Annotated in this window: 443 protein-coding genes, 7 tRNA genes, 1 other RNA gene and 8 pseudogenes (1 of these 459 cut by a window edge); 205 read left to right on the top strand and 254 right to left on the bottom strand. The window is 67.2% G+C overall.

Features of this window, described 5'->3' with window-relative positions:
* The 5 genes from N4S67_RS25550 to N4S67_RS25530 form a co-directional block, all read left to right on the top strand.
* Positions 1 to 253: hypothetical protein (locus tag N4S67_RS25550; RefSeq protein WP_260995791.1), on the top strand; the 253-nt coding region annotated here is incomplete at its 5' end.
* Between the two features lie 62 nt (positions 254 to 315).
* Entirely contained in the window at positions 316 to 1,209 is an 894-nt protein-coding gene (locus N4S67_RS25545; protein ID WP_260995790.1) for a hypothetical protein, read from the top strand.
* Positions 1,210 to 1,918: 709 nt separating this feature from the next.
* Complete coding sequence (locus tag N4S67_RS25540) at positions 1,919 to 2,182, top strand: hypothetical protein (protein WP_260995789.1); 264 nt, start codon at positions 1,919 to 1,921, stop codon at positions 2,180 to 2,182.
* An 88-nt stretch (positions 2,183 to 2,270) separates the two neighbouring features.
* Positions 2,271 to 2,837: a dihydrofolate reductase family protein gene (locus N4S67_RS25535; protein ID WP_260995788.1), complete on the top strand. Its 567-nt coding sequence runs from the start codon at positions 2,271 to 2,273 to the stop codon at positions 2,835 to 2,837.
* A 411-nt stretch (positions 2,838 to 3,248) separates the two neighbouring features.
* On the top strand, positions 3,249 to 4,010 hold the full coding sequence (locus N4S67_RS25530; protein WP_260995847.1) for an alpha/beta fold hydrolase: 762 nt from the start codon (positions 3,249 to 3,251) through the stop codon (positions 4,008 to 4,010).
* Here N4S67_RS25530 and N4S67_RS25525 read toward each other — a convergent pair.
* Both N4S67_RS25525 and N4S67_RS25520 read right to left on the bottom strand, forming a co-directional pair.
* Positions 3,966 to 4,038 (bottom strand) — tRNA-Thr (locus N4S67_RS25525). The genes N4S67_RS25530 and N4S67_RS25525 overlap by 45 nt on opposite strands.
* A gap of 48 nt (positions 4,039 to 4,086) precedes the next feature.
* Positions 4,087 to 5,295 (bottom strand): DNA polymerase III subunit delta', encoded by a 1,209-nt coding sequence (locus N4S67_RS25520; protein ID WP_260995787.1) that lies wholly within the window; start codon positions 5,293 to 5,295, stop codon positions 4,087 to 4,089.
* 52 nt (positions 5,296 to 5,347) lie between these two features.
* Between N4S67_RS25520 and N4S67_RS25515 the strand changes: the two genes are divergently transcribed.
* Positions 5,348 to 6,988 (top strand): adenylate/guanylate cyclase domain-containing protein, encoded by a 1,641-nt coding sequence (locus tag N4S67_RS25515; protein ID WP_260995846.1) that lies wholly within the window; start codon positions 5,348 to 5,350, stop codon positions 6,986 to 6,988.
* 3 nt (positions 6,989 to 6,991) lie between these two features.
* On the opposite strand, the gene topA is transcribed toward N4S67_RS25515, so the two are convergent.
* From topA to N4S67_RS25500, 3 genes are all read right to left on the bottom strand, one after another.
* Positions 6,992 to 9,787: a type I DNA topoisomerase gene (gene topA, locus N4S67_RS25510; RefSeq protein ID WP_260995786.1), complete on the bottom strand. Its 2,796-nt coding sequence runs from the start codon at positions 9,785 to 9,787 to the stop codon at positions 6,992 to 6,994.
* 138 nt (positions 9,788 to 9,925) lie between these two features.
* Positions 9,926 to 10,504: a hypothetical protein gene (locus N4S67_RS25505; RefSeq protein ID WP_260995785.1), complete on the bottom strand. Its 579-nt coding sequence runs from the start codon at positions 10,502 to 10,504 to the stop codon at positions 9,926 to 9,928.
* Positions 10,505 to 10,630: 126 nt separating this feature from the next.
* The gene (locus N4S67_RS25500; RefSeq protein ID WP_006243848.1) at positions 10,631 to 10,834 is read right to left on the bottom strand and encodes a cold-shock protein; all 204 of its coding nucleotides are present in this window, start codon (positions 10,832 to 10,834) and stop codon (positions 10,631 to 10,633) included.
* A 279-nt stretch (positions 10,835 to 11,113) separates the two neighbouring features.
* Between N4S67_RS25500 and N4S67_RS25495 the strand changes: the two genes are divergently transcribed.
* On the top strand, positions 11,114 to 13,423 hold the full coding sequence (locus N4S67_RS25495; protein WP_260995784.1) for a DEAD/DEAH box helicase: 2,310 nt from the start codon (positions 11,114 to 11,116) through the stop codon (positions 13,421 to 13,423).
* Between the two features lie 294 nt (positions 13,424 to 13,717).
* Positions 13,718 to 14,725 (top strand): PAS domain-containing protein, encoded by a 1,008-nt coding sequence (locus tag N4S67_RS25490; protein WP_260995783.1) that lies wholly within the window; start codon positions 13,718 to 13,720, stop codon positions 14,723 to 14,725.
* On the opposite strand, the pseudogene N4S67_RS25485 reads toward N4S67_RS25490, so the two are convergent.
* From N4S67_RS25485 to ssd, 7 genes and pseudogenes are all read right to left on the bottom strand, one after another.
* A pseudogene (locus N4S67_RS25485) lies at positions 14,722 to 15,045 on the bottom strand (Rv3654c family TadE-like protein); the annotation flags it as partial. The gene N4S67_RS25490 and the pseudogene N4S67_RS25485 overlap by 4 nt on opposite strands.
* A gap of 10 nt (positions 15,046 to 15,055) precedes the next feature.
* Positions 15,056 to 15,337, bottom strand: a complete 282-nt coding sequence (locus N4S67_RS25480) for a TadE family type IV pilus minor pilin (RefSeq protein ID WP_260995845.1) — start codon at positions 15,335 to 15,337, stop codon at positions 15,056 to 15,058.
* A gap of 41 nt (positions 15,338 to 15,378) precedes the next feature.
* Entirely contained in the window at positions 15,379 to 15,582 is a 204-nt protein-coding gene (locus tag N4S67_RS25475) for a DUF4244 domain-containing protein (RefSeq protein ID WP_260995782.1), read from the bottom strand.
* Positions 15,583 to 15,606: 24 nt separating this feature from the next.
* Entirely contained in the window at positions 15,607 to 16,182 is a 576-nt protein-coding gene (locus N4S67_RS25470) for a type II secretion system F family protein (RefSeq protein WP_260995781.1), read from the bottom strand.
* On the bottom strand, positions 16,179 to 16,958 hold the full coding sequence (locus N4S67_RS25465; RefSeq protein WP_260995780.1) for a type II secretion system F family protein: 780 nt from the start codon (positions 16,956 to 16,958) through the stop codon (positions 16,179 to 16,181). Before N4S67_RS25465 ends, N4S67_RS25470 begins: the two co-directional genes overlap by 4 nt.
* A complete protein-coding gene (locus tag N4S67_RS25460) occupies positions 16,955 to 18,121 on the bottom strand; it encodes a TadA family conjugal transfer-associated ATPase (RefSeq protein ID WP_260995779.1) in 1,167 nt (388 codons plus the stop codon). The genes N4S67_RS25465 and N4S67_RS25460 overlap by 4 nt, the downstream gene beginning before the upstream one ends.
* A complete protein-coding gene (ssd, locus tag N4S67_RS25455; protein WP_313959989.1) occupies positions 18,118 to 19,203 on the bottom strand; it encodes a septum site-determining protein Ssd in 1,086 nt (361 codons plus the stop codon). Before ssd ends, N4S67_RS25460 begins: the two co-directional genes overlap by 4 nt.
* Positions 19,204 to 19,588: 385 nt before the next feature.
* Here ssd and N4S67_RS25450 point away from each other — a divergent pair, with 385 nt between their 5' ends.
* A complete protein-coding gene (locus N4S67_RS25450) occupies positions 19,589 to 20,476 on the top strand; it encodes an HAD-IB family hydrolase (protein WP_260995778.1) in 888 nt (295 codons plus the stop codon).
* A gap of 375 nt (positions 20,477 to 20,851) precedes the next feature.
* Here N4S67_RS25450 and N4S67_RS25445 read toward each other — a convergent pair whose 3' ends face one another.
* Positions 20,852 to 21,631, bottom strand: coding sequence for an oxidoreductase (locus N4S67_RS25445; protein ID WP_260995777.1), 780 nt, complete (start codon positions 21,629 to 21,631; stop codon positions 20,852 to 20,854).
* 105 nt (positions 21,632 to 21,736) lie between these two features.
* On the opposite strand from N4S67_RS25445, the gene acs reads away from it, so the two are divergent.
* Positions 21,737 to 23,686 carry an acetate--CoA ligase gene (gene acs / locus N4S67_RS25440; protein ID WP_260995776.1) on the top strand — a complete coding sequence of 650 codons (1,950 nt, stop codon included), beginning with the start codon at positions 21,737 to 21,739 and terminating at the stop codon, positions 23,684 to 23,686.
* Between the two features lie 18 nt (positions 23,687 to 23,704).
* Here acs and N4S67_RS25435 read toward each other — a convergent pair whose 3' ends face one another.
* A complete protein-coding gene (locus N4S67_RS25435) occupies positions 23,705 to 24,400 on the bottom strand; it encodes a S1 family peptidase (RefSeq protein WP_260995843.1) in 696 nt (231 codons plus the stop codon).
* A 102-nt stretch (positions 24,401 to 24,502) separates the two neighbouring features.
* Here N4S67_RS25435 and N4S67_RS25430 point away from each other — a divergent pair, with 102 nt between their 5' ends.
* Positions 24,503 to 25,024, top strand: coding sequence for a phage holin family protein (locus N4S67_RS25430; protein WP_260995775.1), 522 nt, complete (start codon positions 24,503 to 24,505; stop codon positions 25,022 to 25,024).
* Positions 25,024 to 25,977 carry an alpha/beta fold hydrolase gene (locus tag N4S67_RS25425; protein ID WP_260995774.1) on the top strand — a complete coding sequence of 318 codons (954 nt, stop codon included), beginning with the start codon at positions 25,024 to 25,026 and terminating at the stop codon, positions 25,975 to 25,977. Before N4S67_RS25430 ends, N4S67_RS25425 begins: the two co-directional genes overlap by 1 nt.
* Before the next feature lie 18 nt (positions 25,978 to 25,995).
* Here the strand turns inward: N4S67_RS25425 and marP are convergent, their stop codons facing one another.
* The 4 genes from marP to nth are packed head-to-tail and all read right to left on the bottom strand — an operon-like array spanning position 25,996 to position 29,331.
* A complete protein-coding gene (marP, locus tag N4S67_RS25420; RefSeq protein ID WP_260995773.1) occupies positions 25,996 to 27,183 on the bottom strand; it encodes an acid resistance serine protease MarP in 1,188 nt (395 codons plus the stop codon).
* A 14-nt stretch (positions 27,184 to 27,197) separates the two neighbouring features.
* Positions 27,198 to 27,995: an NUDIX hydrolase gene (locus N4S67_RS25415; RefSeq protein WP_390893515.1), complete on the bottom strand. Its 798-nt coding sequence runs from the start codon at positions 27,993 to 27,995 to the stop codon at positions 27,198 to 27,200.
* Complete coding sequence (locus N4S67_RS25410) at positions 27,992 to 28,624, bottom strand: TlpA disulfide reductase family protein (protein ID WP_260995772.1); 633 nt, start codon at positions 28,622 to 28,624, stop codon at positions 27,992 to 27,994. Before N4S67_RS25410 ends, N4S67_RS25415 begins: the two co-directional genes overlap by 4 nt.
* 26 nt (positions 28,625 to 28,650) lie before the next feature.
* A complete protein-coding gene (gene nth / locus N4S67_RS25405) occupies positions 28,651 to 29,331 on the bottom strand; it encodes an endonuclease III (protein WP_260995841.1) in 681 nt (226 codons plus the stop codon).
* 206 nt (positions 29,332 to 29,537) lie between these two features.
* On the opposite strand from nth, the gene N4S67_RS25400 reads away from it, so the two are divergent.
* Both N4S67_RS25400 and crp read left to right on the top strand, forming a co-directional pair.
* Positions 29,538 to 29,831, top strand: coding sequence for a hypothetical protein (locus N4S67_RS25400; protein WP_260995840.1), 294 nt, complete (start codon positions 29,538 to 29,540; stop codon positions 29,829 to 29,831).
* A 128-nt stretch (positions 29,832 to 29,959) separates the two neighbouring features.
* Positions 29,960 to 30,634 carry a cAMP-activated global transcriptional regulator CRP gene (gene crp / locus N4S67_RS25395; RefSeq protein WP_260995771.1) on the top strand — a complete coding sequence of 225 codons (675 nt, stop codon included), beginning with the start codon at positions 29,960 to 29,962 and terminating at the stop codon, positions 30,632 to 30,634.
* Positions 30,635 to 30,640: 6 nt separating this feature from the next.
* On the opposite strand, the gene N4S67_RS25390 is transcribed toward crp, so the two are convergent.
* From N4S67_RS25390 to N4S67_RS25380, 3 genes are all read right to left on the bottom strand, one after another.
* Positions 30,641 to 31,417, bottom strand: a complete 777-nt coding sequence (locus N4S67_RS25390) for an MBL fold metallo-hydrolase (protein WP_260995770.1) — start codon at positions 31,415 to 31,417, stop codon at positions 30,641 to 30,643.
* A 152-nt stretch (positions 31,418 to 31,569) separates the two neighbouring features.
* Complete coding sequence (locus tag N4S67_RS25385) at positions 31,570 to 32,025, bottom strand: RidA family protein (protein WP_260995769.1); 456 nt, start codon at positions 32,023 to 32,025, stop codon at positions 31,570 to 31,572.
* Complete coding sequence (locus N4S67_RS25380; protein WP_014817956.1) at positions 32,022 to 32,183, bottom strand: DUF4177 domain-containing protein; 162 nt, start codon at positions 32,181 to 32,183, stop codon at positions 32,022 to 32,024. The genes N4S67_RS25385 and N4S67_RS25380 overlap by 4 nt, the downstream gene beginning before the upstream one ends.
* A gap of 48 nt (positions 32,184 to 32,231) precedes the next feature.
* Here N4S67_RS25380 and N4S67_RS25375 point away from each other — a divergent pair, with 48 nt between their 5' ends.
* Complete coding sequence (locus tag N4S67_RS25375) at positions 32,232 to 33,251, top strand: ArsA family ATPase (protein ID WP_260995768.1); 1,020 nt, start codon at positions 32,232 to 32,234, stop codon at positions 33,249 to 33,251.
* Entirely contained in the window at positions 33,248 to 34,372 is a 1,125-nt protein-coding gene (locus N4S67_RS25370) for an ArsA family ATPase (RefSeq protein WP_260995767.1), read from the top strand. The genes N4S67_RS25375 and N4S67_RS25370 overlap by 4 nt, the downstream gene beginning before the upstream one ends.
* On the opposite strand, the gene N4S67_RS25365 is transcribed toward N4S67_RS25370, so the two are convergent.
* Both N4S67_RS25365 and N4S67_RS25360 read right to left on the bottom strand, forming a co-directional pair.
* A complete protein-coding gene (locus N4S67_RS25365; RefSeq protein ID WP_260995766.1) occupies positions 34,369 to 34,974 on the bottom strand; it encodes a sensor domain-containing protein in 606 nt (201 codons plus the stop codon). The two genes, N4S67_RS25370 and N4S67_RS25365, sit on opposite strands and share 4 nt — an antisense overlap.
* A gap of 90 nt (positions 34,975 to 35,064) precedes the next feature.
* Positions 35,065 to 35,382, bottom strand: a complete 318-nt coding sequence (locus N4S67_RS25360) for a WhiB family transcriptional regulator (RefSeq protein ID WP_260995765.1) — start codon at positions 35,380 to 35,382, stop codon at positions 35,065 to 35,067.
* 335 nt (positions 35,383 to 35,717) lie between these two features.
* Between N4S67_RS25360 and ponA2 the strand changes: the two genes are divergently transcribed.
* From ponA2 to N4S67_RS25335, 5 genes are all read left to right on the top strand, one after another.
* Complete coding sequence (ponA2, locus tag N4S67_RS25355) at positions 35,718 to 38,168, top strand: transglycosylase/D,D-transpeptidase PonA2 (protein ID WP_260995764.1); 2,451 nt, start codon at positions 35,718 to 35,720, stop codon at positions 38,166 to 38,168.
* Between the two features lie 72 nt (positions 38,169 to 38,240).
* A complete protein-coding gene (locus N4S67_RS25350) occupies positions 38,241 to 39,197 on the top strand; it encodes a metallophosphoesterase (protein WP_260995763.1) in 957 nt (318 codons plus the stop codon).
* On the top strand, positions 39,194 to 40,300 hold the full coding sequence (locus N4S67_RS25345; RefSeq protein WP_260995762.1) for a PLP-dependent cysteine synthase family protein: 1,107 nt from the start codon (positions 39,194 to 39,196) through the stop codon (positions 40,298 to 40,300). Before N4S67_RS25350 ends, N4S67_RS25345 begins: the two co-directional genes overlap by 4 nt.
* Positions 40,301 to 40,584: 284 nt before the next feature.
* Positions 40,585 to 40,658: transfer RNA gene (locus N4S67_RS25340), tRNA-Pro, on the top strand.
* 425 nt (positions 40,659 to 41,083) lie between these two features.
* Positions 41,084 to 42,184: a GGDEF domain-containing protein gene (locus N4S67_RS25335; RefSeq protein ID WP_260995761.1), complete on the top strand. Its 1,101-nt coding sequence runs from the start codon at positions 41,084 to 41,086 to the stop codon at positions 42,182 to 42,184.
* An 18-nt stretch (positions 42,185 to 42,202) separates the two neighbouring features.
* Here N4S67_RS25335 and N4S67_RS25330 read toward each other — a convergent pair whose 3' ends face one another.
* Positions 42,203 to 42,442: a hypothetical protein gene (locus N4S67_RS25330; protein WP_260995760.1), complete on the bottom strand. Its 240-nt coding sequence runs from the start codon at positions 42,440 to 42,442 to the stop codon at positions 42,203 to 42,205.
* Between the two features lie 174 nt (positions 42,443 to 42,616).
* Here N4S67_RS25330 and N4S67_RS25325 point away from each other — a divergent pair, with 174 nt between their 5' ends.
* Complete coding sequence (locus N4S67_RS25325) at positions 42,617 to 43,636, top strand: iron-containing redox enzyme family protein (protein ID WP_260995759.1); 1,020 nt, start codon at positions 42,617 to 42,619, stop codon at positions 43,634 to 43,636.
* On the opposite strand, the gene N4S67_RS25320 is transcribed toward N4S67_RS25325, so the two are convergent.
* Complete coding sequence (locus tag N4S67_RS25320) at positions 43,616 to 43,837, bottom strand: CDGSH iron-sulfur domain-containing protein (protein ID WP_260995758.1); 222 nt, start codon at positions 43,835 to 43,837, stop codon at positions 43,616 to 43,618. The genes N4S67_RS25325 and N4S67_RS25320 overlap by 21 nt on opposite strands.
* The gene (locus N4S67_RS25315; RefSeq protein ID WP_260995757.1) at positions 43,834 to 44,520 is read right to left on the bottom strand and encodes a HemK2/MTQ2 family protein methyltransferase; all 687 of its coding nucleotides are present in this window, start codon (positions 44,518 to 44,520) and stop codon (positions 43,834 to 43,836) included. The genes N4S67_RS25320 and N4S67_RS25315 overlap by 4 nt, the downstream gene beginning before the upstream one ends.
* Positions 44,521 to 44,641: 121 nt before the next feature.
* Here N4S67_RS25315 and N4S67_RS25310 point away from each other — a divergent pair, with 121 nt between their 5' ends.
* A complete protein-coding gene (locus N4S67_RS25310; RefSeq protein WP_260995756.1) occupies positions 44,642 to 45,301 on the top strand; it encodes a phosphodiesterase in 660 nt (219 codons plus the stop codon).
* 3 nt (positions 45,302 to 45,304) lie between these two features.
* On the opposite strand, the gene N4S67_RS25305 is transcribed toward N4S67_RS25310, so the two are convergent.
* The 3 genes from N4S67_RS25305 to N4S67_RS25295 are packed head-to-tail and all read right to left on the bottom strand — an operon-like array spanning position 45,305 to position 46,965.
* Positions 45,305 to 45,457, bottom strand: a complete 153-nt coding sequence (locus N4S67_RS25305) for a hypothetical protein (protein ID WP_260995755.1) — start codon at positions 45,455 to 45,457, stop codon at positions 45,305 to 45,307.
* Positions 45,458 to 45,476: 19 nt separating this feature from the next.
* Positions 45,477 to 46,463 (bottom strand): LLM class F420-dependent oxidoreductase, encoded by a 987-nt coding sequence (locus N4S67_RS25300; RefSeq protein WP_260995754.1) that lies wholly within the window; start codon positions 46,461 to 46,463, stop codon positions 45,477 to 45,479.
* Positions 46,464 to 46,500: 37 nt separating this feature from the next.
* The gene (locus tag N4S67_RS25295; protein WP_260995753.1) at positions 46,501 to 46,965 is read right to left on the bottom strand and encodes a GatB/YqeY domain-containing protein; all 465 of its coding nucleotides are present in this window, start codon (positions 46,963 to 46,965) and stop codon (positions 46,501 to 46,503) included.
* 93 nt (positions 46,966 to 47,058) lie between these two features.
* Here N4S67_RS25295 and N4S67_RS25290 point away from each other — a divergent pair, with 93 nt between their 5' ends.
* Genes N4S67_RS25290 through N4S67_RS25270 form a run of 5 tightly spaced genes read left to right on the top strand, consistent with a single transcriptional unit; the run spans position 47,059 to position 52,344 of the window.
* Positions 47,059 to 48,246, top strand: coding sequence for a hypothetical protein (locus N4S67_RS25290; protein ID WP_260995752.1), 1,188 nt, complete (start codon positions 47,059 to 47,061; stop codon positions 48,244 to 48,246).
* A 6-nt stretch (positions 48,247 to 48,252) separates the two neighbouring features.
* On the top strand, positions 48,253 to 48,906 hold the full coding sequence (locus tag N4S67_RS25285; protein WP_260995751.1) for a DUF4129 domain-containing protein: 654 nt from the start codon (positions 48,253 to 48,255) through the stop codon (positions 48,904 to 48,906).
* A complete protein-coding gene (locus N4S67_RS25280) occupies positions 48,903 to 50,048 on the top strand; it encodes a DUF4350 domain-containing protein (protein ID WP_260995750.1) in 1,146 nt (381 codons plus the stop codon). Before N4S67_RS25285 ends, N4S67_RS25280 begins: the two co-directional genes overlap by 4 nt.
* Positions 50,045 to 51,019: an AAA family ATPase gene (locus N4S67_RS25275; RefSeq protein WP_260995749.1), complete on the top strand. Its 975-nt coding sequence runs from the start codon at positions 50,045 to 50,047 to the stop codon at positions 51,017 to 51,019. Before N4S67_RS25280 ends, N4S67_RS25275 begins: the two co-directional genes overlap by 4 nt.
* Positions 51,019 to 52,344, top strand: a complete 1,326-nt coding sequence (locus N4S67_RS25270) for a DUF58 domain-containing protein (protein ID WP_260995748.1) — start codon at positions 51,019 to 51,021, stop codon at positions 52,342 to 52,344. Before N4S67_RS25275 ends, N4S67_RS25270 begins: the two co-directional genes overlap by 1 nt.
* Before the next feature lie 9 nt (positions 52,345 to 52,353).
* Here N4S67_RS25270 and N4S67_RS25265 read toward each other — a convergent pair whose 3' ends face one another.
* Positions 52,354 to 53,346, bottom strand: coding sequence for a stage II sporulation protein M (locus tag N4S67_RS25265; protein WP_260995747.1), 993 nt, complete (start codon positions 53,344 to 53,346; stop codon positions 52,354 to 52,356).
* 28 nt (positions 53,347 to 53,374) lie between these two features.
* Between N4S67_RS25265 and N4S67_RS25260 the strand changes: the two genes are divergently transcribed.
* The gene (locus tag N4S67_RS25260) at positions 53,375 to 54,214 is read left to right on the top strand and encodes an RDD family protein (protein ID WP_260995746.1); all 840 of its coding nucleotides are present in this window, start codon (positions 53,375 to 53,377) and stop codon (positions 54,212 to 54,214) included.
* A 56-nt stretch (positions 54,215 to 54,270) separates the two neighbouring features.
* Here the strand turns inward: N4S67_RS25260 and N4S67_RS25255 are convergent, their stop codons facing one another.
* Together N4S67_RS25255 and N4S67_RS25250 are read right to left on the bottom strand one after the other, a co-directional pair.
* Entirely contained in the window at positions 54,271 to 54,765 is a 495-nt protein-coding gene (locus N4S67_RS25255) for an anthrone oxygenase family protein (protein ID WP_313959986.1), read from the bottom strand.
* Between the two features lie 75 nt (positions 54,766 to 54,840).
* On the bottom strand, positions 54,841 to 55,500 hold the full coding sequence (locus N4S67_RS25250) for a DUF998 domain-containing protein (protein ID WP_260995744.1): 660 nt from the start codon (positions 55,498 to 55,500) through the stop codon (positions 54,841 to 54,843).
* 76 nt (positions 55,501 to 55,576) lie between these two features.
* Here N4S67_RS25250 and N4S67_RS25245 point away from each other — a divergent pair, with 76 nt between their 5' ends.
* Both N4S67_RS25245 and N4S67_RS25240 read left to right on the top strand, forming a co-directional pair.
* Complete coding sequence (locus N4S67_RS25245) at positions 55,577 to 56,215, top strand: TetR/AcrR family transcriptional regulator (protein ID WP_260995839.1); 639 nt, start codon at positions 55,577 to 55,579, stop codon at positions 56,213 to 56,215.
* 9 nt (positions 56,216 to 56,224) lie between these two features.
* Positions 56,225 to 57,181 carry an AraC family transcriptional regulator gene (locus tag N4S67_RS25240; protein WP_260995743.1) on the top strand — a complete coding sequence of 319 codons (957 nt, stop codon included), beginning with the start codon at positions 56,225 to 56,227 and terminating at the stop codon, positions 57,179 to 57,181.
* Positions 57,182 to 57,619: 438 nt separating this feature from the next.
* Here N4S67_RS25240 and N4S67_RS25235 read toward each other — a convergent pair whose 3' ends face one another.
* A complete protein-coding gene (locus N4S67_RS25235; RefSeq protein ID WP_260995742.1) occupies positions 57,620 to 58,948 on the bottom strand; it encodes a carotenoid oxygenase family protein in 1,329 nt (442 codons plus the stop codon).
* Positions 58,949 to 59,025: 77 nt separating this feature from the next.
* Between N4S67_RS25235 and N4S67_RS25230 the strand changes: the two genes are divergently transcribed.
* The 3 genes from N4S67_RS25230 (at position 59,026) to N4S67_RS25220 (ending at position 61,260) form a co-directional block, all read left to right on the top strand.
* A complete protein-coding gene (locus tag N4S67_RS25230; protein WP_260995741.1) occupies positions 59,026 to 59,562 on the top strand; it encodes a PadR family transcriptional regulator in 537 nt (178 codons plus the stop codon).
* Positions 59,563 to 59,668: 106 nt separating this feature from the next.
* Positions 59,669 to 60,346, top strand: coding sequence for a PadR family transcriptional regulator (locus N4S67_RS25225; protein WP_260995740.1), 678 nt, complete (start codon positions 59,669 to 59,671; stop codon positions 60,344 to 60,346).
* Between the two features lie 38 nt (positions 60,347 to 60,384).
* Positions 60,385 to 61,260: an oxidoreductase gene (locus N4S67_RS25220; RefSeq protein WP_260995739.1), complete on the top strand. Its 876-nt coding sequence runs from the start codon at positions 60,385 to 60,387 to the stop codon at positions 61,258 to 61,260.
* Between the two features lie 49 nt (positions 61,261 to 61,309).
* Here the strand turns inward: N4S67_RS25220 and glpK are convergent, their stop codons facing one another.
* A complete protein-coding gene (gene glpK / locus N4S67_RS25215; RefSeq protein ID WP_260995838.1) occupies positions 61,310 to 62,776 on the bottom strand; it encodes a glycerol kinase GlpK in 1,467 nt (488 codons plus the stop codon).
* Between the two features lie 90 nt (positions 62,777 to 62,866).
* On the opposite strand from glpK, the gene N4S67_RS25210 reads away from it, so the two are divergent.
* On the top strand, positions 62,867 to 63,625 hold the full coding sequence (locus tag N4S67_RS25210; RefSeq protein ID WP_260995738.1) for a class I SAM-dependent methyltransferase: 759 nt from the start codon (positions 62,867 to 62,869) through the stop codon (positions 63,623 to 63,625).
* Here the strand turns inward: N4S67_RS25210 and N4S67_RS25205 are convergent.
* A complete protein-coding gene (locus tag N4S67_RS25205) occupies positions 63,615 to 64,415 on the bottom strand; it encodes an MBL fold metallo-hydrolase (protein WP_260995737.1) in 801 nt (266 codons plus the stop codon). The genes N4S67_RS25210 and N4S67_RS25205 overlap by 11 nt on opposite strands.
* A gap of 108 nt (positions 64,416 to 64,523) precedes the next feature.
* On the opposite strand from N4S67_RS25205, the gene N4S67_RS25200 reads away from it, so the two are divergent.
* From N4S67_RS25200 to N4S67_RS25190, 3 genes are read left to right on the top strand one after another with little or no spacing between them, the layout of a single operon-like run.
* A complete protein-coding gene (locus tag N4S67_RS25200) occupies positions 64,524 to 65,993 on the top strand; it encodes a glutamate--cysteine ligase (protein ID WP_260995736.1) in 1,470 nt (489 codons plus the stop codon).
* Positions 65,984 to 66,439: a hypothetical protein gene (locus N4S67_RS25195; protein WP_260995735.1), complete on the top strand. Its 456-nt coding sequence runs from the start codon at positions 65,984 to 65,986 to the stop codon at positions 66,437 to 66,439. The genes N4S67_RS25200 and N4S67_RS25195 overlap by 10 nt, the downstream gene beginning before the upstream one ends.
* 9 nt (positions 66,440 to 66,448) lie before the next feature.
* A complete protein-coding gene (locus tag N4S67_RS25190) occupies positions 66,449 to 67,129 on the top strand; it encodes a class I SAM-dependent methyltransferase (protein WP_260995734.1) in 681 nt (226 codons plus the stop codon).
* Between the two features lie 4 nt (positions 67,130 to 67,133).
* Here N4S67_RS25190 and egtE read toward each other — a convergent pair whose 3' ends face one another.
* The 18 genes from egtE to N4S67_RS25100 all read right to left on the bottom strand — a co-directional run bounded on the left by egtE (position 67,134) and on the right by N4S67_RS25100 (position 82,480).
* Entirely contained in the window at positions 67,134 to 68,252 is a 1,119-nt protein-coding gene (gene egtE / locus N4S67_RS25185; RefSeq protein ID WP_260995733.1) for an ergothioneine biosynthesis PLP-dependent enzyme EgtE, read from the bottom strand.
* Entirely contained in the window at positions 68,249 to 69,214 is a 966-nt protein-coding gene (egtD, locus tag N4S67_RS25180; RefSeq protein ID WP_260995732.1) for an L-histidine N(alpha)-methyltransferase, read from the bottom strand. Before egtD ends, egtE begins: the two co-directional genes overlap by 4 nt.
* Positions 69,211 to 69,903 (bottom strand): ergothioneine biosynthesis protein EgtC, encoded by a 693-nt coding sequence (gene egtC, locus N4S67_RS25175; RefSeq protein ID WP_260995731.1) that lies wholly within the window; start codon positions 69,901 to 69,903, stop codon positions 69,211 to 69,213. Before egtC ends, egtD begins: the two co-directional genes overlap by 4 nt.
* Positions 69,903 to 71,198 carry an ergothioneine biosynthesis protein EgtB gene (gene egtB / locus N4S67_RS25170; protein ID WP_260995730.1) on the bottom strand — a complete coding sequence of 432 codons (1,296 nt, stop codon included), beginning with the start codon at positions 71,196 to 71,198 and terminating at the stop codon, positions 69,903 to 69,905. Before egtB ends, egtC begins: the two co-directional genes overlap by 1 nt.
* On the bottom strand, positions 71,195 to 72,475 hold the full coding sequence (gene egtA, locus N4S67_RS25165; protein WP_260995729.1) for an ergothioneine biosynthesis glutamate--cysteine ligase EgtA: 1,281 nt from the start codon (positions 72,473 to 72,475) through the stop codon (positions 71,195 to 71,197). The genes egtB and egtA overlap by 4 nt, the downstream gene beginning before the upstream one ends.
* Before the next feature lie 112 nt (positions 72,476 to 72,587).
* Positions 72,588 to 73,238, bottom strand: a complete 651-nt coding sequence (locus N4S67_RS25160; protein WP_260995728.1) for a sensor domain-containing protein — start codon at positions 73,236 to 73,238, stop codon at positions 72,588 to 72,590.
* Positions 73,239 to 73,241: 3 nt separating this feature from the next.
* Positions 73,242 to 73,670, bottom strand: coding sequence for an organic hydroperoxide resistance protein (locus N4S67_RS25155; RefSeq protein ID WP_260995727.1), 429 nt, complete (start codon positions 73,668 to 73,670; stop codon positions 73,242 to 73,244).
* 46 nt (positions 73,671 to 73,716) lie between these two features.
* Positions 73,717 to 75,177 (bottom strand): catalase, encoded by a 1,461-nt coding sequence (locus N4S67_RS25150; RefSeq protein WP_260995726.1) that lies wholly within the window; start codon positions 75,175 to 75,177, stop codon positions 73,717 to 73,719.
* Positions 75,178 to 75,360: 183 nt separating this feature from the next.
* Positions 75,361 to 75,759, bottom strand: coding sequence for a hypothetical protein (locus N4S67_RS25145; protein WP_390893514.1), 399 nt, complete (start codon positions 75,757 to 75,759; stop codon positions 75,361 to 75,363).
* A 74-nt stretch (positions 75,760 to 75,833) separates the two neighbouring features.
* Positions 75,834 to 76,055, bottom strand: a complete 222-nt coding sequence (locus N4S67_RS25140) for an anti-sigma factor family protein (RefSeq protein WP_260995837.1) — start codon at positions 76,053 to 76,055, stop codon at positions 75,834 to 75,836.
* A gap of 5 nt (positions 76,056 to 76,060) precedes the next feature.
* Entirely contained in the window at positions 76,061 to 76,696 is a 636-nt protein-coding gene (locus tag N4S67_RS25135; RefSeq protein ID WP_260995724.1) for an RNA polymerase sigma factor, read from the bottom strand.
* Positions 76,693 to 76,866: a hypothetical protein gene (locus N4S67_RS25130; protein ID WP_260995723.1), complete on the bottom strand. Its 174-nt coding sequence runs from the start codon at positions 76,864 to 76,866 to the stop codon at positions 76,693 to 76,695. Before N4S67_RS25130 ends, N4S67_RS25135 begins: the two co-directional genes overlap by 4 nt.
* A gap of 134 nt (positions 76,867 to 77,000) precedes the next feature.
* Positions 77,001 to 77,360, bottom strand: a complete 360-nt coding sequence (locus N4S67_RS25125; RefSeq protein WP_260995722.1) for a hypothetical protein — start codon at positions 77,358 to 77,360, stop codon at positions 77,001 to 77,003.
* A 101-nt stretch (positions 77,361 to 77,461) separates the two neighbouring features.
* On the bottom strand, positions 77,462 to 78,565 hold the full coding sequence (locus N4S67_RS25120) for a DUF4185 domain-containing protein (protein ID WP_260995836.1): 1,104 nt from the start codon (positions 78,563 to 78,565) through the stop codon (positions 77,462 to 77,464).
* Between the two features lie 35 nt (positions 78,566 to 78,600).
* Entirely contained in the window at positions 78,601 to 79,635 is a 1,035-nt protein-coding gene (locus N4S67_RS25115; protein WP_260995721.1) for an aspartate-semialdehyde dehydrogenase, read from the bottom strand.
* A gap of 27 nt (positions 79,636 to 79,662) precedes the next feature.
* The gene (locus N4S67_RS25110) at positions 79,663 to 80,928 is read right to left on the bottom strand and encodes an aspartate kinase (RefSeq protein ID WP_260995720.1); all 1,266 of its coding nucleotides are present in this window, start codon (positions 80,926 to 80,928) and stop codon (positions 79,663 to 79,665) included.
* 78 nt (positions 80,929 to 81,006) lie between these two features.
* Complete coding sequence (locus N4S67_RS25105) at positions 81,007 to 81,456, bottom strand: hypothetical protein (protein ID WP_260995719.1); 450 nt, start codon at positions 81,454 to 81,456, stop codon at positions 81,007 to 81,009.
* A 40-nt stretch (positions 81,457 to 81,496) separates the two neighbouring features.
* A complete protein-coding gene (locus N4S67_RS25100; RefSeq protein ID WP_390893513.1) occupies positions 81,497 to 82,480 on the bottom strand; it encodes a sigma-70 family RNA polymerase sigma factor in 984 nt (327 codons plus the stop codon).
* A 90-nt stretch (positions 82,481 to 82,570) separates the two neighbouring features.
* On the opposite strand from N4S67_RS25100, the gene N4S67_RS25095 reads away from it, so the two are divergent.
* Both N4S67_RS25095 and leuA read left to right on the top strand, forming a co-directional pair.
* Positions 82,571 to 83,344, top strand: coding sequence for an SDR family NAD(P)-dependent oxidoreductase (locus N4S67_RS25095; protein ID WP_260995717.1), 774 nt, complete (start codon positions 82,571 to 82,573; stop codon positions 83,342 to 83,344).
* A 163-nt stretch (positions 83,345 to 83,507) separates the two neighbouring features.
* Positions 83,508 to 85,352, top strand: a complete 1,845-nt coding sequence (gene leuA, locus N4S67_RS25090; RefSeq protein ID WP_390893512.1) for a 2-isopropylmalate synthase — start codon at positions 83,508 to 83,510, stop codon at positions 85,350 to 85,352.
* On the opposite strand, the gene N4S67_RS25085 is transcribed toward leuA, so the two are convergent.
* The 3 genes from N4S67_RS25085 to N4S67_RS25075 are packed head-to-tail and all read right to left on the bottom strand — an operon-like array spanning position 85,349 to position 87,394.
* A complete protein-coding gene (locus N4S67_RS25085) occupies positions 85,349 to 85,915 on the bottom strand; it encodes a TetR/AcrR family transcriptional regulator (RefSeq protein ID WP_260995716.1) in 567 nt (188 codons plus the stop codon). The two genes, leuA and N4S67_RS25085, sit on opposite strands and share 4 nt — an antisense overlap.
* The gene (locus tag N4S67_RS25080) at positions 85,915 to 86,361 is read right to left on the bottom strand and encodes a hypothetical protein (RefSeq protein WP_260995715.1); all 447 of its coding nucleotides are present in this window, start codon (positions 86,359 to 86,361) and stop codon (positions 85,915 to 85,917) included. The genes N4S67_RS25085 and N4S67_RS25080 overlap by 1 nt, the downstream gene beginning before the upstream one ends.
* 43 nt (positions 86,362 to 86,404) lie before the next feature.
* Entirely contained in the window at positions 86,405 to 87,394 is a 990-nt protein-coding gene (locus N4S67_RS25075) for a DEDDh family exonuclease (protein ID WP_260995714.1), read from the bottom strand.
* An 85-nt stretch (positions 87,395 to 87,479) separates the two neighbouring features.
* Here N4S67_RS25075 and N4S67_RS25070 point away from each other — a divergent pair, with 85 nt between their 5' ends.
* Both N4S67_RS25070 and N4S67_RS25065 read left to right on the top strand, forming a co-directional pair.
* Positions 87,480 to 88,748, top strand: a complete 1,269-nt coding sequence (locus tag N4S67_RS25070; RefSeq protein WP_260995713.1) for a Mur ligase family protein — start codon at positions 87,480 to 87,482, stop codon at positions 88,746 to 88,748.
* Positions 88,741 to 89,457, top strand: coding sequence for a type 1 glutamine amidotransferase (locus tag N4S67_RS25065; RefSeq protein ID WP_260995712.1), 717 nt, complete (start codon positions 88,741 to 88,743; stop codon positions 89,455 to 89,457). Before N4S67_RS25070 ends, N4S67_RS25065 begins: the two co-directional genes overlap by 8 nt.
* A gap of 2 nt (positions 89,458 to 89,459) precedes the next feature.
* Here the strand turns inward: N4S67_RS25065 and N4S67_RS25060 are convergent.
* From N4S67_RS25060 to N4S67_RS25050, 3 genes and pseudogenes are all read right to left on the bottom strand, one after another.
* Positions 89,460 to 90,325 (bottom strand): annotated as a pseudogene (locus N4S67_RS25060) (DUF559 domain-containing protein).
* 133 nt (positions 90,326 to 90,458) lie between these two features.
* Positions 90,459 to 91,070, bottom strand: coding sequence for a recombination mediator RecR (gene recR / locus N4S67_RS25055; RefSeq protein ID WP_260995711.1), 612 nt, complete (start codon positions 91,068 to 91,070; stop codon positions 90,459 to 90,461).
* 7 nt (positions 91,071 to 91,077) lie between these two features.
* On the bottom strand, positions 91,078 to 91,410 hold the full coding sequence (locus N4S67_RS25050; RefSeq protein ID WP_390893510.1) for a YbaB/EbfC family nucleoid-associated protein: 333 nt from the start codon (positions 91,408 to 91,410) through the stop codon (positions 91,078 to 91,080).
* A gap of 129 nt (positions 91,411 to 91,539) precedes the next feature.
* Here N4S67_RS25050 and N4S67_RS25045 point away from each other — a divergent pair, with 129 nt between their 5' ends.
* Positions 91,540 to 92,274: an Rv3717 family N-acetylmuramoyl-L-alanine amidase gene (locus N4S67_RS25045; RefSeq protein WP_390893524.1), complete on the top strand. Its 735-nt coding sequence runs from the start codon at positions 91,540 to 91,542 to the stop codon at positions 92,272 to 92,274.
* Between the two features lie 9 nt (positions 92,275 to 92,283).
* On the opposite strand, the gene N4S67_RS25040 is transcribed toward N4S67_RS25045, so the two are convergent.
* Complete coding sequence (locus N4S67_RS25040) at positions 92,284 to 92,724, bottom strand: SRPBCC family protein (RefSeq protein WP_260995710.1); 441 nt, start codon at positions 92,722 to 92,724, stop codon at positions 92,284 to 92,286.
* Between the two features lie 63 nt (positions 92,725 to 92,787).
* Here N4S67_RS25040 and N4S67_RS25035 point away from each other — a divergent pair, with 63 nt between their 5' ends.
* Positions 92,788 to 94,179: an FAD-binding oxidoreductase gene (locus tag N4S67_RS25035; protein WP_260995709.1), complete on the top strand. Its 1,392-nt coding sequence runs from the start codon at positions 92,788 to 92,790 to the stop codon at positions 94,177 to 94,179.
* On the top strand, positions 94,176 to 95,489 hold the full coding sequence (locus N4S67_RS25030; RefSeq protein ID WP_260995708.1) for a class I SAM-dependent methyltransferase: 1,314 nt from the start codon (positions 94,176 to 94,178) through the stop codon (positions 95,487 to 95,489). Before N4S67_RS25035 ends, N4S67_RS25030 begins: the two co-directional genes overlap by 4 nt.
* 2 nt (positions 95,490 to 95,491) lie before the next feature.
* Here the strand turns inward: N4S67_RS25030 and N4S67_RS25025 are convergent, their stop codons facing one another.
* From N4S67_RS25025 to ffs, 3 genes are all read right to left on the bottom strand, one after another.
* On the bottom strand, positions 95,492 to 97,375 hold the full coding sequence (locus tag N4S67_RS25025; RefSeq protein WP_260995707.1) for a DNA polymerase III subunits gamma/tau: 1,884 nt from the start codon (positions 97,373 to 97,375) through the stop codon (positions 95,492 to 95,494).
* A gap of 39 nt (positions 97,376 to 97,414) precedes the next feature.
* Positions 97,415 to 98,698 (bottom strand): aminotransferase class I/II-fold pyridoxal phosphate-dependent enzyme, encoded by a 1,284-nt coding sequence (locus N4S67_RS25020; RefSeq protein WP_260995706.1) that lies wholly within the window; start codon positions 98,696 to 98,698, stop codon positions 97,415 to 97,417.
* A 28-nt stretch (positions 98,699 to 98,726) separates the two neighbouring features.
* An RNA gene (ffs, locus tag N4S67_RS25015) (signal recognition particle sRNA small type) lies at positions 98,727 to 98,821 on the bottom strand.
* 68 nt (positions 98,822 to 98,889) lie between these two features.
* Between ffs and N4S67_RS25010 the strand changes: the two genes are divergently transcribed.
* The 3 genes from N4S67_RS25010 to N4S67_RS25000 all read left to right on the top strand — a co-directional run bounded on the left by N4S67_RS25010 (position 98,890) and on the right by N4S67_RS25000 (position 100,918).
* Positions 98,890 to 98,975 (top strand) — tRNA-Ser (locus N4S67_RS25010).
* A gap of 72 nt (positions 98,976 to 99,047) precedes the next feature.
* Complete coding sequence (locus N4S67_RS25005) at positions 99,048 to 99,860, top strand: hypothetical protein (RefSeq protein WP_260995705.1); 813 nt, start codon at positions 99,048 to 99,050, stop codon at positions 99,858 to 99,860.
* A 29-nt stretch (positions 99,861 to 99,889) separates the two neighbouring features.
* Positions 99,890 to 100,918, top strand: coding sequence for a S1C family serine protease (locus tag N4S67_RS25000; RefSeq protein WP_260995704.1), 1,029 nt, complete (start codon positions 99,890 to 99,892; stop codon positions 100,916 to 100,918).
* Here the strand turns inward: N4S67_RS25000 and N4S67_RS24995 are convergent.
* Entirely contained in the window at positions 100,896 to 101,570 is a 675-nt protein-coding gene (locus N4S67_RS24995; RefSeq protein WP_260995703.1) for a TetR/AcrR family transcriptional regulator, read from the bottom strand. The two genes, N4S67_RS25000 and N4S67_RS24995, sit on opposite strands and share 23 nt — an antisense overlap.
* An 87-nt stretch (positions 101,571 to 101,657) precedes the next feature.
* Between N4S67_RS24995 and N4S67_RS24990 the strand changes: the two genes are divergently transcribed.
* A complete protein-coding gene (locus N4S67_RS24990) occupies positions 101,658 to 102,725 on the top strand; it encodes an NAD(P)H-dependent amine dehydrogenase family protein (RefSeq protein WP_260995702.1) in 1,068 nt (355 codons plus the stop codon).
* 16 nt (positions 102,726 to 102,741) lie between these two features.
* Here the strand turns inward: N4S67_RS24990 and N4S67_RS28000 are convergent, their stop codons facing one another.
* The 3 genes from N4S67_RS28000 to N4S67_RS24970 form a co-directional block, all read right to left on the bottom strand.
* Complete coding sequence (locus tag N4S67_RS28000) at positions 102,742 to 104,400, bottom strand: Hsp70 family protein (protein ID WP_313959985.1); 1,659 nt, start codon at positions 104,398 to 104,400, stop codon at positions 102,742 to 102,744.
* A 70-nt stretch (positions 104,401 to 104,470) separates the two neighbouring features.
* Entirely contained in the window at positions 104,471 to 105,523 is a 1,053-nt protein-coding gene (gene ligD / locus N4S67_RS24975; RefSeq protein WP_260995701.1) for a non-homologous end-joining DNA ligase, read from the bottom strand.
* The gene (locus tag N4S67_RS24970) at positions 105,523 to 106,578 is read right to left on the bottom strand and encodes an ATP-dependent DNA ligase (protein ID WP_260995700.1); all 1,056 of its coding nucleotides are present in this window, start codon (positions 106,576 to 106,578) and stop codon (positions 105,523 to 105,525) included. The genes ligD and N4S67_RS24970 overlap by 1 nt, the downstream gene beginning before the upstream one ends.
* Positions 106,579 to 106,634: 56 nt before the next feature.
* Here N4S67_RS24970 and N4S67_RS24965 point away from each other — a divergent pair, with 56 nt between their 5' ends.
* The 6 genes from N4S67_RS24965 (at position 106,635) to gluQRS (ending at position 111,351) form a co-directional block, all read left to right on the top strand.
* Complete coding sequence (locus N4S67_RS24965; RefSeq protein ID WP_260995832.1) at positions 106,635 to 107,699, top strand: ATP-dependent DNA ligase; 1,065 nt, start codon at positions 106,635 to 106,637, stop codon at positions 107,697 to 107,699.
* A gap of 56 nt (positions 107,700 to 107,755) precedes the next feature.
* Positions 107,756 to 108,217 (top strand): hypothetical protein, encoded by a 462-nt coding sequence (locus N4S67_RS24960; RefSeq protein WP_260995699.1) that lies wholly within the window; start codon positions 107,756 to 107,758, stop codon positions 108,215 to 108,217.
* Between the two features lie 86 nt (positions 108,218 to 108,303).
* Positions 108,304 to 109,443, top strand: a complete 1,140-nt coding sequence (locus tag N4S67_RS24955) for an MFS transporter (RefSeq protein ID WP_260995698.1) — start codon at positions 108,304 to 108,306, stop codon at positions 109,441 to 109,443.
* A complete protein-coding gene (locus N4S67_RS24950; protein ID WP_260995697.1) occupies positions 109,440 to 110,069 on the top strand; it encodes an MBL fold metallo-hydrolase in 630 nt (209 codons plus the stop codon). Before N4S67_RS24955 ends, N4S67_RS24950 begins: the two co-directional genes overlap by 4 nt.
* Positions 110,070 to 110,099: 30 nt before the next feature.
* Positions 110,100 to 110,468, top strand: coding sequence for a hypothetical protein (locus N4S67_RS24945; protein WP_260995696.1), 369 nt, complete (start codon positions 110,100 to 110,102; stop codon positions 110,466 to 110,468).
* 13 nt (positions 110,469 to 110,481) lie between these two features.
* The gene (gluQRS, locus tag N4S67_RS24940; RefSeq protein WP_260995695.1) at positions 110,482 to 111,351 is read left to right on the top strand and encodes a tRNA glutamyl-Q(34) synthetase GluQRS; all 870 of its coding nucleotides are present in this window, start codon (positions 110,482 to 110,484) and stop codon (positions 111,349 to 111,351) included.
* An 82-nt stretch (positions 111,352 to 111,433) separates the two neighbouring features.
* Here gluQRS and N4S67_RS24935 read toward each other — a convergent pair whose 3' ends face one another.
* Positions 111,434 to 112,750, bottom strand: a complete 1,317-nt coding sequence (locus tag N4S67_RS24935) for an acetyl-CoA hydrolase/transferase family protein (protein WP_260995694.1) — start codon at positions 112,748 to 112,750, stop codon at positions 111,434 to 111,436.
* A 70-nt stretch (positions 112,751 to 112,820) separates the two neighbouring features.
* Here N4S67_RS24935 and N4S67_RS24930 point away from each other — a divergent pair, with 70 nt between their 5' ends.
* Entirely contained in the window at positions 112,821 to 114,275 is a 1,455-nt protein-coding gene (locus N4S67_RS24930) for an ABC transporter permease subunit (RefSeq protein ID WP_260995693.1), read from the top strand.
* Positions 114,272 to 115,027 (top strand): amino acid ABC transporter ATP-binding protein, encoded by a 756-nt coding sequence (locus N4S67_RS24925; protein WP_260995692.1) that lies wholly within the window; start codon positions 114,272 to 114,274, stop codon positions 115,025 to 115,027. The genes N4S67_RS24930 and N4S67_RS24925 overlap by 4 nt, the downstream gene beginning before the upstream one ends.
* On the opposite strand, the gene N4S67_RS24920 is transcribed toward N4S67_RS24925, so the two are convergent.
* The 3 genes from N4S67_RS24920 to tgt are packed head-to-tail and all read right to left on the bottom strand — an operon-like array spanning position 115,014 to position 118,779.
* A complete protein-coding gene (locus N4S67_RS24920; RefSeq protein ID WP_260995691.1) occupies positions 115,014 to 116,240 on the bottom strand; it encodes a saccharopine dehydrogenase family protein in 1,227 nt (408 codons plus the stop codon). The two genes, N4S67_RS24925 and N4S67_RS24920, sit on opposite strands and share 14 nt — an antisense overlap.
* 39 nt (positions 116,241 to 116,279) lie before the next feature.
* Positions 116,280 to 117,506, bottom strand: coding sequence for a cytochrome P450 (locus tag N4S67_RS24915; RefSeq protein ID WP_260995690.1), 1,227 nt, complete (start codon positions 117,504 to 117,506; stop codon positions 116,280 to 116,282).
* A 28-nt stretch (positions 117,507 to 117,534) separates the two neighbouring features.
* Positions 117,535 to 118,779, bottom strand: coding sequence for a tRNA guanosine(34) transglycosylase Tgt (tgt, locus tag N4S67_RS24910; protein ID WP_260995689.1), 1,245 nt, complete (start codon positions 118,777 to 118,779; stop codon positions 117,535 to 117,537).
* A gap of 191 nt (positions 118,780 to 118,970) precedes the next feature.
* Between tgt and N4S67_RS24905 the strand changes: the two genes are divergently transcribed.
* Positions 118,971 to 119,435, top strand: coding sequence for a lipoprotein LpqH (locus N4S67_RS24905; protein ID WP_260995688.1), 465 nt, complete (start codon positions 118,971 to 118,973; stop codon positions 119,433 to 119,435).
* Between the two features lie 49 nt (positions 119,436 to 119,484).
* Here the strand turns inward: N4S67_RS24905 and N4S67_RS24900 are convergent, their stop codons facing one another.
* Complete coding sequence (locus tag N4S67_RS24900) at positions 119,485 to 119,829, bottom strand: DUF732 domain-containing protein (RefSeq protein ID WP_260995687.1); 345 nt, start codon at positions 119,827 to 119,829, stop codon at positions 119,485 to 119,487.
* Between the two features lie 57 nt (positions 119,830 to 119,886).
* Between N4S67_RS24900 and N4S67_RS24895 the strand changes: the two genes are divergently transcribed.
* Complete coding sequence (locus tag N4S67_RS24895; RefSeq protein ID WP_260995686.1) at positions 119,887 to 120,258, top strand: hypothetical protein; 372 nt, start codon at positions 119,887 to 119,889, stop codon at positions 120,256 to 120,258.
* Here the strand turns inward: N4S67_RS24895 and proS are convergent, their stop codons facing one another.
* Positions 120,259 to 121,665, bottom strand: a complete 1,407-nt coding sequence (gene proS / locus N4S67_RS24890) for a proline--tRNA ligase (RefSeq protein WP_260995685.1) — start codon at positions 121,663 to 121,665, stop codon at positions 120,259 to 120,261.
* Between the two features lie 104 nt (positions 121,666 to 121,769).
* On the opposite strand from proS, the gene N4S67_RS24885 reads away from it, so the two are divergent.
* Complete coding sequence (locus N4S67_RS24885; RefSeq protein ID WP_260995684.1) at positions 121,770 to 122,249, top strand: ATP-binding protein; 480 nt, start codon at positions 121,770 to 121,772, stop codon at positions 122,247 to 122,249.
* Here N4S67_RS24885 and N4S67_RS24880 read toward each other — a convergent pair.
* From N4S67_RS24880 to N4S67_RS24870, 3 genes are read right to left on the bottom strand one after another with little or no spacing between them, the layout of a single operon-like run.
* Positions 122,185 to 122,628: a response regulator gene (locus tag N4S67_RS24880; protein ID WP_260995683.1), complete on the bottom strand. Its 444-nt coding sequence runs from the start codon at positions 122,626 to 122,628 to the stop codon at positions 122,185 to 122,187. The two genes, N4S67_RS24885 and N4S67_RS24880, sit on opposite strands and share 65 nt — an antisense overlap.
* Entirely contained in the window at positions 122,625 to 124,142 is a 1,518-nt protein-coding gene (locus N4S67_RS24875) for a sensor histidine kinase (protein ID WP_260995831.1), read from the bottom strand. Before N4S67_RS24875 ends, N4S67_RS24880 begins: the two co-directional genes overlap by 4 nt.
* Positions 124,143 to 124,186: 44 nt before the next feature.
* Positions 124,187 to 125,398, bottom strand: coding sequence for a PP2C family protein-serine/threonine phosphatase (locus N4S67_RS24870; RefSeq protein ID WP_260995682.1), 1,212 nt, complete (start codon positions 125,396 to 125,398; stop codon positions 124,187 to 124,189).
* 91 nt (positions 125,399 to 125,489) lie between these two features.
* On the opposite strand from N4S67_RS24870, the gene N4S67_RS24865 reads away from it, so the two are divergent.
* Positions 125,490 to 125,936, top strand: a complete 447-nt coding sequence (locus N4S67_RS24865; RefSeq protein WP_260995681.1) for a DUF732 domain-containing protein — start codon at positions 125,490 to 125,492, stop codon at positions 125,934 to 125,936.
* 19 nt (positions 125,937 to 125,955) lie between these two features.
* On the opposite strand, the gene N4S67_RS24860 is transcribed toward N4S67_RS24865, so the two are convergent.
* Positions 125,956 to 126,046 (bottom strand) — tRNA-Ser (locus tag N4S67_RS24860).
* Positions 126,047 to 126,112: 66 nt separating this feature from the next.
* Here N4S67_RS24860 and N4S67_RS24855 point away from each other — a divergent pair.
* Positions 126,113 to 127,030: an NAD(P)H-dependent flavin oxidoreductase gene (locus N4S67_RS24855; RefSeq protein WP_260995680.1), complete on the top strand. Its 918-nt coding sequence runs from the start codon at positions 126,113 to 126,115 to the stop codon at positions 127,028 to 127,030.
* Positions 127,031 to 127,109: 79 nt separating this feature from the next.
* On the opposite strand, the gene N4S67_RS24850 is transcribed toward N4S67_RS24855, so the two are convergent.
* Together N4S67_RS24850 and N4S67_RS24845 are read right to left on the bottom strand one after the other, a co-directional pair.
* Positions 127,110 to 127,565, bottom strand: a complete 456-nt coding sequence (locus N4S67_RS24850; protein ID WP_260995679.1) for a nucleoside deaminase — start codon at positions 127,563 to 127,565, stop codon at positions 127,110 to 127,112.
* A 22-nt stretch (positions 127,566 to 127,587) separates the two neighbouring features.
* The gene (locus N4S67_RS24845; protein WP_260995678.1) at positions 127,588 to 128,109 is read right to left on the bottom strand and encodes a tRNA adenosine deaminase-associated protein; all 522 of its coding nucleotides are present in this window, start codon (positions 128,107 to 128,109) and stop codon (positions 127,588 to 127,590) included.
* 94 nt (positions 128,110 to 128,203) lie between these two features.
* Between N4S67_RS24845 and N4S67_RS24840 the strand changes: the two genes are divergently transcribed.
* The gene (locus N4S67_RS24840) at positions 128,204 to 129,163 is read left to right on the top strand and encodes a prephenate dehydrogenase (protein WP_260995677.1); all 960 of its coding nucleotides are present in this window, start codon (positions 128,204 to 128,206) and stop codon (positions 129,161 to 129,163) included.
* On the opposite strand, the gene N4S67_RS24835 is transcribed toward N4S67_RS24840, so the two are convergent.
* Genes N4S67_RS24835 through N4S67_RS24815 form a run of 5 tightly spaced genes read right to left on the bottom strand, consistent with a single transcriptional unit; the run spans position 129,126 to position 133,282 of the window.
* On the bottom strand, positions 129,126 to 129,740 hold the full coding sequence (locus N4S67_RS24835) for a putative glycolipid-binding domain-containing protein (RefSeq protein WP_390893507.1): 615 nt from the start codon (positions 129,738 to 129,740) through the stop codon (positions 129,126 to 129,128). The two genes, N4S67_RS24840 and N4S67_RS24835, sit on opposite strands and share 38 nt — an antisense overlap.
* A gap of 26 nt (positions 129,741 to 129,766) precedes the next feature.
* Positions 129,767 to 130,534: an ABC transporter permease gene (locus N4S67_RS24830; RefSeq protein WP_260995829.1), complete on the bottom strand. Its 768-nt coding sequence runs from the start codon at positions 130,532 to 130,534 to the stop codon at positions 129,767 to 129,769.
* Positions 130,535 to 130,539: 5 nt separating this feature from the next.
* A complete protein-coding gene (locus N4S67_RS24825) occupies positions 130,540 to 131,214 on the bottom strand; it encodes an ABC transporter permease (RefSeq protein WP_260995676.1) in 675 nt (224 codons plus the stop codon).
* Positions 131,215 to 131,217: 3 nt separating this feature from the next.
* Entirely contained in the window at positions 131,218 to 132,324 is a 1,107-nt protein-coding gene (locus N4S67_RS24820) for an ABC transporter ATP-binding protein (RefSeq protein WP_260995675.1), read from the bottom strand.
* Positions 132,325 to 132,328: 4 nt separating this feature from the next.
* The gene (locus N4S67_RS24815) at positions 132,329 to 133,282 is read right to left on the bottom strand and encodes an ABC transporter substrate-binding protein (protein WP_260995674.1); all 954 of its coding nucleotides are present in this window, start codon (positions 133,280 to 133,282) and stop codon (positions 132,329 to 132,331) included.
* Between the two features lie 113 nt (positions 133,283 to 133,395).
* On the opposite strand from N4S67_RS24815, the gene N4S67_RS24810 reads away from it, so the two are divergent.
* The gene (locus tag N4S67_RS24810; RefSeq protein ID WP_260995673.1) at positions 133,396 to 133,791 is read left to right on the top strand and encodes a LapA family protein; all 396 of its coding nucleotides are present in this window, start codon (positions 133,396 to 133,398) and stop codon (positions 133,789 to 133,791) included.
* Here the strand turns inward: N4S67_RS24810 and N4S67_RS24805 are convergent.
* Positions 133,788 to 134,840, bottom strand: a complete 1,053-nt coding sequence (locus N4S67_RS24805) for a phosphotransferase family protein (RefSeq protein WP_260995672.1) — start codon at positions 134,838 to 134,840, stop codon at positions 133,788 to 133,790. The genes N4S67_RS24810 and N4S67_RS24805 overlap by 4 nt on opposite strands.
* A gap of 10 nt (positions 134,841 to 134,850) precedes the next feature.
* Positions 134,851 to 135,453 (bottom strand): histidine phosphatase family protein, encoded by a 603-nt coding sequence (locus N4S67_RS24800; RefSeq protein ID WP_260995671.1) that lies wholly within the window; start codon positions 135,451 to 135,453, stop codon positions 134,851 to 134,853.
* Positions 135,454 to 135,470: 17 nt separating this feature from the next.
* On the opposite strand from N4S67_RS24800, the gene N4S67_RS24795 reads away from it, so the two are divergent.
* The gene (locus N4S67_RS24795) at positions 135,471 to 136,241 is read left to right on the top strand and encodes an SDR family NAD(P)-dependent oxidoreductase (RefSeq protein WP_260995670.1); all 771 of its coding nucleotides are present in this window, start codon (positions 135,471 to 135,473) and stop codon (positions 136,239 to 136,241) included.
* Between the two features lie 185 nt (positions 136,242 to 136,426).
* Complete coding sequence (locus N4S67_RS24790) at positions 136,427 to 138,787, top strand: putative bifunctional diguanylate cyclase/phosphodiesterase (RefSeq protein WP_313959984.1); 2,361 nt, start codon at positions 136,427 to 136,429, stop codon at positions 138,785 to 138,787.
* On the opposite strand, the pseudogene N4S67_RS24785 reads toward N4S67_RS24790, so the two are convergent.
* A pseudogene (locus N4S67_RS24785) lies at positions 138,780 to 138,990 on the bottom strand (MBL fold metallo-hydrolase); the annotation flags it as partial. The gene N4S67_RS24790 and the pseudogene N4S67_RS24785 overlap by 8 nt on opposite strands.
* Positions 138,991 to 139,094: 104 nt before the next feature.
* Here N4S67_RS24785 and N4S67_RS24780 point away from each other — a divergent pair.
* Entirely contained in the window at positions 139,095 to 139,643 is a 549-nt protein-coding gene (locus N4S67_RS24780; protein WP_260995669.1) for a cupin domain-containing protein, read from the top strand.
* A 26-nt stretch (positions 139,644 to 139,669) separates the two neighbouring features.
* Here N4S67_RS24780 and N4S67_RS24775 read toward each other — a convergent pair whose 3' ends face one another.
* Both N4S67_RS24775 and N4S67_RS24770 read right to left on the bottom strand, forming a co-directional pair.
* On the bottom strand, positions 139,670 to 140,536 hold the full coding sequence (locus N4S67_RS24775) for an NAD(P)-dependent oxidoreductase (protein WP_260995668.1): 867 nt from the start codon (positions 140,534 to 140,536) through the stop codon (positions 139,670 to 139,672).
* A complete protein-coding gene (locus tag N4S67_RS24770) occupies positions 140,533 to 141,411 on the bottom strand; it encodes an NAD(P)-dependent oxidoreductase (protein ID WP_260995667.1) in 879 nt (292 codons plus the stop codon). The genes N4S67_RS24775 and N4S67_RS24770 overlap by 4 nt, the downstream gene beginning before the upstream one ends.
* Positions 141,412 to 141,500: 89 nt before the next feature.
* Between N4S67_RS24770 and N4S67_RS24765 the strand changes: the two genes are divergently transcribed.
* Positions 141,501 to 141,839, top strand: a complete 339-nt coding sequence (locus N4S67_RS24765) for a winged helix-turn-helix transcriptional regulator (RefSeq protein WP_260995666.1) — start codon at positions 141,501 to 141,503, stop codon at positions 141,837 to 141,839.
* A 1-nt stretch (position 141,840) separates the two neighbouring features.
* Here the strand turns inward: N4S67_RS24765 and N4S67_RS24760 are convergent, their stop codons facing one another.
* The 5 genes and pseudogenes from N4S67_RS24760 to N4S67_RS24740 form a co-directional block, all read right to left on the bottom strand.
* Complete coding sequence (locus tag N4S67_RS24760) at positions 141,841 to 142,254, bottom strand: MmcQ/YjbR family DNA-binding protein (protein WP_260995665.1); 414 nt, start codon at positions 142,252 to 142,254, stop codon at positions 141,841 to 141,843.
* Positions 142,247 to 142,750, bottom strand: a complete 504-nt coding sequence (locus tag N4S67_RS24755; protein WP_260995827.1) for a metallophosphoesterase family protein — start codon at positions 142,748 to 142,750, stop codon at positions 142,247 to 142,249. The genes N4S67_RS24760 and N4S67_RS24755 overlap by 8 nt, the downstream gene beginning before the upstream one ends.
* A gap of 10 nt (positions 142,751 to 142,760) precedes the next feature.
* Positions 142,761 to 143,321: pseudogene (locus N4S67_RS24750) on the bottom strand (mycothiol transferase).
* A gap of 32 nt (positions 143,322 to 143,353) precedes the next feature.
* Positions 143,354 to 143,426: transfer RNA gene (locus tag N4S67_RS24745), tRNA-Arg, on the bottom strand.
* A gap of 35 nt (positions 143,427 to 143,461) precedes the next feature.
* A tRNA-Ser gene (locus N4S67_RS24740) sits at positions 143,462 to 143,550 on the bottom strand.
* An 83-nt stretch (positions 143,551 to 143,633) separates the two neighbouring features.
* Between N4S67_RS24740 and N4S67_RS24735 the strand changes: the two genes are divergently transcribed.
* Both N4S67_RS24735 and N4S67_RS24730 read left to right on the top strand, forming a co-directional pair.
* Positions 143,634 to 144,725: a pyridoxal phosphate-dependent aminotransferase gene (locus N4S67_RS24735; protein WP_260995664.1), complete on the top strand. Its 1,092-nt coding sequence runs from the start codon at positions 143,634 to 143,636 to the stop codon at positions 144,723 to 144,725.
* The gene (locus N4S67_RS24730) at positions 144,722 to 145,183 is read left to right on the top strand and encodes a DUF4334 domain-containing protein (RefSeq protein WP_260995663.1); all 462 of its coding nucleotides are present in this window, start codon (positions 144,722 to 144,724) and stop codon (positions 145,181 to 145,183) included. Before N4S67_RS24735 ends, N4S67_RS24730 begins: the two co-directional genes overlap by 4 nt.
* Here N4S67_RS24730 and N4S67_RS24725 read toward each other — a convergent pair.
* Positions 145,180 to 145,758: a TIGR03086 family metal-binding protein gene (locus N4S67_RS24725; RefSeq protein WP_260995662.1), complete on the bottom strand. Its 579-nt coding sequence runs from the start codon at positions 145,756 to 145,758 to the stop codon at positions 145,180 to 145,182. The two genes, N4S67_RS24730 and N4S67_RS24725, sit on opposite strands and share 4 nt — an antisense overlap.
* Before the next feature lie 40 nt (positions 145,759 to 145,798).
* On the opposite strand from N4S67_RS24725, the gene N4S67_RS24720 reads away from it, so the two are divergent.
* A complete protein-coding gene (locus N4S67_RS24720) occupies positions 145,799 to 146,242 on the top strand; it encodes a hypothetical protein (RefSeq protein ID WP_260995661.1) in 444 nt (147 codons plus the stop codon).
* Between the two features lie 47 nt (positions 146,243 to 146,289).
* The gene (locus tag N4S67_RS24715) at positions 146,290 to 147,114 is read left to right on the top strand and encodes a crotonase/enoyl-CoA hydratase family protein (protein ID WP_260995660.1); all 825 of its coding nucleotides are present in this window, start codon (positions 146,290 to 146,292) and stop codon (positions 147,112 to 147,114) included.
* Here N4S67_RS24715 and N4S67_RS24710 read toward each other — a convergent pair whose 3' ends face one another.
* Together N4S67_RS24710 and N4S67_RS24705 are read right to left on the bottom strand one after the other, a co-directional pair.
* Positions 147,115 to 148,026 (bottom strand): NAD-dependent epimerase/dehydratase family protein, encoded by a 912-nt coding sequence (locus N4S67_RS24710; protein WP_260995659.1) that lies wholly within the window; start codon positions 148,024 to 148,026, stop codon positions 147,115 to 147,117.
* Complete coding sequence (locus N4S67_RS24705) at positions 148,026 to 148,436, bottom strand: hypothetical protein (RefSeq protein ID WP_260995658.1); 411 nt, start codon at positions 148,434 to 148,436, stop codon at positions 148,026 to 148,028. The genes N4S67_RS24710 and N4S67_RS24705 overlap by 1 nt, the downstream gene beginning before the upstream one ends.
* Positions 148,437 to 148,482: 46 nt before the next feature.
* On the opposite strand from N4S67_RS24705, the gene pdxR (N4S67_RS24700) reads away from it, so the two are divergent.
* Positions 148,483 to 149,871 carry a MocR-like pyridoxine biosynthesis transcription factor PdxR gene (pdxR, locus tag N4S67_RS24700; protein ID WP_260995657.1) on the top strand — a complete coding sequence of 463 codons (1,389 nt, stop codon included), beginning with the start codon at positions 148,483 to 148,485 and terminating at the stop codon, positions 149,869 to 149,871.
* Positions 149,872 to 149,898: 27 nt separating this feature from the next.
* Here pdxR (N4S67_RS24700) and N4S67_RS24695 read toward each other — a convergent pair.
* Both N4S67_RS24695 and N4S67_RS24690 read right to left on the bottom strand, forming a co-directional pair.
* Positions 149,899 to 149,985 (bottom strand) — tRNA-Ser (locus N4S67_RS24695).
* 20 nt (positions 149,986 to 150,005) lie between these two features.
* Entirely contained in the window at positions 150,006 to 150,518 is a 513-nt protein-coding gene (locus tag N4S67_RS24690; protein WP_260995656.1) for a MarR family winged helix-turn-helix transcriptional regulator, read from the bottom strand.
* A 100-nt stretch (positions 150,519 to 150,618) separates the two neighbouring features.
* Here N4S67_RS24690 and N4S67_RS24685 point away from each other — a divergent pair, with 100 nt between their 5' ends.
* The gene (locus N4S67_RS24685; RefSeq protein WP_260995655.1) at positions 150,619 to 151,602 is read left to right on the top strand and encodes an NAD(P)H-quinone oxidoreductase; all 984 of its coding nucleotides are present in this window, start codon (positions 150,619 to 150,621) and stop codon (positions 151,600 to 151,602) included.
* Between the two features lie 30 nt (positions 151,603 to 151,632).
* On the opposite strand, the gene N4S67_RS24680 is transcribed toward N4S67_RS24685, so the two are convergent.
* On the bottom strand, positions 151,633 to 152,829 hold the full coding sequence (locus N4S67_RS24680; protein ID WP_260995654.1) for a cysteine desulfurase-like protein: 1,197 nt from the start codon (positions 152,827 to 152,829) through the stop codon (positions 151,633 to 151,635).
* 543 nt (positions 152,830 to 153,372) lie between these two features.
* On the opposite strand from N4S67_RS24680, the gene N4S67_RS24675 reads away from it, so the two are divergent.
* The 4 genes from N4S67_RS24675 to wzm are packed head-to-tail and all read left to right on the top strand — an operon-like array spanning position 153,373 to position 156,449.
* Positions 153,373 to 153,873, top strand: coding sequence for a bacterial proteasome activator family protein (locus tag N4S67_RS24675; RefSeq protein ID WP_260995653.1), 501 nt, complete (start codon positions 153,373 to 153,375; stop codon positions 153,871 to 153,873).
* 8 nt (positions 153,874 to 153,881) lie between these two features.
* Positions 153,882 to 154,730 (top strand): galactan export ABC transporter ATP-binding subunit Wzt/RfbE, encoded by an 849-nt coding sequence (wzt, locus tag N4S67_RS24670; protein ID WP_260995652.1) that lies wholly within the window; start codon positions 153,882 to 153,884, stop codon positions 154,728 to 154,730.
* Entirely contained in the window at positions 154,723 to 155,622 is a 900-nt protein-coding gene (gene glfT1 / locus N4S67_RS24665) for a galactofuranosyltransferase GlfT1 (protein WP_260995651.1), read from the top strand. Before wzt ends, glfT1 begins: the two co-directional genes overlap by 8 nt.
* Positions 155,619 to 156,449 (top strand): galactan export ABC transporter permease subunit Wzm/RfbD, encoded by an 831-nt coding sequence (gene wzm, locus N4S67_RS24660; protein ID WP_260995650.1) that lies wholly within the window; start codon positions 155,619 to 155,621, stop codon positions 156,447 to 156,449. Before glfT1 ends, wzm begins: the two co-directional genes overlap by 4 nt.
* 127 nt (positions 156,450 to 156,576) lie before the next feature.
* On the opposite strand, the gene N4S67_RS24655 is transcribed toward wzm, so the two are convergent.
* Positions 156,577 to 156,990, bottom strand: coding sequence for a DUF1622 domain-containing protein (locus tag N4S67_RS24655; RefSeq protein ID WP_260995649.1), 414 nt, complete (start codon positions 156,988 to 156,990; stop codon positions 156,577 to 156,579).
* Between the two features lie 120 nt (positions 156,991 to 157,110).
* The gene (locus N4S67_RS24650; protein ID WP_260995648.1) at positions 157,111 to 157,677 is read right to left on the bottom strand and encodes a methyltransferase family protein; all 567 of its coding nucleotides are present in this window, start codon (positions 157,675 to 157,677) and stop codon (positions 157,111 to 157,113) included.
* 90 nt (positions 157,678 to 157,767) lie between these two features.
* On the opposite strand from N4S67_RS24650, the gene N4S67_RS24645 reads away from it, so the two are divergent.
* Both N4S67_RS24645 and N4S67_RS24640 read left to right on the top strand, forming a co-directional pair.
* Complete coding sequence (locus N4S67_RS24645) at positions 157,768 to 158,400, top strand: TetR/AcrR family transcriptional regulator (RefSeq protein ID WP_260995647.1); 633 nt, start codon at positions 157,768 to 157,770, stop codon at positions 158,398 to 158,400.
* Positions 158,397 to 158,714, top strand: coding sequence for a TFIIB-type zinc ribbon-containing protein (locus tag N4S67_RS24640; RefSeq protein WP_260995646.1), 318 nt, complete (start codon positions 158,397 to 158,399; stop codon positions 158,712 to 158,714). The genes N4S67_RS24645 and N4S67_RS24640 overlap by 4 nt, the downstream gene beginning before the upstream one ends.
* Positions 158,715 to 158,728: 14 nt before the next feature.
* Here the strand turns inward: N4S67_RS24640 and N4S67_RS24635 are convergent, their stop codons facing one another.
* Complete coding sequence (locus N4S67_RS24635) at positions 158,729 to 159,466, bottom strand: phosphotransferase family protein (protein WP_260995645.1); 738 nt, start codon at positions 159,464 to 159,466, stop codon at positions 158,729 to 158,731.
* 66 nt (positions 159,467 to 159,532) lie between these two features.
* Positions 159,533 to 160,009: a carboxymuconolactone decarboxylase family protein gene (locus N4S67_RS24630; protein WP_260995644.1), complete on the bottom strand. Its 477-nt coding sequence runs from the start codon at positions 160,007 to 160,009 to the stop codon at positions 159,533 to 159,535.
* Between the two features lie 49 nt (positions 160,010 to 160,058).
* Between N4S67_RS24630 and pdxR (N4S67_RS24625) the strand changes: the two genes are divergently transcribed.
* Positions 160,059 to 161,495: a MocR-like pyridoxine biosynthesis transcription factor PdxR gene (gene pdxR, locus N4S67_RS24625; RefSeq protein WP_260995826.1), complete on the top strand. Its 1,437-nt coding sequence runs from the start codon at positions 160,059 to 160,061 to the stop codon at positions 161,493 to 161,495.
* Here the strand turns inward: pdxR (N4S67_RS24625) and N4S67_RS24620 are convergent.
* Positions 161,492 to 161,878, bottom strand: coding sequence for a YchJ family protein (locus N4S67_RS24620; protein WP_260995643.1), 387 nt, complete (start codon positions 161,876 to 161,878; stop codon positions 161,492 to 161,494). The genes pdxR (N4S67_RS24625) and N4S67_RS24620 overlap by 4 nt on opposite strands.
* Before the next feature lie 43 nt (positions 161,879 to 161,921).
* Between N4S67_RS24620 and N4S67_RS24615 the strand changes: the two genes are divergently transcribed.
* Genes N4S67_RS24615 through N4S67_RS24585 form a run of 7 tightly spaced genes read left to right on the top strand, consistent with a single transcriptional unit; the run spans position 161,922 to position 176,128 of the window.
* Positions 161,922 to 162,317 carry a GtrA family protein gene (locus tag N4S67_RS24615; protein WP_260995825.1) on the top strand — a complete coding sequence of 132 codons (396 nt, stop codon included), beginning with the start codon at positions 161,922 to 161,924 and terminating at the stop codon, positions 162,315 to 162,317.
* 19 nt (positions 162,318 to 162,336) lie between these two features.
* Entirely contained in the window at positions 162,337 to 163,698 is a 1,362-nt protein-coding gene (locus tag N4S67_RS24610) for an FAD-binding oxidoreductase (protein WP_260995642.1), read from the top strand.
* A gap of 10 nt (positions 163,699 to 163,708) precedes the next feature.
* Positions 163,709 to 164,506: a decaprenylphospho-beta-D-erythro-pentofuranosid-2-ulose 2-reductase gene (locus tag N4S67_RS24605; RefSeq protein WP_260995641.1), complete on the top strand. Its 798-nt coding sequence runs from the start codon at positions 163,709 to 163,711 to the stop codon at positions 164,504 to 164,506.
* The gene (locus N4S67_RS24600) at positions 164,506 to 166,374 is read left to right on the top strand and encodes a galactan 5-O-arabinofuranosyltransferase (RefSeq protein WP_260995640.1); all 1,869 of its coding nucleotides are present in this window, start codon (positions 164,506 to 164,508) and stop codon (positions 166,372 to 166,374) included. Before N4S67_RS24605 ends, N4S67_RS24600 begins: the two co-directional genes overlap by 1 nt.
* 11 nt (positions 166,375 to 166,385) lie before the next feature.
* On the top strand, positions 166,386 to 169,607 hold the full coding sequence (locus tag N4S67_RS24595; RefSeq protein ID WP_260995639.1) for an arabinosyltransferase domain-containing protein: 3,222 nt from the start codon (positions 166,386 to 166,388) through the stop codon (positions 169,605 to 169,607).
* Between the two features lie 21 nt (positions 169,608 to 169,628).
* Entirely contained in the window at positions 169,629 to 172,919 is a 3,291-nt protein-coding gene (locus N4S67_RS24590) for an arabinosyltransferase domain-containing protein (RefSeq protein WP_390893505.1), read from the top strand.
* Positions 172,920 to 172,942: 23 nt separating this feature from the next.
* On the top strand, positions 172,943 to 176,128 hold the full coding sequence (locus N4S67_RS24585; protein ID WP_260995823.1) for an arabinosyltransferase domain-containing protein: 3,186 nt from the start codon (positions 172,943 to 172,945) through the stop codon (positions 176,126 to 176,128).
* A gap of 9 nt (positions 176,129 to 176,137) precedes the next feature.
* Here the strand turns inward: N4S67_RS24585 and N4S67_RS24580 are convergent, their stop codons facing one another.
* Entirely contained in the window at positions 176,138 to 177,184 is a 1,047-nt protein-coding gene (locus tag N4S67_RS24580; RefSeq protein ID WP_260995638.1) for a class I SAM-dependent methyltransferase, read from the bottom strand.
* Positions 177,185 to 177,242: 58 nt separating this feature from the next.
* Between N4S67_RS24580 and N4S67_RS24575 the strand changes: the two genes are divergently transcribed.
* Positions 177,243 to 178,154: an MBL fold metallo-hydrolase gene (locus N4S67_RS24575; RefSeq protein ID WP_260995637.1), complete on the top strand. Its 912-nt coding sequence runs from the start codon at positions 177,243 to 177,245 to the stop codon at positions 178,152 to 178,154.
* A 118-nt stretch (positions 178,155 to 178,272) separates the two neighbouring features.
* Complete coding sequence (locus N4S67_RS24570) at positions 178,273 to 180,399, top strand: hypothetical protein (protein ID WP_260995636.1); 2,127 nt, start codon at positions 178,273 to 178,275, stop codon at positions 180,397 to 180,399.
* Positions 180,400 to 180,434: 35 nt separating this feature from the next.
* On the opposite strand, the gene N4S67_RS24565 is transcribed toward N4S67_RS24570, so the two are convergent.
* From N4S67_RS24565 to glf, 13 genes are all read right to left on the bottom strand, one after another.
* On the bottom strand, positions 180,435 to 181,697 hold the full coding sequence (locus N4S67_RS24565) for an HNH endonuclease signature motif containing protein (protein WP_260995635.1): 1,263 nt from the start codon (positions 181,695 to 181,697) through the stop codon (positions 180,435 to 180,437).
* A gap of 52 nt (positions 181,698 to 181,749) precedes the next feature.
* Entirely contained in the window at positions 181,750 to 183,300 is a 1,551-nt protein-coding gene (locus N4S67_RS24560) for an acyl-CoA carboxylase subunit beta (RefSeq protein WP_260995634.1), read from the bottom strand.
* A complete protein-coding gene (gene pks13 / locus N4S67_RS24555; protein ID WP_260995822.1) occupies positions 183,297 to 188,552 on the bottom strand; it encodes a polyketide synthase Pks13 in 5,256 nt (1,751 codons plus the stop codon). The genes N4S67_RS24560 and pks13 overlap by 4 nt, the downstream gene beginning before the upstream one ends.
* A 205-nt stretch (positions 188,553 to 188,757) precedes the next feature.
* Entirely contained in the window at positions 188,758 to 190,647 is a 1,890-nt protein-coding gene (gene fadD32, locus N4S67_RS24550) for a long-chain-fatty-acid--AMP ligase FadD32 (protein WP_260995633.1), read from the bottom strand.
* A 234-nt stretch (positions 190,648 to 190,881) separates the two neighbouring features.
* Complete coding sequence (culp6, locus tag N4S67_RS24545) at positions 190,882 to 191,895, bottom strand: carboxylesterase Culp6 (RefSeq protein ID WP_260995632.1); 1,014 nt, start codon at positions 191,893 to 191,895, stop codon at positions 190,882 to 190,884.
* A gap of 18 nt (positions 191,896 to 191,913) precedes the next feature.
* Positions 191,914 to 192,408, bottom strand: coding sequence for a DUF732 domain-containing protein (locus N4S67_RS24540; protein WP_260995631.1), 495 nt, complete (start codon positions 192,406 to 192,408; stop codon positions 191,914 to 191,916).
* Positions 192,409 to 192,462: 54 nt separating this feature from the next.
* Positions 192,463 to 193,350, bottom strand: coding sequence for an alpha/beta hydrolase-fold protein (locus N4S67_RS24535; RefSeq protein ID WP_260995630.1), 888 nt, complete (start codon positions 193,348 to 193,350; stop codon positions 192,463 to 192,465).
* A 136-nt stretch (positions 193,351 to 193,486) separates the two neighbouring features.
* Positions 193,487 to 194,530, bottom strand: coding sequence for an esterase family protein (locus N4S67_RS24530; protein WP_260995629.1), 1,044 nt, complete (start codon positions 194,528 to 194,530; stop codon positions 193,487 to 193,489).
* Positions 194,531 to 194,765: 235 nt separating this feature from the next.
* Complete coding sequence (gene zomB / locus N4S67_RS24525; RefSeq protein ID WP_390893503.1) at positions 194,766 to 196,841, bottom strand: flagellar motor control protein ZomB; 2,076 nt, start codon at positions 196,839 to 196,841, stop codon at positions 194,766 to 194,768.
* Position 196,842: 1 nt separating this feature from the next.
* Complete coding sequence (locus N4S67_RS24520) at positions 196,843 to 197,757, bottom strand: decaprenyl-phosphate phosphoribosyltransferase (protein ID WP_260995821.1); 915 nt, start codon at positions 197,755 to 197,757, stop codon at positions 196,843 to 196,845.
* 41 nt (positions 197,758 to 197,798) lie between these two features.
* Complete coding sequence (locus N4S67_RS24515; RefSeq protein WP_260995627.1) at positions 197,799 to 198,341, bottom strand: phosphatase PAP2 family protein; 543 nt, start codon at positions 198,339 to 198,341, stop codon at positions 197,799 to 197,801.
* Positions 198,334 to 200,268, bottom strand: a complete 1,935-nt coding sequence (locus N4S67_RS24510) for a glycosyltransferase (protein ID WP_260995626.1) — start codon at positions 200,266 to 200,268, stop codon at positions 198,334 to 198,336. The genes N4S67_RS24515 and N4S67_RS24510 overlap by 8 nt, the downstream gene beginning before the upstream one ends.
* Complete coding sequence (gene glf, locus N4S67_RS24505; protein WP_260995820.1) at positions 200,265 to 201,476, bottom strand: UDP-galactopyranose mutase; 1,212 nt, start codon at positions 201,474 to 201,476, stop codon at positions 200,265 to 200,267. Before glf ends, N4S67_RS24510 begins: the two co-directional genes overlap by 4 nt.
* Positions 201,477 to 201,657: 181 nt before the next feature.
* On the opposite strand from glf, the gene N4S67_RS24500 reads away from it, so the two are divergent.
* Both N4S67_RS24500 and N4S67_RS24495 read left to right on the top strand, forming a co-directional pair.
* A complete protein-coding gene (locus N4S67_RS24500) occupies positions 201,658 to 202,599 on the top strand; it encodes a hypothetical protein (protein ID WP_260995625.1) in 942 nt (313 codons plus the stop codon).
* Positions 202,600 to 202,736: 137 nt separating this feature from the next.
* Positions 202,737 to 204,353, top strand: a complete 1,617-nt coding sequence (locus N4S67_RS24495; protein ID WP_260995624.1) for an N-acetylmuramoyl-L-alanine amidase — start codon at positions 202,737 to 202,739, stop codon at positions 204,351 to 204,353.
* Positions 204,354 to 204,363: 10 nt separating this feature from the next.
* On the opposite strand, the gene N4S67_RS24490 is transcribed toward N4S67_RS24495, so the two are convergent.
* The 3 genes from N4S67_RS24490 to N4S67_RS24480 form a co-directional block, all read right to left on the bottom strand.
* Complete coding sequence (locus N4S67_RS24490; protein ID WP_260995623.1) at positions 204,364 to 205,179, bottom strand: HAD family hydrolase; 816 nt, start codon at positions 205,177 to 205,179, stop codon at positions 204,364 to 204,366.
* 107 nt (positions 205,180 to 205,286) lie between these two features.
* Positions 205,287 to 206,042 carry a lysophospholipid acyltransferase family protein gene (locus N4S67_RS24485; protein WP_260995622.1) on the bottom strand — a complete coding sequence of 252 codons (756 nt, stop codon included), beginning with the start codon at positions 206,040 to 206,042 and terminating at the stop codon, positions 205,287 to 205,289.
* A gap of 4 nt (positions 206,043 to 206,046) precedes the next feature.
* Positions 206,047 to 206,823, bottom strand: coding sequence for a lysophospholipid acyltransferase family protein (locus N4S67_RS24480; RefSeq protein WP_260995621.1), 777 nt, complete (start codon positions 206,821 to 206,823; stop codon positions 206,047 to 206,049).
* Positions 206,824 to 206,841: 18 nt separating this feature from the next.
* Between N4S67_RS24480 and N4S67_RS24475 the strand changes: the two genes are divergently transcribed.
* From N4S67_RS24475 to N4S67_RS24465, 3 genes are read left to right on the top strand one after another with little or no spacing between them, the layout of a single operon-like run.
* Positions 206,842 to 207,540, top strand: a complete 699-nt coding sequence (locus tag N4S67_RS24475; protein ID WP_260995620.1) for an aminoglycoside 3'-phosphotransferase — start codon at positions 206,842 to 206,844, stop codon at positions 207,538 to 207,540.
* A gap of 37 nt (positions 207,541 to 207,577) precedes the next feature.
* On the top strand, positions 207,578 to 209,149 hold the full coding sequence (locus N4S67_RS24470) for an MBL fold metallo-hydrolase (protein ID WP_260995619.1): 1,572 nt from the start codon (positions 207,578 to 207,580) through the stop codon (positions 209,147 to 209,149).
* The gene (locus N4S67_RS24465; RefSeq protein ID WP_260995618.1) at positions 209,146 to 209,478 is read left to right on the top strand and encodes a hypothetical protein; all 333 of its coding nucleotides are present in this window, start codon (positions 209,146 to 209,148) and stop codon (positions 209,476 to 209,478) included. The genes N4S67_RS24470 and N4S67_RS24465 overlap by 4 nt, the downstream gene beginning before the upstream one ends.
* Here the strand turns inward: N4S67_RS24465 and N4S67_RS24460 are convergent.
* From N4S67_RS24460 to serS, 3 genes are read right to left on the bottom strand one after another with little or no spacing between them, the layout of a single operon-like run.
* Positions 209,475 to 210,041 (bottom strand): hypothetical protein, encoded by a 567-nt coding sequence (locus N4S67_RS24460; RefSeq protein WP_260995617.1) that lies wholly within the window; start codon positions 210,039 to 210,041, stop codon positions 209,475 to 209,477. The two genes, N4S67_RS24465 and N4S67_RS24460, sit on opposite strands and share 4 nt — an antisense overlap.
* Before the next feature lie 13 nt (positions 210,042 to 210,054).
* Positions 210,055 to 211,203: a zinc-dependent alcohol dehydrogenase gene (locus tag N4S67_RS24455; protein ID WP_260995616.1), complete on the bottom strand. Its 1,149-nt coding sequence runs from the start codon at positions 211,201 to 211,203 to the stop codon at positions 210,055 to 210,057.
* Positions 211,204 to 211,257: 54 nt separating this feature from the next.
* Complete coding sequence (gene serS, locus N4S67_RS24450) at positions 211,258 to 212,517, bottom strand: serine--tRNA ligase (protein WP_260995615.1); 1,260 nt, start codon at positions 212,515 to 212,517, stop codon at positions 211,258 to 211,260.
* Positions 212,518 to 212,635: 118 nt separating this feature from the next.
* Between serS and N4S67_RS24445 the strand changes: the two genes are divergently transcribed.
* From N4S67_RS24445 to N4S67_RS24435, 3 genes are all read left to right on the top strand, one after another.
* Positions 212,636 to 214,042, top strand: coding sequence for a septum formation family protein (locus N4S67_RS24445; RefSeq protein ID WP_260995614.1), 1,407 nt, complete (start codon positions 212,636 to 212,638; stop codon positions 214,040 to 214,042).
* A gap of 4 nt (positions 214,043 to 214,046) precedes the next feature.
* The gene (locus tag N4S67_RS24440) at positions 214,047 to 214,400 is read left to right on the top strand and encodes a metallopeptidase family protein (protein WP_260995613.1); all 354 of its coding nucleotides are present in this window, start codon (positions 214,047 to 214,049) and stop codon (positions 214,398 to 214,400) included.
* Between the two features lie 113 nt (positions 214,401 to 214,513).
* Complete coding sequence (locus N4S67_RS24435; RefSeq protein WP_260995612.1) at positions 214,514 to 214,705, top strand: hypothetical protein; 192 nt, start codon at positions 214,514 to 214,516, stop codon at positions 214,703 to 214,705.
* Here N4S67_RS24435 and N4S67_RS24430 read toward each other — a convergent pair.
* The gene (locus N4S67_RS24430; RefSeq protein WP_260995611.1) at positions 214,685 to 215,371 is read right to left on the bottom strand and encodes a histidine phosphatase family protein; all 687 of its coding nucleotides are present in this window, start codon (positions 215,369 to 215,371) and stop codon (positions 214,685 to 214,687) included. The genes N4S67_RS24435 and N4S67_RS24430 overlap by 21 nt on opposite strands.
* Positions 215,368 to 216,237, bottom strand: a complete 870-nt coding sequence (gene pheA, locus N4S67_RS24425) for a prephenate dehydratase (protein WP_260995610.1) — start codon at positions 216,235 to 216,237, stop codon at positions 215,368 to 215,370. Before pheA ends, N4S67_RS24430 begins: the two co-directional genes overlap by 4 nt.
* A gap of 118 nt (positions 216,238 to 216,355) precedes the next feature.
* Here pheA and N4S67_RS24420 point away from each other — a divergent pair, with 118 nt between their 5' ends.
* The 4 genes from N4S67_RS24420 (at position 216,356) to N4S67_RS24405 (ending at position 219,901) form a co-directional block, all read left to right on the top strand.
* Positions 216,356 to 217,147, top strand: a complete 792-nt coding sequence (locus tag N4S67_RS24420; protein WP_260995609.1) for a DUF2470 domain-containing protein — start codon at positions 216,356 to 216,358, stop codon at positions 217,145 to 217,147.
* A gap of 52 nt (positions 217,148 to 217,199) precedes the next feature.
* Positions 217,200 to 217,967 (top strand): CPBP family intramembrane glutamic endopeptidase, encoded by a 768-nt coding sequence (locus N4S67_RS24415; RefSeq protein WP_260995608.1) that lies wholly within the window; start codon positions 217,200 to 217,202, stop codon positions 217,965 to 217,967.
* A 95-nt stretch (positions 217,968 to 218,062) separates the two neighbouring features.
* Positions 218,063 to 219,226 (top strand): LCP family protein, encoded by a 1,164-nt coding sequence (locus N4S67_RS24410; protein WP_390893522.1) that lies wholly within the window; start codon positions 218,063 to 218,065, stop codon positions 219,224 to 219,226.
* 129 nt (positions 219,227 to 219,355) lie between these two features.
* The gene (locus N4S67_RS24405) at positions 219,356 to 219,901 is read left to right on the top strand and encodes a ferritin (RefSeq protein WP_260995607.1); all 546 of its coding nucleotides are present in this window, start codon (positions 219,356 to 219,358) and stop codon (positions 219,899 to 219,901) included.
* Here the strand turns inward: N4S67_RS24405 and N4S67_RS24400 are convergent.
* Both N4S67_RS24400 and N4S67_RS24395 read right to left on the bottom strand, forming a co-directional pair.
* Positions 219,898 to 220,749, bottom strand: a complete 852-nt coding sequence (locus tag N4S67_RS24400) for a glycerophosphodiester phosphodiesterase (RefSeq protein ID WP_260995606.1) — start codon at positions 220,747 to 220,749, stop codon at positions 219,898 to 219,900. The genes N4S67_RS24405 and N4S67_RS24400 overlap by 4 nt on opposite strands.
* Positions 220,750 to 220,754: 5 nt before the next feature.
* Entirely contained in the window at positions 220,755 to 221,828 is a 1,074-nt protein-coding gene (locus tag N4S67_RS24395; RefSeq protein ID WP_260995605.1) for a DUF4328 domain-containing protein, read from the bottom strand.
* Between the two features lie 477 nt (positions 221,829 to 222,305).
* Between N4S67_RS24395 and N4S67_RS24390 the strand changes: the two genes are divergently transcribed.
* Positions 222,306 to 222,464, top strand: a complete 159-nt coding sequence (locus tag N4S67_RS24390; RefSeq protein WP_260995604.1) for a hypothetical protein — start codon at positions 222,306 to 222,308, stop codon at positions 222,462 to 222,464.
* A 67-nt stretch (positions 222,465 to 222,531) separates the two neighbouring features.
* Here N4S67_RS24390 and sodN read toward each other — a convergent pair whose 3' ends face one another.
* On the bottom strand, positions 222,532 to 222,954 hold the full coding sequence (gene sodN / locus N4S67_RS24385) for a superoxide dismutase, Ni (RefSeq protein WP_260995603.1): 423 nt from the start codon (positions 222,952 to 222,954) through the stop codon (positions 222,532 to 222,534).
* A gap of 86 nt (positions 222,955 to 223,040) precedes the next feature.
* On the opposite strand from sodN, the gene N4S67_RS24380 reads away from it, so the two are divergent.
* The 4 genes from N4S67_RS24380 (at position 223,041) to N4S67_RS24365 (ending at position 225,766) form a co-directional block, all read left to right on the top strand.
* A complete protein-coding gene (locus N4S67_RS24380) occupies positions 223,041 to 223,322 on the top strand; it encodes a S26 family signal peptidase (protein WP_260995818.1) in 282 nt (93 codons plus the stop codon).
* A 93-nt stretch (positions 223,323 to 223,415) separates the two neighbouring features.
* Complete coding sequence (locus N4S67_RS24375; RefSeq protein ID WP_260995602.1) at positions 223,416 to 223,949, top strand: peptidase; 534 nt, start codon at positions 223,416 to 223,418, stop codon at positions 223,947 to 223,949.
* A gap of 266 nt (positions 223,950 to 224,215) precedes the next feature.
* Positions 224,216 to 224,947, top strand: a complete 732-nt coding sequence (locus N4S67_RS24370; protein ID WP_260995601.1) for a TMEM165/GDT1 family protein — start codon at positions 224,216 to 224,218, stop codon at positions 224,945 to 224,947.
* Positions 224,948 to 225,367: 420 nt separating this feature from the next.
* Positions 225,368 to 225,766 (top strand): transcriptional regulator, encoded by a 399-nt coding sequence (locus tag N4S67_RS24365; RefSeq protein ID WP_260995817.1) that lies wholly within the window; start codon positions 225,368 to 225,370, stop codon positions 225,764 to 225,766.
* Between the two features lie 73 nt (positions 225,767 to 225,839).
* Here the strand turns inward: N4S67_RS24365 and N4S67_RS24360 are convergent, their stop codons facing one another.
* From N4S67_RS24360 to N4S67_RS24350, 3 genes are all read right to left on the bottom strand, one after another.
* The gene (locus tag N4S67_RS24360) at positions 225,840 to 226,976 is read right to left on the bottom strand and encodes a hypothetical protein (protein WP_260995600.1); all 1,137 of its coding nucleotides are present in this window, start codon (positions 226,974 to 226,976) and stop codon (positions 225,840 to 225,842) included.
* Positions 226,973 to 227,464: an ImmA/IrrE family metallo-endopeptidase gene (locus tag N4S67_RS24355; RefSeq protein WP_260995599.1), complete on the bottom strand. Its 492-nt coding sequence runs from the start codon at positions 227,462 to 227,464 to the stop codon at positions 226,973 to 226,975. The genes N4S67_RS24360 and N4S67_RS24355 overlap by 4 nt, the downstream gene beginning before the upstream one ends.
* 63 nt (positions 227,465 to 227,527) lie before the next feature.
* Entirely contained in the window at positions 227,528 to 228,625 is a 1,098-nt protein-coding gene (locus tag N4S67_RS24350) for a hypothetical protein (protein WP_260995598.1), read from the bottom strand.
* 214 nt (positions 228,626 to 228,839) lie between these two features.
* On the opposite strand from N4S67_RS24350, the gene N4S67_RS24345 reads away from it, so the two are divergent.
* The 6 genes from N4S67_RS24345 to rraA all read left to right on the top strand — a co-directional run bounded on the left by N4S67_RS24345 (position 228,840) and on the right by rraA (position 232,851).
* Entirely contained in the window at positions 228,840 to 229,496 is a 657-nt protein-coding gene (locus N4S67_RS24345; RefSeq protein ID WP_260995597.1) for a DUF6474 family protein, read from the top strand.
* Between the two features lie 7 nt (positions 229,497 to 229,503).
* Positions 229,504 to 230,013 carry a copper resistance CopC family protein gene (locus tag N4S67_RS24340; protein WP_260995596.1) on the top strand — a complete coding sequence of 170 codons (510 nt, stop codon included), beginning with the start codon at positions 229,504 to 229,506 and terminating at the stop codon, positions 230,011 to 230,013.
* Complete coding sequence (locus N4S67_RS24335) at positions 230,013 to 230,930, top strand: copper resistance D family protein (RefSeq protein ID WP_260995816.1); 918 nt, start codon at positions 230,013 to 230,015, stop codon at positions 230,928 to 230,930. The genes N4S67_RS24340 and N4S67_RS24335 overlap by 1 nt, the downstream gene beginning before the upstream one ends.
* 83 nt (positions 230,931 to 231,013) lie before the next feature.
* A complete protein-coding gene (locus N4S67_RS24330) occupies positions 231,014 to 231,541 on the top strand; it encodes a hypothetical protein (RefSeq protein ID WP_260995595.1) in 528 nt (175 codons plus the stop codon).
* 47 nt (positions 231,542 to 231,588) lie between these two features.
* The gene (locus N4S67_RS24325; RefSeq protein ID WP_260995594.1) at positions 231,589 to 232,344 is read left to right on the top strand and encodes a MerR family transcriptional regulator; all 756 of its coding nucleotides are present in this window, start codon (positions 231,589 to 231,591) and stop codon (positions 232,342 to 232,344) included.
* A 9-nt stretch (positions 232,345 to 232,353) separates the two neighbouring features.
* Positions 232,354 to 232,851 (top strand): ribonuclease E activity regulator RraA, encoded by a 498-nt coding sequence (rraA, locus tag N4S67_RS24320; RefSeq protein ID WP_260995593.1) that lies wholly within the window; start codon positions 232,354 to 232,356, stop codon positions 232,849 to 232,851.
* On the opposite strand, the gene N4S67_RS24315 is transcribed toward rraA, so the two are convergent.
* Entirely contained in the window at positions 232,848 to 234,323 is a 1,476-nt protein-coding gene (locus tag N4S67_RS24315) for a flavin-containing monooxygenase (RefSeq protein ID WP_260995592.1), read from the bottom strand. The genes rraA and N4S67_RS24315 overlap by 4 nt on opposite strands.
* Positions 234,324 to 234,402: 79 nt before the next feature.
* On the opposite strand from N4S67_RS24315, the gene N4S67_RS24310 reads away from it, so the two are divergent.
* Entirely contained in the window at positions 234,403 to 235,050 is a 648-nt protein-coding gene (locus N4S67_RS24310; RefSeq protein WP_260995591.1) for a TetR/AcrR family transcriptional regulator, read from the top strand.
* A gap of 30 nt (positions 235,051 to 235,080) precedes the next feature.
* Complete coding sequence (dinB, locus tag N4S67_RS24305) at positions 235,081 to 236,298, top strand: DNA polymerase IV (protein ID WP_260995590.1); 1,218 nt, start codon at positions 235,081 to 235,083, stop codon at positions 236,296 to 236,298.
* Positions 236,299 to 236,301: 3 nt separating this feature from the next.
* On the opposite strand, the gene N4S67_RS24300 is transcribed toward dinB, so the two are convergent.
* From N4S67_RS24300 to N4S67_RS24290, 3 genes are all read right to left on the bottom strand, one after another.
* The gene (locus N4S67_RS24300) at positions 236,302 to 236,835 is read right to left on the bottom strand and encodes a hypothetical protein (protein ID WP_260995589.1); all 534 of its coding nucleotides are present in this window, start codon (positions 236,833 to 236,835) and stop codon (positions 236,302 to 236,304) included.
* Positions 236,836 to 236,910: 75 nt separating this feature from the next.
* Positions 236,911 to 237,915, bottom strand: a complete 1,005-nt coding sequence (locus N4S67_RS24295) for a PHP domain-containing protein (RefSeq protein WP_260995588.1) — start codon at positions 237,913 to 237,915, stop codon at positions 236,911 to 236,913.
* 22 nt (positions 237,916 to 237,937) lie between these two features.
* Positions 237,938 to 238,609, bottom strand: a complete 672-nt coding sequence (locus tag N4S67_RS24290; RefSeq protein ID WP_260995815.1) for a potassium channel family protein — start codon at positions 238,607 to 238,609, stop codon at positions 237,938 to 237,940.
* Positions 238,610 to 238,724: 115 nt separating this feature from the next.
* Here N4S67_RS24290 and N4S67_RS24285 point away from each other — a divergent pair, with 115 nt between their 5' ends.
* Together N4S67_RS24285 and N4S67_RS24280 are read left to right on the top strand one after the other, a co-directional pair.
* The gene (locus tag N4S67_RS24285) at positions 238,725 to 240,221 is read left to right on the top strand and encodes a potassium/proton antiporter (protein WP_260995587.1); all 1,497 of its coding nucleotides are present in this window, start codon (positions 238,725 to 238,727) and stop codon (positions 240,219 to 240,221) included.
* A gap of 46 nt (positions 240,222 to 240,267) precedes the next feature.
* Entirely contained in the window at positions 240,268 to 241,119 is an 852-nt protein-coding gene (locus N4S67_RS24280) for an LLM class F420-dependent oxidoreductase (RefSeq protein ID WP_260995586.1), read from the top strand.
* A gap of 392 nt (positions 241,120 to 241,511) precedes the next feature.
* Here N4S67_RS24280 and N4S67_RS24275 read toward each other — a convergent pair whose 3' ends face one another.
* The 4 genes from N4S67_RS24275 to N4S67_RS24260 all read right to left on the bottom strand — a co-directional run bounded on the left by N4S67_RS24275 (position 241,512) and on the right by N4S67_RS24260 (position 250,983).
* Positions 241,512 to 242,309 carry a polysaccharide deacetylase family protein gene (locus tag N4S67_RS24275; RefSeq protein WP_260995814.1) on the bottom strand — a complete coding sequence of 266 codons (798 nt, stop codon included), beginning with the start codon at positions 242,307 to 242,309 and terminating at the stop codon, positions 241,512 to 241,514.
* A gap of 134 nt (positions 242,310 to 242,443) precedes the next feature.
* Positions 242,444 to 243,910 (bottom strand): glutamate synthase subunit beta, encoded by a 1,467-nt coding sequence (locus tag N4S67_RS24270; RefSeq protein WP_260995585.1) that lies wholly within the window; start codon positions 243,908 to 243,910, stop codon positions 242,444 to 242,446.
* Complete coding sequence (gene gltB, locus N4S67_RS24265) at positions 243,903 to 248,540, bottom strand: glutamate synthase large subunit (RefSeq protein ID WP_260995584.1); 4,638 nt, start codon at positions 248,538 to 248,540, stop codon at positions 243,903 to 243,905. Before gltB ends, N4S67_RS24270 begins: the two co-directional genes overlap by 8 nt.
* 397 nt (positions 248,541 to 248,937) lie before the next feature.
* Positions 248,938 to 250,983 carry a heavy metal translocating P-type ATPase gene (locus tag N4S67_RS24260; protein WP_390893501.1) on the bottom strand — a complete coding sequence of 682 codons (2,046 nt, stop codon included), beginning with the start codon at positions 250,981 to 250,983 and terminating at the stop codon, positions 248,938 to 248,940.
* Positions 250,984 to 251,044: 61 nt separating this feature from the next.
* Between N4S67_RS24260 and N4S67_RS24255 the strand changes: the two genes are divergently transcribed.
* The 4 genes from N4S67_RS24255 (at position 251,045) to aqpZ (ending at position 255,992) form a co-directional block, all read left to right on the top strand.
* A complete protein-coding gene (locus N4S67_RS24255; RefSeq protein ID WP_260995583.1) occupies positions 251,045 to 251,860 on the top strand; it encodes a PaaI family thioesterase in 816 nt (271 codons plus the stop codon).
* Between the two features lie 11 nt (positions 251,861 to 251,871).
* Positions 251,872 to 253,260 (top strand): chloride channel protein, encoded by a 1,389-nt coding sequence (locus N4S67_RS24250; protein WP_260995582.1) that lies wholly within the window; start codon positions 251,872 to 251,874, stop codon positions 253,258 to 253,260.
* A gap of 317 nt (positions 253,261 to 253,577) precedes the next feature.
* A complete protein-coding gene (locus tag N4S67_RS24245; protein WP_260995581.1) occupies positions 253,578 to 255,008 on the top strand; it encodes a PGRS repeat-containing protein in 1,431 nt (476 codons plus the stop codon).
* Positions 255,009 to 255,188: 180 nt separating this feature from the next.
* The gene (aqpZ, locus tag N4S67_RS24240; protein ID WP_260995580.1) at positions 255,189 to 255,992 is read left to right on the top strand and encodes an aquaporin Z; all 804 of its coding nucleotides are present in this window, start codon (positions 255,189 to 255,191) and stop codon (positions 255,990 to 255,992) included.
* Here aqpZ and dps read toward each other — a convergent pair.
* The 3 genes from dps to N4S67_RS24225 form a co-directional block, all read right to left on the bottom strand.
* Entirely contained in the window at positions 255,985 to 256,542 is a 558-nt protein-coding gene (dps, locus tag N4S67_RS24235) for a DNA starvation/stationary phase protection protein Dps (protein ID WP_260995579.1), read from the bottom strand. The two genes, aqpZ and dps, sit on opposite strands and share 8 nt — an antisense overlap.
* Positions 256,543 to 256,620: 78 nt before the next feature.
* On the bottom strand, positions 256,621 to 257,532 hold the full coding sequence (locus tag N4S67_RS24230; RefSeq protein WP_260995578.1) for a DNA-3-methyladenine glycosylase family protein: 912 nt from the start codon (positions 257,530 to 257,532) through the stop codon (positions 256,621 to 256,623).
* A gap of 9 nt (positions 257,533 to 257,541) precedes the next feature.
* Positions 257,542 to 257,916 carry a DUF427 domain-containing protein gene (locus N4S67_RS24225; protein WP_260995577.1) on the bottom strand — a complete coding sequence of 125 codons (375 nt, stop codon included), beginning with the start codon at positions 257,914 to 257,916 and terminating at the stop codon, positions 257,542 to 257,544.
* 60 nt (positions 257,917 to 257,976) lie between these two features.
* On the opposite strand from N4S67_RS24225, the gene N4S67_RS24220 reads away from it, so the two are divergent.
* Positions 257,977 to 258,447: an SRPBCC family protein gene (locus N4S67_RS24220; RefSeq protein ID WP_260995576.1), complete on the top strand. Its 471-nt coding sequence runs from the start codon at positions 257,977 to 257,979 to the stop codon at positions 258,445 to 258,447.
* Positions 258,448 to 258,467: 20 nt separating this feature from the next.
* On the opposite strand, the gene N4S67_RS24215 is transcribed toward N4S67_RS24220, so the two are convergent.
* On the bottom strand, positions 258,468 to 259,847 hold the full coding sequence (locus tag N4S67_RS24215; protein ID WP_260995575.1) for an NAD(P)/FAD-dependent oxidoreductase: 1,380 nt from the start codon (positions 259,845 to 259,847) through the stop codon (positions 258,468 to 258,470).
* Positions 259,848 to 259,880: 33 nt separating this feature from the next.
* Between N4S67_RS24215 and N4S67_RS24210 the strand changes: the two genes are divergently transcribed.
* Complete coding sequence (locus N4S67_RS24210) at positions 259,881 to 260,627, top strand: enoyl-CoA hydratase-related protein (RefSeq protein ID WP_260995574.1); 747 nt, start codon at positions 259,881 to 259,883, stop codon at positions 260,625 to 260,627.
* A 3-nt stretch (positions 260,628 to 260,630) separates the two neighbouring features.
* Here the strand turns inward: N4S67_RS24210 and N4S67_RS24205 are convergent, their stop codons facing one another.
* From N4S67_RS24205 to N4S67_RS24190, 4 genes are all read right to left on the bottom strand, one after another.
* Positions 260,631 to 261,404: a class I SAM-dependent methyltransferase gene (locus N4S67_RS24205; protein WP_260995812.1), complete on the bottom strand. Its 774-nt coding sequence runs from the start codon at positions 261,402 to 261,404 to the stop codon at positions 260,631 to 260,633.
* Between the two features lie 109 nt (positions 261,405 to 261,513).
* Positions 261,514 to 262,542 carry an NAD-dependent epimerase/dehydratase family protein gene (locus N4S67_RS24200; protein WP_260995573.1) on the bottom strand — a complete coding sequence of 343 codons (1,029 nt, stop codon included), beginning with the start codon at positions 262,540 to 262,542 and terminating at the stop codon, positions 261,514 to 261,516.
* Complete coding sequence (locus tag N4S67_RS24195) at positions 262,539 to 263,066, bottom strand: nuclear transport factor 2 family protein (RefSeq protein WP_260995572.1); 528 nt, start codon at positions 263,064 to 263,066, stop codon at positions 262,539 to 262,541. Before N4S67_RS24195 ends, N4S67_RS24200 begins: the two co-directional genes overlap by 4 nt.
* A gap of 39 nt (positions 263,067 to 263,105) precedes the next feature.
* A complete protein-coding gene (locus N4S67_RS24190; RefSeq protein ID WP_260995571.1) occupies positions 263,106 to 263,492 on the bottom strand; it encodes a hypothetical protein in 387 nt (128 codons plus the stop codon).
* Positions 263,493 to 263,530: 38 nt separating this feature from the next.
* Here N4S67_RS24190 and msrB point away from each other — a divergent pair, with 38 nt between their 5' ends.
* Positions 263,531 to 263,983 carry a peptide-methionine (R)-S-oxide reductase MsrB gene (gene msrB / locus N4S67_RS24185; RefSeq protein ID WP_260995570.1) on the top strand — a complete coding sequence of 151 codons (453 nt, stop codon included), beginning with the start codon at positions 263,531 to 263,533 and terminating at the stop codon, positions 263,981 to 263,983.
* A 13-nt stretch (positions 263,984 to 263,996) separates the two neighbouring features.
* Positions 263,997 to 264,536 carry a peptide-methionine (S)-S-oxide reductase MsrA gene (gene msrA, locus N4S67_RS24180; RefSeq protein WP_260995569.1) on the top strand — a complete coding sequence of 180 codons (540 nt, stop codon included), beginning with the start codon at positions 263,997 to 263,999 and terminating at the stop codon, positions 264,534 to 264,536.
* 14 nt (positions 264,537 to 264,550) lie between these two features.
* On the opposite strand, the gene N4S67_RS24175 is transcribed toward msrA, so the two are convergent.
* Positions 264,551 to 265,891 (bottom strand): cytochrome P450, encoded by a 1,341-nt coding sequence (locus tag N4S67_RS24175; RefSeq protein WP_260995568.1) that lies wholly within the window; start codon positions 265,889 to 265,891, stop codon positions 264,551 to 264,553.
* A 152-nt stretch (positions 265,892 to 266,043) separates the two neighbouring features.
* On the opposite strand from N4S67_RS24175, the gene N4S67_RS24170 reads away from it, so the two are divergent.
* The gene (locus tag N4S67_RS24170) at positions 266,044 to 266,577 is read left to right on the top strand and encodes a TetR/AcrR family transcriptional regulator (protein WP_260995811.1); all 534 of its coding nucleotides are present in this window, start codon (positions 266,044 to 266,046) and stop codon (positions 266,575 to 266,577) included.
* Here N4S67_RS24170 and N4S67_RS24165 read toward each other — a convergent pair.
* Positions 266,574 to 267,143, bottom strand: coding sequence for a TetR/AcrR family transcriptional regulator (locus tag N4S67_RS24165; protein ID WP_260995567.1), 570 nt, complete (start codon positions 267,141 to 267,143; stop codon positions 266,574 to 266,576). The genes N4S67_RS24170 and N4S67_RS24165 overlap by 4 nt on opposite strands.
* Positions 267,144 to 267,231: 88 nt before the next feature.
* On the opposite strand from N4S67_RS24165, the gene N4S67_RS24160 reads away from it, so the two are divergent.
* Positions 267,232 to 267,879: a class I SAM-dependent methyltransferase gene (locus N4S67_RS24160; protein ID WP_260995566.1), complete on the top strand. Its 648-nt coding sequence runs from the start codon at positions 267,232 to 267,234 to the stop codon at positions 267,877 to 267,879.
* A gap of 34 nt (positions 267,880 to 267,913) precedes the next feature.
* Here the strand turns inward: N4S67_RS24160 and N4S67_RS24155 are convergent, their stop codons facing one another.
* From N4S67_RS24155 to N4S67_RS24145, 3 genes are read right to left on the bottom strand one after another with little or no spacing between them, the layout of a single operon-like run.
* Entirely contained in the window at positions 267,914 to 268,984 is a 1,071-nt protein-coding gene (locus tag N4S67_RS24155; protein ID WP_260995565.1) for a prenyltransferase, read from the bottom strand.
* Positions 268,971 to 269,702: a class I SAM-dependent methyltransferase gene (locus tag N4S67_RS24150; protein WP_260995564.1), complete on the bottom strand. Its 732-nt coding sequence runs from the start codon at positions 269,700 to 269,702 to the stop codon at positions 268,971 to 268,973. The genes N4S67_RS24155 and N4S67_RS24150 overlap by 14 nt, the downstream gene beginning before the upstream one ends.
* On the bottom strand, positions 269,696 to 270,931 hold the full coding sequence (locus tag N4S67_RS24145) for a glycosyltransferase family 4 protein (RefSeq protein ID WP_260995810.1): 1,236 nt from the start codon (positions 270,929 to 270,931) through the stop codon (positions 269,696 to 269,698). Before N4S67_RS24145 ends, N4S67_RS24150 begins: the two co-directional genes overlap by 7 nt.
* Positions 270,932 to 271,165: 234 nt before the next feature.
* Here N4S67_RS24145 and N4S67_RS24140 point away from each other — a divergent pair, with 234 nt between their 5' ends.
* A complete protein-coding gene (locus N4S67_RS24140) occupies positions 271,166 to 271,591 on the top strand; it encodes a DUF3224 domain-containing protein (protein ID WP_260995563.1) in 426 nt (141 codons plus the stop codon).
* Here the strand turns inward: N4S67_RS24140 and N4S67_RS24135 are convergent.
* Entirely contained in the window at positions 271,557 to 272,021 is a 465-nt protein-coding gene (locus N4S67_RS24135; protein ID WP_260995562.1) for a PPOX class F420-dependent oxidoreductase, read from the bottom strand. The genes N4S67_RS24140 and N4S67_RS24135 overlap by 35 nt on opposite strands.
* A gap of 79 nt (positions 272,022 to 272,100) precedes the next feature.
* On the opposite strand from N4S67_RS24135, the gene N4S67_RS24130 reads away from it, so the two are divergent.
* Positions 272,101 to 272,316: a hypothetical protein gene (locus N4S67_RS24130; protein ID WP_260995561.1), complete on the top strand. Its 216-nt coding sequence runs from the start codon at positions 272,101 to 272,103 to the stop codon at positions 272,314 to 272,316.
* A gap of 24 nt (positions 272,317 to 272,340) precedes the next feature.
* Here N4S67_RS24130 and N4S67_RS24125 read toward each other — a convergent pair whose 3' ends face one another.
* Together N4S67_RS24125 and N4S67_RS24120 are read right to left on the bottom strand one after the other, a co-directional pair.
* Positions 272,341 to 272,637 (bottom strand): hypothetical protein, encoded by a 297-nt coding sequence (locus tag N4S67_RS24125; RefSeq protein WP_390893521.1) that lies wholly within the window; start codon positions 272,635 to 272,637, stop codon positions 272,341 to 272,343.
* A gap of 42 nt (positions 272,638 to 272,679) precedes the next feature.
* Positions 272,680 to 273,235 (bottom strand): annotated as a pseudogene (locus tag N4S67_RS24120) (hypothetical protein).
* A gap of 150 nt (positions 273,236 to 273,385) precedes the next feature.
* Here N4S67_RS24120 and N4S67_RS24115 point away from each other — a divergent pair.
* The 9 genes and pseudogenes from N4S67_RS24115 to N4S67_RS24075 all read left to right on the top strand — a co-directional run bounded on the left by N4S67_RS24115 (position 273,386) and on the right by N4S67_RS24075 (position 281,631).
* On the top strand, positions 273,386 to 273,685 hold the full coding sequence (locus N4S67_RS24115; protein ID WP_260995559.1) for a hypothetical protein: 300 nt from the start codon (positions 273,386 to 273,388) through the stop codon (positions 273,683 to 273,685).
* Positions 273,686 to 273,790: 105 nt separating this feature from the next.
* On the top strand, positions 273,791 to 275,173 hold the full coding sequence (locus N4S67_RS24110) for an acyl-CoA dehydrogenase family protein (RefSeq protein ID WP_260995558.1): 1,383 nt from the start codon (positions 273,791 to 273,793) through the stop codon (positions 275,171 to 275,173).
* Between the two features lie 28 nt (positions 275,174 to 275,201).
* Positions 275,202 to 276,000: pseudogene (locus N4S67_RS24105) on the top strand (DUF427 domain-containing protein).
* A gap of 65 nt (positions 276,001 to 276,065) precedes the next feature.
* The gene (locus tag N4S67_RS24100) at positions 276,066 to 277,244 is read left to right on the top strand and encodes an alcohol dehydrogenase catalytic domain-containing protein (protein WP_260995557.1); all 1,179 of its coding nucleotides are present in this window, start codon (positions 276,066 to 276,068) and stop codon (positions 277,242 to 277,244) included.
* A gap of 118 nt (positions 277,245 to 277,362) precedes the next feature.
* Positions 277,363 to 279,198: a hypothetical protein gene (locus N4S67_RS24095; protein WP_260995556.1), complete on the top strand. Its 1,836-nt coding sequence runs from the start codon at positions 277,363 to 277,365 to the stop codon at positions 279,196 to 279,198.
* Positions 279,198 to 279,362 (top strand): hypothetical protein, encoded by a 165-nt coding sequence (locus N4S67_RS24090; RefSeq protein WP_260995555.1) that lies wholly within the window; start codon positions 279,198 to 279,200, stop codon positions 279,360 to 279,362. The genes N4S67_RS24095 and N4S67_RS24090 overlap by 1 nt, the downstream gene beginning before the upstream one ends.
* Positions 279,359 to 279,778: a hypothetical protein gene (locus tag N4S67_RS24085; protein WP_260995554.1), complete on the top strand. Its 420-nt coding sequence runs from the start codon at positions 279,359 to 279,361 to the stop codon at positions 279,776 to 279,778. The genes N4S67_RS24090 and N4S67_RS24085 overlap by 4 nt, the downstream gene beginning before the upstream one ends.
* The gene (locus N4S67_RS24080; RefSeq protein WP_260995553.1) at positions 279,775 to 281,070 is read left to right on the top strand and encodes a hypothetical protein; all 1,296 of its coding nucleotides are present in this window, start codon (positions 279,775 to 279,777) and stop codon (positions 281,068 to 281,070) included. Before N4S67_RS24085 ends, N4S67_RS24080 begins: the two co-directional genes overlap by 4 nt.
* A 9-nt stretch (positions 281,071 to 281,079) precedes the next feature.
* The gene (locus N4S67_RS24075; RefSeq protein WP_260995552.1) at positions 281,080 to 281,631 is read left to right on the top strand and encodes an isochorismatase family protein; all 552 of its coding nucleotides are present in this window, start codon (positions 281,080 to 281,082) and stop codon (positions 281,629 to 281,631) included.
* Positions 281,632 to 281,757: 126 nt separating this feature from the next.
* Here N4S67_RS24075 and N4S67_RS24070 read toward each other — a convergent pair.
* Positions 281,758 to 282,183: pseudogene (locus tag N4S67_RS24070) on the bottom strand (enoyl-CoA hydratase/isomerase family protein); the annotation flags it as partial.
* A 208-nt stretch (positions 282,184 to 282,391) separates the two neighbouring features.
* Between N4S67_RS24070 and glgX the strand changes: the two are divergent.
* Positions 282,392 to 284,506 (top strand): glycogen debranching protein GlgX, encoded by a 2,115-nt coding sequence (gene glgX, locus N4S67_RS24065; RefSeq protein WP_260995809.1) that lies wholly within the window; start codon positions 282,392 to 282,394, stop codon positions 284,504 to 284,506.
* A 27-nt stretch (positions 284,507 to 284,533) separates the two neighbouring features.
* Here glgX and N4S67_RS24060 read toward each other — a convergent pair whose 3' ends face one another.
* Positions 284,534 to 284,875 (bottom strand): hypothetical protein, encoded by a 342-nt coding sequence (locus tag N4S67_RS24060; RefSeq protein ID WP_260995551.1) that lies wholly within the window; start codon positions 284,873 to 284,875, stop codon positions 284,534 to 284,536.
* A gap of 314 nt (positions 284,876 to 285,189) precedes the next feature.
* On the opposite strand from N4S67_RS24060, the gene N4S67_RS24055 reads away from it, so the two are divergent.
* Complete coding sequence (locus tag N4S67_RS24055; protein WP_260995550.1) at positions 285,190 to 285,765, top strand: TetR/AcrR family transcriptional regulator; 576 nt, start codon at positions 285,190 to 285,192, stop codon at positions 285,763 to 285,765.
* Here N4S67_RS24055 and N4S67_RS24050 read toward each other — a convergent pair.
* Positions 285,749 to 286,129: a hypothetical protein gene (locus N4S67_RS24050; protein WP_260995549.1), complete on the bottom strand. Its 381-nt coding sequence runs from the start codon at positions 286,127 to 286,129 to the stop codon at positions 285,749 to 285,751. The genes N4S67_RS24055 and N4S67_RS24050 overlap by 17 nt on opposite strands.
* 12 nt (positions 286,130 to 286,141) lie before the next feature.
* Complete coding sequence (locus N4S67_RS24045; RefSeq protein WP_260995548.1) at positions 286,142 to 286,618, bottom strand: YkgB family protein; 477 nt, start codon at positions 286,616 to 286,618, stop codon at positions 286,142 to 286,144.
* 235 nt (positions 286,619 to 286,853) lie between these two features.
* On the opposite strand from N4S67_RS24045, the gene N4S67_RS24040 reads away from it, so the two are divergent.
* A complete protein-coding gene (locus tag N4S67_RS24040; protein ID WP_260995547.1) occupies positions 286,854 to 287,942 on the top strand; it encodes a cellulase family glycosylhydrolase in 1,089 nt (362 codons plus the stop codon).
* Positions 287,943 to 287,946: 4 nt separating this feature from the next.
* On the opposite strand, the gene N4S67_RS24035 is transcribed toward N4S67_RS24040, so the two are convergent.
* Both N4S67_RS24035 and treS read right to left on the bottom strand, forming a co-directional pair.
* Positions 287,947 to 289,278 carry a maltokinase N-terminal cap-like domain-containing protein gene (locus N4S67_RS24035; protein WP_260995546.1) on the bottom strand — a complete coding sequence of 444 codons (1,332 nt, stop codon included), beginning with the start codon at positions 289,276 to 289,278 and terminating at the stop codon, positions 287,947 to 287,949.
* Positions 289,275 to 291,071 carry a maltose alpha-D-glucosyltransferase gene (gene treS, locus N4S67_RS24030; RefSeq protein ID WP_260995545.1) on the bottom strand — a complete coding sequence of 599 codons (1,797 nt, stop codon included), beginning with the start codon at positions 291,069 to 291,071 and terminating at the stop codon, positions 289,275 to 289,277. Before treS ends, N4S67_RS24035 begins: the two co-directional genes overlap by 4 nt.
* A gap of 212 nt (positions 291,072 to 291,283) precedes the next feature.
* Between treS and N4S67_RS24025 the strand changes: the two genes are divergently transcribed.
* A complete protein-coding gene (locus N4S67_RS24025) occupies positions 291,284 to 291,673 on the top strand; it encodes a hypothetical protein (RefSeq protein ID WP_260995808.1) in 390 nt (129 codons plus the stop codon).
* A gap of 89 nt (positions 291,674 to 291,762) precedes the next feature.
* Here N4S67_RS24025 and N4S67_RS24020 read toward each other — a convergent pair whose 3' ends face one another.
* Positions 291,763 to 292,725 (bottom strand): hypothetical protein, encoded by a 963-nt coding sequence (locus N4S67_RS24020; RefSeq protein ID WP_260995544.1) that lies wholly within the window; start codon positions 292,723 to 292,725, stop codon positions 291,763 to 291,765.
* 161 nt (positions 292,726 to 292,886) lie between these two features.
* Between N4S67_RS24020 and N4S67_RS24015 the strand changes: the two genes are divergently transcribed.
* Together N4S67_RS24015 and pyrE are read left to right on the top strand one after the other, a co-directional pair.
* Positions 292,887 to 293,687 (top strand): HugZ family pyridoxamine 5'-phosphate oxidase, encoded by an 801-nt coding sequence (locus N4S67_RS24015; RefSeq protein WP_260995543.1) that lies wholly within the window; start codon positions 292,887 to 292,889, stop codon positions 293,685 to 293,687.
* Between the two features lie 15 nt (positions 293,688 to 293,702).
* Positions 293,703 to 294,269 (top strand): orotate phosphoribosyltransferase, encoded by a 567-nt coding sequence (pyrE, locus tag N4S67_RS24010; RefSeq protein WP_260995542.1) that lies wholly within the window; start codon positions 293,703 to 293,705, stop codon positions 294,267 to 294,269.
* 55 nt (positions 294,270 to 294,324) lie between these two features.
* Here the strand turns inward: pyrE and N4S67_RS24005 are convergent, their stop codons facing one another.
* The 4 genes from N4S67_RS24005 to N4S67_RS23990 all read right to left on the bottom strand — a co-directional run bounded on the left by N4S67_RS24005 (position 294,325) and on the right by N4S67_RS23990 (position 298,128).
* Positions 294,325 to 295,368 (bottom strand): ABC transporter ATP-binding protein, encoded by a 1,044-nt coding sequence (locus N4S67_RS24005; protein ID WP_260995541.1) that lies wholly within the window; start codon positions 295,366 to 295,368, stop codon positions 294,325 to 294,327.
* On the bottom strand, positions 295,365 to 296,066 hold the full coding sequence (locus N4S67_RS24000) for an ABC transporter permease (protein ID WP_390893520.1): 702 nt from the start codon (positions 296,064 to 296,066) through the stop codon (positions 295,365 to 295,367). Before N4S67_RS24000 ends, N4S67_RS24005 begins: the two co-directional genes overlap by 4 nt.
* 65 nt (positions 296,067 to 296,131) lie before the next feature.
* A complete protein-coding gene (locus N4S67_RS23995) occupies positions 296,132 to 296,977 on the bottom strand; it encodes an ABC transporter permease (RefSeq protein WP_260995807.1) in 846 nt (281 codons plus the stop codon).
* A 32-nt stretch (positions 296,978 to 297,009) separates the two neighbouring features.
* Positions 297,010 to 298,128: an ABC transporter substrate-binding protein gene (locus N4S67_RS23990; protein WP_390893519.1), complete on the bottom strand. Its 1,119-nt coding sequence runs from the start codon at positions 298,126 to 298,128 to the stop codon at positions 297,010 to 297,012.
* 128 nt (positions 298,129 to 298,256) lie between these two features.
* Between N4S67_RS23990 and N4S67_RS23985 the strand changes: the two genes are divergently transcribed.
* Complete coding sequence (locus tag N4S67_RS23985; RefSeq protein ID WP_260995538.1) at positions 298,257 to 298,787, top strand: hypothetical protein; 531 nt, start codon at positions 298,257 to 298,259, stop codon at positions 298,785 to 298,787.
* A 14-nt stretch (positions 298,788 to 298,801) separates the two neighbouring features.
* Here N4S67_RS23985 and N4S67_RS23980 read toward each other — a convergent pair whose 3' ends face one another.
* Complete coding sequence (locus N4S67_RS23980) at positions 298,802 to 299,050, bottom strand: hypothetical protein (RefSeq protein WP_260995537.1); 249 nt, start codon at positions 299,048 to 299,050, stop codon at positions 298,802 to 298,804.
* Between the two features lie 86 nt (positions 299,051 to 299,136).
* Positions 299,137 to 299,733 carry a TetR/AcrR family transcriptional regulator gene (locus N4S67_RS23975; protein ID WP_260995536.1) on the bottom strand — a complete coding sequence of 199 codons (597 nt, stop codon included), beginning with the start codon at positions 299,731 to 299,733 and terminating at the stop codon, positions 299,137 to 299,139.
* 50 nt (positions 299,734 to 299,783) lie between these two features.
* On the opposite strand from N4S67_RS23975, the gene N4S67_RS23970 reads away from it, so the two are divergent.
* From N4S67_RS23970 to N4S67_RS23960, 3 genes are all read left to right on the top strand, one after another.
* Positions 299,784 to 300,191, top strand: a complete 408-nt coding sequence (locus N4S67_RS23970) for a TIGR03668 family PPOX class F420-dependent oxidoreductase (protein WP_260995535.1) — start codon at positions 299,784 to 299,786, stop codon at positions 300,189 to 300,191.
* A 14-nt stretch (positions 300,192 to 300,205) separates the two neighbouring features.
* On the top strand, positions 300,206 to 300,835 hold the full coding sequence (locus tag N4S67_RS23965; RefSeq protein WP_260995534.1) for a cytochrome b: 630 nt from the start codon (positions 300,206 to 300,208) through the stop codon (positions 300,833 to 300,835).
* Positions 300,836 to 300,934: 99 nt separating this feature from the next.
* On the top strand, positions 300,935 to 303,082 hold the full coding sequence (locus tag N4S67_RS23960; protein ID WP_260995533.1) for an elongation factor G-like protein EF-G2: 2,148 nt from the start codon (positions 300,935 to 300,937) through the stop codon (positions 303,080 to 303,082).
* Positions 303,083 to 303,089: 7 nt separating this feature from the next.
* Here the strand turns inward: N4S67_RS23960 and N4S67_RS23955 are convergent, their stop codons facing one another.
* The 5 genes from N4S67_RS23955 to N4S67_RS23935 all read right to left on the bottom strand — a co-directional run bounded on the left by N4S67_RS23955 (position 303,090) and on the right by N4S67_RS23935 (position 307,393).
* Entirely contained in the window at positions 303,090 to 303,815 is a 726-nt protein-coding gene (locus N4S67_RS23955) for a hypothetical protein (RefSeq protein ID WP_260995532.1), read from the bottom strand.
* A complete protein-coding gene (locus N4S67_RS23950) occupies positions 303,812 to 305,002 on the bottom strand; it encodes a zinc ribbon domain-containing protein (protein ID WP_260995531.1) in 1,191 nt (396 codons plus the stop codon). The genes N4S67_RS23955 and N4S67_RS23950 overlap by 4 nt, the downstream gene beginning before the upstream one ends.
* The gene (locus N4S67_RS23945) at positions 304,999 to 306,582 is read right to left on the bottom strand and encodes a S53 family peptidase (RefSeq protein WP_260995530.1); all 1,584 of its coding nucleotides are present in this window, start codon (positions 306,580 to 306,582) and stop codon (positions 304,999 to 305,001) included. Before N4S67_RS23945 ends, N4S67_RS23950 begins: the two co-directional genes overlap by 4 nt.
* A gap of 36 nt (positions 306,583 to 306,618) precedes the next feature.
* On the bottom strand, positions 306,619 to 306,897 hold the full coding sequence (locus tag N4S67_RS23940; protein ID WP_260995529.1) for a hypothetical protein: 279 nt from the start codon (positions 306,895 to 306,897) through the stop codon (positions 306,619 to 306,621).
* 121 nt (positions 306,898 to 307,018) lie between these two features.
* A complete protein-coding gene (locus N4S67_RS23935; protein WP_260995528.1) occupies positions 307,019 to 307,393 on the bottom strand; it encodes an STAS domain-containing protein in 375 nt (124 codons plus the stop codon).
* A 169-nt stretch (positions 307,394 to 307,562) separates the two neighbouring features.
* On the opposite strand from N4S67_RS23935, the gene N4S67_RS23930 reads away from it, so the two are divergent.
* Genes N4S67_RS23930 through N4S67_RS23905 form a run of 6 tightly spaced genes read left to right on the top strand, consistent with a single transcriptional unit; the run spans position 307,563 to position 312,409 of the window.
* Positions 307,563 to 308,465, top strand: coding sequence for an STAS domain-containing protein (locus N4S67_RS23930; protein ID WP_260995527.1), 903 nt, complete (start codon positions 307,563 to 307,565; stop codon positions 308,463 to 308,465).
* A 23-nt stretch (positions 308,466 to 308,488) separates the two neighbouring features.
* On the top strand, positions 308,489 to 308,878 hold the full coding sequence (locus N4S67_RS23925) for an STAS domain-containing protein (protein WP_260995526.1): 390 nt from the start codon (positions 308,489 to 308,491) through the stop codon (positions 308,876 to 308,878).
* Positions 308,868 to 309,278, top strand: coding sequence for an ATP-binding protein (locus N4S67_RS23920; protein ID WP_260995525.1), 411 nt, complete (start codon positions 308,868 to 308,870; stop codon positions 309,276 to 309,278). The genes N4S67_RS23925 and N4S67_RS23920 overlap by 11 nt, the downstream gene beginning before the upstream one ends.
* Positions 309,271 to 309,894: a SpoIIE family protein phosphatase gene (locus N4S67_RS23915; RefSeq protein WP_260995524.1), complete on the top strand. Its 624-nt coding sequence runs from the start codon at positions 309,271 to 309,273 to the stop codon at positions 309,892 to 309,894. Before N4S67_RS23920 ends, N4S67_RS23915 begins: the two co-directional genes overlap by 8 nt.
* Positions 309,891 to 312,104, top strand: a complete 2,214-nt coding sequence (locus tag N4S67_RS23910) for a SpoIIE family protein phosphatase (RefSeq protein WP_260995523.1) — start codon at positions 309,891 to 309,893, stop codon at positions 312,102 to 312,104. The genes N4S67_RS23915 and N4S67_RS23910 overlap by 4 nt, the downstream gene beginning before the upstream one ends.
* On the top strand, positions 312,101 to 312,409 hold the full coding sequence (locus N4S67_RS23905) for an STAS domain-containing protein (RefSeq protein ID WP_260995522.1): 309 nt from the start codon (positions 312,101 to 312,103) through the stop codon (positions 312,407 to 312,409). Before N4S67_RS23910 ends, N4S67_RS23905 begins: the two co-directional genes overlap by 4 nt.
* Here the strand turns inward: N4S67_RS23905 and N4S67_RS23900 are convergent.
* The 3 genes from N4S67_RS23900 to N4S67_RS23890 are packed head-to-tail and all read right to left on the bottom strand — an operon-like array spanning position 312,393 to position 315,366.
* Entirely contained in the window at positions 312,393 to 313,493 is a 1,101-nt protein-coding gene (locus N4S67_RS23900) for a galactokinase (RefSeq protein ID WP_260995521.1), read from the bottom strand. The two genes, N4S67_RS23905 and N4S67_RS23900, sit on opposite strands and share 17 nt — an antisense overlap.
* Entirely contained in the window at positions 313,493 to 314,584 is a 1,092-nt protein-coding gene (gene galT / locus N4S67_RS23895; RefSeq protein WP_260995520.1) for a galactose-1-phosphate uridylyltransferase, read from the bottom strand. Before galT ends, N4S67_RS23900 begins: the two co-directional genes overlap by 1 nt.
* Positions 314,581 to 315,366: a DeoR/GlpR family DNA-binding transcription regulator gene (locus N4S67_RS23890; RefSeq protein ID WP_260995519.1), complete on the bottom strand. Its 786-nt coding sequence runs from the start codon at positions 315,364 to 315,366 to the stop codon at positions 314,581 to 314,583. The genes galT and N4S67_RS23890 overlap by 4 nt, the downstream gene beginning before the upstream one ends.
* 152 nt (positions 315,367 to 315,518) lie before the next feature.
* Here N4S67_RS23890 and N4S67_RS23885 point away from each other — a divergent pair, with 152 nt between their 5' ends.
* Entirely contained in the window at positions 315,519 to 317,198 is a 1,680-nt protein-coding gene (locus N4S67_RS23885; RefSeq protein ID WP_260995518.1) for a sodium:solute symporter family protein, read from the top strand.
* A gap of 16 nt (positions 317,199 to 317,214) precedes the next feature.
* The gene (locus N4S67_RS23880; protein WP_260995517.1) at positions 317,215 to 317,517 is read left to right on the top strand and encodes a hypothetical protein; all 303 of its coding nucleotides are present in this window, start codon (positions 317,215 to 317,217) and stop codon (positions 317,515 to 317,517) included.
* On the opposite strand, the gene N4S67_RS23875 is transcribed toward N4S67_RS23880, so the two are convergent.
* Positions 317,480 to 318,388, bottom strand: coding sequence for a DMT family transporter (locus N4S67_RS23875; RefSeq protein ID WP_260995516.1), 909 nt, complete (start codon positions 318,386 to 318,388; stop codon positions 317,480 to 317,482). The genes N4S67_RS23880 and N4S67_RS23875 overlap by 38 nt on opposite strands.
* Before the next feature lie 115 nt (positions 318,389 to 318,503).
* Here N4S67_RS23875 and N4S67_RS23870 point away from each other — a divergent pair, with 115 nt between their 5' ends.
* Positions 318,504 to 318,848: an aminopeptidase gene (locus N4S67_RS23870; RefSeq protein WP_260995515.1), complete on the top strand. Its 345-nt coding sequence runs from the start codon at positions 318,504 to 318,506 to the stop codon at positions 318,846 to 318,848.
* Here the strand turns inward: N4S67_RS23870 and N4S67_RS23865 are convergent.
* On the bottom strand, positions 318,845 to 319,117 hold the full coding sequence (locus N4S67_RS23865) for a hypothetical protein (protein WP_260995514.1): 273 nt from the start codon (positions 319,115 to 319,117) through the stop codon (positions 318,845 to 318,847). The two genes, N4S67_RS23870 and N4S67_RS23865, sit on opposite strands and share 4 nt — an antisense overlap.
* A gap of 128 nt (positions 319,118 to 319,245) precedes the next feature.
* Here N4S67_RS23865 and N4S67_RS23860 point away from each other — a divergent pair, with 128 nt between their 5' ends.
* Together N4S67_RS23860 and N4S67_RS23855 are read left to right on the top strand one after the other, a co-directional pair.
* Entirely contained in the window at positions 319,246 to 319,614 is a 369-nt protein-coding gene (locus N4S67_RS23860) for a nuclear transport factor 2 family protein (protein WP_260995513.1), read from the top strand.
* Positions 319,615 to 319,622: 8 nt separating this feature from the next.
* Positions 319,623 to 320,468, top strand: a complete 846-nt coding sequence (locus N4S67_RS23855; protein ID WP_260995512.1) for an SDR family NAD(P)-dependent oxidoreductase — start codon at positions 319,623 to 319,625, stop codon at positions 320,466 to 320,468.
* A gap of 1 nt (position 320,469) precedes the next feature.
* On the opposite strand, the gene N4S67_RS23850 is transcribed toward N4S67_RS23855, so the two are convergent.
* Complete coding sequence (locus tag N4S67_RS23850; RefSeq protein WP_260995511.1) at positions 320,470 to 320,907, bottom strand: ester cyclase; 438 nt, start codon at positions 320,905 to 320,907, stop codon at positions 320,470 to 320,472.
* Complete coding sequence (locus N4S67_RS23845; protein ID WP_260995510.1) at positions 320,904 to 321,800, bottom strand: helix-turn-helix transcriptional regulator; 897 nt, start codon at positions 321,798 to 321,800, stop codon at positions 320,904 to 320,906. The genes N4S67_RS23850 and N4S67_RS23845 overlap by 4 nt, the downstream gene beginning before the upstream one ends.
* A 151-nt stretch (positions 321,801 to 321,951) precedes the next feature.
* On the opposite strand from N4S67_RS23845, the gene N4S67_RS23840 reads away from it, so the two are divergent.
* Entirely contained in the window at positions 321,952 to 322,728 is a 777-nt protein-coding gene (locus N4S67_RS23840; RefSeq protein WP_260995509.1) for an SDR family oxidoreductase, read from the top strand.
* Positions 322,729 to 322,762: 34 nt separating this feature from the next.
* Positions 322,763 to 323,497, top strand: coding sequence for an SDR family oxidoreductase (locus N4S67_RS23835; protein ID WP_260995508.1), 735 nt, complete (start codon positions 322,763 to 322,765; stop codon positions 323,495 to 323,497).
* Position 323,498: 1 nt separating this feature from the next.
* Here the strand turns inward: N4S67_RS23835 and N4S67_RS23830 are convergent, their stop codons facing one another.
* On the bottom strand, positions 323,499 to 324,332 hold the full coding sequence (locus N4S67_RS23830; RefSeq protein WP_260995507.1) for a MerR family transcriptional regulator: 834 nt from the start codon (positions 324,330 to 324,332) through the stop codon (positions 323,499 to 323,501).
* Positions 324,333 to 324,655: 323 nt separating this feature from the next.
* Between N4S67_RS23830 and N4S67_RS23825 the strand changes: the two genes are divergently transcribed.
* A complete protein-coding gene (locus N4S67_RS23825) occupies positions 324,656 to 324,931 on the top strand; it encodes a hypothetical protein (protein ID WP_260995506.1) in 276 nt (91 codons plus the stop codon).
* A 21-nt stretch (positions 324,932 to 324,952) separates the two neighbouring features.
* Here N4S67_RS23825 and N4S67_RS23820 read toward each other — a convergent pair whose 3' ends face one another.
* Together N4S67_RS23820 and N4S67_RS23815 are read right to left on the bottom strand one after the other, a co-directional pair.
* Positions 324,953 to 325,525: a TetR/AcrR family transcriptional regulator gene (locus N4S67_RS23820; RefSeq protein WP_260995505.1), complete on the bottom strand. Its 573-nt coding sequence runs from the start codon at positions 325,523 to 325,525 to the stop codon at positions 324,953 to 324,955.
* Positions 325,526 to 325,601: 76 nt separating this feature from the next.
* The gene (locus N4S67_RS23815) at positions 325,602 to 326,912 is read right to left on the bottom strand and encodes an MFS transporter (protein WP_260995504.1); all 1,311 of its coding nucleotides are present in this window, start codon (positions 326,910 to 326,912) and stop codon (positions 325,602 to 325,604) included.
* A gap of 127 nt (positions 326,913 to 327,039) precedes the next feature.
* On the opposite strand from N4S67_RS23815, the gene N4S67_RS23810 reads away from it, so the two are divergent.
* Positions 327,040 to 327,705, top strand: coding sequence for a DUF899 domain-containing protein (locus N4S67_RS23810; protein WP_260995503.1), 666 nt, complete (start codon positions 327,040 to 327,042; stop codon positions 327,703 to 327,705).
* Positions 327,702 to 328,550: an alpha/beta fold hydrolase gene (locus tag N4S67_RS23805; RefSeq protein WP_260995502.1), complete on the top strand. Its 849-nt coding sequence runs from the start codon at positions 327,702 to 327,704 to the stop codon at positions 328,548 to 328,550. Before N4S67_RS23810 ends, N4S67_RS23805 begins: the two co-directional genes overlap by 4 nt.
* On the opposite strand, the gene N4S67_RS23800 is transcribed toward N4S67_RS23805, so the two are convergent.
* From N4S67_RS23800 to N4S67_RS23780, 5 genes are read right to left on the bottom strand one after another with little or no spacing between them, the layout of a single operon-like run.
* Positions 328,547 to 328,954 (bottom strand): hypothetical protein, encoded by a 408-nt coding sequence (locus N4S67_RS23800; RefSeq protein WP_260995501.1) that lies wholly within the window; start codon positions 328,952 to 328,954, stop codon positions 328,547 to 328,549. The two genes, N4S67_RS23805 and N4S67_RS23800, sit on opposite strands and share 4 nt — an antisense overlap.
* Entirely contained in the window at positions 328,951 to 330,189 is a 1,239-nt protein-coding gene (locus N4S67_RS23795; RefSeq protein WP_260995500.1) for a DUF58 domain-containing protein, read from the bottom strand. The genes N4S67_RS23800 and N4S67_RS23795 overlap by 4 nt, the downstream gene beginning before the upstream one ends.
* Before the next feature lie 49 nt (positions 330,190 to 330,238).
* Positions 330,239 to 331,192, bottom strand: coding sequence for an AAA family ATPase (locus N4S67_RS23790; protein ID WP_260995499.1), 954 nt, complete (start codon positions 331,190 to 331,192; stop codon positions 330,239 to 330,241).
* Positions 331,189 to 331,671, bottom strand: a complete 483-nt coding sequence (locus tag N4S67_RS23785; protein WP_260995498.1) for a hypothetical protein — start codon at positions 331,669 to 331,671, stop codon at positions 331,189 to 331,191. The genes N4S67_RS23790 and N4S67_RS23785 overlap by 4 nt, the downstream gene beginning before the upstream one ends.
* The gene (locus N4S67_RS23780; protein WP_260995497.1) at positions 331,668 to 332,621 is read right to left on the bottom strand and encodes a DUF4129 domain-containing protein; all 954 of its coding nucleotides are present in this window, start codon (positions 332,619 to 332,621) and stop codon (positions 331,668 to 331,670) included. The genes N4S67_RS23785 and N4S67_RS23780 overlap by 4 nt, the downstream gene beginning before the upstream one ends.
* A gap of 69 nt (positions 332,622 to 332,690) precedes the next feature.
* Between N4S67_RS23780 and N4S67_RS23775 the strand changes: the two genes are divergently transcribed.
* Positions 332,691 to 333,350, top strand: a complete 660-nt coding sequence (locus N4S67_RS23775; protein ID WP_260995496.1) for an O-methyltransferase — start codon at positions 332,691 to 332,693, stop codon at positions 333,348 to 333,350.
* On the opposite strand, the gene N4S67_RS23770 is transcribed toward N4S67_RS23775, so the two are convergent.
* The gene (locus N4S67_RS23770; RefSeq protein WP_260995495.1) at positions 333,334 to 334,158 is read right to left on the bottom strand and encodes a hypothetical protein; all 825 of its coding nucleotides are present in this window, start codon (positions 334,156 to 334,158) and stop codon (positions 333,334 to 333,336) included. The two genes, N4S67_RS23775 and N4S67_RS23770, sit on opposite strands and share 17 nt — an antisense overlap.
* A gap of 43 nt (positions 334,159 to 334,201) precedes the next feature.
* Positions 334,202 to 336,193 (bottom strand): hypothetical protein, encoded by a 1,992-nt coding sequence (locus tag N4S67_RS23765; RefSeq protein WP_260995494.1) that lies wholly within the window; start codon positions 336,191 to 336,193, stop codon positions 334,202 to 334,204.
* A gap of 72 nt (positions 336,194 to 336,265) precedes the next feature.
* Between N4S67_RS23765 and N4S67_RS23760 the strand changes: the two genes are divergently transcribed.
* Positions 336,266 to 336,736 (top strand): DUF4189 domain-containing protein, encoded by a 471-nt coding sequence (locus N4S67_RS23760; RefSeq protein WP_260995493.1) that lies wholly within the window; start codon positions 336,266 to 336,268, stop codon positions 336,734 to 336,736.
* Position 336,737: 1 nt separating this feature from the next.
* On the opposite strand, the gene N4S67_RS23755 is transcribed toward N4S67_RS23760, so the two are convergent.
* Positions 336,738 to 337,916 carry an alpha/beta hydrolase gene (locus N4S67_RS23755; protein WP_260995492.1) on the bottom strand — a complete coding sequence of 393 codons (1,179 nt, stop codon included), beginning with the start codon at positions 337,914 to 337,916 and terminating at the stop codon, positions 336,738 to 336,740.
* A gap of 31 nt (positions 337,917 to 337,947) precedes the next feature.
* On the opposite strand from N4S67_RS23755, the pseudogene N4S67_RS23750 reads away from it, so the two are divergent.
* Positions 337,948 to 338,131: pseudogene (locus N4S67_RS23750) on the top strand (KUP/HAK/KT family potassium transporter); the annotation flags it as partial.
* Positions 338,132 to 338,202: 71 nt separating this feature from the next.
* Here the strand turns inward: N4S67_RS23750 and N4S67_RS23745 are convergent.
* The 6 genes from N4S67_RS23745 to N4S67_RS23720 form a co-directional block, all read right to left on the bottom strand.
* Positions 338,203 to 340,557, bottom strand: a complete 2,355-nt coding sequence (locus N4S67_RS23745; protein ID WP_260995490.1) for a glycoside hydrolase family 65 protein — start codon at positions 340,555 to 340,557, stop codon at positions 338,203 to 338,205.
* On the bottom strand, positions 340,554 to 341,285 hold the full coding sequence (locus N4S67_RS23740) for a beta-phosphoglucomutase family hydrolase (RefSeq protein WP_260995489.1): 732 nt from the start codon (positions 341,283 to 341,285) through the stop codon (positions 340,554 to 340,556). The genes N4S67_RS23745 and N4S67_RS23740 overlap by 4 nt, the downstream gene beginning before the upstream one ends.
* A 25-nt stretch (positions 341,286 to 341,310) precedes the next feature.
* Positions 341,311 to 341,511, bottom strand: coding sequence for a hypothetical protein (locus N4S67_RS23735; protein ID WP_260995488.1), 201 nt, complete (start codon positions 341,509 to 341,511; stop codon positions 341,311 to 341,313).
* A gap of 16 nt (positions 341,512 to 341,527) precedes the next feature.
* Positions 341,528 to 342,004 (bottom strand): GtrA family protein, encoded by a 477-nt coding sequence (locus tag N4S67_RS23730; protein ID WP_260995487.1) that lies wholly within the window; start codon positions 342,002 to 342,004, stop codon positions 341,528 to 341,530.
* Between the two features lie 67 nt (positions 342,005 to 342,071).
* Positions 342,072 to 342,908, bottom strand: a complete 837-nt coding sequence (locus N4S67_RS23725) for a rhomboid family intramembrane serine protease (RefSeq protein ID WP_260995486.1) — start codon at positions 342,906 to 342,908, stop codon at positions 342,072 to 342,074.
* Positions 342,905 to 343,312, bottom strand: coding sequence for a VOC family protein (locus N4S67_RS23720; protein WP_260995485.1), 408 nt, complete (start codon positions 343,310 to 343,312; stop codon positions 342,905 to 342,907). The genes N4S67_RS23725 and N4S67_RS23720 overlap by 4 nt, the downstream gene beginning before the upstream one ends.
* 292 nt (positions 343,313 to 343,604) lie before the next feature.
* On the opposite strand from N4S67_RS23720, the gene N4S67_RS23715 reads away from it, so the two are divergent.
* The 4 genes from N4S67_RS23715 to lipE all read left to right on the top strand — a co-directional run bounded on the left by N4S67_RS23715 (position 343,605) and on the right by lipE (position 346,334).
* A complete protein-coding gene (locus N4S67_RS23715) occupies positions 343,605 to 344,006 on the top strand; it encodes a heme-binding protein (protein ID WP_260995484.1) in 402 nt (133 codons plus the stop codon).
* A gap of 92 nt (positions 344,007 to 344,098) precedes the next feature.
* A complete protein-coding gene (locus N4S67_RS23710; protein ID WP_260995483.1) occupies positions 344,099 to 344,527 on the top strand; it encodes a hypothetical protein in 429 nt (142 codons plus the stop codon).
* 20 nt (positions 344,528 to 344,547) lie between these two features.
* Positions 344,548 to 345,030 carry a peroxynitrite isomerase gene (locus N4S67_RS23705; protein ID WP_260995482.1) on the top strand — a complete coding sequence of 161 codons (483 nt, stop codon included), beginning with the start codon at positions 344,548 to 344,550 and terminating at the stop codon, positions 345,028 to 345,030.
* Positions 345,027 to 346,334: a lipase LipE gene (gene lipE, locus N4S67_RS23700; RefSeq protein WP_260995481.1), complete on the top strand. Its 1,308-nt coding sequence runs from the start codon at positions 345,027 to 345,029 to the stop codon at positions 346,332 to 346,334. The genes N4S67_RS23705 and lipE overlap by 4 nt, the downstream gene beginning before the upstream one ends.
* Here the strand turns inward: lipE and N4S67_RS23695 are convergent.
* The 7 genes from N4S67_RS23695 to N4S67_RS23665 form a co-directional block, all read right to left on the bottom strand.
* Positions 346,264 to 346,689 (bottom strand): PPOX class F420-dependent oxidoreductase, encoded by a 426-nt coding sequence (locus N4S67_RS23695; RefSeq protein WP_260995806.1) that lies wholly within the window; start codon positions 346,687 to 346,689, stop codon positions 346,264 to 346,266. The genes lipE and N4S67_RS23695 overlap by 71 nt on opposite strands.
* Before the next feature lie 37 nt (positions 346,690 to 346,726).
* The gene (locus tag N4S67_RS23690) at positions 346,727 to 347,836 is read right to left on the bottom strand and encodes an FAD-dependent oxidoreductase (RefSeq protein WP_260995480.1); all 1,110 of its coding nucleotides are present in this window, start codon (positions 347,834 to 347,836) and stop codon (positions 346,727 to 346,729) included.
* 21 nt (positions 347,837 to 347,857) lie between these two features.
* Positions 347,858 to 348,838, bottom strand: a complete 981-nt coding sequence (locus tag N4S67_RS23685; protein ID WP_260995479.1) for a tocopherol cyclase family protein — start codon at positions 348,836 to 348,838, stop codon at positions 347,858 to 347,860.
* A gap of 33 nt (positions 348,839 to 348,871) precedes the next feature.
* Positions 348,872 to 349,663 carry a glutaminyl-peptide cyclotransferase gene (locus N4S67_RS23680; RefSeq protein ID WP_260995478.1) on the bottom strand — a complete coding sequence of 264 codons (792 nt, stop codon included), beginning with the start codon at positions 349,661 to 349,663 and terminating at the stop codon, positions 348,872 to 348,874.
* A 37-nt stretch (positions 349,664 to 349,700) separates the two neighbouring features.
* Entirely contained in the window at positions 349,701 to 350,486 is a 786-nt protein-coding gene (locus tag N4S67_RS23675; protein WP_260995477.1) for a SigB/SigF/SigG family RNA polymerase sigma factor, read from the bottom strand.
* Between the two features lie 127 nt (positions 350,487 to 350,613).
* Positions 350,614 to 354,513 carry an ATP-dependent RNA helicase HrpA gene (gene hrpA / locus N4S67_RS23670; RefSeq protein WP_260995476.1) on the bottom strand — a complete coding sequence of 1,300 codons (3,900 nt, stop codon included), beginning with the start codon at positions 354,511 to 354,513 and terminating at the stop codon, positions 350,614 to 350,616.
* A 5-nt stretch (positions 354,514 to 354,518) separates the two neighbouring features.
* Positions 354,519 to 355,412, bottom strand: coding sequence for a mycobacterial-type methylenetetrahydrofolate reductase (locus N4S67_RS23665; RefSeq protein WP_260995475.1), 894 nt, complete (start codon positions 355,410 to 355,412; stop codon positions 354,519 to 354,521).
* A gap of 207 nt (positions 355,413 to 355,619) precedes the next feature.
* Here N4S67_RS23665 and N4S67_RS23660 point away from each other — a divergent pair, with 207 nt between their 5' ends.
* From N4S67_RS23660 to N4S67_RS23650, 3 genes are read left to right on the top strand one after another with little or no spacing between them, the layout of a single operon-like run.
* Positions 355,620 to 356,534: an LLM class flavin-dependent oxidoreductase gene (locus N4S67_RS23660; RefSeq protein WP_260995474.1), complete on the top strand. Its 915-nt coding sequence runs from the start codon at positions 355,620 to 355,622 to the stop codon at positions 356,532 to 356,534.
* A gap of 10 nt (positions 356,535 to 356,544) precedes the next feature.
* Entirely contained in the window at positions 356,545 to 358,008 is a 1,464-nt protein-coding gene (locus tag N4S67_RS23655) for a protein adenylyltransferase SelO (RefSeq protein ID WP_260995473.1), read from the top strand.
* Between the two features lie 22 nt (positions 358,009 to 358,030).
* Positions 358,031 to 358,255, top strand: coding sequence for a hypothetical protein (locus tag N4S67_RS23650; RefSeq protein ID WP_260995472.1), 225 nt, complete (start codon positions 358,031 to 358,033; stop codon positions 358,253 to 358,255).
* A 54-nt stretch (positions 358,256 to 358,309) separates the two neighbouring features.
* Here the strand turns inward: N4S67_RS23650 and N4S67_RS23645 are convergent, their stop codons facing one another.
* Together N4S67_RS23645 and N4S67_RS23640 are read right to left on the bottom strand one after the other, a co-directional pair.
* Positions 358,310 to 358,474 (bottom strand): DUF7218 family protein, encoded by a 165-nt coding sequence (locus tag N4S67_RS23645; protein WP_260995471.1) that lies wholly within the window; start codon positions 358,472 to 358,474, stop codon positions 358,310 to 358,312.
* A 47-nt stretch (positions 358,475 to 358,521) separates the two neighbouring features.
* Positions 358,522 to 359,442: a hypothetical protein gene (locus N4S67_RS23640; RefSeq protein WP_260995470.1), complete on the bottom strand. Its 921-nt coding sequence runs from the start codon at positions 359,440 to 359,442 to the stop codon at positions 358,522 to 358,524.
* 103 nt (positions 359,443 to 359,545) lie between these two features.
* Between N4S67_RS23640 and N4S67_RS23635 the strand changes: the two genes are divergently transcribed.
* The gene (locus tag N4S67_RS23635) at positions 359,546 to 360,118 is read left to right on the top strand and encodes an XRE family transcriptional regulator (RefSeq protein ID WP_260995805.1); all 573 of its coding nucleotides are present in this window, start codon (positions 359,546 to 359,548) and stop codon (positions 360,116 to 360,118) included.
* Between the two features lie 6 nt (positions 360,119 to 360,124).
* Here the strand turns inward: N4S67_RS23635 and N4S67_RS23630 are convergent, their stop codons facing one another.
* Positions 360,125 to 360,706 carry a TetR/AcrR family transcriptional regulator gene (locus tag N4S67_RS23630; RefSeq protein WP_260995469.1) on the bottom strand — a complete coding sequence of 194 codons (582 nt, stop codon included), beginning with the start codon at positions 360,704 to 360,706 and terminating at the stop codon, positions 360,125 to 360,127.
* Between the two features lie 13 nt (positions 360,707 to 360,719).
* Entirely contained in the window at positions 360,720 to 361,670 is a 951-nt protein-coding gene (locus N4S67_RS23625; protein ID WP_260995468.1) for an oxygenase MpaB family protein, read from the bottom strand.
* Positions 361,671 to 361,777: 107 nt separating this feature from the next.
* Here N4S67_RS23625 and N4S67_RS23620 point away from each other — a divergent pair, with 107 nt between their 5' ends.
* The gene (locus N4S67_RS23620; protein WP_260995467.1) at positions 361,778 to 362,893 is read left to right on the top strand and encodes a spore photoproduct lyase family protein; all 1,116 of its coding nucleotides are present in this window, start codon (positions 361,778 to 361,780) and stop codon (positions 362,891 to 362,893) included.
* On the opposite strand, the gene N4S67_RS23615 is transcribed toward N4S67_RS23620, so the two are convergent.
* On the bottom strand, positions 362,890 to 363,975 hold the full coding sequence (locus tag N4S67_RS23615) for an alpha/beta hydrolase (protein ID WP_260995804.1): 1,086 nt from the start codon (positions 363,973 to 363,975) through the stop codon (positions 362,890 to 362,892). The two genes, N4S67_RS23620 and N4S67_RS23615, sit on opposite strands and share 4 nt — an antisense overlap.
* A gap of 261 nt (positions 363,976 to 364,236) precedes the next feature.
* Between N4S67_RS23615 and N4S67_RS23610 the strand changes: the two genes are divergently transcribed.
* Positions 364,237 to 365,208, top strand: coding sequence for an aldo/keto reductase (locus tag N4S67_RS23610; protein WP_260995466.1), 972 nt, complete (start codon positions 364,237 to 364,239; stop codon positions 365,206 to 365,208).
* On the opposite strand, the gene N4S67_RS23605 is transcribed toward N4S67_RS23610, so the two are convergent.
* Positions 365,201 to 366,364, bottom strand: a complete 1,164-nt coding sequence (locus N4S67_RS23605; RefSeq protein WP_260995465.1) for a metallophosphoesterase — start codon at positions 366,362 to 366,364, stop codon at positions 365,201 to 365,203. The two genes, N4S67_RS23610 and N4S67_RS23605, sit on opposite strands and share 8 nt — an antisense overlap.
* 54 nt (positions 366,365 to 366,418) lie before the next feature.
* Positions 366,419 to 367,591: a multidrug effflux MFS transporter gene (locus tag N4S67_RS23600; protein ID WP_260995464.1), complete on the bottom strand. Its 1,173-nt coding sequence runs from the start codon at positions 367,589 to 367,591 to the stop codon at positions 366,419 to 366,421.
* 107 nt (positions 367,592 to 367,698) lie between these two features.
* Between N4S67_RS23600 and N4S67_RS23595 the strand changes: the two genes are divergently transcribed.
* A complete protein-coding gene (locus N4S67_RS23595) occupies positions 367,699 to 368,151 on the top strand; it encodes a MarR family winged helix-turn-helix transcriptional regulator (protein ID WP_260995463.1) in 453 nt (150 codons plus the stop codon).
* 34 nt (positions 368,152 to 368,185) lie between these two features.
* Here N4S67_RS23595 and N4S67_RS23590 read toward each other — a convergent pair whose 3' ends face one another.
* Entirely contained in the window at positions 368,186 to 370,171 is a 1,986-nt protein-coding gene (locus tag N4S67_RS23590) for a molybdopterin-containing oxidoreductase family protein (protein WP_260995462.1), read from the bottom strand.
* 165 nt (positions 370,172 to 370,336) lie between these two features.
* Between N4S67_RS23590 and N4S67_RS23585 the strand changes: the two genes are divergently transcribed.
* The 4 genes from N4S67_RS23585 to N4S67_RS23570 are packed head-to-tail and all read left to right on the top strand — an operon-like array spanning position 370,337 to position 373,124.
* Entirely contained in the window at positions 370,337 to 370,585 is a 249-nt protein-coding gene (locus tag N4S67_RS23585; protein ID WP_260995461.1) for a BatC protein, read from the top strand.
* 10 nt (positions 370,586 to 370,595) lie between these two features.
* Positions 370,596 to 371,804: a cupin domain-containing protein gene (locus N4S67_RS23580; RefSeq protein WP_260995803.1), complete on the top strand. Its 1,209-nt coding sequence runs from the start codon at positions 370,596 to 370,598 to the stop codon at positions 371,802 to 371,804.
* Positions 371,801 to 372,688 carry a sucrase ferredoxin gene (locus N4S67_RS23575; RefSeq protein WP_260995460.1) on the top strand — a complete coding sequence of 296 codons (888 nt, stop codon included), beginning with the start codon at positions 371,801 to 371,803 and terminating at the stop codon, positions 372,686 to 372,688. The genes N4S67_RS23580 and N4S67_RS23575 overlap by 4 nt, the downstream gene beginning before the upstream one ends.
* A 34-nt stretch (positions 372,689 to 372,722) precedes the next feature.
* On the top strand, positions 372,723 to 373,124 hold the full coding sequence (locus N4S67_RS23570) for a nuclear transport factor 2 family protein (protein ID WP_260995459.1): 402 nt from the start codon (positions 372,723 to 372,725) through the stop codon (positions 373,122 to 373,124).
* 7 nt (positions 373,125 to 373,131) lie between these two features.
* On the opposite strand, the gene N4S67_RS23565 is transcribed toward N4S67_RS23570, so the two are convergent.
* The gene (locus N4S67_RS23565) at positions 373,132 to 373,848 is read right to left on the bottom strand and encodes an NUDIX hydrolase (protein WP_260995458.1); all 717 of its coding nucleotides are present in this window, start codon (positions 373,846 to 373,848) and stop codon (positions 373,132 to 373,134) included.
* Positions 373,849 to 373,947: 99 nt separating this feature from the next.
* On the opposite strand from N4S67_RS23565, the gene N4S67_RS23560 reads away from it, so the two are divergent.
* The 3 genes from N4S67_RS23560 (at position 373,948) to N4S67_RS23550 (ending at position 377,953) form a co-directional block, all read left to right on the top strand.
* Positions 373,948 to 374,631, top strand: coding sequence for an SDR family oxidoreductase (locus tag N4S67_RS23560; RefSeq protein WP_260995457.1), 684 nt, complete (start codon positions 373,948 to 373,950; stop codon positions 374,629 to 374,631).
* A gap of 104 nt (positions 374,632 to 374,735) precedes the next feature.
* Positions 374,736 to 376,721 carry a peptidoglycan-binding protein gene (locus N4S67_RS23555; RefSeq protein WP_260995456.1) on the top strand — a complete coding sequence of 662 codons (1,986 nt, stop codon included), beginning with the start codon at positions 374,736 to 374,738 and terminating at the stop codon, positions 376,719 to 376,721.
* A 161-nt stretch (positions 376,722 to 376,882) separates the two neighbouring features.
* Positions 376,883 to 377,953 carry a threonine aldolase family protein gene (locus N4S67_RS23550; protein WP_260995455.1) on the top strand — a complete coding sequence of 357 codons (1,071 nt, stop codon included), beginning with the start codon at positions 376,883 to 376,885 and terminating at the stop codon, positions 377,951 to 377,953.
* Here the strand turns inward: N4S67_RS23550 and N4S67_RS23545 are convergent.
* A complete protein-coding gene (locus tag N4S67_RS23545; RefSeq protein WP_260995802.1) occupies positions 377,950 to 378,483 on the bottom strand; it encodes an alpha/beta fold hydrolase in 534 nt (177 codons plus the stop codon). The two genes, N4S67_RS23550 and N4S67_RS23545, sit on opposite strands and share 4 nt — an antisense overlap.
* Positions 378,484 to 378,679: 196 nt before the next feature.
* Here N4S67_RS23545 and N4S67_RS23540 point away from each other — a divergent pair, with 196 nt between their 5' ends.
* Positions 378,680 to 379,417, top strand: a complete 738-nt coding sequence (locus tag N4S67_RS23540; RefSeq protein WP_390893497.1) for a cutinase family protein — start codon at positions 378,680 to 378,682, stop codon at positions 379,415 to 379,417.
* A 21-nt stretch (positions 379,418 to 379,438) separates the two neighbouring features.
* On the opposite strand, the gene N4S67_RS23535 is transcribed toward N4S67_RS23540, so the two are convergent.
* Together N4S67_RS23535 and N4S67_RS23530 are read right to left on the bottom strand one after the other, a co-directional pair.
* Positions 379,439 to 379,843: a VOC family protein gene (locus N4S67_RS23535; RefSeq protein WP_260995454.1), complete on the bottom strand. Its 405-nt coding sequence runs from the start codon at positions 379,841 to 379,843 to the stop codon at positions 379,439 to 379,441.
* Between the two features lie 9 nt (positions 379,844 to 379,852).
* Positions 379,853 to 380,263: a hypothetical protein gene (locus N4S67_RS23530; RefSeq protein WP_260995453.1), complete on the bottom strand. Its 411-nt coding sequence runs from the start codon at positions 380,261 to 380,263 to the stop codon at positions 379,853 to 379,855.
* 99 nt (positions 380,264 to 380,362) lie between these two features.
* On the opposite strand from N4S67_RS23530, the gene N4S67_RS23525 reads away from it, so the two are divergent.
* A complete protein-coding gene (locus N4S67_RS23525) occupies positions 380,363 to 380,932 on the top strand; it encodes a TetR/AcrR family transcriptional regulator (RefSeq protein ID WP_260995452.1) in 570 nt (189 codons plus the stop codon).
* On the top strand, positions 380,919 to 381,725 hold the full coding sequence (locus tag N4S67_RS23520) for a DNA-formamidopyrimidine glycosylase family protein (protein WP_260995451.1): 807 nt from the start codon (positions 380,919 to 380,921) through the stop codon (positions 381,723 to 381,725). The genes N4S67_RS23525 and N4S67_RS23520 overlap by 14 nt, the downstream gene beginning before the upstream one ends.
* Before the next feature lies 1 nt (position 381,726).
* On the opposite strand, the gene N4S67_RS23515 is transcribed toward N4S67_RS23520, so the two are convergent.
* Complete coding sequence (locus tag N4S67_RS23515; protein ID WP_260995450.1) at positions 381,727 to 382,572, bottom strand: DUF6278 family protein; 846 nt, start codon at positions 382,570 to 382,572, stop codon at positions 381,727 to 381,729.
* A gap of 15 nt (positions 382,573 to 382,587) precedes the next feature.
* Positions 382,588 to 384,165 carry an FMN-binding glutamate synthase family protein gene (locus N4S67_RS23510; protein WP_260995449.1) on the bottom strand — a complete coding sequence of 526 codons (1,578 nt, stop codon included), beginning with the start codon at positions 384,163 to 384,165 and terminating at the stop codon, positions 382,588 to 382,590.
* A gap of 131 nt (positions 384,166 to 384,296) precedes the next feature.
* On the opposite strand from N4S67_RS23510, the gene N4S67_RS23505 reads away from it, so the two are divergent.
* On the top strand, positions 384,297 to 384,749 hold the full coding sequence (locus tag N4S67_RS23505; protein WP_260995448.1) for a hypothetical protein: 453 nt from the start codon (positions 384,297 to 384,299) through the stop codon (positions 384,747 to 384,749).
* Between the two features lie 8 nt (positions 384,750 to 384,757).
* Here the strand turns inward: N4S67_RS23505 and N4S67_RS23500 are convergent, their stop codons facing one another.
* The 6 genes from N4S67_RS23500 to N4S67_RS23475 all read right to left on the bottom strand — a co-directional run bounded on the left by N4S67_RS23500 (position 384,758) and on the right by N4S67_RS23475 (position 388,132).
* A complete protein-coding gene (locus N4S67_RS23500; protein ID WP_260995447.1) occupies positions 384,758 to 385,402 on the bottom strand; it encodes a dihydrofolate reductase family protein in 645 nt (214 codons plus the stop codon).
* Between the two features lie 72 nt (positions 385,403 to 385,474).
* Positions 385,475 to 385,870, bottom strand: a complete 396-nt coding sequence (locus N4S67_RS23495; protein ID WP_260995446.1) for a nuclear transport factor 2 family protein — start codon at positions 385,868 to 385,870, stop codon at positions 385,475 to 385,477.
* Entirely contained in the window at positions 385,867 to 386,193 is a 327-nt protein-coding gene (locus tag N4S67_RS23490) for a putative quinol monooxygenase (RefSeq protein WP_260995445.1), read from the bottom strand. Before N4S67_RS23490 ends, N4S67_RS23495 begins: the two co-directional genes overlap by 4 nt.
* Positions 386,190 to 387,125 carry an NAD-dependent epimerase/dehydratase family protein gene (locus tag N4S67_RS23485; protein WP_260995444.1) on the bottom strand — a complete coding sequence of 312 codons (936 nt, stop codon included), beginning with the start codon at positions 387,123 to 387,125 and terminating at the stop codon, positions 386,190 to 386,192. Before N4S67_RS23485 ends, N4S67_RS23490 begins: the two co-directional genes overlap by 4 nt.
* Positions 387,122 to 387,652 (bottom strand): nuclear transport factor 2 family protein, encoded by a 531-nt coding sequence (locus N4S67_RS23480; protein WP_260995800.1) that lies wholly within the window; start codon positions 387,650 to 387,652, stop codon positions 387,122 to 387,124. Before N4S67_RS23480 ends, N4S67_RS23485 begins: the two co-directional genes overlap by 4 nt.
* Before the next feature lie 27 nt (positions 387,653 to 387,679).
* Positions 387,680 to 388,132 (bottom strand): VOC family protein, encoded by a 453-nt coding sequence (locus tag N4S67_RS23475; RefSeq protein WP_390893496.1) that lies wholly within the window; start codon positions 388,130 to 388,132, stop codon positions 387,680 to 387,682.
* Between the two features lie 126 nt (positions 388,133 to 388,258).
* On the opposite strand from N4S67_RS23475, the gene N4S67_RS23470 reads away from it, so the two are divergent.
* Both N4S67_RS23470 and N4S67_RS23465 read left to right on the top strand, forming a co-directional pair.
* A complete protein-coding gene (locus N4S67_RS23470; RefSeq protein WP_260995442.1) occupies positions 388,259 to 388,735 on the top strand; it encodes a MarR family winged helix-turn-helix transcriptional regulator in 477 nt (158 codons plus the stop codon).
* Positions 388,732 to 389,982, top strand: a complete 1,251-nt coding sequence (locus tag N4S67_RS23465; protein ID WP_260995441.1) for an MFS transporter — start codon at positions 388,732 to 388,734, stop codon at positions 389,980 to 389,982. The genes N4S67_RS23470 and N4S67_RS23465 overlap by 4 nt, the downstream gene beginning before the upstream one ends.
* On the opposite strand, the gene N4S67_RS23460 is transcribed toward N4S67_RS23465, so the two are convergent.
* Positions 389,979 to 390,599, bottom strand: a complete 621-nt coding sequence (locus tag N4S67_RS23460) for a TenA family protein (RefSeq protein WP_260995440.1) — start codon at positions 390,597 to 390,599, stop codon at positions 389,979 to 389,981. The genes N4S67_RS23465 and N4S67_RS23460 overlap by 4 nt on opposite strands.
* Before the next feature lie 169 nt (positions 390,600 to 390,768).
* On the opposite strand from N4S67_RS23460, the gene N4S67_RS23455 reads away from it, so the two are divergent.
* On the top strand, positions 390,769 to 391,227 hold the full coding sequence (locus tag N4S67_RS23455) for a hypothetical protein (RefSeq protein ID WP_260995439.1): 459 nt from the start codon (positions 390,769 to 390,771) through the stop codon (positions 391,225 to 391,227).
* Between the two features lie 12 nt (positions 391,228 to 391,239).
* Here N4S67_RS23455 and N4S67_RS23450 read toward each other — a convergent pair whose 3' ends face one another.
* From N4S67_RS23450 to N4S67_RS23435, 4 genes are all read right to left on the bottom strand, one after another.
* Positions 391,240 to 392,436 carry an NAD(P)/FAD-dependent oxidoreductase gene (locus N4S67_RS23450; RefSeq protein WP_260995438.1) on the bottom strand — a complete coding sequence of 399 codons (1,197 nt, stop codon included), beginning with the start codon at positions 392,434 to 392,436 and terminating at the stop codon, positions 391,240 to 391,242.
* Between the two features lie 63 nt (positions 392,437 to 392,499).
* Positions 392,500 to 393,660 (bottom strand): RNA polymerase sigma factor, encoded by a 1,161-nt coding sequence (locus tag N4S67_RS23445; RefSeq protein WP_260995799.1) that lies wholly within the window; start codon positions 393,658 to 393,660, stop codon positions 392,500 to 392,502.
* A complete protein-coding gene (locus N4S67_RS23440; protein WP_260995437.1) occupies positions 393,660 to 394,067 on the bottom strand; it encodes a YciI family protein in 408 nt (135 codons plus the stop codon). Before N4S67_RS23440 ends, N4S67_RS23445 begins: the two co-directional genes overlap by 1 nt.
* Positions 394,068 to 394,143: 76 nt before the next feature.
* Positions 394,144 to 394,995 (bottom strand): acyl-CoA thioesterase, encoded by an 852-nt coding sequence (locus N4S67_RS23435; protein ID WP_260995436.1) that lies wholly within the window; start codon positions 394,993 to 394,995, stop codon positions 394,144 to 394,146.
* A gap of 257 nt (positions 394,996 to 395,252) precedes the next feature.
* On the opposite strand from N4S67_RS23435, the gene N4S67_RS23430 reads away from it, so the two are divergent.
* Together N4S67_RS23430 and N4S67_RS23425 are read left to right on the top strand one after the other, a co-directional pair.
* Positions 395,253 to 395,690 (top strand): pyridoxamine 5'-phosphate oxidase family protein, encoded by a 438-nt coding sequence (locus N4S67_RS23430; RefSeq protein ID WP_390893495.1) that lies wholly within the window; start codon positions 395,253 to 395,255, stop codon positions 395,688 to 395,690.
* Between the two features lie 2 nt (positions 395,691 to 395,692).
* A complete protein-coding gene (locus tag N4S67_RS23425) occupies positions 395,693 to 396,922 on the top strand; it encodes an oxygenase MpaB family protein (protein WP_260995434.1) in 1,230 nt (409 codons plus the stop codon).
* Positions 396,923 to 396,925: 3 nt separating this feature from the next.
* Here N4S67_RS23425 and N4S67_RS23420 read toward each other — a convergent pair whose 3' ends face one another.
* The 7 genes from N4S67_RS23420 to N4S67_RS23390 all read right to left on the bottom strand — a co-directional run bounded on the left by N4S67_RS23420 (position 396,926) and on the right by N4S67_RS23390 (position 402,289).
* Positions 396,926 to 397,840 carry a nitroreductase gene (locus N4S67_RS23420; RefSeq protein WP_313959982.1) on the bottom strand — a complete coding sequence of 305 codons (915 nt, stop codon included), beginning with the start codon at positions 397,838 to 397,840 and terminating at the stop codon, positions 396,926 to 396,928.
* Positions 397,841 to 398,065: a hypothetical protein gene (locus N4S67_RS23415; RefSeq protein ID WP_260995433.1), complete on the bottom strand. Its 225-nt coding sequence runs from the start codon at positions 398,063 to 398,065 to the stop codon at positions 397,841 to 397,843.
* A gap of 14 nt (positions 398,066 to 398,079) precedes the next feature.
* On the bottom strand, positions 398,080 to 399,297 hold the full coding sequence (locus tag N4S67_RS23410) for an acyl-CoA dehydrogenase family protein (RefSeq protein ID WP_390893518.1): 1,218 nt from the start codon (positions 399,295 to 399,297) through the stop codon (positions 398,080 to 398,082).
* Positions 399,260 to 400,465, bottom strand: coding sequence for an acyl-CoA dehydrogenase family protein (locus N4S67_RS23405; protein WP_260995431.1), 1,206 nt, complete (start codon positions 400,463 to 400,465; stop codon positions 399,260 to 399,262). Before N4S67_RS23405 ends, N4S67_RS23410 begins: the two co-directional genes overlap by 38 nt.
* An 82-nt stretch (positions 400,466 to 400,547) precedes the next feature.
* Positions 400,548 to 401,378: an LLM class F420-dependent oxidoreductase gene (locus N4S67_RS23400; protein WP_260995430.1), complete on the bottom strand. Its 831-nt coding sequence runs from the start codon at positions 401,376 to 401,378 to the stop codon at positions 400,548 to 400,550.
* 59 nt (positions 401,379 to 401,437) lie between these two features.
* Positions 401,438 to 402,025 (bottom strand): COG4315 family predicted lipoprotein, encoded by a 588-nt coding sequence (locus tag N4S67_RS23395; RefSeq protein ID WP_260995429.1) that lies wholly within the window; start codon positions 402,023 to 402,025, stop codon positions 401,438 to 401,440.
* Positions 402,026 to 402,082: 57 nt separating this feature from the next.
* On the bottom strand, positions 402,083 to 402,289 hold the full coding sequence (locus N4S67_RS23390; protein ID WP_260995428.1) for a zinc ribbon domain-containing protein: 207 nt from the start codon (positions 402,287 to 402,289) through the stop codon (positions 402,083 to 402,085).
* A gap of 124 nt (positions 402,290 to 402,413) precedes the next feature.
* On the opposite strand from N4S67_RS23390, the gene N4S67_RS23385 reads away from it, so the two are divergent.
* The gene (locus N4S67_RS23385) at positions 402,414 to 403,304 is read left to right on the top strand and encodes an ATP-grasp fold amidoligase family protein (RefSeq protein WP_260995427.1); all 891 of its coding nucleotides are present in this window, start codon (positions 402,414 to 402,416) and stop codon (positions 403,302 to 403,304) included.
* Between the two features lie 4 nt (positions 403,305 to 403,308).
* Here the strand turns inward: N4S67_RS23385 and N4S67_RS23380 are convergent, their stop codons facing one another.
* The 3 genes from N4S67_RS23380 to N4S67_RS23370 are packed head-to-tail and all read right to left on the bottom strand — an operon-like array spanning position 403,309 to position 406,255.
* Positions 403,309 to 404,751 carry a cytochrome P450 gene (locus N4S67_RS23380; protein ID WP_260995426.1) on the bottom strand — a complete coding sequence of 481 codons (1,443 nt, stop codon included), beginning with the start codon at positions 404,749 to 404,751 and terminating at the stop codon, positions 403,309 to 403,311.
* Entirely contained in the window at positions 404,748 to 405,563 is an 816-nt protein-coding gene (locus N4S67_RS23375) for an SDR family oxidoreductase (RefSeq protein WP_313959981.1), read from the bottom strand. The genes N4S67_RS23380 and N4S67_RS23375 overlap by 4 nt, the downstream gene beginning before the upstream one ends.
* The gene (locus tag N4S67_RS23370; RefSeq protein WP_260995425.1) at positions 405,554 to 406,255 is read right to left on the bottom strand and encodes a hypothetical protein; all 702 of its coding nucleotides are present in this window, start codon (positions 406,253 to 406,255) and stop codon (positions 405,554 to 405,556) included. The genes N4S67_RS23375 and N4S67_RS23370 overlap by 10 nt, the downstream gene beginning before the upstream one ends.
* A gap of 105 nt (positions 406,256 to 406,360) precedes the next feature.
* Between N4S67_RS23370 and N4S67_RS23365 the strand changes: the two genes are divergently transcribed.
* A complete protein-coding gene (locus tag N4S67_RS23365) occupies positions 406,361 to 407,032 on the top strand; it encodes a TetR/AcrR family transcriptional regulator (protein ID WP_260995424.1) in 672 nt (223 codons plus the stop codon).
* 14 nt (positions 407,033 to 407,046) lie between these two features.
* Here N4S67_RS23365 and N4S67_RS23360 read toward each other — a convergent pair whose 3' ends face one another.
* Positions 407,047 to 407,955 (bottom strand): hypothetical protein, encoded by a 909-nt coding sequence (locus tag N4S67_RS23360; RefSeq protein ID WP_260995423.1) that lies wholly within the window; start codon positions 407,953 to 407,955, stop codon positions 407,047 to 407,049.
* Positions 407,956 to 408,060: 105 nt separating this feature from the next.
* Here N4S67_RS23360 and N4S67_RS23355 point away from each other — a divergent pair, with 105 nt between their 5' ends.
* Positions 408,061 to 408,492 (top strand): hypothetical protein, encoded by a 432-nt coding sequence (locus N4S67_RS23355; protein WP_260995422.1) that lies wholly within the window; start codon positions 408,061 to 408,063, stop codon positions 408,490 to 408,492.
* A gap of 15 nt (positions 408,493 to 408,507) precedes the next feature.
* On the opposite strand, the gene N4S67_RS23350 is transcribed toward N4S67_RS23355, so the two are convergent.
* Positions 408,508 to 409,209 (bottom strand): dienelactone hydrolase family protein, encoded by a 702-nt coding sequence (locus tag N4S67_RS23350; protein WP_260995421.1) that lies wholly within the window; start codon positions 409,207 to 409,209, stop codon positions 408,508 to 408,510.
* Between the two features lie 143 nt (positions 409,210 to 409,352).
* Here N4S67_RS23350 and N4S67_RS23345 point away from each other — a divergent pair, with 143 nt between their 5' ends.
* Positions 409,353 to 410,165 carry a lysophospholipid acyltransferase family protein gene (locus N4S67_RS23345; RefSeq protein ID WP_260995420.1) on the top strand — a complete coding sequence of 271 codons (813 nt, stop codon included), beginning with the start codon at positions 409,353 to 409,355 and terminating at the stop codon, positions 410,163 to 410,165.
* A 2-nt stretch (positions 410,166 to 410,167) separates the two neighbouring features.
* Here the strand turns inward: N4S67_RS23345 and N4S67_RS23340 are convergent, their stop codons facing one another.
* From N4S67_RS23340 to N4S67_RS23325, 4 genes are all read right to left on the bottom strand, one after another.
* Positions 410,168 to 410,416: a hypothetical protein gene (locus tag N4S67_RS23340; protein WP_260995848.1), complete on the bottom strand. Its 249-nt coding sequence runs from the start codon at positions 410,414 to 410,416 to the stop codon at positions 410,168 to 410,170.
* A gap of 82 nt (positions 410,417 to 410,498) precedes the next feature.
* Positions 410,499 to 410,666, bottom strand: a complete 168-nt coding sequence (locus tag N4S67_RS23335) for a hypothetical protein (protein WP_260995419.1) — start codon at positions 410,664 to 410,666, stop codon at positions 410,499 to 410,501.
* A 126-nt stretch (positions 410,667 to 410,792) separates the two neighbouring features.
* The gene (locus N4S67_RS23330) at positions 410,793 to 411,152 is read right to left on the bottom strand and encodes a VOC family protein (protein WP_260995418.1); all 360 of its coding nucleotides are present in this window, start codon (positions 411,150 to 411,152) and stop codon (positions 410,793 to 410,795) included.
* A gap of 109 nt (positions 411,153 to 411,261) precedes the next feature.
* Positions 411,262 to 412,398, bottom strand: coding sequence for a 1,4-beta-xylanase (locus N4S67_RS23325; RefSeq protein WP_260995417.1), 1,137 nt, complete (start codon positions 412,396 to 412,398; stop codon positions 411,262 to 411,264).
* A 193-nt stretch (positions 412,399 to 412,591) separates the two neighbouring features.
* Here N4S67_RS23325 and N4S67_RS23320 point away from each other — a divergent pair, with 193 nt between their 5' ends.
* The 5 genes from N4S67_RS23320 to malQ all read left to right on the top strand — a co-directional run bounded on the left by N4S67_RS23320 (position 412,592) and on the right by malQ (position 418,456).
* Positions 412,592 to 413,878: an MFS transporter gene (locus N4S67_RS23320; protein WP_260995416.1), complete on the top strand. Its 1,287-nt coding sequence runs from the start codon at positions 412,592 to 412,594 to the stop codon at positions 413,876 to 413,878.
* Between the two features lie 25 nt (positions 413,879 to 413,903).
* Positions 413,904 to 414,548: an FKBP-type peptidyl-prolyl cis-trans isomerase gene (locus N4S67_RS23315; protein ID WP_260995415.1), complete on the top strand. Its 645-nt coding sequence runs from the start codon at positions 413,904 to 413,906 to the stop codon at positions 414,546 to 414,548.
* On the top strand, positions 414,545 to 415,309 hold the full coding sequence (locus N4S67_RS23310; protein WP_260995414.1) for an alpha/beta fold hydrolase: 765 nt from the start codon (positions 414,545 to 414,547) through the stop codon (positions 415,307 to 415,309). Before N4S67_RS23315 ends, N4S67_RS23310 begins: the two co-directional genes overlap by 4 nt.
* 71 nt (positions 415,310 to 415,380) lie before the next feature.
* Positions 415,381 to 416,406, top strand: coding sequence for a fused (3R)-hydroxyacyl-ACP dehydratase subunits HadA/HadB (locus tag N4S67_RS23305; protein ID WP_260995413.1), 1,026 nt, complete (start codon positions 415,381 to 415,383; stop codon positions 416,404 to 416,406).
* A 70-nt stretch (positions 416,407 to 416,476) separates the two neighbouring features.
* Positions 416,477 to 418,456: a 4-alpha-glucanotransferase gene (gene malQ, locus N4S67_RS23300; RefSeq protein ID WP_260995796.1), complete on the top strand. Its 1,980-nt coding sequence runs from the start codon at positions 416,477 to 416,479 to the stop codon at positions 418,454 to 418,456.
* Positions 418,457 to 418,471: 15 nt separating this feature from the next.
* Here the strand turns inward: malQ and N4S67_RS23295 are convergent, their stop codons facing one another.
* Complete coding sequence (locus tag N4S67_RS23295) at positions 418,472 to 418,621, bottom strand: hypothetical protein (protein ID WP_260995412.1); 150 nt, start codon at positions 418,619 to 418,621, stop codon at positions 418,472 to 418,474.
* A gap of 116 nt (positions 418,622 to 418,737) precedes the next feature.
* On the opposite strand from N4S67_RS23295, the gene N4S67_RS23290 reads away from it, so the two are divergent.
* Positions 418,738 to 420,135 carry an NAD(P)/FAD-dependent oxidoreductase gene (locus N4S67_RS23290; RefSeq protein ID WP_260995411.1) on the top strand — a complete coding sequence of 466 codons (1,398 nt, stop codon included), beginning with the start codon at positions 418,738 to 418,740 and terminating at the stop codon, positions 420,133 to 420,135.
* Positions 420,136 to 420,170: 35 nt separating this feature from the next.
* Here the strand turns inward: N4S67_RS23290 and N4S67_RS23285 are convergent, their stop codons facing one another.
* Both N4S67_RS23285 and N4S67_RS23280 read right to left on the bottom strand, forming a co-directional pair.
* Positions 420,171 to 420,977 (bottom strand): class I SAM-dependent methyltransferase, encoded by an 807-nt coding sequence (locus N4S67_RS23285; protein WP_260995410.1) that lies wholly within the window; start codon positions 420,975 to 420,977, stop codon positions 420,171 to 420,173.
* Positions 420,978 to 421,066: 89 nt separating this feature from the next.
* The gene (locus N4S67_RS23280) at positions 421,067 to 421,786 is read right to left on the bottom strand and encodes an alpha/beta fold hydrolase (RefSeq protein ID WP_260995409.1); all 720 of its coding nucleotides are present in this window, start codon (positions 421,784 to 421,786) and stop codon (positions 421,067 to 421,069) included.
* Positions 421,787 to 422,315: 529 nt separating this feature from the next.
* Between N4S67_RS23280 and N4S67_RS23275 the strand changes: the two genes are divergently transcribed.
* Positions 422,316 to 424,868, top strand: a complete 2,553-nt coding sequence (locus N4S67_RS23275; protein WP_260995408.1) for a DEAD/DEAH box helicase — start codon at positions 422,316 to 422,318, stop codon at positions 424,866 to 424,868.
* Between the two features lie 56 nt (positions 424,869 to 424,924).
* On the opposite strand, the gene N4S67_RS23270 is transcribed toward N4S67_RS23275, so the two are convergent.
* The 4 genes from N4S67_RS23270 to N4S67_RS23255 all read right to left on the bottom strand — a co-directional run.
* Positions 424,925 to 425,536 carry a hypothetical protein gene (locus tag N4S67_RS23270; protein WP_260995407.1) on the bottom strand — a complete coding sequence of 204 codons (612 nt, stop codon included), beginning with the start codon at positions 425,534 to 425,536 and terminating at the stop codon, positions 424,925 to 424,927.
* A 111-nt stretch (positions 425,537 to 425,647) separates the two neighbouring features.
* Positions 425,648 to 426,085, bottom strand: coding sequence for a hypothetical protein (locus N4S67_RS23265; protein WP_260995406.1), 438 nt, complete (start codon positions 426,083 to 426,085; stop codon positions 425,648 to 425,650).
* Between the two features lie 120 nt (positions 426,086 to 426,205).
* A complete protein-coding gene (locus N4S67_RS23260; RefSeq protein WP_260995795.1) occupies positions 426,206 to 427,315 on the bottom strand; it encodes a coiled-coil domain-containing protein in 1,110 nt (369 codons plus the stop codon).
* Positions 427,316 to 427,860: 545 nt separating this feature from the next.
* Positions 427,861 to 429,066, bottom strand: the final stretch of a protein-coding gene (locus tag N4S67_RS23255) for a BTAD domain-containing putative transcriptional regulator (protein ID WP_260995405.1). The gene runs 2,064 nt beyond the window's last position; only the last 1,206 of its 3,270 coding nucleotides appear in the window; its start codon lies off the right edge, out of view — the gene reads right to left on this strand; its stop codon occupies positions 427,861 to 427,863.

Here is a 429,066-nt window from a genome sequence, read left to right as displayed (position 1 = left end):
TCAGCTCGAGGAGATCGTCAAGACGTCGAACTCGCAATCGAACGCCATAGCCGAGCGGCTCGGAAAGCTGGACAAGGAGTTCGAGGAGCTGAGCAAGCAGCGAACCGGGAACAAGAAGCCGGGCGAGGGTGAGGACCCTGGGGTCGATAGAACGATGGCGCCGAGTCAGGTGCCCCCCGCACAGCTGGAGGCCTACTACCAGGCGCTCGCTGACTACGCGGCCTCTCCTCCCGCGGGGGATGGGGCACGGTGACGGGCTCTTTCGCGAACGAGTACGACCAAGGCGCCGGGGCCCGGCGGTAGGACGGGTCGACTATGCGCAGAACACTTTCACTCATCGCAGCATTGGCCGCTGTGTCGACCGCCTGCTCCGCTCCCGAGCCAGCGTTGCCGTCAACCCAAGACCCCGACGAGGTGCATGAGTTTCTGACCGGTCCGGAAGCCACGGCGAACCTGGAGAGCATCAGTAGTTATAAGTGGCCCGATGAAGGTGCAAAGCCGGCTTCGTATTTCGAGTGGATAGCAGGTGACGCGACATCCGCTGATCCGGCCGTCGCTTCCCGGGCCGGGGAATCCGCGCACGCACTCGCGGTCTTCCTCGGTGAGAAACAGTCCGAGTTGGATTCGATCTCCCCGAAGCTCGTAGCCGCGTACGGGATTGCGCTAACGCCATTTCAGGGCGCATTGGTCGGTGACGACGACAGTGTCCGCGGGTTCGACGAGCTAGACACTTCGAACGATTTCTCGGTGCCTCGTGGGGTGTTCGCGGTCATTGCTACCAACTCCGAGGCTGGCGCTCAGTTCGTAAACCATGCGTACGACCGCGCCCAGGCTGTCGCCGCGGACGCGGCCGGAGAGGGCTGCAGAGATCGGGCTGTCGCCAGTTCGGTTGGCCCGCGGGCTGTCCGCACGGCCGCCGAATTGTCCGGCCTCGCAGCGTCGGCCGACGCCGAGCTGGACTCGCGTCGCTACGCAATTGATGACGTCGTGCATGCCATGGCGGATGCATGTCTATCGGTCGCCAAAGCACCGCCGCAGGGACCTGTCGTCAGATTCATCAGCAACAGCACGCTGCTGTCTCCGGATGCAGCAATGCGGCTGGACCCGTCACTGGAAGATTACTTTCAGAGTCAGCGGGACTATCTCGCCTACCAAGGCTTGAGCCTCGAGGATTTCTCCGACGCCTACGACGAGGCGCGAGGGCGCTAGGTACGAATTCGTGGAAGTTGGTGTCTGGTGGACCGAAACGGTTGATGCGTGAGTCCGGTCATCGGGTCGTCGACAACGCGCACGACCACCTGGAGGCAATTGCCGCGGATGCGTCCATGGGTTTCATTCTGAGACTGCGTTACGTGGCCGCTTCCATCTGTCTCGTCGCGACCTCGTGCACTGCTAGCGCGCCAGACGAACCGCCGACCACTCCTCCCGCATCGCAGCAGCCGACGATCGAACGATGGAGTGGTCTGGTCTCGGATTACCGGTCGGTCTGGAGCGCCGAACCGGGCATCGATCTCCTCACTGGTGCACCGATGGTCTTTCGCGCATATCTCGAATCCACCTTGCTAGCTCAGTTCATGGGCAAGATCGATTACGCCTATCCGGGGTTTGCACGCGCGGTTCCACCCAACGCGGACGATAGTAGCCGTCCCAGCGAGATGGGTCGCACACCCTACCTTAAGCAGCCTTTGCGAAAGCCGTTCGTAGGCAATACAAAACACCACATTCTAAGGGTTGTCCACGCTGGCCCGGAAGTCGTCGTGGACATGTGCAACTACCAATATCTCGCTGCGACAGAGGAGGCTCCCGGCGTCTACGTCAGCGCCGCAAACAAGGCCGTGCGCAACCGGCACCCAATCCGGGGATTTCGGCGAATCGCACGTTCTTACGAGTTCCACCGCCGGAAACCGCGCCTATCGAGTTGCCACCACAAGAGGGGCCGGCGCTCGCGCCCTACAACAATGTGTTCGGCGATTGGAAGGTCATCGGCGGGCTGAGCGTTTTCGCGAGTGCACTACCTGGCTTCGACGAGGAATGGCCGACATTCCAGGAGGATGAGGCTGCGTGTGTCGCCAAGGCTCCCGATTCAGCAGAACGCCGGAACTCCCTCATGAACGGTGAGCATCCGCGCTCCGACTTCCCCACGCTGCCGGCTTATCCGGGCTGGCCGTCGAAGCCGGACTAGGTCGGAGCGCGCCCCGACCCCGCAACGATTTGACGATGTCTCGTGTGGTCTCGCGATGAGTTTCGCCCGCCGGTGCAGTCTGATCTCCATGGGCAAACTCATCTATGGCTTCAACGTGTCGGTGGACGGGTACATCGCCGACGCGCAAGGCAACATCGACTGGTCCGATCCGAGCGAAGAACTGCACCAGTACTGGAACGACTTCGAGCGGGAGACCGCCCTGTCGTTCTACGGGCGGCGGCTCTACGAAATGATGTCCGCGTACTGGCCGACCGCCGACAAGGCCCCGGACGCTACCCCACTGATCGTCGACTTCGCCCACATCTGGCGCGACATGCCCAAGGTCGTGTTCTCGCGCACCCTGGAGTCCGTCGACTGGAACTCCCGCCTGGAACGCGGCGACCCCGTCGACGTGGTCACGAAGCTGAAAGCCGAAACCGATGGCCAGCTGGAGGTGGCCGGCGCGACGCTGGCCGCACCGATCGTGCAGGCCGGACTGGTGGACGAGTACCGGATCGTGGTCGGGCCCACCGCCGTGGGTGGCGGCACCCCGTTCTTCCCAACACTGCCGTCATGGATCTCGCTGCGACTGTTGGAGAACCGCACCTTTCCGGGCGGCACGGTCCTGCTGCGATACGAGGCCAAACACGACTGATCGAAGACACAGTCAGGCGACCTGCCTACCGGTCCAGCAGTTGTCGTTCACGCCTACACCGAGTCAAACCAGCTGGCAGACATCATGTTCGACGCCCGGAATGTCTACTCCGATCACGAATGAGTGGTAGCGCCAGAGTTTCTGGACTACATCGGGGGCCACCAGCAGATTTGAAAGGCTGTCTTGCCGAAGCACCCGACCCCGTCGCCAGATGCGAAGCTCTGATGACAGCCGCTGATTCGGCATGAAAATCAACCGCGAGGTGTTGCAAGAACAGTGAACCCCGTCACCCATCATCGAATCGTCGTCGACGGCCTCGACACCTTCTATCGCGAAGCGGGCCCCACCGACGCACCTGTGGTGCTACTCCCCCACGGATACCCGGCGTCGTCCTACGTATACCGCAACCTCATGGCCTCGCTCGGACATCGCTGGCGCCTCATCGCCCCTGATCTTCCCGGGTTCGGCTACAGTGCAACGCCTTCCGTCGACGACTTCGGCTACACCTTCGCCGCTTACGGCGACTTCCTGGAGAGATTCGTCCACGCACTCGACCTTCAGCGCTACGTCATCTGGCTCCATGACTACGGCTCGCAATTCGGCTTCCGCCTCGCCATGGCCATGCCCCAACGCGTCGCCGGCCTCGTTATCCAGAACGGCGACATCTACGAAGACGCGCTCGGACCCAAGTACGAGTTCTTGAGGGAGATCTGGGACAACCCCGGCCCCGACTCCCGCCGGCGCATCGCCCAGCACGTCACCCTGGCCGGATTCGAGACCGAATTCCGCGGCGAGTTGCCCGACGACGTCGCTGACCGCATCAGCCCCGACCTGTGGACCCTGCACTGGACGCTGATGAACACCCCCGACCGCCTGGCCAACCTCATCCACTTGCTCGAGGACCAGCCCAATACGCTGCAGTGGTTCGCCGACGAGCAGGCCTACCTGCGCGAGCACCAACCGCCGACGCTGATCGTCTGGGGACCACATGACGGCTACATGCCTGAGGAGTCGGCACGGGCCTACCACCGCGATCTGCCCGACGCGCCTCTGCATCTGCTCGGCGGCGGGCACTGGCTGCTCGAGACGCACCTCGACGAGGTCGTCCCGTTGGTCGACGAATTTCTGAGCCACCTGGGGGAATCGAACCCCCGACCTATTCATTACGAGTGAATCGCTCTACCGACTGAGCTAAGGTGGCGTGCCGTTCGGCGGCACGAGTCTACGGCAGGCCCGCCGCGGACCCAAGTCAGTCGCGCAGCGCCTGCCCCACCGTCGCGACCATGGCGTCGACCGCGAACTTCGGCTTCACGTTCACCGCCAGCGCCTCGCGGCACTCCAGCACCGCGTCGATGCAGCGCAGCAGCTTGTCCGGCGGGGCGTGCGCGGCCATCGCGGCAACCTGATCGGCCATGTCGGGATGGTTCGCCTGCACCGCGCCCGCCCCGGACGACACCAGCAGCGCATCACGGAAGTATGTGGCCAGATCGATCAGCGCGCGATCGAGCGCGTCTCGCGACGCCCTGGTCTGGCGCGACTTCTGCCGTCGCTCAAGATCTTTCAACGCACCGGTCGCACCGCGCATGGCGGTCGCCGTGCCCTTCCCTGTGCCCCCCGCCCCGAGCGCTGTGCGCAATTCCTCCGACTCGGCTTCGTTGCGACCCGCCGTGAGCGCCTGGGCCTCGGCCTCGGCGGTGGCCACCAACTCCTCGGCCGCCGCATACGCCCGCGACGGCGTTGCCGCATCCCGCGCCAGCCCCAATGCTCGCTTTCGGCGCTCCCGCGCCTCCTCGTCGGTCGCCAGCCGACGCGCCCGTCCGACATGGCCGCCGCTGACAGACGCCGCCCACGTGGCGTCCGCCTCTGACAGGCCGTCAGCCTCGACCAGCACCCGCGCGATCGCGTCCACCGGCGGCGTCACCAACGCGACGTGCCTGCAGCGTGACCTCAGGGTGATCGCGATGTCCTCGGGGTCCACCGACGGCGCGCACAGCAGAAACACCGTCGACGGCGGCGGCTCCTCGACCACCTTGAGTAGCGCGTTGGCGGCGCCCTCGGTGAGTCGGTCGGCGTCCTCGACCAGCACGATCTGCCAGCGGCCGGTGCCGGGGCGCCGCGACGCGATCTGCACGATGTTGCGCATGTCGTCGACGCCGATGGACAACCCCTCCGGGATGATGCGCCGCACATCGGCGTGAGTGCCGGCCATCGTCGTCGTGCACGCACGGCATTCGCCACAGCCCGGGACCCCGTCGGACGAGCACTGCAACGCCGCGGCGAAGCACAGGGCCGCCACCGACCGTCCGGACCCCGGCGGTCCGGTGATCAACCAGGCGTGTGTCATGGTTCCGGTCACGGCGGCACTGTGAGCAGCGTCACCGCGCGCGGCCCGCGCGGCGGCCACCAACTCGGCTTCCACCGCGTCCTGCCCCACCAAGCGCGAGAAGACCCCGGTCATCGCAGATAACAGTAATGCTGCGAACCGACACGTCCGTCCCAGACCACCCAATCTGGTCGCCCTCGCCCGATACGGTTGTCGGGTGACCACCGAGGCCCCGCCGATCGGACGAATCAGTGCATTCGTCCGATGGGTCGTGCGCACGCCATGGCCGGTGTTCGCGCTGGGCATGCTGCAGTCCGACATCATCGGTGCGCTGCTGGTCTTCGGGTTCCTCCGCTTCGGCCTGCCACCCGAGGACCGCATTCAGCTGCAGGATCTGCCCACGTCCAACCTTGCGATCTTCCTCGGTTACCTGTTCATCTCGTTCACGATCGGGGCGTTCCTCAGCCTGCGGATGCTGCTGCCCGTCATGCGTTGGCAGCGCCGCGACATGCTGTTGCGCGACCGCGACCCCGCCGACACCGAGGTGGCCCGCACCCGCGCGCTGAGGATGCCGTACTACCGCACGGTGATCAGCGTCATGAACTGGATGCTGGGCTCGATCGTCTTCATCGTTGCCAGCTGGCCGGTCGCCAGTAAGTCCGCGCCGGTGGTCGCGGTTGCCACGGGGCTCGGTGCCACCGCCACGGCGATCATCGGGTACCTGCAATCAGAGCGTGTGCTGCGCCCCGTCGCGGTGGCCGCCCTGCGCGGCGGCGTTCCGGAGAACTTCCGAGCGCCCGGTGTGATCCTGCGGCAGGTGTTGACCTGGGTGCTGTCTACCGGCGTGCCGATCCTGACGATCGTGCTCGCCCTGGTGGCGAGCAAGTTCGAGGTGTTGACCGCACCCGCGGACCGGATGACCACGCCACTTCTGTTCCTGGCCATCTCCGCGCTGGCGATCGGCCTGTTCGGCACGGTGCTGGTCGCGATGTCGATCGCCGACCCGCTACGCCAATTGCGCTGGGCGCTGGGCGAAGTGCAGCGCGGCAATTACAACGCGCACATGCAGATCTACGACGCCAGCGAGTTAGGCTTGCTGCAGGCGGGATTCAACGACATGGTGCGCGACCTGTCCGAGCGGCAGCGCCTGCGCGATTTGTTCGGTCGCTACGTCGGCGAAGACGTCGCGCGGCGTGCACTCGAACGCGGAACCGAGTTGGGTGGTCAAGAACGCGACGTCGCAGTACTTTTTGTCGACCTCGTCGGTTCGACGCAGTTGGCGGCGACCATTCCGGCCTCGGAGGTCGTCAACCTGCTCAACGACTTCTTTCGCGTCGTCGTCGACACGGTGAACCGCCACGGCGGGTTCGTCAACAAATTCCAGGGTGACGCGGCACTGGCCATCTTCGGTGCGCCCATCGAGCATCCCGACGCCTGCGGGGCGGCGCTGGCCGCGTCGCGTGAACTGCACGACGACCTGATCGAGGTGTTGGGTCAGACCGAGTTCGGCATCGGCGTGTCGGCGGGCCGCGCCATCGCCGGACACATCGGCGCGCAGGCCCGCTTCGAGTACACGGTGATCGGCGATCCGGTCAACGAGGCCGCGCGACTAACGGAACTGGCCAAGCTGGAGCAGGGCCACGTGCTCGCGTCGGCCATCGCGGTCAGCGGTGCACTCGATGCCGAGGCGCTGTGCTGGGACGTCGGCGAGATCGTCGAACTGCGCGGACGGGTGGCCCCGACGCAACTGGCCCGGCCGCTGAACCTGGTGTCGCCCAGTGATGCCGGGCTGGAAGAATCCGAGATCTCCAGCGACGTCCGGCGGTGACGCTCAGGACTTCTTGGCGGCCTTCTTCGCGCCGGTCTTCTTCGCGGGCGCTTTCTTGGCGGCCTTCTTCGTCCGCTTGACCGGTCCGCGGGCCCGGCGGTCAGCCAGCAGCTCGGCGGCCCGCTCGTCGGTGATAGACAAGACGTCGTCGCCCTTACGCAAGCTGGCATTCGTCTCGCCGTCGGTGACGTACGGGCCGAACCGGCCATCCTTGATCACCATCGGCTGGTCGGTCGCCGGGTCATTGCCCAGCTCGCGCAGCGGTGGAGCCGCAGCACGCTGTCCGCCACGCCGTTTGGGTTCGGAGTAGATCTTCAGCGCCTCGTCGAGCGTGATGTCGAACATCTGCTCTTCGGTGGTCAGCGATCGAGAGTCCGTGCCGCGCTTCAGGTAGGGCCCGTAGCGGCCGTTCTGTGCGGTGATCTCCTCACCCGTGTTCGGGTCGACGCCGACGACGCGCGGCAACGACAGCAGCCGCAGCGCATCGTCGAGCGTCACCGTCTCCAGATCCATCGACCGCAGCAGTGAGCCGGTCCTCGGCTTGGGACCCGTCGGCTTCTTGCCCTTCTTGGCCGGTGCGCCGTCCTCGTCCTCCGGCGGCTCGGGCAAGACCTCGGTGACGTAGGGACCGTAGCGACCGTCCTTGGCCACGATCTCATGGCCCGTCGCCGGGTCCACACCCAGAGATCGACCCTCTTGCGGTGTGCTGAACAGCTTTTCGGCCAACTCCAGCGTCAGCTCATCGGGTGTCAGCTCGTCTTTGAGGTTAGCGCGCTGCGGTGTCGGCTCACCGTCGTCGTCGGCGATCATCCGCTCCAGATACGGGCCGTTGCGTCCGACGCGGACGTTGATGGCGCGGCCCTGGTCGTCGTCGAAAAGCTTGATGGAGTTGACTTCTCGGGCGTCGATCTCTTCGAGATTGCCACCGACCAGCTTCTTGAGACCGCCAGCGCGTGCGATCGAGCCCTCGACGCCGTGTTCGCCGCCGAAGTAAAAGTTATTCAGCCAGTTGCTGCGTCGCTCGTTGCCCGAGGCGATCTCGTCGAGTTCGTCCTCCATGGCAGCGGTGAAGTCGTAGTCGACCAGCCGCGCGAAGTGCTGCTCCAGCAGACCGATGACGGCGAACGCCACCCACGACGGCACCAGCGCGCTGCCCTTCTTGTGCACGTAGCCGCGGTCCTGGATGGTCTTGATGATCGACGAGTACGTCGACGGGCGGCCGATGCCCAGGTCTTCGAGCGCCTTGATCAGCGAGGCCTCGGTGTAGCGGGCGGGCGGGCTGGTGGTGTGCCCGTCGGCGGTCAGGCCGGCCGCATCGACGCGCTGCCCCTGGGTCAGGTTCGGCAACCGGCTCTCGGCGTCGTCGGCCTCACCACCGGCCTGCTCGTCGAGGCTCTCGACGTAGGCCTTGAGGAAGCCGGCGAACGTGATGGTGCGGCCGCTGGCGGAGAACACCACCTGCTGACCGTCGCTGGCGACACCGGAGATGCGCAACGACAGCGTCGTCCCGCGCGCGTCGGCCATCTGGGAAGCGACCGTGCGCTGCCAAATCAGCTCGTAGAGCCGAAACTCGTCCTGGTCCAGCGCCGAGTGCAGCTGCCCCGGCGTCTGGAACACGTCGCCTGCGGGCCGGATGGCCTCGTGCGCCTCCTGGGCGTTCTTGACCTTGCGGGTGTACTGCCGCGGCGACGGGTGCACGTACTCCTCGCCGTAGAGCTGCCGTGCCTGGTTGCGCGCCGCGGTGATCGCCGACTCCGACAGCGTGGTCGAGTCGGTACGCATATAGGTGATGTAGCCGTTCTCGTAGAGCCGCTGCGCGATGCTCATCGTGCGCTCCGAGGAGAACCGCAGCTTGCGGCCGGCCTCCTGCTGCAGCGTGGACGTCATGAACGGGGCGTAGGGCCTGCGGGTGTAGGGCTTCTGCTCCACCGACGACACGGCCAGCTGGGCGCCGCGCAGGCCGGTCGCCAGAGCGCCCGCGGCGGCCTCGTCGAGCACGAGCACCTCGTCGGGCTTCTTCAGCCCGCCCAGCGAGTCGAAATCGCGTCCGGTGGCCACCCGGCGACCGTCGACCGAATTCAGCTTCGCGGTGAACCTGGGCGGCGACGCTTGCGCGTCGGAGACGCTGGCGTCGAGTTCAGCGGTGACGTCCCAATAGCCCGCGCTGCGGAACGCCATGCGCTCGCGTTCACGCTGCACGATGATGCGGGTCGCGACCGACTGGACGCGGCCGGCCGACAGCTTCGGCGCGACCTTCTTCCACAGCACCGGAGAGACCTCGTAGCCGTACAGCCGGTCAAGGATGCGGCGGGTCTCCTGCGCATCGACCAGGTCGATGTCCAGGTCTCGCGGATCCTCGGCGGCGGCCCGGATCGCCGGCTCGGTGATCTCGTGGAACACCATTCGTTTGACCGGGATGCGCGGCTTCAGCGTCTCGAGCAGATGCCAGGCGATGGCCTCACCCTCGCGGTCGCCGTCCGTGGCCAGATAAAGCTCGTCGACGTCCTTCAGCAGGCTTTTCAGCTCGCTGACGGTGTTCTTCTTGTCCGGGCTGACGATGTAGAGCGGTTCGAAGTCGGCGTCGACGTTGACACCGAGGCGCGCCCATGGCTCCGATTTGTACTTCGCGGGCACGTCGGCGGCCGCCCGGGGCAGGTCGCGGATGTGTCCGCGTGACGACTCGACGATGTAGTTCGACCCGAGGTACCCAGCTATTTTGCGCGCTTTGGTGGGCGACTCGACAATGACGAGTCGCCGCACCGTTCCGTTGCGGCCGCTCCCGCGGTCCCCGTCTGCCACCTGTGCCTACGCTCCACTTCCTCAATTGCCCACGGCGCGGGGCTCCCTTTTATAAGGGCGGTCGACCGACCCCGTCGGCAACTGACAATTTCGCACCCCGCGCGGGCCGACGCAAACCGGCCCCTGCGCTCGCGCCCCTCAGAGGCGCGGCCACTGCTCGAACGCCTCGACGGCGCCAGGGGGTTCCCCCACATTCTCTACCAGCCGCGATAACCGCCGACGACCACTGATTCGCAGCGCCGGGTGCGACCCGCGGGTACCTATCAATGTCGGGGCTATCCCGACCCTCATCATGGCTGACGCCAGCGGTGAATGCGTGTCGGGGGCGTGCGGATCGAGGCCGAGCAGGTAGCGGTCGGCCTCCGGAGTGCCCGACGCCAACGTCCAGGCACGCAATTCGCGCGGCCCTGGTAGCCATTGCGGAGGCACCGTCTTCACGGCGCCACGGGTCCAGTCGCCCGCGATGGGGACCAGCCGCGGATCCACCGACGTGCGAATCAGCGGAGTGTTCTCGTCGGTGCGCGCGATCTCCGGCTGCAGGCCCGCCTCGGTGATCATCTCGGCGAGCGCCTCCGCGCGCCACAGCCGGTCCACCACCACCGACAACCGAGCGCCCTGGCCCACCACGACCACCTGACCCGGCGCGGCGAGCAGCCCCGTCAGGTCGGCGACCGCGGGCGGCACCGACTCTGCCGAGAAGAACGACAGCTGGCTCACAGATCGACAGTAAGGCAGTAGTCGACTGCGAAGCGGTCAGCCGGGCCGGGTGCCGCAATAGAGAACACCCCGCGTGTTCCTCGACTGGGAGAGCGCGGGGTGTTTTCTTCGATGGATTTGGTCTGGCTAGACGGCGCGGACACCCGTGGCCTGAGGCCCCTTGGGGCTCTGGCCGACCTCGAACTCGACCTTCTGGTTTTCCTCCAGGGTGCGGAAGCCGCTTCCCTGAATTTCCGTGTAGTGGACAAAAACGTCAGCGGATCCGTCCTCCGGGGCGATGAAGCCGAAGCCCTTCTCCGCGTTGAACCACTTCACAGTTCCCTGTGGCATTTCCTGTTGTTTCCTTCTCTTATTCACCGGGTGCGGTCCACCGTTGTTCGGTACACCGGGCCCCGTTCCGACCGCCATACCTTTGCGGTGTCGGCGGAACTTAACCCGGCCTACAAACCTCGCAGGAACCGCGATCGCAACGTCGATCCTGCGAGTGCTAGTACACGAACACAGAAGCTGCGACCGCGGATAGTCAATCACGTTCCGGCCTGCGGCGACAGTGGAGATGCGATCAAGTGGGGAACAATTCATCCACGAGGAGTTTCAGGAGGGCGCGCAATGGCGGATTTCGGCCGCGAGCTGCTCGCGTGCGCCGTCGAGGGCACGGAGGGCAATCCGCTGCGCCACGTCGCCGATCTGCCGCCCCAACAAGGCCGCCCGCAGGCGTGGCCGCAGTGGGCTCACCCAGATGTGGTGCGAGCGTTCGCCGGTCGCGGCATCGAGGCGCTGTGGTCCCATCAGCTCGCCGCGGCCGACCTCGCGCACGACGGCCGCCATGTCGTCGTGAGCACCGGCACGGCATCCGGGAAGTCGCTGGCGTACCAACTGCCTATATTAACGGAGTTGAAAGCTAATTCGCGGGCCAGAATGCTCTACCTGTCGCCGACCAAAGCACTCGGCCACGACCAGTTGCGCAACGCGATCGCTCTGACCGAGGCCGTGCCGCTGACGGACGTCGCGCCGAGTTCCTATGACGGCGACAGTCCCGCCGATGTCCGGCGCTTCGCACGCGAACGCTCGCGGTGGATCTTCTCCAATCCCGACATGATCCATCTGTCGATGCTGCGCAACCACGCCAGATGGGCGGTGTTCCTGCGCAACCTGCGATTCATCGTCATCGACGAATGTCATTACTACCGAGGCATCTTCGGGTCGAACGTGGCGATGGTGCTGCGACGGCTGCTGCGGTTGTGCGAACGGTACTCGTCGACTCCGACGGTGATTTTCGCCAGTGCCACCACGGCCTCGCCGGCCGAGACCGCTGCCGAACTGATCGGGCAGACGGTCACCGAGGTGACCGACGACGGTTCACCGCACGGCGCGCGCACCGTCGCGCTGTGGGAGCCGCCGCTGCTCGCTGACCTCGTCGGCGAAAACGGCGCGCCGGTACGGCGATCCGCGGGTGCGGAGGCCGCGAGGGTGATGGCCGACCTGATCGCCGAGGGCGCCCGCACGCTGACGTTCGTGCGGTCCCGGCGGGGGGCAGAGCTCACCGCGTTGGGGGCGCGAGCCCGGCTGGCCGAGATCGCTCCCGACATCGCCGAGCGGGTCGCGTCCTACCGGGCCGGCTACCTGGCCGAGGACCGCCGCACGCTGGAACGCGCACTGGCCGAAGGGGAACTGCGCGGCATGGCGACGACGAATGCGCTGGAGCTCGGTGTCGACATCGCCGGGCTGGATGCCGTCGTTCTGGCCGGCTTTCCAGGCACCGTGACGTCGTTCTGGCAACAGGCGGGCCGTTCCGGTCGCCGCGGTCAGAGCGCGCTGGTGGTGCTGATCGCCCGTGACGACCCGCTGGACACCTACCTGGTGCATCACCCGGCGGCGCTGCTCGACAAGCCGATCGAACGCGTCGTCATCGATCCGACCAACCCGTACGTGCTTGGGCCGCAACTGCTTTGCGCAGCCAACGAATTACCGCTCACCGATGCCGAGGTGCGCAGGTGGAACGCCGAAGCGGTCGCCGAAACGCTGATCGACGACGGTCTGCTGCGCAAGCGGGCAGGCGGTTACTTTCCGACCCCTGGCGTGGATCCGCATCCCGCGGTGGACATCCGGGGCTCCTCGGGCGGGCAGATCGCGATATTGGAGGCCGGAACCGGCCGCATGCTCGGCAGCGCGGGCGTCGGGCAGGCACCGGCGTCGGTTCATCCCGGCGCGGTATACCTGCATCAGGGCGAGAGCTATGTCGTGGACTCGCTGGACTTCGAGGATGGTGTCGCGTTCGTGCACGCCGAGGATCCGGGCTACACGACGTTCGCGCGCGAACTCACCGACATCGTGGTCACCGGCGAGGGTGAGCGGAAGACGTTCGGAGAGGTCACGATCGGACTCGTTCCGGTGTGTGTCACCAACACCGTGGTCGGCTACCTGCGCCGCACGTTGACCGGGGAGGTCATCGACTTCGTCGAACTCGACATGCCGACCCGCAATCTGGACACGATGGCGGTGATGTGCACCATCACGCCGGAAGCGTTGCAGCACAACGGATTGGACATGCTACGGGTGCCGGGCGCGCTGCACGCCGCCGAACATGCCGCGATCGGGCTGCTGCCGTTGGTCGCGAGTTGCGACCGCGGCGACATCGGCGGGGTGTCGACGGCGGTCGGCCCGGTGCAGGGTTTGCCGTCGATCTTCGTCTACGACGGCTATCCCGGCGGCGCGGGCTTTGCCGACCGCGGGTTCCGCAGGATCGGCACGTGGTGGTCGGCCACCGCCGCCGCTATTGACGCGTGCGAGTGCGCGACCGGATGTCCGTCGTGTGTGCAGTCGCCGAAGTGCGGCAACGGCAACGATCCACTGGACAAGGACGGCGCCGTGAATGTGCTGCGGTTGGTTCTCGATGAAGTGGCTGGACGCGTGTCGTGAATTCACCCGAAGGGGCGACCGACCCCTCGACGATCGCCCCCACGGATCCGCGGCCGGGACGCTGGGGTTTGATCGCGCCGAGCACACAGAAGTTGCGGCGAACGGCCGGACAACGCGATCCGTTCCCAGTCCCGGCATGCCGGGTGCAGACGAAAAATACCGCGCCAGAGGGTTCCTCGCAACTCACCATTGCGCTACGACGCGTGTCGGAAGCGTATCTAGCAGCGCTTTCCTACGGAATCCGTAGGCGCCGCGGGGAGGATGGTTCAGCAGGGCGACGTTAAACTGCGCTACATGACCCACGACTGGTTGCTCGTGGAGACGCTGGGCAGTGAGCCCGCCGTGGTCGCGCAGGGTCGTCGCACCAAGGATCTGGTTCCGATCAGCACGTTCCTCCGGCGAGACCCGCACCTGATGGCCATTCAGACGGCCATCGGAGAGACGGTGCGCGCCGGTCAGGGGCTCAGCAGCATCACGCCGAAGAACGACCGCGTGATCCGCACCGAAGTGGTCCAGATGACCGACGGCCGGATTCACGGAGTGCAGGTTTGGGTGGGACCGACCGACATGGAACCGCCCGAGCGTCCTGTGCCGGGGCCGTTGATCTGGGACCTCGGCAGCGGCATGGCCACAGACACTCGCGAGTCGCTGTTCAACAGCGGCGTGGACAGCACTGCCGAGCCGACGGACCGTCGGGCGTTCGCCGAGGATCTGCCGATGCACGACCTCAACCCCAGCGAGGCCAAGGTGCTGGCGATGGCGCTCAAGCCCGAGGCCGGCAAGACCCTGTGCAGCACGTGGGATCGGACCGACCACGACGGCGCACCGATCACGGTCGGATTCGTCGCAAGAGCGGTGGCAGAAAGCCGCGACGACGGCGAAGAACGGCTGATCTGTCGGGCGATGAACTGGCGAAGCGTGCGGGAGGATTCGGCGGCCCCGCGAGACGACCTGGCACAGCGAATTGTCTGCGGGCTCGCCCAGCCCGGCGTTCACCGCGCGCTGGTAGCCCCGGCCGGCTGGACGCTACTCAAGTGGCTCGACCCCCCGGCCCCGTTCTTCGACTGGCGGGCCAGCATGGCGGGCGAGCACTCGGTGAACCCTGCAGACCATCCCGAAATGACGAGGATGGCAGAGGAATTCGTCACGGGTACGGCATCAGGTGTGTTACGGATGGTGGCCAACGACGGCGGCTGGACGCCCGTTCACGTGACCGTCAACAGAGTCGAACTCGACGACGACGTGCACGCCGGGCTCGCCATGCTGCGGCGGCCCAGCGCCGAGGAACTCGCCGATATCTAACGGACAGGCCCAGCCCGGGCCACTCCCTGCGCCCGACCCGCACCCAGCCTGCCGAGCGTCACCGAGACCTCGACCGCGACGACGACGTCGAGTTCGTCTCGCGCGCATCGCGCCACCTCAGTCCGCATGGCTTCGGCGATCGCCTCGGCGTGTGAACAGGCAGCTGCCTCGCCGTCGGCCAGCCGAGCTGCCGCGGCCAGCGCCGCAAGGTCGGCCGCTGCTTGGGCTCGGTGGCGCGCGGTGACGGCCGAGCCGACGTACAGCCAGCCGACGGTGATCGTCAGTAGCACCGCGATCATCGCGACTGCGACCAGGCTGGCCGATCCTTCGTCACGCCACGCCGGGTTCGACCGCGGCCACCGCCCGCCCCGCGAGCGTGAGTCCGGGCAACAGCGCCGAACTGACGGTGACCGTGGCCACGACCAGTTCGCCTTCGCGTCGCAATTGCACCGCCGCCCCGTCCGGGGCGATACCGCGGGCGACCTGCGCTCCGTCGCCCCCTCGCGCCGCCAGACGCGCCGCCTCCCGAGCGGCGTCGACACAACGGATGTGCATGGACATCGCGGTGAGCCCGCCGAGGCACAAGACGAGCACGGCCACCAGCGCAGCAATCCCGAACGCCGCCTCGACCGTCGCACCGCCGGTGTCGCCGGCTAGACGTTGGTGTTCAGCGCGCGGCTGATGATGTTGGTCAGCGCCGTGACGATCGAGTCGCCGGTGACGACCGTGTACAGGATCGCGCCGAAAGCGGCGGCCGCAATGGTCCCGATCGCATACTCGACGGTCGACATGCCGTCCTCCTCGACCATCAGCAACGTCAGCCGCGCCTGTAGCGCGCGAATGCTTCTGCCCTTCATGGTGTTTCCTCCTCATCTTCACCGTCACAAGATCCCTGACTGCAGGACGTCACCGGCCAGCCCGGCGACGACGGGCACAACCCCCAGGCACACAAACGCGGGCAGGTAGCACAGCCCGAGCGGTCCAGCGATCAGCACCGACGCGCGCTCCGCAGCACCGCGCGCGGCGTCCGCCGCCTCCTCGCGGGACTGGGCTGCCAGGTCGATGACGCCCTGCGCCAGCGCGGCGCCCGAGGCCGCCGAGCGCCGAGCCAGCCGCAGCAGCGCCTCGGCGTGGTTGTATTGCCGCTCGGCCGCTTTCGACCATGCCGTCGCCGGATCCGCGCCCAGCGAAAGCAGATCGGCCGCCCTCGACAAGCTGCACGCCAGGTCATGTGGCGCAGACGGCGCGGTCGCGGCGGCCGCCGCCGACACGGCCATGCCAGAGCGTAGGCACGCGGCCAGGACGTCGAGCGTCGAGGCGAACGCCAGCGGGTCGTCAGGCGCCGTCGGCACAGCGCGCGTCAGCCTCGGCGCGACCAGGCCGGCCCGAACACGCACATGCCACGGGTCGGCGCCGAGCAAGATTGCGCCGGCGAGAAGCAGTGCAGCGCCGGTCATCTCGCGACCTGCCCGGTGATCCTGTCGGACCACAACAGTCCGAGACACGACAGCACGACGCCGACGAGAAGCAGCCAACCGCCATGCGAGAACAGAAACGTCAACGGGTCCGCACCGATCGCCTGACCGAGTCCGACTCCCAGCACCGGCAGCCCGGCGAGAAGCGCCGCCGTGGTTCGCGCACCGGCCATTCCCGCATTCACGCGTGCGGCGTACCGCTCGCGCTCGACGATGTCGCGCTGCGCGGTTCGCATCAACGTCGCGATCGCCAACCCGTGTGTCTGAGCGAGATGCCAACACACCGCAAGCCGTTCCCAGTGCGCTGGCAGGGACGACTGCCTAGCAGCGCTTCGCAGCCCCGCGGCGACGTCGGCGCCCATCCGCGCACGGGCCGCTACTGCCCGCATCGACACGGCGACCACACCGTCGACTTCGCCGGCAGCTACTCCGAAGGCGGCGACCGGATGCGCCCCGACGCGAAGTTCACCGACGAGGACGTCCAATGCGCCCTGCAGTGCGGCGGCTTCGGCTGTGCGTTTCCGCGAGCGAGTTCGCCTTCTGCGGCGCACCTCGGCAGTGACCGCGGCGACAGCCGCAGCCGCGACGACTCCCGGTGGCGCAGCCAGCGCGACGGCGCCGCCGGCCGCCGCGATGCCGGGCAGCACCAACAGGCGTGGAGGCCGCCGCGACGTCGGCACTCGCCCGGTTATCAGCCGGCGCGACGGAACCGGCGCGATCAGCAGCGCGAGTGCCAGGGCCAGCGCCGAGACGCTCATGACACCCCCCTCCGCTTGATCAGCGCGCGCAGTTGATCCGCGCCGCAACCGAATCCGCTACCGTCCCGCCATGCCGTGACTGCGCGGACCGTCCCGTCATCGCCTCGCTCGAGTAGGGCGATCTGGTTCAGACGGCGGCGTCCCGCCCCGTCGCGGGTGACGTGCAGGACGACCTGCACCGCGGCCGCGAGTTGGCTGTGCAGCGCCGTCCGATCGAGCCCGCCGGCCGCAGCGAGCGCCTCCAGACGCGCGGGCACCTCCGTTGGGCTGTTGGCATGCACCGTGCCCGCCCCTCCGTCGTGCCCGGTGTTCAGTGCCGCGAGCAGGTCTACCACCTCGGCACCCCGAACCTCGCCGACGACGATCCGGTCCGGCCTCATCCGCAGCGCCTGCTTGACCAGGTCCCGTACGGTGACCTCGCCGATGCCCTCGACATTGGCGTGCCGTGCAACAAGTTTCACGAGGTGGGGGTGGGCCGGCTCCAACTCCGCGGCGTCTTCCACGCAGACGATCCGTTCGCTCGGCGATACCGCGCCCAGCACCGCGGCCAACATGGTGGTCTTGCCGGCGCCCGTGCCACCGGAGACCAGGAAGGCAAGCCGGCTCGCGATGATCTCGCGCAGCAGTCCCGAGACCGACGAATCGATGGTGCCGGTGCGCACCAGGGCCGCCAGGTCCTGCGTCGCGGGACGCAGGACCCGCAACGACAGACAGGTGCCGCCCGGCGCGATCGGTGGCAGGACCGCATGAAGCCGCACGGTGAACTGACCGGTGCCCAGATCGGTCAGTTGGCCATCGACCCATGGCTGCGCGTCGTCGAGACGCCGCCCGGCCGCGAGCGCGAGCCGTTGGGCTAGCCTGCGGACCGCGGCCTCGTCGGCGAAACGGACTGAGCTGCGGCGCAATCCGCTTCCGTCGTCGACCCACACCGCGTCGGCCGACGTGACCAACACGTCGGTGGTGCCTTCGGCGCACAGCAGCGGCTCGAGGGGCCCCGCGCCGGTGAGCTCGGTCTGCAACACCCGCAGGCTGCGCAGCACCTCCGTATCGCCGAGCAGGCCCCCGGACTCGGCGCGGATCGCTGCGGCCACGACGTTCGGGCGCAGCGGAGCCGATTCGACGGCCAGACGCTCGCGCACCCGGTCGATCAGCGAGGCGCTCATGCCGCCCTCGCCGCCGGATGCTGCTGGAGTACTGCCAGCACCCGCTGTGCCGCCGCCACGAGCGGTGACCGGCGCCCCAACCGCAGACCGCCCCGTTCGAGCATCACCGCGAGACCGGGCTGCGGGCGCATGGCCGCCAGCAGCGGCAGCCCGACGATCTCAGCGACCTCAGACGACCGCAGGCCACCCGGCGACGGCCCACGCACGACCACGCCCGCATTCGGGTTGACCGTCGACACCCAACTCGCCGCGGCCGCCGTGGCGGCGCACGACCGCACGTCAGCCGGCGTGACCATCACCACCAGATCGGCTGCGCTAAGGGCTGTTTCGGCCGCCGCCGTCGCTCGGCGCGGAACGTCGCTGACCACCGTCGCACCGCCACGACTGCCCGCGTCGATGACCGCGCTCAGCGGCGCCGCATCGATGTCACCGCCACTACGGCTCCCGGACAGCACGCTGAGCGCGCCGTGCCGCGGAAGGGCATCGCGTAGCGCCGCGTAGGTCAGCCGGCCGCCCTGCAATTCGAGGTCGGGCCAGCGCAGGCCGGCCTCGGCTTCGCTACCCAGCAGCAGATCGATGCCACCGCCCCACGGGTCGGCGTCGACGAGCAGTGCTCCGGCATTTGTCGAGGCGGTCCGGGCCAATGCCGTCGCGAACACCGAGGCGCCTGCCCCACCACGGCCTGCTATCACCGCCGCCACCGCACCGCGACGGTCGTTTTCGAGCGCCGTCTCGACGGCGCCGGTCAGCTCCGCCATCAGCTCGTGGTCCTGTGCGGGCAGCGTCAGAACATGTTGTGCCCCGACCGCGATCGCGGCCTCCCAGTCGGTGGCCAGGGGCTCGGCTCGAGTCAGGAGTACCACGTGGCCGCGTCTCGGCAGCGCCCGCTCGGCGCAGCGGTGCGCGGCGCGGGCGTCGAGGAGAACGGCGATCGCGCCGGTCCACACCTTGCGACTCGACGGCTCCGACGTGTGCACCACATGGGCGCCTGCGGCGGCGGTGACGCGGTCGACATCGTCGCGCAAGACGGGGTCGCCGAGCAGCGCGAGGATCCCGCTGGGTCTCTCGGGAGGTGCGGCCATGAACCCACCCTGCGAGTCGGCGCAGTCCGCCGCCACGGCCGCGTCCGGGTCTGTGAATGAACCCGCAATTGGGGATGGCCGGCCGTCCCGGTCATCGAAAATCAGATTCCGCAACTACCGAGTCCCGGCGGGTCTATCCGCAATGCGAAGGGCTACCCAGAAAAAGAGACGACCCCCGCCAGGGGGGGAGGAGGCGGAGGTCGTCGTGTATCAGCCCCGGGGGGTCGGGCTGATGCACACCCGGCATAAGCCGAGTAATGCTTACTATACACACGCCGTTGCGCGAGGGCGCAAGTGCTGGCGACCGACAAAAGCAGTTGACAGAACAAAAGATGCAGTGACACGCACGTGTCGTGAACTGCCAGTTTGTACACTCTTCCGCGAAATGTCACGCTCTCGCCCCTATGCTGACGAGGTGACCGCATCCCAGCCGGAGGCCGAGCGGTCGACCGTACCGCAAACTCCCGGCGCCCCCTCTGAGTCGGTCCGAACAGCGGCATTCTTCGATCTAGATAAAACGGTGATAGCCAAATCGAGCACATTGGCCTTCAGCAAACCTTTCTTCGACCAGGGGCTAATCAATCGCCGGGCGGTTCTGAAATCGACCTACGCCCAGTTCCTCTTCCTGATGTCCGGAGCCGATCACGATCAGATGGACCGGATGCGGTCCTACGTCACCAACATGTGCACCGGATGGGACGTCGAGCAGGTCAAGTCGATCGTCGGCGAGGCATTGCACGACATCGTCGACCCCCTGGTCTTCGCCGAGGCCGCCGACTTGATAGCCGACCACAAGCTTTGTGGCCGCGACGTGGTCGTGGTCTCGGCCTCTGGCGAGGAGATCGTCGCGCCGATCGCCCGCGCGCTCGGCGCCACCCACGCGATGGCCACCCGCATGGTCGTCGAAGACGGCCGCTACACCGGCGAAATCGCGTTCTACTGTTTCGGCGAGGGCAAGGTGGAGGCCATCCGCCAGCTCGCCGCCCGCGAGGGGTACGCCCTCGAGCATTCATACGCCTACTCGGATTCGGTCACGGATCTGCCGATGCTCGAGATCGTCGGCCACCCGGCTGTGGTAAACCCCGACCGCGCTCTGCGCAAAGAGGCGGCACTGCGGGGTTGGCCGGTGCTGACATTCACCAGACCGGTGTCGCTGCGCGATCGAATTCCGGCGCCCTCAGGGGCCGCCATGGCAACGACGGCGGCGGTCGGAGTGAGCGCACTGGCCGCCGGCGCGCTGACCTACTCGTTACTACGCCGATTCGCCTTCTGAGGCGCTACGCCGCGTAGTAGCTGACGCCGGTTCGTAACGATCTCGCGTCGCGCCGAAGTTGGCCCTTGATGTGATCAGCGTCACGGAGTACAAAGGAAGCACGGAAGCCCGACGAGGCCAAGGTCGAGCCGGAAGAGAAGGCTCGGTCTCCCGAATCGGACTCCCCAGCACGGATCCCGGCACCCACGCGGAGCACATGCCGCGGAATAGGCAATAGTGTTGCGGGCCTGCGTAATTGCGAAAAGCGGACGACATCGACAACTCTTTGGGTGGAGATGTCCGTCGAAGCGCATCGACAAGACGCCGAGGCCAACCCACGCAACCCACCAAGCACGCTTGGTAACCGGCCTCCGTGCTAGCGGGCGGCGAGCCGAATCACTTCGGAGCGTCGCCCGCTTCGCGTTGCTGGGGCGAGGTGCCGGGCGTCGCCTGCGCGATCGACAGCGCTTCCCGCGCACCGGCATGCAACGCGCGCGAGCTCAGGACGAGCCACGCAGTGAGGCCCTCGGGGGTGCCCGACGCGAATCCCCGCGCGGCGGCGCGGTATTCGCCCGACTGACGCATCCAGTACACCTCCGGAACGCCGAGACCGTGCGGGTCAAGACCGCTGGTGATGGTCACCAGCCGGGAGACCGCTCTGGCCACGACGCCGTCCGCGGTGCCGAACGGGGCCAGCGTGAGAAGTTCACCGTGCACCACGGCGGCCAGCACAGGAGCGGCGACGCGCGTTCCGCCGGTGACGATGTCGGCCAACAGCGACAACCGCCGACTGACCTCGACATCCGCCCGGGGCCGGCCCAGGTGGTCCTCGTCGGCCAGATCCGCGGCCGCCAGCGCATGCAACCGGGCGATCGCTTGCAGTGGGGCTCGTTGCCACACACCGATCAGCGAGGTCGCACCACCCTCCAACGCCTCGGCGACGCGCAGCGCGCCCGCCAGCACCGGCTCTGCCGTGCCGTCGTCCGACAACTGCAATGAGCCGCCGTCCAGCACGGACGACGCCCTGGCCGCACGCAGCGCCGCCTCGGCGGCCGACGCGGGCCACCCGCGGAGGTTGGTGCGGTGCCGGTGCGCCCGGCCCAACGCCTCGCGGGCCTGCTCTCCGGCGTCCGCGACGCCCGAGAGTTGCGCCAACGGCGCCAACGGGTCGGTCACGGCAACCGACGCTAGTCGACCGCTCAACGCGCGCCAGACGCCGCCCGCGGAGAGGACTGTGAGTTGCCAACCTCCGGTGCGAGATTGGTGACTACGCTCACACCTATGTCCGAGACGCACACCGAATCGAAGTCCGTCTACCCGCCGTCGCCCGAGTTCGCCGCCCAGGCCAACGCGAAAGAGGGCATGTATCGCGAGGCCGAAGAGGACCGCCTCGCGTTCTGGGGAAAACAGGCCGAACGATTGTCGTGGGAAACGCCGTTCGCTGAGGTGTTGGACTGGTCCGAGGCACCGGTTGCGAAGTGGTTCGTCGGCGGCAAGCTCAACGTCGCGTACAACTGCGTCGACAGGCACGTGGAGGCCGGAAACGGCGACCGCGTGGCCATCCTGTGGGAGGGCGAGCCGGGCGACAGCCGCACCCTCACCTACGCCGAACTCAAGACCGAGGTGTGCAAGGCCGCCAATGCGCTGACAGATCTCGGGCTCGCCGCGGGCGATCGCGCCGCGATCTACATGCCGATGCTGCCCGAGGCGATCATCGCGATGCTGGCGTGCGCGCGGCTGGGGGTGCTGCACAGTGTGGTGTTCGCGGGCTTCTCGTCGACGGCCCTGTCGGCCCGCATCGAGGACGCCGAAGCCAAGCTGGTAATCACCTCCGACGGGCAGTACCGGCGCGGGCAGGCAGCCTCGCTCAAGGAGTCCGTTGACGAAGCCTGCGAGGGACAGGATTCCGTCGAGCACGTTCTCGTGGTCCGCCGCACCGGAATCGACACGCCGTGGACCGATGGCCGCGATGTGTGGTGGCACGACACCGTCGATTCGGCATCATCCGAGCACACCCCCGAGGCGTTCGATTCCGAGCATCCGCTTTTTCTGCTCTACACCTCGGGCACCACCGGTAAACCCAAGGGCATCATGCACACCTCCGGCGGCTACCTCGTGCAGTCGTCGTACACGCATTACAACGTCTTCGACATCAAGCCCGATGAAGACGTGTACTGGTGCACAGCCGATATCGGCTGGGTCACCGGCCACACGTACATCGTGTACGGTCCGCTCGCGAACGGCTGCACGCAGGTGGTGTACGAGGGCACGCCGAACTCGCCCAACGAGCACCGGCACTTCGAGATCATCGAAAAGTACGGCGTCACCATCTATTACACCGCGCCCACGCTGATCCGCATGTTCATGAAGTGGGGCCGCCAGTTCCCGGACGCCCACGACCTGTCGAGCCTACGGTTGTTGGGCTCGGTCGGCGAGCCGATCAATCCCGAGGCGTGGCGCTGGTATCGGGATGCGTTCGGCGGCAACAAAACTCCCGTCGTCGATACCTGGTGGCAAACCGAGACGGGTGCGATCATGATCTCCCCGCTTCCAGGTGTCACCGAGGCCAAGCCGGGATCGGCGATGCAACCGCTGCCGGGCATCTCGGCCATGATCGTCGACGAGGAGGGCAACGAGTTGGTGCCCGGCGCCGACGAGGCCGAGCACGTCACCGGCTACCTGGTGCTCGACCAGCCGTGGCCGTCCATGCTGCGTGGCATCTGGGGCGACCCCGAGCGCTACAAGGAGACTTACTGGTCGCGCTATGCCGAAAAGGGTTGGTACTTCGCCGGTGACGGCGCGCGCGTTGACTCGGACGGATCCATCTGGCTGCTGGGCCGCATCGACGACGTGATGAACGTGTCGGGACACCGGATTTCGACCACCGAGGTGGAATCGGCATTGGTGGGCCACTCCGGCGTCGCCGAGGCCGCGGTCGTCGGCGCCAGCGACGAGACCACCGGCCAGGGCATCTGCGCGTTCGTCATCCTCGAAGGGAGCGCCAAGAACAGCGGCGACGAAATGGTCGACGAACTACGCGAGCAGGTGGCCAAGGAGATAGGCAAGATCGCCCGACCGCGCGAGATCCACGTCGTGCCTGAGCTACCGAAAACACGCAGTGGCAAGATCATGCGCCGGCTGTTGCGCGACGTCGCCGAGGGCCGTGAGCTCGGCGACACGTCAACCCTGGTCGATCCCAGCGTGTTTGAGGCGATCCGGGCCAGCAAGTAGCCGGGCTCGCAAGCGCGATCAGTCGACGGCACCGACGGGAACGAAACCTGTTCCCGGCCTGTTCTTGGCGGTGATGTCGGCCAACTGCGTGTTGAACGACATATTCACCGCGGGGGTGTGCAGCGGGATGTACTTGACGATGCATGTCGGCAGATCCTCGGAGAACGCGCCGTGGATCATGCCGACCAGTCGGTTGTTGACGGTGACCGGTGCCCCGGAGTCGCCGGGCTGTCCGCACACCTGATTGATGAAGGTGCCCGGTTCATCGCCGGGTCCCCACGTGACGCCGCAGGAGTAACCGGTGGTGCGGCCCAGTTTGCAGGCGATGTCGCCGACGAGCGGGTCGGGGCCGAGGCCGTCAATCCGAAATCCGTTGACGTTGTTGGTCGGTCGCACTTTGGCCGGGTCGAACTGGATCACCGCGTAGTCGAGGGCGTCGTTACCGGCAACCATGGTGCCGACGACGTCGGCGTTGTCGGCGCCCTCGGCTGCGACCTTGGCCCCCGGACCGCCGCAATGCGCGCTGGTGAAACCGATCAGATTGCCGCGGTTGTCGTTGCCGATAGTCGTCAGCGTGCACATGGTCGCCCCGTTGACCACCAGACCGGACCCTCCGCCCAAGGTCACCGGGGCCTGGCCCGACGCGACGCCGAGAGGCGCCAGTAGAGCTAGACCGACGACGGCCACGAGTGCGCCGAGGCAGCGGCCGCGCATCCTCAACTGAACCTCCCCTATCGACGAGCCGACCTGCCTTGACGACAACCGGGTCAGTCTATCGTCGGCCAGGCATCGATTAGAGATGCGCCGCATGGCAACATGAACTGCGTGAGCGATCGCAGGAATGGCGTGCCGAGCACCGTGACGTCGATACCGCTGGTAGACCCGCACGCGCCGAAGGTTGATCCGTCGATCGGTGACCTCGTCAAAGACGCCACCGCCCAGGTGTCGACACTGGTGCGTGCCGAGGTGGAACTCGCCAAGGCCGAGATCACCCGCGACGTGAAGAAGGGCCTCACCGGCAGCGTCTTCTTCATCCTGGCGCTGGTGGTGCTGTTCTACTCGACCTTCTTCTTCTTCTTTTTCGCCGCCGAACTGCTCGATACCTGGATCTGGCGGTGGGCGGCCTTCCTGATCGTGTTCGGGGTCATGGTGGTGGTCACCGCGGTCCTGGCCCTGCTGGGTTATCTCAAGGTGCGCCGCATCCGCGGGCCGCGGAAGACCATCGAGTCGGTCAAGGAGATTCCCGAGGCGCTGACGCCCGGTCACGACAGGAAGGGCGCGGCGATCGCGGCGGGCGACGGTAAACCTGCGTCGACGGCCGATCCCTCGGGCTGGTAATGCCCCCACCCGATCCGTCGGTGGTGCGCATCGACGGTCCGTGGCGTCATCTCGAGGTGCACGCCAACGGAATTCGCTTCCACGTCGTCGAAGCGGAAGCTCTGGAAGCCACCTCGACTCCGGCCATCGACCGGCCGCTGGTCATCCTGCTGCACGGGTTCGGCTCGTTCTGGTGGTCGTGGCGTCACCAGTTGCGCGGCTTGACCGGTGCGCGCGTGGTGGCGGTCGACCTGCGCGGCTACGGCGGCAGCGACAAACCGCCCCGCGGTTACGACGGCTGGACGCTGGCCGGCGACACCGCCGGCCTGGTGCGAGCACTGGGCCACAAGGCCGCGACGCTGATCGGCCACGCCGACGGTGGACTGGTGTGCTGGGCGACCGCGGTGCTGCATCCGCGGGTGGTCCGATCCATCGCCGTCGTCAGTTCACCGCATCCTGTCGCGCTGCGCGCCTCGGCGCTACGGCGGCGGGACCAGGGCCGCGCGCTGCTGCCGTGGATGCTGCGCTATCAGGTGCCCATCTGGCCGGAGCGCTCGCTGACCCGACACAACGCCGAGGAACTCGACGGGTTGATGCGCAGTCGCGCGGGCGGGAAATGGCTTGCCTCCGAGGACTATTCGGAGACCATCGCGCACATGCGCCGCGCCATCCAGATCCCAGGGGCTGCCCACTGTGCGCTGGAATACCAGCGGTGGGCAGTGCGCAGCCAGCTACGCGGTGAAGGACGGCGTTTCATGCGATCGATGAAGCGTCCGCTCAGTGTGCCGGTTCTGCATCTGCGCGGCGACGCCGATCCTTACGTGCTGCCCGACCCCGTGTACCGGACGCAGCGCTATGCACCGCATGGCCGCTACGCATCCGTCGCCGGCGCAGGACATTTCGCCCACGAGGAAGCCCCCGATGCGGTCAACGCGGCGCTGTCGCGTTTCCTCGCGCAGGTGTACGGCACCTGAGCCGGACCCAACCGTGAATCAGGTGATGCAGTTACCGGTGGCGACGCGCTCGGAGTTGCCGACCTTGGCCAGCTGACGCGACACCTCTTCGGCGGTGAGCACGAACCCTGTGTCGGCGTCGTCGACGGCGGCCCCGAACACCACGCCGAGCACCTGGCCGTTGCGGTCGATCATTGGTCCGCCCGAATTGCCTTGGCGGACACTGCCTCTGATCGTGTACACCTGGCGGGTCACCGTGGTGCTGCGGTAGATGTCGGGCCCGTTGAGTTCGATGACCTCCCGCACGCGCGCAGGCGTCGCAACGAAGTCCCCGCCGCCCGGGTAGCCCATGACGACGGCGTCCGTGCCGGTGACCGCCGGTTCCTGCGCGAACTGCAACGGCGCCGACGGCAGGTCGGGGACGTCGAGGATCGAGATGTCGGCATTGGGGTCGTAGGACACGACGAACGCTTCGTACTCCTGCCCGTCGGCCTGGACGGTGACGCTTTCCGAACCCGCGACGACGTGCGCGTTGGACATCACCCGGCCCGGTGCGATCACGAAGCCGGTGCCCTCCAACACTTTCTGGCATCCTGGCGCGACGCCGCGGATCTTCACCACGCTGGGTCGGCTCATCGTGACGACGGGGTCGGCAGCCAGCGCGGCGTCAGGCGCGTCGACCGCGACGATCGGCGTGCGGCCGAACGGTTCGAGAACATCGGGCAGGCCGGAGGTGTCAAGCAGGGCCGACAGCCGGGTCGGCACCGACCGCAGCCAATCCGGCGCGACATCGTCGACCTCTTTGAGCACCTGCGAACCGCGCACTGCCGCCGCCAGGTTCGGCTGATCCGACGACTGCAGCGGGTAGGTCAGCATCCACGCCGCGACCATCACGGCCACGATCTGCAGCGCGACACCGATCGTTGAGTCGAAAGCCCGCAGCGTGCGGTTGCGGATGGCGCCGCGTACCGCCCGGCCGAGCACCACACCGGCGATCTCGCCGACGACCACCAGGGCCAGGATCAGAAACAGTGTGACGAACAGCTTGGTGCGGGGTCCCTCGATGTTGGCCACGACGTGCGGGGCCAGCAACACACCGGCCACGGCGCCGAGTACCACGCCGACGAAGGACAGCAGAGAGCCCAGCGCCCCGGACCGCCACCCGGAGATGGCGGCGACGAATGCGACGGCGAGTACGGCGAGGTCAAGCCACTGCGACGGTGTCATGGTTGAGCCCCACCCTAATCGGCACAGTCGCCGTCATGACCGACGAGGCTCATTGCGTCCTCGAGTTCGCGGATGTCGTCGGTATTCCACGGTTCGGCCCAGCCGGCGACGTCGAGCATCGCCGAGATCACCTGCCCGGTGAAACCCCACACCAGCATCTGATTGAGCAGGAAGGCGGGACCGGCGAACCGACGCGTTCTGTCGCTGCGGTACACCATCATTCGGTTCTTCGGGTTGACGAACGCACGGACCGGGACGCGGGCGACGATAGCGGTCTCGGCCTCGTCAACCACCGCCACCGGGCCGGGATCGGTGGAGAACGCCAGCACGGGTACGACGTGGAACCCCGAGGGCGGAATGAACATCCGCTCCAGCGTGATCAGAGGTTGCAGGCGGGTCGCGTCGAGGCCGGTCTCCTCGTTGGCCTCCCGTAGCGCGGTGTGCACCGGTCCGTCGTCGCCCGGATCGGCCGCGCCGCCGGGAAAGGCGGCCTGGCCGGCATGGTGGCGCAGCGTCGAGGCCCGGACCGTCACCAGCAGGTCAGCGTCGTCGGGCAGACCACCGGATTGACTGTCCCACGGACCGGAGAACAGCACGAGCACCGCGGCGTCGCGGCCACCACCGGTCATCACCGCCTTGGCGTTCGCCGCCGACACCATCGCCAGAACGTCGGCGGGCACCCGCCTGCGGTACGCACGCTTGACGTCTTTGGCGTTCTCGACCAGCGGCTTGAGCCACGGCGGGGCGGCATCGGGGGCGAGGCGATGACCCCCGTCGCTGACCCAGCTCACCGCGACTGCCCCTTCGATCATCCGACGTTCGGTCCTACCGCCGCCGCGATCTCGTCAGCGGTAGTGAACGAGCGCGGCAGGATTTCGGCAACGCTACCGTCCGCGCGCAGCACCACCGTCGCGGGCATCACATTGGGGACCGCGAGCGCGGCGGCGATCAGACGGCGGCCGTCCTGCAACGTCGGCAGTCGCACGCCCAGCTCGGCCAGGCGCAGCAGCGCGGCCGTTTCGTTCTCGTCCTGGTGCACCGTCAGCACGGTCACACCGGGCCCGGCCCGGCGCTGATATTCGGCCATTGCGGGCAGTTCCTCGGCGCAGGGGGCGCACCAGTACGCCCACAGGTTCAGCACCACCGTCCGGCCAGCGAGAGCCGCCGCGACGTCGACACTCGCGCCGTCCCCCGCGCATTCGAGCGAGATGCCGCGCAGTCGCGCGGTGCCGGGCCCGCCGCGCGGCGACGGGCAAGGAGGTAACTTCGCGTCGGCGCGCGGGCCGGCCAACGCCTCGGCGGTGTCCGCGTCGCGGCGGTCGCGCGCCGTCGGGCCGTCGCCGCTCTGCCGGGAGTCGTCACGCAGCTGCATGACCAGTCCCGCGGTCAGCGCCGCGACCACGATCAGCACCGCGATGGTCCAGCGGGTCGACGTCCTCATCGCACCTTCATCGCGCCCGGCGGGGCTCAGAGACCGGCCAGTGCCAGCAGATGCTCGGTTTCGGGGCCCTTGACCAGCGGCGCGGCGATCATCGGGTCCGTGGGGCCGATACCGAACGACGGGCAGTCCTTGGCGAGGACACAGACGCCGCATGCAGGCTTGCGCGCATGGCAGACGCGGCGGCCATGGAAGATCACCCGGTGGCTGAGGTCGGTCCACTCACGGCGCTCGATCAACTCGCCGATCGCGAATTCGACCTTGACCGGGTCCTCGAGCGAGGTCCAGCGCCAGCGCCGGACGAGCCTGCCGAAGTGGGTGTCGACGGTGATGCCGGGGATGCCGAACGCGTTACCGAGGATGACGTTGGCGGTCTTGCGGCCGACGCCGGGCAGCGTCACGAGTTCTTCGATGGTGGCCGGAACCTCCCCGTCGAATCGTTCAACCAGTTCCTGCCCCAGTCGGATCAGGGAGTTGGTCTTGTTGCGGTAGAAGCCGGTGGGCCGGATCAGTTCTTCCAGATCCGCCCGGTCGGCCTGCGCGTAATCGCGCGCGGTGCGGTACTTCTTGAACAGCGCGGGCGTGGTCAGGTTGACGCGCTTGTCGGTGCTCTGCGCGGACAGGATGGTCGCGACCGTCAACTCGAGCGGGTTGGTGAAGTCCAGCTCGCAGTACACATGCGGAAACGCTTGTGCCAGCGCGCGATTCATGCGGCGGGCCCGACGCGTCAGACCGAGTTGGGTCTCGCTGTCCCATTTGCGGGAACTCTTTGCCGCGGTCACGAATGCCAGCGTACTGAGCGCGTCGGACAACCATGCTGCGGACCGGTGACAATTCGTGATCCCGCTGAGACCTTCGGCGTGTTTACTTCAGCCTTGTGTCTTGGTTGCTGGTCGCGCTTATTCCGGGGTTGCTGATGATGGCAACCTTCGGGCTGCAGCGACTGGAATCCGGAATGAACCGCGATACCGTGTCGGCCATCGACGTCGCCGAGTTTCTCCAGCAAGCTGAGGCCGTCGATGTCGATACGCTGGCGCGAGACGGGATGGGCCACGCCCTGGACGGGCTGCACCAACGGCTGCATGCGGGTGTTCCGGAGCGCAACGGCACGGCGGTCGACTCAATTACCACAGGTTTGCCAACCCGGCTATATGTGCATTACCGGCCTAATACTGAATTTCAGCCGACTCGACATGCCAATCGTGTGTAGCGTGGGCTGGTCGCGCTGGAGGCGTAATGCCGACAACGTCGGCGAGGCGTACCTCTAGACTGATCTCGCAATCCAGTAAGAGGTCGGCTGGCGCGTGTCATATCACCCGAGAGTTTAAGAGGGGCAACGTGGACGAGATCCTGGCGAGGGCCGGAATCTTCCAGGGAGTCGAACCGAGCGCTGTCTCCGCGCTGACGAAGCAATTGCAGCCCGTCGACTTCCCACGGGGGCATACGGTCTTCGCCGAGGGCGAGCCCGGCGACCGGCTGTACATCATCATCTCGGGGAAGATCAAGATCGGTCGTCGCTCCCCGGATGGACGGGAGAATCTGCTCACCATCATGGGCCCGTCCGACATGTTCGGTGAGCTTTCGATTTTCGACCCGGGCCCGCGGACGTCGAGCGCGACCACGATCACCGAAGTGCGTGCGGTGTCGATGGACCGCGAGGCGCTGCGCGCGTGGATCAAAGACCGTCCGGAAATCTCCGAACAACTCCTGCGCGTGCTGGCCCGGCGGTTGCGTCGCACCAACAACAACCTGGCGGACCTGATCTTCACCGACGTGCCCGGCCGCGTGGCCAAGCAGCTGCTGCAGCTCGCCCAGCGGTTCGGCACGCAGGAGGGCGGCGCGTTGCGCGTCACGCACGACCTGACGCAGGAGGAGATCGCTCAGCTGGTCGGCGCCTCACGGGAAACCGTCAACAAGGCGCTCGCCGACTTCGCCCACCGCGGCTGGATCCGCTTGGAGGGCAAGAGCGTGTTGATCTCCGACTCGGAGCGCCTGGCTCGTCGCGCGCGCTAGCGACGCTCAGGCACGCAGATAGTCCAGCTGGGCCTGAACGCTCCATTCGGCGGCGTCCCACAGCTTTTCGTCGACGTCGCTGTAGACGTGCTCGACGATCTGGCGCACGCCGGCGTCCTCGCCCAGAACCCGCAACGCGTCTCGCACCTGCTCGAGTCGCTCCTGGCGGTGCGCCAGGTACACGTCGCTGACCGCTTCGAGGTCGTCGAGGTCGGGACCGTGGCCGGGTAGCACCGTGCGACGCCCGAGGCCGCGCAGCCGCTGCAGCGACTCGAGATAGTCGCGCAAACTGCCGTCCTCCTTGTCGATGACGGTCGTTCCGCGGCCCAGCACCGTGTCGGCGGTCAGCACGGCGTCGTCGAGCACGAACGACACCGAGTCGGCGGTGTGCCCCGGCGTCGCCATCACCGTGATATTCAGGCCCGCCGCGTCGATGACCTCACCGTCGACGAGCGGCCCGCCGAGACCTCGCAGGAATCCGCTGCCGACCGAGCGGACCACCGCGCCCGTCCGCTCGACGATCTTGTCGATGGCGCCGGTGTGATCCTCGTGCTTGTGGCTGATCAGCACCAACGGGATCGGGCCGAGTTCGGCGATGCGGCCGATGTGCTCGTCGTCCTCGGGTCCGGGGTCGACGACCACCATCTCGTCGGTGCCCGGCCCGCGCAGCACCCAGGTGTTGGTACCCTCGAGCGTCAGCAGGCCCGGGTTGTCGCACAGCAGCACCGAGGCCGTCTCGGTCACCGGCCGCAACTGCCCGTACGCCGGATGCTCGAGAGTCACGCGACCTCTGCCCGATCGTCGCTCACGCGACCTCTGCCCGATCGTCGCTCACGCGACCTCTGCCCGATCGTCGCTCACGCGACCTCTGCCCGATCGTCGCTCACGCGACCTCTGCCCGATCGTCGCTCACGCGACCTCTGCCCGATCGTCGCTCACGCGACCTCGACGATGATCTCTATCTCCACCGGAGCGTCGCGCGGCAGCTCCGACACCCCGACCGCCGATCTGGCGTGCGCGCCCGCGTCGCCGAAGACTTCGCCGAACAGTTCCGAGGCGCCGTTGACGATGCCGGGCTGGCCACCGAAGCCGGGCGCTGACGCCACGAATCCGACGACCTTCACGACGCGGGTGACGGCGTCGATGCCGACCAGCGCGTGCACCGCCGCCAACGCGTTGAGGCCGCACAGCCGCGCGAGCGCCTTGGCCTGCTCGGGGCTGACGTTGGCGCCCACTTTGCCGGTCGCGGTCAGCTCACCGGCGACGATCGGCAGCTGACCTGCGGTGTAGACGAGGTTGCCCGTGCGTACCGCGGGCACATATGCCGCCAGCGGCGCGACGACTTCGGGCAGCTCGATGCCCAACTCGGCGAGCCGGGCGGCGGCACTCATTTCGGTCGCTTGAGGTATGCGACGTGCTGCTCGCCGGTCGGGCCGGGCAGCACCGACACCAACTCCCAACCGTCCTCGCCCCACTGGTCGAGAATCTGTTTGGTCGCGTGCGTCAGCAGGGGAACGGTGGCGTACTCCCAGCGGGTCGGTTCGCTCATGGGGCTGAGCCTATCCGGCGCTCGATCAGCACTAGCTAGCATGCAGGGGTGGCTACCTCAGCGAACAGCGGTAGACCGGTCGGCTGGCCGTCTCGCCTGACAAAGGCGCGACTGCATTTCGTCACCGGCAAGGGCGGGACCGGTAAATCGACGATCGCGGCGGCGCTGGCGCTGGCGTTGGCGGCGGGTGGGCGCAAGGTCCTCTTGGTGGAAGTCGAAGGGCGCCAGGGTATTGCGCAGCTATTCGACGTGCCTCCGCTGCCCTACCAGGAGGTCAAGATCGCTACCGCCGACGGCGGCGGCCAGGTCAACGCGCTGGCGATCGACACCGAGGCGGCGTTCCTCGAATACCTCGACATGTTCTACAACCTGGGCATCGCCGGTCGGGCGATGCGCCGCATCGGGGCCGTCGAATTCGCGACGACCATTGCGCCGGGGCTCCGCGACGTGCTGCTCACCGGCAAGCTCCGCGAGATCGTCACCAGGGCCGAGAAGGGCAAGCACCCGGTGTACGACGCGGTCGTCGTCGACTCACCGCCGACGGGTCGCATCGCGCGCTTCCTCGACGTCACCAAAGCGGTGTCGGACCTCGCCAAGGGCGGTCCGGTGCACTCGCAGGCCGAGAGCGTGGTCAAGGTACTGCACTCCGACCTGACGACCATTCACCTGGTGACGCTGCTGGAGGCATTGCCCATTCAGGAGACGGTTGAAGCGATCGAGGAGTTGCGGGCGCTGGACCTGCCGATCGGCAGCGTCATCGTCAACCGCAACATCCCGGCCTACCTGCCCGCAGACGACCTCGCCAAGGCGGCCGAGGGTGACGTCGACACCGACGCGGTGCGCGCAGGTCTCACCAAGGCCGGAATCACGTTGTCCGACAGCGACTTCGCGGGCCTTCTGACCGAGACCATTCAGCACGCCACGCGAATCCAGGCGCGGGCCGAGAGCGCCGAGCAACTCGACGCGCTCGACGTCGCACGCCTGGAACTGCCGCAGATCGCCGACGGCGTCGACCTGGGCAGCCTCTACGAACTCGCCGAAGCACTCGCCCATCAGGGAGTCAGATGAGTACCGCTCCACCGGCCCTGGACATGGCCGCCGTCCTGCAGGACACATCGAATCGCGTCATTGTGTGCTGCGGCGCAGGGGGCGTCGGCAAGACCACGACGGCCGCGGCCATGGCGCTGCGCGCGGCCGAGTACGGGCGCACCGTGGTCGTGCTGACCATTGACCCGGCCAAACGACTGGCCCAGGCCCTCGGCATCAAAGATCTCGGCAATACGCCGCAACGGGTTCCACTCGCCCCCGAGGTCCCCGGCGAGCTGCACGCAATGATGCTCGACATGCGTCGGACCTTCGACGAGATGGTCATGCAGTACTCGGGACCTGAACGCGGCGAGGCGATTCTGGACAACCAGTTCTATCAGACCGTCGCCACTTCTCTTGCCGGCACGCAGGAGTACATGGCGATGGAAAAGCTCGGACAGCTTCTGGCCCAGGATAAATGGGACCTCGTCGTGGTGGACACCCCTCCGTCGCGCAATGCGCTGGACTTCCTCGACGCGCCAAAGCGGTTGGGCAGCTTCATGGACAGCCGACTGTGGCGGCTGCTCTTGGCGCCTGGTCGCGGCATCGGGCGACTGGTCACCGGCGCGATGGGGCTGGCCATGAAGGCGCTCTCCACCGTGCTCGGCTCGCAAATGTTGGCTGACGCAGCGGGTTTCGTGCAGATGCTCGACGCGACGTTCGGCGGATTTCGCGAGAAGGCCGACCGCACTTACGAGCTGCTCAAGCGCAGGGGCACCCAGTTCGTCGTCGTGTCGGCGGCTGAGCCCGATGCGCTGCGCGAGGCGTCATTTTTCGTCGACCGGCTCTCGGAAGAGCACATGCCGCTGGCCGGGCTGATCCTCAACCGCACCCACCCCATCCTGTGCGAGTTGCACGCCGACAAGGCGCAGGAGGCGGCAGAGACCATCGGGACCGCCGACGACGACGCTTTGGCCTCCGCCGCGCTGCGCATCCATGCCGACCGCGCGGCGACGGCCAAACGCGAGGTCCGGCTGCTGTCGCGGTTCACCGGCGCAAACCCGCACGTCGCGATCGTCGGCGTGCCGTCATTGCCGTTCGACGTCTCCGATCTCGAGGCGCTGCGGGCCATCGCCGACCAGATCACGGGTCAAGCGGCCTAGATCGGCGGCCGGTCGGCGATCCCGGCCAAAATGGTTACGGCCTCGTCGTCGATCTGCGGACCGCACACCGCGACGTCGATCACCAGCTGCGCCCGATCCGCCATGGCGTGCGCGCATTCGCGGCCGGGCCTGTCCACCCGACTCGACGTCACCATCAGGCCGTTGAAGTTCCGGAGTCTGACTGTGTCGCGAATCGCCCAGATCTGCCCGGCGGTGTCCTCGTCGGGCACCGCATGCGCCCGGACGCCGGAGCAGTCCTGCCAGATTCGCTCGCTATCGGAGACGAATCGACGGGCTGCGGCCGCGGTGGCGAAGCGGACCACCCCCTCGTCGATCCAGCGCTGCTGGCCGTCGTTCTGCATGATCATGCCGCTCACGGCCTGATATCCGCTGTTGCGGTAAGCCCGCTCGATGGTGTTGAACGGCACGCCCGCGCACTCTTCCGGCGTGAATTCGACGTAGTCGAGGAACTTCTCGTAGGTCTCGGTGATCTCGATGTTGTCCGCACCGACGATGCCGCGGATTTCCTCGACGCTGAGCAACATGGCGCTCAGCTCGTCGCCTTGACCGTGCACTCTCGGCCGCACTGCGGTGCCGGACACGGTCGACATGCAACCGCTGACGGAAAAGACTAGGGCGACGACCGCCGCCGCGGACAATCGGCGCACGGCGCCAATCTTGGAGGAAGGGACTTAAACCGCACTGCGGTGTTTGCGCTGGGCGGAGAAGAACTCGGCCCAGGACGATACCTCGGGGTGCTGCTTGAGCAGGGCACGGCGCTGACGTTCGGTCATGCCGCCCCAGACGCCGAACTCGACGCGGTTGTCCAGTGCGTCGGCCCCGCATTCCGCGATCACCGGGCAGTGTCTGCAGATCACCGCGGCTTTACGCTGCGCGGCACCGCGTACGAATAGTTCGTCGGGGTCGGCCTGACGGCAGCGGGCTTGAGAAACCCAGGCGATCCGTGCCTCGGCTTCGGCGCTTTGAACGACAGCGGCGGTATTCGTCATCATGGTTGTCCGGCGAGCGGCGGCCCTAGTAGCTGACACCAGCGATCCCTTCGTTCCAGCCGCCCCCCAGCGACGGCGCAGTCCTCCGGTGTAGAACGCTGATGCGATCTACGCCACATTGCGAGGGTCTAGTGTGACCTGCATCGCACTGTTCGACCAAATTAGATGGTCAAAGCCGTTCTGCGCAATACGTAGGAGCTCACTTTTTTGGGACGACCGTGCCGTGATGTCAGTAAATTGACGCCGCTGTTTGGTCTGCGCAGCGGGTCCGGCGGGCAATCGACCGTCCGAAGCCGCCATTTTGCGGCTCAAAACCTCTGGTTAGTCTTGAGCCTATGTCGGAGCGCCCGCCGTCCCCTCCGCCACGGACGGTCACGATCATCAAGCTCGCATGGTGCGTGATTCTCGCCAGTGTGGTCGCCGCGGGGCTGATGTTCCCGATAGCCGGCGGGTTCGGACTGATCTCGAACAGGGCATCGGACGTGGTGGCCAACGGATCGGCCCAATTGGTTGAGGGCGAGATTCCCCAGGTGTCGACAATGGTCGACGCCAAGGGAAATGTCATCGCCTGGCTGTACTCGCAGCGGCGGTTCGAGGTGCCGAGCGAGCAGATCGCGAACACGATGAAATTGGCGATCGTCTCCATCGAGGACAAGCGCTTCGCCGAGCACAATGGCGTCGATTGGCAGGGCACGCTGACCGGCCTTTCGGGCTATTTGTCCGGCAATCTCGACACCCGAGGCGGCTCGACCCTCGAGCAGCAGTACGTCAAGAACTATCAACTGCTGGTCGTCGCGCAGACCGATGCCGAGAGGCGAGCCGCGATCGAGACGACGCCGGCGCGCAAGCTGCGCGAGATCCGGATGGCGCTGACCCTGGACAAGACCTTCACCAAGCCGGAGATCCTGACCCGCTACCTGAATCTGGTGTCGTTCGGCAACGGTGCGTTCGGCGTGCAGGACGCCGCGCAGACATATTTCGGCATCAATGCCTCAGATCTGAACTGGGAGCAGTCTGCGCTGCTGGCCGGCATGGTGCAGTCAACCAGCGCGCTTGACCCGTATACGAATCCTGAAGGTGCCCTGGCCCGTCGAAACGTGGTGCTGGACACCATGATTCAGAACATTCCAGAGGAAGCCGAGGCGCTGCGGGCCGCGAAAGACACGCCGCTGGGCGTGCTCCCGCAGCCCAAGGAACTGCCTCGCGGCTGCATCGCCGCGGGCGACCGCGCGTTCTTCTGCGACTACGTACTGGAATACCTGGCGCGCGCGGGCATCAGCAAGGAGCAGGTGGCGCGAGGCGGGTATCTGATCAAGACCACCCTGGATCCCGATGTGCAGAATCCGGTGAAGGCGGCGGTCAACAACTTCGCCAGCCCGGACCTCGACGGGGTGGCCAGCGTGATGAGCGTGATCCGGCCGGGCAAAGAGTCGCATCCGGTGCTGGCGATGGCCAGCAGCCGGACCTACGGTCTGAATCTCGATGCCGGCGAAACAATGCAGCCGCAGCCCTTCTCGCTCGTCGGCGACGGCGCGGGCTCGACGTTCAAACTGTTCACGGTGGCCGCGGCCATGGAGATGGGGATGGGCATCAACACCCAGCTCGACGTGCCCGCCCAGTTTCAGGCCAAGGGCCTGGGCAGCAGCGACAGCCCCGGCTGCCCGGCGGCGACCTGGTGTGTGAAGAACGCCGGGGGCTACCGCGGCCAGATGAACATCACCGATGCACTCGCCACGTCCCCGAACACGGCGTTCGCCAAGCTCATCTCCCAGGTCGGCGTGCAGCGGTCGGTGGACATGGCCGTCCGGCTCGGCCTGCGGTCCTACGCCTTGCCGGGCACCGCCCGCGACTACGACCCGGAAAGCAATGAAAGCCTGGCCGATTTCGTCAAACGCCAGAACATCGGCTCGTTCACGTTGGGCCCGATCGAGGTCAACGCGTTGGAGTTCTCGAACGTGGGGGCGACGCTGGCTTCCGGCGGTGTGTGGTGCCCGCCCACGCCGATCGACCAGGTGATCGACCGTAAAGGCGAAGAGGTCTCGGTGACCATCGAGACCTGCGAACAGGCCGTGCCCGAAGGCTTGGCCAACACCTTGGCCAACGCGATGAGCAAGGATGACCAGGGCGCGGGCACCGCGGCCTCGGCGGCCGGTTCGGTCGGCTGGAACCTGCCGATGTCCGGCAAGACCGGAACCACCGAGGCGCACCGTTCCTCGGCGTTCCTCGGATTCACCAACACGCTGGCCGCCGGAAACTACATCTACGACGACTCCACCACGCCCGGCGAGTTGTGTTCGTTCCCGCTGCGCAAGTGCGGATACGGCGACCTGTTCGGCGGCAATGAGCCCGCGCGGACCTGGTTCAGCGCCATTCAGCCGATCGCCAACAACTTCGGTGAGGTCCGGCTGCCCCCGACCGATTCGCAGTATGTCGAAGGCGGGCCGGGATCCCGGGTGCCGAGCGTCGCCGGACTGACCGTCGACAACGCGCGCCAGCGACTTCGCGACGCGGGCTTCCAGGTGGCTGACCAGACGAGCTCGGTGAACAGCACCTCGCGTCTGGGCACCGTGGTCGGTACCTCGCCGAGTGGTCAGACCATTCCCGGCTCGATCATCACCATCCAGGTCTCCAACGGTGTTGCGCCGCCACCGCCTCCGGCACCGGTGAACGTGCCGAGCATTCCCGGTCTGCCGCCTCCGGTCGGCCAGACCGTCGTCGAGATACCCGGCCTGCCGCCGATCACCGTGCCGGTGCTCGGTCCCCCACCGCCGCCACCTCCGCCGTGATCGGGTGAGGTGTCGGCCGACGTCAGCGGGTGTGGGCGGTACCGCGGCGCGACTCGCAGTAGGCTTTCATGCATGCCAGCCTCTTCGATCCTGAAGAATTCTGCAGCCGTGGCCGCCGGTTCGGTGGTAGCGGGGATCGGCTACGCCTCGGTGATCGAGCGAAATGCGTTCGTCGTACGTGAGGTGACCATGCCGGTGCTCGCGCCAGGCTCGTCGCCGTTGAAGGTGCTGCACCTCAGCGACATCCACATGCGGCCGCAGCAACGTCGCAAGCAGGCGTGGCTGCGCAGCCTCGCCGACCTCGAGCCGGACCTCGTTGTCAACACCGGCGACAACCTGGCGCACCCGAAGTCAGTGCCGGCAGTGGTTCAGTCGCTCTCCGAACTGCTCTCTGTCCCAGGTGTTTTCGTGTTCGGCAGCAACGACTACTTCGGCCCACGGCCGAAGAACCCGGCGAATTACTTGATCAAGCCGTCGCACCGCATTCACGGCGAACCGCTCCCGTGGCAGGACCTGCGCGCGGCGTTCACCGAACGCGGCTGGCTGGACATGACGCACACCCGCCGCGACCTCGAGGTCAACGGCTTGGTGATCGCCGTCGCCGGCGTGGACGACCCGCATCTCAAGCGCGACCGCTATGAGGCCATCGCGGGCCCGGCGAATTCGGCCGCCAACCTGACGCTGGGTCTGGCACATGCGCCCTACCTCCGGGTGCTGGACCGGTTCGCCGCCGACGGCTATCAGCTGGTGATGGCGGGCCACACGCACGGCGGCCAGCTGCGGCTGCCGGGTTACGGCGCGATCGTGACCAACTGCGACATCGACCCGTCGCGGGCCAGGGGTGCCTCGAAGTGGGGCGCGCACATGCAGTTGCACGTGTCGGCCGGTATCGGTACCTCGCCGTACGCGCCGCTGCGATTCTGCTGTCGGCCCGAGGCCACGCTTCTGACACTGGTGGCGGCGCCGACCGGCGGCCGTGACGCCGGCATGCGGGAGGGCCAGTCCCACCCGAGCGTGTCGGTGCGGTGACCGGGCAAGCATCGACAGCCAGCCGCAGCCAGCCGCGCACCTGGGCGGACAACGCCGTCCGGCTGATCGAGGCCGACGCCCGCCGCAGCGCCGACACCCATCTGCTGCGCTATCCGTTGCCGACCGCATGGAGCGAGGGTGTCGACGTCCAGCTGTACCTCAAGGACGAGACCACCCACATCACCGGCAGCCTGAAGCACCGGCTGGCACGCTCGCTGTTCCTCTACGCGCTGTGCAATGGCTGGATCGGTGAGAACACGACGGTCATCGAGGCCTCGTCGGGGTCGACGGCGGTCTCGGAGGCCTACTTCGCGGCGCTGCTCGGACTGCCGTTCATCGCGGTGATGCCGTCGTCGACCAGTGCCACGAAAATCAAGCTGATCGAATCACAGGGTGGCCGTTGCCATTTCGTCGCCGAGTCGTCGCAGGTGTACGCAGAGGCGGAGCGGCTGGCCGAAGAGACAGGCGGCCACTACCTCGACCAGTTCACCAACGCCGAACGTGCCACCGACTGGCGCGGCAACAACAACATCGCCGAGTCGATATTCGAGCAGATGCGCGACGAGGCGCACCCGTGTCCGCAATGGGTGGTGGTTGGGGCAGGAACCGGCGGCACCAGCGCCACCATCGGGCGCTACATCCGCTACCGCCGGTATGCGACACAACTGTGCGTCGTCGACCCGGAGAACTCGGCGTTCTTCCCGTCATACGTCCAACACCGGGACGACGTGGTGACGGGCATGTCGTCGCGCATCGAGGGCATCGGCAGGCCGCGCGTCGAGCCGTCGTTCCTGCCCGATGTCGTCGACCGGATGGTCGCCGTGCCCGATGCCGCGTCCGTGGCGGCCGCCCGCCACGCGAGTGCGGTGTTGGGCCGCCGCGTCGGGCCGTCGACGGGAACGAATTTGTGGGGCGCCTTCGGCCTCTTGGCGGAGATGATCGACGAAGAGCGCAGCGGGTCGGTGGTGACCCTGCTCGCCGATAGCGGCGACCGCTACGCGGACACCTACTTCTGTGACGAGTGGCTGACCAGCCAGGGGTTGGACCCCTCGGACGCGGCCTCAGTGCTGGTGGAGTTCGAGCGCTGCGGGCGCTGGCCCTGATCGTCGGCCCGTCCCGTCAGCGGCCCGTCGGAGGTCAAGAACAGCCACAGCGCGGCCAGAGCGAAGAAGCCGATGTAGATGGAAGCTCCGAGTCCAGTCATCTCTGCCTCGATTCGTCGTGATGCCGTCAGTGTGCATAACGACACCGACATCCCACTTCCTTCCCGCGGCGTGTCGTGATGTGCGTCGCCATGCCCGCCGCAGAGACAGAAATCCCGTCCCACGTAGGGCTTATGCGTTTGGCTTCGCACCCTGCGCGTGCGATACGCTGTCGTGGCTTCATGCGGGGTGTGGCGCAGCTTGGTAGCGCGCTTCGTTCGGGACGAAGAGGTCGTGGGTTCGAATCCCGCCACCCCGACAGCAGTGAGGCAGATCAGATGCCCCGAGCCGGACTCGGGGCATCTGTCGTTCAGTCTCCGGCTGTGCCCACGACGGTGGGCCGGCAACGGCACCCGTCTGCCCCGAACCGCTGGTCACGCGTCACTTCTCGGTATCGACTGGCAATACGGCTGACTTAGTTGCTGAATCTGCGGCGGGGTCCAGTAATTTACAACTATGGCAAATACACGAAGTGCTGGTGGCGCCGCTTGGGCGTTGAGCGTCCCACTTCCTTGACAATCAACGTGAATCCTTGCCAGATTGGTTCTCTGATCACTTCTCCGAACGCGCAGAGAAGACCACGGCCGGTCTGATCCACGCTGCGTTCGGCGAATTTTCGCGGTTTCAGAATGTGAGGCCTTTCCATTAGCTGACGCACGCGCATATTCGGCGGAGGACTCGTACATGCCACGGTTCACGGACTGGTTGGCCGAGCCCGACCAATTCGAATCGGTGACGAAGTTCCTGCGTCAGCGCGAACTCCTGCGCCCCACCCGGGTGCTGATGGCCCTGGTGACGACCTCATCGGCGCTGGTTCCACTGTCGGTCCTGGCGCGTTCGGATCAGCTCGCATCCACGGAGGTCACCGTCGGAGTCGCAGGAGCGGCGTTGTCCGCGGTCATGACGTGGTTCTGGTTGACCAGGTGGCCGACGCGACGCCAGTCGCTGGTGTCGGTCATCCTGGGCACCGTCGCGGTGTCCGCCTGGAGCCTCACTCAGCCCAGTGCCTGGGGCGCCGCCCTCGCATGCACGGCCGGGGCGGTCACCGGTGGCTACATCGGGTTCTTCCACAGCTCCCGGGTTCTCGTCTTCAACATCGCCGTCGCGCTGGGCACCGCCGTTCTCGTCGGGCACCGACTCGCGAGAGAGACCGACCTCACCACCGCGCTGGCCGCGTTCTGGCTGGTCTGGTTGTTGAATATTGCTGTCCCACTGGGGATTCGGGGCACGTCAAAGGCGATGAGTAGATATGCGGCCCGCTCGGACGAGGACCCGCTGACCGGACTTCTCAACCGCCGGGGGTTCGTCGACGCCGGCCGGCGACTGATCGCAGGCATGGCCAAGAGCGACCACGGGTTCGTGCTCGTCATCATGGTCGATCTCGACGACTTCAAACGCGTCAACGACACCTACGGCCATGCCGCCGGCGACCGCACACTGATGCAGGTCGCCGACCTGCTGCGCGAGCATGCGCCAGCGGGTGTGCCGATATGCCGAAGCGGCGGCGAGGAATTCATCGTCGCCTTCACGTCGGTGTCCCACGACGCGGCGTCGCTGACGACGTCGCTGTGCCAAGCCATCAAGAGGCGGTGCAACAACGTGAGTGCCAGCATCGGGGTGGCGTATGCGGAGCGCAGCGACATCCTGCACGACGACGTCGCCGACAGCATCGATCAACTGGTCGACGCCGCGGACCTGGCGATGTACGAGGCCAAGCGCAAGGGCGGCAACCGTGTCGAACTGGCACCCCGCTACGAGAAGTACAGCCGTGAGCCGATCAACTGATTGGGCTCGAACGGCCGGTCAGGCAAAAATACCGACTCTGGCCTCGGGCTTGTTCTGTGCCTTCGTGTAGACCATCACGGAGCTCAACTCCACCAGGCCGACCAGCAACAGCGGCCACACGGCGCCCGCGACGATGCTCATGATCAGCGGGTGAGGCGCGGGAGCGCGGCGGTCCGAGAGCCACCGAGTGGCCACGTACACCGCAATCGTGGCTACGCCCCAACAAGCGAAGTAAGTGGCTAGCAGTATGTCGACCATTGCAGAACCCCCTCAGACCTACACGGCTAACCGTGCATTCCCCCATGTACATAAATGTAAACGCTGTTGAGCCCCAAACAGGATCGCACACCTACGGCTATTTATTTGCGTTCGCGTAAATGTTAGGTGAGATCGCCTAGTTTCACTAGCAGTTACGGCGGGAATCTCAGAAGCGTGACTCTGCCATCGACCTATGTCGAGCCTGCGCTGCCGCAGGCGGTCGGACCGCTGTCGGCCACCATCCTCGACGTTCTGCACCGCAGCAGGCCCGCGTTGCATGCGCGACCCATCGACGTGCCGGTCTGCGAGGCCGATCCCTACGGTCTCGACCTGCAGCTGGCGCTCTATGTCTGCTACGAGTTGCACTACCGCGGATTTGCCGACGTCAGCTCCCGCTGGGAGTGGAACCCGTCGCTGCTGCATGTCCGCGGTCGACTCGAAGAGGTGTTCCTCGGCGCCGTCCGCCGCGACGTCGGCGAGATCGGCGACGACGAGACGGCCGCAGCCGAGATGGAGGCGCTGTCGTTCGAGCCCGTCGACGGCGACGGCCCGTCCTACTACCTGCGCGACAAGGGCACCTGGGAGCAGATGCGCGAATACTTCGTGCACCGCTCGCTGTACCACCTCAAAGAGGGGGATCCGCACGCGTTCGCCATCCCACGCCTGATGGGGCAGGCGAAAGCCTCTTTCGTCGCCGTGGAGTTCGACGAGTTCGGCGCGGGGCGCGGCGAGCATGTGCACGCGCACCTGTGGGCGGAACTGATGGACGCCGCCGGGCTCGACACGACCTATCTCGGCTACCTCGACGACGTGCCTGCCGGCGCGCTGGCGTCGGTCAACCTCATGTCGCTATTCGGACTGCACCGCGAACTGCGCGGCGCAGCGGTCGGACATTTCGCGTCGACCGAGATCACGTCATCACCCGGGTCACGCCGACTGGTCCAGGCGCTCGAGCGGATGGGCGCGCCGCAACCCTGCATGACGTTCTACCGCGAACACGTCGAAGCCGACGCCGTTCACGAACAGGTCGTCCGCACCGATGTGGTCGGCGACCTGGTGGCTCGCGAGCCGCATCTGGACCGCGATGTCGTGTTCGGAATCAGGGCGCACGCGGTGGTCGAGGACATTCTCGCCAACCACTTGATGGACTGCTGGCGAGACGGACGCTCCTCGTTACGCCGACCGCTTGGCTGACGACGGCTCGCTGCGCTTGCGGCACCGGTGGCTGGTGTCGCACAGCGGGTAGTTCTTACTGCGCCGACACGCGCAGATCGCGACCATGAATCGATCCGATTCCACGACGCTGCCGTCGGGCATCTCGATACGAACCGGCCCTTCGACCATGACCGGGCCCGACGGCACGACCCGCACGACGCGCACCTCGCGGTCGCTCACGCTTTGTCCGCTCGGATCACAACGAGCTTCTCTTCGCGCCTGCCGTTCTGCAACCAACCCATGCGTTCCAGCCACTTGGCTCTGGCCGACAACACTGGACCGAACGGAATTTGTTGCTCGGCAACCACTTCCGCGATGAATCCGCAGCCGTTCAGCGCGTCCAATGAGGACTCGACGCCGGAGAACTCCGACTGCACGATCAGCACGGTGCCCCCATCGACGAGCAATTCCGCCGCCGACGCGCACAATGGGTCGAGCACCAACCGGCCGTCACGCCCGGCATTCCACGCCCATGACGGGCCGGCGACCTCTTCGGTGTCCTCCCCCGGCGCGTGCGGCACGTACGGCGGATTGCACACGAGCAGATCGAACGGACCGAATTCCGCCGCACGCGTCCACGATCCGAGGTGCACAGATACCTCGGCCCCGGCCGCTGCCGCGTTGGCCCGCGCGCACCGGACCGCGCGCGGGCAGATGTCGAAGGCCAAGACCTCGGCCGCCCCCTGAGTGGCCGCTCCGATCGCGACCACGCCGCTTCCGGTGCACAGATCGACCACCCGCCGCCCGGGAACCAGCCCGGACCGGTCCATCACGTCGATGAGCAGGTGTGAATCTTCTTGCGGGGCGTACACGCCCTCGATCGCGCTGATCGATCCGCGCGTATCGGTGTATGCGGTTGTCACATCGGCCTTTCGACAGTATTCGCTAAGGTGCCGCAGCACTGCGGAAATAAATGCCCCGTATCAGCGGTGTTAAAACGCTGGTACGGGTTTTGCCTCACCGCCCAGTGGGCACCCGAGATCGGTGCGATTCCTCGACATATCCACCCTGCCCGTCCGCCTAGGCTCGGCCATTCGGCAGCGCCGGTTGTTTCATCCGGCGGGAGTGCTGGCCGTGGGCCGTTTCGAGCGGGTGGCCGCGCAGGGTGTCGGCTTGCCGATGGAGTCCTGTGACGTCGTCGGCCGCATCTCCAAGGCCATCGGCATGCCAGGCACGGTTCCGGACCTGGTCGGGGTGGCGTGGCGGATGCCGCCCCAGTTCCGATCCGGAACCCCATGGGACGTCCTGCTCGCCTCGACGGTCGGCCGCCTCGTCCTGCGGCCCGTCACCTCGTGGTCGGGAGTGGCAGTGTCGAGCCTGATGCCGCTGCGCTACAAGGGTGACATCTGGTGGGTTCGCGGGCGGCTGACCACCGACATCTCCGAGCCGGGCCTGTCTCTCGACACCATCAGAAATCACATCGATTCGCACGCAGTGGAATTCGATATCGAACAAGCGTCCGGCACAGGCGGGTTCGAGCCTTTAGGCCGGCTGTCGTTCCACCACCTCGACCCCAGCAGTGACGACATCGCGTTCGACCCGACAGTGAACTGCGATCCTGCTGTCCAGCTGGCGCCTAACTGGCTCAGCGAATTTCGGCGGTCCGCCTACCGACGCAGCCGCGAGGGCCGCGACGCCGAGTAGTCGTCAGGCCGTCGGCTCTTCGCCGGAGTCCGCGACGTCGGGAGCGTTCTCCCTGGTGGCCATGCCGCCTTCGTTGCCCTCGTCCTTCGGGCCAGGCCGACCGCCCTTCGGTTCGTCGCGGTTGTCGTCGTCGTAGATACCCTTGCCAGTCGGCATGTTCTCCCTTTCGATCGAGTCAGTTCGCTGCGGAACGCAGCTTCTCCAGCAGCGGGCCCGCGGCCTCTTCGAGGAACAGGTCCTGACTCTCGCCGCCGACCTGCACCAGCGCCACATCGGTGAAACCCGCCTCCCAGTATTCGCTCACCGCGTCGACGATCGCGTCCAGATCCGGCCCGCACGGGATGGATTCGGCGACGTCCTCAGGGCGTACGAACTGGGTAGCGCCGTCGAAACCCGCCGTCGTCGGCAGGTCAGCATTGACCGACCATCCGCCGGCGAACCAGCGGAACTGGTCGTGGGCGCGTGCCACTGCGGTGTCACGGTCGCGATCCCAGCAGATCGGGATCTGCCCGACGACCCGAACGTCACCGGTCAACCCGGTACCGCGTCGCTGCTCATGCCACGCGTGGACGAGATCCTTGTTCGGCTCGACCGCGATCAGATGATCGGACAGCGGCGCGAAGATCTCCACCGACCGCTCCCCCGAGACGGCCGTCGCAATCGACACCGGCGTCTCGGGAAGATCCCACAGTCGCGCCGAATCGACCTCGAAGTACTCGCCCTTCCAGTCGACGAGTTCGCCGGTGAACAGCTCGCGGATGATCTGGATGGCCTCTTTGAGCATCGCCTGACGACGCGTCACCGTCGGCCAGCGCTCGCCGACCACGTGCTCGTTGAGGTTCTCGCCACTGCCGAGCCCGAGGGTGAACCGCCCGTCGGCGAGAATCTGCAATGTTGCCGCTTTCTGCGCGACGATCGCTGGGTGGTAGCGCATCGTCGGACAGGTGACGTAGGTGAACAGCTCGACGCGCTCGGTGGCGTGCGCGACGGCGCCAAGCACCGACCACGCGTAGGGAGCGTGGCCCTGCGACGAAAGCCATGGAAAGTAATGGTCCGAGGACACCTCGAAGTCGAACCCTGCGCGTTCCGCCGAAATTGCATAACGGACAAGGTCTTTAGGTCCGCTCTGTTCGGTCATCAAGGTGTAGCCAAAACGCGTCATGTGCCCCGGGTACCCGGGCCCAACGCCCCGAAAACTGCTACAGCCGGGCCTTGACGGCCGCGGACAGCCGGGCCCCGTCGGCCTTGCCCGCGGCGATCGCCGTCGCGGCCTTCATCACCTGACCCATCTGCTTCATCGACGGGCGTTCGCCGATCTCCTCGGCGACCTGGGCGATCGCGGTGTCGGCGACGTCGGCCAGTTCGGCCTCCGTAAGCGGGGTCGGCAGGTACTCGTCGATGACCCGCGCTTCGGCGTGTTCGTTGGCGGCCAGCTCACCGCGGCCGTTCTGGGTGTAGATCTCGGCCGCCTCGCCCCGCTTCTTCGATTCGCGGGCAAGGACCTTGAGCACCTGGTCGTCGGTCAGCTCGCGTGACTCCTTGCCCGCGACCTCCTCAGTGCGGACCGCGCTGAGGAGCATTCGCAGTGTCGCGGTGCGCAACTTGTCCTGTGCTTTCATCGCCGCGGTCAGGTCTGCACGCAGCCGTTCGGTGAGTTCCGCCATGACGCAGACGCTACGCCGCCTGCGCTGCGGCCCGGCTGGACACGGCCGCCGACCAGATTGTCAATTCGCACGGTGATCGACAGGATGGTGGCCATGACCAACGACGCCGGTGGGTTCGGGATGGCAGGCCCGCCGCCGCCGGGATACTCGCCTCCCGGGTATGCGCCCCCTGGCTATCAACAGGGTTATCCACCGCCTGGTTTTGCGCCGCCTGGCTATCCACCTGCTGGTTATCCGCCGCCCGGTTACGGGCCGCCGCCGGGGTATCCGCCGCCCGGTTACGGGCCGCCGGGGTATCAGCCGCCGGCGTTGAAACCCGGTGTCATCCCTTTGCGACCGCTGAGCCTGTCCGAGATCTTCAACGGCGCCGTCGCATACATCCGCAGCAATCCGAAAGCCACACTGGGCCTGACCGCGGTCGTCGTGGTGGCGACGCAGCTCATTGCGCTCATCTTGTCGGTGGGTCCGCTCGCGGTCGCCGGAGAGCTAGACCCGACGCGGGCCGGTGAAGATGTCTCGATCGGAGTGCTGCTCGGCTCGTCGGCGTCCAGCCTCATTGGCGCCATCGCCGCACTGCTGTCCTCCTTCGTGCTCAGCGGCATGCTCACCGTGGTGGTTGGCCGGGCCGTTTTCGGCGCCGGGATCACCATCGGCGAAGCATGGCAACGACTTCGGGGCCGATTGTGGGCGCTGATCGGCTTCAGCGTCGCGCAGCTCGCGGTCTTCATCCTGCTGACCGCCATCTTGTGGGCCATTCCCATCGGCATCGGCTACGCGGCGGGTGTCGCCGCGGGGATTCTCGTCGGTATCCCGATTCTGATTCTCTGGATCGCCGGCGGGCTCTACCTGTGGATCAGCCTGTCCTTCACACCCGCGATCCTGGTGCTCGAACGGCTGGGCATCGTCGCCGCGGTCCAGAGGTCTTTCCAGTTGGTGAAGCGGGACTTCTGGCGGGTGCTCGGCATTCGGCTGCTCGCCTACATCGTCGTCCAGGTGGTCGCCGGCGCCCTCGCACTGCCGTTCAGCCTGGGCGGCCAGCTGCTCTTGATGGCGGCATCGTCGACGATGGTCATCCTGATTTCGTTGGTGTTGGTGACAATCGGCGGCGCGATCGCCCAGATCATCACCGCTCCGTTCGACGCAGGCGTGGTGGTGCTGCAGTACACCGATCGCCGGATCCGCGGCGAGGCTTTCGATCTCGTGCTGCAGACCGGCGCGTCGTACGGTCCGGCGGCGTCGCCCGACTCCACAGACCATCTCTGGCTTACCCGCCAACCCTGAGGCGACGTGCCGACAGTAGACATCGACCGGGATGCCGCGTACGAGGCTGCCCAACGCGAGCTCGGAAAAGCCAACTATCCCAAGCCCTCGCTGAGCGAACGCGCCTTGGACTGGATCGAGGAACTGCTCGACCGGCTCACCAGCGGGGCCGCGTCGCTGCCCGGCGGCTGGTTCACCGCGATGATTCTCCTTCTGCTGCTCACCGCCGCCATGATCGTCGCTGTCCGGATCGCCAACCGCACCTTGCGAACGCGCCGCGGACACGACGACGAACTGTTCGGCGACCATCTCCTCAGCGCGGCGGCACACCGCGCGACCGCCGAACATTTTGCCGCGGTGGGCGATTGGTCCGCCGCCATCCGCCACCGGCTCCGGGCGATCGCGCGCCAACTCGAGGAGACGGGTGTCGTCGACCCCGTTCCCGGCCGCACGGCCAGCGAACTGGCGCGCGATGCCGGACGCGCGCTGCCCGCTCTGAGCAGCGAACTGGCCGGCGCGGCAATTGCATTCAACGACGTCACGTACGGCGAGCGGCCAGGTACCGAGCTTGCCTACCGCACGATCGCCGACCTCGACGGCCACCTGCTTGACCAACCGCCTCGGCCGATGAGCACCGCCGATGCGCCCGCGAATTCGGGCAACTGGGCGGAGGTGCGATGACCACAACCGACTCCGCGGTGAGCCCGACACTCGCGCAACGATGGCGTGGCGCGAGGTGGGTGGTCTTGGCGATCGTCGTCATCATCGGTGTCGCCGCACTGACAACGTATCTGACGGCTCCGCGGCCCGGCGGGAAGATGGATCCGACGTCCACCTCGCCCGACGGTGCCCGCGCGCTGATGACTCTCCTGCGCGACCAAGGCGTCGAAGTGATCGAGGCGTCGGATGTCGCCGCGGTGGAACGGGCAGCCCGACCCGACACCCTGCTCGTGGTGGTCCAAACGCGACACCTGATCGCCGACGACGTACTGGATCGACTGGTCCGCGCGCCAGGCGATCGGCTAATAGTCGACCCGACGTCGCGAACCCGCGAAAAGCTGGCGGCGCGCGTCGAACTCGACGGCACGATTCCGTTCGGCAGTGCCGAACCGGGCTGCGATCTGCGTGAGACCACCCGCGCGGGCGGCGTTCAGCTGGGCCTCAGTAACGCCTACGAGGCAGTAGGAGACCTGCCGGTGACGCGCTGTTACGAAGGGGCATTGGTCCGCTATTTTGACGGACGCCGTGAGATCACCGTGGTCGGCACGTCCGCCTTCATGGCCAATTCGGGGCTGCTGAAACAGGGCAATGCCGCCCTCGCAATGAACCTCGCGGGCAGCAAGCCCCGGATGATCTGGTACGCGCCGCAACGCAGTGAAGGCGAATCCAGCGGCGGCGCAACCATCGTCGATCTCATCCCCGCCCAAGTGATCTGGATTTTCTGGCAGCTGTGCCTCGTCGTCGTGCTGCTCGCGCTGTGGAGGGGCCGGCGCATGGGCCCGCTCGTCGCCGAACAGTTGCCCGTCGTGGTGCGGGCCTCGGAGACCATCGAGGGCCGGGGCCGGCTGTACCGGTCGCGGCGGGCAGCGGATCGCGCCGCCGACGCACTGCGCACGGCCGCGTTGCAGCGGATGCTGCCGCGTCTGGGCCTCTCGCACAACGCCGCGCCACCGACGGTGGTGCAGACCGTCGCCGAGCGCTGCGGCCTTCATCCGCAGACGGTGGCGTACACGCTGTTTGGTCCGCCGCCGACAACCGACGGCGACCTGGTCAACCTTGCCCGTGAACTCGACAACATCGAAAGACAGGTCGCCGCATCGTGAGTCAACCCTCAGCACCGACAACTGATCAGGACAATGCGCGTAACGCGCTGCTCGCACTGCGCGGCGAGATCGCCAAAGCGGTCGTCGGGCAGGACGCGGTGGTCAGCGGCCTGGTGATCGCGCTGCTGTGCCGCGGCCACGTGCTGCTGGAGGGGGTACCGGGAGTCGCCAAGACACTGCTGGTGCGCACGCTCGCTGCGGCACTTCAACTGGAGTTCAAGCGAGTACAGTTCACTCCGGACCTGATGCCCGGCGACGTCACCGGATCGCTGGTCTATGACGCCCGCACCGCCGAATTCGAGTACCGGGCCGGGCCGGTGTTCACCAATCTGCTGCTCGCCGACGAAATCAACCGGACACCGCCCAAGACGCAGGCCGCATTGCTCGAGGCAATGGAGGAACGCCAGGTCAGTGTCGAGGGCGAAGCCCGTCCGTTGCCCGACCCATTCATCGTCGCCGCGACACAGAACCCGATCGAATACGAGGGCACCTACCAGTTGCCCGAGGCACAGTTGGACCGGTTCCTGCTCAAACTCAACGTCGCGCTGCCGCCGCGGGACCAGGAGATCGCGATCCTCAGCAGGCACGCGCACGGCTTCGACCCGCGCGACCTGTCGGCCGTTCGGCCCGTCGCGGGCCCAGCCGAGTTGGCAGCGGGACGCGACGCGGTACGTCAGGTGCTGGTGGGCGACGAGGTGCTGGGCTATATCGTCGACATTGCCGGTGCGACAAGGCATTCCCCGTCACTGCAGCTTGGCGTGTCACCGCGCGGGGCGACGGCCCTGCTTGGCACCGCTCGGTCGTGGGCCTGGCTGTCGGGCCGCAACTACGTCACTCCCGATGACGTCAAGGCGATGGCGCGGCCGACGCTGCGGCACCGGATCCAGCTCAGGCCGGAGGCCGAACTGGAGGGCGCGACCGCCGACGGCGTGCTCGACGGCATACTCGCCTCTGTGCAGGTGCCACGCTAGTGGTCGTCACAGGCCGTGTCGGCCTGGTCGCGCTGATCTGCATACTGCCGATCGCGCTCTGTCCCTGGCCGGCAACCGCATTCGTCGTTCTGTTCGCGACGCTGGCGGTTGTGGTGGCCATCGACGTCGCACTGGCGGGCAGCCCGCGCAAGCTTCGCTGCAGCCGATCCGGTGAGACCACCGCGCGGCTGGGCCAGTCCGTCGAGGCGGTCCTGTCGATCGAGAACCCGAGTGGGAGCCGGCGCGTCACCGGTGTCGTCCGCGACGCCTGGCCGCCGAGCGCCCGCGCCGAACCGCGCATCCACCCGCTGAATCTGGGCCCTGCTCAACGAGTCGACGTCGCGACGACCCTGACCCCGGTGCGGCGTGGTGACCAAGCCTCGGCGCTGGTCACCATCCGAGCGATCGGGCCGCTGGGACTGGCAGGCAGGCAGACGTCTCACCGGGTGCCTTGGCAAGTGCGCATCCTCCCGCCGTTCCTGTCGCGCAAGCACCTTCCGTCGCGGTTGGCGAAGCTGCGCGAATTGGAGGGCAACACCCCGGTCCTGATCCGAGGGCAGGGCACCGAGTTCGATTCGCTGCGCGAGTACGTCGTCGGCGACGATGTCCGGTCGATCGACTGGCGCGCTACCGCCCGTCGCGCCGACGTGGTGGTGCGGACGTGGCGGCCCGAGCGGGATCAACGGGTGGTCGTCGTGTTGGACACCGGCCGCACGTCGGCGGGGCGCGTCGGCGTCGATCCCACAGCGATTGACCCCAGCGGATGGCCGCGCCTCGACTGGTCGATGGACGCCGCTCTGCTGCTGGCGGCGCTGGCCGCGCGCGCGGGCGACCATGTCGACTTCTTGGCGCACGACAGGGTGAGCCGGGCCGGCGTCATCAATGCTTCGCGCACCGAACTGCTTGCTCAACTGGTCGCGGCGATGGCGCCGCTACAGCCTGCGCTCGTCGAATCCGACTCGCGGGCGATGGTCGCCGCGGTGCAGCGCCGTGTCCGCAGGCGCGCCCTCGTGGTGTTGCTGACCGACCTCAATGCACCGGCCCTCGACGAGGGGCTCATGGCGGTGCTCCCCCAACTCAGCGCCAAACATCAGGTGCTGCTGGCCGCCGTGGCCGATCCGCGGGTGGCGCGGTTGGCCGCCGGACGCGCCGATGCCGCCGAGGTCTACGACGCGGCGGCGGCCGAGCGGGCCCGCAACGACCGGCGGACCATCGCATCGCGGCTGCGGCGCGCGGGCGTCGACGTGGTCGATGCCCCACCCGAGGAGTTGGCGCCCGCACTGGCCGATCACTATCTGGCGATGAAGGCCTCCGGTCGGCTGTGACCGCGAGCGCTAACCCGTCGGGACGACGTCGGGCGCGTCGTCGAGGTCGCCCGTCTCACCCGCCTTGGCGGCCCGCCGTCCGAAGTGGAAAACGTATGCGAGAAACGCAATCTCGGCCGCCACACCGATCGCGATCCGCACGAAGGTCGGCAGCGGCGACGGCGTCACCAGCGACTCGATGAGCCCAGCCACCAGCAGCACGACCACCAGCCCGCCTGCAACCGAAATCACCGCCCGGCCGCGCTCGGCGAGCACCTGTCCACGCGGCCGGTCACCCGGCGACACCACCGACCAGCCGAGCCGCATCCCGGCCGCGGCGGCCAGAAACACCGCGGTCAGTTCGATCAGCCCGTGCGGGGTGAGCAGGCCGAGGAACAAACCACCTTTGTCCGCGTCGAACATCAGCCCGGCGATCACCCCGAGGTTGGCGGCGTTCTGGAACAGGATGTACGGAATCGGGATCCCGAGCAGGATCGCGAATACGACGCACTGCGCCGCTACCCACGCGTTGTTGACCCACACCTGCAAACCGAATGACGCCGCCGGATTCTCGCTGTAGTAGGACGCGAAGTCGTTGTTAACCAATTCTTCGATCTCACTTGGTGTTCCGATCGTGGACTGCACTTCCGGATTGCCGGACACCCACAGCGCGATCGCCACCACGACGATGAAGAACCCGACCGCCGCCCCCAACCACCACCGCCGCGCCTGATACGCGACCACCGGGAAGGACACCGTCCAGAACCTGATGAAGTCGCGCCACAGAGGTGCATGGGCGCCGGTGACCGCCGAACGTGCCCGCGCGACCAGACCCGACAGCCGGCCCACGAGCACGTTGTCGCCCGACGCGCTGCGCACCATCGACAGATGCGTCGACACGCGTTGGTAGAGGTCGACCAGCTCGTCGACCTCCGCGCCGGTCAGGTGCCTGCGCCGCTTGAGGAGTTGCTCGAGCCGGTCCCACGTCGGCCGGTGCGCCAGCACGAACGCATCGACATCCACACCGCGAATCCTAGTAGCGTGGGCGCTTATGGTCCGCCCGCAAGAACCAGTGGTGACCGGGGACGCGGTGGTACTGGACATTCAGATCGCCCAACTGCCTGTCCGCGTGCTGTCCTCGCTGATTGACGTCACCGTGGTGCTCATCATCTACACCGTCGGAGTGCTGCTGTGGGCGCTGACGCTGAGCCAGTTCGATCCGGCGCTGTCGGGGGCGGTGCTGATCATCTTCACCGTCGCCACCCTGTTCGGGTATCCCGTAGCGATCGAGGCAGCTACGCGCGGCAGATCGCTGGGCAAGATGGCACTCGGGCTTCGGGTGGTCTCCGACGATGGCGGCCCGGAACGCCTCCGGCAGACTGTCTTTCGCGCGCTCGCCGGGGTGATCGAGATCTACGCGCTCACCGGCTTTCCGGCGGTGATCTGCAGCCTGGTGTCGCCGAGGGGCAAACGCATCGGTGACGTATTCGCGGGCACGGTCGTGATCAGCGAGCGCGCACCGCGGATCTCGGCGCCGTCCCCGATGCCACCCCAGCTGGCATGGTGGGCGTCGTCGCTGCAGTTGTCGGGGTTGCGGGCCGAGCAAGCCGAACTAGCTCGCCAGTTCCTCTCCCGCGCAGGGCAACTGGAGCCTGCGCTGCGTGACCAGATGGCTTACCGAATCACCAGCGACGTCGTCGCGCAGATCTCGCCGCCTCCGCCACCAGGCACTGCCCCGCAGCTCGTCCTCGCCGCGGTGCTGGCCGAACGCCACCGCCGGGAACTCGCAAGATTGCAGCCGGGTCCGCCCACCGCACCACAGCAGTGGCCACCGGCCTATCCGCCTGCGGCGCCCCCTTCATCGTCAGGCGGATTCGCACCACCGATCTGACCCTCGCGGGAGTGGGTTTCTACGCGCCTTCGCGCAAACTCACCGCGCAGCTGAGGTCAGCGGTGGCTCAGTCCGATAAGCATCAGCGCCGCCGCAAGTGCGCTCGTTGCGGTGCGGATGTGGTTCCAGTTGGTCCAGGTCGAGAAGTAGGCCTGCCACTCGGTGGCCGCCTCGGCCACCGACACCGCGGCCGGGTCAACGGTGTCAAGGTGATTGTTGAGCGGCACGTTGAACGCGATCGTGATGATCGCGCCCAGGACGCCCAACACCGCTCCGATCAATATCCAGACGCTGCCCGGATCGCCGAGTCGCAGCGCGGCCATCACCGCGACCGCGATGGCCAGGATCGTCGCACCGAAGTACCCCAGCAGGAACGCGGGATTGGCGTTCGCCTCGACATTGATGCCGCGCATCGCGTTGATCGCTCCGGCCGGCCCGGTGCGATCCAGTCCGCGCATCACGAATGTCGAGAACACGTACATCATGCCGGCGGCGGCGGCCGCGGCGAGCGCGGCAAAAGACGTGACGATCACAAACGGACTCATGTTCATGAGCACAAGCCAACCTCGGGCACCCCGAGACGATCCATCGTTGGGCGTCCTGACCGCATACGCGAGCGTCTACGTTCACCGCACCTCGCGGTAGAGCTTCACCGACACCGCGGTCAACCACGCCCATACCAGCACGACAGCGGCTGTGAACACCAGAATCGCTGCGGCGCCGCCCATCCCGGTCGACAGAGCGAGGAAGCTGAGACCGAACGCGGCACCGGTGATTCTCGAGAACCACGCCCATGAGCGTTCCCCGCTGCCGCCGAACCACGCGCCGAGGACGAGGCACGCGGCCACCAGAGCCACGAAACCGATGCCCGCCACGGCGAAATGCGCAAGACCGTGCCGGCTCACCTCGCCCATGCCGGCCGGTGTCCCTGGCGGGAAGCCGTCCGACGGGTCCGCGCGGAAGATGCCCGCCGCCACAAGGCCCGCACCGTAGACGCCCAACAGACCTGCCGCCCACGCCGAGCGCCTACCCGGCCCCAGGGCGCGGCGCACGCCGACCGCTGCCGCGATCGTCATCGCGCCGGTAACGAGGAAGTTGGCGACCTGTACCCAGCCCCAGTCGCCGTTGGCCAGCTGGCTCACGGCATGCCGAGTCGGGTCGTAGCCGTCGCGGACCGCCATCTGCGCAGCCGCGGCGGTCACGTACACCGGCCCGGCGATCACGCCGTAGCCCAGCAGGGACTTGGTGATGCGGACCGAAAGCGGCGGGCAGTCTGCTGTAGCCATGATGTGCCTCCCAGGCGTGTGAAAGTCTCTTCAGAGAACTAGACTGTCTAGTACTCGAAAACTCATCGAGGTGACGATGGAGCAGGCTTCGCGACCGATCCGGTCGGCGCACAAGCGGCAGACCATCCTGGAGGCGGGCCGTCAGCTGTTCCTGCGCCACGGCTATGGCGGAACCAGCATGGACCAGGTGGCGGCATCGGCCGAGGTGTCCAAACAGACCGTCTACAAGCATTTCGGCGAGAAGCGAGCTCTGCTGTTCGCGATCGTCGCCCACGAGATGGAGTCCGTCGTGGCCGTCTTCGGCCGCCGCGTCGGCCAGCTGGCCGAAACCGACGACATCGAGGCGGGCCTGACCGCGCTCGCGATGCAGTACCTACGGGCCGTGCTCGACGACCACCTCGTGCAGTTGCGCCGTCTGGTGATTTCCGAAGCGCACCGACTACCCGAGCTGGCCGAGTTCTATTACGACAACGCGCCCGCTCGTACGCTCGCGACACTGGCCGATGCCTTTGCCCGCCTGCACGACCGCGGAATTCTGCACGCCCCGGAACCCGCCGCGGCCGCTGAGCACTTCGCGTTTCTCGTGATCGGCAGGCCGATGGACCAGGCGTTGTTCTACGGGGCGGCGCCGGTGTTGGCGAGGCTGGACGTCGGCGCCCACGCACGCGCGGCGGTGGAGGTGTTCCTCGCCGCTCACCGCCCGGAGCGGCGTTAGGCTTCCGGCGTGGACGCCGTTGTCGGCCTGCTCGACGGAGTGCGCGCACGGGGCGCGTTCGTGCTGCGGATGATGATGGATCCGCCGTGGTCGATCAGCATCCGTGACGAGTCGCCGCTGACGTTGATCTGTCAGACGCACGGCACCGCTGCGATCGTCGGCGAGGAGAGTGGCACCGTCGCCCTGCGTCCCGGTGACGTCGCCCTTGCCCGCGGCACCCAGCAATACGTCTACGCCGACGATCCCGGCACCACGCCGATGATCGTGATCCACCCCGGCCAGCGGTGCACCACGCTGTCGGGCGAGACGTTGACGTTCGAGATGGCGATAGGCGTGCGGACGTGGGGCAACAGCCCGGCGGGCGCGACGAGGTCGGTCATCTGCGTCTACGAGGGGCGAAGCGAGGTCAGCGAGCGACTGCTCGACGCGCTGCCCTCGGTGCTCGTGCTGCGCGCCGACGAGTGGGACACGCCGCTGGTCGACCTGCTCGCCGTGGAGGCCGGCTGCGACGGCGCCGGCCAGGAGGCGTACCTCGACCGGTTGCTCGACGTGCTGCTGATCGCCGTGCTGCGCGCCTGGTTCGACCGTGATGGCAATGCGCCGACTTGGTGGCTGGCCGAGCAGGACCCCATCGTCGGCCCGGCGCTGAAGTTGATCTACAACGACCCCGCCCGACCGTGGACGGTCGCCAATCTCGCCGCGGCCGTTGGGTGTTCACGCGCGATGTTCGCACGCAGGTTCACCGACCAGGTGGGGGAACCGCCGATTGCGTTCCTGACGGGCTGGCGGCTCGCCCTTGCGGCGGATCTGCTGCGGTCGAGTCAGGCGACGATCGCCGCGGTGGCCCACCAGGTCGGATACAGCACCCCGTTCGCGTTGAGTAGCGCATTCAAGCGCGCGTACGGGATCAGCCCGAACACACACCGCGCCAGCACCACGCATGCAGACACGTTGAAAGCACTGTGACACAGGCGAATTTGCCTGTCTGCGTCGCCCGGTCTGGTGCGGCGGCAACTGACTCTGCTAACGTGACAGACGTTGAAACCGCAGCCCGGTCGGGGCGCTGGCAGCCGCTCTGAGCCGCTGACACTGCAGAGCATCAGCTCGAGCCGACCATTTGGCGCTCATGATTCCACCGGATGACCATGTACCGGCCCTGTCTGTCACGCATCAATGCCCCGACGGTGACACGCGCGTAGCGAGGGGTTGCGCGCTGCTCTACCGAACTGCCTGCGAATTACGGGAACCCAAGCACGATTCGCGGAGATTGAGACTTGCATTGGGCATGCGGACCAGGGTTGTGGTCGTCCTCTGCAGGGCGATGAGGGGCTCAACCCCGGCGTTCAACAGAGCAGCGCTTGCCTCTCATCGCCGCCCCGGGGCCGATCGACCGTTCTGCGGACGTCAATCGGCGATCCAGTTTCCATGGAACCCGTACGGAACACGTTGTGGCAATTTGATTCTGACGACTGGATCGCCCGCGAAATCGGACGCGTCGACGATCACGAGGTCGCTGCCGTCCCGGGTGGGATCGTAGACGTAGCCAAGGTAGTAACCGCTGCTCTCGTCGGCCGGCCCCGCCCCCGGCACGAAGACCGCCTCCCCCGGACCGCCCGGGGCGTCGACTGAACCGAACCGATGCTCGACCGCATCGCCGGTGCCAAGGTCGTAACGCACCCAGTTGGCATCACCGACCGAAACCGTATAGCGCGCGGGCAGCGTCGCCAGCCGGTCGTCGATGCGGGGAAACTCCACCGCACGATCGTCGAGTTGACGCTCGTCGACCTCGCCCGTCTGCAGGTCGATCGTCCAACTCCACAGCACCCCGTCGGCCTCGAACCCGCTGGTGTCGCGCCATAATTCGGGATAGCGAACGGCTTGCAGCACAAGTGAGTTGCCGACGTCGTAGGCGTTGGCGACATGGAAGACGTAGCACGGGTCGATGTCGAACCACCGCACTTCGCCGTATGGATCGTCGCGACGAAGGACACCGAGCCGGGCGCCGTAGCCGTCGTCCCAGCGATAGGGCATGTCGCCGCCGCTCATGGCGACCTCGAGACTGAATACGATCGGCAAATCCATGAACACCACGTGATTCGCGGTCAGCGCGAAGTCGTGCATCATCGTCAGCGCCGGAACTTCGAGCGGCCGGTTGATGGTCAACTCGCCGTCGGCGCCGGCTCGGTGATAGGTGACGTGCGGCTGAAAGATATTGCCGTAACCGAAGAAATGCAGTTCGCCGGTGGTCGGGCAGATCTTGGGGTGCGCGGTCATCGAGTCGACCAGCTTGCCGCCGAAGTCGTAGGCGCCCAACGTCTCGAGATCATTGGAGATCTCGTACGGCAACGACGACTCGACAAGCGCGAGCGTCTTGCCGGCGTGGTTGACGATGTGCGTGTTGGCGACGCTGGACCGCAGATTGCGGGTGCCGTCTGCGTTGTACACAGGAAAGTCCTCGATGAACGACTCCGTGCGCACCCAGCGGTTGCGGTACCAGGCGGCGCGGCCGCCCTCGATCCGGACGCCATGGATCATGCCGTCGCCGGTGAACCAGTGCGCGGTCGGCTGCCGCGGGTTCGGGCCGTTGCGCAGGTACCACCCGTTGAGCTCCGCGGGGATCGCACCTTCGACGGGCAGGTCTTCTTCGCTCAGTTCGTCAGCGACCGGCGCATAGTTGCCCTTCTCGAAGAACTGGCCGGTGCCGAAGAGGGTTGAGTCAGTGGTGTCGGTCATTCGATGCTCCAATCGCTCGACGTGTCTAATCTGACATGTCGCTACTGACATGTCAATGGTGGAGTTACTATCACGCAGTGAGTCTGCGGATCGCCGCCTTGGGGCTGCTGGCCAACGAACCGGGCAGTGGATACGACCTGCTGCGGCATTTCGAGAAGTCGCTGGCCAACGTGTGGCCGGCGACGCAGAGCCAGCTCTACGGCGAGCTCAACAAGCTCGCCGACGCGGGGCTCATCGAGGTTTCCGATATCGGGCCGCGGGGCCGCAAGGAGTACCGGATCACCGACGCCGGCCGTGAGGAGCTGCGGAGCTGGGTGGCCAATCCTCATGACGATCCACCCTTCCGCAGTCCCGGCCTGCTGCGGGTGTTTTTGCTCGGCGCGCTTCCGCCCGAGCAGGCACGCGCACACATGGTGTCCATGGCCGAACACGCCGATGCCGAAGTCGAACGTCTTGGGCTACTGCGGGATTCGATCGAATGGGCCGATGACGACGGGCTCTTCTACGGACGCGCGGCGCTGGAGTACGGACTACGCCTGGGCGCAATGGAAGCCGAATGGGCCCGCTGGGTCGTCGACGCGATCGACCGGCGAGATGGAGGACGACTGCGGTAGTCGTGACCCAACGCGCTGCGCACGACGTTGCATCGCGATAGTTTCCGATATATCGTCAACGTATCGGAAGCGCACCGAGTGCTTCCTGCACAACGAAGGAACACACATGACCAACCCATTCACGCCGCCGCCCGGCGGCTTCGGCTTCGGCTTCGCCCCCGGCGACAGGCGGGCATTTCACCAGCAGCGCCGCCAGGCGCGCCGCGAGTTCCGCGAGCACATCCGCGACCATGCCGGCGGCAACTTCGCCTTCGGTCCCGGCGGTCGTGGTTTCGAGTTCGGCTTCGACCCGCGCGGTGGCTTCGGCTTCGGACCCGGCGGCCGCGGTGGCCGTCGTGGTGGCCGGGGCAGGCGCGGTGACGTGCGCGCCGCACTTCTCAAACTGCTCGCCGAGCGGCCCATGCACGGCTACGAGATGATCCAGGAGATCGCCGCACGCAGCCAGAACCTCTGGCGGCCCAGCCCCGGCTCGGTCTATCCGACGCTGCAACTGCTCGTCGACGAGGGGCTGCTGGTGGCGCGCGAAAGCGACGGCAGCAAGAAGCTTTTCGAGTTGACCGACGACGGGCGCACCGCAGCCGACGCCATCGCGACCGCCCCATGGGAGCAGATCACCGATGATGTCGAACCTGGCCACGCCAACCTGCGCAGCTCCGTCGCACAGCTGATGGGCGCCGTCGCACAGTCGGCATACACCACCAGCGAAGAGCAGCAGCAGCGCATCGTCGACATCGTCAACAACGCGCGCCGCGAGATCTACGGCATTCTCGGCGAGGCGGAGTAGGCGGAATAAGTCCGGCGGGAAGGGCGTACGGATTGAACATGCAGACCTTCCCGCTGGGCTCGTTCCACGTCGGCCGCGTCGGCTACGGCGCCATGCAACTACCCGGGCCCGGGGTGTTCGGTCCACCACGCGACCACGACGAAGCGCTGGCCGTATTGCGCCGGGTGATCGAACTGGGCATCAACCACATCGACACCGCGCAGTTCTATGGGCCGAACGTGTCCAACCAGCTGATCCGCGAGGCGCTGCACCCCTACCCCGCCGACCTCGCGCTGGTGAGCAAGGTCGGCGCATATCGCGACGACCAGGGCGCGTGGCTGCCCGCGCAGGAGCCCGACCAGTTGCGCGCCAGCATCGAGGAGAACCTGCGCGCTCTGGACACCGACCGGCTGGCGGCGGTCAACCTCCGCATCCATGCAGGTGACGCAAGTGCGGTCGGCCCGGTGGACCGAGAGCTGTACGACCGTCAGCTCACCGCGATGATCAAGGCGCGTGACGAAGGGCTGATCGGTGGCATCGGGCTGTCGAGCATCTCGCTCGATCACCTGCGAATCGCGTTGGACCGCACGGAGATCGTTTGCGTGCAGAACGCCTACAACCTCGTCGACCGGACTTCGCAGCCCGTGCTCGACGCGTGCATCGAGCGCGGCATCGCGTTCGTGCCGTTCTTCCCCCTGGGCTCGGCGTTCACGCCGGAGAACCCGGTGCTGGGTCATCCGGCGGTCCAGCGCGAGGCGGACAAACTCGGCCGCACGCCCGCGCAGATCGCGCTTGCGTGGACGTTGTCGATCGCGCCGAATGTGCTGCTGATCCCCGGCACGTCATCGGTGGCCCACCTGGAGGAGAACACCGCCGTGCGCGACATCGAGCTGGACGAGGAGACCAAACGCGAACTCGACGGAGCCGCCGCCTAGGTGATTTCGGTGCGCAAACCGTCGCTCAGCGATCGTTTGCGCACCCAAATCACTCGACGTCGACCCAGTCGAGCGTGCGTTGCACCGCCTTGCGCCACCCGGCGTAGCCCTCGGAGCGCTGGTCCTCAGACCACGACGGCGTCCACCGCTTGCCCTCCTGCCAGTTGGCGCGCAGGTCGTCGGCACTCTCCCAGAACCCGACCGCGAGACCGGCGGCGTAGGCCGCGCCCAGCGCGGTCGTCTCGGCGACGACCGGCTTCACGACGTCGACGCCGAGCACATCGGCCTGGATCTGCATGCACAAGTCGTTGGCGGTGATGCCGCCGTCGACCTTGAGCACCTCCATATGCACGCCGGAGTCGGCTTCCATGGCGTCGACGACGTCGCGGCTCTGGTAGCAGATCGCCTCCAGGGTGGCGCGCGCCAGATGTGCGTTGGTGTTGTACCGCGACAGGCCGACGATCGCGCCGCGGGCGTCCGAACGCCAGTACGGCGCAAACAATCCCGAGAATGCGGGCACGAAGTAGACGCCGCCGTTGTCGTCGACCTGACGCGCCAGCGCCTCGCTCTGGGCGGCGCCGCTGATGATGCCCAACTGGTCGCGCAGCCACTGCACCGCCGATCCGGTGACTGCGATCGAGCCCTCCAGCGCGTAGACGGGTTTGGCGTCACCGAACTGGTAACAGACCGTCGTCAGCAGACCGTTGTCCGACCGGACGATCTCCTCGCCGGTGTTCAGAAGCAGGAAATTGCCTGTGCCATAAGTATTCTTGGCTTCACCGGCGTCGAGGCACACCTGGCCCACCATCGCGGCCTGCTGATCGCCGAGGATGCCCGTCAACGGCACCTCGCCCCCCATCGGACCGTCGTCGCGCGTCACGCCGAATGCGTCGGGCAGCGACGACGGCTTGATTTCGGGCAGCATCTGCCGCGGAATGTCGAAGAACGACAGCAGCTCGTCGTCCCAGTCGAGCGTCTCCAGGTTCATCAGCATCGTGCGACTGGCGTTGGTGACGTCGATGGCGTGCACGCCGCCCCGCGGTCCCCCGGTCAGGTTCCACAGGACCCAGGTGTCCGCGGTGCCGAAGAGCGCGTCGCCGTTCTCGGCATCGCGGCGCACACCGTCGACGTTCTCCAGGATCCATTGCACCTTGCCCGCCGAGAAGTACGTCGCGGGCGGCAGCCCGGCCTTGCGCCGGATCACGTCGCCGCGGCCGTCGCGATCCAGCGCCGAGGCGATGCGGTCGGTGCGGGTGTCCTGCCACACGATCGCGTTGAAGTACGGCCGACCCGTCTTGCGGTTCCAGACCAGTGATGTCTCGCGCTGATTCGTGATGCCCAGCGCCGCCAGATCGGTCGCCGACAGGTTCGTCTTGTTCAGCGCCGACATGACGACCGAGGCCGTGCGCTCCCAGATCTCCACGGGATTGTGCTCGACGTAGCCGGCCTGCGGCAGGATCTGCTCGTGCTCGAGCTGATGGCGGCCGACTTCGGCGCCGTCATGGTCGAAGATCATGCACCGGGTACTGGTCGTGCCCTGGTCGATCGCCGCGACGAATTCGGCCAATCTCGTGCTCCCCTTCTTGTCCGGTTTCAATCGACCATGATGGCGTACATGGGTTCCAAAGCTATCGACATTGAGCGCATGCCCCGCGGCGGTCCGAACGCGTCGTGTCTGGACCGGCTGCTGGAGACCGACCGGCTGGAATACCTGGACCGCGACGATGTCGATGAGGGGGTCAAGCGCAGCGTGATCCGTGCGCTGGAGTGGACGGGCGAGAAGTTCGGCCAGACCGAGAACTTCGCGCGCATCGCGCTCGACGAGGTCGCCGACGTCGCCGATCCGAAGATCCTCGAACTGGGCGCCGGGCACGGTGGGCTGTCGCGCAAGCTGCTGGACTGGCACCCCACCGCCGAGCTGACCGTCACCGACATCGAGGCCGAGTCGGTGGCAGCGATGGCCGCAAGCGATCTGGGCGAACATCCGCGAGCCACGGTCCGCAAGATGGACGCCACCGCCATCGACGCTCCCGACAGCCACTTCGACCTGGCGGTGTTCGCGCTGTCGTTTCACCACCTGCCCCCGTCGCTGGCGGCGCGGGTGATCGCCGACGGCACCCGCGCGGCCGGCAAGCTGCTGATCATCGACCTGCCGCGGCCTCCGTGGCCGCTGCACCTGGTGCGCCTGGCGACCATGCTGCCGTTCGCGCCCTGGATACCGTTCGTGCACGACGGCGTGATCAGCTCGCTGCGGACCTACAGCCCGTCGGCGTTGCGGGTACTCGCCGAGCACGCCGGTGCCGACGTGGAGCTTCGCGGCGGGCTCGTCAGCCCGCAGGTCGTCGTCGCCAGCGCTAGACGGTGACGCAGTCGCCGCGGTCCAGTCGGATGACCCGGTCACCGAGTCCGCGGCGCGTCATCTCGTCGACGAAATCAGACAGCGGCGAGGCGAACACCCCGTAGTCGTCGAAGTGCACCGGGATCATCCGCGGCAGGTCAAGCAGTTCGACGACGTCGGCGCCCTGACGGCCGTCCATCGTCACCGTCAGCCCGAATGGCAGGTGCCGCCCGAACGGCAGCCGCGTTCCGCCGAGGTGCAGAACGCCGACATCGATCGACGCGAAACGCACTGGTATCTCCCGCAATTCGTCGACCATCAGGGTATCGCCGGACACGTAGAGCAGCCGCTGCGCCGATCCGTCGCTGAACTCGATCATGCTGCCCATCACCGGCGGCAGGAACCGGTTCACCGGAGCCGGCGCATGCCTGCCGGGCAGCGCGGTCACCGTGACGGTCGTGGGCCCGTTGGAGATGGTCTCGCTCTGCCAACGCTCGAGCCCGTGCGCGTGCCCGAAGCCACGGCGCACCAGCCGCTTGGCGGCGTGCGGTGTCGTGAGCACCGGCAGCGAGTGGTCGAGGCGGCGCTGCGCGACGCGATCCCAGTGGTCGCCGTGCATATGCGACAGCACCACGGCGTCCAGCGGCGGCAACTGGTCGACGTCCAGCGCCGGTTCGCGCAGCCGCTTCGACAACAGGCCGTACCCCAGGTAGGCGTGCTGGCCCTGGTGCAGAAAGTTCGGGTCGGTCAACAACGTGACGCCGCCACCGGAGATGAGCGTCGTCGCGTTGCCGATGAAGGTCACGGTGATGTCCACCGCCACCGGCTACCCCACGCAGGGTCAAACATGCACGAGCGAGCGTCAAATGCCGACGAATCGCGGCGTGTCGGTGTGCAAACCTGCACGCTCGCCGACAATGGCGGGGTGGGTGAAGAGGTCAAGAGCGGCGACTTCAGTCGCGCGCACCGCCGCGAGTACCGGCGCAAGGTGCAACTGTGCCTCGACGTCTTCGAAACGATGCTGGCGCAGTCCAGCTTCGACTTCGACCGGCCGCTGACCGGCATGGAGATCGAGTGCAATCTCGTCGACTCCGGCTACCTGCCCGCGATGCGCAACTCCGAAGTGCTGACGTCGATCGCCGATCCCGCCTACCAGACCGAACTAGGCGCCTACAACATCGAATTCAACGTCCCACCGCGGCCGCTGCCGGGCCGGTCCGCCCTCGACCTGGAGTCCGATGTCCGCGCGAGCCTCAACGCCGCCGAAGCCAAGGCCGACGGAAACGGCGCGCACATCGTGATGATCGGCATCCTGCCGACGCTGATGCCCGAGCACCTCTCGGGCGGTTGGATGAGTAAGTCGACGCGATACCAGGCACTCAACGACTCGATCTTCACCGCGCGCGGCGAGGACATTCTGATCGACATCGCGGGCCCGGAACGGCTGAGCCTGCAGACCGAGTCCATCGCGCCCGAATCGGCGTGTACCAGCATGCAACTGCATCTGCAGGTCTCGCCCGCCGACTTCGCGAAGAACTGGAACGCCGCGCAGGTGCTGGCGGGCCCGCAGCTGGCGCTCGGCGCCAATTCGCCGTACTTCTTCGGACACCAGCTGTGGTCGGAGACCCGTATCGAATTGTTCGCCCAGGCCACCGACACCCGCGCCGACGAGCTCAAAACCCAGGGGGTTCGCCCGCGGGTGTGGTTCGGCGAACGCTGGATCACGTCGATCTTCGACCTGTTCGAGGAGAACGTGCGCTACTTTCCGTCGCTGCTGCCCGAGCTGACCGACGAGGACCCGGTGGCCGAGCTGGCTGCGGGCCGCACTCCGAAGCTTGCGGAGCTGCGGCTGCACAACGGCACCATTTACCGGTGGAACCGGCCGGTGTACGACGTCGTCGACGGGCGTCCCCACCTTCGCGTGGAGAACCGTGTCCTTCCCGCAGGACCGACCGTCATCGATATGATGGCCAACGCCGCGTTCTACTACGGCATGCTGCGCACCTTGTCCGAAGAGGACAGGCCCGTGTGGACGAAGCTGAGTTTCGCTGCGGCAGAACACAATTTCCACTCCGCCGCACAGCACGGCATGGACGCCACCCTGTACTGGCCCGGTCTGGGAGAGGTGACGCCCGACGAGTTGGTGCTGCGCCAGCTGCTGCCCATGGCCGAGGCGGGACTGCAGCGGTGGGGGGTCGCCGCGGAGGTGCGTGACCGGTATCTCGGCGTGATCGAGGGGCGCGCAAAGACCGGCCGCAACGGCGCGGTCTGGCAGGTCTCGACCGTCACCGCCCTGCAGGACCGTGGTCTCGCGCGGCCGGAGGCGCTTGCGGAGATGCTGCGGCTGTATTGCCAGCGCATGCACAGCAACGAGCCGGTGCACACGTGGGACTGAAGCGGCACCGCGCGATGCTGGTCGTGGCGACGGGCGGAGTCGCGATCGCGTTGGCCGGCTGCCACGGCGGCCCGCAGGCACGCGCGGACACGGTCGCCGTACTCGGCACGCCGTTCGGCATGGCCGGTGGGCAACAGGTGAGCATCGGCGACGCATCTGTGCGCCTGCGCTTCATCGACGTGCTCGAGGACTCACGTTGTCCGGCCGACGTCGAGTGTTTCTGGACCGGTCAGGCGCGTATCGCGGTGAGCGTGGTGCAGGATCCCGAACCGGCGATGACGCTGGAGTTCAACACCAATCCGGCGCCCGGTCAGAATCGGCAGACGATTCAGACCGGTGACTACGAGCTCACGCTGCAGAGGCTCGATCCTTATCCCCGGACTCCGGACGAAGTGCCCGCGCTCGAGGACTATGTAGCGACGATGGTGGTTCGCAGAGCCGATTAGATTGTGGCCATGGTTTCCGACGAGGTGATGGACTGGGAAAACGCATATCGCGAAGAGGGCGGGTTCGGCGGCCCGCCGCCGTGGAATATCGGTGAGCCGCAACCAGAATTGGCGGCGCTGATCGAGCAGGGCAAGATCCGCAGCGACATCCTCGACGCCGGCTGCGGGCATGCCGAGTTGTCCCTCGCGCTGGCCGGCCGCGGCTACACCGTCGTCGGGATCGATGTGGCGCCAACCGCCGTGGCGGCAGCGTCCGCGGCGGCCGACAAACGCGGCTTGACGACCGCCACGTTCGTCGTCGACGACATCACCTCCTTCAGCGGATACGACGACCGCTTCAACACGATTGTGGACAGCACGCTTTTCCACTCACTGCCCGTCGACGCGCGTGAGCCATATCTGCGTGCGGTGCACCGGGCCGCCGCTCAGGGGGCCGCGCTGTACATGCTCGTCTTCACCGTCGGGGCGTTTCCACCGGAATTCGAGTTCAAGCCCCATGAACTGACGGAAAGCGAACTGCGCGACGCAGTTTCGAAACACTGGGAGGTCGACGAGATTCGGCCGGCGTTCATCCACGCAAACCCGATCGAGATTCCCGATGCGCCGTTCCCGATGCCGCGCCACGACGCCGACGACAAGGGCAGGCTGAAGTTCCCAGCGTTGCTGTTGACGGCGCACAAAGCCGGCTGACCGTTCACACCTGCGCGGTGGCGGCGGCGAGCGCCTCGGCGAACTGCTCGAGCTCACCTAGAGTGACGTCGACGTGCGGCGACGCCCGCAATACCGGCGCCGTCAGCTCGAACGGGGCGCGCTCGACGCCCGCGTACGTGGTGACGATCCCACGCTCGGCGATGAGCCATGTCCGCACCTTCTGCGGGTCGGTCCCCGACGTCGGCTCCAGCGTGGTGATCGCGGTCGGTTCGTCGACCGGCTCGACCACCCGCCATCCCTCGACGCCGGCAAGCGCGCGACGGGTCATCGAACCCACCTCGGCCAGGCGGGCGCGCACACTCTCCGGACCTGCCGCCAGGTGCTCGCCGAGCGCCACGGAAAAGCCCAGACGTGCAGCAAGATTCGTCTCTCCGTGTTCGAGGCGTTGCAGTACGGACAGCGGCGGGTGCCATTCCGGCGGCGGCAGCCGCGGCCGCAGGCGCTGCGCCAGCTCCGGTTGCATCGCCAGGTAACCGACGCCGCGCGGACCGGCCATCCATTTGCGCGACGCGCCGTAGACCACCGACGCACCGACGCGGCAGTCCAGGTGGCCGAGCGCCTGTGCCGCGTCGATCACCAGCGGCAGACCGAGGCCGGCGCACACCGCCGACATCGCGGCGGCGGGCTGAGCCAGGCCGCGGTGACTGCCCAGCGGCGTCAGGTGTACCAGCGCAGGCGGATCGGCGGCCAGCAGGTGCGCCGATGCCTCGACGTCGAGCCGTCCGTCACCGTCGGTGGGCAGCGCGTGTACCTCGAATCCGTTGGCGGCGATGATAGCCAGGTTGGGGCCGAACTCGCCCGGCAGGCACGCGAGACTGCGTTCGCCCGGCCAGCTCGACAGCAGGAGGTCCAGTGCGTGGTTGGCGCCGGTGGTGAAGACGACGTCACTCAGTCCGGTCAACGCGCCGACGGCCGCCCGACCCGCGGACAGCACGGAGGCGGCGGCTTCCGCGGCGACGTAACCGCCGACTTCGGCTTCGTGACGGGCATGCTGAGCCGCCGCCTCGATGGCGGCGAAGCTCTGCCGCGAGCAGGCCGCGCTGTCGAGGTGCACGCCGGCGACCTTCGGTCTGGCGGCCCGCCACTGATCAGGCAGGCTCATCGGGTCGACAGCGACAGTCCGAAGTCGCCCGCCTCGTCGGTCCACCAATGGGTGCATCTCAGACCGGCGTCGGCGAGTTCGGCTGTCACCTTCTCGCGGCGAAACTTCGACGACACCTCGGTGAGCATCTCTTCGCCGTCGGCAAAGTCGACGGTCAGGTCCAGCGCCTTCACGTGCACGCGCTGCGGTCCGGATGACCGCAGCCACATCTCGATTCGCTCTTCGTCGGTGTTCCACTTCGCGACGTGGTCGAACCGCTCGATCGCGAAATCGGCATCGAGTTCGCGGTTGACAACCGCAAGCACATTGCGATTGAACCTCGCTGTCACCCCTGCGCTGTCGTCGTAGGCCCGCACCAGCCGCCCGGTGTCCTTCACCAGATCGGTGCCCAGCAGCACGGTGTCACCAGGCTGCAGCGATTCCGCCAGCGCAGACAGGAACTGAGCGCGCGGCCCGGGCGTGAGGTTGCCGATGGTGGACCCGAGGAACGCCACGAGGCGACGGCCGACGCGCGGAATCTTGCCGAGATGCTCCTCGAAATCGCCGCACACCGCGTCGACGTCAATGGCCGGGTACTCCCGTTGGATGGCCGATCCTGCGGCCTCGAGGACACCGGCGTCGACATCGAACGGGATGAAACGACGCAGAGTTCCGCTGTCGCGCAGGGCGTCGAGCAGCATGCGTGTCTTCTCCGACGTGCCGCTGCCCAGCTCGACCAGGGTGTCGGCGCCAGACGCCGCCGCGATCTCGGCTGACCGGTCCCGCAGGATCTGCGCCTCGGTGCGGGTCGGGTAGTACTCGGGCAGCCGGGTGATCTGGTCGAACAGGTCGCTACCCGCGGAGTCGTAGAACCACTTCGGCGGCAACGACTTCGGTGTCTGCGTAAGGCCGTCGCGGACGTCGCGGCGCAGCGCAGTGGCAGCCGAATCGGCCGCCAGATAGTTGGACAGCGAAATGGTCATGCCGAGCCTTTCAACGGGATGAGTTCGACGTCGGAACCGTGCACACGCACCAGGTGCCGGTCGGGGATCTCCTGCCACTGCGGGTCGTCATCGTAGGGTTCACTGGCCAGCACGATGCCGTCGTGACGGCGCAACATCGACAGCGTGTCACCCCACGTTGTGGCGACCAGCCGGGATCCGTTGCCCGCGAGGATGTTCAGCCGGGCGTTCGGGTCGGCCGCAGCCACCTCGACGATGGTGTCCCCGAGCGCATCGAGGCCGCGGTCGAAGATCAGTGCCGCCAGCAGCGCACTGTCGTTCGTCGATTCGGCGCGCGGCGAGAGCGGCAACACCGAGCGGTCGACGAGACCGTTGTGCGACAGCAGCCACTGCCCGTCGGAGAACGGCGCCGACGCCGACGGTTCGATGGGCATGCCGACACTGGCCGAGCGCACCGCGGCGACCACGCAGGTGCTGCGCAACGCGGGCGCTACCGACGCGAACGACGCGTCGCCCCACAGCGGCGCGGCACTTCTCCATCGGCGCGGAGTTGCGCCGTCGTAGAAGCCCACGCCCCAGCCGTCTGCGTTCATCAGACCGTGCTTCTGCCGTCGTGGTGAATACGACTGCACGAGAAGGCCGTTGGCGGGATCGGCGACCAGCGAGGCGACCGATACGGCGTCGCCGAGCCACCCGAGGTGTCGGCACATCAGACGTCCCAGGCCAGCCGGACACCGGAGAAGATCTGGCGGCGGATCGGGTGATCCCAGTTGCGGAAGCTGGGTCGCAGGATACTCGGCGCGACCGCCCACGACCCACCGCGCAGCACCTTGTAGTCGCCGTCGAAGAACGGCTGCGAGTACTGCTCGTAGATCATCGGGGTGAACCCGGGCCACGGCCGCAGCGGTGAGGTGGTCCACTCCCACACGTCGCCGAGCATCTGTTCGGCACCGTAGGCCGACGCCCCTGCCGGGTATGCGCCGACCGGCGCCGGGCGAAGCGCATCGCCGCCCAGGTTGGCAAGGTGCTCGGTGGGCTCCGATGCGCCCCACGGGTATTTGCGCCGCGTCCCCGTCGCCGGATCCCACGCGCAGGCCTTTTCCCACTCGACTTCGGTGGGTAGCCGGGCGCCTGCCCACGCCGCGTACGCCTCGGCCTCGAAGTACGTGATGTGCTGCACCGGTTCGTCGGCCGGGATGTCCTCGACATGCCCGAAGCGGGTGCGGGTGCCCGCCAGATCGCCGGTGTTCCAGAACCTCGGCGCGCACAGGCCCGCCTCCTGACGGTGCGCCCAACCGCGTTCCGACCACCACCGCGGCTGGTCGTAGCCACCGTCGTCGACGAACTGTCGCCACTCGGCGTTGGTGACCGGGACCCGGCCGATGCGGAAGGCCGGCACGTCGACGACATGCGCGGGCCGCTCGTTGTCCAGCGAGTGCGGTTCGGTTGACTCGTCGACACCGAGCACGATTTCGCCCCCGGGCACCAGCACGGAGGTCCCCGAGACGCCGGATCGTCCGGACGGCAACGACTTTCCGCGATCCAGCAGCGGCGGGCCGACGCGAAGGTTCAGCGCCTGGAGCATGGTCTCGTCGTGCTGGTTCTCGTGGCTGATCACCAACCCGAAGGTGAACGCTGACTGCGTTTCGGAGCCGTCGAACCGCAGCGCGTCGAGGCTGTCGAGCGCCTTGCTGCGGACGGTAGAGCAGTAGGACCTTGCCTCGGCAGGTGAGAGCAGCGGAAGGTCGACTCGGCTGGCGCGCGAGTTGAGGAACGCGTCGTAGCACCGCTCGACCTGTGGCTCGAGCAGTCCGGGCCGGCCGGGATTGTTGTCGCGCAGCAGCCAGAGTTCCTCTTGCCAGCCGATGTGCGCGAGGTCCCACACCAGGGGGCTCATCAGCGGGTTGTACTGCCTGCCGAGTTCGGCATCGTCGAAGTCGACCAGTCGCAGCGTGCGGTCCCGGGCCTTGGTGAGTTCACGTGCCAGCGTCTCGCGAGAGATCACGCTTCCCCTTGCGCCATTTGCAGAACCGCGGGCGCGATCCCGTACTTGACGGCCCGGTCCGAGAACTCGTCGGCCGGAGACCGTCCCTCTTCGACCGAACGCACCAACTGCTGCATCGATTCCTCGAGTTCGGCAGGCGCCCGCTGCGCCGCGGCGCGCACGCAGCGCACGGCGGCCTCCTGCAGGAGCCGGTCACCGAGGCCGATCTGGGCGGCGCGATCCCATGCGGTGGCGACCGGCGCGCATGCCTCCGCGGCGACGTCGGCCACCTGTGGATCGTCGAGCAGCGTGACGAGCGTGAACACCACAGCGGGCCATACCGCGTCTGGCACGCTGTCGAGGTAGCGGATCTCCAGGAACCGCCGTGGCCGCACCGGCGGGAACAGTGTGGTCAGGTGGTAGTCGAGATCGGCCTCGGTGGGTCGGCGGTCGCCGAGTGGCGCTCGCCCGTCGGCCCAGTCGGCGAACGGCACCCAGTCGGTCACCGGCACCGCGTCCGGCGTGCGGACCAGCATCACGGGCGCCTTCATCGCATACCGCGCCCACTCGCCTGCGGGGTCGTCGCCGCTGGCGCCGAGGACCGGTCCGCAGCGGGCGGAGTCCAACTGGCTCCACACGTGTTGACGCGCGGACCGCCAGCCGGAGAACTTGCCGCCGAGCAGCGGTGAGTTGGCGGCGATCGCGACCATCGTCGGCCCCAGCGCGTGGGCCAGCCGTACCCGGTCGGCCCATCCGTCCTGCGGCCCGGCCTCGATGTTGACCTGCACGGAGGCGGTCGAAGTCATCATCGCCGCACCTGCGGCGGCGGTCTGGCTCGCGGTGAAAAAGGTCTCCATCGCCCGATACCGGCTACCGGGGTTCACCCGTTTGGCCGGTCGCAGGGGGTCTGCGCCCAGCAGCACCAGCCCCAGCCCCTCCTGGGCGAACGCCGCGCGCAGCACCGCGCGGTCTGCGGTCATCGCGGCGATCGCGGGCAGCGGTCCGCTCATCGGCGGGCCGGACAACTCGACGGCGCCGCCGGGTTCGACGGTGATCGCGCTGCCGCCGGGCAGTGCCGGGATGCCTGCAATGATCTGGGTCAGCCGGTCCCAATCCGGGCGGCGCATCGGATCGAGGAGGTCGAAGCAGTGCGCCTCGATCTCCAGACCCACCCGGCCGACCGGCCCGTCGGTCAGGCAGTTGTCGCCGACATAGCGTGCGGCGGCTGTGGCGCTGTCCAGTTCGGCGGCATGGGTCGGGCGGGCGGCGTTGATCTCGGATGTGGCGGCGAAGGCCATGACACCCACCCTTCCGGGTCCGGAAAAACGAAAGGCCGTCATCCATCTTTGACGAGGACTCCGACAAATCCCCGGGATTTTCATGACGCGTCGATGACGCGGACCCCTCGATTTATTGGCCGAGCGTGTTCTGCATCGCCCCGGCCAGCACGTTCACCGCTGGACCGCCGTTGCCGGATTGACAGACTTTCGCCTGCAGCAGAACGTTCTCGCGCTTGCGAGTCGTCGTGAAACACCGACGGTCGGTGCCCGCCTCCTGCTTGACCCAGTCGGCGTCCGTCCCCGTAGCCGGCCCGCCCGTGTAGGTCCACACCTGGGTGGTCAGGTTGTCGAGATGCATCGCGGTCGTCTGTCCGCTGCAGCCGACGGTCCGATCGACGACGCGCCGGAACGCGCGGTCGGCGGCGTCGACGGAGGCGTACACCCCGACGGCCTGCTTGACGAAGTGCGTCATGTCGGTCGGCGACTCCTGGGCCACCGCACCGTTGAAGGACGCCAGGTCCGGGTCGGCGTAGACGTCGGGCAACCCGATGTCGGCCCAGTTGTTGCACACCGGGTTGTCGACGTAGAACGCCTGGAATGGGTCGGTGAACGTCGACTCGAACCGCATCGTGGCGCCGACGATATTGCCCACCGACCCTTTGGGCAGCACGGCGTAATTCACCACGCCCGGATCGGACGGCCGCGCAGACGCGTCACCGACCGGCGCCGCCAGCGACAGTCCAAGAGCCAGACCGACGCCGGCGACGGCGGCGGCACGCATGAATCAGACCTTCGCCGACAGCGTGACGTCGATGTTGCCGCGGGTGGCCTTCGAGTACGGGCACACCTGATGTGCCTTCTCCATCAGCTCGTCGGCGGCGCTCTGCTCGAGGCCGGGCAGATAGCCGATCAGATGGGCGTTGATGCCGAACCCGCCGGACGGGTCCTTGCCGAAGCCGACCTGGGCCGTGATGCCGGTCGCGTCGTCGAGGTCGATCTTCTCGTTCTTGGCCACCAACCGCAGCGCACCGAGGAAGCAGGCGGAGTACCCGGCCGAGAAAAGTTCCTCGGGGTTGGTGCCCTCCCCGCTACCGCCCATCTCCTTCGGGTGGTTGGTGTTCAGGTCGATCCGGCCGGTCGAGGACTTCACGTGGCCTTCACGGCCGCCGCCGGTTGCAGTGGATTCTGAGGTGAAAACGACTTCGATGCTCATGGCCTTGATCATGCCAGCCCGCCATCCAGCGGCAAGGTGCCCCTCGTCACGCCCCGTTGCGATCGAGCTTCTGACGCACGCCCTCCTCGACCTTCTTGCCGAGGTCGGGGTCGACGTTTGACCAGTACTGGAACACCCGCGATAGCACCGGCTCACGCACGCCCTTGGTCACGTGGCCGATGATGTTGTGCGCCAAACGGTCTCGCTCATCATCGTTGAGCACGTCGCGCACCAGCGTGCCGGCCTGTCCCCAGTCGTCGTCGTCCTCGCGCAGCGCGTACGCCATGCGGACCATTTCGCCGTCGGACGCCCAGTGCACCTCGGCCGCCCGCCTCGGGTCGGCTTCCGGGCCACCCATCGAGTTTGGCGCGTACACGGGATCGGTCACGTTGTGGATCCGCATCGCGCCGTCTTTGGAGTAGGCGCGCACTTCGGTCCTGGGCTCGTTGACCGGAATCTGCTTGTAGTTGACGCCGAGGCGGTGCCGATGGGCGTCGGCGTAGGAGAAACCGCGGGCCAGCAGCATCTTGTCCGGGGACAGGCCGGTGCCGGGCACGATGTTGTTGGGCTCGAACGCGGCCTGCTCCATCTCCGTGTGGTAGTCGGTCACGTTGCGGGTCAGCGTCAGCCTGCCGACCTCGTGCAGCGGATAGTCGCCGTGCGGCCACACCTTGGTCAGGTCGAACGGGTTGAACCGATACGTCTTGGCGTCCTCGAACGGCATGATCTGCATGTGCAACGTCCAACTCGGGAAGTTGCCGTCCTCGATGGCGGTGTACAGGTCGCGTTGGTGGTAGTCGCCGTCCTCGCCTGCCAGTCGGTCGGCATCCTCCTGGGTCAGGAATTCAACGCCCTGGTCGGACTTGAAGTGGTACTTGACCCAGAACAGCTCGTCATCGGCATTGAGCCAGCTGTAGGTGTGGCTGGAGTAACCGTTCATGTGGCGCCAGGTCTTCGGAATCCCGCGGTCGCCCATCAGCCACGTGACCTGGTGGGCCGACTCGGGTGAGAGCGTCCAGAAGTCCCACTGCATGTGGTGGTCGCGCAGGTTGGTGGCCTGCATGCGCTTCTGCGAGCGGATGAAGTTCTGGAACTTCATCGGGTCGCGGACGAAGAACACCGGCGTGTTGTTGCCGACGATGTCGAAGTTGCCCTCGCTGGTGTAGAACTTCAGCGCGAAGCCGCGCGGATCTCGCCACGTGTCTGGGCTACCGCGCTCGCCTGCGACGGTGGAGAACCGGATCAGTGTGTCCGTGCGCGTACCGGGTTGAAACACAGCCGCTTTGGTGAACTTGCTGACGTCTGCGGTGACCTCGAAGTGACCGAACGCGCCACCACCCTTCGCGTGCGGCTGGCGCTCCGGGATGCGCTCCCGGTTGAAGTTGGCCATCTGCTCGATCAGGTAATGGTCGTGCAACAGGATCGGGCCGTCGGAGCCGACGGTGAGCGAATGCTCGAGGCTGGGGGCCGGGTTGCCTGCGTCGTTCGTCGTGTAGTTCTCGGTCATCGGGGGTCATCTCCTCGTCGGCGCTGTGCCACGAAATGCTGAGTCCCCCATTGTTGATCAACTCCAAACATCGCGGATCAGCAGGTCGCAGTTGACGACGAAGAGGACGCAGCGCGCCGAAATCCGACTTTTGTCGGTGTGCGCTCGCACTGTCCCGCCAAAAGTCGGAATTCGTCGTGTTGGCTACGGCCGGGCCGGCGCCGTCGTCGTCGGCGCGTCGGGCGAGCTGTCCGGTGACTGCGGTGCCTGCGGGCCGGAGCCGGGACCGAACGGCGGTCGCTCGTCGCCGCGCGGCCACATGGGAAACATCGGTGGCGGACCGCGGTGGATGACCGCGAAGTCGCGGTCGCCGTGGGGTCCGCCGCCCCCGCGGTGGTGGCCGCCGGAGCTCTTGCCGAGGATGAAGCCGGAGAAGAAGATCACCGCGACGATGAACACCACGCCGGCGACGATGCCCACCCATGCCGCGACGGCGGTGACTCGGGATCGGCGCCGCGGCTCCTGGTAGGCGGTTGCAGCCGGGGTGGCCGCGGTGACCGGCCCGGTCACTGGTTCGGACGAGGACGTCGTTGTTTCGCTCATGGGAATGATCATGCAAACGCTTCTGATGTGTCTGCGATGATTTGGCTATGAATCAGCTGTGAGCGTCGGCTGGCTCATCTCCAGTCGCGGAATGCGGCCAGCAGCTTGTCCCGAAACGCGGGATCGAGGTCGTCACGGACGTTGCCGAGCGTGCTGATCGTCGCGCGGAACTGCTGCAGGTAGTTGTCACAGCCGTCGCACTCCACCAGATGCATGTCGAACCGGGCGCGGGTGTCGAGATCCAGTGACCCGTCGAGGTAGGCGGTGACGAGTTCGACGAGTTCGTTGCAGTCCATCTCGTTCATGATTCGTCCGCCAGGTAGGTCTCGAGCGCTTGCCGCACGGCGGCGCGTCCGCGATGCAACAGCACTCGCTGATTCGCGATGGTGATGTCGAGCAATTCACACACTTCTTTCGAGTCGAAGCCGTACATGTCGCGCAGCGTGACCACGGTGCGTTGGTTGTCCGGAAGTTTGTCGAGTTCGCGCCGGGCCACCGCGACAAGTTCGCCGCCGAGGACCGAGCCTTCTGGGGTGTCCGGGAAGCGCGTCGGCGCCGCGTCGGCTTTCCAGTGCCCCGGCCACCGGTCGTCGGCGGGCCGGAACCGCGCCGAGTCGACCGTGCCCCCGGTGAACGCAGCCATCTCGGCGTCGGTGGCACGGCGGTCGCGGACGCCCCGCGCCTTGGCGATGTTGATCATCACCGTGAAAAGCCATGTGCGAAGCGAAGATCGGCCCTCGAACTTGTCGATTCCCTTGAGCAGGGCGATCCACGTCTCCTGCACGACATCCTCGGCGATCTCGTGTGCGGACACGTAACCGCGAGCCACTCTCCGCATGGCTGCGCTGTGGCGCTCGACGAGCGAGGCGAAGGCGCTCTCATCACCGGCCTGCAGGGCGGCGACGAGAGCGCTTTCGTTCTCTTCGACGGAGATCATCGTGCCGCGAGAGTAACTCCGGTCAACCGCGCCGCATGCAGGGATTCGCCGGGTGTGGTGAACCGGAAGCTCAGCGCGGCCACGGACAGTCCGACGATGGCGGCGCCCAGCTGGTCGATCTTCGATTCGACGGCGGCGGGGACGGCGATGCCGTTGCTGAATGTGGTCATGCCACTTCCTTCGGTTCCCGGCGGCAGCGGGTTGGCTGCTGCGTACGGAAAGTGAGTGCCTCGAAACGTCGAAAGCGTTACACGGGCTCGGCCCGCCACCGTCTTCGCGGGTGGCGGGCCGAGCTGGGAGGGCTTCAGTTTTGTGCGGTCAGGATCGGCGTGTCGGAGAGGACTGGCCGCTTGGGCGACACCGGCGCAGCGGGCTCAACCTCGGTCAGCACCGGCAGGGGGCCGCCGGTCTGCGGCCGCAGGCCCCCGCCACCGCGCTTGGGGGCAGTGGTGATGATGATGGATCCGCCGCGGCAGGAGACGATCTTGCCGTCGACGAACACGTCTTCGCCGTCGTGGATCGGAATGTCGTAGCCGTCGGCGTCGGTGTAGGTGCATCCGCCGGGACCGGACGGGTCGTTGTCGGTTGCGTAGGCGGTCGCGGGAGTGAGGACGATAACGGCGAAGGCGCCGAGAAGCGTTGCGGCGTAATTGAACTTGTTCATTGGTGTTTCCTCTCGTAGGTGATGAGGAAATACTCCCGCGTTCGTGCGCCTCACGTAATCGCCCCGCGGCCAGACTTCTTGCACCGCAGGGAAAGGGTTAGCTATCCGAAGGGATAGGGCTTCAAGGGGTTCACCGCGTACTGGATCACCCGATACGGCGCACCGCCGCGCGGACCGGTGTTCCACTGGCTGACGAACACGCGCACCTCCTCGAGTGTCGATCCGGGTGAGATGTATCCGCCGTACGGCTGTGCGAGCCGGTTGTTCTCCGGCGGTCCGAGATGGTCTACGGGCTCGGGCCATTCGGTCGCGACAACCACTGTGGTCACCGGCGCGGTGCCCAGTGCCGTCGGATCGGCGGCGACCCGCACCTCCATGTTCCCGGTAGTGGCGTTGAAGTACGACAGCACGGTCTTGCCGTCGATCTGGCGCACGCTCATCTCGCCGATCGAGTCCGGCCACAACGGCGTCGGCGGATGTCCCCAACCCAGCGTCGACGAGAAGCCCTGCCAGTTCGACCGTTCGTCGAACGTCTGCGGCGTCGCGCGGTACAGCACCACCGACGAACTGCGGTCGAAGTTGTTGGCGACGATGTACACCCAGCCGCTCGGCGAGTCGGGCCTGGGGATCGGGTCGTAGTATCCGCTGATCTGTGACTGGTGGTGTTCGGCGTACGACGCGTCGCGCTCCGAGCCCTCGACGGTGGGCCAATTGCCCTGCGCGGGATCGGCTTTTACCAACCGGGACGTCTGTGGTTTCAGATCGCGCGTCGTGGTGACCATCATGTAGTTCTCACGGTTGATCTGCACGACGCCTGCGGGCAATTGCGACGTCCCAGGCGGCGCTGCGTCCGCCAGCAGCGGCTTGGTGGTACCCATCACGCCGTCGTAACGTACGCCGTTCGGATCATCGATCGAGTCGGTTTCCACGTGCAGCGCGATCGGCGAGTACCAGCCACCGAAACCGACGCCCTGCCCGGCGAAGCTGTCGCCGCAGACCTGCAGAATTCCCCTGGTGAACTCCATGAACTCGCACAGGTCGGTGGCACCGACGCCGTAATCCTTTGTCGGCGTGCCGGTTCCCGCCGTCGGGCCGATCCGGATGACTTGGCCGGGCGCCAGCGGCGGCAGCACCGGATCCGGGATCGGCGCCGCGGGCTGGGCGTATGCGGCCGGCGCGGTCAGTGTCCACGCGGCGATCACCATCGCACCGACGGCGCGAACGCAAACCACCGCGCGCGCTAGAGCTGGGCGGCCAGCAACTCGGCGATCTGAATCGTGTTCAGCGCCGCGCCTTTTCGAAGGTTGTCACCAGAGACGAACAGCGCGAGGCCGCGCCCATCGGGCACACCGGGATCCTGTCGGATCCGGCCGACCAGCGACTCGTCGACACCGGCCGACGCCAACGGAGTCGGCACGTCGACCAACTTCACGCCGGGCGCACCGGCGAGCAGTTCTGCTGCCCGGGCGGCCGAAAGTGGTTGCGCAAACTCGGCGTTGATCGACAAGGAGTGCCCGGTGTACACCGGTACTCGCACACAAGTCCCGCTCACGGCGAGGTCGGGGATGCCGAGGATCTTGCGGCTCTCGTTGCGCAGCTTCTGGTCCTCGTCGGTCTCACCGGATCCGTCGTCGACCAGGGATCCGGCCAGCGGCACGACGTTGAATGCGATCGGCGCGACGTACTTGACCGGCGGAGGGAAGTTCAGCGCGCCACCGTCGGCCACCAGCTCCTTGCTGTCGCCGACGACGGCGCTGGCCTGCGCGAAAAGTTCCTCCACACCGGCGATTCCACTGCCTGACACCGCCTGGTAGGTGGAGGCGATCATCCGCACCAGCCCGGCCTCGTCGTGCAGTGGCTTGAGTACCGGCATCGCGGCCATCGTGGTGCAGTTGGGGTTGGCGATGATGCCCTTCGGGCGGTTCGCCGCGTCGCGTTCGAAGTTGACTTCGCTGACCACCAGCGGCACGTCGGGGTCCTTGCGCCAGGCCGACGAGTTGTCGATCACGATGGCGCCCGCCTCGGCGAAGCGCGGCGCCTGCACCCGCGACATCGACGCGCCGGCGGAGAACAGGGCGATGTCGAGGCCGGACGGGTCGGCGGTCGCCGCGTCTTCGACCTCGATCTCCTGGCCCCGGAACGGCAGCTTCTTGCCATGCGAGCGGGCCGAGGCGAAGAACCGCACGCCGGTGGCAGGGAAGTCGCGCTGCTCCAGCAGCGCCCGCATCACCTGGCCGACCTGACCGGTCGCGCCCACCACACCGATGTTGACCATGGCTAGTCTGTGCTCCTCACGTCGGCGCTACCGTCCCGTCCCCGCGTAGACCACAGCTTCCTCGTCGCCGCCGAGGCCGAACGCCTCGTGCAGCGCGACGACGGCCTTGTCGAGCTCGGTGTCCTTGATCAGCACCGAGATTCGGATCTCCGAGGTGGAGATCAGGTCGATGTTGACGCCCACCTCGGCCAGCGCCTCGCAGAACTTGGCGGTGACGCCGGGATGGCTGCGCATGCCGGCGCCGATGAGTGAGACCTTGCCGATGTGGTCGTCGTAGAGCACCTTGGAGAACCCGATCTCGTCCTGCAGCGACGTCAGCTTCCCTACCGCGCCCGGTCCGCTGTCACGGGAGCAGGTGAACGTGATGTCGGTCTTGCCGTCCTCGATCTTCGAGATGTTCTGCAGCACCATGTCGATGTTCACGTCGGCGTCGGCGACAGCGCGGAACACGCTGGCGGCATAGCCCGGTACGTCGGGCAGTCCGACAACGGTGACCTTCGCCTCGCTGCGGTCGTGGGCGACTCCGGTCAGGATGGCGTCTTCCATGGGGGTGTCCTCTATCGATCCTTTGACGAGAGTGCCTGGCTTGTCGGTGTACGACGACCGCACGTGAATCGGAACGTCGTACCGGCGGGCGTATTCCACGCACCGCAGCATCAGCACCTTGGCGCCGCACGCGGCCATCTCGAGCATCTCCTCGAAGGTGACGTTCTTGAGGTGCTTGGCGTTCGACACGATGCGCGGATCGGCGGTGAAGATGCCGTCGACGTCGGTGTAGATCTCGCACACGTCGGCCCGCAGCGCGGCGGCCAGTGCGACCGCGGTGGTGTCCGACCCGCCGCGGCCCAGCGTCGTGACGTCCTTGCTGTCCTGGCTCACGCCTTGGAAGCCAGCGACCAGCACGATCAGGCCCTGGTCGAGCGCCTCGCGGAGGCGGCCGGGGGTGACGTCGATGATCTTGGCGTTGCCGTGGGTGCTGGTGGTGATCACGCCGGCCTGTGATCCGGTGAACGACCGCGCTTGGGCGCCCAGCGAGTCGATGGCCATCGCAACCAGCGCGTTGGAGATCCGCTCGCCCGAGGTCAGCAGCATGTCCATCTCGCGCGCGGGCGGGGCGGGGCTCACCTGCCTCGCGAGATCAAGCAGGTCGTCGGTGGTGTCGCCCATCGCGGAGACGACCACGACGACGTCGTTGCCCTGCTTCTTGGTCTCGACGATGCGCTCGGCGACACGGCGGATGCGCTCGGCGTCCGACACCGAGGATCCGCCGTATTTCTGTACGACGAGCGCCACTGCGAAACCTTTCGAGTCCTGGAAAAGATCCCACCAAGGATAAGGGGTCTGCGCACCCGATTTATCCCGCCGGTGGCGTCACGAACAGGCGTCGGACAATTCGGCGAGCTTCTGTGAGATCTGGGTGCTCAACGCATCCATCTCGAACACCACCGGCGGGGTCGGGGCGCCGGGCGCGCGTGACTGCGCCTGCGTGCGCAGCGTGCCCAACTTCTCGACGAAGTCGTCGGCCAGGGTGGCGACCTGGCCCGCGGTGAACGCGAAGTCCGGGGCGCTGACGTTCTGGGCGCGATCGGCCAGACCGTCGGCCCACGCCCGGTAGGCGGCCTCTTCGGCCTGGCTGGGAACCCCTTCGGACTTTCCCGACGCGGACCCGATGACCTCGGTCTGCGCCTGGTTGAAGTCCAGCAGTTCCTGCACCGGCCGGCACTCCTGCGGCGGCTGGAACGCGACGCGGTTCACGATGAGCGCGACGGCGACGACGACGAGGACCGCGATCGCGATCCACCAGCGCCGGTCGAGGTTCACGGCAGCGACTCTAGCGACCGTCAGGCGCGCCGCCTCGGCCCTAGCGACGCGGCAACGAGCGCGGCAAGCCGAACCACGCGAGAACGCTGCTGTCGAAACGCGTCATCGCGCAGATCCGGTCGCCGGACAGCGTCAGCACGTACAAGCCGACGCCGGGGCGGGTCCCCGCGGACGTACGCAGGTACACCCCGAACGCTGGTTGGCCGTTGGCCCCCGTCGGTATCAGATCGAACCTGCGACCGGCGTCGAACAACCGGCTGCAGAACCGGAGCACCAGCACGCGGCCCTCGTATTCGAAGGGCATCGGCGGCATCGCGATGAACACGTCGTCGGTCAACAGGGACACCAGCGCTTCGAGGTCGGCGGCTTCCCACGCCCTGACGAACCTGCTCACGGTGGTGCCCGCGTGAGCCGAGCCCGCTCTGGGTGCGTCGGTGCGTCGGTCGTGCAGCCCGGCGCGCGCACGCCGCAGGGCGCTGTTGACCGATTCGACGCTCGAGTCGAGCATCTCGGCCACTTCGGCCGCGCGGAACGCCAGGACGTCGCGCAGGATCAGGACGGCTACCTGGCGGGGCGGCAGCAGTTGCATAGCCGTCACGAACGCCAGCGAGATCGACTCCGCCTGCTCGACACGCGCTTCCGGGCCAGGCTCGCCGACGTCGTGGAGATCATCGGGAAACGGCTCCAACCACGGGACCCGACCAAGCCTGGTCGGCTCGGGTGGCTCGACGCCGGGAACATTCCATTCCGCAGCGGAGCGCCTGCTCGCCGAACGCCTGGCGTTGAGGCACCGATTGGTGGCGATTCGGTAGAGCCAGGTCCGCAGTGAGGCGCGTTGTTCGAACTCGCCGAAACCCTGCCAGGCGGCCAGCAGGGTGTCCTGAAGTGCGTCCTCGGCGTCCTGCAGGGAGCCCAGCATCCGGTAGCAGTGGGCGTGCAGTTCCCGTCGATGCGGCTCGGTCAGCCTCCGGAACGCGTCGCCGTCTCCTGCCCGCGCCCTGGTCATCAGGTCCGCTGTCACCACATCCACCTTCGTACAGACACCGGCGGCCGCGGGAACTGGTCGCTTCCGCAGCGGCCGGTTCGGTCGGTTCGCGGGGTCTTCATAACCGTGATGCTTGACGACAAAGTTGCGGTGATCTATGGCGCGGGCGGCGCGATCGGTGCGGCGGTGGCGCGGGCCTTCGCGTCCGAGGGTGCGACGGTGTTCCTCGCCGGGCGCCGTCGCCAGACGGTGCAGGTCGTCGCGGAGGATCTGAACGTCGACGGCGCGCAGGTCGACGCCCTCGACGAGCGGGCGGTCGACAGCCACTTGCAGTCCGTCGTGGACCAGGCAGGCCGGGTCGACATCGTGTTCGACGCGGTGGGCATACCCAACGCGTCGATTCTCGGCGTGCCCATGACCGAGTTGGGCGTCGAGCAGTTCTGTGCGCCGATCGCGACGCATGCCCGGTCCTACTTTCTGATCGCCCGGCTGGCCGCGCGGCGAATGGTCCCGAACCGCTCGGGGGTCATCATGACGGTCACCGCGCTGCATTCACGGACCGGCATTCCGCTGGTCGGCGGCTACGGGCCCGCGCAAGCCGCCAAGGAGGCACTCACGCGCGGGCTATCGGCGGAACTGGCGCCGCACGGCATTCGCGTCGTCGGGTTGCGACCGCAGGCCATGCCGGAGACGCCGACGATCAGGGATGCCTTCGAGCCGCGTGCCGCCGCGTCGGGCGTGACGTGGGAGCAGTGGCAGGAGGCCCTGGCGGGCAGGACGCACGCCCGCCGGTTGATGGCGGTCCGTGAACTGGCGGACGTCGCGGTCTTCGTGGCCTCGGACAAGGCAAGCGCGATGACGGGGACGACGGTCAACCTGACGTTGGGCAGCCTGGACGACTAGCACGAGCTGGCATTTTGGCTTGCCTGCTCGGCTTGCTAGAGTTGCGGGGTGCAGCGGGTGCTCCTTCTCGGCAGCCGCGACGGGGTCTGATCAGACCGGCTTCCCGTCGCGGGTGTTCGCGATGCGCCGGTCGTGAGTCCACCGACAACCCGGAGCAGACACCGTGACCACCTTCTCGAGACCCGCACCAGATTCACCTGACGCCTTCTCGTCCGTACGTCAGATCACCACGCCGTCCGGCGACCCCAACCCAGGCCAACCCGTCTGGAACACCCAGCGCAGCAGCGCGATGCCGGTCAGCCGATACCGCAGCTTCGCCGACGAGGTGCCGGGCGGGAGCCCGGCGTCGGGCACAGCATCGGTTCCGTTTGACCGCACCTGGCCGGACAAGGTCATCGACCGCGCGCCGATGTGGTGTGCCGTCGATCTGCGCGACGGTAACCAGGCCCTGATCGATCCGATGAGCCCCGCCCGCAAGCGACGGATGTTCGATCTGCTGGTGCGGATGGGCTACAAAGAGATCGAGGTCGGCTTCCCGTCGGCCAGCCAGACCGACTTCGACTTCGTCCGCGAGATCATCACCGGGGGCGCGATCCCCGATGACGTCACGATTCAGGTGCTGACGCAATGCAGGCCCGAACTGATCGAGCGGACCTTCCAAGCGTGTGAAGGCGCCCCGCGCGCCATCGTGCACTTCTACAACTCGACGTCGATCCTGCAACGCCGCGTGGTGTTCAAAGCCGACCGCGAAGCGGTGAAGAAGATCGCCACCGACGGCGCGCGGATGTGCGTCGAAGAGGCCAAGAAATACCCCGCCACGTTGTGGCGCTTCGAGTACAGCCCGGAGTCCTACACGGGCACCGAACTGGAGTACGCGGTCGACGTCTGCAATTCCGTCGCCGAGATCATCGCGCCGACCCCCGAGGTGCCGTTGATCGTCAACCTGCCCGCCACCGTCGAAATGGCCACCCCCAACGTCTACGCCGACTCGATCGAGTGGATGAGCAGGCACCTGAGTCCGCGAGACTCGATCATCTTGAGCCTGCACCCGCACAACGATCGCGGAACCGCCGTCGCCGCAGCCGAATTGGGGTATCAAGCCGGTGCCGACCGCATCGAGGGCTGCCTGTTCGGCAATGGTGAGCGCACCGGCAACGTCTGCATCGTCACGCTGGGCCTGAACCTGTTCTCGCGCGGCGTCGACCCGCAGATCGACTTCTCCAACATCGACGAGATCCGGCGCACCGTCGAGTACTGCAACCAGTTGCCGGTCCCCGAACGGCACCCCTACGGCGGCGATCTCGTCTACACCGCGTTCTCGGGCAGCCACCAGGACGCGATCAACAAGGGCCTGGACGCCATGAAGGTCGCGGCCGACGAGCAGGACGCCGACGTGGACGACCTGCTGTGGCAGGTGCCCTATCTGCCGATCGATCCGAAGGACGTGGGCCGCACCTACGAAGCCGTGATCCGGGTCAATTCGCAGTCGGGCAAGGGCGGGGTGGCCTACATCATGAAGGCCGATCACGGGTTGGCCCTGCCGCGCCGGCTGCAGATCGAATTCAGCCAGGCGATCCAGAAGATCACCGACGGCGAGGGCGGCGAGGTCTCGCCGAAGGAGATGTGGGACGTCTTCGCCGAGGAGTACCTGACGCCTGTCCGGCCGCTGGAGCGTATCCGTCAGAAGGTCACCGCATCCGAGGTCGACGGCGGCACCGACACCATCGAGGCGGTGGTGAAGATCGACGGCGTCGAACGCGAGATCGTCGGTGCAGGCAATGGTCCGCTCGCGGCCTTCGTGGACGCGTTGGGCGCCGTCGGCATTGACGTGTCCGTGCTGGACTATTCCGAGCACGCGCTCTCGGCAGGTGAAGAGGCCCAGGCTGCCGCGTACGTCGAGGCGTCGGTCGGCGGCCAAACCGTGTGGGGCGTCGGCATCGCGACGTCGATCACCACCGCATCGCTGCGCGCGGTGGTGTCGGCCGTGAACCGCGCATCACGCGACTAGTCGAGGAAGACATTCAGCAGTCGGTTCACAAGACCGGCGGCGTCCTGTGTGCCCGGTTCGGGCGCCAGGGTGAGGTTGCTGAACACAAAGCCGTTGAGCAGCCTGCTGATTTCGTCCATCCTCTCCGGCGCCGGGGTGAAGCCGGCGGCCTCGAATATGAGTGTCGCCGACTTCACCGCGGCCGCCTGGAGGTCCTTCATCAGCGGTCGCAATTCCTCGCGGCGCGTGCTCTCCATGAACAGTTCGAACCGCGCCAGAGTCCAGCGGCGAACCTGGTCGTCGGGATCGAGCATCCGAGTCAACAACGTGCTCAGCGCATTTCGATCCATGGGGCCGACGCCTTTCTGCAGCGCATCGACGCGCTGCCAGTGCAGGTCCACGGTGCGTGCGGCGGTCGCCTCGAGCAGCGACTGACGGGTGCGGAAGTAATTCGACGTGGTGCCCGCAGGCACGTCGGCCCGGCTGTCGACCTGTCGATGAGTGAGACCCCCGACACCGTCATCGCACAGGATGTCGATGGCGGCGTCGAGGATCAGGTTGCGACGTTCCGGGTTGGGCGGCATCAGTTCCTATAGCGCAGTTTGAAGAACATCGTGAGAAGCGCAGCGTAGAACGGGAACAGCAGATAGCTGAACCAGACTGCGAAGAAGTCGAAATAGAAGTCGACGTTGTCGCGGATCACGCCGAAGTAAACGTGCATCGGGACACTGAGTCCGATGTAGACCAGCGACCACGTGAAGAAGATCTTGTGCGGAGTGTTCGCGAACTCGACTCGACGCGCGAGCAGAATTCCCGCGACTGCTGCGTATGTCATGGGTACGAGCAACACCTTGTCCGTCGTCGGTGTCATCACGTACTGCAGCGCGGCGTCATCTCCGAAAACGACCCGATAGAGGTGCATGCAGAACCCCATCGCGATGGTGAGCATCGCCGCTTCGCGGAAGAAATAGCCGTGCCGGCGGTAAAAAGCATGGATCGACGGCCGCTGTACTACATCTGTAGTGGTCATAAGAGCGACGCTACCACTACGGGTGTAGTGAATACAAGATCCGTCAGAACAGCGCGAACTGGTCGCCCGCCAGCGTGGCGTCGGCGAACTCCTCGATGCCGGTGCCGCCGACGACCGACCCGAGGTGGCGCATGAACTCGTCGTCACGGACGAGCGGCACACCGAGTTCGTTGGCCTGATATCCCTTGCCGTGCTCGGGTGCGGGGTCGTTGCAGATGATCAGCGACGTCTCGAGGTCGATGTTGTCGGTGTAGGACAAGCCGGCGTGCACGATGCGTTCGACGAGTTCTTCGTGCGTTCGGATGACCTCAGCGGACAGTGCGACGCGCATACCCTGCACAAGCGGTCGGCCCTCCACGTACCGCCCAGGGTTCAGATACGGACAGGGCAGCCGCGACGCCACCGCCTTGAACGGACGCAACTCGTCGTGTGTGACAGCGCCGTTGGGCCAGCGGCGCCGCGTCACCGGGTGCACCGGCAGCCAGACTCTGCGCTCACGGGCGCGGAACAGCACCGGTTTGAGGATCTGCGCCAAAACCATCGCGTCGTCGAGCGCGTCGTGCGGCTTCATCTGCGTGATGCCCCAATGCGCGGCGAGGGTTTCCAGCCGCAGATTGTCGGTGCCCAGGTCCAGGCGGCGGGTCAGTTCGACGGTGCACATCACGGTGTCGACGGGCAGTTCCGCGCCGACGAGTTCGGCCTCGGCGGCCAAAAACGAGTAGTCGAAGCCGACGTTGTGGGCCACCAGTGTGCGTCCCCGCAGGAGCTCGACAAGGTCGCCGACGATGTCGCCGAATCGGGGCTGGCCGGCCAGCATCTCCGCAGTCAATCCGTGCACGTGAGTGGGCCCGGGATCCACACCGGGATTGAGCAGGCTGTAGAGACTGTGTTCGACGTTGCCGTCGTCACCGAGCGCCAGGGCGGCGATGCTCACCACGCGGGCCTGCCCAGGACGGAATCCCGACGTCTCCACGTCGACGACCGCCCAGCCCGCACCGGGCTCGTTTGCCGGCCGGCCCCAGGATTGGTCCACGTTTCGAGAATGGCACGAGCCCCTGACAAACCCGGGACATCACCGGATCGCTCGTCCAGCGTGTCGGCTACCTAAGATGCCGGGGGTGGTCACCACACGAGGACGAATCGCGCTCGCCGCGGGCGCAGGCGCGCGCTGGGCGTCGCGCGTCACCGGCCGCGGCGCAGGCGCGATGATCGGTGGCCTCGTCGCCCTGGCCCTCGACAAATCCCTGTTGAGCCAACTCGGCGCGGGCCGTCGCACCGTGGTGGTGACCGGCACCAACGGCAAATCGACCACCACCAGGATGGCCGCGGCGGCGTTGCGCACCATCGGGGCAGTGGCCACCAACGCCGAAGGCGCGAACATGGATGCCGGCCTGGTCGCCGCGCTGGCCAGTGCGCGCGACGCAACGCTGGCTGCGCTGGAAGTCGACGAGATGCACGTGCCGCATGTGGCCGACGCCGTCGATCCGTCGGTGATCGTGCTGCTGAATCTGTCGCGCGACCAACTCGACCGGGTGGGTGAGATCAACCACATCGAACGGACGTTGCGGGCCGGGCTGGCGCGGCATCCGTCCGCGGTCGTCGTCGCGAACTGTGACGACGTACTGATGACGTCGGCGGCCTACGACCACCCGAACGTGGTGTGGGTGGCCGCCGGGGGCAGCTGGGCCAACGACTCCGTGAGCTGCCCTCGCTCCGGTGAGATCATCGTCCGCGAGGACGTCGAATGGTATTCGACCGGAACCGACTTCAAACGACCGAACCCGCAATGGTGCTACGACGAGGCGAACATCCATGGGCCGGGCGGCTTGTCGATGCCGATGACGTTGGCACTCCCGGGCGCGGTCAACCGCGGCAACGCCACCCAGGCGGTTGCGGCCGCGGTGACGTTGGGGGCCGACCCGGCGGCCGCCGTCGCGGCGGTGTCCGGTGTCGACGAGGTCGCCGGTCGTTATCGCACGGTCCGTCTCGGCGCGCACACCGCCCGCGTGCTGCTGGCCAAGAATCCGGCCGGCTGGCAGGAGGCACTGTCGATGGTCGACAAACACGGTGCGGGCGTGGTGATTTCGGTCAACGGGCAGGTGCCCGACGGCGAGGACCTGTCTTGGCTGTGGGACGTGCGGTTCGAGCACTTCGACGACACGCAGGTGGTGGCCGCCGGTGAGCGTGGAACGGACCTGGCGGTGCGACTGGGCTACGCCGGCGTCGAGCACACGCTGGTGCACGACACGGTGGCGGCCATCGCGTCGTGCCCGCCGGGTCATGTCGAGGTGATCGCCAACTACACCGCGTTTCTGCAACTCAACAGGGTTTTGGAGCGACATGGTCGCAGGGGGCGGGAGCGAAGCGACGGGGGGGAGAATGCCTGAGTCGACGGTGCGGATCGGGTTGGTGCTGCCCGATGTGATGGGCACCTACGGCGACGGCGGCAACTCGGTCGTCCTGCGGCAACGGCTGCGGATGCGCGGCATCGACGCCGAGGTCGTGGAGATCACGCTGTCGGATCCGGTGCCCGCCGAGTTGGATCTCTACACGCTCGGCGGCGCCGAGGACTACGCGCAGCGACTGGCCACCAAGCACCTGCAGCGGTATCCGGGTTTGCAACAGGCGGCGGAGCGCGGCGCGCCGGTGCTGGCGATCTGCGCGGCGATCCAGGTGCTCGGGCACTGGTATGAGACGTCGTCGGGCGAAAGGGTCGACGGGGTCGGGATGCTGGACGTGACGACGTCGCCGCAGGATCAGCGGACCATCGGCGAGGTGGTGTCGCAGCCCATGCTGACCGGTCTGTCCGACCGGCTGACCGGCTTCGAAAATCACCGCGGCGGAACGGTATTGGGCTCCGACGCCAAACCGCTGGCGAAGGTGGTATCCGGGGCGGGCAACCGCGCGGGCGACGGTCTCGACGGGGCCGTGCAGGGCAGCGTGGTCGCGACGTATCTGCACGGGCCATGTCTGGCCCGCAATCCCGAACTCGCCGACCACCTGTTGAGCCAGGTCGTGGGCGACCTGCCGCCGTTGGAGATCGACGAGGTCACCCGACTTCGGCGGGAACGCCTCGCAGCGCCGCGGCGCGTCTAGCGCTACGCGGCGTAGGCGTTCACCTCCACGGGGCAACCTCTTCTGATCAGGGCCGCCTCGACCCTGGCGAGCCACTCCCACGGCCGTTCCTCGGCGATGACGCGAATGACCGTCCAGCCCATCGACTCCAGCATCCGCAGCCGAGCGATGTCCTTGACGTACTGGCGGCGGTTCGTGCGGTGGTGGTCACCGTCGTACTCGACCGCAACCTGAAAGTCGCGCCACCCCATGTCGAGCCACGCCTCCGGCCGGACGCCGATCACCACGGGTATCTGCGTCTCAGGGCGGGAAAGCCCGCGTCGTGCAACGACAATCGGACCCGGGACTCTTGCGGCGACGCCGCTCCCCCGTCGACGAGGGGAAGCAGCTCGCGTAGTTGCCGAACACCTCTCGCGCGCGGATACCGCTGCGCGAGGGCCGCCACTTCGGCGATGTCGAACGACTGGTTCCACATCAGCGCGTCGAGCCGGGCCAGTGCCTCCGGCCGGTAAAGGTGGCGTCCCATGTCGAACGCCGTTCGCACTCGTGTGGTGACCGGAAGGCCGGCGATGCGGGTGATCTCGTCGTCGGCGATCCGTTCGGAGCGGGGTGCGAGTCCGTCCTGCGGCTGACTCTTGACGCCTGCGACCTCCACCGGCACGGTGGGGTCGACCCATGGCGCGCCGTGCAACGCCGACGCGGCGACTCCTGCGATCACACCCTTCCGCCTCGTGGTCAACCACGCCCCGATCGCCCGGTCACGCAACGTCAGGTCGCCGTCTTTCGCAGCGAACACCCCGCGATAAATCGGTGTGTACCAGCGTCGCAGTTCATGACGCGTCACCACGCCGGCGGCGACCGCTTCACCACCCAGAATCACGTCAACCATGCCTGCATCGTGCCCCGCGGCACTGACAGGTCCACGAGATCCGAGTTCTGTAGCGGAAGTTCGAGTAGACGTCGACAAAACTCGGATTTCGGCGCGCAGAGATTCAGGTGCGCAGCCAGCGGAAAAAGGGCGACTAGGCCATCGCGCGGCGGCCGGCCAGCGCGCGGCCAAGCGTCAACTCGTCGGCGAACTCGAGGTCGCCGCCCATGGGCAACCCCGAGGCGATTCGCGTCACGGTGAGCCCGGGGATGTCGCGCAGCATCCGCATCAGATACGTCGCCGTGGCCTCACCCTCGGTGTTCGGGTCGGTAGCGATGATCACCTCGGCGATGTCCACCCCGTCGACTCGGTCACCGATCCTGGTGAGCAGCTCGCGGATTCGCAGCTGCTCGGGTCCGATTCCGGACAACGGGTCGAGCGCGCCGCCCAGCACGTGGTAGCGCCCGCGGAACTCGCGGGTGCGCTCGACGGCCTGCACGTCCTTGGGCTCCTCCACGACGCACACCACCGAGCCGTCGCGGCGCGCGTCCGAGCAGATCCGGCATCGTTCGTCGTCGGACACGTTTCCGCACACCGCGCAGAACGTGACACCGTCGCGGACCTTGCTCAGCACCGCGGTCAGCCGGTCGATGTCCGGCGGCTCGACCGACAACAGGTGGAACGCGATGCGCTGCGCACTCTTCGGCCCGATGCCCGGCAACTTGCCGAGCTCGTCGATGAGATCCTGGACCGGGCCCTCAAACATGCGAAAACTAGAGGCCCGGAATACCGAGGTTGCCCATTCCGCCTGCCAGCGGCCCCAGGCGGTCGTGCGCCATGATGGTGACCTGCTTGGACGCGTCGCCGATGGCGCCGACGATCAGATCCTGCAGGGTCTCGATGTCCTCGGGGTCGACCACCTTCGGGTCGATCGACACCGCGACCACCTCGCCGCTGCCCTTCATGGTGACCTGCACCAGGCCTCCGCCCGCCTGGCCGTGCACCTCGGCGTTGGCCAGCGATTCCTGCGCTTCCATCAGCTGTTGCTGCACCTGCTGCGCCTGGGCGAGGAGCGCCGACATATCGGGCTGGCCTCCTGGTTGCATGACAGTCCCCTTGCGTATTGGTTTCGACTTGGTCTCTGTCGCCCGCGCACGGCGGTTTGGCCTTTCAGCCTAGTCGCGACTGCGGCTACGGTGGCGCCCGTGCCAGCCCCCCTGCGTGTCGGGCCCACCATGGCAATGCGCATCTGCGCCTCGGTGGCCGCCAGTCTGATCCTCGTCGCGTCGACGCTCGTCAGCCCGGCGTATGCCGCACCGGCCAACATCGCCGGCAAGATCGTGTTCCTCGATCCCGGCCACAACGGCGCCAACGACGCCTCGATCAGCCGTCAGGTGCCGACCGGGCGCGGCGGAACGAAGGACTGCCAGGCCAGCGGCACCTCCACCGACGACGGCTTCGCCGAGCACACGTTCGCCTGGGAGACCACGCTACGCATCCGCGCGGCGCTGACCGCACTCGGCGTACGAACCGCGATGTCACGCGGCGACGACACCGGGGTGGGCCCCTGCGTCGACGAGCGTGCCGCGATGGCCAACTCGCTGCGGCCCAACGCGATCGTCAGCATCCACGCTGACGGCGGCCCCCCGACGGGGCGCGGATTCCACGTCTTGTACTCGTCCCCGCCGCTCAACGACGCGCAGGCCGGGCCCTCGCCACGGTTCGCCGCGATCATGCGCGACCAGCTGCAGGCGGCCGGCTTCGTTCCGTCCACCTATATCGGCAGCGCAGGACTGAACCCGCGGTCCGACATCGCCGGGCTCAACCTGGCCCAGTACCCGTCCATCCTCGTCGAACTGGGGAACATGAAGAACCCGGTCGACTCGGCGCTGATGAAAACGCCCGATGGTAGGCAGAAGTATGCCGACGCCGTCGTGCGCGGCATCGCGGGCTTCCTGGGCGCCACGTAAAGCGGCCGGTTACCGGCCCTCAACCTGCTTTTTGAGGTTCTCCAGCACCTCGGCCTGGATTTTCTTCAGGCCCAGCGGCGCGAACGTCTTCTCGAAGAAACCACCGATGCCTCCGGCACCCTGCCACGACGTCTTGACCGTGACCGACGAGCCGTTGCCCGCGGGCGCGACGGTCCAGTTGGTGACCATCGACGAGTTGGCGTCCTTCTCGATGACGGTGTGCCCCGCGACGTCGACGGTCGCCTTCACGTCACGCACCCGCGACTTGGTGGCCTGTAACTTCCACGTCACGACGGTGCCTGCGCCCTGACCGCCCTCGAGTACCTGATAACCGCTGTAGTGCGAGGACAGAATCTTCGGACGTACGGTCGCGTAATCCGCGACGGCGGCAAGGACTGTTTCCGCCTGGGCGTCGATCAACACAGTGCTGGACGCGCTGACCTGAGACATCTTGCACTCCTGTTTTGTGTCTGTGCGGTCGCATCGGCTGCGGCCGCCGACTAGCGTATATGCGTGTCTGTTGTGAAAACCGACGCACAGGGGGCTCATGCCCATGGTGTGCAGCGCCTCGTAGCCAGTTATCGGGCGATTCCACCGGACGCCACTGTGCGGCTCGCCAAACCCACCTCGAACCTGTTTCGGGCCCGCGCCAAGACGGCGACGAAGGGCCTCGACGTGTCGGGGCTGACCAACGTCATCGCCGTCGACCCCGACGCGCGCACCGCAGATGTGGCGGGCATGTGCACCTACGAGGATCTGGTCGCCGCCACACTGCCGTATGGGCTGGCACCGCTGGTGGTGCCGCAGCTCAAGACCATCACCCTCGGTGGTGCAGTGACAGGGCTGGGCATCGAGTCGACGTCGTTCCGCAACGGACTGCCGCACGAGTCGGTGCTGGAGATGGACATTCTGACCGGCACCGGCGAGGTGCTCACCGCCAGCCGCGACGTCCATCCCGAGCTTTTCAGGGCGTTCCCGAACTCGTACGGCACTCTGGGCTATTCGGTTCGCATCAAGATCGAGCTGGAGGGTGTTAAGCCATTCGTCGCCTTGCGGCACTTGCGTTTCCATTCACTTGACGACATGGTCGTGGCGATGGACCGCATCATCGAGACCGGCGGCCACGACGGCACGCCGGTCGACTATCTCGACGGTGTCGTGTTCTCCGCCGACGAGAGCTATTTGACGCTCGGCTTTCAGACTTCGGCTCCCGGACCGGTCAGCGACTACACCGGTCAGCAGATCTACTACCGCTCGATTCAGCACGCCGACGGCGAGAAGCACGATCGGCTCACCATCCACGACTATCTATGGCGGTGGGACACCGACTGGTTCTGGTGCTCACGGGCTTTCGGTGCGCAGAACCCGCGCATTCGGCCGTGGTGGCCCAGGCGATTGCGGCGCAGCAGCTTCTACTGGAAGCTCATCGCCTACGACAGGCGCTTCGACATCGCCGATCGCATCGAGAAGCGCAACGGCCGCCCGCCGCTGGAGCGCGTCGTCCAAGACATCGAGGTGCCGATCGAGCGGACCGCCGAGTTCCTGCATTGGTTCCTGGCCAACGTGCCGATAGAGCCGATTTGGCTGTGCCCGTTACGCCTTCGCGACACCGCTGGATCGGAGGGCGGCTGGCCGCTGTACCCGATCCGGCCGAACCGGACTTACGTCAACGTCGGCTTCTGGTCGTCGGTGCCTGCGGGACCGAACGAGGGCCATACGAATAGGCTGATCGAAACGAAGGTCAGCGAGCTCGACGGACACAAGTCTCTGTATTCCGATGCGTACTACGGCAAGGAGGAGTTCGACGAACTCTACGGCGGCGAGATCTACAAGACCGTCAAGAAGACCTACGACCCGGATTCACGTCTCCTCGATTTGTATGCGAAGGCGGTGCAACGACAATGACGACTTTCAAGGACTATTCGGCTGACGCGACGGACAGGAAGCTCACCCTTGCCGAGATCCTGGAGATCTTCGCCGCGGGCCAGCAGCCACTGAGATTCACCGCCTACGACGGCAGTACGGCGGGGCCGGACGACGCCGAGTTGGGTCTGGATCTCCTGACGCCGCGCGGCACCACCTATCTGGCCACCGCTCCCGGCGAACTCGGCCTCGCCCGCGCCTACGTGTCGGGCAATCTGGAGATGCACGGCGTGCACCCCGGTGATCCCTACGACCTGCTGCGGGCGCTGGCCGACAAGCTGGACTTCAAGATGCCGCCCGCACGCGTACTGGCCAACATCGTCCGCACCATCGGCATCGAGCACCTCAAGCCGATCTCGCCGCCACCGCAGGAGGCGCTGCCGCGCTGGCGTCGCATCGCGGAAGGTCTGCGGCACAGCAGAACTCGTGATGCCGAGGCAATTCACCACCATTACGACGTCTCGAACACGTTCTACGAATGGGTGCTCGGCCCGTCGATGACCTACACGTGCGCCTGCTACCCCGACCCCGACGCCACGCTCGAAGAGGCGCAGGAGAACAAGTACCGCCTGGTCTTCGAGAAGTTGCGGCTCAAACCCGGCGACCGGTTGCTCGACGTGGGCTGCGGCTGGGGCGGCATGGTCCGTTACGCGGCCCGCCACGGCGTCAAGGCCATCGGCGTCACGCTGTCGAAGGAGCAGGCCGAGTGGGCGCGCAATGCCATTGAGGCACAAGGGCTCGGCGACCTCGCCGAGGTGCGGCACGGCGACTACCGCGACGTGCGGGAGTCCGGCTTCGACGCGGTGTCGTCGATCGGTCTGACCGAACACATCGGCGTGCAGAACTACCCCTCGTACTTCCGCTTCCTGAAGTCGAAGATGCGCACCGGGGCCCTGCTGCTCAACCACTGCATCACCCGCCACGACAACCGCACCGGCGCCACCGCAGGCGGTTTCATCGACCGGTACGTCTTCCCGGACGGCGAGCTGACCGGCTCCGGGCGGATCATCACCGAAGCCCAGGACGTCGGCCTCGAGGTCGTGCACGAGGAGAATCTGCGCAATCACTACGCGTTGACGCTGCGCGACTGGTGCCGCAATCTCGTCGAGCACTGGGACGAGGCGGTCGAAGAGGTCGGCCTGCCCACGGCCAAGGTGTGGGGGCTGTACATGGCCGGCTCACGGATCGGCTTCGAGACCAATGTCGTTCAGCTGCACCAGGTTCTGGCGGTCAAGCTGGACTCGCACGGCAACGACGGTGGACTGCCGCTACGACCCTGGTGGACGGCCTGACCCTAGGCGCTGCCGTCGATGCGACGCGCGCCCAACTCGCTCTGCAGTAGCTCGAGCGCGGCCTCCTCGGGGTCGCGCCGTGGGGCATTGGACGTGTCGTTGCCGGCCTCGGCCAGCATGTCCTCTTCGTCGTCGTCACGATGCGCTGGTGCTGCGGCGGCCGGCTTGGCTTCGGCCTGAGGTGGCGACGCGGCACCCGCTTCGCAGCGAATCTTCCAGTCGACACCGAGCGCGTCCTTGAGCGCTTCGCGGATGACGTCGGAGTTGCGTTGTTCGACAAGACGTTTGGCCAACGGGGCGGACTCGTGGCTGAGAACCAACGTGTCGCCCTCGACAGCTCGCACGATGGCTCCGGCCAGCATGACCTCGGTGGTACGGCTGCGCTGACGCACCTTCTCCCGCACCGTCGTCCACATGCTGCGCACGGCCGCCGCATTCGGCTCTGTGGTCAGCGCGGCGGGCGGCGGCGCCTCGACCACCGGATCGGAGGGCGGCCGCACCGGTGGGGGCGACGGTGGCTTGTCCTCTTCTGTGGGCGGCGGGGGCGCGGCGGGCTCGGCCTTGACGGGCGCAGGTGTGGCCTTGGGCGGCGGCGGCGCCTTGGGCTCCGCGGCCTTGGGCTCAGGAGCCTTGGTCTCCGTGGCCTTGGTCTCTTCGGACTTCGGCTCCGGCGCCTGGCTCTTGCGAGTGAACTGCTCTGGCGCCATGGCCTGTTCACCGTCGGGGATCGACATGTCGAGCCGGGTCTCGATGCGTTCGACACGCTGCAGCAGCGCCGCCTCGGTGTCGCTCGCCGACGGCAGCAGCAGCCGGGCGCACACCACCTCGAGCAGCAGTCGAGGCGCGGTCGCGCCACGCATCTCCCCCAGTCCGGAGTGCACCACCTCGGCGAAGCGGGTCAGCGTGGCGGTCCCGAGTCCTCTCGCCTGCTCACGCATCCGCTCCAGGACGTCCTCGGGCCCGTCGACGACGCCGCGGGCGACCGCGTCAGGCACCGACTGCAGCACGATCAGATCGCGGAATCGCTCGAGCAGATCGGTCGCGAACCGGCGCGGGTCGTGGCCGGCGTCGATCACCGCCTCGACCGCGCCGAACAAGGCTGCGGCGTCGGCGGCCGCGAGCGCATCGACCGCAACGTCGATCAGAGCGACGTCCGTCGCGCCGAGCAGCGACAGCGCCCGCCGGTACTCCACCCGATTGTTGTCGGCGCCCGCCAGTAGCTGATCGAGCACCGACAACGTGTCGCGCGGCGACCCACCGCCTGCGCGAATCACCAACGGGTACACCGCGTCGTCGACCGTGACATCCTCGGACGCGCAGATGCGCTCCAGCAGCGAGCGCATGGTGCGCGGCGCCAGCAGCCGGAACGGGTAGTGGTGAGTGCGCGACCGGATGGTCGGCAGCACCTTTTCAGGTTCGGTGGTGGCGAACACGAAGATCAGGTGGTCCGGCGGCTCCTCGACGATCTTCAGCAGCGCGTTGAATCCGGCCGTGGTGACCATGTGCGCCTCGTCAACGATGAAGATCCGATACCGCGACTGGGCAGGCGCGTAGAACGCGCGGTCGCGCAGTTCTCGAGTGTCGTCGACACCGCCGTGGCTGGCCGCGTCGAGTTCGACCACATCGACGTTGCCCGGCCCGTTCGGGGCCAGCGCCACACACGAGTCGCATACGCCGCAGGGTGTGGGGGTGGGGCCGTCAGCGCAGTTCAGCGAGCGGGCCAGGATGCGTGCCGACGACGTCTTGCCGCAGCCACGCGGTCCAGAGAACAGGTAGGCATGGTTGATCCGATGGGCCGACAGCGCAGTGGACAGCGGCTCGGTGACATGCTCCTGCCCGATGACCTCAGCGAAGGTTGCCGGCCGGTACTTGCGGTAGAGCGCCACGCTCAGCAGGCTACCGATGCGGACCGACGAAACAACACGTCAGTCCCCAAGCAGCGACTCGGTCGCCGACAGCAGCGCGCAGGTGGCCAGGCCGTCGATCGCCGCCCGCAGCTCGGGCTCGGCCGGGAACGTCGGAGCAATCCGAATGTTCTTGTCTTCCGGATCTTTTCGATACGGGAACGTCGCGCCCGCCTCGGTGACCGCGATTCCCGCGTCCTTGGCCAGCGCGACCGTGCGCTTGGCCGTGCCCGGCAGCACATCGAGACTGATGAAGTAGCCGCCCTTGGGCTCAGTCCAGGACGCGATCTTCGATTCGCCGAGCCGGTCGGCGAGGATCTCGAGCACCGCGGCGAATTTCGGGGCCAGCAGCTGCTGGTGGCGCTGCATCTGCAGCCGCACCCCGTCCGCGTCGCCGAAGAACCGCAGATGCCTGAGCTGGTTGACCTTGTCGGGGCCGATCGACTTCTTGCCCGCATGCTGCAGATACCAGGCGATGTTGCCCAGCGAAGCGCCCAGGAAGCTGACCCCTGCGCCGGCGAAGGTGATCTTCGACGTCGACGCGAAGACCAGTGGGCGGTTCGGGTTGCCCGCCGCCTCGGCCAGCCCGAGCACATCGACGTTGCGGACGAAGTCGTGTGTCAGGGTGTGCACCGCGTAGGCGTTGTCCCACATCAATCGGAAATCGCTTGCAGCCGTTCGCATCTGAACAAGCCGCCGCACCGCCTCCCACGAGTAGGTGACACCGGTCGGATTGGAGTACACCGGAACGCACCACATGCCCTTGATCGCCGGATCGGCTGCGACGAGCTCTTCGATCAGGTCGACGTCGGGCCCGTCTTCCTGCATGGGCACCATGATCATCTCGATCCCGAGGCTCTCGGTGATCGCGAAGTGGCGGTCATAGCCCGGTGACGGGCACAGGAACTTCAGCGCGGGCTCCTGGATCCAGGGCTTGGTCGAGTCGACGCCGCCGTGCAGCATGGAGAACACCACCACGTCGTGCATCAGTTCCAGACTGGCGTTGTTGCCGGCGATCAGGTTCTGCACCGGAATGCCCAGCAGCTCGCCGAAGATGGCCCTCAGCTCCGGCAGCCCGTGCAGCCCGCCGTAGTTGCGAGTGTCGGTCCCATCGCCGTCCTTGAAGGCGTCGGGCCCGTTCCCCGGAAGGCCGAGCAGCGCGTTCGACAGATCCAGCTGGGCAGGAGCCGGCTTGCCGCGGGTCAGGTCGAGCTTGAGGCCCTTGGCCTGCAGCTCGGCGTAGTTCCGTTTCTGCTGCTCGTACTGCGCGGAGAGTTCATCTCGGCCGAGCGACAGAAACGACACGGGGCGCCTTTCGACTGAAGCGAGAAAAAGAAGGGGACCCCGCGCACCCGCCAGAGCCCATTGACCCTTGCTGCCTTCCGGCCCTGGGGGAGTTCACAGGATGGACGCCGCGCGGGGTCCACGGCGAGTCTAATACGAACCCCGCGAGGATCTGGACGGGCGCTGGTGCCTGGTCGGCTACCATGGCCCGCGGAGGATTCGCCTAGTGGCCTATGGCGCTCGCCTGGAACGCGGGTTGGGTTAATAGCCCTCGCGGGTTCAAATCCCGCATCCTCCGCACTCGGTCCGGGATGCGACCAGCGACCGACGTCCTGGTCGCACCCGGACCAATCAAGCATCAAGGAGGGGCATGAGCCGCACCGTCGCGGTGATCTGGCACGCATCGTTCTGCATCGTCGCCGGTGTCCTGTACTTCTTCTTCGTCATGCCCCGCATGCCGGAGCTCCTGGGCGACACCTCACACACGCTGGGCACCGCGCTGCGCATCGTGGTCGGGGCGCTGATCGGCCTGGCCGCGATACCGGTGGCGCTCACGCTGCAGCGCACCCGCAAGCCCGAGTTGGGCGTGCCGCAGCTCGCGTTGACGCTGCGCATGTGGTCGATCGTGCTGCACGTGCTGGCCGCCGTGCTGATCATCGCTGCGGCGATCAGTGAGATCTGGCTGTCGCTCGACTCGGCGGGACAGTGGCTGTTCGGCATCTACGGCGCAGCCGCGGCCATCGCGCTGCTCGGCCTCTTCGCCTTCTACCTGGCGTTCGTCGCCGAAATGCCGCCGCCCCCGCCGAAAGCGCTCAAGCCCAAGACCGAGAAGCAGCGGCGAGGCAGGCGCAAGGGCGCGGCAGCAGACACGGCCGCGGACGAGCCGCAGGGCGCCGACGATCCTTCCGCCGACTCGCCTGCCGAGTCTGCAAAGCCTGCCGAGCCTGCCGACGACGACGAGGACTCCACCACCGAGGTCTCCGAGCCCGAGTCGACGGCCGTCGAGCCGCAGTCCACCGCCGAGGAAGCCGGCGTGGATGAGACCCCCGCGCCCGAGGCGGCCGGTGAAGCCGCTGCCGACGACGCCGACGGCGGCTTGCGCAACCGCAGGCCGTCCGGGAAGACCGAGCCGACCAGGCGTCGGCGCAGGCGGTTGCGCGGCGGAGTGGCCGTCGAGGATTAAGCGTCCTCAACTTCGGGCAGTATGGACACATGGGCTATACGCATGTCCGCCGACCGTTCGCGGCTCTGCTGACCGCGCTTGCGGTGGTATTGGCGCTGGTCGCGCCGCTGAACTCGGCGATATCGACGGCCGCACCCGCGGATCCGATCGCGGCCGCGGCATCAGTCGAACCCGCGGTGGTGCGCATCGACACCGAGATCGACTATCAGAGCGCGTTCGGCACCGGTACCGGAATCGTCCTCGACCCGGGTGGCCAGGTGCTGACGAACTTCCACGTCGTATCCGGGGCCGATCGCATCAACGCGACCGTCGCGGGGCGCTCTTTCCCAGCTGAGCTGGTCGGTTACGACCGTCGGCGGGACATCGCCGTGCTGCAACTGCTCGGTGCGGCCGGCCTGCCCGTGGCCCCAATCGGCGACTCCGCCGCGCTGGTGGAGGGCGAACCGGTGGTCGCACTGGGCAATGCCGCAGGCACCAACGCCCCGCTGACCCGGGAGGTCGGCACGGTCACCGCGTTCGGCCGTACCGTCACCGCCGAGGACACGTTGACCGGTAGTACAGACGAGCTGTCCGGACTGATCGAGTTCGCCGCTCCGGTCGTCGCAGGCGACTCCGGTGGACCCGTGGTCAACGGCGTCGGCCAGGTCGTCGGGATCACGACGGCCGCGTCGGTGAACTTTCGACTCGGCCCCGGCGGCGAGGGATTCGCCATCCCGATCAACGACGCACTGGCCATCGCCAATCAGATCCGCTCGCGGGCGCCGTCCGACTCGATCCACATCGGACCGCCAGTGCTGCTCGGCGTCGGCGTCCGCACGGCGGGACAGGAAGGGCCGGGGGTGCTCATCGCCGAGGTGCTGCGCGGTGGCCCTGCAGAGCAGGCGGGCCTGCGCAGCGGCGACGTGCTGCTGGCCCTCGACGGTGTCAGCCTGGATTCGGCCACCACGCTGACCTATGTCCTGGACCGGCACTACCCGGGCGACGTGCTCGATCTGACGTGGGTCGACGGCACGGGGCAGCAGCGCACCGGCAAGGTCACTCTGACACCGCCGGTCTAGCAGCGAGTATCCGCTCCAGCCCAGCGATCACCGAGTTCAGTTCGAACGTGAACTGGATGTCGGCGTCGTGCCGCTTCGGTTCGGCGGTGGCGAGCACGCGGCGCAGCGCCGGATAGGTGTTCTGCGGTTCGTTTTTAAGCGCTGCAGTGGTCTGCGCCCGATGCCGATGCACGCCGGATGCGGTCTGCGCGACGACGGTGTGGGCAGCCGACTGAGCGATATTCGACGCCGCGGTCAGTCCGCAGCGCGCGGCCTCGGGGTCCAGTCCCGCAGCCAGCAGCGCATCGAGCACCCGATCCGCCAGCGCGAGTGCCGCCGAGGCGGAAAGTCCGCGGAGGCGGGTGAAGTCGGTCGCCGTCCCCACCTGGATCAGACCGTCGCGAAAAGCTACGGCGTAGGCGCGCAACACTTTTCGCCAGTCGTCGTCGACGGGTAACTCGACGCGGTCGAGTTCGCGTTCGAACTGGTCGAGCACCACAAGGGTCAGCAGGCCCTCGCGATCGCCGACGTAATAGTGCAGGGCTTTACGACTGACGCCGAGCGCATCGGCCACCGCCTGCATCGTCAGGTCCCTGGTCGCGACGCGTCGGGCCGCCGCGACGATCTGGTCCTGACTGATCCGGGGTGGACGTCCCCTGGTCCGGTCGCTCATCAAGGCCAGCCTATGCGCACCGCGGTGAATTTTCGCCGGTCGGCAAAAAACGCTACGCGCCCATCCGCGCTTCCCTATGCTGTGCGCGTGCCCAACACTCCCTACCGCGTCGTGCAGTGGACCACCGGCAATGTCGGAAAGAGCTCGGTCGAAGCGATCGCGAAGAACCTAAACTACGAACTCGTCGGCCTCTACGCCTGGTCGAAGGACAAAGCCGGCAAGGACGCCGGTGAACTGGCAGGTATCGGCGCTCTCGGTGTCAAGGCCACCAACGACGTCGACGCGCTGCTCGCACTGAAACCGGATGTGGTTGTTTACAACCCGATGTGGATCGACGTCGACGAACTGGTCCGCATACTGGAGGCCGGCGTGAACGTGGTCGCCTCCGCGTCCTTCATCACCGGGCACAACCTGGGCGACGGGCGCGACAAGCTCGCGCAGGCCTGCCAACGAGGCGGTTCGACGCTGTTCGGCTCGGGCGTCAGCCCCGGGTTCGCCGAGCTGCTGGCGATCGTGGCCGCGACGTCGTGCGACCGGGTCGACAAGGTCACCATCGCCGAATCCGCCGACACCACGCTGTATGACTCACCCGACACAGAGCGGCCGACCGGTTTCGGCACCGCGATCGACGACCCTGCCCTGCAGCCGATGGCCGAGAAGGGAACCGCCGTGTTCGCCGAGGCCGTGCGCCTGGTCGCCGACTCGCTCGGCGTCGAGCTCGACGAGATCAAGTGTGTGTCCGAATATGCCCAGACGACACAGGATCTGGAGATGGCGTCGTGGACCATACCCGCAGGCCACGTTGCGGGCGTGTATGCCAGCTGGCAGGGAATCGTCGACGGTAAGACCGTCATCGACATCAACGTGCGGTGGAAGAAGGGCACCACGCTGGAACCCGACTGGCAGCTCGACGGCGACGGCTGGAAGATCACCATCGACGGCCGGCCGACGGTCAACATGGCTGTCGGCTTCCTGCCACCGCAGGACATGATCGAGAACGCCAAGACGATCGAGGACTTCTTCGTGCTCGGCCACATCATGACCGCGATGCCGCCGATTCATGCGATCCCTGCGGTGGTCGCGGCCGCGCCGGGCATCGCGACCTACACCGACCTGCCGCTGCCTCAGGCGCGCGGCGTCGTGCCGAGGGCTTAGCGCCCGCCCGCGACTCTCAGCCCCTCACCTGCATGACGACTGCCTGCAGGCGGGCATTCGGTGGCCCCTCGACCACGACGTCCTTGAGGATTTTGGCCTGGTCCTTCTGCACGGTGAATTCGCCCCTCTGGGGTTGGTGTCCCCCGGTCACCTCATAGAACACCGTGAATGGTGTCTCCGGCAGGGGGTGCAGGCCAATGTATTTCGGTTCGATCGTGTACTTGTACGCACACAGGTTGTCCGGCGCGCATGTCTGGTCGGTGACGATCACGTTGACGTTGAATTCGATCGGGGTGGGCACCTTGGGCGACGGAGGCGCCAGCGTCGTGCGCGGTGCGGCGGCCTGCGGCGTCTGAGACGTCAGACTGCCGAAGATCATCACCGCCGCGATGCCGACCGCGCTGGCCACGATGGCGAACAATGCCAAGCCCGCTGCCCACCTGCGCATCGTTCTCGTGACGCGGATGCGACGACGCGACGTCTCAGGGGCGGGCTGAGCTGTCGCCCCGCCTCGTGCCCACCGATGCTTCGGGCTCTTCGGGACCGGAAGTGGCGGGGGCTTGATGGACTCCCACTGTTGCGGCGTCGTTTCGGTGCGTAGGGCGCCGTGGGTGAGGACGCTTCTGGAGTCGGCGAGGACGTGGACGCGACCAAGGGCGGCGAGCCGGCTCTGGATCAACGGGATTCGCGTACAGCCACCGGTCAGGTGAATGGTGACCGGGGCGTCGGCCGGGCGGATCGTCTGCGCTTGGTAGAGAACACTTTCGGTAAGTCTGACGGCGCGCTCGATGGCGGGGCCGATCAACGTCTCGAACTCCTCGCGCGTCAGTTGCAGCACTTCGGTGCCTGTACCGGACACCACGATCCCGGTGGAGTACACCGTGGAAAGTGCCTCTTTCGCAGCGCCGATACTGTCGGCCAACCGGAGTCGGGCGGCGACGTTCTCGGAGTTCGACATTTCGGCCGCCAGCGCGGGATTGACGTTGCCCAGCTCGCGCATCACCCACGCATGGAGGCGGGCATCGAGGTCCAAACCGCCCACGCCGTCCAGTCCGTCGGCGGCGACCACGGCGAAGGTGCCGTCGGACTGCTTGTCCAGCACAGCCACACCGCAGGTGCCGGCGCCGCAGTCGAAGATCGCGATGCGGGTACCGGGTGGATGTTCGACACCGGTTGCGGTGTAGAACCCCGCTGCCGCAGTAGCTTCAGCGACCAGGCGCACCCGGTTCAGGTCGATGCCGGCGACCTCACCCGCCGTAGCCAGCTTCTGTTGCAATTTTGGGCCCCAATGCTGGGGATGGGTGAGCACCAGGTCCTGAGGTTGCTCGCCGGTCATCTCGGCGGTTCGGCGCAACGCCTCTGCGACTACGGCACCGACCAGATCGGTCACGGGCACAAACATCTCTGCCAGCCGGACCTCGGCTTCGTCCAACCGCCGCTTGGGCCAGCGCTCGACGGCCAGTGGGTCGACGGCTGCGGCGAGCAGCGCCGCATCTCCGACCGTCAACATCCGTCCCTTGGTGCACAGCACAGCCGAGGGCATCAACAGGCCGGTGGAGGACAGCGGAATGTCGCGTATCGCCCCCGTCGGGTCGCGCAACGCCGCCGCCGTACTCGACGTGCCGAAATCCACCGATAACAAGGCCCACCCCCTGACCGCCGTGATCAACCCCATCACACAACCATCTGGCGTCGGGTGATGTCGAACGCCACGTCTGGAGTCGCCGGGCGGCTGAGTATGTGCGTCAGCCGCCCTTGACCGCGTTGCCCTCGTCGTCCCAGTTGGCCGCGACCTTCTTGCTGGGCTGCACCCGGGGCGGCTCCCCCGGCATCTTCGGGTAGTTCGGTGGGTAGGGCAGATCACCCAGGTCGCGGTCCTCGTCGGCCGCAACCATCTCCATCAGCTTGTTGATGGACTGGGCCTTCTTGTCGATGTCCGCCCACGGATCCGGCCGTCCCGCAACGAAATCGGGCACCGTGGCGATGGTGAAGTCGTCGGGTTCGGCGCCGCGAAGCTCGTCCCACGTCAGCGGTGTCGACACCGTGGCGATCGGTGTCTTGCGCGCGGAGTACGCCGACGCGAAGGTGCGGTCGCGCGCGTTCTGGTTGTAGTCGATGAAGATGCGCTTGCCGCGCTCCTCCTTCCACCACGACGTCGTGACGGCGTCGGGCGCGCGCCGCTCGACCTCGCGTGCCAGCGCAATGCCTGCACGGCGCACGGCGATGAAGTCCCAGTCGGGCGTGATGCGCAAGAAGATGTGCACACCGCGGCCACCGGAGGTCTTTGGGTAGCCGACCAGCCCGAGTTCGTCGAGCAGCGGCTTGAGCACGTCGACCGCGATAATGCGGGCCTCCTTGAAGCCGGTGCCCGGCTGTGGGTCGAGGTCGACGCGAAGTTCGTCGGGATGCTCGGTGTCTGGACAGCGGACCTGCCACGGATGCAAAGTCACCGACCCCATCTGCGCCGCCCAGGCGATGGCCGACGGGTGGGTGATCTTGAGGGCGTCAGCGGTGCGCCCCGACGGGAACGTCACGGTGCACGTTTCGAGGTAATCGGGCCGCTTCTGCGGCACCCGCTTCTGGTAGATCTCCTCACCGTCGATGCCGTCGGGGAAGCGTTGCAGATGTACCGGACGGTCGCGCAGCAGGGCCACCATCCGGTCGGCCACCGACAGGTAGTAGTCGAAGAGCTTGCCCTTGGTGCCGTCCTTGCCCAACTTCGGAAAGTAGGGTTTGTCCCGGTTGGTAAGCCGTACCTTGACACCATCAACGTCGAGTTCTTCTGCAGGCGTTGCCATTACGTAGACTCCAGCACGTCGTAGAGGTCGTAGTTGAGCGGTACGTCGAGCTGATCGAACGTACAGCTCGCCGGTTCGCGATCCGGCCGCCACCGCACGAACTTCACCGCGTGCCGGAATCGCATGCCGTGCACGGTGTTTCCCTCCATCTGGTCGTACGCGACCTCACACACCCTCTCCGGGCGCACCGGAATCCAGCGCTTGTCGGCCGCCGAATTCCAGCGGCTCGGTTCGCCGTCGCGCACCTCGTCACCCTCGCGTAGCGGCTCCAGGTCTGCGAGCAGTTTGAGCCGGTTCTTGGCGGTGAACGAGGCTGCGCCGCCGACCATCTGCAGCTCGCCGTCGTCGCGGTAGAGGCCGAGCAGAATGGACCCGATGCCCTCGCCGCTCTTGTGAATCCGATACCCGATCGCCACGCAGTCGGCGTCACGGGCGTGCTTGACCTTGACCATCTCGCGCTTGCCCGGCAGATACGGTCCGTCGAGCCGTTTGGCGATCACGCCGTCCAGTCCCGCCCCCTCGAAGGTGTCGAGCCACTGCGTCCCGAGCTCAGGGTCCTCGGTGGTGCGGGTGACGTGGCACCACTGCTTGGTGGTCACCGCCTCGGCCAGTGCTTCTCTGCGGCTGCGAAACGGGTCTTTGAGAAGTGACGTGTCGCCGATCGCGAGCGCGTCGAAACCGATGAAGTGCGCGGGGGTCTGCTCGGACAGCATCTTGACCCGGCTTGCTGCGGGGTGCACGCGCTGGCTCAGTGACTCCCAGTCCAGCCGGATGCGCCCGCCGATGTCACGCGGCACGACGATCTCGCCGTCCAGCACGCACCGCACGGCCAACTCGTCGCGCAGTGCGTTTTCGAGTTCGGGAAAATAGCGGCCGAGTTCCTTGCCGTTGCGCGACTGCATGACGACCTTGTCGCCGTCGCGGAACACCAGCGCGCGAAAGCCGTCCCACTTCGGCTCGTAGGACCACACGCCCGCCTCAGGCGGAACGGTGGTCTGAGCCTTGGCAAGCATCGGCTCGAGCGGCGGCAGTACGGGTAGGTCCACGGTCTCCATACTCGACTAGACCGCCGACACCGGGCAATGTCACCGCAGGTGCTGGAATGGCATCGATGAAGCTGCCCGTCATGCCGCCGGTGTCCCCGATGCTGTCCAAGTCGGTGCGGTCCATTCCGCCGGACGCGTCGTACGAGCCGAAGTGGGACGGGTTCCGGTCGATCTGCTTCCGCGACGGCGGCGACGTCGAGTTGGGCAGCCGCAATGAACGACCGCTGACCCGCTACTTTCCCGAACTGGTCGCCGCGGCGGTGGCGGAGCTGCCGAAGCGGTGCGTGATCGACGGTGAGATCGTCATCGCCACCTCGAACGGCCTCGATTTCGAGGCACTGCAACAGCGCATTCACCCGGCCGAGTCCCGGGTGCGGATGCTCGCCGAGAACACCCCGGCGGCGTTCGTCGCGTTCGACCTGTTGGCCCTCGGTGACGACGACTACACCGCGCGGCCGTTCAGTGACCGCAGGGCGGTCCTCGTCGACGCGCTGCGCGACGTCGGCCCGTCGTTTCACGTCACGCCCGCCACCACCGATCCGGCGACGGCGCAGCGGTGGTTCGATGAGTTCGAGGGCGCAGGCCTGGACGGCGTGATCGCCAAACCGCTGACGATCGCCTACCAACCCGACAAACGCGTCATGTTCAAGATCAAGCACGAACGAACCGCCGATTGCGTCGTGGCCGGCTACCGCGTGCACAAGTCGGGTGACGGCGCGATCGGTTCACTTCTGCTCGGGTTGTACAAGGGCGACGGCACACTCGCATCGGTCGGCGTCATCGGCGCGTTCCCGATGGCGACACGTCGGAAGTTGTTCGACGAACTGCAACCGCTGATCGTCCCCTTCGACGAGCATCCGTGGAACTGGGCCGCCCATTTCGCCGGTGAGCGGACACCGCGCAAGAACGAAGGCTCACGGTGGAACGCAGGCAAGGACCTGTCGTTCGTGCCCCTGCGGCCGGAACGGGTGGTCGAGGTGCGCTACGACCACATGGAGGGCGAACGCTTCCGCCACACCGCGCAGTTCAACAGGTGGCGTCCCGACCGCGATCCGGTGTCCTGCACCTACGAGCAGTTGGATCAGCCGACCAGCTTCAACCTGAACGAGATCGTTCCCGGGCTGTGCTGAGGGCATATCTCGCAGTTACGTGATCCCGACGACCGAGTCCGTGCAAGGCTCGGACCATGGCGTTCATCCGCGTGACCGCACCTCTGCTCGCACTGACCGCTGCCGCCGTCGGGTTCGCCGCCCCGGCATCGGCGGACCAGCGGCTCGACGGCGACTATGCCTTCGTCAACGGCGCAACGACCAACACGTGGTCGATCAACACGCAGTGCAACCCGGAAGGCGTCTGCGGCGGGACGGTGTCGAGCTCCACCGGGATGGTCGCCAACATCAGCCGGCCAGCCGACGGGCCCTGGACGGTTGTGCGCCATGACGTCCCGAACGGCTGGACGTGTGCCAACGGGACCACCGGCCCGGCGGACGTGGTGTACGCGTTTGATCCGGCGACCCTGGCGGGGACCATCAGCAACACGTCCAAGCCGGGCACGTGTGGCGACCCCAACGCGATCAACAATCAGCAACCGGTCAGTCTGCATCTGGTCCGGCCGACCGAACTGTTTCCAGTATTCTCGTCGTCGTGACATGGCGATGTTGATTCAGATCCCGAGGTAAGACTTCCCGCCGGCTGACCGGCGCCCTGTACGCGTATCGGTTCCTCGACGACTTCGTGCTGCTGTATCCGCTGTACACGCTGCTGTTCAGCGACACAGGGCTGACGGTCTGGCAGATCTCCTCGTTGTTCGTGATCTGGTCGGTGTCGTCGATCGCGCTGGAGGTGCCCTCGGGCGCATGGGCCGACGCGTCGTCGCGGCGCGCGCTGCTGATCGGCGGGCCGCTTCTGAGCGCAGTGTCGTTCGGACTGTGGGTGGGCTGGCCGTCGTACTGGACGTTCGCACTTGGCTTTCTGCTGTGGGGGCTGAAGGGCGCGCTGACTTCGGGTGCGCTCGAGGCGCTGGTGTACGACGAACTCGCACGCGTCAGCGCGTCCTCTCGGTATGCCACGCTGATGGGCCGTGCCGAGGTGGCCGGTGTGCTGGCGGCCATGTGCTCCGGTCTGGTCGCCGCGCCGGTGTTTACCGTCGGCGGGTTCGACGCAGTCGGCGCAGCCAGCGTCGCCGTCAGTGTGATCGCCTCCCTCACGGCGATGTTGTTGCCGGAGAACAGAACCGCGGCCGCCGCAGACGAGCCCGAGTTGGGGTGGGCGAACACGTTGGCCGCTGGTGTGACCGAGGTGCGCACATCGCGCCCGGTGCGCGCCGCGGTGGTGTTCGTGGCGGTGGTCGCGTCGATCTGGGGAGCCCTCGACGAGTACACACCGCTGCTGATCGTCAGTTTCGGCACGCCGGCCGCCGATGTTGCCCTGCAGATGGTCGTCGTGTGGGCGGGGGCGGCGGCGGGCGGGCTGCTCGCGGGTCGGGCGGCGCAGCTGAGCCGACGGTCGATGTCGGCGCTGATCTGTTGCGGCGCTGTGCTGATGGCGGCCGGGGCGCTGGCCGGCCATGGGCTGAGCGTGGTGCTCCTCGCGGTGGCGTTCGGCGTGTTCCAGCTGGCGACCATCGTCGCCGACGCGCGCCTGCAGGACAGCATCTCCGGCCCTGCGCGGGCGACGGTCACCTCGCTCGCCGGGATGTCGACCGATGTGACCATGCTGTTCGTTTACACCGGCTACGCCGCGATCGCGGGCGTCGGCGGCCACGGCGCAGCATTCGCCGTACTCATGCTGCCGTACCTGACGATGGCGTTGTGGCTGGCCGTATCTCGGCGCTTGACCTCAACAAAGGTTGAGGGTGGAGGCTCTGCTTCATGAAACAAGTACTGACCGATTTGTGGGAAACCCGCACCGATTCGCCCTTCCCCGGGCTGACGACGCACGCTTATCTGTGGACCGCGCGCAATGCGCTGTTCTATTCGCCCGCAACCGACGCCGACTTCGACGAGCTCACCCAGCTCGGTGGTGTCGCCGACCAATACCTGTCGCATCGGGACGAGGCGGGTCCGATGCTGCAGCGCATCGCCGACCGCTTCGGCGCCCGACTGCACGCCCCGGTCGCCGAGTTGGTCGAGATCGGCGCGCACGCGCATATCGACGTGCCTCTCGGGAGTCGCCACGTCGACGAGAACGGTGTGGAGGTTCTTCCCGGCCCGGGACACACGCCCGGCAGCACCTGCTATCAGGTCGACGGCGCCGAAGGTACCTACTTGTTCACCGGCGACACGCTGTTTCTCAGCGACGGTGGCGAGTGGACGGCGGGCTTCATCCCCGGCATGAGTGACGCCGAGGCACTGACCTCGACGTTGCAGATGCTCGCCACCCTCACCCCGGATGTCGTGATCTCCAGCGCATTCCAGGGCCCTTCGGCCGTGCATCGCATCGACCCTGATGGCTGGTCGAACCTGGTCGAGAAGGCGATTTACAGGTTGTCCACTGTTTAGCCGACCGCAGAGGCCGGGCACTCCGAATGCATGTCTGTCACAGCATTTCAGGATCTGCCACTGGCTGACCGGGATCGCAGTTGGGACGGCGACGGCGCCGAGAAGCGCGTCCGTAAGTGGGCGGACGCCGAGGACAAGCCCAATCAGAAGTACCGCGACGCCCACGTGTGGTTCGACGGCGACAAGAAGGACAACTTCACCGCTTACAAACTGCTGATCGCCGACGTCATCGACGGCAAGCTCGAGGCGGTGCCCCGCGGCGTGATGGCGGCCGGCGCGATCATGGACGGCGCACGGGGCGGGATCGACCTGCCGGAGTCGGACGTCGACCGCGTGAAGAGCCACCTCGCGAAGTACTACAAGAAGATGGGTGAGACCGCGCCGTGGGAGCGCGACTAGCTAGATTGCAGGGGTGTCCGCAGGCAGGTTTGCGCCGAGCCCGTCGGCGGACCTGCACATCGGCAATCTGCGCACGGCGATCCTGGCCTGGTTGTTCGCCCGCGCCTCGGGCCGCCGCTTCCTGATCCGCGTCGACGACCTCGATGACCGCACCCACACCGACATCGCCCACCGACAACTCGACGACCTTGCCCGAATCGGGTTGACATGGGACGAACCACCGCAGTGGCAGACCGCGCATCCCGGTCGCTACGACAACGCCGTCGCTCAGCTGGCCGACCGCGGGCTGCTGTACGAATGTTATTGCAGCCGAAAGGATATCGCGCAGGCGCCACGGGCGCCGCATGCACCGCAGGGCGCATATCCCGGCACCTGTCGAGACCTCACCGACGCCGAACGCGAGACGCGGCGCGCCGAGACGGGCCGACCGCCCGCGCTGCGGTTACGCACCGAAACCGTCGAATACACGGTGCGCGACGTGCTGCACGGCGAATACACCGGCATCGTCGACGATTTCGTAGTCCGGCGTGGTGACGGGGTGGCCGCCTACAACCTGGCGGTCGTCGTTGACGATGCCGAACAGGACATCGATCAGGTGGTACGGGGCGATGACCTGCTGCCGTCGTCGCCCCGGCAGGCTTATCTCGCACGACTTCTGGGCCGACGCGAGCCGACGTACGCGCACGTCGCCTTGGTGCTCAACGAGGATGGTGCGCGGCTGGCCAAGCGCGACGGCGCCATCACGTTGGCCGAGATCGGCGTGCAGCGGGCGTTGACCCTGATCGCCGATTCCCTTGGTTGGCAGGCGGATAACGTCGACGAGATGCTGGCTCAGTTCGACCCGGCCCGGCTGCCGCGCGAGCCGTGGATCTTCTCCCCGTAATACCCTCTTGATCGCCGAACGTTCCTTACCGCGCGAGAAGTCAACGAAATCTCGAGTGGTACGGAACGTTCGCCGGAACTCGCTAGACCACCGGCGAGCGGCCCCTCGCCGCACGCTTGGCCGCTGCCAGTAGCTCGTTGCGGAACTGCGGGTGTGCGATCGCCGCAAGCGCCTCGCCGCGCTCGGCGACGGTCTTGCCCTCCAATTCGGCGGCCCCGTACTCGGTGACGATCACGTCGACCTGATGCCGAGGCGTGGTGATCACTGCGCCGGGGCCGAACCACGGCACGATGCGCGACTGCACCACACCGTCCTTCTCGAACGTCGAAGGCAGACAGATCAGTGAGCGGTCCGACAGCTCGAGCCCTGCGCCTGCCACGAAGTCCTCGGCCCCGCCGATGCCGCTGAACTGGTCACCTGCGATGGTGTCGGCCACGACCTGGCCCTGGATGTCGATCGCCAGCGCGCCGTTGATCGAGACCATGTCGTTGTTGGCGCCGATCTCCTCCGGCGCGTTGACGATCTCGACGGGCAGGAACGCGACGTCGGAGTTGCCGTTCAACCAGGCGTAGAGATCGGCTGAGCCGAACGCGAACGTCGTCACGCTGACCCCGTCGTAGTGGCCTTTGCGCGCGTTGGTGACCTTGCCCGCACGATGCAGCAGCATGCAGCCGTCGGTGAACATCTCACTGTGCAACCCGTAATCGCCGCCGTCGCCTTCGGCCAACCGCGTGGCGATCTGGTTGGGAATGGAGCCGATTCCCGTCTGCAGGGTGGCCCTGGGCGGAATGAACGCGACGGCGTGTTGCGCGATTGCGGTGTCGACGTCTGTGGGTTTACTCTCCGGCATCGCGAGCGGCGCGTCGGTCGAGCGGACCAGGACGTCGATCTCGTCGACGTGTAGCGCGTGCCGATGCCCGTCGCCCAGCCCCACCGTCCGCGGATACCCCTCGGACACCTCGACGACGAGCAGCCGGCCGGGATCGGCCCCGGCGCGGTGCAATTCGCCGACCGTACCGCCGGCGTGCAGCGACAGCGAGCACCAGCCGTCGGCGTCGGGCGGCGTCGCGACGGTCGTCATCACCCGAGGAGCCTGGTGCTCCAGGAGCGGCCCGAAGCGGCGGAAGTCGGCGGGCACGAACTCGATGTCGGCGCCCATGTCGCGCAGCGCGCGCTCCAGCGGACCGAAGAAGCCGGACAGATAGTGCACGCCCGGCCGCGAGAACAGTTCCGTGCCGACGGCGAGCAGCGCACCGTAGACGCGCAGCTCTGTCCAGTCCTGGCGCTGGCCCAACGCGCGCAGGAATGCCGGAGGCTGGCCTGGGCCCAGCGGGATCCCCAGCGTGTCGGTGGACTCGAGCCGCGCGGCGGCCTGCTCGGCGGTCAGCTCCTCGGGCATGGCGCGGAATATACCGGCGGAGGTGAGCAGAACTCTTTGTTCGAGCGCCGCGCCTTGCTAGCGTCCGCCGGTGCACTGTCTACGACGAGGCGCCCTCGCTGTGGGGCTGCTGGCCGCACTTCTGCTGACCGCGTGCGGGCCGGCAGCCACCGACAGCGACGACCCGATCACGTCGGCTGGCGTGCTGCGCGTCGGCACCGAGGGCGTCTATCCCCCGTACTCATTCCACGATCCGAACCAGGGCGGGCAGCTCGCCGGCTATGACGTCGACGTCGCGCGCGCGGTCGGCGAGAAGCTCGGTGTGCGGGTTGAGTTCGTCGAAACCTCGTGGGACTCCATCTTCGCTGCGCTGGAAGCCAACCGGTTCGACATCGTCGCCAACGAGGTGACCGTCACCGACGAACGCAAGGCCAAATACGATCTGTCCGACCCGTATTCGATCGCTGAAGGTGTGATCGTCACCCGCGCGGACGACAACTCCATCACGTCGGCGGACGATCTCAAGGGGAAGCGGGCAGCGCAGAGCCCGACGAGCAACTGGGCGGAGTTCGCCCGCCAGGCCGGCGCCCAGATCGAGTCCGTGGACGGGTTCTCGCAGGCAATCAGCGTGCTCAACGACGGCCGGGTCGACGTCGTGGTCAATGACAGCATCACCGTGCTGGCCTATCAGGCCGAGCACCCCGACGCACCGATCAAGGTGGCCGCCCGTACCGGCGAGCGCAGTGAGCAGGCGTTCGCGGCGCGCAAGGACAGCGGCATGCTGCCGGAGTTGAACAGGGCGCTCGGCGAGTTGCGTGCGGAGGGGACGCTCAGCGAGATCTCGCAGAAGTATCTGCAAGTCGACCTGTCGAAGGCGGCGCCCCGCAGCGCGTGGCAGCTGATTGCCGACAACCTCTGGCCGCTGGCGAAAGCCGCGCTCACCATGACGATTCCGCTGGCGATCATCAGCTTTGCGATCGGACTGGTGATCGCACTGATCGTGGCGCTGGCGCGGCTGTCGTCGAACGTCGCGGTGTCTGCTGTCGCGCGGTTCTACATCTCGATCATCCGCGGCACGCCGCTGCTGGTACAGCTGTTCATCGTGTTCTTCGCGCTGCCGCAGATCGGCGTGAAGATCGACCCGTTTCCCGCCGCGGTCATCGCGTTCAGCCTCAATGTCGGCGGGTATGCGGCGGAGATCATCCGGTCGGCGATCCAGAGCATCCCCAAGGGCCAATGGGAGGCAGCTGAAACAATCGGCCTCAATTATGTTGGAGCGCTTCGTCGTATCATCTTGCCGCAGGCGACCCGAGTTGCCGTCCCACCGCTGTCCAACACACTGATCTCCCTGGTCAAGGACACCTCGTTGGCGTCGACCATCCTGGTGACCGAGCTGTTCCGCACCGCGCAGAACGTCGCGGCGCCGACGTTCGAGTTCTTCGCGCTGTACGGGACGGCAGCGCTGTACTACTGGATCATCTGTCTGGTGCTCTCGTTCGGTCAAGCTCGCTTCGAGCGCCGACTGGAAAGGTATGTGGCCCGATGACCAACTATTGCGTCAGCGCCACCGGCGTGCGGAAAGCTTTCGGCGACAACAACGTTCTCAACGGGGTGTCGTTCGAGGTCGCGCAGGGGTCGGCCACGACGATCATCGGCCCGTCCGGCTCGGGCAAAACCACGCTGCTTCGGGCGCTCAACGCGCTCGATGTGCCCGATGCAGGCGTGATCCAGGTCGGCGAGGTCGAGATCGATTTCTCCAAGCCGGTGGCCAAGGACGAGTTGCGGCGATATCGCGCCCAGAGCGGCTTCGTGTTCCAGTCGCACAACCTGTTTCCGCACAAGACGGTCCTTCAGAACGTCACCGAAGGTCCGATCGTCGCGCAGAAGAGGCCGAAAGACCAAGCCGTCGCCGAGGCGATCGAGCTGCTCGACCAGGTGGGTCTGGCCGAGAAGCAGGACCAGTATCCGTACCAGCTGTCCGGTGGGCAGCAGCAGCGGGTCGGCATCGCACGGGCGCTGGCGCTCAAACCAAAGGTGGTGCTGTTCGACGAGCCCACCTCCGCGCTGGATCCGGAATTGGTCGGCGAGGTGCTGTCGGTGATTAGGGACCTGGCCGTCGAAGGCTGGACGCTGGTGATCGTCACCCACGAAATCCAGTTCGCGAGACAGGTATCCGATCAGGTGCTGTTCACCGACCAAGGCGTGATTCTGGAGAAGGGTGCGCCCGCCGAGGTGATCGGCGATCCGAGGGAGGAGCGCACCCGCCAATTCCTCGACCGGATCCTCAATCCGCTGTGAGCTCCTGCTGGCCCCATGGGGAGCCGTAGGCGGTCAGCAGGTCCAGAAACGGGACCGCATCGAACGCTTCCGGGCCGAGCACGCCGCTGCCACTCCAGGTGCCGTTGGCCAGGAGTTCGAGCGCGACAACCGGATTGATCGCGGTCTGCCACACGACGCACTGGTGGCCGTACTCGGCCATCGCCCATTCGTTGTCGACAACGTGGTACAGGTAGGTCGATCGCGGGTTGCCGTCCTTACCGGTGCCGGTCACCCACAGGCCGGCGCAGGTCTTGCCGCGCATCTTCGGCCCCAGCGTCGCGGGGTTGGGTAGGCACGCCGCCACCACGTCGCGCGGACTCACCTCGACAGGACCGTGTCGGCTGCCGACCGACACCTTCTCCGTGCGGTCGAGCCCCAGCTTGTGCAGCGTCTTGAGCACGTCGATGAACTCCTCACCGAGGCCGTACTTGAATGTGGCGCGCTTGCATTTCACCCACCGCGGCATCAGGAGCACCTCCTCGTGCTCGACGTTGACACACTCGACGGGGCCGATGCCCTCGGGGAAGTCGAAAAACTCCGGCTCGCTGAACGGTTCGGTGGTGAACCAGCCGCGGTCGGCTTCCCAGATGACCGGCGGGTTCAGGCATTCCTCGATCGTCGTCCAGATCGAGAACGACGGCGCGAAGTCGTAACCGTCGACGGTCAGGTTGGCGCCATCGCGGGTGCCCAACTCGTCGATGTCGGAGAACAGGTGGTCGGCAGCGTAGCGGGCGAACACGTCGGACAAGCCCGGCTCGACGCCGATGCCGACGAGCGCCAACCGGCCCGCGGCCTGCCACCGCTCCTCCGCCGCGAATTGCTCGTCGCCGAGTTTCACGCCGGTCAGCTGGTAGGGCTTCTCCGGATGTCGCTGCGACAGGCTCATCGCCATGTCCAGATAGTCCGCGCCGCCGGCGAGGGCGCCGTCGAAGATCGGCATGACGAACCGCGGGTCGACGGAGTTCATCACATGCGTGATGCCGTGCTCGCGAACCTTCTCGGCGACGGCCTCGGCCGACGTCGCGTCGACCTGCGCGGCGGTGAAACGGGCGTCGCCGACCGCCTCAGCGGCGTGCCTGGCGCGACTTTCGTCGTAGTCGCACACGATCAGGCCGTCGAAGAAGTCCCGCCGGGCCGCGATCGAGCAGAACGCCGCTCCGACGCCGCCGGCGCCAACCAGAAGAATCCGCATGTGCAAGACCGTACAGGCAAGGAATCCGTCGCGAAACGGCTAGACCGCAACGGAAAGCGAAGCCATTCCCCGCAGTGTCAGGTTCGGCTTGAACACCGGATCACCGACCATTCGGGCGTCCGGAAATCGCGCGGCGACCTTCGACAACGCCACTGCGGCCTCCACGCGCGCCAGCGGCGCGCCCAGGCAGAAGTGCGGTCCCTTGCCGAAGCTCAGATGCCTGATGGGGTCACGGTCCGGGTCGAAATCGTCGGGCCGGTCGAACGCCGCCGGGTCGCGGTTGGCTGCCGCTAGCAGCAGGGTGAGGATGTCCCCCTTGGGGACCTCGGCGCGGCCGATCCTCATGTCTTGAGCGGCGATCCGGCCGACCAGCTGTACCGGCGGGTCGTAGCGCAGCGTCTCCTCGATCACCGCCGAGACGCGCTGCGGGTCCGCCGCAACCGCCGCCCAGTGGGTCGGATGTCGCAGCATCGCCAGAATCGCGTTGGCGATCAGGTTCACCGTCGTCTCGTGCCCGGCGACCAACAGCAACTGGCAGGTCGCGATGATCTCGTCCTCGGTCAGCTGGTCCCCGGATTCCTCGACATGGATCAGCGCCGACATCAGGTCGTCCCCGGGGTCGCGGCGGCGCCGGGCGATGAGAGCGCTCACGTAGCCGCGCAACCACAGGCCAGCCTGCATGCTTTCGTCCAGATCCTGCGGTGTCTGTCCGGAGAAGGCGAGCGTCGGGTCCAACGCCTTGGCCAGCACTGCCGATGCGTGGCTGAACAGCGGCTCGTCCTCGAGGGGAACGCCTAGCAGTCGGCAGATCACCGCGACGGGCAGCGGATACGCCAGGTCGGCGACGACCTCCAATTGCCCTGCGGCCGCGGCTTTGTCGAGCAGTGAGTCGACCAGTGCGGCGATCTGCGGTTCCAGCGCCTTGACGACCTTCGGGGCGAACGCCTTGCTGACGAGCTTGCGCAACCGCGTGTGGTCAGGCGGGTCGAGGAACAGGAAGCTCGGCGATATCACGGGCGCATCTTCGGCGCCGTGAGCCAATTGTTGTTGCACGGCAGACGATTTGAGCCGATCGCTGGCCGACGACGGATGACGCAGAATTCTGTCGCAGTCCTCGAAGGAGGAGAACACATGCAGCGTCATGGCCGGCAGATGCAGGGGCCCGTGCTCGCGGATGGCGGCGTACGTGGGATACGGGTCGGCGCGGTTCGACGGGTCGAGTAGTGCCAGCAGCAGCGACTGCGGATCCGTGGTCGACTGGCTCAACCGAGGTGCTCCTCTCGTCGGCATTCCGTCATTTTTCTGAGGTCGAGTAGTACCGACCCAACACGTCCGCGCGGAGCTCGTCGAACGTGTCGTCCTCGATCGCTGCGCGGATGCGGTCGACCAACCGGACGATGAACCGCTCGTTGTGGATGGTGCACAGCGTCGCGGACAGCGCCTCTTTCGCCTTGAACAAGTGGTGCACGTACGCGCGCGTGTAGTGAGCGCACGTATAGCAGTCGCACTCGGCGTCCAGCGGGGTGAAGTCGCGGCGGAACCGGGAGTTGGTGATGTTGAACCGGCCGGTCACCGAGTACACCGCCGCGTTACGGGCCACCCGCGACGGCGACACACAGTCGAACGTGTCGGCGCCCGCCTCGACGGCGGCGAAAAGGTCGTCGGGCTCGCTGATGCCGAGCAGGTGGCGGGGTTTGTCGGCAGGCAGTTCCGCGCTGACCCAGCCGACGATCGTGGCCAGGTTCTGCTTCTCCAGCGCTCCTCCGATTCCGTAGCCGTCGAAACTCAGGCCCTTCGCCGGCCCGGCTGCGTCGCCGATCGTCGCCAACCCGCGGGCGGCCTGCTTGCGCAGGTCCTCGTATTGGGCGCCCTGCACCACCCCGAACAGCGCCTGCGCCGGCATGTCCGGATTCGCCGCGGCGAGTTTGCGGTGCTCCGCGAGGCATCGCACCGCCCACTCGTGCGTGCGTTGCACCGACCGTTCCTGGTAGCCGCGGGTATTGACCAGCGTCGTCAGCTCGTCGAACGCGAAGATGATGTCGGCGCCGAGGCGGTGCTGGATCCCGATGGACACCTCTGGGGTGAACCGGTGCGTCGACCCGTCGAGGTGCGACTTGAACGTCACGCCGTCGTCGTCGACGGCCGCCAGTCGCTCCTTGCCCTCGGCGATCACATCGTCGGTCTGCACCCGGTCAGCGTTCATCGCCAGCACCTTCTTGAAGCCGACGCCCAGCGACATCACCTGGAAGCCACCGCTGTCGGTGAACGTCGGCCCCGGCCAGTTCATGAAGGCGCCGAGTCCTCCGGCTTCAGCGACGATATCCGGGCCGGGCTGCAGGTAAAGGTGATAGGCGTTGGCAAGAACCGCCTGTGCGCCAAGGTCTTTGACGGACTCGGGCAGTACCGTCTTGACGGTGGCCTGCGTACCGACCGGAATGAACGCCGGCGTGCGGATCTCGCCGTGCGGCGTGCGGATCACGCCGGTGCGACCGCGCCGTCCGGACAGTTGGGTCTCAACGCTGAAGAACGGCTCGGCCACGGAAGTAGATTCTGCACTGTGCGAATTCGGTGGTCGGCGTGCCGCTGCCCGGCTTCTGGCACGTTCGTCTCGCAGGTGTCGAGTTAGCGAACAGATTCCGTCATTCCCCTGCCCGTGCCACGTCCGCCACACATACTGCTGAGGATGATCCGCCGATCTTGACGGATCACGACAACAAAAGGAGAACTGTGGTGAAGCGTGGTTTGTTGGTCGCCATCGGCGGCGCGGCGATCGTCGCCGCCGGCCTGTCCGGTTGTGGTTCAGACGAGCCGAAGTCGGAGACGTCGGGTGAGACGTCGGCGGCCTCCTCAGCACAAGGCAAGACCACCGTCACGATCGACGGCCAGGACCAGGAGGTTCAGGGCACCGTTGTGTGCAGCTCCATGGGCGGCAACATGAACATCGCGATCGGCGACGCCACCACCGGCATCGGCGCGGTGGTGACCACCGGCGATGAGCCAACTGTGCAGTCCGTCGGGCTGGGCAATGTCAACGGCGTGACCCTGGGTTACCAGCAGGGCACCGGCCAGGGCGAGGCCAAGGCCGAGAAGGACGGCAACACCTACAAGCTCAGCGGTACCGCGACGGGAGTCGATATGGCCAACCCGTTGCAGCCGGTGAACAAGCCCTTCGAGATCGAGGTCAGCTGCCCGTAATCGGGTCGACATCAGCGGCGGCGTCCCGGTGGGGCGCCGCCGTTGTCGTTCACGCCGGAACGGTGTAGCCGGCCGCGGACTGGCGCAGCTGCCAGATCTGCGCCGGACACAACTCGTTGACGGCCTGGTTGATCAGGTAGGCACCCTGGTAGTAGTCCGCGGTGTGGAAGTCGGCCTTCACCTGGTCGACGATCTGGGCGTAGGCCATCTTGGCTGCGACGCGATCGCAGACGCTGTTGCCGTAGCCGATCGCGGCGTCTGCGTTCGGGAAGTTGTAGCCCGGCCGAACGTGCACGTTGACCAGGTAGGCAACCGTGTCGGCGGCCGCGGCGGGTGCGCTGAGGACCGCCGCGGCGCCCGCGGCGGACGCGAGAGCAACGATGGCGCGCATCATGGACTAAGAGCCTATTCCGCGCCCGTCGCCGAGGCGATGCATTTAGGCTATGGACCCATGAAGCTCATCGCGGCAGTAGCGCTGGCGTCCGGGTTCGTGGCGGCCCCGATGATGGCCGCCACCACCGCGGCGGCTTCACCGGGGTACTGCGACGGCGCAGAGTGCGTGCCGTACGTCGATCGCACCGCGGTCGAGGGCACGCATTGTGTGCAGAACACCCGGTACAACTTCGGCATCGACGCCTCAGGCAACACCCTGGCCTGCAACTCGCGCAGTACCTGGATCGCGTCCCCGCCGCTGGTCGGCATCCGCACGTTGCGATTGCCCTGCGGTGAGGACACCGGCGTCGCGCAGTCACCCGACGGAGTTCCGCTGAGCTGCATCGACGGCGCGTGGACCGCTGACTACCGCGTCACGTTCTACGGCTGATCAGTACGCTTTCGCGACGTAGGCCAAGGCGCCTGCGTCGTCGTCGCCGTCGGGCAGCGAGCCGTCACTGTGCTGCAGGCAGCGCACCGTGAGCCCGGCGGCCGCCAACTCCTGCTCCCCCGCCACGCCCACTTCGTCCCACGGCACCCGGGCGACACCGGACTGCGCGGCCTCGCGCACCTCGTCGAGCGTCGCGCAGTCGTCGATGCGGGCGTCGCGGCGCGCTGTCGCCGCTCGCAGCATGTCGCCCTGGACGGTGCCGAGCAGGCGCTGCACCTCGGCCGGCACATCGTCGAGACCCACTGTCGTCTTGTCGCGGGTGTCTCGCCGATAGACCACCGCGGCCCGTCGCTCGATGTCACGGGGACCGAGTTCGATGCGGATCGGCACGCCCTGCAGATCCCACTCGGTGGCACGCCAACCGAAACCGGCGGCGACGTCATCGTCGAGTCGGACGCGTACCCCGCGGGTGGTGAGTTCGTCGGCTAGCGCTCCGGCCGCGCGGGTCACTGCGCCGTCAGACTCCTTGACGACCACCACGACAGCCTGAACCGGCGCCAACGCGGGCGGCACGACGAGTCCGAAATCGTCGCCGTGGCACATGATCAACCCGCCCATCATGCGAGTCGAGGCACCCCACGAGGTGGTCCAGCACAACTGCGACGATCCGTCCGCGCCGGTATAGGTGATGTCGAATGCGCGGCTGAAGCGCTGCCCGAGTTCGTGTGACGTGGCCATCTGCAGCGCCTTACCGTCACGCATGACCCCTTCGCAGGTCATCGTGTTCGCTGCACCGGCGAACCGCTCCTTGGCGGTCTTGCGTCCGACGATCACCGGCACGGCGGCAACCTTGCGCAGGAAGTCTTCGTACACGTCGCGCAGAATGCCACGGGCGTAGCCCCGCGCCTCGGCCTCGTCGACGTGCGCGGTGTGGCCCTCTTGCCACAGGAATTCCGTGGTGCGCAGAAAGATCCGCGGCCGAAGCTCCCACCGCACGACGTTGGCCCACTGGTTGAGCCGCAGCGGTAGATCGCGATAGCTGTCGATCCATTTGCTCATGTACTCGCCGACTACCGCTTCGCTGGTGGGGCGGATCGCGAGCGGCGCGGTCAGCTCCTTGCCACCGCCGTGGGTGACGACCGCGAGCTCGGGGCTGAACCCCTCGACGTGCTCGGCCTCCCGCGCGAAGAACTCCATCGGGATCAGCAGCGGGAAGTAGGCGTTCGCCGCACCCGCCGCCTTGATCCGGCCGTCCACCTCGCCCTGCATGCGCTCCCAGATCGCGTAGCCGTTGGGCCGGATGACCATCGTCCCGCGCGCGGGGCCGTTCTCGGCGAGCTTGGCCTTGGTGAGCAGATCTTGGTACCACCGCGGGAAGTCCACGTGCTGCGGAGTCAGCACCGGCATTACATCGCCCTCTCATGTGTGAAATTCGACTCAGCTACGGCCGGAACCGACAGCGTACGTGTGGGTCACGTGAGTTATCGGCCCAAGGCGGGTACAACACGAGCGTGGGTATCGATGCCTGTCCGCTGCCGGCGGACTCTCTGCGGATCGAGGTGCCGGCGACTGCGGATCGGTTGGCCGACGTCCGGCGTCGCCTATCCACCTGGCTTGAGCAGGTCGGCGTATCCGGCACCGGCGCAGCAGACATCGTGCTCGCGGTCAACGAAGCCTGCACGAACTGCGTCGAGCATGCCTACCGCGATATTGACACCGGTGTCATCCAGGTCGAGGCGGCGGTCGAAGACGGCCGAATTTCGGTGTGCATCGCCGATTTCGGTCTGTGGCGCACGCCGTCACCCGAGCCGACCACCCGGGGCCGGGGACTGCTGATCATCGACGCGATGAGCGACGATGTGCGCATGGCGCACGACACCTCCGGCACCACCGTGCGCATCAGCTTCGATCTCGGGTCGAACGACTTCAGGGCTGCGGCAGCCGAACGACCTGGACGAAAAACTCATCGATCTGACGCACAGCGTTCATGAACTGATCGAGATCGACCGGCTTGGTGACGTAAGCGTTGGCGTGCAGCTTGTAGCTGCGCAGAATGTCCTCCTCTGCCGAGGACGTCGTCAGAACCACCACCGGGATCAGGCTGAGGTCCGCGTCGCCTTTGATCTTCTCCAGCAGCTGCCTGCCGTCGTACTTGGGCAGGTTGAGGTCGAGCAAGATCAGGTCCGGCCGCGGCGCATCGGCGTACTGGCCGCGGCGGTAGAGGAAGTCAAGCCCCTCCTGACCGTCGTGGGCGACGTGCAGAGTGTTCTTGATCTTGTTGTGCTCGAACGCTTCTCGGGTGATCAGTTCGTCGCCGGGATCGTCCTCGATAAGCAGCACGTCGATCGCGCGACCTTCGTCCGATGTCATGCGGGTGATCCTTCCAGACTGGCCGCGGAGTGCTCGTCCACAGCGATGGGCATGGTGAAGCGGAACCGCGTTCCCTCGGTGTAGGCCGTGTCGATCCAGATGCTGCCGCCGTGGTGCTCGACGATCTTCTTGACCAGCGCCAGGCCGATCCCCGTTCCGGTATAGGTATCGCGGCCGTGCAGGCGCTGGAAGATCACGAAGACCTTGTCGGCGAACTCCTCCGGAATACCGATCCCGTTGTCGGACACCGTGAACAGCCACGAACCGTCGCGGTCGTTGGCGCCTTCTTCGCACTCGACGACGATTCTCGGCGCGATCCCCTCGCGCCGGAACTTCACCGCGTTGCCGACGAGGTTCTGCCACAGCATCGTGAGCAGGGTCGGGTCACCCTTGACCGACGGGAGCGTCGAACGTTCGACTTCGGCACCGGACTCCTCGATCGCGGTGGCGAGATTGCCCACCGCGTCGTCGAACACGGCACCGAGGTCGACGTCGGTCTCGGTGGAGTTGAGCCGGCCGACCCGCGAAAACGTCAGCAGGTCGTTGATCAGCACCTGCATGCGCTTGGCGCCGTCGACGGCGAACCGGATGTACTCGGTACCGCGTTCGTCGAGCTTGTCGCCGTACCGCTTCTCCAGCAATTGACAGAACGACGCCACCTTGCGCAGCGGCTCCTGCAGGTCGTGCGACGCGACGTAGGCGAACTGTTCGAGTTCGGCGTTCGAGCGCTGTAGCTCGAGGGCCTGGTCGGCCAGCTGACTCCTGGCCGACCGCGAGGACTCCAGTTCCTCGACGATGGTCTGGCGCATCTCCTCGACGTCACACGCGATGGCGCGGATGTCCCGCGGACCCCGAGGCACGATCGTCTCGCCGAAGTTGCCGCTGCTGATGGTGCGGCAGGCGGCGGCCAAGGAGTTCAGCGGGCGCGTCACCGCGTTGTGCACCAACAGCGCGAGTACGACAACCGCCAGGAAGAAGACGACGACGATGGTGGTCAGGATCGCGTCGCGCCACGTCTTCGTCTGTTGGAAGGCCTCATCCGCGCTGTCGCGCTCCTGCTGCAGATGTTCGAGCTGCGCCGTGAACAGTTGCCGAAGGGTGTCGAACGTCGTCTCTCCGCGCTCGACAGTCGCGGCATCGAGCACCGACGGCACGCCCGGTTCGACGGCGGCGATGACCGGCTCGACGTAGACGGCCCGCCAGTTCGAGGCCGCACTTTCGATGGCATCGAGGTCGTCGAGCACCTGGGGCCGGTTCGCGGCGTGCTCCCGAATGACCTGTGCTGCAGCCGCTTCAGCCTTCTGCCCCTCGCCGTAGGGCTCGAGGAACTGACGGTCCGCGGCAATCGCGTATCCGCGCACTGCCGTCTGCTGGTCACGCAGTGCGGCCTGCAGCTGGTAGGCCGCAACCCGCGTCGGACCGATCTCGCCGGTGATCTCGTTCGACACGCCGTCGGTGCGGTTCAACAGCACCGCGCCGGCGATCGCACCGGCGAGCACCAGTACACCCATCATCGACAGCACGAGGTTCTGCCAGCCCTGAACCGTGGGTTGCCACTTCACTCGACGGAAGTCCGCTCCACTCGCACGACGGCGATGTCGTCGCTGATGCCGCCGACCGACTGTGCGCGTTGTTCGACGTCGTCGATCAGCGCATTGACGAACTGCGCGCCGGGCAGCGCCGCGTAGGACTGGGCCACCTCCAGCAACCCGTGCTCGCCGAGGCGCTCGGTGCCGCGACCGGAACGCCCCTCGAACAGGCCGTCGGTGAGCAACAGCAGACCAGACCCCTTCGGCAACTCGAACTGGTTGAGTGGCCACTCGCGGCCGTTCAGCCCGAGTGCGGGTCCGACGGCAGGCTCGAGCCATTCGACGTTGTCCGGTCCGTGCAGCAGCATGCCGGGATGCCCCGCCGACACCGCGTTGAAGCTCAGATCGTCGGGCGACATGGCGACGCTCAGTACCGTCGCGAAGATGCTGGCACCCGGACGCTCGGTGCTCAGGACCCGCTCGAGTTGGCGCATCCGCTCATTGCCGCGCAGGCCGGCGAAGGTGAGCGCGCGCCAGCCGATACGCAGTGCGACGCCCAACGCGGCCTCGTCGGGGCCGTGCCCGGCGACATCGCCGACCATCACATGGACCGTGCCGTCGGGGGTTTGGATGAAGTCGAAGAAGTCGCCGCCGAGCAGTGTGTGCTGCCGACTGGGCCGGTATTCCGCGACGATGTCGACGGTCGGTGGGTCCAGCAGCAGCGGCGATGGCAGCAGACCGCGCTCGAGTCGCGCATTCTCCCTGGCGCGAAGCTCGCTGGCGTGCAGTTCCACCGCGGTCAGCTCGGCACGTTTGCGCTCCACCGCGTAGAGCAGGGCGCGCCGCAGGGTCTCCGGCTCGACTCGGCCCTTGACGAGGTAGTCCTGGGCGCCCGCTGCGACCGCGGAGATCCCGAAATGCTCGTCGTGCAGGCCGGTCAGCACGACGATCGGCATCGTGGCGTCGCGCTTTGCCACCCGGTCCAGCGCCTTGATGCCGCTCGCGTCCGGCAGGTTGAGGTCCAGCAGCACGCAGTCGGGCCGCCTGAGGCCCATCTGAGTCTCGGCGTCCTTCATGGACTGCGCCCAGACCACGTTGATGTCGGCCTCCGCGTCGGCAATCAGTTCCTCGACGAGGATGGCGTCGGCACGGTCGTCCTCGACGAGGAGAACGTTGAACTGCTGCAATCTCGACGCTTCACCGGTGGAGGCCACCGGCTCAGGATCGTACAGCGCGCGCATGAGTAACCCACGTCTTTCACGTTGGTCACCGCGGTCGCTCTGACCTCTGCTTCAGTGACGGATTCGACAATAGCGTTTGCATTGTGCGGCGGTGGCGGAGAACCGCGCACCCCCCGAGCCGCCGGGTCAGACTATCGAAGTGACGCCGACGGCGGAAATCAGTAACGCCGTTTCGCGCCGTCGTTTGCTCGCGTTTGGCAAGGTGAGGTATGGGAACGCCGTTGTTCTTGGAGGTGCCGGCCGAATGTCTCGATTACTACTCCCCCTCGTCGCTGCGGCGGTTGCCTTCGCGCCATCCGCGGCGGTCGTGTTTGCGCCGCCCGCGGCGGCGACTCACGACGACTACACGCGGTTTCTGCAGGAGCGATACATCTTCCTGACCGAGCATCAGCTGATCAAGGAAGGGTACCGAGTCTGCGCCGCCGCGGCGGGCGGCATGCCCGCGGGAAACATCACGCAGATGGTGGTCAACGAACTCGACGTATCGGTGTCGGCGGCCAATGAAATCGTCAGTGCCGCAACTCTGAACCTCTGCTGACCCAACGTCGGCCGATACTTGGCGGTGGCGGAGGGATTTGAACCCTCGGACGGGGGTTACCCGTCACACGCTTTCGAGGCGTGCTCCTTAGGCCGCTCGGACACGCCACCGTGTGGCAGCTTACCGGCCCACCGCCGCGCCGATCCAATCGCGGGCAGCTAAGAGACAATCAGCGCGTGACCAACCGCATCCGGGCGTTGCTCGGCGTTGAGTACCCCGTCGTGCAGGCTCCGATGACCTACATCGCCCGTGCCGAGCTGGCCGCCGCGGTCTCCGAAGGCGGCGGACTGGGCATGATCGAGACGCTGACCGAGGAAGGCCGCGCCGATCTGCGTCGGGTGAAAGAGCTGACCGACAAACCGGTCGCGGCGAACCTGATGATCCAGGGCTGGAAGCGCGACCCGTCGATCGTCGACGAGCTGGCCGCCGCCGGGGTCGAGCACGTCTTCACCTCCGCCGGCGACCCCGCCTTGTTCACCGCCCGCCTGCACGACGCGGGCATGACCGTCGTACACGTCGTCGGATCGCTGAAGGGCGCACGCAAGGCCGCCGACGCCGGCGTTGACGCACTCGTGGTCGAAGGCGTCGAGGGCGGTGGCTTCAAGTCGTTGCTCGGAGCCTCGACGATGGTGCTGCTGCCGTTGGTCGCCGAACGCGTCGAGCTGCCGATCATCGCGGCGGGCGGCATCTGTGACTCCCGCTCGGCCGCGGCCGCCGTCGTGCTCGGCGCCGAAGGCGTGCAGATGGGCACCCGGATGCTGGCCAGCCACGAGGCGGCCGTGCACGCCAACTTCAAGGACGCGATCGTCGCCGCCAACGACGACGGCACCGTGATGCTCGACCTTCCCGGCAATCCGACGATGCGAGTGCTGCGCACCGGGCTCGCGGCGCGCATCGTCGAAGCCGATCCTGGCGTGCGATTGCTCGGCGGCATCACCGACCTTTACTTCGGCGGCGACATGGAGGCCAGCGTCGCCAACACCGGTCAGGTGTCCTCCCGAATCTGCGAGCTGCTGCCCGCCGCGCAGATCGTCAAGCGCACCTGGTCTGAGATCGAGAACCTGCTGTCGGACAGCAGATCCCGACTGCGCTGACGGGGTCATCTGCGCCGAAATGGAATTCCGGGCTACCAAGCGGGCGACTTGAGCGCGCGGAATTCCATTTCGGCGAAAATCAGACCTGGCGTTGGCTGGCGAAGAACGCCTCCAGCGGAGCCGCACACTCGACGGCCAGTACACCGCCGCGCACCTGCGGGCGATGGGTCAACCGCCGGTCGCGGACCACGTCCCACAGCGACCCGACGGCACCCGTCTTCGGTTCCCATGCCCCGAACACCAACCGCGCGACCCGCGCCATCACCAACGCGCCGGCGCACATCGTGCACGGTTCGACCGTCACCGCCAACGTCGTGCCCTCCAAGCGCCACCCGTCGCCCAGCACCGCTGCCGCTGCGCGCATCGCGAGAATCTCGGCATGCGCGGTCGGGTCGCCGGACTCTTCTCGGTCATTGGCCGCCCGAGCCAGTTCGGTTCCGTCGGCCGCGACGACCACCGCCCCGATGGGCACATCGCGAGGGCCGGCGGCAGAGGCCGCGTCGAGAGCGGCGCGGATCAAGTCCTCGTCGGTCACCGAGCCGGATCCGATCGGCGGTTCACCGACCCAACTTCTCCAGCACCGCCGACAGCTCGTTCTCGAATCCCATCTCCCGCGCGATCCTGCCCAACTGTTCGTCGGCGTAGAGGTCGGACTCGTCGAGGATCACGCCCAGCACCGCTTCGGGCAGCCCGATATCCGAGAGCAGCCCGAGGTCGCCTTCCTCGAACGGTTCGGCTTCCTCCAACTCCTCGGCTTCGATGTCGGCGTCGAGTGTCTCCAGCGCCTCGGCGGCGATGTCATAGTCGAGCGCCGCGGTCGCATCCGACAGCAGCAGCCGGGTACCTGACGGGGCGGGCCGCACGATCATGAAGAATTCGTCGTCGACGTCGAGGAGGCCGAACACCGCGCCCGCGCTGCGTATCTCGCGCAGCTCGGTCTCCGCGGCGGCGAGGCTGGTCAGAGCCGCAGGCCGCAGCGGCGCGCAGCGCCACTTGCCGTCCTCGCGGACGACAGCGACGCCAAAGCCGTCGGGAACTTCGACGGTCTGCTCCTTCGCCGAGGCACGCTGAGCTCCCATGGGGGCTTACGCTAGTCCGCCACCAGGGGTATTGACCAGCGACCAGCACCAAGCCTGACGTCGGGAGATGCGTCCGATATGCCAACCTTGTGAGGTGACGAACACACCCGTTTGCGTGGTGGGCCTCGGCCTTATCGGAGGGTCGTTGATGCGGGCCGCCCACGCGGCCGGACGCGAGGTCTTCGGATACAACCGGTCCATCGAAGCCGTCCAGGCCGCGCGGGCAGACGGCTTCGACGCCACCGAACACATCGACGAGGCGCTGACGCGGGCCGCTGACAGTGAGGCGTTGATCGTTCTGGCCGTTCCGGTGCCCGCGCTGCGGCCGATGCTCGAACGCATTCGCAAAGCGGCGCCGGACTGTCCGCTGACCGACGTCACCAGTGTGAAGAGCTGTGTCGCCGACGAGGTCCGCGCCGTCGGGTTGCTCGAACGATTCGTCGGCGGGCATCCGATGGCCGGCACGGCACAGTCGGGATGGGCCGCAGGCGACCGGCGATTGTTCGACGGCGCACCGTGGGTCGTCAGCGTCGACGACCATGTCGACCCGCATGTGTGGGCCATGGTGATGCGCCTGGCGCTGGACTGCGGGGCGGTCGTCGTCCCCGCCCGCTCCGACGAGCACGACGCCGCGGCGGCGACGATCTCACATCTGCCTCATCTGCTCGCCGAAGCGCTGGCGGCGACCGCGGGTGAGGTGCCGCTGGCGTTCGCGTTGGCCGCCGGGTCGTTTCGGGACGGCACCCGGGTCGCCGCCACCGCGCCGGACCTGGTGCGGGCGATGTGCGAGGCAAATGCCGATCAGGTGCTGCCGGTGCTCGACCGCACCATCGATTTGCTCGCCCGCGCCCGCAGTGCCCTGTCCGCTCAGAAGCCGCTGACCGATCTCGTCGAAGCGGGCCACGCCGCGCGAGTGCGTTACGAGCGGTTCGGCAGGCCCGAGATCGTGACAACCGCCGTCGGCGCGGACAATTGGCGGGCGGAACTAGCCGCCGCGGGCCGGGCCGGCGGGGTGATCAGATCCGCGCTGCCAGTCCTGGATAGTCGAGAATGAAGCCGTCGTCGTCCACCCGGACGGTGGTCTCGGCGGCCGGCGAATGCACCTTGATGCCATCAGGCGCGCTGCTGTAGCTGATCATCGCCGGGTCCACGGACAGGTCCGGCAAACGCACGTACACCACCGGGCAGGCGATCGATTCGCTGCGCTGATGGAGGCCGTTTCGCCGGATCGGCAACGCGTTGAAGAACGGGCTGAGGATGAGGTCGACGTCGAGGGCGCCGTCGAAGGCCGCCCGTTTGGAGCCCTGGTGATCCTGGACCAGCCACATGTTCTCTTCGTCGCGGGCGATCGACAGTTGACGTTCACGTTCGGCCAGCGTCAGCGTCAGCGAGAGTCGCTTGGTCGCGCCCGTCTCGTCGGTCACCAGATCGTAGGAGGCGGAGAACGCCGGATGGGACGGCGTCGCGGCGGCGACGATACTGCCGTGCGCCTTGATGCGGTTGCCCGACAAGTGCACCCGCACCGACTCCATCCGCGGGACGTCGTGCGCGCGCCACGTCAGGATCGCCGGCCAGACCCGTTGGTCGGTTGGCGTGCTGTCGGTCACTTCAGAGCGGCCTGCTTCACTCACCCCTCTACCGTAGGCGAAGCGTCCCCTCAATCGGAACGTGCTGAGAAACTGCTCTGTGACGTTGAGCGCGGACGCGATTCGACAGCGACCTCGTCACTGAGAAACGGTTGCGGCATCCGGCGGCCCACCGTCGCCAACCGCCCCGTGCCGGGCACCGAAAGCCAGACCGCCAACGCCAGCGCCGCGTCGAGGATCAAGGCCAGCGCGGTGACCAACAGCGCGCCGACCAACGCGATGCTGAACTCGCGCACCTTGATGCCGTCGATCAGATAGCGGCCGAGGCCGCCGAGGCTCGCGTACGCGGCCACCGTGGCCGTCGCCACGATCTGCAGCACCGACGTGCGCAGCCCGCCGAGTATCAGCGGCATCGCGATCGGCGTCTCGACCCGAAACAGCACCCGCCGCTCGGTCATGCCCATGGAGCGCGCCGCGTCGACGACCGCGGGATCCACGTTCGCGATGCCGGCATAGGTGCCTGCCAGCAGCGGAGGGATGCCCAGCAGCATCAGCGCCACCGTCGGCGGAACGAGGCCGAGACCCCACAGCAGCACCCCGAGCAGGAGCACCCCCAGCGTCGGCAGTGCACGCAGCGCGTTGACACCGGTGACGACCAGGAACGTGCCGCGCCGGGTATGACCGATGAGCATGCCCAACGGCACGGCGATCAATGCCGAGAAGACGACGGCGACGAACGTGTACTCCAGGTGTTCGACGATGCGCGCGGTCAGTCCGGCGGGTCCTCCCCAGTTGGCCGCCGTGAAGATGTAGGACAGCGCGTCGGTCAGAAAGCTCATCGGGCTCATCCGGCCACCGCCTTCTCCCGTCGGCTGCCGCCCGCACTCGATGCACGGGTCCATGGGGTGAGCGCTCTGCCCGCGAACATGATCAGCGTGTCGATGACGATGGCCAACACGAAGATCGCGATGATCCCCGCGATGATCTGGTCGCTCTTGTTGGCCTGATACCCCTCGGTGAACCAGGTGCCGAGGCCGCCGACGCCGATCACCGATCCGACCGACACCATCGAGATGTTGGTGACCGCGACCACGCGCAGGCTGGCGACCAGGACCGGAACGGCAAGTGGTAGCTCGACTTTCAGCATCCGCGTCAGCGGCTTGTAGCCCACCGCGGTGGCCGCGTCGAGCACCGCGGGCGACACCGCGTCCAACGCCTCCGGCACCGCGCGCACCAGCAGCGCCACGGTGTAAAGCGTAAGCGCCACAATGACATTAGCTTCGTCGAGAATACGGGTCGGGATGAGCAGCGGCAGAACGACGAACAGCGCGAGCGACGGAATCGTGAAGATGATGCTCGCGGTGACCGTCGTCAGCCTGCGCAGCGTGGTGGTCCGCTGCACGAAGGCGCCGAGCGGCACCGCGATGACCAGCCCCAGCACGATGGGGACCAGTGACAGGCGCAGGTGGATCAGCGTCAACGCCCAGAGGTCGTCCAGGTGCGTGAAGAGGTAGCGCATCTGCTAGCCGAGCTCCGGGATGCGGCGCTGCTCCTTGAGTGCCTCGAGCACGTCGTCGGCTCGCACACCGCCGATCAACCGGCCGGCGTCGTCGACCGCGACCCCGAGCCCGCTCGGTGAGGACAGTGCGGCGTCGAGCGCTTGGCGCAGCGTGTCGTCCGGGTGGAAGAACGATCCGCCGCCGACGGTGCTGTCGTAGAGCGCACTTCCCTTGCGGTGCAACTCGACACCCTCGGCGTTGATCCAGGCGTACGGCTTCTCGGCCTTGATGACCAGCGCCCATTCGCCGGACGCCAGGTTGAGCCCGTCGACCTCACCGTCGGCGACGTGCCGGATCTCATGCAGCGGCAGACCCGTCGCATGGAAGAACTGCAGACCCCGGTAGCCGCGGTCGGCGCCGACGAATTCGGAGACGCGTTCGTCCGCCGGGTTCGACAACACGAATGCGGGATCGGCGTACTGCAGCAGGGCGCCGCCGCGACCGAACACCGCGACCTTGTCACCGAGCTTGACCGCCTCGTCGATGTCATGGGTGACGAACACGATGGTTTTGCGTAATTCGCTTTGCAAGCGCAGGATTTCAGTTTGCAGATCCTCGCGGACCACCGGATCGACGGCGCTGAACGGCTCGTCCATCAACAGGATCGGCGGGTCGGCGGCCAACGCCCGTGCCACCCCGACCCGCTGCTGCTGACCACCGGACAGCTGCGCCGGATAGCGGTCGGCGAGCTTGGGATCCAGCCCGACGCGCTCCATCACACCGATCGCGGATTTGCGTGCGCTGCGCCGTGATTGACCCTGCAGCACCGGAACGGTCGCCACGTTGTCGACGATGCGCAGATGCGGCATGAGTCCCGCGCTCTGGATGACGTAGCCGATTCCCAGCCGCAGCTTCACCGGATCGACCTTGGTGACGTCGCTGCCGTCGACGGTCAGGGTGCCCGAGGTCGGCTCGATCATCCTGTTGATCATCCGCATCGACGTGGTCTTGCCACAGCCCGACGGACCGACGAACACAGTGAGCGTGCCCTCGGGAACCTCAAGCGTCAGGTCGTCGACCGCGACGGTGCCATCGGGGTATTTCTTCGTGACGTTCTCGAAGGTGATCATTCAGTCATTTCTGCATGGGCTGGTCAAAACCGTTGTCCTTGATCCACTTCTGCGCCGCTTCGTCGGGGTCGACGCCCTGGTTACCCTCGACCGAGGTGTTGAGCGCGATGAGAGCCTCGGTGGTCATCTTCGCGCTGACGGCGTCGAGCACTGTCTTGAGTTCGTTCGACATCTTCTGCGACGCAACCAGCGGGACGACGTTCGCGGCGAGGAAGACGTTCTTCGGGTCCTCGAGGACAATGAGATTGCTCTGCTCGATGGCCGGTGAGGTGGAGAAGATGTTGGCCGCGGTGACCGCCCCGCTGGACAGCGCCTGCACCGTCGCCGGGCCGCCGCCGTCGCTGATCGACACGAAGTTGGCGGGTGCGATGTCGAGGCCGTACTTGTCCTTCAGCCCGACCAGTCCGGTCACGCGAGTCTGGAATTCCGACGGCCCGCCGACTTTCACTTCCGCAGAGTGCTTCGCGAGGTCGGCGATCGATGTGAGATTCCACCGCTGCGCCGTGGCCGCACTGACCGCGAGGGTGTCCTTGTCCTCGGCCGGCGACGGGTACAAGATCGACAAGTCGCCGGGAAGTTCCTTCAGCAGCGCGAGCAGCACCGCGTCGGGCGTGGTCGCCGTGGCCTCCTCGTCGAAGTACTGCAGCAAGTTGCCGGTGTACTCGGGGATCAGATCGATGGAATGGTCCTGCACCGCAGGGATATAGGTCTCGCGGCTACCGATGCCGAACTGGCGGCCGACGGTGAAACCGTTGGCTTCCAACGCTTGGGCGTAGATCTCGGCGACGATCTTCGACTCGGTGAAGTCGGCGGAACCGACGTTGATCGACTTGAGATCTCCCGAAACCTCCCCGCCGCCGAGCGGGTTGGAGCTGCCACACGCGGCGATGAGCACGGCGACGAGGACCATCACCGCCGCACCGACTGGGCCCCGCCGGCGTCGCGGCATCAAGGTCATGAAACCGACACTATCGACATCACCGCAGCTACGCCCGACTTTGTGTGAGCGGGAATTCGACTCCGCTGCGCAATTGTGGTTTGTCTACCTCTGGAAGGGGCAAAGATGAACACATGAGCACCGATCCGTACGGGCCGACAGGGCGACACGAGCCGGAACCCTACGGTCCGCCGAATCCCGGGCCGCCGGTTCCGCCCGGGCCCGCCGACATGGAAGGTGCGGATCGCACGCCGCCGTCGGTGAAGCAGGTCCACTTCACTCGGGCCGCCGCATTGTGGTCGGCGGTGATCGGCGGCCTGCTCATTCTGATCGTGCTGCTGATCTTCATCGCGCAGAACACCGAGTCGGCTCAGTTCGCCTTCTTGGGCTGGCAGTGGCACCTGCCGCTGGGCGTTGCCATCCTGTTCGCCGCGGTGTGCGGCGGCCTGATCGCATCGCTCGCCGGGGCGGCGCGCCTGTTCCAACTGCGCCGCGCCGCGAAGAAGAACTACAAAGCCGCGCTTCGTTAGCGCCCAAGCGCACCGAGTCCCTCGGCGATCAACGGGCCGACGGCCTCGTCCACCCGGTCGGTGTCGGCCGCCACGCCGCCGCCCATCCGGGCCCGAAAGGCGATGCCCGCGGCGATGATCGCGACCTTGAAGTAGCCGAGTGCCATGTAGAAGTCCCAGTTGTCCAACGTCTGGCCCGCCGCCCGCGCATAGCGGTCGGCGAGGTCGTCGGCCTCGGGCATACGCGGTGACGCCCATGCCGAACTCGCATGGATGACGTTGAACAGCGGATGGCGGTACACACACATCAAAGCGGCGTCACTGATCGGGTCGCCGAGCGTGGACATCTCCCAGTCCAGCACCGCGAGCACCTCCGTGGCATCGTCGGAGTCGAGCATGGTGTTGTCGATGCGATAGTCCCCGTGCACGATCGCGGTGCGGCCCGATTGCGGAACCGCCTCTGCCAGAGCCGAATGCAACCGCCGGACGTCGCCGTCGAACGGATCGTTCTCGCGCTTCACGAGTTCCCACTGCGAGCCCCACCGACGGACCTGCCGTTCGAGATAACCGTTCGGCCTGCCGAAGTCGCCGAGCCCGACCGCTTCCGGATCGACCGCGTGCAGGTCGGCCAGCACCGTGATCAACGCGTCGACGCTGTCGCTGATCGCGGCCTCGTCACCGAGCGCTTCCAGCTCGTCGGCGTGCCGGACGACGCGACCGGACACGTATTCGACCATCTGGAACGGCGCACCGAGGACCGAGTCGTCGTTGCGCATCGTGACGGCGCGGGCGACGGGAACCGGGGTGTCGGCGAGCGCGGCGACCACCTTGTACTCGCGCGCCATGTCGTGTGCCGACGGCGTCAGGCCGTGCAGCGGCGGGCGGCGCAGCACCCATTTCGACTCGTCGTCGAAGACCAGGAACGTCAAGTTGGACCGGCCGCCGGCGATCAACTCGGCGCGCAGCTCGCCGGCGCGGGCGATGTCGACGGACCGCAGGTGACGGTCCAGGGCGTCGAGATCGAGCCCTTCCAGCCGGGCGGGCCTGGGCGGGAGCGGCTCAGTGGTCATTCGCAAATGTCTACCACTGCTGGTTTCGGGGCAGCAGGTCCCATACATGCTCGGTCGCATTGACCCCGGCCACGAAGAACGCCTCCTGCCGCGACGACCAGAGCAGCCGGGTGATACCCGCGTAGTCGACCTGCACGCACAGCAGTCGCTCGGTCGACATGACGTCGTGAATGAGGGCGTTGATGACGCCGCCGTGGCTGAACACCGCGACGGTGTCCTCCCGTTCGGCGGCTTTGACGATGTCGTCGACGCCGGCCTTGACGCGGGCGATGAAGGCAGGCTGGTCGACTCCGCTGGGCAGATTCCCGCTGGCGAGGCGCGCCATGTCCTCCTTCGAGATCTCCTCGACCGGTGTGTAGTGCGACAGGTCGCGGTCGTACTCGGCGAGGCGGTCGTCGATGTCGATCGGCAGTCCCAACGCGTCCGCGACCGGCTGGGCGGTCTGGATCGCGCGTCGCTGCGGGCTGCTGACGAGCCGTGAGATCGGGAACCGTGCCAACGCGTCGGGCAGCCGCTTGGCCTGCTCGGTGCCGTCTTCGGACAGGTCGGGGTCCGAGCCCTGGCCCGGCTCGCTGCGCAGGGGCAGCGCATGTCGAATGATGAGCAATTGCACCGTGCCACCATAGGGCGGTGAATTCTCGCGGCTACGCTGACGATCTGTTCGACCTCACCGACCGCGTCGTGCTGGTGACGGGCGGCAGCCGGGGCCTCGGCCGCGAGATGGCCTTCGCCGCGGCCCGGTGCGGCGCGGACGTGGTCATCGCCAGCCGCAAGTACGACGCCTGCAAGGCCACCGCTGAACAGATCGCCGCCGCGACCGGCCGGGCCGCCCTTCCTTATCAGGTCCACGTCGGGCGGTGGGACGAACTCGACGGCCTGGTCGACGCGTCCTACCAGCGGTTCGGCAAGGTCGATGTGCTGATCAACAACGCGGGAATGTCACCGCTGTACGAGTCGCTGAGTTCGGTCACCGAGAAGCTGTTCGACTCGGTGGTGAACCTGAACCTCAAGGGCCCGTTCCGGTTGTCGACGCTCGTCGGGGACCGCATGGTGGCCGATGGCGGCGGGTCGATCATCAACGTCAGCTCCAGCGGATCACGCAGGCCCAAGCCCGAGCAGTTGCCGTATTCGGCGGCCAAGGCGGGGCTCAACGCGCTGACCGAAGGGCTGGCGCTCGCCTACGGCCCGACAGTGCGCGTGAACACCCTGATGCCCGGGCCCTTCCTCACCGATATCAGCAAGGCCTGGGACATTCCCGCGACGACCAAAGGCGCGCAGCACTTCGCCTTGAGGCGGCTCGGCGAGCCACCCGAGATCATCGGCGCCGCACTGTTTCTGGCGTCGGACGCGTCGAGCTATACCTCCGGATCGATCGTCCGGGTGGACGGCGGCATTCCCTGATCGACGTTTCGCGCTTTGCCGCAGATCTTCCCTGACGTTGAATTCGGGTCGAATTTAGGCGTTGCTGACAGCGCGGCACTGCGCCCGGGTACCCTGGTCGGGGCGCTCGAATACCTGCCTGTCGGCAGCGGCGCCATCGCATCAACCTGGGGGTCTAGGTGCTGACACCGGCGAAGCGGCGTCTGATGGCGACAGCCATACTTGCCCTCGTCGCGTTTGCCGGGTGGCAGGTGGCCGGGTGGGGCGGCGTGGAGGTGACTCGCGTTGCCGGGGCCATCGGCGGTGTCATCGCGAGCACGTTCGCCCTTGGGTGCGCGCTGTGCGCCGCTTACGCCGCCCGCGAGCGCCAGCGTGCCTCTTGGCTGTGCATGGCAGGTGGGCTGGCCGGCTGGGTGGCGGCCGATCTGTACCGAACCTATGCCGTGTTGGCAGATCCCTCCCGTCCCCCGGCGCTGACGTTGGCCGAGGTCGGCTACCTGCTGCTGCCGGTCGGCGCCGGTGCCGGCGCGGCACTATTGCCGTCACGGCTCGGGAGGTCGGGCCTGCGCCTCGTACTCGACGGTGTAATCGTCTCGATATCACTGTATTTGGTCGCGTGGGCCTTCGTTCTCCGCGACGTGGCAGAGCATGCGTCGGGCCCGCATTTCGCGTTGGCCGTCGCATCGATGCTGGGCGACGTCGCCCTGGCCGCGATAGCGGCGATGCTCGTGGTGAGGTCACGCCCGGGCACACGGCTGTCACTGATCCTGATGCTGTCGGGGCTGGTCGTCCTCGGTGTCACCGACGGGGTGCACGTCTACATCTACGGCCATACCTTCGACGCCGGAGTCCTGCCGGTCGGCTGGACAACCGGGTTGTGCCTCATCGGCCTGGCCGGCCTGGCCTCCAGGCGCACGTCGACCCCTCCCATCAAGCCGGCTCCGGAACCGTCCCGGCTGTCGCTCTGGCTGCCGTATGCGCCGATGCCGTTCGCGGTCATCCTGGGTGCGTCCGAGTTGCTGTCCGGGAGTGAGCGGAACAGTTACATCGTCATCCCCGGTGTCATCCTCGTCGTTGCGGCTCTCGTCCGTCAGATCACCCTGCTCGACGAGAACCACCAACTGCTGAAAATCGTCAGGGGCTTGGCGTTCAGCGATCCACTGACTGGCTTGGCGAATCGAACGCTGTTTTCTCAGCGGTTGGCCGAAACGATGCAGCCGACGCCGGCAGCCCGTGGTCCCGTCGCTGTGCTGCTGCTCGACGTCGACGACTTCAAGCTGGTCAACGACAGCCTCGGGCACGCGGCGGGCGATGAACTGTTGCGCATCGTCGGCAGTCGGATCGCGCAGAACGTCGGCATCCACGACACCGTGGCGCGCTTCGGCGGTGACGAATTCGCGATTCTCATCCGAGATACGCCCGACGCGGCGGCGCGCATCGCCGATCTGATCGTCGACGCCTTCGACGAACCCCTCGTGGTGGACGGCCGCCGGCTGCACGCGCGCATCAGCCTTGGTCTGGCGACGGCATCGGGCCCGCAAGATTCCGGTATCACGGCTGACGAGCTTCTTCGCCGGGCCGATCTGGCGATGTACTCGGCCAAGCGCGCCGCGAGCGGCAGGGTACGGGCATACGAGTCGACGATGCGTCACGAACACACCGACCTGCATTTGTCCGGCCAGCTGAGAGTCGGCCGCCGATCCGGTCTGGCCGCGCGGACCCAATTGCTCGATGAACTCCGGTGCGCGATCGACGAGCAGAGCCTCGAATTGGTCTATCAACCGAAGGTCAGCTTGTCGACGAATGAGGTCGTCGGCGTCGAAGCGCTACTGCGCTGGCCCCATCCCCGGTTCGGCACACTGGAACCCGGTGACTTTCTTCCGCTCGTTCGGGAGAACGACCTGATCGACCACGTCACCAATCTGGTGCTGCCCATGGCCGTCGCGGATGCGGCGGGCTGGTATGCGACGGGGCTGACAATCCCGGTCGCGGTGAACCTGTCGACGCCCTCGCTCAACGACGAACTGCTGCCCGATCGGGTGGCCGCGGTGCTGGCCGAACACGGCCTGTCCCCGGAGGCACTGACGATCGAGATCACCGAGGACGTCCTACTGGCCAGTGTCGTCCGCGCACGCAGCGTGCTGGATCAATTGCGTGACAGGGGTGTTCGCGTCGCCATCGACGACTTCGGCAGTGGTTTCGCGACGATGAAGTACCTTCGCGATCTGCCCGTAGACGAACTCAAGATCGACCGCCAGTTCGTCACGCCGATGCTGGACGACGGCCGGTGCGCGATGATCGTGCGGTCGATCATCGAACTGGCCGAAGCGCTGGACATCGCGAGCGTTGCCGAGGGCGTCGAGGACGCCGGAACCGCTGTCATGCTGCGGCACTTCGGTTGTGACGTCGTACAGGGCCACTATTTCAGCGCGCCGGTGCCAGCGGCCTCGATACGTCCCGGTGTCTGGGGCACGACACCGTCAGGGCGTGACACTGTTGAAGGCCGGATCCGAGCGATCGAGGACCGCGATGATGGACTGCAGCACATCGACATCGCCGGTCGATGAAGCTGACGTGCGACAGGTCCAAGCCTCGCACCTGGTAGATCCCCTCGACCACCTCGTAGAGCCCCTGTTTGGCGCACAATTGGGTCTGGCGCCACAGACTCGGGTGCACCGTCGGCGGCTGTGATGACGCACGGCTGTTGTGCAGCAAAGAATCCGCGGTCGGCGTCGGCGAAGTCGGAGATGTCCTCGAACGGCAGGCCCATCAGGTGGCTGCGATCGCCCGACTCGATGACAGGGGTGGGCGGCTTGATTCCATGCCCCTCACGATATTCACCCTGCGTCGGCACGGGGGTGGTTGACTGACCGGATGAATGTGCGCCGAGTGGTGACCGGACACGATGCATCCGGCAAGTCCGTGTTCGTCAGCGACGAGACCGTCGGACCCGTCGAGACCATGCTGATGCCGGGCTATCAGAACCATTCGCTGTGGGGCGCGGACACCACGCCGCAGTACCCCGACGACGGGTCGATGCCGCAGTGGCACAGCTACTTTCCGCCCGTCGGCGGGTTCCGGTTTGCGATCCTCACATTCCCCCCATTGTTCGGCAGCGAGGCGCCCGCCGATCTCGATGTCGAGGCGGCGCTGGCCGATGTGGAGGAGAAGATGCCTGGGATGCTCGGCTACATGGACCTATCGGATCCGGGCATGCACACCACCGACACCATCGACTTCGAGGTGGTGCTCGAGGGCACGGTCGTGCTCGAGCTCGACGACGGCGCGGAGGTGACATTGCGGGCCGGCGACACCGTCGTGCAGAACGGCACACGACACAGGTGGAAGAACCCGGCGGACACCCCGGCGCGCATGGCCGTATTCATCTGCGGCGCGACGCATGAGCGCGTGCCCGCGCGCTGATCACGAGCGCCGGACGCACAGACTGACTATCTCCGGTCGGCCATCGCCGTCGCGATGCTGCTGACCTCCTCGGCGCCGTGCCCGTCGGCCACGGCGACATCGACGTAACCGCGAAACACTTCGAGCATGCCCGCGTCAACGCCTGCGTCGTGTGACGCGGCGATCAGGTGTCGCACCGACACCGCGACCGAGGACACCGGCGCACTGCTGTCGCCGTGGCGGTTGTTCTCGACGCGTTCGACGAACTCCTCGAGGATCGGCGAGAGGATGCCGACGATGCCGAGCGCGTGGGGCAACAACTCGCTCGGCCCGATGCCGTTGGCCTTGGCAACTTCCATGGCGTGCATGAATCCGGACACCGACGTCCAGAACAGATCAAGAAGCGACATGTCGAACGCGGCCGCACGGCCGGTGTCTTCGTCAAGCCAGGTGGGTACGCCGAGCGTCGCGAAGACGTCTCGGTGTGCGTCGAAGATCTCGCGTGGCCCGGCGAAAAGGATGCTGGCCTCCGGTGTTCCGATCGTCGACGTCGGTGTCATGATCGCGCCGTCGAGATAGCGGCCGCCGCGGTGGGCGACGAGTTTCGCGGTCTGCCGGGCCCGGTCCGGAGTGTCGGAACTCAGGCCGACGATGACACGTCCGTCGGCGGCGTCGCCCGTCATCGCCAGGATCGAGTCGACGGCGTCGTGGTCGACCACGTTGATCAGCGTCAGGTCGCTGGCGGCGACGGCCGCCGCCGGGTCGGGCGCCACCACGGCGCCGCGCGCGCGTAGTGCCTCGGCTTTCGACGCCGTCCGGTTCCACACCGTCACGCGGTGGCCCTTGTCGAGCAGGGCACCCGAAAGTGCCTGTCCCATCGGGCCGAGACCCAATACCGAGACCGCGTTGGTCATGCTGCCACCTCAGGGTTCTTGATGCTCTCGATGACGCGGGCGACGCCGTCGGTGCCGTGGCCGGCGTCGATCTGGCGATGGATCAGTCGTTGCACCACATCGACGACCTCGGTGCTGATGCCCTGTGCACGGCTCGCCTCGACGATGTCGCTGATGTCCGAGAACTCGAGACTCTGCTGGCCGGGTACCGAGTAGTCCCCACCATCGATCACCTCGGCGTACTCGATGATGGAAGGTGCGACCGTGGTCAGCCAGTCGGCCGCACGGAGGGCGAAGTCCTTTGCGGGCACTCCGGCGGCACCAACCATGGCCGCGCCATGGAAGAACCCCGCGAACATCACGTACATCGCCGACAACAAGGCCAGGTCGTAAAGGGAAGCCATACCTGCGTCCTCACCGAAATATTCGGTAGCACCCCACAATTCGAGCAGCTTGCTGTACTCGTCGAAGATCCGCCGCGAGCCGCTGTAAAGGATTCTGGACTGCGGTGTGCCGATCATGCCCGGCGTCGCCATGATGCCGCCGTCGAGGTAGTCGACGCCGATGCCGTCCGCCCAGCGAGCCAGTTCTCGTGCGCCGTCGGGCGACGTCGTCGTGAGATTGATCAGGCAGCGGCCCGCGAGTCGGTCGGCGATCGGATCGAGCACCTCGTGCACCGACGCGTGGTCGAACAGGCACACGACGATCAGGTCCGCATCGACCGCGTCTTCGGCGGTGTGCGCGCGATGCGCGCCCGCGGCGACAAGCGGGTCCGCTTTGGTGACGCTGCGGTTCCAGACTGTCGTCGAGTGGCCCGCCGAAAGGGCGGCCTGCGCCAGTGCCGCGCCCATCTCACCCAAGCCGAGGAAACTCACCTTGTGCTGTGTCGTTGTCATGGCACCATCGTCGGTGGGACGCGGAGTTTTCGACAAGTACCCACTATTTGGTGCCATACTTACCGAGACGAAACTAATGGAGGTGAGCTGTGGCTTCTCTCGGCAAGTTCAGCTGCGGGCTGGACGCGGCGATGGCGGTGGTGGACGGAAAGTGGAAACCGTTGATCCTCTGGGAGCTCAAAGAAGGGCCCAAGCGCTTCAATGCACTGCATCGCAGTCTGACCGGGATTTCGCAGAAGATGCTGACCCAACATCTCAAGGAGTTGCAGCGCCACGGCGTGGTACATCGCGAGAGCTTCCACGAGGTGCCCCCACGGGTGGAGTATTCGATGACGGCCGCGGGTGAGGAATTGTTGGAGGCGCTCAACCCGCTCGGCGACTGGGCCACCAAACACATCGACCTGATCTGTACCGCCGAGGCGGGTTGACTCAGCTCTGGTGTTCGGCCAGCCAACGTTCGGCGCGCCGGGTCGAGGCCCGCGACAACCAAGCATCCTGGATCAGCTCGGTCAGTTCGACACGGCTGACTTCATTTAAGCGGCTGGTGCGCAACAGGACTGACGGATGTCCGTCAAAGCGCTCGGTGGTGAAGAACGGCGATTCGGGATCCTGGATCAGTGACAGCTTGTCGGCTTCGGATTCCACCCAGATCATCACCACGTCCGTGTAGCGCTCCCCGGTCTCGGGATCTGCGGCGTCGGGTTGCGGGGTCCGGAAGAACACGAATGACTTGCCACCGACCTGATAGATCGGATTGCCCTTGGGCCCCTCGATTCTCTTGGTGTGCGGCATGGACCCGGCGATCTCGTGGACGTCGCTGAGGCGGGCCGGACGGTCACGCATGCCGCTCCAATTTGTGCAGCACCACGTCGGACAGGGCCGCGTCGGCGACCGTCGCCGTCATATAGGTGCAGAACGGTTGGCGCCGTCGATCGGTCGGTGAGCCCGGATTCAACAGGCGCAGGCCACTTTTCGCGCGCGTGTTCCACGGAATGTGGCTGTGACCGAACACCAGCACATCGGTGTCGGGATACAACGCGGCCATCCGGGCCTCGCGACCGGTGGCCGCCCCCGTCTCGTGGACGACGGTGAACCGCACGCCGCCGAGCGTCACGTCGGCGCGTTCGGGCAGACGGCGGCGCAGTTCTGCCCCGTCGTTGTTGCCCCAGCAGGCCACCAGTCGCTTGGAGCGTGCCTCGAGCGCATCGAGGAGCGACGGATCGACCCAGTCACCGGCGTGGATCACGACGTCGGCGTCGCCGACCTCGTCCCACAGGCGGGCAGGCAGGTCGCGGGCGCGCTTGGGAACGTGGGTATCGGCGATGAGCAGCAGCCGCACGACTCCCAATTTAGCCACCCGAGACCGGTACCCAACCCGGCGGCGGATCCTCACCTACGCGACCGTCGACAGCTTCGCGAAGTAGATCGGCGTGGCCGGTGTGCCTTCCGTACTCCTCGATCAGGTCGCACAGCAGTCGGCGCAGGCTCGCGTGCTGCCCCTCGGCGTCCGACACGTGGACGAGCTGATCGAGTCCGCCACGGCCCAGCGCGTCGTCCAGGCGTGCGCGAGACCGCGCCACCGCGTCCTCCCAGAACGTGTAGAGCTGCTCCGGCAGGTCGTGTTCGGCGGACGTGAACTCCTAGTCGTCGGTGCCGTCCCACAAGGACTCCCACGGCTCGCCGACCGGATCGCCGGTGAGCTTGACGGTGAAGATGAAGTCTTCGGTGATCGCCAGGTGTTTGAGGAGCCCGCCGAGGGTGAGCGCCGAGGAGCCGACGCGTGTCCGCAGCCCGGCGGCGTCGAGATCGTCGGCCTTCCAGCGAAAGGTCGCGCGCAGCCGGTCCAGCGCACCGACGAGGTGTCCGAGTTCGTCGGCGGCCAGCGGAGGTTCCCAAGGTGTCTCGGTCATTACCCGCCACCGTAGGTCAGCTAAAGAGAGAGCGCGCCCGAAGGGATTCGAACCCCTAACCTTCTGATCCGTAGTCAGATGCTCTATCCGTTGAGCTACGGGCGCATGTGTTCAGTTGTATGGCCGACGAGTCAGCCCGGCGGAGGCGAGAGGATTTGAACCTCCGGTCCGCTTTAAGGCGGACAACTCATTAGCAGTGAGTCCCATTCGGCCGCTCTGGCACGCCTCCCGACGATTACCGCCGATCCGACAGCGTACACATCCGCGCTGCCGCCAGGCAAAGCGGAACAGCCTCACCCATAGACTGATCGCGTGCCCGCCCGCCTGCGACCCGAACTCGCGGACCTTCCCGCCTACACCCCGGGCAAGACCGTGCCGGGGGCGATCAAAATCGCGAGCAATGAGACGGTGCACGGCCCGCTGCCCAGTGTGCGGGCGGCGATCGAGCAGGCCACCGACACCATCAACCGCTATCCGGACAACGGCTACGTCGAGCTGCGCGAGCAGTTGGCCAAGAACGTCGGCGACGGAGCCTTCGCTCCGGAGAACATCTCGGTGGGCTGCGGGTCGGTCAGCCTCTGCCAGCAGTTGATCCAGATCACGTCGACCGTCGGCGACGAGGTGCTCTACGGCTGGCGCAGCTTCGAGATCTACCCGCTGCAGGTGCGCACCGCAGGTGCGACGGCCGTGGAGGTTCCGCTGCTCGATTACACCTACGACCTCGACGCGATGCTGGCGGCGATCACCGACCGGACGCGGTTGATCTTCCTGTGCAACCCGAACAACCCGACGAGCACGGTCGTCGATCCCGCCGCACTGGCCCGGTTCGTCGCAAAGGTGCCGTCGCACATCCTGATCGCGCTCGACGAGGCATACGTCGAATACATCCGCGAGCCGATGCGGCCCGATAGTTTCGGCCTGGTGCGTGCGCATCGGAATGTCGTTGTGCTGCGGACGTTCTCGAAGGCGTACGGCCTGGCCGGATTGCGCATCGGATATGCCGTCGGCGATCCGGACATCATCACCGCACTGGGCAAGGTCTACGTGCCGTTCACGGCGACGAGCGTGTCGCAGGCCGCCGCCATCGCGTCGCTGCAGGCAGCCGACGAGCTGCTGGCCCGCACCGACGCCGTCGTCGAGGAGCGGGGCCGGGTCACCGCCGCGCTGCGCAACGACGGCTACCTGGTGCCCGACTCGCAGGCCAACTTCGTCTGGCTGGCGCTGCCCGGGCGCGCGCAGGAGTTCGCCGCGGCCTCAGCCGACAACCGCATCATCGTTCGCCCGTACGGCGACGACGGCGTGCGGGTCACGGTCGCCGCGCAGCACGAGAACGACGCCTTCCTCGAATTCGCCCGAAGTTGGATCACATCCGGTTCTGCCCGACGTTCAGTAGGAGAGCAATGACCGACGCCCGCAAGACATTCTCGGCGCTCAAGGAGCGCACCGGTGAAATCGCCGACACCGAACTCGATGAGTTCTGGGACGCATTGCGGCCCGCGACCATCGACTTCATGATCGGCGAGTGGGCCGGCGGCGAGTTCCACACCGGTCACAAGGCCAACGGCTTCATGAAGCGGCTCAACTGGTTTGGGAAGACCTTCCACTCGGCCACCGAGGCAAAGCCGCTGATCTGCCTGGACGCCGACGGCAACAAGTTCAGCAACACCGAGGCGATGAAGGGCGAAGCGAGCCTGTGGATGGAGGAGTTCCGCGGCGAGGTGACCGCCTCTATGGTCTACGACGGGGCCCCGGTGCACGACCACTTCAAGGTCGTCGACGACAACGCCGTACTGGGCATCATGAACGGCAAAGGCGCGGTCGTCGACGGGCGGCACCTGTACTTCTACCTCGAGCGGGTCTAGGCGCTGCGGCCGGTGTAGGCCAGCAACCGCTCCAAGGCACCCGCATCGTCGGGTACCTCGATCGCATCGTCGAAACCGACGTTGACCCTGCCCTCCGGCGTGATGATCTTCTTCGCCAGGCCGAGCACATAGTCCGACAGTGAGTCCGGAACTGTGACCTCACGACCGAGCGCCGTCGCGTAATCCCATGCGTGCACAAGGAATTCGAGTGACAGAATGCCGACCATCACCTTGGCCGGCGCCTCGCCCTGTCCGAAGCTCACCGTGCCGTCGAGCCCGCGGCGCTTCCAGGCGTCCATCGTCGGGCGTGCCGCCACCACGACCTGCTCCTCGACGGATGCGTCGCGCTTGCGTTCCGGACATTGCGCGCCGGCCATCGCGCCGATGGTGGTGATCGAGTTCAGCAGATGATCGGTCAGTGCGGCAACGTCGAATTCCCGGCACGGCGTCTGCTTGTCCAGGTCATCTCGGGCGATGCCGTGAAGTACGTGCTGCAGAACGGCGAACGTCTTCTCGGCGGAACGAAGTTCGTCGGTGGGTGGTGAATCGGGTCCAGGACGCAAGTCGTCGGGCATGACGCCACGCTACGTCGCGCATGCGCATATCGTTGCCTTGATGAAGACGCATGTGCGGATGACGGCCGCGGCGCTGGTCCTCGTCGGTGTGACGACGGCATGCCAGCAGACCACCGAAGGCTCCGTCGCAATGACCACCGAGCCGGGCCCTCCGCTCACGTCCAGCCCGCGAACGCCGTCAAGCACCGTGCCCGGCCTGCCCGGACTGCCCGGCCTCCCGATTCCCGGCATCCCGCTGCCGACGCGCAACACCGACCTACCCGTGGTCCCCGCACCGCCGAACGCCCTGAGCATGACGTGTACCGAGTTCAACGAGCTCGACGAGGCCACCCGCGTCGCGGTGATCCGCGAAATCCTGAAACAGGAGAACAACCCGCTGGGTCCCGACGGCGAGAGCATCGGTCAGATGCTCGTCGAAGCGGCCTGCCAGTTCCTTCCTCAGGCCACCGTGAACGAGGTCCTGCTCGGGGCTCCGCCGCCCTAACCGGGTCCTCGCACGAGCGCTCACCGTCACGCACTAGCGTGCTGCCCATGGCCGAAACGTATGAGTCCGTCACCGTCGACATCTCCGACCACGTCGCGCAGGTCACGCTGATCGGCCCGGGCAAAGGCAATGCGATGGGGCCCGCATTCTGGGCGGAGATGCCTGAGGTGTTCGCCACCCTCGACGCCGACCGGGATGTCCGGGCGATCGTGTTGACCGGATCGGGCAAGCACTTCAGCTACGGCCTTGACCTACTCGCGATGGGTGGCTCGCTGGCCGGCGTGATGGCCGACGGCGCCACCGCGCGCCCGCGCGCCGAATTCCACGCCACCGTCCTTCGCATGCAGGGCGCGATCAACGCCGTCGCCGACTGCCGCACTCCGACAATCGCGTCGATACACGGGTGGTGCATCGGCGGCGGCGTCGACCTGATCTCGGCCGTCGACATGCGCTACGCCAGCGCCGACGCGAAGTTCTCGGTGCGTGAGGTCAAGCTGGCGATCGTCGCCGATGTCGGCAGCCTTGCCCGGCTGCCGCTGATCCTTTCCGACGGCGACCTCCGTGAACTCGCGTTGACCGGCAAGGACATCGACGCGGCGCGGGCCGAGAAAATCGGCTTGGTCAACGGGGTGTACGACGACGCGGAGGCGACGCTGGCCGCCGCGCACGCCACCGCCGCCGAGATCGCCGCAAACCCACCGCTCGTCGTCAACGGCATCAAGGACGTGCTCGACCAGCAGCGCATCGCCAGGGTGTCGGAGAGCCTGCGCTATGTCGCGGCGTGGAACGCCGCCTTCCTGCCGTCCAAGGATCTGTCCGAGGGGCTCAAGGCGACGTTCGAGAAGCGGCCGCCGGAATTCACCGGAGAATAGTCACACCCGAGGGACAGGCGTCCAGCCGAGTTCGGCCTTGGCCTTGGCGTTGGACAGCGGCAGCCAGGTCGCGCCGAACGCCGTGGCGGGGTAGCTCGCCACCAGGCCGACGAGCCGGTGCGAAACCGGCAGTGGCCGTGGGCGACCGACTTTCGCGGACAGCTCTCGCACGTAGCCGGCGAACGGTTGCGGACGGTCGTCGACAATGTTGTAGATCTGCCCGCCGCGGCCCTTGCCGAGCGCCTCGGCCGTCGCGGTGGCGACATCGTCGATGTGGATCCACGAGGCGATGCCCGGACCTGTCATCGCGGGCAGTGCCCACCACTTCGCCAACCTGACGAACAGTTCGTCGTGCGGCACCCCGGGCCCGTAGAAAGCGCCGTAGCGCAACACAATTCCCTCGGTGTCGCTGTGCTCACCCGATGTCAGCACAGCCTGTTCCATGCCGCGCAGCGCGGCGAGCATCGCCTCGCCACCCTTCGGCGGCGGCCCCGGGTAGGGATCGGACTCGTCCATCATGGCGGGTCCCGACGTCGGATAGCCGTAGGCGAACATCACTGACTCGGCGACGATTCGGCGTACTCCGGCATGCTGGGCGGCCGCGAAGAGGTTCGGCGCGCCCTGTCCCCATAGTTTGCGGGCGGGCTCGAAGTCCTTGATGCGCTTGGGTCCGTACTTCGGCAACGTGGTCAGCAGGCTGACGACGACCTCGGGCTCGATGTCGGTCATCACCGAGTCGAGGTGCCTTCGATCGAAGACATCGGCCACCACCGGTTTGGCGCCTTCCTGCTCGATCTGCGGCGTCTTCTCCGGCCGACTGGTCAGCCCGACGACGTCATGGCCGCGTCTGTTCAGTTCGCGCAGCAGGGCAATTCCGGGCACACTCGTCGCGCCCGCCACCATGACACGCATCAGAGCCTGCGCTCTGAGACAGCGGTTACCCGCAGCGCCGCGGCCAGGATCACGGTGGTCGCCACCAGACCGCCCGCCTCCAGCCAGCCGACGAGATCGCCTGCGCCGTGGTGGGGATCGATGATGTGGCTGAGGGCGTGCAGCGCCCAGTGCAGCGAGGCGAAGGCGAGCGCGGGGACCCTCCACGACACCCGCCGAACGGCCGCAAGAAGCAATAGTCCCTGCGGAATCTCGAACGTCGCGTTGTCGAAGATGTAATGGTCGTTGCGAACGCCGAATGTGCCGAGGGTGTCGAAGAACGGCCCAGGCAAGAACATCATGAACAGCCCGATGGCCAGGGCGTACACCCCGAACACGATCAGGGTCACCTCGACGAACCCGACTCTTGTGCGGATGGGTGTCGTTGTCATACGTTCACGCTAGATCGTCACTGGCCTCAAGATAGGCACCACTTCCATGACAATTTCGGGTACCACTTCGGGGCCGGAGTTGCTCCTCGAGCTGGACCGCGACAGCCAAGACCCACTGCATCGCCAACTCGCGAACGGCCTGCGCGAGGCGATCAGATCCGGCCGGCTCGCCCCGTACACCCGGCTGCCGTCGACGCGGGTACTGGCATCCGACCTCGGAGTGTCTCGCCGGCTCGTCGTCGACGCGTACGGACAGCTCGCCGCCGAGGGCTTCCTGCTGAGCAGGCACGGGTCCGGCACCCGGGTGGCCACAGTGGACGCGGCCAGCAGTCGCGGTCGCGCTGCCGTCGAAGCGTCGACGCGCTATGACGTCGATTTCCTGCCTGGATCACCGGACCTGTCCAGCTTCCCGCGCAATGCATGGCTTCGGGCACTGCGACAGGGCCTGGCCGGCCTCGAGTCGGACGCGTTCGGGTACGTGGCGCCGAAGGGACTGGGCGTGACGCGGCTTGCGGTAGCCGATTACCTGCGACGCACCCGCGGCGTGCTGGCCGACCCGCAGCAGATCGTCCTGTGCTCCGGCGCGACGCAAGCAGTCGCACTGCTGGCGCAGGTGCTGCGGGGGACGCCACTGGCCATGGAGGACCCGGGCTTCTGGTTCCATCGAATGGTGCTGCGCCACAACGGTATCGAGCCACTGGCGGTGCCGGCTGATGATGACGGCCTCGATGTCGACGCGCTCGTTGACTCCGGCGCGCAAGCGGTGCTCACCACTCCCGCGCATCAGTCCCCCACCGGTGTCGTACTGTCGGCGGCTCGCCGCACCACACTGATGGAGTGGGCCCGCGCAGGCAACCTGATCATCGAGGACGACTACGACGCCGAGTACCGGTACGACCGCGCGCCCGTCGGTGCACTGCAGGGCATCGCGCCCGACCGGGTGGTGTATGTGGGCTCGACGAGCAAGACCCTGGCGCCCGGCCTGCGGATCGGCTGGATGGTGCTACCACCGTCGCTGGTGAACGCTGTTGTCCTGCACAAGAGTTTGGCCGACACCGGCAGCTCGGTGATGGACCAGGTGGCCTTCGCGTACTTGTTGCAGTCCGGCGGTTATGACCGGCATCTACGGCAGATGCGCAGGCGATATCTCATGCGCCGCAATGCACTGCGGGATGCGCTTGCGCGTTATCTCCCGCAGGCTACGGTGCTCGGCGCGGCGGCGGGTGTGCATCTCACCATCCGCCTTCCCGACGGTACGTCGACCGATGACCTGGTGCGACGCGCGGCCGACATGCGGGTCCGGGTGGAGGCCCTGGCGCCGTGCTACGCCGAACCCGCCACGGCCCCCGCGGGTTTGATGCTTGGCTATGCAAACCTCACCGAATCGCAGATCGTGCGAGGCGTGCAGGTGTTGGCTAAGGCGTTGCCCGTATAGCCGCCGAAAAGTCATCGCGCTGCACAGCGGTGGCGGAGGGATTTGAACCCCCGGACGGTGTTAGCCGTCTCTCGCTTTCAAGGCGAGTGCATTAGGCCGCTCTGCCACGCCACCGCCGACAAGCGTACGACGCACTAGACCCGGCCGAGTTTGGCGGGCGGTGCCCCGGCTTTGAGCGCGACGCTGATGCGACGGCAGTTCTCGCCCATCGCGGCGATCTGCGGGCGCGACAGCCTGCCGAGAAAATGCGCTCGTACGCCCTCCCCGTACGTCGCCATGGCCTCCCGCACCGCGACCCTGCCGTTGTCGGTGATGCTGGCCAGCACCCCACGGCCGTCCTCGGGGCTGGCTTCGCGCCGCACCAGGCCCTGTAGCTCCAGTCGACGAATCTGCCGTGTGACTCTGCTGGGCAGCGACATCAGCGCCTCGGCCAGATCTCCCATCCGCGCCGACCCGGTCCCGGACTTATCCAGCATGTCGAGCAGCCGCACATCGTTGAGAGTCAATTGATGCGCGTCCACCAGCGACCGGTTCAAGGTCGCGTACAACCGCAGCGCGGAGTCGAGGAAGTTTTGCCACGACCTCTGCTCCGCGATGTCTAAGCCGGGCATATCACTTGCTGTACGACCGGCGATGATCCCCTCCATCTCGTAATGGTAAAGGCTGCCAACATTGCTGGGAAGAGAAACTGACAGGAACTGCCAAACTGTTTTTCGAGGCTGGAAGGCAGGTAGTAGCGTTGTTTGAATGCATTCCATCGTGGTCGAATCCGACGGTCGGCTGAGCTGGCGCGAAGTACCCGACGCCGCGCCACGCCGCGGCGAAGTGCTCATCAAGGTGGACACCGCGGGGGTCAACCGGGCGGACCTGTTGCAGGCCGCGGGCAAGTACCCGCCGCCACCGGGCGCCAGTGAGACCCTCGGCCTTGAGGTGTCGGGGACGGTTGCCGAACTGGGCGACGGCGTCGCCGACTGGTCGGTCGGGCAACCGGTGTGCGCATTGCTCGCCGGCGGCGGCTATGCGGAGTTCGTCGCGGTCCCGTCCGCGCAGGTCATGCCGGTTCCCGACTCGGTGGACCTGTCACACGCCGCGGGGCTCCCGGAGGTGGCGTGCACCGTGTGGTCGAACCTGGTGATGACGGCGCATCTGCGCCCCGGTCAGCTCGCGCTGATCCACGGCGGCTCCAGCGGCATCGGAACGCACGCAATCCAGGTGTGCCGCGCGCTCGGTTGCCGGGTCGCGGTGACCGCGGGCGCCGTCAACAAGATGGACTTGTGCGCCGAGCTCGGCGCAGAGATCACCATCAACTACCGCGAAGAAGACTTCGTCGAACGGATTCGCGCCGAGACCGACGGCGCGGGTGCTGACGTCATCCTCGACATCATGGGCGCCGCTTATTTGGACCGCAATGTGGATGCGCTGGCGCAGGACGGCCGCGTCGTCATCATCGGCATGCAGGGCGGCGTCAAGGCAGAGCTGAACATCGGCAAGCTGTTGGGCAGGCGCGCGGGCGTCATCGCCACGGCACTGCGCAGCCGCCCGGTGTCCGGCCCGGGCAGCAAAGGCGAGATCGTCGCCGACGTGGTGGCCAACGTGTGGCCGATGATCGCCGACGGCCGGGTCCGCCCGATCATCGGCGCCGAGTTCGGCATCGACCAGGCCGGCGCCGCGCACGAACTGCTCACGTCGGGCGACGTGAGCGGGAAAGTGCTTCTGCGAGTCGGCGGTTAGCCCGGTAAGCCCGTTGGCTAAGCCGACAGGTCAGCCCAGCGAGGCCAGCGCACGGACCAGCTGGTCGACTTCGGCCGTCGTGGTGTAGTGCGCGAGCCCTACGGTGACCGCGCCGCCGACGTCGTTGACACCGATCACGTCGAGCACCCGGGAGCTTGCGTTGGAAATCGCGAGAATGCCGTTGTCCGCCAGCCGCTGGACCACCCGCTCGGCCGGCACGTCGCTGACCGCAAAACTGAGCACCGGGATCCGTGCCTCGGGGGTGCCGATCACCATCACCGTCGACAGCGAGCGTAGCGAAACCAGGAGATAGTCGAACAACCGGTTCATATACGACGCGGCCGATTGCATTGACACAGCGAGTCTTTCACGCCTAGAACCGCGCGCGGTCTCGTCGAGCGAGGCCAGGTAGTCGATACTGGCGACCACACCACCGAGCAGGCCGAACTGATGAGCGCCGACCTCCAGCCGGGCCGGACCGGTGGCATACGGGTTGAGCGACACCGAGCTGAAGGAGTCGATGACCGAAGGATCGCGGAACACGAGCGCGCCGATCGGCGGCCCGCCCCACGCGATCGCGTTGACCGCCACCACGTCCGCCTCGATCTCGTTGATGTCGATCAGTTGATACGGCGCGGCCGCGGAGTGGTCGACGACGACCAGGCCACCGTTGTCGTGGGCCAACTTCGTCACCGCCCGCAGATCGGTGAGGGTGCCCAGGGTCGATGATGCCGAGGCGATTGCGACCAGGCGGGTGGGCTGGGTGAGCAGCGCCTCCCACTGCCAGTTCGGCAGTTCCCCGGTTTCGATGTCGACCTCGGCCCACTTCACCTTGGCGCCGTAGCGATTGGCGGCGCGCAACCACGGCGCGATGTTGGCCTCGTCGTCGAGCCGGGTGACGACCATCTCGTAGCCGAGCCCCACCCGCGACGACGACGCGTCGGCGAGCGAGGTCAGCAGCACCGCTCGGTCAGCGCCGAGCACGACTCCGCTCGGGTCGGCGTTGACCAGATCAGCGATTGCCTGGCGGGCGGCGCCGAGCACCGCGGCGCTGCGTTGCGCAGACGGGTGCGGGCCTACGGGCGTCGGCATCGAGCCGCGGAACGCGGTGGACACCGCTCTGGCCACCGCATCGGGCAGCAGCATGCCGTTCTGGGCGTCAAAATGGAACCAACCATCGCCCAACGACGGGTGCAAGCCCCGCACCCGGGCGACGTCGTATGCCATGCCAGCCCACCTTAAGAGCGTCAGTTGAATGGACAAACCGACACGATTTGGTCAGTGCCCGACGGCGCCTTTCGACGCCCATGCCGTACTCGGACCGGATCACCTGGGCAGCCATACTAGTCCAGTGAGCTTCGGGTTCGGAGCGCTAATCGCACTGTCGTTGCTGGTTGACCGCCGAGCAATCCACGTGCGCGCCGCTCGGCAAACCTGTCCGGCCGCCGTCCCGGTCGGTCCCGCCCTGCCTTTCGGCGTGCCCGCTCGAGGGGTCACTTCCTACGGCGCACTCGAAATTCCGTGAGGCGCATTTCGCGCGTTGTTTGCTCTCGCGATCATGACCGCTGGAGTCGTTTGTTTGCGGATGCTTTCGGGGCGGTTTTCGCGGCCCCGATGCCGCGACGACGGGCGTATCGGGCGCCAATCACCAGCAGGCCGGTGGCGCGGGGGCTCGTGGTGCCCGACGAGATAGTGTCGCTAGATGCGTCGCGGCTACGAACGGCGCAGGCGCCACCTCATAAGACGGTCACAGCAGGGAATCTCTGGGAGATGACGATCAACAACGACGACGACAACATCGAGATCATCGGCGGCGACCCAGGTGCGTCGGGCGAGGACGCGGACAGCAAGTCGCTGACCGACCTCGTCGAGCAGCCGGCGAAGGTGATGCGCATCGGAACGATGATCAAGCAACTGCTCGAAGAGGTGCGGGCGGCTCCGCTCGACGACGCGAGCCGCACCAAGCTGCGCGAAATCCACAAGGCCAGCATCTCCGAGCTCGAGGAAGGCCTCGCGCCCGAACTCCGCGACGAGCTCGAGCGGCTCACGCTGCCGTTCACCGAAGAAGGCGTGCCCTCCGACGCCGAGCTGCGCATCGCCCAGGCACAGCTCGTCGGGTGGCTCGAAGGCCTGTTCCACGGCATCCAGACCGCGCTGTTCGCCCAACAGATGGCCGCGCGCCAGCAGCTGGAACAGATGCGTCAGGGTGCGCTGCCGCCCGGCGTCGGCGGACCGCCAGGGCAGCGCGGCGGAACCGGGCAGTACCTGTAGGAGCCGGTGTGGCAGTCCCGCAGATCGAGACGCGCGATGCGTGGGTGGAGTTTCCCATCTTCGACGCCAAGACGCGCTCGTTGAAGAAGGCGTTCCTCGGCAAGGCCGGCGGAGCGATCGGACGCAACGCGTCCAATGTCGTCGTCATCGAGGCGTTGCGGGACATCACGATGTCGTTGAAACTCGGCGACCGGGTGGGCTTGGTGGGCCACAACGGCGCGGGCAAGTCGACGCTGCTGCGGCTGTTGTCGGGGATCTATGAGCCCACCCGCGGGACGGCGACGGTAACCGGCCGGGTGGCACCGGTGTTCGACCTCGGCGTCGGCATGGACCCGGAGATCTCCGGCTTCGAGAACATCATCATCCGCGGGCTGTTTCTCGGTCAGACGCGCAAGCAGATGCTGGCGAAGGTCGATGAGATCGCGGAGTTCACCGAACTCGGTGACTACCTGTCGATGCCGCTGCGCACGTACTCGACCGGCATGCGGGTGCGCCTGGCGATGGGTGTGGTGACGAGCATCGATCCGGAGATTCTCCTGCTCGACGAGGGCATCGGCGCGATCGACGCCGAGTTCCTGAAGAAGGCGCAGACGCGACTGGCCGCACTAGTCGAGCGCTCCGGAATCCTGGTGTTCGCCAGCCATTCCAACGAGTTCCTGGCCCGGCTGTGCAAGACGGCGATGTGGATCGATCACGGCACGGTCAAGATGACAGGCGAGATCGAGGACGTCGTGCGCGCGTACGAGGGCGAGGACGCGGCCCGGCACGTGCGGGAGGTGCTCGACGAGCACCGAGGCGATTGGTCGCCGACGAACGACTCCCGCGGCGACTGGACTGCAACGGCGCCCGATGCCTGAGACGGTCTGCGCCGTAGTGGTCACCCACCGGCGTCCGGACGAACTGGTGAAATCGCTGGAGGCGCTGTCGGCGCAGTCCCGCCGGCCAGACCACCTCGTGGTCGTCGACAACGACGCCGATCCACAGGTCGCCGATCTGGTAGCCGGCCAGCCGATACCGACGACGTACCTTCCGTCCCGCCGAAACCTGGGCGGCGCAGGAGGTTTCGCGCTGGGCATGCTGCACGCGCTTGCGTCCGGAGCGGACTGGGTGTGGCTGGCTGACGACGACGGGCGGCCTGCCGACTCCGAGGTGCTGAGCACTCTGCTGGCGTGTGCGGGGGATCACCGGCTGGCCGAGGTGTCGCCGATGGTGTGCGATATGGACAACCCTTCGCGGCTGGCCTTTCCTTTGCGACGCGGCCTGGTATGGCGGCGCGAGGTCAGCGAATTGCGCACGGGTGCCGACGATCTGCTGCCCGGCATCGCGTCGCTGTTCAACGGGGCACTGTTCGCCGCATCGACTCTGGAGGCGATCGGCGTTCCCGATCTGCGGCTGTTCGTCCGCGGCGACGAGACCGAACTGCACCGCCGTCTGGTGCGCTCCGGGCTGCCGTTCGGCACCTGTCTCGAAGCGGTATATCTGCATCCCCAGGGTGGCGACGAGTTCAAGCCGATTCTGGGCGGGCGGATGCACGCCCAGTATCCCGACAACGCGGCCAAGCGGTTCTTCACTTATCGCAACCGGGGCTACCTGCAGTCGCTGCCCGGAATGCGCAAGCTGGTGGTGCAGGAGTGGGCCCGGTTCGGCTGGTATTTTCTGGTGTCGCGCCGCGATCCGGCCGCGCTGATGGAATGGATTCGCTTGCGGCGCTTGGGCCGTCGGGAGAAGTTCGGGAGGCCTGAACAGTGACTTTCACCGACGCCGCCGCGCAGTCGCGGACCATGGGCCGCGCGTGGGGCGACTTGGTTGCCGGCTTCGGCAAGCGCGAACTGTGGCTGCACCTGGGCTGGCAGGACATCAAGCAGCGGTACCGGCGGTCAGTGCTGGGACCGTTCTGGATCACGATCGCGACGGGCGCCACCGCCGTGGCGATGGGGCTGCTCTATTCGAAGCTGTTCAAGCTGCCGCTCGAGGAGCACCTGCCCTACATCACTCTGGGCCTGATCGTCTGGAACCTCATCAATGCCGCGATTCTCGAGGGCGCGGACGTGTTCGTCGCCAACGAGGGTTTGATCAAACAACTTCCGACGCCGTTGTCCGTACACGTCTACCGGCTGGTGTGGCGGCAGATGATCCTGTTCGCGCACAACATCATCATTTACGTCATCATCGCGATGATCTATCCGAAGCCGTGGACGTGGACCGACCTCGCGGTGATTCCGGCACTGGTCCTCCTCATGCTCAACTGCGTGTGGGTCGCATTGTGTTTCGGCATTCTGGCGACCCGTTACCGCGACATCAGCCCGCTGCTCGTCAGCCTGGTCCAGTTGCTGTTCTTCATGACGCCGATCATCTGGAACGAGGCAACGCTGCAGCAGCAGGGGGCGGGCGGCTACGCCAAGATCATCGAACTCAACCCGCTGCTTCACTACCTGGACATCGTGCGGGCACCGTTGTTGGGCGCCGACCAGGAGCTGCGCCACTGGGTGGTGGTGCTGGTGCTGACGGCGATCGGCTGGGTCTTCGCCGCGTTCGCGATGCGGCAGTATCGCGCCCGCGTCCCGTACTGGGTCTGACGCGCGAATTCTGAGGTGGGTGTGCGTGTCCGCGCACCGTCTCCACCGAGCTGGAGCGTCGACTGGACGGCCAAAGGCGGCCGATAGCCGCGCGCCGGTCGCCGCTCGTCACGCAGTCCGGCGCCTTCTACTGACTTGTCCCGCGGTCCGGCGACGCGGGTTCGCGGACCGCTCGGGCCAGAACCTGCGGGCCGGAGGTCAGCGCCCTTCGCCACGGTGCGACGCCGTCGATCTCGATTTCGATCGAGATGGACAGGACCGTCCGGATGAGAACGATCAGCCCCAAGATGGCGGCATCCTCCATGGACGGTGTCGAGGTGACGGTCTTGACGATGTCCGCCGCGACGAGCAATTCCAAACCAAGCAGGATGGACCCGCCCAACGCATTTCGCAGCGTCTTGAAAGCGCGATCGCCGTCGGCGGTGCGCCGCCACGTACGCGCGGCGAGCGCGAACGCGAGTAGGAAACCGATGACCATCGATGAAACGCCGAGCACCTCAAACGTTCTCGTGGCCAGTTCGAAATATTCGACTACACGCACCTCTCGAGGCCTCCCAGCCGGTGCTCCTCGGCGATCACTTTCACCGGGCAGAACAGTAGGAGGCCCCACCTGTGCAGGAAGCGGTTTCGGCCGAACTGGCCGTCCGTGCGGAACGTGCCGTCAACCGCGTTTCGCTGCCGACCCGCCCCCGTTTCGAACCGGCGCATCGCTTGTCGGGCTCGGCTCCCAGGCGGAGACTCGGGGAATCCAGCGCGGCACATGACGGCGGTACTCGTCATACTGCTCGCCGAACCGCCGACGCAGGTGCGGTTCCTCGACAGCGCGGATGGCGATCAGCACCGCGGTGAAGAAGACGGCGAACCACGCGAGCAACCACGGCGACGCCCAGGCGAGTGCGGCGCCGATCTGAATACAGAACACGCCCGTCATCATCGGGTTGCGCACATGTCGGTACGGGCCGGTCACGACCAGTTTGACCGGTGATCCGATGGCCAGCGTGCCCTCACCGACGCGGTCGAACAACACCACCGTCCACGTCAGCATGAACATTCCGAAGGCGATCGCCAGGCCGCCGACGACGGCCAGGAGCGCGCCCGAAACGCTGCCGAGATCCGGTGCCCTCAGCCCGGTGAGCGCGCCGATCGAGACCGGGATGAACACAGTCATCGTCGCCGGCGCGAGGAGTACCGAGAGCAGATGCCGCCACCAGAGTCGTCGTCGAGCCATGTCGAACCTCCTTGTTCAACGCTTGCTGAAGAACGATCGTACGACGCGGTCACCACGAAGGTCAACAGGCGTTGAAGTACGCTGCGAGACATGGCGGAACGCCAGAGAACCGGCCGCTGGCGTACCGGTCAGGAGAACAAGAAGCGCGTCATCGCCGCTGCCCGGGAACATTTCCGGCGCGGCTACGAGCAGGCCACCGTGCGCAACATCGCGGCCGACGCCGGCGTGGATGTCGCGATGGTCTACTACTTCTTCGGAAATAAGGAGGGCTTGTTCACCGCGTCAGTGCTCGATGTCCCCGAGCATCCGCTGCACCAACTGCCGCTACTGCTCGACGACGGGACCGCCCACATCGGCGACCGGTTGGTCCGCGCGTTCCTCGAGCGTTGGGACGCCGGCGACACGTTCGAGCCGCTACTGACGGTGTGGCAGTCAGCGGCCATCCAGCCCCTGGCACGCAAGCTGCTTCACGACACCCTGGCCGGGCCGGTGGCCGAGCGCATCTCCGCCGAATTCGGCGTGGAGGACGCGGTGCTGCGGGTCGAACTCGTGACCGTCCACCTGATGGGCTTGGCCTTCGCGCGGTACCAGCTGCGGATCGAACCGATTGCGTCCACGTCCGTCGACGATCTGGTGGCGTGGATCGGCCCGACAGTGCAGCGCTACCTCACCGGCGAAGTCCGCGGAACCCTAGAGCCGACCGACGGCGTTATGCACATATGACTATCCCGCCATATCAACCACCCTCGGGCTCACCGCCTGGGCCCGGCAACTCGCTGCTGTGTCCGAAGTGCGCCGGCGTCATGAAGACCTACGAGCGAAACGGCATCCACCTCGAGCAGTGCGACAGCTGCCGCGGGATCTTCCTCGATTTCGGCGAGCTCGAGGCGCTGACGCAGATGGAGAACCGCTTCGTGCAGGCCGCGCCCCCACCACCGCAGTCCGGCTACGGCTACGGTCAGGGCCCCGGCTGGGGTCATCGAGGCAACAAGCACTACCGCAAGCAGGGCTTCGGGCGGCTGTTCTTCTCCAGCTAGTCGCCAACGACCTGTTACGACATGCGGCGACAGGCCGCCAGCAGTAGCTCGTCGTCGGGATGATGCGCCGCCGCCTGCACAACGGCTGCGCGCGCGAACGGTTCCACCACCGGCCACGGGTCGCCTACGGGCACCGCCGGACCACCCGCGCCGCGATACGCGTCGAGGAACGCGAACCAGTCGGCGTCGGGGATGAGACCAGCCGCCCAGAAACCGGCGGGACGCGCGAGGTCCCAAGCGGGATCGCCGACGCCGAGATCGTCGACATCGATCAGCAGCCACGGCCCGCCGGCGGTTCGACGCCCGAGTTGGCCGAGGTGCCAGTCACCGTGCACCAGCGCCGCGGGCCGATCGGGTGAGCCCGTCCGCCACGCCTGGTCTGGGAGCGTCGCGGCGGCACGCCTGACAGTCACGTCATGAGTCTGGCGCACCATGCGTCGCAGCCGCTGGGGCCACCCGTGCGGTGGCATTCGCCGGGTCACGACCTCGCGATGAAGGGCGGCGAGCAGCCGCCCGGCGTCGGCCCATGGCAGGTGATCCGGTTGCTGCGCAACAGTTTCCACGCGTGGCCACCTGGTGCGCAGACGGCCGCCGACACGCTCGGGTGCCATGCCGAGCGGAGAAAGCAGCGAACCCGACTCCGCGGCGGTGCGGAGCCGGGTCGCAAGTGCCCTCGGGTCGGTACCCGGCCGGTGCAGCTTGTAGACCACGTCGCCGTCGACGATGATCTCCGCACCGGACCGGGTCTGCACCCCTGAACCGTATTTGTGACGTGACGGCTGCAGTCGGAAACTCACGCCACTTTCGGTTCCAAGCCGTTACTTCAACGCCGCCCGCGGCTCCTGGCGGATGGTGACGTTGATGCGGTTCCACGCATTGATGGTGACCGCCGCTGCGATGACCTGGCCGAGTTCGCGATCCGAGAAGACCGCCGCCGCACGGGCATACACGTCATCAGGCACGTGACCGTTGTGCAGCTCGGTGATCGACTCGGTCAGCGCCAGCGCGGCCCGCTCGCGTTCGGAGAAGATGTCGCCCGCCTCTTCCCACGCCGCGATCAGGTCCAGCTTCTGCTGGCTGATGCCGTGTTTGCGCGCGTCCACGAGATGCATGTCGAGGCAGAACGCGCAGTGGTTGATCTGCGAGGCGCGGATTTTGATCAGCTCGCCGAGTTCGACGTCGACATCCTTGGCCGACGCGGCGCTCAGCGCCAGCATCGCCTCGAGCAGTTCGGGCGAGGACTTGTAGATCTTGAGGCGATCGATGGGTGCTTGGGTTTCCAATGTCTGCGTCATGATCACCACGCTAGTGCGCAAAAGCCCATCAGCATGGTTCAATCGAGCGGTGGGTTCATGGGCCAATCTCGAGCCGAAGGCGCCGGTACACAGCCGCGATCTCCACCTCGACCTACGCGAAGCCATCACGCCTGGGGCCCGCGGCGCGCGAGACCTACTGCTCACCGCCCTTCGCGACGCCGTGCGCTCGGGCCGACTGGCGGCCGGCACCATGCTGCCGCCCTCACGAAGCTTGGCGGCCGACCTCGGACTGGCCCGCAACACCGTCGCCGAGGCCTACGCCGAACTTGTCGCCGAGGGATGGCTGGCCTCCCGCCAGGGAGCAGGCACCTGGGTGGTCAACAACGGCGGCCCCGCCGTGCCCGCCCGTTCGCGCGGTGTTCGCGCCGTCCCCACCCACAACCTCATGCCGGGCTCGCCCGACGTTTCGGAGTTCCCCCGAAGCGAGTGGATCGCCTCCACACGCCGCGCTCTGACGAACGCGCCAACCGAGGCACTGCGGATGGGCGACCCGCGCGGCCGACCCGAGTTACGCGAAGCCGTCGCCGAATACCTCACGCGCGCACGCGGAGTGCGGACCTCCGCGGACGCCGTCGTCATCTGCGCCGGCACCCGGCACGGCGTCGAGATCCTCACCCGGGCTTTCCGGGGTGACCGACCGATCGCGGTAGAGGCGTACGGACTCTTCATATTTCGCGACGCCATTGCCGCGTTGGGCATGGCAACCACGCCCATCGGCGTCGACCAGGACGGCGCGTGTGTGGCAGATCTCGACAATCTCGACGTACCCGCCGCGCTGCTCACCCCCGCACACCACAGCCCACTCGGCATGCCGATGTCACCGTCGCGGCGTACCGCGGTCGTCGAGTGGGCTCAGCGCACCGACGGATACGTCATCGACGACGACTACGACGGTGAGTTCCGCTACGACCGCCAACCCGTCGGCGCGCTGCAGGCGCTGTGTCCGGACCGGGTGGCCTACCTGGGTTCGGCGAGCAAGAGCCTGTCGCCCGTCCTGCGGCTCGGGTGGATGGTGTTACCGAGCGACCTCGTCGAACCGGTCCTCGACGCCGCCGGCGGCGACCAGTTCTACGTCAATGCCATCGCCCAGTTGACAATGGCCGACTTCATCACCAGCGGAAGCTACGACAAGCACATCCGTCGCATGCGCATCCGGTACCGGCACCGCCGCGACAGACTCGTCGACGCTCTGGCCCCGTTCGACATCGGAATCAGCGGTCTGAACGCCGGGCTCAACATGCTGCTGACGCTCCCCGACGGCGCGGAACACGAAGTGCTGCAACGCGCCGGCGAGGCGGGCATCGCGCTGCAGGGCCTGTCGATCATGCGCCATCCGCTGGCCGGGCCGGAGGTCGCGCGGCCCGACGGCATCATCATCGGCTTCGGCACACCCGCCGAGCATGGGTTCGCCGCGGCCGTGGACGCATTGTGCAATGTGCTCCGCTCCAGCGGCTTGGCTCGCTAGGACACATCCCCGTCCACGTAGAACCATTGACGCGCCCGCACCGCAAAGCGGGACAGCTCGTGAAGCGTCCCGGTTCGCCGGCCTTCGCGATGGTGCGCCCGGAACTCCACCTCGCCCTGCTCGTCGCCGGGATCGCCGTCGACGCAACGGACGATCTCGAGGCCCGTCCACACGATATCGGGATCGACCGCGACGCTTTCCGGGCGCGTCCGGGGATGCCACGTCCGCCACAGGTAGTCGGCGTCTCCGACCGCATACGCGCTGTAGCGCGACCGCATGAGCTGCTCGGCGGTCTCCGCCTGCCGCTCACCGGTATGCAGCGGCAGGCAACAGCGACCGAGCTGCGCGCCGCTGCCGCACGGGCAGAGGTCGTCGTGTCGCACCGTCACAGTGTGCCCGTAAGCTGCCCCGGTGGCCGAGCCGCCGATGCAGCCGAATCTGAGCCTGGCGACCCAGGCGTGGCGATTCGTCGTCACCGGCGGGTTCTCCGCCGTGGTCGACTTCGGGTTGTACATCGCACTGCTGGCGGTCGGGCTGCACGTCAACATCGCCAAGACGATCAGCTTCATCGCGGGCACCACGACCGCGTATCTGATCAATCGGCGCTGGACTTTCCAGGCGCCGCCCAGCACCGCCCGCTTCATCGCGGTGTGCGTGCTGTACGCGCTGACCTACACGGTGCAGGTCGGCATCAACTACCTCTTCTACACGACATGGGACGACAAGCCATGGCGGGTTCCGGTGGCGTTCGTCATCGCGCAGGGCACCGCGACGGTCATCAACTTCGTCGTGCAGCGCGCGGTCATCTTCCGGCTGCGGTAGGGGCGGTACCCTCGTCACGATGTTCGCGACCACGACCAAACGCCTGACCGGCTGGGGACGTACCTCCCCGTCGGTCGCGCAGGTGTTGTCGACTCCCGACCCAGAGGTCATCGCCGAGGCCGTTGCACAGGCCGGCCCACGCGGGGTCATCGCACGGGGTCTGGGCCGCTCGTACGGCGACAACGCGCAGAACGGCGGCGGGCTGGTCATCGACATGCCCGCGCTGAACCGCATCCACTCGATGGACTCCGACACCCACCTGGTCGACGTCGACGGTGGCGTCAACCTCGACCAGCTGATGCGTGCCGCCCTGCCATTGGGATTGTGGGTCCCGGTGCTGCCGGGCACCCGCCAGGTGACCATCGGCGGCGCAATCGCCTGCGACATCCACGGCAAGAACCACCACAGCGCGGGCAGCTTCGGCAACCACGTCCGCTCCATGGAGCTGCTGACCGCCGACGGCCAGATCCGCCGGCTCACCCCGGACGGCCCGGAGGCTGAGCTGTTCTGGGCCACCGTCGGCGGCAACGGCCTGACCGGAATCATTCTGCGCGCCACCATCGAGATGACGCCCACCGAAACGGCATACTTCATCGCCGACGGTGACGTCACACAATCCCTGGACGAAACGATCGCGTTCCACAGCGACGGCAGCGAGGCCGACTACACCTACTCCAGCGCGTGGTTCGACGCGATCAGCCCACCGCCGAAGCTCGGCAGGGCCGCCATCTCCCGGGGCTCCCTCGCGACCGTCGACCAACTGCCCAAGAAGCTGCAGCGAAACCCGCTGAAATTCGATGCGCCGCAATTGCTTACGCTGCCCGACGTGTTTCCCAACGGCCTGGCCAACAAGTACACATTCATGCCGATCGGCGAACTGTGGTACCGCAAGTCCGGCAGTTACCGCGGCAAGGCCCAGAATTTGACGCAGTTCTACCACCCGCTCGACATGTTCGGCGAGTGGAACCGGGCGTTCGGATCCGACGGATTCGGGCAGTACCAGTTCGTGGTGCCGACCGAGGCCGTCGATGAGTTCAAGGCCATCATCGTCGACATCCAGCGCTCCGGCCACTACTCGTTCCTCAACGTGTTCAAGCTATTCGGCCCGGGAAATCAAGCGCCGCTGAGCTTTCCGATTCCCGGCTGGAACGTCTGCGTGGACTTCCCCATCAAGGCCGGGCTTGGTGAGTTCCTCGACGAACTCGACCGTCGCGTGCTGGAGTTCGGCGGCCGGCTCTACACCGCCAAGGATTCCCGTACCACCGCCGAAACCTTTCACGCCATGTACCCGCGGATCGACGAATGGATCGCGGTGCGCCGCAAGGTCGACCCCGACGGGGTCTTCGCCTCCGACATGGCCCGACGCTTGGAGCTGCTTTAGATGGTGCGCAATGGTTTTTGATGCCGTGGGCAACCCCCAGACCATCCTGCTGCTCGGCGGGACGTCCGAGATCGGGCTGGCCATCTGCGAGCGCTACCTGCGCACCGCCAAGGCGCGGGTGCTGCTCGCGGACCTGCCCAACCATCCCCGCAAGGACGCGGCCCTAGAGCAGTTGAAGGCGGCAGGCGCAAAGTCCGTGGAGTGGATCGACTTCGACGCTCTCGACACCGCCGGCCATCCCCGCGTGATCGAGGCGGCCGCCACCGATGACAGCGGCGGCCCGAGAGACATCGACGTCGCCATCGTGGCGTTCGGTCTGCTCGGTGACGCCGAGGAGCTGTGGCAGAACCAGAGCAAGGCCGTGCAGATCGCCGGAATCAACTACACCGCGGCGGTCTCCGTCGGCGTGCTGCTCGGTGAGAAGATGCGCGCCCAGGGGTCGGGGCGCATCATCGCGATGAGCTCAGCCGCGGGCGAGCGGGTGCGGCGGTCCAACTTCGTTTACGGCTCCACCAAGGCCGGCCTCGACGGTTTCTACCTCGGACTCGGAGAGGCGTTGCGCGAGTACGGGGTTCGGGTCCTGGTCATCAGGCCAGGACAGGTGCGCACCACAACCACGATTGAGCACTGGAAGGCCACCGGCGCCAAAGAAGCACCGTTCACCGTCGACAAGGAAGACGTCGCCGAGATGGCGGTCACGGCATCGGCCAAAGGCAAGGAATTGATATGGGCGCCGGGAGCATTCCGGTACGTGATGATGGTGTTGCGGCACATCCCGCGGCCCGTCTTCCGCAAGCTCCCCATCTGATGCAGCGCGCGCCGGCCACCACCATCGGAGTCGTCGGCCAGATGGCCGCGGCGGTCGCGGTCGCCGTCGTCGTCGCGGTGGTGTCCCTGGTGGCGATAGCGCGGGTCGAGTGGCCCGCCTACAACTCCTCGAACCAGTTGCACGCGCTCACGACCGTCGGCCAAGTCGTCTGCCTGGCAGCGTTGTTGGCGTGCGGATGGCTCTGGCGGCGCGGGCGCCGTGTCGTGGCCCGTGGTGCCACACTGGTGTTCCTGTCCGCGTTCTCGGTCGTGACGCTCGCGATGCCGTTGGGCGCGACGAAGCTTTACCTGCACGGCATCTCGGTCGACCAGGCCTTTCGCACGGAGTATCTCACTCGGCTGACCGATACCGTCGGCCCGCACGACATGACCTACTACGGTCTGCCGCCGTTCTATCCGCCCGGTTGGTTCTGGCTCGGCGGCCGACTGGCGGCCGTGACCGGCACACCCGCATGGGAGATGTTCAAACCGTGGGCGATCATCTCGGTCACCGTCGCCATCGTGCTCGCCTTCGTGGTGTGGGCGGCCATGATTCGGTTCGATTACGCGCTGATCGTGTCGACGGCCACCGCGGCCGCCAGCCTGGCGTACTCGCCGGCCGAGCCCTACGCGGCGATCATCACCGTGCTGCTGCCGCCCGTGTTCGTGCTGGCGTGGTCGGGCCTGCGTGGGGCGACGAGAAACGGCGGCTGGGCCGCTGTCGTCGGCACGGGTCTGTTCCTCGGCGTCGCCGCGTTGTTCTACTCGCTGCTGCTCGGCTACGCGGCGTTCACGCTGACGATCATGGCGCTGGCGCTCGCGCTCGCCCGCCGAAGTGTCGAGCCGCTACTTCGACTCCTCGTCATCGCGGTGATCTCGGCGGCCATGTGGCTGTTCGGCCTGGGGCCGTGGCTGCTGGCCGCGATCAAGGATCAGCCGGCTGACTCCGGCACCGCCCAGCACTACCTGCCTGCGGCGGGCGCGCAACTCGAATTCCCGATGCTGCACTTCACTCTGCTCGGTGCGCTGTGCATGCTCGGCACCCTTTGGCTGGTGTGGCGTGCCCGCTCGTCGACCCGGGCGGGCGCGCTGGCCGTCGCGGTCCTGGCGGTCTACGCCTGGTCGCTGCTGTCGATGCTCACCACACTGGCGGGCACCACGCTGCTGTCCTTCCGGTTGCAGCCGACGCTGACGGTGCTGCTGACCGCCGCGGGCGCCTTCGGGTTCATCGAAGTCAGCCTTGCGGTCGCCGCCCGCGTCCGAGCCGAGAACGCCAAGCGCGTCATCGCCGTCGCCGCCACTCTGGGCACGATCGGTGCCGTCACGTTCAGCCAGGACATTCCCGACGTGCTGCGCTCCGACATCGTCGTCGCCTACACCGACACCGACGGCAGCGGCCAGCGCGCCGACCGTCGGCCGCCCGGCGCCGAGCGGTATTACCGTGAAATCGACGCCAAGATCACCGAGGCCACCGGGCAGCCACGCAATGAGACCGTGGTGCTGACCGCCGACTACAGCTTCCTTTCCTACTACCCGTACTACGGCTTCCAGGGCCTCACATCGCACTACGCGAACCCGCTGGCGCAGTTCGAGAAGCGCGCCGCCGCCATCGAGAGCTGGGTGACGCTGGGCGACGCCGACCAGTTCATCGCCGCCCTCGACACGCTGCCGTGGAAGCCGCCGAACGTCTTTTTGATGCGCCGCGGTGCGGACGACACCTACACCCTGCGCCTGGCCGCCGACGTCTACCCCAACCAACCCAACGTCCGGCGCTACCACGTCGCGCTGGACGAGGCCTTGTTCGACGATCCGCGCTTCTCCGTGTCGGAGATCGGACCGTTCGTGCTGGCCATTCGACTCCCCAATTAGGATCAACCCCCGTGATTGCCGCTGGGTCCAACCACCGGACAGCGCGACTGATCGCCGTGGTCGCGGGTTTGGTCGGAGCGGCACTGGCCATCGCCACCCCTTTCCTGCCGGTCGAGCAGACCACCGCGGAGATCAACTGGCCGCAGAACGGCGTGCTGCAGAGCGTCGACGCGCCGTTGATCGGGTACGTCGCCACCGATCTGGAGATCGCGATCCCTTGCCAAGCGGCGGCCGGGCTGACCGGACCGGGCCGTAGCGTCCTGCTTTCGACGGTGCCCAAACAGGCGCCCAAGGCCGTGGACCGCGGCCTGCTCATCGAACGCGTCAACAACGACGTGCTCATCATCGTCCGCAACACGCCGGTCGTCAGCGCCCCGCTCAACGAGGTGTTGAGCCCCGCCTGTCAGCGGATCACCGTCACCGCCCACGCCGACAACGTCACCGGGGAGTTCGTCGGCCTGGTCCAGGGGCGAGACGATCAGGAACCTGGCGAGCCGCTGCGCGGTGAGCGCGGCGGCTACGACTTCCGGCCGCAGATCGTCGGCGTCTTCACCGACCTGTCCGGGCCCGCGCCCCCGGGCCTGCAGTTCTCGGCGACCGTCGACTCGCGCTACAGCACCTCGCCGACGCTGCTGAAACTGTTGGTGATGATCGTCGGGGTGGCGATGACGGTCGTCGCGCTCGGCGCCTTGCATGTCCTGGACACCGCGGACGGCCGACGGGCCAAACGCTTCCTGCCGCCGCGCTGGTGGTCGGTCACACCCCTCGACGGGGTGGTGACCGCGGTCCTTGTGTGGTGGCACTTCGTCGGCGCGAACACCGCAGACGACGGCTACATCCTCACGATGGCCAGGGTCTCGGACCAGGCCGGCTACATGGCCAACTACTACCGCTGGTTCGGCACGCCCGAGTCGCCGTTCGGCTGGTACTACGACCTGCTGGCGTTGTGGTCGAACGTCAGCACGGCGAGCGTGTGGGTGCGGCTGCCGACCCTGGTGATGGGCATCGCGTGCTGGTGGGTGATCAGCCGCGAGGTGATCCCGCGTCTCGGCCACGCCGTCAAGGCCAACCGCGCCGCGGCGTGGACGGCAGCCGGCCTGTTCCTGGCGTTCTGGTTGCCGCTGAACAACGGGCTGCGCCCGGAACCGATCATCGCCCTCGGCATACTGCTGACCTGGTGCTCGGTCGAGCGCGGGGTCGCCACCAGCAGGCTGCTGCCCGTCGCCATCGCGCTCATCATCGGCGCGCTGACGCTGTTCTCCGGGCCCACCGGTATCGCAGCCGTCGGCGCGCTGCTGGTAGCCGTCGGACCACTGAAAACGATCGTCGCCGCGCATGTTTCGCGCTTCGGATATCTGGCCCTGCTGGCGCCGATCCTCGCCGCGGCCACCGTGACGATCATCCTGATCTTCCGTGACCAGACCCTGGCCGCTGAACTGCAGGCCAGCTCGTTCAAGTCGGCCGTCGGCCCCAGCCTGAGCTGGTTCGACGAGCACATCCGCTACGAACGACTGTTCACCACCAGCCCCGACGGCTCAGTCGCGCGCCGGTTCGCCGTGCTCACCCTGCTGCTGGCACTGGCGGTGTCGGTCGCAATGACGTTGCGCAAGTGGCGGATACCCGGCACCGCGGCCGGCCCGAGCCGCCGCATCATCGGGATCACCATCATCTCGTTCCTCGCGCTGATGTTCACCCCGACCAAGTGGACGCATCACTTCGGGGTGTACGCGGGGCTCGCCGGTTCACTCGGTGCGCTTGCCGCAGTGGCCGTCACCGGCGCCGCGATGCGCTCACGTCGCAACCGGGCCATGTTCGCCGCAGCCGTGTTGTTCGTGATGGCGTTGTCGTTCGCCACCGTCAACGGATGGTGGTACGTCTCGAATTTCGGGGTCCCGTGGTCGAACCAGTTCCCGGAGTGGAAGTTCGGCTTCACAACGGCACTGCTGGGCCTGTCCATCGCGACGCTCCTGCTGGCGGCGTGGTTCCACTTCTCCGGACGAGACACCTCCCCGCCCGGGCCACCGCGTCGCTGGCAACGAATCATGCAGTCTCCGTTGGCTATTGCCACCTGGCTGCTGGTCGTGTTCCAGGTACTCTCGCTGACACTGGCGATGATCGACCAGTACCCGGGGTGGAGCGTCGGCCGGTCCAACATCGACGCCGTCGCGGGTAGGACCTGCGGAATGGCCTCCGACGTGCTGGTCGAGCAGGACACCAACGCCGGGATGCTGCGACCCATCGGCACGCCCGTCGGCGAAGCGCTCGGCGCATCTACCGCAGAAGGCTTCGGACCCAACGGAATACCGTCTGACCTGTCCGCCGACGAGGTGATGAGCGGGCCCGGCACCGCGTCCAACTTCGCCGATTCGCGAACCGAAGGCGAGGAGTCCACAGAAGAGGCCGGCACCGAAGGCGGCACCACCGCGGCTGCGGGCGTCAACGGGTCGCGGGCTCGGCTGCCCTTCCGGCTCGACCCGGCCAGCACCCCGGTGATGGGCAGCTGGCGCAGCGGGACCCAGCAGCCGGCCACCCTACGTTCGGCGTGGTACCGGCTGCCCGACAACTGGGCCGAGAGCGAGGCCGCCGATCAGATCCTCGTCGTGGCCGCCGCGGGCCGTTTCGATCCCGGCGAGGTCGTCGTGCAGTGGGCCACCGACGACCAGGCGGGCGCCGACGAACCCGGCGGCGGCATCGGCTTCGCCGACGTCGGCTCCGCCCCCGCGTGGCGCAACCTTCGCGCCCCGCTCGCGGCTCTTCCGCGCGACGCCACCCAGGTGCGCCTGGTGGCCAGCGACGACGATCTCAACCCTCAGCACTGGATCGCGGTGACTCCGCCGCGGATCCCGCAACTGCGCACACTGCAGGATGTCGTGGGCTCCCAGGACCCGGTGCTGCTGGACTGGCTTGTCGGGCTGGCATTCCCCTGCCAACGGCCGTTCCAACACCAGAACGGCGTCACCGAGGTGCCGAAGTGGCGCATCCTGCCCGATCGGTTCGGCGCGCAGGCGAACTCGCCGGTGATGGACTACCTCGGCGGCGGCCCGCTCGGGATCACCGAACTGCTGACCCGCGCCATGACCGTGCCGTCGTATCTGAAGGACGACTGGTTCCGAGACTGGGGCGAGCTTCAGCAGCTCATCCCGTATTACCCGAACGCGCAGCGGGCGCGGCTGGACCTCGGTTCGGCAACGCGCAGCGGACTGTGGAGCCCGGCTCCGCTGCGCCTTTCGTAGCTTCGCCTACCATCGACCCTCGTGCCTGGTGATGAGCGCTTGCCGCGAAGAACAGACGGCGGCACCCCTCGCTCTGCGCGCCTGATCGCCGTCGTTGCGGGCATTGCGGGCATTCTGCTCTGCGGGCTGGTCCCCCTGCTTCCGGTCAAGCAGACCACCGCCACGATCCTGTGGCCGCAGGCGTCCACGCCCGACGGGCTGATCACCGACGTGACCGCGCCGCTGGTGTCCGGCGCACCGCAGGCGCTCGACGTCTCCATCCCGTGCCAGGCGGTGGCGACCCTGCCCGAGGCCGGCGGGCTGGTGCTGTCGACCGTTCCGCCCGGCGGCATCGACGCCAGCCGCAGCGGCCTGTTCGTCCGCGCGACGGCCGACGTCGTGTTCGTCGCGTTCCGTGACTCCGTCGCCGCGGTCGCGCCACGGCCCGCGGTCGAGTCGGGCGCGTGCAGCACCCTGCACATCTGGGGGAACCCCGGCGGCGTCGGTGCGGATTTCACCGGAATCCCCGGCGCGGCCGGCACCCTGGCCGCCGAGAAGAAGCCGCAGGTGGCGGGCGTCTTCACCGACCTGAAGGTGGCCGCGCAAGCGGGGCTCAACGCGAAGATCGACATCGACACCCGATTCATCACCTCGCCGACCCTCCTCAAGCTCGCCGTGATGGTGCTCGGGGTGGCGTGCGTCATCGGATCCATCGTCGGGCTGGTCCTGCTCGACCGTCGGAGTCGGCGCGCCCTACCCGGCAACGCGCGGCGCTTCTGGCGCGTCGGGCTGTGGCACTGGCTCGCCGACATCGGTGTCGTCGGCATCCTGCTGCTGTGGCACGTCATCGGTGCGCTGTCGTCGGACGACGGCTACAACCTGACCATCGCCCGCATTTCGAGCGAGGCCGGCTACACCGCCAACTACTACCGCTTCTTCGGCGCCACCGAGGCGCCGTTCGACTGGTATCAGTCGGTGCTCGCGCAGATGGCGGCGATCAGCACCGCTAGCGTGTGGATGCGCATCCCCGCGACGCTTGCCGCTCTTGGAACCTGGTTGATCCTGAGCCGCTGCGTGCTGCCACGGCTGGGCCGCAAGCTCGGGGTCAACCGGATCGCGATCTGGACGGCCGCAGCGGTGTTCCTTGCCGCGTGGTTGCCGTTCAACAACGGCCTGCGACCGGAGCCGCTGATCGCGTTCGGGGTGATCGCGGCGTGGATGCTGGTGGAGAACGCGATCGGCACGCGGCGGCTGTGGCCCGCGGCGGCGGCGATCGTGATCGCGATGTTCTGCGTGACGCTCGCGCCGCAGGGCCTCATCGCGCTCGCGCCGCTTCTGGTCGGAGCGCGCGCGGTCGCGGCGGTGATCCGCGTGCGCCGACCGGCCGACGGGTTGATGACGGCGCTGGCCCCGCTGGCGGCCGCGGCGTCGCTGATCTTCGTGATCGTGTTCCGCGACCAGACCCTGGCGACCGTCGCCGAGTCCGCGCGCATCAAGTACGTCGTCGGTCCGACCATCGCCTGGTACCAGGAGTTTCTGCGCTACTACTTCCTCACCGTCGAGGACAGTGTCGACTCGTCGCTGACGCGTCGCTTCGCGGTTCTGGTCATGCTGCTCTGCCTGTTCGGCATGCTCACCGTCATGCTGCGCCGCGGCGGGGTCCCCGGCATGGCCAACGGCCCGGCGTGGCGGCTGATCGGCAGCACCGCGATCGCTCTGCTGTTGCTGACGTTCACCCCGACCAAGTGGGGGGTGCAGTTCGGCGCATTCGCCGGGTTGATCGGCGCGCTCGGCGCCGTCACCGCGTTCGCGTTCGCCCGAGTCGGCCTGCACAGTCGACGCAACCTCGTGGTGTACGTGGCCGCGCTGCTGTTCGCACTGGCCTGGGCCACCGCCGGCATCAACGGTTGGTTCTATGTGGGCAACTACGGCGTGCCGTGGTTCGACAAGCAACCGGTGCTCGCGGGCATCCCGGTCACGACCATGTTCCTGGTGCTGGCGATTCTCACCGGGGTGCTGGCCGGCTGGTTGCACTTCCGGATGGATTACGCCGGGCACACCGAGGTCGCAGACACCGGCCGCAACCGCGCGCTTGCCTCTACCCCGCTTCTGGTGGTGGCCGTCATCATGGTGATCCTCGAGGTGGGCTCGATGGCCAAGGGCGCCGTGGGCCGCTACCCGGTGTACACCACCGCAAAGGCCAACTTCGCCGCGCTGACATCCGGACTGTCGGACAAGAGTTGCGCGATGGCCGACGACGTCCTCGTCGAGGCCGACACCAACGCCGGTATGTTGCAACCGGTTCCGGGCCAGCGCTTCGGCGAGTACGGACCCCTGGGCGGTGAGGACCCCGTCGGCTTCACGCCGAACGGTGTCAGCGACACCCTCGAGCCCGCCGAGCCGGTGACCGCCAACCCCGGCCTGGTCAACTCCGACGGTTCGGCCAACGAGCCGAACGTCGGGATCGGATTCGCGGCGGGCACCGGCGGCGGCTACGGCCCCAAGGGCGTCAACGGCTCGAACGTGTTCCTGCCGTTCGGGCTCGACCCAAAGCGCACCCCCGTGATGGGCAGCTACGACGAGAACACCGTGGCCGCTGAGGTGACTTCGGCCTGGTATCAACTGCCGCCGCGCAGCCCCGACCGCCCACTGGTGAGCGTCGCCGCGGCGGGCGCGATCTGGTACTTCGAGGAGGACGGCTCGTTCAACTACGGCCAGTCGCTGAAACTGCAGTGGGGTGTGCACCGCCCCGACGGCAGCTACCAGGCGCTCGGCGAGGTGCAGCCGATTGACATCTTCATGCAGAAGGCATGGCGCAACCTGCGATTTCCGCTGGCGTGGGCGCCGCCGGAGGCCAACGTCGCGCGCATCGTCGCCGACGATCCCAACCTGTCCACCGATCAGTGGTTCGCGTTCACGCCCCCGCGGGTGCCGGTGCTGGAGACAGCGCAGCAGTTCCTCGGGTCCCAGACCCCCGTGCTGATGGACATCGCGACTGCCGCCAACTTCCCGTGTCAGCGGCCGTTCTCCGAGCGTCTCGGGGTCGCCGAACTGCCGGAGTACCGTATTCTGCCGAACTTCAAGCAGGTGGTGTCGTCGTCGAACATGTGGCAGTCCGCGCAGGACGGCGGCCCGTTCCTGTTCATCCAGGCCCTTCTGCGCACCTCGGCGGTGCCGACGTATCTGCGCGACGACTGGTACCGCGACTGGGGTTCGATCGAGCGTTACGACCGCGTGGTACCGCAGGAGCAGGCGCCGAATGCCGAAGTGCAGCAAGGAGTTACGCAGGTGTTCGGGTGGAGCCGTAGCGGACCGGTGAGGGCGCTGCCGTGAACCGCGAAACGAACGCGACCACCATGGGCCGCGACGTGAGGATCGCCCGCTGGGTCGCCATGATCGCGGGTCTGATCGGGGTCGTGTTCTCGGTGCTGACGCCGCTGCTGCCGGTGGTGCAGACCACCGCGACGCTGAACTGGCCGCAGAACGGTCAGATGAACAGCGTGACGGCGCCGCTGATCTCGCTGACGCCGGTGTCGATGACGGCCACGGTGCCGTGCGACGTCATCCGGTCCATGCCGCCTCGCGGCGGCACAGTCCTTGGCACCGCACCCAAGGACGGCAAGCAGGCCGCACTGCAGTCACTGTTCGTCAACGTCTCCCGCGAGCGTGTCGACGTCACCGACCGAAATGTGGTAGTCGCCAGCGTCCCTCGCGCGCGGGTGCTTTCCCCTGAGTGCCAGCGCATCGAGATCACCTCGGCGGAGTCGGGGACGTTCGCGACGTTCGTCGGCTTGACCAAACCCGACGGCACCGAGCAGCGAACAGGTTTCGCCGATCCGAACCTGCGCCCGCAGATCGTCGGGGTGTTCACCGATCTGACCGGCCCGGCGCCGCCCGGGCTGTCGATGTCGGCCACCATCGACACCCGCTTCACCACCAAGCCGACCGTGCTGAAACTGACCGCGATGCTGCTGGCGATGACGGCGACCGTCGTCGCGCTGGTGGCGCTGTGGCGGCTCGATCAGCTCGACGGCAGGCGCATGCAGCGCGTGATTCCCACGCGCTGGCGCACTTTCACCTCCACCGACGTCGCCGTCGTCGGCGGCTTCCTGCTGTGGCACATCATCGGCGCGAACTCCTCCGATGACGGCTACCAGTTGCAGATGGCCCGCGTCGCCGGGCACGCCGGCTACATGTCCAACTACTTCCGGTGGTTCGGCAGTCCGGAAGACCCGTTCGGCTGGTACTACAACCTTCTTGCGGCGATGTCGTCGGTCAGCGACGCCAGTATCTGGATTCGGTTGCCTGACCTGGTCTGTGGCGTTGTGTGCTGGCTGCTGCTGTCGCGTGAAGTGCTGCCGCGACTGGGACCAGCGGTGTCGTCGAGCAGGGCTGCGATGTGGGCGGCCGGGCTGGTGCTGCTCGCGGCGTGGATGCCGTTCAACAACGGGTTGCGGCCGGAGGGACAGATCGCCACCGGCGCGTTGATCACCTACGTCCTGATCGAGCGGGCCATCGTGTCGGGCCGGATGACACCCGCGGCGTTGGCCACGATGACCGCGGCGTTCACGCTGGGGATACAGCCCACCGGCCTGATCGCTGTCGCGGCGCTGCTGGCGGGCGGCAGGCCGATCCTTCGGATCCTGGTGCGCAGGCGCCGCCTGGTCGGCACGTGGCCGCTGGTCCTGCCGCTGCTGGCCGCGGGCACGGTGATCCTGACCGTGGTGTTCGCCGACCAAACCATCGCAACGGTGTTGGAGGCCACCAGGATTCGTACGGCCATCGGACCGGCGCAGGAGTGGTACACCGAGAATCTGCGGTACTACTACCTGATTCTGCCGACCGTCGACGGGTCGCTGTCGCGGCGGTTCGGCTTCCTGATCACCGCGCTGAGCCTGTTCGCGTCGATCTTCATCCTGTTGCGACGCAAGCGTGTTCCCGGTGTGGCACGCGGACCGGCGTGGCGCCTGATGGGCACCATCTTCGGCACGATCTTCTTCCTGACGTTCGCGCCGACCAAGTGGGTGCACCACTTCGGCCTGTTCGCCGCCGTCGGCGCGGCCATGGCGGCCCTGGCCACGGTGCTGGTGTCGCCGCTGGTCCTGCGGTCGGCCCGCAACCGCATGGCGTTCCTTGCGGGCGTGCTGTTCGTGCTGGCGTTGTGCTTCGCCACCACCAACGGCTGGTGGTACGTGTCGAGCTACGGCGTGCCGTTCAACAACGACATGCCCGTCATCGGCGGGATCACCGTCAGCACAATATTCTTCGCGCTGTTCGTCCTGGTGGTGATCTATGCCGTCCTGCTGCACTTCGGCGGCCGGTTCCGGGGTCAGGACCGGTTCACGAGGGCGATCACCGCCGCGCCGCTGCCGATCGCCGCGGGGCTGATGGTCCTTGTGTTCATCGGTTCGATGCTGGCCGGTGTGGTGCGCCAGTACCCGACGTACTCCAACGCGTGGGCCAACCTGCGCGCGTTCACCGGCGGCTGCGGGTTGGCCGACGACGTGCTGGTGGAGCCGAACCCGGGCGACGGATTCCTGACGCCGCTGCCCGGTCGGTACGGCCCGCTGGGTCCGCTGGGCGGCGAGCGACCGACGGGGTTCACGCCGAACGGTGTGCCGGAAAAGATTGTGGCCGAGACGATTCGGATGACGCTGCCGATGCCGGGCACCGACTACGACTGGGCGCAGCCGACGAAACTCAGGACGCCGGGCGTCAACGGCTCGAGGGTGCCGCTGCCGTACGGGCTGAACCCCGCCGACGTGCCGCTGGCCGGCAGCTACGCCGAGGGTCCGCAGCAGGAGAGCAGGCTGACGTCGGCCTGGTATCAGCTGGCGCCGCCCGACGATGCGCATCCGCTCGTAGTGGTCACCGCGGCAGGCAACATCACCGGCGACAGTGTGTTCAATGGGCGCAGTGAAGGCCAGAGCGTGCAACTCGAGTACGCGCGGCCCGGACCCGACGGTGCGCCCGTTCCCGCCGGCGGGCTGGTGCCCTACGACCTCGGACCGGTCCCGTCGTGGCGCAACCTGCGCTTCGCACGCAGTGATATCCCGTCAGACGCTGTCGCGGTACGCGTTGTGGTGGAGGATCTTTCGTTGACACCGGGCGATTGGGTCGCCGTCACCCCGCCGCGGGTGCCTGAACTCCGCTCGGTGCAGGAGTACGTCGGCTCCGAGGAACCCGTGCTGATGGACTGGGCCGTCGGCATGGCGTTCCCATGCCAGCAGCCGATGCTGCACGCCAACGGGGTCACCGAGATCCCGAAGTTCAGGATCACCCCGGACTACAACGCCAAGCGCAAGGACACCGACACCTGGCAGGACGGTCTCAACGGCGGCCTGCTGGGCATCAGCGACCTGCTGCTGCGCGCGCAGGTGATGGCGACGTACCTCTCGCAGGACTGGGGCCGCGACTGGGGGTCGCTGCGCAAGTTCGAACCCACCCCCGATGCCCGCGACGCGCAGCCCGCGACGCTGGACTTCGGCACCTCGACGCACAGCGGCCTCTACAGCCCTGGACACATCCGCATCGAGCCGTAAGCCATTGGGTCACACCGGTTTCTGGTAGACCACCCAACGCATGTCGATCGGACAACGCTCGGGTTCGATCGTGAACACGTCCAGTCCACGCACCCAGTCGGCGTACCAGCTCGTCGGGGGCCATGCGCCCGCGGGCAGGTGCGCCTGCTCATAGGCGTACACCGAGTCGTCGGACACCAGCGTCAGCGGCAATCCGGACGCCGCGGCGCCCAGTTCCTCGCGGGTGAAGATGCTGGTGTAGGTCTGCTGGCCGAGTTCGCGCGCGGCATCGTCAGGCAGGTAGCCATCACGGGCGAGGAAGATGTTGAACACCAAACGTCCGCCTGCCTCCAGACATCGGGTGGCGAGCTCGAACACGCCGCGAAGTTGCCTCGTGTCGCGGAAATCGGAGACCACCTCCGAGAGCAGGATGAGACCGTAGTCGGTCCGCAGATCGGCAAGCGCGGTGAAGACGTCGCGTTGGATGACCCGCACGCCCAACCCATCCCGCTCGGACTCGGCACGGATCTGCTCGGCGAACTGCGGCGTCATCTCCACCACGTCGACGGGGTGCCCGCGGCGGGCCAGCGCCAGCGCGTTGCGGCCGGTGCCCGCCCCGATGTCGAGGACCCGAAGCGTTGCAGGGTCAGGTGTTTCGCCGGCCAGCGCCCACACCCGCGCGTCGGGCTCGCTGCCGAACAGCGGTGGCTTGCGGGTGCTGATCCAGTTCTCGTAGGCCCCTTCGACCGTGAACCACTCGGCGTTGACGTGATAGTTGAGTACCGGTCCGATCGGGGCCTCGTAGCTGATGACGATATTGCTTCGCGGCGACGCCGCGTACGCCTCGGCCAATTGACCGGCCAGCACCGAGCGCACCTGCGCCATCTCCTCAGCCGAGAACTCCCGGCCCACCGCGGCGAACAGCTTGCCGCACATGGCGACATATTCGTCGAGCAGGCCCGGCACCGCGGGCAAGCTGATCTTGCCTGCAGCGACCGAGCGGAGGTACAGCCTGCGGGCCAGCGCGGCCTGCACGCGTTGCGCCTGGTCGGCGGCGACTTCGGGATCGCTCGTCACAGGCCAAAGGTACAAGTGGTTCGGCATGGCCGCGGCGCACTCGTAGGATCTGCTTTCGATGGCAGATCGGATCCGGCTCGGCAACGCGACGCTCACCCGCGTCATCGAATGGCAGGTCGACGACCTGCCGGTCGCGGTCTTTCCGCATACCCCCGCCGAAGCCTGGAGTGAGCACGCCGCCGACTTCTCCCCGACTTTCTGGACCGAGGCCGGGTGGCGCATCGTTCTGCAGATCTGGGTGATCGAGGTCGACGGGCTGACCGTGGTCGTCGACACCGGCGCGGGCAACGAGAAGGCCCGACCGCGGATGGCCGTGTTGGACCATCTGCAGACCGACTTCCTCGGGTCGCTGCGAAAGGCGGGCGTCGAGCCCGCCGACGTGGACGTCGTGGTCAACACCCATCTGCATTTCGATCACGTCGGCTGGAACACGATGCGCGACGGCGATGAGTGGGTGCCGACGTTCCCGAATGCTCGTTACCTCGTGCCCGAGGCCGACTACCGGCACTTCGAGCCGGGCGGGGCCGCGCAGTCGGGCACGCCGGTCACCGAGGAGCAGGAGTCGGTGCAGCGCCACGTCCGGACCGTGTTCGCCGACAGTGTGGCGCCCGTGCAGGACCAGATCGAGTTGTGGTCGGAGGACTGTCAGCTCAGCGACTGCCTGCGGTTGCGGCCGGCGCCGGGCCATACACCGGGGTCGTCGGTGGTGTGGCTCGATGCCGGCGCGCCCGCGGTGTTCGTCGGCGATCTGACCCACTGTCCGATGCAACTGCACCGTCCGGACGACCCCTGCGCATGGGACGAGGACTTCGTCGCCGCTGCGGTCACCCGCAAGCGTGTGCTCACCGAGGCGTCGCGGCGGCGGGCTGCGGTGATCCCGGCGCATTACCCCGGCCACGGCGGTGCGACGCTGGTCGCGCGGGGTGACGCATTCATGGTCGACGACTGGCTGGAGTTGCCGCCGATCTGAAAACGTAGGGTTTCACCCGATTCCTCGACCCCGTTGCGGGCGATACCTTGGCTGGACAAACGTCGGACCACCACGCCCGAAGCAAGCTGTGGACCCCGTGTAGTCGTCCGGAGGAAACATGTCGTGCAGCAAGCCCAGCGCGCGGCGGGGCTTTGCGACGTATGTCGGTCGCGTCAGCGCCCTGGCGGTGGCATTCGGCCTCGGCGTCGCGGCGGCGACCACACCCGGTATGGCCTGGGCCGACGAACTCGGGAACGATCCGTCCGCGGAGCCCTCGGCCGAACGGCAGTCCACCGATGCGACGGCACCCGCCGAGTCCGCCGCGCCAGGGCCGAACCCCGAGCCCGACGACTCGACGCCCCCTGCGCAAACCGATCCGACTCCCTCGCCGGTCGACCGTCCGCTGATCGTCGAGCAGGGCAAGTCGCCGCCCGTGACGATCGACAGCTCCGGCGGTCTGATCGAGGGCGAACCGCCGATCGACGCGAACGAGGAGGACGAGGCGCCGCCGGCGAGGGAGGGCGAGGAACAAGCTCCCGCATCCCTCGCACCCGCCGAGCCCGTCGTCATCGCGCCCGAACCGGTCGACTCACCAAACGCCGGCTCCTTCCCGGCCGCCGCATCCGGCGAGGCCCCCGGACACAAGCACCACGACGGCGTGACTGCGCTGTCGACGGACCTCGCGACCGCGCCCGAGGCGCCGGTTCGAGTGCAGACCAACCTGTCGCGCACAACGTTCGCGACGGACACTGTGGTGCCCGACGAACGCCCGGTGGTGCCCGCCGGCAAGACGGACGCACCGATGGTGGCACCCACCGGCTTCATCGGCGTCGCGGCCAGCCTGCTTACCGCGGCGCTCACACCGTTCTTCGCCCCGGGCCCGGCCACACCGGCCCAGACGCCGGTGTTATGGGCGGTGTTGGCCTGGGTGCGTCGCGAGTTCGGGAGCAGCCCGGCCAGTCGGGCGTTCACACCGGCGCACCCGGACGGCACGTTGTCGCTCGACACGTCCTCGCAGATCAGCGACGCCGTCCGCGATGAGCCCGCCGACGACGGCGCATTCACCGGTTCGTTCCGCGTCGCCGACCCGGCAGGGCGAGTCGTTGTGTCAATCAGCCAGTCGCGTTACGGCACAGTCGATTTCACCGTCATACCGGACACGGGTACGACGCGGATCGTCGACTACCGTTACACACCCACCGACGCCGGCAGGTTGCGCGCCGGCCGCGCGAGCCGAAGCGTCGCGACCGACGAGTTCACCTTCACTGTGTCCGACGGCGAGAAGCCCACCGAAACACTGGCGGTCGGCGACATTCCTGTGCGGAAGACAGAGCTGACGCGTACCGACGAAGCCGTCCCGGTCGGCACGGGCGTCGCGGGCGTCGTGATCGTCGACGACCACCTCTATGTCGCCGATCAGCAGAATGACTCGGTGTCAGTCATCGGGATCGGCGCCGCCGCAGGCATGTCGGTGATCGCGGTCGGTGGCGTGCCGACCTGCCTCGTCGCCCACGACGGCCGCCTCTACGTCGCCAACGGCGGCGAGGACACCGTCTCGGTCGTCGAACTCGCCAAGGACGCCGGCCGTCACGCGGAGACCGCCCGCATCCGGGTCGGCACCTCGCCGTTCGGTATGGCGGTCAGCGGCGCACTGCTGTACGTGGCCAACGCACTCGACGGCACCGTGTCGGTCATCGACACCCGAAGCGCGCAGACCGTCGACACCGTCGTCCTCGACGACGGTGTGTGGAGCATCGCGGCGGCCAACGGCAAGGTTTATGTGGCCAATGCGGTGGACGGCACCGTGTCGGTGATCGACGCCAACCCGGCCCACACCGGCAGCGTCAACTCGCTGATCGGCACGATCGACATCGTCGACCGCACCGCAACGGGTCTGGCCGCCACGCCGGACGGATCGCGGGTGTTTGCCACCGTTTTGCGTGACAGCGATGCCGTGATCGCCGTCATCGACACCGAAACCGACACAGTGGCAGACGGTGTCATCGCGTTGAGCCTGGCCGCCGCCGATGTGGTGTTCAGTCCGGACAGCAGCCTGGCCTACGTCGCCGGCGCGCACGGCTCGGTCTCGGCGATCGACACATCGACGTTCGAGGTGCTCGGGACCGTCCGGCATGCGCTCAGCTCAGACTCCGACGTCGACTTCATGGCGATCAGTTCCGACGGCGCCCGCCTCTACGTGTCGAGCCTCACCGACGACGCGATGGCCGTGATCGACCACACGTAATTCCTACCTTCTCGGCGGTGCCCCTGTAACCCGTCTTAGTTGTTGGTCGGTGGTGTCTGCGGTTCGAAGGGTTGGTACCACCACCAGTCGGCGCGTTCGCCGGTCGGGCCGGGGTACGGCGCGACCGCGGGTGGGGGGTGGTTCGGTGGACGGGCCAGTGACCCGGAATCCAGTTGTCGGCCGTCGCTGTCGGTGACGGTGAGGTTGTCGGCGGGTCCGCGGATGGTGATGACACCGCGGTGATGCAGCCGATGGTGATAGGGACAGACCAGCACCAGGTTGTCCAACTCGGTGACCCCGCCGTCTTCCCAGTGCCGGATGTGATGAGCGTGCAGACCGCCGGTGGCGCCACACCCGGGCACCGCGCACGTGCGGTGGCGGTACTCCAGGGCGCGGCGCAGCCGGCGGCTGATCAGCCGCGTCGAGCGTCCCGAGCCGATGGGCTCACCGTGGCGTTCGAACCACACCTCACACGTCGCATCACAGGTCAGATACTGGCGGTCGGCATCGGACAGCAGCGGCCCCACATGCAATGCCGCGACGCGCTTGTCGACATCGACGTGCACCACCACGGTGGTGTGCTGCCCATGCGGTCGCCGCGCCACCTCGCCGTCCCACCCGGCCTCCACCAAACTCATGAACGCCTCCCCGGCGCCCGGCACCGGCGGCACCTGCACGCCAACGCCAGCGCCGCCGCCGCCGTTGACGTCGCGGTCGCGTTTCCACTCGGCGAGCAGCGCATCGCGATGCGAGTTCAACGCCGCATCGAAAATGGCCTCGTCCTCGCGCGGAAGCCGGATCCGGTAGCAGGCGCCCTGCGCATCGCTGGTCTTGGTCACCGACCGCGCCGGTCGCGGCCGCGGTTCAGGTTCGGGGCGCGGCTCCAACGTCAGCGCGGTGCTGAGCTGGCTGACCGTCGCCACCGCGGCCAACCGCGCATAGTGCTCATCAGATCCCGGCCCGGCCTTGGCCGCGATCACCCCGACCTGATCCAACGACAGCCGACCCTCGCGCAAACCCTGCACGCAGCGCGGAAACTCCGCAAGCCGATGCGCCACTGCGGCTATCGCCCGGGCGTTGGACAACGACGAGCCTGTCCTCCACGCCACCAATGCCGCCACCGACCGCGCGCCCGTTGCCCCGCACAAATCGCCGTGATCCATCTCGGCCACGATCTCCACGATGCGCCCATCGATCGCGTTGCGCTGACCCGTCAGCTCCGCCAACTCGTCGAACAACACCTCCAGACGGCCACCATCGGCCGCTGGCGCGGCCAGTGTCGAAGCGGTCGAGGACATGACCGCATCATCGCAGCCAGGTCCGACAATCTCCGGCCGCTTCGCTGGCGCTTTAGATCGGGGTCAAGCCGTGCTTGCGCTGCACGCGCCTGATCTGCTTGTCGCGCAACAACCTCATCGACTTGCGCAGCAGCAGCCGGGTCTCGTGCGGCTGTATCACCGCGTCGATGAAGCCGCGCTCGGCCGCGATCCACGGCGTCGCCATGTTGAGGTTGTAGCCCTCGATGAAGTCGGCGCGGATCTTCTGCACCTCCGGCGCGGTGGGATCGGGGAACCGCTTCACCAACAGCTGCGCTGCACCCTCAGCGCCGATCACGGCGATGCGCGCGGTGGGCCACGCGTAGTTGAGGTCGGCCGAGAGCTGCTTGGACCCCATCACCGCGTACGCACCGCCGTAGGATTTGCGGATGGTGATCGTCACCTTCGGCACATCGGCTTCGACGACGGCGTTCAGGAAGCGGCCGCCGCGCTTGATGATGCCGCCCTTCTCCTGCTCCACCCCGGGCATGAAGCCGGGCGTGTCGACGACGAAAACCAAAGGGAGATTGTAAGAGTCGCAGAAGCGGATGAACCGCGCCGCCTTGTCGGAAGCCTCGTTGTCGATCGCGCCGGACAGATGCATCGGCTGATTGGCGAGCACGCCGACCGGCCTGCCGTCGATGCGCGCGAATGCGGTGATCATCGCGGGCCCCTGCTGCTCGGCCACCTCGAACACGTCGCCGTCGTCGAAGATCCGCAGCAGGATCTCGTGCATGTCGTAGGCCATGTTGTCGCTGTCCGGCACGATGGAGTCGAGCTCGTGATCGTGCGGGGTGTACTCGGGTTCGAGACCAGGGTTGACGATCGGCGGATCGTCGAAAGTGTTGGGCGGCAAGAAGCTCAGGTAGTCGCGGACGTACTGGAACGCCGCCTTCTCGCTCTCGACCACCTGGTGGATGTTGCCGTAGCGGGCCTGCGCGTCGGCGCCACCGAGTTCGTCGAGCGACACGTCCTCACCGGTGACGTCCTTGATCACGTCCGGGCCGGTGACGAACATGTAGCCCTGGTCGCGTACGGCCACCACCAGATCGGTCTGAATCGGCGAATAGACCGCTCCGCCGGCGCATTTGCCGAGGATGATCGAGATCTCGGGGACCAGGCCACGCAGCAACTCGTGGCGGCGACCCAGCTCGGCGTACCACGCCAGCGATGTCACCGCGTCCTGGATGCGCGCACCCGCGGAGTCGTTGATACCGATGATCGGGCAACCGACCATCGCCACCCACTCCATCAGCTTGGCGACCTTGCGTCCGAACATCTCGCCGACCGAGCCCTGGAAGACCGTCTGGTCGTGACTGAACACGCCGACCGGCCTGCCGTTGATCTGGCCGTGCCCGGTGACCACGCCGTCGCCGAACAGTGCGTTGGGGTCGCCCGGCGTCTTGCACAGCGCGCCGATCTCCAGGAAGGTCCCGGGGTCAAGCAACGCGTTGATCCGGGCGCGGGCGCTGGGGATGCCCCGTTTCTCGCGCTTGGCGACGGCCTTCTCACCACCGGGCTCCTTGGCCAGCTCGAGCTTCTCGCGAAGGTCGCTGAGCAGTTCTGCGGTGGTTTTCGTGGTCACTTCGCCTGCTTCTCCTCGGACTCGATCCGGCTCAGCGTTTCACTCATGTGCGCGCCGACCTTCGCAATGTACGGCTCGTCGATCGCCTGAATGTGCTCACCCCCGATGGGCACGACCTCGAGCTCGGAGACGAACTCGCCCCAGCCGCCGTCGGGCTTACGGGTCGCGTACCGCGGCTCGAAATAGATCGCGTCATCGTGATAGCGGTCGGCCATGTACAGGGTGACCTTGCCGTCGTACGGCTTGATCTCGGCGGTATCGATGGCCCGCTGATCCAGATACGACGTGCGCTGGTGCTCGATGATGCCGCCGGGGATCTGCACCCCGCTCTGGCTGACGACGTCGAGCACGAACCGGACCTGCCCCTCGTCGTCGAGCTTCTCCAGTTCCTCGTAGGGGATCTCTGGGACCTCCACATTGAAGGTGCGCTCGGCGAATCTGGCGTAGCGGTCCCAGCGGGCGCGGGTCTCCTCCTTGGTCTGCGGGATCTCCTCGCCGGGGCGCACCGCGTCGATCAGCCCGACGAAGCGGACATCGGCGCCCGCCTGTCGCAGCCCGATCGCGCAGGCGTAGGCCAGCACCCCACCCAGCGACCAGCCCGCCAGGACGAACGGCCGATCGCCGTTGATCTCCATCAGCTTCGGCACGTACTCGCGGGCGCGCTCTTCGATGGAGCCCTCGACCCGCTCGATGCCGTACATCGGCGTGCCCGGTGGCAGCCGCTTGAGCAGCGGCTCGTAGACCACCGTCGACCCGCCTGCGGCGTGAAACACGAAGACCGGTATGTGGTCGGAGCCCTCGGCCGGCGGACGAATGGTCCGAACGAAGCCGTCGACCTTGCCGCCCTCGAGATACTCGCGCACAGTCGTGGCGAGTTCCTCGACCGTGCGGGCCCGCGTCACGTCTTCGGCGGTGACCGTGCCCTCGTCGACGCGCTCGGTGAGCCGCTCGGCGATCTTGGTCGCGGTCGCCGCGTCGATGCCGGGCAGTTCGTTGAAAATGCCCCCGGGCGACTTCCCGGTGACGATCGCCCACGTCGCGAACGTCACGCGCTCGGCGGCGTCACGCGGCGGCACGTCGGACCCGAGCGCCTCGGTGACGGCCTCCTGGGTCAGCACCTTGGACGCCGCGGCGACGGTCGACTCCGACGGGCCGGTGGGATCGGTCGGTGGGGCCGGGATGTCGATCGCGGCCGGACCGGCGGGGTTCGTCGGCGGAGCCGGGATCGCCTCGGACTGCGTCTCGGGCTCGGCCTGCGGATCGGGGGCCGGGGCGGCGACGGTTGTGGGGCTGGCGCCGCTGAGCACGGCCGCCTGCTCCTTGGCGATCTCCTCCGGAGTCAGCGTCTTCTGGTGCTCATGTAGCTGCTCGACCTCGTCGCGGTGCTCGATCGCGTACTCGATCAACTTCTCGACGGCGTAGAGGTTTGCGTCGCGCACCGCTGTCAGCTGGATCGGCGGCAGGTCGAAGTCGTACTCGACCCGGTTCTTGATACGCACGGCCATCAATGAGTCCAGGCCGAGCTCGATCAGCGGCACCTCCCACGGCAGGTCCTCGGGCTCATAGCCCATCGCTCCGCCGACGATCGTGCCGAGCCGGTCGTGTATGGACTCCCCGGATTCAGGTGACCACTTCGCGAAACCGGCACCGAGGTTCGCGCCCTGGGTCAGGTGGTCCTGCAGGATCTCCGCGTCACCCTCGGGCTCGACAGCGCTCGGCGCACCCGAAACCTGTTCTGCCACCGCAGCACCCGTCGCAACGGCAACGGGCAGAGCACTGACCGCGCCATCGCGACTCACCACGGCGTCGTACACCAGAGTGAACGACTCGTCGATGCGCGCGTGCACCTGCACGCCCGCCCCGCCGGGATGACGGGTCATGGTGGTCACCAGCTGTGCACCCTCGCCCGGAACCGCGCGCTGCTCGGAAGCGACCAGCTTGGCGCCGGGAAGCACCTGCGCTGCAGCCGCTTTGACCAATCCCGCGAGATCCGGCGTGCCCTTGGGAGTGAACTCCCAGACGTGCCTGCCGTCCGGGGTGGCGACGTGGTTGCCCGGCATCACCAACGAACTGTCACCGGTGAACCGCGCCTCGAGCCAGTGCGGCTTGCGCCGGAACCGGGTCGGCGGAATGTCGGCGTACTCCCCCTTGCCGAACAGCGTCCGAACGTCCAGATCGTGGCCGTAGACGAACAGCTGCGCCATCGCGACGGTCATCGAGTCGACTTCGTCCTGCTTGCGGGCGAGCGTGGCGATCAGCTGGGCGTCGTGCAGACCGGCCGACGCGGTGGTCAGGCCGACCTGCATGAGCGCCACCGGATTCGGGGCCAGCTCGAGGAAGGTCGTGTGCCCGCTGTCGACGGCGTTACGGATGCCGTGGGTGAAGTAGACGCTGTGGCGCAGCCCCTTCTTCCAGTAGTCGACGTCGTGGATCGTCTCGCCGGGCCGAACGTAGCGACCCTCGTGAACCGTTGAGAAATAGCCGATCTGGGTGGGGTGCGCCTCGATGCCCTGCAGTTCGGCAGCCAGTTCGCCCAGCAGCGGGTCCATCTGGGAGGTGTGGCTGGCGCCCTTGGTCTGGAACTTGCGCGCGAACTTCCCCTCGGACTCCGCGCGCGCGATGATCGCGTCCACCTGCTCGGGCGGACCGCCGATGACCGTCTGCGTGGGCGCGGCGTACACGCACACCTCGAGGTCCTTGAAGTCGGCGAACACGGTGTCGATTTCCTCGGCCGAGTACTCGACCAGGGCCATCAGCCGGATCCACTCGCCGAACAGCATCGCCTCGCCCTCGCCCATCAGGTGCGAACGCGAGCAGATGGTGCGGGTGGCGTCCTCCAGCGACAGACCGCCGGCGAAATACGCCGCCGCGGCCTCGCCGAGCGACTGTCCCACCACCGCACTGGGTTTCGCGCCGTGGTGCTTGAGCAGCTCGCCGAGTGCGACCTGGATCGCGAAGATCGTGATCTGCGTGGTCTCGATGCCGTAGTCCTGTGAGTCGTCGAGGATCAACTCGAGGATCGAGTAGCCCCGCTCGTCCTGGACCAGGGAGTCGACCTTGTTGATCCACTCGGCGAAGACCTCGTTGCGCAGGTACAGGCTCTTGGCCATTTTGCGGTGTTGGGCGCCGAATCCGGCGAGCACCCACACCGGTCCGTTGGTGACCGGACCGTCGGCGCTGAACACGCTGGGGCTCTGCTTGCCCTCGGCCACCGCGCGCAGGCCCTTGACGGCCTCGTCGTGGTCGTGGGCGAGCACCATCGCGCGGGAACGGCCGTGGTTGCGGCGCGACAACGAGCGTCCGATCGACTCCAGCGACGACGCACGGCCCTCGGGGCTGTCGATCCAGTCGGCCAATTCGGCTGCAGTGGCCTTCTTGCGCGAAGTGAGGAAACCTGAAACCGCGAGCGGCACAACCGGGGTCGGCTGTTCCTCGGCCTCCAGCTCCTCCCGGGCCAGCTCGAGCAGACGCTTGGCCTCGTCGGTCATGCCCGGCAGTTCCGGCTCGTCGTCCATGGCGTGGACGGGCCGGTCGAGCGCATCGTCATCGTCATCGTCATCGTCGATGAATTCGCCGTACTCGTCCATGCGGACGCCGCCGACGTAGACCGCGTTCGCGTCGGATCGACCGGCCTGTTCGGGTTCGGGTTCGGGTTCTGGTTCTGGCTCGACGAGATCCGAGGGCAGCACCTCGCGCAGCACGAGGTGGGCGTTGGCGCCGCCGAATCCGAAGCCTGACACACCCGCGATCGCGTGGCCGCTGTAGCGGGGCCAGTCGGTCACGGTGTCGGCGACCTTCAACCGCACCGCTTCGAAGTCGATGTACGGATTTGGGCCCGAGTAGTTGATCGTCGGCGGGATCTTGTCGTGGTGCAGCGCGAGCGCCATCTTCGCCAGGCTGGCCGCCCCAGCTGCCGACTCCAGGTGCCCCACATTGGATTTCACGGCGCCGAGCAGGGCGGGCTTGTCTGCCGGCCTGCCCCGGCCGACGACGCGGCCGAGCGCGTCGGCCTCGATCGGGTCGCCGAGGATGGTGCCGGTGCCGTGCGCCTCGATGTAGTCCACGTCGCGCGGGTTGATGCCGGCGTCCCGGTACGCCTTGCGCAGCACCTCGGCCTGGGCGTCCGGGTTGGGCGCCAGCATGCCGTTGGACCTGCCGTCGTGGTTGACAGCGCTGCCCGCGATGACGGCGAGGATTTCGTCGCCGTCGCGCCGGGCGTCGGCGACACGCTTGAGCACGAGCATGCCGCCGCCCTCGGAGCGCGCATAGCCGTCGGCGTCCTGGGAGAACGACTTGATCAGGCCGTCCGGGGCGAGCACACCGCCGACCTCGTCGAAGCCGATGGTCACCAGCGGGGTGATCAGCGCGTTGACGCCGCCGACCATCGCCACGTCGGCCTCACCCGCGCGCAGCGCAGCCACACCCTGGTGCGCGGCGACGAGCGAACTCGAGCACGCGGTGTCGATCGCCATCGACGGACCGCGGAAGTCGTAGAAGTAGGAGACCCGGTTGGCGATGATCGAGCTCGTGGTGCCCGTGATGGCGTACGGATGCGCGACGGTCGGATCGGAGACGGCCAGGAACTGGTAGTCGTTGTTCGACGACCCGATGTAGACGGCGACATTGCGCCCGCGCAGGCTCGACGCCGGGATGCGGGCGTGTTCGAGTGCCTCCCAAGTCAATTCGAGGGCCATCCGCTGCTGCGGATCGATGTTGTCGGCCTCCATCTTCGACAGTGCGAAGAACTCGGCGTCGAAACCCTTGATGTCGGACAGATAGCCGCCGCGGGTGCGCGCCCTGGCCACCCGTTCGGCGATCCGGGGCTCGGCGAGGAATTCCTCCCACCGACCCTCGGGCAGGTCACTGATCCCGCTGCGCCCTTCGAGCAGCGCCTGCCAGGTCTGTTCGGCGGTGTTCATGTCGCCGGGGAAGCGGGTGGCTATGCCCACGATCGCGATGTCGTCGACCTCGTGGTCGCGGGACCAATCCTCGCCGCTGTCGGACATGTCGACCTCGGGCTCGCCCTCGACGATCACGGTGGCTAGCGACTCGATGGTCGGATTGCGGAATACCACCGTGGCCGTCAGCGTGACGCCGGTGAGGTCCTCGATATCGCTGGCCATGGCCACCGCGTCGCGGGAGGACAGGCCGAGTTCGACCATCGGGGCGGACTCGTTGATCGAGTCGGGCGACTGGCCGGTGGCGTTGCCGATCCAGTTGCGCAGCCAGGTGCGCATCTCGGCGACCGTCATGTCGGTGCCCGGAGCCGCTTGGGCGGCGACATCGGACCCCGGAGCCGCTTTGGCGGCGACATCGGTGCCCGGAGCCGCTTTGGCGGCGACATCGGACCCCGGAGCCGCTTGGGCGGCGACATCGGACTCCTGGGATGTCGGTGGTTCGGACGTCAGCTGGATCTCGTCGCCGGTCAGGGGTGAATTGTCTTGTGTGTCAGCCATCTCAGTCTGTCTCGTCGGGGAACGCGTTGGCCACCTTCCCGGTGCGCAGACTGCCGTCGAGGTAGGCCGCGCGGCAGGCGCGACGGCCGATCTTGCCGCTCGAGGTGCGCGGAATGGCGCCTGCGGGGGTCAGCAGCACGTCGCGCACAGTGACGCCGTGACGCACGGCGATCGCGGCGCGGATGTCGTCGGCGATCGGGCCCATGTCGAGCTTGTGCGCACCGGGGGCGCGCTCACCCACGATGACGAGCTGCTCGGACGTGTCGTTGGCATCGCGCTTCAGCCCGGAGTGGGCGTTCTCGAAGACCTCGTCCGGCAGCTGATTGGCCGGCACCGAGAAGGCGGCGACGAAGCCGGTGCGCAGCGCCTTGGTGGCTTCCTGCGCGGAGTACTCCAAGTCCTGTGGGTAGTGGTTGCGGCCGTCGATGATCACCAGATCCTTGGTACGGCCGGTGATGTAGAGCTCGCCCTCGTGGTAGGCGCCGAGGTCGCCGGTGCGCACCCACGTCGCGTCGTCGGTTGCGCCTTCGGCATGCGACGGACTGGTCCGCGACTTCAGGATGTTCTGGAACGTAGCCACGGTCTCCTCCGGCTTGCCCCAGTACCCGGTGCCCATGTTCTGACCGCTGATCCAGATCTCGCCGATCTGGCCGTCGGGAAGTTCGGTGGCGGTGTCGTTGTCGACGATCACCGCCCACTCCGCGACGCCGATCTTGCCCGCGCCCGCCTGCGCGACGGCCTTCGGCGAATCGTCGGGTACCTGCACGAAGCGGTGGTTGTTCAATTCGTCGCGGTCGACGTGGATGATCCTGGGCTCGGCGTTCATCGGTGTGGTGGACACGAACAGTGTCGCCTCGGCCAGCCCGTAGGAGGGCTTGATGGCCTGCGGTTTGAACCCGTACGGGCCGAATGCCTCGTTGAACCTGTGCACCGTGGCGGCAGAGATCGGCTCGCTGCCGTTGAGGATGCACTTCACGTTGGACAGATCCATCGGCGGCTCGCCGTCCTTGGGGACACCGCGCGCCGCGGCGTGATCGAACGCGAAGTTCGGCGCGACCGAGATGGTGCCGCCGGTGTCGCCCTCCTTGCGCGCGAGTTCGCGGATCCACCGGCCCGGCCGGCGCACGAATGCGGCCGGGGTCATGAAGGAGATGTAGTGGCCGATCATCGGCGACAGCAACACCGTGATCAGGCCCATGTCGTGGAAGAACGGCAGCCACGACACGCCCCGGTCGCCTTCCTGGCCGTCGAGCGCCTCGATCACCTGAACCACGTTGGTCGCCAGGTTCAGGTGGGTGATCTGCACGCCGGTCGGGATGCGGGTGGAACCCGAGGTGTACTGCAGGTAAGCGATGGTGTCGTGCTCGACATCGACCGGCACCCAGGTGGCACCGACCTCGTTGGGCACGGCGTCGACAGCGATGACGCGTGGGCGCTGGTTGGCGGGGCGGGAGCGGAAGAACTTCCGAACGCCTTCGGCCGCCTCGGTGGTGGTCAGGATCGCGGTCGGATGGCAGTCGTCGAGGACGGCGTGCAGGCGGCCGACGTGACCCGGCTCGTTGGGGTCGAACAGCGGAACGGCGATGCGACCGGAGTACAGGGTGCCGAAGAACGCCACGAGGTATTCGAGGTTCTGCGGGCAGAGAATGGCGACGCGGTCGCCGGGCTCGGTCACCTGCTGCAGCCGGGCGCCGACCGCGCGGTTGCGCGCGCCGAAGTCGGCCCAGTTCAGGTCGCGCTCGACCCCGTCACGCTCGGTCGAGAAGTCGATGAAGCGGTAGGCGAGTTTGTCTCCACGCACCTTCGCCCATCGTTCGACGTGCTTGACCAAGCTTCCGTTGTCCGGGAACTTGATCAGTCCGTCCTTGATGAACGGGTTATGGAAGGCCATCTCACACTCCTGTCGAAGCCACATTCGTCACGACGCAGATTCGCGCGCCGTCGGGACGCTGCAGTCATGAAGACCGCGCGAACCCAAACCCCGAGATCGTACCGGGGCATCTGCGTGCGCTGCCGAATCGCGTGTCTGACCTGGACTTTCGGTTCAGCCGTCGGTCACCACTCTTAGTTTCTTCTTAATGTTAGGCGACGGCTTGTCGCAGACCAAACCGCCCCACATCACGTGTCAGCCATGTTTTGGTCGCGGAGCGTTATCGATCACACTCTGCGCCCATCCCAGTGTCCACTGCGTGGCCGACGCACCGTCGAGATTCCAGAACTGCGGCGTGGCGTACATCGCGTGCACGGGTTGGCCAGCGCCGCCGCTGAGCACCTCGAGCGTCCTGGGCAGCTGGGTGATGTTGAACGCCGATTCCGGCGCCGAGCAGATCAGGTCGCCGGTCGCGCAGATCTCATTGGTGCGGTTGTTGAGCATGCCGAACCCGCCCGGACGCGGTCCCGACATCGTCAGGCCGAGCGCCGACAGCGTGGGCACCTCGTGCAGCGTGATCTCGGCGCCTTGGCCGTCGGGGTTGGGACCGACGTCCAGGCCCACACCCTCCTGCCTGCGGCCGTCGGCGATCAGCGTCACCCCGAGCACCAGGTCCTCGTCGACGGGTCCGCGCCCGTTGCCGACGTCGCTGGCGATATCGCCGGCGATCACCGCACCCTGCGAGAAGCCGACGAGCACGTAGCTGGTCAACGGGCAGCGGTTGTTCATGTCCGTCATCGCCTTGACCGCGGCCCGGGTGCCCTCGGCGCGGCTGTCGTTGTAGGACATCTGCTTGTCGGCCGACAGTGGATTGTGGAACTGCGCGGTGTAGGGAACGGTGAAGACCTCGAGCCGGCTGTTGTCGAACTGCTGGCGGATCGGGTTGGTGACGTTGAGCAGCAGCGCGATCGGGAACTGCGTGGGATTGAACGGATCCATCGCGGGCGACGACTCCCACGTGCCGGGAATCGAGATCAGCTGGACGTCCGGGCAGCTGGCGTCCTGGAACTCAGGACGCGGCTTCTTCGTCGGCGCTCCGGGCGCACCCGTGGGCGGTACCGCACTGGGCGGTACGGCGCTCGGCGGCGTGTCGGGCTTGCGCAGCACGACGACGACGATCGCCACGATCAGCACCACCACGAGCGCCATCGCCCCGGCTGCGACGAGCGCGAGGATGCGGTGGCGTTTCCGCCGATTGGTATTGGCCATGAATGTCGGGTGCTCCTGCTAGCAGAGACGGTCGGTCGCGATGCGAATGTAGTCGGCGGTGGCGGCGTTCACCTCGGCGGTCGAGGGTGCCATGGCGGCGAAGTCGTCGTCGCGGACGTCGTTGCGCACCATCGGCACGACGTAGTCCCACACCGCCTGGTCGCTCTGCTTGGCCGCGCGAGCCTGGCACACGTAGGACCCGATGCTCAGCGCCAGCAGGTCGCTCGAGGGGGTGACCCCTTCGGCCTTCAACGCATCCAGGTAGGCGCGCTGGCTCGGGGTCACGATCAAGGCGTTCGAGTGACTGCTGTGCGACGGCGGCCCCGGCGGCGCCGCACCCGCCTGGCCGTGCGCCGGTGAGGTCTCGGACGTGGGCAACCCGATGGTGGCCATCACGTCGTCGCCTGAGCATCCGGCGACCAGCACGGCGGCAGACGCGGCGAGAAATGAGGTCGCCGACCACACCCGGATCGGCGTTGCCGAACCGGCTCCGCGCCGAACCGCTTGATGCACGACTCCAAGGTACCGGCTGTGACAGCCGGGCCCCGTTGGCGAAACCGGGACGCGCTACTTGATCGTGGCGACGAGTTCGCCGGACATCGCCGCCAGCTGTCCGCTCCACGAGCCCCAGTCATGGCTGCCGCCGGCCGGGAAGTCGAAGTGTCCGTTGTGCCCGCCGTTGGAGCGGTAACGCTGGTAGAACTCGCGGTTCGTGCCCTGGGCGATGTCGCAGTAGTCGATCATCGCCGGCGCATCGCAGCCGGCGCCGGGACCCGCGCTCCACACCCACAAGCGAGTGTTGTTGTCCGACAGAAGCTGAGAGTGGACGTTCGGCGAATGCCACTTCCAGCGGCCGAGCTGGGGCAGGCCCCACATGTTGCGGGTCTCGACGCCGCCGTACTTCGCCAGGCCCGCGGTGATCGCACCGTCGACGCCGGTGCGCTCGGGTGCGAGGAAGCCCGACAGCGAGCCGGCGTAGCGGTAGCGATCCGGGTGGAACGTCGCCAGCGCCATCGCGCCGTAGCCACCCTGTGCCGCGCCGACGACGCCGTGCCCGCTGGGCGCGAGGCCCTTGTTGGCGACCAGCCAGTTGGGCAGCTCGTCGGCCAGGAACGTCTCCCACTGGCGGCTGCCGTCGAGCTCCCAGTTGGTGTACATGCTCCACGCGCCGCCCGCGGGAGCGGCCACCGAGACGCCGGTCCCGGCAAAGACATTCATCGCATTGCCCGCGGTCACCCAGTTGCTCACGTCGGGTGCGGCGTTGAAGGCGTCGAGGAGGACGACTGCGTGCGGGCCGCCGCCCTGGAACGCCACGGGGATACTGCGGCCCATCGCCGCCGAGGGGACCATCAACATCTCGACCTGGGCGCTCGCGGTAGGCGCCACGGAGGTGCCGGCCGTCCACAGGCCCGCGGTCAGCACCACCGTCAGCAGCGTTCGTATCAACCCGCGCATCTACCCCACCTCACGTCTCGTCAGCTGTCCCCGCGCTCGGTAGTCAATCACACCCGAACCACGGGCTGCCCCGGAAATGGCTGACGGCGGCGACCCGTGAGGATCGCCGCCGTCGGCGGTGTATCTGGTGAGGCGCTTAGCCGCCCTGGGCCGGAGCCTCGGCCGCGACCGGAGTCGACGGCTGCGGGGTGGCACCCAGCACGCGCTGGATGTCCGGCTTCATCTGGTTCAGCTGCTGACCCCAGTACTCCCAGCTGTGCGTACCGGCCTGCGGGAAGTTGAACACGCCGTTCTTGCCGCCCGCGGCGATGTACTGCTCCTGGAAGGTCTCGTTGGTCCGCAGCGTGAAGCTCTCGAGGAACTTCGCGTTGAAGTTGTCGCCCGCCGCGACACCGGTGCCGTTGATGTCGGCAGGCTTGCCGTTACCGCAGAACACCCAGATGCGGGTGCCGTTGGCGACCAGCTTGTCGATGTTGACCATCGGGTCGTTGCGCTTCCACGCCGGATCGCTCGACGGGCCCCACATGTCCTCGGACTCGTAGCCGCCCGCGTCACCCATGGACATGCCGACCAGCATCGGCCACCAGCCCTCGGAGAGGTTCAGGAAGCCCGACAGCGAGGCTGCGTACTGGAACTGCTGCGGGTAGTAGATCGACAGCGTCATCGCGGACGAACCGGCCATCGACAGGCCGACGGCCGCGTTGCGGTTCGGGTTCACGCCCTTGTTGGCGGCCAGGTACGAGGGCAGCTCAGAGGTGAGGAACGTCTCCCACTTGTAGGTGCTGCAGCCCGCCTTACCGCACGCCGGCTTGTACCAGTCGCTGTAGAAGCTGGACTGGCCGCCGACCGGCATGATTACCGCGAGGCCCGAGTCCACGTACCACTCGAAGGCCGCGGTCTCGATGTCCCAGCCGTTGAAGTCATCGCGGGCACGAAGGCCGTCGAGCAGATAGACGCCCGGCGCGTTCGGCCCACCGTTTTGGAACTGGACCAGAATGTTGCGTCCCATCCCAGCGGACGGAACCTGAAGGTACTCGACCGGCAGACCCGGACGAGAGAAAGCCTCTGCGGTGGCGGAGCCTCCGACGGCACTGACCAAACCTGGCAACACAGCGGCAGCCATGGCAGCCCCCGCAAGCCGGCGGATCCAGGTATCCCGGATCTTGCCAACGAACTTCATGCTTCTACCTATCCCATCTGTCGAATGCCGCACGCGGACGTCTCCTCGGACCTAGCCGCGTAACCCGTGTAGTAGACCACACGATCGTCTGATTCCTCTCCTCAGCATCTGTCTCCCCTGGTCACCACCACATAGTTGAGGTCATGCGGCGACACCGAATTCGCAGGAAGAGCGATATGCGGTTCGCTTATCGTCCTGGCGCTCCTGCCGTGTTACCGAATGTGACGGATTCCTTTCACGGTCCGGTCGCCGGCATGCCCGTATAAGGCGGCTCGGCCGGTTCCGGCCTCTGAAGCCCGCAGCGTTCGAGCTCATAGAGCGGCACCCGGTCGATGCGGTACTGCGTGAACTGGTACGCGTGCACCAGATTCGACAGGAACCGGCGCGGCCCCATCGGACCGCGGATCGAGGTCAGCATCGCGTCGGTCGCCGGGCACTCCAATGCCACCTCGGCCTGCCTGACCCACTCCTTGTCGACGTAGGGGGGAATGAACGGCGGCTCCTTGAGGAACGGACCCTCGGCAATGGCCCAGTCGGGGAACAGGTTCTTGTCGTGGCCGATGCGACCGTCCTCCAGGCGCGCGGTGTGCGCCGCCAAGGGATTGGCCAGACCGATCTGGTCGATGACCCGTACGTCGAGGCCCACGTTCATGCCGAGCATCCCCAGGTTGGTGAAAAACACTGTGTGCGGCCTGTTTTCGCGTTCCTGCGGCGTGGCGTCCGGCGGCGGCGGAACCGCGGGCACCACGTCCCACCGGTCGTAGTTGCCAGCGGGCAGCAGGAGCGCGCCGTCGGGTGTGTTCTCGATGGCTTCGAGCACCGCGCGCATGCGCGGATAGTCCAGATAGTCGGCGGCCGTCACCGGGTGCGCGTTGCCCGTCGCCTGGGCGTAGAAGCGGCGCTCGTCGACGATGCCGGAATAGGTGACGCGGGTGGCGTCGGGCCCCATGCCGGGCGAATTGGCCGCCCACAGCGCCCAACCCACGACGGCCAGCCACAGCACGCTCGTTGCGCCGACGAACAGATACCCTGCGCCGCGGGCCATTCGGGTGCCGTCGGGTAGCACAACGGGGATCACCGCGACGGGAGCCAGCAGACAGAACAACGGTGTCAACAGCACCCGGCCGTGCATGAAGTCGCCGCCCTGACGGATCCAGTACACCGCTTGGAGTAGTCCGCTGACGACCATGAAGGTCACAACGGCGGCGGGGCTCTGCACCGTGCGGGCGAACCATCCGTACCCCGGCGCGACCGCGCGGCGCCGCCACCACGGGTTGCCGCGCGAGACCATCACCACGCCCGCCAGCCCGATCAGCAAGATCGCGGGCGCCCACAACAGGTAGGGCGAGTTGAAGTTGGCCAGATACACCAATCCTTGCGACCACTTGGCGCCTGAGGCGTCCTTGGCCAACGCGGTACCCGGAAACAGCAAGCCGTAGTAACCCATTCGGAAGATCTCGTAGGCCACCGGAATGAGCCCGCCCGCGGCGATGATCAGTCCCCGCCGGCGCCAGCCGCGCGCCGCAACGAGCATCATGATCAACGCCACGCCACCGATCAGTGCGAGTTCCGGGCGGATCAGCACACTCAGCCCGGCGACGAAAGCCAGTGCGGCATCCGACAGCGGGCTGTCGGCGTTGCGCTGCTGCTGCTGCGGCGGCGGCGGTCCGATGGGCTGGCGCCGGATTGTCGGGGGTCCGCCTTGCGGGGCCAGCGGCGGCATGGAGCGCAATGCGCGCAGGGTCTGCGACCAGCGCACCATCATCCAGAACAAAAGGCCGAGATAGGCCAGCACCAAACCGTTTTCGAGGCCCGAGGTGGCGAAGTCGCGGGCCGGGGGCACCGCGATGTAGACCAGCGCGCCTGCGGGCACGATCAGCGCCCGCCGGCCCTGCAGGCTCGGGGCGTACAGCCGGGCCGCACCCATCATGGCCAGCGCCACGCCGAGGATGCTCAGCGCCAGCGCGAGGTACAGCGCGACGTACTCCAACCGCACGGGCCCGCCGATCAGCCCGCCGAGGTAGATCAGATAGGTCCAGATCGTCGACGTGTTGGCCTCGACCCGCTCGCCTGCGTTGAACACCGGACCGTTGCCCGCCAACAGATTCCGCACGGTGCGCAGCACGATGAGGCCGTCGTCGGCGATCCAGCGCCGCTGCCAGGCCCCCCACCCGAACAGCGCGGCGACGACGACGACACTGGCCAACAGGCTCAGCCGAACCGTCGCGTCGTACGGAAACGCCGGCCAGCGCGCAGCGCTGCCCGCGACCATGCCGCGCGCACTCGCTCCTGTGCGCAGGCGGCGTGTCATCTCAGCCGAGGAGGACTGCGGCACCGATGGTCCCGATCCACGCGAGCAGCAGCAGCTGCAGCACCCGGTCTTTCAGCGCGATCTCCTCGGGCTCACCGGCCATGCCGCCGTCGACATCGACCGCGTAGCGCAGAATCGCAATGGTGATCGGGATGATCGTGACCGCGTACCACGACGCGTTCGCGCCGTCGCGCTCGAAGGCCCACAGGCTGTAGCAGACCACCATGGCCGTGGCCGCAACGGTCCACACGAAACGAAGGTAGGACGCGGTATAGCTCTCGAGCGACTTGCGGATCCTCGCGCCTGTCCGTTCCGCGAGTTGCAGTTCGGCATAGCGCTTTCCGGCCACCATGAACAGCGATCCGAACGTCATCACCAGCAGGAACCACTGTGACAGCGGTATGCCCGCGGCCGCGCCGCCCGCGATGGCGCGGATCAGGTACGCCGACGACACAATGCAGATATCCAGCACTGCTTGATGTTTGAGGCCGAAGCAATATGCGAGCTGCATCGCGATGTACACCGCGATCACCAGCGCGAGGTTCGCCGCCGCAAGCCAGGCGATCCCCAGCGCCGCAGCGCCCAACACCACCGCGAGGGTGTAGGCCAGCCACTCGGGCACCACCCCGGCGGCGATGGGCCGGAACCGCTTCGTCGGATGCTGGCGGTCAGCTTCGACGTCGCGCGCGTCATTGACCAGGTAGATGCACGATGCGGCCAGCGAGAACGCGACGAAGGCGATCAGAATCTTGATCGCGACTTCCCGGTAGTCGTAGCGCACGTCGCCGCCGAACGACGCGATCGGCGCAGCGAGCACCAACAGGTTCTTCACCCATTGGCGCGGACGGATCGCCTTGACGACGCCGGTCGCCAGGTTGCGGGGCGGCCCCTTGTCCGGCACGGGATCCTCACTCACCGGCCGCGCGCTCTCCGCGCTGCTGTCCCTCGAGATGCTCATCAGATTCTTCTGCTCCTCGCGTGCCCGAAGGTCGCCCGTTGCGCGATCGTGTCGACCGTCTGCGCGACGGCCGCCCCGACCATTACTCCGGTCAGCACGTCGGTGGGGTAGTGCACGCCGAGCACCAATCGCGACAACGCCATCGGGGGCACGACTGCCAACGGCAGCGGCGACCCGATTGTGCGGGCCAGCAGCAGCGATGCCGCGGTGGTGGACGTCGCGTGGGCCGACGGGAAACTCAGCGCGCTCGGGGTGCCGACGTTCACGGCGATCGCCGGATGGTGCGGACGCTTGCGCCGGACGAGGCGCTTGATCACCACGGCCGCAGCATGCGCGCCGAACGCACCCAGGCCCACCGCGAGCCACGCTGGGCGACGGCGAGGCTGCAGCAGCCACCCGAGAGCCGCGACGGCGAGCCAACCCGCGCTGTGCTCGCCGAAATGCGACAGGGCGCGCGCACCGGCAAGCACGCCGGGGCGATCGGCCAGCGCCGACTGCACGGCGACCAGCGCGGCGTCCTCGCCCCGCGGGCTCTCAGGCATCAGCAGACTCGAGCAGCACTGTCTCCCACTTCTGCTTGCTCGAGAGCACCGGAAGGGCCTCGCGATAGACCTTGCGCATGCGGTTGAACTTGCGTCCGAGCCGGATCTGGCGCAGGAGCGAAGCACGAAGCAGCGCAGCCGCTTTCGCGCGGTCGCGCTGCCGGTAGACGACACCGCGGCCGTCGGCGGTGGTGACCGTGACGCCGTCGACCCTGCTCAGCGAGAACCACCGGGCGTCCTGAGTCGCCACATTGATCTGCGGACGTCGATGGTGCTCGGGATCGTGCGCCTTGAGTTGGTGGAGAACCCCACGGAGCAGGCGCACCGAGATCGCCACTGGGCCGACGGGAATCTTGACCTTCCTGCGCCAGCGCTTGTCCGAGGGCGTCGGCAGCGCCGTCGCGCTCGGAAGCACCACCGCGTCGGGGTACTGCTGTCGCATGGCGCGCACGTCGGGCAGTGCCGACTCCAGAATCGAGAAGATGTGCTCCGGGCCGGCCAGGAAGTCGTCCATCGCCTTGTTCTGGATCGCGACGGTCGAATACTCAAGGCACAGAAGGTGTTTTATGGTGGCTTTGAGGTGGCTGGCGAGCAGCCCGGACACGTTGCCGTCCCAGTGCAGGGCAGCGACGACCAAGCGGTTGCGCAGGTGGAAGTACGCCTGCCAGTCGATGGCGTCGTCCTTGTCGCTCCACGCCATGTGCCAGATGGCCGCTCCGGGCAGCGTGACCGTCGGGTACCCGTGCTCGCCGGCGCGCAGCCCGTAGTCGGCGTCGTCCCACTTGATGAACAGGGGCAGCGGCTGGCCGAGTTCCTCGGCGACCTGCCGCGGGATCATGCACATCCACCAGCCGTTGTAGTCGACGTCGATGCGCCGGTGCAGCAGCCTGCTGCGGTACTCGTCTTCGTCGTTGAGCTTGTATTTGGCGAAGTTGTGGTCGTATTCGGTGTTGAGCGCGTTGGTCCACATGAAGTTCGTCGAGTCGACCATCTCACCCATCACGTGCAGGTGCGACGGCTCCTGCAGGTTGAGCATCTGCCCGCCGACCAGCGTCGGCGTCTTCGCGAACCGGTTCATGGCCAACGCCCGCAGTATCGAGTCCGGCTCGATACGGATGTCGTCGTCCATGAACAGGATCTGTTCGCAGTCGGTGTTCTTCAGCGCCTCGTACATGACCCGGCTGTAACCGCCGGAACCACCCAGGTTCGGCTGGTTGTGCACCGAGAGCCGGTTGCCCAGCGCCGCCGCGGCCGCGTCGAAGCCGGGATGGTCCTTGGCCTTCTGGTTGCCCTGGTCCGACACGATGACCGCGCTGATCACGTTGTCCACCAACGGATCAGAGGTCAGCGCGGCCAGCGCGTTCACGCAATCCGACGGGCGGTTGAACGTGGGGATGCCGACCGCGACGTTAGCCCGGCCCGGCGCGGCAATCGGCGCGTACCAGCCGGCGTGGTGCAACGTGACGTTGCTGTCGGTCGTGATGTCGAACCAGATCCAGCCGCCGTCTTCGAACGGCGACAGGTCGACCTCGAACTCGACGGTCGCGGGTTCCGCCGAATCGCCGCTGGAAATGGGTGCGCCGCCGACTGTGATTCGGGCGCCGGTGGCCTTGGACCGGTAGACGTCGATACGTGCGGTGCCGGTGAGTTCGACGCGCAGCACGACCGAATCGAGGATCGACCACCGTCGCCAGTAGCTGGCCGGGAACGCGTTGAAGTACGTCGCGAACGACACCTCGGACTCGCTACCGATCTCCAGCCTGGTGCGTTCCGGCGCGTGCGCGCGGCGGGCGTTGGTGTCCGATTCCTCGATGTAGAGCTTGCGGACGTCGAGCGGTTCGCCGGGACGCGGGAGGATGACACGCGCCAGCAGACTGACCGCCCGCGAGTCGCCGGCGTCGAGGGCGCCGGACGGGATGTCGCTCATGCGCTACTGCTTTCTGTGCTGTCGCTCAGTGGCGCGCCGTCCCGCAGGTGCGGCGCGAGGGTGTTGTCATACATGTTCAGTGCACTGGCGATCGCCATGTGCATGTCGAGGTACTGATAGGTGCCCAGTCGGCCGCCGAAAAGTACCTTCTGCGAAACAGTTTCGGTCTTGGCCCGCGCCCGGTAGGCAGCCAGCACGGTCCGGTCGGTCTCGGTGTTGATCGGGTAGTACGGCTCGTCGTCGTCTTCGGCGAAGCGCGAGAATTCCCGCATGATCACCGTCTTGTCAGTCGGATACGCGCGCTCGGGGTGGAAGTGCCGGAACTCGTGAATCCGCGTGTAGGGCGGGTCGGGGTCGTTGTAGTTCATCACCGGTGTGCCCTGGAAGTCGCCGGTGTCGAGCACTTCGAGCTCGAAATCCAATGTCCGCCAGCCTAACCGGCCTTCGGCGTAATCGAAGTAGCGGTCCAGCGGGCCCGTGTAGACCACCGGGGCGTCCGGACTTTCGGCCCGCAGCCCGTCGCGGACGTCGAACCAGTCGGTGTCCAGCCGCACCTCGATGCGGTCATCGGCGGCCATGTTCTCCAGCCACGCGGTGTACCCGTCGACCGGCAGGCCCTCGTAGGTGTCATTGAAGTAGCGGTTGTCGAACGTGTAGCGCACGGGCAGCCGGGTGATGGTGGTCGCCGGCAGCTCCTTGGGATCGGTCTGCCACTGCTTGGCGGTGTAGTTCTTCATGAACGCCTCGTACAGCGGCCGGCCGATCAGCGAGATGGCCTTCTCCTCGAAGTTCTGCGCGTCGGCGGTCTCGATCTCGGCCGCCTGTTCCCTGATCAGCTTGCGCGCCTCGTCGGGGGAGAAATACCGGCCGAAGAACTGGGAGACCAGGCCGAGCCCCATCGGGAACTGGTAGGCCTGCCCGTCGTGCATGGCGAACACACGATGTTGGTAGCCGGTGAACTCGGTGAATTGCCGCACGTAGTCCCACACCCGCTGGTTGGAGGTGTGGAAGAGGTGCGCGCCGTAACGGTGCACCTCGATGCCGGTCTGGGGTTCGGGTTCGGAGTACGCATTGCCGCCGATGTGCGATCTTCGGTCGACGACCAGGACGCGCTTGCCCAGCTGCGTCGCCACGCGCTCGGCAATCGTCAGGCCGAAGAATCCGGAACCGACGACAAAGAGGTCGAAACGAGCTGTCATCGGCAGCAAGGGTATCGGAACCAGACCGTCGGCCCCGAATCCGACAGACCAGCAGAGAGCCGGAAGCCGAACGGCCGAAGGTTTCGATCGGCTCACGATTCCGCATCGTCACTTCAGTCTCACTAGTCACATCAGTACCGTCGACACCGTTGCACGTACCAGACGTAGTCCATGTATTGAGGAGACTTCCGTGCCGAACCAACGCCGTCGCAGGCTGTCGACAGCCACGAGCGCAGTCGTTGCCCTGGCAGTCGCGAGTCCAGCCGCCGTAATCGCCGTGACTGAGCTGTCCGACAGCACCACCGCGCCCCAGCAGCGCGAATTCGTCCAGGCCGCGATGATCACCGACCTGCCCAATGAGTTGATGTCAGCGCTGTCGCAGGGGCTGTCGCAGTTCGGGATCAACATGCCGCCGATGCCGACCGGTGTGCTGACGGGGACGGGTGCTGCACCCTCAGGGCTGACCAGCCCGGGGCTGACGTCTCCGGCGCTGACCACACCCGGCCTCACCACACCGGGCCTCACCACGCCGGGCCTCACCACGCCGGGATTGACGACACCTGGCCTGACCACACCGGGACTCGATACGCCCGCCCTGAGCACGCCCGGGCTCACCACGCCGAGCACCTCGCTCGCGCCACTGACCGACGCGGCCCTGTCGAACCCGGCGCTGACCAATCCCGCGCTGACCAGCCCTGCCGGTACGTCGCCGCTGGGTGCCGTGCCGACCACGCCGGATCTGACCGCGCCGGGGCTGTCGACCCCGCCCGCGACCGGCCTCGACCCGGCGGCCCTGACGCCGGTCTCGACCGGCAGCCTGCCCGCCCCCAGCGAGGTGCCGATCTCCGCACCGATCGGTCTCGATCCGGCCGCGGGCTCCTACCCGATCCTCGGCGACCCGTCGCTGGCCGCGATGCCTGCGGCGAGCACCGGCAGCGGCGGCATCGTCGGCGACCTGTCGAGCATGGCCAATCAGCTCGGCGCAGGTCAGGCGATCGACCTGCTCAAGGGCATGGTGATGCCAGCGATCATGTCTGCGGTCAAGCCGCCGGGTACGCCCGCCGTCGCCGGAGCTCCAGCGGGCGCGCCGCCGATGCCCGGCGCAGGACCCGCGCCGGTCCCCGGCGCCTGAGGAAGCCTGTCACCTGACGGCACCGCAGAGGCTGAGTTCACGCTCTGCGGTGCCGTTGCAGGTCAATTCGATTTTTTCCGCCGCGACCCGCCGTGTCGAAACATCCGTAACAACTGACACATACGTAACATCGGTGCGTGCCGTGCCGCCGTCCTGCGCCGTCGATACTGTTCACCGCGATAGCGGCAACGGTCGTCATGCTGCCGTGGGCGATCACCGGGATTCCCGGGGAGGACGACCGCTCGGCGGCCGAGGCGCCACAGCTGAGCGAACAGCCGCTGACCGGTCTCGGTGGCGGGGAAACCGTCCGCGAGATCTCCCAACCGACGCCGTTCTCGCTCGTCGCGCTGACCGCTGATGACCTCGCAGGCACCTCGGCGCGCATCCGGGCCAAGAAGCCCGACGGCACCTGGGGGCCGTGGTACCAAGCCGAAACGCTTGAAGGCGTGGGCCCTGCGTCCGAGGGACCGGCCCTGCGCGGCACCGAACCGGTCTTCGTCGGTCAGACCACCACCGTGCAGATCGCCGTCACCCGTCCGCCCCATGCGCCGACCACCCGCTCGACGCCCAAGCAGAGCGAACCGGGACTCGGTTACGTCCCCGCCAACGTCGAGCAACCGATCGGGCAGAACCTCAACGCGGTCCTGATCAGCCCGCCCCAAGCGCCGGCGGACACCTTGCCGCTGCCGTCGGCGGTCAACCCGCCCGGAGTGCCGCCCAACATCATCTACCGCGCGCAGTGGGGCGCAGACGAGTCGATGCGGTGCGGTAATCCGAGGTACGACAGGGGGATTCGCGCGGGCATCGTGCACCACACCGCGGGTAGCAACGAATACGCGCCCCAGGACTCCGCCGGAATCGTCCGGTCGATCTACGAGTACCACACCCGCACCCTGGGCTGGTGCGACGTCGCCTACAACGCGATGGTGGACAAGTACGGCCAGGTCTTCGAAGGCCGGGCAGGCGGTATGACCAAACCGGTCGAAGGCGCACACACCGGCGGGTTCAACCACGACACGTGGGGTGTGGCGATGATGGGCAACTTCGAAGCCGTGCCCCCGACTCCGATTCAGCTGCGCACCACGGCCCGACTGCTGGGCTGGCGCATGGGTCTGGACCGCGTCAACCCGAGGGGCACCGTCGTGCTCACCTCGTCGGGCGGGTCGTTCGCGAAATTCCCCCAGGGCGCAACACCGACGCTGCCCGCGATCTTCACGCACCGCGATGTCGGCGTCACCGAGTGCCCGGGCAACGGCGCGTACGCGGTCATGGATCAGATCCGCGACATCGCCGCACGGTTCAACGATCCGCCCGGACCCGAGGATCTGGCCGAATCAATGCGGGGCGGAGCGATATTCGCGCGTTGGGAGTCGATGGGCGGGATGACCAGCCCGCTGGGCAGGCCGACGTCACTCGAGGCCTCCGGTGAAGCAGGCGCGCGCTACGTCACCTTCGAAAACGGCGCGGTGTACTGGTCGCCGCAGAGCGGCGCCGAACCGGTGACCGGCGAGATCTTCAAGGCGTGGGGGTCGCTCGGCTTCGAACGCGGCGCCCTCGGCCTGCCGACGAGCGGCGAGATCAACGAACCGCTGTGGATCGTGCAGAACTTTCAGCACGGCACACTGAATTTCGACCGGGAGAAAGGCACGGTCACCCGCGTCATCGACGGGGTGCCGGTGGAACTGCCCAGACAGTCCGACAAGAACGCCCCGGTCCAGTTGGAGCGGTTCACCCCGCCCATCAGCCCCAGCTGACCCCGTCGTCTCAGAGCCACCATCGCTCGAGGACCCGGGCGACCCCGTCCTCGGTGTTGTCGACGGTGACCTCGTCGGCCGCGGCCAACGCCTCGGGATGAGCGTTACCCATCGCAACGCCGAGGCCGGCCCAGCGCAGCATCGGCACATCGTTGGGCATGTCCCCGAATGCCACCACTTCCTCGGCGGTGATGCCGAGCGGCCGGGCCAACTCCTCGACACCGGTGGCCTTACTGACCCCCAGCGGCACCACTTCGATGAGCCCGTTGTTCGTCGAGTAGGTGATCTCGCCGAGGCCACCAACGTGACCAGTCAACGCCGCGGACATGTCGGCGCTGCGCGCACCGGACATGCGGATGAGCAGCTTGACGGCGGGCGCGCTGAGCAGATCCTCGACAGAGACTTCGGTGTTGTCCGGGTTCAACCACGCGTGCTCGTAGCCGGGTGAGCTGACGAACTGCGGCGTCGCGGCATCGTGAGCGCTGCGACCGACCCGCTCGACGGCAAGGCCCGCGCCCGGAATCAGGCGGGTGGCGATCTCGGCGAGTTTCCCGAGCGCGTCGGTGGACAAGGTGCGCGCCGACACAATGCGGTCGGTCGACGCGTCGTAGGTCACTGCGCCGTTGGCGCACACCGCCATTGGCGCGAACCCCAGCCCGTCGACGACGGGCTGCACCCAACGCGGCGGCCGGCCGGTAGCCAGCACGAACGTCGCGCCGGCCTCGACCGCGGCGCGCACGGCATCGCGCGTGCGCGGGGTGACCTTCTCGTCGTCGTCCAGCAGGGTGCCGTCAACGTCGGAGGCGATGAGCCTCGGCAGTGTCATCGCGGCGATCCGCCTTCGCTACTCACCGTCGTCATCGCTGCGATCCGCCTTCGCTACTCACAGTCGTCATCGCGGCGATCCGCCTTCGCTACTCACCGTCGTCATCTTCAGCTCTTCGCCTCTCGCTCGGCCCGCCTGCGCGCCCGCTGCACCAGTTCCGCTTCGTCGAGCGCCTTCGCTTCCTCCGGCGTCGGCGCGGCACCGCCCAGCCGGCGGGGCACCCAGAACGCGCCCTCGGGATGCGGGTACTCCAACTGTGCGTGCTCCAACAACCCCGTCATCGCCGTGCGCAGGGTCGTCCCGAGTTCCCCGGTCGCACCGCCGGGCCGAATCGGTTCACCGACCGACACGATCATCGGAAACTTCTTGCGCCCCAACGCCCGTGGATGATCCTTCGTCCACGCCCGCTGTGCGCCCCATACGATCAGCGGCACGATCGGCACCTGCGCCTCGATGGCCATGCGCACCGCGCCGGTCTTGAACTCCTTGAGCTCGAAGCTGCGGCTGATGGTGGCTTCGGGGTACACGCCGACGAGTTCCCCGGCGCGCAACCGTTCAACCGCGACGGCATACGCGCCCGCACCGGCACGCCGATCGACGGGGATGGTGCCCGTGTGCTTGATCAGCCAGCCGACGACCTTCACCTCCTCCATCTCCGCCTTGATCATGAACCGCATCCTGCGGTTGCGATACATCACGGCCAAGGCTGCGGGAAGAAAGTCGATATAGCTGGTGTGGTTGATAGCGATGACCGCGCCGCCGCTTGCCGGGATGTTGTCCAGGCCCCGGTAGTCGATTCGGGTTCCGGTAGCCCTGACCGCCACCCTGGCCGCGATTTCGATGGTGCGGAAAACGGGCTCCATCCGGTTACTCCGGCGGGCCCGTCGGGTCACCGCGTTCGGCGCGGCGGGCCGCCTTCTCGGCCGCTTCCTCGGCGTCCATGCGGCTGGCTTCGGCCAGCGTCGGCGCGCCACCACCGAGTCGGTGCGGCACCCAGAACTCGCCGGGCGGATGGGGCCCGTAGGAGTCCTGCACGCGCTCCAGCAGATGCTGCATCCGCGAATGCAGCAGCGCAGTGAGTTCTGTCGCGGGCAGGGTCGGCGGAATCGGCTCGCCGACCGCCACGGTAATCGGAACCTTGGGACGCCACATCTTCTTCGGGTGGCCCTTGGTCCAGATGCGTTGGGCGCCCCAGACGATGTGCGGGACGATCGGCACGTCGGCGGCGATCGCCATGCGCGCGGCTCCGGACTTGAAGTCCTTGATCTCAAAGCTACGGCTGATCGTCGCCTCCGGGTAGACGCCGACGAACTCGCCTTCCCGCAGGCGCTGGCAGGCCTGTTCGTAGGACGCCGCGCCGCTGTCGCGGTCAACCTCGATGTGGCGCAGGCTGCGCATGATCGGGCCGGTGATCTTGTGGTCGAACACCTCTTTCTTCGCCATGAACCGCACCTTGCGTCCCTGTCCCTGTCGGTAGGCGGGCAGGCCGGCGAAGGTGAAGTCGAAGTAGCTGGTGTGGTTGATCGCGATCACCGCACCGCCGGTGGCGGGGAGGTTCTCCACGCCGGTGACGGTGAACGTCAACCCCTGCACGCGCCAGATGAGTCGGGCGAGCGCGATGACTGTTCCGTACACCGGTTCCACATCAGGCAGCCTAGTCGCGTGACCTTTCCCACCGAACCCGTGCCGATACCCGACGTCGTCATCGAGATCGCGGCGGGCCGACCAGTGGTCGCGGTGTGGGTCAACGAGTTGGGCGGAGTCACGTTCTCGGTCGACGGCGGGCGCGAGTACGTCAAGGTGTATCCCGCCGTCTCGGCGCACCTGCTGGCGGCCGAGGTCCCGCGGCTGCGCTGGGCGACGCGCTTCACGCCGGTTCCCGCCGTGCTGGCGCATGGACCGGGTTGGCTACATACCGCGCGCCTTGAAGGTCGCTCGGCTGTCGATCCGCGCTGGGCCGACGATCCCCGGACCGCCGCCCGTGCGATCGGCACGGGGCTCCGGCACCTGCACGAGGCGCTGCCGGTCGACCAGTGTCCATTCGGCACGCCGTCCTGGGTGCCCGTCGACGCGCCGCAGGCCGACCGGCTCGTTGTCTGCCACGGCGACGCCTGCGCGCCCAACACCCTGATGACCGACGACGGCATGTTCAGCGGGCATGTCGATGTCGGTGACCTCGGGGTCGCTGACCGATGGGCCGACCTCGCCATCGCAACGCTGTCTCTGGACTGGAACTTTCCGAGCGAAGGCCCCGGTGGTTTCCAGGAGTTGCTGCTCGAGGCGTACGGCGTCGCGGCCGACACGGAGCGGATCGCCTACTACCGACGCGCGTGGGACGAGGAGGACCCTCTGACGGGCTAAACTCGACCCGAACCGTACACCGCAAGAAAGGGTATTCGTGCAGGTCACGAGCGTCGGTCATGCGGGTTTCCGCATCGACACCAAGGCAGGGAGCATTCTGTGCGACCCCTGGGTCAATCCGGCGTACTTCGCCTCGTGGTTTCCGTTCCCCGACAACAGCACGCTGGACTGGGACGCTTTGGGTGACGTCGACTACCTCTACGTCTCCCACCTGCACCGCGACCACTTCGACCCGAAACTGCTACGCAGGCATGTCAACAAGGACGCCGTCGTGCTGTTGCCCGACTTTCCGGTGCCCGACCTGCGGCGGGAGTTGGAGAGGGTCGGGTTCCACCGGTTCTTCGAGACCACCGACTCGGTCAAGCACCGCGTCAGCGGGCACAGGGGCGACCTGGACGTCATGATCATCGCGTTGCGCGCGCCGGCCGACGGCCCGATCGGCGACTCGGGACTGATCGTCGACGACGGCGAGACCGTCTGCTTCAACATGAACGACGCGCGGCCCGTCGACCTCGATGTGGTGCATGCCGACTTCGGTCAGGTCGACGTGCACATGCTGCAGTACTCGGGCGCGATCTGGTACCCGATGGTGTACGACATGCCTGCCCGGGCCAAGGAGGCCTTCGGCACGCAGAAACGGCAGCGCCAGATGGACCGTTGCCGCCAGTACATCGCCCAGGTCGGCGCCACCTGGGTGGTCCCGTCGGCAGGCCCGCCGTGTTTCCTCGACCCGGAGTTGCGCGACCTCAACGACGACCACGACGACCCGGCCAACATCTTTCCCGACCAGGCGGTGTTCCTCGACCAGATGCGGAGTCACGGCCACGACGGCGGACTGCTGATGATCCCCGGGTCGACGGCTGATTTCACTGGCTCGCAACTGCAATCGTTGACCCACCCGGTGCCCGACGTCGAATCGATCTTCACCACGGGCAAGGCGGCCTACATCGCCGAGTACGCCGAACGGATGGCGCCGGTGCTGGCGGCGGAGAAGGCCGGGTGGGCGCCCGCGGCGGGCGAACCACTGCTGGAACCGCTGCGCACGGTGTTCGAACCGATCATGCTCCAGAGCGACCAGATCTGTGACGGCATCGGCTATCCGGTGGAGCTCCGGCTGGGTGCCGAGACCGTCGTCCTGGACTTCCCGAAACGCGTTGTGCGGGAACCGATCGCCGACGAAAAGTTCCGCTACGGTTTCGCGATGGCGCCCGAACTGGTGCGGACGGTGTTGCGTGACAACGAGCCGGACTGGGTCAACACGATCTTCCTGTCGACGCGTTTCCGCGCCTGGCGGGTCGGCGGCTACAACGAGTATCTGTACACGTTCTTCAAGTGTCTGACCGATGAGCGCATCGCCTATGCGGACGGGTGGTTCGCCGAGGCGCATGACGACTCGGCGTCGATCCAACTGGACGGCTGGGAGATTCAGCGTCGCTGTCCGCACCTGAAGGCCGATCTGTCGAAGTTCGGAGTCGTCGAGGGTTCGACGTTGACCTGCAATCTGCACGGCTGGCAGTGGAACCTGCAGAACGGCAGGTGTTTGACGACGAAGGGCCACGAGTTGCGCTGCGCACGCGTGGGGCAAGAAGACGGAAGCCAAAAGCTGTGATCGACTCGCGACAGGCCTATGACGACGGGTTGATTCAGCTCGATCGTGAGGCGATCACGTTGCGCCGCTACCACTTTCCGTCAGGCACGTCGAAGATCATCCCGTTGCGCACCGTGAAGGGATACAAGGCCACGTCGCTGAACTGGATGCACCGGTTCCGCTTGTGGGGCAGTTCGGATCTGCGCCGCTGGCTGCCACTGGATGTGCGCAGACCACTGAAGTCGACGTTGATCACGCTCGATGTGCCGGGCACGTACCCGAATCCCGCGTTCACGCCGGTGCACCCGGACCGGTTCGTCGCGTTGCTTGACGAACTACTGGACGCTTAGCGCCGAACGGCCCTCGCCACCTTCTTGATTCCGCGAGCGGCGACCACCGTGGTGATTACCCACGGCGCGCCGATCAGGATCGGATCGATCCAGGTGTGACTGCGGTCGACGCGCTTGGTGTTGGTACGCGCCGCGACACCGTTGTGGGTGAACTCGGACTTGATGCCGCTCTCGGTGATCGGATTGTCCGGACGCAGTGTCGCCAGGGATTGCAGGTGATGCTCGACGGCGTCGACCCGGTCGGCGAGGATCAGCAGCAGCCAGTGGGCCGCCCGGGCCTCGCTGTACTTGCGGTAGGAGAACTTGCGGATCGCCCCGGACAGCCCGCGCGGCGGCGTGGACGTGCCGAACACCGGGGTGAGGAATTTGTGCTCGATCGAGCGCTCGCGCGGCCACTTCTCCGGTTGGCGTTCAGGGAAGTCCCAGTGCGCGCCCGTGTCCTCGGCATTCTGCTTGGGCACCGCAGGCCGGTCGGCAGGATCGAGGTCGACGCCCCACCCTGGGATGCGGGCCCGCAGTTCGTCGGAGGACGGGACTGGCGGATGGTCGGCAGTGTAGGTCACGGGTCGTCTCTCCTCACGCAGCGCTTGGCACGATGATCGGCTTGATGCAGTTGTCGAGTTTGGCCGAGAATATGTGATACGCGTCTGCGATGTGATCGAGCGGAATACGGTGCGTCACGATGTCACTCGGTACGATGTAGCCGTTCTGTATGTGGGAGAACAGCCGCGACCACTGCCGCTTCACCGGGCACTGATTCATCCGCAGGGTCAGACCCTTGTTCATCGCGTCGCCAAATTTCACCGCGCTGAAGATCGGGCCGTATGCGCCCATCACCGACACCGTGCCGCCCTTGCGGACCGAATCGATCGCCCAGTTCAACGCGATCGGCGAGCCGCCCTGGATCTTCAGTTTCGCAGCCGCGACGTGCTGCAGGAAGTTGCCGTCGGCCTCGGCCCCGACCGCATCGATCACCACGTCCGCACCGAGATAGCCTGTCGCCTTCTTCATTTCGACGACGATGTCGTCGTACTCGGAGAAGTTGTAGGTTTCCGCGTGCGCGAAGGTCCTGGCCTTGTCGAGGCGGTATTCGAGGTGGTCGATGACGATCACCCGGCCGGCACCCATCAGCCACGCCGACTTCGCGGCGTACAGACCGACGGGTCCCGCGCCGAACACCGCGACCACGTCACCCTCCACGATGTCGCCCAGCTGTGCACCGAAGTACCCGGTCGCCAGGGCGTCGGTACACATCAACGCGTCCTCGTCGGCCATCCAGTCCGGGATGAGCGCGGGCCCGACGTCGGCGAACGGCACCCGCACGAACTCGGCCTGCCCACCGTCATACCCACCGCAGGTGTGCGAGTACCCGTAGATGCCGCCAACCGCGGTCGCGTTCGGATTGACGTTGTGGCAGTTGGAATACAGGCCGTTGGCGCAGAAGTAGCACGAGCCGCAGTAGATGTTGAACGGCACCATGACCCGGTCTCCGGCTTTGAGGTTCTGCACCGACGGGCCGACCTCGTGGACGACACCGATGAACTCGTGGCCGAAGGTCATGCCGACCCGGGTGTCGGGCATCATCCCGTGGTAAAGGTGCAGATCCGAACCGCAGATCGCGGCCATCTGCACGCGCACGATCGCATCGTTGGGATGCTCGATCGGCGGGATGTCCTTCTCTTCGACCCGAACCTTGTACGGCCCGCGGTACACCATCGCTTTCATGCTCACCTCCTGGCTGGTTCGGAGGCGATACCCGGCATCCGGGCGGCAAAACCCTCAGCGTTTCGGTTCGAGCACCTCGGTGCCGACGAACGGCCGCAACGCTTCGGGCACCCGCACGCTCCCGTCGGGCTGCTGATGGTTCTCCAAGATCGCGACCAGCCAGCGGGTGGTGGCCAGGGTGCCGTTGAGCGTCGCCGCGGTCTGCGGTTTGCCGTTCTCGTCGCGGTAGCGCACCGAGAGTCGGCGCGCCTGGAAGGTCGTGCAGTTCGAGGTCGACGTCAGCTCGCGATATGTCTGTTGCGTCGGGACCCAGGCCTCGCAGTCGAACTTGCGCGCGGCCGACGACCCCAGATCGCCCGCGGCGATGTCGATGACGCGGTAGGGCACCTCGATCTTGGCGAGCATCTGCTGCTGCCAACCGAGCAGGCGCTCATGCTCGGTCTGCGCGTCCTGCGGCTTGCAGTAGACGAAGCCCTCGACCTTGTCGAACTGGTGCACTCGAATGATGCCGCGGGTGTCCTTGCCGTGGCTTCCCGCTTCGCGCCGGAAACACGACGACCACCCCGCGTACCGCAGTGCGCCGTTCGACAAGTCGAGGATCTCGTCGGCGTGGTAACCGGCCAGCGCCACCTCCGAGGTGCCGACCAGGTAGAGGTCGTCTGCTTCGACGCGGTAGACCTCCTCGGCGTGCGCGCCGAGGAAGCCGGTGCCCGCCATGACCTCCGGGCGCACCAGCACCGGCGGGATCATCAGCGTGAACCCGTTCTCCGTGGCCAGTCGCGCCGCTAGTTGCAGCAACCCCAGTTGCAGCAGCGCACCGGCGCCGGTGAGGAAGTAGAACCGCGCGCCCGAGACCTTGGCTCCCCGCTCCAGGTCGATCAGGCCCAGTGACTCGCCGAGTTCGACGTGGTCTTTCGGGTTCTGGACCGCCGTCGGCTCCCCCACCGTGTCCAGCACGACGAAGTCGTCCTCGCCACCCGCCGGAACGCCGTCGACGATCACGTTCGAAATCGCCATATGCGCTGCGGTGAAAGCCTTTTCGGCATCACCCTGCTCGGCCTCCACGGCCTTGACCCGTTCTGCGAGTTCCTTGGCCCGCTCCAGCAACGCCGGCCGCTCGTCGGGTGTGGCTTTACCGACCTGCTTGCTGGCGGCCTTCTGCTCGGCGCGCAGGTTGTCGGCGGCCGACACCGCGGCCCGGCGAGTGGTGTCGGCCTCGAGCAGAATGTCGACGAGCCCGGGGTCTTCGCCGCGGGCACGTTGCGACGCGCGCACCACGTCGGGGTTCTCGCGCAGCAGCTTGAGGTCGATCACGGCCGCAACACTACTTTCGGCAGACGCGTTTGATCATGGGGAGGTCGTGCCCGTCGAGGCACAACCCCGTAACGTTACAACTGCATCACTTGTCACAAGCCCTGACACGCCTGTCACAATGGAGCGGATGTTGGACGCACCCGAGCGCGACGAGCAGCTCGCGCACGACGGCGACGAGTCGCCGTCGCAGCGGACGGCGTGGTGGCAGAGCCTCAAGGTCACTGGCACGCAACGCGGTCTGCTGTTGACCGCACTCGGCGCGCTGATCATTGCGGGGCTGACCACCGCGCTGCCGCAGAACGACGGTGCGAACGCGCTGACCGCCAGCACCATATCGCTGGGCCCGCGCGGTAACGACACCTTCGAACACGCGAAGGCCGGTGACTGCCTGAGCTGGCCTGACCGCACCCCGGACGCCGCGGAGATCGTCGACTGCGCTTCTGAGCACCGCTTCGAGGTCGCAGAGTCCGTGGACATGCGCACATTCCCGGGCAGCGAATACGGGCCGGACGCAGCGCCGCCGTCAACCGCGCGCATTCAACAGATCAGCCAGGAGCAGTGCACCGCCGCGGTCAAGCGCTATTTGGGCGAGCGGTTCGACCCCAACAGCCGGTTCACCATCAGCATGCTGTGGTCGGGTGACAAGGCGTGGCGTCAATCCGGCGAACGACGGATGCTGTGCGGCGTGCAGCTGCCCGGCGCCAACAACCAACAGCTGGCGTTCACCGGCAAGGTCGCCGAGATCGACCAGTCGAAGGTGTGGCCCGCGGGCACCTGCCTGGGCATCGACCCGTCCACCAATCAGCCCACCGACATCCCGGTGGACTGCGCGGCGCCGCACGCGATGGAGGTCACGGGCGCGGTCAACGTCGGCGAGAAGTTCCCGGCCGGGTTGCCGCCGGAACCCGAGCAGGATGCGTTCATCAAAGACTCCTGCACCCGGATGACGGACGCCTACCTGGCGCCGATTCAGTTGCGCAGTACCACGCTGACGCTGATCTACAGCACGATCTCACTGCCCAGTTGGTCGGCGGGCAGCCGCCAGGTGTCGTGCAGCATCGGCGCGACGTTGGGCAACGGCGGCTGGTCGACGCTGCTCAACAGCGCCAAGGGGCCGCTACTGATCAACGGTCAGCCACCGGTGCCGCCGCCGGACATCCCCGAGGAGCGGCTGAACTTCCCGCCGATCCCGCTGCTCGACGAACCCGCGGAGGATACGTCGTCGAGTTCTTCGCAGAACTCCAGCGACCAGTCCGACAGCAGCAGCACATCCGACGACAGCAGCAGCCAGACCCAGCACGGCCCTCAGCAGTCGGCAGCCCCCACCGCGACCGATACGCCCGCACCCGCGCCGGGCAACACGTTCCTCAACGGGCCGCCACCGCCCGCGGCGCCGGGTGCACCCGCGCCTCCCCCACCAGGGGCAGCGCCTCCGCCGGCCGCGCCGCCACCGCCACCCGCACCCGCGCCGCCGCCCCCGCCGCCAGGCGAGCCGATTCCGCCGCCACCGCCACCGGCGCCGTAGCCCTATGCCCGTGCGGATGAGCCCGCAACGGTTCGACGAGCTCGTCTCCGACGCACTGGACCTGGTTCCCGAGAAGCTCGCCGCGGCGATGGACAACGTGGTGGTGCTGGTCGAAGACCGCGATCCCGACGAGCCGGAGATCCTCGGGCTCTACCGGGGCGTGGCGCTGACCGAACGCGACTCCTGGTATTCGGCCGGTTCGTTGCCCGACACGATCACGATCTACCGCGAGCCGCTACTCGAGGTGTGTGACAGCGAAGACGAGGTCGTCGAGGAGGTGGCCATCACGGTGATTCACGAGATCGCCCACCACTTCGGGATCGACGACGAGCGCTTGCACGAGTTGGGTTGGGGATGAGCGCTTGCGCGAAGACCAGAAGATGGGGATGAGCGCTTGCGCGAAGACCAGAAGTTGCCGGTGGCCAGGCGCGGCATCGCCGATTTGTCGCCCGCCGGTGCTATCAAGGGGCCATGGGTACGTGCGGGGACTGCGAGGCGGAGCTGGCACATTGCCACGGCACCGTCGTCTTCCACGTCGCGGCGCGCGCCGAATGCACCGAGCCGGACTGCGACATGCCCGAGGCGGTGCACACCTTCCGCGTTGACTGCGATGCGTTCGGTTGCACCTGTGCCGCGGTGATGTCAGCCCATCGGGTCGGCTGACTGCAGCGCATCCTCCACGGGGTGCACGTCGGGCTCGGGATAGAACGGCGGCGTCTTGTCGCCCCACTGCACGCAGCTCCACCGCCCGTCGGTGATCGGCGTCAGCACCACCGACTCCGCGTTGGCGAGGTGGTGGTCGAGCGCGAAGCTGCTCTCGACGCCGGCCAGCAGGGCCGCCGTCAGCCGGATCGCGGCGCCGTGGCTGACCACCGCGATGTCGCCGTGCCACTCGTGGTCGTCGAGGTAGCGAAGCCGCAGCTGCGTGATCACCGGGACATACCGATCCAGCACCTGCCGGGCGGTCTCGCCGCCGGGCATCGGTATGTCCAGGTCGCCCTCGTGCCAGCGTTGGTAGACGGTCTCGAACGTCTTGACCGCATCGTCGTCGTTGCGATCTTCCAACTCGCCCACCTGCACCTCGTGGATGCCCTCGAGTTCAAAGGTGGCCAGCCCGAGTTCGTCGGCGACCTCGGCGGCGGTCTGCGAGGCCCTCAGCGCCACCGAGTGAGCGACCATCGCAGGCGGTTGCGACAGTCCGCGGGCGAACGCGCGGGCCTGTTCCCGGCCCAGATCGGTGAGCGCCGCGCCGGGCGGCCGGGTGTCGAGTCGTCGCTCGACGTTGGCGTGTGACTGTCCGTGCCGCAGCAGGATCAGGCGGCCGCTCACGGTGTTCTCTTCAGTGGTCGTGTCAGTTTGGCCGACCCCGTCGGCCAGGAACCCAGATTGCGCACGTCTACACAACGTCGGTAGAGCGCTTCGAGTGCCTGCGCGACCGGATCGTCCTGGACATGGCCTGCGAAGTCCAAGAAGAAGATGTAGGTCCCCAACTCCGTTCGGGTCGGCCGGGATTCGATACGGGTGAGGTCGACGTCGCGGATCGCGAACTCGGTCAGAGCGGCGGCCAGGGCGCCGGGCACGTTGGCAAGGCGCAGCACCACAGACGTCCGATCGGCGCCGGTGCGCTGCGGCGGCGGGCCCGGTGGCCCGACGAGGACGAAGCGGGTGCGTGCGTTGGCCTCATCGACGACGCCGTCGGCCAGAGTGGCCAGTCCGTGGCGGTCGGCCGCCAACGCGGTGGTGACGGCGGCGTCCGCCCGTCCAGCGGCGACGTCGACGGCCGCTGCGGCGTTCGAGTCGGCGGCTTGGAAGGTGGCCAGCGGCAGGTGTTGCGCCACCCAGTTCGCCACTTGGGCGCGCGCCACCGGATAGGCGGCGATCGAGGCGGGTTCGGTGACGCCGGGGCGCACCGCGATGGTGAAGGCGATGTCGAGGGTGTACTCGGCGAAGATCTGGACCTCCGAACCGGTGGCGAGGCTGTCCAGCGTCGGCAGCACCGAACCGTTGATCGAATTCTCGATCGGCACGCAGGCGTAGGTCGCCTCGCCGGCGCGGACCAACTCCACCGCGGCGGGCGGGCTGTCGGTCGGTAGCGGTTCGAAGTCGTCCACGGGCAGCCGACGGGCGGCGGCCATCGCGCGCAGCGCCGCTTCCGAGAACGTCCCCTCGGGTCCAAGGTAGGCGATGCGCGGCACGCGACAACCCTATCGGTTCGCTGCGGTAATGCCGTTCCGCTGCGAGGGAAGCCTTGCGCGAACCGCGCGGGCTTAGTTAAGTTAGGCTCACCTTATCTGATTGCGGGAGGCGCTCTACATGGAAACGACGGCGACGACGGCACCGACGACGGCCGAGCGGATCCGCAGTGCATGCGTGCGGGCCGGCGGCGCGATGCTCGCCGTCGAAGGTGTCGAGCCCGCGGCCACTCCCGTGCACCACCTGCTCGACGACGGCTCGTTCGCGATCACCGCACCGGTCGACGGAGTGATCGCCGGTATGGCGATCGCCGCGGGCGACGCGGGTGTGCAGGCCGTCCTCGAGATGACCGACTACGCGCCGTTGCCGCTGCGGGAGCCGGTGCGCTCGCTGGTGTGGATCCGCGGGCGGCTGTACGACGTTGCCGCGGGCGAGGTTGCCGCACTGCTCGACCTCATCGCCACCGAGGATCCCAATCCCGCCCTGCTGCAGGTCCACTCCCCCGCGGGTACCGGCGATCCGCGGTATGCGCTGATGCGCCTGGAGATCGACTCGGTCGTGGTGGCCGACTCGACCGGCGCGGAGTCGGTCGGCGTCAGCACCCTCCTGGACGCTCGTCCGGACCCGTTCTGTGCGATGGAGTCGTGCTGGCTGCAGCACATGGAGTCGGCACACCGCGACGTGGTCGACCGGCTGGCCAGCCGGCTGCCGACGGCCCTGCGCCGCGGCAGGGTGCGTCCGCTCGGGCTGGACCGCTACGGGGTGCAACTCCGGGTCGAAGGCGACGACGGCGACCACGACGTGCGGCTGCCGTTCGCGAAGCCGGTCGACGACGTGACCGGGCTGAGCCAGGCGATCCGGGTGTTGATGGGCTGCCCGTTCCTCAACGGGCTGCGCGCGCGCCGGCTCTGAGAGCGCGCACGCGAGGAGCACGGAGACGGCACGCGCCGCTACCGTAGCTGCGGTGACCGAGGGCCCTGACGATCTGACCGACGCGCAGCGACGCGGGCTCCGTCTCGAGATCGCCGTCATCCTGGCGGTCACCTTCGGCCTGTCGGCCTACACCGCGCTGCTGAACCTGATCGAGTCGGTCCTGCTCGGGTTGTCCGGTCAGGTCGTTGCGCTCAACCCACGCCGCTCCCCGTTCGACCTGATCGACCTCGGCTTGAACCTGGCCGGCTTCTTCCAGCTCTCGGCCTGGGGCGCGCTGGGCGTGTATCTGTTGTGGCGCAGCGGTTTCGGGCCGGCCCGAATCGGCCTCGGCCGGCTGCAGTGGCGTGCTGACGTGCTGGGAGGGTTCGGCCTCGCCGCGCTGATCGGATTGCCGGGGCTGGCGCTGTATCAGGTGGCCCGACTGCTCGGCATCAACGCCTCGGTCGAGCCCGCCGAGCTCTATGACACCTGGTGGCGAATCCCGGTGCTGCTTCTGGTGTCGTTCGGCAACGGCTGGGCCGAGGAGGTGATCGTCGTCGGATTCCTGTTGACCCGACTGCGCCAGTTGAAGGTCAACCCCGTCGCCGCAGTGCTTCTCTCGAGCCTCCTGCGCGGGGCCTATCACCTGTACCAGGGCTTCGGCGCCGGGCTCGGCAACTTTGCGATGGGCCTGGTCTTCGGCGCCGTGTGGATGCGCACGGGCCGGCTGTGGCCGCTGGTGATCGCACACACGCTGATCGACGCGGTGGCCTTCGTCGGCTACGCCCTCCTGGCAGGCCATCTCGGCTGGCTGCAGTGATCTACGGCAGCCACGTACATTCGTAAGCTGTGAACGACAACCGGCAGCCGCCACGGGGTTTCGACCCCAGAGCGCGCCGGGAGCCGTCGCAGGTGATCCGCCGCGACCCCAACCGGCCGCCCCCCGCCTGGCCACCGAACCCACCGACACCGCAGCGCAGGCCCACCCCGCCGCCGGCCCATAGACCACCACCTCCCCCACCTCCCCCACCGCCGGTCAGGCGTCCGCCTACTCCGCCGCGTCGGCCCTTGCCGCCAACTGCGCCACCCCGACCGCTCACCGCCCCGAAAGCGAAAAAGCCGCGGCGCAAACGACATTGGGGCCGCATTGCAGCGGCATTGCTGCTGGTCTTCGTCGTCGCGGTGGTGGCAGGCGGGGTCTGGATGGACGCGTCGCTGAGCCGGATACCGGCGCTGGCCGACTACCCCGAACGTCCGGCTGCCGGGTCGGGCACGACCTGGTTGCTCGTCGGGTCCGACAGCCGCGGGCATCTGAGCCCCGAACAGCAGGCCGAACTGGCCACCGGCGGAGACATCGGCAACGGTCGTACCGACACCATCCTGCTGGTGCATGTCCCGGCACCGTGGTCCGGAACTGCCACCACGATGGTGTCGATTCCCCGTGACTCCTACGTGCCGATTCCCGGCTACGGCGAGGACAAGATCAACGCGGCGTTCGCAGTCGGCGGCGCGCCCCTGCTCGCGCAGACCGTCGAACAGGCCACCGGCCTGCGCCTGGACCACTACGCCGAGATCGGTTTCGACGGCTTCGCGGTGATGGTGGACGCGGTCGGTGGAGTGACCATGTGTCCGACCGAGCCGATCAGCGACCCGTTGGCCGGTATCGACCTGGCCGCCGGATGCCAGAAGCTGGACGGTCGCAACGCTCTCGGGTTCGTCCGCACCAGGGCGACGCCACGTGCCGACCTGGACCGAATGGTCAACCAGCGCGAGTTCATGGCCGCGCTGCTGCACCGCGCGGCGAGTCCTGCCGTGCTGCTGAACCCGCTGCGCTGGTACCCGATGACCCGGGCGGCCACCAACGCCGTCACCGTCGACTCGGGCGACCACATCACCGACCTCGCGCGCCTGGCCTGGGCGCTGCGCGGCGACGTCACCACCACGACCGTGCCGATCGGAGAGTTCTCCGGGGGCGACTCGGGTTCGGTCGTGGTGTGGAACAGCGACGCCGCGAGTCGACTGTTCGCCGCGCTCGGGTCCGATGCGCCGGTGCCGCAGGAAGTGCTCGATGCGGAATAATGGCTCTAGCAAACACACTAAGCGATTTGTAAGCGCCGTCACATTGCATAACCTAACTTAGGGCACGCTCGCCTGCGTTAGGGTGTCCTTCGCTGACAGAGGGCTTTGACCTGGCCTATCCTTGCGGACATGACCACGGCAGACGCACTCGACACCAAATTCCACGCCCTGCTGCAAGAACAGATCCGCAACGAATTCGGGGCCGCGCAGCAATACATCGCGATCGCCGCGCATTTCGATGCCGCGGACCTCCCGCAGTTGGCCAAGCACTTCTACAGCCAGGCGGTGGAGGAACGTAACCACGCCCTGAAATTTGTGCAGTACCTACTTGACCGGGACGTCGACGTCGAGATCCCCGGCATCGATCCCGTCCGCAACTCGTTCGACACTGCGCGCGACGCGCTGGCGTTCGCGCTCGACCAGGAGCGTGCGGTCACCGAACAGATCAGCCGACTGGCCGCCGTGGCCCGCGACGAGGGCGACCACCTCGGCGAGCAGTTCATGCAGTGGTTCCTCAAGGAGCAGATCGAAGAGGTCGCGCTGATGACCACACTCGTGCGGATCGCCGATCGTGCTGGTGCGAACCTGTTCCACCTCGAGGATTTCGTCGCGCGCGAAGTCGTCTCCGGCGCAACGGACCCCACGGCACCGAAGACGGCAGGCGGGAGCCTCTAGCCGTCGCGGCCAGCGCCGGTGAGCCCGTTCTGCAGCCAGTCCTTGGTGCGGCCCGGGTAGTTCGTCGCCACCCACGCCACGCCGAGGTCGCGGCAGTACCGGACGTCTTCGTAGTGGTCGACCGTCCAGCAGTAGAGCGCCCGGCCCTGCGCCGCGGCCCGGTCCACCAATTCCGGATGCTCGCGCAGCGTCATGATGGACGGTCCGACGGCGGTGGCGCCGACCGTCGTCGCCGCGCTCCCACCGAGATAGCGCGACGTCTCGCCGAGTAACACCGTCGGCAGCAGCGGCGCCGCACGCCGCACGCGCCAGACTGCGGCCGCCGAGAAGGACATCACCACCGCCCGCGACAGGTCCGCCGATGCGGGTGAGGCGATGCCGTACCGGTGCAGCAGCGCGAGCACCTTGCTCTCCACCAGGGCGCCGTACCGCACCGGGTGCTTGGTCTCGATGAACATCTTGACCGGCCGGTTCCAGTCCAGAACCAGCTTCACGAGGTCGTCGAGCGTCAACAACCCTGTGTCGCCGTCGGCGCTGCGACCGCCGGGATGCCAAGAGCCGTAATCCAACTCACGCAATTGCGCCAGCGTCATCTCGCTGACGAGGCCCGTTCCGTCCGACGTGCGGTCCACCCGCCGGTCGTGCACGCACACCAGATGCCCGTCGCGAGTCAGTCGCACATCGCATTCGACGCCGTCGGCGCCTTCGTCGAGCGCCAATTGGTAGGCCGCCAGTGTGTGTTCAGGGCGATCGGCCGATGCGCCCCGGTGAGCCACCACGAAAGGGTGTCCGGCGCCTGCCGGTCCCGACGTGGCCGGCCCCGCGCCTGGAGCGTCGCCCGAGTCCATGAGGCCTATGCTGCCGGGTTCTGCCCTTCGGACTCAACTGCAGCGGTGTCCGGAGTGGCTTCGGTGCGCGAATGGGCGTTGCCGTCGGCGTCGACGGGAACCATGACCCACCGCTTGGTGCGCCGCTCGACCGGTTGGCGCTCGAAGCCGCGGAAAACCCGCAACGTCAGTAGGAGAGCCGCGAGCGCCAGCAGGTAAGCGATGATGGTGGTCACGGTGTTGTCGGCGATTCCCTGCGCGTCTGTCGCGAAGCTGGTGGCGAAGGCGAAGATCGACACCACCGTGCTGAGGACCCAGAGCAACCACCACACCGTGATGGGCCTGCGCAGCCAGCTGAGCCGGTCCTCGACGCCGGCTAACTCGATCACGAACGTGGGCGCCCACAACAGGTTGACCAGCGGCACCAGCGAGCCCCAGCGCAACACCCATACCGGCCGCGAATCCTCATGCCCGCGGTACGCGAATGCCGCCGCTCGCCTGGCGATCAACCAGTTCGTCAACACCACTGCGCTGGCGACCACCATGAACACGGCGACCACACTGACCGCGATTCCCAGCCATGTGGCAGCACCGGCCACCCACGGGTTCAACAGCACCGTCCGGTTGAGGATCAGCAGCCCGTAGCGCACCAGGTGGATCAGCGCGGCCGCGCCCAGTATCGCCATAGTCGCGATGAGGGTGGTGCGGACCATGGCGGGCGACGGGCCCGACCGCGGGACCTCCCGCTGCTGGCCGACCGTGTCGAAGTGGTCGATAAGCCCCCAGCGCGGAATGACCGAGTACCGCGGGGTGGGGCCCAGAGGCCTGGGGGTCCCCCGCCGCGGCGGGGGCGCCCCTGGCCGCACCGCGATCCAGCGATAGCCCGGGGGCAGCAGACGAGCCGACGGCGGGGTTCCCAACCCTCGCTCAGTGGTCGGATTTGCCTGTTGGGTTTGACTTGGGGCCGTTCCGCCGGTCCAGTCGCCACCCGTGTCGGGTGTGGACGGGGCCAGCAGCGTGCCGTTGCACCGCGGGCACCAGGCGCGCCGCCGGTCGCGCACGTTCCAACGCGTTCCACACGCGGAACAGACCTGAATCATCTCGCTCCTCGCGTGCGCACAATCATCTCGCTCCTCGCGTGCGCACAATCATCGCTCCTCGCTTACGCGGGATCATCCGCCCAGCCTAGCGGCGGCCCACCGGCGCGTTATCACAGCCAAGGCCAGCAATGCGTGGCTATCCACAGTTTCCACAGGTCTATCCACAGGCAGCGATTCAGCCCGGACCGCGGCTGAGCCGCTGAATCCGTTCAGACTTGACGGGTGTCTGTGGATAACCTGCATGCCCGCTGGGGCCGACGATCAACAGGGTCGGGTGAACGCCGGCTAAATACCTCGGCCAGCTAAGTTCTTCGGAACCGCCCCCGACACCCGCACCGGCCCCGAGCAGCCGTCGTCCGGCTGTTCTGTGCCCGATTTTTCCCGCCGGGCAACGACCGGCTATGATCACCGTCACAACCGCGTTTGTGACAGATCTCACTGGGGGAGGCTATCAATCGTGCAGGTCAGGAGTGTGTGATGGCGGCGCATCCGATGGGGCGGGGGTCCGCTGTGCCGCCGTCTGAATGGCATTCGTCGGCTCCGGTGTACACGCGTGCCCAATTGATGGCTTGTCTGCGCGCCGGCGTGATCGCGATCGTGCTGCTCGCTGTCCTGGCCCTGATCGTCTGGTTCTAGCGCTCCTACGAAAAACGGCCTGCTCGATTTCTCGAGCAGGCCGCCTTGCGTTGTTGACCGGTGATGTTCACGCGGGCGGATAGACGCCCATCTGCTTGCCCTTGTCCGTCTGCCAGAAGATGTCGGAGATCTCGTCGATGGTCTTGAGCAGCTTCTCGGCGACCGAGGCGTCGAGCGACTTCTTCACGTCACCGGCGCCGTGCACGCCGTCCCAGAACAGCTGGTGCAGATTCGGGAACTGCTCGAAGTGGTCCTTGGTGAAGAAGTCGGCCCACAGCACCATCAGGTGATGCTTGACCTCTTCGGCCTGCCGCTCCTTGATGATGATCGCGCGAGCCTTGAAGTGGTCGTCATCGGAGTCGTGATACTTCTGAATGGTCTTGAGGCACGACAGCGCCTCGATCTTGGCCTGCGCGGGGTCGTAGACGCCGCAGTACAGGTCGCAGTGGGCATGGGCTTCAGTGGAGTTGGCGAAAAGTCGATGCAGCATGCGTTCAAACCTACCCTTCGAGGGTGTCGAGAAACCATCCACCACGGCACTGTCGACTCCGGACGTTCCGGGTCGTCGACGAGTCGATGCGCCCGGCGCTCGGACCCGGTGACGGACTGGTGACCGTGCGTGGCGGAACGCCGCGACGCGGCCAGTTGCGAGTGTTTCGTGATCCGCGGCGGTCGTCGCGCTGGCTCGTCAAACGCGTCGGCGACGTCTACTCCTCCGAGCGCGGCGCGATATTCGAAGCACGGTCGGACAACCCGCGTGCGCCCGGCGCCGCCGACAGCCACGAGTTCGGCTGGGTATCGGCCGCTGGGTCGTATCGCGTCATCTGGCGGGTCCGCCGAGCGAAATTTCGCCGCTAGCACTCGTGTCCACTTGCGTGCCAGCCGATATGTCGCGCATTCTGATCGCATCGACCCACAGGCGTGTCGGAACGGCGATGGCGCGGAGGCGATATGGAGATGGAGTCGGGTAAGGCGATTGAGATCGCCCCGTTTCATTCTCGTGGCTCGCTCAAGGGTTTCGTGATCTCCGGCCGCTGGCCGGATTCGACCAAAGAGTGGGCGCAGTTGTTGATGGTTGCCGTCCGAGTGGCTTCCCTACCCGGATTGCTCTCCACCACAACGATATTCGGTGCCCGTGAAGAGCTGCCCGACGAGCCCGCGCCCAACACCGTCGGCCTTGTGGTCGCCGAGGGCACGGTGGTCGGGGAATCCGCCGTGCCGCCAGGATTTTTCGCAGAGCATCAACCGCCGGCACTACTGATGCTGCACCCGCCCTCGGAGACCACGCCGTCCCTACCGGAGTGCAACGGCGCCGCGTCAGGCTGCGTGCTCTTGCCCGGCCTGCCGCATCTGGGCCTGGAGCACCGGGCGGCATGGGTCGAGGCCGAGGCCGACGGCACGGTCACCTCGATGGTGAGCCGGGTGGGCGTCGACCCGATCAGCCATCCCGACACCGCCATCCTCGCCATGCTCCTTGCCGCATAAGGGTTTTCGAACAGTCTGATCCGGTCCCCGGAAAGATGGATTCGGGTGCCCGAAATCGCTTGGCCGACTGGCGCACCCGTAGCGACGGCGCTAACCTCGTGGGAGTCAGCGAAGGGGAGTAGCCCCCAATCGTCATGTCGACATACTGGCGGCGCTCATGCGCTAGCCCGGCAGGCGAACCGCACCGCGGTGGGCGAGACCTTCGACCGAAGTCTGGCGGTGGCGAGCAAGTCGAGCCGTCGGCAACGTGTCGAAAGGTCGTGTCCGTGCTCAGCGCCATATTGATCAGCCTCGCTGTGGTCTTCGTCGCCGAACTGGGCGACAAGTCACAGCTGATCACCATGACCTATGCCCTGCGTCATCGGTGGTGGGTCGTGCTGTCGGGGGTCGGAGTCGCGGCCATGCTGGTGCATGGGCTGTCGGTGGCCATCGGACACTTCCTTGGCCTGACGCTGCCTGACCGCCCCATCGCCTTCGCCGGCGCCGTTGCGTTCCTGTTGTTCGCGGTGTGGACCTGGCGGGAAGGCCGCTCCGGCGGCGAGGAGGACGTCCGCGTCGCCGAGCCCCGCTTCGTCGTCCTCGCCATCATTTCGTCGTTCTTGCTGGCCGAACTCGGCGACAAGACCATGCTCGCGACCGTCACCCTTGCCAGCGACCATCACTGGGCCGGGGTATGGATCGGCGCCACCGCGGGCATGGTGCTCGCCGACGGAGCGGCCATCGCCGCGGGCGTGCTGTTGCACAAGCGGCTGCCAGAGCGTTTCCTGCACAGTCTGGCCAGCCTGTTGTTCCTGCTGTTCGGGCTGTGGCTGCTCTTCGACAGCGCACTGGGCCTGCGGTGGGTCGCGCTCGCGGTGACCGGGTCGGTGGCACTGGCCGCCGCAGTTGCCGCGGTCGGCTCGGCGAGGCGGCGTAGACGGGCGGCGGTGGACGTCGACACACAGGAATCGCCGCTCGAATCGTCGGCTCGGTCAATAGATCGTTCGCCTGGCTACTGATCCCTGTCCGTACGAGACGGTATGTCCAAAGCCACCGCGAACCAGGTCACACGCCGGTGAGTAACCTCACAGCGGGCAGCGTCCTGCCATTGGCGGGTGTCAGAGCAAACGCATGAATCCGATGCGGCGGGGGTGATCAGCGTTGCCCGTGGGAAACGTCGCGATTCCTGTGACAATGGCGAAGAACGTCTCGGCAAAACCCGCTCGACGCAGGCGTTATTATTTGCTTACCCGCACTATATGGTGGGGGCGCCGGGCCACCCGGAATATTCCGTCAGCCGGGCCGTCGGCACACTTGAACAAAAAGGCGGGTTAACTTTTCCGCGGTTTGCACTTGGTTGTTTGCACAACACTCGCTACGATGATCAGCAAATACGCCGCCTACTGGTCCGCTCGTCTACGCATGTGGAGGTCAAATCGATGAGCACGACGTTCGCCGCCCGTCTAAACCGGCTGTTCGATACGGTTTATCCCCCCGGTCGCGGCCCGCACACCTCGGCTGAAGTGATCGCCGCCCTCAAGTCTGAAGGCATCACGATGTCGGCTCCCTACCTGTCTCAGCTCCGCTCAGGCAACCGCACCAACCCGTCGGCAGCCACCATGGCGGCCCTTGCCAACTTCTTCCGCATCAAGCCGGCGTACTTCACCGACGACGAGTACTACGAGAAGCTCGACAAGGAACTGACCTGGCTCGCCGGAATGCGGGACGAGGGCGTACGTCGTATTGCGGCGCGCACGGTCGGCCTGTCGGTCGAGGCGCAGCAGGACCTCGTGCAGAAGGTCGACGAGCTCCGTCGCCGGGAACACCTGGACGATTAGCCCACCGGGCGCCGCAACGCGGCGGTCGGCGAAGTCACCCAGCCTCGGTCTCCAGCTGGGTGGAAGCGAGACCTCAACGGGCGAGCTGGCGGTATCCGCGCGAGATCTCGAGGATCCATTCGCGGTCGGAATACTCGGCCGGCTGACGCAGCCAGCCGAGTCCGGGAAAGTCTGCGTGTTTGTCCTCGGCCGCGCCTTCGCGGCCTGCGTAAATCCACTCGGCGATCGCACGGGCTTGGGCGGTGGGTGACACCGCGGGCACCTCGAGGTCTGAGTCGTCGTCCTCGTCGTCACGCGCGGGCAGAGATCCGCTGGTGTCGACGCGCAGCCTGCGGGTGCTGTCGGCTGCGGTAGCTTCCAGGAACAGCGCGTCTGAGATCAACGACATCCGTTCAGCCACGCGGAACACCAGCGGTCCGCGGGGACGGACCCCGATGCCGATGTCGGGATGCCGACGGCCCAGCTCTTTGAGGATCGGCGAGATGATGCGCAACTCCCGCCGTGCGCCGAACCAGTCCTCGACGCTCGGGAGCAGTGAGCCCGCGGCCACCACCAGCATCGCGCACCCGAGCAGGGTGGCGGCCGCACCGACGCCCACCGGACCGGCGGTCCAGATGGCGCGGAGCAGGAAGAATCCGGACGCCAGCACGATCAGCACGATGCCGATGGTGAAGACGAACAACGCCCGGCCACGGCGGCTGCGGTTCGAGTACCGCATGCCGGCCCACGACACCAGCGTCAGCGCGAGCAGTACGTAGAGAAGGGGCAGCAGCCACGGCAGCGAGTTGCCCTCGGAGCTGAGGGTGGCCCGCAGGTACTCCTCCGGTGCCATTTCCGGTTGCTGGCCGGCAGCGAAGAACGACGCGAAACTCACGATGGCGATGACGCCGGCAACGCCGTACTGAGCCAACGCGATCTTGCGGATGGTGGCCGGTTTACGGTCCGACGAGACGGTCGTGATCATGACGCAACTGCCCGCGGCGCATGCGATCAGCGCTAACTGCGTCAGCCCCATCGAGATGTTGGGCCAATGCAGAGTTGTGTCGATCAGCAGGGTCAGCGGCGGCCAGTTCAATGCCGCGACGAGTCCGAGGCTGCCCAACGCGAGGATCATCGCCGTGCTGACCAAGGACTGCTTGTTGACCAGTGCCCACCCGATGCGCAGGCCGGTGGCCAATCCGAGGAGACCGGCGATCACCCAGACGATCAACCAAATGCCTCTCCGAGCCGGACCTGAACGATCGATGAGCGGTCGGACGGCAGCCGCCCGAGCCGGTACAGCAACAGCGCCGCGAAATCCTCGGCCTCCTGCTCAGCCTCCTCACCGCTGGGTCCCATGCAGCCGGTTCGTTGGTTGAGCATGTAGCCGATCAGGTCGGAGCTGGCCATCTCGGTGTTCTCGCGGGCCGCCTGGACGACCGGAATGCCCTCGTGACCGAGGACCAGATGCCCGAGTTCGTGAGCCAAGGTGCGGTCCCAGGCGGGCAGTCCCTTCTGGATCAGGAACACGTCCCGATCGGCGTACTGACGCCACTGGCCGCACACCCCGAAGGGCAGTTCGGCCATCTTCAGCTCGATCGGGCGGTCCCGATCCTCGCTGACGGCGTCGAGGAGACGGGTGAGCGAAACCTCGCCCCGCCTCGGGGCAAGGTCAAGCACCGCACTGACGGCGCGCGTGACGCGGCGGCTAGCAGGCATACGATCCCCCTTCCGACGAATCCACTATGCGCTTCCCCGCCCCGCCCGGGCAGGAAGTTCGGGCTAGTTGATGAATCTTGCTGTCCCTCCGGTCCGTACGGCACGGCCGGCTTTGGCCTGACGGTAACCAAGCAGCCCACCCGCAGCGGTCAGTGCGAGCATGCCTGCGACGCCGGGCGCGGCCATGGCCACGACCTGCGACATCCCGGCGCTCCGCAAATAATCGGTGTACCCGGCTCGATACGACGGCGGAGGCGCGGTCGTGTTGCTGCCGATGCCTGCCGGCGGGGGCTGCCTGCCTGCCGGAGGTTCGGCCGCCGCTCCGCGGGGCGCTTGCGGGGGCGACACCCGTGGCGCTGGTGCCGCGGGCGCCCCGGCACCGGCTGCTCCTGCCCCGATGGCGAGCGGCGGGGCCACGACCACCGGCAGCGTGATCGGTGCCAGCGGCAGCGCGGCCGCCGCGACACCGAGTCCGGGTACCGCGCTGACGACCCCGGGATCGAGGGGGTCGACGCCGACGTGCGGCGGCACCTGCATACCCGGCGGAATGTCGGGACGACTCGCCGGAGGTCCGGCACCCCCGCCGCTACCACCGCCGGGTCCCGGCGGCTCGCCCGGCCCGGGATCCCAGTTCGGGTCCCACGGCAGCGGCCACGGCCACCACGGCGGCCGAGGCGCGCCGCATTCGTCGTCGCCGTTCTCGCAGACGCGGACCTCTTCCTCTGCGCGGACTTCGGGTTCAGGCACGGCGGAGGGTCGTTCGGTGGGGGTCGGTTCGGCAGTCGGTTCCTCGCCGTCGTCGACAACCACGCTGCTGCCTGGCGAATCATCGCCCTGCTCATCGGGTTCGACGTCCGGCTTGCCGTCGCCGGGCGTCCCGTCGCTGTTCCCGGCCGGCTTGCCGTCGTCCTTGTCTCCGACCGGCTTCTCGTCCGGCTCGTCGTCGCGGCCCGACTGTTCGTCCTTCGGCGGACCGGTCTTGCCGCCGACTTCACCGTCGCCGGTCTTCGGGGCCTCGCGGTCGCCGTCGTCGTGCGAATCATTGGGTTTGGCACCGTTGTCGGCGGGCTGCAGCACGGGGTCGGCGAATGCCAGGGCGCCGCCGACACCACCGATCATCAGCCCAGAGGCGACGAGGCAGGCCGCCGCGGCGATACGCACACGCGAACCCAACCCGACACACCCCCTCAGCGCATCGCCCAACCGCGTTCTACGGATCAGACGATTGTCGCATAACCGGGCTCGACGATTTGCTGCCGGAACAAACAAGCATGCGGCGGTACGCCCCGGCACCGCCGCTGCCCCGGACGCTAATGTTGGGCTGCACCGCGGCCATGTCCGCACAAGCCGAATACCGACCGGGAGGCAGCCGGGGATGAGCCTGTTCAAGAAGCGCAAAACCCGCGCCACCCGCCGGGCCGAGGCTCGCGCGATCAAGGCCAAGGCCAAACTCGAGGCCAGGCTGTCCGCCAAGAACGAGGCCCGCCGCATCAAGGCGGCCCACAAGGCGGAGACCAATGCGCTCAAGGCGCAGCTGCGGGCGCAGCGCGACAGCGACCGGGCCGCCCTCAAAGTCGCCGAGACCCAGCTGAAGGCGGCACGCGAAGGCAAGTTGTTCGCCCCCGGGCGAATTCGGCGGATGCTGACCGTCATTCGGCTGCTGGCGCCGATCGCGGTGCCCGTCATCTACCGCGTTTCTATCGCCGCCCGCGGTTTCGTCGACGAGCGTCGCGCGGACCGGTTGGGCGTCCCACTCACCCAGCTCGGACAGTTCTCCGGGCATGGCGCGCAGCTATCGGCACGCATTGCCGGAGCCGAACATTCGCTGCGTCTGGTCGCCGAGAAGAAGCCAAAGGACGCCGAGACCAAGCAGTTCGTCGCCGCGATGACCGAGCGGCTCAGCGACCTGTCGGCCGCCGTGACTGCGGCCGAGAACATGCCGGTGCCGCGACGCCGATCCGCGCACGCCGCGATCGCCGAACAACTCGACGGCATCGATGCCGACCTGCTGGCCCGGCTCGGCCTGGTCTGAGGATGTCATGAAAGCCGTTGTCGCCGTGCTGGTTCTGACGCTGGCGATGGCGGGCGGATCATCGGCGACCGCAGGCGTGGCGGCGGCACATGCCACTCGCGTCGCCAGCGACCCCGTCGAGAACGCCGAACTCACTCAGTCACCGGCTCGCGTCAGCGCCACCTTCAACGAGCCTCTGCAGGCCCAGTTCGCGGCGATGACCGTGGTCGGACCGGACGGCAATCTGTGGTCGACCGGCGACCCCCGGGTTCAGGACACCGTCATCAGCGTCGGCGTCCGCCCGCTCGGGCCGTCGGGCACCTACACCGTGAACTACCGCGCCACATCGGCCGACGGCCATGTCGTCTCGGGCTCATGGTCGTTCCGGCTGACGGTGCCGAGCACAGGGACCCCGGGGCCGTCGGCGGCCGCCCCGGCCGCTGCGCCCGACGAGGGCTTCCCGGTGTGGCCGTTCTACGTGGGCGCGGTAGTTCTGGTGGGTGCGGCCGCGTTCTGGGCGGTACGCCGCCGGACGTGATGTGGCGAGTGGCGGCGGCCGGCGCCGCGGTGGTAGGGGCCGCCTCTGTCGCGACGTGGTCGTTGGCGTATCCGCAAGCCTCGCCGACGGCGACGCTGGTGCGCGCTGTCGCCGACTGCGCAGCGGCCGTCGCCCTCGGTGTGGCGGCGGTGCCTGCGCTCGACACCGCACGCCACCGTAGGGAATTAATGGACCGCGCTGCCGCTCCGCTGGCGGTCGCGACTGCGGTCTGGCTGCTCGCCGAACTGACCCGTTTCCTGCTTGCGGCTGCCCAGGCCGGGGCGATCTCCGTCGGCACTCTCGGCCTGGCCACGACGGTCGAGTTCGCGCTGGGCACTGCGACCGGGCGGGCCGGGCTGGTCGGTGTCGCCGCCGCCACCGCCGCCTGCGCGACGGTGCTGATCGCGCCTCGGTCAATACCGACACACCTCGCGGCCGCCGGACTCATCGCGATCGGCGTCGCCGCGCGACCGCTCACCGGCCACTTCGCCGACAGTGCGCTCGGCGGCCTTGCGGTTGCGGTTCACACGCTGGCGGCCGTGCTGTGGTGCGGGGTGCTGGCCGGTCTCGTTCTGACCGTCGAGCACCGCGGCCAGTGGGCACGGGTGCTGCCGCGCTTCTCCCAGCTGTCGCTGGTGTGCGTGCTCGCACTGGTGATCGGTGGCGCGGCCGGTGCGGCGGCGCAGCTCGGTACGCCGGCCGATCTGTACGCCACGGGCTATGGCCGCGTACTTTCGGCCAAGATCGCCGTGACCGCGCTGTTGGTGACGCTGGGCTGGCGTAACCGGACGATGTGGCTGCCCGCGGCGCGCTCGCACCGAGCGACAGCCCTGGTGTCGCGGGCGCGGTCGCGGACCGAACTGGCCATCATGGTCGTGGCGCTGGCGCTGGCCGCGGGACTGGCCGTCACGGGCTGACGCCACACCCGACCTGGCATGATGGGGTGCCGGCGATGACCCCGCCGCGCAGGCGAGACGAGACACTGCAAAGGAGCAGCCCGATGGCAGACCAGCAGGGCCGGCCCGGCGACGAACCCCAGGACACACCGCCGGCTGCTGAGTCCACTCCGCCCGCTGCGTCCGGCATGGTGCCGTCGGCCGAACCGCCCGCCGAGCCGGCGAAGGAGCAACCGGCGAAGGCCGCGAAGAAGCAACCGGCGAAGAAAGCCGTCAAGAAGACGCCCGCAAAGAAAGCGCCTGCCAAGGCGGCGAAGAAGGCCGCGCCCGCGAAGAAAGCGCCCGCGAAGAAAGCCGCTGCCAAGAAGACTCCGCCGGTCACGCCGGTGCCGCCGGTCCCGCCCACGTCCGAGCCGGCCGAGACCAGCGCCACCGACCTGACCTCGGCCGCCAAAGAAGCCGCCGCGCAAGCGAAGTCGGCGGTGGCCAGCGCGCCGAACCCGGTGTCCGGACCTGTGCCCGTGCCACTCATCGGGCCCGAACCGTCGCGGCTGCCCATCGCCGCGGCCATCGCGGCCGGTGTGCTTGCCATCCTCGTGGTTCTATTGGCTCGCCGCGCCTCCGACGACTGACGAAATGCACTTGACCCTCACGCGACGTCAGGGTCGATAGTGGCGACATGGACGCCAAGACCGTCGGCGCGGTAGCCACCCTCACCGGGGTCTCCGTGCGCACCCTGCACCACTACGACCACATCGGGCTCGTGGTGCCCAGCGTCCGTACCTCTGCGGGCTACCGCGGCTACACCGACGCCGACATCGAGCGGCTGCACCTGGTGCTGGTCTACCGGTCCGTGGGGTTGGGGCTCGACGACATCCGCACGCTGCTCGACGACGCGGGCGCGGACGTCCTCGAGCATCTGCACCGACAGTACGAATTGCTGCTCGAACAGGCCGACCGCCTGGAGCACACGATCAAAGCAGTGGAGGAAATGATGAATGCACACCGCAGTGGCATCCAGCTGACCGCAGAGGAACAGGTCGAGATCTTCGGCACCACCGCGTTCAGCGAGGAGTACGCCACCGAGGCCGCGGATCGGTGGGGTGGCACCGAGGCGTGGAAGCAGTCCCAGCAGCGAGTCGCGAACTACACCAAGCAGGACTGGATCGACGTCAAAGCAGAGGGCGACGCGCTGCTCGCGGCCCTGGCGCAAGCCAAACGCCAGGGTGTCACACCGGGTTCAGCACAGGCCAACGAGCTCGCGGACCGGCACCGCGCCTCGATCGAGCGGTTCTACGACTGCGACGAAGAGATGCACTTGTGCCTGGCGCAGATGTACCTGTCCGACGAACGGTTCACCCGTTACTACGACGACGTCGAACCGGGGCTCACCCAGTTCGTCCACGACATCATCGCCGCCAGGGGTGCTGGCTAGCATCGACGGGTGACCATCGCGCCGCGCCCCACAGCTGACCTCGTCGACGACATCGGCCCCGACGTCCGCAGCTGCGACCTGCAATTACGCCAGTTCGGTGGCAGGTCGCAGTTCGCGGGGCCGATCACCACCGTGCAGTGCTTCGAGGACAACGCACTGCTGAAGTCGGTGCTGTCCGAACCGGGCGACAGCGGTGTGCTTGTGATCGACGGCAACGGCTCGCTGCACAGCGCCCTTGTCGGCGATGTCATCGCCGGCCTCGGCGTCGGCAACGGCTGGGCAGGGCTGATCATCAACGGCGCTGTGCGCGATGCCGCGATGCTGCGCACCCTCGACATCGGGATCAAGGCACTGGGCACCAACCCTCGCAAGAGTGCGAAAACCGGTGCCGGACAGCGCGATGTCACCGTCGAGTTCGGCGGGGTGGCCTTCGTGCCCGGCCACCTCGCCTACAGCGACGACGACGGCATCGTCATCGTCAGCCCTGAGCGCGCGAAACCCGACTAGGCCGAGGCCGCTACCGCGACACGGTGTTTGGTGAACTTCAGCGCGTCGTCGTCAACCTTGCCGCGGCGGATGAGCCGCAGGTCGAGCAGATAATTCTGCTTGAGCTTCCACGGCGCGACGTGTCCTGCCTTGGGCAGGTAGTCCAACGCGCGTAAGACATAACCCGGGGTGAAATCCATCAGCGGACGCTCGTCGACGCTGTTGCCCGGATGCTGCGGCTCGACGGTGTCGAAGCCCTTTTGGTCCATGTAGTTCAGGACACGACAGACGAATTCGGACACCAGGTCGGCCTTCAGAGTCCACGATGCGTTGGTGTAGCCGATGGTGAACGCCATGTTCGGCATGTGAGTCAGCATCATGCCCTTATAGGCCATTGTGTCGTTGAGCTCGATGGGCTCCCCGTTGCGCCGTATCTCCGCCCCACCGAACAGCTGCAGATTCAAACCCGTTGCGGTGACGATGATGTCGGCGTTCAACTCCTCACCGGAGGTGAGCCTGATCCCTGTCTTGGTGAACCGGTCGATGGTGTCGGTCACCACGTCGGCCTTGCCGGCCTTGATCGTCTTGAACAGGTCGCCGTTGGGCGCCAGGCACAGCCGCTCATCCCACGGGTTGTACTTGGGGCCGAAGTGCTTCTGGACGTCGTAGCCTTCCGGCAGCCGGCGCTGGGCCATGGTCATCAGCTGCTTGCGCATGAACTGGGGGAACCGCCTGCTGATCCGGTACTGGGCGGACTGGAACAGGATGCTCTTCCACCGGTTCAGCACATACGCGGGCTTCTCCGGGAGCGCCTTGTTGGTCTGCACGGTGAACGGGTCCACGTCGGGCAGCGCGCCGATGTACGTGGGCGAGCGCTGCAACATCGTGACATGTCCTGCGCCTGAATTGGCAAGGGCGGGAATCAGAGTCACAGCGGTAGCGCCGCTGCCGATCACGACAATCTTCTTGCCCGCATAGTCGAGGTCCTCCGGCCAGTGCTGCGGGTGGATGATCGTGCCCTCGAAGTCGTCGCGGCCGAGGAACTCGGGCGTGTAGCCCTGGTCGTAGTTGTAGTAACCGCTGGCCGCGAACAGGAACGACGCGGTGATCTCGGTTTCCTCGCCATTGCGATCGATGCGAACCGTCCAGCGGTTGTCGGCGTCGGACCAGTCGGCCGAGACCACGCGCTGGCTGTATCGGATGTGCTTGTCGATGCCGTACTCGGCGACCGTCTCCTTGAGATAGGCCATGATCGACGGTCCGTCGGCGATCGCCTTCTCCGACGTCCACGGCTTGAACCGGAAGCCGAGGGTGAACATGTCGGAGTCCGAGCGGATGCCCGGGTACTGGAACAGGTCCCAGGTGCCGCCGAGGTTTTCCCGGCGTTCGAGGATCGCGTAGCTCTTGGTCGGGCAGCGGTCCTGCAGATGCCAGGCCGCGCTGATGCCGGAGATGCCGGCGCCGACGATGACGACGTCTAGGTGTTCGGTCATGGTACGGCAGCGTATCAACGCCCTGTCGAGTTCGTCAACAGTGTGTCGAGAAAGTCGACACTGTGTAGACTAACGAATTGTGACCGCCGTCAGCCAGCCCCGCCCCGCGCGCGCCCGCCGGTCCAGCCGGCCGTCCGGAGACGAGCGTGAGCTGGCCATTCTCACCACCGCGGAGCGCCTGCTGGAGCAGCGCGGCCTGGCCGAGATCTCGGTGGACGACCTCGCCAAGGGTGCCGGCATCTCGCGTCCGACGTTCTACTTCTACTTCCCATCGAAGGACGCGGTGCTGCTCGCGCTCGTCGAACAGGTGATCAACGAAGCCGACCGCAACGCCGACGCCGCAATGGGCGGCATGGACGCGGCGGTCGACCCGGCCGGTGTCTGGAAGGCGATCAACGCCCTGTTCAGCACCTTCGGTTCGCATCAGGCGGTCACGCTGGCCGGCGCCGCCGCGCGGCCCACCAACCCACAGGTGCGCGCACTCTGGTCGCAGTTCATGCAGAAGTGGATAGACCACACCACCTCGTCAATCCTTGCCGAGCGCGAGCGGGGCGCCGCTCCGGAGTCCATCCCGGCCGCCGACCTGGCGACGTCGCTGAACCTGATGAACGAACGCACCATGCTCGCGGCGTTCGCGGCCGAAGTACCGTCGATTTCCGCGGAGCAACTGGTCGACACGCTGGCCCACGTCTGGGTGACGAGCATCTACGGCCGGGCGCCGCATTAGACGCCACTAGTCGTACCCGGATGCGAACATATGTTCGTGTCCTCGGCTCGCCCGTCGGGAGCGACCATCCTGCACGCCGACCTCGACTCCTTCTACGCCTCGGTCGAACAGCGTGACGACCCCGCCCTGCGCGGGCGACCGGTCATCGTCGGCGGCGGGGTGGTGCTCGCCGCCAGTTACGAGGCCAAGGCTTACGGCGTACGCACCGCGATGGGCGGCCGCGAGGCGCGACGGCTGTGCCCGCACGCGATCGTCGTGCCGCCTCGGATGTCGGCCTACTCGCAGGCCAGCGAGGCGGTGTTCGAGGTTTTCCGCGACACCACCCCAGTCGTCGAACCACTCAGTGTCGACGAGGCGTTCCTCGATGTGTCCGGCCTGTGGCGGGTGTCGGGCACGCCTGTCGAGATCGCCGCCAAGCTGCGAGCCGAGGTCCGCGAGCGCGTCGGGTTGCCGATCACCGTCGGTATCGCGCGCACCAAATTCCTGGCCAAGGTCGCCAGCCAGGAGGCCAAACCCGACGGCCTGCTGCTCGTCCCGCCCGACCGGGAACTCGCGTTCCTGCATCCACTGCCCGTGCGCCGCCTCTGGGGCGTCGGTGCCAAGACGGCTGAGAAACTGCACGCGCACGGCATCGAGACCGTCGCCGACGTCGCCGAACTCGGCGAATCCACGCTGAGCGCCATGGTCGGTGGCGCGATGGGCCGTCAACTGTTTGCGTTGTCGCGCAACATCGACCGGCGCCGGGTGGTGACGGGCGTGCGTCGACGTTCGGTCGGGGCGCAGCGCGCGTTGGGCCGGCGCGGGAACAGCATGTCCGCCGAGGAGGTCGACGCGGTCGTCGTCAACCTGATCGACCGGATCACCCGCCGGATGCGTAAGGCGGGCCGCACCGGTCGCACGGTGGTGCTGCGACTCCGCTTCGACGACTTCAGCAGGGTTACGCGGTCACACACCATGCATCGGGCCACCGCCTCGACCGAGGCGATCCTCTCGGCGGCGCGCGGTCTCGTCGCGACCGCCGCCCCGCTGATCGCCGAACGTGGTCTGACCCTGGTCGGCTTCTCGGTCTCGAATATCGACCGCGACGGCGCGCAGCAACTCGAGTTGCCGTTCACCGAAGCCGTCGACACGGTCGCCATCGACGACGCGGTCGATCAGGTGCGCCAGCGCTACGGCAACGCCGCAGTGACGCGCGGTGTTCTCGTCGGTCGCGATCCGGGCCTGGAGATGCCGCTCCTGCCCGATTGATGCTCAGGTGGGGCGTTTTTTCGGCTGCGCCTTCTTGGCGACGGCCTTCTTCGGGGGCGCTTTCTTAGCGGGCACCTTCTTAGCGGGCACCTGCTTGGCGGGCACCTTCTTAGCCGGCGCCTGCTTGGCGGCGCCCTGCTTGGCGGGGGCCTCGACCGACGCCTTCTTGGCAGGCACCTTCTTGGCCGGCGCAGGTTGCGCCGCAACGGTTTTCGCAGGTGCCTTCTTCGCGGGAACCTTCTTCGCAGGTGCCTTCTTGGCAGGCGCTTTCTTGCCGGGCGCCTTCTTGGCTACCGCCTTCTTACCCGGCTCCTTGGCCGGGACCTTCTGGGCCGGCGCCGACGGCGCGAGCTCAGTCGGTGCGGCGTCCGCCGGAGAAGACGATTCCGACGATCCGAGCCCAACCATCCCCGCGGCTCCCTCGGCCGCCTCCCGGACACGACGTACCACTCGGCTCACCGTCGTCGCCGCCGTCGCGGCTAAATCGGCGGCACGCTGGCCGACGTTGGCTCCCTTGTCATCTTTCGACTCGTTCACTGGCACTCCATCGCCTCGGGTTCACGCTCTTGCACTCGATGTATCCCGCCTGGCCGTTTTCAATCGTCGGCACCGTCAGGACGTGGTCCACTCCAGCAGCGTCTCGGCCGGCCAGGTGTTGACGATCCGGTCGGCGGGCACGCCCGCATCGAGCGCGCGCTGCGCGCCGTAGCCAAGAAATTCCAACTGGCCCGGCGCATGCGAATCGGTGTCGATCGAGAACAGGCACCCGATCTCGAACGCCAGCTTCAGCAGCCGGGTCGGCGGATCGCGACGCTCGGGCCGAGAGTTGATCTCGACGGCGGTCCCATTGTCGCGGCAGGCGCTGAACACCTTTTCCGCGTCGAACGTGGATTCCGGCCGCATGCCTCGCCCGCCGGTGACCAGTCGCCCCGTGCAGTGCCCGAGGACATCGGTGTGCGGGTTGGCCACGGCTTTGAGCATGCGCCGGGTCATCGACGGTGCGTCCATCGCGAGCTTGGAGTGCACGCTGGCCACGACGACGTCGAGACGCTCGAGCAGTTCGTCCTCCTGGTCGAGCGAACCGTCCTCCAGGATGTCGACTTCGATGCCGGTCAGTATGCGCATCGGCGCGACGGTCTCACGCAGTTCGTCGATCACATCGAGTTGTTTGCGCAGCCGCTCCGGCGACAGCCCGTTGGCGACCCGCAGCCGCGGCGAATGATCCGTCAGCGCACAGTACTCATGGCCCAGTTCGCGCGCCGCAAGCATCATTTCTTCGATCGGAGCCGAACCGTCCGACCAGTTCGAGTGCACGTGCAGGTCGCCCCGCAACGCGGCGCGGATCTCGCCGCCGCCGAGATCGGTTGCGGTGGAACGTAAATCCACCAAGACGTCCGGGTCTTGTCCAGCCCAAGCCTGCGAGATCACCTTCGCGGTCTTCGGTCCGATTCCAGGAAGCGACTGCCAACTGTTCGCAGCGCCGTGCCGCTCGCGGTCGGCTTCGGACAGCGCCTCGACGATGTCGGCGGCGTTGCGGTAGGCCATCACCCGCCGCGGATCCTCGCGTGCCCGGTCCTTGTAGTACGCGATCTGACGCAGCGCGGTGACCGGATCCATGACTCCAGTGTGCCCCGACCGACTATTCGTGTCGCAAGGCGCCGTGCACCAGCGACTGCACCTGGTTCTCGGCCGCGCCGCCGGCGAAGAACAGCATCTCGTCGCCAGCCTCGAGCACATCGTCCGGCTGCGGCAACAACAACCCACTCGATCGGATGACGATCGCCAACCGGCTGTTCTCCGGAAGTGGAAGATCACGCACCCGCTGACCGACGAACGGACTGTCCTGCGGCAGCGTCAGTTTCGCCAAACTCACCTGGCCCTGTCGCAGCCCCATCAACCGGACAAGGTGGCCGGTGTCGATCGCGCCCTCGATGGCGGCGACCATCGCGCTGGGGGTGGAGACCGCGACATCGACGCCCCACGATTCGGTGAACAGCCATTCGTTGCGTGTCTCGTTGACCCGCGCCACCACCCGCGGCACTCCGAACTCCGTCTTCGCCAGCAGCGCTGTCGCCAGGTTCACCTTGTCGTCGCCGGTCGCAGCGATCACCACGTCGCACGTCTGCAGACCCGACTCCTCGAGCGAGGAGATCTCGCACGCGTCGGCCAGCAACCAGTCCGCACCGGCGACGGTGTGCGGTTCGTAGTTGCTCAGCTTGCGTTCGATCAGCAGAACTTTGTGACCGTAGTCGAGTAGCTCCTGCGCGACGGACCTGCCGATCGCGCCCGCGCCGGCGATGCCGATGCGCATCATCTGCCGTTCGTCACCACGGGGTGACGACGCGACCGATCGCCGTTTGAGTCCGAACACCACTTCATACTGCCCGACCACCACACCCCTCCGCCGTGATACGAACACAGATGAAATGACCCTGCAGCAGCTGTATCTGGTCCTGCTGGCCGGTGGCCTCGTGCTCCTGGCCAGCATCGTCGCGACGCGCGCCGCCAGCCGGGTCGGCCTGCCGAGCCTGCTGCTCTTCCTGGCCGTCGGCGTCGTCGTCGGCGAAGACGGGCTCGGACTGCATTTCGACAACTACCTGCTCGCCGAGCACCTCGGCACGGTCGCGTTGGCGGTCATCCTCGTTGAGGGCGGCTTGACGACGCGGTTCTCGGATGTGAGACGGGTACTGGCGCCCGCGGCGATGCTGGCCACCGTCGGCATCGCGATGAGCATGGCGGTGACGGCCACCGGAGCGCACCTGCTTCTTGGCATCGACTGGCAGATCGCACTGTTGCTGGGCGCCGTGGTGTCCTCCACCGACGCGGCCGCGGTCTTCTCGGTGCTCCGGGTCGTTCCGCTACCGCGGCGGGTCAGGGGCCTGCTGGAAGCCGAGTCCGGATTCAACGACGCACCCGCCGTCATCCTGGTCCTGATGTTCAGCGTGACGCCGCTGCACTTGTCACCGGTACACGCACTCACCGAACTGATCTACGAGTTGGCCGTCGGCGCGGCAATTGGATTGACGTGCGGCTTCCTCGGCGCAACCGCGTTGCGCCGCATCGCTCTTCCGGCCTCGGGGCTTTACCCGCTGGCGACGTTCGGCCTGGGCATGGTCGCCTTCGCCGCGGCGGGCAGCGCCCACGCGAGCGGCTTCCTTGCCGCGTATCTGTCCGCCGTCGTGCTCGCCAACTCCGGGCTGCCGCACCGCTCGGCGACGCGCTCGTTTGCGGAGGGGCTCGGTTGGCTCGCCCAGATCGGCTTGTTCGTCCTGCTCGGTCTGCTGGTGGATCCAAGTGACCTGGCCGCGGAGCTCGGCACGGCCATCGTCATCGGACTGGTCCTGTTGTTGATCGCACGTCCGCTGTCGGTCTTCGTGTGCCTGAGCGGATTTCGAATACCCCTGCGCGAGCAGGTTTTTGTTTCGTGGGCGGGTCTGCGCGGCGCGATTCCGATCGTCCTGGCGACCTTTCCGATTGTCGAAGGTGTCACCGACAGCCTGAGGCTGCTCAACATCGTGTTCATCCTGGTAGTGGTGTACACACTGATCCAGGGGCCCAGCCTCGGCATGCTCGCCCACCGGCTCGGGCTCGTCTCCAAGGAGTCGACGCGCGAGATCCAGGTCGAGGCCGCGCCACTCGATGTCCTGGACGCCGAACTGTTGACGATGACGGTGCACTCGCCGTCGCGGTTGCACAACGTGACAGTCCTGGAGTTGCGGCTGCCCGATCCGAGCGTCATCACGCTGATCATCCGCGACGGCCACACGTTCGTACCGCAGCCCGACACCCGCATCGCGATCGGCGATGAGCTGCTGATCGTCACGACGACCAGAACGCGGGCGGCCGCCGAACGCCGCCTGCGCGCGGTGAGCAGGCGCGGCAAGCTCGCGCACTGGTTCAACGAGTACGGCGAGGCCGAGTGATCACGCGGCCGCCCGGAGCGTGCGATCAGGACTACGCTCGGTGGACGTGAGATTCGCGTTCAAGACTTCCCCGCAGAACACCACCTGGTCCGACATGCTCGCCGTGTGGCAGGCGGCCGACGACATCGACGTCTTCGAGTCCGGTTGGACGTTCGACCACTTCTATCCGATCTTCTCCGACTCCACCGGCCCGTGCCTGGAGGGCTGGATCACCCTGACGGCACTCGCGCAGGCGACCCGGCGGCTGCGCGTCGGCGTGCTCGTCACCGGAATTCACTACCGACATCCCGCCGTGCTCGCCAATATGGCCTCGGCTCTCGACATCGTCTCGGGCGGTCGGCTAGAGCTCGGCATCGGCGCGGGCTGGAATGAAGAGGAATCCGGGGCCTACGGCATCGAACTGGGCTCCATCAAGGAGCGTTTCGACCGCTTCGAGGAGGCCTGCGAGGTGCTCACCGGGCTGATGAGCCAGGAGACGACGACGTTCGATGGAAAGTTCTACCAGCTCAAAGACGCCCGCAACGAGCCGAAGGGTCCGCAGAAGCCCCATCCGCCGATCTGCATCGGCGGCAGCGGCGAGAAGCGGACGCTGAAGATCACGGCGCGCTACGCCCAGCATTGGAACTTCGTCGGCGGACCGCCTGAGGAGTTCGCACGCAAACGCGACGTGCTGGCGTCGCACTGCGCCGACATCGGCCGAGATCCGAAGGAGATCATGCTGTCGGCCCATGTGCGCCTGGACACCGAGCGCGACTACGGAAAGGTCGTCGATGAGGCCGCGGCACTGGGCAAGGAGGGGCTGGACCTCGCGATCGTGTATCTACCGCCGCCGTACGACCCGGCGGTCCTGGAACCGCTCGCCGAAGCGATCAGAGATTCCGGGCTACCGAACGCATAGCCGGCTGACCAGCAAATTCAATTCACGGTCACGATAATATAACGATTTGGCAAACAGCCGATCGCAACGGCTCTCGGCCGGCACAACCAGCGGGTCAGCGTTCGCTAGACGCCGTAGCGGAGTAGCTCGTCGGCGGTGATCAGCCGCTCGGCCTTGGCCGGGAATTCCCGGCTCTTCATCGGATGACGGATTAGTGACCAGGCGATTCGACTCACCCGTGACCGTGAAATCGGGTTGTGGGACACGGTAGTACTCCTGCGTTGTACCGATAGCTGAATCGGGGCCACACATTACCGCAGCGGCCTCATCAAGTCATTAGATACCCGTGCGCTGGCAAAGTGAACTAGGCGCGCCGATCAATGATCTGATGTTTCTGGTGTTACTGGTGTGACTCAGATTGACGTCTGGAACACGTCGTCGAGGGTGACGGTTCGCAGTCGTCGGTCCCTGATGATCTCGACCAACCGGCCGTAGATGTTGGTGACCGGGGCATGGTTGAGGTGGCCGATCACAATCGTCTGCGGGGTGAAGTACTGGTGCGCCATCTTCACGATTTCGGCCTCCGGGATCACCACGTGATCCTTCAGGTCGCCCGACCACATGGTGGTCGTGGTGTAGCCGAGATCGCCGGACAGCTTGTCGACGTGCGCGTTGTGACGTCCATAGGGCGGACGGAAATACGGGCGCGCGTCGACGCCGTAGACCTTCCAGAGGAACTCGTGGTTACGCCGGAACTCCTCGGCTACCTGGGTGAGCGGCAGCGTGGTGAGGTCCGGATGCGACCACGTGTGGTTGCCGAGTTGGATCTGCCCGCTGTCGACCAACGGCCGCAACAGGTCCCGGTTGTCGGTCCAGGACCGGTAGATCCCGTTGACGAAGTACGTGAGCCGCAGGCCGGTGTCCTTGGCGAATTGTGTGTAGAGCCGCACCACCTCGCTGCTGACGCCGTCATCGAGCGTCAACGCCAAGAGGTCACCGTTGCCGGGCAGAGTGCTCAGCACGCCGCCGCCGGGCAGCGCTACCCGCGCGCTGCGCGGAGGCGGCGGCAACAACCCGGCACCGCGCGGTTGCGCTGCGGCGACAGGCGTCGGTTGGGCCGCCTGCGGCTGAGCCGTGGACGAACATTGCGTTAGACCGATCCCCGCGAGCGTCAGGGCCGACAACCCGACGAGAAAATGACGTCGGTCCAGTTCGGGACCGACGCGCAGGCGTCCGTAGCGACCAGTCATGGGCGTTGCCAGTTTCAGATGGCTGCCCCGAGATTCGGCGCAGACACGCCGAACGACCCTTTACTACCGCTGCTGAATGCTCTCCGCGCAAGCGCTCATCGCTGCGGAACGGCCGTCGGCTTGATCGGCGCCGGCAGTGCGGTCCGGCCCATCAGGTAGCGGTCCACACCCGCCGCCGCGGCCCTGCCCTCGGCGATCGCCCACACGATCAGCGACTGTCCGCGACCCATGTCGCCGGCCACGAAGACCCCCGGCAGGGTGGTCGCGAAGTCGCCGTCGCGCGTTACGTTGCCGCGCTCGTTGAGCTCGACTCCCAGTTCGGTCAGCAGGCCCTCGCGCTCCGGGCCGGTGAAGCCCATCGCCAGCAGCACCAGGTCGGCTTCCATTTCGAACTCGGTGCCCTCGACCTTCTCGAACTTGCCCGCTTTCATCTCGACCTCATGGCCGCGCAGATGGGTCACCCGGCCGTCGCGGCCGACGAACTCCTCGGTGTTGACCGAGTAGACCCGCTCGCCGCCCTCCTCATGGGCCGAGGACACCCGGTACATCAGCGGGTAGACCGGCCACGGCGTCGAGTCGGCCCTCGTCTCGGGCGGGCGCGGCATGATCTCGAACTGGTGCACGCTTTCGCAGCCCTGGCGGTGTGCGGTGCCCAGGCAGTCGGCGCCGGTGTCGCCGCCGCCGATGATGATGACCTTCTTGCCCTTGGCGTGGATCGGGGGCAGGCCGTTCTCGTCGGCTACCGGGTCGCCGAGCTGGACCCGGTTCGCCCAGGGCAGGTACTCCATCGCCTGATGAATGCCGTCGAGGTCGCGGCCGGGGATCGGAAGGTCGCGTCGCGCCGTCGCTCCACCGGACAGCACTACCGCGTCGAAGTCCTTGCGGAGCTGTTGCGCGGTGATGTCGACACCGACGTTGACGCCGGCCTTGAACTCGGTGCCTTCGGCCGCCATCTGCTCCAGACGGCGGTCGATGTGGCGCTTCTCCATCTTGAACTCGGGGATGCCGTAGCGCAGCAGGCCGCCGATGCGATCGTCACGCTCGAAGACCGTGACGTCGTGGCCGGCGCGCGTCAGCTGTTGCGCGGCGGCTAGTCCGGCCGGACCGGAGCCGACGACGGCTACCTTCTTGCCGGTACGCACGTCGGGCGGCAGCGGCACCACCCAGCCTTCGTCGAAGGCCTTGTCGATGATCTCGACCTCGATCTGCTTGATGGTGACCGGATCCTGGTTGATGCCGAGAACGCAGGAGCCTTCACACGGCGCCGGGCATAGCCGCCCGGTGAACTCCGGAAAGTTGTTGGTGGCGTGCAACCGTTCGATCGCGTCGCGCCAACGATCGCTGCGCACCAAGTCGTTCCACTCAGGGATGAGGTTGCCCAGCGGACAGCCGTTGTGGCAGAACGGGATACCGCAGTCCATGCACCGCGTGGCCTGCGTCCGCAGATTCTCCAGCGGAAAGTCTTCGTAAACCTCTTTCCAGTCGCGCAGACGCAACGGGACGGGCCGCCGCGGCGGGGTCTCGCGATGGGTGTACTTCAGGAAACCGCGTGGATCAGCCACGGGCGGCCGCCATGATCGCTTCGTCGACGTCCTCGCCGGTGCGCTCGGCTTCGGCGATGGCCGCCAATACCCGCTTGAAGTCGCGGGGCATCACCTTGGTGAAATGCTTCACGGTGTTGTTCCAGTCATCGAGGATGCGCGCTCCGACAGCGGAATCGGTGGCGTCGACATGAGCCTGAATCATGTTCTGCAACCACTTGAGGTCCTCGTCGTCGAGGCCCTCCAGCTCCACCATCTCGGCGTTGAGGTTGGCCGGCAGTGCGCCGTCCGGATCGTAGACAAAGGCGATACCACCGGACATGCCCGCGGCGAAGTTGCGGCCCGTCGGTCCGAGGATCGCGATGCGGCCACCGGTCATGTACTCACAACCGTGGTCACCGACACCCTCGACCACCGCGTGCGCACCTGAGTTGCGCACCGCGAACCGCTCGCCGACCTTTCCGCGGATGAACGCCTGACCACTGGTCGCGCCGAACAGGATCACGTTGCCCGCGATGATGTTGTCCTCGGCGACGTAGGACGCCGGTGCATTGTCGGGCGGACGCACCACGATCCGGCCGCCCGAAAGGCCCTTGCCGACATAGTCGTTGGCGTCGCCGTAAACCCGCAACGTGATGCCCTTCGGTACGAAGGCGCCGAAGCTATTACCGGCCGATCCGTCGAACGTGATGTCGATGGTGCCGTCAGGAAGGCCCTGTCCACCATAGGCTTTGGTCACCTCGTGGCCGAGCATGGTGCCCACCGTGCGGTTGACGTTCGCGATGGTGGTCGAGAACCGCACCGGTGCGCCGGAGTCCAGCGCCTCGCGGCACATCACGATCAGCTGTTGGTCCAGCGCCTTGTCCAGGCCGTGGTCCTGCCGCGAACTGCAGTACAGGTCCTGGTTCATGAACGCCGACTCGGGCTCGTGCAGCACCGGCGCCAGGTCCAGCTTGTAGGCCTTCCAGTGCTCGGCCGCCTTGGTGGTGTCCAGCGCGCCGACCTGGCCGACCATCTCGTTGACCGTACGGAAACCCAACTGCGCCATCATTTCCCGGACTTCTTCGGCGATGAACACGAAGAAGTTCTCAACGAACTCGGGCTTGCCGTTGAACCGCTTGCGCAGCACTGGGTTCTGGGTCGCGACACCGACGGGGCAGGTGTCCAGGTGGCAGACGCGCATCATGATGCAGCCCGAGACCACCAGCGGCGCGGTGGCGAACCCGAACTCCTCGGCACCCAACAGCGCGGCGATCACCACGTCGCGGCCGGTCTTGAGCTGACCGTCGACCTGCACCACGATGCGGTCGCGAAGACCGTTGAGCAGCAACGTCTGCTGCGTCTCGGCCAAGCCGAGCTCCCACGGTGCGCCCGCGTGCTTCATCGACGTCAGCGGGGTCGCACCGGTGCCGCCGTCGTGCCCGGAGATCAGCACCACGTCCGCGTGGGCCTTCGACACCCCCGCCGCGACGGTGCCGACGCCGTTCTCGCTCACCAGCTTCACGTGCACCCGCGCCTGCGGGTTGGAGTTCTTCAGGTCGTGGATCAGCTGCGCCAGATCCTCGATCGAGTAGATGTCGTGGTGCGGCGGCGGCGAGATCAGGCCGACTCCGGGCGTCGAGTGCCGCACTTCGGCTACCCACGGGTAGACCTTGCCACCCGGAAGCTGTCCACCCTCACCGGGTTTCGCGCCCTGGGCCATCTTGATCTGAATATCGGTGCAGTTCGTCAGATAGTGGCTGGTGACGCCGAACCTGCCCGACGCAACCTGCTTGATGGCGCTGCGGCGCCAGTCGCCGTTCTCGTCGCGGTCGAAGCGGCTGACAGCCTCGCCGCCCTCTCCCGAGTTCGACCGTCCGCCAAGACGGTTCATCGCAATCGCCAGCGTCTCGTGCGCTTCGGCGGAGATCGAGCCGTAGCTCATCGCGCCGGTGGAGAACCGCTTGACGATCTCGCTGGCCGGCTCCACTTCCTCGAGCGGCACCGGCGGGCGCACCCCGTCGCGGAACTTCAGCAGACCGCGCAGCGACGCCATGCGCGCGCTCTGGTCGTCGATCAGCTGCGTGTACTCCTTGAAGATCTCGTACTGGCCGGTGCGCGTCGAGTGCTGCAGTTTGAACACCGTGTCCGGGTTGAACAGGTGGTACTCGCCCTCGCGGCGCCACTGGTATTCACCGCCGACTTCGAGTTCCCGGTGCGCCCACTCGTCGGGACGGTCCAGATACGCCAGGGCGTGACGGGACGCGACGTCGTCGGCGATGTCGTCGAGATCGATGCCGCCGACGGGACACGTCAGCCCCGTGAAGTACTCGTCGAGCAACTTTTGGCTGATGCCGATGGCCTGGAACAGCTGCGCGCCGGTATAGGACGCCAGCGTCGAGATGCCCATCTTCGACATCACCTTGAGCACGCCCTTGCCCGCGGCCTTGACGTAGTTGGCCTTGGCGGTATCGCTGCTGATGTCGGTGATCACGCCGCGATCGACCATGTCCTCGATCGACTCGAACGCCATGTACGGGTTGATCGCCGCCGCACCGAAACCGACCAGGCACGCCATGTGGTGCACCTCGCGGGCGTCGCCCGCCTCGACGACCAAGCCGACCTTGGTCCGGGTCCGCTCCCGGACGAGGTGGTGGTGCACGGCCGAGACCGACAGCAGCGACGGGATCGGCGCCATCTGCTCGTTGGACTCGCGATCGGACAGCACGATGATGCGCGCGCCCTCGCGGATCGCGGTCGACACCTTGGCGCGCACGTTGTCGAGTGCTTCCTTGAGGCCCTGCCCGCCGCGGTTGACCGGATACAGGCAGCGGATCACCGCTGCGCGCATGCCGTGCTTGTGGCCGCGGACCTCGTGGTCGGGGTCGACGCAGATCAGCTTCGACAGTTCGGCGTTGCGCAGGATCGGCTGGGTCAGCACGATCTGGCGACACGATTCGGCGTTAGGGTTGAGCAGGTCGCCCTCGGGGCCGACCGTGCCCTGCAGGCTGGTCACCACTTCTTCGCGGATGGCGTCCAGCGGCGGGTTGGTCACCTGCGCGAACAGCTGCTGGAAATAGTCGTAGAGCATCCGCGGTCGCGCCGACAGCACGGCGATCGGGGTGTCGGTGCCCATCGAGCCCAGCGCCTCGGCACCGGTGCGCGCCATGGGGGCCACCAGCAGGTTGAGCTCCTCGTAAGTGAACCCGAAAATCTGCTGGCGCAACACCACTCGGTGGTGCGGCATGCGCACGTAGTCACCGGGCGGCAGCTCGTCGAGGTGGAACAGGCCCGCGTCGAGCCATGCCTGGTACGGATGCTGGGCGGCGAGTTCGGACTTGATCTCCTCGTCGTCGACGATGCGGCCCTTGGACGTGTCAACGAGGAACATGCGGCCCGGCTGCAGCCGCATCTTCTTCACCACGGTCGCCGGGTCGAGGTCGAGCACGCCGGCCTCCGACGCCATCACGACCAGGCCATCCTCGGTCACCCAGATGCGCGACGGACGGAGTCCGTTGCGGTCGAGCACGGCGCCGATCACGGTGCCGTCGGTGAACGTCATCGACGCCGGGCCGTCCCACGGCTCCATCAGCGACGCGTGGTACTTGTAAAACGCCCGCTGGGCCGGATCCATCGCCTCGTTGCGTTCCCACGCCTCGGGGATCATCATCAGCACCGCGTGCGGCAGGCTGCGGCCACCGAGGTGCAGCAGTTCGAGGACCTCGTCGAAGCGCGCGGTGTCCGACGCGCCCGGGGTACAGACCGGGGTGATCTTGTCCAGGTCCTGACCGGCACCGAAGATCTCGGTCTTGATCAGCGCCTCGCGCGCCCGCATCCAGTTCTCGTTGCCCGTGACGGTGTTGATCTCGCCGTTGTGGGCGATGCGCCGGAACGGGTGGGCCAACGGCCACGAGGGGAAGGTGTTGGTGGAGAAGCGAGAGTGCACGATGCCCAGCGCGCTGGTCAGCCGCTCGTCCTGCAGGTCGAGGTAGAACGCCTTGAGCTGCGGGGTGGTCAGCATCCCCTTGTAGACGAACGTCTGACCGGAAAGGCTTGGGAAGTAGACCGTTTCGCGGCCCGGGCCGTCCTGACCTGGACCCTTGGTGCCGAGCTCGTGTTCGGCGCGCTTGCGCACCACGTACGCGCGTCGCTCGAGGTCCATGCCTGACGCCCCGGCGATGAAGACCTGCCGGAAGGTGGGCATCGCGTCACGGGCCAGCGCGCCCAGGGACGACTCGTCGGTGGGCACGTCGCGCCAGCCGAGCACGTGCAGGCCCTCGGCCTCGGCGATCTTCTCGACGGCTTCGCAGGCTGTGGCGGCGTCCTTCGAGGACTGCGGCAGGAACGCGATGCCGGTGGCGTAGCTGCCGTACTCGGGCAGGTCGAATTCGACCACCGCGCGCAGGAAGTCATCGGGCACCTGCAGCAGGATGCCCGCGCCGTCGCCGGTGTTCGGCTCGGCGCCCTGGGCGCCGCGGTGCTCGAGGTTCACCAGAGCGGTGATGGCCTTGTCCACGATGTCGCGGCTGCGACGGCCGTGCATATCGGCCACCATGGCAACACCACATGCGTCGTGTTCGAACGCGGGGTTGTACAGCCCCTGCGCACGCGAGGAGCGATTAGACCCCTGCGCACGCGAGGAGCATGCAGCCCCCTGACGATCGGGCGCCATTCCCACCTACCCTTTTGCGAAGCTTTCCGCTGCATGGCCGCCGTGTGTGGCGGGCTTAGCCGGCTTGGCGATGGAGGTGCCTTCGTGCAGCGTCGAACGACGGCCCAAACCCACTCGCCCCAAGTGGACAAAACGATATGACAAACCCCGCCTGACATGCCAACTTAGTTGGACCTAACTATACTCGGCCGGCACCTTGAGCCCGGAGTAGCTGAACACCGAGGTCACGAACGAATAACGTTGCCGCGGCGGACTTTTCAGCAGCGTCGGCGCCGCAGCGCCCCGGGGGGTGACAAATCACACTCCACATCCGTCCCCGGTCGATGTTTGCTGACACGCTTAGATACTGACGCTGAGCTGTGTTGATGAAGGTCATGAATGTTCGCGCAAAGCCTTCTCACATTCTTAGAGAACGGTCGGCCGGACGCAGATCCAGGCGGCGCAGCAGTTGGGCGTTGAGCGCCACCACCACCGTCGAGGCCGACATCAAGATCGCGCCCACCGACATCGGCATCACGAAGCCGACCGGCGCCAGGACACCCGCCGCAAGCGGCACCGAGATCAGGTTGTATCCGGCTGCCCACCAAAGGTTTTGCGTCATCTTGCGATACGAGGCCTTGGACAGCTCGATCACCGACAGCACCGAGCGGGGATCGGACCCGGCGAGGATCACCCCGGCCGAGGCGATCGCCACGTCGGTGCCGGCCCCGATCGCGATGCCGACGTCGCTCTGTGCCAACGCGGGAGCGTCGTTCACACCGTCTCCGACGAACGCGACCCGCAGACCGTCATCCTGCAGTTCGGCGACCTTCGCCGCCTTGTCCTCGGGGCGCACGCCGGCGAACACGCGGTCGATGCCCAGGTCGTCGGCCACCGAACGTGCCACCGATTCGGCGTCGCCGGTGATCATCACGACGCGGATGCCGGCGTCATGCAGCGCGTCGACCGCCTGCCGGGACTCCTCGCGCACCTCGTCGGCCAGTGCCAGCGCGCCGATGACGGCACCGTCGACCAGCACGTGCAGGACGATCGCACCCTCGTTGCGCCATTGACCGACCTCGGGGCGCTCCCGGAGACCGGTTTCGGCAAGCAGTCGGGGCCCACCCACCCGCACGAGCTTGCCGTCGACCGTCGCGCTCACCCCCACCGCCGGTGACGACGTGAAGTCCGTCGACGGCCGTACCGCCACCCCGCGGCTGCGCGCGGCATCGACGATGGCCCGTGCCAGCGGGTGTTCGGAATCTGATTCGGCCGCGGCCGCGAGCGCCAGCAGGTCGTCGTCGGAGTACGGTCCCGTCGCGACGACGCCGGTGACGGCCGGTTCGCCCTTGGTCAACGTGCCGGTCTTGTCGAACAGCACGGCGCCGACGGTCCGCATGCTCTCCAACGCCAGCCGATCCTTGACCAGGACCCCGGCGCGCGCCGCGCGCTCGGTCGCGATCGACACCACCAAGGGAATTGCGAGCCCGAGGGCGTGCGGGCACGCGATCACCAGAACAGTGATGGACCGCACGACGGCCTCCTCGGGCCGGCCCACGAAAGCCCACACGGCGGCGGTGACGATGGCCGCAGTCAGCGCGAACCAGAACAGCCAGCCGGCCGCCTTGTCCGCGAGCCGTTGTGCCCGCGACGACGAGTTCTGCGCCTCGGTCACCAGCCGCTGGATGCCTGCCAGCGTCGTGTTGTCTCCTACCGCGGTCACCTTGACCCGCAGTCCGGAGTCGGTGGCCACCGTGCCCGCGACCACCTGTTCACCGACACCGCGGCGCACCGGGCGCGACTCGCCGGTGACCATCGACTCGTCGACGTCGGCCGATCCGTCGACGACCACTCCGTCGGCGGGCACGCTGCCGCCGGGACGCACGAGCACGACGTCGTCGACGTCCAGTTCAGCGGGCGCCACGGTCTCTGTGCCATCGCCGACGACCCGCTCCGCCTCGTCGGGCAGTAACGCGGCCAGCGAGTCGAGGGCCGACGTCGTCTGCGCCAACGACCGCATCTCGATCCAGTGGCCCAGCAGCATGATGACGATGAGCAGCGCCAGCTCCCACCAGAAGTCGAGGTGGTGGGCCAGCAGTCCCACGCCCGCGCCCCACGACGCGATAAACGCGACGGTGATCGCCAACGCGATGAGCAGCATCATTCCCGGCGCGCGCGCGCGTATTTCGTCGATCGCGCCCGTGAGGAACGGCCTGCCGCCCCAGAAGTACATCACCGTGCCCAACACGGGCGATACCCACTGCGCACCGGGGAGATCGGGCAGCGGATAGCCGACGATCGAGGCGAACATGCCGGACAGCGCGACCGTCGGGACGGCAAGTACCAGCATGACCCAGAACAACCGGCGGAACTGGGCGACATGGTCCCCGTGAGCGTGTCCGGCGTGGTCCGCATGGTCCCTATGCGCCTGATGGTGCGAATGGTCAACCGCAGTCATGTCCATGTCGACAATATATACCCCCTGGGGGTATATGGCCAGACCCCGGCGATCAGGCTGGACCTCGATGTCCCATCCACTGAACACTCCACTTGGCCGCTTCGGCATCGTCACATCGGAGGACGGCCCGGACGGCTGCCTGGCCTCGATTCCGGCGGGTGCGATGACCAATCCGCTGACCGGCGCGGCCACGATCGCACCGCTGGCGATGCTGGTAGACCACGTCGGTGGCCTGGTCAACCACCACCGCCGCCAGGACGACGAGTGGACGGTGTCCAGTGAACTGGCGCTCGAGGTCGCGCCGAGTGCCCTCGACGTCGTCGCGACCGCACCGGATGTGCCGGTGGTCGGCACGTCGCGACCGTTCGGCCCGAAGAGCGATGTGGCACTGGCGTTGTGCGAGTTCACCCACCGTGGCCAGACCGTCGCCACGGGGACAGTGCGGTCCTGCTACATCAGTGCGCCGGCGAGCCTCACCCCGTTTCCCGACGGCCCGACCGGTCCGCTGCCGCCGGGCTCGCTGAGCGACCGGATGGCCGTCGAGGTCGCCGAGAGCGGCGGTGCGGCCAAGGTGCTGTTGCAGCATCAGGATTCGGTGCTGAACAACAGCCTGAACATCGTGCACGGCGGAGTGTCGGCGATGGCACTGGAACTGGTGGGCTCAGCAGCGGTCAACGACGGCCGTGGCGACGCCCCCATGCACACCGCGTCGTTGCGGGTGAACTTCCTGCGGCAGTTCCGCAGTGGATCCGAATCCCGTTATGTTGGAACGGCTCTGCGCGTCGGACGGCGCAGCGGAGTAGCCGATGCGCAGGCTGTCGGGCCGGACGGTGCGGTGGCGATCATCGCGCGACTCACCGCCTACCTCGCTGATACGCGCTAGCATCTGCGACCATGCCCACGACCCGCGAATCCGGGCTGGGCGGATTCATCCGGCGCTCCGGATATCTGCGCAAGTGGCTGATTCTCGGCATCTCGATCGGCGTCATCGCCGGGCTCGGCGCTGTGCTGTTCTATCTCGCGCTCGACTACGCGGGCCGCTTCCTGCTCGGCTTCCTCGGGGGCTACGACATCCCCGAACCCGTTGGTGACGGCGGAGATCCCGGTTCGGCGGGCTTCGACCGGCCGTGGGCCATTCCACTGGTGACGTTCGGCGGCGCTCTGGTTTCGGCCTGGCTGGTCGCGAAGTTTGCGCCCGAGGCGGAAGGACACGGGACCGACAGCGCGATCGAGGCGGTGCATACCGACCCTCGCGCGATCCGGGGCCGGGCGATCGTCGTCAAGACGATCACCAGCGCGCTGACGATCGGGTCCGGCGGGTCGGGCGGCCGCGAAGGCCCGGCCGCGCAGATCTCCGCGGGGTTCGGATCCCTGCTGACGCGCCGGCTCGACCTGTCCGACGAAGACGGCCGCATTGCGGTGTCGTTGGGAATCGGCTCGGGCATCGGGGCGATCTTCGGAGCCCCCCTCGGCGGGGCCGTCCTTGCGGCGTCGATCGTGTACCGCCGCGACTTCGACTACAAGGCCCTGATTCCCGGCTTCATCACCTCGGCGACCGCCTACGCCGTGCTCGGGTCGATTCTGGGGTTCGAGCCGCTGTTCGGATTCGTCGCCGGTGACTATCGGTTCGACCATCCGCTCGACCTGGGATGGTTCGTGGTGCTCGGCGTCGTGGCGGCCGGCGTCGGCTATCTGTACGCGCGCATCTTCTATGGCACGGTCGCGCTCACGGAGCGGCTGCCGGGCGGCAAGGTGCTCAAACCCGCGCTGGGGGGCCTGGCGGTCGGATTGTTGGCGTTGGCCATCCCGCAGGTTCTGGCCAGCGGTTACGGCTGGGCGCAGAAAGCGACCGTCACCGACAGTCTGCTGGCGATTCCCTTGTGGATCGTGCTGATCCTGCCACTCGCCAAGATCGTCGCAACGTCGCTGTCCATCGGCACGGGCGGATCGGGCGGCATCTTCGGCCCGGGAATCGTGATCGGCGGCTTCGTCGGGGCGGCCATCTGGCGGCTCGGCGACCTCGTCGACGCCCCTGGCATCCCGGCCGGCCCAGCGGTCTTCGTCGTCGTCGGAATGATGGCCTGTTTCGGCAGCGTCGCGCACGCACCGCTGGCGGTGATGATCATGGTCGCCGAGATGACCGGCTCGTTCTCGGTCATTCCGTGCGCGATGGTCGCGGTGGGAATCGCCTACCTGCTGATCAGCCGTGCCGACGTGTCGATCTATCGCGCGCAGCGCCTGGACCGTGAATCCGCCGCCGAGGAGCATCGCAGCGGCGATTGAGCCGTTTGCTCCATCGACGCGCGTCTGACCGCTCGAAAAAGTTGCCTGGCCTAATTGTTTTCGCCGCACACGGGATCCCACGTTGCTAGAAGACGGCAGTCAAGTTTGCGTAGTTCGGAGCGCGAACGCCCTGAGCAACCAGTCTAGCTCGTTAACATGCAGTCTTACCAGCATTAATTGTCGTATCAGTAAATTCAATTTGCCTACGAGATTAGCTACACATCCTTGCTCGGCTGTGCTAACAATGTTGCTCACACCCTGTGTGTCGTTGGCCAGCCAAGGGGTCCTCGCGGCCTCTTCCACGAAAGGACCAGGCAATGAAGGTTGCCAAGCAGAAATCTGTCGCTACGGCCACCCTGGCCATGGGCGCATTGGCCGTGGCAGGAGCCGCCGGCTTGATGCTCGATCCTCCGACCACGGTCGCCAAGCCGAATCCGCTGATCGTGCAGCAGGAGGAGGTGGGCGAGATCCAGATGGTCTTCTTGTTCGGGCTCTTCCCCTCACCCAAGCCTGCGCCGGTTGTGGCGGCGGCTCCGCCGCCAGCGGATCCGGTCAGCAACCTGCTCGGCGGTCTGGTCCATTCCCTGATCAGCAACGGTGACGAGCCGGGTGAGAACGGCGGCCTGCTGATCGGCAGCGGCGCCACGGGTGCGGCCGGCCAGACCGGCGGCAATGGCGGTCTGCTGCTGGGTAACGGCGGTGCGGGCGGCGACGCTGTCACCGGAACTCAGACCGGCGGTGACGGCGGCAGTGCAGGCCTGATCGGTACCGGCGGAGCGGGCGGCGACGGCTACACGGCCGTCGGCGTGACTGGAGCGACCGGTACCGCCGGCGGCGACGGCGGGCACGGCGGCATCGTGCTCGGCGACGGTGGAGCGGGCGGCGAAGGCGGCGACGCAGGAACCCTGTTCGGTAACGCCACCGGCGGCGAAGGCGGCGATGGCGGCGGCGGCGGCATCATCGGCGCAGGCGGCACCGGTGGCGGCGGCGGTGACGCAGCTGCAGTCCTCGGCAGCGCCACCGGCGGCGCAGGCGGTGACGGCGGTGAGGCCGGAGTCGTCGGCGGCGGCGGAACCGGCGGCGAGGGCGGTGACGCCGGGATCGTGCAAGGCGGAGCGGGCACCGCCACCGGCGGCGAAGGTGGCGAGGGCGGTGGCGGCGCTGCGGTCCTCGGTGACGGCGGCACCGGCGGCGAAGGCGGCTTCGGCGCGACTCCGAGCGGGGCAGGCACCGGCGGCGACGGCGGCGACGGCGGCGACTCCGGCGGGCTGATCAGCAGCGGCGGCACCGGCGGCGAAGGTGGTGCGGGCGCGGCCGGGATCGGTACCAGCGATGGTGGCACCGGCGGCGACGGCGGAGACGCCGGGGTGATCGGCGGCGGCGGCATCGGCGGCGAAGGCGGCGACTCCGGCACGGGCATCGGCACCGCGAATCCCGACATCGACAGCGAGGGCGGCGACGGCGGCGAAGGCGGCCAGGGCGGCGGCCTGCTCGGTGGCGGCGGTCAGGGCGGCGAGGCCGGTGACGCGGTCGGTGGCCTCGCCACGGCCGACGGCGGCGACGGCGGCGACGGCGGCAACGCCGGCGGCCTGCTCAGCAGCGGCGGCAACGGTGGTGACGGCGGCGACGCCACCTCCGGTGTCTCGGGCACCGGTGGCGACGGCGGCGACGGCGGCAGCCCGAACGGCGATGGCGGCGACGGCGGCGAGGGCAGCAGCAGCGACGGCAGTGACGGCGCCGACGACTAGCCGATAACACAGAAAGCGGCCGGGGCGAACTGCCCCGGCCGCTTCTGTTTGCGCCACGGTCGGGTCACGCGCCGATCGCGACGATCTCCATCGCAGCACGATTCAGACACAACGCCCCCGCAACGGGGCCCGAGGTGTCACCGTCAGCGCACGGCGTCAATTCCAACGGAGGAGTCACGCATGCGCGAGCCAACGATGCTGCACAGACTGGCCGCGGAGTTCATCGGAACCTTCTGGCTGGTTCTCGGCGGCTGCGGTGCCGCGGTGTTCGCCGCGAAGTTCACGTGCGGCGATGGCGTATCGCTCGGCATCGGATTTCTCGGTGTGGCATTGGCTTTCGGGCTGACCGTGCTCACCGGGGTGTACGCCTTCGGCACGATCTCCGGCGGTCATTTCAACCCCGCGGTGACGCTCGGGGCGGCGCTGGCACGACGCGTGGAGTGGAAGGTGCTGCCCGCCTACTGGCTCACCCAGGTGGTCGGCGGCCTGGTCGCCGGGCTAGTCATCTACATCATCGCCAAGGGGCAGGAGGGCTGGACGGCGACAGGCAACATGGCTGCCAATGGATACGGCGACCACTCCCCCGGCGGATACACACTGACAGCGGTCCTCGTGGCCGAGGTGGTGCTGACCGGCATCTTCCTTCTGGTGATCCTCGGCTCGACCGACGACCGCGCGCCAAAAGGCTTCGCGGGTTTGTCAATCGGGCTCACGCTGACCTTGATCCACCTCATCTCGATCCCGATCTCGAACACGTCGGTGAACCCGGCGCGGTCCACCGGCGTCGCGTTCTTCAACGGTGACGGCGCACCGATGCAGCTCTGGGCGTTCTGGCTGGCACCGTTGATCGGCGCCGCGATCGCGGGTGCGGCCTATCCGTACCTGTTCGGCAGGTCCGAGGAACAGCTGGCAGAGCGTCCGGTGCGCGACGACGCGTTGGAGGAACCGACCGCGTCGACGACGCCCCACAGGACGACTACTTAGCCGACGAGGTCTCCTTCGCGGCCGAGGCGGCACCCTTCTCGGTCTTCTTGCCCTTGTTGACCAGCTGGCCGCCCGAGTTCTCGAGGTGCGCGCGCACGAACCACTGGAACTTCTCGAGTTCCGCGGCGTGCCCGATCAGCATGTCCTGAGTCACCGGGTCGGGCTCTTCGGTCTCCTCGATGTTCTTGCGGGTGTCCTCGACGATGCCGTCGTACACGAGATCCAACGCCGCCAGGTGCGCCTGCACGGTGTCACGCTCGAGCGAGTAGTCGTCCCACGTCCGGTCCGCGATGATCGCGCCGGGGGTGCCCTTGGGCGAGCCGCCGAGGGTGGCGATCCGTTCGGCCACCTCGTCGGCGTAACCGCGGACCAGCTCGACCTGGGGATCGATCATCTCGTGCACGCCGATGAAGTTCGGGCCCACCACGTTCCAGTGCACGTGCTTGAGGGTCAGGTGCAGATCGTTGTACCGGCTCAGTTGCTTCTGCAGGAGTTCGACCACCTGCGCGCCCTGCTTGTCGGTCATTCCGGGAACGGTGTATTCAGCCATCAGAAAGCTCCTTTGCACACTGGGTGTCGGGAGCCGACTACCCGTTGTCACCAGGGCGTAACCCGGTCGCGAGGCACGTCACAAATCGACAAGACTCGGTATCGCCTGGCGAGGCCCGAAGCGCGGCAGCACCGCCAACCCGCTGACCTCGAGCAGCCGCACGGCCCGGTGGCGGTGCGGGCGGACCGGATCGAGCAGTTCGACCATCGCGGGGTCGTCGATCGGGCGCCCGAGCAGGCTCCAGCCGATCATCTTCGCGAGGTGATAATCGCCCACCGACAACGCGTCCGCGTCGCCGAACGCGCGTTGTGCCACTTCGGCCGCTGTCCATACACCGACGCCCGGCAGCGAGGTCATCGCCGCACGGGCCTGCTCGGCCGGGCGAGCGGCCAACCGTTCCAGCGAGTCGGCGCGCTGCGCGCAGCCGACGATCGTGCGCGCACGGCCGGGGTCGACGTTGGCTCGGTGGAATTCCCACGACGGGATGCGCCGCCACACGTCGTCGGCCGGAGGTAGGCGCATGTGGGCCGGCGCGGGGCCCGGTGCCGGTGCGCCGAACTTGCTGACGAGAAGCCGCCACGCGCGTCGGGCATCCTTGCCGTAGACGCGCTGTTCGAGTACGGCGGGCACCAACGCTTCGAGAACGCGGCCAGTGCGGCCCAGCCGCAGGTGCCGAACCCGCCGATGCGCGGCGACCAGGGTGGGGTCGTCGGGCTCGAAACCGGACGCGTCGTCGTCGGCCCCCAGTTGGGCGGGCAGCGTCTCGACGAATTCCCTTGCGCCGCTTCCCCAGGCCTCGCAGTCGACGGTGTCGGGCGCCGACTTGGTGATGCGTGCCGTCACCGGTCCGGTGCGCATCAGACTGGTCCGCCAGATCGCGCCGTCTGCCGCGTTGTGGAAGCACGGATCGTTGCGGCCGCGCCGCAGAGGCGACAACGTCAGACCCGGACTCACCGGCCCGTCGAAGACGACCTGGCCAACGACGCTCACCGCTACACACTAAGTGATCGAGACGTCGGCCTTCTCGGGATAGAACGCGATGTGCCCGGCGATCGGCGCCACCGCGGGATACGGCTCGCGGTAAGTCCAGATCGCATCCTCGACGGTGTCGCCCGCCGCGGTGACGACATGGTGGTAGCTCGCGTCGCCCTTGTACGGGCAGTACGTCTGGGTGTCGCTGTCGCGCAGCACCGAACCCACGACGTCGCGCGACGGTATGTACTGCACCGCCGGGTACGTCGACTCCTGCAGCGTCAACGCGTCGTCCGTCTCGGCCACCACCTCGCCGTTGATGCGCACTGTGACGTGCCTACCGGTCGGTGCCACGGTGATCGGATGCGATTCGGTCGGTTCCAGTACGGGTCGCTCGCTCATATCAGACCCAACGTCACTGGTCCGCCCCATGATTCCAGCGACGCCACATACGATCGCCCCATGACAGAGCAGCCAGCAGCTTCCGCGCAGGCGGACATCACCATCGACGCCGACCCCGAGGCCGTCTACCGGCTGATCACAGACCTGCCGACGCTGGCCGCACTGGCCGAAGAGACACACGCGATGGAGTGGCGCAAGGGTGACGCGGCGCGTCCCGGTGCCGTGTTCACGGGCCGCAACCGCAACGGCGCACGCACGTGGAGCACCACGTGCACCGTCACCGAGGCCGACCCCGGGCGGGTGTTCGCGTTCGACGTGCGCAGCACGATCATCCCCGTCGCGCACTGGCGCTACGAGATCGTCCCCCAGGGCACCGGCTGTCGCGTCGTCGAGAAAACGTGGGACCGCAGGCCCGGCTGGTTCCGGACGCCTGCCGGTTGGGCGACGGGGGTCAAGGATCGCGACACGGCCAACTCGGAGAACATCAAGCGCACCCTGCAGCGGCTCAAGGAGAAAGCCGAGCGGACGTAGGCACTAGAACACCGGGCGCATCAGGGGCGGCCTGCGATCCTATCGGCGACCACCGCGATGGGCGACGTGGTCGCTCGGCCCCGCGACTCGTGCCAGTCCGCCGCCTTGTAGGCGAGATACATCCCGCGCACGCCCAGCCATCGCAGCGGTTCGGGCTCCCAGTCGCGGGAGCGATGGCCAACCCAGGGCAGCTCCGTCAGCGCGGTGCGCTTCCCGAGCGTCAGGTCGGCCAGGGTGCGCCCGGCCAGATTGGTAGCGGTGACGCCGTGGCCCACGTAACCGCCCGCGGAACCGAAACCCGTTGCGCGGTCGAAGGTCACACTCGCGCTCCAATCGCGTGGAACCGCCAGCACGCCGCACCAGCCGTGGGCGATGGGGACGTCGCGGATCTGCGGCAGCGCCGAATGCAACACGGCGGTCAGGTGTTTGATGGTGGCCGCGGGCACGGCGCCGTCCAGGTCGGTGCGCGACCCGAACCGGTACGGCACGCTGCGTCCGCCGATGGCGATGCGGTCGTCGACGGTGCGTTGCGCATAGAAGAACCCATGCGCGGTGTCGCCGAGGGTCTCGCGGCCGCGCCAGCCGATGGCGCGCCACAGCTCATCGGGGATGGGCTCGGTGGCGATCATCGAGCTGTTCATCGGGAGCCAGCGTCGCCGCAGGCCGGGCAGCGACGCGGTGAACCCCTCGGTGGCCAGCAGCACAATGGGTGCGCGCACGGTGCCGCGCGGTGTGCGCACGGCGCCCGGCCCGACCTTCATGGCCTCCGTCATCTCGTAGATGTCGACGCCGAGGCGCTCGACGGCGTCGGCGAGACCGCGGACCAGCTGCGCCGGCTGCACGCGCGCGCAGTGCGGGTTGTGATACCCGCAGACCACACTGTCGAGCCGAATACGTTCTACAACTTCACCTTTCGTCAGTACGGCGATTCCGTCGACGCCCCAGCCGATTTCTTCGTCGATCTCGGTGGTGAGCCGCGCCGCCTGAGCATGGTTGCGGGCGACATGCAGCGTCCCGCCCTTGACGATTCCCGCATCGATCCGCTCCCGCGCGGCGACGTCGATGACCTCGTCGACTGCCTCGGTGAGGGAACGTTGCCAGGCCAGGACGCGGTCGCGGCCGTATCGGGCCGCCATTCGACTCCGGTCGCCGGGCACTAGACCGGACAGCCAGCCACCGTTGCGGCCAGATGCGCCGAACCCAGCGAATCGCCACTCCAGCACGGCGATTCGCAATGAGGGGTCGGCCTTGGCGAGGTAGTACGCCGTCCACAGCCCGGTGTAGCCCGCGCCGATGATGCACACGTCGACGTCGCGGTCGCCCGGCAGCGCCGGCCGCAACGGGGGGTACTGCGTGAACCAGTGCGAGATCAGACCGTTGACGGGACCTGTGGTGGTCATCGTCCGATGATGCACCAGTGATCTAATCGCGGGATGAAAGACGTTGACCCCGGAGCCGCTTCGGCGGTGACATCTGACCCCGGAGCCGCTTCGGCGGCGACATCTGACCCCGGAGCCGCTTCGGCGGCGACTTTGGACCGCCGCGGGGCGGTGTTCGTCTTGACGCTCGGAACCGATGAGAACCGGTTCCACCCGGATCGGTTGGCGGCCATCAACGCCGCGCTCGACGAGGTAGAGGCCGCCGAGGGGCCGAAGGCCGTCGTGACGACCGGCGCGGGCAAGTTCTACTCCAACGGCCTTGACCTCGACTTCATGGCGGCGAACCCTGATGCGGCCGAATCGAATCTGGCTGGGGTGCATGCGCTGTTTGCGCGAGTGCTGGCCTTCCCGGCGCCGATCGTGGCCGCGGTGCAGGGTCACGCGTTCGCCGCGGGCGCGATGTTGGCCCTGGCGCACGACCTGGTCGTGATGCGCGGCGACCGCGGGTTCTTCTGCTTGCCCGAGGTCGACCTCGGTATTCCGTTCACGGCGGGAATGAACGCGTTGATCCGCGCGCGCCTGCCGATCGCCACCGCACACGAGGCGATGACCACGGCGCGGCGCTACGGCGGCGAGGCTGCGCTGGCGGCAGGCATCGTGGCCGCGACCGCAGGCGAGGGCGAGGTGCTCGACGTGGCGGTGGCGCGCGCCGAGGAGCGGGCCGCGAAGGCCGGTCCGGTGTTCGGGGCCATCAAGGCCCGCCTCTACGCCGAAGTCATCGCCGAACTCGGCGGCTCCTGACCGCTAGAACGCGTAGCGGTGGTACTGCGCCATATAGCGCAGTGCCGGAACGGGTCTCATGACCGCGGCCATCGCGCGGTAGTACCACGCCACCCTGGCGAAGCTCGCGGAGTCGAACGGAGATTCCCACCTCAACAGCCGCACGCCGGGCACCGCGTCGACGATGTCGGCCGGACCTTCGATGCCCCAGTGCAGGGTCGCCCCGGCGCGGCGCACCACCGCGTTCATCCACTGCGATCTGATGCCCAGCCGGTTGAACGCATCGAACTGCAGCTCACCCGACGGAGCGTGGTCGACGACGCGACGCAGCAGGGCGACTCCGTCGTCCCGGGTCAGGTACATCGTCAGCCCCTCGCCGACCATCAGAAGCGGTCGGCCACGGGGGATCTCGGTGAACCAACTCGGATCGGTGACCGACGCGGCGATCAGACGATAGTGCGGGCGGGTGGGGTAGAGCTGTTCACGCAGGCGGATGACGTCAGGGTAGTCGACGTCGAACCATTCGACGCCGGGTCCGGGGTCGAGCCGGAATGCGCGGGCGTCGAGCCCACAACCGAGATGCACGACGACCGCGGCGGGGTTGACCGTCAGGAACTGCCGGGCCCAGTTGTCGAAGTGCGCGCTGCGAGTGGTGACCGATGGCGAGTTGGCCGCGGTGATCGCGGTCTTCTTCCAGTCGTAGTTGATGCGGTCGACGATCTCTTTGGCGAACCGATCGCCCAGGATCGGCTTCGGCAGATCGGCGTCCAGAGCCTTGGCGTAGAACGTCGCCAGCATGGTCTGCGGCGCTCCCGCCAGGTCGACGTTCAGTTTGTCGCGCACGCATCGCAGGCTAGTCCCGGTGCAACCGGACGTGCTACGCGCTGAACACCGATCGGCGCGCCGTTCAGCCCGACTTGCTCTTGCGTCGAGCGTCGCGCAGGCCGGCCCAGAAGCGCGCCGCCTCACGAATGGATTCCTCGACAGGCGTTGGCTGCCAATGCAGTTCGCGCACCGCTTTGCCGTGGTCTACTTCGGCCTCTGCGCGCATCAGGCGAAGCGACCCGAGCGACAGCTGTTCGTCGGTGCCACGCAGCCGGCCCTTCACCGTGCCGATGGCGGCCAACGCGTACGCGGCAGGCAGAGGAAGCGATCTCGTTGGTGGCGGCATGCCCGCGGCTTCGGCGGCGATCCGCACGACATCGGCATTGCTGATCATCTTCTCCGAGATCAGGTAGCGCTCGCCCACCCGTCCGTGCTCGGCGGCCAGGATCATCGCCCGCGCCGCGTCGTCGACGCCGACGGCCTCGAGTTCGATGCCACTCATCACGAACGGCAGCTTGCCGAACGCCGCTCCGGCAATGATCGCCCCGTGCGGAGTCCGGCCCCAGTCGCCCCCGCCGTAGGTCGTCGAGACGCACATCGCGACCGCGGGCAGCCCGTACTCCGTCGCGTACTGCAGCACCATGTTCTCGGCCCACAGCCGGGAACGCACATATGGCGTGAGCCCGCGTTCGCTGGTGATCACGTCGTCCTCGGACGCGCGGTGGCCGCGACGCCGCCCGACCGTCACATAGCTGCTGGTGAAGACGAACTTGCGCAGCGCGCCATCGTCGTGCACGTTCCTGGCGACCTCGAGCACGTTGCGGGTGCCCTCGACATTGGTGCGAAACAGTGGTGCCGGGTCATTGAGCCACCCGCGGGTGTCCACGACGCAGTAGTACACGTCATCACAGCCGGACATGGCCTCACGCAGGGTGTCGCCGTCCCAGATGTCGCCGAGGAACCGGGTGACGTCCAGGTCGTCGATGCCGATCGTTTTCGCTGTGGGGCGCACCATCACCCGCACCTCGTGACCATCGGCGACCAGTTGCCGGGTGACGTGCGAGCCGAGGAAACCATTCGCACCGATGACAAGCTTGGGTTGAGCGCTCACCGTTGACGTCTGCCTTCCGTGCTCCTTGCGTCCGCGCCGTACTGCCGCATCCAGTCGGCGGCCTCGTCGGTCAGGGTCCCGAGCTCCTCGGCCTTGCGGCACCACTTCATCGCCGCGGAGACGAACCGCAGCGGGTTGTAGATGTCCTCCTGCCTGCGCCACAGTCCGTCACCGGCGTAGGTGAGGATCGAGATGTTGGTGGCGCTGATGACCGAGCCGTCCCCGGGGTCGCGCATGGGATTGTCCAGTTCGCAGATGATCCGGCCGGTCGGCTCGTCGATGACCGTCCACAGCGACGGGAACGACGTCATGTGATTACCGGGGAAGCTCTCCATGGTCCGCCAGATCCACGGGCGGACCTCATCGCGTCCTCGCATGGTGCCCACAGCGTGTTCGACATAGGTCACGTCGGGTGCATACTGCTCCACCCATGGGTCCCAGTCGCGTGTCTCGGCGGCGCGGGCGACGGTCGCTTCGAACCTCTCGAACGCCCCGGCCAGCTCGTCGCGGCTGAACATGATCATCGGAAAACTAGAACACGTTCTACTGAACTTTGTCGAGAGTCAGTACACGCTGAGCACCCGCCGGTCGCCGAGCGGCGCCTGCAGCGGCACCTGCAGGGTGCCTTCGAGTGCGATCATGATGCAGGCGCGCCCGACGGCCTCGGGCAACGTGCCGCTGCGCAACTCGACCGTCACGGTGTCGGCGGTCTCCCGCGTGGTCGCGTGCACACCGAAGCACTGGGGTGTGCCGGTGGTGAAGTGCACGGCCAGCGCACGGTCGTCGGCGAATCGGCTCCACGAAGCGACCGGCATCGGATGCGCATCGACGATCGCGGGGTTGTCGGTGAACATCGCGCCGGCCGACGGACGCTCGGGCGGCTCGACCGTGGTCTGAGCCGACGCCTGTGGAGCGCCGAAAACGGACAAGGTGATGACGGCTACCAGCACGGGATTACACGAGGAGCGCACACGGTTATACAAGCACTATGGCCCAGCAATACAACAAGAATCCTCAGGCCGTCGACGCTTTGTCGCCCGAGCAGTACCACGTCACCCAGGAGAACGGCACGGAGCGGCCGTTCACCGGTGAGTACTGGGACAACCACGAGCCGGGAATCTATGTCGACGTCGTCTCCGGCGAGCCGTTGTTCGCCTCGGTCGACAAGTTCGAGAGCGGCACCGGCTGGCCGAGCTTCACTCGGCCGATCGACAAGGACAACGTGGTGGAGAAGCGCGACTTCTCCCACTTGATGATCCGCACGGAGGTGCGCTCGAGCCACGGCGACAGCCACCTCGGACACATCTTCAACGACGGGCCGCGCACCGAAGGCGGGTTGCGCTACTGCATCAACTCAGCGGCGTTGCGGTTCGTCCACCTCGACGACCTCGAGGCACAAGGATATGGGGACTACAAGTCCCTGTTCACAAAGACGGCCTAGAAGGGAATCGGCGATGAGCGACGACAAGAAGGCGATCCTGGCGGGCGGCTGCTTCTGGGGCATGCAAGACCTGATCCGCAGGCAGCCCGGCGTGGTGTCGACCCGGGTCGGCTACACCGGCGGCGAGAACGCCAACGCCACCTACCGCAACCACCCCGGACACGCCGAGGCGATCGAGATCGTCTACGACCCGACCCAGACCGATTATCGGGCGCTGCTCGAGTTCTTCTTCCAGATCCATGATCCGACGACGAAGAATCGTCAGGGCAACGATGTCGGCAGCAGTTACCGGTCGGCGATCTTCTACGTCGACGACGAGCAGAAGCGCATCGCACTGGACACCATCGCCGATGTCGACGCTTCCGGCCTGTGGCCGGGCAAGGTCGTCACCGAGGTCACTCCGGCGGGCGACTTCTGGGAGGCCGAGCCCGAACACCAGGACTACCTGGAGCGGTTTCCCAGCGGCTACACCTGCCACTTCCCCCGCCCGGGTTGGACGTTGCCGAAACGGGAGAAGGCCGAGCTGGGCCCACACGACAGTCGGAGAACCTAGCTGGCCTGGGCGGCTTAGGCCGCCCGGCGTCGCCGCACGGTGATGAGGCCGCCGTCCTTCGGGGTGTAGGCGATACCTCGGAAGTGCACCTTCTCGTCGGGAGCGTTATCGGTCTCGATCGTGAAGTCTCGCAACACCGTTCGCAGCACCACGTCCATTTCGGTGTTGGCGAAGGCGGCGCCGATGCAGCGCCGCGTTCCGCCGCCGAACGGCATCCACGCGAACGCCGGCGGCCGGGTGCCGACGAAGCGGCTCGGATCGAACTTCTCGGGATCGGGGAAGATCTCGGCGTTCCGGTGCAGATCGGCCAGGCTCACGATGATCGTGTAGCCGTGCGGGATGCGCCAGTTGCCGAGCTCGAAATGCGGTGCGGTGACGTGCCTTCCGGCGAAGTCGATGACGGTGCGGGCGCGCTGCAGTTCGAGGATCATGGCTTGGCGGTAGTCGCCGCCTCCCTCGTCGTTCTCCCTGACTAGCTCGGCGACGACGTCGGGATGGCGGCGCAGCCGTTCGAAGGCCCACCCGAGGGTCGAGGCGGTGGTCTCGTGTCCGGCGCCGAGCAGCGTCAGCAGCTCGTCGGAGATGTGCTGGCGCGACATCGGCGTGCCGTCCTCGTAGCGGCTGCGCAGCAGCAGAGCCAGGATGTCGGTGCGCTCGTCCAGGCGCGGATCCGCCTCGGCCTTGTCGATCAGCGCGAAGACGGTGTCGTCGAAGTTTCGGCGGAACTCGGCCAGCCGGCCCCATGGGCTACGGCGCCCCAGACTGAACGGTGGCTCGGGCAAAGTGGCCATGCGCGAACCTAGTTCGGCCCACGGCGGAATGATCTTGCGCAGGTAGTCGAGCTCGATGCCGTCGGCGCCGAACACGGTTCGCAGGATCACGTTGAGCGTGATCCGGTTCATCGGCTCCAACGACCGGAACTCGGTGCCCTCCGGCCAGTTCGCGGTCTCGCGCAGTGTCTCCTCTTCGATGATCTTCTCGTAGTTCTTGATGCTCTGGCCGTGGAACGGCGGCGCGAGAAGCTTGCGGCGGGTTCGGTGCGCCTCTTTGTCCAGCGCGAACACCGACCCGTCGCCGAAGATCCGGCTGAGGTTGGGCTGCACGTTGATCAGGTCGTCGGTGCTCGCCATGAACACCTGCTTGACCAACTTCTGGTCGGCGACCATCACCGTGCGCCCGAAGAACGGAATGTTGATCGCAAACACCGGCCCGTACTTGTCGATCGCCTTGCGCATCATCCACCGGCGGAATCCGGCGAAAGCCACGCCCTGCGCGACTTTGGGGTACGGCAACGCCGGCGGGCGTCGCAGCGGTGTGGTGGGGGCATCGCTGTTGACAACTGCAGCATCGGTCATGTCGGAACCACTCCCAGCGGTCGCTTTGGTACTACGATGTACCGAGGATGTCTCGTACGGTACCGCCCTGTACCAGGCATGCGCAAGGGTTGGAAGGAGGCGATGTGACGACAGCGGTCCAAGACCCCTTCCGCGACCGGTTGCTGGACGGGATGACCGCGTCGATCAACGAACGCGGCTACCGCGATACGACGGTCGCCGACATCGTCCGGCAGGCCCGCACGTCGAAGCGCACGTTCTACGAGCACTTCGCGAGCAAGGAGGAATGCCTGATCGAACTCCTGCACAGGAACAACGAGACGCTGATCGCCAACATCACCGCCGCCGTCGATCCGGCTGCCGACTGGGACGAGCAGATTCGGCAGGCCGCGACGGCCTACGTCGACCACATCGCAGCCCGGCCCGCGATCACGTTGAGCTGGATTCGTGAGGCGCCCGCGCTGGGCGCCGCAGCGATGCCGCTGCACAGGATGGCGATGGACCGCCTGACCGACATGCTCGTCGACCTCACCGACAGCCCGGGGTTTCAGCGCGCGGACCTGTCGCCGATCTCGCGACCCATGGCGTTGATCCTGCTGGGCGGCCTGCGGGAACTGACTGCGTTGTTCGTCGAGGACGGCCACGACGTGCGCGGCATTCTCGATCCCGCGATCGCGGCCTCGACCGCGTTGTTCGGCTCGCGCTAGCCCAGCATCAGTCGGGCCGACTTCTCCAATCGCTGCGCGATGTCGGCGTACGACGCGTAGCCCATGCCCGCGCGCACCAGCGCGCCCGAGTACAGCATCTCCAGTGAGTCGATGACATCCGGATCGACCGTCGGCCCCAGCGCTGAGGTCAGCCGGTCGCGGATGTCGCGGCCGATGCGCAGCCGCAATACCTCCACATCGGGGTCCCGGCCCAGCAGTGCGTTGGTCACCGCGCCCGCGAACTCCGGCTCGTCGGCGACCAGGAGTGCGATGTGCCGCAGCACCTCGATGACGCGCGCGGCCGGATCGCCCGTCTCGTGCGGTGCGGGCGGGGCGGCCGCCAGCCGGCGCCAGAACACCTCGGCGATCAGATGCTCTTTGGAAGAGAAGTAGGTGTAGGCGGTGGCCGCACCGACGCCCGCCTCGGCGGCCACGCGGCGCACGGTCAGACCGGCAAAGCCCTCACGACTGAGCAGTTCGACCGCGGCTCGACCAAGGCGATCAACGGTGTCAGCCTGTTTGGCGGTCAGACGGCGCCGCGTCGACTCCAGAGCCGCGTCGGACACATGTCCGGACGCTACTACAACTACCCAGTGCCAGCAACGGTAAGTTGGGGGCCACCGATGAGCGCTTGCGCGAGGAGGAGACACCTTTATGAGCCACACTGACGAACTCTTCGCGCTTGCAGAACAGGTCATCGGGTTCATGCCCGCTGACGAGGGTCGGACGCTGTACGACACGGCGATCAAGTACCTCGGCGATGGCATCGGCGTCGAAATCGGTACGTATTGCGGGAAGTCGACGGTCCTACTCGGCGCGGCGGCCGAACAGACCGGCGGCGTGATCTACACCGTCGACCACCACCACGGCTCGGAGGAACACCAGCCAGGCTGGGAGTACCACGACACGTCGATGGTCGACCCGGTGACCGGACTGTTCGACACACTGCCGACATTGCGGCACACCTTAGATGCCGCCGACGTGGACGACCACATCGTCGCGGTTGTCGGGAAATCCTCGGTGGTGGCGCGCGGCTGGCGCATGCCGCTGCGGCTGCTGTTCATTGACGGTGGCCACACCGAAGAAGCAGCACAGCGAGACTTCGACGGCTGGGTTCGGTGGGTCGACATCGGTGGCGCGCTGATCATTCACGACGTGTTCCCCGATCCCGAGGACGGTGGCCAGGCGCCTTTCCACGTCTACCGCAGAGCTCTGGACACCGGGGATTTCCTCGAGGTATCGGCCACCGGGTCGATGCGGGTACTCGAGCGGACGTCCGGCGTGCCCGGCGAGGCGCTGTAACGCCTCAGCGCCGAAGCACTCTCAGGGTGTCGAGCTAGCGATCGCTTGTCGCGCACTCACAATCGTATTCGCCCTCGAGACCACGCGGCAGTTCCGCACCGCGGAAGATGCCGTTGGCCGGCGTGGTCCGCGACAGCGCGTCGGCGGCGAGGATCATCGCCGCGCCGGTCCACGTCGTGCGTTCAACAGGCCAGCGTTTCCCATCCGCGTACACCAGGCCGGTCCAATAGGACCCGTCGGTCTCGCGCAGATGGTGCATGGCCGCGAACTGTTCGTGCGCGCGCACGGAGTCGCCCATCGCGTCCAAAGCCAGGACCAGTTCACAGGTTTCGGCTCCAGTCACCCACGGCCGGTCGTCAACGCAACGGATGCCGAGACCAGGCACGACAAAATCGTCCCACCGCTCGTCGATGCGCTGCCGGGCCGCGGCGCCGCGCAGCGCTCCGCCGAGGATCGGGTAGTACCACTCCATCGACCAGCGGTCCTTTGTCACGAACGCTTCTGGGTGGTGCACGATGGCATGTCCGAGACGGCCGACGGCGACCTCCCATTCCGGCTGCGGGTCGTCGAAGTAGTCCGCGAGCGCCAGCGCGCAGCGGATGCTGTGGTAGATGCTCGCGCACCCGGTCAGAAGCGCATCCGGCTCGGGACCGGAAGGCCCCTTCGCCCAGGCGATTTCCCCACCGCCAGCCTGCAATTCGAGTACGAAGCTGATGGCCTTGCTGACAACCGGCCACATGGTTTCTGCGAACCGGCGATCACCGGTGACGAGCACGTGGTGCCAGACGCCGGTGGCGATGTAGGCGCAGAAATTGCTGTCGCTGTTGGCGTCTTCGACCACACCGTTGCGCAGTTGAATCGGCCATGACCCGTCTGGGCGCTGCATGGTGCGACACCATTCGAACGCTGCTCGCGCGGGCTCGAGCAGACCCGCAACCGTCAGTGCCATCGCGTTCTCGACGTGGTCCCACGGATCTGTGTGGTGGCCGGGGAACCACGGGATGGCGCCCGAGGGCTCCTGGGTCTCGGCGATCGCCTGTGCGGTTTGTCGGCACTGCGCGGGCGTCAGGACGCCGGGCACACCCGGGGCATCAAGAGACAGCAACAGGCACCACCGGCTTGCTGAAGTACAGCGCCACGCTCTTGCCAATCAGCGGGTTGAGCACCGACTCCGCCGTGCGCGTCAGCCAAGGCCGGCTCACCATGTCCCAGACCAGCAGTTTGTGATACGCCGTCACCGCGGGGTGCTCTGAGTTCTCAGTGCCCACAGCGCATTTGAGCCACCAATACGGCGAATGCAGGGCATGCGCGTGGTGGGTGTGCGTGTGTTGCAGCCCGTGGGCGAGCACCTTGTCGCGCAATCGGTCCGCCTGGTAGATGCGGATGTGCCCGCCCTCGTTGGCGTGGTACTCGTCCGAGAGGATCCAGCACACCTTCTCCGGGAGCCACCGCGGCACCGTGATCGCGAGCGACCCGCCCGGCTTGAGCACCCGGATCAATTCGGTGATCGCGCGGTCGTCTTCCGGGACGTGCTCGAGGATCTCCGAGGCGATGACACAATCGAAAGTGCCGTCCGCATAGGGCAAGTCAAGCGCATCGCCCTTGACGGCCTCGGCCTTCGCCGATGCGGGCACCTCGCCCTGCTCCTTCATCGCCTGCAGGATCTCGTCGACGTCGTTGAGGTCCTCGGCGCTCTGATCGAACGCGACCACATCGGCGCCGCGGCGGTACGCCTCGAAACTGTGCCTGCCCGCGCCGCAGCCCACGTCGATCACTTTCGTGCCTGCGCCGACCCCGAGCCGGTCGAAGTCGACGGTCAGCATGCCGCTACCCGGTTGCGCGCCTGCTCGTATACCGCAACCGTCTGCGCCGCAACGGATTCCCAGCTGAAGACGTCAAGCGCACGCTGGCGGCCGTTCGCTCCGAGCCTGCGGAGTTCCAGCGGGGAGTCGAGCAGTTCGCCGAGCACCCGGGTCAACTCGTCGACGTCGGCCGGTGTGACCAGGCGCGCGCACTGTCCGTCGGTCCCGACGACTTCGGGCAGCGCCCCGGCACGGCTGGCGACGATGGGCGTGCCGCTGGCCATCGCTTCGACCGCGGGCAGCGAGAATCCTTCGTACAACGAGGGGATGCAGGCGATTTCGGCCGACGCCAGCAGGTCGGCGAGCTCCGCGTCGGTCAGTCCGCTTGAGCTGTGCACGATGTCGGAGATGCCGAGCTCGGCGATCAGCTTCTCGGTTGGCCCGTTCGGTTCGAGCTTGGCGACAAGTTGCAGTTCGAGGTCGCGTTCCACGCGCAGCCGCGCGACGGCGTTGAGTAGATGCGCGACGCCCTTGAGCGGCACATCGGCGCTGGCGATCGCGATGATGCGGTTGCGAACCCGCTGCGCAGCGGGCTTGAAGAGTTCGGTGTCGACTCCGAGCGGAACGACGTGCAGCTGTTCGGGCGATACCCCGAAGTCCTGCGCGATATCGGCGGCCGACGTCGATGAGACGGTCAGCAGTTCCGGAATCTGGTGGGCCACTTCCTTTTGCATCTCCGCGAACCCGTACCAGCGGCGCACCAGCGGTTTGCGCCACCACTTCGCGGCCGCGACGTCGAGGACCTTGTCGCGGGTGATCGGGTGGTGCACGGTCGCGACGACGGGCAATCCACTGTCGGCGATCTTGCGCAGGCCGGTGCCAAGGCACTGGTTGTCGTGCACGACGTCGAACTCGTCGCGACGCTCGGCCAGCAGGCGGGCGGCGCGGAGGCTGAACGTCTTGGGTTCGGGGAAGCCCGCCGTCCACGTCGTCAGCAGCTCGAGCAGATCGATACTCGTCTTGATCTCGCTCGGCCACGGAATGCGGAACGGGTCCGGCTCACGGTAGAGATCCAGACTCGGCACCTTGGTCAGGCGTACCCGCGGGTCGAGGCCCTCGGGGTAGGGCTGACCCGAGAACACCTCGACGTCATGGCCGAGTTCGGCCAGGCCGCGGCTGAGATGGCGGACGTAAACACCCTGTCCGCCGCAATGGGTCTTACTCCGGTAGGACAACAATGCGATGCGCATGCTCAACTCACGACGATGCGCAGGAGCGGACATGTCCGGGGGCGGCGGCCGGCCCGAAGAGCTGGCCACTTTTCGTCACGCTAAGACTCCGAACCCTCTGGACATGTGTCCAGACTATAGTTTGACGTGCTATCGGACGCAACGCGGCCGCCATGCTCTGACTATCACAGGCGCCTCGGTCCGCGTCCTCCGGTCCCTCGATTTCGCACTCCGAAGCGGGGGTATCCGACAGCCATGAGCAGACACATCGAGGCGACGTTCGAGTTCGCCGGCTGGGATGAGACGCCGTTCGAAGACGGTAATGAAGACACCAAGCTGACCGAGGCGCTGGTCAAGAAACGCTACGACGGAGACATCAAGGGCACGTCGACGACGAAGTGGCTGTTGGCCTACGCGCCGGACAAGTCGGCGCTGTTCGTCGGCGTCGAACACATCACCGGGACCGTTGCCGGTAAGGAGGGCGGCCTGGTGTTGGTGCACGACGGCGTCTATCGCGACTCCGTCGCCAGTGCAGAGTTGCGCATCGCGGCAGGTACGGGCGAACTCGCCGAGGCCGCGGGCACCGGCGAGTTCCGCGCCGACCCGACCGGTTCGATGACGCTGAACCTCGACGGCCTCGACACCGCTACTTCTGATCTGTCGGCGGGAAGCCTCCGGTAGCCACCGGACCCCACCGTCGCGGCGTGATGCGGATCAGGCACTTGCCCTGGTCGACCATGGCCTGGCGGTACTCGTCCCAGTCGGGATGCTCACCCGAGATGGCACGGAAGTAGTCCACCAGCGGCTCGACGGCGTCGGGGAGGTCGATCACCTCGCCGTCGCCGTCGACCTGTACGTAGGGTCCGTCGAACTCGTCGGACAACACCGTCACGCTGACGTCGCCCTGGCGGCGGATGTTGGTCGACTTGGCGCGCCGCGGATAGCTCGCGATCACAATGCGGCCCGCGTCGTCGACGCCTCCGGTCACAGGCGAGCTCTGCAGCGATCCGTCGGTCCGAAACGTCGTGAGCACCATGCGGTGCCGCGGGCGAATGAAGTCGAGGAGTTCGGTTAGGTCAACGGTGTCTGCGGTCGCGAACTTCCGGGCCATGTAGGCATGATGACATCGGCGCGGATGAGCCGGTAAATCACTTCCGTCACGTGTCGGTGGGCCGCGCTAGCCTTCGAACATGAGTTCGGATAGAGAAGCGCTCATCGAAGCGCTTGATGCCATCGAGGCCGGATGCAAAACCGTCGCCGCGTTCCCACTGGAGACCTTGACGCGCACCGAGGGCCACGCGCTGCTCGCGCGTTTGGACAAGCTGGATCAGCGGCTGGTCTCCGTACAACGACGGATGTCGGGTCGTCTGGTCACCGTCGCCCACGGGCAGCGGACCCCCGCATAGTCCGATGAGTTCGGCCGTGGCCGCTCAGGCCTTGCGTTTGAGTGTCCATGCGGGGATCCAATGGGTGACGGATCTGCGCCGTGGCCCGTAGGCGATCTCGTAGGTGACCCAACCCCACCAGTGCCCCTGCTCGCACATCCCCCAACAACTGAGTTGGCCCTCGACCACTGCGTGCATCTGCAGTCCGCAGGGGTTATAGCCGCCCGCGCGGTGCGGCTCGCGCGGGAAGACGGCGCCGAGATCGACGAGCACCTCGATCGGCGGATCGACCATGCGGAACGCCGGCTGCACGGGCTGCCCGTTGTAGCCGATCGCCTGCATCTCGCCCACTGTTCGATCATATGTTCGATTTAGTGTCTGGGCCTAGTGCGTCGCCGATCGCGTCGAGTTTCGCAACGCCCTGGGCACCACGAAGGCGAACGTCCGCGGATAGCCCAGGCCGGTCAGCCGGGCCCGCCGCACGTCGTCCACCTCGACGAGCCGAACCGATCCCGATGAGGGCTCGTAACACGACAAGTGTGTGCCGCTCGCAGCGACGATCAGCACCCAATGCCGCGGGATGAACCGTCCCACCAGCATCGCCACCGGCCAAACCTCGTCGACAGCACGCAGCACATCGGTCAGCCTGTCCCGACGACAGCGGCACAACCGCCACCGGTAACGCACGCCGCGGCGCGCACTGTGCTCGTTCAACGCCCTGGCCATCCCCGCCGGCGTTGTGCCCAACCGCCGCGGCCAGATCCGATTCACCGACACATGCACGCGAACCTGCTCGGCGTCGAACCAGGCAGCGGAGTCCGGCGCGACCAACGCCGCACGGCGCGACGGGTCGATCAGCGGCCCCAGCCACCACCGCGACCGTCGGACCGCACGTCACACCGTCGCGCTGGTGAAGGTGCCGCAGTTGGTCCAATTCCATCTGTCGAATATGGGCCATTCGCCGTTCCCCCAGCACATTTCCTGCCAACCGTCGATCAATTACTGCCACCGGAATTAAACCGCTGACCTCTCGGTTTACAAGATCAGCTGCAGCACAGAAACCAAGCGCAAGAAAGAAGAAGGCTCGGACATGAAGAAGTTTGGATTCGCCACCATCGCTGCAACCGCTCTGGCCGGAGGCGTCATCGGGCTGGCCGCGCCGGCACTGGCCGCGCCGACCGGTCCCGGAAACGCTGAGCAGACCATCAGCGAATTGCAGTCGCAGGGCTACACCGTGGTCGTCAACCGCATCGGCAACGCACCGCTGGATCAGGCCAGCGTCGTGTCAGTGCGCTCCGGCCAGACCTACACCCGTACCGACCACAGCGGCCCCGGCGACGACCTGAGCACCAAGGTGCTCAACAAGACGGTCTACGTCGACGTGAAATAGACCCTCCCCCGACAAGCCCCCGTGGTGCCCCTCCCCCCTGGCACCCGGGGGCTTGTTCCGTGAACAAGTGTTTCGCATTTGCGGCAGGCGGCTAATACAAACAGCGTGACTTTCGACCTCACGCCCACCGTCGCCCAGCACGACCTCGCCCGTCGCACGCACGAGTTCGCCGAGGAAGTCGTGCGGCCCGTCGCAGCCGAGTACGACCAGCGGCAGGAGTTTCCCTGGCCGGTGCTCGAGGAAGCGGCCACCCGCGGGTTCTACAGCCCGTTGTTCTACCGCGATCTGATCGGGGATCCGACCGGTCTCTCGTTGCCCATGTTCATGGAGGAAATGTTCTGGGGCTGCGCGGGCATCGGTCTGGCGGTAGTGATGCCCGCCCTCGCCCTCTCGGCCATCGGACAGGCCGCCTCACCGGAACAGATGTTGCAGTGGGCACCCGAATGTTTCGGTACGCCAGGCGATCTCAAACTTGCCGCGCTCGCTATCTCCGAGCCGCAGGGCGGCAGCGACGTCCGCAATCTGCGCACCTGCGCCTACCGCGACGGTGACGACTGGATCATCGAAGGCCACAAGATGTGGATCGGCAACGGCGGTATCGCCAATGTTCACGTCGTCAACGCCGTCGTCGACCAGGATCTCGGGCACCGCGGACAGGCATTGTTCATCGTGCCCGGAGGCACGCCCGGCCTGGAGATGGTGCGCAAACTCGACAAACTCGGCTGCCGCGCATCCCATACCGCCGAGCTCAAATTCAACAGCGTGCGCGTGCCGGGCGACAACCTCCTGGGCGGGCACGAGAAGCTTGAACACAAGCTGGCCAAGGCCCGAGAGGCTGTCGAAGGCGGCAAGCATTCCGGCTCGGCCACCATCGGCACCTTTGAGCAGACCCGGCCCATGGTGGCTGCGCAGGCGATCGGAATCGCCCGCGCGGCAATCGAATACGTCACCGAGTACGCCAACCGGCGCGAAGCCTTCGGCGCCCCGATCATCGACAACCAGGGCATCGCCTTTCCGCTGGCTGATCTGTCCACCGCCATCGATGCCGCCCGCCTGCTCACCTGGCGCGCCTCGTGGATGGCCGCTACCGGTGTGCCCTTCGAACGCGGCGAGGGATCGATGTCCAAACTGGCCGCCAGCGAGGTCGCGGTGCGCACCACCGAGCGTGCCATCCAGACCATGGGCGGCTGGGGTTACATCAAGGACCATCCCGTCGAGAAGTGGTATCGAGATGCCAAGCTGTACACCATCTTCGAGGGCACCAGCGAGATCCAACGCATAGTCATCTCCAATGCTCTCGGCGCCGCGGACGGCAAACCTCCCCTGCATCTCGACCTCGAGCCCACCGGTGGACCGCTCAACCGGATGTTCGGTCGCGGCACACCACTGCGCGGCCGCGCCGCCGATGCGGCGCTTTCGGCCAAGGATCGCGTCCCCTCGCCGATAATGCGAATGGCGATGAACGTGCTGCGTCCGCCCCGCAAGTGACTCAGTCGCCGGATGAAAGGGGTCCGCGATGGGCGTCCGGATGACCGATCTGCTCGGCGGACTCGACGCCCTGCGCTATGAGCCCGTCGCCAAACGGATTCGGGTGCGCCTGGCCGGCGAACCGGTCGCCGACACCTGCGAGGCACTGCTGGTCTGGGAGCCGCGCCGCATCGTGCCGACGTACGCCGTGCCGAAGGCCGCGATTTCGGGCCACCTCCTGCCGGTCGGCGCCGAGTCGTACACCGACGACGATCCCGGGCCCATCCTCGACCCGACCGTCCCGTTCGGCGCGCACACCTGCCCGGGCACCCCGTTCGACGTGATCGCGGGGGAAGAGACCGCCGCCGCGGCCGCCTTCGCCCCCGACGACGCCGACCTCGCCGGCCACGTGATCCTCGAGTTCGACGCGTTCGAGTGGCGCGAGGAGGACGAGGCCATCGTCAGCCACCCCCGCGATCCGTTCAAGCGCATCGACGTGCTGCGCAGCAGTCGACACGTGCGCATCGAACTCGACGGCCGCGTGCTCGCGGAGTCGTCGCGGCCGCTGCTGCTGTTCGAGACGATGCTGCCGGTGCGTTATTACCTGCCGCGCGAGGACGTCACCGTCGCCCTCGATCCCAGCGACACCGTCACTTACTGCGCCTATAAGGGCCGGGCGTCATACGTCTCGCTGCCCGACGGAGCCCGTGACGTCGCATGGGTGTACCACGAACCCCTGCATGACGCACGAGCCGGTACGCGACCGGATCTGCTTCTTCGACGAACGCGTCGACGTCATCGTCGACGGCGAGCGGCAAGCGCGACCCGTCACCCCCTGGAGCGGCTGACCGCTAGGTTTCGTCACCGCGTCATTGGGCACGCCGTATGGAGATGAACTTCTAGGAGGATCTCCATGCGAGCAGTGACGTGGCAGGGCAGGCGCAAGGTGTCCGTCGACACCGTTCCCGATCCGGCGATCAAGGAACCAAACGACGCGATCATCCGCGTCACGAGTACCAACATCTGCGGGTCGGACCTCCACCTGTATGAGGTGCTCGGCGCGTTCATGAATGCCGGTGACATCCTCGGCCACGAAGCGATGGGCGTGGTCGAAGAGGTGGGCCGCGAAGTCGACGGCCTGTCGGTCGGCGACCGCGTGGTGATCCCCTTCAACATCTCCTGCGGCACCTGCTTCATGTGCGGCCACGGCCTGCAGAGCCAGTGCGAGACAACGCAGAACCGCGATCAGGGCACCGGTGCGGCGCTGTTCGGCTACTCCAAGCTCTACGGCGAAGTCGCCGGCGGGCAGGCCGAATACCTTCGAGTGCCCCAGGCGCAGTACACCCACATCAAGGTGCCCGACGAAGGCCCCGACGAGCGCTACGTCTACCTGTCCGACGTGCTGCCCACCGCGTGGCAGGCCGTCGAGTACGCCGACGTGCCAGACGGCGGCACGCTCGTCGTCCTCGGCCTCGGCCCGATCGGAGCGATGGCCTGCCGGATCGCCGCACACCGCAAGTCCTGCCGGGTCATCGGCGTCGACCTTGTCGACGAACGGCTCACGCGGGCGCAACCGTACTGCGTCGACGTCGTCGACCTCCGCAAGGACGACGTGGAGGAAGTCGTGATGAGCCACACCGAAGGGCGCGGGGCCGACGCGGTGATCGACGCGGTCGGCATGGAGGCGCACGGGTCGCCGATCGCCGAGACCATGCAGACCGCCGCGGGCTTTCTGCCGGCACCGGTGGGGCGCCTGGTGATGAAGCAGGCGGGCGTGGACCGGTTGGCCGCGCTGAACTCCGCGATCGCGCTGGTACGCCGCGGCGGGACGATCTCGCTGTCGGGCGTGTACGGCGGCGTCGCCGATCCGATCGACATGAAGACACTGTTCGACAAGCAGATTCAGCTGCGTATGGGCCAGGCCAACGTCAAGAAGTGGGTGCCCGACATCATGCCGCTGCTCACCGACGAGGATCCCCTCGGGGTGGAGCAGTTCGCCACTCACCGGCTGCCCCTGGATGCGGCGCCCGGCGCGTACGAAACCTTCCAGAAGAAGGAGGACGGGATGGTGAAGGTCGTCCTGAAGCCCTGACCGCGTCTGACTCGTTGCCCTGACGTCAATACCCGGTACCCCTGGTTTCGACTGGGGTCGTTCTGGCAACATTACCGCCGAGTAAGAAGTTTCCTCCGAGACTCAGTGGGTGGGATACATGACGGGTACGGCGCCGGAAATTTCAATATTGGCGCAGGACGAGGGCGGCGGCGCCGCTCTCAACGAGATCATCGGGCTGACGGCAGCCGCCGGCGTCGTGACGCTGGTGCTGCTCTGGATCGGCTGGATGCACCGCCAGCACAAGATCACCTGGCTGACCTCGCTGGCCGACTGGTCGGGACGGCGCTTCAAGCGCCCATCCTGGGTCGCCCTGCCGGTCGCGATGTTCACCGCGTCCATCATCTGCGCCCTGTTCGGCTTCATCTGGGACGTCAGCCTGCACATCGGGAACGGCCGCGACGACGGCGCGCTGGCCAATCCGGCCCATTACTTCATCTTGATCGGCCTCTTCGGGATCTTCGTCGCCGGTTGCACCGCGGTGGTGCTGCCGTTCGACCGGCCGGGGCCGGCCGCGGTGCGGATCACTGACGACTGGTATGCCCCCGTCGGCGGCGTCGTGATGGCCGGGTGCGGCCTCTACGCGCTGCTCGGGTTCCCGCTCGACGACGTCTGGCACCGGATCTTCGGCCAGGACGTCACGCTGTGGGGCCCCACCCACCTGATGATGATCGGCGGCGCAGGTTTCTCGACGCTGGCCGCGGCGTATCTCGAATACGAGGGCAAGCGCGCGGTCGGCCCGGACGCCCCGCGCGATGGCATCGGTCTGAAGTTTGTTCTGTACCTGGCGTTCGCCGGTGTCCTCATCGGAGCGTCGGTGTACCAGATCGAGTTCGACTTCGGCGTCCCGCAGTTCCGGCAGGTCTTCCAGCCCATGCTGATCGCCGCCGCGGCCGCCCTAGCGCTGGTGATGGCGCGCATCTTCCTCGGCCGGGGCGCCGCCCTGATCGCCGCGCTGATCGCGATCGGTCTGCGCGGCATCGTGGCGTTCCTCGTGGCGCCTGTGCTCGACGCGCCGGTGAACTGGTTCCCGCTCTACCTCGGCGCCGCGATCGTCGTCGAATTGGTGGCGTTGACCCCGCTGCTCAAGCGACCCGTACTGTTCGGGGCGGTTGCCGGCCTGGGCATCGCGACGGTGGGACTGTGGCTCGAGTCGCTGTGGATCAACGCGGTCTACCACTACCCGTGGCCGACCAGCATCTGGCCCGAGGCGCTGGCCATGTCGATTCCCGTCGCCGTACTCGTCGGCGCCTGCGGCGCGATGGCGGGAATGGTGATCACCGGTCAGCGCTTGCCGCGCCGCGCAATCGGAGTCGGCCTGGTGGTGTTGACGATCCTGGCGATCGGCGGCGCGGCCGCCAACGGTCTGCGCTACTCCACGCCGCAGAACTCGACCGCGTCTGTCACGCTGACCGAAGCGCCGGCCGTCGACGGCCAGCGGTTCGTCACCGCCGACGTGCGGTTCAACCCGCCCGACGTCATCAGCGACGACCCCAACTGGGTATCGGTGCTGGGTTGGCAGGGGGGCCTGGAGAACGAACGCGGCCAGTTCATCGACCACCTCGAGAAGGTCGGCGACGGCCATTACGTCTCAACGCAGCCGCTGCCGGTGTCCGGTACCTGGAAGACCCTGCTGCGGGTGCACGATGGAAAGACGCTCACCGCGGTTCCGATCTTCCTGGCCGGCGATCCCGGCATCGGCGCGCAAGAGGTGCCCGCCGAAGCGCAGTTCACCCGGCCGTTCGTCTCGGAGATCACCATCCTGCAGCGCGAGCGCAGCCCGGACATCCCGCAGTCGCTGTGGCTCATCGGCTGCCTGGTGGTGCTGGTCTGCACGCTGGCCATGATCGCCGGGATCACCTGGGGCGGTGGCCGGATCAACAACTGTGAGCCCAGCGGGAGCGAAGCGGAGCTGCAACCTTCAGCGCAAGCGTGATGCCGCAAACCGACGTCGTCATCCTTGCCGATCATCCGATTTGGCTCGCTGTGCCTGCCTTCGCTCCGGCGATCGTGGTGGCCGGTGTCGTCGTTTACATTGCGGTGAAGAACCGGCGCAAGCCGGGCAGCGACGGCACGTCGAACACAGATGGAGGAATGTGAGAAACCGCAAGACGCTGATCATCCTGGCGGCCGCGGCTATCACCGCCGCTTGTGGCGGGGGTTCGGACAGCGCGTCCGAGTCCCCCCCGGCAAGTCCGTCGGAGTCGACCGTCAACCCGTCGGAGATGCCGGACCAGCAGGCGCCGCCGGACCGACTCACAGTCGACGTCACGATCGAGGGCGGCCAGGTCACGCCGGTCAACGAGCAACTGCAAGCCGGGGTCAACCAACCGATCGTCATCCGCGTCAACAGCGATGCCGCCGACGAACTGCACGTGCATTCCAACCCTGAGCACACCTTCGCGGTGAAACCCAAACCGGGACAATCGTTCCAGTTCACCGTCGAGGTGCCTGGCAAGGTCGACGTCGAGCTGCACAACCTGAAGAAGACGATCGCCAGCATCGCGGTGCAGTGACGGCAGGCACGTCCGTCACCGTTCTGGCTCACGGCCTCGGCGGCTCGACGGATCTGCCGATCCCGTTCACCTACGCCCTGATCGGGGCGGCGTGGGCACTGACGTTCACGTTCGCGGTCGTCGCGCTGGCCTGGCGGCGGCCGCGATTCGACTCGGCCAAACCTGGCCGACCACTGCCGACGTGGGTCACAACGCTGGTCGACGCCACATCCACCCGGTGGGCGGTGGCGATCGCGGCGCTGCTGCTGAGCGTGTGGATTGGGATCCGGGCGGTCCTCGGACCTCAGGACGGCAACAACCCGCTGCCCGGTGTGTTCTACGTCCTGCTGTGGGTCGGCCTGGTTGCGGTCTCCCTGTTGGTCGGCCCGGTGTGGCGGGCGATCTCGCCGGTGCGTGCAGTTGTCCGTCTGTTGGGTGGACGGTCGCTTCGCCGCAGCTATCCGGCGTCATGGGGATATCGGCCCGCGGCGCTCGGATTGTTCGCCTTCGTCTGGCTCGAACTGGCCAGCCCCGACCCGGGATCGCTTGACGCCATTCGCATCTGGTTGGCCATTTACCTGGCCGTCACCTTGGTCGGCGCGTTGTGCTGCGGCGACCGCTGGAACCGCAACGCCGACCCGTTCGAGGTGTACAGCGTGGTCGCGTCGCGGCTGTCGGCCTTCAGTCGCAACCCCGACGGGCGGATCGCGGTCGGCAACCCGTTCAACAACCTGTTGTCACTGCCGGTTCGACCGGGCACCGTGACCGTGCTGGCGGTGCTGCTGGGGTCGACCGCGTTCGACAGCTTCTCGGCCCTTCCGCGGATCCGGGCCTTCGTCGACGAGAACGCGACCTCCGAGCTGATCGCCACGCTGATCCGCACGGCCGGCCTGCTGGTGTTCGTGGGCGTGGTGGCGGGCACATTCTGGGCCGCGGCCCGTGCGACGGGCGGCGTCGATCGGCAGCTGCGCGCACAACTGCCCGGCCAGATGGCGCACTCACTGATCCCGATCGTCATCGGTTACGTGTTCGCGCACTATCTGACGTATCTGATCGAGCGGGCCCAGCAGACGGTCATCCTGTTGTTCAGCCTCGACGTCGATGTGAATTACGTTCTGTCGCTGCATCCTTCGTTGCTCGCCACCCTCAAGGTCGGGTTCGTGGTGGCGGGGCACGTCGCGGGCGTGATCGCGGCGCACGACCGGGCACTGCGACTGCTGCCAGCCGGGCACCAGCTGACCGGTCAGCTCGCGATGATGCTGGTGATGGTGGGCTACACGTTCACCGGCCTGTACCTGCTGTTCGGCGGGTAGCTTAACGACATGCGTGCGCTGATCATCGTCGACGTGCAGAACGACTTCTGCGAGGGCGGTTCGCTTGCTGTGGACGGCGGTGCCGAGGTGGCCCGCGGCATCTCCGAACTGCTCGCCGGTGACCCCGACTATGCACATATCGTGGCCACCAAGGACTTTCACATCGACCCGGGTGAGCACTTCTCCGACAAACCAGACTTCCGGGTGTCGTGGCCGCGGCACTGCGTTGTGGGCACCAGCGGTGCGGACTTCCACCCACAGTTCGATCACTCCGCGGTCGAAGCCACGTTCCACAAGGGGCACTACTCGGCCGCCTACAGCGGCTTCGAGGGCTCCGACGACGCAGGCACCCCGCTGGCCGAGTGGTTGCACAGGCGCGGTGTCGACGAGGTCGACGTCGTCGGCATCGCGACCGACTACTGCGTGCAAGCTACCGCCGCCGACGCCGCGCGGCACGGCTTCGCGACGCGGGTCCTGCGCAAGCTCACTGCGGGCGTCGCGCCTGAGTCGACCGCCGCGGCTGTTGAGCAGTTGCGCGCCGCGGGCGTCGAGGTCAGCTAGCCCAGCGTGGGGTCCCGCGGGGCACCCGTTCATCGCGGCGCCCGTCGCTCGGTCGAGGTCGAAGGACTCCCACAGCAGCCGCTTGCTCGCCGCGACCGACATGGGCGCGGTGTCCTCGGCGATGTCGTGAGCCAGTTCCAACGCCGCGGGCAGCACCTCAACGGCAGGCAGCACCCGGCTGCCGAGCCCGAGCTCGACCGCCCGGAAACCGTCGAAAGTCGCACCGGTGAGCAGTATTTCGGCAGCGTTGGCGATACCGACCAGACGCGGCAGGATCCAGTGGGAGTACGCGTCACCGACGACTCCCGCCGGACCTGCACGACGCCGTAGCGCGCGTCGGCCGCGAAGATCGCCGATATCGCACTGCAGCGCCAGCGTCAGGCCGAGTCCGATGGCGTGGCCATTGACCGCCGCGATGACCGGTTTCGGCAGCGTCCACGCGGGTATCTCGATGCCCGCCGCGCTGAAGCCGGGGCCGGGCTGTGCGAACGTGCCCTCCCCGTCACCGAGGTCGGCACCGGCGCAAAACGCAGGAGGAACGCCCGTCAGCACGATGACCCGGACGTTGCCGTGCCCGATTCAAGGTGATGATGGCCACACCGCGGTCGAATTCGGCCAGCACGGTCCGGCACATCGGCGGACGACGTGGTTGTGATGCTCGCGCATTGGGCACCCCCGTATCGTCGCTTTAGCCGACGATCTCAACAGTGAAAATGGAGTGTGTAACTTGACCCAAGCTGGCAATCCGCAGGTCGCGCCGATGGAGCTCTGGCCCGGCAAGGCCTATCCGCTCGGTGCCACTTACGACGGCTTCGGAACCAACTTCGCGCTGTTCTCCGAGGCGGCCGAGAAGGTCGAGTTGTGCCTGTTCAACGCCGACGGGGCGGAGACGCGCCTGACGCTGCCCGAGATCGACGGCTTCGTCTGGCACGGTTTCATTCCGAACATCGAGCCCGGCCAGCGCTACGGGTACCGCGTGCACGGCACCTACGACCCCGGCACCGGACAGCGCTGCAATCCCAACAAGCTGCTCCTTGACCCGTACTCGAAGGCCATCGACGGAACCTTCGACTGGAACCAGTCGCTGTTCTCCTACAACTTCGGCGATCCGGACAGCCGCAACGACGACGACTCGGCGGCCAGCATGCCGAAGTCGGTGGTCATCAATCCCTACTTCGACTGGGGTGTCGACCGCCCGCCCGGCCACGAGTACGCCGACTCGATCATCTACGAGGCGCACGTCAAGGGGCTGACACAGACGCACCCCGACATCCCCGAGCAGATCCGCGGTACGTATGCCGCGGTCGGCCACCCCGCGATCATCGACCACCTGAAGTCGCTCGGTGTCACCGCGATCGAGTTGATGCCGGTGCATCACTTCGCCAACGATTCGACGTTGGTGGACAAAGGCCTGTCGAACTATTGGGGTTACAACACCATCGGGTTCTTCGCCCCCGACTACAAGTACAGCTCCAACCCCAACCCGGGCGGGCAGGTGCAGGAGTTCAAGGCGATGGTGCGCGCGCTGCACGAGGCCAACATCGAGGTGATCCTCGACGTCGTCTACAACCACACCGCCGAGGGCAACCACATGGGCCCGACGCTGTGCTTCCGGGGGATCGACAACGGCGCCTACTACCGGCTGGTGGACGACGACAGGCGCTACTACATGGACTACACGGGCACCGGCAACAGCCTCAACGTCGGGCATCCGCATTCCCTGCAGCTGATCATGGACTCTTTGCGGTACTGGGTGACCGAGATGCATGTCGACGGTTTCCGATTCGACCTGGCCTCGACGCTCGCGCGCGAGTTCTACGACGTCGATCGGCTGGCGGCGTTCTTCGAACTGGTGCAACAGGATCCGACCGTCAGCCAGGTCAAACTGATCGCTGAGCCGTGGGACGTCGGCCCCGGCGGCTACCAAGTCGGGGGCTTTCCGCCGCAGTGGACCGAGTGGAACGGCAAGTACCGCGACACGGTGCGCGACTACTGGCGCGGCGAGTCAGCCACGCTCGACGAGTTCGCATCCCGGCTGACCGGCTCGTCGGATCTCTACGAGCACACCGGTCGCCGTCCCGTGGCGTCCATCAACTTCGTCATCGCCCACGACGGCTTCACGCTGCGCGACCTGGTGTCCTACAACGAGAAGCACAACGAGGCCAACGGCGAGGACAACCGGGACGGCGAGAGCCACAACAGGTCTTGGAACTGTGGCGCCGAGGGACCGACGGACGACCCGGAGGTCAACGCGCTGCGGTCGCGTCAACAACGCAATTTCATTGCCACGCTGTTACTTTCACAGGGCGTGCCGATGATCGCACACGGCGATGAACTCGGCCGCACCCAAAACGGCAACAACAACGTGTACTGCCAGGACAACGAGTTGTCCTGGATCGACTGGTCGCAAGCCGACACCGAGTTGCAGCAGTTCACGTGTGCGGTCGCGGAGTTGCGCGCCTCGCACCCGGTATTCCGCAGGCGGCGATTCTTCTCTGGGCGCCCGGTGCGGCATCGCGGTGGCGCCGGGATGCCCGACATCGCGTGGTTTTCCCCGGACGGCTCCGAGATGAGCGACGAGGACTGGGAAAGCGGCTTCGCCAAGTCAATCGCCGTGTACCTCAACGGCAACGGCATCCCCGACCTCGACGTGCGCGGCCAGCGGGTCACCGACGACTCGTTCGTGCTGTGCTTCAACGCCCACCACGAGCCTATCGAATTCAGGCTTCCGCCAGAGCAATTCGGCCCGTCATGGCTGCCGGTGCTCTACACGGCCGCCGATCCCGCCGACGAGTCCGAGCCGAAACCGATCGGCGCAGGCGTCACGGTGACGGTGGACGCCCGCGCGGTCATGGTGCTGAAGGCCGACAGCTGAGGTCGTTGCGCTCCTCGCGGGTCCGGGTCACTCGACGACGTCAAAGAATGACTCGCCATCTTCAGGCGTGCCGCTGACCTGGCCCTGCGTCTTACCGCCTGCGGCCATGTCCAGTTGATCCAACTCGTCGTCGGAGACCACTTCGATGTCGGACTGGTCGTCGTCGGCGTCGGACGGGTCGATCTCCTCAGCGGTCACGTCGGGCACCTCGTCGCTGAGGCGTTCGTCGAGCGTCTCGTCCTGCTTCGGGGGAATCCACCGCTCCGGCGGGTCGACGACCTCATCGCCGTCGTCATTGCGCACCTCGTCGGAGTCCAGCTGCTCAGCCGGGGTCAGCGGGGAGTTGTTGTCGAACTCGTCGGGAGCCATGCCGAGCAGGTTGCCCGACGCCCTGGTCGGCTAAACGCCGTGTCGGCGGTCACGTCTGGCGTTGTCCGCCACCAGACTTGCCGATCGGATTGCAGAGCCCGTACCAGCCCGCATGGTACGTTCCGCCGTAGCGACCGTGGCCGCCATGGCATCGAGTCCCATCAGTGCCGCCGGCCGGGCGGGCCGGAGTAGGAGCCGATGAGCGGCGGCGCCTACCAGGCGGCCACGGTTGCCGGGGATTTCGACCGCCTTCCGCGATTTCCACGCGCTGCGGCAGTTCTTCGCTGCAATAATTTTCGCTAGTGTCGATAAATGTGGCCGGTTCGAGCATCACGTCGCCGCGGGCGCAGACCCGCAGGTTGACGGCCGATGACTGGATTCGGGCCGGCTTCGCCATCCTGGTCGACGGCGGACCCGACGGATTGCGCATCGGCCGCCTCTGTGAGCAGCTCGACGTCACCAAGGGAAGCTTCTACTGGCATTTCTCCGACATGGCTGCCTACCGCTGCGCACTGGCCGACGCGTGGGTCGGCCTCAACGACGAGCGCAGGCGGCGCCTCGAGAACATGCGCGGCAGCGACCCCCGCAAACGGCTGAGGGCGATGATGCGCACCCTCGTCCGACCCGATCACCGGGCACTCGAACGAGCCATGCGTGCATGGGCGTTGACCGACGCCGCGGTGCTGGCAAGCGTGCAGCAAAGCGACAGCCGGGTATTCGGCGAGGTCCGGCAAGCCTTCACCGACCTCGGTTTCGGCGAGGAGGAAGCCGAACTGCGGGCGTCGGTCCTGCTTGCCACGGGGCTCGGCCTGCTGCATGGCACCGCGCCGGTCACTCACGCGCCCGCCGACATGCGCGAGCGATTCCTCGACCTCATGCTCCGTCGATAGGCCGCGTCGGCTCCAGCCCGGTCTTGCGGTCCAGGTACTGCAGCAGATGATGCGCGGCCACTTCGACGTCTTTGTGCCGCCATTCGGCCGCGCGGTACACACACGCGATCAAACCGCTGCGGTGCAGCCGCCGCAGATCGCCGTACACGAACGCGTACCTCGCCTTCGTCTCGTCGTTGGCCCCCTCGGTCAGGCCGAGGTGCCATCCGGAGTACTCCTGCCACGAATGTGACTCGAGATAGGCGTTCTGCGCCTCGGCGCCAGGCTGCACGTCCCCCCAGTCACTGTCGAGCACGTACTGGCGGGCGTCGATCAGCTCACGTGCCTTGACCACCGCGGCGTCGTTTAGTGAGTACTTGGCCATGGAGCCATTGTCCTACCGTTGCGAGGTGCGCATCGCGTCCGCCAGCGTCCAGATTGATATGCCAAGCAGCGCAATATCTTTCATAAGGAAACCGCCCTCGAGCGACAATGCCGGAAAGCCGCCGGCGGATGGGTCCATTACACCCGGTGTGGTGAACATGAAGCTGATGGTGGCGAGGAACAGCATGATCGCCAGCAGGCTGCCCCCGATCGACAGTTTTGGCCACCATGGCTTGAGGACCAGCAGCACGGCCGCGGCGATCTCGAACAGGCCGAGCAGCGCCGCGAACGCATGGACAGAGAGAATCTCGTACACCCAGCTCATCAACGGGCTCTCGGACACCAGCGGTGCGATACCCCGCGCTTCGTAGTCCATGAACTTCAGGCCGCCGTACCAGATGAGCACGATGGCCAGGCCGTACCGGGCGACCAGGCCGGCGCCCGCGTCGATCTTGTTTTGTCTTGCGGAATCAAACAGTTGTGTCGTCATATCCCGTAGTGCCGCGATCCCACACCACCGTTACATGCAGTTTCGGCGAACACCGAAGCCCCCTATGACCAGTGTCGCGTGGCATTGGGCAAAGAAAACCCTTTGCGATTCGAAATAACGCGATCGTTAACGTGCAGGTCAAACGGACGGTCGCCGTACGCGCGTCCGTCATACTTTGTTACTTTTTGCTCGGCTGTTCCGATACATCACTTGGTGGCCTGAGATTGGGGGATGTGTGCGGAAACTTGTGAGGATCGTCGGCTCGCTGGCGGCGGTCGTACTTCTGGCGGCGGCGCTGACCCACATTCTGCGACCGGAGCAGCAGTCGCAATTCGAGGCGCAGCCGCGGCACGACCGTGTGATCGAAACCGCGGCCGTGGGTTCCCTCGGCTTCGCCGACTCATGGATCTGGTTCCTGTCTCCCGGCGACGTCAACCGGCAGTTCGATCTCATGGTCGACACCGGTGTGCGCAGCGCCCGCATCATGTTCCCGTGGGCCGGCATTCAGCCGTCGCCTGACGCGTGGGACTGGGGCCAGGCCGACCTCATCGTCAACGCCGCGAATGCGCGCGGCATCGCCGTCGTCGCGCTGCTCAATTCGACGCCGGGCTGGGCCACCGGCGGGGGTCCTGCGATCACCGCGCCGCCCGCAACCCCCGAGTTGTACGGCTCGTTCGCCGGCGCTTTCGCCTCGCATTTCGCAGGCCGTGTCGCGGCATACGAGCTGTGGAACGAGCAGAACGCGGTGCAGTTCTGGGCCGGCCCCGAAGGCCCGCAGCCCGAACGGTTCGCCGCCATGCTCAAGGCCGCGTATCCGGCCATCAAGGCTGCCGACGGCGGCGCGACCGTCGTTGCGGGCGGCTTGGCGCCCACAATCAACTTCTTCTCGCTCACATTGAACCCGGTGACCTTCGTCGAGCGGATGTACGCCGCGGGCGCGGCCGGATCGTTCGACGCCCTCGGCTACCACCCGTATCTGTTCAACCCCAACGCCAACGTGCGGTTCTCCACCGCGGGCAGCAATTCGTCTCGTGGCCTCTACGATCAACTGCGCGGCGTCATGAACGCCAACGGCGATGGCGGCAAACAGATCTGGGCCACCGAGTTCGGCGAGTCCACCAGCGACGTCGACGAAGCCGTGCAGGCCGAGCGCATCAGGGACTTCATCGTCAGCTGGCGCAGCCTGCCCGGCGCGGGACCGGCGTTCATCTACACCACCCGTGACCGCGCCACAGGCAGCCCGAACGCTCAGGACAACTTCGGGGTGTACCGCACGGACTTCACGCCCAAGCCCGCCGCGGACGCGATGCGCGGCCTGGCCTAGCGACTCAGCTGACGATCCGTTCGATCGACTTGAGCGGGATCGGCAGCCAGCTCGGGCGGTGGCGCGCCTCGTAGGCCGCCTCGTACACCGCCTTGTCCAACTCGTATGCGGCCAGCACGTGCTGCGCGTCGCGCGGGTCGGCGCCTGCCACCACCGCATAGCCCTCGCAGAAGGCCGTGCTATTGCGGTCCACCCACTCGCGCGCCCGCGCGGCCAGCTGGCGGTCCCGGTCGTCGACCCCGGACTCCGAGGACTGCTCGATCAACCGGTGGTACGCGGCGTACTCGTAGGACCGCAGAAGTCCGGCCACGTCGCGCAACGGCGAATCGGGCCGCGTGCGTTCGTCGAGTGGCTGTCCCGGTTCGCCCTCGAAGTCGATGACCAGCCAGCCCTCCGGTGTACGCAGCACCTGGCCGAGATGCAGGTCGCCGTGTACCCGCTGCACAGTGACGGTGTCCTCGGCGAGCTTGTGGTACCGCTCGGCGATCGATGCGACATAGTCCTGTAGCTGCGGCACCGCCGCGGCCGCGGACTCGAGGCGCTCGAGCAGGTTGTCGGACGGGAACGGCACGGTCGAGGTGCCCAGTTGGTCGGCGAGGGTGGCGTGCACAGACGCGACCGCCTCGCCCAGCCGGAAGGACTCGCCCGCGAAGTCGCCGCCGACCTCGTCGGCGTACAGGTCGCCCTCGGCGAACAGGTCGCGGGTGCTCGCTGTCGCCATATCCCAGCCCTCGGCGGAGTTGGCGGCGAACTCGGTGACCATGCCCAGCGAACAGGGCGCATCATCCCAGGACGTCTCTATCGCTCCAAGCAGTCGCGCGACGTGCGGGTTGCCTGCGCGGGCCAGCACGCGGTTGAGTTCGATGTCCGGATTGAGTCCCGGCTTGATGCGGCGGAAGAGCTTGAGAATGGCCGCTTCCTCGAAGATGACGCTGGTGTTGCTCTGTTCGGCGCTCGCAATGCGCGGCGCAGCCTCCAGCGGCAATTCGACGCCGGGCTCTTCGGCGAACCGCACGTCGCCGATAGTGGCGGACGAATCAACCAGCGACAGTAAGAATTTCGCATCCGCGGGGTTGTAGAGGGCGTCATACGCGGTGCGGTCGCCTTCGGTCCCGATCGTCGCGATGTCGGCGTACTCCTCGATCGGGCCCGCATCCCAGCGCACCACCACCTGGTAGCGATCCGAGGACCCGTCGGCGTAGACGGCGTCGAGCAACACGAGATCGAGGTCGTCGCGCAGCGGGATGACGACGGCCGGGTCGGCGGATGTCAGTTCTCGGCTGCGCCCGGCGTACCACCGCTGGTGCGGCAGCCATTCGTCGAACGGCAGGTTCATGAGTCTTCTCCACGCTCCTCGGGTGCCCGCAGCGAGAACCAGTAGAACCCGTGACCGGGCAAGGTCAGCAGATAGGGAAGCTGGCCGATGCGGGGGAACTCAACGTAACCAGTCATCTCGATGGGGGTGTACCCGTTCCAGTGCTGCAGGTTGAGCTCGATGGGTTGGGGGAAGCGCGACAGGTTGTTCACGCACAGGACCGTGTCGCCGTCGCCCTCGATCTCGCGCACGTAGGTCAGCACCGAGGGGTTCGTCCCGCTGAGCTCGCGGAACGAGCCGATGGCGAACGCGTCGTGGCGGCGGCGCACCGCGAGCATGGTCCTGGTCCAGTTCAGCAGGGAGGTCGAGCTGTCGCGCTGGGCCTCGACATTGACCGACTGGTAGCCGTATACGGGGTCCTGGTTCGGCGGCAGATACAGCCGGCCCGGGTTGGCGGTCGAGAAGCCGGCATTGCGGTCCGGCGTCCACTGCATGGGCGTGCGCACCCCGTCGCGGTCGCCGAGCCAGATGATGTCGCCCATGCCGATCTCGTCGCCGTAGTACAGCACCGGCGAGCCCGGCAGCGACAGCAGCAGCGCGGTGAACAACTCGAACTGGTTGCGGTCGTTCTCCAGCAGGGGCGCGAGCCGCCGGCGGATACCGACGTTGGCCTTCATCCGGGGGTCCTTGGCGTACTCGGCGTACATGTAGTCGCGCTCGTCGTCGGTGACCATCTCGAGCGTCAACTCGTCGTGGTTGCGCAGGAAGATCCCCCACTGCGCCATGTCCGGGATCTCCGGGGTCTGCGCGAGGATCTCCGAGATCGGGAACCGGGACTCCCGCCGCACCGCCATGAAGATGCGCGGCATCAGCGGGAAGTGGAACGCCATGTGGCACTCGTCGCCGCCGGTCTTCGGATCGCCGAAGTACTCGACGACGTCGGCCGGCCACTGGTTGGCCTCGGCGAGCAGCACCCGGCCCGGGAACTCGTCGTCGATCACCTTGCGGCAGTGCTTGAGGAAGGCATGCGTCTCGGGCAGGTTCTCGCAGTTGGTTCCCTCCCGCTCGAACAGGTACGGCACGGCGTCGAGTCGAAAGCCGTCGATGCCGAGGTCGAGCCAGAACCGCAGGACGTCGAGCATCGCCTCCTGCACGGCGGGGTTGTCGTAATTCAGGTCCGGCTGGTGGGAGAAGAAGCGGTGCCAGTAGAACTGCCGACGGACGGGGTCGTAGGTCCAGTTCGACTCTTCGGTGTCGACGAAGATGATGCGCGCGTCCTCGTACTTCTGGCTGGTGTCACTCCAGACGTAGAAGTCGCCGTAGGGTCCGTCGGGGTCTCTGCGTGATTCCTGGAACCACGCGTGTGAGTCCGAGGTGTGGTTCATGACCAGGTCGGTGATGACGCGGATGCCCCGCCGGTGCGCAGCGTCGAGCAGGTTGACGAAGTCGTCAACGGTGCCGAACTCGGGGAGCACCTTGTAGAAGTCGCGAATGTCGTAACCGCCGTCACGCAGCGGCGAGTCGTAGAACGGCGGCAGCCAAAGACAGTCGACGCCAAGCCATTTCAAGTAGTCGAGCTGTTCGGTCAGACCGCGCAGGTCCCCGGAGCCGTCGGAGTTCGAGTCGTAGAACGCGCGCACCAGCACTTCGTAGAAGACCGCCTTCTTGAACCAGGTGCGGTCCTCGGGCAGTGCCCGGGCGTGGCCGAAGTCTTCAGCGGTGGGGTGCTCGACGACGCCGTCCTCGACGTGGCTGCCTTCAGCCGGGTCGTGCTCGGCGTCCGCGGGATGAGTGCGACCGGTGTGGAGTTCCATACAGAGTTCAAACCTACCCATGTCCGCCGGAATCGAACCGCCGGAGTTTATTTCGCCGGCCTTGAGTCGGACCGGTTGAATCCCCCGCCCCAACGGGTTAGCGTTTCCCGGTCTACACCGAACAAACTCGGAATTGAGGGGCTGTGGCTGATTCGACGCCCAATGATGGTGAAGCTCCAATAATCGTCGGCATGGCCGATGCGGCCATGCATATGTACGGCGCGTCCATAGACGCCCTGCCCGATCACAGCGACCCCAGCTATCCCGACCGCGTCGCCGTCATCCTCGCGGGCTTGCGCAAATTGCTCGGCTCGCTGAGCGATGCCGCAGGGCGCAGTCGAAACAGCCCGTCGGTCATCGTCGCGTTGAGCGGCGTGCGCCGCCGCTACGACGAGGTGATCGAGTACGCGTCGACCGGACCGAACGCGACGCTCGGCCAGCGCCTGTACGTGGCCCGGGGTCGGGCCAAGCTGTCGACGAAGGAAGCGGCCAACGGAGTGGGCCTGCGCAAGGATCTCATCGAGGCGGTCGAGGCCGAAGAGCCCGCCACCGAGGAAGAGACGACGCGCATCAAAGATCTCATTGCCGCCCTCGGCGGCTGAAGCCCGATCGCCTCAGGGCAGCTAATTCCGATTGCCGCCCTCGGCGGCTGATTCCGATTGCCGCCCTCGGCGGCTGAAGCCCGATCGCCTCAGGGCAGGAAGCGGGCGGCGCCCGCGCGGACGAACCGCGTGCTGTTCGCTTGCCGGTAACCGATCACGCCACCGCTGAACGTCAGGAACAGCAGGCCCGCGACTCCGGGCAGCGCGACCGCGGCCAGCTCACCGACCGTGGGGTTGCGCAGATACCGCGGATAGCCGGCTTGCGCGGTGGTGCCGTTGCTCAGCGGCGACGTTGAATTCGGCGGCGTCACCTTCGACGGCGGCAACGTGCCTCGGATCAGCGGCGCCCGAACCCCCGCAGCCGCCGGCTGTGCGCCCGCGGTAATTGGAGGCGTGGGGGTGGCCTGGGCCCGCGGCCCGAGGCGCACCCCGACGGGAGGCGCAGCGGGCGGTGCGACCACCACGGGGGCTTCGAACACCGGCACCCCGGCACCTGCCACGCCGTCGCCGCCGCTGTCGTTGCCGACCGCGTCGACGACGGGCGGAGCGTCTTCCTGCTGGGTGCGGAAGGCCGGGCCCGGCGGTGCGGGCTCGGGCTCGGGTTGTGCCATCGCGCGCAGAATCTGGTCGAGCGTCGGCACCTCGAGCGAACCGATGAATGCCGTGGGCGGCACGATGCCCGGCTTCGCGAACTCCTCGGGGGTGGGTATGCGCGGCACCGGAATGACGAAACCGTTGATCTTCGACTTCGGTTTACCGTCACCGGTGTTGAGAGGTTTGAGGCCCTCGCCGCTGGGCGGTGCCGAACCGGTGTCGGGCTCACCGGTGCGGCCGTTGCCGACCGTGGTGACCGGTTGCGAGGCGCCGTCCGCCGAACCGCTGCTGCCGCTGCCGGCGCCGGCGTCGGAGGGATCCACGTCGCCGCCGGTCGGCGTCACCGTCTCCGCGCCTACCCCGTCTTCGTCAGCCCATGCTGGGACGGGACTGGCGAGCATCAAGCCTGTGGCGAGCGCGCCGGCACACGCAATTGTGCGTATTGCCGACCGGGACACGGACTCAACTCCTCGAAAAAGGTTGCTCGAGAGACATATAACTGAGTGCGATTCTCGCATATCCACCGCGATTGTCAGAACTAATTCAATTCTCAATATTTGCGGCTAATCGACGCACCCGTCAGTTAGCCACTCGGCCGGTCATCCCGTATGGTTCCGACGTGGTGTCCCGTGATCACGGGGATCCGGGCGACGCTCCTTCAGCCCCTCCCCCTCTCGCAGAAATAGCAAATTCAATTCGCCCGACGGCGGCAGAAGAGGCCCGCACAATCGCGGCATCGACCAATGTCGGCACACTTGCAACACTCACCGCCGATGGCGATCCGTGGGCCTCGTTCGTGACCTATGGACTGCTTGGTGGCGCGCCGGTGCTGTGCGTCTCGAACCTGGCCGAACACGGCCGCAACCTGGCCGGCGATCCGAGGGCCAGCATCGCGATCGTCGCGCCCAGCGCCGAGGCCGATCCGCTGGCCAGTGGTCGCGTCACATTGGCAGGTTTGGTGCAGGCGCCGGCCGGCGAGGAACGCGCCGCCGCGCGCGAGGCGCACCTGGCGGCCGTCTCCGCGGCGAAGTACTACATCGACTACAGCGACTTCACCCTGTGGGTGCTGCGCGTGGACCGCGCCCGCTGGGTCGGCGGGTACGGCCGCATGGACTCGGCGCCCGGCGACGCGTATGCGGCCGCGCAGCCGGATCCGGTACAGCCGCGGGCCGCAGGCGCCATCGAGCACCTCAACAACGACCATGCCGACGCGCTCGCTGCGATGGCGCGGGCCCTCGGCGGCTATCCGGACACCACCGCGGCGGTCTGCACCGGCGCCGACCGCTACGGCCTTGACCTGCGAGTCACCACCGAGCGCGGCGTGGCCTACACCAGGGTCGGCTACCCCGCGCCGATCGACTCGTACGACGAATTGCGTTCAGCCACGGTGGCACTGACGCAGCTCGCACGCCGCGGCTGAAATACGATCGCTGTCATGTCTCGCCCGGACACCTGGCAGGCGGCCTTCGATCTCATCCGCACACGCGGATACGAGCACCGCGCCGAGCCGTTCACACTGGCCAGCGGCCAGCTCAGCCACGACTACATCGACGGCAAGTACGCGATCGATACCGGTGAGCGACTGACCGTCGTCAGCCGCGCGGTCGCCGACCTCGCCGCGGCCACCGGTATCGAGTTCGACGCCGTCGGGGGCCTCACCATGGGCGCCGACCCGCTGGCGCACGGCGTCGCAATGGTCACCGGCAAGGCGTGGTTCTCCGTGCGCAAAGAGCAGAAGCAACGCGGACGCGAGCAGTGGATCGAAGGGACCCGGCTCGAGCCGGGCACCCGGGTCATGCTGGTCGACGATGTGATCAGCACCGGCGGGTCCACCGAGATCGCGTTCGACCGGGTGACCGCGGCCGGGGCGGTCGTCACCGGTGTCATCCCGATGGTGGACCGCGGCGACGTCGCGGCCGACCGATTCGCGGCCCGTGGTGTGCCGTTCGTCGCGCTGGTCACCTACCGCGATCTGGGCATCGAACCGGTCAAGGACGTCTGAGCACCGGTGATTTCGGCGCGCTGACGATCGCTAGGCGACTGTTTGCGCGCCGAAATCACTCGGCGGGAATGACGAGTACGCCGCCCGGTTCGATGCCGACCGTCACCCGATCGCCGGGCGTCAGGACCCGTGCCGCGGAACTGGCCAGTTGCGCGCTGATCACCGTGCCGTCGGGCAGCGTCGCGTAGACCCGCGAGATCGGCCCGAGGAACGCCACGGAACTGACCGTCGACGCACCTGACGGGTCGGCGGAGACGACGACCGACTCCGGTCGCACCATCGCCAGCCCCCCGCCCGCGGTGACCGAACCGGCCAGGGTCGGCACCGACGTGCCGAGCAGCCACGCCCGGCCGTCCGAAACTTCTGTCGGCACTTTGTTGTTCAGGCCGACGAACTCCGCGACGAACGGCGTCGCCGGATGGGCGTACAGGTCGGCGGGAGCCGCCAGCTGTTCGAGCCTGCCCCTGTTCATCACACCGACCCGGTCGGCAATGGCCAGCGCTTCCTCCTGGTCGTGGGTGACGAACAACGTCGTCGTCCCGACGTCGAGCTGAACCCGGCGGATCTCGTCGCGCAGCTGCGCACGGACCTTGGCGTCCAAAGCCGAGAGTGGCTCGTCGAGCAGCAGCACCCGCGGCTGGATCGCCAGCGCACGGGCCAGGGCGACCCGTTGCTGTTGACCGCCCGACAGCTCGCTGGCGTACTTGTGCGTGTGCTCCGACAAGCCGACAAGGTCGAGCAGGTCAGCTGCCCGAGACAACCTGTCCCGCTTGGCTTTTCCGCGCAGCTTCAGCCCGAACGAAACGTTGTCCAGCACGGTCAGGTGTGGGAAGAGGCTGTAAGCCTGGAAAACCATGCCCATGTCGCGCTTGTTGGCGGGCACCCTGCCGACGTCACGGCCGCCCACGGACACCGTGCCTGAGGTCGCCTCGTCAAGGCCGGCGAGGATGCGCAGCGCGGTGGTCTTGCCGCACCCGGAGGGCCCCAGCAGTGCGACGAGTTCGCCGGGTTCGATGTGCAGGGTCAGCCCGTCGAGTGCCTTGACGTTTCCGTATACACGGGTGAGGTCGACCAGGTCGACGGCCACGCCCTCGGTCATGCGGTCACCCCTGCGCGTCGGCGGCCACGGGTAACAGCCGACAGGATCAGCAGTAGGACGAAGGCGAACATCAGCACGGCCAGCGACGCGGCCACCGACGTGGGCCCGTCGGTCTTGCCGATGGCGACGATCTGCACCTGCAGCGTCTCGTATCCGCTCAACGACGCGATCGTGAATTCACCGAGCACGACGGCGATGGAAATGAAAGCGGCAGAGAGAATTCCGGACCAGATGTTGGGCACGACGACCCGCAGTATCGTCGTCGCCCACCCGGCACCGAGCGACCGGGCCGCCTCGGCCAGGGTCTGCAGGTCGATGGACGACAACGCCGCGTCCAGCGCTCGGTACGCGAACGGCAACACGAGAACGACGTAGACGAACGTCAGCGTCAGCGCGGACTCGCCCAGGAAGTACGTCACCCACAGGTAGACGTTGCGCAGGCCCACGACGATCACCAGTGCGGGAATGGTCAGTGGCAGCAGGCACAGGAACTCGACGAGGCCTCTGGCCCACGGCGCGCGCAGGCGCACCCAGATCATGGTCGGCACCAGCACCGCGAGCATCGCCGCGACGGTGAACAACGCCAGCAGCAGCGACGTCACGATCGCCTGGTAGAGCGCGTCGTCGGTGACGAGGTTCGTCCACGCCACACCCGTGCGCCCGCCCGACATCAGGTTCCGCGTGGAGAAGTCGGCCATCGCGTACAGCGGGAAACAGAAGAACAGGACGAACGCCGTCCACAGCGCGCCGCGGACTGCGCGCCTCACCGCAGCCACCTCGCGGTGCGCCGCAGCAGGACGTTGTAGGCCGCCATCACCGCCGCGACGACCACGATCATCTCGAGTGCCAACGCATAGGCGAACCCGGACTGCCCCAACACCACTTCACTGGTCAATGCGGACCGGATCAACAGCGGCACGATCGGGCTGCCCTGGCTGACCAACGCCGCGGCGGTGGCGTACGCGGCAAAAGCGTTGGCGAACAACAGCAGCGCCGACGCTAAGAACGCCGGCGCCAGCAGCGGCGCGCCCACCTCGCGCCAGTACTGCCACGTCGACGCGCCGAGGCTGACGGCCGCTTCGCGCCACGCGTCGCGCAGGCCTTCGAGCGCAGGCACGAAGACGATCACCATCAGCGGGATCTGAAAGTACGTGTACACCAGGACCAGTCCGCCCACGCTGTAGAGCCACCCGGACCCGGCGAGGTTCCAGCCGAACGCCTGCTGCACCCACAGCGTCAGCACCCCGTTTAAGCCGACGGTCGCCAGGAACGCGAATGCCAATGCGACGCCGCCGAACTGGGCCAGCACGCTGCACATCGACATCACCGCGCGGCGCACCATCGATGACGCCGGGCTGCTCACGATCAGCCAGGCCAGCACCGCGCCCAGCACCGCGCCGATGAGCGCCGTGGTGCCGGACAGCAGCACGCTTCTGCCCAGAGCTGTCAGCGCCGCCTCCGAGAACAGCGCCTCGATGCGGGCCAGGGAGAACGCGCCGTCGACGAACAACGCGCTGACGATCACTGTCACCGTGGGAACGACCAGGAAGATGACGACGACCGTCAGGAACGGCACCAGGGGCAGTGCCTCACTGACTCGCTTGCGCAGGACTGTGCCCGCTCCGCGTGTGCGGGACGTCGTCAACCCACCGCCTGGGCCCAGTTCTCGGCCAGGTACTTGGTGGCCTTCTCGGTCTGCTCCGGATTGGGCACGGCGACCGGGCCGTCGATGACGGGAAGCTTTGCGGCAGCGGCTTTGTCGATGGTCCCGTCGGCCACCATGTTGTCCGCACGCACCGGCCGGACGCCGCCGGCGGCGTAGAGGTTCTGGCCCTCGTCGCTGAACAGGAACTCCTGCCACAGCCGCGCTGCCGCCGGGTGCGGGGCGTCGGCGTTGATCGCCTGGTAGTAGTAGCCGGCCACAGCATGGTCCGGCGGCACGAAGGTCTGCCAGGTCGGCAGCTTCGCAGACTCCGCTGCGTTGAGGTAGTTCCAGTCGATGACCACCGGAGTCTGCCCCGACTCGATGGTCGCGGGCGTCGGATCGACGGGAAGAAAGTTGCCCGCCTCCTTGAGCTTTCGGAAGAATTCCACGCCAGGCGCGATGTCGTCGATCGAACCGCCTTGGGACAGCGCAACCATGACCACCCCGGAGAACGCGGCGCCCGCCTGCGTCGGGTCGCCGTTCAGCGCGACCTTCCCGCTGAACTCCGGCTTGAGAAGGTCGTTGACGTTGGTCACCGGCGGCACCTTCGACGAATCGAAGCCGATGGACATGAAGCCGCCGTAGTCGTTGACCCAGGTGCCCTCGGGGTCCTTGAAGGCGGCCGGGATGTCGTCGAAGGTCGCCACCTTGTACGGCGCGAACATCGCCGTGTTGCCGAGTGCGACCGCCTGGCCGAGGTCGAAGACATCGGGCGCGCTGCTTTTGCCCTTCTGCTGGTTGGCCGCGTTGATCTCGTCCTGGCTGGAGGCATCGGGTTGGGCGGAGTTCACCTTGATGCCGTACTTGTCCGAGAACGCCTTGATGATCGCGCCGTAGTTGGCCCAGTCCGGCGGCAGGGCAATGACATTCAGCTCGCCCTCCTTTTTGGCGGCCTCGACCAGGCCCTCCATGCCGCCGAAGTCCTGCGCCGACGTGGCTTCGGCAGCCTTCACACCGGACTGCGTCTGCTCTCCGGAGTCCTCTTTCTCCGGCGGTGCGCATGCCACGACGAACAGGAGGGCGGCTGCCGTGGCGGCCAGGACCGGCTGAGCCATGCGGACGTACTTCATTGGCGAACCTCCGTCGGACGGGAAGCGAGGCAGAAGAACGAATCCGAACCTCGAGCGTTCGCACCCTATCGCGACTCCGCTGTCAGCGCTGGTGAGAGCAGTAACATCATCATGTGGTTGAACGCGAAGCCTCGGGGGACTTCGACTACCTGTTCGACGACCCCGCCGAACCGCCCGCGTCGGGCGGTGACCTCGACGAGGCCGATGAGTGGGACGGGTTCGACGCCTTCGACTCCAACACCTGGTACTTCGAGCCGGCGCCGACGCCCTGGTACCGGACCACACGGGCGATGTGGGCCCTGCTGTCGACGGCCGCCGCGGCCATCGCGATCGTCGTCTCGGGGGTGTTGCTGGTCTTTCAGCCGGGCCAGGCGGTTGAGGACAGTACTGGGGAGCCGCCAGTCACGCCGACCGCGACCAGCACTGCCGAACGCACCCGGCTCGCGACCAGCAGCGCGCCGCCACCGGCCCCGCCCCCGCCACCGACGGCCTCGCAGGCACCGGTTCAGCAGGCGCCCCCACAGACGCGCCAGCGCAGTCCGTCGCGCAGCACCACCACCAAGGAACCCGAGATCGGGGTCACCCGCACCCCTGCCACGCGCTCCCCGATCAGCGTCGCGCCGCAGCGGCCCAACCAGCGGTAGCGGTCCGCCGGCCGTCAGCGGTGGTGGTGTCCGAGGTGATGCAGTTCCAGCGCGCCGAATCCGAAGAACGGGTATTGCAAGTCCCCGGCCTGCAACGCCGCCTCCCCAGGGGTGGCGGTGACTTGCGTGTTGCCCGGTGACTGGACGACGGTAGCGCCGCCGGTGTTGGTGACGGTGGCCGTCGGCGCACCAGCCGCGATCGGCGCTAATCCGATGGCCGCGGCGGTGGCGGCCATGGCAGCCGTGGCTATGAGCTTCTTCATTGCAGGTCCTCCTGGATCAGAGCGGGGATACATCCCACGTTTCGAAACTAAACGTTCAGTTTCAGTAAGTAGAACGAGGTAGGCGTTCATTCATTCCCGAGGCCGCGAATCGCGGTCTGGACCAGGGTGTCGGTCGCGGCTTCGTCGAGCGGCGAGTGCCCGAGCATCAGCCGGTAGAGCACCGGGCCGATCATCAGGTCCGCGGCGACGCCCGGGTCGACGTCGGCGCGAAGCTCGCCGCGCGCCACGCCGCGCTCCCATACCGCCTGCATCAGCGCCCGCCTCGGCGCGACCAGGTGGGCCTGCAGCTCGTCGCGCACCGCAGGGTCCGACTGCGCTTCGCCGACGAGCTGGGCGAAGACCCGACCGCTGGGTCCGGTGTAGAAGTGCGCCAGCCCGCGCATCACCCGGCGGAAGTCCTCGTCAGCGGAGCCGGTGTCGGGATCGGGCGACTCGGCCATCATCTCGGTCAGGAAAGCCTCGATCGCGACGGCGTATTTGTTCGGCCACCACTTGTAGATCGTCGCCTTGCTGGCGCCGCTCCGAGCGGAGATCTCCTCGGTCGTCATCGACTTCACGCCGACCTCGTGCAGCAGCTCCGAGGTCGCGCGCAGCACCGCGACGCGGGACTGTTCGCTGCGGGGGCGACCCGGGGTGCGCGGCGCAGCGGGTCGGGTTGTCATAGCCCCACTATCGGCCACTCTCCGGTTCAGCGCAGGAATAGTCTGTCGGCATGGCCGATTTCGACGCCGCGGCCATGTTCGCGGCATCACCGGTGGCGATGCTGGCCACGGCGGGCGCCGACGGTGCGCCGCATGTGGTGCCGGTGGTCTTCGCCGTGCACGGCGATGTCGTGTTCACGGCGGTCGACGCCAAGCGGAAGTCGACGCAGAAGCTGCGGCGACTGGCCAACATCGAGGACAACCCCCGGGTGAGCCTGCTCGTCGACCACTACGACGAGGACTGGACCCAGCTGTGGTGGGTGCGCGCCGACGGCCTTGCCGAAATCCACAACAGCGGCGACGAGATGGCGCGCGGCTATTCGCTGCTGCGCGGCAAATACGTTCAGTATCAACGGCTTGCGCTCGACGGCCCCGTGGTGGCGATCGCCGTGCACCGATGGTCGTCCTGGCAGGCGTAAATGCGCCGTCGCACATGAGGATGAGAAACGGTGAGCACGGCTACGGAGTGGTCACCAAGACCCTGCATTGGCTGACCGTGGCCGCCGTCGCCGCGCAGTTCGGCGTGGGCCTGACGATGAAGGCCGACGATGCGGTGCTCGACCTCGAGAAGGACCGCATCGAGCAGTTCGAGGAACTGGTCGAGGGACAGGGCGATGCCGCCGAGGAGATGTTCGAAGGCGAGATCGAGCGCATGGAGGAGGCGTTGGATGCTCGCGAGGACGCCTTCGACGACGACTACCTGACCGCCGCATTCTCCGAGCCGGGGGTTACGCTGCCGGAAGTTCATGTGTTACTGGGTGTTTCGATCATGCTGCTCGGTATCCTGCGGGTGCTGTGGCGCAGTTCGACACCGCTTCCACCGTGGGCCGAACACCTCAGCGCGGGCGAGCGGCGATGGGAGGGCCTGCTGGAGAAGGCCCTGCTGACGTCGTTGTTAGTGGTGCCTGCGACAGGTCTGCTGCTGCTCGCCGTCGGCAACGACTGGCTGACTCTGCACGTCGCGGCCCAGTTGGTGTTCCTCGCGGCGATTGTGCTGCACGTCGGACTGGTGCTCAAACACACCCTCGTGCACCGTCACCGCCACCTGGCACGAATGCTGTGACCAAGACGATTCTCGCCGGATCCCCTTGTGCTCGCGGTCGATCCGGAGAATTGTTGATGACCTGATCGTCGGCGACGTGGCCGGCGAGGAGGGACCGTCATGGCTGACAAGACGACAAGTTCCCAAGGCGCAGGAGCCGCCCCCACCGCGGACAGTCCGGCCGCCATCCGCAACGTGGTGCTGGTGGGCCCATCGGGTGGCGGCAAGACGACACTGGTCGAGACCCTCCTCGTCGCGGCGGGCGTGCTGAACCGGGCCGGCTCCGTGGTAGACGGCACCACGGTCTGTGACAGCGACGAAGCCGAAGTATCCCAGCAACGTTCCGTCGGGCTGGCGCTGGCGTCGCTTCAGCACGACGGCGTCAAGCTCAACCTCATCGACACCCCCGGCTACGCCGACTTCGTCGGCGAGTTGCGGGCCGGCCTGCGGGCGGCGGACTGCGCGTTGTTCGTGATCGCGGCCAACGAGGGCATCGACGAGCCGACCAAATCGCTGTGGATGGAGTGCAGCGACGTGGGCATGCCGCGGGCGGTGGTGATCACCAAGCTCGACCACGCCCGCGCGAACTACGACAACGCGCTGGCCGAGGCCCAGCAGGCGTTCGGCGACAAGGTGCTGCCGCTGTACCTGCCCGCCGACTCGCCGTGCACGGGATTGATCGGGCTACTTTCGCAAACCCACTACGAGTACGCGGAGGGCAGGCGCACCGGCACCCACGATCCCGATAGTTCCTACGCCGAGGCGATCGAGCTCCTGCGCGGAACCCTGATCGAGGGAATCATCGAGGAGTCCGAGGACGAGACGCTGATGGAGCGGTACCTCGGCGGCGAGCAGATCGACCAGCAGGTGCTGATCGACGACCTGGAGAAAGCCGTCGCCCGCGCATCGTTGCACCCGGTGATCCCGGCGTGCAGCGGCACCGGGGTAGGCACCATGGAGCTGCTCGAGATCATCACCGCCGGCTTCCCCTCACCGCCGGAACATCAACTGCCCGAGGTGTTCACCCCGCAGGGCAAGACGAGCAAGGTCCTGCCGTGCGACCCGAACGGTCCGCTGCTGGCGGAGGTCGTCAAGACCACATCGGATCCCTATGTCGGGCGGGTCAGCCTCGTGCGGGTGTTCTCCGGCACCATCACCCCGGACGCGACTGTGCACGTGTCTGGCCACTTCAGCTCCTTCTACGGCCGCAATGGCGCCACCGCGGCACACCAGGATCATGACGAGGACGAACGCATCGGCACGCTGTCGTTTCCGCTCGGAAGGCAGCAGCGTCCCGCGCCGCGCGTCATCGCAGGCGACATCTGCGCAATCGGTCGGCTCAGCCGCGCTGAAACCTCAGACACGTTGTCCGACAAAGGAAATCCGCTAGTCCTCAAACCTTGGTCGATGCCCGACCCGCTGCTGCCCATCGCGGTGCAACCGCGCGCCAAAACCGACGAGGACAAGCTTTCGGTCGGTTTGGCGCGGCTGGCCGCCGAGGATCCGACCCTGCGGATCGAGCAGAACCCCGAGACCCACCAGATCGTGCTGTGGACCATGGGCGAAGCCCACGCCGGGGTGGTGCTCGACGCGCTGGCGCGCCGCTACAGCGTCGCGGTCGACACCGTGGAGTTGCGCGTACCACTGCGGGAAACGTTCGGCGGCACCGCCAAAGGCCACGGCCGCCACGTCAAGCAGTCCGGCGGGCACGGCCAGTACGCGGTCTGTGACATCGAGGTCGAGCCATTGCCTGAAGGTATGGGGTTCGAGTTCGTCGACAAGGTCGTCGGCGGTGCGGTACCGCGCCAGTTCATCGCCAGCGTCGAGAAGGGCGTGCGCGCGCAGATGGAGAAGGGCGTGGGGCCTGGCTATCCCGTCGTCGACATCCGGGTGACCCTGTTCGACGGCAAGGCCCACAGCGTCGACTCGTCGGACTTCGCGTTCCAGATGGCGGGCGGGCTGGCGCTGCGCGACGCGGCGGCCGCGACGAAGGTCAACCTGCTCGAACCGGTCGACGAGGTCGCGGTCGTCATTCCCGACCATTTCGTCGGCGCCGTGATGAGCGACCTGGCGAGCAGGCGCGGACGCGTGCTGGGCACCGACCGGGTCGGCGATGACCGCACCGTGGTCAAAGCTCACGTCCCCGAGGTCGAGTTGACCCGCTACGCAATCGATCTGCGGTCATTGGCCCACGGCGCCGGGTCGTTCACCCGATCCTTCGCTCGCTACGAGCCGATGCCCGAGCACGCCGCCGCCAGAGTCCGGTGACCCGTCCTCAGCGCGGCGGGTCGCCGCGCCAGGCGAAGCTGTTGACGTACTTACCCATGTCCAGTGCGATCTGGATGTTGGCCCCCGACGGCTTTCCGATGCCGAAATCGGGCCCGAACTGCCGGTAGGGCCCCACCGCGGCGGCCACCAGTGCGAGGTCGTCCTTCACCGCGACCATCACCAGCACCCGCATCCTCAGGTAACTGCTGTTGGCGCCCTGCGGCCAGCAGTCGGCGACCTCGCCGTAGCCCGGTTGATAGCCGACCATCGCATTGGGAATCTCGTAGGCGGTCCGGGTATCGGGAAACGTCTCGCCCACCAATGATTTCGCGATCTCCTCCGGCGACCGGTTGCGCGCGGGCTCACCGAACAACTGCAGCGTGCCGCCGTCGCCGCCCAGGAAGTCGGCTGTCACACCGTTGGGCTTGGTGGTGATCCGGTACGCCGAGCCCTCGCCGGGATACGACACCGAGAACGCGCCGTCGGCCGCGGTGAAGCGGGGGTTGATCGCCACCGGGGTGCCCGTGGGTGGCCTTCCGCAGTCCGGCGGGCAGACGTAGCGCACCGGCGGCTTGTGTATCAGTGCGGACACGCCGACCAGCGCCGCCGCGATCACCGCGATCGCGAGCGACAGCGTCAGTGCCAACCGAACGCGCGACGTTCGCCGTAGCCCACCGGCCCGGTACGTACCGGCCGGAACCGCGTATCCCGGAAAGAAACTCGTCGCGCTCATCGGTCCTGGTCGCGCACCGGTCTGGCCTCCCGCCGCGCCTTGCGTGACCACCTCGACGACGCGCGCGTCGCCACCCCGCAGGCCGGACAAAACGCCATGTCGGGCACGACGTGCCCGCAGTGCGGGCACAGCAGCGGTTCGTCGGACCGGATCTCGTCGTGCGCCTCGTGCAGCAGCGCCAGGTGCAGTCCGACGCGCAGCAGGAACATGGCCACCAGGGCGAGCACCACGTACAGCACCAGCATCAACACCTGCGGAAAGTGCGCCACATCGATCAGGCCAAGCCCGAGATACACCGCAAGCACCGCGACCGCAAACCCGACCAGGACCGCCCGCACGACGCCGGGGCGCTGGTCCTTCTTGCTCGCAGGCCGGGTGAACCACAGTGCCGCACCGATCAATCCGCCCGCAGCCGCGGCGGTCAGCGGCACCGCGACCCCCCTGATGCCCGCCTCGACCATCAGGCTCTCCATCGGCCGTCTGCTCACCACGCCGCTGCCGAACTGCGGCGCCAACCGGGTCAGCGTCGCGGCGGCGGTGAACGTCAGCGCGCCGAGCGCCCCGATCATGAACCCGTCGAGCGCTTCTCGGGTCGGCGGCCGGAAGACGCGCACCAAAACGGCAGGCAGCAGCATGAGAAGCACGCCGCCAAGCGGTATGCCGATGCCGTCACGCAGCATCCGGGCGCCCACCACACCTGCACCCAAAGCGATTCCGTAGGAACGCGCGACGGTCGCCCCGGTCAGCAGCACCCAACCCACGCCCAGCGCAACGCCGAGTGCGGTGGTGAGCACCAGCGTGCGAATGGGGAAGTCCCGGAACGCATCCGACTCGCGCAGGTACAGAACGAACAGCAGCGGCAGCCCGAGGGCGGCGACCGTGACCAGCGCCGCGGGCAGCCGCACCATTGTGCAAGCGATCAGCGCCACCAACAGGACGAGCAGTCCCAACCGGAATGCGGTCCGCGACCGCTGCGGCAGGTGCGGGAACAACGAACTCGCCACCGAGAGCTGCAAAAGATGCTCGTTGGGCGCGGCCCCGAAGTCGCGGATGCGCAACCAGTCCGGACCCTCACCGCGCCGGGGCGTCAGGTGACATCCGCACAGTCCGCAGTAATCGCCTGCGGGAACATCGGTCTTGCAGATGCGGCACTCGGCGGTCGGCACCCTGTCGTCAGGGGTCGTCATGAGGCCGCCCCCTGCAGCACGAGCACGTTGCGGACCAAGTTGTCGACGTCGGGCGTTCCCAGCCCGGTGACCAGGTCGTAGCCTGGCCCCGCATCGGCGACCGCGTTGCCACCGAGCGTCACGTCGCGGAACGCGGGCAGCGGCGCGCCCGCGGCGATGCGGTACAGCAGTGGGTTGAAGTCACCGAGTGGCCGGCCGCCGTTGGCGAGAAGATAGGAGTTCATCACCGCGGCGAGCCCCGCCCAGATCGGCGCCGACTGCGAGGTGCCCCCACCCACCAACTGCCGTTGATCGAACACGATGCGCACTCCGGTGAACGGGTCGGCCACCGCCGAGATGTCCGGCGTGAGCCTGCGACCGGGGTCGCGGTCGGGCAGCACGCCGCGCTGCCACTCGGGCCGGTCGAAGATCGCCGACACCCCGCCGCCGGTGCCCAGCGACAGCGGCACGTCGAACCAGGCCTGCTCGGCAAGCCATCGGCCGCCGGCATCGGTCGACAGCGTCGTGCCGCCGACGTCGGTCATCTCGGGCAGCGAGGCGACGGAGTCGAGCCCGATGTCGGACTCGCCGGGCGGCGAGGACCAGTCGGTGCCGCCCTTGCATTCCAGCCCGGCCAGGTCGCCGCTGGCGTTGAACGCCGTCGTCCCCCGCGTGTGCGCGGCGGCCACCGCCGAGCGCACCGGTGTCAGATCGGCGGCGGTGATCAGCTTGTCGCAGCCCCACCCGATCGAGAAACTCCATACCGCCCCGGGGAATTCGCGATCCGCCGACTCGAGCATCCGGCCGATCTTCTCGTAGGCACCGTCACCCTCCACGGTCGGTCGTGCGTTGACGACGACCTTGCGGGCGTCAGGAGCGACGGCATGGGCCACCTCGAGGTCCATCGTGGTCTCGCCGCGCGGGTCGTCGAGCTCGCCGCCGACGACAGTCGGGGTGAAGCGCGGCAGGCCATAGCTGTCGGCGAACGTGTCGAGGTCGGCCTGCTCGAATCCGTCGAACGCGAAGAACACGATCGTCGTGCCCTTGCCGGTGAACCCCGCATTGATCAGCGGGGTGACGTTGTAGGTGTTGCGCAGTGCGGTCGGGGTCAGCCCCTGCGCAGGCACATCCAGCGGAAAAACCGGCGGGCGCGACATGTGGTGCGGTGTATAGCCGAGGATGCGGCCGATCTCGGCGACCTCGGTGCGCAGCGCAGCAGGGACCGCGGGTTGCTGCGGTGAGGCGTAGAAGACCTGACCGCGTCGACCGCGGTAGTCGTGCACGGCCACGCCGAACGCGTCACCGAGATTCTGCGCGGCGCCCTCGATCACGGCCCAGTTCTGGCCGGGCCGCCAGCGGACCGAAAGCCCTTCGCGCCGCGCCCATTTGAACACCTCGTTCGGGCGCGCCCGAAGGGTGACGGTCAGCTGAGCGTCACCGTGGTGCGATGGTCCGAGATCTGTCGAGCTGGTCAGCAGATGCGAGTACGGGCCCGCGATCACACCCACGCCGTCCCGCAACGACGGGAGGCGCAGGTCTGAGACGAGCACCAGTACACCTGCGGCGATCAGCGCCAGCACGCCGAGCTGCCGCGCACCCACAAACCTCAGAGTACGACCGAAATTCGCAGCGGGTCGCTAGTTGTCGCCCGGGATGGCGGTCGGTGCAGGCGGAGCATGCACTGTCGGCGAGAACGGGTTCGGGCCCGGCTCGATGCGCGGAGCCTTCTCCGTCGGATTGACCGGTGCCGACGTCGCCGGCGGGGCGGTCGTCGTGGTGGTGGTCGTCGTTGTCGTCTCGGTTTCGCTGGGCGCCTCTTCCTCCTGCCCGCAGGATGCGGTCAACCCGACCATCGCGAGAATCGCGACACCACCAACGCCGGCAGCGAGACGACGACCCAAAAGACCTGACCTCATGTGCAGTCCTATCTATCCCGACTTGTGCCAGCTGTGGAGTCAAGATCAGTCCGGCGATCGGAACTTTAATCGAATGTGCAGTTCACCGCAGTGTGATTGGAAACGACCTGGACGGCTCGGATCATCCCAGCGCGGTGAGCGCCTCGGGCAGCGAAGAGAACAGCGAGAAGATCTGGTCCAGCCCCGTCAGCTGGATCGGGCGGCTGGTCGCGGGACCGTTGGCCACCACCGCGAAACCGGCGGACGTGCCGATCCTTTGCTGCGTGGCCACCAGCGCCTGCAGCCCCGCCGAGGCCAGGAAGTCCACCGCGGTCAGGTCGATCACCAATGCCTTCGGCGTGCGTTCCAGCGCGTCGTTGACGGCGGCGTCGAAGTCGCCGACGGTGGCCAGGTCGACGTCACCGCCGACCGTGAGCACCGCGATTCCATCCTGGTCGGTGGCCGAGATGGTGATCGGTTCGTTGCCTGACAACGTTGCCCTCCAGTTGCGCCGCACGATGGCGGGGATGCCCGAGCTTAACCCCCTGTCCTGGGGTGTACCTTGTCGCGCTGCCGGACGCGGCGCGAATCTGCGCTTCGACCATGTCCGCACAGCCGCGCAGGATAATCTCGGCAGCAGACTCGTGCGATAACGTGCCGCTGACCCGCGGCAGCCTGGAGGTTCGATGTCCGATCCGTCGACTGACTTTGCCGGTGCCGGTATCGCCGCTGCATCCTCGGCTATTTCCTCCGAGGGGTTGCTTCCCCAGCTGGTGCAGCATCTGCGGCAGAACCGCACCGTCCTTCGCGAAGAGTGGGCACGCCGCATCACCGAGGCGCAGCTGCTCACCGCGATGTCGCCGGAGGAGATCTTCTCCGAGGCCACCACGGTCTACGACAGTTACGTCGAGGTGCTCGAGACCGGCAGCGTCGAGGCGCTGCAGGACTACGCGCGCGACCTGTCCGAACGCATCATTCCGCGGGGTGTGGAGACCGACGAGGTCGTCGGCATCGTCCTGCTGCTGCGCGACGTGCTCGCCCGTTCGCTGTTCGAGAAGTACCAGACCGACTTCACGCTGCTCAATCGTGTGCTCGACGCCTACGAACCCGCGGCCAACCGGATCGCCAACACCGTGGCCGTCAGCTTCGTGCAGGAGCGCGAGCGCATCATCCGTCAGCAACAGGAGGCCATCCGGGAGCTGTCGACACCCGTGCTACAGGTGCGCGAGCAGCTGCTGATCCTGCCGATCATCGGCGTGCTCGACAGTCAGCGCGCCCGCCAGGTCACCGAACAACTGCTGCGCGCGATCCGGGCCAACCGCGCCAAGGTCGTCGTCATCGACATCACCGGTGTGCCGACCATCGACTCCACCGTCGCCAACCACCTGGTACAGACCGTCGACGCGTCCGGCCTGATGGGTGCGAGCGTGATCATCACCGGTTTGTCGTCGGAGATCGCGTTGACGCTGGTGACCATCGGACTGGACCTGTCGAAGATGAACGCCGTCGGCGACCTGCAGGGTGGCATCGAAGAGGCCGAGCGCCTGCTGGGCTACGAGGTCACCCGAACCGGCGACCAGCTCGGGTGAGAGAGCACTAGGGCGGGCGTCACATGCCAGTTCCCATCCTCAAGCAAGGCACCATCTTGATCGCGTCGGTGCAGGCGGCGCTGTCGGACTCCGACACCGAACAACTCCAGCACGATCTGATGGAACGCGTAAGCCGGTTCCGGGCGCACGGCATCATCGTCGACGTCACCGCGATCGACGTGATGGACTCGTTCGCCGCGCGGTCGCTGCGCACGATTGCCCACATGACGCGGCTGCGCGGCGCCGACACCGTCATCGTCGGCCTGCAGCCCGAGGTGGCGTTCGCGATGGTCCAGCTGGGTCTGGCGTTCGACGACATGTACACCGCGCTCGATTTGGAAGAGGGGCTGGCTCTGCTCACTCGACAACTGGAGAGCCGCAAACCGACGATCGGGCGCGACAGTGCGGACTGATTTCGTGGTCGACATCGACGATCCTGACGACATCGTCGCCGCTCGCCAGGCCGGGCACGCACTGGCCCGTCAGCTCGGCTTCTCGCTGACCGACGTCACGATGATCGCGACCGCGATCTCCGAAATCGCCCGCAACATCACGAGTTACGCCGGCCGCGGAGAGATCCGCGTCGGGGTGCAATACCGCGACGGCAAACAGGCGCTCGTGGTGCGCGCCGAGGACGACGGGCCGGGCATCGTCGACGTGGAGCGGGCGCTCGAGGACGGCTACTCCACCGGTCGCGGGCTGGGCCTCGGGCTGCCGGGCGCACGACGGCTGATGGACCGGCTGCATGTCGAGTCGGAGCCCGGTAAGGGCACCACCGTCGAGATGTGGAAATGGATTCCCTCCCGTGTTTAGGAACGGCCGGTTCGGCCCGATCGAATGGGCGGCCACTCGTCGGCCGCGACCCGACGAAAGCGTGTGCGGTGACCTACCCGTCGCGCTGGAAATCGGCACTGGCGCCGCGTTGTTCGGCGCGCTCGACGGGTTGGGACACGGCGAGCCCGCCGCAGCCGCGGCCCAGTGCGCCGCCGAGGTGCTCGAAAGGGCGCGCGCCGAACCGCTCGACGTAGTGGTGCAGCTGTGTCACCGGGCGCTGACCGAGACCCGCGGCGTGGCGATGACGTTGGCACGCATCGACTTCGACACCGACACGATGAGCTGGATCGGGATCGGCAACGTCGCCGCCAACCTCGTCGCCAAGGGGCCAACGGGCGCCGAGATGCGATCGTCGGTGTTTCTCGCCGGTGGCATCGTGGGCTACCGGATGCCGCAACCGCTGTTGACCCACCAGGTGGGGATCACCCCGGGCGACCTGCTGGTGGTCGCCAGCGACGGAATCTCCGCACGCTACGTCGACAGCATCGACTTCAGCGCTCCTGCAACCGAAATCGCCCAGCAGATCCTCGCCGATCACAGCAGGGAGGTCGACGACGCGCTGGTACTCGCCGCGCGTCATCGAGGGTCGACATGAGCGACTTCTACGACGACTACGCCGACGCGCTCGCCGCCTATCTCCGGACCGGCGATGAGGCGAGCCTGGCGGTGGGACACGATCTCGGGCGCCGCGCGCTCGGCGAGCGCAGAAGTGTGCTCGAGATCATCGAGAATCACTTCCGGTTGGTTCAGCGCGTCCTCCCGGATGAGCAGCCAGATCCCGCCACCGCCCTGCACTTTTTGTTGCAGGCGCTGGCGGCTGTCGATGTGGCGACACGCGGGTTTCTCGACGGCACAGCACGTTACGAGCAGCAGCGGGCCCGCGCCGACACGCTGGCCGACCGCGACGAATTCCGCAGCGCACTGGTGAACTCGCTCCAAGAAGGCTTCTTCGTCGCTGACCAGACCGGGACCGTGGTCGAGATGAACGACGCCTTCGCCGAGATCACCGGATACGGGCCCGACGGCATGCCGTATCGAATGCCGCATCCATGGGTCGACGACGAGGCCGACGCGGACGCACGGTGGTCGCAGCTGCGCGTCGACGGCGGAGTCACCGCAGAAACCCCCATTCGGCACAGGGACGGACACCGCAAGTACGTCGTAGTCGCCGTCAACGAGGTCAAGGCTCAGGACCCCGACCGCCACGCCTACGTGGGCACCATCCGTGACATCACCTCCGCGCACGCAGCTACGGAGCGCGAGCGGGCGGTGGCGCGGCTGGCCACCGCGGTCAGTGTGGCCAAGAGTGTCGATGAGGTGCTGTCGATCATGTTGGCGCAGTGTCGCATTCGGCTCGATGCACGCCGTCTGATGGTCGCCATCTGGCAGAAGGACGACGGCGACCCGACGGTTCATGTGGCGGGGGACCCGCACGTGCCGAGCTGGCAGGAGCTCGATCCCGACTGGCGCCGCACATTCGAGGACGCCCGAGACTGGTTACCGCTGACCGTGACTCCCGTCGGCGCGGCGCCCAGCGCGGGCACGACGCGCGGCTTCGTCGCGGTACTGTCAGGCGCCCGCGACGTCGTGTGGTGCCTCGAGCACAACGCTGCGCGTCGCGTCAGCGCAGAGGACAGGCACCTGGTGACCGCGTTGGTGGGCCACCTCAGCCTGGCGATGCAGCATGTCCGCCAGTTCGAGAACTCTCGTAAGACTTCGCTGACCCTGCAGCGTTCGATGCTCGCGCCCAGCGCGCTGCTTCCCGGATTCGCGGTCCGCTACGAGCCGGCGGTACAGCCGCTCGAGATCGGCGGCGACTTCTACGATGTGCTCGAACTCCCCGGACACCGGATCGGCATCGTCGTCGGTGACTGCGTGGGCCGTGGCCTGCCCGCGGCCGCGGTCATGGGCCAGCTACGCGCGTCGGCGCGCGCGCTGCTGCTGACCGGAGCCGAACCTGCGACGGTGCTCACCCAGCTCGACGCGGTAGCTGCGCTGATCCCGGATGCGTTTTGTACCACCGTTTTCGTGGCGATCGTCGACACTGACGCGGGGATGGTCCGGTACAGCAACGCCGGCCACGTACCACCCGTGCTCACCGCGGGCCCCTCGGCACGTGAACTGCTGACCGACGGGCGTTCGGTGCCGCTGGCCGTCCAGTGCGACGACCCTCGCCCCCAGGCGGCGCGACCGCTGGCGGCGCGGTCCACACTGTTGATCTACACCGACGGGCTCGTCGAGCGGCGCACCATCGCCATCGACAACCAGATCGACCTCGTCGCCGGGCTGGTGGCCGACAACGCGGACCTGCCGGTCGAAACGGTGGCCGACATCGTGCTTAGCACGCTGGCACCTGAACAGGGCTACGACGACGACGTCGCGATCGTCATCTACCGCCACGCGCACGCGCACGCGCCGCTCGTCATCGACACGCCCGCAGACGCCCGACAATTGACCGACATCCGGCATCGGCTGTCCGCGTGGCTGGCGACGATCGGGGTAACGGAGGAACGCTCGGCTGACATCGTCCTCGTCGTCAACGAGGCGTGCTCCAACTGCGTCGAGCACGCCTACCGGGGACGCGATCGGGACCGGATGTGCATCCAGGCCACGGAGCGCGACGCCAATGTCGTGGTGAGCGTGTCCGACTCCGGCTCGTGGAAGAAACCGCCGGCCGATCCCGGCACACGCGGACGCGGACTGCCGCTGATCCACGCGGTCAGCGACGACGTGACTCTGGAAGGCACCGAAGAAGGGACCACCATCGCGATGACCTTCCGTCTCTCGGACGGCCCGCAGCCGTGAGCGACCAGTTTCGGCTCCACGCCGCGAAGGCCGAGCAGTCCCCGGTCGTGGTCGCGACGGGCGAGATCGACCTGGCCAACGTCGACGCCTTTCAGGCCGTACTCGACCGCGCAGCTGCCGACAACGCCATGATCACTGTCGACCTGTCGCGGGTGTCCTATTGCGACAGCGCCGCGGTCAGGGCGTTATTCTCCGTCGCCGCCGACACCAAGCTGGCGCTCATCGTTCCCGCGCACGGGCCGATCACCACGCTGCTCGGCATCTCCGGCCTCGACCGGGTCGCGACGGTCACCGTGACCGACTGACGGCCGCCGCGCCGCGCCCCGCATGAGTGCGGGTGATCGCAGGCGCGTTGTAGCCGGCGTCGGCGACGGCCCGCCGCACGGCGTCGTCGACAGCGCCGACCGTGTCGTCGGCGACCAACGCGATCACACACCCGCCGAAGCCGCCGCCGGTCATCCTCGCGCCGAGCGCGCCCGCTTCCACCGCGGTGTCGGCGATCAGATCGATGTGGTCGGTCGTGATCTCGAAGTCGTCGCGCATGGACGCCTGCGAGGCCGTCAGCAGCCGGCCGACCTGCCCGAAGTCGGAGTCCTCCAATGCCGCAACGACTTCGAGGGTGCGCTGGTTATCGGTGAGGATGTGGCGGGCACGCCGCCGCTCGACGGGATCGGCCAGGCGGTCCAGCACCTCGACCCCCTCGTCCTGCACCTCGCGCAGCGACGAGACCCCCAGCTGCTCGGCGGCGCGTTCACAGGCGGTGCGCCGCGCGGCGTACTCACCGCCGGCATGGCGATGCGGCGCGCGCGAATTGATGAGCAGCAGGCCGATGCCCGCAGAATCGGGGTCGAAGTACACCGGTTCGACGCTGGTCTTCTTGAAATCGATCAGCAGCGCCCGTTTCGCCTCGCCGAACAGTGCGGCGAGCTGGTCCATCAATCCTGTTGGCGCACCGACGTACTCGTTCTCGGCCCGCTGCGCGATGCGCGCCTGCGCGATGCGGTCGATCGGCAGATCCGCGGCGGTGACCAGTGCGCCGAGTACCGCGCACTCCAGCGCGGCCGACGACGAAACCCCTGAGCCCACCTCGACCTCACTGGTGATACTCATCGTGCCGCCGCGAACCTCGTGGCCCGCACCGCGCAGCGCCCACACCACGCCGGCCACATAGGCAGCCCAGCCTTCGACGGCTCCCGGCGCGGTGTCCAGCGCAATCGTCACCTCACCGTCTTCGCGGTCGCTTCGCACGACGATGCGGTCCGTATCCGTCGGCGAGTAGCTGACGACGGTGCGCTCCGGCAGGGCGATCGGCAGTGCGAATCCCAGGTTGTAGTCGGTGTGTTCACCGATCAGGTTGATCCGGCCCGGCGCGGCGTAGACGACCTCCATCACAGCTCCCGCAACCGTTTCGCCACGCTCTCGGGCGTCACATCACTGATGAATGCGTCCATTGCCGACTCCGAGCCTGCGAGGAACTTCAATTTGGTGTCGCTGCGGCGGATCGACATCAGCTCGACGTGAAAGTAGCCCTCCCGTTGTTCGTCGGTGTCGGCGTACTGGTGCAACGCCGAGATGTAGGGCAGCGGAGTGGAATACATCCGGTCGAATCGACCGAGGATCTCGGTGTAGATCTCGGCGAATCCGTCCAGTTCAGGCTCGGTCAGCTCAGTGAGGTTGTGGACGAAGCGGTTCGGATAGATGTGCACCTCGACGGGCCAGCGCGCGGCGAACGGGACGAACGCAGTGAACGAGTCGGTGCGTGCGACTATGCGCTGCCCGTCGGCGATCTCGCGGGTGATGAGGTCGGCGAAAAGGTTGGTGCCGGTACGGGCCCTGTGTGAGCGCGCCTGGTCGAGCATCATCGCCGCGCGCGGCGCCAGGAACGGATACCCGTAGATCTGGCCGTGCGGGTGAGTCAGCGTCACACCGATCTCCTCCCCGCGGTTCTCGAAGCAGAACACGTGCGCGATGCCGGGACGGGACATCAGATCGGCCGTGCGGTGCCGCCACGCGTCGACCACCAATCTGGCTTGGGCAGTCGGTAATTGAGCGAACGAGCCGGTGTGGTCGCTCGAAAAGCAGATGACCTCGCAGCGCCCGTGGCCCGGTGCGGACGTCGACAAGTCGTCGTTCAGCGGGGGCAGGACGAACGGTGCGGTACCCGCGCCGGACAGGCTCGGGAACCGGTTCTCGAAGACGACGACGTCGTAGTCGGGCGCGGGGATTTCGCTGGTGAGTCCGGACGGACCGGGGCACAGCGGGCACGCCTCGGCGGGCGGCTTGTACGTGCGGTCCTGGCGCAGCGCGGCGATGATCACCCACTGGCCGGTCGTGCGGTCGAACCGCAACTCCGACCGCTGATCCGTCCGCTCGGGCAGCGGCCGCCGATCGGGCACGGGCGCGGGCGGGTGCTCCGGCAGCGAGAAGAAGAACAGGTCGCGGCCGTCGGCGAGCGGCCAGTGGGTCGGCTCCGCGGTCATGGCGTGTCCACCACCTCAGCAATCGACAGGGTGCCGACCTGCGCGGTGATCACGGCGCGGTCCTCGACGGCCAAACCGTTGTCGACGATCAACGTGTGCACCTGGGGCAGGCGGGCGAAGACGTTGGTGCCGACCTCGCCGAACTTCGTGTGGTCGGCGAGCACGATCAGCCGGTCACAGACCCCGATCAGCGTTCGATTCGTCTGCGCCTCAGCCATATTCGGAGTCGTCAGGCCCGCCTCTGGATCGAGACCGTGCACGCCGAGATAGGTCGCATCGACCCGGAACGACGCGATCGCGGCATCGGCGATCGGCCCGACGAGGGCGTCCGACGGGGTGCGGACCCCGCCGGACAGATACACCTGCGGTGCGTCGTCGGCGCCGGGTTCGGTCAGCACCTGGAACACGCTGACGGAGTTGGTGATCACGGTGATCGACGTCCGGTGCCGCAACCGCCTGGCGAGCTCGGTGGTGGTGGTCCCTGCGCTGATCGCAATCGTCATGCCGTCTTCGACGCTCGCGGCCGCAACCGTTGCGATCGCGGCCTTTTCAGCGCGCTGCTGCGCGGCCTTCACCGACGACCATGGTTCCTCGCCGCGGTTGTGCCGGACCACCGCTCCGCCGTGCACCTTGCGTAGCAGGCTTTGCGCATCGAGCGTGTCCAGGTCGCGGCGCACGGTCATCTCCGACACATCGAGCTCGGCCGCGAGGTCGGCGACCCGGACCGCGCCGCCGGCGTGCAGCGCCCGCAGAATCGCGTCACGGCGTTCGGCGGCGAGCATCGACGATTCCTCCGAGCAAACTCAGTCCGGTTCAGGAATCGCACATTATCAAACAGATATTCACAATCTTGCCGAATATGCCCCCTTCTGCTGTTAGTTTCTGCTTGATTTTGACCGAACTTGTGCAGGCTCCGACAAGAAGTTGGTGAACCGTGCTGCGACTGAACCTCGGCTGGCTCGACTACGTGCTCGTCGCGATCTACTTCGTTTTCGTGCTGGGCATCGGCTTCATCGCCCGCAGTCAGATCTCGTCGAGCCTGGACTTCTTCCTGTCCGGCCGCCGATTGCCGGCGTGGGTCACCGGCCTGGCATTCATCTCCGCCAACCTCGGCGCGGTCGAGATCATGGGTATGGCGGCCAATGGCGCCCAGGTGGGCCTGTCGACCATGCACTACTACTGGATCGGCGCGGTCCCGGCCATGCTGTTCCTCGGCGTGGTGATGATGCCGTTCTATTACGGCTCGAAGGTGCGAAGCGTTCCGGAATTCATGCGCAGGCGCTTCGGCACCGGTGCGCACCTGGTCAACGCGATCAGTTTCGCGACCGCGCAGGTGTTGATCGCCGGCGTCAACCTGTTCCTTCTGGCAACGGTGATCAACGCTCTGGTCGGCTGGCCGCGGTGGGTGTCGTTGATCATCGCCGCCATCGTCGTGCTCAGCTACATCACGCTCGGCGGGTTGTCTGCCGCGATCTACAACGAAGTGCTGCAGTTCTTCGTCATCCTGGCGGCGCTGGTGCCGCTGACCGTCTTCGGGCTGATCCGCGTCGGCGGCTGGGACGGCCTCAAGGAGAAGATGATCGACACCGTGTCCGACGGCAAGGTGAGCGCGACCGTGTCCGAGCAGATCACGACGTGGCCGGGCAATGCGTTGTCGGGCTTCGAGAGTCCGGTGTGGTCGGTGATCGGCATCGTGTTCGGCCTCGGGTTCGTCCTGTCGTTCGGGTATTGGACGACCAACTTCGTCGAGGTGCAGCGCGCGATGGCCTCGAACTCGATCTCCTCGGCGCGGCGCTCGCCGATCATCGCGGCGTTCCCGAAGATGTTCATTCCGTTCGTGGTCATCGTGCCCGGCATGATCGCCGCCGCCGCGATCGGCGACATGATCAACCTGAAAACCGGTGGCGACAGCGACATCACGTACAACGACGCGATGCTGCTGATGATCAGGGAGATCCTGCCCAACGGCCTGCTGGGCGTCGCGGTCGCCGGTCTGCTGGCCTCGTTCATGGCCGGCATGGCCGCCAACATCTCCGCGTTCAACACGGTGTTCAGCTACGACATCTGGCAGCAGTACATCGTCAAGGAGAAGCCCGACGACTACTACACGCTGGTCGGGCGCCTCGCCACCGTCGCCGCGACGATCATGGCGATCTTCACGGCATTGATCGCGGCCGGTTACTCCAACCTGATGGACTACCTGCAGACGCTGTTCGGTTTCTTCAATGCGCCACTGTTCGCCACTTTCATCCTCGGCATGTTCTGGAAGCGGATGACCCCCACCGCGGGCTGGATGGGCTTGGTGGCCGGAACGCTCTCGGCTGTAGGTGTTTTCATTCTGGGCGAGTCGGGCGTCATCGACCTGCCTGGCCAAGGTGTGCCGTTCGTCGCGGCCTCTGCCGCATTCGTCGTCGACATCATCGTCAGCGTGCTGGTCACCATGGTGACCACGCCGAAGCCGGCGTCGGAACTGGTCGGCCTGGTGTACTCCGAGACGTCGAAGGACGTCTTCCGCGACACCGAGAGTGCCGGAAAATCGTGGTACTACAAGCCGGTACCACTGGCCACGGTCGCGCTGATCATGACCATCATCCTCAACATCGTCTTCCACTAGAGCGTCTGGAGATCCGATGCCCAGCAGCAAGCTGACTCAAATATTCGACATCCGCAATGTCATCGGTGCGCTGATGGCGATCTACGGCGTGGTGCTGACGATCGCCGGCTTCGTGCCCGCTCTGCTGCGGGAACGGGACAAGGGCGCGAGCAACAACCCGGTGGATCTCTACTTCGGCACCGAAGCGAACTGGTGGGTCGGGCTCGCGCTGCTCGCCGTTGCGGCCGTGTTCTTCGCGTGGGCGGCACTGCGGCCCGTGAAGGAGGAGGTCATCGAGGAGGTCATCTCGGACGAGCAGTCGGGTTCCGCGTCGCCATAGCGGCTTCGAGTTCCTCCTCCAGCGCGCCCTCCTCGCGGCCCAACGCGATGGTCGCCGCGGCCATCGCGGTGATCGCGACGGTGATGGCCACTGCCTTCAGGCCGTTGACCGTCATGTGCTCCCCAAGCACCACCGCACCGAGGGCCACCGCGATGACGGGTTCGAGCACCAACATCGTCGGCACCGACGTCTGCAACGAGCCGGCGTGAAAGGCGCTCTGCTGCAGCAGCACCGCGATGATGCCGAGCACCACGAGCAGATACACCACCGGTGTCGTCAGCACCGTGCGCAGGCCGTCGTGCGTCAGCAGGTGCATCACCAGCTTGGTGAGCATCGCGACGACACCGAACAGCACCCCGACCGCGACCGCCAGCAGCACCGCACGCTTCCAGCCGGCGGTGCGCACGGCGACGATCACGCATGCCAGCACTGCCGCGGTGCAGATCACCGCGGTCAGTGCCGTCGTGGGAACCGACGCCTCATAGTCACCGGGGCGGGTCTTGGCCAACAGCACGAACACCGCGAGCGCCGCGGTCAGCAGGACGGCCCAAAGCCATTCGCCGCGCGTGACTTTCCTCTTCGCCAGGCGTGCACTCATCGGCAGCGCGAACAACAGCGCGGAGACCAGGATCGGCTGCACCAGAAGTAATGAGCCGTAGGCCAGTGCGAGCGCCTGGAACGCGAAGCCGAGTACCGCCGCGGCGGTGCCCGCCCACCACAGCTTGCTGCGTAGAAGCGTCGCCACCATCGTGGTGCTCACACCGTGTTCGGGCGGAACATTCATGGTTGCGCGTTGCCGGACCACGATGCCGATCGCCAGGAAGAGCGCGGCGAGCAGCGCGAGCAGCACGACAAGACCCTGGCCTACCAAAGCATCAGCTCCTCTCGGACCACGGCCTGCACTAAGGACAACATATGGGGCGCGGCGTCGCGGAGCCAAAGCGCCGGTGAGTTTTGGTGTCCCGCGCAGTGGGCATTAACGGTCCATGAATCTGCGGCGGTTGATCTTGCTCGTGGGAGCGGTCGTGTTGGTCATCGGGGTCATCGGTCTGTTGATGCCGGTGTCGATACCCGGACCGGACAACCAGAAGATCGGCTGCGGCAACGCGGTGGCGGCGGACACGTCCAGTGCTCAGCAGGCGGACAACCGCAATCCGGTGAACCTGCCGATTCTCAACGAGCTCGTCCCGCACACCGACTACGCGGCGCAGTGTCAGTCGGCGGTGGGCGATCGGCGGACGTGGACCATCCCGGTCGCGGTGATCGGCCTGGTAGTGCTGCTCGGCTCGTTCTTCGTGGGTGGCCGGGCAGGCGGCGTCCGCACCCGCTAGCTGGCTTCGCGGTCGCCCACCAGGTGCAGCTTCGGCTGCTGGTGCTCCGGCGCGATCTTGTCATTGACGGTCGCCACGACAGAGTCGACGCGGCTGACCGCACGGTCGCACAACCCGCGCACCTTGTCGCTGGCGACGTCGACCTCGTCGACCGCGCTGAGTAGGTAAGCCCGCACATTGAGCCGCAGGCGTTCGCCGGCGTACCGCGCCCGGCGGCGCAACCGATCGTCGATCTCCACGGAGACGTAGGGAAGCACTCGAAGCTTCATGTGCCCACAGTAGCCAAGGCGGCCCGTGATCGGGAGTGAGCGTTGCGCCGGGCCCGGGCCGGGTTTTGTTCGGGGACACACTGCATTCTTCTTGACCCTCCCCCAAGGGGAGACCAGACCCTGGACCCATGAGCACAGTTGATTGGAGCGAGGGAATCAGGACGTCGCTGGACGACCTGCCGGCAGTGGTGGCGACGTATCTCGACGCGCATCGTCAGCACGACGTCGCGACGGCGATCTCGACGTTCACAGCCGATGCCGCCGTGACCGACGAGGGCCATACCTACCGCGGTCGCGAGGAGATCGGGACCTGGCTGGGCCGTGCGGCAAGCCAGTACACGTTCACCACGGACTTCACCGGTGCCACCACGATCGGCGCTGCGCACGTCGACGTGGTCGCCCATCTCGAAGGTGACTTTCCCGGCCGGGTGGCCGACCTTCACTTCCGCTTCCTTCTGGAAGGCACGTCGATCAGCCGACTGGTGATCGAGCCATGAGCCCCGCAATGACGAGGAACTGGTTCATCACCGGCGGCACGCCAGGCGGATTCGGGATGGCCTTCGCCGAGGCCGCATTGGACATCGGAGACCGGGTGGTGCTCACCGCTCGGCGACCTGCGGAACTGGCCGAGTGGGCGCAGACGCACGGCGACCGCGTGCTCGTCCTGCCACTGGATGTCACCGACGCGGGCGAGGTGCAGAAGGCGGTTGGGGCGGCCGAGAAGCGCTTCGGCGGCATCGACGTGCTGGTCAACAACGCCGGCCGCGGCTGGTACGGGTCGATCGAGGGGATGAACGAGGCCGCGGTGCGCGCAATGTTCGAGCTGAACTTCTTCGCCGTGCTGTCGGTCGTCCGGGCAGCGCTACCGGGCATGCGTGCCAGGGGCGACGGGTGGATCATCAACATGTCCTCCGTCGCGGGCCTGCGGGGTGTCACCGGATTCGGTTACTACAGCGCAACCAAGTTCGCCGTGGAAGCGGTCACCGAGGCACTCCGTGAGGAGGTGGCCCCGATGGGGGTCCGAGTGATGGCGGTCGAGCCCGGAGCTTTTCGCACCCGCGCTTACGCGGGCTTCGCCGACGAACCCATCGAAGAAGCAATCGCCGAGTACCGGCCCATGCTGGAGGAGGTCCTCGCCGCGATGATCGCCCAGGACGGCAAGCAGCCCGGTGATCCCCGGCGCGGGGCCCGCGCGGTGATTGCGGCGATGGCCCAGAACCCGCCGCCCCGACGGCTGGTCCTCGGCAGCGAGGGCTTCGACGCCGTCGTCGCGACGCTCGAGGACTCACTGGCCGAGATCCGCGCGCGCGAAACGCTTTCCCGCGGAGCGGACTTCTCGGCCGAGTCGTAAATCAGCCGGGACCCTCGACGCGTGCGCCGAGCTGATCGATCAAGGAATACAGGTTGGCGACGCCCCAGTGTTCGACGATGCGCCCATCGCGGACCCGCATCGCGTCGACGGTCTCGAACCGAACGCTGCGTCCGGTCGGTGCGATGCCGAGAAAGTCGCCGCGATGCGTTCCGTGATACGTCTTGAACGTGGTTACGAGGTCGCCTTCGACTGCCTGCCAATGGATTTCGGGTCGGAAGTCGGGGAACGCATCGCGCAGTCGGCGATACAAGACACGGACGCCGTCCTTGTCGGGCGTCGTGCCCGGCTGCGGGGTGTGGTCAACGAAGTCGTCGGCGAACAGCTCTTCGAACAGGTCGAAATCGCCTTGCCCCTGGACTTCCTCGGTGTTGCGGCGCACCACAGCGATGGCGCGCTCCCCCAGTTCGTCGCGTGTCATCGGTCTGAGGCTCCGTGTGGTTCCGGTGTCTGATCGGCCATGTCCAACTCCCCTTCGTGCCAGTTCGCCAGAAGCCGGAGCGCGGTGTCGGAGGCCGACCCCGGCTCGGTGGTGTAGACGATCAGCGTCTGGTCCTCATCGCCGCTCGGGTTGAGCGCCTGATACCGAACGGTGAGGTCGCCGACGACGGGGTGGTGATATCCCTTGGTTCCCGTCGTGCGGCGCTGCACGTCGTGGCGTGGCCACCAGGTCCGGAACTCCTCGGAATGGATCGACAGTTCCCCGATGAGCTCCGAGAGCTTCGGATCGTCGGGGTGCCTGCCCGCGTCGTCGCGCAGCATCGCCACCGTGTCGATCGCCACCTGCTTCCAGTCTTCGTAGAGTTCGCGCGCGTGCGGGTCCAGAAACACGAAGCGGGCCTGATTGCGTTGCGGCGCAGGCAGGCGAAGGAAATCGGTGATGAGCGCGCCGGCGAGCCGGTTGTGTGCCAGGACGTCAAGCCGGCGGCCCAGGATGAAGGCCGGTGAGGAGGCGGCGTCGAGCCGGTCGAGCAAATGCAACGAGGCGGGGTCGACGTGCTGCGGACGAGGGCGGCTACGGCGCTTGGCAGGCTGCGGGCGCCCGAGCCGGTGCAGGTGGTCGCGTTCGGCGTCGTTCAACTGCAACGCGGTGGCCAGCGCGTCCAGGACGTCGACCGAGGCGCTGCGGCTGCGGCCCTGTTCAAGGCGCGTGTAGTAGTCGACACTCACCCCGGCCAGTTGGGCCAGTTCCTCGCGACGCAGACCCGGCACCCGCCTGCGGACGAATTCGCCGCGCAGGCCGACGTCCTCGGGGGTGAGCCGGGCCCGCCGGGTGCTGAGGAACCCCGCCAGGTCCGAAAGGTTGTCGTTCACGTCCCCAGTCTGACGGGCATTGCGGGCCCCGGCATCCGCAAGGGTGGCCCATTTCGTCCCCCGATGAGCTGGGCACGTCTGAGCACGTCGACGGCGGCCTGGAACTGGTTGCTTGGAATGCAAGCGATCCACTCGACGAAGGGAAGACGACATGTCCACAGTCATCGACTCCAACCCGCTGGCCGGCCGCACCGCCGTGGTGACCGGGGCGTCCAGCGGCATCGGTGAGGCCACTGCCTTGCGGCTCGCCGGCCTCGGCGCCACGGTAGCCGTCGCGGCCCGCCGCAAGGACAACCTCGACGCGCTCGTCGAGCGCATCGACGCCGCCGGTGGCACCGCGCTCGCTGTGCCGCTCGACGTCACCGATCGCGACGCCGTCACCGCTGCAGCCGAGCGGGTGTCGGCCGAACTCGGACGCGCGGACCTGGTGTTCGCCAACGCGGGCGTGCAACTCGTCTCGGCCATCGACGATCTCCAGGTCGACGACTGGCAACGCCAGATCGACCTCAACATCACCGGCGTGATGAACACGATCGGGGCATTCGTCCCGCACCTCGTCGCCGCAGCCGAAGCGGGCGGACCGGCGGACCTCATCACCACGTCGTCGATCGCCGCGACGCGGGTGCTCGAGAAATTCTCCGTGTACTCGGGGACGAAGGCCTACCTGAGCCAGTTGACGCGGTTGCTCCGGGTCGAACTCGGCCGCAAGATGGTCCGCGTCTCGACCGTCGAACCGGGCATGGTCGACACCGAACTGCCCGACCACGTGACCGACCCCGATGCCAGCAAGCTGATGGCCGACCTGATCAGTGACATCGACGTGCTCAGTCCGGCCGACGTCGCCGAGACGGTCGCGTTCATCGCCTCTGTGCCACGGCACGTCAACCTCACCGAGATCACCATTCTGCCTACCCAGCAAGCCATTTGAGACTCGCCATCACGGCGAAGAGAGAATGAAGAACATGTCCGACAACACCAAGGTCGTTCTGATCACCGGCGCCAGCAGCGGCATCGGCGAAGCCACCGCGCTGCGGTTGGCACGCGATGGCCACCACGTCTTCCTGGGCGCCAGAAGAACCGACCGGCTCGAGGAGCTGTCCGCTCGGATCACCGATGCCGGAGGGCAGGCGGCATTTCAGCGCCTCGACGTCACCGATGCCGCCGACGTCGAACGCTTCGTCCAGGCGGCCCGGGACCTCTACGGACGGGTCGACGTCATCGTCAACAACGCGGGCGTCATGCCGTTGTCACCGTTGGCCGCTCGTAAGGTCGACGAGTGGGACCGCATGATCGACGTCAACGTCCGGGGCGTCCTGCACGGAATCAGCGCGGTGCTACCCGTCATGGCGGCCCAAGGTGGCGGACACGTCGTCAACGTCGCCTCGGTGGGCGCCTACGAAGTGGTGCCCACCTCGGCGGTGTACAGCGCCACCAAGTTCGCCGTGCGGGCGATCTCCGAGGGTCTTCGACAGGAGTCGGACGGTGACATCCGGGTGACGCTGATCTCCCCTGGAGTCACCGAATCCGAACTGGCGGAGTCGATCTCGGACTCGGGGGCCCGCGAGGCGATGAAGGCGTACCGCTCGGTCGCGCTACCGGCATCGGCGATCGCCGACGCGATTGCCTACGCCGTGGCACAGCCTCAGGAAGTCGATGTCAACGAGATCATCGTGCGGCCCGCAGCGAGCGCGCAGTAGGTCACGACCGAAGCTGCGGCTCGACCGCCGCGGCGAGTCGAAAGACCGGCCAGCCGATCTCCGTGCGCCACTCGGCGGGGTCGGCGGTGTCGCGCGGCCCCACCCGATAGACCTCGTGAATCGGTCCGTCAACCGTCAGGGCGTGCTCGACCACCCAGGCGCCGAGGCGGCCGTAGGTGACGTCGATGTCGTCGTGCGGCCCGGCGTGCACGGCGATGGCGAGGTCGGCAGGCGGGAGGTCGACGACCTCGATCCGACCATTCGGGTGGGGCGCACGGACGGGCCGGAAGACGGTCATCGTCCCGACTCCGTGGGTGAACAGCTCGTTGGCGTACTGCCCGCCCGGTGGCCCCGTACGTTCCGCCGGCGGGAAAGTCGCATCCAGTTCCGTCATCGCGGAGTCATACCAGAGAAGCGAATCCTCAAGTCGGACGTGGCCGTTGATCGCAGCCACGGCGCGGCCGCGGACCGTACGCAACTCGACGGGCAAGTCGGCGGGAGTGGGGCGCAGCAGCCGCCGTAGGGAAAGGACCGCGGCACGGGTTCGTTCGAGTTCGGCTTCGAGGCGCTGCAGATGCCCTTCGATCACCTCGGCGCGCTCATGCGGATCGTCGGTGCCGAGAACGGTCTCGACCTCGGCCAGGGGCACGTCGAGTTGGCGAAGCCGATGAATGACCTGCGCGGTGGGAATCTGGTCGGGTGTGTAGTAGCGGTAGCCGGTGAACGGGTCGACCGTGGCGGGCTCGAGGAGCCCGGCCTCGTGGTAGCGGCGCAATGTCCGCACACTCAGGTGGGTCAACGTCGCGAACTCGCCGATGGTCAATCCGGATGGCATGACGCCCAGTCTGCCTCGGTCCTTGACCCTCCCCCTGGGGGAGGACGGACCGTCTAGCCATGGGCAATCTGCGAGTCGAGGCACCGGACTCGAGGACACGGCGCTGCGCCGCTACCTCGCCCGCAGCACCAGTACCTACGACCACCTGCGGGTGCGCGACGGTCGACACCCATGCCGCGGTGATCATGACCGGCGAGAAGGCCGGCCCGCGTGACTGGACCCGATCGTCTCGATTATCGCGGGATCGCCGGTCTGTTACCTGCGTTGACGCCGACGTTTTTTGGACGATATAGTTCAGTTAATCGACAGTGAGGAATAACATCATGACGTCACATTGGGGTCGCCGCCTCGCCGCAGGCGCGGGCGGTATCGCGATCGTCGCGATGGTCGGACTGACGGCGTCCTGCGCACAGGAGGAAGACGCGCCGGAGGAGACGACCACGACGACCACCACGACGACGACCTCGGAGGCACCGGCGACCACGCCCGCGCCTGCCGAACCGACGGAGAAGGCGCCGCGCATCGAGCCGGGCCCCAACCCGTTCTCGCCGACGGTTCACGCGCCGCCGGCGCCGACCGCCATCCCCGGCGACAATTAGCAGCCGTCGTCGCGGCCGCCGTCAGGACACGGGTTCTGTGGCGGCCGCGAACGACGCCACGTGGCCGATCGCCATGTTCAGCGCGGCTTGCATCAAGCGCGGGTCGCGACCGGTCTGCGACAGCAGGTAACCGCCTTCCACCGCGGCAAGTAAACCTGTTGCGAGAGCGCGAATATCGGCATCCTCTCGCAGTATCCCTGTGTCTCGCATGCGCTCCAGCGCAGCAGCGAGCAGGGCCCGCCATTCGTTGAAATACTCCGACAGCGAGGCGCGCGCTCTGTCGTCGGTGTCCGACAATTCCGCAGCGAGAGAACCGAGTTCGCACCCCCAGAGCCCTCTGCGTAATGCGCATCGCTGCACCATCGCGTCGCGCCACTGGTACAAACCGCGGAACGAATCGACCTTCTCCAGGCGCAGCCGCTGCCAAGACAGCACCTCGTCAGCGCGCTGGGTGATGACCTCGTAGACCAGTTCGGCTTTGTCCTCAAAGTGTTGGTAGAACTGGGATTTGCTTGTCGCGCTGGCGGCCAGCACCTCGTCGATGGTCGTCGCCGCGACGCCCTGCACGTGCATCAGTTCGGCGGCCGCCAGCACGATGCGGTTGCGGGTCGCAGCGCCTCGAGAAGTCAGCCGGGGCCGCGGCGCTGGTTCGGATTGCGGCGGCACATGTTCACTGTAACGCTGCCGCTTCGCGCCGGTGGCCGGTCTGCGGAAGCGGCCGCGCCGCGGTCTCTCTCAGGGTCAGCACCGTGGTCAGCGAGACCACCGCGGCGACGATCAGGTAGAAGGCAGGCGCCAGAGAATTCTGCGTCTCGGCGGTCAGCCAGGTGACGATGTAGGGCGTCGTGCCGCCGAAGCCGGCGACGCAGATGTTGTAGCCCACCGAGAACCCGCTGTAGCGCACACGGGTTGCGAACAGTTCGACGCCTGCCGACACCGCAACCGAGACGTAGATCGACTCGATGGCCGCCAGGCCGCAGTGGGCGGCGATCGCGCCGATCAGCGAGCCCGAATTCAGCAGCAGGAACAACGGGTAGCCGAGGACGACGAACGCCACCGAACCGGCGATCAGCATCGGCTTGCGGCCGATCCGGTCGGACAACGCGGCGAAGGGAAGGATGAGCACGAGGGCGGCCACGCTGGCCAGGGTGATCGACACGAAGGCATTGGTCTTGGTGAACCCGAGGGTCTTGATGAAGTACGTCGGCAGGAACGTGAACACCACGTAGTAGCCGACATTGAAGACGATGAATAGCCCGATCACCTGAAGGATCGACCGCCAAGAGCCGGTCACCGCCTCCCGCAGGGCGGCCAGCGGCGACTTCGCGACCTGCTGGTTGCGGCTCAGCTCGGCGAACTGCGGGGTGTCGTCGAGGCGCAGACGGATGTAGAGGCCGACGAGGCCGAGCGGGCCCGCGATCAGAAACGGGATGCGCCAGCCGTAGCTCTCCATGGCGTCGGCGGGAAGCATCGCCTGCAACAGCGTCACGGTCACCGAGCCGAGCAGGAACCCGAGAACTCCGGACCAGGCCATGTAGGTGATGGTCACGCCGCGGCGCTTGTCCGAGGCGAACTCGGCGAGGTAGACGGCGCCGCCGCCGTATTCGCCGCCGGCGGAGAAGCCCTGCAGGCAGCGCAGGAACAACAGCAGCAGCGGTGCGGTGACGCCGATCGAGGCGTAGGTGGGCAGCAGGCCGATCGCGACGGTCGCGCCCGACATCAGCAGGATCACGACGGCGAGCACGCGCTGGCGTCCGATGCGGTCGCCGAGGGGCCCGAACACGAATCCGCCCAGCGGGCGCATGAAGAACGCCGCCGCGAAGATCGCGAACGTATTGAGCAGCGCTGCGGTCTCGTCACCCGACGGAAAGAAGTTCGCGGCGATGAATGTCGCCAGGAATCCGTAGATGGCGAAGTCGAACCATTCCACGGCGTTGCCGATCGATGCTCCGGTGACTGCCTTACGTACGTCGGAGGACATGGGTGATCCTTCAAATCGGGCGTCGCGCTAAGCATTTCGCTTACTTGTTACTGGTGGCACGGGTAAACATAGCGGTCGGGGTCGGTCGCGGCGATGAGTTGTGCCGGTTCGCGTGGTCTGTATCGGCATGGACCTACCACCGATCGTCACGCCGGAAGCCTGGGAGGCGGCCCGCCAGGAGCTACTGGTCAAGGAGAAAGAACACACTCGCGCCCGCGACGCGCTGGCCGCGCAGCGGCGCAGGATGCCACGGACGGCCATCGTCAAGGATTACCTGTTCGACGGGCCTACCGGTCCGGCGAGCCTGCAGGACCTGTTCGACGGGCGACGCCAACTGATCGTCTACCGGTTCTTCTACCAACCCGACGTCGACGGCTGGCCCGACTTGGGCTGCCCGGGGTGTTCACTGCTGGCCGATCAGGTGGCCCACCTCGCGCACCTCAACGCCCGCGACACCACGCTGGCGTTCGTCTCCCGCGCACCGCAGGAGCGTATCGCGCAACTGAAGCTACGCATGGGCTGGGACATTCCCTGGTACACGCTGACCGACGGCTTCGACGCCGACTTCGGTGTCGACGAGTGGCACGGCACCAACGTCTTCTACCGCGACGGCCACCACATTTCCCGCACATACTTCATCAACAACCGCGGCGATGAAGCAGTCGGAGGCACGTGGGCCTACCTCGACCTGACTCCGCTTGGGCGCCAGGAGGACTGGGAAGATTCGCCGGCCGGTTATCCGCAGTCGCCACCGTACGTGTGGTGGCGCAGGCACCACGAGTACGACACATGACGGCTATGACGCCGTCGCGCAGCGGCCACCTGCCGATCAACGGTCTGAACGTTTACCACGAGATTTACGGCGATCTCGGCTCGTCGAACACCACTCCGCTCCTGCTCATCCCCGGCGCGTTCATGGCCACCGACTCGATGTCGTCGTGGGTGTCCGGCTTCGCGCAGACGCGCCCGGTGATCGTCTTCGACCAGCAGGGGCACGGCCGCACGCCGGATACCTCCCGCGCGATGTCCTATGAGCAGTTCGGTGACGATGCCGCGACGCTGCTGAGCGCACTGAACGTCGAGCACGCCGACGTGATGGGCTACTCGCAGGGCGGTGGCGTGGCGTTGCAGCTGGCGATTCGGCACCCCGCTCTGGTCAACAAGCTGGTTTCGCTGTCGGCCACCTTTCGTCAGGACGGCTGGTATCCGTCGGTGATCGAGGCGCTGGGGGGGCTCAGCTCTGCGGCATTCGCCGGTACGACGGTCGAGCGGGCGTTCATGGACCACACGCCAGATGCCGAGGCGTTCGACGCCTACGTCGCCAAGATGACGGTGTTGAACAGGGACGACCAGAACATCACCGATGCGCAGATGCGGTCGATATCCGCTCCGACGATGGTCATCATCGGCGACGCCGACGGTGTGCGGCCCGAGCATGCGGTGGCGATGTTCACGCTGCGCGGCGGCGGCGATGAGCAGGCGGCGATGACGGGAACGTTGCAGGCGGTTCCGGCGGCGCGGCTGGTGATCCTGCCTGCGACGTCGCACATCGGCATCTCCGGGGAGTCTGCGGTGCTGGTGCCGATGGTGAATGCGTTTCTCGACGATGTACCGCCGGTGACACCGGACCTCTTCTAAGCCCAGAACGGCCGGGTGACCAGGACGATGAGCGCGAGCACAGCGATCGGCGCCACCAGCGGCAGCCACGGCAGCTGCCACGGCATCGACACCGCCAGCAGGGCCGCGGCGGCGAAACCCACGGCGCCGATCAGGGTCGGCCCACTGGTGCCCGCCGTGTGCCGAAGCACCAGATAACCGGCGGCCGAAAGCCCTGCCAACGCCGCCAGCATGGGCGGCGCGTCGTCGATCACGATCACCGCGGCTGTCAGCAGCACCGCGATCGTCGCCACCGGCCGCACGGCGATCCCGAGAAGCACTGCGGCGGCGGCCAACCCGGCGGCGACCAACGCCTGGTCGTCGGCGTTGACCGCCGAGGCGGCCACCATCACCAAGCCGAACGCCGTCGCCAGCGCGCGGTTCATCGCCTAATCCGGCGTCGATGATCGGGCACTAGGTGCATCGCCGCATCGAGGGTGCTGTCCGAGCGCCACGCCACCACGTCGACTCCAAGGGTGCTCATGTCGCGGTACATGAACGACCGCTGCAGCGACCACATACGCGCGATCAGCCGGTCGCAGTCCTCCGAGAACGGAGCGCCTTCCAGCACGTCCACGGCGACGACGGTGTGGCCCCTTTTGCGCAGGTCGATCAGCGCGAGCGCGAACTCGGTGTCCAGCAGTGTGGAGAAGGCGACGACGATCGCGCCCGGGGGCACCGCCGCCCGCGGTGCCAACGTTCCCGGGGTGGTCTCGTAGCCTCCGCCGGCCGCGAGCACCGCGTCGAGCACCCGGTAGAACTGCCTGCGACCGATGTCGGCGCCGAGCCAGCGCGGCCTGCGGTCGCCCAACGCGACCACCCCCGCGCGGTCGCCACTGCGTAGCGCGCTCTGCACAACCTGTACGGCGCCTCGCACCACCCGGTCCGTCGCTTCGCTCGCCGGGCCCGCCGGCTGCGGGTAGTTGTCGACCAGCACCACGACATCCGCGGCGCGGTCGGTCAGCCGCTCGGTCACATGCAGGCTGCCGCGCCGCGCGCTCACCGACCAGTTCACCGTGCGCAGTTGGTCCCCGGGTACGTACTTGCGCACGTCGGCGTATTCGACACCCGGTCCGAGGTAGCGGGTGAGGTGCGTGCCGAGGCGGTCGAGCAGGTCGGTGCGGGGAATCGCGGTCGCGTGCGGCGGGGCCAGCGGGAACACGTACACCTCCGCGGCGTCGACGGTCGCCGTGCCCTCGAGCAGCCCGCCGGCCGCTAGAACGGAGACGTCGGCCCGGATTGGGTAGCGGCCCCAGCGACCGGCCGACACTTCGACGGTCTGGCGCGAAGCACCCTCGCGGGAGACGACTTCCAGCGTCATACCGTCGATCACCGACACCGACAGGTCCGCGCCGTCGGTCCACACCGTCACCTGCGCCTGCTCGGTCTCGAAACACCGGTGCGCCGCGGGCTGCGCGTGCACCCGAACACCCCCGCCGGGCCGTTGCCAGCCGATCGACGAGAGGACCCCCAGCAGCGGCGCGGCGAACGCCACCAGCTGCCAATGCGAGCCGAGCACCGCCACGGCAAGCGTCGCCGCCGCGCAGGTGATCATCGCCAGCGTCAGAGACGATGCCCGCCAACGCAGTTCGACATCCGTGCTGCGGGTCTCGATGGCCATCTTGCTTTCCCCCTGCCCTTCGGACGGGCGGTGCCCCGACGCGTCCGCGTCACTTTTCGGTCCGCGGCACAGGTAGCCGCCGCAGCAGCTCCTCGACGACGTCGCTGCCGTGCACCCGACGCACCCACATTTCCGGCCGCAGGCTGATGCGGTGCGCCATCGCCGGGACCGCCAGCGATTTGACGTCCTCGGGAATCACGTAGTCCCGGCCGAGCAGCAGCGCACGGGCCCGCGCCAGCTGGACCAGGTCCAGTTCCGCGCGCGGGCTGGCTCCGACGGCGATCTGCGGATGCTGACGCGTCGCCGCGGCCAACGACACCACGTAGCGCAGGACGTCGTCGTGCACGGTGACCTGCTCGACGGATTCGCGCATCGCGATCAGCTCCTGCGCGTCGACCACCCGGTTCACCGTCGGCTCCGTCGACCCGCGATCCAACCTGCGCCGCAGCATGGACGCCTCTTCTTGTTCCGACAGATACCGCAACTCGAGCCTGATCGTGAACCGGTCCAGCTGCGCCTCGGGCAGCGGATAGGTGCCCTCGTACTCGATGGGGTTGTCGGTGGCCAGCACGATGAACGGGTCGGGCAGCTGGTGCGTGACGCCGTCGATGCTGACCTGGGCTTCTGCCATGGCCTCCAGCAGCGCGGCCTGTGTCTTCGGGGGCGTCCGGTTGATCTCGTCGGCCAGCAGCAGGTTGGTGAAGATCGGGCCGGAACGAAACTCGAAGCGTCCCGACTGCATGTCATAAACCGTCGAGCCAAGCAGGTCGGCGGGCAGCAGATCCGGCGTGAACTGCACCCGTTTGAAGTCCAGTCCGAGCGCCGCGGCGAACGACCGGGCGATCAGCGTCTTGCCCAGCCCGGGCAGGTCCTCGATCAACACGTGGCCACCGGCCAGCACGGTGGTGAGGATCAGCGAGAGCGCACCGCGCTTTCCGACCACCACGCGACCGATCTCGCCGAGCACGGCCTCGCAGTTCGCGGTCGTCATCGGTGCCGTCATATGCGCTCCAACCTCTGCAGGATCTCGTCGAGCGCTTCGCGGCCGGGCGCCGACTCACTCCGGCCGTCGCGGGCGACGTTCTCCGGGTCTACCCACTGCCACAGCTCGGAACCGAACAACATCCGCCCCGACGCGTGGTACGCCGCCCGGTCCTTGGTCCGCTTCTGGCCGGTCGCCATCTCGAACTGGCGGGCCAGCATCGGGCGCAGATGGCGATCCCACTCGGTCCTGGTCGCCTCCGCTCGGCTGACCAGCACCTCGGTTCGAGACATCCAGCGCCGCAACGACTCCGCGGCATCGTCGATCGCAGGCTCCTCCTCGGCGCGGCCCTCCCGCGTCAGGTACCAGCGCACCGCGAGCACCGATAACGCGACGGCGACACCCGCGAAAAGCAGAATCAACCCCCGGTCTGGCCCGGCAAGGGCGAGGGCCTCGGCGCCGATCACCAGCAAGAATGCCGCCGCCACAATCTTTTTCACGTGACGCTCCGATGGGGCAGTTCCGCCAGTACTCGTTCCAGCACCCGAACCGCTACATCGCGGTGCACTTCGGCCATCACGTGCGGCGAGAATCGCGCCTCCTCGAACAACTCGACGAGTTCGGTCGCACTGTCAGCCCGCAGCGCACCCCTGGCGACCGCCCTGGCCAGCACTTCCGACGGGGTGTCGCAGTCCTGGGGCACCGCTCCGGGCACTCGCGTCAGTTCGCGCTCCATCGCCGCGTAGCACGCGATGATCGCCTCGCGCGGCTCCCGTGAGAGGTCACCGATCTCGGCGAGACCGACCTCTGCGGCCCGCGCCAGGCTTCCCGCCGCGGCCGGCGCCTCAGTAAGAGCCGGTGTGACGACGTCGTCGGCCGGCGTCTGCACCATTCGCCGCCGTTGCCGCACCGAGGCCACCGCCGTGCCGATCATGACCAGCCCCATGAACACCAGCATGGGCGGGACGAGATACCCGATGACACCGTTGCCCGCCTCAGGTTCGGGTCGCTGCGGTCGCGGCTCCGAGGGCCCCGGGTCGGCCGGGACGGGTTCGTCGACCATCGCCGGCTGTTCGACCGCGTTCGGTCCGTCGATCTGCAACAACAGCACGACGAGCAGCAGCCAGCCGATGAGCAGCGCCAGGGCGATCATCGCGAACCTCCGCGTCGGCCTGCCCACCACACCCGGCGAGCGCGGCAGCTCACCGGCCGACGGGCGAACCGGCCTGCGGTCGCGTAGCCGCGTCAGAACCGCGAAACCGATGATCGCCACCGCGACACAGACCAGCCCCACGACGACGAACAGCGCCAACGGACTGTCCGGATCCGGCGGCTCGCGTTCCTCGGCCCGCGCGGTGCCCGGGAGGTAGCCGCGCAGCGCCAACGCCGCAAGGATCATGAGCGCGATCACCGTGATCACGCGACGCGTCGAATTGTCGGTGCGGGCCATGTCCCTCGACCCATCCTGACACGGCGGACGCTCAGCTCGAGCTCAGATCCGATGACTACGTTCGACACCGTGACCAACACGCTGCAGACCCCGAGAGTCGTCAACGCGCTCGATCGCATGTTCGCCGAATCGCGCGATCAGTTCGCGTTGATGCGCACAGGCGGCGTCGACTTCTCGCGCCTCGAGTCGGCGAGTCCGCAGGAGCGGGCCGACACGCTGGGCGAGTACTACCTGCCCATCAGCCCGGAAGCTGGCCGGTTGGTCTATTCACTTGTCCGCGCGGCGCGACCGCAGACGGTCGTCGAGTTCGGAATGTCGTTGGGCATCTCGGCGATCCACCTCGCCGCAGCGGTACGCGACAACGGCTGTGGTCGCGTCGTGACTACCGAGCTGGCCGCTGCGAAAGTCGCCAGGGCGGCGCAGACCTTCACCGAGACCGGGCTCGACGACCTGATCACCGTGCTGCACGGTGACGCGCTGCAGACGCTGCAAAGCATCGACGGCGCAGTCGACTTCGTTCTGCTCGACGGCTGGAAGGAGCTGTACCTCCCGGTGCTCGAACTGCTGGAGCCGCGCTTGGTGCCGGGATCACTCGTGGTCGCCGACAACACGTCGATGAAGGAATTGGCTCCTTACCTCGACTACGTCCGCGATCCCTCGAACGGCTACGTCAGCGTGCCCTTTCCGGTCCGCGACAGCGACAGCATGGAGATCAGCTGCCGCGTTTAGCCAACTGCGCCTTGGCCTCCTTGACCACCGCCCCGGCGTCCCGGCTGGCCTGCTTGCCCTTGTCGTAGGCATCCTCTGCGGCGCTGAGCGCGCGTTCGGCGTCCTCGAGCCTGCGGCGCGCGTCGTCGCGGCGCAGACGCGCGGTGGCAAGGTCGGACTGCAGCTCGCCCAGCGCTTCGTCGGCCTCGGCCTTGGCCCGCTCGGCGGCCGCCAGCGCTGCGCGCGCCTTCTCGCGTTGCCTGCGCGCCTCGGCCTGTTTGTCGTCGCGGGGCTCGGTTCGCGGCTCCTCCTTGACCGGAGCGGGCTTGGGCTTCGACCGGCTGGGTTTGAAAACGATTGCACTGTCGCCGAATTCGCCGAAGCCTGACCACTGCTCGGCTTTGGCCAGCCGACCGAGCCGGGCCGTGACGCCGGGGTCGGCGACCGCCGCCTGCAGCGTGCCGGTGACATCGTCGCGCAGCGCGCCCGTCGGCTTGGCGATCGAGGCTTCTTCGAACGCGGCTTTGGTCAGGTCGTCGATCAACCGGCGCTGTTCGGCGGACAGCTTGCGGATCGTCTCGCCGTCCATCGACGCGTGCGCAGTGCGCAACCGCTCCCCCAGATCGGCGAGGCGGCGCTTGACCCCGTCGTCGGAGTGCGCAAGACGATTGACCACCCAGGCCGCGGTGGTGGGTTTGCGCGCCGCGGCGATCTCCTTGGCCGCCGTCGCGTCGCCACGCTTCTTGGCCGCCGCGACAAGCTTCGTGCGCAGGGCGGTGAAGTCCTCGGGATCGGCTTGAAAGAGCTCGTCGAGCTCGGCGTCTGCCATAGGGCCATGATGTCGTCTGCAGCCCCGGCGCGACAGCGTTCGGCTAGTGGACCAGCGTCCAAGTGATCGGTGCGACGGGATCGGGCAGGTAACAGCAGTAACTTCCGGTACGCACGGTTCGGCCGAGATGCTCACCCAGAGCTGGGTCATGCTCACTGAGACGGGCGAGCGCGTAACGCAGAGATCGCGTGACGCTGGTGCGCGCGCGTTCTGCCGCACCACCACTGCCGCGTAACCGCCCACCCAGTGCCAGCGCCCCGCTGAGCTCGGCCAGGAGATACTCCCGCTCGCAGCGGGCGATCTCAGCGCGGCCGACGTCATTGCCGGCTTCGGCTTCGGCGATGTCTTCGTCGACCTCCGCAAGCCGGCGGCGGTACGCGTTTCGCGCCTTCTCGTCGATCATCGGGAGGGCGGTCTCGACATCACATCCCCCGCACAGATCAAGTGCCGCGAACTCGCGGCCCGGCTCGGACAGAAGTGCGGCGAGGTACTGCAGGCCTTTGAGATTGGGCAGCATGGCCTCGGTACCTCGGAACTTGAGGTGCCAGAGTTCGCCGATGCGCTCCATCGTCGCCCCGAGCTCTTTCAGTGGCAGCGGCGGCGTCGCATCGGCGAGTAGCGCCGCCACCCGGGCAGCACGGCGCACCGCGCCGAAGGCGGAGAACTCGTCGCGCGCGGCCTCGAGGTCGATGCGACTCGCAGCGGTGTTCCCCGCCAGCTGATGTGCCCGGCCGAGCACCACCCGGGCAACCGCCGCTTCGAACGGTGCGTCTAGCTCGCACCACCGTGTTACGGCCGCCTTCGCGGCATCGATCGCAGCCGAGTGCTCCTGCGCCAACAGCCTTTCGCGGGCGGTGGCCGTTGATGCGATTGCGCTGAGTCCAGGGCTGGCATGGCGTTCGGCGATATCGCGTAAGCGCGCGGCAGCGGCGGCCGCGGTCGCGGTGTCGCCCAGCGCTTCGGCGATCTCCGATTGAGCATCCAGCATCGGTACCAGCCGTAGATCGCCGAACGGAGGACGCTCCTTCCAGGGCAGCTCCGGAGGATGTTCTACTGCGTCGGCGATCAGTTCAGCGGCGGCCTCGAGGTCGCCTTGCTCCATGCGCAGCAGCGCCATACCCGGCAACGGCGGCCACGCGCGGCGGATCGCCTGCAGGTAGGCATCCTCGGCCCCCTCGAGGTCGCCAATTCTCAGCCGGATGTTCCCGAGTTCCACTAGGGGCCAGCCGAACTCGCGACGCATCCAGGGGCGTAGTTCCTCGCACGCGGCCATCGCCTCTTCTTCGGCGGCAGATCCTGGACCGCTGATACGCAGCAGTTCGGCACGGTGTACCCGGCACCTGCCGTGGACTCCGCCGTATGCCTTGGCGTGACCCCAGTGCTCCATCACGTCGGTCCACTCCCGTGCACGATCGTAGGCCATCAGACTCTGTGCGGCACAGACAAGTTCGCAGTACATGATCCCGGTGGTCATCGGGTCAACAGCTCCCGACATGAGCTTGAGCGCGACATCGTCAAGCGCAGCGAGGCCTTCATGGACGGCTCCGTCGTTGATTCGCAGCCGAGCCGTCGCCACCTGTCCGAGAATGACTGCGGGCACGACGTCGAGCTGCTCACCCAATTCGATCGCGAGCGCCGCCTGCGTGCGTGCCCCTTCGGGATCCCCGCAGAAGAAGCGCTCGTACGTACGGATCATGGCGAGCATCGCGTGCGGTGGCACAGTGTCGGCACCTTCGAGCAGCCGCTCGGCGCGCGCGACCCAGGCGCGCACCGGTGCCATCAGGCCGGTGTCGACAAGCAGGTGGACTGCGACGTTGGCGGCCGCCCACGCGGCAGTGACGCGGTCGCCGTCAGCGACCTGCCTGTCGTACAGCGCCTCCCACGTCGCCACCGCGGCTTCGAACTCGCCATTGCCGTAGCGGGCGTGCGCGGCCAACTGGCTCGCCTCCGGCGACTCATCCCCGCGCAGCAACGCCAGGGCGCTGGACCAATCGCCGAGATCCAGCGCGGCTTGGGCCTCCCCCAGTTGGGCCACTGTCACATTGTGACAGCCGGTGTCACGCCATAGGAGGTGAACACAGCAAACAACCCGAAAGGAAGGCCGATCATGTCGCGTCAGAAATCGTCCCCTCGCACCCGCTTCGCGGCCGCCGCCATTGCCGCCGCAGCCGCTGTCGGCGTCGGCACGCTCAGCCCACCGCCGACGGCTGACGCACAGCCCTTCTCCTTCTACGTCGCGGTCGCTTACTCGTTCCGAAGTGACGTCGGGGCCGTCGGAAGAAGCACGGCCGAGGACGGCGCCCGGATTGCAGCTCTTCAAGCCTGTCAGGACAAGGGCGGCAACCACTGCGTATGGTTCGGCACCGCAAGAAACGTCTGCATCGCACTCGCGGTCCTCGGGGCCCAGGAGTGGGTCACGAAGAACGGCATCGACGTCCAGTCAGCTGAACAGAATGCCCTGGCGGCCAACCCCGGCGGGCGGATCGCGGCGTCGGGTTGCGCCCTGCAGTCGCCGACTTCCAATCCCCCGACCAAGCCCCGGCCGACGATCGTGCCCCCGGTTCCGGCCGAGCAGTGAGCTACGGGCCCTGCCCGTGCTGGTGTAACCAATTCGCCGTCAATTGCCGGTACGCCTGCTGCCCGATGCTGCCCGGGCGCGCGTCGAAGACATGGTCGGCGTACGGCACGGTGACCAGCTCGATGTCGACGCCCGCCGATCGCGCCGCCTCGGTGAAGCGGTACGTGCCTGCGGTCGGCACCAGGTGATCGGCCTCGGGAAGGATGACCAGCGTCGGCGGCGCGGCCCGGCTGATATGGGTGAGCGACGAGATGCGCGCGTAACGCCGGGGGTACTGCTGCGGCGTTCCGCCCGTGTAGCTCTCGACCATCCCCCGCGCCGTGTCGCCCAGCGCGGCGTCGTCGCTGGCATGCATGCCGGCCGGGTCCACCGCGGGATACAGCGCAGACACGGCGGCCACTCGGGGGACTCGACCGGGACATGACGACGGCAGCGCACCGGTGGCCGCCTGGTAAGCCGCGTTGATCGCGAGGTTGCCGCCCGCCGAGTCCCCGGTGAGCGAAAGCCTGCCGATGTCGCCGCCGTACCGCGCCGCGTTGCCGCTCAGCCACGTCAGCGCGCACCCGACCTGGGCCGACGCGACATCCCATGTGTGACGGTCCGTCGACGACAGCGGATAGTCGATGCTCACGGCCAGCCACCCCTGATCGGCGAACCACCGCAGATCGGCGCTGTGCGCATCGCGGTCGCCCGCCACCCAGCCGCCGCCGTGAATGAACACCAGCACCGGCGTCGGTCCCGACGCCGCGGGGCGAAAGATGCTCAGCTGCAGCGGTTCTCCGTCGAACGTCGTATAGGTCGCCACGTCGTCGGGTTCCGCCGTCCGCGGTGACCCGAGGCCGAAGGTCTCGACCAGTGAGATATCGGCGCCGGCACGCTCGACCGCCCCGACCATCCGCCATGTAGCCACCACCCCACCGGCCGCAGCGAGGATGGCGACGGCGGTGAGCACCGCAGCGACGCGGCTTCGCGTACAGCGGACGGCGGTCAGCGTCCCGCCCAGCACCGCGGCGACGACGAGCCACGACAGGAACCAAGGGACGAACGCCGCGGCCAGTCCGACGTAGGGCACATCGTGGGCGAATGTGCCGAGCACCCCCAGCGCGGGCACGACGATCAGCGGCACCGCCACGCCGTACAGCACGATCGAGCGGACGCGCTTCGGCGTGGATTGGCGCACACCTCATCTTGTCAACAGTGATGATTCTTGCGTGCAGACACGTTCCTCGGTGCGGCCGGCGGTGGTGGTGGGCGCCCTCGGTGTGGTGTTCGGCGACATCGGAACCCAGTCCCATCTACACGCTCGCGACGGTGTTCAACCCGGTGACCCGCATCCCGTTCCGGTGTCGGCGCCCATGTCTACGGGGTCGTGTCGCTGATTTCTGGTCCGTGATGGCGCGCACTTCGGCCTTCCGCTCGACCGAACGGTGATCATCGGTTCCCGCATCGAGATGTGATTTCAGCGCTCAGGTCAGGTGTCGCCGCAGCGGCTCTCGACCGGGCGGCTGCTTCGGCGGGGCAAGCATCGGCTTGCGTCGGCGCACCCGAACGGTCGTCGGCGAACTGGTCGTGAGCTTCATCCGCTCGCCGGCGTGAATAATGGAAAGCTCCGCATCGGGTCCGTCACGCAGGGTGTAGGTGACCTCGTCGTGAGTGGCCGTGACAGTCAGCCGAAAGTTGCGCCACCGCAGCCGAAATCGCATGCGAGTGATCCCGTCGGGCAACTGCGGGTCAAGGGCGAGCACGCCTTCGTCGTCGCGCAGCCCACCGAAGCCGGCCACCAGTGCCGCCCACGCCCCACCCAGCGACGCCATGTGCAGCCCGTCTCGCGTGTTCTTGTGCAGGTCGCGCAGGTCGATCAGGGCGGCCTCATACGCGTAGTCGTGGGCGAGTTCGAGATGTCCGACCGCCGCGCACATCACCGCCTGTGTGCACGCCGACAGTGACGAGTCACGTGTGGTGCGGCGCTCGTAGTAGTCGATGTTGCGAGCCATCTGCTCGGGTGTGAACGCGTGACTCTGCCAGTGCATCGCCAGCACCAGGTCGGCCTGCTTGATGACCTGCGCGGGATAGAGGCGCACATACGGTTCGTGAATCAGCAGCGGATAGGCGGTGTTCGTCGTGAAGTTCCATTCGCGCCGGGTGGTGAAGCCCTCGCATTGCTGGTGAACACCGAGTTCCTCGTCGTAGGGGATGTTGGCCGCCGCGGCCGCGTCCCGCCATGCCGCCATCTCCTCGGTGCTGACACCCATCGACCGCGCGGCCTCGGGGTGGCGGACGCACGCGTCGGCGGCGGTGATCAGATTGTGTGCCGCCATCAGGTTGGTGAAAACGTTGTCGCGGACGATCGCGGTGTACTCGTCGGGGCCGGTCACTCCGTCGAGATGCCAGACACCGTGGCGGTCGTGGTGGCCGAGAGACAGCCACAGCCTGGCGGTTTCGACAAGCACCGCGAGTCCGCATTCGGTTTCCAGTGAATCATCGCCTGTCACAATGCGATAGCGCTCGAACGCCATCGCTATGTCGGCGTTCACATGCCATGCGGCCGTGCCCGCGGGCCAGTACGCCGAGCATTCCTCCCCGTGGATGGTGCGCCACGGGAAGCTCGCGCCGGCCAGGTCGAGTTCGGCAGCGCGGGAGCGCGCCATGTCCAGGGTCGACGCCCGCCAGCGCAGCGCGTCGGCCGCCGCGTGCGGCATCGTGTAGGTCAGCACCGGCAGCACGAATCCCTCGGTGTCCCAAAACGCATGCCCGTCATAGCCGCTGCCGGTGAGTCCCTTGCCGGGGATGGCGCGGCGCTCGGCGCGAGCGCTGGCCTGCAGGACGTGAAAGAGCGCGAAGCGAACAGCCTGTTGGCAATCCGGGTCGCCGTCCACCTCGACGTCGGCGCTGTCCCAGAACTCGTCGAGGTATAGCCGCTGCTCCTCGAGCAGTCCGTCCCAGCCTGTGTAACGCGCACCGGCGATCGCCGCGGCGACCTGATCGCGCAGCGCGGGTCGCGATCGCAGGCTCGACCAGCCGTAGCCCAGGTACTTCACCACGCGCAGTTTCTGGCCGGGCCGCAGGCCGCAGATGACGGTGGTGCGGGCCAGATCCTGACCAGCCTCGGTGTGCACCTCGACTCGGCCGGGGACGTCGACGTCGTGCTCCATGCCTGCGGCCATCATCAGTCCGCTGGCTTTCGTCCGGTGCAGCAGCAGGGCGCCCGTCTCGGTGTTCTCGTGGCACACCGACTCAAGCGGATTCTTCAGCATGGCCGCGACCCGCGGGTCGCCCGAGCGCTCCGGCTCGTCCTCGTTGGCGACGAGCTCGGATTGCACTGTGACGCGGACGAAATCGTCAAGCGCCTCTACGACGTACTCGATGGCGGCCACTCCGCGATGCGACAGCGAGACCATTCGGGTGGATCGCACGCGGATGCTTTTTCCCGCTGGGGACGTCCAGACTGCCTCGCGGACAAGGGTTCCGGCACGCATGTCGAGGATCCGTTCGTGCTGGGCCACCTGTCCGTAGCGGACATCGAACGGCTCGTCGTCGACGAGCAGGCGCACGAGCTTGCCGTTGGTGACGTTGACCACCGACTGGCCGTCTTCCGGATAGGAGAATCCCCCCTCCGCGTAGGGCAGGGGGCGTGTCTCATAGAAACCGTTCAGGTAGGTCCCCGGGGTGCCGTGCGGCTCACCCTCGTCGAGGTTGCCCCGCAGGCCGATATGCCCGTTGGACAGCGCGAAGATCGACTCTGACTGCGAAAGCAGGTCGACATCGAGTCGGGTTTCGTGGATGCGCCAAGGTTCGATCGGAAATACGTCGTCGGTGATCATCGGGCGTCCAGCAGCTCCGCCAGGTCTGTGACCACGACGTCGGCGCCGCTCCGGCGCAACTCGTCCGCCTGGCCAACCCGGTCGACGCCGATGACGATGCCGAAGTCTCCGGCCCGCCCGGCCGCCACCCCGGCGAGCGCGTCCTCGTAGACCGCGGCCTGCGCCGCGGTGACGTCGAGAAGTTGGGCGGCACGCAGGAACGAGTCCGGGGCCGGCTTGCCGTCGATGCCCTCCTCGCGCATGGTGACGCCGTCGACACGCACCTGCACGTACTTGTCGAGTCCGGTGATCTGGAGGACTTCGCCGGTGTTCGAGCTCGAGGACACGACGGCCACCGCCAGCCGGGCCTCGGTGACCGCTTCGAGGTAGCGCCGCGAGCCCTCGAACACCTTCACTCCGTCGTCGCGCAGTGTGCGGTGGAACAGTTCGTTCTTGCGATTGCCGAGCCCGTGCACCGTCTGCGCACTCGGTGCGTCGTCGGGGCCGCCCTCGGGCAGTTCGATGTGGCGACTCGTCAGGAACGCGCGGACGCCGTCCTCGCGCTTCTTGCCGTCGACGTAGGTCTGATAGTCCGCGCCGACGTCGAACGGCACGAACGGTTCCTCGCGCGTGCGCAGATAGTCGTCGAACATCGCCTTCCATGCGGTGCGGTGCACGCTCGCCGTGTCGGTGAGCACACCGTCGAGGTCGAACAGGCAGGCACGGATGTCATCGGGCAACCCGAGCACAGGCGAGGGTCCTTTCCTCGAGTCGCTAGTGGGACCTGCGGCGCACGAGTTCGCTCTCCTCGAACGCCATGCGGTCGTCGGGACCGCCCCCGTAGAACGCGAACACGTGATTGTCGTCGACGGTGATCTCGCTGACCGTCAGCCACCGCTTGCCGAGTTGGTCGCAGATGACGTCGCCGTCCTCGATCTGCTCGGGCGGCACCGACTCCGTCTCTTCAGCAGCCATCCGCAGTGGTTACCCATTAACCGCGGAACACCACCCACCGCATCGCGCTGTACATGTACACCGCCTCACACGCACCGGCCAGCAGGCGCGCGATGCGGTATTCCACGCCGACCGCCGCCAGCAGGTTCGACACCCCGAGGATGAACGCCAGGTAGTTGACGACCACGACCACCACGTAGACCCCGAACTGCGGGCCGACCGGCGCGTGCGACCGGAAGTTGAATATCCGGTTCAACACGTAGCTCAATGCGAATGCGCACGCGTAGGCCACCGTCACGGCGACGGGCAGCGCGATTCCGAGCCAGCCGTGCATCGCGGTGAGCAGCACCAGATCGACGCCGAACGTGAAGCTGTTGATCAGACAGAAGCCCAGAAAGGTGGGCGCGACAACGGAATTCAGTCCCAGCGGAAGGCGGGCGACCACTTGCTCGCAGAACCGGTGGAACCGCTGCACCGCACCTGTGCGGTTGGGCGTCGATTCGTCGGCCCGCACATGCCCACGCTGACACGGCCGGATGTCCGGCACATGAGCAGTCGGCGAACTCTCGGCGCGTGTCGGGTCAGGCGAAGGGAACGGCCGACAGCAGAATCGCGGTGCGCCACCAGATCAACACCGCGAACACCGCAAGGGCCGCCACGGTGGCGCCGACCTGCACAGCGGTGCGTGCGTTGCGCGGCGCGTACGCGTAGGCCGCGGCGACGGCGGCGCCGGTGATCAGCCCGCCGATGTGGCCCTGCCAGCTGATGCCGGGGACGACGACTGTGATGACCAGGTTGATCGCGACGAGGCCCACGATCCAGCGCACGTCGACATTGAGCCGCTTACCCACCACGAACGCCGCGCCGAACAGACCGAACACCGCGCCCGACGCACCGGCTGTCGACGCTCCGAGCGGGCTGAGCAGATACACCAGCACCGAGCCCCCCAACGCGCTCAGCAGATACAGGGCCGTGTAGCGCAACCGGCCCAGCGCCACCTCCAGCGGCGGGCCCACCACGTAGAGCGCCCACATGTTGAACAGCAGGTGCAGCGGGCCGTAGTGCAGGAACGCCGACGTCAACAGCCGGTGCACCTCCCCGTCGGCCACGTCGAGCGATCGCAGCTCGAACGCGTTCTCGAATCCAGGCACCACGGTCTGGGCCGCGAACATCAGGAGGTTCAGTGCGATCAGCACATAGGTGACCACCGGCGTGGTCGAGGTCAGTGGGGCGCCGAACTGGTTCCGTGGCCGACGGATCGTCTTCGCGCCCTCGCTGACACACTCCGCGCACTGGTGACCGACTGATGCGGCGCGCATGCACTCGCCGCAGATGAAACGGTTGCACCGGGTGCAGCGGACGTACGTCGCGCGGTCAGGATGCCGGTAGCAGGCGGGCGCCTGCGGCGGGGTGGTCACAGCGTGCCGAACAATTCGATCCAGTTGCCGTCGGGATCGGCGACGAACATCCAGCCCATGCCCGGCACCGGAGCGAACTCGGTCAGCGGTTCGACGACGTCGTAGTCGGACGCCCCGAAGGCGTCCGCGACGGCCCGAAGGCCGTTGACACCGATGGTGAAGTACCGCAGTCCCGCCTGCGCGCGGCCGCCCCCTACGGCGACCGGCTCCGGTGGTGGAGGTGCGTAGGTCACCAGTTTCAGGACGCTGCTGCCCAGCGAGTAGCGCCGTTGCGAGCCGCCCTCGAAGTCGATTTCGCCCTGCGGCACGAGTTCGAGAAAACCTTCGTAGAACGTGACCATCGCGTCGAGGTTGGTGGTGACGAGCCCGATCTCGATGTTCGGGGTCAGCAAGTCCAGCTTCACGACACCCACCTTAGGTTCGGCCGCCGCATAACAATTCGGTCACCATCCACATCACGATCAATTAAGCGATTCCAGCGAATTATGAGAGTTTTCAAAATCACCCGGCTGGTCTGGTCGCGCGCTTATCGAAATCGGCACTTATTGAGGCCAACGTCACCCCGCGCCGATGTAACACCGGCCGTCGGCGTCTTCCGTCCTCCGTCGTCGGGGATTTGCTCCGATTCAGGTGGGTACCGTGGTTTTCAGGGACGGGGGATCAACAATCCAGTCACTATTCAAAGGACAATCAAGCATGAAATTCAGTGGTATCACTGCGCGCCGAAGTGTGGCCGGCATCTGCGCCGCGGGCCTTCTCGGGGGATTCGGGGTAGCTACTATCGCAGCGCCGACCGCAGCGGCCGCACCCGTGGGGTGCAGCGCAAGTGCGGTCTCGGGCACGGTCAGCGAGGTGACCGGTTCGGCACGCTCGTACCTGGACGCCCACCCCGGCGCCAACCAGGCCGTCACGGCGGCGTTCAGCCAGCCGCGTCCGCAGGCGTCCGCCACGCTGCGCGGTTATTTCAACGCCAATCCGCAGGAGTACTACGACCTGCGGGGCATCCTGGCACCGATCGGCGACGTGCAGCGCGAATGCAACGTGCAGGCGCTGCCGCCGGAGCTGGCGTCGGCCTATGACGAGTTCATGGCCGGCTGACCCAGCTCGCACGAATCAAGCCCGCCGCCGCAGCCCTCGCTGTGGCGGCGGGTTTTTTCGTCGCCGGGCCCAAGCGCTTAGACTGCCTTTCTATGAGCCCGTCGAGACCCGCTGCCGTCGCTGCGGCCGTGCTTCTCGCGGTGTGGGCCGCCCCTGGCGCGTCGGCGCAGCCCGCGCCTGCGCCACCGCCTGCTCCAGCGCCGGCGACGTCGATCGATGCCGACGGCACCTATCAGGTCGGCACGCAACTCGTCCCGGGCACGTATTCGTCCGCGGGGCCGATCGAGGGCAGCGCGTGCTACTGGAAGCGGGTCAACGGCGAAGAGATGGTCGACAACGGGCTGACGAAGAAGCCGCAGGTCATCCAGATCGAGGCGACCGACACGGCGTTCACGACCAATGACTGCCAGCCGTGGCAGCGGACCGACGCACCACCGCCGCCGCAGCCGGGCCCGGGTGACCTGCTCGGTCAGCTCGGGTCGTTTATCGGTAAGGGAATCCTGTCGGGCCCCCCTCGCTGACCGGTCGTACGCTGAAGGCCGTGGCCGACCTGCATCCTGACGTTGCAGTGCTCGCCCCGCTACTGGGAGCGTGGTCGGGCTCCGGCGCAGGCACGTATCCGACGATTGCGCCGTTCGGCTATCTCGAGGAGATCAGCTTCGCGCACGTGGGCAAGCCGTTTCTGGCATACGGCCAACGGACCAGGGCCGAGGGCGACGGCCGACCGATGCACAGCGAGACCGGATACCTGCGAGTGCCGTCGGCCGGTCGCGTCGAGTGGATCCTGGCGCACCCGACCGGCGTCACCGAGATCGAGGAGGGGACGCTGCAGATCAGCGGAAGCGCCATGGTGATGGAGCTGACGACGACGTCGATCGGCCGCGCCGCGTCTGCGAAAGAGGTCACGGCGCTAAGCCGTTCGATCCGCGTCGACGGCGATGAATTGACCTACACGGTGGACATGGGTGCGGTGGGGCAGCCGCTGCAGCGGCACCTCACCGCCACGCTGCGGAGGCAAGCGTGACTGCGGACGGCAGAATCCGCGTGCCCGCCGACCTCGACTCCGTGACCGACGTCGGCGCAGAGAATCACTCCGACGTCGACCCGGCGTCGATCGACAGGATCTGGGACGCCGCGCGGCACTGGTACGCGGCCGGCATGCATCCGGCGATCCAGGTGTCCCTGCGCCACCGGGGCGAGGTCGTGCTCAACCGAGCGATCGGCCATGCGTGGGGCAACGGTCCCGCCGATCCGCCGGACGCCGAGAAGGTCGAAGTCCGCACCGATACCCCGTTCTGCGTGTACTCCGCAGCCAAGGCCATCACCACGACCGTGGCGCACATGCTGGTTGAGCGCGGCGTGTTCTCGCTCGACGACCGGGTCTGCGAGTACCTGCCCAGCTACACCAGCCACGGCAAGGACCGCACCACGATCCGGCACGTGATCACCCACAGTGCGGGCATTCCGTTCGCCACCGGGCCGAGGCCGGACCTGAAACGGATGGACGACAGCGACTACGCCCGCGACATGCTCGGCAAGCTCAAGCCGGTCTACCCGCCCGGTCTGGTCCACATGTACCACGGCGTGACGTGGGGTCCTCTGATGCGCGAGATCATCTCCGCGGCAGCGGGCCGCAACATCCGAGACATCCTGGCCGAGGAGATCCTCGAGCCGCTGGCGTTCCGCTGGACGAATTACGGCGTTGCCGCGGAAGATGTTCCGTCAGTCGCGCCCAGTCATGTCACCGGCCAGCCGCTGCCTGCCCCGATCGCCAAGGCCTTCAAGACCGCGGTCGGCGGTACCCCGCAACAGATCATCCCGTTCTCGAACACGCCGCAGTTCCTCACCGGCGTCATCCCGTCGTCGAACACCGTCTCGAATGCCGACGAACTGTCCCGCTTTGCCGAAATCCTCACCCGTGGGGGCGAACTCGACGGAGTGCGGGTGATGTCACCCGAGACGTTGCGCGGCGCGACCAAGGAGGCAAGGCGGTTGCGCCCCGATATCGCCACGGGTCTGATGCCGATGCGCTGGGGCACCGGCTACATGCTGGGGTCTAAGCGGTTCGGACCGTTCGGCAAGAACGCCGACGGCGCCTTCGGCCACACCGGACTGACCGACATCGCGGTGTGGGCCGACCCGCAGCGCGCCTTGTCGGTCGCGGTGGTCAGCAGCGGGAAACCGGGCAGGCACCGCGAAGCCGACCGCTATCCGCGCCTGCTGAGCCGGATCAACGCCGAGTTCCCGCGCGTGGAGATCAGCGGATCCTCTCGCCGTACACGCGCTCGACGGTCAGGGTCATCAGCACCCGGCGATCGGACACCATGACCGACCGGTACTCGTCCCAGTCCGGGTGCTCGCCTGCCGCACGCCGGTAGTAGTTCACGAGCGCCTCGACCTCCGCGCCGTGCGGGTCGGCGCCGGGACCGGTCAACGTCACCGGCCCCTCGGCGGTGGCCCATGCCCACCCGTCGTCGCTGGTGACTTCGAGGGCGGCACGCGGGTCTCGGCGCAGGTTCGCGGTCTTGGCCCTGCCGTCGGTCATCGACACATAGATGACGTCGGCATCGCGGTCGTAGTACGGCGTCACCGGGGACAACTGCGGCACGCCGTTGGCCTTGATCGTGGCGAGGACGCCGAGGCGGGCGTCGGCCAGCAGGGTGCGCGGATCGAAGGTGCTCATATCGCTGCGCAACTCCGCGGCGCAGCGCGCCATTCCCTCATGGCCGGACGCCGCGGTAGAAGCCACGCCAGACGATCCAGGGCATCAGCACCCGGTCGATCGACCAGCCGGGGAAGCGGTACGCCTGCCCGCCGGGTCCGAACACCTCGAGACCCTCGGGCTGTGGCCCGAGCACCGAACCCCAGCGGCGAGTCGCAGGGCGGTAGGGACGCAGCGGTTTGCCCGCGAAGTCCGCGCGGATGTTGCGGGCGAGCAGTCCGTCGGCGCGGTTGCGGGCCGAGGAGCGCAGCGGATCGGTGGCCGCCACGTCGCCGATCGCGAACACGCCCGGTTGGCCGGGCACCCGCAACTCCGGAGTGACGCGGACGAAACCGTGCTCGTCGAGCAGTTCCGGCGGCAACCAGTCGGTGTTGGGGCGAACCCGGCCGATTGCCCACAGCACCGCGTCCGCCGTCGCAGGCGACTGGCCGGTGCTCCACTCGACAGGCTCCGATGTGATGGCGTCACACGCGAATCCGTCGGGGATGACCGCGCGGTGTCCGGCGTGCAGCCCGACACCGAGGTCGACCAGCCGGCCACGCACCCGCTCCCACACCCGGACGTGGTGGTGCACCAGCGCCCGTTCGCCGGGGAAGTACAGGTCGACGCGGGTGGCAGGCCACGTCTTGGCCAGGTTGGCGGCGCCGCTGACCGCGGCCGCGCCCCCGCCGACGACGATCACCGAAGCCGCCGCGGCCAGCCGACGGTGCGCGTCGGCGAGGTCGGTGGTTATCTCGTCGGCTGACTGCAAGAACGGTTGCCGCCAGAACCCGTTCGTGACTCCGGTCGAAAGAACGAGCGCGTCATAGGGTTCGGCGTCGGCGGCGCCGTCCCCGCGCCGCAGGAACACCTTGCGCGCGGCCAGGTCGACGCCGGTGAGGGTGCCATGGACGGTGCGGACGCGGTCGAGGCCGTTGAACCGGTCGAACGTGATCCAGTTGTAGCGGGCCCAGTCGTTCGGGCGGGCCAGGCGCATGCCGAGTTCCTGGCCGCTGAGCAGCCCCGGCTTGGCGGAGATGCCGACCACGTCGGCCTGTCGCGCGAGCTTGATCGCGGTCAGTACGCCGCTGTCGCCGAGTCCTGCGACGACCACGCGGGGGCGGTTCATCCGGTCACCCTAACGGTCGCCTCAGTCGGGAAGGCTGCCGACTTCCAGGCCGGCGAGCCCCGAGCGCCCGTCGAACACCACCCGGCCGAACTCTCTGACGACGCAACGCAACCGCCCCGCCAGATGTTCGAAGTCGGTGTCGACGTTGCGGCGCTGCGCCGGCAGCGGCACCGGCAGCGCGTGTGGCTCCAGATGAGTGCCGTCGCCGGTCAACTCGACGTGATAGCGCAGCGAGGTCGCCTTCATCGTCCACCGCTGATCGCCGGCCTGCGACCGCACCCAGGCCGTCGGCGGCGTCATGCGGATCACGCGCTCACCCAGTCGCACCACGACGCCCGCGGCATCGCTCTTGACCGGGCCGAGGGCCAGTAGTCCGCCGGAGAACGCGACCGACACGTCCGCGTCGCCGAAATCGTGGGCCTGCCCCCACCACCACCGCTGCGGAAAACCCGCACCCCAGTTGCGCTCGGTGTAGAGCTTGGCGCGCTCGAAATGCCAACGGCCGTCCTCAGATTCGACGACACCGGTCGCGGCGCCGCCCAGCCGGTATGGATGCCAGTACTGGTTGAGGAACGGAATGGCCGACGCAACGCCGCCGCCTGCGAGGGCTTTGGGCCACGTGACCGGGTCGGCGAAGCGGAGGTCGACACAGGTGCCGTCCAATTCGATATGGAGGCGGTCATAGGTGGCCGCGAACGCACCCGATCCCGCCGTCAGCTCGAAAGGCTCGCCGCGGGCGCGCGCCCCGTCGAGCGCCGCGGCGTATACCCGCCCACCGGGGTGCAGGGCCACCGCGACCGTCGCCCAATCCCCGTCCGGGTGTCGGTTCACACTGAACAGCGCCACCACCACCCGGCCCGTCGCCGCGTCGGTGAGACGCCAGAACCAGCCCTCCATCTCGGTGCCGTGCGACGCCAGCGGGTCGCTGAACGGCAGGTCGGCGCCGGTGCGGCGGTACACGACTGAGAGTCGGCGCAGCATCGAGGTCATCGCCCCTGGCATTGACGATCGGCGCGCGCGGTAAACGCCGCGCGCTCAGGCGTCGAGGCGCACCCGGAACATCGACGGCCAGTTCTTGCCCGTGAGCAGAAACTCCTGGCCGTCGATGTGCGCGATGCCGTTGAGCACCTGCCGGTGCCCCGGGTCTCCCGGGCGCGGCAGGCCCGAGGCGTCGACGACGGTGTTCACCACGCCGGTGCCGGGATCGATCCGCACGATCGTGTCCGTCTGCCAGACGTTGGCCCAGACCTGCCCGTCGACGCACTCGAGTTCGTTGAGAAACCGGACCGGCTGCCCGTCGCGGGTGACGGAAACGGTGCCGGTTTCGGCGAACGTCGTGGCGTCGTGGAACCGCAGCCGGTCGGTGCCGTCGCTGCGGACCATCCGGTCCCCGTCGCGGCAGAGGCCCCAGCCTTCGCCGTCGAGCGGTACCTCCCGAACCGGCGTGAACAAGGCCTTGTCCCATTCGACAGCGACGCCGTTCTGCCACGTCAGCTGCCAGACCCGGTCGTCGACGACGGTGATGCCCTCGCCGAAATAGTTCCCGGGCACCGGCGCGGCGCGGCGCACCGCGCCGGTGGCCGGGTCCAACTCGCGCAGCTGCGACGCACCCGCCAGTCCGGTGCCCTCGTACAGCGTCGGCCCGTCGAGCTCCAGGCCTTGCGTGAAAGCCGTTGTGTCATGCGGAATCTCGGCCAGTACCACCGGTTTGATCACGGGCACGGGACCGGCCGTGGGGTCGGTGTGCGCGGTTGGGGCACCGGTGCCGCACGCCACCAACGCCAGCGCGAGCACGCCAACGGCTATCACCGACCGACCGAGTTTCACGCGTCATGAATACCGCATGTAGCGGGTCGCGCGCCGGTCAATCCAGGCCGGCGCGCAATTGCCCGAGAGTCTTGGCCAGAAGCCGTGAGATGTGCATCTGCGAGACGCCGAGTCGATGGGCGATCTGCGTCTGGGTCATTCCCTCGAAGAACCGCATGACGATGATGTCGCGCTCGCGTTGCGGAAGAGCGGCGATCAACGGCCGGACCGCCTCGCGGAACTCGACGACGTCCATGCCGGGATCGACCGCGCCGAGCCGGTCGCACACCGACATCCCGTCCTCCGACCCCGCCCCCGCGGCCGGCGCATCCAGCGAGCGGGTCTGATAGCACTGCGCGGCGATCAGCCCCTCGACGACCTCGGACCGTTCGACACCGAGCTCGCGCGCGAGCTCCGACGGTGTCGGCGCCCGGTTCAGTCGCTGGCTCAGTTCGGCCGTCGCGGCCGTCACGGCGGCGCGGCCCTCCTTGAGGCGACGCGGCACGTGCACCGACCACCCGTTGTCGCGGAAATACCGTTTGACCTCGCCCATGATCGTCGGCACCGCGAAGGCCAGGAAGTCGCTGCCCGATTCGCAGTCGAATCGTTCGACCGCGTTCAGCAGACCGAGGCGGGCCGTCTGCAGCAGGTCGTCGTGGGGCTCCCCCCTGCCGCCGTAACGGCGTGCGATGTGCTCGGCAAGTGGCAGACAGTGCCGGATGATCCGCTCCCGCCGACGGAGGTAGTCGTTCGATCCCAAGGGTGACTGCGACAGTTCGCGGAACATTTCAAGCACGTCGCCGTAGTCCCGGCGTTCGAGTGTGGCGGTTGTCGCGGTTGTCAACGGGCCTCCTTCGCGCTGGCAAGGGAGTACCCAAACGAACGTTCGGAGAAGGTGTCGGGCGGAGGAGTCTTCGCAGATCGGACGATGGTGCTTCGCTAATCGGCCACAACCGTCGCGCAGAGACCCGTCAGGGGCGTACGGCGTCGAGCGCGCGGTAGATCCGCTGTTCGCTGACAGGGCGCGAGGTGCCGAGCTGCTGTGCCCACAGGCTGACGCGTAACTCCTCGATCATCCTCGCGATGGCGCGGACGTCGGCACCGCCGGCACGGACCGGCGACAAGGCGCCGACGAGGTCGTCGTAGGCGTCTTCGACCGCGTGTACGCGCTGCATCCGGTCGCGGTCGGCGCCGACGCCGTGCGGCAGCCGCTCGATCCGCCTGCCGATTGCGGCGAGGTAGCGGGTGAGGTCGGCAAGGTGGCTCGCGCCGGTCCTGGTGACGAAGCCCGGAGGCAGGAGCCGACCGAGCTGGGCACGGATGTCGGCGATCGCGTCGGCCTGCGCCGGCGGCGGCGTCGCGGGCAGCATGACGTCGACCTCGTGCGCTGCGGTCAGCACCTTCTCGACGCGACCGACGAGCACCTGTGTGGTGGGGACCAGTTGGCTGGCGACGGTGTCGCGCAGCGTGCCGAAGTCGACGCGGGTCCACGCCGGCGCCCTCACCAACGCATCCACCGCCGCGTCCGCGCAGTCGTCCAGCAACGCCTGCAGTGAGCCGTCGGGATTTGTGCCGAGCCGCAGCCGGGTACGCGGATCGAGGCTTCTCTCGATCGCCTTCACCGGGGACGGCACCGAGAGCCGCAGCAGCCGGCGGGTGCCGATCGCCATCGCGTCCGCCTGCTCCGATTCGGTGGGCAGCACCCGGATGTCCACGGCGGCGCCCGCGTCGACCAGCGCGGGGAATCCCCGTACCGAACCACGCTGCACCGTGCGCGGCAGCTCGTCGAGGTCGTCGGGCCACGTGCGTAACCCGGTGCGTTCCAGCTCACCGGCCACCGCGTCGGCGACCGCCCGGCGTGACGATGCGGCCAGTGCTCCTTGCAGCGCCTCCAGATTCTTACCGCGGGCCAGTACCGTGCCGTCCTTCGACTCCACTGCGAACGTCACCTGCAGGTGCGCGGGCAGCTTGTCGAGGTCGAAGGCGTCGAGGGGCACGAGAATCCGGGTGAGGCGGTGCAGTTCGCGTTGCAGGGCGACCAGGAGTGGGTCCTCGCCCGGTTCGAGTGCGGCCAGGACGGCGCGTGCGGTGTCGGGTGCGGGAACGAAGTTGCGCCGCAGATCCTTCGGCAGGGAGCGGATGAGTGCGGTGATGAGTTCTTCGCGCATCGCCGGTACCTGCCAGGCGAATTCGTCACCGCCGAGCCGCGCCAGCACCTCGACGGGCACATGCACGGTGACGCCGTCGTCCTCGGCGCCCGGCTCGAAGCGGTAGGACAGGGGCAACGACACGTCGCCCGCCGACCAGGAGTCGGGCCGCTCGACATCGTCATCGGCCCGCAGCAGATCGTCACGGGTCAATGTCAGCAGGTCCGGCGTCTTGTGCCGCTGCTTCTTCCACCACGCGTCGAAGTGTCTGGCGGACACGACTTCTGCCGGCACTCGCGCGTCGTAGAACGCGAAGACGGTGTCGTCGTCGACCAGAAGGTCTCGGCGGCGGGCCTTCTCCTCCAGCTCTTCGAGCTCCCGGCGCAGGCGGGCGTTGTCGCGGAAGAAGTGGTGCCGCGTCTGCCAGTCGCCTTCGACCAACGCGTGGCGGATGAACAGTTCCCGCGCGACGACCGGATCGACCTGCGCGTATCCGACGCGCCTGCGCGCCACCAACGACAGGCCATACAACGTGACCCGCTCGTAGGCCATCACCGCACCGCGCTGCGCGTCCCAATGCGGCTCGCTGTAGGTGCGCTGGACGAGGTGTCCCGCGACGCGCTCGACGGCCTCGGGCGCGACGCGCGCCGCGATGCGCCCGTAGAGCCTGCTGGTCTCGACCAGTTCGGCGACCACCACCCAGTGCGGGGGACGTCTCGTCAGCACCGAGCCCGGCGCGAGCACGAACCTGGTGTTGCGCGCGCCGACGAATTCGCGCGTATCCCGATCGCGAAGACCGATGTGGGACAACAACCCTGCCAGCATCGCGCTGTGAATAGACCCGGGTTCGGCGGGCTCGTCGGACTCTTTGATGCCGATGTCGCGGGCGATGCTACGCAGCTGCCCGACGAGGTCCTGCCACTCGCGGATGCGCAGGTAGTGCAGGAATTCGTCACGACACATCCGCCGGAAGGCGTTACCTGACAACTCCTTTCGCTGTTCTCGCAGATAGCGCCACAGGTTCAGGTAGGACATGAAGTCGGAGTGCTCGTCGGCGAAGCGCGCATGACTCTGGCGCGCCGCCTCCTCCTTATCGGTGGGGCGTTCACGCGGGTCGGGGATCGACAAGGCCGCGGCGAGCACCAGCACCTCGCGGACGCAGCCCTCCACGTCGGCCTGCAGGATCATCCGGCCCAGCCGCGGATCGACCGGCAGCCGGGCGAGACGACGACCGACGTCGGTGATCGCGCCGTCGCGGTCGAAGGCGCCGAGTTCCTGCAGCAGCTGAACTCCGTCGCGGATACTGCGCGCATCCGGCGGGTCGAGAAACGGAAAGCTCTCGATGTCGCCGAGTTGCAGTGCGGCCATCTGCAGGATCACCGCCGCCAGGTTGGTCCGCAGGATCTCGGGATCGGTGTAGCGCGGGCGCGATGAGAAATCCTCTTCGGAGTACAGCCGGATGCACACCCCCGGCGCGACCCGCCCTGAGCGGCCCGCCCGCTGCGCGGCCGACGCCTGTGAGATCGGCTCGATCGGCAGGCGCTGCACCTTCGTCCGCCGGCTGTAGCGCGAGATGCGCGCCGTCCCGGGATCGACGACGTACCGGACACCGGGCACGGTCAACGATGTCTCGGCGACGTTGGTGGCGAGCACGACCCGCCGGCCCGTGTGCGGCGCGAACACCCGCTGCTGTTCGGCTGTGGGCAGGCGCGCGTACAGCGGCAACACCTCGGTGTTCTTCAGGTCGCGTAAAGCCTCTGCGGTGTCCCGGATCTCGCGTTCTCCGGACAGGAACACCAGCACGTCTCCCGGCGGTTCAGCAGCCAGCTCGTTGACGGCGTCGACGACAGCCTCGGTCTGATCACGCATCTCGGTGCGGATGACGTCGTGGTCCGGATCGTCGGGGTCGTCGACGTCGGTGGTCGCGACGGCCACTTCCAGTGGGCGGTAACGGATTTCGACCGGGTAGGTGCGCCCGGACACTTCGACGATCGGCGCGCTCCCGAAGTGGGCGGCGAAGCGTTCGGGTTCGATGGTCGCCGACGTGACGATCACCTTCAGCTCCGGTCGTCGCGGCAGCAGTTCGCGCAGGTAGCCGAGAAGGAAGTCGATGTTGAGGCTGCGTTCGTGGGCCTCGTCGAGGATCAGCGTGTCATAGCGCAGCAGGCGGCGATCGCGTTGAATCTCCGCGAGCAAGATGCCGTCGGTCATCAGCTTGACCAGGGTGCGGTCGCTGACCTGGTCGGTGAAACGTACTGTGTAACCGATCGTTTCGCCCAGGGGGGTGCCCACTTCGTCGGCGATGCGTTGAGCCACCGTGCGTGCCGCGAGGCGGCGGGGCTGCGTGTGGCCGATGGTTCCCCGAATGCCGCGGCCGAGTTCCAGGCAGATCTTGGGCAGCTGGGTGGTCTTGCCCGAACCGGTCTCGCCGGCGACGATCACGACCTGATGCGCGTTGATGGCCTCGGCGATCTGGTCGCGTCGCTCGCTGACCGGCAGGTCCGGATACGTGATGGCCGGGACGGCGGCGATTCGGGTGGCCACCAGAGCCTCGGCGGCGCTGACCTGTTCGGCGAGCTTGGCGAGCTGCTCGGCTCCGCGCGAACTCCTGAGCCGACGGCCGAGCCGGGCGGCGTCACGGACAGTCAGTCCGTCCAGACGCTTGCGGAGTTCGTGTTTCTCCTCGTCACGCAAGCGCTCATCGGCGGCTGACGGTTCGGACACGCCGCTCAGTGCTTGTCGGGCGACCAGTAGTCGAGCATCTCCGCGAACGTCGCGAACGCCGGAGTGGACACCCCGTAAGTGGCTTCGAGATGAATGCTCAGCGGAAAGCCGAGCTCGCCCACACCGTCGATGACCCGCTTGTACAGCTCGACCATCAATTTGCGCTTCTCGGTCGGTTCGGTGGCCGCCAGCTGCTTGACGAACTCCTGTTCCTCTGCGACCGCGGCGTTGCCCGGGTCCTGGATCAGCCAGTTGATCAGCCCGACCTTGCTCTCGACCTTCGGGACGAAGCCGAACGACAACAGGATCTCGGGGCGATGGTCGGTGGTCTCGGCGAAGTCGCGCAGGAACCCGACGATCGCGTCCGAATACAGCAGCTGGGTCATGCCGTAGGTGGCGCCCCGGTCGCATTTGAAGGTGAACCGTCCGCGCTCGCCGTCACGGGTCGGGATCAGGATCGCCCCCCGGTTGGGCACCAACCCGTCGAAGAGCGAGAGTGCGTCGGTCGGCGCGACGCCGGAGCCTTCACCGTCGCTCATCGTGCGCGGCACGCCGACGAATGCGATGCCGTCGAAGCCGGCAGCGCTCAGAGCGGTCATCCGCTGACGTAGCGCGGCCTCGTCGAGGAAGGCGGTCACCTGCGTGCACAGTCCGTACACGCCGGAAAGCTCGGGCTTGATGATCGACCAGAAGTCGAGGACGTCCATCTTCGGCTTCATCTCGATGGGACGGTCGTCGTCCTCTTCGATCATGCCGGGAATCATCACGTGCCGGATGCGGCCCTCGAGACCGGCCTCTGCGGAGCACTCCAGCACCTTGCGCGCTTCCTCCAGCGCCTGCTCGCGGCCGCGTTCCACGTTCGGCGGCACCAGCTCCAGGGCGATGGTGTTGAGGCTCACGGGATACTGCTCCTGATCATGTGATTCTGTCCGGCCACGGCAGGTCGACGTTGACCACGGTCCGCGCGGCCGGGAAAGCCTCACGATACAGAGGTAACCTGGTCGCCCCTAAATCGTCGCGGGGCCCCTGGACCCTCACCTTTTGGTAAGTAGCGCACTTTTTTGTGCCTACTTGTGATTCCCGCGTCGGCTCATAGCGTTGACGACATGCCCATCCAGGACCGCACGCCGCTGAAATTCGGTGTGCTCTTGTATCCCGACGACGGCCTTTTGGACCTGCCGCGGCAGTTCCGCTGGCTCGAGGATCTCGGCTTCGATCAGGTGCTGGTGCCCGACCACAGCTCGGATCTTCGAGACCGCAGCCGGCCCTGGTTCGACGGCTGGAGCGTGCTGCCGTTGGGCGCCGCGGCCACCGAGCGCATCCGCATCGGCACGCTGGTCAGCAATCCCATCCTTCGGCCTGCGGCCACCCTGGCGCGCCAGGCGCTGACCGTCGACCACCTGTCCGGCGGGCGCCTGGACCTGGGCATCGGAGCGGGCCTGTTCGACTGGGACCATCACGCCGTCGGTGAGCAGCCGTGGTCGCCGAAGGAGCGAGCCGGCCGGTTCGCCGATTACGTGGCGATCCTCGACGGCATTCTGCGTGGCGACGGCGAACCGTTCACTCATGACGGCGATTGGCTGCAGGCCCGCGACGTCGCGACAGTGCCCGGCTCCGTGCAGCGGCCTCGCCCCACGTTGATGACGGGCGGGCAGTCGCCCACGGTGCTGCGGGTCAGTGCCGAGCGCGCCGACGTCTGGAACACCATCGGCCCGATCGTCGACGACCCCGTCGAGATCCTGGAGGTGACGGCGCGCCAGAACGCCAAGCTCGACGAATTGTGTCGGGCGGCCGGGCGGGACCCCCTGTCGCTGCGGCGCTCGTTCACCCCGTTCGGCCCGTACGACATCTGGACCGGCGGCGCCACACTCGAGCAGGTGGTCGAGCAGTTCGGGGCCATCGGCATGACCGAGTTCGTGTTCGACCTGCCGCCCAAGGAACGCCGCAGCGAATTCGAGCACCTGGCGACGGAGGTGATCCCGGCCCTTCGCGGATCCGTTCCGGCGAAGACCGCGTCGTAGTCTGGATGGGGTGAGCACCTCCCCCGCAACGACCCTCGTCCTGGATGACCGGTTCGCCCGTGAACTGCCCGAGATGGCGGTTCAATGGAAGGCCGAAGAGACTCCCGACCCGCAACTGCTGGTGCTCAATGAGCGGTTGGCGGGCGAACTCGGATTGGACGCCCAGTGGCTGCGAGAGCCAGACGGTGTCCGCTTCCTGACCGGCAACCTGGTTCCCGGCGGCGCCAACCCGGTGGCGCAGGCTTACTCCGGGCACCAGTTCGGCGGTTTCGTGCCGCGGCTGGGCGACGGGCGGGCGCTGCTGCTCGGCGAGCTCACCGACGCTTCCGGCGCTGCTCGCGACATTCACCTCAAGGGCTCCGGCGCCAGTCCCTTCTCGCGCGGCGGCGACGGTCTCGCCGCGGTCGGGCCGATGCTGCGCGAGTACATCGTCAGCGAGGGGATGCATGCCTTGGGCATCCCCACCACCCGGTCACTGGCCGTGGTCGCGACGGGCCGCCAGGTGGCGCGCGAGACACTGCTGCCCGGCGCCGTACTGGCCCGCGTCGCGAGCAGCCATCTGCGGGTCGGCAGCTTTCAGTACGCGGCCGCCAGCGGTGATCTCGATCTGCTGCGCCGCCTTGCCGACCATGCGATTGCGCGGCATCACCCCACTGCTGCGAGGGCCGAGCAGCCGTACCTCGCCTTGTTCGAATCAGTGTCGGCAGTGCAGGCCACGCTGATCGCGCAGTGGATGTCGGTGGGGTTTGTGCACGGCGTGATGAACACCGACAACATGACCATCTCCGGCGAGACCATCGACTACGGCCCGTGCGCCTTCATGGAGGCCTACGACCCGGCCACGGTGTTCAGCTCGATCGACTCCTGGGGCCGCTACGCCTACGGCAACCAGCCGTCGATCGCGGTGTGGAACCTCGCCCGCTTCGCCGAGACACTGCTGCCGTTGTTCGCCGACGAGCAGGACCGCGCGGTGGCGATCGCGGAGGAATCGCTGCGGGGGTTTCCGGCGCGCTACGCGGCGGCGTTGTCGGACGGCATGCGCGCCAAGCTGGGCCTTCGCGGTGCGGCCGACAACGATGCCGTCATGGCGCTGGTCGAGGACCTCTTCGCACAGTTGCAGCAGAGCCGCGTCGACTTCACGTCGTTCTTCCGCCGCCTCGGCAGCGCCGCTCGCGGTGACCTCGAGCCGGCCCGCGGCGAATTCGTCGACCTCGCCGCGTTCGACGACTGGTTGGCGCGCTGGCGTGCCCTCGATCCCGACGGCGACGCGATGGACCGCGCCAACCCGGTGTACATCCCGCGTAACCACCTCGTCGAGGAGGCGTTGAAGGCCGCGACCGCCGGCGATCTCGGCCCGCTACAGCAACTTCTTGCGGTGCTCGCCGCGCCCTACGACGAACGGCCGGGGCTGGAGAGGTACGCCCAACCGGCGCCGGATGATTTCGGTACCTACCGAACCTTCTGCGGAACGTAGTGCCGGGCATACACTCAGGTACATGACCCGAGTGCGAAGGTTTGCGGCGGCGGCGTTCACAGCGGCGGCCCTGGGAACACTGGTTTCACCGGCCATCGCCGCGGCGCAGCCCGGCAACTGCTGCTGCCCTCCGGGGCAAACGGGCGTCATCTACGGCTGTTCGTCGTTCTGCATTCCAGGCAAAGTCCTCGACTCGCAGACCGGACTGTGCGTTGCCGCCGCCCCGCCGGCGCCGTCTCACCCGTAGAGACGGCAATTCAGGCGCAGCATCGGACCGGCTGCGACATCTCGCCGCGCCGTTCTAGGAACCGGACTTCTTGCCGCCCTTGCCGGAATTCTTGCCGCCGCGCTTGGAGGCGCCCGGCGAGTTGGAGATTGCCGCTGCGCGCTGCTTGCTCATGCCCTTTTTCCGCAGGCCCTCGTATTGCTTGTCGTTCTTGACGCTGGAACCGTGATCCTTGGCCATTGTTTCCTCCTCGGACTCCGTCTGTGTGGAGTACCCGCTTGGCCGATTCAGCTATCAGCGGCCGCCTCGTCGAGCCCGGCGCGCAGCAGACTCCAGGCCAAACGGCGCGCTTCAGCCGCCCGCTCGTGCATGAGCTTCTGCGCCGCGGATACCGCCGCCGGATCCGGCGCGTGCCCGTCCACCACCGCGACGTGCACATCTTCGGCGACGTGCATGGCCGCCAGGACGGCTTCGTTGACCCGGGTCAACGCCCGGCTGAGGCGGTCGTCCTCGATGAGCAGATGGGCGTTGGCCAGCTCGACGGAGAAATCCTTCACGACTTGGCTGATCTGCTCGAAGATCGGGCTCATCGCCCGTTCGCGCGCCTCGCGGTCCTCGATGCGCAACACGGTGGCGCCCTGGTTCCACAGCGCCGCCAACGCCTGGGTGTGGGCGTTGACCGCTCGCGACACCTCGATCATCGCCAACCGCTGCTGCTGCGCGAGCAGGTGAACGCGCTCGACGCGCGCCAACTCCGCCTGTGCCACCAACTCGGCGCGCGCCAGCTGACGCTGCGCATCCATCTCCGCCTCGTGAATGGAGCGCGCGAGCGCCAACTCGCGAGCCGAGCGCTCCTGCGCCTGAGCGAGTTCACGACGCATCCGCTTCGCGGCGTCGGCCGCGTCCCGGCGCGACTGCCGAAGAACGACGTGGGTCTGCCACATCGACACCAGCACCGCGACGAGCACTGCCCCGCCGAAGAACCACTCCGACCTGGCGCCGGAGTCGCCGGGGCCGAAGAAGACGAACCACGCGATCAGACCCAGACCCGTGACGGCGCCGGCGACCCCGACGCCCACCCGCCACACACCGACTCCGCCGCGCGGGCGCTGTCCGCCACTCGACATTTCACCGGCGGGCGGCGGGAGGTAGTCGCTACCCGGGGACTTCCGTTCGGCGGCGGCGTGGGACTGCGCCAATTCGGTCATCCTCGGCCTCCCGTCTTGCTTGCCCCGACGAACTCTAAGGGGCGTGTGCATGCCCGCCATTGACGCTAACCTCGTCGCGAACCCCAGCGAGAATCGAGGACCGATGGAACATGCGCCGCAGGAAGGTGAATCGTCCGTCATCGTCAGTCTTTCCGATGCCGCGATGCACATGTACACCGCCGCCATCGACGCGCTGCCGTTCCCCGAGGACAAGAAGTTCCACAAGCGCGCCGACGTCGTACTCTCCGGTCTGCGCAAGCTCCGGTCCGGACTCACCGAGGCAGCAAGCCGCAACAGGTCGACGTCCTCGGTGATCGTGGCGCTCAGCGACGTTCGACGGCGCTACGACTCGTTGATGGCCCGCGCCGCAGCAGCGCCGGGGGCGAGTCTGGGTCAACAGTTGTACGCCGCGCGCATCGAGGCGAAGTTGACCGCGGCGGAAGTCGCCAACGGCGCCGGGCTGCGCCCCGACCTGATCGACGACCTCGAAGCCGGCGAGATTCCGACCGAAGAGGAAGCTGCGAAGGTCAGGGAACTCATCGCCGCGCTCGGCGGGGTGCCCGGCACCGAACACCTTCGCCCCGCCGATGAGCCGCACGACGAACCCCACGAGCCCGACGCACCGGAGCAGATGGTCAACGGCTGGGAGCAGCCGTTGACGCAGCATTCCGGCTGAGCCGGCTCACGAAACGAGTGGCGCCAGATACGAACGGGCGTACGCCGTGACGGCGTCATCGTCGTTGACGTCGAGCACCGCAGTGGTCACCTGGACCAGCGACGCCGCCAACCGGATGTGCACTTCGGCGACCGCGAGCAGATCCTTGTCCGGCATCGTCGCGCCCGCCGCGCGCAGCGCCTTGGCCATTGCCGTCGACGCGCTGCTCAGAAAGAGCCGGGCCTCGTCGAACATGCCGCTGGTCGCGGTGAAGTCACCGTCCAATTGGAGGAACCTGCGCATCACCGGCTCGCCGGTGAGCAGGCGCACCCCCTCGCGGAACGCCGCGACCGCGGCCTCTTCCGGGCCCGCGTCGACCGAGACGGTTTGCAGGCGTGCCATCGCGAAATCGAATGTCTGACGGGCTAATTCGGTGACCAGCGCATCGCGACTGGGGAACCGGCGATAGAGCGTGCTGCGGCTGACGCCGGCCTGCCGGGCAACGACGTCCATGCTCAGCCGGCCGACTCCGACCAGCGCGACCTCTTCGGCGGCGGCTTTCAGGATGGCCGTCTCCTGCTCCGGACGGCTGGCGCTGGTGCGTCGCATCGATCTACCGTAGTCAGCCGAGGGGACAACCGCCGCCGGGCGGTGCGAACGACTCGAGCGCAACGGACCTGTGCAGTCTCACCAGCTTCTCGTATTCAATGCGGTTACGCGCCAACGGAATCAACAGCAGCTTGTCCGGCAACACCCGCCACGCCACCTGCAGCAGCCGGCAGTAGATCTCGAACTCGCGGTCGTGGCGCGCCTCCCATCGGAACCCCGTCATGTTCCGAATGTCCGGGTGCAGGATGCCGAACGAGCACACCTTGACGACGCGTCCGGCCACCGGCCGCAGCACCCGCCATGGCGGGTCGAGCACCCGCCGCAGCGTCGCAGGCAGAAGCAACGTCGGCAGCGGAAGACGGGTCAGGTTGGTGGTGACACGCTGCAGAAACGGGTTCGCCTGCAGTTCAGTGCGCACCATCGACTCGTAGTAGTCCACGGCATCGGCGTAGGTCGCGGGCAGTTTGGCGCTCTTGCCGGGTAGCTCCAGCGAACCGAACGCGTCGAGCAACTGCGCGTAGGCGGCTTCATGCTCGGCATCCGTCATCGTGATTCCGGTGCACGGGGTGAACGAGTTCAGCACCAGGAAGAGTCCGCTGACAGCGATCCAGTTCCACAACTGTGGGTCCAGTGCGCTGTAGCGCACGTCGGCGAAGTCGCCGCTACCCCGGCCACGAACGTCGCGATGCAGGCGCTTGAGCCGCGCCCCCTCGGCCGCGCGGTCCTCGGCGTCACCCCAGATCGCGAGAAATGCTGAAAATCCGCTGCGCACACCACGATCGACGAAGTTGTCGGCGAATCGGCCCGTCCTGTCGACGGCTGCGGCGACTGGCACCAGAGCCACCTCGTCGAAGGCCGCCGCGCCGAAGAACCCGCCAAGGTTGCTGCCGCTGTGCTTACGGAATTCGGCCATGACCCAGGGTCGGACGGAGGTCCGTTGCTCTGGTTCGAGGACTGCGACCATGATGCCTCCCACCGCCAATGTTGACACAAAGACTATGTGTTTGTGTCAACATGTCAATGGTTGTCTGGGGAATCCGGCGCAGAACCTCAGTGTTGAACCTTTACGAGATGACATTTGCGACTCCTTCGCCCTCGACACCTCTTCCCCCAACCGATTCCACGTTGTGGACTCCGGCGCGGGTGCTGGTGACCCGCTCTGCGTACGAACTCCCGCACGGGTCCGACATCGTCGCGCGCTGCGAGGCCGCTGGGGTGACCGACATCGAACTGCTGTCCGGCGACCGCCTGCCATCGCTGCGTGCCGACAACGACCGTGCGGCGTACGCCCTGGCCAAACGCACGCTCGCGGTGGTCGTCGCTCCGCCGAGCAAGCGTCGCCTGCAGCCCATCCCCCCGAGCGCCGACTGGCGGATCGACCTGGCGCAAGGCTGTCCGGCACACTGCCAGTACTGCTACCTTGCGGGGTCGCTGTCGGGCCCACCGATCACCCGCGTCTATGCCAACCTGCCCGAGATCTTGGCCGAGATGGATCAGCACGTCGGCCGCGGCACCGTCACCTCCGCCTCGCCCGATCGGGCCGACGAAGGCACCACATTTGAGGCGTCCTGCTACACCGACCCGTTGGCGCTCGAACACCTGACCGGCTCTCTGTCGGCGACCATCACCCATGTCGGCACCCACCAGTGGGGTGCGCCGGTCGGACTTCGGTTCACCACCAAGTACGACGGGGTGGCCCCCCTGCTCGACCTCCCCCACCACGGGCGCACCCGCGTGCGCGTCTCGGTCAACGCGCACGAAGTCGCTGCCCGCTTCGAGGGCGGCACAGCCAAACTCCCGCAACGCATCTCAGCGCTGCGTCACCTTGCACTCGCCGGCTACCGGGTCGGCCTGACGATAGCTCCGATCATGCCGATACCGCAGTGGCGCGAGTCCTACCGCCGCCTGCTGCTAGATGTGAACGCGGCGCTGGCCGACGTTCCAGCGGTCGACCTGACCGTGGAATGCATCACGCACCGGTTCACCCCGAACAGCAAGGACGTGTTGCTGGACTGGTATCCACGGACCAAGCTCGACATGGACGAGTCGGCCCGCTCGCGCAAGATCGGCAAGTACGGCGCCCCGAAATACGTCTATCCCAAAGACACCATGGCCGAACTTCGGTCCTGGTTCGACGCCGAACTGGGCGCCACGGTGCCGATGGCCCGCGTTCTGTACTGGACTTAAGCCCCGACCTCCGCGGCCGCGGTGAGCGACGCCTTGCGGTCGTGCACCTCGCCCAGGAACCGGGCCACGCCGGTGGCGCAGTGCCGGGCGTGGGCATTGTCGACGAGGTCGAAGGCGTGCCCGGCGCGGGGCACCTCGCAGTATTCGACCGGGTTGCGCGAGACCGCCTGCAGCGCATCGCGGAAAGCGCGGGCCTCGCCGACCGGGATGATCGTGTCCTGCTCGCCGTGGATGAGGTAGAACGGCGGCGCATCCTCGTGGATGCGCGCCAGCGGCGACGCGGCAGCGTAAATCTCCGGATGACGGGACTGGCTGCGCCCCACCACAACTCGCTCGAGGAAGCGCTGGAAGTTCCGACGCGTCGCGGTGGAGCGGTCCTGCCAGTCGTATCGCCCGTAGATGCCTACGACGGCGTCGACGGTGGTGTCGGCGTCGTCGGTGAGTTCGCCGCGGAAAGCAGGGTCGCCCGGTGTCAGCCCGGCCAGCGCGGCAAGGTGCCCACCCGCCGAACAGCCCGCGACCGCCACGAAGTTGCGGTCACCGCCGAACCGGTCGACGTTTGCCCTTGCCCAGGCGATCGCGGCGTTGACGTCCGCGATGTGACGAGGCCAGCGGTTCACCGGCGACACGCGGTAGTCCATCGTCAGACAGACCCAGCCCCGTTTGACCATCTGGTGCAGCAGCGTGTGCCCTTGCAACACACGCGAGCCCTGCACCCAGGCCCCGCCTGGGACGAACAGCAGGACCGGCGCATCGGCCGGCAGGTCAGGTCGCCGCCACACATCGAGAAGCTGGGCGGGGTGGTCGCCGTATCGCACCGAGCTGCGGTACAGGCACCGCTGCCGCTGCGCGCGGAACCGCAGATACGGAGGCATCCGGCTGCTGCGTGTCGACTCGGCCTCACCGTCGATCGGCGCGGCGACGGCCTCGCTGGTGTTCAGGCGACGGCTGATCGCGGCCCGCACCGCGGCCGGAGCGTAGTGCCCGCCATACAGGGCCATCGCGGTAAGGCCGGCGAAGGGTTCGAGGTGCTTGCCGACCACCGGAAGTGACGAGTACACCCTGGTCGCGGCCAGCACCATGTCGCCGGGCGAGTGCAGTTTGATCGTCACCTCACGACGCCAAGCTCGTCGGACTGGCAGCACTGTCAGCGCGGGCGACACACGGGTCGCACCCTGCTTCTTCCAGACGAAATATGCCACAACCAGGGCAGATGAACTCCAGCATGTGCGGCGCCCCTTTCGAAGACCGAGTGGTCACGCCACGTTGCTGAAGCGTGGGACCGGCATACCCGCGCTTTCTCGACATGAAACCGCGCGGTTCGCGTCAGTACCGTGGTCGGCATGAAGTACCTGGATGTGGACGGCGTCGGACGGGTCAGCAGGATCGGGCTGGGAACGTGGCAGTTCGGTTCCCGGGAGTGGGGATACGGGGACAAATACGCCTCGGGGGCGGCCCGCGACATCGTCGCGCGTTCGCTCGAGCAGGGCGTGACGCTGTTCGACACCGCCGAGGTGTACGGGTTCGGCAAGAGTGAGCGCATCCTTGGCGAAGCACTCGGCGATCGACGCGCGCAGGTCGCGGTGGCCAGCAAGGTCTTTCCGGTCGCCCCGTTCCCCGCTGTCGTGAAGCAACGTGCGCACGCCAGCGCCGAGCGGCTGGGCCTGAACCGTATCCCGCTGTACCAGATCCACCAGTCCAATCCCGTGGTTCCCGATTCGGTGATCATGCCGGGCATGCGGGACCTGCTCGAGGCCGGCGAGATCGGGGCAGTGGGCGTCTCCAACTACTCACTCGCGAGGTGGCGCAAGGCCGACGCCGCGCTCGGGCGTCCGGTGATCAGCAATCAGGTGCATTTCTCGCTTGCGCATCCGCAGGCGCTCGACGATTTGGTGCCGTTCGCGGAGCGAGAGAACCGCATCGTGATGGCCTACAGTCCACTGGCGCAGGGACTGCTGGGCGGCAAATACGGGCCCGACAACCGGCCAGGCGGTGTACGAGCGATGAATCCGCTGTTCGGTGTCGAGAACCTGCGCCGCGCGCAGCCACTGCTCGAAACCCTGCGCGAGGTGGCCACGTCGGTCGGCGCCAAGCCGGCACAGGTGGCGCTGGCATGGTTGATCAGCCTGCCGGGCGTCGTCGCGATTCCCGGTGCATCGAGTGTCGAACAACTCGAATTCAACGTCGCCGCAGCCGATATCGAGCTGAGCGCCGAGGATCGCGATGCGCTCACCCGTGCGGCACGTGCATTTCGCCCCGTGTCGACCGGGCGGTTCCTGCTGGACACCGCACGCGAGAAGCTCGGGGTCAGCTGACGTCGCTGTGCAGCGACAGGACGGTGATGTCAGGCGGCGCGCCGATACGCACCGGCGGACCCCAAAAGCCCGCTCCGCGAGTCACATACAGCTGCGTTTTGTCGAAGGTCGACAGTCCCGCGAGGCTCGGTTGGACAGCGCGGACGATGTAGTGGAACGGCCACATCTGGCCCCCGTGAGTGTGCCCGGACAGCTGCAGGTCCACCCCGCGCACCGCCGCCTCGTGCACCTGCACCGGTTGGTGGGCGAGCAGTATCGTCGGCCTCGCCGGATCCGCCCCCGCCAAGGCGCGGCCGAAGTCGGGCGGGTCTGACCTCTCTTCACCGGCAACGTCGTTGACCCCGGCCAGGGTGAAGGCCGCAGCGCCGCGTCGGATCGCGGTGTTCTCGTTGCGCAGCGGTTGCACGCCGAGGCGCTCGAGCTCGCGCAACCACGAGGGCGGATCCTCGACGAAATACTCGTGGTTGCCGGTAACGAAGAAACTGCCCTCGCGAGACACCAGGTCGCGCAACGGTTCGGCAGCCGGCCCGAGCTCTTCGACCGTTCCGTCGACGAGGTCGCCGACGATCGCGACCAGGTCCGGCGTCGACTCGTTGATCATCGTGACGATCCGCTCGGTGTGCGCGCGGCCGGCCAGCGGCCCGAGGTGGATGTCGGAGACCACCGCAATGCGAAAGCCGTTGAACGCCGGATCGAGCCGTCGCAGACGGACCGGCACGCGCAAGAGATCGGGCGGCCCGACCGCCGTCGCGGTGCCGACACCCACCAGACCGACCGACGCGGCGCCGGCCGCGACTGCGCTCGCCCGGGCCAGGAACAGCCGCCGGTTCATCCCGTCATCCGGTGGGTCCGCGGCCGGCCTGCGCCGCACCCAGCCCCGCAGCGCAAGGCGCACCGGTTCCAGGGCGAGCAGCGTCAGGAACAGGTAGGCGACGAGGCCGAACCAGAGGTAGCCCGGCCAGACGTACCAACCGGCCTCGCGCAGTCCGAGCAGCCGCGGCCCCATCAGTGTCACGATCAGCAGCGCAGTGAGGGCGCCGAGGATCGCCGTCAGAACTCGCCGCGTGCGTCCTGGCCCGGTCGTGTCCTTCACCAGCCGCTTCCACACGTACAAATGCATCAACGCCAGCACAGCGGAGAGAACAACGACGAACATGCAGGTCCTTCGCGGGGAGCAATTAACCCCTGCGCACGCGAGGAGCAATTAACCCTAGGCCGACACCGTGGAGCGGCGTGTCAACGTCAGCAGCGCCGCCGCTCCGATGAGGGCGCTGCTGACCATCGCGATCGCCATCGGTACTGCGGTGTGGTCACCGGCGATTCCGACCAGGGGCGCCGCCGTCGCCGCCAAGCCGAACTGTAGCGCGCCCAGAATCGCGGACCCGGTGCCCGCCGCGTAGCGGACCTCGTCCATCGCCAGCGACGTCGCGTTGGCGACCACGAGGCCGAGACTGGTGACCGTGCACCACAGCAGCACGAGCGTCGCCCAGAGCACCGGCCCGAGCAGGGTGTCCAGCACCAGCAGCGCGGAGAACATCGCCAGCAGGCTGACGCCGAGGTGCAGCAGTCGCCGCTGGCCGAAGCGGATGACGATCCTGGCGTTGAGGGCGTTCATCGCGACCAGGCCCGTGGCGTTGGCTGCGAATGCGAATGAGTAACCGATCTCGGACAACCCGAGCACGTTCTGAAGAACGAACGGCGAGGCCGAGATGTAGCTGAACATGACCGTGAAACTGAAGGCGTAGGTCAGCGTGTAGCCGATGTAGTGCGGGTTGCTCAGCACGGAGCGGGCGTCGCGCAGCATCGCGGGCAGACCACCGGTGTTGCGCAGGTCCGCCGGGTGTGTTTCGGACAGGACGATAAGCACGCCCAGCAGCATGGCGCCGGCCAATCCGGTCAGAATCCAGAACACGCCGCGCCATCCGATCACACCCATGAGCGAGCCGCCGATCAGCGGGGCCACCACCGGAGCGGCTCCGTTGATGATCATCATGAGGCTGAACAGTCTGGCCGCGGCCGCTCCGCGGGCGCGGTCGGAGATCACCGCCCGGCTGAGCACAACACCTGCGGCCCCGCCGAAGCCCTGCAGGAATCGAGACGCCGTCAGCAGCTCGATGCTGGGCGCGAGCGCGCAGGCTATCCCGCCGAGGATGCACACGCTGGTGCCGACGATCATCAACGGCCGCCGACCGAACCGGTCCGACATCGGACCGATGACCAGTTGACCGAGCGCCAGGCCGATCAGGAACGTCGTCAAAGTCAGCTGGATCGCCGATGCCGTGGTGCCGAACTCCTCGGCCATGGCCGGGAAAGCGGGCAGGTACATGTCGATGGACAGCGGCGCGACGGCGGTCAGCAGGGCAAGGACCCCGAGCCAGCTCATGGGAATTGGCCTGGCGTGGGGGGCTGCGCGGCCAGTGGTGCTCAAGACGGGTCGACCTTCTCTGCTTGCTATAGCTTTATATGTAATTTCATATGTACTATAGCGGCATGCGGAGCACTCATGTACCCGTCAGCGCGCGTGATGCTCGCGACATCGCCGAGGCGGTGCGGACCGTGGTGTGGTCACTTCGCCGCTTCGGTGAGCGGCAGGTCGGTCTACCTCCGCTGCCGCATTCGGAGTTCGAGGTGATCCGCACCGTGTCCGACCACTCGGACATCACGGTCTCCGATGCCGCCCGGCTGCTCGGGTTGCAGCCGAGCAACGTCAGCACCACGGTGCGTCGCCTCGTCGAGCAGGGCCTCGTCGAACGTGTGCCCGATGAGCACGACCGCCGGTCTATTCGGCTGCGGCTCACCGAGAAGGCGCGCGGGCACAAGACGATGATCGACGCCGCGTGGGTGGAGGCGATCGGAGAACGGTTGGCGCAGATGACAACCGAGGAGGCGGAGCTGCTTGTCGAGGCCGCGCCGCTCCTGCGGCGCCTCGCCGCCATGGCCTAGCGCGGCGGCTCGCCGCCATGGCCTAGCGCGGCGGCTAAGCCGGATGCAGGGTGACCGCGATGCCCGAGTAGCGGACCATGCCCGTGATGACGTCGATATCGTCCTTGCTCGTCAGCCGGTTGACGTTGGCTGCGTGATGGCCGTGCGGAACCGACACCGCGCCGCGCCGGATCGAGTCGTCGATCTTGGCGACGCCGGTCAGTTCGCCGTTGGTGCTGCGGACAACCACCGGACCGCCGTCGACGACGCCTGCCGCACCGCCGTCGTCGGGATGAATCAGGATCAGCGCCGGCTCGCCGAGGAAGTCGAGTTGGGCGTTGAGCTTCTTGCGCTGCCTGCGGGGCACCATCACCAGCGGCGGCGGCGGTTCGAGCGCGGCGAGTTGGTCGACCAGCAGCGGCGGCGCCAGCCGCCACCCGCCCATCCGCTCGATGTGCGCGTCGACCCACGGCGCGGGCAGTTCGCGACCCGCGTCGGCCCAACCGGTTGCGGCCACCTCGTCGTAGTGGGACCGGGCGCCTGCCAGCAGCACCGCGAGCACATCGTCGTCCGAGCTGGTATCCGGATCTCCGAGCGAGCCGAGGTCGTAGCCGAGGCGCCTGCCGAGTTCGGCGAACACCCACCACATCGACCGCCGCTCCCCGACCGGGGCCACCACGGCGGGCGTGTACTGCACCGAGACCCGCGCACTGAGGATGTCGTGGATGGTGATGTCGGGCCGTTCGAGCGGGTCCTTGGTCGGCAGCACGTGCGTGGCCAGCTGCGTAGTCTCGTTGTCGATGATCTCGGTGGTGGCGAACACCTCGAGGTTCTGCAGGGCCGGAATCAGCTTGCCCGTCTCGGGAAAGCTGGTGACCAGGCTTCCGCCGACGTTGATCAGGGCGCGGATATGGCCCGCCTCCACCTCGTCGGGCAGCACGGCACACGGCCATTCGTTGATGAACGCCTGCGCCTCTGGGCGGCTGCGCGGACCCGGTCCGAAGGATCCCTCGACCGGGGTGATCGGCAGCAGGTCGCCGAAAGTCTCCAACTGATATGCGAATCCAGGGTGAAACCACGTGCCGCCGGGTCGGTTCATCGCGCCGGTGAGGATCATGAGAACCCACGCAAGCCACTGGGTGACGTTGGCGCGCTCGGCGGTCATCGTGACACCGGTGCCGGTTTCGACCGCGACGCACTTGGCCGTCCGCACGGCCGCGCACAACCGCGTCAGGTCCGACTCTGCGACGTCGGCGATGCTGGCAGTGTGTTCGAGCGTGAACGGCTCAACCGCCGCGGCGAGTTCGTCGACACCCTGCACCGGTACGTCGAATTTTCGTCCGTCCCGCAGGATCTCGCGCACGAGATACGCCATTACGGCGTGGTCGGTGCTGGGTCGCGGTGCCAGATGGCCGGTGGCCAGTCGGACCGTCTCGGTGCGGCGTGGGTCGATCACCCACACCTGCCCGCGGTTGGCGATGTCACGGACGGTCCCCGTTGGGTTGGGCATCGAGATTGCGTGTCCATGTGAGACCACCGGGTTGACGCCGACGAGCATGAGGAAGTCCACGTTGTCGAAATCGGTGCGGCCGGACAGCCCCATGAATCCGCCGACCAGATCGGAGATCAGCGGTTTGGCGGTGCCGTCGATGGTCAGTGGGCTGAACTTGGCCGGAGTGCCGATCGCGGCGTGCAGCGCTTCGGCCATCCGGAAGCCGGCGCTTTCCATGGTGCTGAAGTAGAAGGCCACCGACTCGGGACCGTGCCGGTCGATGATGTCGCGCAACCGCGTGCCGAGGTCGTCGAGACATGCGTCCCACGGGGCGTTCTGCAACCGGCCGTCGATTCGCATCTGTGGGTGTTCGAGGCGATCCGGGTGGTGATGCACCAGCGGCAGCGCGCGGCCTTTGGCGCACGTGTACCCGCGCGAGAAGGGGTGCTCCTGATCGCCTCGGACGCGCACCACCTCGTCCCCTTCGACGTCGACGAGGATGCCGCAGACCGACGTGCAGACGCGACAGAAACTACGCACGGTTTGCATGAGCAGAAACGTACTCTCGTAATCGGAGAGGCGAACCCGCATTCAGTGATAATGCCTACCCGAATTGGAGAAGCCCGTTTCCGCTGCGTGCGTCGGGCGAATCCGTTTCAGTCAGGCGATGCGGGGCAACTCTGCAACCCGTAACCGCGGAGAAAGGGAGCCGACATGGCACTCGATGATGACGACATCACCACATCAGGTGGCGCAGGAGAAGGCACGGCAGACGGGGGCTCGAATCCCGAGGGCCACGATGGCGGCGCCGACGGAACCGCAGGCGGTGAAGGCACCGCCGACGGCGGCTCGAACCCTGACGGCCACGATGGCGGCGCCGACGGAACCGCAGGCGGTGAAGGCACCGCCGACGGCGGCTCCAATCCCGAGGGCCATGACGGCGGCGCCGACGGAACGGCCTGACCACACCTCGATGCTGAGCCGCTGCATCGCGACCGATGCTCGGACGTTCGCCGACGAGTACTGGGGCCGCAAGCCGATGCTCAGCCGCGCGGACGCGCTGCCCCGCGACTTCAGCGATCTGCTCTCACCGGAGACGGTCGACGAGTTGATCGCCGAACGCGGGGTACGCGCGCCGTTCATCCGGCTCGCACGCGAGGGCGACGTCCTGCCCCGTGACTGCTATCTCGGGCCTGCCGGCTTCGGGGCGGAGATGCCCGACCAAGTGGATTCCGCCAAGGTGCTCAGCCAATTCTCCTCTGGCGCAACGATTGTGCTCCAGGGACTACATCGGCTGTGGCCGCCGCTTGTCGACTTCGTCCGACAGGCCGTCGACGACCTCGGCCATCCGGTCCAAACGAACGCCTACATCACCCCACCCGGCAACCGTGGCTTCGACCATCACTACGACGTGCACGATGTGTTCGTCCTGCAGGTGTGCGGGCAGAAGCGCTGGATCGTGCACGAGCCGGTGCACGACCATCCCCTGCCGTCGCAGCCGTGGACCCAGCACCGCTCGGCCATCGCGGATCGGATCACCGGTGAGCCGGTGCTCGACACCGTGCTCTCGGCGGGCGACGCGCTGTATCTGCCGCGCGGTTGGGTGCACGCGGCGGTGGCCTTGGACACGACGTCGGTCCATTTGACCGTCGGCGTCTCGGCGTTGACCGGAGTCGACGTCGCGCGCGCGGTCGTCGACCAGTTGGCGGGCGTGCGCACGTTCCGCGAGTCGCTTCCCCTTGGATCCGACCCGACCGACCGGGATGAGACGATCGCGGCCGTAACGAAGGTGATGGCGCAAATGGTCGAGTCGTTGCGCGACGACGCGTCGACACTCAGCGCCGGAGCCGCCGCGCAGCTGTCGGACCGCTTCGCCGAGCGGACGCGACCGGTTCCGGTGCGGCCGCTGGCTTCGCTTGCCGCGGCCGAGGACGCCAGCGCCGCGACCGTGCGCTGGCGGCACGGACTCATTGCAAGCGTCGAACACACCGGCGGCCGCGTCGTGCTGCGGCTACCGGACAAGACGATGACGTTTCCGCAGTCGTGCTCGGATGCGGTGGAGACGCTGCACCGCGGGCAGGTCGCACAGGCGGGTACCTTGCCCGGTCTGGATCGCGCCGACGCGGCGGTGCTGATCCGCAGACTTCTTCGCGAGGCCGTCGTGGTACCTGTCGACGCATGACGGTTGCGAAGCGGGCGCCGTGCAGCGACCAGTCGCTGGCCCGGGGTGATCCGATGTACGGCACAGCGTCGGCGGGGTCATCCTGGGTGCTGGTCGAAATGTCCGGCGGCTGGGGACCTTCGGCGTTTCTGCAGTCGCCGTCGTGCATCGATCCGCAACTGGGACGTGCGATCGTCCGCCGGGTCGAGGCGGCCAAGATGCGCATCGCGGCGATCCGGCGCCCCGGCCGCAGGCCCGACGTTCCCCGATGGCGGTGGTTCATCGCCCACGCTGACGTCGGCAGCGAGGCGCTGTACCGCGGCGAGGTCGACGCCCCCGGCGAGTTACTGGATCTCAACCTCGACGGCAGTGACGGCGAGCTGACGACCGACCCGCTGGTGGCCATCTGCGCGCATGGCAAGCACGATCAGTGTTGCGCGGTTCGGGGACGCAGCGCCTGCCAGGCGATCGCCGCTGCCTACCCCGAATTCACTTGGGAGTGTTCGCACCTGGGCGGAGACCGGTTCGCAGCGACGATGCTCATCCTGCCGGAGGGTCTCTGCTACGGCCGGGTGGACTCCGCCGACTCGCCGGACCTTGTGCGGCGCTACCTCGACGGGCGGCTCGACAACAGGTTCCTTCGCGGGCGCACCTCGCTGCCGCATGCCGTTCAGGCCGCGCAGTATTTCGTGCGCGAGGCCACCGGCGAGGACCGCATCGACGCGCTGCATCCGCTCGACGTCGAGCGCGGCGACCACGAGATCCGGGTGCGCCTGGACGGCCACTCCGGGCCCGTCGAGGTCGTCCTGCACGAGGCACTCTCCGATCCGCTGCAGTCGCAGTGCTCCGCGAAAGTCGAGGGCCGGGTGCGGGTGTTCACGTTGGCAAATATGACGTCGGAATGACAGTCGGTGTAGTCGGCGGTGGCACGGGTAAGCGATGTCCATGCACGACGTGACGAAGCGGTTCAAGGCCGCGCTGGGTGAATTGCACGAGAACAGGGACGTCGAACCCCTGGTCGAACTGTTCGGCGACGACGCCAGCCTGACAAAGGCCGGGTTACCGCACGGGCAGCACGGCAAGGACGGCGCGCGCACATTCTGGCAGCATTACCGCGAGGTGTTCGACTCGATCGAGGCGTCCTTCAGTCACACCGTGACCGACGACGGCGTGGCCTACCTCGAGTGGACGTCCGAAGGAACACTGCGCGACGGCACGGAGTTCCGTTACGACGGCGTGAGCGTCCTCGAGGGCAGCGAGCAGGGCATCGACTCGTTCCGCACGTACTACGACACCGCCTCATTTCTGTCGGCTGAGAAGCGCAGCGCACTGTCCACCTAGCTCGGTGTCACTGCCAGGCGAACACGGGTTGTTCGAGTTCGTCGACCGGGTCGTGACGGCCCTCCAGGCACAGCCACCGCAACTGCAAGAGCACGGCGCCCGTCGGCGCGTGAATGAGGTCGTTGCCCAACGGAATCTGCACGACCGGGCGGGGGCTTTCCGGAATGGTGATGTAGCGCGGCGAATCGTCGCGCTGAAGCTGGTGCAGTCCGACGCGGTAGACCGCCACCACCTCGGCGGGCGACGGACGCGGATCCAATCGGCCACCGCCCCAGATGACCACCGGGGTGATCACGTAGCCCGACCGGGTCGGGTAGTCGTCGAGCAGGCCCAGCACCGACGACTCCGGCAGCCGCACGCCCACCTCTTCGTCCAGTTCGCGTAACGCGGCGTCGACCGCCGTCTCTCCCGCATCGAGCCGACCACCGGGCAGCGCCCACTGGGCGGCGTGCGAATTGAGCCGGGAAGCCCGGCGGCACAGCAGGAACGCGGCGCCGCCCGACACGTCGACCATGCGGCCGTCGAGACCCGCCTCCATCGGCCGGCCCGCAATCCAGTCGTCGACCGGGGCCGGGTCCACGCGGTCCTCGCCGAGCTCGGAGTCGACGATGACCACAGCGACGGCGGCGTGCCGCTTCGTCGGGTCGATGGCGACGCGGCGTCGATGGACCTCCAGGTTCGCCCGGAACCGCTCGCACAGCGCGTCGTCATACGTGATCGTCACGACATCTAATCAATCACGCCCGTGAGCCGGCCGGCATGCGGGACTCTTTTGGCCGGAGTTGGCGTTGCTGCCGATATCTCAGACAGAAGGAGGCGTGACATGAACGCCGAACACATCACCGCACTGGTCACCGGCGCGAACAGGGGGCTTGGACGGCGGTTCGCCGAAGAGCTTCTGGCCCGCGGCGCGAAGGTGTACGCGGCAGCCCGTCGTCCCGAATCCATCGATCTGCCAGGTGTGGTTCCGCTGCAACTCGACATCACCGACCCCGAGTCGGTGCGTCTGGCCGCCCAGCAGGCCGGTGACGTCAACCTCGTAGTGAACAACGCGGGCGTGTCAACCCGCGCAACACTGGTCGACGGTCCGATTGACGACATCCGACTCGAGATGGAGACCCACTACTTCGGCACTCTCAACGTCGTCCGTGCGTTCGCGCCGGTCATCGAACGCAACGGCGGCGGCGCGATGCTCAACGTGCTCTCGGTCCTGTCGTGGCTGCATCCTCAGACCAGCGGCGCCTACTCGGCAGCCAAGGCCGCGGGCTGGGCGTTGACGGACGCTGTGCGAGAAGAGCTGGCGCCGAGAGGTATTCAGGTCACCGCCCTGCACGTCGGCTATATGGACACCGACATGGTCAGCTACATCCCTGCCGACAAGAAGATCGATCCGGGCTTCGTCGCCGGTCTTGCGCTCGACGGCGTGTTCGCCGGCCAGACCGAAGTCCTGGCCGACGACCTGTCGCGAGCCGTCAAGGCTCAACTGTCCGCGCCTGCGCAAGCATAGGGCGCGGTCAGCTGTCCGGATTCAGGTAGTGCAGTACTCACGACACCTCCCCCTCCTCGGCAGTTGACTGTCCTCACGTGCAAGAACACACGAGGGGGGCAGCAGTGACGCGACATGGCAGGCAGCAATTCTTCGTCGCCGGGGAGGGCGTGCTCTCGCCGGACACAGCGGCGCGGTCCGCGGCTTCAGACGACGCGATGAGCCCTACACCGCGCCTGTCTGAAGCCGATGAGCTCAGGCAATTCCGGTTCTCGCGCATCGGGCCACAGGGTGCGCCTACCAGTGCAGAACTCATGTCGGCGGTGTCCGAGGCGATCACCGCCGTAGCACCGGACAGCGACGGCGACATTCCCGCCGGGTTCACCTACCTTGGTCAGTTCGTCGACCACGACCTGACGATGGACAAGACGCAGGCGGCGCTCGGATCGGAGGTGACCGTCGACGAACTCATCCAAGGCCGTTCACCGGCACTCGATCTCGACTCGCTCTACGGCCGTGGCCCGGCCGACGAGCCGCACTTCTACACCGATGGCCTGCATTTGAAGATGGGGCGCACGGGCGCGCTCGACGGCTTTCTGCCCGCCTTCGACGGCCACGATCTCCCTCGGGAGCCTCAGCAGCGCCTCGCACTGATACCCGATCACCGCAACGACGAGAACCTGGCGGTAGCCCAGACCCATCTCGCCTTCATCAGGTTCCACAACCGGGTGGTCGACACGATTGCCCCGGGACCGGTCGCGACGATGTTCGATGCAGCGCGCGAGCGCGTCGTGAAGCACTACCAATGGATGCTGCGACAGGACTATCTTCCCCGGATCGTCGACCCGGGAATCGTCGAGGACGTCTTCGCCAACGGCCGCACTCTCTTCGAGACGTCACCGGCTCCGGGCGACTCGCCCACCATGCCGATCGAGTTCTCAGTCGCGGCATTTCGTCTCGGGCACAGCATGATTCGTGACACGTACAGCTGGAATCGGTTCTTCGACAATGGAAGCGCATTCCTTTCGCTGTTGTTCGGATTCTCGGGCACCAGTGGTGACCTATCGGCCGCGGACCCGTTGCCCTCCAACTGGATCGCCGACTTCCGCCGGCTGTACGACTTCGCCGAAGCCGGGCGTCCCGACCTGGTGGTAGCGCCGGGCAAGTTCAATAGGGCGCGCACGATCGACACCCGGCTCACTGATCCGCTCGCCACCCTGCCTGCAGGCTCATTCGGTCCACCAGACGCGCAATTTCCGCCGCTGCACGCCAATCTCGCGTTCCGCAACCTCATCCGGGGCAGCATGGTCAAGCTCGCCAGCGGTCAGCAGATGGCGACACTCACGGGTGTCACCGAACTCACCGAAGACGAGGTCATCACTGGCAGCGGAGGTGTCGACTTCGCCGGACTGTCCGCGAATTTGCGCACCGAGTTGTCAGCCAACACGCCCCTGTGGCCTTACATCCTGCGGGAGGCCGAACTCAACGGCGGTCGGCTCACCGGCGTGGGGGGCCGCATCGTGGCCGAGGTCTTCCATCGGGCCATGGAAGGCAGCGCGCACTCCATCGTGCGTGACCCGCACTGGCGTCCCGATCTGGGGCCTAACGCTTTCACCTTCCGAATGGTGGACCTGCTGCTGTTCGCGTTCGAGGGCCGATCCGACTTGCTCAATCCGCTCGGGGACGAGCCCGAAAAGCAGCTCGAGATCGTCGAGCTGAGCCGCGGCGACGACGGTCCGTTCGTCAGGATCCTGCAGCATCTGCTGCGCGCAAGACGGTTCGACCTCTTCGTCGACGGCGATTTCGGCCCGATCACCGAGCAGGCGGTTCGTCGATTCCAGGGCAACCAGGGCATCACCATCGACGGCATCGTTGGGCCCGTCACCTGGTCGCGATTGTTCACCACGGTCCGCCGGGGCGACGTCGGTGAGGCCGTCAAGGGCGTACAGGTCCGCATGAATCTTCGCCAGGCCGATCCGATCGATGTCGACGGCGACTTCGGCCCGATCACCGAGCAGGCGGTGCGGGAGTTCCAGATCAGTGAAGGCGTCGAGGTCGACGGTGTCGTGGGTCCGATCACGTGGCGCAGATGTGTGTCCGAACCGGCATGAGCTCGGCCCACCCGATCGAAAGGCGACCGCGCGAAATGGCAGATCCCACCAGCGTCGTTTGTCGGCGTGCGGCGTCCCCGCCGAGGATGTGTGCGTTAGCTTCGCTGGGTGAATGATGTCGCGGCGGCCCGCGTCGATGTCTCGTGTGCGGCCGACCCCAGGTGACCCACCGACTCCATGACCCCGACCGGCGCACGTTCGCGAGCGACAACTACGCCGGTGTGCACCCCGCCGTGCTCGATGCGATCACGGTGGCAAACGGCGGCCATCAGGTCGCGTACGGCGCCGACGTCTACACCGCCCGCCTGCGTGAGGTGATTCGCGAGCACTTCGGCCCGCAGACGGAAGTGTTCCCGGTGTTCAACGGCACGGGCGCGAACGTCGTCTCGTTGACCAGCGTGCTGCCACGCTGGGGCGCGGTGATCACGGCGGCGACCGCTCACATCCACACCGACGAAGCCGGAGCCCCCGAACGGATGACCGGCATCAAGCTGCTCACCGTGCCGACGCCTCACGGCAAGCTGACCCCGGAGCTGGTGGCGCGCGAGGCGTGGGGTTGGGGCGACGAGCACCGGGCCCAGCCGCTCGCCGTGAGCATCACTCAGACAACGGAGTTGGGCACGTTGTACACAGCCGACGAAGTACGGGCCATCGCCGACTTCGCGCACGCCCGGGACATGGCTGTGCACATGGACGGCGCACGGGTGTGGAACGCCGCCGCGGCGCTCGGTGTCCCGTTGCGCGAGTTCACCACCGACGCCGGCGTCGACATCCTCAGCCTGGGTGGGACGAAGAACGGGCTGCTCGGCGCGGAGGCGGTGGTGGTCCTCGCGCCGCAACGAACGACCGGGCTGGCGTACCTGCGGAAGATGACGATGCAGTTGTCTTCGAAGATGCGGTTCGCGTCGGCGCAGTTCCTCGCGTTGTTCGACGACGACATCGGCATCCGCACCGCGGCGCACGCGAACGCCATGACCCGACGCCTGCGCTCGGCGCTCGAGGCGGGAATCGCCGACGGCACACTTCCCGGTCTCGCATTCAGCCAGGACAGTCCGGCGAACGCGGTTTTCGCCACGCTGCCGACGGACGCGGCCGACCGCATCCGCGAGCAGGTCCGGTTCTACGACTGGGATCGCACGCGGGGCGAGGTGCGCTGGATGACGTCGTGGGACACCACAGAAGACGACGTCGACGACTTCGTCGCGATCATCCGAAAAGAATTGGCACGCTAGAGAAGTCGGTCGAGAAAGCCTCGACAGAGGTCGGCGACGAGGTCAGGTGCTTCGTCGAGCGCGAAATGGCCGGCATCGATCACGTGCACCTCGGCGCTCGGCACGTCTCGCTGATAGGCCTCGGCTTCGGCGACTTCGAAGGACGGATCGTAGCGGCCCCACACCACGAGCATCGGGGGCTGGCAGTCCCGCAGCCATTGTTGCCACGCAGGGTAGCTCGCCACGTTGGTGCGATAGTCGTAGAACAGGTCGGTCTGTATGTCGGCCTGTCCCGGCCGGTGCAGAAAAGCGAGTTCGTCGGTCCACAGGTCGGGGTCGTACCGATCGGGCTCCGGACTCTTGCCGACGTGGCGCAGTCGAGTGGCGGCGTGGGAGAAGAAGTTCTCCCGCAGCGCCGCCTCGTGTCCGGCGCGGTCGGCCCAGAACGCCCGCCGCGTCTCCCACAGGGGACCGAGGCCGTCGTCGTGGCAGACGGCGTTCTGCACGACGAGAGCGCGCACCCGGTCCGGGCGGCGCAGCGCGAGGCGCATCCCCACGTCGGGCAGCTGGGCGAGTCCTGAAATCTCCCTATATTGGGTTGGCGAGCGGCCTGCCGTAGTACCAGAATTCGGGGTGCGGCGACGCGAGATGCCGTCGCCGCCCGTCGGGGAGCAGTGCTGCAGCCACGGGTCGGACTTCTGGGAGTTAGGGGTCAATTTGCTGAGTATCAGTCGTTGTTTCGTATCAATGGTTCCAGTTGTGTTGGCCGTGGCGGGAATGGGCGTGGCCGCTCCCGCATCCGCCACGCCGTGTCCCGATATGGAGGTCGTTTTCGCCCGCGGCACCTTCGAGGCGCCCGGCGTCGGACCGGTGGGGCAATCCTTCGTCGATTCCCTGCGCGCGAAGAGTCCCGGCAAGTCGGTCGAGGTGTACCCGGTGAACTATCCCGCGTCGCTCGACTTCGCGACCGCCGCGGACGGCGTGATCGATGCGAGCAATAAGGTCCGCGCGACGGCGGCGGCCTGTCCCGACACGAACATCGTGGTGGGCGGGTTCTCCCAAGGCGCCGCGGTCGCGGCCTACATCACCGCTGATCGCATGCCTGAGGGCTATGCACCGCCGCCCGGCATGACGGGTCCGATGGAGCCGTCGATCGCCGACCACGTCGCCGCGGTGACGCTGTTCGGCAAGCCGTCGAGCGGCTTTCTGCAACGGATTTACACCGGCGCACCGGAGATCAACGTCGGCCCCAGCTATGCGGGCAAGACGCTGGACCTGTGCATCGAGACCGACCCCATTTGCTCGCCGACCGGCGGTGACGGCGGCGCCCACGGCGCCTATGCGCTCAACGGGATGACCAATCAGGCAGCCGATTTCGTCGTCAGTAAGCTGGCGCGGCCCGATGAGGCGGTCGACCGGGCGACGGGAAGTCAGGTCTCCGACATGACGCCGCCGTCGGCCGACAGCGAGGTACCGATCGGTTGAGCGCGCCCGCGGCCGAATCGCTCAGAGGTCCGGTTGGCCCGGCAAGTAGGTGCCGATGGACCACTGGCGTCCCTCCGGGTCGAGAAGCTCCACGCGGAAGTTCCCCCACGCCGTCGTCTCGGGCGCGATGAGCACACGCGTTCCGGCGGCGAGCGCGCGCTCGTGGACGGCGCTGACCTCCGCAGCATCGACGACGACATAGAGTCCGGCGCCGACGCAGTCGCCTTTGACCGACGGAATGTCGTATCCGCGGTCATCGGCCTGCACGCAGACCACCGCGTCGCCACACCGCAGTTCGGCGTGCGCAAGGTTGTCGCCGTATCGGAAACAGCGGACCACATGGAACCCGAGTACCTCGGTGATCCAACCGACCATCGCGTCCGGATCTCGGTAGCAGAGGAACGCCGTCAAACGCGCAGTAGTCATATGCCAGACCTACCGGCCGGGTCTGACATGTGAGGTCATCGGTCCTTCGTGCTCGGCGCGCCGAATGCCGAGGACGAGCAGGATGCCGGCGAGCAGGATGATCGGCCACGGCGTGAACAGCAGGATCACCGCGTCCACCACGGTCCAGGCGAGCAAGATCCAGGCAATGAATGCCGGGGGCGTGACGCCGCGCCCGTTCATCCACAGCACGGTCAGTCCGACGAGGATGAGCGGAACGCCGAAGCTGTCCACGCTCAGCCACAACGCACTGTTGGCCGGACTCATGTCGGTGAGGTCCTCTCGCCACAGCGCTCCGCTGAACCACGCGTCGGCGTGCCGTACCGCGCCCAGGACGAACAGCGCACCCAGCGTGTGCGCGCTGCCGTAGAACACGATCAGCCAGCCGGCCAACTTGATCATCGAAGTACCGTCACTCTCTGCTTATACGGCGGCGTATAACCGCTTCCGACACTAATATGCGGCACCGTATAAGTCGAGGAGATAAGGGGCCACGCAGCCATGGGCGCAAGACGTACACCTCGCGAGGTTTGGGTCCAAGAGGGGCTGCGCACACTCGCCGCGGGTGGCATCGACGCCGTTCGCGTGGAGGTCCTCGCGAAAAAACTCGGGGTCACCAAGGGCGGGTTCTACGGATACTTCGCCGACCGCGGTGCCCTGCTGACGCACATGCTCGACGCCTGGGAGCGAGCCTGTGTCGACGACGTGCTCGAGCGGATAGAACACGCCAGTGGGGACGTGCTCGAAAAGGCGCGGCTGGCCGGGCAGCTGACATTCGCCGACGACGGTCTACTCGAAATCGATCTCGCGGTTCGTGACTGGGCGCGCCGCGACGCGGCCGTCGCCGAGCGCTTGCGTCGCGTGGACAACCGGCGCATGCAGTTGCTGCGCGACGCCATCGGCACGGTCTGCTCCGATCCCGACGAGGTGGAGGCCCGCAGCCTGCTCGCGTTCTGCATGGCGATCGGGCACCACTTCCTCGCCGCCGATCATCTCGGCCGTACGAGCGCCGAAGTCCGAGCCCGCGCCAGCGCAATCATCCTGGACGATGGGAGGCGTGCCCGAGGGTGACACCGTCTACGCGCTGGCCCGCCGCCTCGACGGCGCGTTGCGCGGGCGGGTTTTGAGCCACGGCGAACTGCGGGTCCCCGCGCACGCGACAGACGACCTCGCGGGGTTGACCGTGCTGGAGCACGTCACCCACGGCAAGCATCTGCTGACCCGGCTGTCGGACGGCCTCACGGTGCACACCCACATGAAGATGTCCGGCTCGTGGACAGTCTCGCCGACCGGGCGCTGGCTGCCCCGGGCGGTGATGCACGACGTGCGGGTGGTGCTGCGCACCGACGGGCCTGCGGCCTACGGCGTGACACTGCCGGTCGTCGAACTGCTGCGGACCCGCGACGAGGCGCAGGCCGTCGGCCATCTCGGCCCGGACCCCCTGCGCGACGACTGGGACGCCAGCGAGGCGGGACGCCGGCTCATCGCCGAGCCGGATCGCCCACTGGTCGCCGCCCTGCTCGATCAGCGGTGTGTGGCGGGATTCGGCAACCTCTGGGCCAACGAGCTGAGTTTCCTTCGGGGACACAGCCCGTGGACGCCGGTCAAGGACGTCGACATTCCCGCGCTGCTGGACCTCGGCGCCCGGGCGCTGCGCCATTCGGCCACGGTGCCCGGTGCCATGCAGGTGACGACGGGCATTCGGCGCAAGCGGGAACAGCACTGGGTGGCGGGCCGGGCGGGCCTGCCGTGCATGAGGTGCGGAACGACCGTGCGCGTCGTCGCCGAGATCCCGAACGACCCGGAACAGCGGCGCACGTGGTGGTGCCCGCACTGCCAGCCGGGCCCGGCGCCACCGCGATGACTCAGCGGCCGGTCGCCACGTCCCCGGATACGGCCATCGTCGCGTACTCCTGAAGAGACGGCGTGGTGTCCTCGGTCAGTCTCTTGCCGACGAAGGCCGCTGGGAAGCATGTAGTGGATTCCGGGTCGGCGCCGCCGGGTCGAGGGAGCCGCACAGCGACGTCCCGGTGATCGGTGGACAGCATCCACTGGGCGCCGTCGCACGCCCGGATGAGCACCTCGCCCAGGTATGCGCCCATGGTCAGGGCGGTTTGGTCGATGGCCTCGGCGTCCGGTTGGTCAGCGAGGAAGTCGTCGCACAGCTCGTCGACCTGTGCCAACGATTCGATGGTCCAGTCGAGACGGCGGCCCGAGACCGCAACCTCGTGCAGGAACAACGCGGCCCACACCGCCATCCGCTGACCCACCTCGTCGCCGAATGCGGCCGCTTGTTCGTCGTCGGGTACCGCGAAGCCGGCCATCGCGTGCACATAGACCGACTCCAGCGCAGGACCGAGCATGCTTCGCGCCTCCGCGACGGCATGGGCGGGACGCAGTTCGAAGCCGGAGGGCATCCGGACCTGAGGCCAGCCGTCCGGCCCGTCGACCCACTGTCCGCCGCCGTTGCGCACGATCAGTTCGCCGAAGTAACCGGCCACCGTCGTGAACGCCGCCGAGAAATCCTCTTCGCTGATCCCGCTGACGAAGCCGTCGAGTGTCCGTACCGATGGCGGGGTCCAGTCGAGCGGCCAGTCTGAACCGGCGGAGGCGGCGACCAGTGCCTCTGCGCCTGCGCGCATCGTCGCGACGTCGGCCACCTCGACGGGGGCCTTCGGCTCATCGGACTTGTTGCGCCCGCGCTTCCACATAATGTCTCATCCCCATCATCCGACTGCAGAGGTCGACGGTGGCGCCGAATCACCTTGTGGCTCTGCGGCTGTCATGATCTGGACAATGGTCTTGCGGTCGGCTTCCGACGGCAGCCCCATGCCCGGCTTGTATCCGTAGACCTCATGCAGCGGCGTCGAACCGGTTCGACCGTCGAGGATGTCCACCGAATCCGTACTGATCAGACCGGGGTGCTCCACCCCGCACGCCTCGGCCACTTTGGCCAGATCGCGGCGCAGGGTCTTGATGTAGTTCGCGACTCGCTCGGCCTTCTCGTCGGGCACGAGGCCGCGGGACAGCCATGCGTTCTGGGTGGCCACACCGGTGGGACAGGTGTCGGTATGACACTTCTGCGCCTGGACGCAGCCGATCGCGAGCATCGGTTCGCGCGCGACGCTGACCATGTCGCATCCGAGAGCGAAAGCGACTACTGCGTTGTCGGGAAGGCCGAGCTTGCCTCCTCCGATGAACGTGATCTGCTCGTGCAGACCGTGCTCGGCGAAGATCCGGTACACGCTGGTGAAGCCGAGTTGGAACGGCAGCGAGACGGAGTCGGTGAAGATCATCGGGGCGGCACCGGTACCTCCCTCGCCGCCGTCGATCGTCACGAAGTCGACTCCGCGATCCGTCTCGCGCATGGCCTCGGCCAGCTCATGCCAGAAGTCGAGATCTCCGACCGCGGACTTGATGCCCACCGGTAGACCTGTTTCGGTCGCGAGCAGTTCCACCCAGTCGAGCAGACTGTCGGTGTCGGAGAATTCAGCGTGACGCGACGGGCTGACACAGTCGCGGCCTTCAGGGATGCCGCGAGCCGCCGCAATCTCGGCGGACACCTTCGGCGCGGGCAGCAGCCCGCCGAGGGTCGGCTTGGCGCCTTGGCTCAGCTTGATTTCCAGCGCCCGCACCGGCGCGCTCGCCACGACGTCCTTGAGCTTGTCCATGTCGAAGCGGCCGTCGGCGTCGCGGCAACCGAAATAGGCGGTGCCGATCTGGAAGATGAGTTCGCCGCCGTGTCGGTGGTGGCGCGAGATGCCGCCCTCGCCGGTGTTGTGCAGGCAATCGGCCATCGCGGCGCCTCGATTGAGAGCCTCGACGGCGTTACCGGAAAGCGAGCCGAAGCTCATCGCGGAGATGTTGACGACCGACTTTGGCCTGAAGGCCCCTGGCCGGCCCCGCGCGGCCCCGAGAACCTTGGCGCACGGCAGTTCCACCTCGCGGGTGGCCTGCGGGGTCGACGCCGGCACGGCGCGGCCGAACGTGCGGTGCTTGATCACCGCGTAGCCGAGCTTGTGCTCGACGTCGTTGTCGGTGCCGAAGCCGAAGTAGTTGTTCTCCTTCTTCGACGAGGCGTACACCCACCGCCGCTGGTCGCGGGTGAAGGGCCGCTCCTCGTCGTTGGCCGCGATGATGTACTGCCGCAGTTCGGGGCCGATCGTTTCGAGGAGGTACCGAGCGTGCCCGAGCACGGGGTAGTTGCGCAGGATGGCGTGCTTTCGTTGGAAGAGGTCACGCATCGCGACGGCGCCCAGTGCCGAGGCAGCCGCGGCAGCGAGACCGCGAACAGTGCGGCCCATGGTTGTCAGTGTTTCCGCGCGGTGCCGGACCGAAACCGAAGAGCGTAGTTGGGATCGGTAGCAGCGTCGGCGGCCTGTACTGAGCGCACTCGACGTCGCCATCGGGCGGCGCAGCATGAAAGGAACCGATCATGAACCGTTTCGCACGCACCGCGGCCACCGCCGTGATGTCCGGCGCGCTGGCACTGGCCGGCCTGGGGCTGGGCGCGGGCACGGCGACGGCGGACACGCTCAGCGGCACCTACACGCTGTTCAGCGATCACAGCCAGCGCAAGCTCAACGGGATCCCGACGCCGTACCACAATTCCTCGAGCGTCTGGACCATCACGCCGTGCGGTGACGGATGCGCTCGCGTCGTCAGCGCGGCAGGCTGGTCTGCGAACGCCCACCTCAACAACGGCCGGTGGGAGTTCACGCGCGAAGGGATGTGGTCATGTCCCGACGGCCGCAACCTCCCCAACGCCATCGGGTACTCGATCGATGCGGCGACGCTGCGGGGAACCTCGACGGGCACGATCCCGGTTGGCTGCGAGGGATTTCCGGTGTTCGCGGACGGAATCACCGTTTCGCTGACGAGGGTCTGAGCGCAGACTCACCGTCGCCAGAACAGGTGGTGGGTGACGCCGCTCGCGCTCGACACGACCTCGTGGTGATAGCGCGCGTCGAGTTCGTCCGGCGATTCCCACAGGCGCGACCCGCCGCCCAGCTCGACATCGGAGACCGCCACGTGAAGCGTGTCGACCAGATCGGCGTCGAGGAACGCGCGAATGGTCGTCGCTCCCCCGCCAAGGCGGACATCGCGGCCGTCGGCGGCGGCGCGTGCCTGCGCAAGGACCGCGGCCGGCTCATCGTTGACGAAGTGAAAGGTGGTGTCGGACACAGTGAATGATGGGCGCAGATGGTGGGTCATGACGAACACCGGCGTGTGGAACGGCGGCTGGTCGCCCCACCAGCCCCGCCACTCGTGGTCCTGCCACGGTCCGCGCTGGGGTCCGAACTTGTTGCGACCCATAATCTCGGCGCCGATGTTGCGGCTGAAGTCGCGCGTGAAGTAGTCGTCGAGGCCGCGGCTTCCGCCCGGGTCGGTCCGGTTGGGCCAGCTGGCGGTGGCGCCCGCCCACGCCATCATGTCGCCCGGGTCGGCGTGCCCGAAGGGACGCTCGTAGCTCTGGTTCTCCCCCGCGCCGAAGCCGTCTCGCGAGACGCTGAAGTTGTGAACTCTGAGCAGTTGCTCCACGGGGATCTCCTGGGTCGACGTGATCAACAAGACGGTAGACCGGTCGGAGCCACAGAACTCATCGGCGGGGTTTCAGGTTGCCAGGATGGCCGCGACGGCCCCTGGATCCTTGTAGTAGACGTCGAGCTCGATGATCTTCTCCTGCGAAACCTTGTACAGCTCAACCAAGTTCATCTCCGCAGACCTGCCCGAGGCGAGCGCGGTGAACCGCAGCCTGAACCGGGACACGACGGTGCCGTCGTCCAGGGACGCACGGCTTACGGGGCCGGGCGTGACCTCCAACTTCTCGTACATCGTCGTCAGGAGATCGATGAAGCCCTGCGGACCGTGATACTCGCCGCTGTAGGGCAGGCCCCCGGCCTCGTAAACGACGAGGTCATCGTGCAGTAATGCGCGAGCTTCGTCGAGATTCCCCCCGCTCAGTGCCTCTCCGAACCGGTTGACGACTGCCAGGCTCGCCGCGCTCATGTGAGCTCTTCGAACTGCGAGGCGACCGGTTCGGCACCGGGACTGACGTACTGCGCGATCCGTGGCATGCCCTCGATAAGGCCCAACATCTCCGGTATCGAATCCCTCACCCACTCGGTCTCGCCGTGAGCGGCGACCGCGACCTGGTCTCGGTACACCTCGACGACAACATAGGTGTCGTGCTGGTCGACGCTCTTGGCGAACGCGTAGTACGTCACTCCCGGTTCGTGTTCATTCGACATCGCGGCGACGTTCGTCATCAGGTTTTCGAAGGCGTCAGCATTCTCCGGCGGTACCTGCAGATGGGCGATGAAGGTGATCACCGGCCAGCCTTCGCCGGTTCACCGATGACATGGTGCGAGGTGTTCAGCCGGCTCTGCGCTGATTCAATCGTGCGTCGGACACCTTCGTGAATTGAGACCTTGTTCGGACCGAGGAGTTCGACCATCTTCGTGGTGTCGGCCCAGATCGGCCACGCTTTGCTGTTCTCGGTAAAGACGGGTTCTTTACCGAGCATTTCGCCGGCCATCGTGCAGTACTCCTGCGTCGTCACCGGCTCCGTCCCGCCGATGTTGATCACCTCCGCGCCGACCTTGGCGATACCTGCTGCGGCGATGGTCTTTTCGACGTAGTCGTCCTCGTACAGCGGTGTGTGCACATTGCGGACGCCGGGATAGACGCTCACCGGCTCGCTCCGCATGATCTGATCGATTCGCTGAGTGACGCCGCCGCCGCGCGGCCCGTAGAACGAGAAGATGCGGACGATCACGGTTGGTAGTTCGTAGTCCGCGCTGAGGTGCTTCAACAGGAACTCGGCCGCGATCTTGCTGGCGGCGTAATTCTCCGCTGAGGCATGAAGACCGTAGGCGTCATCCTCGCGTAGCGGCCGTTCGCCCTGGTAGGCGTACAACGATCCGGTGCTGCCGTGCACAAAAGATTCACAATCGCGGTATCGCCGGGCGAGGCGCCCGGTCGCCCCGGCGTTGACCTCGTACGCGTCCCGGTGTGTCGGCGGCAGCACCGCGTAGTTGATGACGACGTCGACCGATTCCGGCAACGCCGACAGGTCGGGGTTTGCGAGGTCGAACGCGATCGGGCGGGCGCCCGCTTGTTCGAGGCTTCGGCTCTGCTCGGGATCTGAAAACCTGGAGACTGCGAAAACCTCGTTGTCCTTCGCGAGTTCGACCGCTACCGGAAACGCGACGACGCCACTGGCTCCGGTGACGAGGACGCGGCGGCCCGAAAATTGTTTCATGTCAACCTCTTCTGCTGGGCCTGATCTTTGATTGGTGATGTGCGGCGGGCCAGCCTGGCCGCGGCTACGCGCAGGCGGGTGGCCAGCGCCCCCGGCACCAGTGGAGTTGCAACGTCCTCGCGGAGCCGGGTCAGCCGCGACGAGGTGATGCGCCATTGGCCGTCGCCCTTGATGTAGGTCTCGTGATAGTGGCCGTAGCCGTGCAGGGTCACCGCCGGAACGAGGCGCACCACATCGTTGAGTGCCCATACGCCCGTAGCGGTGAACGCCGACGTCACGGTGATCTCCGGGGCGTGAACATGGTGCACCGTGACTTGTGAGGGCCTGCCGATCGTTGCGCGAGTGTAGGCGACGAACGCGTCGGCGCCGACGGTCTGCCGGCCGCCCGCGCCGGCGATCTCGCTTTCGAAGTCGTCAGCCAGGAGGTTCCGCCAAGCTGTCCAGTCCTTGGCGTCGAGATATCGGCAGTACCGGGCTTTCAGCTGTTTGATCGCTTCGATGTCCGCCAGCGTTGCGACGTCGACCAGGGTGTCCACCGGAACCGGTCCCGCGGCCTAGGGGGTCCCGCCACTTGCCGTCATCGTGGCGGCACTGTCGGCGTCGTAGCTGCCCATGAACTCCATCGGCACGCCGCCCATGGTGCAGAAGAACAGATCGACGCCCGGCATGTCGCCGAAGAGAACCGTGACATCGTCGGCCATCGCTCGGGCCTTGGTCTGCACGTTGTCGTAGTCGTCGGTCAGGAAGGACAGCGCGGCGAGTCCCTCTGGTGCCGCGCCGCGGAGGTGTTCGGGAACGTCGAGCACCTCGATCAGGCCCGCCTCACCGCTACCGAGCATCGTCACCTGTGCGCCGTCGGACGGCGGCCACCCCAGCGTGGTCTGCAACACCTCACCGGGCACGTGGAACTGGCCCGCAACGTCCATGCCCACAACGTCGGTCAGGAATTGGATGAAGGTGCTCGCAGAATGACTGCGCATGACGACGTGGTGGAGCTGATTCGGCAAAGCGGCCTCCGTGCTGGATGGTGCCGGCCCGACCCGGCGGGCGTTGGCATCAGGCTAAGCGACTGCACAGCGTCCCGTGGTCGTTTGAGATGGACAACGATTCGGCCCATTAAATATGTATGTGCTATGCATATATGTGTGGCGCAGTCCCGCTACGACCAGCTCGACGACCTGCTGACTCGCCTGCACGTCGCGCGGCAGCGCCCGTCCTGGCGACGCCGAATGCTCGATGGTGCCGACCCCGTGGCCAGTGTGTCGACCCTGCGGGTGCTGCGGGCGGTCGAGCAGTGTCAACAGGCCGGCGGCGGGGCATCCGTGTCCGATGTCGCCGAATACCTGGCCGTCGAGCATTCGACCGCCAGCCGGACCGTGGGCGCCGTGGTCGCCGCCGGTCTGCTCACCAAGACCTCCGCCACCGACGATCAGCGCCGGTGCGTGCTGGTACTGACCGACGTGGGCCGCAAAGCGCTTGCGACGGTGACCGGCCGGCGGCGAGAGCTGGTCGCCGAGACCATCGCCGACTGGCCGGATACCGACGTCGACACACTGGTGTCTCTGCTCGACCGACTGACCGAGCGATTCGAACGCGCGGTCCTGGGATGACCGCAGAGGCCACCGCCCCGCCGAAGCCGCGCAGCGCGCTCGGCTTGATGTTCGACCCCGTGTTCGGCGCGCTGTTCTGGGGCAAGATGTTCGCGGTCGTCGCCGTGTGGACGCACGGCATCGTCGCGGCGATCGTGATGTATGACGCGACGCGCTCCGCGCTGATGGTCGGTCTGGTCGGTGTGGCGCAGTTCGGGCCGCAGCTCATCCTGACGCCGACCAGCGGCAAGTGGGCCGACACCGGCAACCCAGTGCGACAGATCCTGCTCGGCAGGGTGTTGTGCGTCGCGGGGTCCGGCTTTGTGGCGGTGTGGCTGTTCGTCGACTCGGGGCTGCAGGGCATGGCCGCGGCGATTCCCATACTCATCGGATCACTGCTCGTCGGCTTCGGCTTCGTTGTCGGCGGGCCGGCGATGCAGTCGATCGTCCCGAATCTCATTCGCGACGGCGAACTCTCGACGGCCATGGCGCTCAACAGCATGCCGATGACTGTCGGGCGCATCGTCGGGCCGGCTTCGGGTGCTTATCTGGCCGCCCACCTCGGCTCGGCGTCCGGTTTCGCCGTCAGCGCCGCCCTGCACCTGGTGTTCACGATCTTCGTTGTCGTGGTGCGTTTCCCGTCGCCGCCCGTGCGTCGCTCCGGTGCCGACTACCGGGTGCGCACTGCGGTCAGGTACGTGTGGCGGGACCGCCCGCTGCTGTTGGCACTGATCGCGGTGACGACGGTCGGTATCGCGTCGGATCCGTCGATCACGCTGACGCCGTCGATGGCCGATCAACTCGGCGGGGGCACCCACCTGGTCGGCATCCTCTCGGCGTCCTTCGGCATCGGTGCGGCGGTCGGAATGGCGGTGCTTGCGATGATGGGCGGCCGCATGGCCTCCCACCGGGTGTCGTCCATCGGGCTTTGCGGAATGGCGTTGGGCTGCGTCGTCCTGGCGATCGGCACCGTGCCCGCCGTGGCGCTCATCGGTTTCGCGTTGACGGGTCTGGGCTTCGGCTGGGCGATGACGGGGCTCGCCACCGTGGTGCAGGAACGCGCGCCCGAGGAGTTGCGCGGCCGGATCATGGCGCTGTGGTTGGTCGGGTTCGTCGGCTCGCGCCCGATCGCGGCGGCGCTGCTCGGCGGAACGGCGGATCTGGTCAGCGTGCAGGCGGCGTTCGCGGTGGCCGCAGCGCTCAGCCTTGTGGTGGCGCTGTGGTGCCGCCCGTCGAATCTGGTGGGGCCGCTGCCGCAGGGCGTCTAGGCTTCGGGCGCGAAAGCTGCCTGGAAGAACGCGAGTTCGAGCCGCATGGCCCTGCGGTACGCAGTGCGCACCGCAGGAGTGTCCTCAGCCCGGTCGTCGAGGAGCTGCTCCAGCAGACGCGCTATCGATTCGAACTCCGGGTCGGCGTACGTCTGAACCCATTGGGCGTACGGACCTGCCGTCGATGGGTCGAGTGAGGCGCCGAGCCACGCGTACAGCCGCATACACGGGGTCATCGCCGCGTAGGTGACGCTGAGGTCCTGAGTGGACGCGCACGCGAGCAGGAATTCGGTGTACGCCAATGCCGCGGGCCAGGGCGCGACCCCGGCCATGTCGATGCCCCAGTCGCGCGCGTAGGACTCGTGCAAGCCGAGTTCTTGCCGCACGCCGGCGAGCAGATCGGCCAGGGTCAGCAGCGTCGTGGTGTCCGGGCTGCGCGTCAACGCGAATGCATAGGCGCGAGCGAAGGATTCGAGGAAGAAGGCGTCCTGGGCGACATACCCGGCGAAGAGTTCCTTCGGCAGCGAGCCGTCGCCGATTCCGCAGACGAAGGGGTGCGCGAGCACTTCGGCAGCCACGTCGCTGTTGTCCGACCACAACCGAGCGGACAGAGTCATAGCGCGATTGCCTCCCGTCTGTCGTCGTCGCCTCGAACGGCATCAAACCTACCGTTTCTCGATCGTTATTCAGGTTTGTCTCAGTTGTCACACGGGTAACACGAGTAACAGTGGAGGCGTGGCTCGCCACACGGCAAAAATCGAAGAAAGAGTGGAATGGAACATACGGATGAACACAGTTCTCTACTTCACCCCGAACGGAATCGCTTATGAGACCCGCGCCTACACCAAGGCCGACATCGACCAGCTGATCCAGAACCAAGGGCTTCACTGCTTGACCAGCGCCGACCGGCAGTTCGACTTCTGGTTTGCCGCGTCGACACGTCGGTGCCAACGGCGCATCAACCGCGTCGCCACCGAATTACTGCTGTCGACAACCAATTTCACCCCTAAGAGCGTTCCGCTCCTTCACGGCTGCGTTGTCGTGGCCACCCATGACGCCGACGGCGATCTCGACGGGCTCAGCTGGCAACAACTCGACCTTCTCGCGCACAAGGGCCGTGCGCTGACCAAGCGTGAAGAGCGTGTGCTCAACCGTCGGATCGACCGCGAAGAACGGCGCCAGCGCCGCGAGGCCACGGCGCCTGCGGCCGCGCCCGCCGGCCGTGCGACGCGCGCATCCGTGTAGACGGTTGCCCGCTCAGAGCCGTCCCTTGAGGATCAGGTGCCAATACATCTGCGGTAATGCGTAGCGGTCGAAGGCCCACGCAGTGGCGCGGGGCTTCGTCGAATCGATGAACGAGGGCAACGACGACTGGATGGCGCCGGCGCGGTCGAATTCACCTGCGATGAGGCGACGCCGGTCGGTTGTCACGGGCGCGACGGTATAGCCGTCGTATGCGCTCATCGGTTGGCCGCGACGCGCGGCCAACAGGTTGTCCACCAGGATCTTGACCTGCCGCCGCAACGCTCCGCCGGAGGGATCGGTGTCGATGGCGGCACCATCCCCCGCGGCCCAGATGCTCGGGTGAGCGCGATGCCGCAGCGTGGTCGGGTCGACGTCGATGAGACCGTGCGCGTTCGCGCCGGTGAGTCCCGACGCCTCCAGCCAGTGCGGGCCGCGAAACGGCGGAACGAGGTGCAGCAGGTCATAGGGCAGCTGCTCGATGGCGTCGCCGTTGGCGACCGTGATCGCCTGATCTTCGGGTTTGAGCGCATCGACCCGGGCGTTGTACAACACCCGAACGTCGAGTTCGCGTAATCGTTCTGAGAGTCGTCCGTCCAACCCCGGCACACCGAGCAGGTGCGGTCGGTCGATGACGAGTGTGATGTCGATGTCGTTGCGGCGCCCCGCCCGTTTCCAGCATCCCGCCGCGAGGAACAGCGGCTTGATGGTCGTGCCGGTGCAGCTGACCGGCGCGCGGGGAACCGTGAAGACGGCGTGGCCCCGGCGCATCGCCTCCACGAGACGCCATGTCTTCTCGGCGTGGTCGAGGTAGTTGCTCGCGACCGCCGGTGTACGCAAAGCGTCGTGGACGCCGGGCAGCTCATCGGTGTCGGGCACCAGTCCCGTGCCGATGACGAGATCGTCGTAGCGGTAGCGAGCCCCCGACCCGCATTCGACTGTTGCCTGGTCGGCGTCGACGGCGACTGCCGAGTCGTGGATCCAGGTGCACCCGCCGGGGATCACCGAGCGTTGGGTGCGTTCCGCGCTGCGCAGGCTGGCCTCGCCGCCACCGACGTAGGACAGCAGGGGCCGATAGGTGTGCACGGTCTGCGGTTCGATGACAGTGACGCGCTTGACACCCTTGCGGAGCAACCTGGCCGCTGCGCTCACTCCGGCGTTGCCGCCGCCGATGATCAGGACGTCGAAGTGTCGGTCGTCGGCAGCACTCATTTCCCGGCGTTACCCCGCTTCGGTGGGAGGTAAGCGGATCCGGCGGCCTCCTGTCACGGGATGTCACGAATGGCGAAGCGTGGCCGCTCGCAGCGTGAGGTGGTTGCGCTCGGCGAGGCTGTGCGCCTGCGCCGCGGCCTGCGCGTACAGCTGCGCCGCGGTGGCGAGATCGCCCGCCTTCTCGTGGAGATAAGCGGACGATGCGGTGTAGCGCGGCAGAGCCGGGTCGAGTTCGGCGAGCGCCGCGAGTCCTGCCCGCGGTCCGTCGGCTTCGCCGAGGGCGACGGCGCGGTTGAGCCGCACGACGGGGCTGCCGGTGAGCCGGACCAATTCGTCGTACCACTCGACGATCTGCACCCAATCGGTGTCGTCGGCGGTCTGCGCGTCGGCGTGCAGCGCGGCGATCGCGGCCTGGGCCTGGTACTCGCCGAGCCGGTCGCGGCCCAGCGCGGCCTGGAGCACCGCAACGCCCTCGACGATCAGATCGGTGCGCCACAGGCTGCGGTCCTGCTCGGCCAGCGGCACGAGGCTCCCGTCGGCACGCGTGCGGGCCGGGCGTCGCGCGTGGTGCAACAGGAACAGCGCGAGCAGTCCGGCGACCTCCTCGTCGGGGGTCATCGCGGCGAGCTGCCGGGCCAGCCGGATGGCCTCCTCAGCGAGGTCTGCGATATTCGGGTCGCCGCTGTAGCCCTCGTTGAACACGAGGTACAGCACTTTCAGGACGGTACTCAGATCGCCGGGGCTGTCGAGTCGCGCGTCGCTGACCGCGCGTTTGGCGCGGCTGATCCGTTGCGCCATGGTCGATTCGGGCACCAAATAGGCCTGCGCGATCTGCTTGGTCGTCAACCCACCGACGGCCCGCAGTGTCAGCGCGACCGCCGACGCCGAGGAGAGCGTCGGGTGCGCGCACAGGAAGTACAGCTGCAGCGTGTCGTCGACGGACGCGGCGGGTCCCGGTGGCGGTTCGTCGGACACGAGTTGTTCGCGGCGGTGCCGGGCGACGTCGGACCGCGCGAGATCGACGAAGCGCCGCCACGCCGTGGTGATCAGCCAACCCTTGGGGTCGTTCGGCTGGCCGTTCGGCCAGGTCTCGACCGCTTTGACCAGCGCCTCCTGGACGGCGTCTTCGGCGGTCGCGAAGTCGGCCCCGCGGTGGACGAGGGCCGCCAGCACGCCAGGGATCAGGCTCCTCAGCTGCGTCTCGTCCACCACGGCGTGCTTCATCATTCGTGAATGGTGTCCGAAGCGCCCATCAGCGGCCGCACCTCGAGCCACTCGTGGATCGGCCGCCCGCCCGCACCGGGTGCCGCGGACAATTCGCCGGCCAGTTCCAGGGCGCGTTCGTGGGAGTCGACGTCGACGATCATGAAGCCCGCGATCAGGTCCTTCGTCTCGGCGAAGGGCCCGTCGGTCACGGGCGGCTTCCCCTCGCCGCCGTAGCGGACCCACGCGCCTTCGGACGCCAGTGCGTGGCTGGTGACGAACTCGCCGCTGTCTCTGAGGCGGTCCGCGAAGTCCTCCATGTACTGCATGTGTGCCTCGATCTCGGCCGGCGTCCACTGATCCATCGGCACGTCGTTGACCGATGCCGGCGCGCCCCGGTAGTGCTTGAGGAACAGGTACTTGGCCATGGGGTTCTCCCTTCGCAATTGGCGACCCTAGTTGGTCACTCATACCTGGGACGGAGCCGTCACGACGTTCTCGACATCAGCCTCGGCCGAAATACAACTCCTGGGTCGCGATACACACCAGCTGGCCGGCCCGGTTGTACATCGTCGACGTCGTCAGCCCCCGCCCGCCGATGCCGGTGGGCGAAACCTGATCCGAGAGCACCCAATCCGACAGGTCGACGGGCCGGTGAAACCACAGGGCATGGTCGATGAGGGCATTGAACGTGCTGACGGGCGTCGCGTGGCGGCGCGCGAGCGCCACCTCGACCATCGTCGTGCCCGACAAGTAGGTCAGCAGACAATCGTTGAGAACGTCATCGGCGGGTACCGAACCGTTGGGCCGCCACCACATTCGCATCCGCGGCGGGGGCTCGGGCAAGTCGAGGGCCACCCGCGGTGGCGCGTCGACGTAGCGGAGGTCGAATGGCTGCGGCCGAACCCAGTGCCCGCCGAGTTCGTCGGCGTAGTCGGCCAACTGCTCCTGAACCGGCGGAAGCGATTCCGGTGCAGGCACATCGGGCATCACCTGCTGGTAGTCGAGCGAATCCAGCGGAGCGCTGAAGGACGCAAGCGCTTCGAGCAGGATCTGGTCGTCCTGGCGCGCCGTGATCTTGCGCGTGGACAGCGTGCCGCCGTCGCGCGCCACGTCGACGAGGAAGTCGACCGGACGGCGGGCATCGCCGGCGCGCACGTAGTAGACGTGCACGCTGTGCGGTGAGCGGCCGGGTGCGGTCAGGCTCGCGGCCATGAGCGCCTGGCCGGCGATGTGACCGCCGACAATGTGGTGGGCCGGGTTGTCGAGTTGGTCGGCGACGAAGTGGTTCTCGTCGACCCGCTCGACCTGCAGGGTGGCGATGAGGTCGGCCAGGGTCGGGGATCGGTAGGTCACCAGGGCATCATGCCGTGCCGGCAGGTTCGGGGATTATCGCGGCTTCGGTACGGGTATGGACCTGGCAGCGCCGTTACGAATTGCAAGCCATGTGTCACGGCGCATCAACGACTCTGATGTGAAGGAAGGCGTGTGATGACCACTCCGGAGCCCGACAAGGAAACCGAAGAAGTATTGACTACCCCCGCGACGCCGGGAGCCCAGGCCCTCCCGACCGAAGGCGAAGAGGACGGTTCGCCGCAATAATGTTCGGTTGAATGGGAGTCATGACCAACGACGCCCCATCGCTGACCGCCGAGGATCTCGAGTTTCTCCGACGGCCGCTCTACGGATTCGTGTCCGTGGCCGACAGCCCTCGCCCACCTCAACCGCGTCCGGTGTGGTTCGAGACCACCGACGAGGGCACGGTTCAGTTCTTCACGGGCCCGGACACCGCGAAGGTGCGGCGCCTTTCAAGTGATCCGCGCGCCTCGGTCGTCGTCGCGGCTCCCGTCGGTGAGCGTGAGCGGTGGGTGTCGGTCGCCGGCCGCGCAGAAGTGGAACCCAACGGCGCGCATGACCTGTGCAGGCGTCTTGCCGCTCGCTACTGGGATCTCGACGACCCGGCCCGCGCCGATGACCTCGCCGAGCTGCTGGTCCAGGATTGGGTTCGCGTCGTCATTCACCCGGACAAGGTCAGTCGGTACATGATGTGACCATGCCCACCGCGTTCCGGTATCCGGCGGTCAACGCGCGCCGCACCCGCCTTCGCGGTCTGGCGAAGCGCCTCACCGGCGTCGACCTCTTCCCCTCCGACGAGGTCGCACGGGCATTCATCAACGGACTCAACCAGGGCGACCCCGTGGCGGAGCGGTTCGTCGCCGAGACGTACCACGGGAAGGTCGGCGCCCGGAAGGCTCGCGATCTCGTCGAGAGGGCGCAGCGCGAAGGCATCGACAACGTTCCCCAAGCCCCCGCGTCCATGCGCGCGCTCTTCGACGAATTCGAGCAGCTCCCGAACTGGGTGCAGCCAGAACTCGTCGAGGAAGGCGCCGCCGTCTGGCGTCGCTGGGCGTACGCGCTCGGGGCGCTCGGCAATGCCGGCACCAACGACACCTACACCGAGGGCTGGCTCGCGGTGCCGCTGTCATTGTCCGGTGGGTACGCCGGCCAGCGGGCGTTGCACCGTTACCTCGAGACCTCACGCTGGTGGATCGAAGTGTGCCGCCCGGGAGCCATCCTGACTCCGGGATCGTTGGGCCGCAACATCTCTCTGCACGTGCGGATCATGCACGTCAGTGTTCGGGACAGGGTCAAGCGGCATCCCGAATGGGATGCGCAGCGATGGGGTCTGCCGATCAGCCAGTCCGCCATGCTGCTGACTCTGCTCGGCGGCAGCGTCGCCCCCGCGTTCGGCCTGTTCCTCCTCGGGCATGTCACCTCACCACGTGAGATGAGCGCGGTGCTGCACTTCAACCGCTACTGCGGCCATTTGGTGGGCGTTCGATGCGACGGATACTTCCCCGAGACCGTAGCCGACGCCTGGCGCATCTTGTTCATGGCCGACGCCGCGCGCAGTTACGACAGTGCGGAGAGCGGCACCGAGTTGGTCGAGTCCTTTGTGTCCGCGTTCGCTCCGGCGCCCACGCATCGTGGCCTTGCTCGCGTGCGGGCGGAGTACCACTACCGCGTGCAGGCCGGCTATCTCGGCCTGTACATGTTGCCGTGGAACCGCCGCCGCTACCGGTTGCCGTCCGCCCTGCCAGGAATCGCTCTGTTGCTCTTGCGGTCTCCGTTCATCCTCGCAATGGAGGCGGCGCGTCGTGTCTCGCCGCGGGTCGACCGCCGATGGCAGCGGACCAACGTCAAGCGGTGGGAAGACTGGCTGCAGTGGCAGTCGGCCGGCAAGGCAGCGTCGTTCGAAGCCGCTGTGCCGCTTAGGCGTTGACGTTCAGCGGGCGCTGAACTGATCAGCCCACGTAGTCGTTTCGCTGACCGGCCGTCGATCGACAGGCGCGGGCGGGTCGTCATCTGAAGCAGGCACGCCGACGCGGATCAGCGTCTGCGGGTAGGCCTCACCGTCGAACACCTCGCACGCCAAGGCGAGACGACTGCGCATGTCGTTCAGCGGCTCCGTCAGGGGACACGTCGCGAACCCCATCGCGGTGGCCGAAAGGACCACGTGACTCAGCGCTTCGCCGGCCCGCATGCGCATCGAGTCGTCATCTCGTTTCGTGCTCAACACGAGCATCACCGCACCGTCATCCGAACCGCGCGCGTGGTCACCAGCTCGCTCGGAATACCGAAGCGCGACGTCACCGCCGTCGCTTCGATACCAGCGAAGGCGCGGCACGACCGCCAGTTCGACCTGCATCCGCGCCGCACGAATGTGCAGCAATTCCAGGGTGCCCGCCGGAATAGGCTGCGCGCCGTACCGCCGACGGTCGGCTCGGCGACGCGGGATTGCCCCAGCCAGTTCGAGATCGGGTTCGCGGGATGGCCCTTCGATCACCTCCATTATCGCCCGGTGGCTGTCATCGTCCGGATCCGGGAATCGACGAATGCGCGGGCACCAGCCATTCGCAGCGAGCGCAACGGCACAGTGATCGAGGACGGCCCCGCATCCAAGGAGCACGTCGCGCCGGTCATCGAGCGAGTCACCGGCCCGGCGACGCCAGTCGGCGTAGAGGTGCACACCGCCGCCATCGACCCGCCATCGCCACGGCTGCAGATTTCGCCGCGAAGGAGCGCGTGCAGCCGTATCGAGGGCCGTCTCAAGCGTGTCCCTACGGGGGAACCGAGCGGCCAGCCGTCTCACCCCCGTCCACCCGATGATCGCCCGGACCGCGCACCAGCGGTCGGACACCTACCCGACGGCCGGCGGAGTCCCCCAGACGTCCACCACTTCACCGACTTTGCGCAACATCACATACCGATAACCCATGCTATCGGCCTTGCCCGACCATTCCGAGAAAGCCGCCCTTGCGCCCTGCTCGTCACCCTCGAAGACGGTGGTCGGCACCGGCGGCACCCCCGTGTTACCTCGATCATCCACCTCACCGATCTGAACACGCCACAACTCGTCTGTCACAGTCAACCTTCGCTTCAGACCGTGAGGCCGTCGGCGACCCGTGGCACCCGGTCGACGCCGGCGCCGTCGAGCACCATTGCCGCCACCCGATCCCGGTGCTGTTCGGCGCTGCCCAACAGCACCGCGTTCGTCGCGGCCCGCTTGTAATACAGGTGCGCCTGATGCTCCCACGTGAAGCCGATTCCGCCGTGCACCTGGATGGTGTCGGTGGCGACATGGGTCAGGGCGGCTGAGCACACTGCCTGCGCGATGCTCGTCGCCAACGCCGGATCATCGGACCCGTCGGTGAGCGCCCAGATTGCGTGATAGGCGGTCGATCTCGCGTGTTCGACATCGACCAGCAGATCCGCGAGCCGGTGCTTGACCGCCTGGAACGAGCCGATCGGCCGGCCGAACTGAAGCCGAGTCTTCGCGTACCCGACCGAAAGGTCGAGCAGATGCTGCGCGGCGCCGACCTGCTCGACGGCCAGCAACGCCGAGCCGATCTGCAGGGCGTGGTCGAGTACTCGAGCGGTTTCCCCGGGGTCGGCTATCACACGTGCGCGGGCGTCGGACAGCGTGACGTTCGCCTCGGGACGGGTCAGATCGAGCGTGGCCAACGGCGCGCGCTGCACTTCGTCCGCGGCGGTGTCGACCGCGTACAGGGCGATGCCGTCAGAGCCTCGTGCGGCGACGAGTAGGACATCGGCATTGCCGCCATCGACGACCTGAGTCACCGTGCCCGACAAAGCATCTCCGGATGCGGTCACGGTGACCGCATCCGGGTCGAAGACTCCGGCCCTGTCGATGACTGCGACAGCGGCCGTGCGGCGGCCCTCGATGAGCTCGCCGAGTAGCTCGTCGCGCGCAGGGCCGGACGGCGCGGCCACGAGTGCGGGGATCGCGAGATACACCGTGCCGAACAACGGCCCGCACGCCAGCCGTGCCCCGAGCTCCTCGATGGCGACAGCCTGATCGACCAGTGTGCCGCCGACACCGCCGTCGGCTTCGGGTACCGAAAGGCCGAGCACACCGAGCTCGCCGCCGAGGCGCGCCCAGACCTTCGGGTCGAACGGCGGGTCGGACTCCATGAACCGGCGCACCCTGTCCTCGGCGAAGTGCTCGGCGCTGAACTTGCGCACTGCATCGCGCAATTGGGCCTGCTCGTCAGTGAACTTGTACTCAGCCTGATATTCGGGCTGATCCGTCAGCTTCTCAGCCACGCGGGATCTCCTTCCATGGCATGCCCGCATCGGCACGCAGATCGCCTGGCAGCCCGAGTATGCGTTCGCCGAGGATGTTGCGCATCACCTCGGATGTGCCGCCTTCGATGGTGTTGGCGCGACTGCGCAGGAACCGCTGCTGGATAGGACCCTGCCAGTCGCTGTGCTTCCTGGCGTCGATGTCGGCGCCGCCCTGCTCGTACCCGTGGTACAGAAGCCCCTCTGGCCCAAGGAAATCCATGCACCACTGGTAGATGTGCTGGTTCAGTTCGGCTCCGACCAGCTTGCCGATCGACCCTTCCGGGCCCGGACCCCCGACTGTGGCGGCGGCCCGTGAGCGATCCGAGGTCAGCCGCTGCGCCTCCGAGCGCAGCCACAACTGGGTCAACCGGTCGCGCAGCACCGGCGTCTGACGCTCCGGCCGCGACGCCCACAGCCCGGTGGCATCGGCGATGGTGCCCGCCCCACGGCGGCTGCCGCTCCCGCCGAGCGCGGTGCGCTCGTTCATGAGCGTCGTCATCGCGACGTTCCAACCGTTGCCGACGTCGCCGAGGCGGTGCTTGTCGGGGATGCGCGCGTCGGTGAAATAGACCTCGTTGAATTCGGCCTGTCCGGTGATCTGACGAAGTGGTCGAGTCTCGACGCCGTCTCCGTGCATGTCGATGACGAAATAGGTCAGGCCCTTGTGCTTGGGCACGTCCGGGTTGGTGCGCGCCAACAGCAGGCCCCAGCGGGCCCGATGGGCCAGGCTCGTCCACACCTTCTGGCCGTTGATCACCCAATCGTCGCCGTCGCGCACCGCGGAGGTGGCCAGCCCGGCGAGGTCGGAGCCGGCGCCGGGCTCGGAGAACAGCTGGCACCACAGATCTTCGGTGGTTGCCAGCGGCCGCAGCCACTGCCGCTTCACGTCGTCGGACAGCGCGTGCTCACGGATGGTCGGTGCGGCCATGCCGTAACCCATCGGGTTCAGGCCGAGCGGTACCGGTCCACCTGCGCCCTGCAGGACAAGGTCCGCGACATACTGCAGGCCGCGGGACACCCCGAGCCCGCCGAGGCCCTCGGGGAAGTGAACCCAAGACAGGCCGGCGTCATAACAGGCACCGAGGAATTCGGTGACGGGCACTTGTTTGGGGTCGTGCTCGGCGACGACTCCGCGCGCCAGTTCGGCGACCCGTTCGGCCTCAGCGTCATTGCTCATATCAGCCACCATAGGAACTCGACACCCGTCGAGAAACACCGGGGATCTCGGTGCGGCGGCCTCACGGCCTCAACGGCTGGACTCAGCCGCGGTACGTTGCGACCTTTTCGGCGTACTCGTCGAGCAGCCGAAGGGATTCGTCGTGCGGCTTCGTCGGCAACAGCAGGTTCAGTTGCCCGTAGCCAAGGCCTTCTAGCGCACCCCAGTACTGCGGATCGATCGGTGTGCCGAACGTCGTCAGCGGGACGTCGTGGCCTGCGCCCTCCCGCATCTGGTCGATGCGGCCTCTGAGGTGCTCGACGGGTGCCGGGTTCGACATCCATCCAGCCCCGTGCCGGATGACCCGCTTGACGGTGGCATCGGAGTCCCCGCCGATCAGGATGGGCGGGTGCGGCTTCTGCACCGGCTTCGGACGAAGGTAAGAGGAGTCGAAGTCGACGTACTTGCCGTGATACTCAGCGGGATCGGTGGTCCACAGCGCTTTGATGGCTTCGACGCGTTCGTCCAACAGCGCGCCGCGTGTCTTCGGGTTGGTGCCGTGATGGCGCAGTTCCTCGATGTTCCATCCCGCGCCGACACCGAACACGAACCGGCCGCCGGAGATCAGATCGATGCTGGCGGCCTCTTTCGCCGTGACGATCGGGTCGCGTTGGATGAGGAGCGCGATACCGGTGATCAGCTGGATGCTGGAGGTGACGGCGGCCGCTGCGGCGAGCGTGACGAACGGGTCCAAGGTCCGGTAGTAGATCGACGGCAGGTCGCCGCCCATCGGGTACGCGGACTCACGGCTTGCCGGGATGTGGGTGTGTTCGGCCACGGCCAGCGAGTCGAATCCGCGCTCCTCGATGGCGCGGGCCAGCGACACGGTGTCGATCGTGTCGTCGTTGACGAACGTGGAGATCCCGAACTTCATGTGCGCACCTGACTGCAGTCGTTAAGCGCTGCCAACGCCCCATACATCGAAGCTATTCCTTATGCCAGCGGCCGGCCGTCTTTGGTCAGTACATGCCACTCGCCGCCGAACATGTCCAGCCCTTGCCCGTTGGCGTCGGTATCCACCTTGTCACCTGCGTAGCGGTACAGCGGAATTCCCCTGTACGTCACCTGGTTACCGCCGTCGCGGCGCGGGACGGTGGCGGCCGCCCCCACGTCGATGCCGGTGCCACCCGTGGGATCACCCTTCGCCAGCAGCGGCAGCCAGCTGTCGGCGCAGGCGTCGTAGCACGCCGGCCCATTCGCAGCGTCCTGGGAGAACGCGTACAGGGTGCGGCCCGTGCCGTCGACGATGATCTGGCCCAGGTCGCCCCGGTCGTCGAATGCCAGGGAGACGTCTCCGATCGGCGGGGCCTCGTCGGTCGACGGTGGCGGGTTGGGCGCCGCGGTGACCGCATCGGTTCTCGGAGCGACGACCGAACTCTGCGTACTCGAGGTGGCCGAACTGACGGCCTCCTTGTTCTCCCGTGCCGAGCACGCGGTCAGCGCGATGACGCCGACCAACAGCAGTGACGTGTGTGCAACGATCGGGCGGCAGCGTGATGCCGAACTTCGTGGCGTGGGCATGGTCGATTCTTTTCCCCGGGAGCGTCGCCGCTCAAACGCGGCGCGGACGCGGCGTGCTCAACCGGCGACGACGGTGCCGCAGACGCCGCACACCTCGAACTGCCGGCGCTTCCACCGTGCCACCGGAACGAAGAACAACGTGAACTGCTTGAACTCCCGCATGCGGGTCCACTGGGTGGTGTTGTGGCAGCGCGGACAGGTCCGCACCTGCCCCGCACCGAGATATTTCTGCTTCGTGCCGTAGCCGAAGAGGAAGAACAACATGACCCCAGCGTATGGGGCACTTTCACCGAGCGGTCGGGGGCCGGTCGCGGGCCGCGTCGAGCGGGATGTGGGCCAGGCTCGCTGCCGCGGGTGTCAGCTGACCGGCCGGCCGTAGCTTGAGCTCGTGGAGGGCGTGCGCTGGCGGGAGCGAAGTCGGCTCGTGCGCGGGGTGCGCCTGTGGCGCACACGCAATCCGCGCACCTTCCGCGAGAAGGTGCGCTACAAGATGCTGCGGGACCACCGCCCGCTCGTCGTGACATTCGCCGACAAGGCGGCGGTACGCGACTACGTCGCGAACATGATTGGCGCGCAATATCTTCCCTGGGCTCACGCAATCGTCGATGACCCACAGGCGCTGCACCGCGTCGGCCTGCCCGCCGCGTACGTGGTCAAGCCGACGCACGGCAGCGGAGCGGCAGTCGTGGTCTCCGACCGCGCTTCGCCCGCGGCGCGGTTGCCGTCAGAGCAGGGCAGCTGGGTGTACCGACACGTTCGTCCCGAGTACGCCTCACGGGACGACGTGATCCGGATCGCGCAGGGTTGGTTGGCCCAGCTCTACGGTCAGGGACCGAACCGCGAGTGGGTGTACGGGCAGATGCCGCGACGGGTCATCGTCGAGGAGATGCTCGCCGGCGCGGACGGCGCGGTGCCCGACGACTACAAGTTCTTCGTCTATCACGGCCGGTGCGCGTTCGTTCAAGTTGACAGCGGTCGGTTCGGACACCGGACACAGGATTTCTTCCGCCCCGATTGGCAGCACATACGACTGCGCGGTGGGCCGCCGTTGGCGGATCCCGAACCCGCGAAGCCGACCCACCTGACCGAGATGATCAACATCGCCGAATGCTTGGGAACTGAAACCGATTTCGTTCGTGTTGATCTCTACAACGTCGACGGACGGATCGTCTTCGGCGAATTGACGAGTTTTCCAGCCGGCGGTGACAGCCCCTTCGATCCCGAGTCCTTCGACGAGGAGTTCGGTCGCCCGTGGACCGTACCCAGGTGCTACCGATGAGGTTCTACCGCGCGAGGATCATCGGCAGCGAGTCGGCCGGCGTCGGACCAGTCCCCCATGTCAGGGGGACGCGGTAGCCGGGTGGAGTCGCCCACCGGAATGATCGCAACAGTTGATGCATCACCGATTTGACGGTCATATCGGCGAATTGTTGGCCGATGCACTTGTGGGCGCCGCCGCCGAACGGAGCGAAAGCGTAGCGGCTGACCGCCGCACGGTTGGCGCCGTTGTCGAATCGCGACGGATCAAACGTGTCCGGGTCCGGCCACCAATCCGCCAGGCGCATCGAGGCGTACACATTGATCGCTATCTGACTCTTTCGGGGTATGAAGTGCCCGCAGATCTCGGTGTCGGTGATCGCCTGGCGGAAGAGGCTCCCCGCGGGGGCGTACATTCGCAGGATTTCCTTGAACGCGGCGTCCAGTAGCGGGTAGCGCTCCAGGTCCGCGAGAGTGGGCGTATCGCAGGGATTGGTCGCGGCCTCGTCGCGTAACGCGTTCTGCCAGTTGCTGTTCCGTCCGAGTTCGTAGACCAGCATCGAAAGCGCGATAGCTGTGGTGTCATGCGCAGCCATGAGCAGGAAGATCATGTGATTGACGATGTCCTGGTCGGTAAAGCGCTCGCCGTCTTCGGATTCACTGCGACACAACATCGAGAACAGATCAGCTCCGTCCCCGCGGCGACGTGAGGGTATCTGGGCCCTGAAGTAACGTTCGAGGCGTTTGCGGGCGTTGAGACCGCGGGCCCAGACACCGCCTGGCACGTCCGCGCGGATGATGGCTTGTCCGCCGCGCACGGTGTGGTGGAAGTCGCGAATGAGCTGGTCCGATTCCTGGCCCAACCGCGTGCCGACGAACACTTCGGCGGCTTGTTGCAGCAGGAGGTGCTTTATCGACGGGTAGGCCGGGAAGCGTTCTGCTGGCTGCCATCCCGAGATCGCCCGGGAGGCGCCGTCGGCGGTTCTGGCGAGGTAGTCGTTGAGAGCGGTCCGCGTGAATGCCTGCTGCATGATTCGGCGATGGTCGCGGTGCTCCTCGAAGTCCAGCAGCATGATCCCGCGGTGAAAGAAGGGCCCGATGACCGGTTGCCAGCCTCGGGTGCTGGACAACGCCTTGTCCTTGTTGACCCATGCCGTTTCCAACGCCTCGGGTCCCATCAGCGTGACGACGCGGTATCCGACGCCGCCCGCCCAGGACACCGGCCCGTACCGGGCATAGCGATCCCTCGCGAATTCCAGCGGATCGGCGATCGAGGACAGCACATGACCGAGGTACGGCACGCCGTAGTTCCCCATCACAGGTGCGAGGCGCGAGTCAGCCGGTGGAAGCGCCAGAGGCCGGTCATTGCTCGGAAACCGGGAGGTGACCGCAGCTCCGAGGGCCTGCGCCCGGTGCCGCGCCTCGGCCAGCGACGTCGGTGGTGCCAGCGCACCGGCGAGCGGGCTCATCGGCCGATCCTGTCGAGGTACGCCTCGCGCGCGTCGGCGTCATAGTGGCCCGGCGGTCGACGCCGGGTGACTATGCGTTTGGCCGCGTTGAGAAGTGCTTCGGGAGCGGCCTCCTCGATGACGCCCATGGGGGCGAGCCATCGGGGCACCGTGATCTCGTGACCGGGTCGTCTGGCGGTGTCGGCGATCGCCACGGCGACCTGGTCCGGTTGAAGGACCGGTTGCAGGTCCAGCGAGACGCCAGCGGTGAGTTCCGTGTGGACAGCCGCAGGCAGGACCGTGGTGATGGTGACGTCGGTGTGTCCGATTTCGGTGCGAACGGCTCTGGAAAGGGCGGCGACGGCGAACTTCGTCGCGCAATACACCGCGATTCCCGGTGTGGTGACCTTGGCGGCCATCGAGGCGACGTTGACGATGTGACCCCGGTTGCGCGCGACCATGTCGGGCAGAAACATGTGCATGCCGTTGATGACGCCCAGCAGGTTGACTGCTACTTCCCGGTGGTGGCCGTCGAGATCCTGGTCGAGGAAGGGCCCGAGCCGCATGATGCCGGCATTGTTCACCAGCATCTGCACGGGGCCATCGGCGTTCGCCGCCGCCCAGAACCGGCCGACACTGTCCTCTTTGGTGACGTCCAGGTGCGCCGGTTGTGCGCCGATTTCCTGCGCGGTCCGCCGCACGTCGTCCTCGTCGAGGTCGCCGATCCACACACGCGCGCCTCGGCGCACCAATTCGGTGGCGGTGGCACGTCCGATCCCCCGGGCGCCGCCAGTGACGCAGACAACGGCTTCGGCGAGGTCGATCACGGGCACACGTCCTCCTCGACGAAGCGACGCAGGGCGAAGTACGCGATCAGCCGCACCTCGCCGCTGCGCATGGTGAGCAGGGCCCGCCCCAGGTAGAGACCGGGCAGCAATTCGACGATCTCGTCGCGGGTCCGCTTGATCGGGAAGGTTCTTACGCTCGGATTGCGGTACTGCTCCACGCCGTAGTTCAACGCACACACTGGAACCGCAGGTGCGATCGCGCCGACGCCGGGGCCGTATTGGAAGTGAAAACCCGCGACCTCGGGACCGATTCGGCGCACGCCGTTGTAGAGCGGGGCCACTACCCGCATTGCGAAGCGCGCCAGAGGAATCAACCGATTGAAGCCCGTACCCGACTCTGCGTCGAAGGTCTTACCCCGCCAGGTCGGATTGATGGCCAGCAGCGGGTTCGCCAAGTGAGCCTCGACGATGCCGAAGAGCTTGCCGACGATCAGACCTTCGTAGGGACCGTCGAGACGTTCCGGCAGCACACCTCGCGCGTACAGCGCCTTCAATTGATCACGTCGTCCGTGGCGTCCCAGCTCACGCAGGTACTCCCATCCGTGCTGGCGCGCCAGTGTGGGCGAGGACTCCGAGAGTTGTCTCAACTCGGTCAGCAGCGAGCCGTCGTCGAACGCTGTTGCGCCTCTGCCTCGGGTTGCGGCAGGCGGTGCCGAACCGTCCACTGTGGATGTCATCCGTTCCTCCTGATTTCACTATCTGGTACGAGACCGTGCCAGATATCTCTCTCGGATGTCAATGGCGCGTTCGTGGAAGTGGACGCGCGGTGCGACGATCAGGGGATGGGACGCAGCTACGGCGGTGTGTCCGGTGCGGACCGCCAGCGTGAGCGACGATCACGTCTGCTTGAAGCGGCGCTGGCCGTGATGGCACACGACGAATGGCGGACCGCGACGGTGGAACGTCTCTGCTCGGACGCCGGCCTCAACAAGCGCTACTTCTACGAAAGTTTCAGCGATCTCGACGGTGTCGCTGAAGCGGTGATAGACGACATCTCCACGTCGGTCAGAGACGCCACACTCCTCGCGGTCACTGCGGTCGTCACAGAACCTATTGAGCAGCAAGCGCTTTCAAGTGTAAGCGCAGCAGTGCACGCCTTGGTAGACGATCCACGCCGCGCGCGGGTGCTCCTGGGTGGAGTGGCGGCATCGCCCGCTGTCCACGCGCATCGCGCCAAGGTGATGCGGGGTTTGACTGCCGTGTTGATCGAACACGCCCGCTCGGTTCATGGCGTCGAGTTGGAACACGATGCGCTGGCCCTTGTGGCACCGGCGTTCGTGGTCGGCGGTAGCGCCGAAGCGATCCTGTCATTCGTCAACGGCTCGATCTCGATCACCGTCGATGAGTTGGTGGTTCAGCTCGCAACGCTGTGGTTGATCACGGGCAACGGTGCCGCGGCCGTCGCGCGCTCACGACTGAGCGACCAAGCCGCGGGTGCCCAGATCGATCCGTGACCGTGCTGCCGCAATCATTGAGCGGCGAATTCGGCCAGTTTGTCCTCTACGGCAGCAGGATCGGGCGAACCGAAGATTTCCGGGTCGTTCTCGTCGAAGTACGCAATAAAGGGGCACCGGGTTGCGGGACCGTTCACGGTTCCGAGGTTCGTGATGGCCTTGCCGGTCTTGGCCTCACGCAACTCGAGGTCGTATTCGACCGCGTAGTGATCGGCGGCGACCTGTTCTCCGCCCGATCCGAATTCGCAGGTACCCGACTTCACCTCGGTACCGTCTTTGCGTGTCAGACATGCGACAACGTTGATCGACGTCAGATTCGAGCGGTCCGCGACGTAGTCGGCTTGGTTGTCTAACGTCACCGCGTCCCAGTCGTTTTCAGCTGTCCCCTGGTGGAACGCGGCGATGGAGTACGGCTTCTCGTAGGGGGCGGCGTTGCTCACCGAGCCCGTTCCGCACACGACGTCGAAATCAGACAGTGACGCCGCGGTGGTGGCGTTGGCCGCGCGTTGTTCATCACTGACGTCGCTGCCCCCGTTGCTCGACTCGCTGCCCAGAATGTTCGGAACCACGAACGCGAGAACAAAGACGACGATCAGCGCCACGGCTGCGCCGATTCCGATCAGTAGTCCCGTGTTCTTCGACGGGGGCGGTGTGGGCGGCCCGGTCGGCGGCCACTGCCATGGCTGCCCTTGCGGTGGAGGCCACTGCCGCGGGTGGCCGTGCGGAGCGGGGGACGGCCATTGTGGCGGCTGCGCCTGTGGGGGCGTCGGGCCTTGCGGGGGCCATCCCGGTGGCGGCCAGCCCTGCGGCGGAGGACCTTGCGGCGGCCAAGCCTGCGGCGGCGGCGAATTTACGATCGGGCCCTCCTCCGGCATGACGTGTACCCGGCGGGCGTGCCGGATCGCAATTGCCTGCGTGCACATCCTATTTCACCGGGCGACGGGCCCCGGACACGAATCTGAGGCGCACTGACCGACTGGACTCGCCAAAGCCAAACGAAGGCCGTGGGCATGCGACAGAGTTGCGCCATGACCGACTCACGAAAATCGCAGCCAGGCGACATCCGGGCCGCTGCGCAAGCTGCCGCGCAAGCGGCGCAGGACTTGGCCAGCGGGGCACTCCGTGTTCCGACGGCGTCAGCCCAGATCCTCGCGCAACTGCCCGACCTCATCGAGAACCTGGCGGCGGCGACCGAACGGCTGAATACGAATCTCGACCGACTCGAGCGGTACATGGCTCTCGCCGACCCGACCTTTGAGACCATCGATCGGCTCCTGCCCCAACTGGAGGCCTTGGCGGCTCGTGGTGATCAAGCCTTTCGCGCGGTTCGCGGTGTCCCGGGGGTCAATACGTTCGGACGAATCACCGGACTCTCCCGCGATGCGGCCGCGCAAGCCGATGCCCCCGAGTCGGCCACACCGCCGAAGCGGCGTTCCGAGCCGCGGCGGCGCAAGGACTGAGCGCGTCATTGCTCGCTACCGCAGGTGCTCGTCGAAGAATGCCAGTATTCGCCGCCACGCGTCCTCGGCCTGCGGTGACGAATGGTGCAGGCCCGCTACGCGTTCTACGAAGTGCAGCTGCGACGGTGTCTTCCACTCGTTCATGAAGCTGTGGCCGACGCCGGGGTACTCCTTGATATCGCGCGCCACGCCGCTGGGAGCGAGGCTTTCCTCGAGCTTGGCGGCCGCACCGGGCAGCAGCCGGTCGGCGGCGCCGTAGCTGGCGACGATGGGGCAGGAGCGCGCAGGCACGCCGGTGGCCGGCGGGAACGGTCCGTAGTTCGGCGCGGTCGCGTCAAACACCCCGCGGTCGGCGAGCAACAGGCAGAATCCGCCGCCCATGCAGAATCCCGCCGAACCGACCTTGCCGGTCGTCCGCTCGTCGGCTTTCAGGTATTCGGCCGCGGCGACGATGTCGTCGACCGCCGACCCCGCCCCGGTGGCCAGCGCGCGGAACGCGCTGACGATGCACAGCGGCTTGGGGCCGCGCTGGAACAGCGCCGGCGCGAATGCGAGATAGCCGCTGGCGGCGAAGCGATCGGTGATCCGCCGGATGTCGTCGTTCAGCCCGAAGACTTCGTGGAGCACAACGACCGCCGGCCACGGGCCGGCTCCGGCGGGCACCGCGAGATAGCCGGGCAAGCCGCCCTCCGGAATGGGCAGTTCGGTGTCAGGCATGAAACTGCCCCTTCGTCGAAGTCTCACTGAGTACGTGACCGGACGATCACCTACCCGTTTCCGCCTCCTCGAACACGGCGCCGCGAGGCTCGGACGGTCCTCCGGCGGGGTTTACCGATTTTGCGCGCGGCAATAGAGGTGGCGTGACGCACGTTTGGGTTCCCGACCCGCCGACGGCGGCCACCCTTGGCCGCGTCCTACGACTGCTCGAGCCGGCGCGCAAACTGATCAACCCGAAGGTCTACGGGATCGAGAACATGCCCTCACGTGGGTCGCTACTGGTCGGCAACCACACGCTGATCGGGCTGCTTGATGCGCCGCTGCTGTGCGCGGAGCTGTGGGAACGCGGAATCAAGGTGAGGATTCTCGGCAACCATGCTCACTTCAATCTGCCCCGGTGGCGCGATCTGCTGCTGTCCGTCGGCGTCGTTCCCGGCACGCCGGCGACGGCCGAGGCGCTGATGCGTCAGGGTGAGACGCTGCTCGTCTTCCCCGGCGGCGGGCGCGAAGTAGCCAAGCGCAAAGGCGAGAAATACAAACTCATTTGGGAGAACCGAATGGGTTTCGCTCGACTGGCCGTCAAGCACCACTACCCCATCGTCCCCTTCGCCACGGTGGGCGCCGAGGATGCACTCGACGTACTGCTCGACACCGACAATCCGTTGCTCGCCCCGGCGCGGCGGCTCTTTGAGAAACTCTCGGGCAGCCCCGACCTCTTTCCGATCGTCCGGGGTATCGGCCCAACGCCGATCCCCCGCCCCGAGCGTCAGTACTACTGGTTCGGGGAGCCCATCGACACGGGGGCCGTTGCAGCCGCCGACGACCGGGCCGTAGTGCATATCCGGGATCGCACGAAAACGTCCATCGAGGACGGCATCGAGTTCCTGCTCACCCAGCAGCGCACCGACCCCCAACGTTCGGTGCTCAAGCGGTTACTCGGTCCCGAGCGACGGTGAGGTCACTCGTGCGCTAGCCGCTTCGCTTCGCTGCGAGCCTCGGCTCCGCTCTGCTGTGTTTCTGCGTCGAATTGCGGACTGGTGCGGCCGACATACTCGCCCTCGGATTCGTCGTCGCCGGCCCGTGACCCAGCGACGTGCGAGTCGGCGGCCACATCGGACTCGGCCTTTTCGTCATGGGCGACCTTCTTACCCCGGGCGCCCGAAAGTAACCGGTCAGCGGTCGACTTCGCGTTATCAAGCAATTTCATACGTTCTCCATTCATGGTCGGGATCGACCGAATGGCCGAAGCGGCGGCGTGCCGCCGAAGTTCACCCGGGACAATCACGAGTTCAGCAGCGCGTGACGCCGACCGGGCTGATGGTGACCTGGTCCACCGGTGCCGCCGACGGTTGCCCCGGCCGGGAAAGGACGCCGACCAGATGACGCAGCATCCAGGTCGGCGACGCTCCAACGGTCGTGCCGACGTCTCGAACGGTGGTGGTGATTGTGGTGGTCATCGCGGCAAGCACGCTGGCCTCCTCTCGGATGGTGAGGCGGCGTCGCTAGTGCCGTACCGCAGTTATGCCCCGCTACGGACGCGGGAAACGGATCGAGACCGAGATCACCGGTGTTCGGCGGCAGCGTCACTCCGGCGAGGGCGCCTCGAAGAGCTGGAGGTCATTGCCCTCGGAGTCCTTGAACGACGCAATGCGGCCCCAGGGGTGCTGACTGACCTCATCGACGAACTCGACGCCCGCGTCCGTGAGGCGGACGACCTCGTCGTAGAGATCGCGGTCCGGCTGGAAGGTGATGACCGCGCCGCCGCCCCGGCCCTTGTGCGTGCTCTCGCGAGCGTTCAACCCGATCGTCAGGCCATTGGCATCGAACTCCGTCCAGTCGTCGCCCTCGTTCCTGACGTCCAGTCCGAGCGTCTCGCCGTAGAAGCGCACCGCCCGACTCATGTTCTCCACCGGCACCCATACGGTCGCCACACCACTAGCCACGTTTCCTCCAGTCATCGCGTCGACGGGCTTGCACCACCCGCTTGCCATGCGATTACCCGGGTTACGGGAGGGCGATTGTGACTATCCGGTGACGCGTGCGGCGCGGTTCTCAGGTTGGGCTGCCGACCCCCGCGAGCTTCTGAATGAAGCGAATCTCGTTGTCATCGTGGGCTCGTCCGTCGGGGTGGATGAGGTCGCTGAACCACGTCTCAGGAAGCTCGGTGTAGGGGTCGTTCCAGGAATCCCACGGATAGTAGGTCTGCGTTCGCCCCGCGACGAAACCCCAGTTGTATGCGCCGACCTTGCGCCTCTTGGCGACCGGGAGGATGCCTTCCACTGTGCTACCCAGACTTCGGGCGAGGTACTCGGTGCAGATGATCGGCCGCCCCAGTGGGGTGAGTTCATCGATGCGGGCCTCGAACTCGGCGGGGTCGCCGTAGCTGTGGAAGCTGATGATGTCCGAGTGCTCGAGCTGCAGGCTGCAGATCTCGCTACGGCTGCCGGGATCTCGCCAGTGGCCCTGCCACACCCCGCTGGTCAACGGTTGCACTGGGTTCATGGCACGCGTCCACTGAAAGACATGCGGAAGGAACGCGGCTACCAACTCTTGTTTGTCGGTGTGCTCGACCTTGCGATAGTCGCGTGCCGGATTGTCCGGCTCGTTCCACACGTCCCACCCGAGGACGCGCGGGTCATCGCGGAACATGCCCACCACCCCGGTGACGTAGCTCTGCAGGACACGGGTGTACGCCGGGTCTTGGAGACGATGCGCGCCCGGGCTCTGCACCCAACCGGAGTTGTGCACTCCCTTGATCGGCGCGCGCTGTCGGCCCGCCTTGGGCAACGGATCCCAGCACGAGTCGAACAGGACGAACAGCGGCTTGATCTGGTGCCTCGCCGCGATGGACACGAACTCGGAGAGTCGACGGCTGAACCCAACTCGGTCGGTCGCCCACAGTTGATCGTGCAAGAACACCCGCATGGTGTTCATTCCGATTCGCCGCGCCACGCTGAGTTCGCCGTCGATGCGCCGCGGGTCATAGGTGCCCGCCTGAAACATCTCGAGTTGGTTGACGGCATTCGAGGTGACGTAGTTGGCGCCCAGCAGCCACCCTTGTTCCGCATACCAGGCGCTGGCGCGGTCAGCCGACCATCGACCCGTCGCCGCCGAGACGAGGGGTGCTTTGGTCAGTGCCGCGGCTGCTGCCAGGTACAACGGGAGCTTGAGGACGGTTCGCCGGTGCACCAGGTGACCATAGTGTCCGTGGCCGAACTGACGCGGCTCCTGTGTCATCCTGCAACGCAACGGGTTTCGAATCGTTATCCATCGGGCCGATTGCGGTCCGCAGGGCAGGCGTGAGCTGACGTAGGCTGCTCGGAAGTCTGGGGGCTGACGCAAGTGTCGACGGTGACGGCCGCGTGGCACGGGGGAGAGACAGTTGGCAAGATTCGACACCGCCAAGCTCACGGAGTGGCGGCGCTACGGAACGGTGCCCGTGGCGGCCGGGCTGGGCTACTCGATCGGCGTCATCCACGTCTATTCACTCGGCGCTTTCATGGAGCCGCTGCAAAACGAATTCGGCTGGACCCGCGCTGAGGCGTCGCTGGGTCTGACCATCGTCGGACTGGCCGCAGCCGTGGCTGCCCTGCCGATCGGGCTGATGGTCGACCGGATGGGGCCGCGTCGGGTCGGCCTCGCCGGTGTCGTCCTGATGGCCGCCGCGTTCGCGCTGTTCGGTGCCGCCACGGGGTCGATCGTGAACTGGATCCTGCTGTGGGCTGTGCTGGCCTTCGCCTCGTTCTGGGTGCAGACGACGGTATGGACGAGCGCGGTAGCCAGCCGATTCGAGCATTCCCGCGGACTCGCTTTCGCGCTGACGTTGTCCGGCGGCTCGCTCGCAGCGGCAGTGTTTCCACCGCTGGCCACCTGGTTGATCGGCGTCTACGAGTGGCGCGGGGCGTTCGTAGCCCTCGGCGTGTTGTGGGGCGCGCTGGTCGTTGCCGTGGTCTTTGTCTTCTTTCGGGGCGCGCAGGACGAGCGCCGAACACCTCCCGATCCGACGACGGTCAAAGCTGCGGCGGCCGGGCTGCCGGGGGTCACGCTTCGTGACGGGTTGCGGTCGGCGACCTTCTTCAAACTCCTTCTGGCAGCCGGCTTGTTCGCGTTCACCACATTGGGTGTCGTCGTGCATCTGGTTCCCATCCTGCGTGGGGCGGGTGCTGAGCCGCTGGCCGCGGCAGGGACCGCCTCACTGGTTGGTGTCTTCTCCATCGTCGGTCGGTTGGGCGTCGGATTTCTCCTCGACCGGTTCCCGGGCCGCGTCGTCGGCGCCTGCGCGTACCTGGTGCCCATCACCGGTGCCGCGCTGCTGTTGCTCGCCGGCACGAATCCGGTGAGCCAGACCGCGGCAGCGGCGCTCTTCGGCCTGACCTTGGGTGCCGAAGTAGACGTGATCGCCTATCTCGCCTCCCGCTATTTCGGATTGAGGAATTTCGGCGGCCTGTTCGGCGGGCTGGTTGCGGCGTTATCGCTCGGCACGGCGTTCGGTCCGCTCGCTTCGGGCGCGACGTTCGACAGCTTCGGCGGCTATGAGCCGTTTCTGGTTCTGACGATGGTTCTGATGGGCATAAGCAGCCTGGCGCTGGCGAGTCTTCGGACTCCTCCCGACTGGGCTGCCACGGACATGCCCGAACGAGCGACCCCGGGCGCCGAGAGCAGCGGCTGAATCACCAAGAGCCGTTGGCAGTAGCGTGGCGGCCGTGAACGCCTTTCGTACCTCTTCTGTCGCCGTCGTGGCCTGCGCTGCGTTGTCGGTCATGACGCTCGCCGCGTGTGGCTCCGATTCGGACACCGCCACGGCGAGCACGTCGTCCTCACCTGTTTCCGATGTGTTCACGCCACCCTCCATTCCCGAGACGAAGCCCGAAGACAGCCCGTGCCCCCCGGCAGCGCCGGCCAATACCGGGGCGCCGGAGTGGACCCTTCCGGGAGCCACCGGCAGCGTCGCGGTCACCGGAGCCACGGACAAGACGGCACCGCAGATCGACGTGGAAGCGCCCTTCAGCGTGACCGAAACCCAGGTGCAGACACTGAAGGCCGGTGACGGACCGGTCGTCGCCGAGACCGCGACGGTGTTGGTCTGCTACATGGGAGTCAACGGACGCGACGGATCGGTGTTCGACAGCAGTTACCAACAAGGTGCTCCGGTGGACTTCTCGCTCGACGGAGTCGTACCCGGCTTCCAGAAGGCGATCGCAGGGCAGAAGGTCGGCTCCACGGTTGCCGTCGCCATGGTGCCCGCCGACGGCTACCCGGAGGGTCAGCCCAGCGCCGGGATCCAGCCGGGCGACACACTCATTTTCGCGATCAAAATCCTCGACGCCACGTCGCGTTGACCGCCGACGCTCAGCAGGTCGTACTGCTGCACGGAGTCACGATGTCGGCGGCCGCATGGCAGCGCGTCATACCGCTGCTCGACGAGTTCGACGTTCATGCACCCACCGCCGCCGGGCACCGCGGCGGCCCGGCCGCGCGGCGTCGCCCCGCGACGATCGCCGACACCATCGACGCAGCCGAACGGTTTCTCGACGAGACCGGTCTCGACCGGCCGCATCTCGTCGGCAACTCGATGGGCGGCTGGATGGCCATCGAACTGGCCCGAAGGGGTCGGGCGGCGAGCGTATGCGCTTTGGCGCCGGCGGGGTTCTGGTCAGCCGGGCAGCGGTCGCACAAGGCGTCGACCGCCCGCGTGCGGCGAACCGTGACAATGAGTCGCCTGCCACGGCCTCTGTCCTCCGCAGCGTTACGGTCCGGGACCGTACGTCGTCTCGCGTTCCGCGACATAGCCTGTCGCGCAGACAGACTCACCCCCGCACAGGCGCTCGAGAGCATCGACGACGTCCTGGGGTGCGCCGTCGCGGGCGACCTGTTGGGCACAGCGGAGTCGATCGCTCCCCTCGATCCCCTGCCATGCCCGGTGACGCTGGCCTGGTCCGAGCGCGACAAGGTGTTCCCCGTCGACGTCAACGGCGCGATCGCCCGTGAGCGGCTGCCGCGGGCGGAGTTCGTGGTGTTGCCCGGCGTCGGCCATGTTCCGATGATCGACGACCCCCAACTGGTCGCCGAGACGATCCGGCGACGCGTCGTCGGGAGCTAGAGGTTGGTCGCGCGCGTTAGTGTGCTTCGGTCGGCCTCAGTGAACCGCCCGACAGGAGAGTTGAGCACTATATGACCGCATCAGCAGCAACGTCGGCGCTCGAAGCGCGGGTCGGGCACTGGTACCAGATGGCCGACACCTACCTCGTCGGGCGCGAGAAGGTACGCGAGTACGCCCGTGCGGTGCAGGACTATCACCCCGCCCACTGGGATGTCGCCGCCGCCGCGGAGCTCGGTTATTCGGACCTGGTGGCGCCGCTGACGTTCACGTCGACCCCGGGCATGACATGCAACCGCCGCATGTTCGAGCAGGTCGTCGTCGGATACGACACCTACATGCAGACCGAAGAGGTCTTCGAGCAGCACCGCCCGATCGTGGCCGGCGACGAACTGCACATCGACGTCGAACTGACCTCGGTGCGCAGGATCGCCGGCAGGGACCTGATCACCGTGACGAACACCTTCACCGACACGGCAGGCGAACGGGTGCACACTCTGCACACCACCGTCGTCGGAGTCACCGCTGAAGATCTCAATCCGGAGATCAAGACCGCCGTGCACAGCAAGATGATGCACGACGTGGACATCTTCGGCGTCGGCGAAGAGGACTATCACAAGACGGTGCGCCCGGAGGGCGAGGTTCGGCTCTCTGAAGGGGTCTTCTCCCGCACGCCGGGGACACCCTCCTTCGATGACGTGAAGGTCGGCGACGAGCTGGGAGTGCGCCACACCCGTCTGTCGCGTGGCGACCTGGTGAACTATTCCGGCGTCGCCGGTGACGCCAACCCGATTCACTGGGACGAGGACATCGCCAAGCTGGCCGGGCTGCCCGATGTGATCGCGCACGGCATGCTCACCATGGGATTGGGCGCCGGATTCGCCTCGGCATGGTCGGGCGACCCCGGCGCGGTCACCAAATACGCGGTGCGGCTGTCGGCGCCCGCGATCGTGTCGGCCACTGAAGGGGCCGACATCGAGTTCAGCGGGCGGATCAAGTCGTTGGACCCGGCGACCCGCACCGGTGTCGTGATCGTCGCCGCGAAGTCCGGTGGACGCAAGATCTTCGGGCTGGCGACGTTGGACGTGCGTTTCCGCTGACCAGGCGCGGTGGCGGCTTGAAAAACGGTCTCCCGGGTATAGCAGCCGCGTGCTGGCGGATCTGAAACCGATGACCGATGACCTGCGTAGGTTGGCCGCGGCCCATGGGGTCGCCACGACATACCGGAACGAGCGCCGTGAGCCGGTCGAGGTCGACCCCGATGTGGTGATCCGGGTGCTCGGGTTGCTCGATGTGGAAGCTCGCACCGAGGCCGACCGCCGCGCGGAGTTGGCCAAACTGGCCGAGCGCGACAGCACAGGCGTGATCCCACCGACCATCGCCGTCAGATTGCACGGGCGTCCCCATCCCCTACCCGGGGCCGAAGTGCTGGTGGACGAGGACGGCAGCCGGGTCGAGGTGCGCGATGAGTTGCCCGGCGACCTTCCACCGGGCTGGTACCGGCTGCACACACGTGACGGGCAGGAGGCGACCGTGGTCGCGGCGCCGCCCCGGGTGCCGTCGTCGCCGGCAACGTGGGGCTGGATGCTGCAGCTCTATGCGCTGCGTTCGGCGCGCTCGTGGGGCATCGGCGACCTCGGTGATCTGCGGGAGTTCTTGAAGTGGACCGCCAACGAGCACGGTGCCGGAGCGGTTCTGCTGAACCCGCTGCACGCGCCGGGCCCCACCCATCCGGTGCAGCCTTCGCCCTACACGCCGTCGAGCCGACGGTTCGCGAACCCACTTGCCCTACGCATCGAGGACATTGACGCCTACCGTCGGGCCGACCCGGACACCCGCGCAGAGGTGGACGCGCTGCGCGTCTCCGCCTCCACGGCCCGCATCGATCACGACCTCGTGTGGGCCGCGAAACGCGATGCGCTGGAACTACTTTGGCGCGCCGAGGGCCGGCCCAGTCCCTTCGATGGTGCGTCGGCATCGGAGGGGCTGCGCGACTGGGCCACCTACTGCGCGTTGGCCGAACGGCACGGCGGCCGGTGGTCTCGGTGGCCGGAACCGTTGCGCGATGTCGCCGGGCCGGCGGTGGCATCGGCGCGTCGAGAATTGGCGCCGCGGGTGGCGTTTCACGCCTGGGTGCAGAAGCAATGTGCCGAGCAACTCACTGCCGTACGGGCCACCGCGCACGACGCCGGGATGTCGCTCGGCGTGCTGCACGATCTCGCGGTGGGCGTCGACGCGGACGGCGCCGACGCGTGGGCACTGGCCGACGTCCTCGCCTCCGGGGTCAGCGTCGGCGCGCCGCCGGACAACTTCACTCCGCGTGGCCAGGACTGGGGGCTGCCGCCGTGGCGGCCCGACCGCCTGGCAGCCACCGGGTACGCCGCTGTGAAGGACATGTTGCGCGCCGTGCTCGCGCACGCCGACGGGTTGCGGATCGACCACGTCGCGGGCCTGTGGCGACTGTGGTGGATCCCGCCCGGTGACAGTCCCGATCGCGGGACCTACGTGCACTACGACGCCGACACCATGCTCGCGGTCCTGGCGCTGGAAGCGCATCGAGCCCACGCCACCGTGGTTGGGGAGGACCTCGGCACCGTCGAACCCGAGGTCACTGAGGCGCTGGCCGACAACGAGATGCTGGGGTGCGCGGTGTCGTGGTTCACGCGCGACGAGTCCGCACCCGGCGAACCGTTACTGCCGCCGGTGAAATGGCCGTCACGGGCGGCCGCCAGCCTTTCCACGCACGACCTGCCGACCGCGGCAGGCTTCCTGCGCGGTGAGCACGTGCGGGCGCGTGCCGACCTGGGTCTGCTCGACGACGTACCGGCCGAACAGGCCAACGCCGAGAAGGAACGCCTCGAGTGGCTGGCGCTGCTGCGATCGGAGGGCCTGCTTCCGCCGGCGGACGAGGGGGCAGAACCAGACGAAACCGCGATCATCGCGGCGATGCACAGATTCCTGGCGTCGACTCCGAGCCGGCTCAAGCTGATCTCGCCCTACGACGTGATCGCCGAGACCCGACAGCCAAATCTGCCTGGGACGGTTGACGAATACCCGAACTGGCGACTCCCGTTGCCGGTCACGTTGGAGCAGTTGAAGACCGACCCGCGGGTTGCCGATATCGCCGAGGCGTTCCGGGCGCGCGGTTGACGACCGCGACTGCCCTCAGGTGTTGAAGTCCGGCAGAGGGTCGACGTTTTCGGCTTGTCCGGGCGGCACCTGGGGGTCCTTCTTGTCGTCTTGGGCCTGCTCTTGAACTTCCGCTGCATGACGAAGGTTGTCGCCGGTGTTTTCTGCGTGGTCGGGCGTGCTCACGAAGCCTCCTTTAGGTCGGATCATGTCCGGCATACCCACGCGGAGGTGCTTCCTACCACGGCGTTCACGTCAACCAGGCAGGTGGTTTACTCCGCTGGAACGGGTACGGCTTGATCATGAGGCGCGAGGCCGACGTACAGCCCGCCCAGGCGGGCGCGGGATCAGTCCACAACGGGCGCCCCAGGGTGCTGATCATCGGCGGGGGGTTCGGTGGTCTGTTCTGTGCGCGCCGTTTCGGGCGGGTCGACGTGGACGTCACGCTGCTCGACCGTGCGGCCTGCCACGTGTTTCAACCGCTGCTCTATCAATGCGCGACCGGAACGTTGAGCATCGGTCAGATCAGCCGGTCCCTGCGCGAAGAGCTGGAGCACCACCGCAACGTCACGACGCTGCTCGGCGAGGCCGTCCGGCTCGACGCCGACGCGCGGCGAGTCACGGCCCGCCGTCCCGACGAATCGACGTTCGACCTGGAGTACGACTATCTGGTGATCGCCGCGGGTATGCGTCAGTCCTACTTCGGCAACGAGGAATTCGCCGCATGGGCGCCCGGTATGAAGACCCTCGACGACGCGCTCAGTATTCGCCGTCGCGTGTTCGCAGCGTTCGAGATAGCCGAGACCTTGCCACCCGGTCCGGATCGGGACCAATGGCTCACCTTCGTCGTCACGGGCGGGGGTCCCACCGGCGTCGAATTAGCAGGGCAGATAAGAGAACTCGCAACCCGATCACTGGCCAACGAGTTCCACAGCATCGACCCGGAGGACGCGCGGGTGCTGCTGTTCGACGGTGGTGACCGAGTGCTGAAGACTTTCGCTCCGGCGCTCTCCGAACGCGCGTCGCGGGAGCTCGAGAGGTTGGGCGTTGAGCTGCACTACGGCGTGCGGGTGACCGATGTCCGTCGCGACGGCGTGACGGTGAGTTCGAAGGCCGACGGCTCCAAGAAGGACTACGCCGCCCGTACGGTGCTGTGGACGGCCGGCGTCGAGGCGGTGCCTTTCGCGCGGCACGCCGCGGAGATGTTGGGCGCCGACACCGATCGGTCGGGGCGCATAGCGGTGAACGCTGACCTGTCAGTACCCGGACATTCGGAGGTGTTCGTCGTCGGCGACCTGGCCGGCCGCGACGGACTGCCGGGTGTTGCGGAGAACGCCATGCAGGGCGGGCTGCACGTGGCCGCGTGCATCCGGCGTGACCTCGACAGCCGGCGGCGCAAGGACTTTCGCTACCGCGATCTCGGATCGGCGGCCTACATCAGCCGTGGCCACGCACTCCTGCAGGCCGGTCCGCTCAAGCTCGCAGGCGTCGTCGGCTGGCTCGGCTGGGGCTTCATCCATATCGCGTTCCTCACCGGCGTGCGCAACCGCTTCAGCACCGTCGGAACGTGGATGGCGACGATCGCGCGGGCCAATCGCAGCGACCGTTCGTTCATCCTCGGCGGGTCGGGGCATCCCGAAGAGCCGTACACGTGGGAATCGCCGGTGCACCAGGGGCGCAACTCGAAGGACAGCGACTAGACAGCCCCGGGGCCGCCGATCGAATCCGCGTCGCTTCAGCGCCGGCCAGCGCCCACCAACGCTGTTGCGGTGACCCGTAATCCGTCTTCGGTGCGGGCTTTCTCGGCAACGCTACGCAGCGCGGGGACAAGCCGATCGCGGTCGGCCTGGGCCAGCTCGGCGTAGGGCGGCATCCGCTCGTAGAGCGGACCGCTCTGCTCGAGAAACGCGTCAACCGACCGTGCCGACCAAACGACGTCGACAATTCGGACGTCGACGTCGTGGAACCCCGCGGCTGCCATCTCATCCCGAAACGTTTCGGGTGACCGGAGCATGAGGACGCCCTCGGGCCGGGGAAGCGCGGGCGCATCCGGGAACGTCATGCGCAACGCCTCGGCGAGAAAGCGCAGTGGTCCCACCGCAGATGGATCGCGCCACGTACTGATGCAGCCGTGGCCACCGGTGCGGGTGACACGGACTAGCTCGCGCAGTGCGCGGCGCCAGTCTGGGACGTTCACGACGCCAAACAACGAGAACGCCGCGTCGAATGACCCGTCTTCGAGAGGAAGCTCGTGAGCATCTGCGACCCTGGCGGTGCAGTTCGGGTACGACGCCAACCGCTGCGCGGCCCTTTCCACCATGTCCTCGGAGATGTCCGTGGCGAGCACTTGCGCGCCTGCCTGCGCGGCCGCGACGCTCAAACCACCTGGCCCGGAGGCGATATCCACAACACGCATCCCTGGCCTGATGCCGCCCACCATCGAGAATGCCGACGGAATGCACTGTCGGGTCATGGGCTCAGCGACCGCTTCGTACTGCCATGCCTGACCATGCTCGGTGATGGTCGTCGGATCCTGGTCCATGACCCCATGGTGCGGTCGATTCAACGGTCCAGCAAGTATTCTTGCCGATTTGTCAAATGAGCCACGGCCCGTAGGTCTACGGCAGCTGGTCAGCCCGCGTGGACGACAGCGTCGGTGATTGCGCGAGCGAGTTGGCGAGGTGCCTGCGCGTGGGCCAGATGGCCCTGACCGCCGAGTGTGACGACGCGTGCCTGCGGCAGCGCGTCCGCGAACGCGGCAAATGCGGTGCCGTAAGGCGCCTGCCCGGCGTTCAGCTCGCCGAGGAGAAGCGTCACAGGGACATTCAGCTGGCGATACCGGGACAGTGCCGGCTCGTAGTCATTGATGGCTGCCAGTTCTTCGGCTAAGGGTCGCGCAAGCGACCGCAGTACCGGCCATGCGGGGCTGCGGCGCAATTCGGCGACATAGTCGGTGGCAAACCCCGACACGATGGTGTTGACAAGCTCGACGGTCTGATCGAAGTCGTTGTCCGCGGCGGCTTTTCGTAACGGCGCCAACGCTTTCGTGCCGAACGGGCGCGCCACCGGTTCGTAAGCGATCAGCGACAAGACTTCGTCTTGGACCAGTGCCGCTTCCAACGCGATGAGCCCACCGTAGCTCCAACCGACGAGGTGAACCTGCTGACGCAGCGAGGTGATCAGGTGGCGAAGATCGTCGACCTCGACGCCGACTGCGTAGTCGGGTCCGAGTGGCCCGCTCGGAAGCCGCCCCCGACGGTTCACTGTGATGACGGGGTTGGGGAGGTCAATGGCGTCGACCACCGGGCGCCACGTCTGCGCGTCAGCCATCACGCCTGGCACGATCACCACCGGAGCTCCCGTCCCGGGGCGGCGCTCAGCGCTCACGTGGCCGTTCGGGCGGTCCAGTCTGAGTAGGTCGGGCGTGTTCATCGCGCGCATGGCGACATGCCCTAATTTGACAGGCCAGCGGTGACTCGGATCTTGGCCCGCATTCCAGGAGTAGCGAACAACGTCGCACGGGACATCTGGACTCTCCTTGGCTAGGCGCTTGCTCGCGACTGTTCCACTCGGAAACACGGTCTGGTCAGGTTCGCTCCTAGTTACACAGACGGACCTCTGAATATTCCGGGCGGGGTCGAGGCGGCCGGCTACGGCGTGATCACCTGAGACCTATCGGGTTACGGCTGAGCTTCTCGTTGAACTTGCGCCCCACACGCGTCACGCACCAGGTGCGCGCTACGACTCCGAGTACGCCGTCCGGCGCTCGGTCTTCGTGATTGAGCCCTAGGTTCGCAGTTCGGGTCTGCAGGGCATGTTCGTTGCACTTGGGCCCATCCCTCGCGCGGCCACGGTTCCTTTCGGGCAGGCTGTGTTCACCATGACCGGTACTACCGTTCCCTTGCTCGCCGACCCTAGCGACCTGTCCGCCTTGCGCGCGCAGGGCGCTGACCCCGACGAGCTGTTCGACACCTTCGCCGCGTGGGCCGCCGCGGGCGGCACGGTGCTGTACCCGGCCCAGGAGGAGGCCCTGATCGAGCTGGTCAGCGGCGCGAACGTGATCCTGGCGACGCCGACCGGCTCGGGCAAGTCTTTGGTGGCCACCGGCGCGCTGTACGCGGCGCTGGCAGGAGGACGGCGCAGCTACTACACCGCGCCGATTAAGGCACTGGTCAGCGAGAAGTTCTTCGCCCTCTGCGGCGTGTTCGGGGCAGCCCACGTCGGCATGCTGACCGGTGACGCCTCGGTGAATCATGACGCGCCGATCATCGCCTGCACCGCCGAGGTGCTGGCCAACATCGCACTGCGTGAGGGAGCGACGGCCGACATCGGGCTCGCCGTCATGGACGAATTCCACTTCTACGGCGATCCGGACCGCGGCTGGGCGTGGCAGGTGCCCCTGCTGGAACTGCCGAATGCGCAGTTCCTGCTGATGTCGGCGACTCTGGGCGACGTCAGTTTTCTGCGCGAGGATCTGACCCGCCGCACCGGCCGGTCCACCGCGCTGATCGCCAATGCCGAGCGGCCGGTTCCGCTGTATTACTCCTACGCGACCACGCCGATGCACGAGACGATCCAGGAACTGCTTGATACGCACCGGGCGCCGATCTACGTCATCCACTTCACGCAGGCCTCGGCGTTGGAGCGGGCGCAGGCGCTGATGAGCGTCAACGTCAGCACCAAGGAGGAGAAGGCCTCGATCGCAGAGTTGATCGGTGGGTTCCGCTTCTCATCAGCCTTCGGGTCGACCCTGTCGCGACTGGTCCGGCATGGGATCGGCGTGCACCACGCCGGGATGCTGCCGAAGTACCGCCGGCTGGTCGAGCAGTTGGCTCAGGCGGGCCTGCTGAAAGTTATTTGCGGCACCGACACTCTCGGCGTCGGAATCAACGTGCCGATCCGGACGGTCGTCTTCTCTGCTCTGTCGAAATACGACGGCATTCGCCCTCGGATGCTCAACGCCCGCGAGTTCCACCAGATCGCCGGGCGCGCCGGGCGGGCGGGCTACGACACCGCAGGCACCGTCGTCGTCCAGGCGCCCGAGCACGAGGTGGAGAACCTCAAACAGTTCGCCAAGGTCGCCGACGACCCCAAGAAGCGCCGAAAGCTGGTGCGCCGCAAGGTACCCGAGGGCATGGTGCCCTGGAGCGAGTCGACGATGACGCGGCTGGTCGAGGCGACCCCCGAGCCGCTGACCAGCAATATGCGGGTGTCGACGTCGATGATCCTCGACGTCGTCGCTCGTCCCGGTGACCCGTTCGTCGCGATGCGCAGGCTGCTTACCGAGAACCACGAGCCGCGCAAGCGGCAGCGCCAACTCATCCGCGAGGCGATCGGCATCGCGCGCTCGCTGCTGCAGGCCGGCGTGGTGGAGCGGCTCGACGACCCCCAGAACGTTCCAGCCGACGGGCGGCGCTACCGGCTGACCGTCGACCTGCCGCCCGGCTTCGCCCTCAACCAGCCGCTGTCGACGTTCGCCCTCGCTGCGGTCGACGTGCTCGACCAGGCCTCGGAAACCTATGCGCTGGACGTTGTTTCGGTGATAGAGGCGACCCTCGAGGACCCTCGCCAGATCCTGGCCGCACAACTGAAAATGGCCAGAGGCGAGGCCATCGCCCAGATGAAGGCCGAGGGCATCGAGTACGACGAGCGCATGGAACTGCTGGACGACATCACCTATCCCAAGCCTCTCGACGAGCTGCTGGGGCACGTCTACCAGGTGTACCTGCAGAGCAACCCGTGGGCCGCTGATGCGCAGCTGTCGCCGAAGTCGGTCGTGCGCGAGATGTGGGAGCGGGCGTTCACGTTCCGCGAGTTCGTCAGCGTCTACGGGCTCACCCGTTCCGAGGGTGCGGTGCTGCGTTACCTCTCCGATGCCTTCAAGGCATTGCGATCCGGCGTTTCCGCTGCCGCGCGGACCGAGGAGCTCACCGACATCGTCGAGTGGCTCGGTGAGCTTGTGCGCCAAGTAGATTCGAGTCTGCTCGACGAGTGGGAGCAGCTCACAAACCCCGACCAGCCGCTGGACGCGCCGGTGGCGGTACCTACTCGACCGCGCCCGCTGACCGGCAACGAGCGGGCGTTCACCGCGATGGTCCGCAATGCGCTCTTCCGCCGGGTGGAACTGTTCGCACGTCGCCGCGCCTACGACCTTGCAGAACTGGACGCCGGCTCCGGGTGGACGGCCGAGCGTTGGGAGGAGGTCATGCACGCGTACTTCGACGAGCATGACGACGTGGGCATCGGTGCCGACGCACGGGGACCGGCGATGCTGATCGTCGACCGGCAGCCGGGCGTGTGGCGGGTGCGCCAGATCCTCGATGACCCGGCGGGAGATCACGACTGGGGCTTCGACGTGGAGGTGGATCTGGAGGCGTCCGACGAAGAGGGCGTCGCGGTCATCCGCCTGGTCGACGCCGGGCGTCAGGACTGAACCACAGCGGCGCGGCCCGCACCGATACTTTCCGGTGCGGGCCGCAAACGCTGCACTCAGATGACGTCGGTGACCTGGCCGGCGACGTCGGCGCGCACCTGCTTGGTGCTGCGCTCACCCTCGACGTTGATGAGCATGGTCACGCTCTCGTCGAACGGCAGGTTTCGCTTGATGATCACACTTTGTACCTCGCCGCCCTGGATTCCGCTGGCCGCCACCGCACCGTTGATGGCCGAGGCGATGGCGCCGGACGCAACTTCGTTGACGGCGAACAGGTTCTGCTGCAGGGCTTCGGTGTCGTCGCCGTAGTCGACGGGACGGGAGGTTCCGACCGCACCCGCGGTGTAAGTCCATTGGTTGAGTTCGGTCGGAGCTTTCGGGTCGATGGCCTCGACGGTCAGCACCCCAGGAATGATCGTCACCTCAACGACCTGCATGGGATTTGCACCGACCTTCTTCGAGATCGCCGAGTATGCGGCGTCGATACCTTCGGCGGTGTACAAGTTCCCCGAGACGGCTTGGGTGATCTGCTCGGTGCCCGACGTAACGACCTGCTCGGCGGCTTCGGAGGCTACGTCCCTGATCTCCGTGACCTTCGAACAGCCGATCAACGCGGAAGCCGCGATAGCTGCAGCGACGAGGGCGGTGCCGAAGCGGGTGGATTTCATCTGTTCCTCTCCTGGTTAGTAGTCCCTACGGGGGGACGCGGAGACAGACTGCTGGGGCGGGCCGGCTACCGATCACAACTTCGGCGGCGAAGGTGCAACGCGATCGGAGCGTCAGGTTGTGATGCGCAGCTCGGAGTCCGGGTGCGAGCTGAGCGTGATCACCACCGTGCCGTTGCCCGTCTCGAACGTGGTGTTGGCGTAGCCGATGAATCCGTAGTGCCCGTCGATCGTCGATACCGCGGTGATGTCACCGCTTCCAGCGGCACCGGTGTCGAGATTCGTCCAAGCGGCGGTCACAGTGAGCGCGCAGGAACCGTCATAGCTGCCGACGTCGTAGTGAATCGCCACGCGCACACCATTTTCAACCCGGTCGGCGACCTGGACCGGTGTCACCTGCGCCTCGGCGCTGACGCTTCCGGCGCACGTCGGGGACGCGGTCACCGGAACCCGAGCAAGTTGTGCTGAGGCGTCTGCGTAAGCCGTTGCGGCCCACGACGAGGACGTCGCCAGCGCGACAGCGAGCGCGCCTGCAGCGCGAAACGGGGTCATGCCTGCGTATCGACGGTTACCGGGACGGCGTTAGCGAGTGGGGGGATAGGGGCCGAAAGTGTCTTCGGGAGGTCGCGTCCGCCCCGTGAAGACGGAACTGCGTGATCGTCGCTGGGCTGCTCAGCGGCGTGGCCTCGTGGTGATGTGGACGTGGTCGTAGTAGCCGTAACCCGTCGCCTGTGGACCACCCGGCGTGTAGTACGTGCCACGCCAAATCACATCTTGTAACCCGAATCGGGCCGCATTGGCCAAGGCAAACGCGCGAATTTCGTCACCGAGCGCGATGCCCTCGGGGCTTTCGGCGTTGGGAATCATGATGTCGATCGCCAGGCCGCGTGGATGCCATGGCTTCGAGTCCGGCCGGACCCCGTCGATGGTCGCGATCTGAGGAAACCGTGCGCTGATAGCGCGCGCGGCGAGGATGGTGTTGGGCTGTAATCCGGCCTCGTTCGCGACGCCGACGGGCAGCGCCTCCGGGATATCGAGGTGGGCCGCTACGAGGGGTGAAGCAGGGTCACCGGGTTGGCCAGGCACCGCGGCGATCGCCGGGTCTTGCGGAGCGGGCGGGTTCTGCGGCGGTGCCGGGGGGACCGCGTTTTCTATCGCCGCTTGCTGTTGCGGTGTCAACGCCGCGTATTGCGCCTCCGCAGCGGCGATTTGGCGCAGCAGTTCGCTCCATTTGGCCTGCAGGTCTGCGCGCACCGCGGAGGCCCGCTCGGCTGCTGCGCGAGCGTCGGCGGCCGATTTTTCCGAAGCCTGGGTGGCGGCGGCGGCGCGCGCGCGTACCGAATGAAAGGCTGCCAACTGATCGGCCATCCCGGCGCCGACCGTCCGTTGCATCGACAGCTGATCGATCAGCTGTTGCGGGGAAGCTGCGGTCAGCAGCGCTGCAGCCTGGCCGTCGCGCCCGCTCATGTAGTTCATCGCCGCGATCCGGTCGACAGCGGTCTGGTAAGGCTGCAACTGGGCGGTGGCGACCTCGAGGGCAGCCAGGTCGGCGCGGTGGCGGTCAACGGCGGCTGCCTGCTCGGCCAATTTGGCGTCGGAATCGCGTTGCGCGACCGTGACGGCTTCGCGAGTCTGCACCGCCTGGCTGGACAACTCATTCAGCCTGGCCAGTGCGTCAGCGGCCGGGTCGGCGGTCACGACGCCCATCGATAGAGCCAGCATCAGCACAGCGGCTGCCGAACCGTACGCCGTTCGCCGAAGTGAATGGCGCCACCGGGTCATTCGGCTTGTCACGATCCTTCGTTCAAGGACCGATGCCGGCCCTGCTGTCGACGTCCCGGGCAAGGGTATGAACTGACACCGGCGATGTCTACCCGGCTGTCATATCCGCGCGGCGGCGCCGGTTCAACGGTTTACGTCACGCAATGTCGCTGGTAGTTCGCACTGGCGCGGGCTGCATCCCTCATGTGCTCGCGCGCAGCCTTTGTGTCGCCAAGGTCTCGCGCCACGTTGGCCATGTGCATGCTGCTGTCCATCGACCGGACGATGCCTGCGCAGTTAGGGCTCTCAATCGGCCTGGCGTTGGCGGTACCCGCGGTGAGTATGACCGCGGGAGTCGCGAGTGTCGCCGCGAGGGCAGCTGCAGCGGTCGCTCGTTTGAGCATTGTGTGTTTCTTCATGAGCGTGATCCTTCGGTTGGTTGCCGGCCGGCTTGTTCCGGCGAGCTCTCGACCGACCAACGATGGAATCCGCGTATTCGGGGCGGATTCGAAACTCATGTAACAGCCAGCTCAGCGCTACTTCGGGGACCCGCTCGAAGGTCCCGGCTAGAGCTCTCGCGCCTCGCTGAGAACGATGTCGAGAAAGTGTCGCGGAACCGGATGCCATGCCGGATTCCATTGACCGCTGCCGATGTCGTCGCGAAGGCCGGACAGCAGCGCGATCAACCGTGGTCCGCCGTCAAGCAGGTAGCGAACGAGTCCCAGCTCAGCGCATTGAGCGCCAATGACTGCCAGCGTCTGCTTCGCCTCCTGGGTTCGCCCGGCAGCATTCATGGCGGCGACAAGCAGCCGTCGCGCCTGCAGCAACGCGCGCGGACGGCCCGTAGGCTCCAGCCTCTCCACCCACGCTTGTGCTCGGTGGCAGGCGAGGTCGGGTTGATCATCGAGCAGTCTGAGGATTTCGGTCTCGTCGCGAATCTGGGCGGTGATTTCGCCCAGTCCTCCGGTCGGCACCGGTTCGTTGTCAGCATTCCCATTCGGCCCTGCGCCGCCGGGTAGCTTCAGCCGCGTCCGCTCGTTCTCCACGTGAGCACGAAACCGGGTGAGGCCAAGAGTCGCAGCGATCTGATCACCTTCGTCCAGGCGGCTGGCGGCGTCCTCGGGGTTGCCGCGCACCGCGTCGATGCGCGCTCCGACGATGTACAAAGCGATCAACAGGTCCACTGGGCCGACGACAGGTCCGTGCTGTCGGCACTCGTCGAGTAGACGCTCGGCCTCGGCCACCTCACCGCGCTCGTACAACACCTCCGCAAGGAGCGCGCTCACATAACGTGCGGCGTGCGAACTCATAGCGCCGCACTGTTCGGCCATCGACCGTCCCTCGCGGAAGCGACGCTCGGCCTCCGCGACGTCAAGCTGCTCGCGAGCGGCGGTTCCGCTCAGACCGTCCCCGTAGATCTTCGCGAACGGGACGGGGGTTCGCTGCTGGTAGGAACAACCCCAGCTTTGCCAACGCCGGGCGGCGTCGAAGTCAAATCGCGCGATCTCGACGAACGACATGACATTGACGGCCGTGCCAACGAGAAAGGGCGGCAGGGAATCCGGACGCGACAGGCAGTCTGTCACGAGTTCCTCGCCCCCGGCGGAGCGGTCGGCCCAGCTATTCAAGACCCCTCGCAGGACGTCCGCCTCTACCCGCATGTCGCGGAGCTCGGACTCCGGCAGAGAACGCCGTTCGATGGCCGATTCGAACGCGTCGAGCGCGGCATACGCCGCGGCCGGGCGCAGCAGCGAGTCCGCCCACCCGAGCGT

The organism is Mycobacterium deserti (assembly GCF_025345615.1).
GTDB lineage: Bacteria > Actinomycetota > Actinomycetes > Mycobacteriales > Mycobacteriaceae > Mycobacterium > Mycobacterium deserti.
Note: the sequence above shows the minus strand (reverse complement) of the source record. Positions and strands in the feature narration are given on the sequence as shown.

Excerpts from the sequence above, each read along its gene's own strand:
- N4S67_RS23735 (WP_260995488.1), bottom strand. The coding sequence starts at position 341,511 with ATGGCTGCTGAAGAGACGGAGTCGGTGCCGCCCGAGCAGATCGAGGAC.
- N4S67_RS25190 (WP_260995734.1), top strand. The coding sequence starts at position 66,449 with ATGGTTTCCGACGAGGTGATGGACTGGGAAAACGCATATCGCGAAGAG.
- N4S67_RS25530 (WP_260995847.1), top strand. The coding sequence starts at position 3,249 with ATGGCCTCGCTCGGACATCGCTGGCGCCTCATCGCCCCTGATCTTCCC.
- N4S67_RS24820 (WP_260995675.1), bottom strand. The coding sequence starts at position 132,324 with ATGATCACCTTCGAGAACGTCACGAAGAAATACCCCGATGGCACCGTC.
- N4S67_RS25350 (WP_260995763.1), top strand. The coding sequence starts at position 38,241 with ATGCCAGCCTCTTCGATCCTGAAGAATTCTGCAGCCGTGGCCGCCGGT.
- N4S67_RS23970 (WP_260995535.1), top strand. The coding sequence starts at position 299,784 with ATGGCCGATTTCGACGCCGCGGCCATGTTCGCGGCATCACCGGTGGCG.
- N4S67_RS23630 (WP_260995469.1), bottom strand. The coding sequence starts at position 360,706 with ATGCGACGCACCAGCGCCAGCCGTCCGGAGCAGGAGACGGCCATCCTG.
- N4S67_RS23925 (WP_260995526.1), top strand. The coding sequence starts at position 308,489 with ATGCCAGTTCCCATCCTCAAGCAAGGCACCATCTTGATCGCGTCGGTG.
- N4S67_RS23360 (WP_260995423.1), bottom strand. The coding sequence starts at position 407,955 with ATGTGCACGCAGGCAATTGCGATCCGGCACGCCCGCCGGGTACACGTC.
- fadD32 (WP_260995633.1), bottom strand. The coding sequence starts at position 190,647 with ATGGCCTTCCATAACCCGTTCATCAAGGACGGACTGATCAAGTTCCCG.
- N4S67_RS25000 (WP_260995704.1), top strand. The coding sequence starts at position 99,890 with ATGGGCTATACGCATGTCCGCCGACCGTTCGCGGCTCTGCTGACCGCG.
- N4S67_RS24435 (WP_260995612.1), top strand. The coding sequence starts at position 214,514 with ATGGGTACGTGCGGGGACTGCGAGGCGGAGCTGGCACATTGCCACGGC.
- N4S67_RS24810 (WP_260995673.1), top strand. The coding sequence starts at position 133,396 with ATGAGCACCGATCCGTACGGGCCGACAGGGCGACACGAGCCGGAACCC.
- N4S67_RS25415 (WP_390893515.1), bottom strand. The coding sequence starts at position 27,995 with ATGATCGAAGGGGCAGTCGCGGTGAGCTGGGTCAGCGACGGGGGTCAT.
- N4S67_RS23660 (WP_260995474.1), top strand. The coding sequence starts at position 355,620 with ATGCCCATCCAGGACCGCACGCCGCTGAAATTCGGTGTGCTCTTGTAT.
- N4S67_RS23770 (WP_260995495.1), bottom strand. The coding sequence starts at position 334,158 with ATGGCAGACGCCGAGCTCGACGAGCTCTTTCAAGCCGATCCCGAGGAC.
- egtD (WP_260995732.1), bottom strand. The coding sequence starts at position 69,214 with ATGACCATTTCGCTGTCCAACTATCTGGCGGCCGATTCGGCTGCCACT.
- N4S67_RS24515 (WP_260995627.1), bottom strand. The coding sequence starts at position 198,341 with ATGCCTGAGAGCCCGCGGGGCGAGGACGCCGCGCTGGTCGCCGTGCAG.
- N4S67_RS25040 (WP_260995710.1), bottom strand. The coding sequence starts at position 92,724 with ATGTCTCAGGTCAGCGCGTCCAGCACTGTGTTGATCGACGCCCAGGCG.
- N4S67_RS23575 (WP_260995460.1), top strand. The coding sequence starts at position 371,801 with ATGACGGTTGCGAAGCGGGCGCCGTGCAGCGACCAGTCGCTGGCCCGG.
- N4S67_RS23350 (WP_260995421.1), bottom strand. The coding sequence starts at position 409,209 with ATGCCTGACACCGAACTGCCCATTCCGGAGGGCGGCTTGCCCGGCTAT.
- N4S67_RS23830 (WP_260995507.1), bottom strand. The coding sequence starts at position 324,332 with ATGCCATCCGGATTGACCATCGGCGAGTTCGCGACGTTGACCCACCTG.
- N4S67_RS24135 (WP_260995562.1), bottom strand. The coding sequence starts at position 272,021 with ATGGCCCGGAAGTTCGCGACCGCAGACACCGTTGACCTAACCGAACTC.
- N4S67_RS24585 (WP_260995823.1), top strand. The coding sequence starts at position 172,943 with ATGGGCCGCGACGTGAGGATCGCCCGCTGGGTCGCCATGATCGCGGGT.
- N4S67_RS25450 (WP_260995778.1), top strand. The coding sequence starts at position 19,589 with ATGTCACGCTCTCGCCCCTATGCTGACGAGGTGACCGCATCCCAGCCG.
- N4S67_RS25130 (WP_260995723.1), bottom strand. The coding sequence starts at position 76,866 with ATGACCACATTCAGCAACGGCATCGCCGTCCCCGCCGCCGTCGAATCG.
- N4S67_RS24220 (WP_260995576.1), top strand. The coding sequence starts at position 257,977 with ATGACAGAGCAGCCAGCAGCTTCCGCGCAGGCGGACATCACCATCGAC.
- N4S67_RS24645 (WP_260995647.1), top strand. The coding sequence starts at position 157,768 with ATGGCGGAACGCCAGAGAACCGGCCGCTGGCGTACCGGTCAGGAGAAC.
- N4S67_RS23710 (WP_260995483.1), top strand. The coding sequence starts at position 344,099 with ATGAGCCCGTCGAGACCCGCTGCCGTCGCTGCGGCCGTGCTTCTCGCG.
- glgX (WP_260995809.1), top strand. The coding sequence starts at position 282,392 with ATGGAGCTCTGGCCCGGCAAGGCCTATCCGCTCGGTGCCACTTACGAC.
- N4S67_RS23395 (WP_260995429.1), bottom strand. The coding sequence starts at position 402,025 with ATGCCCACGCCACGAAGTTCGGCATCACGCTGCCGCCCGATCGTTGCA.
- N4S67_RS24565 (WP_260995635.1), bottom strand. The coding sequence starts at position 181,697 with ATGTCCTCGACCGCTTCGACACTGGCCGCGCCAGCGGCCGATGGTGGC.
- N4S67_RS24845 (WP_260995678.1), bottom strand. The coding sequence starts at position 128,109 with ATGGGAGCTCAGCGTGCCTCGGCGAAGGAGCAGACCGTCGAAGTTCCC.
- N4S67_RS24605 (WP_260995641.1), top strand. The coding sequence starts at position 163,709 with ATGGTTTTTGATGCCGTGGGCAACCCCCAGACCATCCTGCTGCTCGGC.
- N4S67_RS23495 (WP_260995446.1), bottom strand. The coding sequence starts at position 385,870 with ATGAGCGCGGCGAGCCTGGCAGTCGTCAACCGGTTCGGAGAGGCACTG.
- N4S67_RS24115 (WP_260995559.1), top strand. The coding sequence starts at position 273,386 with ATGAAGAAGTTTGGATTCGCCACCATCGCTGCAACCGCTCTGGCCGGA.
- N4S67_RS25300 (WP_260995754.1), bottom strand. The coding sequence starts at position 46,463 with ATGACGCGTTTTGGCTACACCTTGATGACCGAACAGAGCGGACCTAAA.
- N4S67_RS24125 (WP_390893521.1), bottom strand. The coding sequence starts at position 272,637 with ATGCAGGCGATCGGCTACAACGGGCAGCCCGTGCAGCCGGCGTTCCGC.
- N4S67_RS23440 (WP_260995437.1), bottom strand. The coding sequence starts at position 394,067 with ATGGCCAAGTACCTGTTCCTCAAGCACTACCGGGGCGCGCCGGCATCG.
- N4S67_RS23950 (WP_260995531.1), bottom strand. The coding sequence starts at position 305,002 with ATGACGACCCCTGACGACAGGGTGCCGACCGCCGAGTGCCGCATCTGC.
- N4S67_RS24815 (WP_260995674.1), bottom strand. The coding sequence starts at position 133,282 with ATGACCTTGATGCCGCGACGCCGGCGGGGCCCAGTCGGTGCGGCGGTG.
- N4S67_RS24285 (WP_260995587.1), top strand. The coding sequence starts at position 238,725 with ATGACCCTGCAGCAGCTGTATCTGGTCCTGCTGGCCGGTGGCCTCGTG.
- N4S67_RS25065 (WP_260995712.1), top strand. The coding sequence starts at position 88,741 with ATGCCTGAGTCGACGGTGCGGATCGGGTTGGTGCTGCCCGATGTGATG.
- N4S67_RS23485 (WP_260995444.1), bottom strand. The coding sequence starts at position 387,125 with ATGAAACAATTTTCGGGCCGCCGCGTCCTCGTCACCGGAGCCAGTGGC.
- N4S67_RS25080 (WP_260995715.1), bottom strand. The coding sequence starts at position 86,361 with ATGACCACTACAGATGTAGTACAGCGGCCGTCGATCCATGCTTTTTAC.
- N4S67_RS23625 (WP_260995468.1), bottom strand. The coding sequence starts at position 361,670 with ATGGTCGCAGTCCTCGAACCAGAGCAACGGACCTCCGTCCGACCCTGG.
- N4S67_RS23850 (WP_260995511.1), bottom strand. The coding sequence starts at position 320,907 with ATGACACGCGACGAACTGGGGGAGCGCGCCATCGCTGTGGTGCGCCGC.
- N4S67_RS24575 (WP_260995637.1), top strand. The coding sequence starts at position 177,243 with ATGGCAGATCGGATCCGGCTCGGCAACGCGACGCTCACCCGCGTCATC.
- N4S67_RS25495 (WP_260995784.1), top strand. The coding sequence starts at position 11,114 with ATGGCGGATTTCGGCCGCGAGCTGCTCGCGTGCGCCGTCGAGGGCACG.
- N4S67_RS24945 (WP_260995696.1), top strand. The coding sequence starts at position 110,100 with ATGTCTGTCACAGCATTTCAGGATCTGCCACTGGCTGACCGGGATCGC.
- N4S67_RS23645 (WP_260995471.1), bottom strand. The coding sequence starts at position 358,474 with ATGGCCAAGGATCACGGTTCCAGCGTCAAGAACGACAAGCAATACGAG.
- N4S67_RS24965 (WP_260995832.1), top strand. The coding sequence starts at position 106,635 with ATGAAGCTGCCCGTCATGCCGCCGGTGTCCCCGATGCTGTCCAAGTCG.
- N4S67_RS25335 (WP_260995761.1), top strand. The coding sequence starts at position 41,084 with ATGCCACGGTTCACGGACTGGTTGGCCGAGCCCGACCAATTCGAATCG.
- N4S67_RS24295 (WP_260995588.1), bottom strand. The coding sequence starts at position 237,915 with ATGGATCCGGTCACCGCGCTGCGTCAGATCGCGTACTACAAGGACCGG.
- N4S67_RS24445 (WP_260995614.1), top strand. The coding sequence starts at position 212,636 with ATGGAGCGGATGTTGGACGCACCCGAGCGCGACGAGCAGCTCGCGCAC.
- N4S67_RS23865 (WP_260995514.1), bottom strand. The coding sequence starts at position 319,117 with ATGAAGCTTCGAGTGCTTCCCTACGTCTCCGTGGAGATCGACGATCGG.
- N4S67_RS25535 (WP_260995788.1), top strand. The coding sequence starts at position 2,271 with ATGGGCAAACTCATCTATGGCTTCAACGTGTCGGTGGACGGGTACATC.
- N4S67_RS25475 (WP_260995782.1), bottom strand. The coding sequence starts at position 15,582 with ATGAAGGGCAGAAGCATTCGCGCGCTACAGGCGCGGCTGACGTTGCTG.
- N4S67_RS23610 (WP_260995466.1), top strand. The coding sequence starts at position 364,237 with ATGAAGTACCTGGATGTGGACGGCGTCGGACGGGTCAGCAGGATCGGG.
- N4S67_RS23560 (WP_260995457.1), top strand. The coding sequence starts at position 373,948 with ATGAACGCCGAACACATCACCGCACTGGTCACCGGCGCGAACAGGGGG.
- N4S67_RS24095 (WP_260995556.1), top strand. The coding sequence starts at position 277,363 with ATGACGGGTACGGCGCCGGAAATTTCAATATTGGCGCAGGACGAGGGC.
- egtE (WP_260995733.1), bottom strand. The coding sequence starts at position 68,252 with ATGAGCCTGCCTGATCAGTGGCGGGCCGCCAGACCGAAGGTCGCCGGC.
- N4S67_RS24250 (WP_260995582.1), top strand. The coding sequence starts at position 251,872 with ATGCCCACGACCCGCGAATCCGGGCTGGGCGGATTCATCCGGCGCTCC.
- N4S67_RS25050 (WP_390893510.1), bottom strand. The coding sequence starts at position 91,410 with ATGCAACCAGGAGGCCAGCCCGATATGTCGGCGCTCCTCGCCCAGGCG.
- nth (WP_260995841.1), bottom strand. The coding sequence starts at position 29,331 with ATGAATCGCGCGCTGGCACAAGCGTTTCCGCATGTGTACTGCGAGCTG.
- N4S67_RS24130 (WP_260995561.1), top strand. The coding sequence starts at position 272,101 with ATGAGTTCGGATAGAGAAGCGCTCATCGAAGCGCTTGATGCCATCGAG.
- N4S67_RS24380 (WP_260995818.1), top strand. The coding sequence starts at position 223,041 with ATGCGCCCGGCGCTCGGACCCGGTGACGGACTGGTGACCGTGCGTGGC.
- N4S67_RS23285 (WP_260995410.1), bottom strand. The coding sequence starts at position 420,977 with ATGGACCAGGATCCGACGACCATCACCGAGCATGGTCAGGCATGGCAG.
- sodN (WP_260995603.1), bottom strand. The coding sequence starts at position 222,954 with ATGCTGCATCGACTTTTCGCCAACTCCACTGAAGCCCATGCCCACTGC.
- N4S67_RS24805 (WP_260995672.1), bottom strand. The coding sequence starts at position 134,840 with ATGACCACTGAGCCGCTCCCGCCCAGGCCCGCCCGGCTGGAAGGGCTC.
- N4S67_RS23745 (WP_260995490.1), bottom strand. The coding sequence starts at position 340,557 with ATGATCACCGACGACGTATTTCCGATCGAACCTTGGCGCATCCACGAA.
- N4S67_RS25465 (WP_260995780.1), bottom strand. The coding sequence starts at position 16,958 with ATGAGCGTCTCGGCGCTGGCCCTGGCACTCGCGCTGCTGATCGCGCCG.
- N4S67_RS23870 (WP_260995515.1), top strand. The coding sequence starts at position 318,504 with ATGAATCTGCGGCGGTTGATCTTGCTCGTGGGAGCGGTCGTGTTGGTC.
- N4S67_RS24775 (WP_260995668.1), bottom strand. The coding sequence starts at position 140,536 with ATGACCAACGCGGTCTCGGTATTGGGTCTCGGCCCGATGGGACAGGCA.
- N4S67_RS24780 (WP_260995669.1), top strand. The coding sequence starts at position 139,095 with ATGAATGTGCGCCGAGTGGTGACCGGACACGATGCATCCGGCAAGTCC.
- N4S67_RS23530 (WP_260995453.1), bottom strand. The coding sequence starts at position 380,263 with ATGATCAAGTTGGCCGGCTGGCTGATCGTGTTCTACGGCAGCGCGCAC.
- N4S67_RS24090 (WP_260995555.1), top strand. The coding sequence starts at position 279,198 with ATGCCGCAAACCGACGTCGTCATCCTTGCCGATCATCCGATTTGGCTC.
- N4S67_RS23445 (WP_260995799.1), bottom strand. The coding sequence starts at position 393,660 with ATGAAGCACGCCGTGGTGGACGAGACGCAGCTGAGGAGCCTGATCCCT.
- N4S67_RS23545 (WP_260995802.1), bottom strand. The coding sequence starts at position 378,483 with ATGCGCCTCGCGCTGCGCCGCCCGGACCGGGTGCGCGCTCTCGTCGTG.
- N4S67_RS25295 (WP_260995753.1), bottom strand. The coding sequence starts at position 46,965 with ATGGCGGAACTCACCGAACGGCTGCGTGCAGACCTGACCGCGGCGATG.
- N4S67_RS24680 (WP_260995654.1), bottom strand. The coding sequence starts at position 152,829 with ATGGCATACGACGTCGCCCGGGTGCGGGGCTTGCACCCGTCGTTGGGC.
- N4S67_RS23305 (WP_260995413.1), top strand. The coding sequence starts at position 415,381 with ATGACCGCATCAGCAGCAACGTCGGCGCTCGAAGCGCGGGTCGGGCAC.
- N4S67_RS24205 (WP_260995812.1), bottom strand. The coding sequence starts at position 261,404 with ATGCTGGCGACGTTCTACGCCAAGGCTCTGGACGCCGATCTGCCGAAG.
- N4S67_RS23620 (WP_260995467.1), top strand. The coding sequence starts at position 361,778 with ATGACATTTGCGACTCCTTCGCCCTCGACACCTCTTCCCCCAACCGAT.
- N4S67_RS24355 (WP_260995599.1), bottom strand. The coding sequence starts at position 227,464 with ATGCCTGCTAGCCGCCGCGTCACGCGCGCCGTCAGTGCGGTGCTTGAC.
- N4S67_RS25220 (WP_260995739.1), top strand. The coding sequence starts at position 60,385 with ATGCAGACCTTCCCGCTGGGCTCGTTCCACGTCGGCCGCGTCGGCTAC.
- N4S67_RS23685 (WP_260995479.1), bottom strand. The coding sequence starts at position 348,838 with ATGCCAGGGGCGATGACCTCGATGCTGCGCCGACTCTCAGTCGTGTAC.
- N4S67_RS24145 (WP_260995810.1), bottom strand. The coding sequence starts at position 270,931 with ATGCGCATCGCATTGTTGTCCTACCGGAGTAAGACCCATTGCGGCGGA.
- N4S67_RS24225 (WP_260995577.1), bottom strand. The coding sequence starts at position 257,916 with ATGAGCGAGCGACCCGTACTGGAACCGACCGAATCGCATCCGATCACC.
- N4S67_RS25460 (WP_260995779.1), bottom strand. The coding sequence starts at position 18,121 with ATGAGCGCCTCGCTGATCGACCGGGTGCGCGAGCGTCTGGCCGTCGAA.
- N4S67_RS23405 (WP_260995431.1), bottom strand. The coding sequence starts at position 400,465 with ATGAGCAATGACGCTGAGGCCGAACGGGTCGCCGAACTGGCGCGCGGA.
- msrA (WP_260995569.1), top strand. The coding sequence starts at position 263,997 with ATGAGCGACGACAAGAAGGCGATCCTGGCGGGCGGCTGCTTCTGGGGC.
- N4S67_RS24390 (WP_260995604.1), top strand. The coding sequence starts at position 222,306 with ATGGCGGCGCATCCGATGGGGCGGGGGTCCGCTGTGCCGCCGTCTGAA.
- N4S67_RS23400 (WP_260995430.1), bottom strand. The coding sequence starts at position 401,378 with ATGAAGTTCGGGATCTCCACGTTCGTCAACGACGACACGATCGACACC.
- N4S67_RS23900 (WP_260995521.1), bottom strand. The coding sequence starts at position 313,493 with ATGGAGGTCGTCTACGCCGCGCCGGGCCGGATCAACCTGATCGGTGAA.
- N4S67_RS24870 (WP_260995682.1), bottom strand. The coding sequence starts at position 125,398 with ATGCGCGCGCTGTACGATCCTGAGCCGGTGGCCTCCACCGGTGAAGCG.
- pdxR (WP_260995657.1), top strand. The coding sequence starts at position 148,483 with ATGACAATTTCGGGTACCACTTCGGGGCCGGAGTTGCTCCTCGAGCTG.
- N4S67_RS25085 (WP_260995716.1), bottom strand. The coding sequence starts at position 85,915 with ATGCCGCCCAACCCGGAACGTCGCAACCTGATCCTCGACGCCGCCATC.
- N4S67_RS23805 (WP_260995502.1), top strand. The coding sequence starts at position 327,702 with ATGACGGCTATGACGCCGTCGCGCAGCGGCCACCTGCCGATCAACGGT.
- N4S67_RS23595 (WP_260995463.1), top strand. The coding sequence starts at position 367,699 with ATGCGGAGCACTCATGTACCCGTCAGCGCGCGTGATGCTCGCGACATC.
- N4S67_RS25280 (WP_260995750.1), top strand. The coding sequence starts at position 48,903 with ATGACCACAACCGACTCCGCGGTGAGCCCGACACTCGCGCAACGATGG.
- N4S67_RS23540 (WP_390893497.1), top strand. The coding sequence starts at position 378,680 with ATGGTTCCAGTTGTGTTGGCCGTGGCGGGAATGGGCGTGGCCGCTCCC.
- N4S67_RS23515 (WP_260995450.1), bottom strand. The coding sequence starts at position 382,572 with ATGTGGAAGCGCGGGCGCAACAAGTCCGATGAGCCGAAGGCCCCCGTC.
- N4S67_RS24315 (WP_260995592.1), bottom strand. The coding sequence starts at position 234,323 with ATGACCGAACACCTAGACGTCGTCATCGTCGGCGCCGGCATCTCCGGC.
- pyrE (WP_260995542.1), top strand. The coding sequence starts at position 293,703 with ATGTCTCGCCCGGACACCTGGCAGGCGGCCTTCGATCTCATCCGCACA.
- N4S67_RS23450 (WP_260995438.1), bottom strand. The coding sequence starts at position 392,436 with ATGAGTGCTGCCGACGACCGACACTTCGACGTCCTGATCATCGGCGGC.
- N4S67_RS24685 (WP_260995655.1), top strand. The coding sequence starts at position 150,619 with ATGCATTCCATCGTGGTCGAATCCGACGGTCGGCTGAGCTGGCGCGAA.
- N4S67_RS24045 (WP_260995548.1), bottom strand. The coding sequence starts at position 286,618 with ATGACGACACAACTGTTTGATTCCGCAAGACAAAACAAGATCGACGCG.
- N4S67_RS23960 (WP_260995533.1), top strand. The coding sequence starts at position 300,935 with ATGGCTGACAAGACGACAAGTTCCCAAGGCGCAGGAGCCGCCCCCACC.
- N4S67_RS25490 (WP_260995783.1), top strand. The coding sequence starts at position 13,718 with ATGACCCACGACTGGTTGCTCGTGGAGACGCTGGGCAGTGAGCCCGCC.
- N4S67_RS24615 (WP_260995825.1), top strand. The coding sequence starts at position 161,922 with ATGCAGCCGAATCTGAGCCTGGCGACCCAGGCGTGGCGATTCGTCGTC.
- N4S67_RS23930 (WP_260995527.1), top strand. The coding sequence starts at position 307,563 with ATGTCCGATCCGTCGACTGACTTTGCCGGTGCCGGTATCGCCGCTGCA.
- N4S67_RS24100 (WP_260995557.1), top strand. The coding sequence starts at position 276,066 with ATGCGAGCAGTGACGTGGCAGGGCAGGCGCAAGGTGTCCGTCGACACC.
- N4S67_RS25370 (WP_260995767.1), top strand. The coding sequence starts at position 33,248 with ATGAGTACCGCTCCACCGGCCCTGGACATGGCCGCCGTCCTGCAGGAC.
- N4S67_RS25160 (WP_260995728.1), bottom strand. The coding sequence starts at position 73,238 with ATGCGTGCCGCCGCCGTCGCCGGCGTCGGTCTGGCTCTTGGACTGTCG.
- N4S67_RS25260 (WP_260995746.1), top strand. The coding sequence starts at position 53,375 with ATGGTCCGCCCGCAAGAACCAGTGGTGACCGGGGACGCGGTGGTACTG.
- N4S67_RS23695 (WP_260995806.1), bottom strand. The coding sequence starts at position 346,689 with ATGAGCACCTTCGATCCGCGCACCCTGCTGGCCGACGCCCGCCTCGGC.
- acs (WP_260995776.1), top strand. The coding sequence starts at position 21,737 with ATGTCCGAGACGCACACCGAATCGAAGTCCGTCTACCCGCCGTCGCCC.
- treS (WP_260995545.1), bottom strand. The coding sequence starts at position 291,071 with ATGGAACTCCACACCGGTCGCACTCATCCCGCGGACGCCGAGCACGAC.
- N4S67_RS24365 (WP_260995817.1), top strand. The coding sequence starts at position 225,368 with ATGAGCACGACGTTCGCCGCCCGTCTAAACCGGCTGTTCGATACGGTT.
- dps (WP_260995579.1), bottom strand. The coding sequence starts at position 256,542 with ATGGCTGAATACACCGTTCCCGGAATGACCGACAAGCAGGGCGCGCAG.
- N4S67_RS23410 (WP_390893518.1), bottom strand. The coding sequence starts at position 399,297 with ATGCGGGCATGCCATGGAAGGAGATCCCGCGTGGCTGAGAAGCTGACG.
- aqpZ (WP_260995580.1), top strand. The coding sequence starts at position 255,189 with ATGCGCGAGCCAACGATGCTGCACAGACTGGCCGCGGAGTTCATCGGA.
- N4S67_RS25120 (WP_260995836.1), bottom strand. The coding sequence starts at position 78,565 with ATGGTGATCGCCGCGTGGACACTGACCGCGCCGGCCGCATACGCCCAG.
- N4S67_RS24375 (WP_260995602.1), top strand. The coding sequence starts at position 223,416 with ATGGAGATGGAGTCGGGTAAGGCGATTGAGATCGCCCCGTTTCATTCT.
- N4S67_RS25520 (WP_260995787.1), bottom strand. The coding sequence starts at position 5,295 with ATGACCGGGGTCTTCTCGCGCTTGGTGGGGCAGGACGCGGTGGAAGCC.
- N4S67_RS24215 (WP_260995575.1), bottom strand. The coding sequence starts at position 259,847 with ATGACCACCACAGGTCCCGTCAACGGTCTGATCTCGCACTGGTTCACG.
- N4S67_RS24245 (WP_260995581.1), top strand. The coding sequence starts at position 253,578 with ATGAAGGTTGCCAAGCAGAAATCTGTCGCTACGGCCACCCTGGCCATG.
- ponA2 (WP_260995764.1), top strand. The coding sequence starts at position 35,718 with ATGTCGGAGCGCCCGCCGTCCCCTCCGCCACGGACGGTCACGATCATC.
- N4S67_RS24455 (WP_260995616.1), bottom strand. The coding sequence starts at position 211,203 with ATGAAAGCGATGGTGTACCGCGGGCCGTACAAGGTTCGGGTCGAAGAG.
- zomB (WP_390893503.1), bottom strand. The coding sequence starts at position 196,841 with ATGACACGCCGCCTGCGCACAGGAGCGAGTGCGCGCGGCATGGTCGCG.
- N4S67_RS23585 (WP_260995461.1), top strand. The coding sequence starts at position 370,337 with ATGGCACTCGATGATGACGACATCACCACATCAGGTGGCGCAGGAGAA.
- N4S67_RS23860 (WP_260995513.1), top strand. The coding sequence starts at position 319,246 with ATGAGCACAGTTGATTGGAGCGAGGGAATCAGGACGTCGCTGGACGAC.
- N4S67_RS23570 (WP_260995459.1), top strand. The coding sequence starts at position 372,723 with ATGTCCATGCACGACGTGACGAAGCGGTTCAAGGCCGCGCTGGGTGAA.
- N4S67_RS25330 (WP_260995760.1), bottom strand. The coding sequence starts at position 42,442 with ATGGTCGACATACTGCTAGCCACTTACTTCGCTTGTTGGGGCGTAGCC.
- N4S67_RS23275 (WP_260995408.1), top strand. The coding sequence starts at position 422,316 with ATGACCGGTACTACCGTTCCCTTGCTCGCCGACCCTAGCGACCTGTCC.
- N4S67_RS23780 (WP_260995497.1), bottom strand. The coding sequence starts at position 332,621 with ATGGCCCGCACCGACAATTCGACGCGTCGCGTGATCACGGTGATCGCG.
- culp6 (WP_260995632.1), bottom strand. The coding sequence starts at position 191,895 with ATGGCCAATACCAATCGGCGGAAACGCCACCGCATCCTCGCGCTCGTC.
- N4S67_RS24630 (WP_260995644.1), bottom strand. The coding sequence starts at position 160,009 with ATGACGCAGACATTGGAAACCCAAGCACCCATCGATCGCCTCAAGATC.
- N4S67_RS23800 (WP_260995501.1), bottom strand. The coding sequence starts at position 328,954 with ATGAACCGCGCGCTGGCGACGGCGTTCGGCTTGGTGATGGTGGCCGCC.
- N4S67_RS24340 (WP_260995596.1), top strand. The coding sequence starts at position 229,504 with ATGAAAGCCGTTGTCGCCGTGCTGGTTCTGACGCTGGCGATGGCGGGC.
- N4S67_RS25430 (WP_260995775.1), top strand. The coding sequence starts at position 24,503 with ATGAACTGCGTGAGCGATCGCAGGAATGGCGTGCCGAGCACCGTGACG.
- N4S67_RS24290 (WP_260995815.1), bottom strand. The coding sequence starts at position 238,609 with ATGCGCATCGGCATCGCCGGCGCGGGCGCGATCGGCAGGTCCGTCGCG.
- N4S67_RS25225 (WP_260995740.1), top strand. The coding sequence starts at position 59,669 with ATGACCAACCCATTCACGCCGCCGCCCGGCGGCTTCGGCTTCGGCTTC.
- egtC (WP_260995731.1), bottom strand. The coding sequence starts at position 69,903 with ATGTGCCGACACCTCGGGTGGCTCGGCGACGCCGTATCGGTCGCCTCG.
- N4S67_RS23790 (WP_260995499.1), bottom strand. The coding sequence starts at position 331,192 with ATGACGGCACCGATGACGACCGCGAACTGCGAGGCCGTGCTCGGCGAG.
- msrB (WP_260995570.1), top strand. The coding sequence starts at position 263,531 with ATGGCCCAGCAATACAACAAGAATCCTCAGGCCGTCGACGCTTTGTCG.
- N4S67_RS24335 (WP_260995816.1), top strand. The coding sequence starts at position 230,013 with ATGTGGCGAGTGGCGGCGGCCGGCGCCGCGGTGGTAGGGGCCGCCTCT.
- dinB (WP_260995590.1), top strand. The coding sequence starts at position 235,081 with ATGTTCGTGTCCTCGGCTCGCCCGTCGGGAGCGACCATCCTGCACGCC.
- N4S67_RS23390 (WP_260995428.1), bottom strand. The coding sequence starts at position 402,289 with ATGTTGTTCTTCCTCTTCGGCTACGGCACGAAGCAGAAATATCTCGGT.
- N4S67_RS25095 (WP_260995717.1), top strand. The coding sequence starts at position 82,571 with ATGCTTGACGACAAAGTTGCGGTGATCTATGGCGCGGGCGGCGCGATC.
- N4S67_RS23810 (WP_260995503.1), top strand. The coding sequence starts at position 327,040 with ATGGACCTACCACCGATCGTCACGCCGGAAGCCTGGGAGGCGGCCCGC.
- N4S67_RS24325 (WP_260995594.1), top strand. The coding sequence starts at position 231,589 with ATGGACGCCAAGACCGTCGGCGCGGTAGCCACCCTCACCGGGGTCTCC.
- glfT1 (WP_260995651.1), top strand. The coding sequence starts at position 154,723 with ATGCCTGAGACGGTCTGCGCCGTAGTGGTCACCCACCGGCGTCCGGAC.
- N4S67_RS23635 (WP_260995805.1), top strand. The coding sequence starts at position 359,546 with ATGGAACATGCGCCGCAGGAAGGTGAATCGTCCGTCATCGTCAGTCTT.
- N4S67_RS25045 (WP_390893524.1), top strand. The coding sequence starts at position 91,540 with ATGGCAATGCGCATCTGCGCCTCGGTGGCCGCCAGTCTGATCCTCGTC.
- N4S67_RS25410 (WP_260995772.1), bottom strand. The coding sequence starts at position 28,624 with ATGAGGACGTCGACCCGCTGGACCATCGCGGTGCTGATCGTGGTCGCG.
- N4S67_RS25140 (WP_260995837.1), bottom strand. The coding sequence starts at position 76,055 with ATGGACTGCAACGAACTCGTCGAACTCGTCACCGCCTACCTCGACGGG.
- N4S67_RS24710 (WP_260995659.1), bottom strand. The coding sequence starts at position 148,026 with ATGCGTGTCATGGTGGCGGGCGCGACGAGTGTGCCCGGAATTGCCCTG.
- N4S67_RS24920 (WP_260995691.1), bottom strand. The coding sequence starts at position 116,240 with ATGCGGATTCTTCTGGTTGGCGCCGGCGGCGTCGGAGCGGCGTTCTGC.
- N4S67_RS25385 (WP_260995769.1), bottom strand. The coding sequence starts at position 32,025 with ATGAGTGCCGCCGCCCGGCTCGCCGAGTTGGGCATCGAGCTGCCCGAA.
- N4S67_RS23455 (WP_260995439.1), top strand. The coding sequence starts at position 390,769 with ATGAACACAGTTCTCTACTTCACCCCGAACGGAATCGCTTATGAGACC.
- N4S67_RS25155 (WP_260995727.1), bottom strand. The coding sequence starts at position 73,670 with ATGAGCATCGAAGTCGTTTTCACCTCAGAATCCACTGCAACCGGCGGC.
- N4S67_RS24255 (WP_260995583.1), top strand. The coding sequence starts at position 251,045 with ATGTCCCATCCACTGAACACTCCACTTGGCCGCTTCGGCATCGTCACA.
- N4S67_RS24075 (WP_260995552.1), top strand. The coding sequence starts at position 281,080 with ATGCGTGCGCTGATCATCGTCGACGTGCAGAACGACTTCTGCGAGGGC.
- galT (WP_260995520.1), bottom strand. The coding sequence starts at position 314,584 with ATGACCGCGGAGCCGACCCACTGGCCGCTCGCCGACGGCCGCGACCTG.
- N4S67_RS25290 (WP_260995752.1), top strand. The coding sequence starts at position 47,059 with ATGACCAACGACGCCGGTGGGTTCGGGATGGCAGGCCCGCCGCCGCCG.
- N4S67_RS25400 (WP_260995840.1), top strand. The coding sequence starts at position 29,538 with ATGATGGCAACCTTCGGGCTGCAGCGACTGGAATCCGGAATGAACCGC.
- recR (WP_260995711.1), bottom strand. The coding sequence starts at position 91,070 with ATGTTTGAGGGCCCGGTCCAGGATCTCATCGACGAGCTCGGCAAGTTG.
- N4S67_RS23910 (WP_260995523.1), top strand. The coding sequence starts at position 309,891 with ATGAGCGACTTCTACGACGACTACGCCGACGCGCTCGCCGCCTATCTC.
- N4S67_RS23605 (WP_260995465.1), bottom strand. The coding sequence starts at position 366,364 with ATGTTCGTCGTTGTTCTCTCCGCTGTGCTGGCGTTGATGCATTTGTAC.
- N4S67_RS23835 (WP_260995508.1), top strand. The coding sequence starts at position 322,763 with ATGTCCGACAACACCAAGGTCGTTCTGATCACCGGCGCCAGCAGCGGC.
- N4S67_RS23525 (WP_260995452.1), top strand. The coding sequence starts at position 380,363 with ATGGGCGCAAGACGTACACCTCGCGAGGTTTGGGTCCAAGAGGGGCTG.
- glpK (WP_260995838.1), bottom strand. The coding sequence starts at position 62,776 with ATGATCTTCGACCATGACGGCGCCGAAGTCGGCCGCCATCAGCTCGAG.
- N4S67_RS24995 (WP_260995703.1), bottom strand. The coding sequence starts at position 101,570 with ATGAGCGACCGGACCAGGGGACGTCCACCCCGGATCAGTCAGGACCAG.
- N4S67_RS24880 (WP_260995683.1), bottom strand. The coding sequence starts at position 122,628 with ATGACATCGGACGAAGGTCGCGCGATCGACGTGCTGCTTATCGAGGAC.
- N4S67_RS24770 (WP_260995667.1), bottom strand. The coding sequence starts at position 141,411 with ATGACAACGACACAGCACAAGGTGAGTTTCCTCGGCTTGGGTGAGATG.
- N4S67_RS24160 (WP_260995566.1), top strand. The coding sequence starts at position 267,232 with ATGAGCCACACTGACGAACTCTTCGCGCTTGCAGAACAGGTCATCGGG.
- N4S67_RS24830 (WP_260995829.1), bottom strand. The coding sequence starts at position 130,534 with ATGAGCTTTCTGACCGACGCGCTGTCCTACATCTTCACGGCGGCCAAC.
- ssd (WP_313959989.1), bottom strand. The coding sequence starts at position 19,203 with ATGGCCGCACCTCCCGAGAGACCCAGCGGGATCCTCGCGCTGCTCGGC.
- N4S67_RS23340 (WP_260995848.1), bottom strand. The coding sequence starts at position 410,416 with ATGAAATTGCTTGATAACGCGAAGTCGACCGCTGACCGGTTACTTTCG.
- N4S67_RS23615 (WP_260995804.1), bottom strand. The coding sequence starts at position 363,975 with ATGGTGCTGGCCGCGACCAGGGTGTACTCGTCACTTCCGGTGGTCGGC.
- N4S67_RS23880 (WP_260995517.1), top strand. The coding sequence starts at position 317,215 with ATGCCCAGCAGCAAGCTGACTCAAATATTCGACATCCGCAATGTCATC.
- N4S67_RS24675 (WP_260995653.1), top strand. The coding sequence starts at position 153,373 with ATGACGATCAACAACGACGACGACAACATCGAGATCATCGGCGGCGAC.
- N4S67_RS23940 (WP_260995529.1), bottom strand. The coding sequence starts at position 306,897 with ATGAGGTCAGGTCTTTTGGGTCGTCGTCTCGCTGCCGGCGTTGGTGGT.
- N4S67_RS23650 (WP_260995472.1), top strand. The coding sequence starts at position 358,031 with ATGACCCGAGTGCGAAGGTTTGCGGCGGCGGCGTTCACAGCGGCGGCC.
- N4S67_RS24730 (WP_260995663.1), top strand. The coding sequence starts at position 144,722 with ATGACCGACGCCCGCAAGACATTCTCGGCGCTCAAGGAGCGCACCGGT.
- N4S67_RS23505 (WP_260995448.1), top strand. The coding sequence starts at position 384,297 with ATGAACCGTTTCGCACGCACCGCGGCCACCGCCGTGATGTCCGGCGCG.
- N4S67_RS24935 (WP_260995694.1), bottom strand. The coding sequence starts at position 112,750 with ATGCCCGAGGAGCTGACCGCCGAGCAGGCCGCCGCGCGGCTCGAGTCC.
- N4S67_RS25210 (WP_260995738.1), top strand. The coding sequence starts at position 62,867 with ATGGCGTACATGGGTTCCAAAGCTATCGACATTGAGCGCATGCCCCGC.
- N4S67_RS23465 (WP_260995441.1), top strand. The coding sequence starts at position 388,732 with ATGACCGCAGAGGCCACCGCCCCGCCGAAGCCGCGCAGCGCGCTCGGC.
- N4S67_RS23270 (WP_260995407.1), bottom strand. The coding sequence starts at position 425,536 with ATGAAATCCACCCGCTTCGGCACCGCCCTCGTCGCTGCAGCTATCGCG.
- N4S67_RS23760 (WP_260995493.1), top strand. The coding sequence starts at position 336,266 with ATGTCGCGTCAGAAATCGTCCCCTCGCACCCGCTTCGCGGCCGCCGCC.
- N4S67_RS25545 (WP_260995790.1), top strand. The coding sequence starts at position 316 with ATGCGCAGAACACTTTCACTCATCGCAGCATTGGCCGCTGTGTCGACC.
- N4S67_RS23365 (WP_260995424.1), top strand. The coding sequence starts at position 406,361 with ATGGGACGCAGCTACGGCGGTGTGTCCGGTGCGGACCGCCAGCGTGAG.
- N4S67_RS24535 (WP_260995630.1), bottom strand. The coding sequence starts at position 193,350 with ATGCGCGGGTTGATACGAACGCTGCTGACGGTGGTGCTGACCGCGGGC.
- N4S67_RS24530 (WP_260995629.1), bottom strand. The coding sequence starts at position 194,530 with ATGAAGTTCGTTGGCAAGATCCGGGATACCTGGATCCGCCGGCTTGCG.
- N4S67_RS23290 (WP_260995411.1), top strand. The coding sequence starts at position 418,738 with ATGAGGCGCGAGGCCGACGTACAGCCCGCCCAGGCGGGCGCGGGATCA.
- N4S67_RS24960 (WP_260995699.1), top strand. The coding sequence starts at position 107,756 with ATGGCGTTCATCCGCGTGACCGCACCTCTGCTCGCACTGACCGCTGCC.
- N4S67_RS24345 (WP_260995597.1), top strand. The coding sequence starts at position 228,840 with ATGAGCCTGTTCAAGAAGCGCAAAACCCGCGCCACCCGCCGGGCCGAG.
- N4S67_RS23825 (WP_260995506.1), top strand. The coding sequence starts at position 324,656 with ATGACGTCACATTGGGGTCGCCGCCTCGCCGCAGGCGCGGGCGGTATC.
- N4S67_RS23690 (WP_260995480.1), bottom strand. The coding sequence starts at position 347,836 with ATGAACCGCCCCCGCGTGGTCGTCGCAGGACTCGGCGACAGCGGCGTA.
- N4S67_RS25500 (WP_006243848.1), bottom strand. The coding sequence starts at position 10,834 with ATGCCACAGGGAACTGTGAAGTGGTTCAACGCGGAGAAGGGCTTCGGC.
- N4S67_RS24035 (WP_260995546.1), bottom strand. The coding sequence starts at position 289,278 with ATGAACCTGCCGTTCGACGAATGGCTGCCGCACCAGCGGTGGTACGCC.
- N4S67_RS23855 (WP_260995512.1), top strand. The coding sequence starts at position 319,623 with ATGACGAGGAACTGGTTCATCACCGGCGGCACGCCAGGCGGATTCGGG.
- pks13 (WP_260995822.1), bottom strand. The coding sequence starts at position 188,552 with ATGACGGTCGCCGAGATGCGCACCTGGCTGCGCAACTGGATCGGCAAC.
- N4S67_RS23975 (WP_260995536.1), bottom strand. The coding sequence starts at position 299,733 with ATGACAACCCGACCCGCTGCGCCGCGCACCCCGGGTCGCCCCCGCAGC.
- egtA (WP_260995729.1), bottom strand. The coding sequence starts at position 72,475 with ATGGCCTTCGCCGCCACATCCGAGATCAACGCCGCCCGCCCGACCCAT.
- N4S67_RS23965 (WP_260995534.1), top strand. The coding sequence starts at position 300,206 with ATGAGGATGAGAAACGGTGAGCACGGCTACGGAGTGGTCACCAAGACC.
- N4S67_RS24025 (WP_260995808.1), top strand. The coding sequence starts at position 291,284 with ATGTACGGCGCGTCCATAGACGCCCTGCCCGATCACAGCGACCCCAGC.
- N4S67_RS24610 (WP_260995642.1), top strand. The coding sequence starts at position 162,337 with ATGTTCGCGACCACGACCAAACGCCTGACCGGCTGGGGACGTACCTCC.
- N4S67_RS25425 (WP_260995774.1), top strand. The coding sequence starts at position 25,024 with ATGCCCCCACCCGATCCGTCGGTGGTGCGCATCGACGGTCCGTGGCGT.
- N4S67_RS24690 (WP_260995656.1), bottom strand. The coding sequence starts at position 150,518 with ATGGAGGGGATCATCGCCGGTCGTACAGCAAGTGATATGCCCGGCTTA.
- N4S67_RS23580 (WP_260995803.1), top strand. The coding sequence starts at position 370,596 with ATGCTGAGCCGCTGCATCGCGACCGATGCTCGGACGTTCGCCGACGAG.
- gltB (WP_260995584.1), bottom strand. The coding sequence starts at position 248,540 with ATGGCGCCCGATCGTCAGGGGGCTGCATGCTCCTCGCGTGCGCAGGGG.
- N4S67_RS23795 (WP_260995500.1), bottom strand. The coding sequence starts at position 330,189 with ATGGCCATCGAGACCCGCAGCACGGATGTCGAACTGCGTTGGCGGGCA.
- N4S67_RS25235 (WP_260995742.1), bottom strand. The coding sequence starts at position 58,948 with ATGACCGACACCACTGACTCAACCCTCTTCGGCACCGGCCAGTTCTTC.
- N4S67_RS24970 (WP_260995700.1), bottom strand. The coding sequence starts at position 106,578 with ATGGAGACCGTGGACCTACCCGTACTGCCGCCGCTCGAGCCGATGCTT.
- N4S67_RS24570 (WP_260995636.1), top strand. The coding sequence starts at position 178,273 with ATGTCGTGCAGCAAGCCCAGCGCGCGGCGGGGCTTTGCGACGTATGTC.
- N4S67_RS24420 (WP_260995609.1), top strand. The coding sequence starts at position 216,356 with ATGGAAACGACGGCGACGACGGCACCGACGACGGCCGAGCGGATCCGC.
- N4S67_RS25380 (WP_014817956.1), bottom strand. The coding sequence starts at position 32,183 with ATGAGCGAACCGACCCGCTGGGAGTACGCCACCGTTCCCCTGCTGACG.
- N4S67_RS23510 (WP_260995449.1), bottom strand. The coding sequence starts at position 384,165 with ATGGGCCGCACTGTTCGCGGTCTCGCTGCCGCGGCTGCCTCGGCACTG.
- N4S67_RS23370 (WP_260995425.1), bottom strand. The coding sequence starts at position 406,255 with ATGACATCCACAGTGGACGGTTCGGCACCGCCTGCCGCAACCCGAGGC.
- N4S67_RS24175 (WP_260995568.1), bottom strand. The coding sequence starts at position 265,891 with ATGACCGATGCTGCAGTTGTCAACAGCGATGCCCCCACCACACCGCTG.
- N4S67_RS25305 (WP_260995755.1), bottom strand. The coding sequence starts at position 45,457 with ATGCCGACTGGCAAGGGTATCTACGACGACGACAACCGCGACGAACCG.
- N4S67_RS24405 (WP_260995607.1), top strand. The coding sequence starts at position 219,356 with ATGACCACGGCAGACGCACTCGACACCAAATTCCACGCCCTGCTGCAA.
- N4S67_RS24825 (WP_260995676.1), bottom strand. The coding sequence starts at position 131,214 with ATGCGCTACCTCTTCACGCACCTGGACGACCTCTGGGCGTTGACGCTG.
- N4S67_RS25435 (WP_260995843.1), bottom strand. The coding sequence starts at position 24,400 with ATGCGCGGCCGCTGCCTCGGCGCACTCGTGGCCGTCGTCGGTCTAGCT.
- N4S67_RS24900 (WP_260995687.1), bottom strand. The coding sequence starts at position 119,829 with ATGATGCGCGCCATCGTTGCTCTCGCGTCCGCCGCGGGCGCCGCGGCG.
- N4S67_RS23815 (WP_260995504.1), bottom strand. The coding sequence starts at position 326,912 with ATGTCCTCCGACGTACGTAAGGCAGTCACCGGAGCATCGATCGGCAAC.
- N4S67_RS25005 (WP_260995705.1), top strand. The coding sequence starts at position 99,048 with ATGAGCCGCACCGTCGCGGTGATCTGGCACGCATCGTTCTGCATCGTC.
- N4S67_RS25145 (WP_390893514.1), bottom strand. The coding sequence starts at position 75,759 with ATGAGCGAAACAACGACGTCCTCGTCCGAACCAGTGACCGGGCCGGTC.
- N4S67_RS23990 (WP_390893519.1), bottom strand. The coding sequence starts at position 298,128 with ATGGCTCAGCCGGTCCTGGCCGCCACGGCAGCCGCCCTCCTGTTCGTC.
- N4S67_RS23460 (WP_260995440.1), bottom strand. The coding sequence starts at position 390,599 with ATGACTCTGTCCGCTCGGTTGTGGTCGGACAACAGCGACGTGGCTGCC.
- N4S67_RS23470 (WP_260995442.1), top strand. The coding sequence starts at position 388,259 with ATGCATATATGTGTGGCGCAGTCCCGCTACGACCAGCTCGACGACCTG.
- N4S67_RS23265 (WP_260995406.1), bottom strand. The coding sequence starts at position 426,085 with ATGACCCCGTTTCGCGCTGCAGGCGCGCTCGCTGTCGCGCTGGCGACG.
- N4S67_RS24260 (WP_390893501.1), bottom strand. The coding sequence starts at position 250,983 with ATGGACATGACTGCGGTTGACCATTCGCACCATCAGGCGCATAGGGAC.
- proS (WP_260995685.1), bottom strand. The coding sequence starts at position 121,665 with ATGCCGGTGCTGACTCCGCAGCACGTGGACTTCCCGCGGTGGTACCAA.
- N4S67_RS24140 (WP_260995563.1), top strand. The coding sequence starts at position 271,166 with ATGAGCAGACACATCGAGGCGACGTTCGAGTTCGCCGGCTGGGATGAG.
- N4S67_RS23715 (WP_260995484.1), top strand. The coding sequence starts at position 343,605 with ATGAAATTCAGTGGTATCACTGCGCGCCGAAGTGTGGCCGGCATCTGC.
- N4S67_RS28000 (WP_313959985.1), bottom strand. The coding sequence starts at position 104,400 with ATGGGGTTGATCACGGCGGTCAGGGGGTGGGCCTTGTTATCGGTGGAT.
- N4S67_RS23425 (WP_260995434.1), top strand. The coding sequence starts at position 395,693 with ATGCCCACCGCGTTCCGGTATCCGGCGGTCAACGCGCGCCGCACCCGC.
- N4S67_RS23260 (WP_260995795.1), bottom strand. The coding sequence starts at position 427,315 with ATGACCCGGTGGCGCCATTCACTTCGGCGAACGGCGTACGGTTCGGCA.
- N4S67_RS25115 (WP_260995721.1), bottom strand. The coding sequence starts at position 79,635 with ATGGTCAACATCGGTGTGGTGGGCGCGACCGGTCAGGTCGGCCAGGTG.
- N4S67_RS23840 (WP_260995509.1), top strand. The coding sequence starts at position 321,952 with ATGTCCACAGTCATCGACTCCAACCCGCTGGCCGGCCGCACCGCCGTG.
- N4S67_RS24950 (WP_260995697.1), top strand. The coding sequence starts at position 109,440 with ATGAAACAAGTACTGACCGATTTGTGGGAAACCCGCACCGATTCGCCC.
- marP (WP_260995773.1), bottom strand. The coding sequence starts at position 27,183 with ATGACACCGTCGCAGTGGCTTGACCTCGCCGTACTCGCCGTCGCATTC.
- N4S67_RS24440 (WP_260995613.1), top strand. The coding sequence starts at position 214,047 with ATGCCCGTGCGGATGAGCCCGCAACGGTTCGACGAGCTCGTCTCCGAC.
- N4S67_RS24925 (WP_260995692.1), top strand. The coding sequence starts at position 114,272 with ATGACCAACTATTGCGTCAGCGCCACCGGCGTGCGGAAAGCTTTCGGC.
- N4S67_RS24195 (WP_260995572.1), bottom strand. The coding sequence starts at position 263,066 with ATGATCATGTTCAGCCGCGACGAGCTGGCCGGGGCGTTCGAGAGGTTC.
- N4S67_RS24400 (WP_260995606.1), bottom strand. The coding sequence starts at position 220,749 with ATGGACTCGGGCGACGCTCCAGGCGCGGGGCCGGCCACGTCGGGACCG.
- N4S67_RS24715 (WP_260995660.1), top strand. The coding sequence starts at position 146,290 with ATGGCCGAAACGTATGAGTCCGTCACCGTCGACATCTCCGACCACGTC.
- N4S67_RS23600 (WP_260995464.1), bottom strand. The coding sequence starts at position 367,591 with ATGAGCTGGCTCGGGGTCCTTGCCCTGCTGACCGCCGTCGCGCCGCTG.
- N4S67_RS23535 (WP_260995454.1), bottom strand. The coding sequence starts at position 379,843 with ATGACTACTGCGCGTTTGACGGCGTTCCTCTGCTACCGAGATCCGGAC.
- N4S67_RS23380 (WP_260995426.1), bottom strand. The coding sequence starts at position 404,751 with ATGAGCCCGCTCGCCGGTGCGCTGGCACCACCGACGTCGCTGGCCGAG.
- N4S67_RS23335 (WP_260995419.1), bottom strand. The coding sequence starts at position 410,666 with ATGACCACCACAATCACCACCACCGTTCGAGACGTCGGCACGACCGTT.
- N4S67_RS24170 (WP_260995811.1), top strand. The coding sequence starts at position 266,044 with ATGACCGCGTCGATCAACGAACGCGGCTACCGCGATACGACGGTCGCC.
- N4S67_RS24725 (WP_260995662.1), bottom strand. The coding sequence starts at position 145,758 with ATGCCCGACGACTTGCGTCCTGGACCCGATTCACCACCCACCGACGAA.
- N4S67_RS24705 (WP_260995658.1), bottom strand. The coding sequence starts at position 148,436 with ATGACAACGACACCCATCCGCACAAGAGTCGGGTTCGTCGAGGTGACC.
- N4S67_RS25255 (WP_313959986.1), bottom strand. The coding sequence starts at position 54,765 with ATGAACATGAGTCCGTTTGTGATCGTCACGTCTTTTGCCGCGCTCGCC.
- N4S67_RS24895 (WP_260995686.1), top strand. The coding sequence starts at position 119,887 with ATGAAGCTCATCGCGGCAGTAGCGCTGGCGTCCGGGTTCGTGGCGGCC.
- N4S67_RS24050 (WP_260995549.1), bottom strand. The coding sequence starts at position 286,129 with ATGGCCAAGTACTCACTAAACGACGCCGCGGTGGTCAAGGCACGTGAG.
- N4S67_RS24760 (WP_260995665.1), bottom strand. The coding sequence starts at position 142,254 with ATGCGTGACCGTCCGGCCCGCCTCAGCGACGTCCACGAGATCGCCGGG.
- N4S67_RS25150 (WP_260995726.1), bottom strand. The coding sequence starts at position 75,177 with ATGACCGAGAACTACACGACGAACGACGCAGGCAACCCGGCCCCCAGC.
- N4S67_RS25125 (WP_260995722.1), bottom strand. The coding sequence starts at position 77,360 with ATGAACAAGTTCAATTACGCCGCAACGCTTCTCGGCGCCTTCGCCGTT.
- malQ (WP_260995796.1), top strand. The coding sequence starts at position 416,477 with ATGACCGATGACCTGCGTAGGTTGGCCGCGGCCCATGGGGTCGCCACG.
- N4S67_RS24485 (WP_260995622.1), bottom strand. The coding sequence starts at position 206,042 with ATGGAGCCCGTTTTCCGCACCATCGAAATCGCGGCCAGGGTGGCGGTC.
- N4S67_RS24650 (WP_260995648.1), bottom strand. The coding sequence starts at position 157,677 with ATGGCTCGACGACGACTCTGGTGGCGGCATCTGCTCTCGGTACTCCTC.
- N4S67_RS23890 (WP_260995519.1), bottom strand. The coding sequence starts at position 315,366 with ATGCTCGCCGCCGAACGCCGTGACGCGATTCTGCGGGCGCTGCACGCC.
- N4S67_RS24210 (WP_260995574.1), top strand. The coding sequence starts at position 259,881 with ATGAAAGACGTTGACCCCGGAGCCGCTTCGGCGGTGACATCTGACCCC.
- N4S67_RS24000 (WP_390893520.1), bottom strand. The coding sequence starts at position 296,066 with ATGGCCGACTTCTCCACGCGGAACCTGATGTCGGGCGGGCGCACGGGT.
- N4S67_RS23590 (WP_260995462.1), bottom strand. The coding sequence starts at position 370,171 with ATGCAAACCGTGCGTAGTTTCTGTCGCGTCTGCACGTCGGTCTGCGGC.
- N4S67_RS23980 (WP_260995537.1), bottom strand. The coding sequence starts at position 299,050 with ATGAAGAAGCTCATAGCCACGGCTGCCATGGCCGCCACCGCCGCGGCC.
- N4S67_RS25360 (WP_260995765.1), bottom strand. The coding sequence starts at position 35,382 with ATGACGAATACCGCCGCTGTCGTTCAAAGCGCCGAAGCCGAGGCACGG.
- N4S67_RS23355 (WP_260995422.1), top strand. The coding sequence starts at position 408,061 with ATGACCGACTCACGAAAATCGCAGCCAGGCGACATCCGGGCCGCTGCG.
- N4S67_RS24005 (WP_260995541.1), bottom strand. The coding sequence starts at position 295,368 with ATGACCGAGGGCGTGGCCGTCGACCTGGTCGACCTCACCCGTGTATAC.
- N4S67_RS23640 (WP_260995470.1), bottom strand. The coding sequence starts at position 359,442 with ATGACCGAATTGGCGCAGTCCCACGCCGCCGCCGAACGGAAGTCCCCG.
- N4S67_RS24510 (WP_260995626.1), bottom strand. The coding sequence starts at position 200,268 with ATGAGCGACATCCCGTCCGGCGCCCTCGACGCCGGCGACTCGCGGGCG.
- N4S67_RS24490 (WP_260995623.1), bottom strand. The coding sequence starts at position 205,179 with ATGACACTGCCGAGGCTCATCGCCTCCGACGTTGACGGCACCCTGCTG.
- N4S67_RS24395 (WP_260995605.1), bottom strand. The coding sequence starts at position 221,828 with ATGATTCAGGTCTGTTCCGCGTGTGGAACGCGTTGGAACGTGCGCGAC.
- N4S67_RS25470 (WP_260995781.1), bottom strand. The coding sequence starts at position 16,182 with ATGACCGGCGCTGCACTGCTTCTCGCCGGCGCAATCTTGCTCGGCGCC.
- N4S67_RS25245 (WP_260995839.1), top strand. The coding sequence starts at position 55,577 with ATGGAGCAGGCTTCGCGACCGATCCGGTCGGCGCACAAGCGGCAGACC.
- N4S67_RS25250 (WP_260995744.1), bottom strand. The coding sequence starts at position 55,500 with ATGGCTACAGCAGACTGCCCGCCGCTTTCGGTCCGCATCACCAAGTCC.
- N4S67_RS24640 (WP_260995646.1), top strand. The coding sequence starts at position 158,397 with ATGACTATCCCGCCATATCAACCACCCTCGGGCTCACCGCCTGGGCCC.
- N4S67_RS24150 (WP_260995564.1), bottom strand. The coding sequence starts at position 269,702 with ATGCTGACCGTCGACTTCGACCGGCTCGGGGTCGGCGCAGGCACGAAA.
- N4S67_RS24060 (WP_260995551.1), bottom strand. The coding sequence starts at position 284,875 with ATGGCTCCCGACGAGTTCGACAACAACTCCCCGCTGACCCCGGCTGAG.
- N4S67_RS24600 (WP_260995640.1), top strand. The coding sequence starts at position 164,506 with ATGCAGCGCGCGCCGGCCACCACCATCGGAGTCGTCGGCCAGATGGCC.
- N4S67_RS24330 (WP_260995595.1), top strand. The coding sequence starts at position 231,014 with ATGGCAGACCAGCAGGGCCGGCCCGGCGACGAACCCCAGGACACACCG.
- N4S67_RS23430 (WP_390893495.1), top strand. The coding sequence starts at position 395,253 with ATGGGAGTCATGACCAACGACGCCCCATCGCTGACCGCCGAGGATCTC.
- N4S67_RS24790 (WP_313959984.1), top strand. The coding sequence starts at position 136,427 with ATGGCGACAGCCATACTTGCCCTCGTCGCGTTTGCCGGGTGGCAGGTG.
- N4S67_RS25030 (WP_260995708.1), top strand. The coding sequence starts at position 94,176 with ATGACGACTTTCAAGGACTATTCGGCTGACGCGACGGACAGGAAGCTC.
- N4S67_RS24720 (WP_260995661.1), top strand. The coding sequence starts at position 145,799 with ATGAAGACGCATGTGCGGATGACGGCCGCGGCGCTGGTCCTCGTCGGT.
- N4S67_RS23955 (WP_260995532.1), bottom strand. The coding sequence starts at position 303,815 with ATGAGCGCGACGAGTTTCTTTCCGGGATACGCGGTTCCGGCCGGTACG.
- N4S67_RS24875 (WP_260995831.1), bottom strand. The coding sequence starts at position 124,142 with ATGATGGGTGTACTGGTGCTCGCCGGTGCGATCGCCGGCGCGGTGCTG.
- N4S67_RS25135 (WP_260995724.1), bottom strand. The coding sequence starts at position 76,696 with ATGATCTCCGTCGAAGAGAACGAAAGCGCTCTCGTCGCCGCCCTGCAG.
- ligD (WP_260995701.1), bottom strand. The coding sequence starts at position 105,523 with ATGGCAACGCCTGCAGAAGAACTCGACGTTGATGGTGTCAAGGTACGG.